Below are 449,278 nucleotides of genomic sequence, written 5' to 3' on the forward strand. Positions count from 1 at the left end.
CTTGCCCTCGCCGCCCGGGCCGGTGTCGATCGACACCGCCGGAATGCCCGACTGGACGAAGCTGTAATGGTCGGAGCGGACGAAGAAATTCTCCTCCGGCGACGGATCGGGCACGACGCCCAGCCCTTCGCTCTTGGCTGCCGCGACCACCGCCGGGCCGATGCTCGAGCGCTCGCCGCCCAGCACCACCAGATCCTGCAGCTTGTAGGTGAGGATCGGCATGTCGAAATTGACGTCGGCGACAAGCGCTTCTTTCGGCACCGGCGGCAGATGGGCGAAATAGTCGGAGCCGATCAGCCCCTCTTCCTCCGCCGTCAGCGCAACGAACAGCAGCGAGCGGCGAGGCTTGCGGCCCGATTCCTGGATGGTCCGGGCGATCTCCAGCACCGTCGAGGTGCCGATCGCATTATCCATCGCGCCGTTATAGATGCGGTCGCCATTCACCGGCTCGCCCAGCCCGACATGGTCGAGATGTGCCGACAGGATGACATATTGGCCCTTCAGCGCAGGGTCGCTACCCTCGATCATGCCAATAACGTTGCGGCTGTCCTTGGTGGAGATCTTGGTCTTGGCGGTAACCGCCAGCGTGACCGGCAAGGCGCCGGTGGGCATGCGGCTGCCCTTCTTTTCCGCCATCAGCACATCGAGCCAGCGGACACGGCCGCCTTCGAACAGCTTGGCCGCGCCCTCCTGGCTGACATAGCCGACGACCGGCGCGCCGGGTGCCGGCACATGCACCACGCCTTCGGGATCGGCCCAGCCATGGCGGGCATAGTTGTAGAAGGGCACGATCGCCTTGAAGGCATATTCGCTGTGCCGCGCCTGCGATTCGAGGATGATCACCGCCTTGGCGCCGCGCGCTTCGGCCAGCCGCGCCTTCTGGTCGTCATCGCTGAAATGGGCGGCGACTTCGCTCGCCAGCCCCTTGGGTGTGCCGGGCAGGATCGCGACGATCTTCCCCTTCACGTCCAGACCCTGATATTCGTCGAGCTTGCCCTCGGGATAGACGATGCCATAGCCGGCAAAAACCACGCCCCCGCCCGCCGTGAAATCCGGGCTGCTGGGCACCGGGCCGTTGAAGAAATCTTCCCCGAACGTGAAGGGCACGGCCACCCCACCCCGCGTGAGCGTCCAGCTCGCCTTTTCGGCGGGGCGATAGGTGGCGAGCTTGACCGGCTGGAACCAGCTGCCGTCGCCACCCGCCGGCTTCAGCCCCATCGCCAGCATGCGCGCCGCGACATATTCGGCCGCCACATCGAAATCGCGCGTCCCTGCCTCGCGCCCGCGCAGCGCGTCCGATGCGAGGAACTGGACATGCGCCTTCAGCCCGGCCTGTTCGGGCGTGAGCGGCGCGGCGGGCGCCTGTGCCGCCGGCTTGGGCGCAGCCGTTTGCGCATAGGCAGGCGCGGCGAGCAACAACAGCGCCGCTAGCGATCGAAGCATCCTCTATCCCCCCGTCTTCGTGTCGTTACTTCGCGCCCGGACCGTCATAGGTCAGGCCGAAGAAATCCCCCTTGTTCCACACCGGCCGCTGGCCGCCATCGGCAATGGCGCGGGCGATGCGATAGTTCACGTCGACGAAGCGCACGCCCGATTCCCAGTTGAGCGCCGGCTGCTGGTCGATCTGGTCCGACGGCTGGTGATAATGGTTCTTCATGAAGTCATCGATCGCCGCACGGCCCGGCCCGCCCGCACCCGGCCACAGGAACACCGACGGCACGCCCTTGCGCACGAAGTTATAGTGGTCCGAACGGACGAAGATATTCTCGCCCGGCAGCGGATCGTCTGACATCTTCACGCCGATCTCGGCCGCTGCCTTGGCGACGATCGGCCCCAGCGTCGAATGGTTGGCGCCGTACACGACGATATCCTGAAACGGATAGGTGATGATCGGCATGTCGAGATTGACGTCCGCCACGATCGTCCCCGGCACCGTCGGGTGATTGGCGAAATAGTCCGAACCGATCAGCCCCTTTTCCTCGGCCGTGACAGCGAGGAACAGCACCGAGCGGCGCGGCTGGCTGTTGGTGTTCTTGAACCGCTTCGCTTCCTCGATCAGCGAGGCGATGCCGATCGCATCGTCGAGGGCGCCATTGTTGATCGTGTCGCCCTTCGCATCGGGCTTGCCCACGCCGATATGGTCGAGATGGGCGGAGAGCACGACCACTTCGCCTGCGAGCCTGGGGTCGCTGCCCGGGATGAAGCCCGCGACATTATAACTCGTCACCGTCGTCAGCCGGGTCTTGGCCGCCACCGTCAGCGTGGCCGGCAGCAGCTCGGGCTTGAAGCGGGCGCCATCGACTTCGGCCGTCGTGAGGACCGTCGCCCAGGGCGTTTTCGCGCCTTCGAACAGCTTGGCGGCGCCGGTCAGGCTCAGCATGCCGAGATTGGGCGTGCCCGGCGCAGGAATATGGCCGGTGCCGTCGGCCGCACCCCAGGTGACGCGCGGGCGGCCGGCAAAGGCCGCCATCATAGAGAAAGGCCGGCCGTGCATCGCCGGCGGGCCTTCCAGCGTGATATAGCCGATCGCGCCGCGCTTGCGAGCGATCTCGGCACGGGCGGTGCTGCCCTGGAAATGGGCGCCTTCCTCGCCGGTGATGGCGGAGGGGACGGCGCCGAAAAAGGCGACGATCTTCCCCTTCACGTCCACGCCCTTGTAGTCGTCGCGGCCCATGCCGACGATGCCGTAGCCGACGAACACCACCGGCGCGGTGAGGCTGTATTCCGGCCGTTCGGGGTTGGCGGCAGCGATGAAATCCTTGCCCGATTCAAGCGCGAGTGGCGCCGCCTTGCCGCGACCCAGCGCCATCGCGCCGGCCCCGTCGAGGCGATAGGTGACCAGCGGCACTTTCTGCAGATAACCGCCATCGTCGCCCATCGGCTTCAGTCCGGCTGCATAGAATTGCGACGCGACATATTGCGCGGCGATGTCGAACTCCGGCGAACCCGCCTCGCGTCCCTTCATCGCATCGGAGGCAAGGAACATCACATGGCTCTTGAGCGCCGCCTGATCGGCCGGCAGCGGCGCCGTGATGACGGCGTTCCGCTCGACGGCCGACTGGGCAAAGGCCGGGGCAGCCGCAAGCAGCAGAAGGGCAAGCGGCGCAGTCGTTCGATGCATCGGTATTCCCTGGAAGTCGCAATAATGTTTCAAACCTAGCAGCGGTTCGGATGCGGTCAATTCCCTCCCCCGACACAGGCGCTTCGGCGGGCAGCGGTCGCTTCGCTCACGGAAATCGACAGAATGATGTAGCGGTGCCGGGGCTTGGCTCTATATCGGGCGCTGTATGACCGATGCCCGTACCGCAACCGAAGCCCCCCGGATCATTCGTCGTGAGGACTATCGTGTCCCCGACTGGCTGGTGCCGGAAATCGCCCTCGACTTCGATCTCGACCCCGCCGCAACGCAGGTGCGGGCGACGCTGACCGTCACCCGCAATGGCGCACATGACCGGCCGCTGGTGCTGAACGGCGATGGCCTCACCGCCCAGACGGTGCGCGTCGACGGTGCCGAGGCGGCCGGCTGGCAGATGGACGGCGCCGATCTGGTGGTTCCGCTTGCCGGCAACAGCCACCAGATCGAAACCGAAGTGGTGATCGCGCCCGAGCGCAACACCCAGCTTCAGGGGCTCTATGCCTCGTCGGGCATGCTGTGCACCCAGTGCGAGGCGGAAGGATTCCGCCGCATCACCTTCTTTCCCGACCGGCCCGATGTCCTGTCGAAGTACAAGGTTCGGATGGCAGCCGACAAGGCGCGCTTCCCGGTGCTGCTAGCCAATGGCGACCCGATCGCGCAGGGCGATCTGGACGGCGGCCGCCACTGGGCCGAATGGCACGACCCGTTCCCCAAGCCGAGCTATCTGTTCGCGCTGGTCGCGGGCGATCTGGTTGCCAACAAGGGCAGCTTCACCACCATGTCCGGGCGCGAAGTGCAGCTCGGCATCTGGGTCCGCTCGCCCGACCTGCCCAAGACCGACCATGCGCTTCACGCCCTCAAGCTCAGCATGAAGTGGGACGAGGAGGTCTATGGCCGCGAATATGACCTCGACGTGTTCAACATCGTCGCGGTCGACGATTTCAATTTCGGCGCGATGGAGAACAAGGGGCTGAACGTCTTCAACAGCCGCTACATCCTTGCCGACCCCGATACCGCGACCGACTGGGACTATGATGCGATCGCCGCGGTCGTCGCGCACGAATATTTCCACAACTGGTCGGGCAATCGCGTCACCTGCCGCGACTGGTTCCAGCTGAGCCTGAAGGAAGGCTTCACCGTCTTCCGCGACCAGAGCTTCTCGGCCGATCAGGGATCGGCAGCGGTCAAGCGGATCGAGGATGTACGCTCGCTTCGCGCCAGCCAGTTTCCCGAGGATGCCGGCCCGCTCGCCCACCCGGTGCGCCCCGACGAATATATCGAGATTTCGAACTTCTACACGGCGACCATCTACAACAAGGGCGCCGAGCTGATCCGGATGATGGCGACCATCCTGGGCCCGCAGAAGTTCCGCGCCGCGACCGACATCTATTTCGATCGCTTCGACGGCACCGCTGCCACCTGCGAGGATTTCGTACGCTGCATGGAAGAAGCCGGCGGCGTCGATCTCGGCCAGTTCCGCCGCTGGTACAGCCAGGCGGGTACGCCGCGCGTTTCCGCGACGCTGACGCAGGAAGGGGGCACCACGCGCCTGGCGCTCGCCCAGACGGTGCCGCCGACGCCGGGCCAGCCGGCAAAGGACGCGATGGTCCTGCCGCTCAAAATCCGCCTGTTCGGCGAAGCGAGCGGCACGCCGCTGACCGAAGAGCAGCTGGTGCTGCTCGACCAGCCCGAGCAGGAACTGCGCTTCGACGGACTGGGCGAACGCGCCGTGCTGTCGATCAACCGCGGCTTTTCCGCCCCGGTGATCGTCGACGCCAATCGCAGCGCAACCGACCTCGCCTTCCTGTCCGCGCATGACGACGACCCCTTCGCCCGGTACGAGGCGATGCAGCAGCTGATGCTCGATACGCTGGTCGCCGCCGTGACCAGCGGCAAGGGCGACCATGTCGCGCTGATCGATGCCGTACGCAACACGCTGACCGACCAGACGCTGGACCGCGCCTTTATCGGCGAAGCGGTGCTGCTGCCTTCGGACAGCTTCATCGGTGATCAGATGGCCGTGGTCGATCCCGAGGCGATCTTCCATGCCCGCGAGGCGCTGCGCGCCGATCTGGGCCGGGCGCTGGAGACCGAATGGCGCGCCGCCTATGAAGGCGCGCGGGCCAATCGTTTCGAATATTCGCCGGCAGCCAAGGGCGCGCGGCGGCTGAAGAATGTTGCGCTCGGCTATATCGCCGCGAGCGGCGCGCAGGACGCAGCCGAGCTGGCCTTTGCCCAGTTCGAGGCTGCCGACAACATGACCGACCGCCAGGGCGGTCTCGCGACGCTGGCCAACGGCACGTCGACGCTGCGCGAGCGCGCGCTGGCCGGCTTTTACGACCGCTATGCCGGCAATGCGCTGGTGCTCGACAAATGGTTCCAGACCCAGGCGCTGTCGTCGCGCGACGATACGGCCGACGCCGTCGAGCGACTGGCGCACCACCCCGACTTCACGCTGGCCAACCCGAACCGGGCGCGCGCGCTGATCGGTGCGTTCAGCGTCAACCAGCGCGCCTTCCACGATCCTTCGGGCCGTGGCTATCGGTTCGTGGCAGACCAGCTGATCGCGCTCGACCGGCTTAACCCCCAGACCGCGGCCAAGCTGGTGCCGCCGCTCGGGCGGTGGAAGCGGTTCGACGCAGACCGCGCCGCCAAGATGCGAGCCGAGCTGGAACGCATCGTTGCAGCGCCGGGCCTGAGCAAGGACATGTTCGAACAGGCGACGAAGTCGCTCGACGGATGATCGGGCAGGCCCGGCCCGCAATCACTGCGGCCGGGTCTGGCCTGACTTATTTACCGCGTTCGGCGAGCTTGCGTTCCCAGGCCAGCGCGTCGCGGACGATGCCGTTCAGATCGTCATGCTTCGGCCGCCACGGCAGCGCCGCGAGGATTGCGCTGTTGTCGGCCACCAGCGCATCGGGATCACCGGCGCGGCGGCCTTCCAGCCGGCGCTCGATCGTCATGTTGGTCACGCGATCGACCGCGTCGAGCACTTCGAGCACCGAGAAGCCGCGGCCATAGCCGGCGTTGAGCGTGTGGTTTTCCTCCGGCCGTGCGATCAGCAGGTCGAGCGCGTCGACATGCGCCGCGGCGAGGTCCGTCACATGGATATAGTCGCGCACGCCAGTACCGTCGGGGGTGGCGAAATCGGTGCCGAACACGCTGACATGGCTGCGCTTGCCGGTCGCCGCTTCTACCGCGACCTTGATCAGATGGGTGGCGCCTGCCGTCGACTGGCCGCTGCGCCCCTGCGGATCGGCACCGGCAACGTTGAAATAGCGCAGCGCGCAATAGTTGATCGGGTGCGCGGCAGCGACATCCTTCAGCATGATCTCGGTCATCAGCTTCGACATGCCATAGGGATTGATCGGCGCCTTCGGCGTATCCTCGCGCACCGGCACCTGTTCGGGAATGCCGTACGTGGCCGCCGTCGAGGAGAAGATGAAATGCTTCACGCCTTCGGCGACCGCGCTTTCGATCAGCGCGCGGCTGGCGGCGGTGTTGTTGCGATAATATTTGAGCGGATCGGTCACCGATTCCGGCACCACTACCGATCCGGCGAAATGCATGACGGCAATCACGCCATGCTCGCGCATTGCCGCGCGGACAGTTGCGTCGTCCTCGATATTGGCAATCACCAAAGTCGCGCGCGGATCGACGGCCCAATCGAAGCCGGTGACGAGATTGTCCACCACCACCACGCGCCAGCCCGCATCGAGCAATGCCAGCACCGCATGGCTGCCGATATAGCCCGCACCACCCGTAACCAGAACCGTACCGTCACGCATCACACAGTCCCCTTTGTTCCGCCCGCCCTTCACCCTATCTTCGGGCCTCAAGCAAGGAGTTCGTCATGGCAATCGAAACGGCTACCCTCGCCGGGGGATGCTTCTGGTGCACCGAAGCGGTGTTCAACGACGTGATCGGCGTGCAGGCGGTCGAAAGCGGCTATATCGGCGGCACCAAGGAAAACCCGACCTACAAGGAAGTGTGCACCGGCACGACCGGCCATGCGGAGGCGATTCGCGTCAGCTTCGACAATGACGTGGTCAGTTATGGCGATCTGCTCGACATTTTCCTGGCGACGCATGACCCGACCCAGCTCAACCGCCAGGGCAACGACATCGGCACCCAATATCGCTCGGCGATCTTCCCGCACTCCGCCGAGCAGGAACGCGAGGCACTGGACGCGATCGAGCGTGCCCGGCCCGACTGGCCGGCGCCTATCGTCACCGCGATCGAACCGCTGGGCCAGTGGTGGCCGGCCGAAGACTATCACCAGGAATATTGGCAGGGCGAGGGGCAGCGTAACCCCTATTGCCTCGCCGTCATTCCGCCCAAACTCCGCAAGCTGCGCAAGAGCTTTGCCGCACGAACGAAAGAGGGCGCGTCCCTGTAACAGGTCGCGCCCTCCCACGGGGGGGTTAATCCGCTGCGTGCCGCCCCCGGCCGCAGCGTCCAAAAACCTCGTCCCGCGCCCCAACCAAGGTCGCGTCAACGATGTTCGGCTCCGCTCTCAAAGAGACAAATGCTTTGCGCGTTTCGGCAAATTGCTGAAACGCGCACGACTTTCCGCATACCGTCCATTATTACGAAACGTCGTGAACACGCACGCCTCCATCTTGCCGCACCCGATCTTTTTCTGAACGCAGGGCTACGAACAGTTGGCGAGTCTATGGTTTGCGGCGCGTCTGTAAAGAATCGTATACGCGCGACATACCCATTTTGAGAAAAATGAAACCGGTTTCAGCCGCGGGGAGCGGCCGCGCGGGCAAGCCGGTCGTTGATCGCTACACCCAGGCCCAGCATCGGCACCGGCGCGACAGCGATGCATTGCGCCGGCGCGGCATCGGCGGCATGCAGCGCATCGAACAGCCGCGCCGCCGCCTCGCGCAGGTCGCCGGTGGCGGACAGCGTATCGTCGCCATCCACCGGGCCGAAGCCGATCATCCATTCGCCCGGCATTGGCGCACGCGCCTCCAGCCGCACGGGCTTGGACGGGGCATAATGGCTGGATAGCTGGCCGGGCGCGGTAATCGCGCTGCCCTCCGCCGCCGCCACCGCATAGCCTCCCAGCGCCTCGGCCGTAATCGGCCCCGGGCGCAGGATCAGCCGCGCGCGCGGATCGACGATGGTCGATTCGATCCCCTGCGCGGTCGCGCCGTCGTCGATCACCAGCGGAATGCGCCCGGCCAGGCTGGCGGCGACATGCGCGGCGCGCGTAGGGCTGATGCCGCCGCTGGCATTGGCGGAGGGCGCAGCGAGCGCGCACCCGCTGGCGGCGAGCAGCGCCTGCATCGCCCGGTGCGCGGGCATCCGCACCGCCACGGTATCGAGCCCCGCCGTCACCAGACTGGCGACCGGCGCGCCGGGGGCGAGCGGCACCACCATGGTGAGCGGCCCGGGCCAGAATCGCGCCGCCAGCGCGCGCGCTTCCGCATCGAACCGCGCGATCTTCTCCGCCACCGCCATGTCGGCGACATGGACGATCAGCGGGTTGAACGACGGCCGCCCCTTGGCTGCGTAAATGCCCGCCACTGCCTGCGAATCACTCGCGTCGGCGGCGAGCCCGTAGACGGTTTCGGTGGGCACCGCGACGCACTGGCCGGCGCGAATCAGCGCGGCGGCTTCGGCAATCGCGGCGGTGCCGTAGGGTAAGATTCGCGGATTTGTCGGGCTCACCGGGAAGGCGCTATAGCCTGGGGAAACAGACGACAAGTGAGAGGTAGCATGTTCACCCCCGCCACCGCCGAGCAGCGTTTCGTGCTCGACCATATCGTCCGCCTGCACGAGATCAGCGAAGAGGCAACGCCCGACCTGGTTGATGCGGTGCTGGATGGCGCGGGCCAGTTCGCCGCCGGCGAATGGGCGCCGCTCGAACGGCTGGGCGATACCGAAGGCGCGCGCTGGACCGAACAGGGCGTGAAGATGCCGGCGGGGTTTGCCCAGGCCTATCGCGCCTTTGTCGAGGGCGGCTGGGGCACGATCGGCTCGCCGGCCGATTTCGGCGGGCAGGGCCTGCCGGTCAGCCTGTCGATCGCGGTGCTGGAAACGCTGGGCACCGCCAATATGGGCTTCTGCCTGTGCCCGGTGCTGACGGTCGGCGCGGTCGAGGCGCTGCAGCATCACGGCTCGCCCGAGCAGCAGGCGCTCTATCTGCCGAAGCTCGCCACTGGCGAATGGACCGGCACGATGAACCTCACCGAGCCGCAGGCGGGCTCCGATGTCGGCGCGCTCAAGACCAAGGCCGAGCCGGTGGGCGACGGCACGTGGAAGATCAAGGGCACCAAGATCTACATCTCGTTCGGCGACCATGACATGGCCGACAATATCGTCCACCTCGTCCTCGCCCGCACGCCGGGCGCGCCGGCGGGGACCAAGGGCCTGTCGCTGTTTCTGGTGCCGAAGTACCGGCTGAATGCGGACGGCACGCCCGGCGCGTTCAACGACGTCCGCGTCGTTTCGATCGAGCACAAGATGGGCCTGCACGCCTCGCCCACCTGCGTGCTGAGCTTCGGCGATAACGACGACTGCATCGGCGAGCTGATCGGCCCCGAGCTGGGCGGCATCCGCGCGATGTTCACGATGATGAACAACGCCCGGCTCAATGTCGGCCTGCAGGGCGTGCAGGTCGCCGAGCGCGCCACCCAGCGCGCGGTCGCCTATGCCCGCGAGCGGGTGCAGGGATATCGTGGCGGCGCGCCGGTGGCGATCGTCGAGCATCCCGATGTCCGCCGCATGCTGCTCCGGATGAAGGCGCAGACCCAGGCGGCGCGCGCGCTGGTCTATTACGCCTTCGGCCAGCTCGATCGCGGCCGTGCCGGGGATACCGAGGCCGACAAGCGCGTCGAGTTGCTCACCCCGCTCGCCAAGGCGCATGCGACCGATCTCGGCAACGAAGTCGCCAGCCTCGGGCTGCAGGTGCATGGCGGCATGGGCTATATCGAGGAGACCGGCGCCGCCCAGCATTTCCGCGACGCCCGCATCACCCCGATCTACGAAGGCACCAACGGCATCCAGGCCGCCGATCTGGTCGGCCGCAAGCTGAGCATGGACAATGGCGCAACGCTGCTCGGCCTGCTCGCCGACATGCGCGCCGAGGCCGAGGACGCGGTGCTGCTGCAATTGATCGACCTGTGCGAGGAGGTCGGCCGCAACCTGCTAGGCTCCGACGCGGACGACCGGCTGGCGGCGAGCTATCCGTTCCTGACGATGCTGTCGGTGGCGGTATGTGGCTGGCTGATGGAGAAGAGCGGCCGGCTGGCGGCGCAGAGCGAGGGCGAACCGGGCTTCCTGAACATGAAGCAGGCGGCGGCGCGCTTCTATGTCGAGCAGATCGTGCCCGAGGCGCTCGGCCTGCGTGCGGCGGCGATGGCGAAGGCGGCGGTGCTGTACGCGGTGGAGGCAGAGGCGTTCGCGGCGTGAAGAATGCCCCGCCGGGGGGGGGCCCGCGCGGCGGGTCGGAGGGGGAGGTGAGCGATGTATCCCCCGACGGGATGCCTTCTCCCGCCTTTCAGCCTTTGGCGGGCTTTCGGCTCACCCAACCGCAGACAGCCTCTCGCGCCGTTTCCAACATCCGGGCGAGATCTTCCGTTGAACCCTCCCATTTGCGGGCAAATTCACTTCCGTCATCCGTGTCCACGGAGGCCGCCAGTACCGCGATGCGGCCATCTGCGGGCGGTTCGATAGCAATCTGGAAGCACTCGAAGCGCCGCAGGCCGGGAAGATAGGCAAATCTGTTGGGTGCCCCAGCCCATTCGCGGATGAGCTGCAACCCATGTGCCTCCGCCCATTCGTCAATCAGCGAATCTACCGCAGCATAGGCTGTCATGGAAACAGGTTGCCGAAGCGAACAGCAGGCTTCAAGAGAATTGCTCGTGGCCCGTGCTCCAGCCTTCGCAGAGCACCAGTAAGGAGCGCCCCGTCCCCGCTCTTCGGGCAAGCGCCCGTCGACGGAAACGCCGGCGCCCCCACCCCTCACGCCATATCAAGCACGATCCGCCCCTCGATCTCGCCCTTGTGCATCCGTTCGAACACGCTGTTGATGTTCTCGAGCTTCTCGGTCGCCACCGTCGCGCGGACCTTGCCCTGGCCGGCAAAGTCGAGCGCCTCCTGCAGGTCGAGCCGGGTGCCGACGATCGAGCCGCGCACGGTGATGCCGTTCAGCACCGTGTCGAAGATCGACAGCGGGAAGTCGCCCGGCGGCAGGCCGTTCAGCGAGACGGTGCCGCCGCGCCCGACCATGCCCAGCGCCTGCTGGAACGCCTTGGTCGACACCGCCGTCACCAGCACGCCGTTGGCGCCGCCGACGCTCTTCTTCACGAACGCGACCGGGTCTTCGTTACGCGCATTGACCGTCAGCTCGGCGCCGAGCTTCTTTGCAAGGTCGAGCTTCGCGTCGTCAATGTCGACGGCGATAACGTTGAGCCCCATCGCCTTGGCATATTGCACCGCCATATGGCCGAGCCCGCCAATACCCGAGATCGCCACCCAGTCGCCCGGCTTGGTGTCGGTGACCTTCAGCCCCTTGTACACGGTGACGCCCGCGCACAGCACCGGGGCGATCTCCACGAAGCCGACATTGTCGGGCAGGATGCCGACATAATTCGGGTCAGCCAGCACATAGTCGGCAAAGCCGCCATTCACCGAATAGCCGGTATTCTGCTGGCTTTCGCACAACGTCTCCCAGCCGCCCAGGCAATGCACGCAGTGGCCGCAGGCGGTGTAGAGCCACGGCACGCCGACCCGGTCGCCTTCCTTGACATGGGTGACGCCGGCACCGACCGCCGCGACGTGGCCGACGCCTTCATGGCCCGGAATGAAGGGCGGCTTGGGCTTGACCGGCCAGTCTCCCTCAGCGGCGTGGAGATCGGTGTGGCAGACGCCGCTGGCGGCGATCTTCACCAGAATCTGGCCCGGCCCGACCTGCGGCACCGGCACTTCCTCGATCACCAGCGGCTTGCCGAATTCACGGACGACGGCGGCTTTCATGGTCTTGAGCATGATGGTTCCTCTCCCGATGTTCAGAACAGACCGCGCGCGGCGGTGTCGTAGCTGACCAGCAGATTCTTGGTCTGCTGATAGTGATCGAGCATCATCTTGTGAGTTTCGCGCCCGAAGCCCGATTCCTTGTACCCGCCGAACGCCGCGTGCGCGGGATAGACATGGTAGCAATTGGTCCAGACGCGTCCGGCCTCGATCGCGCGGCCGATCTCGTACGCATGGGTGCCGTTGCGGCTCCATACGCCGCCGCCCAGGCCATAAACCGTGTCATTGGCGATCTCGATCGCCTCTTCCACGGTCTTGAAGCTGGTGACCGACAGGACGGGCCCGAAGATTTCCTCCTGGAAGATGCGCATCTTGTTGTTGCCGGTAAACACGGTGGGGCGCACGAAATAGCCCTGGTCGAGCTCGCCGCCGGGCAGCGCGCGTTCGCCGCCGGTCAGGCACTGCGCGCCTTCACCCTTGCCGATGTCGATATAGCCGAGGATCTTGTGGAGCTGGTCCTCCGATGCCTGCGGACCCATCTGCGTCGCGGGATCGAGCGGATCGCCGACGCGGATCGCGGCCACACGGGCGACGGCGCGTTCGACAAACTTGTCGAAGATCGATTCATGCACCAGCGCGCGGCTGGGGCAGGTGCAGACTTCGCCCTTGTTGAAGGCGAACAGGGCGAAACCCTCCAGCGCCTTGTCGAGGAAGGCATCGTCTTCCTGCATCACATCGGCCAGGAAGATGTTGGGCGACTTGCCGCCCAGCTCCATCGTCTGCGGGATCAGATGCTCGGCGGCATATTGCATGATCTGCCGGCCGGTGGTGGTCTCGCCGGTGAAGCTGACCTTGCCGATGCGCGGATTGGCGGCGATGGCGCGGCCGACCGAGGCGCCCGGCCCGGTAACGATGTTGACCACGCCCGGCGGCAGGATGTCGGCCGTCAACTCGGCGAAGAGGAGCAGGCTGAGCGGGGTCTGCGAGGCCGGCTTGATGATAGTGCAATTGCCCGCCGCCAGTGCCGGGGCGATCTTCCACGCCGCCATCAGCAGCGGGAAGTTCCACGGGATGATCTGGCCGACCACGCCGACCGGTTCCTTGAAATGATAGGCGATGGTCTTTTCGTCGATCGTCGAGATCGTGCCTTCGGCGGCGCGGACGCAGCCGGCGAAATAGCGGAAATGGTCGATCGCCAGCGGCACATCGGCGGCGCGCGTCTCGCGGATCGGCTTGCCGTTATCCATCGTCTCGGCGAGCGCGAGCAGCTCCAGATTTGCTTCCATCCGGTCGGCGACGCGGTTGAGGATCAGCGCGCGCTCCTGCGGCGAAACGGCGGCCCAGCGGCGCCGCGCGGCATGGGCGGCGTCGAGCGCGCCCTCGACATCGGCGGGCGTCGACTGGGCAATTTCGGCGAGCGGCTTGCCGTTGATCGGGCTGTGGTCGGTGAACCAGCGGCCCTCAATGGGATCGACCCAACGGCCGCCGATGAAATTGCCATAGCGGGCCGGCTGATGGCCCTGGGTCCGCACGGTCTGGATCGCTTGCTCGAACATCGCTTCCCTCCGAGACTTCGGGGCGCGCCACGATGGCTTGCGCCCGGATCGTCGGAAGGGATGCGCCTGACAGCGCGAATACCCTATTCGGAGAGGTGCTTAGGGAGGTTTCCTGATTCCCCGGTGCCGCCCGCAGCGGCTTCCGCTTCTTCGGGCTGTTCGCGGCGCTTCTGGATCGACTCCGTGGCTTCGGCGCGTGTGGGATCGAACAGATGGCCAAAGGCGAGGCCGAGCATCAGCGCCACTCCGCCTGCCCGACCACGGGCGTTACGCCGCCCTACCCGCACCAGCAGCGGGATGGCGGCGAGTATAGCGATTGCGATCGCCCATTGCATCAGGGCGTGCACCGGCACCGCCTCAGGCGATCTCGTGGCTGCCGTCGAGCAATTCGCGCACGTCGAGGCCGAGCAGCGCGATATGATCCTTCACGCGCGGCCAGAAGCCGGTGAGGAACCGCTCGCGCTCCGCAATGCGCAGCCGTTCGACTGCCCCCGGCAGCACGAACATACCGACGCCGCGGCGTACCTCAACATAGCCGTCGTCCTGGAAACTCTGATAGGCTTTGGCCACCGTCAGCGGATTGGCACCATGTTCAGCGGCGAGCGCGCGCACCGAAGGAAGCTGGTCGCCGGCGCGATACTGGCCACGCAGAATCGCCGCAGCGATCGTTGCACGCAGCTTCAGATAAACCGGGCTGTCTTCATGCTCCAGGGCTGTCATGCTGGCATAATACAGCACATGTCCCTTGAGTCCAGACTCAGGGATTCCACTGAGACACGATTTGGGACAGTTCACCGCGCGGCCGCTCTTCCAGCGGCCGTGCCGGGGTACCGATGAAGACGAAGCCGGCAATCCGCTGCCCCTCGCCCCCGAACAGATCGCGTACCGCATCCGAATAGGCGGGCCAGCCGGTCAGCCAGCCGCCGGCAAAGCCCATAGCGTGGGCAGCGTGGAGCAGGTTCATGCACGCCGCACCGGCCGACAATTCCTGCTCCCACAGCGGAATCTTGTGCGGCTGGACGGGGGCGGAGAGCACCACCACCAAAGCCGGCGCCTGGGTGGCGAACTGGGCGGCAGCCTCTTCGTCGCGGGGTGTTGCGTCAGGGTTTTCGGCGCGCAGGATTTCCACGAGCTTCAGCGCCAGCGCCGGACGCGCTACGTCGGGCACGATTACGAAGCGCCACGGTGCGAGCTTGCCATGGTCGGGCGTGCGCGCGGCAATTGCCACCATCTGATCGAGCTGTTCCGGGCTCGGCCCCGGCGCCACCAGATCGCGCGGCTTGCCCGAACGGCGGGTCTGGAGGAGGCTGAGCGGAGTCGAGCGGTCGTTAAAGGTCATGGGCACCGGCCCTATCAACTGGTTACGATCGCAACAACCGCTCTTCACAGCGCCGCTTTCGCCGCTAGTCTGCCGCGCTTTGGCGGGCCGCACGGCCTGCAAGGCTAAAAAAGGGAATCATCGGGCGCATGGCGACACCGACGACGGGCGGGGGTGTACCCGCTACGGCAAAAACCTTGCTTGGGCACCCACGCGGGCTGTTCATGCTGTTCTTCGCGGAGATGTGGGAGCGCTTTTCCTATTACGGGATGCGGGCGATTCTGGTCTTCTATCTGACCAAGCATTTCCTGTTCACCGAAAGCCCTGCCTATGCGGTGTACGGCGCCTATACCTCGATGGTGTACATCACGCCCGTGGTCGGCGGTTATCTTGCCGACAAATATCTGGGCGCGCGCAAGGCCGTGCTGGCGGGCGGATTGTTCATTGCCGCCGGCCACCTGCTGATCGCGCTGGTCGAAGGCCCCAAGGGCGAACAGGCCGGCTATCTCCAGGGCTTCTATGCCGGCCTGGCCTTCATCATCGTCGGCACCGGCTTCCTGAAGGCCAATATTTCGGTGCTGGTCGGTCAGCTATATCCGCGCGACGACGCCCGGCGTGATGGCGCCTTCTCGATCTTTTACATGGGTATCAACCTGGGCGCCTTTATCGGCCCGATCCTGGTCGGCTATCTGGGCGAGCGGGTCGGCTGGTCCTGGGGCTTCGGTGCAGCGGGCATCGGCATGCTGCTGGGGCTGGTGGTGTTCGTGCTGTTCCGCCGCGACCTGCACGAGGCGGGCGCACCGCCCGCGCCGGCGCTGCTCGCGGCAAGAACGCCAATCGGCCTTTCGCGCGAATGGCTGATCTATCTGGGCGCGCTCGCCACGGTCGGCGTGTCCTGGTTGCTGATCCGCGACGAAGGCCTTGTCGGCACGCTGTTGCTCGCCACGTTCGGCCTCACATTCCTGTACATCTTCTACCGGGCACTATTCACCCTGCCCAAGGTGGAACGCCATCGCATCTTCGGCGCGCTGTACCTGATTGTGCTTTGCCCGCTCTTCTGGGCCTTGTTCGAACAGGCCGGTTCGTCACTGAACGTATTCACCGACCAGCGCGTCGACCGCCATCTGTTCGGCTGGGAAATGCCGGCATCCTGGTTCCAGTCGGTCAACAGCTTCTGGATCATCACGCTGGCGCCGCTGTTCGGCATGATGTGGGTCTGGTTGGGCAAGCGCGGGCTGGAACCCAGCGCGCCGCTCAAATTCGCGCTTGGCCTAATTCAGGTCGGCCTCGGCTTCATCGTGCTGGTGCTGGGCGCGGACAAGGGTGGAGCGATGACGCCGATGCTGTTCGTCATCCTGCTCTATCTGCTCCATTCGACCGCCGAACTGTGCTTCTCGCCCGTCGGCCTTTCGAGCATGACGCGCCTTTCGACCGGGTCGATGGTCGGCCTGATGATGGGCACCTGGTTCCTGTCGACGGCGGCAGGCAATTTCCTGGCGGCCCGGATCGCCCAGGCAACCGGCGGGGAAGGCGCCGGTCCGGAACGGGTGCTCGATGTCTATTGGTCGATCGGCTGGTACATCATCGTCATCGGCGTGATCGCGGTGCCGATCAGCTGGTTGATCGCGCGGCTGATGCATCTGGACACGATCGGCAAGGATGAGACTGGCCACGCTCTGGCCGGCGAAGGGCAACTGGCCGAACCGGCGGCCCCGGGAACGCATCCGGACGCGGAACGCAAGTAACGCAGAAAACAGAAAAGGGGCGCCGCACCAAGGGATGCGACGCCCCTTTTCCTTTCGTCCGGCAGAGAGAGGGGGAGAGCCGGACGAGGGGGACTAGGCCGCCTGCGGCAACAGGATCTCCAGCGGTTCGCAATCATTGCCGGCCACGCCGAGGGCAGGCGCGGGTGCCGCGGCAGTCTGGCGACGCCAGGCGACGAACAGGGCAATCAGGGAAAACATCGCGGATATCGAGCCTTCTGGGCGGGGAACTGGCATGCTGCAGTGCAGCGACGCGGAGGCGCATCTGGTCGCTCGCGTCCGATCCCGCAACTGCAATGATTTCCGCGTACGATTGCAATTCGTGCAATCACATTGTCCGCCCGCAAAGCAAATCGGCCCGGTGTTTCCACCGGGCCGATGCAGCTTTACCAGATATGCACGCGCTGGTCGGGCGGCAGGTACAGCTTGTCGCCCGGCTGGATATTGAAGGCCTTGTACCAGGCATCGACATTGCGGACGACGCCGTTGACCCGGAACTTCGCCGGCGAGTGCGGATCGGTCAGCACCTGCTGGCGCAGTGCATCGTCGCGCACCTTGGCCTGCCAGGCCTGGGCATAAGCAAGGAAGAAGCGCTGATCGCCCGTCAGCCCGTCGATCACCTTGGCCTGACCATGTTTGGCCTGATAACGCTGATAGGCTGCATAGGCAGCCTCAACGCCGCCGAGATCGCCGATATTCTCGCCCAGCGTCAGCCCGCCTTGCACCTTCAGCCCCGGTACTGCCTCATAGCTGCTATACTGGTCGGCCAGCGCCTTGGTACGCGCTCCGAAATCGGCCTTGGCCTTGGGCGTCCACCAGTTTTCGAACTTGCCGGTCGGCCCGAACTGGCTGCCCTGATCGTCAAAGCCGTGGCCCATTTCATGGCCGATGATCGCGCCGATCGCGCCATAATTCACGGCCGGATCGGCATTGGGGTCGAAAAAGGGCGGCTGCAGGATCGCTGCCGGGAAGGTGATCTGGTTCGAGAGTGGATTGTAATAAGCGTTCACCGTCTGCGGCGTCATCGCCCACAGGCTGCGGTCAACCGGCTTGGGGAAACGCGACAGCTCGAGCTGATGCTCGAATTCGCCCGAACGCATAATGTTGCCGAGCAGATCGCCACGCTCCACCTGAAGCGTCGAATAGTCGATATATTTGTCCGGATGACCGATCCGCGGCTCGAATGCCGTCAGCTTGGCCAGGGCGCCCTTGCGGGTTTCGCCATCCATCCAGGTCGAAGCGGTAATCCGTTCACGATAGGCATCGCGCAGGTTCTCGACCAGCTCGGCCATCTGCTTCTCGGCTGCCGGCGGGTAATATTTGGACACATAGGCTCGACCCACGGCCTCGCCTAACGCGCCGTTGACCAGTTGCACGCCACGCTTCCAGCGATCGCGCTGCACCTGCACGCCCGAAAGTGTTTTTGCATAGAAATCGAACCGCGCGTCGTCGAAGACCTTAGGCAAATAGGTCGCATGATCGCTGACGAAGCGATAGGCGAGATAATCCTTCCAGGTCTGGAGCGGGGTTGCCGCGAACAGCTTGCCAAGCGCGGTGAGAGCCGTGTTCTGCGTCATCAGGATCTGCGGCGAGCTGTCGATCCCGGCTGTCTTGAGCATCAGCGCCCAGTCGAACTCGGGCGCCTTGGCAGTGAGACCGGCGATCGTCTGCGGATCGTTGAGCGCGGCGATGTTGCGGCTCTGCTCGGGCGACCATTGCACCTTGGCCATCGCGGTTTCCAGCGCGACGATGGCATCCGCCTTGGCGCTGGCGTCGGGGATGCCGGCCAGTTCCTGAATATGCTGCACATAGGCGCGATAGGCCTTCCGGAATGCCTCGAACTTTTCCCCGTCCTTCAGGAAATAGTCGCGCGGCATGCCCAGACCGCCCTGGCCGACCACCGCCGTATAGCGGGTCGGATCGGCAAGGCCGGGGCTCATCCCCACTTCGACCGGGGAGGCATAGCCGGTGCTGGCGAACAGCACCTGCAGCCCCGCCTTGTCCTGTACGCCGGCAATGCGGGCGAGATAAGGCTTCAGCGGTGCGGTACCGCGGGCCTCGATGCCCGCCACGTCCATCCAGCTCGCGTAGAAATCGCCGATCTGCTTGCCGCTGGCGCCATAGGCGGCGGGGTTCTTCGCCATCTCGTTCAAGAGGTCTCGGACATTCGCCTCCGCCTCGAGAACGAGCTGCACGCCATAGCCGGCCGAGGCGCGGTCGGGCGCGATTTCGGTCCGCGCATCCCAGCCGCCATTGACGAAGGTCCAGAAATCATCGCCCGGCTTTACCCCGGCCTTTTGCGCGGTCAGGTCGACGCCGAAAGCGCCATAGCGCGGCTTGCCCGTCTGGGCATGGGCCGATACCGACACCAGCGTGGCGCAAACGCCCGCCAGCAACAAAGAACGACGAAATCGCATGCGGATATCCCCCAAGACATGTGTATTAGTCGAGGATAACGCCGCCCGCCCGCCCGGGCAATGTTATTTTGTTGCGTGCGATACCAGGTGCGAGGCCTATCCTTCGATCACATGCGGCACGAACCGGGCGTGGTTGCCGGTGATCAGCCCGTCCTCGCGAATCCCCATGCCGGCCGGCGCGCCATCGACGATCCACGCCCCGATCACGGGATAACCCGCACCAAAATCGCGCAAGGGGTGGAAGCGCTGGTAGATCCAGCCCTGTTCGACATAGTCGCCATCGGTCTCGGCGATAATGATATCGCCGAACCGGATCGAGACATTCGCGCCTTCGCGTCCGAATAACGGCTTGGCCACCTGCTTGCCGCCGATCGGCCGGGTGCCCGCCTCGAGCAAATTGGGGTGGCCGGGAAACAGCTCCCACAGGATCGGGAGGATCGCCTTGTTGCTCCACATGGCCTTCCAGATCGGCTCGATCCAGCGCGTCGTGGCGAGGCTTTCGACCAGCATCGGCGCGAAATCCTCCGCGAGCAGCCATTCCCACGGATAGAGATGAAAGGCGGTATCGATCCGCCGGTCGGCCAGGTCGACGAAGCAGCGCTGTCCCTGGTCCCAGCCGATTGCCGCCATTTCGATCGCCTGCGTCGCCAGCCCGGCTTCTTCCGCCGTGTCGCGCAGATAGGCGATGGTGACGGCGTCCTCGCCCGCGACATCCGCCATATGGGCGAAATGCACTTGCGGCCCCGCCAGCAACGGCGCGATCGCCCGCCACTGGGCCACCAGCGCGTCGTGCAGGCTGTTATACTGGTCGAGTGCAGGACACAGCGCTTCCTTCCAGTCCCACTGGATCACCGCGGCTTCCAAAAGGCTCGTCGGCGTGTCGCAATTGAACTCGAACAGCTTGGGCGGGCCGTCGCCGGTATAGCCAAGATCGAACCGTCCGAAATTGAGCGCCGGCGGCTCCGCTTCCCACGCTGCCGCCACCGCGTCCCAGACGGGGCGCGGAATGCCCAGCTCGCCCAGCCGCCCCTCGGCAAGAATATGTTCGCCGGCGGCGAGGTAGAGCCGGTACAGCTCCGCCGTCGCCGCCTCGATTTCTGCCACTTCGGCCGGAGTGAAGCGATAGCAGGCGCTTTCGTCCCAATAGGGCCGATCGTCGACGCTGTGCCAGACGAGGCCGAGCGATTCGACCCGCGCCTGCCAGTCGGCGCGCGGCGTAACCGGCGTGAGCTGCATCAGCCGCCCCTGCTGCCGAAGAAAGCGCCGATCCGCCCGAAGCCGCCCCGCGTCACGCCTTCGGGAGTCGTGTAGCGGACACCCGCCGCAGCCTGGTTCGACCCGCCGAACGCCGGCTGCCCGATCGCGGGAATATGGGCACCGCGGCCGACATAATAATAATGCGCGCCGCCCCAATAGGAGGAATGGTTGCAATTCGCGTCGTCGATCCGCCGACCGCTCAAATCGGTGCAATAGCGCACCGGCTGATCGGCGACATCGCTGCGGCCACAGCCGGCCGCCAGCAACGCCACCGACGTGGCGACGGTAATTCGCAACCGGCTGAAATCAGGCGCTTTCCGCATCCTACCCCCTGTCGCAACCGCTGCACGGGCAGTTGCACCGGACATATCATAGCGGGTACGCTGGCGCCTGTCGCGAAGAACCGGACACGCCCTTACGACGTAAAACTGCGGCTTACCCAGTTTATTGCTCCTGCGAACAAATTGCAAAAATAATCTGCACGCTACACCGAATCCCGGGTTGCAGCCGCGCTATTATGGGCCTATCCCGCCTCCGCTTTCGCGGCGCGCGCCTCGTGCGGCCGCTTTGCTTGGACGAACCAAGGAGATTCCATGGCCCGCAAGAAGATCGCGCTGATCGGCTCTGGCATGATCGGCGGCACCCTCGCGCACCTCGCCGCGATGAAGGAACTGGGCGACATCGTCCTGTTCGACATCGCCGAAGGTACGCCGCAGGGCAAGGCGCTCGACATCGCTCAGTCGGGTCCGGTCGAAGGCTTCGACGCCAACCTCAAGGGCGCGAACAGCTATGAGGACATTGCCGGCGCCGACGTCTGCATCGTCACCGCTGGCGTGCCCCGCAAGCCGGGCATGAGCCGCGACGACCTGCTGGGCATCAACCTGAAGGTCATGAAGGCCGTGGGTGAAGGCATTGCCGCCCACGCGCCGGACGCCTTCGTGATCTGCATCACCAACCCGCTCGACGCGATGGTTTGGGCGCTGCGCGAATTCTCGGGCCTGCCGCACCAGAAGGTGGTCGGCATGGCCGGCGTGCTCGACTCGGCACGCTTCCGCCACTTCCTCGCCGAAGAATTCAAGGTTTCGGTCGAAGACGTCACGGCCTTCGTGCTCGGCGGCCACGGCGACACCATGGTCCCGGTGATCGAATATTCGACCGTTGCCGGCATCCCGGTGCCCGACCTTATCAAGATGGGCTGGTCGACTCAGGAGCGCATCGACGCCATCGTCGCCCGGACCCGTTCGGGCGGCGGCGAGATCGTCGGCCTGCTCAAGACCGGCTCGGCCTTCTATGCCCCGGCCACCAGCGCGATCGCGATGGCCGAGAGCTATCTGAAGGACAAGAAGCGCCTGCTGCCCTGTGCCGCGCACCTGACCGGCCAATATGGCGTCGACAACATGTATGTCGGCGTGCCGATCGTGATCGGCGCCGAGGGCGTCGAGCGCATCGTCGAGATCGAGCTGAACGCTGCTGCGAAGCAGAATTTCGACGTCTCGGTCGACGCGGTCAAGGAACTGGTCGCTGCATGCAAGTCGATCGACTCCTCGCTCGGCTGATCCTCCCGGCGCTGCTCGTCGCGCCGGCAGCCGCTTCCGCCCAGGAAGCGGTTGCCGTTGCGCCGACGGAGCCGGTCGAGCTGTTCCGTGCGGTGTGCATGGGCGGCAGCGCGAAGCTGTCGCGCGGCATGGCCGAACCGGCCAGCTTCGCCACGCTGCCCCCGGCAGCCCAGCGAACCGTCGGCAAGGCCGGCGCTGCAGATGCGGCGGACGCGCTGAAGGCGCCGGTGCCGGCACCAGCGGCGGTGCCCAACAGCATCTACCGCATCGCCGGCGGCAATATCTATCTGTTCGTACCCAAGGCCGGCACCGTCGCCGGCCCCATCGCCGATTCCTGCCTCGTCCTGTGGCTGGGCTCCGGCGACGATTATTTGACAGCACGCAAGATCGTGCTGCCGGGCGAAGACAAGGTGCCGCTCTACGCGCTGCCCGCGTCCAAGGCCGACGGCGCTACCTTCGTCGCCTCGCCTACCGGAGCGACGCAATTCTCGCTTGCCACCTATGGCGGCTGGATTGCGCTGCGCTCCTACACCCCAGCCCCTCCCAGCGACCCGAAAAAGGCGAACTGAATGAGCATCCTCGTCGACAAGAACACCAAGGTCATCGTCCAGGGGATGACCGGTGCCACCGGCACCTTCCACACCGAACAGGCGCTTGCCTATGGCACGCAGATGGTCGGCGGCGTCACCCCCGGCAAGGGCGGTTCGACGCATATCGGCCTGCCCGTGTTCGACACGGTCGCCGAGGCCAAGTCGAAGACCGGCGCCGATGCCAGCGTCATCTATGTGCCGCCGCCCTTCGCGGCTGACTCGATCCTCGAGGCGATCGACGCCGAAGTGCCGCTGATCGTGTGCATCACCGAAGGCATTCCGGTGCTCGACATGGTCAAGGTGAAGCGCGCCCTTTCCGGCTCCAAGTCGCGGCTGATCGGCCCGAACTGCCCGGGCGTGCTGACGCCGGGCGAATGCAAGATCGGCATCATGCCGGGCTCGATCTTCTCCAAGGGTTCGGTGGGTGTCGTGTCGCGCTCGGGCACCCTGACCTATGAAGCGGTGTTCCAGACCACCAATGCCGGTCTGGGCCAGACCACCGCAGTCGGCATCGGCGGCGACCCCGTCAACGGCACCAACTTCATCGACGTGCTCGAGCTGTTCCTGGCCGACGAAGCCACCCAGTCGATCATCATGATCGGCGAGATCGGAGGCTCGGCGGAAGAAGAAGCCGCGCAATTCCTGATCGACGAGGCCAAGCGTGGCCGCAAGAAGCCGATGGCCGGTTTCATTGCGGGTCGCACCGCGCCTCCGGGCCGCCGCATGGGCCATGCCGGCGCGATCGTTTCGGGCGGCCAGGGCGGCGCCGAAGACAAGATCGCGGCGATGGAAGCCGCCGGCATCCGTGTCTCCCCCAGCCCCTCGCTGCTCGGCGAGACGCTGATGGAAGTGCTCAAGGGCTAAACTGCAACGGGAGCGCTCCTATATAGGTGGGATGGGAGCGCTAACACGAACGGAACTGTGATCATGGGCTATGAAGGCCTCGACTTCGACGACATCGCTGGCGGCGTAAGCCCCGCCTTCGTCGAGACTCTGTACCGGCGCTACAAGAGCGATCCGGCATCGGTCGAACCAAGCTGGCGCGCCTGGTTCGAGGGCCTCGAAAACACGGCCTCCGGCCCCAGCTGGCAGCGTCCGAACTGGCCACTGACCGAGACCGACGCACTGACCGCCGGTCTCGACCCCACCCAGATGGAGCCGGCGCCGAAGCCCGCCAAAGGCGGCGCCCCGGCCAAGCCGGCGGCGCCCGCCGCCTCGACGGCGGACATCGCCAAGGCAGCCGAAGATTCGATCCGCGCGATGATGCTGATCCGCACCTATCGGGTGCGCGGGCATCTGGCCGCCAATCTCGATCCGCTCGGCCTCGCCCGCCAGAACCTGCCCGCCGACCTGACGCCGGAATATCACGGCTTCTCGGGTGCCGATCTCGACCGTCCGATTTATCTGGGCGGCGCGCTGGGTCTGCAACAGGCGACGGTGCGCGAGATCGTCGCGATTCTGCAGGCCAATTACTGCGGCAATGTCGGCCTCGAATACATGCACATCGCGGACGTGGAGGAGCGGCGCTTCCTCCAGGACCGGATGGAAGGCAAGGACAAGGCAATCACCTTCACGGCCGATGGTAAGAAGGCCATCCTGTCCAAGGTGATCGAAGCCGAGCAGTGGGAAAAGTTCCTCGGCAAGAAATATGTCGGCACCAAGCGGTTCGGCCTCGACGGCGGCGAATCGATGATCCCGGCAATGGAAGCGATCATCAAGTACGGCGGCCAGCAGGGCGTCCGCGAGATCGTGTACGGCATGGCCCATCGCGGCCGTCTGAACATGCTCGCCAACGTGATGGCGAAGCCGTTCCGCGTGATCTTCCACGAATTCGGCGGCGGCTCGGCCAACCCCGAGGACGTCGGCGGTTCGGGCGACGTGAAATACCATCTCGGCACGTCGACCGACCGTGAGTTCGACGGCATCAGCGTCCATATGTCGCTGGTTGCCAATCCCTCGCACCTTGAGGCCGCAGATCCGGTCGTGCTCGGCAAGGCGCGCGCGCTGCAGACGATCCGTGGCGACCTGGAAAAGCACGATCAGGTCCTGCCGGTGCTGATCCACGGCGACGCGGCGTTCGCGGGCCAGGGCATTGTGTGGGAGACGCTCGGCTTCTCCGGCATCCGCGGCTATAATACCGGCGGTTGCATCCATTTCGTCATCAACAACCAGGTCGGCTTTACGACGAGCCCGCAATTCGCGCGTTCCTCGCCCTATCCGTCGGATGTCGCGAAGGGCGTCCAGGCACCGATCATCCATGTCAACGGCGACGACCCCGAAGCCGTGACCTTCGCGTGCAAGGTGGCGATCGAGTTCCGCCAGGCCTTCCACCGCGACATCGTGATCGACATGTGGTGCTATCGCCGCTTCGGCCACAATGAAGGCGACGAGCCCGGCTTCACGCAGCCGCTGATGTACCAGAAGATCCGCCAGCACCCCGGTGTCAGCAGCATCTATGGTCAGAAGCTGATCGCCGAAGGCGTGGTCGATCAGGGTTTCATCGACGAGAAGACCCACCAGTTCAACACGCTCCTCGAAGGCGAGTTCGAGGCGGGCAAGACCTATCTGCCAAACAAGGCGGACTGGTTCGCCGGCCGCTGGTCCGGCCTCGGCGCGCCGGTGGACGCCGAAAGCGCTCGCCGCAATGTCGAAACCGGCATCGAGAAGAAGCTGTTCGACAGCCTCGGCCGCACCCTGACCACGGTCCCCGAGGGCCTCGAGATCCACAAGACCCTTGGTCGCGTGCTCGACGCCAAGCGCGAGATGTTCAAGTCCGGCGCCAATTTCGACTGGGCGACCGGCGAGGCGCTTGCCTTCGGCTCGCTGCTCTCGGAAGGCTATACCGTGCGCCTGTCCGGCCAGGATTCGGGCCGCGGCACCTTCTCGCAACGCCATGCCGTCTGGGTCGACCAGAAGACCGAAGCCAAATATGTGCCGCTCACCACGGTGCCGCATGGCAGCTTCGAGGTGCTCGACTCGCCGCTCAGCGAATATGGCGTGCTTGGCTTCGAATATGGCTATGCGCTTGCCGATCCGAAAGCGCTGGTGCTGTGGGAAGCACAGTTCGGCGACTTCGTGAACGGCGCGCAGATCATGATCGACCAGTTCATCGCGTCGGGCGAGGCCAAGTGGCTCCGCGCCAATGGCCTGGTGATGCTGCTGCCGCACGGTTATGAGGGCCAGGGCCCCGAGCACAGCTCGGCGCGTCCGGAGCGGTTCCTGCAGCTGTGCGCGCAGGACAATATGCAGGTGGTGAACATCACCACGCCGGCCAATTACTTCCACCTGCTGCGCCGGCAGATGCACCGCAACTTCCGCAAGCCGCTGATCCAGTTCACGCCCAAGTCGCTGCTTCGCCACAAGCTGGCGGTCTCCAGCGCCGAGGAGTTCCTGGGCGACAGCCACTTCAAGCGGATCCTGTCGGACCCCAACGCACCGGCGGACACCGACGTGAAGCGCCTCGTGCTCTGCACCGGCAAGGTCTCGTACGACCTGATGGAAGCGCGCGACGCGGCCGGCGACAAGAACACGGCGATCGTCCGGATCGAGCAGCTCTACCCGTTCCCGGGCGAGCCGCTGACCGAGCGACTGAAGCGCATGACCAACCTCGAAGAGGTGGTGTGGGCGCAGGAAGAGCCGAAAAACAACGGCTACTGGTTCTTTGTCGAGCCGCTGATCGAGCAATGCCTGATCGATGCGCGCGTCAAGCCGCAGCGTCCGCGCTATGCCGGTCGGGCCGCGGCGGCATCGCCCGCCACCGGCCTGATGAAGCGCCACACCGCAGAGCAGGGCGCGCTCGTTGCCGACGCGCTCGGCCATAATGTCCGCGAAGAAATCCGTCGCACCCGGAAAGGTTGAGAATGGCCACCGAAGTCAAAGTCCCCACGCTGGGCGAGTCGATCACCGAAGCAACCGTCGGTGAATGGCTGAAGAATCCGGGCGATCCGGTCCGTGCCGACGAACCGATCGCCAGCCTTGAGACCGACAAGGTCTCGGTCGAAGTCCCCTCGCCGGTCGCCGGCGTGATGGGCGAGCAGATCGTCAAGGTCGGTGACACCGTCGAAGTCGGTGCCGTGATCGCGATCATCGCTGGCGAAGGCGCTGCGGCCGCCCCGGCTGCCGCGCCTGCCACGGCCGCTCCGGCCCCTGCCCCGGCGCCCGCCGCCGATGCGGCTGCGCTGTCGCCGTCGGTGCGCCGTGCGGTGCTGGAAACGGGTGTCGATCCCTCGACCGTGCAGGGCACCGGCAAGGACGGTCGCCTGACCAAGGACGACGTTATCGCGGCCGCCAGCGCCAAGCCCGCCGCCAGCCCGGCGCAGGACACTGCCCCGGTCGCTGCGCCCGCCGCCACCGGCGGTCGCAAGGAAGAGCGCGTGCGGATGACCCGCCTGCGCCAGACCGTCGCCAAGCGCCTGAAGGAAGCCCAGAACACCGCCGCGATGCTCACCACGTTCAACGACGTGGACATGAGCGCGGTTATCGAGGCACGCGCCAAGTACAAGGATCTGTTCGAAAAGAAGCACGGCGTTCGCCTGGGCTTCATGGGCTTCTTCGTGAAGGCCGCCTGCATGGCGCTGAAGGACATCCCCGGCGTCAACGGCTCGATCGAAGGCGATGAGATCGTCTATCACGATTATTGCGACATCTCGGTCGCGGTCTCGGCCCCGCAGGGCCTGGTCGTGCCGGTGATCCGCGATGCGCAGGACCTGTCGGTCGCCGGCATCGAAAAAACGATCGGCGACTTCGGCAAGCGCGCCAAGGACGGCACGCTGAAGATGGATGAAATGAAGGGTGGCACCTTCACCATTTCGAACGGCGGCGTGTTCGGCTCGCTGATGTCGACGCCGATCATCAACCCGCCGCAGTCGGCCGTGCTGGGCCTGCACCGCATCGAGGACCGCCCGGTTGTGCGTAACGGCCAGGTCGTCGTCCGCCCGATGATGTATCTGGCGCTCAGCTACGACCACCGCCTGATCGACGGCCGCGAAGCCGTTACGTTCCTCGTCGCGATCAAGAATGCGATCGAGGATCCGACCCGGCTGTTGATCGACCTGTAATTCCCTTGCGCCCCCGCCCGAAGCGGGGGCGCAACGCCCTTTTGGGCCAACCCCTGCGCTCCCGCCGATGCCGGAGCACGCGTGGAGCATAAAATGGCTGAATATGATTTCGATGTCCTGGTGATCGGTGCCGGCCCCGGCGGCTATGTCGCTGCGATCCGTGCCGCGCAGCTGGGCCTCAAGACCGCCTGCGCAGAGAGCCGGGAGACGCTGGGGGGGACTTGCCTCAACGTCGGCTGCATTCCTTCCAAGGCGATGCTCCATGCGTCCGAATATTTCGACGCCGCCGCCAATGGCGCGATGGCGAAGCTGGGCGTCAAGGTGACGCCGGAGCTCGACCTCGACACCATGCACGGCCAGCGCCGCGACGCGGTGAAGCAGCTCACCGGCGGCATCGAATTCCTGTTCAAGAAGAACAAGGTCACCTGGCTGAAGGGCCGCGCCAGCTTCGAGGACGCGCACACCGTCTCGGTCGGCGACCAGAAGGTCACGGCCAAGAACATCGTCATCGCCACCGGCTCGTCGGTCACCCCGCTGCCGGGCGTGACGATCGACCAGAAGGTCGTCGTGGATTCGACCGGCGCGCTCGAGCTGCCCAAGGTGCCGGAGCACATGGTCGTGATCGGCGGCGGCGTGATCGGGCTTGAGCTGGGCAGCGTGTGGCGCCGTCTGGGCGCCAAGGTCACCTGCGTCGAATATCTCGACCAGATCCTGCCCGGCATGGACGGCGACGTCCGCAAGGAAGCCAACAAGATCTTCAAGAAGCAGGGCATCGAGTTCAAGCTGGGCACCAAGGTGACCGGCGTGGCGGTGAACGGCGACAAGGCCACCCTCACCCTCGAGCCCGCCGCGGGCGGCGCTGCCGAGACGCTGGAAGCCGATTGCGTGCTGGTGTCGATCGGCCGCCGTCCGAACACCGACGGGCTGGCGCTCGACAAGATCGGCCTCGCCACCAACCAGCGCGGCCAGATCGAGACCGACCACAGCTTCCGCACCAAGGTCGATGGCGTGTGGGCGATCGGCGACGTGATCCCCGGCCCGATGCTCGCCCACAAGGCCGAGGACGAAGGCATTGCGGTTGCCGAGAACATCGCCGGCCAGACCGGCATCGTGAACCACGACGTGATCCCCAGCGTCGTCTATACTTGGCCTGAAATCGCCGGCGTCGGCCTGACCGAGGAAGCGGCCAAGGCGCGCGGCGAAGTGAAGGTCGGCAAGTTCCCGATGCTCGCCAACAGCCGCGCCAAGACCAACCATGAACCCGACGGCTTCGTGAAGATCATCGCCGATGCGAAGAGCGACCGCGTGCTCGGCGTGTGGGTGATCGCCAGCGTCGCCGGCACGATGATCGCCCAGGCCGCGCAGGCAATGGAGTTCGGCGCGACCAGCGAGGACATCGCCTATACCTGCCACGCGCACCCGACGCATTCCGAAGCGATCAAGGAAGCGGCAATGGGCGTGCGGGGCAAGCCGATCCATATCTGAGGGTAAGTCACCCTCCTGCAGGCGCAGGAGGGGGATCGCATTGGGCAAATAGGATCGATTCCCCTCCCTGAAAGGGAGGGGCAGGGGTGGGTCCGCCGCCCGCGGGCGGCGGGACTCGCTGACAATTTGGGGAAGATTCTTTGGAGCGCGCAGACGCGCGTACCCACCCCCAGCCCCTCCCTTTCCGGGAGGGGAGCAAAAGGGACAGTTTCGAACCCTACCCCCGCAATCCCCGCGCCACACGCGCCACCGCCGCCGTCAGCACTGCCGCCACCATCGGCGCCAGCCACAGCGCGCTCCAGCCCCAGCGATATTGCGCCGATGCGCCCGATACCGCGCCGGCGAGGAAACCCAGCCACAGCGCGAGGAACGGCACCCAGCCGAACGGCTCGCGGTCGCCCATCAGCGCGGCGCCGAGCTTCTGGCCCATCTTCACCAGCGATCCGGTCATATAGGTCACGCCGATCGTGACTTCGCCGTCACGGTGGAACACGCCGTTTTCGGTGCCCATCGCCGCCGCAAGCAGCAACAGCACCTGCGGCCCCGGTGCGATGCTGGCGACGATCGCCGCGAGCAGCAGCAACAGCGTTACCACGGTCATCACGGCAGCCTGGTGACCCACCGGCCGCGCGCGGACGATCACGCTCGACAGGATCACGCCGGCTACGAAACTCATCACCAGCGCCGCCGCCATGGCCGCATCGCCCGGCACATAGGCACCCAGCCCGACGCCGAGCCGGGTCGAGTTGCCGCTCATGAACGACGCGAAGAAGCCGCCGAAACAGGTATAGGCAAGCGCATCGACGAACCCGGCGAGCGCCGCGAGACAGACCGCCATTACAATCAGCGGAGATTCCGTACGTTGCATGACCCGCTATTTGCCCCAGCAGCGCGCGTATCGCCAGACCCCGTTTGACTTGTCGCGATGCGGCGCGCCAAAGACGGGTCATGCCCGTTCCCGTCCCACAGATCGGACCGATCCTGCCCTGGCTCGACCTGTTCGGCATCGCCGTGTTCGCCGCCACCGGCGCGCTGGCGGCCACACGGCGCGATCAGACGATGGTGACGGCAACCTTCTTCGCGCTGATCACCGGCGTCGGCGGCGGCACGGTGCGCGACCTGCTGATCGGCGCACCGGTCTTCTGGGTGCACGACGCCACGGTCGCCAGCCTGTGCCTGGCGATGGCGCTGATCGTCTGGTTCACGCCACAGCATTGGTGGAATGACCGGACCTTTGCCTGGCTGGATGCGCTGGGGCTTGCCGCCTATGCCGCGTTCGGCGCGGCCAAGGCATTCGGCTATGGCATACCGCCGGTGCCGGCCGCGGTGATGGGCGTGGTGACGGCGTGCGTCGGCGGCATCATCCGCGACGTGCTGGCCGGCGAGCCTTCGATCCTGATGCGGCCGGAGCTCTATGTGACGGCAGCTGCGCTCGCCTCCTCGGTCTATGTCGCGCTCAGCCTGCTGGGCATGCCGCCCCTCGCCGCCGGCCTCGCCGCCGCAGCGGCCGGCTTCGCGCTGCGGGCGGCGGCGATCATCTGGAAGCTGGGTCTGCCTGCCTATCGCGGCGGGCGCTAGAGCGTTTTCACCATGGGCGAAAACGCTCCAAATATTTGGTTGCCACATTTTCCGAGTCGTTGACCGTACACGGTCAACTTGAAAATGCTCTAGCGCGCGGCGCTCAGGCCGCCTGCAACGTGAAGCTGCCCCGCACGCCCTCCGCCTGCGCCGATGGCGCCACCCAGATATCGAACTGCCCCGGCTCGACCGTGCGACGATTGGCGAGGCCGAAAAATTCCAGATCGGCGCGGCGCAGCGTGAACTGCACCACGCGGCTCTCGCCCGGGGCCAGCGGCACTTTGGCGAACGCCTTGAGCTGGCGCACCGGCCGGGTGACGCTCGCCACCCGGTCGTGAATGTAGAGCTGGGCCACTTCCTCGGCGGCGCGGCTGCCATGGTTGGTCAGCGTGGCACTGACGGTCAGCGTGCCGTCCCATGCCATCGCCGGGGCGAGCTTCAGGTCGCTATAGGCGATCCGGCCATAGGTAAGGCCGTGGCCGAACGGGAACAGCGCTTCGTTGGGCAGGCCGCGATAATGCGTCTTGAACGATTCGAGCGGTCCGTCGCCGTTCGGGCGGCCGGTCGGCTTGTGGTCATAGTGGTACGGCTCCTGCCCCCCCGCGAACGGAAAGCTGACCGGCAGACGGCCGCCCGGCCCCTGCACGCCGTAGAGAATGTCGGCAATCGCGTTGCCGGTCTCCGAGCCGAGCTGCCAGGTGACGAGCAGCGCCGCCGCATCGCGGATCGCGCCTTCCAGCGCCATCGCGCGGCCGTTCTTCAGCACCACCACCATCGGCTTGCCGGTGGCAGCGAGCGCTTCCGCCAGCGCCTGTTGCGCATCGGAAATGGTGATTTCGGTGCGCGACTGCGCCTCGCCGGACCAGTCCTGCGGCTCGCCGACCGCCAGCACGACGACATCGGCAGCGCGCGCCGCCGCGACGGCCGCTTCGATTCCGCCGGGGATCGCGGCATCCGGCTTGCAGCCTTCCACCACCGTTACTTGTCCGCCGGCCGCCTTCATGCCGGTGTCGAGCGCCACAGCCTGCGCATCGTCGCCATAGACGCACCAGCCGCCGATCAGGTCGTGCTGGCCGGTCGCAAACGGCCCGACCAGCGCCACCCTTGCCGATTTCGCCAGGGGCAGCAGATCGCCCTGGTTGCGCAGCATCACGATCGACTTGCGCGCTGCCTCGCGTGCCAGCGCGATCGACGCCGGCTTGCGGGAGCGGGCCTTTTCACGCGCCGGATCGATGCGGCGAAACGGATTGTCGAACAGCCCGAGCATCGCCTTCATCGCCAGCACGCGGCGGACCGAACGATCGACCAGCGCCTCAGGCACCGTACCGGAACGGACGAGCTCTGGCAGGTGGAGCATGTAGAGATTGCTCTCCATGCTCATGTCGACGCCGGCGATCAGCGCCAGACGCGCCGCGTCGCGCCCATCGGCGGCGACGCCGTGGGCGATCAGTTCCTGGTCGCCGGTATAGTCAGACACCACAACGCCGGGGAATTTCCACTCGCCGCGCAGCACGTCGGTCAGCAGCCAGTGGTTCGCTGTCGAGGGCATGCCGGAAATTTCGTTGAACGATGCCATGGTGGTGCCGCACCCGGCGTCGAACGCCGCCTGAAAGGGCGGGAAATAGGTTTCGCGCAGCGTCCGCTCCGACATGTCGACGCTGTTGTAATCGAGCCCCGCCTCGACCGCGCCATAGCCCGCGAAATGCTTGGCACAGGCCATCATCGCATCGTCTGCGGCGAGATCCTTGCCCTGGAAACCGCGCACGCGCGCAGCGGCGAACAGCCGGCCGAGCAGCACATCCTCACCCGCGCCCTCCATCGCGCGCCCCCAGCGCTGGTCGTGCGCGATGTCGACCATCGGCGAGAAGGTCCAGTCGATACCCGCGCCCGCCCCTTCATAGGCCGCGATGCGCGCCGTACGTTCGGCCAGTTCGGGCTCGAAACTAGCCACTTCGCCGGTCGGGCTGGGGAAGATGGTACGATGGCCATGGACGACATCGGCAGCGAACAGCAGCGGAATCTTCAGCCGCGATCGCGTCATCACCGCCTGCTGCATGCGCTGCGCCATCACCGCGCCATTGCCGTTGAACACGCCGGTCAGCCGTCCGGCGACTGCGTCCTCGATCTGCTTGTCGAAATTGCCCGAAGACGGCGGATTGAACCCGGCGGCACGGTCGCCGCCCCAGGCCGAGGCACGCAGCGTCAACTGCCCGGCCTTTTCCTCCAGCGTCATCCGCGCCAGCAGCGCGTCGATCATCGCAGCGTGACGCGGGCTGAGCGCCGTATGTGCCTGCGCCAGCGCGGCCCGCAACGGGCTGGCCGCCCAGGCGCTGGCAAGGCCCAGCGCCGTGATCGCGCCGCGCCGCGAAATCGTGGAAATCGCCATTCCCCATCTCTCCCGTTGCCAACCGGCGCGGCGCATGACCATGCCCGCAGCAGAACAGTTGACCGATTCTTGTAACCGGTTACTTATTGACTCGTCGCAATGTTGGCAATCCTCGGCAGCGCGCCTAGAAATGGCTCGAACTGCCTGCGTGGGAGGGGAAAAGAGTTGAGCCGATCGACGGCCACCATTCGCGATGTCGCCCGGATATCCGGCCTGTCGGTGGCGTCGGTCTCGCGCGTCCTCAACGGTCATCCCAGCGTCAAGGCAGAGACGCGCGAGAAGGTCGTCACGGCGATGCGCGATCTGCGCTACACGCCCCATGCCGGCGCGCGCAGCCTCAGCACCGCGCGCAGCCATGCCCTGGGCGTGGTGCTGCCGGGCATCTATGGCGAATTCTTCAGCGAACTGGTGCGCGGCATGGAAGCGGCGGCGCGCGAGCAGGGTTATGTGCTGCTGCTGTCCAGCATGCTCGCCGATCCGGTGCTGGCACGCCAGGCGCTGGCGGCAATGCGCGGGCGCGTCGACGGGCTGATCGTGATGGCGCCGCAGCTCGATGCCGCAGAACGCGAATCCACCCTGCCACAGGCGCTGCCGACGGTGCTGATCAACAGCCCGGAGACCGACGACCATTTCGCCCTGCGGGTCGATAACCGCGGCGGCATCGGCGCGGTGGTCCGGCATCTGCTGGCAAGCGGGCGGCGCGCGATCGTCCATCTGGGCGGAGACCCGGCCAATATCGACGCGCGCGAGCGTGCGGAGGGCTATCGCGCCGCCATGACCGAACTGGCGCCGGCCCTGCCCCAGCGCGTGCTGGATGGCGATTTCAGGGAGGAAACCGGCATGGCCCTGACGCGCGGTTTGCTGGCCGAAGGCGCCCCGCTCGACGCGATCGTCGCCGGCAACGACATGATGGCGCTGGGTGCGATGCAGGCACTGCGCGAAGCAGGGCTCGCGGTACCCGGTCAGGTGGCCGTCACCGGCTTTGACGACGTGCCGCTCGCGCGCTTCGCCGACCTTACCACCGTGCGGATCGACATCGCGGCGATGGGCTCGCGCGCTGTCGAGGCGCTGGTGGCGCAGATCGATGCGGATCATGCACCCGCTATTGCCACCGAACTTTGTGAAACGCGGTTGATCGAACGGGGAACCAGCCAGACCGCGCGTTGAGGAGAGTGGAATGTCCGAAGGAATCAACCGGCGCGCCGCCCTGTGCGCCGCAGGGAGCAGTGTTGCCGGCGCGATCGGCGCGATGGCGCTGCCGGCAGTCGCCGCCCCCGCCGCCCGGCCGGTGCTTCCCGCCTTTTTCGACGATCTGGAGCACCGCACCTTCCGCTTCTTCTGGGAACGGACCAATGCGGCCAACGGCATGGTGCCGGATCGGTGGCCGACGCCTTCCTTCTGCTCGATCGCGGCCGTGGGGTTCGCGCTGACGGCCTATCCGCTGGGCGTGGAGCGCGGCTGGATCAGCCGTGCCGCCGCACGCGACCGCACCGTCACCACGCTGCGTTTCCTCAGCGGCCTGCCGATGAGCGACGCGCGCGAAGGCGTGGCCGGGCATCGCGGCTTCTTCTACCACTTTCTCGATATGCAGACCGGGCTGCGCTATGGGGGCTGCGAGCTGTCGACCGTCGACACGTCGCTGTTCCATATGGGCGCGCTGTTCGCGGCGGGCTGGTTTGACCGCGCCGATCCGGTCGAAGCCGAAATCCGCCACCTTGCCTATGATCTGGTCGAGCGCGCCGAATGGGACTGGTTCCAGCAGGAACGCACGCCGATTTCGATGGGCTGGCATCCCGAAAAGGGGTTCATCGACCGCCCGTGGGACGGGTATAACGAGGGCAAGCTGGTCTATCTGCTGGCGCTCGGCTCGACGCGCCATGCCGCGCGCGACGACAGCTGGCAGGCCTGGTGTGCGCCCTATCCGCGCTTCTGGCGCGGCGGAGGGGCCACAAGGCGCCTGGCCTTCGCGCCGCTGTTCGGCCACCAATATACCGAGGCCTGGGTCGATTTCCGCGGCATCTACGACGCGCCGATGCGTGCGGCGGGGTTCGACTATTTCGAGAACAGCCGTCGCGAGACCTTCGCCAACCGCGCCTATTGCATCCGCAACCCGATGGGCTGGTCGGGCTATGGCCGCGACATCTGGGGCCTGACGGCGTGCGACGGGCCGGGCAATTTCCCGGCGCCCGGCCACGGCGCCGATGCCGCCTATCGCGGCTATAGCGCGCGCGGCCCGATCGACGAACCCGACGGCTTTGACGACGGCACGCTTGCGCCCACCGCAGCGCTGGGCTCGCTCGCCTTCGCGCCGGAAATCGCCATTCCGGCCGGGCTGGCGCTCCATCGCCGCGCCAGGGCTGACCCGCGCCTCTATGGCGACTATGGCTTCCGCGATTCGTTCAACCCGAGCTTCCGCGACACGCGTGTGAAGCTCGACACCGGCAGCATCGATGCCACGCATGGCTGGGTCGCGACCGACTGGCTGGGGATCGACCAGGGCCCGATCCTGATGGCGATCGCCAATTATCGCAGCGAGGCGGTGTGGCGCGTGATGCGCCGTTCGCCGCCGATTTTGCGGGGGCTGCGTCGCGCGGGCTTCAGCGGCGGCTGGCTCGACCGCGCGCCGGCCTGAGCGAGATTGGGAAACCCGGCCCGCGGGGGGCGCGGGCCGGGTCCGTTCGGGCGGCAGGGGCCGCCCTCCACCATGGCGCCGGGGGACACCGTGGTGAATCCGTGTCGGGCGGCTACCCCTCGGCGCGTGCTGCGCAGTGGCGGGCGATGAACGCCTCGTGCGGCGGCATCAGCCCGACATTGGCCTCGATCACCTTTTCGACATGGCCAACCAGCCCGAGCATGTCCTCGTCACGCACCCAGTTGACCGCCGGGTGATAGGCGCGCGGCTCGATGCCCTGGCCCAGCATCACCTGCACCCAGCTCGTCAGGCCGAACATCTCGGTGCCGTTGCGGAAAAACTGCCCGTTGGCGCGGAACAGGTCGATATAGGCGCGCAGGCTGTCGGGGATGTCCATGGTGCGCACATGGTTCCAGAATTCGGAATCGTCGCGGGTGGTGGCGCAATAATGCAGGATGATGAAGTCGCGGATGCGCTCATATTCGAACTGCGCCTGTTCGTTATAGGTGTTGCGCAGCGCCTCGTCGCACGCCGTATCGGGGAACAGCGCCATCAGCCGGTTGATGCCCGACTGAATCAGGAAGATCGCGGTCGATTCCAGCGGCTCGATAAAGCCGCCGGCAAGGCCGATCGCGACGACATTCTTGTCCCACAATTTGTGCCGCTTGCCGGTAGTGAAACGGATCAGCCGGGGATCGCCGAGCGGCTTGCCGTCCAGATTGGCGAGCAGGAACGCGGCGGCCTCGTCATCGCTGATGGCGTTGCTGGCATAGACATAGCCGTTGCCGGTGCGGTGCTGCAGCGGAATGCGCCACTGCCAGCCGGCCGACCGCGCCGTGGAGCGCGTATAGGGCGTCGGCGGCCCGACCTTTTCGCACGGCACCGCCAGCGCCCGGTCGCAGGGCAGCCAGAGCGTCCAGTCCTCGAAGCCGACCCCCAGCGCATCGCCGATCAGCAACGAACGAAAGCCGGTGCAATCAATGAACAGGTCGGCCGCAACGGCGGCGCCGCTTTCCAGCGTCACGCTGTCGACGAACCCGGTCTCGCCGTTGCGGTTGACCGAAACCACCTTGCCTTCGATCCGCGTCACCCCCTGCGCTTCGGCACGGCGGCGCAGAAAGGCGGCATAGCGCACTGCGTCGAAATGATAGGCATAGGCGATTTCGGCGAGCGGCGAATTGGGCGGCGCATCGCCGGGCGGCACCATGAACTTGCCGAGCGGTGCAGCCACCGTGTTGAGCGAATAGGCGCTGATGTCTTTCGCCTTGCCCGCCGCGCGCGCCTTCAGCCAATATTGGTGGAACGGCATCAAGCCCAGATCGCGCCCGATCGTGCCGAAGCCATGGACATAGCTGTCGCCGATCTTGCCCCAGTCGTTGAACTGGATGCCCAGCTTGAACGTGCCCTGCGTCTGGCGGACGAATTCCGCCTCGTTGATTTCCAGCAGGCGATTGAAGGCGGACAAATGCGGCACGGTCGCCTCACCCACGCCGATCAGGCCGATCTCTTCGGATTCGACAAGCGTGACGCGGATGCTGCGGCCAAAGGACTTCGAAATGGCTGCGGCTGCCATCCAGCCGGCAGACCCTCCGCCGATGACCGCAATGCTGCGGATCGGTGCGCTGGTCGATTGCTGCGCCATCATACCCCCGAGGTAAAAGACACGCCGTCATACCGCCCGCGGCGCAGCCGAACCAGTACACGCAAGGGGCAGGTCACAGCAGATAGCTGAAAAGAAAAGGGGCGCTCCGGCGGTACAAGGACCGACGGAGCGCCCCCGACATGGGCTAGATCAGAACCGCACCCCGGCCGAGAACTTCACCATGAACGGCGTTCCGACGATCGAACCGTTCGGGTTGTACGCGGCGGATACAGGTATCCCGTTGGTGCTGGTCGTAGTGATCGCCAACGGATCATAGTTCTTCCAGTTGAACAGGTTCAGTATGTCGACGCGGCCATAGGCGGTAACGCCGCTGACCAGGGTAAAGTTCTTGGTCAACTGCACGTCGATATCCTTGTAGCCAAGGAAATCGCTCGGCTTGAGGATGGCAATCCCTGCGGTGCCGCCACCAATGGAGTTGTACGGGTTACAGCCGGGGATGCCGGTATTGCAGCCATAGATCTGGCTGACCGACTGCGACGTCGCCAGCGACAGCTTGCCACCGAACTGAATGCCCCAGGGCAGATCATAGGTGCCCGCCACCACCAGCCGGTGCCGCGGCACGGCAGTCGACCGCTGCATCGGGTAGCCGTTGATCGTCGGATAGTCGAACATGTACATGTTCCCGGCCGACCCATAGGCGTAGGAGTTGTTCTGCGCCGCCGCCGAATAGGTGTAGGAGATAGTCGCACTCCAGCCCGATTCCTTGGTGTAGGGCTTCTGCGCCGCCAGAGAGACCTGGAGGTTGCGGTCCTTGAAGCCGTTGTCCCACAGGATCAGCGAGCCGATGCCCGGCACGCCCTGCGCACCCCACTGGCTGCCATTCTGGTAGAAGGCACCATTGGCATAGCGCGCACCCCAATGGCCGTAGATGCCGTCGTAGCTGGCAATGTAGGACAGGGTCGCCTGGGTGTTCCAGTCGCCGATCCGGTTGCGGATGCCCAGGCTGAACTGATCCGCATAGGGCGTCTTGATGTTGTTTCGGATCAGGTCGACTTCATGCGACGTCGGGCTGGTCTGCAACGTCGCCAGGCCCTGCGGCGTCAGATAGGCATCGTTCCACTGATAGCAGTGCCGGTTCGGGTCGATATCGGCCTGGGTCTTGCACTGGCCGCCGCCGAACGTGTCGTTCGTCTGCGCCGACGGGAAGAAGACCTGCGGGTTGTTGTTCAGCGCGATCTTGGTGGTTTCGAGCGCCAGCGTGCTGAACAGGTTGCGGTTGTACGAACGGGCATAGCCGCCGAACAGCACGAATGACCCGTCTTCGTGGAAGTCATAGGTGAAACCGATGCGCGGCGAGAAATTGTGCGGCGCCTTACGGTTGCTGCCGGTGCTGACATAATCGTTGATGTTGATCCCCGGCGCACCCGGCACGCTGGTGGCCAGCGCCTGGGCATAGGACGTGGTCGTGGTGCAGGTGGACGTTACCGGCGCGCAGTACGGCCCGTTGAGCGCCGCCACGACCGGCGATGGAGTCACGTAGTTCAGATAGGCCGGCACCTCTTCATGATCCCAGCGCAGGCCGAGATCGAAGGTCAGCTTGTTGTTAACCTGCCAGTTGTCCTGCACGTACAGGCTGTACTGCTTGTCGGTCGTCGTAACGTTCGGCGAGTAGCCGGGCACGACGTTCGCGAACTGGACCTGCCACGGCGTCTGACCGACACCTGCGGAGCTGACCGCATAATAATAGGTGGCATTGGCCAGGTCGGTGCTGGCATTCTGGGTCTTCAGCGTGATCGCGCCATAGCTGGCGCCGATCTTGATGGTGTGGTCCCCCATCCAATGCACGTTGGGGAAGGTAACGTTGTCGGCAAAGGTCCAGCCCTTCTGCCGGTTGACGATGCCGACGCCCGAGCCGGGACCTCCGACATTGATGATCGACGCGCTGTTCTGTTCGCTGTTGAACGCCGTGGGCGGATTCGGGAACCAGGAATATTGGAACTGCGGCGAAGCCTTGGTCGTCACCGCCGCCGAGTTGGAGTCCTGATAGGAGATCCGGAACTCGTTGACCCAATTGTCCGCGCTGTGCTGCCAGCGCATGTCGCCGCGCTTGACGTCGTTCTTGTACGGAACCGCGGTCGACGCGGCATTCTGCCCGCTCGCGCCGGTGATGTTGGTTTCCAGACGCAGGTTTCCGGTAAATTCGATCCGGTCGTTCGCGGTCGGCTCGACGTCGATCTTGCCGAAATAGAGGTTTTCCTTGAACGGGTTGGTCACCGCGCCGAACTGGTTCGACACGTTCTGGGGCAGCAATGCGATCGCAGAGGCCGGCACGGCACCGCTCGGGTAAACCGTGTTGGAGATAGCGAGACTCTTGTGCTCCCAGGTGAAGAAGAAGTGCGCGACGTCCTTTACGATCGGGCCGCCCAGCGCAGCGCCATATTCCTTGCTCGACTGGCTGGCCTTGGTGGTCTCGCCCGGCAGCGAGGCACGGAGATTCTGGTCGGTATAGTTGCCGAAAATCTCGCCGTGGAACTGGTTGGTGCCCGACTTGGTCTGGGCGATGATGATCGCGCTCGATGCATCGCCATATTCGGCGCTGTAGTTCGAGGTGACGACCTTGTACTCGCCAATGGCGAGCTGCGGGAACGGGTTACCGGGATCGCCATTGCCGTCCGAGCCACCGCTGCCGGTGAAGCCGGAGCCGGAGCCGCCGGTGCCACCGCCGCTGCCGACATAGTCCTTCCAGCTCACGCCATCGATATAGACGTTCGCCGCCGAATCGAGCTGGGCGCCGCCGCGAATCGACGTGTTGCCCTTCTGGTCGCGCGTGAAGGTCATGCCCGGCACGGTGTCGGCAAATTCGAGGAAGTTGCGCGTCGTCTGCGGCAGCGAGGCGATGTCGTGCAGCGACACGATCTGGTTGACCTGCGAGGAATGGACCTCGACCGTCGGACGACGGCCGACCACCACCACGGTGTCCTTGTCCGCCGCGCGCGCCGGTTCGAGATCGACGACCGAAACCGACGCCACCGCCAGGGTGACATCGGCGTCCAGCTTGTCGCCTGCAGTGACGTGATAATTACCGGCCGGCAGGCCTGCGATCACATAGGTGCCGTCGGCGCTGGCAGTCGTCTTGCGGACTGCGCCCGTGTCGACTTCCGTCACCATGACGGTCGCGCCCGCAGGCGCCTTGCCGCGCAGCGTCGATTGCGATGTCTGGGCATATGCCGGTGCAGAAACTGCCAGCGCGATGCTTACTGCCAGCGTGGAAATACCCGCCGCACACGCGCGCGTTCTATGCTTTACCATCCTCTCCCATTCCCCTTTACTTTTCGCTCTTGGAACATCGGCTTCGTGCCGCCGTCCAGAGGCGATTCCTGTTACCCAGAGTAACCGTTTACAACCGGTAGTAACCGGTTACAATAGCCGACAAGCCCCGCCTGTACGGTTGCGAATCACGTGTTGCGCGCAAGCCTCACCTGGCGCCGCGCAGCCCGTTGTCCCCAGGGAACACGGCAGCTTTCCTTCGCCGTTCGAATCGCCGCCGCTTTCACCAGAGCAGAGCATCACGCGCGAAGGAGAGGAACCATAATGCCATTGAAAACCACGATTAAATTCTGTGTTACGGCAGCATTGTCCGCCGGCATGGTCGCCGCGGCGTGCCCCGTCGCCCTGGCCATACCGGGACCGGAAGCAGCGCGGACCGTCTCTCTCAAATTGGGTGACAGCGATGTCATCCCGACCGGCAACGACTGGATCGCGCTCCCGTCCATCCAGGCCCGCGATGGTGCACTGCGAGATCTCAACATGATTTCGCTGCGATATCGCGGACTGATTGAAATGGCTGGCGCAGAAGGCAAACCATTGATGACGCCGTGCATCGAAATCGATGGTGTCGCGCGGCCGCTTTCGCAGTTGCAATGGAGTTTGCGCGACTATTGGATTCCCACAGCCACCATGGAAGCCGACGGCCTCCGCGTGCGGCTGACCTATGTCGCGCCGCCCGATGCCCGCGCCGCGGTGATCCGCTTTCAGGTCGACAACCGGCGCGGCCAGCCGGTGCGGGTGGCGCCGTGCATGGACGTGCACTGGGGCGAGACGCACCGGGTCACTTATTCGCCCGTGCCGCTCAGCGGCCGCCGCTGGTACACGCCGACGCCGATCGACGCCGACATGGCGATTTTCCACTATGGCACCGACGACAGCCATTTCGCCTGGGGCTTTTCCTATGTCGGTTCGCAGGCGACGGTGCGGAAGGAAGGCGATCCCGGCCTGCGCGCCGTGCATCCGCAGACGCTGGCGCCGGGTGCCGCGCTCGACATGCATTTCCTGATCGGCGGGGGGCTGGAGGAATATTCGGCTGCCTATGCGATGCGCGTGCTCGAAAAGGCGATCGACCGCTATGGCATGGACGGCGTGATCGACCGCGCCGCCGACGATGCGCATCGCCGCACCCGCACCACCGGCCGCGCCGACCTGGACCTGGTGATGAACCGCAACCTGCTGTTCACCACCTATTTCGCCTGGGGCCGCGCGATCGACACCGAGGATTTCGTCGGCATGACCTCGCGCTCCAACCGCTATTATGTCTCGGCCGCCTATTGGGACCGCGATGCGATGCTGTGGAGCTTCCCGGCGCTGCTCGATACCGATCCGGCCCGCGCCGCCGCCGCGCTCGACTATGCGCTGGGCATGCAGGCGCGCAACGCCGGCGTGCACAGCCGTTTCATCGACGGCATCGTCCTCGAAGAGGGGTTCGAGCTGGACGAACTGATCGCCCCGGTGATCGCGCTCGGCCAGTATCTCGATGCGACGCAGGACGGGACGATGCTCGAACGGCACCGCGCCGCGCTGGCATCGATCGCGACGCGCCTAGCCGAACAGCGCGACGCGAAGACCGGGCTCTATGCGACCTTCCAGGACGCGCAGGACGAATATATCCGAAAGCCCTTCTCGATTTCCGACAATGTGCTGACCTGGCAGGCGCTGCAGGCCCTCGCCGCCATCGCCACACGCGAAGGGCAGCCGGCGCGCGCCCGGGCCTTCCGCGACGAAGCCGCGCATCTCAAGGCCGCGATCCTGCGGTACGGCGTGCAGGCGGGTGCGCCCGGTGCCGACGGCCCGATCCTTGCCGCCACCGTCGACGGCAGCAGCGGCGACTTCATGGACGTGCCGCCGGGATCGCTGATGAAGCTGCCCTATATCGGCTTCCTCAGCGAAGACGATCCGCTGTTCCGGCGCACCTATGCCTGGCTGCACGGGCCGAACTATCGCTACAGCTTTGCCGGCCAGCGTTATGGCCTGCCCGGCAGCTACCGCCTTCCCTTTACCACCTCCTGGGCGGTGGCAGACCATCTGCGGCTGAAGGCAGGGCGCGCGCAGGCGCTGAAAATCCTGACCGAAAGCGCGTGGGACGGGGGCATCATGAGCGAGGGTGTCCGCCCGGAGGATGGCCAGCCCGACCATCAGGGCCTCGCCTTCGCGACCGCTGCCGGATACGTCGCCCACGCCATTTGCGAGCAATATTGCATCGACCGGCCGGCCCGGCGCTGACCCGAAGGGGCGGCGCGTTTCGTCGCGCCGCCTTGCCGCGGGATGCCTATTTTTTGTCGTCCGGTAGCGTGAAGTGCTGGGGAACGAAGCCGGGCAGGTCGCGATCGGTAAAGCCGATCACATAGAAGCGGCTGGGGCCGGTGCGATCGGGCACGAAGTCATTGTCGTTGGCGATGTAGAGCGTGTGGAGCATCTGCCCGCGACAGGCGACATCCGGCCCGAAGCTGAGCCCTTCGATCTTGGCGGGAATGTCGGTGGCGGCAATCCCCGCCTTGGTCAGCAGCGCCACCAGATCGAGGAACGGCGCGGCCGGCTTGGCCAGCATCTTCGCGGCAGCCGCCTTGCCGGACAGGGCGGTGATGTCGGCAGCCCCGGCAAGGTCGATCAGGAACAGCTGCTTCACCTTCGCGGCGCTGCCTTCGCCCAGCCCCTTATTGTCGCGCTCGTCGACCAGAAACTGATGGTCGTTGACCGCCACGATTTCGCTGACGCCCGATCCGGCGGTGAGCGGATAGCCATATTCGTGCGCCGCGCCGCTGGCGATGTCGACAGTGACGATCCGCAGCATCCGCGCACTTTCGGGATCGGCCTTGTCCTGCGCCAGCGGGCCTTGCAGCATCCCGACCAGCGTCTTGCCGTCGGGCGTGATCGCCAGCCCTTCCATCCCCTTGTTGGCGACGCGGCCCACCGGGTTGTTCGCAATCTCTGCCTTGCCGTGCGGCGACGGTTTGGCAATCGCCAGATTGGCAGGCAGCGCGAAGGTCTTGATCAGTGCCCCGGTGGCACGGTCGAACTGGCGCAGATAGGGGCCATATTCGTCCGACACGAACACGCTGCGGCCATCGCCCGCCACGCGCAGCCCCTCCGGGTCGAGCCGGGCGTCGGCAGGATTGGCCGAACTGCCCGCGCCGAAATTGTCGGAACGGCCGGTGAAATAATGGCGTGTGGGCGTGTTGATCCCCGGGGCACCGCCGCCCAGCGGCGCGCCATCGCTCCGCGCGCCGAGCCCCGTGCCGTCGCCATAGGCGAGCGGCGCCGGGCTCCACAGCAACGTCGTCGCGGTCAGCACCGGCTTGAGCGTGAAGGGCAGTGCCGCACCGGGTGCGGCGGGTGTCAGCACCATGTCGAGCGTATCGAAGCGCGATACGAACGACACCGTATCGTCGACCGCGGCGTTATAATCGGTGGCATTGGGTCCGCGATCCGGCGCGGCGAGGAAGTGGTTGCCGCCCGCCCAGGCGAGCGCGGAGCCGGTTCCGCCGAGCATATTGGCAGGCAGCCCGTTTTCCAGTCGATAGTCGAGCCCGGAAAGATCGACGCCCGTGCCGGCGCTGCTGCCAGCCAGCGTACCCTGTGCGAGCAGCACGACCTGCGCCTCGGCCGGGCTGGCCGCCGCCAGCACCCCGGCCGCGAGCCCTGCGAGCATTCGTAGCATTATCATTCCTTCCCGACCCGCGCCCCCGCAGCAGCGGGGCTACGCTGCCTGCATGACAGTTCGGCGACAAGCGGCGGCCGAGGCTTGCCCCGTGCAGGCGGCAGGCGTAGCCCCCGGCCATGCTCGACTCAGACACCGCCCTCGCCCCCGTTCTCGCCTGCGCCGACAGCCAGCTCGACGCCAGCCTCGACCGCCTGTTCGCGCTGATGCGCGTGCCGTCGATCTCCACCGATCCCGCCTATGCCGGCGACTGCCGCCGCGCCGCCGAACTGCTTGCGGCCGAACTGGCCGAACTCGGGTTCGACGCGCGGGTGGCCGACACGCCGGGGCATCCGATGGTGGTGGCGCATCATGACGGCGCCGGGCCGCACATCCTCTTCTACGGCCATTATGACGTGCAGCCGGTCGATCCGCTCGCTCTGTGGACCCGCGACCCGTTCGAGCCGTGGATCGACACCCGCGCCGATGGTGCCCGCACCGTGGTCGGGCGCGGCGCGTCGGACGACAAGGGCCAGCTCCGCACGTTCATCGAGGCATGCCGCGCCTGGAAGGACACGACCGGCACCCTGCCCTGCCGCGTCACCCTGCTGCTCGAAGGCGAAGAGGAATCGGGTTCGACCAGCCTCGAACCGTTCCTCCACGCCCATGCCGAAGAGCTGAAGGCCGATTTCGCGATGCTGTGCGACACGCTGATGTGGGACCATGACACGCCCGGCATCACCATCGGCCTGCGCGGGATGACCGCCGGCCAGGTGACGGTACGCGGGCCCTCGCGGGACCTGCATTCGGGCCTGTATGGCGGCCCGGCGCGTAACCCGATCCAGCTGCTGTGCAGCATTCTGGGCGAGATGAAGGATGCCGATGGCCGGGTGACGCTCGACGGCTTCTATGATGGCGTGCCGGAAGTCGACCCGGTGGTGCGGGCGAGTTGGGACGCGCTTGGCTTCGACGCCGATACCTTCCTCGGCGAAGTGGGCCTCAGCATTCCCGCCGGCGAAAAGGGCCATGACGTGCTCGAACAGAGCTGGTCGCGCCCGACCGCCGAAATCAACGGCATCTGGGGCGGCTATACCGGCGAGGGGTTCAAGACCGTGATCCCCGCCGAAGCCCATGCCAAGGTCAGCTTCCGGCTGGTCGGCACGCAGGATCCGGACAAGGTCTGGGCGGCGTTCGAGGCCCATGTCCGCAGCCGCCTGCCTGCCGATTGCTCGGCCGAGTTCGTCACGCGCGGCCCCGGCAATGCCGCCGTCACGCTTTCCAGCGACAGCGGCCCGCTCGTTGCAACGCGCGCGGCGCTGGATGCCGAATGGGGCAAGTCGGCGCTGCTCGGCTGCGGCGGGTCGATCCCGGTGGTCAATTCGATCCGCTCGATCCTGGGCATGGACAGCGTGATGGTCGGCTTCGCCCTGCCCGACGACAATATCCATTCGCCGAACGAGAAATATGCGCTGAAGAGCTTCCACAAGGGCATCCGCTCCTGGGTGCGCATCCTGGGCGCGCTCGGCGAAACCGCCGCCTGAGGGGCATTGACGCCATCGCGCGGACGCGGGATAGCGACGCCATGGTTCCCCTTTCGTTCGCCGGCCAGGATTTGCGTGCGCTGCCCGAAGGCGCGCTCTACTGGCCGGCGCGGCGCGCGCTGCTGGTCGCCGACCTGCATTTCGAGAAAGCAAGCTGGTTCGCGAAAGCTGGCCAGATGCTGCCGCCTTATGATTCGCTCGCGACGCTGCAGGCGCTGGGCGCGCTGGTCGAGCGGCTCGACCCCGCCGAGCTCTGGTGCCTGGGCGACAGCTTCCACGACGGCGAGGGGTGCGCGCGCCTGCCGGGCCCGGCGCGCGCGCTGCTGCTGGGCCTCACCGCACAGCTCGACTGGCACTGGATCACCGGCAATCATGATGCAGTGCTGGTCGATCATTGCGGCGGCACCGTGCACGAGGAAGCCGTGGTCAACGGGCTGGTGCTGCGCCACGAAGCTCAGGCGGGCGAGCCGCGGCCCGAGCTGTCGGGCCATTTCCACCCCAAGCTGCGCCTGACGGTACGCGGCCGCCATGTCGCCCGCCGCTGCTTCGTGGCGACGGCGACCAAGCTGATCCTGCCCGCCTTCGGCGCGCTCACCGGCGGGCTGGACGCCGGACACCCGGAAATCGTCCGCGCCGTAGGCCCGGGCGCCGAGGCACTGGTGGCAACCGAACACAAGCTGCTGCGCTTTCCGCTGGCGGCGTAGCGACGGTGGCGATCGGGCACGTCCGCTGCTAAAGCTCAAGGACCGCTTTTTGGGGGGCACGCTCCGATGAAATTTCGTGCAAGCCTGGCGCTCGCGACGCTGACCATCGCTTCGCCGTCGATTGCAGGGCAGGATTCAAATCCCTCCGCCGCTTTGCAGGCCATCGTGAACTCTGCTGGCTACACGCAGAATCTCCAGCGCCTCTTCGCCAACTTGCCGCCAGCCATATTCCAGCGTTGCGACCGTTTGGTCTCCGCTGGCTCTCAGGTAAAGATAATCGAGCCCGTAGCCTTTGCGGCCGACGGGTATCCCGTCTCGGGTCTTTGGCGACAAAGCTTTCCCGTTACGGGCTGCGGGAACGATACCACCATTAATTTCTATTTCCGCGGTCAGCCCGACGAGAAGATCGTCAGTATCGTCGGCGTTCCGGGCACCACACACGCAGACCTTGCGCTACAACGGGATGCCTTGAAGTTCGTGCACCTCGCGGTTCGGACCGCCATTAAGGACTGCGCCAGCATCGTCGTACGAGACAGCAAATATACGGGCGCTGCTGGCGCACGGCCGCACGCCTGGCAGGAGCAGTGGAGCGCCGCCGCCTGCGGCCACAGCGCGCAGGTGCTCGTCACGTTCGTACCCGACGCGACCGGTACGTCGATTTCAGTAGAGCCAGCGACGCTCGTCGACTGATCGCGGTCAAGACATCACGAACATTTCGCGTCGCCCGAGCCCATCTTGCTGACCGAGCATTGCGCGCCCCCAGTCAGCACGGCGTCGCCCGAGCCGACGATCGACACCGATGCCTTGCCGTGCACCGCCGCGGTCACATCGCCAGAGCCTGCAATCGACACGTCGGCAGCGGTAGCGGAAAGCCGCGCAGCCTTGATGTCACCCGAGCCGGCGATCGACGCATCGAGCCGGTCGGCCGTACCGACCGCGCTGAGGTTACCCGAACCGGCGATGCTGAGCGACAGCTTGTGCGCCTGCACCGCAGCGATGTTCAGATCGCCCGATCCGGCGACGGCGGCATCGAAATCCCCCTCGGCACGCGCCACGTCGAGCGTGCCCGAACCCGCCACGGCCGCGGCGGTCAGGCGCGGCAGGATGACGTGCACCGTCACACCGCGATCCGAATGGAACCAGCCGCTATGCTGCTTGCGGCCGATCTTCAGCTTGTCGCCCTCGACCCGGATGTCGAGCAGGTCGAGCGCCTTGGGGTCGCCCTCTGCCCGGACGGAGAAGCTGTTGCCGAGGCTGACATCGACATTGTCGGGGCCGCGCAATTCGACCTGCGTGAAGCCGGTGGCGGCGTAATTGCGATTGGCGCCGCCGCCGCTGACGGGTGCGGCCTTGCCGCCTTCCCAGCTCGCGTGGCAACCCGTGGCCAGCGGCAACAAAGCAGCGGTGAGCAACAGGCGCATTCCGATCCTCCTCATCCTTGTGTGTTGCCGCGATAATACACAATCAAATGCCCAACGAAAAGGGGGCGCGGCACCATGGCCTCGCCCCCTTTTGCTCCGACCCTTCGGGTTCGCGCCTCAGGCGGGAACCTTGTCCTTGTTATGGATCGCTGCGGCCTTGCGCAGGATGTCCAGGATCTTTTCCAGCGCCGCCGGCTCGTCGATTTCTTCCATCGCGGCGAGTTCGCGGGCGAGGCGGCTGGCCGCGCCTTCGAATATCTGCCGTTCGGAATAGCTCTGCTCGGGCTGGTCGTCGGCGCGGAACAGGTCGCGGACCACTTCGGCGATCGAAACCAGGTCGCCCGAATTGATCTTCGCTTCATATTCCTGGGCGCGGCGCGACCACATGGTGCGCTTTACCTTCGGCTTGCCCTTCAGCGTATCGAGCGCTTCCTTGAGCGTCTTGTCGCTGGAAAGCTTGCGCATCCCCACGCTCTCGGCCTTGTTGGTCGGTACGCGCAGGGTCATTTTTTCTTTTTCGAAACGCAGGACGTAGAGTTCGAGCTGCATCCCAGCAATTTCCTGCTTTTGCAGCTCGATCACACGGCCCACGCCGTGCTTGGGGTAAACGACATAATCGCCGACATCGAAGGACAGCGCCTTGGCAGCCATGTGCGAGGAACCTTTCGTGAATTACCGACCCCGATCGATTACGGCGCAGGTCCGGCCGCGCGTGGCGCGTCGAACAAGCGGGACTCGGGGCATACGCTAGCGTCTCCGGGCGAAGGCGAGTCTTTGCCTTCGTCGCCGGCTATTTAACACGCTCGTAATAAAATTACCAGCCAAACGTCACCATCGCTGCGCAGAAAACTGCACAACGGCGCAGGATTGTCCCATATTGGTCTTGTCGGCGGCCGGCGATGCGAATCGCCGGCGCGATCAATCGCCCTTGCCAGGGTTGGCCGAGAAATATTTGTCGAACTTGTCGGTCTCGTTCTTCATCGCATCCGCATCGGCCGGCGCTTCGCCCTTCTGGGTGATGTTCGGCCACTGCTCAGAATATACCCGATTGAGCTCCAGCCACTTTTCCAGGCCGTTCTCGGTATCGGGAAGAATCGCCTCGGCCGGGCATTCGGGCTCGCAGACGCCGCAATCGATGCATTCGTTCGGATTGATGACGAGCATGTTCTCGCCTTCATAGAAGCAGTCGACCGGGCACACCTCGACACAATCCATGTACTTGCACCGGATGCAGGCGTCGGTGACGACATAGGTCATGGGAGAAACGGTCCTTGGTTGCGATCGAAGAAATGCCGGCCCTGCTATGCGCCGCTGCCGCGCACGTCAATCAGCTGTGGCAGCTTCGGCGGGATTATCGGTGATCAGGTCTTCGTAGCAGCCGCGTGCTTCGGCGGGCGGGCCCCGCCTGACGGGCAGCGCAACGACGCGGAGCACGCGTACCTTGCCGTATAGCGGGAAGGCCAGCACCGACCCCACCCGCACCGGCGCCGCCGATCGCTCGATCCGCCGCCCGTCGAGCCGGAGCCGCCCCTGTTCGCAGATCGCCTGCGCGGCGCTGCGCGTCTTGGCGATCCGCGCATGCCAGAGAAAGCGGTCGAGCCGCATCGCCCCCTCAGCCATTGCGCAGCACTGCCAGCGCGGCAAAGGCGTTGCCGGGCACCGCCGCCGGCCTGGGCTTGGCGAGCGGCGTGAGCCCCTGCCAGATCCAGCGTTGCGGCGCTTCGCCCTCGCCGCGCGCGGTGCGGAAGCCAAGCTGCGCCATCAGCCGCGCCAGCGTGTCGGGGGTGATACCGATCGAGGTGGCGAGCGCGGGATCGGGTGCGAAGGGCTTGCGCCCCTGGCGCGAGTCGTGCGCTGCCCGCGCAATCCGCTCGACCAGATCGACCCGCACCGCCTGCGCGCCGAACGGGCGGAAGCCATGGATCAGATCGGCACCGGCGGCATCGCGCGGCAACACTACTGCGCTGGGCGATGGGCCGTCGCCCAGCCCCATCAGCGCCCGCCGCCGCACCGCCGCTTTCGCCTTGAGCAGCGAGGGCGCGAAAATGTCGAGCGTGCCGATCGTCATGCCGATGGTGCGCAGCCGCTTGCGCGCTGTGGCGTCGAGCGCCTCCACCATCGCGCCCGCCGCACGGCGCGGCAGCATGCCGCCCGCCTCGAGCAGCGCATTCGCCAGCGCCCGCAGCGGCGCGCCCGCTTCGGGCTCGCGCGTGATCGCATCGAGCCTGGCGAGAACCGGCAGATCGGCACGCACGCGGTCGGCAAACCAGCGCTCGAGCCGCGCCTGCACCGCCGCCTTCGCCTGCGGATCGAGCACGTCGAGCGCGCGATCGAGCTGGACGCGCGGCCGCACCATGTTCGCGCCGGGCTTGAGCAGCGCGATGCCATGGCCGCGCCACAGCAGCATCGCGCCCTCCTGCGCCAGTTCCGCATCGGGTGCCTCGGCGAGCGCCGCACCGCGGCGGCGATATTCGCCCGCCAGCCGCTTTTCGGCTGCGGCGAGCAGCATCCTTTTGTCGCCCGCCCGCGCTTCGGGCGCGACGCTGAAGCGGAAGCCCTCGAGCCGGCCGAGCGGATGGTCCTCGACCGTCACTTCGCCCTCCGGCCCGATCGTCACCGGCAGCGCGCTGGCATCGCTGCCGATCTGGCGCAGCAGCACGGTGGTGCGCTTGTCGACGAAGCGCTGGGTCAGGCTGGCATGGAGCGCATCGGACAGCCGCTCCTCGATCGCGCGGGTGCGTTCGGCCCAGTGCGCCGGGTCTTCCAGCCAGTCGGCGCGATGGGCGATATAGGCCCAGCTCCGCGCTGCGGCGATGCGCCCGGCCAGCGTCTCGACATCGCCTCCCATATTGTCGAGCCGCTGGATTTCGTCGGCGAACCATTGGTGCGGCACATGGCCGCGCCCCTCGGACAGATGGCCGAAGACCCGCCCGACGAACCGGGCATGGGGATCGACGCCCAGCTTGCGGAAATCGGGCAGGCCGCACGCCGCCCAGAGCCGCGCGACCATGCGCGGATGGCGCACCCGGGCGCGCACCCAATCCTCCTCGGCCAGCCGCTTGAGCACGGCAAGGTCGATCGCCTGCGGGGCGGCGCGGAGCACGTCGGACTGCGGCCTGGCCTCCAGACTGTCGACCAGCGCGTCTATGCTCGAAAAATCGGGCTCGCCCTCGCGCCAATAGAGATGCTCGAGACGCGGCACCTGATGCCCCTCGATCGCCAGCACTTCCTCGGGCGTGAAGGCATCGGGACCCTCCTCGTGCAGCGCACCGAAGCTGCCGTCTTTCTGGTGGCGGCCGGCGCGGCCGGCGATCTGCGCCATCTCGGCAATCGTCAGCCGGCGCTGGCGCCGCCCGTCGAATTTGTAGAGCGAGGCAAAGGCGACATGGTGGACATCCATGTTGAGCCCCATGCCGATCGCGTCGGTGGCGACGAGGTAATCGACTTCGCCGGCCTGGAACATCGCCACCTGGGCGTTGCGGGTGCGGGGGCTGAGCGCGCCCATCACCACCGCTGCCCCGCCGCGCAGCCGCCGCAGCGCCTCTGCCACGGCATAGACTTCTTCCGCCGAGAAGGCGACGATCGCCGAGCGGCGCGGCAGGCGGGAGAGTTTCTTGGCGCCCGCATAGCTGAGCGTCGAAAAGCGCGGCCGGCCGATCACTTCCGCTTCGGGCACCAGCGCCTTCAGCATCGGGCGCAGACTGTCCGACCCCAGGATCATCGTCTCTTCCCGGCCGCGCGCGCGCAGCAGCCGGTCGGTAAACACATGGCCACGCTCCGGATCGGCGCCGAGCTGCGCCTCGTCGAGCGCGACGAACGCCAGTTCGCGCTCCAGCGGCATGCTTTCCGCCGTACAGCAGAACCAGCGCGCCTTGGGCGGCAGTATCTTTTCCTCGCCGGTGATCAGCGCGACTTCGTTCGGCCCCTTCATCCGGACGACACGGTCATAGACTTCGCGCGCCAGCAGCCGCAGCGGAAAGCCGATCATGCCGCTGGCATGGCCGCACAACCGCTCGACGGCCAGATGGGTCTTGCCGGTGTTGGTCGGCCCAAGCACCGCCGTGACGGGTGAACGCGCGAACTGGCTCATCGTGCTCCCAAGATCGTTCCGGACGAGCCCTTAGGCAACTCCCACCAATTGCGTTTTGCATATGCGGATGGTTAATCCACGACAGTTTCGCGCGCCGACGCCCTTTCGCCCCGCGCGCAGCACGGGCTATCGCAGCGCCACCCGCATCACAGGGTACTTAATTTGACTTTAAACCCTCAATTTTACACTGATTCGTCGTCGCCCGGGGGATTTGGCGGCGACGATGTGTGGGATTGGGGGCAGTACGCCTTGTTCTTTCGCGACGATCATGGTTCGGGACTGGCCGGCGGCGGCGGTACCGTAGCGTCGCGCGCACTGGCGATCGCACCCCCGCCGAAGCTGTCGTTCGGCCCGCTGCAGCACTGGCTTTCCGAAATCGATTTCGTGCCGGACCTGGGCGCCGATATCGGCAGCCGGACCTGGTTTCGGGGCCTCGCGACCTGCCTTGGCCTGTGCGGCGCCACGATATTGCTCGCGCCGGGCTTTGAGCGCCCCGTGCTCGGCGCAGTGCCTGCGCCGCTGGCAGGCGCAGACCGCATTGCCGCGCAGGCACAGGCGATCCGCCCGCTTTCGCAAGGCTCCGCGACCGGCGTGCACGTCGCTGCCACCAAGGCCGTCGAGCCGCTGACCGACACGCCCGAACGGCCGATGATTCCGGTAACTGCCAAGCTTGCCTCGGGCGACATGCTGCTCGGCGTGCTGCAGCGCTCGGGCGTCGGCAAGACCGACGCCGCCGCCGTGCGGACGCTGGTGGCGCAGGCGATGGCGCCATCGGCCATCCAGCGCAACACGCTGCTCGACATGACGCTGGGCCGCCGCACCGACAAGTCGCAGCCCCGCCCGCTCGAGCATCTCGCCTTCCGCGCCGCCTTCGACAAGCGACTGGAAGTGGTGCGTAGCGGCGGCACCCTGTCGCTCAAGGAAATCCCGATCGCGATCGACCATACGCCGCTGCGCGTCCAGGGTCTGGTCGGATCGAGCCTCTATCGTTCGGCCCGCGCTGCCGGCGCGCCCGCCAAGGCCGTCGAAAGCTTCCTGCGCACCGTCGCCAGCCGCGTGCCGGTGTCGCATCTCGGCTCGGGCTGCAAGTTCGACCTGATCCTCGGCCAGGCGCGCGCCGCCACCGGCGAAGTGCAATATGGCTCGCTGATGTACGCCGGCATCACCGGCTGCGCGAGCAGCGTGAAGCTGGTGCCGTGGGAAAGCGACGGCAAGACCGAGTGGTTCGACGCCTCCGGCAAGGGCAATCGCAGCGGCATGATGGCCATGCCGGTCAATGGCCGCTTCTCCTCGGCGTTCGGCATGCGGATGCATCCGATCCTCGGCTATACCCGCATGCACAAGGGTATCGACATCGCCGCCCCCTGGGGCTCGCCGGTGTTCGCGGCGGCCGATGGTGTCGTCCGCATCGCTGCGCGCTCGTCGGGCTATGGCAATCTGGTGCGCATCGACCATGGCCAGGGCTTCGGCACCGGCTATGCCCATCTCAGCCGCATCCTGGTGCATCCCGGCCAATATGTCCGGCGCGGCCAGCAGATCGCCGCCAGCGGCAATTCGGGCCTGTCGACCGGCCCGCACCTCCATTTCGAGACGACCCGAAACGGCGTCGCGGTCAACCCCCGTGCCGTCTCGTTCAGCACGGTGCACCAGCTGACCGGCAGCGCGCTCGGCGCCTTCCGCGCCAAGCTGAACCAGTTGCTCGCCGTGCCGGTGGGCCATGGCGCCCAGCGCGAAGACGATAGCGACGATTGATCGTTCGCGCCGCCGCCGCTGAAGCGGCGGCCGGCAGGCGATTACTTGCCCTGCGCCCGCCAGCGGCGGATCGTCCGCTCCAGTATCTGCTCCTCGCCACCGACATTGCGCCACAGTTCGGAGAAGAGCGGATCGTCCGACGCCGGCCGCTTCGCTTCGTCCAGCGCGTCGAACGAAAGGCGGATCGGCGTGGAAACGCCCTCGCCCACGGCAATGCACTCGCGATTGCGCAGCGCCGGGATCGAATCGAGAAAGCCGCGCGCGCCTTCGGGCATCGCCGCCTTCACGAATGCCTGGTCCCGATCATTGTTGAGCCGCATCGACAGGATCGTGCCGCACTGCGACAGCACGCCTTCGGCCAGATCCGACGGGCGCTGGGTGATGAGCCCCAGCGACACGCCATATTTGCGGCCTTCCTTGGCAATGCGGCTGAGGATGCGCCCCACAGACGACCGGTCGGCATTGCGTTCGTTCGGCACGTACCGGTGCGCTTCCTCGCACACCAGCAACACCGGCCGCTTCGCTTCACCGCGCGACCAGATCGCATAGTCGAACACCGTGCGGCTCAGCACCGCGACCACCACCGACGTGATTTCGCTCGGTACGCCCGACACGTCGATGATCGAGATCGGCTTGCCGTCGCCCGGCAGACGGAACACGCGCGACAGGAACGACGCCATGGTGTCGGCGACCAGCATGCCGGAGAACATGAAGGCATAGCGCGGGTCGCCACGGATCTCGTCAATCTTGCCCTTCAGCCGCAGATAGGGCGCCGTGTCGGTCGCCTTGTCCATCTTGCCCATTTCGAGCTGGAGAATGGCGGTCAGATCGGACAGCAGATACGGGATCGGCGCATCGACGGTAAGTTTGCCGATCTCCTGCCCCAGCCGGTTCTTCGCGCGCGCCTGCAGCACGCATTTGGCGAGAATATCGGCATCGACCTGACGGTCCGAACCCTCGCTGGTCACGAAGACTTCGCAATGTTCCTCGAAGTTCATCAGCCAATAGGGCATTTGCAGGTTCGACACGTCGAACAGCGCGCCATTGTCCTTGAACGCGGCGCCATATTCGCCATGCGGATCGATCATGACGATATGGCCTTCGGGCGCCCGCTCGCAGATGCGGTGCAGGATCAGCGCCGTCGCCGTCGATTTGCCGGTACCGGTCGATCCCAGCAGCGCGAAATGCTTGCCGAGCAGCGCATCGACATAGAGCGCAGCACGAATGTCGCGCGTCGGATACACCGTGCCGATCTCGATATGCGCGCGCTCGGTCGCGGCATATATCTGCTTGAGGTCTGCGGTGTTGACCGGAAACACATCGGCGCCCGGCACGGGGTAACGGGTGACGCCGCGGCGGAACTGATAGAGCTTGCCCGTCAGCCGCTCCTCATCGCCTTCGCCCATATAATCGACGGTAGCGATAATGCGGTCGCCCTTGGCATCGAGCCGCAGGGCGCGGACACTGGCCACCAGCCAGCGCGTACCCATGCGAATCTTCACCAGGCCACCGACCTGGCCCGCGCTGGCGATCGCCACATCCGGATTCCTGGCCAAGGCGTCGAGCTCGGCGATGTCGAACACCAGTTGGCTCGAGGCGCCGGCGATCTCCATCACCACGCCAATCGCCTGCAGATTCGCCGCCACCGGCATCAACGGCGCAATTGCGTCCCGCGCCGCAACAGGCGTCGCGCCTTCAAACCCCTGCACTCCGCCAAACCCTTCCATTGGTCTGCCCCCGAAGCCCCCCGGCGCAATAAACATGCGCACAGAAAGTAAAAATTGGGTTCGCGCGCGGAAAATGGCGTCAGAAACGACGCCACAATGCGCCCGCGCCCCAGCCGAACAGCAGGGAAAGGGCAACGGCGGTCAGCCCGTACACGACCATGTGCCGGTCCGCCGCCATCGCGACGAACCGCTCGAATCCCGACTTGCGGATCTCGATCGGTCGCACGGCGGCCGCCAGCACGCGCCCGTCGCGGATCAGGAAGGTCTCGGCCGTGAAGCGCCCCACCGGCACGCGCGCGGGGATGGTCAGCCGCGCGCGATAGAGCACGCCGTCGGTGATCTCCACGGCGCCCGGCGCTTCATAATAGAGCCCGGTACGCCTGCGCAGATCGACCAGCCCGTGGTCGAAACGCGCCTGCACGTCCGGGGCCGCGCCCGATGCCGGGGAAAGCTGCAGGCTGTCGACGCCCAGTTCGTAGATCGCCCGCCACCGCTCGTCGACCAACTGGCGGATCGGCCGCGACGACGCCACGGCATAGAAGCTGGGCGCAGAGCGATAGCGCATCCGCTGGGCGTTCACCCAGATACCGGCGACCTTTTCCTTTTCGCGCACCACCACCGATTCGGTCGGGCCCTTCACCACCACGACGATGTCAGCCGGCCGCTCGCCCGCGTCGGGGTTGCGGCCGCCAGGATAGAGGATCGCGCCGAACAGCAGCAGTTCGGCACCGGTGAAGCTATAGGCGATCTCGATGTCGCGCTGCGACACATCGGGCACCAGCACCGGCTTGGACTGACCCATCAGCAGCGGCGCCAGCCCCACCAGCAGGAGCCGCAACCGCTTCACGCCGCCGCAACCGAATAGATTTCGTCGGGCCGCCAGGCGAGGCCCAGTAGCATCCGCACCGCCACGCCCAGCACGATCAGCGCCAGGATCAGCCGCAGATATTCGGGTTTGGCCCGCGCCGCGAACCGCGCGCCGAGCTGCGCGCCGATCACCGAGCCGAGCAGCAGCAGCGCAGCCAAGACGATGTCGACCGCCTTGGTGGTGGTGGCGTGCACCATCGTCGCCACCGCCGTGGTGAACAGCGTCTGGAACAGCGAGGTGCCGACCACCGTCTGCGCCCCCATGCCCAGGATGTAGAGCATCGCCGGCACCAGGATGAAGCCGCCGCCGACCCCCAGCAGCATCGTCATGATGCCGGTGAAAAAGCCCAGCAGCAGCGGCGCCAGCGGGGAGATGTAGAGGCCCGAGGTGTAGAAGCGCCAGCGGAACGGCAGCGCGGCGACCAACGGATGGTGGCGGCGCTTGAGCGGTTTGGGCGGCACGGCGCCCCGGCTCACCCGGATCGCGCCCACCGACTCACGGAACATCAGCCCGCCGATCGACCCGAGCAGAATGACATAGAGCATGCCGATCACCACATCGATCTGGCCGCTCGCCTGCAGCAGCGTGAACAACCAGGCGCCGAAGAGGCTGCCCAGCGCACCGCCGGCGACCAGCACCGCCCCCATCTGCAGATCGACCCCGCCCCGCCGCAGATGCGCGAACACGCCCGAAACGCTCGCCCCCGTCACCTGGCTGGCGGCCGATGCGGCGGCAACGGTGGGCGGAATGCCGTAGAAGATGAGGAGCGGCGTCGTCAGAAACCCGCCGCCGACCCCGAACATGCCCGAAAGCAGGCCCACGCCCAGCCCCAGCGCCACGATCACCAGCGCATTGACCGACAGGTTCGCGATGGGAAGATAGAGATCCATGCGCGCCCAGCCCTAGCCGTCTTTGCGCGGCGGTGCAAAAGGGATGGCCCCCGCCGGAAGGGCCGCGCGCCGACAAAGCGGGGTTGCGCCACCCGCCGTATATCTGTTATTCTGGATATATGGATAACAACTCCGCCATTGCCGCTTTGGCGGCGCTTGCCCAGGAAACGCGGCTAGAGGCGTTCCGCCTGCTGGTACGGCATGAACCTGACGGCCTGGCGGCGGGTGAGATCGCGCGCCAGATCGCCGTTCCGCAAAATACGATGTCCGCGCACCTGGGCGTGCTTGCCCGCGCTGGCCTGGTTCGCGCCGAACGGCAAAGCCGCTCGATTGTCTATCGTGCCGATCTGGAGGGCTTGCGCGCGCTGACGCTGTTCCTCGTCAAGGATTGCTGCGCCGGCAACGCAGCCTTGTGCGCGCCGCTGGTTGCCGAACTCGCCCCCTGTTGCTGAAAGGACGCCGCCATGGCCGTCGACATCATCGTCTATCACAATCCCGAATGCGGCACGTCACGCAACGCGGTGGCCATGATCCGCAATGCCGGCATCGAACCGCACATCATCGAATATCTGAAGACCCCACCCTCCCGCGCGATGCTGATCGGGCTGATCGAGCGCGCCGGCATCACGCCGCGAGATCTGTTGCGTGAGAAGGGCACCCCCTATGCGGCGCTGGGGCTGGACGACACCGCGCTGTCTGACGATGCGCTGCTCGAGGCGATGATGGCGCACCCGATCCTCATCAACCGCCCGCTGGTCGTCTCACCGCTGGGAGTGAAGCTGTGCCGCCCCTCGGAAGCCGTGCTTGATCTGCTCCCTGCGCGCCAACGCGGCGCCTTCGCCAAGGAAGACGGCGAACAGGTGGTGGATGCCGCCGGCGAACGGCTGCGCTGAAGCCATGGACACAGCAACATCTGCACGGCCGGGCATCGGCACGTTCGAGCGCTATCTGACTCTATGGGTCGCGCTTTGCATCGTCGCGGGCATCGGGCTCGGGCATCTGCTGCCCGGCGCCTTTGCGACGATCGCCGCAATCGAGGTCGCACGCGTCAACCTGATCGTCGCCGTGCTGATCTGGCTGATGATCATTCCCATGCTGCTCAAGATCGATTTCGGCGCGCTTGGGTCGGTCCGCCAGCACTGGAAAGGCGTCGGCGTCACCCTGTTCGTCAACTGGGCAGTGAAGCCTTTCTCGATGGCGGCACTCGGCTCGCTGTTCATCGGCTGGCTGTTTGCGCCCTTCCTGCCGGCAGGGGAAGGACCATCCTACATTGCCGGTCTGATCCTGCTGGCGGCAGCCCCTTGCACCGCCATGGTGTTCGTGTGGTCGAACCTGTGCGAAGGCGAGCCGACCTATACGCTTTCGCAGGTTGCGCTGAACGATGTGCTGATGGTGTTTCTGTTCGCGCCGCTGGTCGGGCTGCTACTCGGTGTCGCCTCGGTCACGGTGCCGTGGAACACGCTGCTGATATCGGTGCTGCTGTACATTGTCGTGCCGGTGATCGTAGCGCAGCTCGTCCGGCGTGCCGTGCTGGCAGGGGGCAGGCAGCCCGCGCTGGATCGGTTGCTGAAGCGCCTCGGTCCGGTGTCGCTCGTGGCACTGCTGGCAATGCTGGTTCTGCTGTTCGGCTTTCAGGGCGATGCGATCGTCGCGCAGCCCATGGTCATCGCGCTGCTGGCAGTGCCGATCCTCCTGCAAGTCTATCTGAACGCCGGTCTCGCCTATTGGCTCTCCCGCCGCCTTGGCGTCGCCTGGTGCGTCGCGGCGCCTGCGGCCCTGATCGGCGCATCGAATTTCTTCGAGCTGGCCGTGGCCGCCGCCATTTCGCTGTTCGGGCTGAAATCGGGTGCGGCACTGGCAACCGTCGTCGGCGTGCTCGTCGAAGTGCCGGTCATGCTTTCGGTGGTGGCGATCGTGAAGGCGTCGCAAGGCTGGTATGCGCGCGGGCTCGCCAAAGACGCGCCGCAGTGAAGCGCCGAGGCGGAATAACTGTTGCACCGGAAGGAAAGCCCTTCGCCCTGCTTCAGAAATCCGCACCCAGGGTGAAGGCCGGCCCCGATCCTGGCCGGGCATCCCCCACCACCCGCTGGCGCCAGTCGAACGTCGCGCGCAGGGCCTGGCCTTGCACCGGCAGCGTCAGCGAAAAGCTGGGGCCGATGTCGAGCCGTTGCGCATCGCGCTGGGCGGCGCCCCAAATGCCGACGCCCAGGTGCCCGCGCGATCCCACCGCCCGCGTCAGTCGCAACGCACCATCGGCATACGGCTCGCGGCGGTCGCGCCACACCGCGCCGGCCTGGCCATAGCCTTCGATCCGGAAACCGGCGAGCCGATGATCGACACCGCCGACCATCCCCAGCGCCGGACCGCCCTGGACGCCGTCGAGCCCGAAGCGCCGTTCGGCAACCAGCCGGACGGGCGCGCGAAGCGGTTGCCACTCCAGCCCGAGCGTCGCTTCGCTGCCCCGTCCAGCCAGTGGCCCGGCGAGCCGGGCAAATGCGCCGAGCCGATGGCGGCTGTCGAGCATCCGCACGATCCGTAGCCCGGCCTGGCTGCCCCCGATCTGCCCCCCGCCCGGCGCCGCCCCGATCCCGCGGCCCGGACGAACCGCCAGCCACGCACTCGCCTGCAACCGGACGCCCGGGGGCGCCGCCGCAACGGGAACGGCGCCGCTTCCCTCCTGCGGAACGGAGAATATGGCCGTGGCCTCCGGCATCCCCTCGGTCAGTCGCATCGCCCCCGGCGGGCGCTGGGGCTCCGGCCTGGAACCACCAGGCACCACCACATCGGCGTGCGCCGGCAGCGCCGACACGGGCGAACCTGTTCCCCACTGCTGCCGCCGTGCGATCCCGTGGCACAGCGGGACATATTCGATGCCCCGACATGCCCCGCTCCACCCACTTTTCGGCGCGAGCGGGTGGGCAGTCGCAGCGCGACTGGCAGAGTCCGCCGCGCGCATGGCAGGACCATCCGCAGGGCGCACCGCATCCGTAGCTCGCGCGCGCGGACCGTAACGCAGCGGCGCGCCTCGGTCCGAAGACCAGAGCAAGGCGCCGCGCAGGCAGAGCCACCCGAAGGCGACGAGCGCAACGAAGCGCAGCGGCCGCCCTCGCCCTTGCCGGGTCACGCCGCCCCGGCCTCGTCGGGAAACTGATGCGCGGTCTTGTCCCAGCGCGGCGCCTGTCCGGCCAGGATGCCCAGATACAAGGTCAGCGCCCGTCGGGCGGCGAGCAGCGCGACGTAATTCGCCACCACGATCCGCGGCACCGACCATAACGCTTCGGCCAGGCCATAAAGCTGGAAGACAAAGCTCGCCCGCACCAGCGTGCGCCAACTGAGCAGGGTGAGGTTGGTGCCGATCAGGCCGGATACCAGCGGATGCGGCATCGGCATGGTGCTGGCCGCTATCCAGTGGCCGGCGAGCGCCATGCCCCATAGCACCAGCGCGGCATAGGCGACGGCGAGCACGGGCATGGCAAGCGTCGCCCGCCGGTCGCGCATGCGCATCCAGTGGTCGCCCATATCCCAGAACCGGCTCCACCCGGTGCGGTCCCAGCCGGCGAGCGCGATGCCGGTCATCCAGCGTGCCTTTTGCCGCACCGCCGCGCGCACCGTTTCCGGGAAATAGGCCCGCACCGCCACCGGCGGGCCGCCCGGCCGCTCGGGCACCCGCGCCAGCACGCAGTCGCCGCCCATTGCCCGCAGTGTCAGGCCCAGTTCGTAATCCTCGGTCAGACTGGTCGAATCGAACGGCAGCCCGCCGCGCGCCTCGGCGATGCGGGCCAGCATGGTCCGCCGGATCGCGCACCCCGTCCCCGCCAGCGGCATGCCGGCCCGCACCGCCTGACGGACCAGCATCTGCTTGCCATGGGCTTCAGCGAACTCGTCCAGATAATGACCGGAGACGAATATCGACGCCGGGTGGCGCAGCGGCAGCACCGGGATCTGCACCGCCGCATAGCGCTCCAGATGCGCCGCGATCACCTGCAGTTCGAGCGGATGGACAATGTCTTCCGCATCGTGTTCGGTTTTACTACCGTTTCTTAACAGCCAAGAACGTAGAGAAAGCCCATGAGAATCAGCGGAAAACCGGCATATCTGTATGCTCGCTACAGCTCAGCCCGTCAGAAAAACGGCAGCAGCGTTGAGCGCCAGATGGAGTATGGACGCAAGTTCATAGCCCAGCATGGTTGGCATTTGGTTTCAGAGATCAAGGACGAAGCCAAGAGCGCCTTCAAGGGCGCAAATCGCGCGGAAGGCTCAGCACTCTTTGAGTTCGAGAGACAAGCAGCCTCCGGCCAATTTGCCGATGGTGCGGTGCTCGTTTGCGAAAACGTCGACCGTCTCAGCCGTCAGGGTGCCAAGGCCACCGCAAGGCTCATATGGGCTCTCAACGAAGCTGGCGTTGACGTAGCCACTTACCACGATGGCCATATCTACAAGGCCGGTGAAAAAACCGACCTGATGGATTTGTTCAGCGCCATCATCAAAGGCGCATTGGGCGAGGAAGAAAGCGCGAAGAAATCCGCCCGTTCGCAAGCGTGGTGGGACAAAATCTACAAAGAGATATCAGCTGGCTCAACCAAAGCTCACTCCAAGCAAATCCCGGCTTGGATCGATATCGTGGATGGCGAATTCGTCCTGAATGAACACCGGGCTGAAATCGTCCGCCAGATGTTTCGTTGGTATTGTGACGGCCTTGGTAGCCTCCAAATCCTTTACAAGCTAAGGGCCATGAAGGAACGCCCGTGGAGCAAGGAAAAGCGATACAAAGACCGACCTGAATGGACGCTGCGCTATATCAGCAAAGTGCTGAAAGCTCGCCAGACGATTGGCGAATATGTGACGGTCAAAGGCGAAACAATCGCCACGAACTTTTACCCGGCTGTGGTGGATGTTCAGACCTTCAACCTAGCACAAACAATCCGCGAGCAGCGAGCAAAGCTCGGCGGTGATGCCCGCAAACGGAGCCACAACCTGTTCGTTGGATTCCTGAAATGCGGCCAGTGCGGAAAGTCAGCCACCCTCACGAGCAAAATGACCAAGAAGCGCGGGATGACCTACTATGCCCGCTGTAACGAGGCTCGTTATCAGCACGTTGATTGCGACAACCACGCAACCGTCCTTTATCACGTGCTGGAACGAACCGTCCTTGACGAAGCTCTCTCGTGGATCGCGGAAGCCCAAACAAAGTCCACTAGTAGTGAGGCGTTCAAGCAGCAAATCGCGGAGCTAACGAGGCAACGCGCATTGAAGGAAACCCAATCACAGAACATCGTTGAAGCAATTCAGGAAGGCACTGCCCCCAAAGCACTGGTCAAACGGTTGAGTGAGCTTGAGGCAGAGATTGAAGGCTTGGATACGCAAATCCAGCTGGCAAAGAACCAACTGAGCGTGGAAACCAATAAGGCCCCGCGAAGCTCGGTTCACGCTGAGGTTGAAGCCCTACGCGAGAGCATCCTTGATCCTGATCCTGACGTTCGCTTTGAGGCACGAGCCAGCGTCAATGCTGCGCTCAGTCAACTGATCCATCGCATCGACATCGAACCCACTGGCACGTTCCGCATCTATTTGACGGAATCCGACTGGTGGCACTTTGACGCTGATGGAACGCTTCTGGAGGCTGAGCAGTCCATCCCGCTCGATGCCCGAGAAGTGCTCAAAGAAATGGCCGGGGAATCACCCCCGGCCTGAAACGGTGTTTTGTAGAACGCTTTCGCTTCCAGCTATTTATGCGTTCTTGGGCGGACGGCCACGACGCTTGGGAGCATCAGCAGCGGCCTTACGCGGACCACGGCGACGAGCAGAAAGTTCAGCGATCTGATCAGAGAACGCACCAGCCAGCACATCAGCGCGGATTTCAGCCCAAACCGATCCCAAGTCCTTGGCAGGAACAGAAAGCAGCGTGGCATTATCCAGCAGCTTCAAAGCCGAAGTGCCGAAGCGAACCGAGAACTGAACCACATCACCAACCTGAGTGATGGTCGGACGCTTTACGCCCTCATTGCCCTTCTTGAATGCAGCCAAAGCAGCGTCCATCCCAGCGGCAACACGATCCTCATTGGTTTTGCCCGGAACCACCTTCTTGGTGACAGGCTGAACCTTATCCTTCCACGACATAAAACCTCCTCAAATACCGTCATTGACCGCTATCTGATATGCGTGAACGATCCGTTGTCAATTAAATACGAGTATGAAATACCGAAAGCGCAAGCCACCCGTTCCATATCAGACACGACCATATCCTGCGATCCGAGAAGATGGCACCATCGGTGAAACCGTCTGCCACGTGATCGACACCACTCTTACGGATTATCCCGCACCGCAAAAGATAGAACACCGGATTCAAATCAGCACTTTCTCATCTGACCCGTTCAAGCCAAACATCGATTTAATGAAAGCCTACAGGACTTGTGAAGCTCATCAAATCCCTTGCGCTGCGATATTCACTTTTACTGATTATGAGGATGACTCAGGTGCACTTGCTTGGGAATTGGTATTTGAAACAGAACATGACCGCTTTGCAGCCATGTTCCTGATTTAGAAGTTGCTGGCAATTCCTACCCTTAAACCGCAATACCCCATGGGCAAAAGCTGCTCGGCGTTGACGCTTCAAATGGCAATTATGATCTCGGGGACCACAGGAAACGCAGGATAAGCAATGAGGGGCGCTGCCAGCTGTCGCACACTTGGAGGTCGCAGCCTGCCCTACATGGGTATTTATCCCCTGACTTCCAAAAGCCGCTCAGACGCCCCATAATGGTCAAACGAACACGGGGGTTTCATGGATATTCGTGAGCTTGAGAAGCTGGCTGTCTGGTATGGCGAGCACTTTGATCGCTTCAACCCACTGCTTCAGGCGCTCTTGCAGCCGATCCAGCACAACGCCAGTCAGGCGCAGAAACTGCCAGTGGAAGAGCCGCTAAACGAATTAATCAAAAGCCTTCGGCGGATGGATTTCGAGGTTCTGTCCATCGAGCAGATCAAGCTCTTGGACAAGCTGGAAGTCAGCCAATACCTCGGCAATGAGGGCGCTGCGCTCGTGGATTCCATTGTTCGGACATCCAACTACGACCCCAGCACAGCATTCAATCAGCTGAACGAAATAAACGGCAAGCTGAGCAACGTGCGGTCATACCTGAACGCCTATCTGCAAAGCCTCAGTCAGTTGGACCTCCGCGATCAGGAGGAAGAAAGCGACTTCATCACGATCCGCGTGAGTTTCCAGAATGATGCTTCGATCACCAACATGGCCGAATGGAAGAAGACGGCCGCGGATTGGTTCGACATCGTGCGCGGGATCGCATTGGCCAACAACGAAGCCCCGGAAGCCATCAAGGTCGTTGGAGCCACCAAAGGTTCAATCATCCTGATCCTTGCTGGAACGGCACTGTTTACGGGTTTGCTGGCACGCATCAGCAAACACATCACCAGCACCGCCAAGGAGCATCTTGAGGTCCAGATGATGATCGAGGACCTCAAGCAAAAGAAGATGCTTACGAAGGTTATCGAGGACGATTTGAAGGAGCAGGCAAGCAAGAAGAAGGCGAACACAATCAAGGCCATCATGGACGAGTTCAAGGAGCTTGTTGGCGATGGCGAAGGAGACAAAATTCCCGCTCTGACGAAGGCTGTCGAGAAGCTGTTCTCCTTTAACGAGAAGGGCGGCACGGTGGATTTCGTCATGCCTGAAAATGACGACGAAGCCAGCGCCACGGAAGGGAATGAAGAGGCATTAGCTGCCGTGGGGGCTGCGAAGCAAGCCATTCAGGACTATCAGGAAGTCCGGGAACAGGTGAAGCTGCTCAGCTATCAGAAGCCCGCCAATGACGAGTGAGGCTCCGCCCAAGTCGCGCTGGTGGAAGCGTCTGAACTTGTGGAAAATCGGTTTCTTCGTGATGCTGCTGGTCTTTGAAGTGACCAGAGAGTTGCTGGTCGTGACAAACGACAGTGTGCCTCAGCCTAACGTCCGCCCATACATCGTCAAACTGCCCAACTACATCACCGTGAGTGGCGTGTGGAAACGCACAGACGGCGGCGAAAAACTCGTGCCTACGCTGGTAACGATCCAGTGCCGGGAAACTGACGGCTTCTGCACGGAAGCGACCACACACTGGGATAAGGGATATGTATTTCCGCCCGACCTGACGCGGCTTGGCGCTGATTTTCGGCCAGACATGATCACTTACGTGAACGATACTCCACTCTGCGCTCAGTATGTGGTGCGCCTCGACCTCAAGCTGGAAAAAGTCAGCATGGTGCGCGAGAGAAAGAAGACCACAGACGGAACATGCTCCGGCAAATTAGAGCGGATTGAAGCGGTTCTGTCTGATGGCTTGGACTTGGATCAAGACCCCACCAAGGGGCATTTCGTCCCGGTCCTAAAGGCGATTATGGCTATGCTTGGCTGATTCCGGCTCAGACCAAAGCTGCGATTGTTGTCCGATGCTCAGCCATCGATCGCGCGATCTGAAGCAGCTTGTTAGGAAGATCAGCGCCGCGCGTCATCACGTTGAACTCGAATTTGGTCTCCGCGATCATGCGCCCGATGATTCCAAAAAGCTGGGGGTGCGTGACGGCGAGATTCTGAAGAGCGATCAGTTGGAGACGGCTACCTTCGACCTGTTCTTCAAGCCCCTTCTGCCACGAGGCAATTTCGTCAAAAGCTGGACGACCACCAACAAACGCATCTTCCGCGATGGCCTCTATTTCACCTGCCAATCGGATTATCTCCGCCCGAAGCTTTGCCATCCTGAGCAACTCTTGATCGGCCACCAGCTGACGCTCTTTCTTGAGCGACCACGATTCATGAAATGCGATGACCAGCGCGGTGACCACCGCCAGGAAGCTGGCAATGGCCCCTGCCCAATCGGCGACATTTCCCCAATCTGCTGCTGACGGACAGAACACCATGACCCCCCAATTGCCTGCCGGCCCTTATGGGAACGCTAGATCACAGTGCGCAAGGGGCAGCTCTAGAGGGGGTTCTTGGTCACAGAAAATTTCGGTCACTGACCACACCTGCCCGCCCGAAGAAAACAGCATATACCCCACCAATCCCTCCCCTGCCCCATCAACGATTGGCTACACCCAGTCGTGGCCATCAAACGCCAACCAAATCCCGTCACTTTCTGGCCGACATCTTCTTTCCGTGACGCCACACGATGGAAACCGACCATTTTTGACAGGGAAGTCAGATGCTTATCGGATACGCTCGTGTTTCAACCACGGACCAGAGCCTTGAGGTGCAGCTGACGGAATTGCGGGCTGCTGGCTGTGAACGCATCTTCACCGACCAAGCCACCGGCACCAATGCCAACAGACCGGGCTTGTTGGAGTTGATGACCTTCATCCGTGATGGTGACACACTTCTAGTGAGCCGCTTGGATCGTTTCGCCCGATCACTGACCGACCTGTTCCGCCTCTTGGACCAACTCACCCAGACTGGTGCCCATTTCCGCACCATCCACCAGACCATCGACACGAGCAGTTCTACTGGCAAGCTGACACTGGCCATCCTTGGTGCAGTGGCAGAGTTCGAGAACGACATCCGCAGAGAGCGTCAGAGGGCTGGCATCGACAGGGCCAAGACCTTGGGCGTCTACAAGGGCAGACCAGCCAGCATCAGCCCTGAGCGGGTGCTTGAGCTACACAAGACTGGCATCGGTCCAGCAGCAATCGCACGTGAGCTTGGATGCCATCGTCAGAGCGTTTATCGGCTGCTGAAAATGGCCTGATTTCGGATTTTCATGGGCTCAAAAACCCAAGGAAATCAATGGGTCTAGAAGCCCAGAATCAGCCGGTCAGCTATACCGATAGCTGCTTGGTTGGTTGTTTTTGTGATTCTGCTGATTCTGGCTGATTCAGGCAATGAAAAGTGGGTCTTTTAGAAGCGGAATTGCCCATCTTTTTTGAGCAAATCACTGACTTCCTGCTGAACGTTAATCACCACTCGCTCACTGGTTTCATGGACTTCGATCTTGTCACCAAAGAGCGGTCGGTTGTATTTGCTCATGAGCCATTTGATGTAGCTGAGTTTGGCTTTGTCACGTTCCACGTTGCCAGTTGAATGCTCTCCACCATCGATCACATCCATGGCCATTTCTGCCATGAACAGGGTGTTGAATGAATAAGCAGTCATGACTTTGCTGAGGAATTCCGGGTCTTTCATCATCCAGTTTGTGATGGTTGATCGATTTGGCATATGGGCGTCTTGGCAGATTTTCAGGATGCTCTCACCATTGGCCAAACGCTCCAGTATCTCCAATTCCCGTTCAGGCGTTCGGGTTGATGGTCTACCCGGCTTGCGAGCAGATTGGACCAGTTCCTGACCAGCAGCCTGACTGCCAGTGCTCATCTCTTGTGCGATCTTCGTATTTCCAGCCTTGGTTGCCATCCAGATTCATTCTCCGTGGTTGTTGCCGACTATTTATCTGGCCAGCCTTTGGAGAAGCAAAAGCCCAGCTGGCATGGTGACCAACCGGGCTTCGGGTCTTGCTTTGCTGGATTCAATCAGAGCGTGTCGTAAGCACCAACAACCTGATTGGTGGAAGTCATCACCAAAGCGCACTGGATATCTGCAATCAGGATCGTGGAATTGACCGTTACATCAGTTGGATTGCTGATGGTCGTTTCCCCATATCCAAACGTCCTGCGAACCACGTAGGGTGACTTGGGCACCACCACGAATGCGATCTTGGCAGTCTGACGGAATGCCTGCGCCTGAGCGGGTTCCATGGGCAGATAGCCCAACGTCGAGTCCTTGGCAGCAAAGAGGTCTTCATTGTAGCCCTCCGCTGGACGTTCGAACACACCCTTCACCGTGCGGGTGAACTTGGTGATTGTCGCGCGAGCACCAAAGCCATTCTGAGCACTGTAGGTGCCGGTCGCCACATCGCTTGATCCGAACGAAACATCCAAGTTGTTCATCGTGCTCGGGTTCAAGCCGGACGTTGTGTATAGGGCCTCCCAAGCTGGGAAGTTCGTATTGTCGAACAGATAGCTGATGACCTTGAATGCCCCACGGTCGGCGTCGTATTCGAGGAATTTCGGGTCTTCCATGCGCTTGCTGATAATCAGCGGGCCGGTTCCGCCAGCGCCTTGGATGCGGGCCTGATATGCCGCAGTGGTTTCAAACTCCCCCTTGGGAGCTGGTGCGTTGATGCTCAGGATTGCCTGATCGAACGTCTTGGGGGCGACTGTTTTACCCACATATGTGTCGCAGGTGCCCGCATGTGCAGCGGTTGCCATCAGGGCACTCGCCATTAGAGAAATAACTGCCTTCTTGATCATCGTTTGTTGTCCTCCTGTTTGATGTTCTTCTTACCTATATAGCCGGAATCGTCAAATGTCGGCTTGATAAGGCTTTGTTTTTGCGATCTTTCAGGAGTTGTTCTGATTTCTGGATTTCGGGCGATAGAACTGCGCTGTGGTTGTGGTGATACCCAAGGCATCCTGAATCATCTTCGATGGATTGACCAACGTTCCGTCGCGGACATGAATGGGTAAATCAGATCGCGGATAGAAGGTCATGCTTCCGTCTTGGGAGTTTTCTATGAGTCCCGGACTTTGGATGTATTGCGCGATTAGCTGGGCAGCGCGTCGGGCGATCTTTCCGTTCACGGACTCTGGAATCGGCCAGACTGTGAGGAAGGTTGGAAAGCCGTTTCTGTGGGTGGGAATGAGGATCACCATCAGGTCTTCTAAATCGCTGATTGAGCGGATTACCTGATCGAAATAAGTCTCGTCGTATTCCAGCGTGAGGGCGGTTTGAACGATCTGCTTGCCGTTGGGTTGTCGGTGTTCATAGCCAAAGCTGATTGGATTTCCGCGGTCAGTTAGCTGATCGATTTCCCTCAGAGGTTGGGCGGGATTTTGTCCGCTGATCCAGTCCGTTAGGTCGATATCAAGCCAATGGATTTGGTCGGGAAAATGTTCTCGGATACTCAGGTAATAATGGTCATTCATCGTTGTGTCGGGTTTCCTATTGGTGACCCGATATTTAGCCGAACCAGTGAAAATGCCCGGCAACTACTGCAATTATGGCTGTCAGGGCGAACGGCAAAATCCAGTCCAGCAAGCTCTTTCGATTCCAAGCTCGTGGCTGCAATCCAACCCAAAGTGGGGCATTTGCTCGGTGGTTGCCGTAGTAGGTCTGAATTGCTCGTTGCTCAGCTTGGGCGATTTCGCGGCCGAGGTAAAAGGCTCCGCTGAACAGCACACCAAGCCAAAGCGAGTGGAATGCGATGAGCAGGAGCAGCTGGAAAATGAGGGCCAGTAGCGGGTGGGTCATCAAGCGGTCCCCGTTGATGATGTCCACTGGTGCTCAAACCATACGGTAGCGCGCTTGGTTTGGCCGTAGTTCGTGACATCACAGTAGAACACCACGTAGGCGTAATCGCCTGCATCAGTGACGCTTAAGGTTGCTGTAGAGGTGGTGCCGCCTGAGGCTACTGAGCCTGTTCCGCTGCTGGTTGATTGAATGCCCCAGCTGTAGGCCGTTGGAGTGCCGCTGCTGACAGAGACTGTGAAGGTGCCAGACGCAAAGTGGGTGCGGTTGGTAACAGAGCGGTAGCTTGGGCTGATACTGACCGTCCAAGCTGGTGTGTTGCTCTTACCCAAAAGGCTGTTCATGCCAATCGCACCGCTGCTCACCCCAGCCAGCGTGCGAACTGCACTTTCGCCAAGGCTCGTGGTTGCGGTTGAGGATCGCCCGAGTTCAACGCTTACTTGGCCGAGTGATATGGGACCGCTTGAAGGAAGTGTCATTCAGCTGGTGCCTCTGACGCTGGCTCGGCGCTTGGCGGATTTTGGATTACCCCAGCATCGATTTGCTTTTCGATTGATGCAGTTAGGCGATCAATGGCCATTTGCTGATAGCCTTCATCAAAGGCCAATCCCATTGCGTTGAAAACATAGTCAGTGCCGGGAATTACGTGAACCAAGTCAAAGTCGCTTTCCAGCGTCACTCCATCATGTTCAAAGCGGATGCGCGCTTTGGCCGCTTCTACATCATGCGATATAATTGTTCTTTCCATTCGATATCATTCTCCCTGTAAGCGGTTTTGTAGCTGTTCGATTGTATTTAATAGGAGCGCAACCTGAGCTTCCAATGCGTCAATGCGCTTGGCTTGCTGGTCAGCATCAACGGCCAAAACGGATACCATTTCCGCGTAGGCAACGGACTTGGTTCCAACCAAATCGTCGGCTGTTTTCACGAATTCTGGATTGGTTTTTTCCAGTGTCTGAGCGCCAAAGCCAATGCGCGTTTCGCCGTCGCGTTGGTAGACGATAGCAGCTTGGGCCATTCCCTTGCGGCGTTCAGCAGCGTCCGTGATTGGGCGCTTGTTTTGCTTTAGGCGTTCGTCTGAGTATGCCGTGACGTTACCAGCAAAAGTGGCATTGTTTGAGCTATCCCAAGAGCAGAGCCAGCCGCCGTTTTCAGCTGAGTAGAAGCCTCTTTGTGAGCCCGATCCTGAACCGTTTGCCATGAAACAAATCCAGTTGTTGATCGAGTAACCACTCCAAGTGTTTTTTCCGCTGCTGTAAGTGGCGATGTTTCCGTAGTTTGATAGGCCTTCTGGATCAGCGATACCACGGCTGTAGGTTTCGTTATACAAGCCGGCAGTGCCATACACACGGAACCAATTGTTGGTCCAAACTGTGCCGCTGGAATAGAGGTTACCGCCATAGACCGTTTGTGGGAAACTGGTGTTGCCGTTGTTATCGAGCAGAGCCGCACGGCGAGCCAGTGAACTAAAGACGCCTGTGTATTGGCTGACATAGATCGGCTCATTGGCATCGTCAGCAGTAGCAAGTTCAACCCAGCCTGAGTTGGATGCGTCGCCACCAGTGCAGAGACGGAAGAAGTCGTTATCCGCCATCTGGTGATAAATGATATCGGTTCTTGCTGTGGTTGGTGCTGATGCTGGACGGACCAAGCCTGCTTGGGCAACCGAGAAGTTCCTTGGGTCATAGACGTAGATGTCCTGCCCGTTGTTTCCGCCCCAAACCCAGCTTGGTTGGCCGCCTTGACCGCTCCAGTTGAAGGTCATCGCAGCGCCGGTGCCGCCGTTCTGAGCGAGGGTCGATGCCTTGCTGGCCAAGGTGGCTGTGGGTGCGTTACCCGAGGCTGTCGTGACGCAAGCTGCGCCATTGCTGTAAACCGTGCCAGCACGGATGCCACGGACGTTGGTCTTGTCCGTTTGAGCGCCAAACACGAATTCGCCGCTGGCGTTCATATAAAGCTGAGCAGCGGCAACACCTGTCCAGTGGAAGGTCAAACCGGGCGCATACTCAAGCGTGACGATTGCGGTGTAGACCCCCTGCCAAGCTGCACGGAAATCCTCACGGGTGATGGCCGTGTCCGCGCTGGTGTTGTTCCAAGCAGGGCTTAGCGTGGCCAGATATGTGCCCAAGGCGGTGAAAGCAGCCGTGTAGGCGTCCTTGGCTGTGGTGATGCCATAGCTGGTGGCTTCCGCGAGGTGAGCGCCCTTCTCCGCGTTCAATCGGCTGTATTCGTCGATCCAGTATTTCTTCTCTGCGCGGTCCAGAACGCCGTCTGCACTCATGGAGTCCAAGCGGCTGACAGCAACTTCAAGGGTGCTTTGGGCAGATGCCAAGTCACTGACTGCGCTGGCAAGGTCAGCTTGGAGTTGGGCCTGATCGCCAACCAAGTCCGCCAACAATGGGCTGATTTCGGAATCCGATAGGACTGTCCAGTTGCGGGTATGCCCAACGGAAACCTTGTAGGTAGGACCGCCTGTGACAGCCTCTTTGATGCTCACTACAAGCGGGACGTTGGAACGATCCGCGCTGAGGGTGACAGGTGTTTTTGGCGCAAAGAGGTCGCCAATCTGCCAAATGCCCAAGCCGTCAGGGAAGAACCAGCCACCGGCTTCCTGTGCTGCTTGGCGGCAGATATCACCCACTTGGACCTGACTGGTGGTGTAGAAGCACCAGCTCTTGCCCACGAACGCTGACATGTCGCCAAACTGGATGGTGGAATGAACATGCTTGGCGAGGTGCTGGATGATGGCTGAAACTGAGGTTGGCCAAGCCGAGCCGTCTTTTGCGCCCTGAACGTCGCAAGTGATCTTCTGGCTTGGCTGGCCACCAAGGCGGAACATGCCAACAGCATTGGCCTTGGCCCACTGACCTGGCTCAAGCGTTAGGGCGATCAATTCCGCGTAGCTGCTGACCGTGTAGGCAGGAGCGCCAAGGCTCTGCGCGAACTCGTAAACGTCGGAAATGTCCTGAACTGGCCCGTAGCCGTGGACCTGATAGACCCAATAAACGCTATCCACCAAAACTGGTGTGATGTTGACCAGTGACCCGCTGGCCCATGGCTTGAGAACTCCCTTGAGGCTGGCTGCGCCCTCTGCCCCACCTGTTCCTGCGTATGTGGATGACAGCAACGGACGTTGGAGTTTGCTTTCGCTGCCAAGGAGGTTGACGCTTGCTGTGGTGCCTTCGCGGCTTAGGGCTGATGTGCTGCCCTCATAAATCTGCTGGTAATTGGCGAAGTCGTCGCCGTCCTCTCCCCACCACAAACTGGCGATTGCACCAGTGAAATCGTAGGTAGACCAAACCTCATTATCAAAGACGCTGGAAACGGAAAAGCTGAGTGAACCGTAGCTGATTTGGACAGGATCAAGAACGCCATTGCTGGTTGCCTTCCAATCGAACTTGGGATGCTCAGTGACCAGTGGAAGCCAGACATGGCCGTTGTTAATGGTGCTTTTCGAGCTTCTTCCCTTGGAGCACAGACGGATGGTTTCAAATGTGCCATCTGGCTTGATTGGTTGGATTTCTGCGTAAAGATTCTTCATTCAGCGTCATTGCCTCTCACTTTCCATTATTTATCGCTGAATTGAGAACCAAAAATGCGGGGCCACTTTCCTTCCAAATCGCTGCGCGATTTCGCTTCGCACTGCCCTGCATCTGAAATCGGTATACGCGAAAACTCCATATAAAAGCCAATAGAGTTATTTCGTATACCGTTTGATCAAAACAAAGAGCGGATTTGGAATTCCAATGCCAAATAATCACTCCCGCCATATGACCCCTTGGCTGGTGAGCTATCAATCACACCAAAAGTCGCTTGCTCTTGGACGTAATCGCTCTCCACGGTAGGAATAAACAGGAACCCGGTCTTTTTGGCCACGGAACGCATCAGTGGATGGAAATAGGTGAAATACTCGGCCTCGGTCATGGAACTGACTTTTGCCTTCCAAACCAAGTTGGTTGCAAGGTCATCAAGGAGGCTCTTGGAGTCGTTCTGATAGGTGAATTCAGCATCGATATCGATGCCCAGCCAAGTGACCGCTTTGCCAATCACCACTCTGCTGACTTCCACATATCCGTCTGGATTTCCTGTCGCCGTGAAATCGAAACGAACATGGCTGTAGGAGCCGGGTGCATCTAACTGCTTGAAAATCACTGTCTGGTTGATGGCAGCAGTGCCGCTCGCAGGACTAACCACAACGTCCACTGGCGCAGATGATCCATTGACCTGCGTAGCGGAGTTGCCGAGGCGGATTCTCACGCAATTGGCAGGCTTCAAGTTCGTGCCAACCAGTGCCACGAAATCGATCTCTGACCCGTCTAGCTGGAAGGTGAGATAATTGCCAGTGAGGCCAGCAGTGCGCCAAACAAGGCCCTTCTCGTCATTGGAAAGGAAGCCCTGCCCTTGTGTTGTGCCACCACTTTGAGCAACTGATGTGAGTTTGTTTGGGGTGAGGAAAAGGGCTGTCATTAGATCAAGCGAACTCCTATCGTTGTGCGGCCAGTGCCAAAATCAGGTGATGCAGAAACAACCACACCTCGGCGGCCTTCTGTCTTGTATTTAGGGAAATCCAAGAGGAATGACGGAGGGCCACCCACGAAGGAATCCAAGGTCAAAATGCCCTCGATTTCCACGGTGAAATAGCGCGGATTGCTGCCCCAGCTTTGAAGGTTCTCAGCTAACTCTTGAGCATCGTCAGCCAAGAGATTTGTGTTGAGCGTGACCTCAATGGCAGCAGAGTTTTTGCTCTTGATTGTAGAGTCCTGAACCACCGCATAGCGATATGGCTGTTTGACGAATAATGCCCTTTCTGCGTCTGTCATTGTCATGCTTTATTCCTTAATTGTAAGTGAGCAATTGGCCGTTCACGGCAGCGACATTTGCCACCACACCAGCAGCATATGATGAGCTGAGGCCGATGCCCTGCAAGCTGGCTGCGATCTGTGCCAAGTAGGCGTTTGTGATCGCACCTTGAGCAGTCAACTGAGTGGTTTGGTCGTTGATTGCAGTTGCTGGGTCAGCTGATGAATTGAACGAATTTGTGGCATTGGCCAAAGCCTGCTCACTCAAAGTGATCAATTGGTTTTTGATGTTTTGGAATGAGCCGGTCTGTGTGCCGTAAAGCTCACTGGCATATCCCATGATTTCCTTGCCCAATTCCGTGAAGGCATTTTGGTCAATTGCCTTGCCAGAAGCGATGTCGTTTCTGAACCCTTGCAGCTTGGCCAAATCCTCGTTCAAGAGGCTGAGTTTGCTTCTGCCTGATCCATCACCGCGAAGGGCCTTGAGGAATTCAGCGAAGCCCTTTGTCTGATCCTCAAACGCATTCTTCAACTTGAGCTGACGCAATTCTTCCAAGCTGGCATATTCGCTTGCAGTCGCACCGGCTTCCTTGAAGATCGCTGTGAGCTTTTTGAATTCGGTATTGATGTTGCTGACCGCGAATCCCAATGGGTCTTTGAGGGATTTCAATTCCTTGAAGACGTTCTGGAACTTGACAGCCTTTTCCAACTGAGCTTCGATATCGCCAGTTGAAATGAGACGCTTCACGCTCTCTGAAATGCCTTCAAATGCGCCAACGGAAATGATGTATTTCAAAGCAGCTTTCACGGCTTCGGTTTCGCTTGAGAACCACTGAGTTGATTGCCCACCACCAGTGAATCCGAACTTGTCGTCTTTGCGGCCGATGTCGAAGCTGACCTTGCCCAACGTGGTGTCGAGCTTGTCAGCGATAGTGCGGAAGTTGTCCAAGAGGCTGGTAGCCATCTCGGCTGCTTGGGTCTGGAATTCGCCAGTGCGGCCATATGTGCCGGTCACTGCGCTATCACGGACCTGAGCGTATCCGCTCTTGACCTTCTTGAACAAGCCGCCGAGCAAACCGCCAGCGATTGAGCCGACAATGGAACCGACCGGACCAAGGAAGGAACCAACAGCGCCACCGATTTGTGCGCCAGTGTCACTCATCTTGAGGCCGAGAGCGTTGCCGAGACCAGCGACGGTTGAGCCAATTCCAGCACCGGCAGACATAGTGCCCAAAAGCCCGCCAAGGCCCTTCATGAATGAGCCATTTGGCCCGCTAAATGCTTCCTTTAATCCCTTGAGGCTTTCGCCCATTGATGCGAATGGCTTGGACCACGTTGAGCCGCTGAAAATGCCATTGAGCATGGTGCCATTTTTGGTTGCGAATGCTTCACCAAAGGCATTTGCTTGCTTCTTGAACGTTCCGTCTGGCTGCTTTTCGTATTTGCTACCAAGCAGGTTGGCGATTGCACCAATGGTGCCGCCGCCACTGAAATCGCCTTGTGCGAACTTGGCCATTTGCTGGATCATTTGGCCAACTTTGCCGATTGCACTGCCCCACTTACCGCCGATGTCGTCACCTAAGCGGGCAATTTGGCTTCCCCAATCGTCATACATTTTCGCACCGGCGTTCTTGGATGCTTTGTCCATGCCAGCGATGATTTCGTCATAAACAGCCTTGCTGATACGTCCGTTATCGAGTGCCAGTCTGAGGGCTTCAACCTGTGCCTGAGCGTTCTTTTGGAACTGCTCTGCATTGTAGGTTGGGCTGTATTTTTCGGCCAAGCCAAGTGCGTCATCGAGCATCTTGTTGCGCTTTGCGATTTCCGCATTGCGACGAGCTTCTTCTGTGGTGTTAGCAATGAGCGTTTGGAGTTCAGTGCCACTGAGCTTGATGCCTGATTTCTGAGCATCAGCTTTGGCTTGTGCAACGGCAGTAGTGATCGCCAATTGCTCGCCGGTTTCGCCCTTCAAACGAGCAGCAAGAATGGCTTCCTGAGTGTTCAAATCGATCATCTTTGTGCGATGATCCTCAGCAGCCTTTGTCATGTATTGGGCAGCTTTGGTCTGATCGATTAACGTGGTCAAACGAGTGCGTTCTTGGGCGTTGATTTCGCGGCCCAGAATCTTTTGAAGTTCGAATTCCTTGCGCTTTTTCTCAGCTTCCTGAGTGGAGAGGCTGCTCAGTTCAAGCTCTTGCTCTAAGCCCTTCCAGAAATCACCCAACTTGTCGGCAGTGGTGTCCTTTTTGCCCTTTGAGCCTTTGCTGTTGCCCATGTTGCCAGTGCCACCACCGGCAAAGTCGATGTTGCCATCGGCCTTCTTGCCAAGGCGCTGGTCGATCCATGAGCGATTGGCCTTTTGATCGTTGTAAGTGGCAGCAGCACCAGTGATGGTCTGGCCAGCGATCTTCTTGGTTCCGCTGAAGCTGAGGTTGATATCCTTGAACTTGCTGAAATCGCCTGTGAGCGCGGCTGCGATTGCTGCACCCAATTGGCCAAATGCAGCCTTGAGTTCGTTCAGGGCGGTTTTGAAAATCTCAGGCAGCTTGCCAGCAACGAACTGGGCAGCGCGGAGGATGCCAACAAGGCTCTCACCTGCTGATTGCCCCGTCATGCTGAATGAAGGGATCATCCAGCCGAACAGGGACGAAAATGCATCACCGATTGCGCTAGCAGTGGTGCGGGCAACTCCGATGAGGAAGCCAAACACCTGACCAGCGATGCTGCCGAGCGTGCTGGCAGTCTCACCAATGAACGAGAACACGACGCCAAGGCCGTCCAAAACGCCTTGGAACTGCTTTGCGCCATCAGCACCACCCATGAACGCGTCAGCGATGGCCATTTGGAACTTGATCGACATGTTGATGATGCCGGCGATGAAATCCATGATGCCGCTAAACAGGGGCTGGATTGCCGACAGGCCGTTTGCGAGGCCGTTCACCATGTCCTTGATGATGTTGCCAAAGGCTCCATCGCCCATGTCAGCAAGGAAGGTGAAAATCTTGTCCTCGAGGTTCGAGAACGCACCGTTGAGGGTGTCCATCTGACGAGCCATTGCGCCGCCAAACTGGTTCTGGCCGATGCCGATCAGGTATTTCTCGATCTCGCTGGCATTGCGGCCAACGGTGGTTGTGACCCCTTGGAAGGTGAAAGCAACCTGATCGCCTGACTGCTTGGCCTTGATGCCAAACTCCTTGAGGCGTTCAAACTCACCAGTGGTGGCGTCTGCGACAGCCTCAATCATCTGGCTCATGCTTTTGCCCATCGCCGCAGCAGTGTTGCCGTAGGACATCATGATGTCCTCGCTGGTGCTGAGGCCGAGCGCGCGGAGTTTGGTGAAGCCCTCAACGCTTTGATCGAGGGTGAATGGTGTTTTGTTGGCGAACTGGACGAGGCCCGCGTAGGCGGCTTCTGCCGCTTGGGTGGATCCTGTGACGGTGGTGAGGTTGGCCTTGAACTTCTCAACCTGTGCAGCGGCGCTGATACCAGCCGCTCCAAGGGCAACGAAGCCCGCTGCGATGCCAGCAACCACGCCAGCAGTGCCAAGCCCAGCTAAACCGCGGAATGTGCCTCCAAGGGTCTCGACCTTGCTTGCTGCGCCATCTGCGGCAGCGCCAAAGGTGCCCATCTCTCCGCTTGCACCACGGAAAAGCTGGTAGAGTTTGCCCATGGAGCCGTTTTGCTGCTCTAGGACACGGTTCAGTTTACTGGATTGGGCTGAGGCACGGCCCATTGATGATGCGAAATTGTCGTTCGCGCCGGTTGCCTGATTGGCCTTCGCGCCGATGCTGGACAGAGCTTGGTTGACCTCTTGAGCACCCTTCTTGGCACCACTGGAATCAATCACAACTCTCACAACGCGAAGGGAATTATTCATCGGCTCAAATCTCTCTGTTTCTCCATCTATTTATTGGCCGATTATGGACGCTCAGATTGGCTCTTCGATTTCTCGTTTTGAACGTTGATGAACTCCAAATCCATTGCGCGAACGACATAAACCAAGGCCCTGCTTTCAGCCTTGGTCATGTTCATTCGTTCAGCCCATTCCCAGATTTTGCTCACAGGAATATGGCCAACAGCCATTCCAACTTGGCGCTCCGTGGAAAGTTCTTGAAATGCCGACCAATAGAGCTGGTCTGTGAGTGGCGGGGCTTTGTCGATATATCCTTGGAGGATTGGGCACGGCCCATCAGGTGCGTCGAAACTGGCCTGATAATCGATTAGTAGCTGCGCCCCATCACTGTAATACCACCTCAAGAACGCTTGGAGTTTTTTGCGTCTGTTTCCTTGGTGGCTTCAACATCAACCACTGGCTCGCCTTCGATTTCCACCTCTGGTTCGGCGGTGAAGTTCTTGACGTTTTGAGCGATGGTTAGAAGCTGCTCAGTAAGCCAGCTGGCACCGTCTTGGTTGAGGATTTTGGTGGCATTTTCTTTCGTGAAGGGGACTTCCAATCCGTCCTTGCGGAATGGCACACCTTCCCAGCCGAGAAGGCTGACTTCCACGAATGCGCTGATCATCGCATAATCACGCTTCATTTGGACGTTCTTGTTCTTCTTGCCCCAACGCTTCATTGCAAGCTGAACGTGGTTTGCGTGAAGGTCAAAAAGGGCAATGTGGTAGGTGCCGTAATACTGCTCAAGCTCGTCATAGATAGGGACGAGAATGCCCTTTTTCGCTTCTTCCTCGTCAAAACGCTTTGGCAGATTTAGTTCGAATTCAGACATGTGCTTTCTCCTTTTGGTGTCTGTGTCAGGTATTTATTCCTGAAAATGAAATGGGGCCGGTTTTGACACCGACCCCATGCAAGCTCACCAAAAGGAGTAAATGAGCTTTAGAGCTTTTCGATTTTCACGTTGGAATTGATGGTGTCGTCATATCCAGCTGAGAATTCCAAAACCACCATCAAGGAGTCGCCTGACTCGGTGTATGGAACCATGCCGTAAGCAGCTGGCAAGGTGAAGCGGTAGCCGTTTCCAGCAGTTCCGATTTCAAAGCTGACAGTCTGTGGTGTGCCAGTGATGGCGGAATCGATAGCGAAGCTCTCGCGGTATGCCTTGAGGGTGATCTTCACTTCGCGGGTGCCAGTGGATGCGATTCCAACCGGATTGCTTGAACCCAAAACTGGCAATGGTGAGCGGTTCTGGTTCACTGAGAAGGTCAGCTCAGTGTATTTCAAGGTCTGGCCAGCAACGTTCACGTTGGTGACTTCGGTGCCGATAAACTCTGCGTTTCCGGCGCTTTCAGTGACAGTGAGCGGGTTGTTGGTCGTTGATGTGCCGCGCTTGGTGAAGATGAAATCAAAGTTGGCAGTGACAGCATCGGCAGCTTTAGCAGCAAGGGTGAACCCTGAGACAACGCCACCAGCTGAGGTTTCATACATGCCTGAGGACAAGGCAGCGATGATTGAGAAGTAGGTGTCGGTCTTGCCACCGATCAGGGTGCTGACTGCTGGCTCGCCTACTTCTGTCCAAGTGCCGCCAAGGGCGCTGGCCATCAAAAGTTCGATTGCTGCATCTTCTTGGAACCGGAATTCAAATGAGCCGGTGCCTGAACCACCATCGCGGCGTGAGCCGTTTGATGAGCGATTTGGACGGAGGGTGTCTGAGGCAATTTCCTTTGCCTTGAACTGTGGAACGGCATTTCCGACCTTTGCTGGAAGCGCAAAGCGGTCTGCGCCAGTGGTTGGTGTGGTGCCTAATGTGACTTCAGGAACAATGGTAAAGCTGACGTCGTTTGAGCTATATGTTGACATATGAAATTCTCCAAAAATGGTCTTTCAGGCCATCTTTGGCCCCGACTATTTACGGAAAATCACATGCCGATTTTCGTTTAGGGTCTGAGGGACTTCCAGAGGATCGTGAGGTTGATTTGGTGGAATGGAGCAGTCGGGTTTTTTCCGATTTGACTTGGATTTGCAGGGTAAGCCTCAAAGCCAGTTTGGTAGACCGTCACAAAGCGATCATCACTGCGCCATGCGCGGAAAGCTGTGTCGATTGCTTCTGCGAATTGCCATCCAAGTGTGTCGCCCATGTTTTGCGGAACAAACACTTGAAGGATGGCCAAGCCAAGCTGCTGATAGCGAGGATTTGGCCCGCTTTCCGCCACCACTTTCGAGCCCGGTCTAACTGAGAAGCGGCACCATACTTTGTCAGCAGGGATTTCCTCGCTGGCATCGTTGTCGTTCAGAGCCACCATGTCTGGGAAGTCAGCTTCCATGACATCGTAGAAGCGATCTCGAATGGCTTGGATATCGTCAGTGATCATTCGGCACTTCCCCCATTGAATTCCTGCACCGTGCTTTCAATGAAGCCAGGTGGTGCTTGCTTGCTGTGTCCTGCGTTGAGTGGTTCGATGTATGGAACGGCGTTTTCAATGGCGCCTTCGCCATACGGATTGCTGGGCAGGATCGCGTCCCAGCCATTGGCTGCGCGGCCAGTGTCTTTTGGCGTTCTCAGCTTGAGAGCCGTTTGAACGTCCAAGGTGAGCTTGGTGGTGGTGTCGAGGACCATTTTGTCCACTTCGCCCATTTCAAAATCCAAGTTCGCGGTGATGTCTGAGGTGTCGATCTTCACGTTCAGGCCCCCACAATCACGGCGGTGTAGCCAATGGTCACGCCCTTCACTCTGCGTGGCTGGCAATCAGCGATTTGGAAGGTTTGGCCATTGATGGTGAGGTAATCGCCGACCTTCATCACGTGCTTGCTCTTGGCAGTGTCCACGATGCTGACGCTGCCGTCAGCTGCCAGCACCTTCTGCTTTCCAAGGCGCACGATGATGGTCGCTGGCGTGGTTGTGGCTGACGTAGTTGGCAATCCAGTGCGCTTGTCGATCACTTGAAGTGAGCGAGCGCCCAACGTGGCTTCCACGCCATAGGCGCGGTCCAGCTGGTCGTTTGCGAGGATCATGGACGACAGGATATCCATCATACCATGCGCCCGAACTTGACGGCTGGTGTTCGCTTACGGAACGGTTCCAGCAATGCCGTGATGTGTGGGTATGGGTCTGAGCTAACCTTGTCGGCGTCCTGATAGACCGTCTTGAGGGAGTCATCGCCTGAGGCCACTTCCTCGCTCTTGACCGCCTGTCCGGCTTTCAAAGCTGGTGCGCTGGTAAGCATTTCCAATGCCAAGAGGGCATAAGCAGCAACAACACTTTCGTCTGAGTAGTCCGTATCAGCTGCCAACGGATAAAATGCTCTGATCCAATCGCTGGCTTTCAAAAGGGCTGCTTGGCGGTAGTCGCCTGCCCATGCGTCATTGCCTCTAAGGCTGTGAAAATTGTCCGCTGCTTCCAGTGTGATCATGTTTGAAATCTCGCTCTATTGCCGAGTATTTATCTCCGGCAAACGCGCACAAAAAAGCCCGCCATTTCTGACGGGCTGATTTGTTAGCTGGGCTCAGTGCTTAGCCGTTGGTCTTGATTGCGACCATTGGAACGCTCTTACGAGAAACAACACGGTTCCAAGTTGTAGCGGTGGAAAGCTCAGCGTTGGTTTGTGAAACGCCGTTGGTTGGAGCAACGTCGTTTGAGAAGCCAAATGGGTGCAGCACATAGCGGCGACGTGAGATGACGGTTTCCTTGCCGGAGAAATTACCAGCAAGCTCGTCACGAACCTGAGCCAAAGCCTTGTCACCAAAAGTGCCAGCACCAAATCCAAACAAGCCAGTGCCGGTGAGGTAGGTTGTGTAGACTGGATAATTGGTCGTGCCGGTTTTACCAACGTTGTCGGTTTCGATGAGCACGTGACCCATGTATGTTTCCAAACCGATTGCGGTCTGTGAAGCTGGAACGAAAGCGTTTGGTTCGTTAGCGCGGAGGTTGTTCACAACGTCTGAGTGAGCAACGAGGATTTTCAACTCGCTACCCAAATCGCCCAATTGCTTACGGCCTTCGATGAGGGCGGTGCCACCAAACTTGTTGGTTGCTGCGATTGTGCCGCTGGTGATTGCGAGGTTCTTGATCATGTCGCCGGAGTCATTTGCAGCGTTGTCTGCAAGGATGCCGTCGATGATTGCGAGGGTTGCCTTTTCTTCGTCTGCCAACCAGAGACGAGCAAACTCACCTGCTGCGTATGCGATAGCATCTGAGTCACTTGCGAAGTCGGCGATGTCCATTGCCTCGAATGAAAGCGCGCGGCTGAGCATACGAGCAGTCATCGAGCCCTGTTGGACCTTGGCTGGTGTGCCCTTGCTATCTGGATCGTCGTTCATGGTAGCCGCTTCGCCACCAGCGATTGGCTTCCAGAATGGGAGGGTGCCTTGGAATCCAGCAGTTTGCGCCTTTTGGGTGATGCGTGGATCAGTGACAATCAAGTTTGATTGACGGATTTTTGAATTCTCTGTGATCTTGCTTTCAACAATTGCTGCGAATGTTGATACAGGAACAATATCAGTTAAACGGGTTGTAGCCATTACGGTGGTTCTCCACTTCTGTTTTTGTCGATTGGTTAGACCGACAAAGTGCGGAGACCTGTCGGACGCCGGGAAGAATTTTCATTCTCCCGACATCACTATTTAGTTCTGGCTTTTCGCCGATTTTCGTTTGTGCTGGATTAGAGCCCTTGAGCTAAATCCGGACGGCCAATTTGCTGGGCAATTGCCTTTGCCTGAGCAGGGTCTTTCATCGCTAATTGACCGAACTCACCGATCCTTGCGTTGATGTTTTCTCGGGTAAATCCAGCTGGGCTTGGACGCGCACTGTCATTGCCGGTAATGCCAGCACCGGAATTGTTTGATGCCGGGCGATAGACCGCGCCGTCGCCGTTGGACCATTCCTTGGCCCAATCGCTGATTGCTTTGCCTTCAATGGTGGCTAGGCCATCTGCGTATTCCACATGACGGTGAAGGAGTGCTTCAACGGCAGGGACAAACTCGGTCTTTATGCCAAGTGACGCGATTGTGGATTTGATTTCGTTGTCCACTCGGATTGTTTTTAGATCGTTCAAAGCAGCATCGCGCTCACGAGTCAGGTTTTCGATTTCCTTTTGATGCTTCGACTCAAGCTGCTTTTTGATCTTTTCGATATCACCGGATTTTTCGGCTGCTTCTGTTTCCGCTTCCTCCTTGGCGGCCATTAGCTCATCGATTTGATCCTGCTGCTTTTTGAGTTTTGCCAGCAGTTCCTTGTTTTTGGCCTTCAAGCCGGATTCGTCTGAGGTGGCTGTTGTTTCCGATTGGTTTTCAGATGCATTTTCTTGTTGTGACATGTTTCATTCCTTTCCCGCCTTACGGGTTTTGAAGGACGCCCTTGGCGTCAGTTAGCGAGCAATCGGCCTTGCCAATTGCTTCCAGCTATTTAGTCCGTGAGGTGCGTCAGAGACCGTGAATGCGGCGCAACTGATCCAAGGAAATGGCAGTGCCATCCGGCCTTACGAGGTCAGCCATGGACAGCTTTCCAGAACGCCAAAGGTCCGCCCTGCCCTTACCCAGATACTGGTCCTGAAAGGCAGCGTCCTTGCCCTTGAGCCATTTGCTAAAGGTTGTGCTGGCAGGAACCTGACCGTCCATCGAAGCGCGCTGGCTTGGCGAGACGTCTTTTGCGTCAATGCCAAGCTCAGACCAGCTTTTGGTCACTGGTGTGAGAAATGAGCGGCAGTTTATATGGAGCGGCGGTTGAGGCGGATTGTCGCCGTTGGGATAGAACTTTCCATCAAGGCTGGCGCATTGGAAGGTGGTGCGGCTGTCCAGAACCGAGTGGAATTGGATGCCTTTGATTACGTCGCTATTCGCCTTCCACGTTTCCTGAGCAGCTTGGTTGCTCACGTGAGTGACGAAGGTGCGGACCATACGCTGGGCGGATTGGCGGCTCACGTTCAGGATGCCGTCCTGATATCCACCAGCTCGGGTGCCACGGATTTTCTTGATGATGTCGTCGTTGGTTAGGCCCTGAACCAGCCCGCTGCGGATTGCTCCGTCTATGCGATCGATCCGGCCCTTCTCCATTCCGTCCAGCCAACCGCTCAATGGCGCAGCGTAGTCTTTGACCGCGATGAGGCTGGTTTCCACGATTGCCTTCAATCGGGCTGGTGCTGGCAGAACCGTGGAGTAGCTGGCTGGGATTGCTCTGGCCAAGCCGGCTTTCTGGAACTCCGCTTCGACCGTGGCCAAGCCGGTAAGCTCGTCGGAGAGCGTCTGACCCATTTGCTCGTAGACCGCGCTGTTGAGTGCTGAAAGCTCGTCAACAAGCTGAGAGAGGCGTTTCTGGGCAGAACGGGATAGGTTGATGCCGCGCTCATCGATGTCAGCGAGCGCCAGTGTGACCTTGGTCGCTATCTCGCTATCCGTGGAATTGAGCAACTTCAAAATCTGCTCGACCAATCCAGTGTTGTATCTGGACAACTGGATGGCGTGAGCGATGGCCCTGTCCCTCAGGGTTTCATTTGCGCTCATAAGCCGGTGCTATTCCCCGGCTGCACGATTGGACGGTCAATCATCTGCTGACTGAGCGCATCACGGAACGTCTGGTAATCGACCACATCATCAACGATGCCCGCCTTCTTCAATTCGAAGAACAAGACCTCATCAGTCAGCTGGCCAGCTTGGTAGTAGGCCAAGACGGTGCTGAGGCGGTCGGCGTTGAAGCCGCTGGCTGAGAAATCAGGTTTGAAGCTGAACTTGGTGTCCTGCGGGACTGGATCACCCATCCACCTTGCCATGAAGCGCAATGCCTGAGTGATGTAAGCACCGATGGCACGGACTTGGCCGTTCAAGCTGGCGTTGTCGGACTCTTGACGGATTGCGATTGTTTCGGCTGCTTCTGGCGCTGCTTTGTCATCAGCGATGATGCGCGATCCAGTGCGAGCCATATCACTTGAAGCCGAATTAATAAGGCGCTCGATTGAATCGATGTTTTTGCCGTCAAAGGAATGGATGTTTAGCTCAGCTTCGCCTTGAAATGTCCAAACCACTCCCGGTCCAGTTGGATATTCCTCAATCTCTGCATCTTCCTTTTGGAGCTTGCTCATCGCCACAATTGGATTGGAAGTCCACTTGACGGCTTGGCTCATGCGACCTTGGAGAATCCAGATATCGCAGTTCAAATCCACGATATGCTCAAACGGCGCTGGGGTCGGCCAACGCTCATGATTTGTGCTGACAATCCAAAATGGAATTTCGTTAAACGCCACACCGTCTTTGGTAGGAATATTTTCTACAGCCCCCTGCCAATCGCCGTTCTGTTTGACGTAGGTGCGGACCTTGTAGACGCCGCCTTCAAGGAGCATTTCGCGGACTACATTGGCGGACTCAAGAAGTCTCACATAGGTAAATTTTTGCGTGTTTCCGACCAGTCCCCAATCAAGGTCGAGGATCGTCTCAGCAGGAAACATCGATAGGAAAGGACGGTAGCCAAGTTCGATTTGATTCTTGGCATTGAGGTCAGGAAAAACACTTGGGTCGGGGTTGGGATGATCGACCATCAATCCCGTGAAATTGGTGGTGAAAGTTTCCTGTAAAACTTTGGCGGAGAGTGTCTCCAAGGAGTCACCGCGAGGCGTGATTATCTCTTGCACCTTTGCGACGGCATCACCAATCAAGTCTGGCTTGTTTTTGAAGATCAAGCCTTTGTTGCCGGTCATGATTTTGATTGCATAAGGCTGGAAGCGAACGGTTTTCACATAATTGGCGTATTCGGCTGGTTCCATTTTGCTCAAAGGCTTTGGCAGATAGGTTTCACCAGCTGCTTCAACAGCGTCACGACCAGCAAGGAAGTCGCGGTTCTTTTTCCAGCGTTTATGGAACTTTTGTAGATCTGGATTGATTTCGTCGGGTGTCGTATTGAAGGCCATTTTCTAGGATTTCCGTTGCTGTTTACAACGGTATTTATTCCGGCCAATTAGTATGCTGAGCTGTAGCGGACCTTTATGCGACCGGGTTCTTTTTGCTCTGCGCTGACATCAAACAAATACCAAAGCGCCCACACCAATGCGTCCATTCTGTCTGGTGATTTTGCTGCTCCGCGTTCCATCCCGAACTCATACATCTGAGTTTCAAGCTCGCGGAGGTCAGTGCCTACGTGATGGACTTTCCCTTGGGCATAAAGCAGCGCGATTGGTTCCGCTCTGGTCAGTTTGCCACGTGATGCCCTCACCTGCGTGACAGGGAGGTTGGCGTTATATTGGCGCATACCGGATTCAATCCAGTCGCCGCCGTTGTTGGTTTCCGCCACGACAATATCAGCCTCATGTGCCACGAAGGCATCGCTGAGCTTCCGCGCTATCTGTTCTGGGGTGTATTTGCCCGAGTAGTCCTTGAGGACGTATGCCTCCCCGTTCACGCCCATTGCAGCCACGATGATCCCTGAAAGGTCGCTGTCCTTGTTGCTGGTTACGGCGGGATCGGCGCCAATGGCGACTTTCCGGAAGGCAGGCACTCGGTCCGGGGCAACACGTAGCTGGTCAATCTGGTCAAGATCGAAGATGGCGTTGTCGTTCTGCGCTGACCACTCACCGTCCACATATCTGGCCCGTTGGCGTGGGTCCAAGTTGGCCAAGTTGGCGAGATACTTCTCGTCGTGGTTTTGGAGTTTGACCCTTCCGAACGTTTCGGCGTTCATGAGCGGCTGGTTGTTGGATGGGTTCACGCCATCACGGAAAACCTTGCAATCCCAATCACTCTCGAAGCGCGGATTGCAGTCAAAAATCATCTTGCGAACGATGGTTTCGCCTGTGTCCTTGTGCTTCGGTTCGCCGTTAAGACAGCTTGCCGCTTGCTGGACGCGATGCCAGTCAAACTCGCTGACTTCGTTCAGCCAAATGGTCTGATATTCCGTTCCCAGCACCTTATCGATGCGTTGCTCGTCCAAACCGTCGAACTTGATGTATGAGCCATTTTCAAAATAGACGATCAAGTCGCTGGAATTGACCTTCACGATTTCGCGGAGTGGCAAACCGTCTGGGTCTGCCATGTTGTCCAGCATAAATTGGAGGGTTTGAATCCAAAGCGAGGCTTCACAAGCGGCTCTGGTGCTTCTCAAAATGAGGTGCGTTGATTGCGGGTAAAGCAGTGCCCGCATGATTATGAAATACAAGGCTGCGACGGATTTACCGCCGCGTCGGTTTCCATAAATCAGGCACCACAACTTTTCGACGTTCAAGAGCAGCTCAAGGGCGTCGAGCTGCTCCTGTCGCAATACAAATGGATTTTTTCTTCTCGTTGGGGCTTTCATGCCAGTATTTATGCTGGCCGGTTATCGCCTTACTGAGTTGAGCAAATCTCCGTATCAGCTTGGCAAATCGCTTCGCTGACTGGTCCGAAAACTGTTGCCACTGATCCAAGCCCAACGAGGCTGAGGATGATGGTGACGAGCTTGCGGTTGGTGAAAATGAATTTGACCACTCCCAATGCTCGGGAAAGGACGGTCTTTTTGATGTCGGTGGTTTCTTCGGTCATATCTGGGTTCCTTCGGGATTAGTTGCCCAGATATTTAGTCCCGCATTCTGTTCAGCTTGGCCCTAAAGCTGCGCGCCCTGAACTGGCTTTGGGTTGCCTTACAGACAGTGATTTCGCCGGTGTAGCTGGCGACCGCTTCCGCCATACGCTGCCGGATCAAGCGTTCGTATGTGCGGTCGCGGTCTGGGTATTTCCTGTGCCTGAGGTCGAACGTGTATTCCATCAAAGCCAAATGCGGATCGCGGTGGCGTCCGATTCACTACTCGTGTGAAGATAGATAAAAGTCTCATCCAGAGTGACGCCTGTGAGGGTTATTCCAACCGCCGTTTCGATGATGTTTTTTATGGTGCGTTCGGGATGCGAGATTTCGATCCCGACCCCCATATTTCTGTTTTCCATGATCAAATCAAACCACCGGTCGAAAGGCACTCTAACGCAGTCATGGTCTTTCACTTGAGCCTCCCGTTGGTCAGTTTTTTCACGATATCAGTCAAATCGCGTTGGTGATCCCTGCCGCCCGGTCTTTGGTTCAAAGCTGCTGAGAGTGCCACACCGATTTCCATTGGGCCAAAGCCATTGCGCTTGAGCTTGACGGCGAGTTTGGCCAAGTTGGCATTTACCCCGCCCTTTGGCAGATCAATCAATTCCTGCTGAACGCTCTTGAGGGTGATTTTTGGATCAATTGCCTTCGAGTGTTCAACTGGTGCTGGAATTGCTTCTTCCTCACGGAACATTTTGATGCTTGCGCCTTCAAGCCATTTCAAAACGTCGATTTCATCGCCGGGATTTTCGACAAAGAATGCTTCGTCGTGTTTGCCATACTGATAGCCGGGCAGATAAAACATGCTGCTTGGTGTGAGCTTGCCAGTGTCAAACCCATGCTTCATTTTTCCCTTTTCCGTGAACCCGTGAGCCTGAATCTCATTCATCAAAAGGCGCTTGATGATGAAGTCTGTGTCGCGGGTCATTGGTGCGTTTGTTGGGATAAAAACACGATAGCGATTGCCACCTGAGAAGGTGCTGAAAAGTGCCATTCTCAGGGTTGGGAAAATGTTTCTGAAATCAGCTGGGCTGAGGTCGCCGCCGTCGTTGTCCAACCAGATGCCGTGGATGCTTTCGATGTTGTCCAATCCGCGGCGAGTTTCGACGCCAGCCTTTTCAACGAAAAATGCTGGGCTGATAAGCAAGTTGGCTTCCTTGCTTTCAAGCACCGTCTCGCTCATTTCCCTTAGCTGGTTCATCAAATCGTCCGCATCAGCGAAGGAAAATTCCTTGGGGTATTTGTCCCACTTTCCTTCGAACAAGCTCATGCGGTTTGGAATGGATGGATCGTAGCTGAGCTTGCTTTGCTGCTTGATGAGAACTCGCTTTTTGCCTTGAGCAGCTGACTTCTGCGCTGGGCTGGACCAGAAGCGCTCACGCTTAACAGTGTCCTTGACTCCCTTAGGGCGTCCGTTGGCGCTCTTTTGGAGGTCAACGTCAGCAAACGTGCCAGCGCGGACCTTGCAGCCAGGAATGACGCGAGCGAGGTAGTCAGCAGCACGACGGTCAGGGACCACGAAGTGCTTTTCGCGGGCCACTGCGCTTGGATCGCGGAGGCTGGTTCTCATGACTGCCTGATAGACAATCTGGTGATATCGAGCGTCCGCAAGCTCGTCTGAGGTCACATCGAGCATTTCAAACAGCTTGAAGTGGGTTGGGCTTGGGTTGAGGGCTGACAGGAACACCGCGTTGTCGATGTGCTGGAAGGTGTTGATGCCGTGGCTGACGTTGCTAACGCGGCTTCCGTTTACGAAGCACTCGTCAGTTTCCGTCTCACGGTCCTTGTTGGTAATGATGATGTGCGGGCGGTCGCCAATCACGGCGTCTGCCTCTGCCTTGCACATATCAAACACCGTGATGTCGTCGGTGTCTGGCCACAGCTTGCGAGCCTTGGATTTGCTCCAGTTTTCCTCAAGCAGGTAAGTGATGGTGAGATTTGGCTGCGGTGCGTGATTTTGATAGCGGAGGTGGTCCTGAATGCGCTCATAGGGCTTCCACTCGACGCCCATCTGCTGTCCCCAAATCTGGAACAGGATGCTTTCTTCGAACATCGCACCCATGATGACGACTTCTCGGAAGCCTTCGAACTTGGATGGCTTCCACAGAGCGTTCACTGGCAAGCGTTCGACCTTGTTGCGATCTTCCTTGATCGCGGTCCAAACTGAACTGTTCACATAAAGGGTGCGATTGAGGTCATAAAAAGCGTCAAGGAAGGGACGGAACACGGCGTTTACGTCATCCCCGTTCTTGTTCTCATAGACAGCTTTGATATGATCCGCGCTGGCTGGCTTGAGTGCCAGTGTGCTGTAGTAAGCTGACTGGGTTTGCAGATCGAAATGATCGGTCAGCATCTTGTGATTTTCTGGTAATTTGAGGCCGATATCCACGAACGGATCAGGGATTTCGTCGATGATCAAAATCCAGTTTTCCTGACGGTGGAAGTAGGGAATTGCGAATAGGGCTGTGTGGGTGACAAACAGGATTTCTCCTGCATCAAAGTCATATCCCTTGAGATAATTCACGATGTCACCAGCAACGCTCTTGGATGTTTTGTTGTCGCTGTGAATCTTCTTGATGCGGTATTTGGCATCTGGATAACGAAGGCGAAAGCGCTCAGCCAAATCGAAAGTCTCGTCAATCAGTTGCCTGCTTGGCTGAGCTATGACGATACGAAAACCTTGATTGGCGAGGAATGATGCGTGGTCGATGGCTTTGAAGGTTTTGCCAGCTCCTGCGAGTGCTGACACGTAATTGAATGTGGTCATTGATGGTTATCTCCTGTATGTGTTCTGCGGTCACCGCTGTCCGCTTTGTTTGTTCTATTTATGCACCGCGTTTCCGTTTGGGGGATGGCCCAGGAAATAACAAATGCGGTGACAAATGAACAAAGCCATCCCCACGTTTTTATTTATTACTTGTCGTTCATTTTTAACTGATAAGGACTGATTAAGTCGATATCTTTAGACAAAACCGAGTCCTGTTTTTTTTCGACTTACTGACACACAAAAGGAAAAACGGTATACGAAATAACTCTATTGGCTTTTATATGGAGTTTTCGCGTATACCGATTTCAGATGTAGGGCAGTGCGAAGCGAAATCGCGCAGCGATTTGGAAGGAAAGTGGCCCCGGCCTGATCACTTGAAGTGATCGAAAAAGCCCCCAAGATCGCTCCTGAGGGCTTGTTCGTTTAGCTCTTGATCAACTCAGCAGCTTTTTGGTTTTGTCGATCCAGCCAGTCTTTTGCCAAGCGGCAATCCTCAACCAACCTGAAAGCAGCCAAAACACCAAAGGCAATAGTGATAGTCGTTTTGCCGGTTTCCCCAGAATGGCTTTCCTTCGTCTTCCAGACGTAATGCCAAGTGCAACCCATCACCTTGTCAAAGTTCTGGAATTGACTGGGCATTTCGATCTTCAATGGCCGTGGATTTTTAGGCTTGAATTGCGCCCCTAGCTGTTGGGGTAATCCCGCACCCATCGGACCAGTGATCGGAAGCAAGAGATTTTTATCGAAGAAATGGTCCATGTGAGCAGGCTTGACGGTGATCTGGGTCATCGCCGTCCCTCCGTCCAAACAGTCCATGCGATCTTGATAGCAGCAGCCTTGTCTGGGCAATCCATCTGGCTCAAAAAATTGCCATCAAGATAGAGCAGTGGGTTGTTGACCTTTCGCTCCAATGCCCTGCAAGTCTGGATGGCGATTGTCTGAGCGTATTTGCCAAACTCTATGGGGCTCATATCAGCGTCAGGGACAAAAACTCCCGAATGCTCGCTGCCGATACGAAAGGCATAAACAACGCCGTTCTGGCCCGTAGCAAGGTGCTGGCTGATCAGCTGATTGATGTAGGCGTCGAGACTGTCCTTTACAGGAAACTTTTTCATTTGATTCTCCTTCGATTGGGTGGATTTTGGGCAAAACAAAGCCCCCAAGAGGTCGAACCAAATGGGGGCTTCGTCAGGGAACCGTCGCCGTGGGCATGACGCCCTCCGTGGGTGATATGTGTAGCCAGACTAACGCGCTGGCATGTGGCGTTTATGCAGTGGCAGCAGGTGCCTTAGACTTGCCGGTGTGCTTAACGACAGCCAGCTTCTTGCCACCAGTTGCAGGCTCAGGTGCCGGTGCGAAAAAGGCGGTGAGATAGGCAAGACGGTCAGAAAATGCCTTGGCATTTTCCTGAGCCTGCTTGGTATCTGCTGCAAGGTGATCGGCCCAATCAGGGTCGCCCATCAGACGCTCCTTGAGCTTGGCCATTTCCGAGTTTTCCGCGTAGAGCTTTTTCTCGTCCATGGCCTTCTTGGCATCGGCCAGTTCCTTGGCAGCATCCTTGGCCAGCTTTTCAGCAGCCTTGGCTTCTTCCTTGGCCTTGGCGAGGATGGCACGACCACGCTTTGCCGCCAGTTCCTCGAAATCAAGCTGCTCAAGTTCCGTGACACCAAGGGCCACAGCCTTGCCATCCACGATTTCGAAAAAGAGCTGACCGAACTGACCCTTGAAGCTGGCGGGCGGCTCGAACTCGAAAACGTCGGATTCAGCACGGCTGCGACCATTGCGGACATGAACCTCGTCAACCACAGGCACTGAACCGCTGGCCTTGCGAAAGTGCTTGCTGGCCACACGCTCCAGACCAGCCAGCTTGTTGCCTTCCTCGTGCTGGAAATCGGCGATATACTGAGCCAGCGCCTCAGGCTTGATACCCAGTTCCTCGACGTAGCGGAAAACAACGGCATACTTTTCCGCGCTGCGATTGGGTTCGAAGCTGTGGAACACCGTGTTGGCGTATTCCCGCTCGATCCACTTGCCGTAAAGCAGACCAGTGACATAGCGCCACGGGTTGGGTGCCTTGCCAGCTTCGTGCTTGTCCGCCTGTTCCTTCATCTGAGCATTCGTCAGCAGATGGCAGAACATGGTGGTGTGGGACTTGGTGAGCAGAATGAGGCCGATGCGATAAGCCTCAGCCAGCTGTTCGTAGAGGACAGTGCGACCAGCGATTTCAAGTTTGACCATCTGGGCATGGTCATCGGTGAGACGGGCTTCCTGAAAGCCCTTGACGAGATTGCTGAGGGTATTGAGATCATACTTCATAAACGAGACCTTTCTTTGTTGAACTGACGGATTGGTGAACCACGTTGCGCCTATCCGCCAAAGGCACAGGTGGTGGTTTTCAAAAGCGCGGTTCAAACGCTTTTGAATTGGCAAACGATCGACATTTCAAAGAGCGCAAGAATGCGAACGCTGAACCACGGCGTTTACATGCTTACAGGGTTTTTGGTGGATCAAACGACTTTGCGCTTGATGTTTGGAGTTTTATCCGAAACTGCTTTTCGAATCAAATCCGTTAACCACGAAAAATGGCGGAACTCCGTGTTGTTAACGGTAATGAGAATGGTTAAATGGCCGAACTCAGCCATTCCATTGCTTGGTTTGTTAAGAAAAAAGTTTGGCTGGATCAGTCCAAGAGCCGGAAGAAATCGTCCATGCTGATCACTACAAGTGGTTCGCGGCGGTCGGCCTTGACGACAACTAAGGGTGTTAGGTCGTTCTGACCAGCAGCCTGAGCCATTGCCTCATAGAGCAGCGCAATTTTGGCCCTCGCCTTGGCTTCAACGCTGTATGGGAAAACGGCTTTGGCGGCACTGGAAAGCTGAATGTCCTCACCATTGCTGCCCATTGGACATGAGCGAACGTCATCCTCGGTCAAAGCTGAGTATTTGGCCAAAATGGCTTGCTGGACCTTCTTTTGCAGGTTCCTGCCCTTTGCCTTGCGGGCCTGATTGCTGATGCCAGCCATCAAGCAGCCCTCAGGAACAACTCACGCTCAGCAGTGCGGCGCTTGGTAAGACCCGGCAACACACGACCACCAGCCTTGTCCCAGCGAAGGAATTGGTCGGCAGCAGCCGTCATCTGCCCCTGATCGACCAAACGCAGGAGAGTTGAGCTTTTCAGGGCACCCAAGCCGAGGTTGTAGGCGAAGCTGACAAGTGCCCCCAGCTGGTTGGCATTCAGCGGCACCTTCACGAGCTTCAACACGCCCGCTTCGAACTGGTCGTATTCGCCCTCAAGCCAAGCATCTGCCTGAGCCTGTGAGCATTTGTCACCCTCACGCACGTGAGTGGTTCTGCCCCATCCGATTGTCCAAATCCCTGCGGGGCATTTGTATGCCTGTAAGCGGCATCCTTCTGATTTCTTGATTAGGTCAAGTCCATTTCTCTGTTTCATCGTGTATTTACACGACGAAACGGATCAATTCAGCTCATTTGAACCATTTTTGGAGTGTCTGGACTAAATAAAAAGAAGGCAGACAAAACACTGCGTTCCTTAACAACGATAACAATAACTAAAGGAACTAATTACATGACACAATTTTATATCTCACGCTTCTACAAGCCAGGAAGCACCTCAAAAGTCGTCGATTTATGCCACATCCACTCAGACGCAGACGTTCAAAAACTCATCAAGCAGCAAAGCTCAAAGACAGGCCAACCACATTTTTGGTCAGCTGGATCATTCGTGGAAAGCCCAACCAAAGCCAGTCACGTTTCAAGCTCAGCCCTCGTTTTGGAATACAGCAAGACCGCTGACCACAAGGGCATTTGCCTCCGCATTGGCCAACTGGATTATGCTGTCACCATCGTGGAAACTGCTCGCGGCAAGGCATACTTATTCCCATTGGAAGTTGAAGTTGAAGCCGGTCGCTACACTCGCTTGGTTGCTGCATTGGCCGAGCAAATCGGCCATTATGGATTGGTTGATGGTGTTGCCAGCTGCGCTCACCTTTTCCGCGTTGAGGACAACTCACCGGTTATCAGCAATGATGGCCAGCCAATCCCGCCGAACTACAACTTCATCACCACGGATTTGAAGGAGCCAATCCAGACTTGGATGGCTGAACCAACCAAGACTATCCGTGTCAACGTTGATGCCACACAGGCAAGGGCAGCGGTCAAGAGTGCAGCCAAAAGCACGTTCGATGAGCTTTTTGAGCCATTGGCCCATGCAACTGACGAGCTAATTGCCACAAGCCTCAAGGTCCGTGAGCAGCTTGCACAACTCCGCACTCAGATGGAGGGTCCGCGCTAATCAGCACACAGAAAAGCCCCAACGGATACCGCTGGGGCTTTCCTCACGAGTAGTGATCGTCAGGCTTGGATATGGCCGCGCTGCCGGGCTTCCTCCGCATACTGGCTGAGGGTGTGGGTTGCCATGAAGAAGTCATCCCGTTCGATGCGCGGACGCCCAGCAACCTTGATGCTGAAAATCTCGTCCATGCTCACGTAGCCAAGCTCTGGCGTCCCAAAGCCAAGGTCGCATAGCCCAAACGCCAAGCCATCCTCATCGCATTCCGTAAGCAACCATGTCGCTGCTCCAAAGGGATCAAACAGCTTGGCAACCGGCAAAAAGTCCCGTTCATGACGGTTGCCTTTGAGCGGCTGTTGCTCGGCCCAATTGCGGGACAGGCGCGTCATCTGCTCATCGGTGAAAAAGCATTTCCAGTCCATCGTTGGCTCTCCTTGAATGGCCAACAGAACCAGCTAACGCCGTCGCTCATTTTTGCGATCAAAAACCGACGGATTTCAGCCAATAAATAGCAGGAGAAGCAATCAAAGGGCCGCGCCATAATGACCGAGACGACCACCATCGCAACAACCGTTCAGCCAGCACATTTACCGGCCCCAACTCAGCTAATCGATGGTGGATTGGTATCGTGGGGCTTGGTTATCGCCACCCTGATGTTTTGGGCGTTCAAAGCGATTGAAAAGCTGTTTGGGCCGTTCAGCTTCAAAAGCACTGCTGATGTGGAGCTAAATAAGCGTATCGATGACCATGCCAGCCGCATTCAGGCTCTTGAGGAGAACCATCGCACCATGAGCCAGACCTTTGAAAAAGCGATTGAGGATTTACGCAAAGAAGTCCGTGAAGATATCCGTGATCTGCGAACGGAAATCAAGGAAATGAGCCGAAACATTCTCAGCGTTTTGAGCAACCAAAAACCACCCCAATAACAGCCTTATTTGGTCGACTTTCAGACTGAAAAATCCAGACCGATTGGAACGGTTTGGAGTTGAACGTGATGGAAGACCTGATCCAAGAAACTGCTCATTTCCTCGACACTGATCCTGAGTTTTTCTGCCTCACTGACGGCATGGTGGAATGGGCAGACACTGAAGTCCATTTTCGCAAGACGGATTCAGAAATCTTCCTGTTCGTTGATGGCTGCCTTCACATCACCAGCCGCTTCACCATTCAAAATCGCCAGCACCCACTTGGCTGGTGACGTAAATCTGGTGAGCTTCCCACCATGGCGAATATCCCTTTTCCGCGTAGTCCTGAACCCAATCCTTGGGCTCATCTGGCTGGGAGGTCACAACGTTCACAAACACCGTCTTGGTTGCCAAAAGACCCAGCTCAATGGTCTCACGGATGAGACGGACATCAGCATCGGACCGCAGGTTGATGTTGAAGTGGACAAACGGCTCGTTCTTTTCACCCGGCAGGGGTTCCATGCCGTCCAGATTCTCATAGCCCGACAGATGGATGCTGCCGATTTTGCCCTGTTCTTTCAGCAGCTCGGTTTTGGTTTCCACTGACAAGCAGCCCATCGCTTTCACGCGCGGATAGCTAAGGAACCCTTCGAGTTTGAACTCTGGGTAGATCAACTCTGCTACCTGATCTTCGTTCGGTGGGATGCCATCGAACGGCAGCGAGTTAATCGCATAAAGCTCGTGGTCAGTCCGATTGCTTTGGATTTGGGACTGATACCGCCGCCCATCGATCGATAGCACTTGCTGGCACGCTGTGACTTGGAACTTCCAAACCATGTCACGGCTGCTCATGCTCTTGGCAATGAAATCAAGGTCGCGCTTTTTCCAGACACGCACCATCGGCTCAGCGGTTTGAACCGTCTTGTTTTTGCTGCCGAACATTTAAGCCCCTGCGCCTGTTACCGGCATTCACAATAAGGGCTTATTCCAGGCGATCCAGCGTTTCCTGACTGACCGCCAAGGCCAAGTCGGTCATCTTCTCCGCGTATTCCTCGTGGGTCTCGGCCTTGCAGTAAGGGGTGAGTCCGCTCCATTCGCGGAAGAATGCTCGGCTGGCATCCACGCCCAGCTTGCGGGTTCCGTTCTGAACCACCAGCATGGAAATCAAAGGCAGCTGGTAAGCCGCGCAAAAGCCTGAAATCCAGTTCAGGCAATCCTTGATCGGCTTTATGATGCCCTGACCGCCGGGATACTCGCCGAAATTGAACGTCTCCCACACATCCTTGTAGGAAATCTTCTGCTCGGGATACAGCCGACAACGGCGGACGATCACATCCATCAGCTTTGGAGCAGTGTATGCCACCTCACCCTCAGACAGACCTTCAAGGGTGCGGATTTCGTGGGCCTCATAGACCTGCTTGAGCGTGAAATCGGGTCCAGCCGTGATCTTCTGATCCACCATGCGCTTGCGCACACGAGCAAGATCGGTGACGCTCCACGATGCCAGCTTCGGGGGAATGAGAGTGTCAGCGTCCATGGTAGCCCTCAGAATTCGTTAGAAACTTCGGCTATCAGACAATGGTGAACGGGCGGTTGCCGCGCTTCTATGGTGCAAAAACGTGTCGATGTTGAATCGCTGCCCAGCTACCCTGCGAACGGACATGGGGGTGAGATGAAGAACTACACCTACGCAACTGCCGCGTCGCTGCTCTTGCTGTCAGCTTGCGGGAAGACCGATTCCTCTGGGGTTTACGTCTTTTCCAGCGACCGTGAGGTCACGATGATCCAGCTGATCGAATCCGCGGATGGCAAGATCACAGGCCGTGTCCAAACGGACTTCATCAACACTGAGAGCACCGTCACGGAAAAGAGCGCGGCTGCGGATGGAGCAATCTCAGGCAACGATTTGGTCCTCAAGCCGACCAGCGCGTGGTTTGGGGGTCTACAGGCATCTGGCACGGTAAAGGGCAACAAGCTCACCCTGACTGGCGAAGGCTTCACGTTCACAGGCACTCGCTCATCCCTCGATGACTTCCAAGCGAAAGTGGCTGCGTTGAAGGAGAAGGCGGATCAGCAGCACCAAAAGATCGCCGCAGCAAATGCGGTAGCCGCGCAGCAGAGAGAGCAGTTGGAAATCCAGAACAAGCTCGCTGCTCAGGCCAAGCAGGTCACTGACCGTGTTGCCCATATGCGTTCTGTGATCGCGCGGCTTTCAACAGCCATCGACCAATCACCGAACTTCGCCCAAGCAGCGGCGGCCAACACAGCCAAAGTGGCACGAATGGCCAACGTAGCCCCCACGTTGGCATATGTGCCACGAGGTCAGCTTGGTGTTGCTGCCAGCCAGGTCGAGGTGAACACCAACCAGATTGAGGTTGCGCGGACACAGTATGCCAACAACCTCAATCAGATGGTCAACGACATCACCTACGATGCCAATCAGATTGACCGTCTTTGCGGCATTGCCCCTGCAAATCCACTGGTTGAGCCTTGCGAAAGCGCAAAGGCAGCAGCCCGCGAATACAAGGCGGTATATGAGCGGGGCAAAGTGAGGTTCACGCCGCAAAAGGCGCTGGTGGCGGCTGAGATCGCCAAGCAGGATCGTTTGATCAGTCGGATCGATAACTAATCACTCCGGAAGTTCGATGAGCGCACCAATGGGCGTTCCGATCCTCCCAATCGCTTGATAAAGCGTCACTGACTCTTGTAGCCCTGCAGGGCGTGGATAAAGTGCGACGATAGGTGCTTTTTTGGCTCGCCGTGATCCAGAGAAGACGCGTAGTGACAGAGTGGAATTGAAGAATGAGTTCAGCGGCAAACAGGTTGACTAACGCTCGCACGGCGAAGAAGGACGAATTTTATACCCGATATATCGACATCCAAAAGGAGGTCGAAGCCTATCTTGAGTATGATCCAGACACGTTTCGCGGGAAAGTGGTTTACTGTAACTGCGACGACCCCTTCGAAAGCAACTTCTTCAAGTATTTTGCCGCAAACTTCAACCGGCTTGGATTGAAGAAGCTCATCTCCACAAGCTATGACGGTTCACCAATTGCTGGTGCCCAATTGTCGTTCATTGAGTATGCCGAGGATAAGGGCAAGCGTGATAAGCCCAATGCGCTGGCGATTGAGATAGAGGAAGTAAACGACCTCAACGGCGATGGCGCTAAGGATATCGAAGATGTAAAGCTGTTTTTGGAGAAGAACCCGCATAACCGAACGCCGCTCAAACAAGGTGGCGATTTTAGAAGCTCGGAATGCGTTGAGCTACTCAAGCAAGCTGATATCGTCGTAACCAACCCGCCATTCTCATTGTTCAGTGATTTTATCGCGCTGCTGGTTGAGCACGATAAGAAGTTCCTTGTTATCGGCAACACTAACGCCATCACCTACAAGGAACTGTTTCATCTGGTGCAAGCAAACAAGCTCTGGATCGGCTGCACAAATTTCAACGTCGGTATGTTCTTTGAAGTTCCGGATGACTATGAGCAGTTTCATCACCGGGATGAAGAGACGGGGAAAAAGATCGCCCGTGTTTCAACGTCCTGTTGGTATACGAACTTGGATCACGGTCGCCGACATAAGCCACTAAGTCTTATGACGATGGCTGACAACCTCCGCTACAGCAAAGGCCTCAAGGGCAAGACGGCCTATGACCGCTATGACAATTACGACGCCATCGAAGTCTCAACCTACAAGGAAATCCCAAGCGATTACGATGGAGTGATGGGCGTTCCAGTGACGTTTTTGGACAAATACAGCCCCGAGCAGTTTGAAATCGTAGGCACACTGGAATCCAGCGACCCTGACAACCCATATCGGACGAAGTGGTATTCCGCACAGGATCAGAAGGACGCCTTCTTCCGTCGCTTCGGCAAGGAGGGCACCATTCCCCTAAATATGTCGGGCGTTATCAACGACGTTAAAGTCTATAAGCGCATCTTGATCCGCCATCGTAGGCCCGAAGGCACCTCTGGAGCATCGAAGTGAAAGCGACACTGAACACTGACCTAACTGTGGCCGATGTCTGCGCGGGCTTCGTTTACAACCAGCTTGAAGGCAAAGGGCTGTTTGGCCTTGGTGGCAAGCTCACCATCCAGCCGGAATACCAGCGGAATTACATCTATGCCGAAGGCGGTGGAAACCGCGAGCAAGCAGTCATTCACTCGTTGCTGATGGGCTATCCGCTTGGGCTGATCTACTTCAACAAGGTCGCGGATGACCGGTTTGAGGTGCTTGATGGCCAGCAGCGCATAACCAGCATCGGGCGCTTCGTCACCAACAAGTTCGCCATCACGGACAACGGCAACCCCAAGAACTTCGATAGCCTTGCCGCTGACCAGCAAGCGCGCATCCGCGAGGCAAAGCTGCTCATTTACGAATGCGAGGGCGAGGAAAGCGAGATCAAGCAGTGGTTTGAAACCATCAACATCGCTGGTGTTCCGCTGAACAAGCAGGAGCTTTTGAACGCGATCTATTCTGGCCCCTTCGTCACAAAGGCCAAGGAAGAATTCAGCAACAGCCAGAATGCCAACATCCAAAAATGGTCCGCCTATGTGAAGGGCAGCGCAAACCGACAGGAGTTTCTTGAGCGGGCGCTGGATTGGGTCAGCAAGGGCAACATCGGCGGCTACATGAGCGCCCATCGCAACGACACAAACGTCAACGAACTGAAGACCTATTTCAACACGGTCCTCGATTGGGTTTCAACCGTGTTCGTTGATGTGCTGCCCGATATGCGCGGTTTGGAATGGGGCAGGCTTTACGAGGAATATCATTACACGAGCTACGACCCCAAGAAGGTCTCAGAGGAAGTGCGGGCGCTTTATGGCGATCCAGAGGTGCTGAACCGGAAGGGCATTTTTGAGTTCGTGCTAGGCGGATCGACAGACACCAAGTTGCTCAACGTCCGTGTGTTTGACGACAAGGTCAAAAAGACCACCTACACGAAGCAAACGCAGGAAGCAGAAGCCAAGGGCATCTCCAACTGCCCCTTGTGTGCGATTGGGCACGACTCGAACAAGAGCCGCATTTACAAGCTGGCTGAAATGGACGCTGACCACGTTGCGGCTTGGAGCAAGGGCGGCGACAGCTCGGGAAAGAACTGCCAGATGCTCTGCTCCACGCATAATCGTGCGAAGGGAAATCGCTGATTTCTGCGATTTCCACAGTAGTAATACTGGAACCACTTGCTCGGCGTCGTGGAGCACCACGGCGGCGGCGGCCCATCCTTCGGCCGTCTCGTCGCGCAGCAGCGCCCGCCACAGCGCGTTGAGGCAATCGGCTTTGGTGGTGGGGCCAGGCGACGGCCCCACCACCAGCCGAACCCGCGGATCATCGGCCGCAACCGCGGCAACCGCCTCGATCGTCGCCGGATCATTGGGATAGGTACCGACATAGAGCCGGTACTCGGGATAGTCGAACCGCTGCAGCGCGGTCCGGAGCATCCGCCCGATCACGGCCGATTCATCCCAGGCAGCGACAAACACCGCCAACGGCACCGCCGGTGCCCCGCGCAAAGGCTCGCCCCTCCCCCTTGCGCGAAGCATCCGCCCCAGCCGGCGAATGCCATACAAGACGTCGACCAGCAGATCGTCGATCCCGCCGATCAGGAAGAAGATCGCTGCGAACAGCATCGCCTCGCGCGCAGCCGCATCGATCCCAACCAGGACAGTCGCTACCCCCACGCGATGCCTCCGATTCGGATGTGGAGCGCCGCCCCCCGGCCCGTCCACGGCGCCGTTACTGCCGCTTTTCCTGTCGTTTCGCATTCGCAACTTCATCCGTTACGGATCGATCGAACGTCACAAATTTCCTGCAAACATCGCTGGACTTGGCGGTTTCGGCACAGCAATCTCGCGCCACCTCAAGGGGAGAGGATTTTTACATGAAACTGGGTGTGCGGATCGGCCTGCTTGCACTGGTCGCAGCGCCGCTGGGAGCGGTCGCCGCGCTGAGTGACAACAGCCCGCAGGTGGAACTCGCCACCCCCGGCATCGGTGGCGGCGCGATCGAGCGCTTCACCGTTCGCTTCTCCGCCCCGATGGTACCGCTGGGCGACCCGCGCGCCGCCAGCCCCTTCGACGTGAAATGCCCCGTCGACGGCCAGGGCCGCTGGGTCGACCAGCGCACCTATGTCCATGAATTCGCAAAGCCCTTGCCCGGCGGGATGAGCTGCACCTTCACGCTGAAGGACAAGCTGAAAACGCTGCAGGGCTATGAAATCGGGGGCCAGCGCAGCTTTACCGTCGACAGCGGCGGCCCGGTCGCCCGCGCAGTACTCCCCAGCCGCTACGGCAATGAAATCGAGGAGGATCAGGTCTTCCTCGTCGCCGCCAACCAGGCGCCCGACCCCGCCTCGGTCGCGGCCAATGCCTATTGCGCCGTCGACGGCATCGGCGAGAAGATCCCGGTCGACCTGCTGCCCGCCGACACCGCCGGCAAGCTGCTCCACGACCTCGGCACCGATCGCTGGGAAGTGCGCAGCTTCCTGAACGACGCCGGCCTGCCCGAGGCGCTGCCCGCCGAGGCCGCCGAGCGCCAACGCGCCACCGCCAGCGTCGTCGCGCTCAAATGCCGCCGCCCGCTGCCGCCGGGCCGCGACATGGCGCTGGTGTGGGGCAAGGATATTCGCGGCGCCGGCGGCCGTACAGCGGGTGCCGACCAGCGGTTCGACTTCACCGTCCGCAAGCCCTTTACCGCGCGCTTTGAATGTTCGCGCGTCAACCCGCAGGCCGGCTGCAGCCCGGTCGAAGACGCCTGGGTTCGCTTCTCCGCGCCGATCAAGCGCGAACAGGCGCTGGCGATCCGCATCCAGATGGCCGACGGCAAGCAGCTGACGCCCGAGCTGCAGAAGGACGACAAGACCAAGGCCTATGTCGCCGACCTTCGCTTCAAGGCGCCACTGCCCGGGCCGGTCACGGCGCGGCTGGTGCTGCCGCAGGGGATCACCGACGAAAGCGGCCGCAAGCTCGGCAATGCCGAGCGCTTCCCGCTCGACATCCGTTTCGATGCGCCACCGCCGCTGGTGAAGTTCGCCGGCGATTTCGGCATTCTCGAAGCGAGCGAAGGCGGCGTGCTGCCGGTCACGGTGCGCAATGTCGAACCGGCGCTGCGCGGCAACCAGATGGCGGTGAACGGCCAGAGCCTGCGCGTCGCGGGCGGCGATGGCGAGATCGCCAAATGGTTCCGCGCGGTGATCGACGCTGGCGAGACAAAGTACGACCATGTGAAGCGCGGCGACGACACGATCGCGATCAACCAGACCGGCGCCAAGCCGCTGCTTACCGGCGGCACCGGCAAGCCGTTCCAGGTCAGCCTGCCCGGCAAGGGCAAGGATTTCGAAGTCGTCGGCATCCCGCTGACCAAGCCCGGCTTCTACGTCGTCGAACTCGCCAGCCCGCGCCTGGGCGAGGCGCTGCTCGGCCGCAAGGCGCCGCGCTATGTCGCCACTGCCGCGCTCGTCACCAACATGGCGGTGCACTTCAAATGGGGCCGCGACAGCTCGCTCGTCTGGGTAACGGCACTCGACAGCGGCAAGGGCGTGGGCGGCGCCAGCATCCAGATCACCGATAGCTGCACCGGGGAACTGCTCGCACGCGGCACCACCGATGCCTCCGGCCGGCTGGGCGTGCCCAAGGGGCTGCCCGAGCCGCAGACCTATTCGAGCTGCGAAAATGATAGCAGCGCCTCGCCACTGATGGTTTCGGCGCGCAAGGGCGATGATTTCAGCTTTTCGCTCAGCATCTGGGGTGAGGGCATCCGCCCCTATGACTTCGAGCTGCCCTATGGATGGAGCGCGCCCGAGGACAAATACCACACCGTGTTCGACCGCGCGCTCGTCCGCCAGGGCGAGACAGTGCACATGAAACATTATGTGCGCAGCCCGGTCGCGACCGGGTTCAAGGCGCCGGCGTCGTTCGACGCGACGCTGCGCCTGTCGCACCAGGGATCGGACACCAGCTACGACATTCCGGTGCATTTCGATGCGAACGGCACCGCCGAATCCGAATGGACCGCGCCCAAGGGCGCCAAGATGGGCGACTATTCGCTCACCTTCCTGCTGAAGGATCCCGCCGATCCCAAAGGCGAGCCGAAGACGGTCTGGACCGGCCAGTCGTTCAAGGTGGACGAATATAAGCTGCCGACCATGAAGGCGAGCGTCGCCGGGCCGAAAGAGGCGCAGGTGCGCCCGGCCAATATGCCGCTCGACCTGTTCGTCGGCTATCTTTCGGGCGGCGGGGCCTCGAACCTGCCGGTCGAACTGCGCGTCGCCTATCTCGCGAACTTCGCCACGCCCGAAGGCTATGAAAGCTACAGCTTCGGCGGTCAGGCGATGACCGAAGGCGTGAAGCCGCTCGACGGCGATTCCCGCGATGCGGACGAGGGACCGAAACTGCCCCCCACCCAGACGCTGCCGCTGACGCTGAATGCCGAAGGCAGCGCGCGGACCAGCGTGACGGTGCCGCAGGCGGTCGACCGCAACACGACGATGCTGGTCGAAATGGATTATCAGGACGCGAACGGCGAGATCCTCACCGCCTCGCGCCGCATCCCGCTGTTCGCCTCGGCAGTGCAGCTCGGCGTGAAGACCGATGGCTGGCTGATGAAGCAGGACGATCTGCGCCTGCGCCTCGTCGCGCTCGATACCGCCGGCAAGCCGATCCAGGGCCAGCGCATCTCCGTCGAGCTGTACAGCCGCGAAATCCTCACCGCCCGGCGGCGGCTGATCGGCGGCTTCTACGCCTATGACAATCAGGTGAAGACGACCAAGCTGTCGGCCACCTGCGACGCCACCACCGATGCGCAGGGGCTGGCTGCCTGCCAGCTCGACCCCGGCGTGTCGGGCGAAGTCTATGCGGTCGCCACCACGCGCGACGCCAATGGCAATGTCGCCCGCGCCGTGCAGTCCACCTGGCTGGTCGGCAATGACGAATGGTGGTTCGGCGGCGACAATGGCGACCGCATGGACGTCATCCCCGAAAAGACCGAATATAAGGCGGGCGAGACGGCGCGCTTCCAGGTGCGGATGCCGTTCCGCGAGGCGACCGCACTGGTGACGGTCGAGCGCGAAGGCGTGCTGTCGAGCTTCGTCGTCGGCCTGTCCGGCAAGGATCCGGTGGTCGAGGTGCCGATGCCCGGCGATTATGCCCCGGATGTCTATGTCTCGGTGATGGCGGTGCGCGGGCGCGTCTCCGGCTGGGCGCAGTGGCGATCGGAAATGGCGCGCAAATGGGGCCTGCCCTGGTCGAAGGACGGCGGCGAGCCGACCGCGACGGTGGACCTGGCCAAACCCGCCTATCGCCTGGGCATGGCGCGGGTGAAGGTCGGATGGGAAGGCCATCGGCTGGGCGTGAGGGTGAAGGCCGACCGCGCCAGCTATGCCACGCGCGACACCGCCAAGGTGGATGTCGGCGTGACCAATCCCGATGGCAGCCCCGCGGCGCAGGCCGACGTGGCGTTCGTCGCGGTCGACGAGGCGCTGCTCCAGCTCGCCCCGAACGATAGCTGGGCTTTGCTCGACGCAATGATGGGCGACCGGCCGCTGTCGGTGCTCACCTCCACCGCACAGACGCAGGTGGTCGGCAAGCGCCATTACGGCAAGAAGGCAGTGGAAGCCGGCGGGGGCGGCGGCGGCGATCTGTCGGGCCTCAACCGCGAGAATTTCCAGCCGGTGCTGCTGTGGAAGGGCCGGGTGGCGCTCGACGCCAGGGGTCATGCGCAGGTCGATGTGCCGCTGTCCGACGCGCTCACTTCGTTCAAGCTGGTCGCGATCGCCAGCAGCGGCGCGCAATATTTCGGCACCGGCGAGGCGTCGGTGCGTACCGCGCAGGATCTCAGCATCTATGCCGGCGTGCCGCAGCTGGTGCGGAGCGGCGACCGGTTCGGGGCGATGTTCACGCTGCGCAACGGATCGGCCAGGGCGATGCGCGTCACCGCCACCGTTGCGCTCGATCCTGCCGTGGCGAACGGCAAGCCGCTGACGGTGGACCTGCCGCCCGGCGCCGCCAAGCCCGTCGTCTGGACGCTGACCGTGCCCGAGGCGATGGAAGGCAAGCTGCGCTGGACGGTGAAGGCCCGCAGCGAGGACGGCAAGGCGCAGGACCAGCTGACCGTCACGCAGGACGTGATACCGGCGGTGCCGGTCGAAACCTGGGCGGCGAGCCTTTCCCGGGTGGGCACCGGGCCGATCCTGATCGCCCCGCCTGCCGGCGCGATTCCGGGACGCGGACTGGTCGACGTGATCCTGACCGACACGCTGGCACCGCCGCTCCAGGGCGTGCGCGACTATATGCTCGCCTATCCCTATAACTGCCTCGAGCAGCGGACCTCGCGGGCGATCGCCACTGGCGACGCTGCCGCATGGGCGGCGATCGCGGCGGACATTCCCTCCTATCAGGACAGTGACGGGCTGCTGCTCTATTTCCCCACCGGCGGCCAGGGATCGGAGGCGCTGACCGCCTATATCCTGTCGATCACCGCCGAAGCCGGCCTGCCGCTGCCCGACAGCCCGCGCGCCAAGATGCTGACTGCGATGAAGGCAGTGATGGACGGCCGGTTGCGGCGCGAGGATTATGGCGATGTCCGGCTGCAGCGGGTCGCCGCCTTCGCGGCATTGGCCCGGAATGGCGCGGCGACGCCCGCCATGCTCGGCCAGATCGGCATGGCGCCGGCGGAAATGCCGACCGCGTCGCTCGCCGACTATATCGCCGCGCTGGGCAAGGTTTCGGGCCTCGCCAACGGCCCGCAGCTGCGCGCCGCAGCGGAAAAAGTGCTGCGCAGCCGGCTGGTCTATGAAGGTACCCGCATCGACCTGTCCGACAAGGGCAGCAGCCCGTGGTGGCTGATGGCGTCGGACGACAGCGCGGCAATCAAGGCGCTGCTCGTCACGCTCGGCCGCCCCGGCTGGCAGGACGAGAATGCCAAGATGATGGTCGGCCTGGCGATGCGCCAGCAGCGCGGCCATTGGGACACGACACCGTCCAACGCCTGGGGCGCGCTGGCGGCCCGGCGGTTCGCGGCGCTCTATCCGGCACAGGCGATCGCGGGCATCACCACCGCCGAACTGGGCGGCACCCGCATCACCCGGAGCTGGCCGCTGGCAGAGCCGCAGCGCAGCTTCAGCCTGCCGCTGCCCGGCGGGCAGGCGCCGCTGCAACTTGGCCAGAGCGGCGGGGCCGGCCCCTGGGCGTTCGTCCGCGTCCGCGCGGCGGTGCCGCTCACCCAGCCGCTGATGGCCGGATACAAGATGCGCCGCAGCGTCGCGGTGGTGCAGGCGGCGCGGCCGGGCACGCTCACCCGCGGCGATGTCGTCAAGGTGACGATCACCGTCGACGCCTCGGCCGAACGCAACTGGGTGGTGATCGAAGACCCGCTACCCGCCGGCGCCACGGTGCTGGGCAATCTGGGCGGCCAGTCGGAACTGCTCGACCAGAGCAAGAGCGAAGGCGATTCGAGCCCCAGCTATATCGAGCGCGGGCGCGACAGCTGGCGCGCCTTTTTCGGCTGGATGCCGCGCGGCAGCTTCACCGTCACCTATACGATGCGGCTGAACACGGCAGGCACCTTCCGCCTGCCGGCATCGCGGGTGGAGGCGATGTATGCCCCCGAAATCCGCGCCCAGCTGCCAGGTGAGACGGTGACCGTGGCGGAGCGGTGACGAAACCGGCATTCGTCACTCCTCTCCGCCGCATCGTTGCGCAGATCGACGCGGCGCCGGGCGCCGCCTGGGGCTGGCTGCGCGCGGGCGGCTGGCGCTGGCTGTTGGCACCGACCAGGCTGGCGCTGGCGGCGCTGTGCCTGCTTGTCGCCGGGCTGGTGGCGCTCGACTGGATCACCGCCCCCCCACCGCTTCCATCCCCCGCCGCCGTGCGCACGCACTGGCAGCCGAGCGAGGCGTGGCTCTACGACCGCAACGGCACGCTGATCGACAGCAGCCGCGTCGATTTCCAGGCGCGGCGGCTTGCCTGGACGCGGCTGCGCGATGTGGCCCCCGTGGCGCGCGACACGATCATGGGCGCTGAGGATCGCCGCTTCCGCAGCCATGCCGGCATCGACTGGCTCGCCATTGCCGCCACGCTGCGCGACCGGATCGAAGGCAAGCGCCCGCGCGGCGCCTCCACCTTGTCGATGCAGGTCGCGGCCTTTCTCGCGCCCGAACTTGCCCGGCCCGGCCGGCGCGGCTGGCTCGACAAATTGCGCCAGATGCGCGCCGGGGCGCTGATCGAGCGGGTCTGGACCAAGGACCAGATTCTGGAGGCCTATCTCAACTTGGCCGGCTTCCGCGGGGAATCGCAGGGGATCGGCGCCGCCGCGCTCAGCCTGTTCGGCAAGACGCCCGCGACGCTGACGCAGGACGATGCGCTGCTGCTCGCCGCACTGCTGCCCGATCCGCGCGCAGACGCCGCCGCCATCGCCGCGCGTGCCTGTGCGATGGCGCATCGTCCGGACTGTAGCGGGCTGGCCGCCGGTGCCGCCTCGATGCTCGGCCCGGCGCGCAGCCTGGCGCTCGATCCCGGCCTTGCCCCGCACCTCGCCGCCAAGCTGCTCAACGCGCCGGGGATGCGGGTGAAGACCACGCTCGATGCGCGCGTCCAGCGCATCGCCATCGCCGCGCTGCGCCGCCAGTTGCAGGATCTGGGCGGCAGCCGGGCGCGCGACGGCGCGGTGGTGGTGGCCGACAATGCGACCGGCGCGATCCTCGCCTATGTCGGCGGCATCGGCGGCGAATCCACCGCGCCGCAGGTCGACGGCGCCGCCGCCTATCGCCAGGCGGGGTCGACGCTGAAGCCCTTCCTCTATGCCGAGGCGATCGAGAAAGGCTATCTGACCGCCGCCTCGCTGCTCGACGATTCACCGGTGCAGCTCGACACCGCCTCGGGCCTGTACGTGCCCCAGAATTACGACCGCGCCTTCAAGGGCCCCGTGTCCGCGCGCGTGGCGCTGGCCGGATCGCTCAACGTGCCGGCGGTGCGCACGCTGCTGCTGGTCGGCGTCGACGCGTTTCGCGACCGGCTATGGGACACCGGCTATCGCGGGCTGACCGAGGACGGCCAATATTATGGCTATTCGCTGGCGCTCGGCTCGGCCGAAGTGACACTGGTCGAACAGGTCGCCGCCTATCGCAGCCTGGCGATCGGCGGGCGCTGGGGGCCGCTCCATGTCGAACCCAATGCGAAGACCTTCCCGCCGCGGGCCGTCACCACCCCGGCGGCGGCATGGATCGTGGCGGACATGCTCGCCGATCCCAATGCCCGCGTCGCCACCTTCGGCCCCGATTCGGCGCTGCGCCTGCCCTTCTGGGCGGCGGTGAAGACCGGCACGTCGAAGGCGATGCGCGACAACTGGTGCATCGGCTTTTCGGATCGCTTCACCGTCGGCGTGTGGGTCGGCAATCTCGAAGGCGACCCGATGCGCGCCGTCTCGGGCACCAGCGGCGCGGCACCGGTTTGGCGCGACGTGATGGTGGCGCTGCACGAGGGCCGGCCCGGCCGCGCGCCGCCCCGCCCGGCGGGTATCGAGGCCCGCACCGTTCGCTTCGCCCAGGGCGCCGAGCAGCCGCGCCGCGAATATTTCCTGACCGGCACCGCACTCGACCGCGTCGCGCTGGCGCCGGAGGCGGCGCGGCGGCCGCACATCACCAATCCCGCCTCGGGCAGCATCTATGCGCTCGATCCCGATATTCCGCCCGCCAACCAGCGGCTGGCGATCCAGCTCAGCGGCGACGTGGCCGGCCACCGGCTGCGGATGGACGGGCATGATCTGGGCGCGGCCGATTCGCCGCCGCTCATGCTCGCACCGCCGGGCAGCCACCTGCTCCAGCTCGTCGATGCGGGCGGCCGGGTGATCGATCAGATCCGCTTCACCGTGCGCTGATGCCGCCAGCCCCGGCGGCAACCGGCTTACGGGCCGGTGTTGCCGCCGCTCGGTCCGCCTACGCCGGCCGCACCGACCGTGCCGATATTGCCGAACAGATCCTGAAAGAAATTGTGGTGGCGCCCCAGCGTCGGCGTCTTCTTGCCATAAGGCGAGACCGAGGCGATCAGCTCGGCACCGGTCTTGTCGACGGCGATGACGTTGCCGGCCTGATCGAATCGCACGCGCAGCGTCATCTGGCTCGTCACCCGCGGCTTCTTGTACTGCAGGTTCGAATTCGCGCGCGACACATAATACCATTCGCCTTCGTTGAACTGGCTGGTCAGCGTCGGATGGCCCAGCGTCTGCAGCACCGACTGGCGCGTATCGATGCCCGGCTGGACCGAGGAAATCAGGTCATTGTCGACGACATAGCCGGTGTGCGTCCGCGTCGGCGCGCAGGCAGTGGTGCCGAGCGCGGCGAGCAACGCGGCGGCGCCGAGCGTGCGAACGGAAAGCGACATGGGAATCTCCAGGCAAACGCAACCGGCCGCGCATTGCATCGCGGACCGAACGCCTCAATATGCGGCAAAATGCGGCCAAACAAGGTCGCGACCGAGGAACGGACGAACAACAGCGATGCGAATGCTCCAGCGGCTCCTGCGCCGCCCCGATCGCGGCACCGCGCCGCAGCTCTATCGCGCCGTGGTGGAACGCGGCCGCGCGCCGCACTGGTATCTCGACGGCGCCGTGCCCGACACGGTCGACGGCCGGTTCGACATGATCGCCGCCGTGCTGTGCATGGTGCTGCTGCGGCTGGAGGCGGAGCCGGCGGGAATCGCCCCCAGCACCGCGCTGGCCGAATGCTTTATCGACGATATGGACGGCCAGTTGCGCGAAATCGGCATCGGCGACATCATCGTCGGCAAGCATGTCGGGCGGATGATGGGCATGCTGGGCGGCCGGCTGGGCGCCTATCGCACCGGGCTGGAAAGCGGCACGCTGGCGCCTGCGCTGGTGCGCAACCTCTATCGCGGCACAGAGCCCGACGCCGCCGCGCTGGCCCATGTCGAGGCGCAGTTGCGCGCCCTGCGCGACGCGCTCGCCGCCCAGCCGATCGCCACCCTGATTGCCGGAGCGCTGCCGCAATGACCGCCCCTGAATTTTCCCGCCCGCACCGGCTCGACCAGATCGGCGCGGGCGAAAGCGAAGTCCCCGTCGCCGCCGACGAGGCCGAACGCGCCGCCCTCTCCCGCCGGTTCGGCCTTGCCGCGATCGAGCGGCTGGAGGCCGTCTATCGCCTGCGCCGCGATGCGCAGGGCATCGTCGCCCATGGCCATCTCTCCGCCCGGCTGACCCAGAGCTGCGTCGTGACTGGCGATCCGCTGCCGGCCAGGGTGGAGGAAGATTTCGCGATTCGCTTCGTCCCCGAGCCGGAAGCAGGCAGCGCCGACGACGAAGTCGAGCTGAGCGAGGACGAATGCGACATCGTCTTCTACACCGGCGGCACGATCGACCTGGGCGAGGCGGCAGCCGAGACGATGGCGCTGGCGCTGGACCCCTATCCCCGCAGCCCCCGCGCCGCCGACGTGCTGCGCGCGGCGGGTGTGAAGACCGAAGAAGAAGCCGGCCCGATGGGCGCGCTGTCGGGGCTGAAGGATTTGCTGGGGAAGAAGGACAGCTAGGCCGGCAGCAGTCCCTGGGCCTTCAGCCGGGCTGCCACGGCGCGCACCTGTTCGGCGCGGCCGGGCGCGTTCCGTTCGACCATTGCGTGATAGCGCGCCAGCGTCTCGGCATCGGCGCGGTCGGGCGAGCCGCTGTCGAACGGCGGCGCGGGATCATATTCGAGGCTCAGCTGAACCAGCCGCGCATGCGCCTCGCCCCGTATCGCAGCGGTCAGCGCCAGTGCGAAGTCGATGCCCGCCGTCACACCGCCGCCCGTCACGCGGTTGCGATCGAACACCACGCGCTCGGCGACCGGCTCGGCACCGAACCAGGCAAGCTGGTCGCGCGAGGCCCAGTGGCAGGCGGCCCGATAACCGGTGAGCAACCCCGCCGCCGCCAGCAGCAAGGAGCCGGTGCACACGCTCGTTACCCACTGCGCCCCTGCCCCCACCTGTCGCAGCCAGGCGAGTGTCGCCTCGTCCTGCATCGCCGCCACGGTGCCGAAGCCGCCGGGCACGCAGAGCAGATCGGTTGCGGCAAGCGTATCGAAAGTCGCGCTGGGCAGGAGCGGAAATTGCGCATCAGTCGGCACCGGCGCCAGAGACGCCGCAACCAGATCGATCTTCACATCGCCCAGGCGCGACAGCACCTGCGCCGGGCCGGTCAGATCGAGCTGGGTAACGCCGGGAAACAGCAGAAAGGCGATATGGAGCGGTTCGGCCACAGGTTCCTCCATCGGGAAGGGTGCCCAGGCGATGCGGCCATTCTACCCCGCGCTTCCCGATGGTGCTCCATCCGATCGCCAGTCACGCGGGCAGAGTTGGGATAGCATCTTGCCCCGCCGCTGTCATCGGGGGAGCGGAGGCTGCGAAAGAATCAGGTCTCCATTCCGCCTGCACCGGCAGCGATTGTCATATCCCGACAGCGCCTCTCCGCGCCGCGACCAACACCTGCGTCACGATTGCAACCGGCAGCCTCTCCCGTCTGGGCTTCCCGTCATGTCGCGCCGGCTCTACCGCTTGTTGGCGCGTCGCCATGCTGCCCAGTCCACGTCCTCGGTTGAGCGGACCTCAAGCGAGGTCGCAGCGTCGCGGTCCATGAACACGACGAGATTCTGCGAGCGATGTCGAGCACTCGGAACAAGAAGCCCATCGAACTCCATGAAGTGCGCAGCCGCCGCAAGCGCCTGGCAAGCCTCATAGTCGAAACTGGAATAGCGATCGGTGTTGATGCCGAATGCAGAGAGCGCCGGCACGTCTGCAAAATGGAGCGTCCGCTCGGTCTGGACTCCAATCGCGTGGATCTGATGCGAGATGCGACTTGGCCAGACGGGTTCAAGGCCGAGCCGAAACCCGATTTCGGCAAGCGCGCCATCGCGTTGGAGACTCGTGTAGAGCACTTCGATCGAACCGCCGGGGCTCCACCGCCCCGGTGCCGCAGAACCGCGGATCGGGTCGCGATCCGACCGCGTGATCCGCCACACGTCCAAGGTTAGTGCTGTCGTTTCGGTAGCCTCAAGGGCGTCAAGGATCGCCCGGTCATGCATCCGCGGCGAGCCCGACACCTTAGCTGTACGTCCCTTCGTTCAGCCCTTCGATGATACCCAGCACCTCATCCGCGCGACCTTCGTGGATGAGATCGATCGCACGCTCGCCGTTGAGCAAGGGATGCTTGGCGTAGAGCCAGAGGCGCGTCTCTTCGGGATCGTAGAGGTCGGCGAGCCGATCAACGACATAGCGAAGATCCGAGATCAGCAGCTGGGTCTTGGGCTGCGGGAACGACGTGCCAGTGGTCCAGCGCGATACCGTGGCAGGGGACACGGCCGCGATGTTCGCGACGTCCGTGCCTTTCAGCCCTCCGCGCTCCCGCAGGTCGTTGATGATTGTAGCGACTGCACTTGCCATATTTATCGTCCGAGAACCGCGCTAATGCCCTTTGATCCGCCCCTGAAGATGGTGGCGGGCGTCCGGGTATCAGGCTTCTTTTGAATCAAGGCCGGAGAGCGCATCGCGGAGACGGATTTGCGGTGGCCCGTAAGCCCAAGGCGGAGAAAGCCGGCAAGCGGGAGCGTATGCGGTCGGAGGACGTGAAGCGTCGCAGCCATAGCCGAGCCTTCCTAATCGACCCAGCCTATATACATTCTCATTTCACAAAGTCAATTCGTGAAACGTCAATGCAATTTCACGTTGGTGCCGATCGCCGTTTGGTGCCGCCGAGTCTGGTCGCGAACCGCCCTTGCAACCGCCTCATTGTTCCCTATATGTTCGTATCGCGCCCCATAAGGCGCCGCTCTTTGCACCCGCCGGATCAACACCCCTCCACTTCCCGCGCATGCGCGCGTGCGCCTGAACTTCGTAAACTTCGCCCCGCCCGCCCGCGGGAAAATCCGCTCGGCACCGGCACCGCACCGGCCAAGGCGATATACGCGAGGTGCCTAAACTTCCTAAACTTCGACGATCGTGCAGGTATCGCCAGCCATCGCCGCCCCTTGCGCGAAACGGTTCGCGCGCCGATGTTCGCGGCGAGCGCCCTGCTATAAGGGACAGGCGGATTTTTTGGTACGAACTGGGGAATTAGGTGGCGGATCCTTACGCAACTCTGGGTGTGGCGCGCGGCGCGAGCGAGGCGGACATCAAGAAGGCCTATCGCAAGCTGGCCAAGGAGCTGCACCCCGATCGCAACCAGGACAATCCGAAGGCGGCCGAACGGTTCAGCCAGGTCACCCAAGCCTATGACCTGTTGACCGATGCCGACAAGCGCGCGCGCTTCGACCGCGGCGAGATCGATGGCGACGGCAACCCGACGGCGCCGTTCGGGTTTGGCGGCGCGGGGGCCGGCGCAGGCGGCGGCTTTCGCCCGGGCGGCGGCCATTTCGATTTCGGCGGCGGCGAAAGCGACATTGGCGATATTTTCGAAGGGCTGTTCGGCGGCGGCAAGCGCGGCGGCGGTGGCGGGTTCAGCGGCGGCTTTGGCGGGTTCGGCCGGCGCCAGCAGCCCAAGGGCGCCAATATCGCCTATCGCCTGGCGGTGGCGTTCGAGGATGCGGCCCGGCTGGCGCCGCAGCGCATCACCCTGCGCGACGGCAAGACGATCGACCTGAAGCTGCCCGCCGGGCTGGAGGACGGCACGCAGATGCGCCTTGCCGGCAAGGGCGAGGAAGGCCCGGGCGGCCCCGGCGACGCCATCGTCACCATCGAAATCCAGCCGCACCGTTTCTACACCCGCGAGGGCGACGACATCCGGCTCGACCTGCCGGTAACGCTGGCGGAAGCGGTGCTGGGCGCGCAGGTGCGCGTGCCGACGCCCGACGGGCCGGTGATGCTCACCGTGCCCAAGGGCTCCACCTCGGGCAAGGTGCTGCGCCTAAAGGGGCGGGGTTTCCACCACAAGGCGGGCGGGCGCGGCGACCTGCTCGTGACGCTGATGGTCGACCTGCCGGTCGATGACGATGCGCTGATCGAATTCGCGCAGGGCTGGCAGAACAAGGGGAACCCGCGCGGCCGCATGGGCGTCTGACCGCCTGTGGACGACCCGCAGCGCCTCCCCTTTTCGCCGCAATCGCCCGAGGCGCGGCGGACAGGCGCGGGCGGCACCATCCACCGCCGGCTCAGCGATCTGGGCATGCCCGAGCGCGTGTATGAAGTGCTGAAGCGCGTGGTGGTCGGCACGTTCAACGACGGGTTCACCTATGCTGGCAACCTTGCCTATCTGTCGCTGGTAACGCTGTTCCCCTTCTTCATCGTCGCCACGGCGGTGGCCAGCCTGCTCGGCCGCACCGGCACCGGGGTACATGCGCTGGAGGCGTTCCTGCGCACCGTGCCGCCCGATGTCGCCCATCTGCTGCGCGATCCCGTGGTGGAGGTGCTGCATGCGCGCACCGGCTGGCTGTTGTGGTTCGGGGCGCTGGTCGGGCTGTGGACCACCGCCGGCTTTATCGAGACGATTCGCAGCATCGTCCGCTCTGCCTATGGCGTGCCGGCGGGCGAATCCTTCTGGCGATACCGGCTGGGGGCGATCGGGCTGATCGTGCTGTCGGTGCTGCTGGTGATGCTGGCCTTTGCCGTGCAGGTGATGCTGACGGGGATCGAGCAGTTCCTGTATCGGGTGCTGCCCTGGGCGGTGGAGGCACAGCGTTTCGCGGCGCTCAGCCGGCTGGTGCCGGGCTTTGCGCTGTTCGGGGCGCTATACATCCTGTTCTACTGGCTCACGCCCAGCCGGTATCGCCGCACCGCCTGCCCCAAATGGCCGGGCGCGGCGTTCACCACCTGCTGGTGGCTGGTCGTCACCGCCATCCTGCCACGGGTGCTGGGAACCATGGGCGGTTACGGCGCCACCTATGGCAGCCTGGCGGGCGTGATGGTGACGCTGATCTTCTTTTTCCTCGTCGGTCTTGGCCTTGTCGTAGGGGCCGAACTCAACGCCGCACTGGCGGAAACGCCCGAACCCGGTCTAGAGGAGCGGCAAGGACAGGAGATTCAGACGAAGTGACCGGATTGATGCAAGGGAAGCGCGGGCTCATCATGGGCCTCGCCAACGACAAGTCGCTGGCCTGGGGGATCGCCAAGGCTTTGCATGCGCAGGGTGCCGAACTCGCCTTTTCCTATCAGGGCGATTCGCTGCTGAAGCGCGTGAAGCCGCTGGCCGAGCAGCTGGGTTCCGACTTCCTCCTCGATTGCGACGTGGCCGACATGGCTGCGCTCGACGGCACGTTCGATGCGCTGGCGGCGCGCTGGCCGACGATCGATTTCGTCGTCCATGCGATCGGCTTTTCGGACAAGAGCCAGTTGCGTGGGCGCTATTACGACACCACGCTCGACAATTTCCTGATGACCATGAACATCTCGGTCTACAGCTTCACCGCCGTCGCCCAGCGTGCGCGGCAGCTGATGCCGAATGGCGGCAGCCTGCTGACGCTCAGCTATTATGGCGCAGAAAAGGTCGTGCCGCATTACAATGTGATGGGCGTGGCCAAGTCGGCGCTGGAGACGTCGGTCAAATATCTGGCGATGGACATGGGGCCGGAAAATATCCGGGTGAACGCCATTTCCGCCGGCCCGATCCAGACGCTGGCGGCGCGTGGCATCGGCGACTTCAACTATATCCTGAAGTGGAACCAGCTGAACTCGCCGCTGCGCCGCAACGTGACGATCGAGGATGTCGGCGGCGCCGGGCTCTATATGCTGTCGGACCTGTCGGCGGGTGTTACCGGCGAAATCCACCATGTCGATGCCGGCTACAACGTGATCGGCATGAAGGCCGAGGACGCGCCGGACATCGCGCTTTCCTAATCCTGCCAGCGGCGCGGCCGGGGCGATCAGGCCCTGCCCGCGCCGCAGTACCCTGCAACACCCAGACAATGCATCCAGCCTGGATCTTTAGGCTCCGAAATCGTTGCGCGCCGCAACCGAATTGCTAGGCAGTGCGCCGGCGGGGGAGCCTATATGGTTGGGGGGTATCATGTCTGACGAACAAACCATCGCGGAACAGGCGCCGCACGGCCATCCGCTGATCGCCGTGCTGACCGGCGGCGCAGTGCTCGTGCTCGCCGCCATTGCCGCGCCGCGGCTGCTGCCGCCGCAGCCCTTTGCCCTGCTGCTGGGGGCGGGCTTCGTGCTCGGCATTCTGCTGTGGCTGGGGGGCTTCGTCTGGACGATCCGCCGTGCGGAAATGGGCTGGCGGCTGGGCTCGCTCGCGCTGCTGGCGGCTGCCGGCGTCGGCGCCGGGCTGGTCGCCAACGGCCAGTTCCAGAGCCGCGCCCGCGCCGATGCTAGCAGCTTTGCCGATCTGGAGCTGACTGCCGACGGCACGCCGCAATTCCCCGCCGATGCCGCCGGCCGCGGCCCGATCTCGCAGCATTTCGCGCAGGTCGCCGCCGCCGAGCAGCAGGCCGAACATAGCTATGACGAAGGGCTGAAGCGGCTGGGCGTGGGCGCGCTCAACAGCCCCTATACGCTGGGCCAGGACCCGCGCGCGATTGCCGATTGCAGCGCCTTCACGGCGCTGCGCCGGCAGGCCGAGGCGGCCGGTGCCGATCGCGCCAAGGCCCGCACCGCACTGCGCCAGGCGATTGCCGGCGCGCAACTGGCCGAGGGCGCGAAGAAGGGCATTGCCACCATGGCCGGCACCGACGGGGCGGTCGATCCGCGCCTCCAGAACCGGCTGGCGATGCTCGACGCCACCCATCAGCTTTGCGTGCTGCTGGCAAAGAAGAGCTGGTCCAACGCCGGCGGCTATTTCGGCTTTGCAAGCGCTACCGACATGGCGACGTTCCGCCAGCTTCAGGCCCAGCGCCAGTCGCTTGCCGCCGAAGCCGAAGGGATCGACCGAGCGGAACGCGCACGCATGATCGAGGGCCGCGACGCCGTGCGCCAGGCGCTTAGCGAATCGATCTTCTTCGCGCGCTGAGCGGGGATCAGCCGGCGACGCGCAGCCACAGGGCTGTCGCGTCGTCGGAAACCTTGAAGCGGAGATAGCGGGTACAAGCGACATCTTCCGCCTCGATCACCCGCAGCCGGGTGGCGAGCGCGGCCAGACCGTCGCGGGCAAGGGCGTCCATCAGCGCCAGCGCGTCGAACGCGGCATAGCTGTCGATCAGGGCAGCGAAACCGTCGCTCATCAGCAAGATTTCGTCCCCGGCGGCGCAGGTGAGCCGGGCCGTCTCGAGATGCGCCATCGTCTCCGGCTCGACGCCGAGAATGCGCAGCCCCGGCCGGTTGCGGGAGGCCCGAAGGCTTTCGAGGATCGGCGCCGCACGGTGCACACTGCCCAGGCCGTGGTCGGCGAGGCTGGCGGCGTGCGCAGCCTCGGGGTCGCGCGCCTCCGGCACCGGACCCAGCCGCGTCACTCGCTCGCCGCTCCGCACCAGCCCGACACAGTCGCCAAGCCAGCCAGCCTCGAGCACGTCGTAATCGAGCCGAACGGCGAGGAACGATGCCATGGGCAATTCCCACCGTCCGAGCGGGTCACGCGTGCGCTCGGCGGCATAGGCGGCGGCGAGCTGTTCGGCGATGCCACGGCACAGCGTCTCGATCGGCGCGTCCCCGGCGGCGGTGAAGGCCGCATGGGCCGTGGCGGCCAGCCAGGCTGCGCTGCCCTGCGCGCCAACCAGCCCGGCCGGGCCAAGGTCCGTCGCGCCATCGATCACCCAGCCGAGGCGGCGACCCGCACCAGCGCGGTCGTCATTGGGAGTGCCGGGGTTACCGGCAAGACTGAGCGTCTGGATCAGGTCGAACTGCATGGCCGCACGACTAGCATGCGGCCATGACAGTTCCACGGCCTCAATCGGCGAACAGCAGCACCGGGGTTTCCAGCAGCTTCTTCACCGCCTGGACGAAGCTTGCCGCATCCCAGCCATCGACGACGCGGTGGTCGCAGCTTATCGACAGGTTCATCAGCTTGGCGCGGACGATCTCGTCGCCCCCCATTTCATTGGACTTGAAGACCGGGCGCTCGACGATCTTGTTCGGGCCGATGATCGCCACTTCCGGCCGGTTGATCACCGGCGTCGTCGCGATGCCGCCGAGCGGCCCGAGCGAAGTGACCGTGAAGGTCGAGCCGCTCAGTTCCTCCGACTTGGCCTTGCCGGTGCGCGCGGCCTCGGCAAGGCGCGTGATCTCGCTCGCCAACTGCCAGACATTCTTGTCCTGCGCGTCGCGGATCACCGGCACCATCAACCCGGCATCGGTCTGCGTCGCCATGCCGAGATGGACGCGGCCGTGGCGGGTCACCACGCCCGCTTCGTCGTCATAGCGGGCGTTGAGCATAGGAAAGTCGGGCAGCGTGCGGCACAGTGCGACGATAAGGAACGGCAACATGGTCAGCTTCGGCCGCTGGCCACGATTGACGTTGAGGTCGGCGCGCATCGCTTCGAGCGCGGTGACATCGATCTCGTCGACATAGGTGAAGTGGGGAATGGCGCGCTTGGAGGCGGCCATGTTCTCGGCAATGCGGCGGCGCATGCCGATCACCTTCACCGGCTGGTCCTCGCGAGCACGGCTGGCGTGCGGCGCGTGATAGCCCTGCGCGCTGCCATAGCGGAGGAACGCGTCGAGATCGGCGTGACGGATGCGATCACCCTCGGCCGGCTTCACCTGCGCGAGGTCGATGCCGAGGTCGGCCGCGCGGGCGCGCACGGCGGGGGAGGCGAGAACTTTCGACTCCCTCTCCCCTTCAAGGGAGAGGGCCGGGGAGAGGGGCATGACAGCAGGCGACGGTGCTTGCGGAAAGTCCCCCTCTCCCAACCCTCTCCCCTGAAGGGGAGAGGGCTTTTCCTCGCGGGCTTCCTCCACACCCGGATTTTCGGCCTCGACCTGTTCCTCGACCGGCGTCTCCGCCTCACCTTCGACCTCGATCACCATCAACGCCGATCCAATCGGCACCTGGTCACCCACTTCGCCGGCGAGCTCGACCACCACGCCGGAGACGGGCGATTCCATCTCCACCGTGGCCTTGTCGGTCATCATGTCGGCGACCTGCTGGTCCTCTTCGACCCGGTCGCCGATCTTCACGTGCCAGGCTACGATCTCTGCCTCGGCAATGCCTTCGCCGATGTCCGGCAGACGAAAGGTAAAACGAGCCATGGGCGTCAGTCCTTGAGGAGTTTGTTGAGCGCCTCGCGGATCCGCACCGGACCCGGGAAATAGGCCCATTCGAGGCTATGGGGATAGGGCGTGTCGAAGCCGGTGACGCGGGCGATCGGCGCTTCGAGATGGTAGAAGCAGCGCTCCTGCACCAAGGCGGAAAGCTCGGCACCAAAGCCGGAGGTGCGCGTCGCCTCATGGACGATCATGCAACGGCCTGTCTTCTTGACCGAGGCTTCGATCGCCTCGATGTCGAGCGGCACCAGCGTGCGGAGGTCGATGATCTCGGCGTCTACGCCCAGTTCCTCGATCGTGCTCGCGACGACATGCACCATCGTGCCGTAGCAGAGGATCGTCACCGCCTCGCCTGTCCGCACGGTCGCGGCCTTGCCGAGTTCGACGCGGTAATAACCCTCGGGCACTTCGCTCGCCGGATGCGCGGTCCAGTTCCTGGCCGGGCGATCATAATGGCCGTCGAACGGACCGTTATAGATGCGCTTGGGCTCGAGGAAGAGGACAGGGTCGTTGTCCTCGATCGCGGCGATCAGCAGGCCCTTGGCGTCATAGGGCGTCGACGGGATCACCGTCTTGATGCCGGAGACATGGGTGAAGATGCCCTCGGGCGACTGGCTGTGCGTCTGCCCGCCGAAGATGCCGCCGCCATAGGGCGATCGCACCGTAATCGGCGCGGTGAAATCGCCGTTGGAGCGGTAGCGCAGCCGGGCGGCTTCGGAGACGAGCTGGTCGAGCGCCGGGTAGATATAGTCGGCGAACTGAATCTCGGGCACGGGCCTGAGGCCATAGGCGCCCATGCCGATCGCCACGCCGACAATACCGATTTCGGTGATCGGCGTGTCGAAGGCGCGGGTCTTGCCATATTTGGCCTGGAGCCCGGCGGTCGCGCGGAACACGCCGCCGAAATAGCCGACATCCTCGCCCATCACGACCACATTGGGGTCGCGTTCCATCATCACGTCCATGGCGGAATTGATCGCCTGGATCATGTTCATACGGGTAGTGGTGCTCATGCTGCACCTCCGGGGAGCAGGGCGCGGGCACCCTCACCCTTCCGCGCCTTCGGCGCTCCCTCCCTTTCCCGGTAGGAGAGGGAAGGGGCCCATCGCGCAGCGATGGGAAGGGTGAGGGTGATGTGTTGGATGTCCAAGCCGTTCATATGCCAGCCGCCTTGCGCTCGGCGATCATCTGGTCGCTCTGTTCCTTCAAGTGCCAGGGCATCTCCTCGAAGACGCCCTCGAACATGGTTTCGAACGGCTGGTGCATGCCGTGGCCAAGGATGCCGTTCTTTTCGGCCTCCTTCTGTGCGGCCTTCACCGTTTCGGCGAGCTCAAGGTCCATCGCCGCCTGGCGTTCCTCATCCCATTCGCCGAGGCCGATCAGGTGGTCCTTCAGCCGCCGGATCGGATCACCGAGCGGCCAGGCATTGGGCTCGCCGGCCGAGCGATAGGCGCTGGGATCGTCCGAGGTCGAATGGCCTTCGGCGCGGTAGGTGAAATGCTCGATCAGCGTCGGCCCCTGATTGGTCCGCGCGCGCTCGGCCGCCCACTCCGTCGCCGCATAGACCGCCAGCGCATCGTTGCCGTCGACGCGCAGGCCCGCGATGCCATAGCCGATTGCCCGTGCCGCAAAGGTGGTCGCCTCGGCACCGGCGAAGCCGGAGAAGCTCGAGATCGCCCATTGGTTGTTGACCACATTAAAGATCACCGGCGCGCGATAGACGGTGGCGAAGGTCAGCGCCGAATGGAAGTCGCCTTCGGCGGTCGAGCCCTCGCCGCACCAGGTGGCGGCGATGCGGGTGTCGCCGCGCGCAGCGCTCGCCATCGCCCAGCCCACCGCCTGCGGATATTGCGTGGCGAGGTTGCCGGAGATCGAGAAAAAACCCGTTTCCTTCGACGAATACATGATCGGCAACTGCCGGCCCTGCAGCGGATCGCCCTTGTTCGAATAGATCTGGTTCATCATGTCGATCAGCGGATAGCCCCGCGTGATCAGGATGCCCTGCTGGCGATAGCTGGGGAAGCACATGTCGTCGCCGGCTAGGGCAAGGGCAGCCGAGACCGACACTGCCTCCTCGCCGGTCGACTTCATATAGAAGCTGGTCTTGCCCTGGCGCTGGGCGCGAAACATCCGCTCGTCGAAGGCGCGGGTCAGCGCCATGCTGCGCAGCATTTTGCGCTTCGCCTCTGCATCCAGCCGCGGATCCCAAGGGCCAACGGCGTTCCCCGAATCGTCGAGTACGCGGATCAGGCCATAAGCGAGGTCGTGGAACTGCTCTGCCTTTTCGGCGCTGTCGGGCCGGCGCGCGGCACCCGCAGGGGGTATCGACAGATCGCTGAAATCGGCTTCATCGCCGGGGCGGAATCGCGGTTCGGGCACATGCAGCGATAGCGGCGGCAGGTTGGCGCGCGGGGCGTCCACCGTCATGGTCTCTCCATCAAAAACGGCCGTGTCGCCACGGACAACGCACGAACTCGAATTGCGCGACTCTGTTATAAAATTTCAAAGCCTCTGTCGAGATGGGGCAGCAGGACTGGCCTAAAAATTTGACCTTCGGAGTCCGATTGACTCGCGACGAGATTGGAACAAAATAGGAACGAACGAGTCGGACCTGTCATCAACCCCGAACGAGTCGCCGTGCCCGATCCTGCCACTCTCGACCAGTTGCGCGCAATGCTCAGCGCCATCGACGGCACCGGATTCCGGCGGCGCCCAGTGCTGCCATTCGGGCTGGAGCGGCTCGATTCGCGGCTGGCGGATGGCGGCCTGCGGCTCGATGCGCTGCACGAGATCGCGGGCGCCACCCCCGACCTGACCGACGATTGCGCCGCCACCACCTTCCTGGGCGGCATTGCCGCACGCTGTTGGGGTCCGGTGCTGTGGGTAGTGCGCCGCCGCGACCTGTTCGCCCCCGGACTGGCGCAGGTGGGGCTTGACCCCAAACGCGTCATCTATGCCGAAGCGCGCGACGACGACGAACTGCTCGCGATCATGGAGGAAGGGCTGCGACATCGCGGCCTGGGCGCAGTGATCGGCGAAGTGAAGCGCGTCGCCATGCCCGCCACGCGGCGGCTGCAATTGGTAGCGGAAGGGGGCCGCACCATCGCGCTGCTGCTCAAGCGTCATGCACGCGAGGGCAGCGATCCTTTGGGCGCGCCGTCGGCAGCGGTTACACGCTGGCGGGTGGGCTGTGCACCCTCGGCACCGCTCCCGGTGGAGGGCATCGGCCGGCTGCGCTGGGAGTTGTCGCTGGCGCGGCAACGTGGGGGGGAATCGTTCCAACTCTTGGTGGAGGCCTGCGATGCAACGGGTCGCTGCGCTCTTCCTGCCCCATTGGTCGCTCGACCGCGTGCGGCGGGCCGAGCCGCGCGCGCTGCCGCCTGAGCGGGCGCACCAGAACGCATATAGTACGGACGATGCAGCGCTCGTTCCCCTTCCGCTTGCGGGAGGAGCTAGGGGAGGGGCTGACGTGGAGAGGGGGGATAAAACTGTAGCAATCCCCTCCCCCATCCCCTCCCGCAAGCGGGAGGGGATGGGGGAAAACTACGAGCGTCTAGCATCTCTCCACGCGCTCGCCACCGCCGAACAGGATGCCGCCTGCTCCGTCCAGCGCGGCGGCGGGTGGCGGCCGGGCGCGCGCTGGGCGCGGGCTGCACGCGATGCCGCCATCGCGGCGCTGCCGCCGCACCAGCGGCCGCCGATGCGCGAGCTCGGCCGGCGCAGCGAAGCGGCGGACCATGCCTTCAAGCGGATGCGACCCGACGAGGGCGGCGCGATGGCGGGTGACCCCGTGCGGCTGGCGTTGACAAGGCGCCCGGTTTCGCCGTCCGTGGCCACTCCTTCTACACCGACATCCCCGCGAAGGCGGGGATCCATTTGCCGTGGCGGTGCGGCTCCGTCTTCCACCGATGAGACAATGGATCCCCGCCTTCGCGGGGATGACGATAGGGGACGGGAGGGGCACAGGAGTCATACCCCGGTGTCGGCGGGTGGAGCCGATACCCCCCGCATCCTCTCCCGCCGCACCGGCAGTCGCAGCGAAGTCGCCGCCGCCTGCCCGGCCGCCATTGCGGCGGGCATCCGCGTCGGTATGGCAGTCACTCAGGCACAGGCAATGGTGCCCGGTCTCCGCATCGACCCTGCCGATCCGCAAGGCGACCGCGCCGATCTCAACCGGCTGGCGCACAGCCTCGCCCGGCGATGGTCACCCAGCGTCACCATTGCCGGCGACGACATGCTGTTTCTCGACCTGACCGGCGTCGCCCATCTCCATGGCGGCGAGGCTGCGATGCTGCGCCGGCTGCACGCCCTGCTTGAACGGCTGGGGGTCGCAAGCCGAATCGCCGTCGCTGACACCGCCGGCGCCGCATGGGCGTTCGCCCGCTTTCGCCCCGAGCCATTGCTGATCTGCCCGCCCCGCGACCATGGAGACTGGCTTGCTCCACTGCCGGTCGAGGCATTGCGGCTGGACGCGGATGCAATCGCGCTGCTCCACCGGCTGGGCATCGATAATATCGGGCAGCTCGCCGCGCTTCCCCGCGCGCCGCTGGTCCGCCGCTTCGGCACGACGATCGCCGCACGGCTCGACCAGGCGCTGGGCCGAATCGCCGAGCCGATTACCCCCGTCACGCCGCCCGAGCCGGTTGCCGTCACCCAGCGCTTCGCCGAGCCGATCGCCACCCCCGAGGCGATTGCCCATTGGCTGGGCGATCTGGTCCGCCGTTTCGCCGAGGCGCTGGCGGAAGCCGGGCAAGGTGCCCGCCGCATCGGGCTGGTCGCTGATCGGGTGGACGGGGTACCGCAGCGGATCGGCATCGGCCTCGCCCGCGCCAGCCGCGATCCGGCGCATCTCCTCCGCCTGCTCGCCCGCCGCATCGACCAGATCGAGCCCGGTTATGGCCTCGACGCCATGACGCTGTATTTGCTGCGCAGCGAACCGCTGGGCGCACTGCCGGTCGACGAGCGGCTCGATGCCGAAACCGTGCCCGATCTCGCGCCGCTGATCGACACGCTGGCGACGCGAATCGGCATGGCGCGGCTGTGGCAGATGCGGCCGGTGGAAAGCGACGTGCCCGAGCGTTCGGCTGCTGCACTGCCGCCCCTCGATCCACCCGAGCGCGCAGCGCCGGGGATGAAGGCCGACGATGTCCGCCAGCTCGATCGCCACGCGCCGCTGCCGCCCTGGCATCCGGACTGGCCGCGCCCGATCCGCCTGCTCCGCCGGCCCGAGCGGATCGACCATGTCCTGGCCGAGCTGCCCGACCAGCCACCGCGCCGTTTCACCTGGCGGGGCGAGCGGCACGAGGTGGTCCGCGCCGACGGGCCCGAGCGCATCCATGGCGAATGGTGGAAGCGTGCCGCCGAGACCCATGCCACGCGTGACTATTTCCGCGTCGAGGACGAACGCGGCCGCCGCTACTGGCTGTTCCGCAAGGGCGATGGCGAACGCGCAGTGACCGGCGACCTCAGCTGGTATCTGCACGGCCTGTTCGGGTGAGGTGTCCATGTACAGCGAGCTCCAGGTCACCAGCCATTATTCCTTCCTGCGCGGCGCCTCCGCCCCTTCCGAGCTGTTCGAAGCCGCGGCGGCGTACGGCATGCCGGCGCTGGGCATCACCGATCACAACAGTGTCGGGGGCATCGTGCGCGGGCTGGTGGCGGCGGAGCAGACCGGCGTGCGGCTGGTCACCGGCTGCCGGCTCGATCTGACCGACGGCAGCGGCGTGCTGGTCTGGCCCGAGGATCTCGCCGCCTGGTCGCGGCTGACCCGGCTGCTCAGCATCGGCAAGGCGCGGGCGGATGCGCAGCATGGCGAGAAGGGGCAATGCTTCCTCCATTGGGAGGATGTGGCGGGGCATGCGGATGGTCTGGTCGCGGCACTCGTCCCCGGCATGGCGGACCTGGGCGACCCGGCGGCGCTGCGCTGGATGGCGGACGTTTTCGGGGAGCGGGGCCATGTCGCGCTCACCCGCCATCGCCGGCCGCAGGAGGCGGTGCGGCTGCACGGCCTGGCGCAGGCCGCAGCTGCGCATGGCCTGACCCCGCTCGCCACCGGCGACGTGCTCTACCATCATCCCGACCGGCGGATGCTGCACGACGTGATGACCGCAATCCGCCACACCACCACGGTCGACGATCTCGGCTTTCGCCGCGCCCGCAGCGCCGACCGGCACCTGAAGCCCCCGCATGAAATGGCGCGCCGCTTCGCCGCCTGGCCCGAGGCGCTGCACGCGGTGGAGGCGGTGGTCGAGCGCTGCAGCTTCAATCCGCGCGAGCTGGGCAAGCTCTATCGCTATCCGGACGAAGTGGTGATGTCCGGCCGCAGCCCGCAGGAAGCGCTGGCCAAGCTCGCCCGTGACGCGCTCGCCGCGAAATTCCCCGAGGGACCGCCTCTGGAATATGCCGAGCTGCTGGAGAAGGAGCTGCGGCTGGTCGACCGCTTTGGCTACGCCCCTTATTTCCTCACCGTCCATTCGATCGTCCGCTTCGCCCGCGCGCAGGAGATTCTCTGCCAGGGGCGGGGTAGCGCGGCCAATTCGCTGATCTGCTTCCTGCTCGGCATCACCTCGATCGATCCAGTGAAGCACAAATTGCTGTTCGAGCGGTTCATTTCCGAGGATCGCGACGAGCCCCCTGATATAGACGTCGATTTCGAGCATGAACGGCGCGAGGAAGTGATCCAGTGGATCTACGAGACTTATGGCGCGCGCCATGCGGCACTGACGGCCGTGGTCAGCCGCTACCGCACGCGCGGCGCGGTGCGCGAGGTCGGCAAGGCGCTGGGGCTGCCCGAGGACGTCACCGCCGGGCTGGCGGGGCAGGTCTGGGGCTGGTCGAACGAAGGGGTGGGCGAGGCCGATGCCGCCGCGCTCAACCTCGACCCCAGCGAGCCGCGGCTGGCGCTGACGCTCGACCTCGCCCGCCAGCTGATCGGCACCCCGCGCCACCGCTCGCAGCATCCCGGCGGCTTCGTGCTGGCCCAGGCCAATCTCGACGAGATCGTGCCGATCGAACCGGCGGCGATGGTCGAGCGGCGGGTGATCGAATGGGAGAAGGACGATATCGAGGAGCTCGGCCTGATGAAGGTCGACATTCTCGGGCTCGGCATGCTCGGCTGCATGCGGCTGGCGTTCGACCTGCTCGAGCAGCACAAAGGCGTGAAGCTGACGCTCGCATCGGACGCGATGCAGGAGGACGATCCAGCAACGTTCGCCATGATCCAGAAGGCCGACACGCTCGGCACCTTCCAGATCGAGAGCCGGGCGCAGATGTCGATGCTGCCGCGGCTGAAGCCACGGGAATTCTATGACCTCGTCATCCAGGTCGCGATCGTGCGGCCGGGACCGATCCAGGGAGACATGGTTCACCCTTATCTGCGCCGGCGTGAGAAGAAGGAAGCCGTCGAGTATCCGAGCGAGGAACTGCGCGACGTGTTGGAGAAGACCTTCGGCGTGCCGCTGTTCCAGGAACAGGCGATGAAGGTCGCCATTGTCGGCGCGGGTTTCGAGCCCGCCGAGGCCGATGCGCTGCGCCGCGCAATGGCAACGTTCAAATTGACCGGCGGCGTCACCCATTTCCGCGAGAAGATGATCAGCGGAATGCTCAAAAAGGGCTACACACAGGACTTTGCCGAGCGCACCTTCAAGCAGATCGAGGGCTTCGGCAGCTATGGCTTTCCCGAGAGCCATGCGGCCAGCTTCGCCAAGATTGCCTATGCGTCGAGCTGGATGAAGTGCCACCATCCCGACATCTTCTGCGCGGCGCTGCTCAATGCGCAGCCGATGGGCTTTTACGCGCCGGCGCAGATCGTCCGCGATGCCCGCGAGCATGGGGTCGAGGTGCGCGCGGTGTGCGTGAATGACAGCGAGTGGGATACGCGGGTGCTGGGGTCCTTTGAGGAACGCAGCGCGGAGAGCGCTTCCCTTCTCCCCCTCCGCCTCGGCATGCGGGTGGTGCAGGGCCTGTCCGCCCGCGATGCCGATGCGATCCTCGCTGCCCGCGCAGAACGGCCCTTCACCTCGATTGAGGATGTCTGGCGCCGCGCCCGCGTGTCCCCCGCCGCGCTGGAGAAGCTAGCCCATGCCGATGCCTTCCGCTGTTTCGGCAAGGATCGCCGCCAGGCACTCTGGGCGATCAAGGCGCTCGACCAGACACCCCTGCCGTTGTTCGCGGGTATCGAAGGACCGATCCAGGCGGCCGAACCCGCCGTGTCGCTAACCCCGCTCAGCGCCGGCCGCGAAGTAGTGGAGGATTACCGCGCCACCCAGCTCAGTCTTCGCGCGCATCCGCTCCATTTTCTGCGCGACACGCTCGCCGCGCGCCACATCCGCCCGTGCAGCGACCTCAAGACCCTGAAGGACGGCGCCCGGGCGGAGGTGGCCGGCATCGTCCTCGTCCGCCAGAAGCCGGGCAGCGCGAAGAGCATCTTCCTGACGCTGGAGGATGAGACCGGCATCGCCAATGCGATCGTCTGGCCGGCGCGCTTCGCGCTCTACCGCCCGATTATCCTCGCGGCACCCATGATTTCGGTGCGCGGGCGCCTCCAGCGCGAAGGCGAGGTGCGGCACCTGATCGCCGAGACGATCACCGACATGACCGAACTGCTCCGCAGCGTCGGCGCACGCGACCTGCCGCGAATGACCATGCCCGGTGACGGGGCAACCCATGGCGGCACGATCGATTCGCGAGACCGCAAGGTCACCCGCGCCAGCGATCCAGCCCATGCCTATCCGAAGCAGCGCACGCCGGAGAGCTGGCCGTCCCGGCGCGAGGATATCATCCCCATCAAATCGCACGATTTCCACTGATGCCCGACATCCGGCACCGGCTATTCTTTGCCTTTCGCATCGCCGCTTGTGCGCGCAGCCTTGTTGCGGGCCATCGGGACGGGCTTGGATGGGCCTCAAGCATCGTTTCCGACGACCGCCTTCACATGACCCTGGCGATCACCAACGATTATCCGCAGCTACCCCTCGCCATTGTCGATCCGCTCCTCTCGATCGCCCCGAGCATTGTCGCGGAGCCCATTCCCATTCGGCTCGACCAGCTTTCGGGCGGCCCAGTATCGATCGCGCTTCGTCCCGCACACCGCATTCCGTCGCTCACCGGACTGACCGGCCAGTTGCGGCGGTGCATGACAGCAGCCGGATTGTTGCGCAAAGGCTGGGCCTGCCATCCACACGTAACGCTGCTCTATCGCGCAGGCACCCCGTTCACGCGTACCATCGATCCGATCTGCTGGACCGCGACCGACTTCGTGCTGATCCACAGCATCGTCGGCGCGCATAAACATGTCGAACTCGGTCGCTGGCCGCTCATCGCGCGCCAGGGCAGCTTCGATTTCTGAAGCCGCCCCGACGCGCCGGAGATCACCCCGTCACCACCGTCTGCTCGATCGCGCCGAAAATCGGGTGGTGCTTGTCGTCTTCCGCCCAAATGCGGATCGTGTCACCCGCCTTCAGGAACGGCGTCTCTGCCGCGCCCCGGAGGATCGTCTCGACCGTACGCACCTCGGCGAGGCAGCAATAACCCTTGCCGCCCTCGCCAATCGGCTTGCCCGGCCCGCCATCGGCATCGCGGTTCGATACGGTGCCCGATCCGACGATGGTTCCCGCCCCCAGCGCCCGCGTCTTCGCGGCATGGGCGATCAGCGTGCCGAAATCGAAGGTCATGTCCTCGCCCGCATCGACCCGGCCGAACGGCTTGCCGTTCACATCGACCATCAGCGTACGGTGGAGCTTGCCGCCCTGCCACCAGTCGCCCAGCGCATCCGGCGTAACGAACACCGGCGAAAAGGCGCTGGCGGGCTTGGACTGGAAGAAGCCGAAACCCTTGGCCAGTTCGCCGGGGATCAGGTTGCGCAAGGACACATCGTTGGTCAGGCCGACAAGCCGCACCGCCGCCAGCGCCTCTTCGCGGCTGGCACCCAGAGGCACGTCGCCGGTGACGACCACCACTTCGGCCTCCAGATCACAGCCCCAGCTTTCGTCCTTCAGCGGAATCGCGTCGCGCGGGCCCAGAAAACCGTCCGATCCACCCTGATACATCAGCGGGTCGTGCCAGAAACTGTCGGGCAATTCCGCTCCACGCGCCTGCCGCACCAGCGCAACATGGTTCACATAGGCCGACCCGTCCGCCCATTGATAGGCGCGCGGCAGCGGCGCTGCGGCTTGGCGCTCGTGAAAGCGCATCATCGGGATGGTTTCATGCTCCAGGTCGGTCGCGAGGTTCCGCAAATCACCCTCGACACGATCCCAGTCGTCGAGCGCGGCCTGCAGCGTGGGTGCGATATGCGTCGCATCGGCACACCAGGCGAGATCGTTCGAGACGACGACGAGCTTGCCGTCACGGCCATGCTTGAGGCTCGCTAGTTTCATTTGACACCATCTCCTTCGCCACCGCCTTATCGCAGTTTCATTCGCCACGGAACCGTGCTGCCCCTCCGGGGATTTGGGACCGCTGATTGACTTATGTCGGGGTGGGTATCATCGAAGTCTATATGGCCTTTCCGCTCCGATTCCTGGATCACAGCGGCGAAATGGCCGGGCGCATCCGCGACTTCGACTGGTCGACTCATCCGCTGGGCCTTCCCGCGCATTGGCCTGAGCCGTTGCAGCGGATGGTGGATGTCGCGCTTGCATCGAGTTTTCCGACGGCGATTTACTGGGGACCGGAATTCCGGCTGCTCTACAATGACGCCTGGGCGCCGATTCCCGCCGAGCGGCATCCCTGGGCGCTGGGGCGTCCGGGCGCCGAGGTCTGGGCCGAAATCTGGGATGTCGTAGGCCCGCAGATGCAACAGGTGGTGGCCACCGGCCGGGGCTTTGCCACCTATGACCAGATGCTGCTGATGGCCCGCGATGGCGCGCCGCGGGAGACCTGGTGGAATTACAGCTTTACCCCGATCCGCGATGGCGAGGGCCGGGTCCTCGGCATTCTCAACCAGGGCAACGAAACCACACGCGTCGTGCTCGCCGAACGGGTACGCAGGGCCGAGCTGGAACAGCTGCGCGACTATTTCCAGCAGGCGCCGGGGGCAATTGCGCTGCTGGAAGGGCCCGAGCATCGCTTTGTGTTGGCGAACCCCGCCTATCTCGAACTGGTCGGCCGGGCGGAAGTAGAGGGTCAGCGACTCGCTGATGCGCTCCCCGAGGTAATCGATCAAGGCTATATCGACGTGCTCGACACCGTCTATCGCACGGGCGAGCCCTATCGCGCGATCAACCGCGATGTGTTGCTGCGCCGGCAGCCCGACGCCGATGCCGAGCGCCGGGTGCTCGATTTCGTCATTCACCCGGTCAAGGCGGGGGATGGCAGCAGCTCTGGCCTTTTCCTTGCGGTCACGGACCTGACCCCTCGCAAGCAGGCAGAGCAGGCCGCCGAGGAAGCCGCCGAGGAATTACGCAGCGCGACGCAGGCGCAATCCTTCCTGCACAGCCTGGCCGAGCGTCAGCGCGGACTCGATACGCCAAACGCGATCATGCGGCTGGCGGTGTCCGAACTGGGGCGCGAGCTCGGGCTGGGGCGGGTCGGCTTCTATCGCGTCGTCGGCGAAGAGCTGCGGTTCGGCCCCTGCTGGACGAATGGCGAACTACCGCCACTTAGCGGCGTAATGCCGCTTGATGCGGTGGGGCCGCTGGTCGAAAGCTATCGGCAGGGTCGTACGGTGGTGATGCCCGACACCCGAGCGCTGTTCCCCGAAACGCAGTTGAGCCGGGTGTCGCCATCGGCAATCGGCGTTCCGCTGCTACGCGGCGGGCAATGGGTTGCAACGCTCTACGCCAACAGCGCGACGCCGCGCCAATGGTCGGCAGAAGAAATCGCGTTCGTCGAGAACGTCGTCGAAACCAGCTGGGACTCGGTCGAGCGTGCCGATGCGGTGCTCGCGCTGCGCGAAAGCGAGGCCAAGTTCCGCGCCATCGCCAATTCGATCGACCAGATGGTCTGGGCGACCCGCGCCGACGGCTATCACGATTATTATAACGACCGCTGGTACGAATATACCGGCGTTCCCTATGGCAGTACCGACGGTACCGCCTGGGCCGGCATGTTCCATCCGGAGGATCAGGTCCGCGCCTGGGCGGTGTGGGAACACTCGCTGGTGACGGGGGAACAATATCGCATCGAATATCGGCTGCGCCACCACAGCGGGGAATATCGCTGGGTGCTCGGCCGCGCGCAGCCGGTGCGCGACGAGGCAGGGCGCATCACCCGCTGGTTCGGCACCTGCACCGACATCCAGGAAATCGTCGACGCACGCGAAGTGCTGGCCCGTTCGCGCGAGGAACTGGAGGCTGCAGTCCGCGAGCGGACCGAACAGCTGATGTCTGCCGAGGCGCAGTTGCGCCAGGCGCAGAAAATGGAGGCGGTGGGTCAGCTGACCGGCGGCATCGCCCATGATTTCAACAATATGTTGGCGGTGGTCATCGGCGCGCTGGACCTGTTGGAACGGCGACTGCAACAGGGAAGTACCGATCTCGACCGCTATATCGTTGCCGCCCGCGACGGCGCCACCCGGGCAGCAGCGCTGACCCAGCGGCTGCTCGCCTTCTCGCGCCAGCAGCCGCTGGCCGCCACCGCACTCGACACCAACGAAATGATCGAGGGCATGATCGAACTGCTGATGCGCACACTGGGCGAAAGCGTGACGATCGAGACAAGGCTGGCGCGCAAGCTCTGGCCCATGGAGGCAGACCGCAACCAGCTGGAAAATGTCGTGCTCAATCTTGCGGTGAACGGTCGCGACGCCATGCCCCAGGGCGGCACGCTGACGATCGAAACGGCGAATGTGACGCTCGACCAGACAGTAGCGGCAACGCACGAGATTGCGCCCGGCGATTATGTCGAAATCGTTGTGCGCGACACCGGATCGGGAATGGCCCCCGATGTGGCTGCGCGGGCGTTTGACCCATTCTTCACCACCAAGGGGGTGGGCAAGGGAACGGGGCTGGGCCTGAGCCAGGTATTCGGCTTTGTTCGCCAGTCGGGCGGCCATGTCGCAATCGATACCCAGCCGGAGCAAGGCACAGCGGTGCGCGTCTGGCTTCCCGCGACTCCGGACGCCGTGCCGCAGCCACCCGTTCCCGAAGCCGAGCGCGACCTGCCGTGCGCCGAAGCCGGGGAAACCGTGCTGGTGGTGGAAGACGAAGACCGGGTGCGCAGCTATTCGGTCGAGGCATTGCGGGAGCTCGGCTATACTGTCTTGTTCGCGCATGATGGTCCGGAAGCGCTCCATCTGCTCGAACGTGGCCAGCCCGTATCGCTGTTGTTCAGCGATGTGATAATGCCCGAAATGAGCGGGCGCGAACTGGCGCGACTGGCAGCGGAGCGGCACCCGCATCTGAAGATTCTTCTTACCAGCGGTTATGCCCCGGACGAGCCGATGCCAGCCGAGCCGAACGCCGCCATCCTCGCAAAGCCCTTTGATATTGCCGACCTCGCAGTGGCGGTGCGGGCCGCGCTGGACGGGTCGGTGCACGCCGGGCCTTGACGCGCGCGCTGCGGTTCGCCATGCGCGCCGCGGCTTCGGGCGACACGCCCGGATGATTCAGCCCGGCCGCCGAGTCCTGTCGAAGGGCGGCCCGGGTCCGCCCCGGCAGGCGGAGGACGTGTATCCATGGCAAATGTTGCAGTGATCGGCGCCCAATGGGGTGACGAAGGCAAGGGCAAGATCGTCGACTGGCTCGCCGAGCGGGCCGATGTGGTCGTGCGGTTTCAGGGCGGGCATAATGCCGGCCACACGCTGGTCGTGGGCGAGAAGGTCTACAAGCTATCGCTGTTGCCCTCGGGCATCGTGCGCGGCACGCCCAGCGTGATCGGCAATGGCGTGGTGCTCGATCCCTGGGCACTGCGTGACGAGATCGCCCGGCTGCGCGAACAGGGCGTCGAGGTGACGCCGGATACGCTGAAGGTTGCGGACACCTGCCCGCTGATCCTGCCGTTCCACCGCGATCTGGACGGGCTGCGCGAGGATGCGAGCGGCGCGGGCAAGATCGGCACCACGCGCCGCGGCATCGGCCCCGCCTATGAGGACAAGGTCGGCCGCCGCGCCATCCGCGTTTGCGACCTGGCCCATCTGGACGATCTCGGCCCGCAGCTCGATCGTCTCGCCGCGCACCATGACGCACTGCGCGCCGGTTTCGGCCAGCCGCCGATCGACCGTGCCGCACTGGTCGAGGCGCTGCGCGAGATTGCCGGCTTCGTCCTGCCCTTCGCCCAGCCGGTGTGGAAGATGCTGGCCGAGGCAAGGGCGCGCGGCCGCCGCATCCTGTTCGAAGGCGCGCAGGGCGTGCTGCTCGACATCGACCATGGCACCTATCCGTTCGTCACCTCCTCCAACACCATCGCCGGCACGGCGGCGGGCGGTTCGGGCATGGGGCCGGGTGCGGTCGGCTATGTGCTGGGCATTGCCAAGGCCTATACCACCCGCGTCGGTTCCGGGCCCTTCCCCAGCGAGCAGGACAATGATGTCGGCGAACGGCTGGGCACGCGCGGGCATGAATTCGGCACCGTCACCGGCCGCAAGCGCCGCTGTGGCTGGCTTGACGCGGTGCTGCTGCGCCAGTCGGTCGCGGTGTCCGGCATCACCGGCATCGCGCTGACCAAGCTCGACGTGCTCGACGGGTTCGACGAGATTCAGGTCTGCACCGGCTATCGTCTGCGCGGCGAGGTGCTCGATTATTATCCGAGCAATGCCGCCGATCAGGCAGCAGTCGCACCGATCTACGAGACGATCCCCGGCTGGCACGAATCGACCGCCGGCGCGCGCAGCTGGGCGGAACTGCCGGCAGCGGCGGTGAAGTATATCCGGCGGGTGGAAGAGCTGATTCAATGTCCGGTGGCGCTGGTGTCGACCAGCCCGGAACGTGAAGACACGATTCTCGTCCGCGACCCCTTCGCCGACTGAGCAGGTAAAAAGCATCGCCCCCGCGCTGCACCGGGCAACGCGGGGGCGACCAGCGCTTAGTGCGGCCGCTTGCGCTTCGGACGATCGGCCGAATCGCTGCCGCTGGCAGTCGAACCCGACTGTCCCGCCGTCGGATCGGTCGGCTGGGTTGAGGTCGTGGTGTCGGGCGTCATGGTCGATGCATCGGGCGTCGACGTGGTCGTCCCCGGTGTCATCGATCCCTGATCAGGGGTGGTCTGGCCGGGACGATGCTGCCCCGTCGTCTGGTCCGTCGTGGTCTGGCCGGGTGCTGTCTGCCCCGGAGTAGTCTGGCCCGGCGTGGTCTGGGCGAAAGCGGCAGGCGCTGCGACCAGCGCGGCCGCGGAAATAAGGATCTTGAGCGTCATATCGGCAGTCCTCTGCTGTTGAACACGCTCGACCTGAACGCGCCTGCACGGTTCGGGTTGAATCACTCCCAGCGGATTATCCCGCTGAGACAACAACTTGAGGGTAAAGCGAGCCTGGGGTCAGCCGACCTGAGCCCGATGCAGCAGCTTTTGGTCCGCAAGAACCAGCGCCACCATGGCTTCCACCACGGGTACCCCGCGAATGCCGACACAGGGGTCGTGCCGCCCCTTGGTGCGGATTTCACTCGCCTCGCCTTCGCGCGTCACTGTGTCCACCGGGATCAGGATCGAGCTGGTCGGCTTGAACGCCACGCGCATCCGGACCGGCTGGCCGGTGGCGATGCCGCCGGCAATGCCCCCCGCATGGTTGGCGAGGAACGCGACGCCGCCGTCATTGCCCGGCCGCATCGGATCGGCATTTTCCTCGCCGCGTAGCGCCGCGGCGGCAAAGCCGTCACCGATCTCGAAGCCCTTCACGGCGTTGATCGACATGCACGCCGCGGCCAGTTCGCTGTCGAGCTTGGCATAGAGCGGCGCCCCCCAGCCCGCCGGCACGCCGGTTGCCTCGCACGCCACCACGGCACCCAGCGAGGAGCCCGCCTTGCGCGCTTCGTCGACTATCGCTTCCCAACGCAACGCAGCGCCCGGGTCGGGGCAGAAAAAGGGATTGTTGCCGATCTCGCCGGCATCGAACTTGGCATAGTCGATCGCGTCGCCGCCGATCGCCTCGACCCAGGCAGTGATCGTCACTTCCGGGATTACCAGCCGCGCAACCGCGCCCGCCGCCACCCGCGCCGCCGTCTCGCGCGCCGAGGAGCGCCCGCCACCGCGATGATCGCGAAAGCCATATTTCTGGTCATAGGCATAATCGGCATGACCGGGGCGGTACGCCTTGGCGACGTCCGAATAGTCCTTCGACCGCTGATCGACATTGTCGATATGCAGCGCAATGGGCGTGCCGGTGGTGCGCCCCTCGAACACGCCGGAAAGGATGCGAACCTGATCGGGTTCCTGCCGCTGGGTGGTGAAGCGCGACTGGCCCGGCCGGCGGCGGTCGAGGAAGGGCTGAATGTCCGCCTCGCTCAGGCTCAGGCCCGGCGGGCAGCCATCGACCACGGCGCCCAGCGCCGGCCCATGGCTTTCGCCCCAGGTGGTGAAGCGGAATACGCGACCGAAGCTGTTGAACGACATCGGCCCTCCGCGCCGCTGGTTGGGAAAGCGGGCCGTTTCGCAGGTGTGGCGCCGCCCCGCAACCCTTGTGCTCAGTCGCGGAACTGCGGCGCGCGCTTCTGCATATTGGCCATCACCGCCTCGATCTGGTTTGGCGTCCGCAGCAAGCCCGCCTGCTCGACGCTTTCCGCCATCAGCACGGCGGCGGCGTCTCCTTCGTGATTGGCCAGCCGCTTGGCGGCGCGCACCGCCTCCGGATTGCGGCCAGCGATCGCTCGCGCCAGTGCCTGCGCCTCGGCCAGCGGATCGTCTGCCAGCCGCGTGATGAAGCCGAACGCCTGCGCTTCGGCAGCGCTGAATTCCCGCGCAGTATAGGCGAGTTCGCGCAGCAAATCGTCGCGCACCGTCCCGCGCCACAGCACGAAGCCGCCCATGTCGGGGACGATGCCCCATTTCAATTCCATTACCGACAAGCGCGTATCGGGTGCGGCGATCCGCACATCCGCGCCGCTGGCGATCTGAAGCCCCCCGCCGAACGCCACGCCGTGCACCGCAGCGATCACCGGCACCGGCAGCGTGCGCCAGCCCCAGGCAACCTGCTGAAAGCGATTGGCAAGGCCGTGGGTACGCACCGCCAGGTCGGCACCTTCGCCGGCATTGGCCATGCTCGCCATGTCGAGCCCGGCGCAAAAGGCGCGCCCCTCGCCCGACAGCACCACTGCGCGCAGCCCGGGCATCGCGGCCAGCGCGTCGATGGTGGCAATGATGCCATCAAACATCGCGGGATCAAGCGCATTCATCTTGTCCGGCCGGGCCAGCCGCACCTCGGCCACGCCGTCCGCCATTGTCCAGGTCACGCGCCCGCTCATCCGCATTCTCCTGTCGCGCGCCTCGCCGGGCACCGGTCCTGTCGGCGATAGTGCGGCGAAGTGTTTGCGCGGGCAAGGCGCCGCCGCTACCAACGGGCCATGGCATCCACCATCGGTCCCACACCCCCGCCACGCTTCGATCCGCAGAGGTTCTTCAAGCTGCACTTCGCCAACCATGGCAGCCGGCTGGGCGTAGGCTATCGCGACCATGGCGACGACTGGGCGGAACTCGAACTGCCATGGCATGCCGATCTGATGGGGCAGGCGGAAACCGGCTTGCTCGCCTCGGGCCCGATTCTGGCGCTGATGGACATGGCGACCAGCGTCGCCGTGTGGCTGAAACTCGGCACCTTCCGTCCACATGCAACGCTGGACCTGCGCATTGACTATCTGCGGCCGGCACGCACCGGCCAGACGGTGATCGGGCGCGGCGAATGCTATCGCCTTACCCGATCGATCGCGTTTGTAAGGGGGCAGGCGCATGACGGCGACCCCGCCGACCCGCTGGCGCATGTCGCGGGAACGTTCATGGCAGCGGAGGGCTATTGGTGAAACTGCCCCCTTATGCCGAGCTGCTGGGCCTGCACATCGAGCCGGGCGATGATGCGCCGGTGTTCGTCATGCCCTTTTCGGACGATGTGGTCGGGCGACCGGGCTTCCTCCACGGCGGCGCGATTGGTGGGCTGCTCGAAATGGCCGCGGTCGGCGCGCTGATCCGCGCACTGGAGGCCGATGGCGGCGCGCGCTTCAAGCCCGTGAATGTCACTGTCGATTACATGCGCGGCGGGCGGGAGAAGGAGACCCGCGCCCGCGGCATCGTCACCCGGCTGGGCAACCGCGTCGCCAATGTCAGCGCCATCGCCTGGCAGGACGAGGAGGACCGGCCGATTGCATCGGCGCGGATGAATTACCTGATCGTGCGATAGCGCGGATTCCCCTCCCGCTGGCGAGAGGGGAGCGCAATCAGGCGGTTTTCGTCCCTATTGCTTGGGGCTCAGCCGCATCAGCCAGCCGCCATCGCCACGCCCGCCGTCCTGGAGGACCCAAAGCGATCCATCCGGCCCCTGCGCTACATCGCGAATGCGCATGCCCATGTTCCATTGATCGGCCTTGCGGGCATCGGTGCCGCTGATCGCGACGCGGATCAGCGCCTGCCCCGACAAAGCGCCCATCAGCAGCGATCCCTTCCACTGCGGAAAATCATTGCCGGTGTAATAGATCAGCCCGGCCGGCGAGATCGACGGCACCCAATAAAGCTTGGGCATTTCATAGCCGTCCCCCGCTTTCGGCTTCGGGATGGGCACGCCGTTATAGTTCTCGCCGAACGAGACATTGGGCCAGCCGTAATTTTTGCCGGGCAGGATCAGGTTCAGCTCGTCGCCGCCCTGCGGTCCCATTTCATGCTCCCAGAGATTGCCCGCCGCATCGAAAGTGAGGCCATAGGGATTGCGATGGCCACTGCTCCAGGTCGAGGCTGGCGCCGGATTGGGCCCGTCAAAGGTGAAGCTGCGCGTCTTGGCTGTCTTGGCGGCCTCGGTATCGGCGGCGGGATCGATCACCTGGATCGTCTGCGCACCAGCCTTTCCGGCATCGGGATCGCCCGCGAACGGTTTGCCGTCGAGCGTGAGGTGCAGAATCTTGCCGAGCGCCTGGTTCGGATCCTGCGCCGGTGTAAAGCGCTGCCGCTCGCCCGAGGACAGGAACAGCGATTTGCCATCGGGCGCGAAGGCAATCACTGCACCGAACTGACCGCCCTGACCATCGGCACCGCTGCGGAACAGCACTTCGACATTGTCGAGCCGCGGCGCCATCGCCTTGCCGCGCGTCAGGCGGGCACGGGCCATCGCCAGCGCACTGCCGGTCGCGCGCGGTTCGGAATAGGTGAGATAGATCAGGTTGCTGCTGGCGAAATCCGGCGCCAGCGCAACATCCAGCAGGCCGCCCTGCCCGCCTGCGGCAACTTTGGGTACGCCGCTCACCGCCTGCGTCGTCTCGCCTGCCTGCCAAAGCTGCAACTGGCCTGCCTTTTCCGTCACCAGCGCAGCGCCATCGGGCAGAAAGGTGATGGCAAAGGGCGAATCGAAATCGGCAATGCGCGTGACAGTGAAGGGTAAACCTGCAGGGACCGGCGCCGGTGTACCGCTCGGCACCGCGATCGGCGAGGGGGCTGGGGTCGGGCTGCCGGCAGCCGGCTGCTGGGCGTTCGATCCGGGTGAGGAACAGGCCGTGGCGAAGGCCAGCGCGATCAGCATCGGCGAGCGGGGCATGGGCGAATCTCCGGCATGAGGGGCTCCGCCGAAACCACCCGGTTCGGCAAAGAGTTGCAACCGCCATTTGGCCGGGCTGCCGCAATTTCGGCTTTTCTTGTCATTTCTCCAGTCGCTTGCCACGCCCCCTTGCTCCCGCCGCTGGCTGCGCGTATATGGCAGGTGCTTTCTCGGACATCGTCAAACATGATCGAGGTCGGAGCCCCCGCGGTTCCGGCGCTGAAGCTGCTTGAATGCCATTGGAGAATCGCGTGGCGGAACTCGCCGAACTGACCCTGCAGATCGAAGCCGAAGCAAAGGCGCTTGGCTTTGCGCTGGTGCGCGTCAAGATGTTCGGCGGACAGAGCGATCCGACGCTGCAGGTGATGGCCGAGCGCCCCGACACGCGCCAGCTGACGATCGACGACTGCGCCGATCTGTCGCGCCGCATCTCCGACCTGCTCGACCGGCTGGAAGCCGAAGGCCGCGATCCGATCGATCATGCCTATCGGCTGGAAGTCAGCTCGCCGGGCATCGACCGGCCGCTGACCCGGCTGAGCGACTTTGCAGACTGGAAGGGGCATGAAGCCCGCATCACGCTCGCCGAAAAGCTGGACGGGCGCAAACAGTTCAAGGGCGATCTCGCGGGCATCGATGCAGAGGCTGCGAGCATCACGATCGTAACGCAGGACGGCACCGCGCATACGCTGCCGTTCGCGGCCATCGAGGATGCCAAGCTGACGATGACCGACCGCCTGATTGCCGCCACCGCGCCGCTCTCCGTCGAGGGCGCCGACAAGATTATCGAAGTAGAAGGATAAGCCCGAATGGCCACCGCCATTTCCGCCAACAAGGCAGAACTGCTTGCCATCGCCGATGCGGTCGCCCGCGAAAAGCTGATCGACAAGGCCATCGTGATCGAAGCGATGGAAGACGCGATCCAGCGCGCCGCCAAGAACCGCTATGGCGTCGAAAACGACATCCGCGCCAAGCTCGACCCGAACACCGGCGACCTGCGGTTGTGGCGCGTCGTCGAAGTGGTCGAGGCAGTCGACGACTATTTCAAGCAGGTCGACCTGAAGGGCGCGCAAAAGCTGCAGAAGGGCGCGAAGGTCGGCGACTTCATCGTCGATCCGCTGCCCCCGATCGAATTCGGCCGCATCCAGGCGCAGGCATCGAAGCAGATCATCTTCCAGAAGGTCCGCGACGCCGAGCGCGAGCGCCAGTTCGACGAATTCAAGGACCGCATGGGTGAGATCATCACCGGTGTCGTGAAGCGCGTCGAATTCGGCCATGTCGTCGTCGACCTCGGCCGCGCCGAAGGCGTGATCCGCCGCGACCAGCAGATCCCGCGCGAAGTGGTCCGTGTGGGCGATCGCGTCCGCTCGATCATCCTCAATGTCCGCCGCGAAAATCGCGGCCCTCAGATTTTCCTCAGCCGCGCGCATCCGGACTTCATGAAGAAGCTGTTCGCGCAGGAAGTGCCGGAAATCTACGACGGCATTATCGAAATCAAGGCCGCTGCCCGCGATCCGGGCAGCCGCGCCAAGATCGGCGTGATCAGCCATGACGGTTCGATCGACCCGGTCGGTGCCTGCGTCGGCATGAAGGGCAGCCGCGTGCAGGCCGTCGTGCAGGAAATGCAGGGCGAAAAGATCGACATCATCCCCTGGTCGCCGGACACCGCGACCTTCGTCGTCAACGCGCTGCAGCCGGCCAATGTCAGCCGCGTCGTGATCGACGAGGAAGAAGACCGCATCGAAGTCGTCGTCCCCGACGATCAGCTCAGCCTGGCGATCGGCCGTCGCGGCCAGAATGTCCGCCTCGCCAGCCAGCTGACCGGCAAGGCGATCGACATCCTCACCGAGGCGGATGCGAGCGAGAAGCGCCAGAAGGAATTCGTCGAGCGTTCGGAAATGTTCCAGAACGAACTCGATGTCGACGAGACGCTGGCGCAGTTGCTGGTCGCCGAAGGTTTCGGGGCGCTGGAAGAAGTCGCCTATGTCGAGCTCGACGAGCTGGCAGCGATCGAGGGCTTCGACGAAGACCTGGCGCAGGAACTGCAGAACCGTGCGCAGGAAGCGCTGGAGCGCCGCGAGGAAGCCAATCGCGAGGAACGTCGCGCGCTGGGCGTGTCGGACGAACTGACCACCATGCCGTATCTGACCGAAGCGATGCTGGTCACGCTTGGCAAGGCGGGCATCAAGACGCTCGACGACCTGGCCGATCTGGCGACCGACGAGCTGGTCGAGAAGAAGCGCTCGGAACCGCGTCGCCGCGGCGACGACACCCCGCGCAAGGAAGCCAAGGGCGGCATCCTGGCCGAATATGGCCTGAGCGACGAACAGGGCAACGAGATCATCATGGCGGCTCGCGCCCATTGGTTCGCCGATGAAGAACCCGCGCAAGCGGGCGAGGAGGACGCAATTGCGGACTCCGAACAATGATACGCGCCGACTGACATCGTCATTTGCCATCGCCCCTGCCGGTAACGGGAGGGGCCGATGAGCGACGCAGTTCGCACCTGCATCCTGTCGCGGGAAGAAGCGCCGCGCAACGGGCTGATCCGGCTTGTCCTGTCGCCCGAGGGTGAAGTGCTGCCCGACATTCGCGCCAAGGCCCCCGGTCGCGGCGCGTGGATTTCCGTCGACAAGGCAGAGCTGACGGCATCGCGCGACAAGGGGCGGCTGCGCGCCGCGCTGTCGCGCAGCCTGCGCACCGGCGACATCCGCATTCCCAACGATCTGGAAGATCGGATCGCCACCCAGCTGGAGCGCGCCGCGCTCGACCGGCTGGGGCTGGAGGCGAAGGCCGGCCATGTCGTGATCGGCGCCGAGCGGATCGAAAAGGCCGCCCGCAGCGGCCGGCTCCACCTGCTGCTCCACGCCGCCGATGCGGGCGAGGATGGCAGCCGCCGGCTGGCCCAGGCATGGCGCGTGGGATCGGATCGCGAAGGTTCTGCACTCAAGGGCTTAACATTGCCCTTGTCACGTACCATATTGTCCTTGGCGCTTGGCCGCGAAAATGTGGTACATGCTGGCCTGACCGACGCCCGGGCGGCGCAGCGGACGAGCGAAGCGCTCAACCGCTGGCTGAATTTTATCGGACTCGAGACTGCTCCTGTGCCTTGCGAAACAGCCTCGCAAGGCGCATCGGCATTTCCGTCCGGCGTGCCATTGAACGACGTACACTTTGAGGAACTTGAGTAGCCGCATGAGCGACACCGAAAACGACAAGCCGAAACTGGGCATGCGCGCGCCGCTGGGACTGAAGCGCACGGTCGAGACGGGCAAGGTGAAGCAAAGCTTCAGCCATGGCCGTTCCAACACCGTGGTCGTGGAAGTGAAGCGCCGCCGTGTTCTCGGCCCACAGGGTGCGCCGCAGGAAGAAGCGACGCCGGCCCCCGCGCCTGCGCCCGCCCCTGCTGCTCCGGCTGCTCGCGCCTCGCAAGCGGGGCCGCGTCCGGCGGCACCCGCGCCGCGCCCGGCGATGGACAATCTGTCCCCGCAGGAACGCCAGGCCAAGCTGCTGCGCGAGGCGGAAGAACAGCGCATGCAGGCACTGGAGGAAGCGCGCCGTCGTGAAGAGCGCGAGCGTGCCGAGGCCGCCGAGGAAGAGCGCCGTCGCGCCGAAGAGCGTGCCCGTGCCGAAGCGGAAACCGCCCAGCCGGTCGAGGCAGCACCCGCGCCCCAGCCGGAACCCGCGCCCGAACCGGCAGCCGCACCTGCTCCGACTGCGGAAGCGGCGCCCGCGCCGGCCTCCGCCGCAGAGCGGGCTCCCGCAGCCGCGAAGCCCGCGCCCAAGGCGCCGCCCGCGCCGCCGCGTCCGATCACACTGCAGCTCGACGCCGGCCTGCCGGCGCCGCGTCGCTTCACGCCCGTGCAGCGCCCGGAGATTCCGAAGCCCGCACCCAAGCCCGAACCCGAAGCTGCGCAGCCCCAGGCCGCTGCACCGCAGGCTGCCCGTCCGGCGGGCACACCTGCCGGTGCCGCACGGCCCGCAGCCGCCGGCGCCGCACGCCCGGCCTCGCCCGGCACCCCGGCACGCCGCCCGGGTGCCGAACCAGCCAAGCCGCAGCGCGACCGCAAGGGCGATGACCGTCGCCAGTCGGGCAAGCTGACCGTCACCCGCGCTTTGGGCGGCGACGATGGTGCGCGTGCCCGCTCGCTCGCCGCGCTGAAGCGCGCCCGCGAGAAGGAGCATCGCCGTGCGTTCGGCGGCCAGTCGCAGTCGCGCGAGAAGCAGGTTCGCGATGTGGTCGTCCCCGAGGCGATCACCGTGCAGGAACTCGCCAACCGTATGGCCGAAAAGGGCGCCGACCTCGTGAAGGCCCTGTTCAAGATGGGCATGATGGTCACCGTCAACCAGACGATCGACCAGGACACCGCCGAACTGCTCGTCACCGAATTCGGCCATAACGTGCAGCGCGTCAGCGAAAGCGACATCGACCTGCAGATCGATACGTCCGAAGATCCGGTCGATCAGCTGCTGCCGCGGCCCCCGGTCGTGACGATCATGGGCCATGTCGACCACGGCAAGACCTCGCTGCTCGACGCCCTGCGCGGCACCGATGTGGTGCGCGGCGAAGCCGGCGGCATCACCCAGCATATCGGTGCCTATCAGGTGACGCTGAAGGACAAGTCGCGGATTACCTTCCTCGACACGCCAGGCCATGAAGCCTTCACCGAAATGCGCGCGCGCGGCGCGGATGTCACGGACATCGTCGTGCTGGTGGTGGCGGCGAATGACGGGCTGATGCCGCAGACGATCGAGGCGATCAACCACACCAAGGCGGCCGGCGTGCCGATGATCGTGGCGATCAACAAGGTCGATCTGGACAGCGCCAATCCGCAAAAGGTCCGCGAACGCCTGCTTGAACATGAGGTGATCGTCGAACAGATGGGCGGCGAGGTGCAGGACGTCGAAGTTTCGGCCTTGAAGAAGACCGGCCTCGACGAACTGGTCGAGAAGATCCAGCTTCAGGCCGAACTGCTTGAACTGCGCGCCAACCCCGATCGCCCCGCCGAAGGCACGGTGGTCGAGGCCAAGCTCGACAAGGGCCGCGGACCGGTTGCGACGATCCTCGTCAATCGCGGCACGCTGCGCGTCGGCGACGTGTTCGTCGTGGGTGCCGAGAGCGGCAAGGTCCGGGCGATGATCGACGACAAGGGTCGCCAGATCAAGGAAGCCGGGCCGGCCATGCCGGTCGAGGTGCTCGGTCTCTCGGGCGTTCCGATGGCGGGCGATCCGCTGCAAGTGGTCGAAAGCGAAGCACGTGCCCGCGAGGTCGCCGAATATCGCCAGGGCGTGCTGCTCCAGAAGCGCACGACCCAGGCGCCGGCCAGCCTCGAGAGCATGTTCTCCGCGCTCAAGGAAAAGCAGGCGATCGAATATCCGCTGGTCGTCAAGGCCGACACGCAGGGTACGGTCGAGGCGATCGTGGGGGCGCTCAACAAGATCTCGACCGACGAGATCAAGGTGCGCATCCTCCATTCGGGCGTCGGCGGCATCACCGAAAGCGACGTGACGCTGGCCGGTGCCAGCGGCGCGCCGATCATCGGCTTCAACGTCCGTCCCAATGCCAAGGCGCGCGAAATCGCCGATCGCAACAAGGTGGCGCTGAAATATTACGACGTCATCTACGACCTGACGGACGAGATCCGCGCCGGTATGGCCGGCGAGCTGGGTCCGGAAGCCTTCGAAACGGTCGTCGGCCGCGCCGAGATCAAGGAAGTCTTCTCAGCGGGCAAGCACGGCAAGGCGGCCGGTCTGCTGGTCGTGGACGGCTTCATTCGCAAGGCGCTCAAGGCGCGCATCACGCGCAACGACGTCATCATCTACCAGGGCGAAATCAATTCGCTGCGCCGGTTCAAGGATGATGTCGCAGAAGTTCGCGCCGGCCTGGAATGCGGTGTGACGTTCACCCAGAATTTCACCGACATCAAGCCGGGCGATTATCTGGAAACCTTCGAAGTCGAGCTGCGCGAACGTACGCTGTAGTAGGGCGGGGCGCCAATGTACCCTTTTTGTTCCTTGGCGCCCTGGCCTGTGATACGCTTCCCTTTCGGGTGCCCCTGCGGCCGAATGGGAGGTGGTTCATGTGCCAATAGAAGTAGTTGCAGGTCTGGTTCTGGGTTTCGCGACATTCATCGTCGCGTTGCTCGGGCTAGTGGCTAAGCTCATCGAGTTGAGTCGCAGGTAACCCAGTGCGGGCTCCCGGTGCTGGAACGCTGGGAGCCCAAAATGATTTGAGCCCGGGCGCTGGAACACCCGGGCTCAGAAGGTGACGTCTTGCCAACAGCCACAGTTGCAGTGTCTCTCACATAGCGAAAACCGGTCAGAATCACAAGATGCGCCACAACGAAACCGAAGAGACCCGCTCCGTCCGCGTGCTGCGCGTCGGCGAGCAGGTGCGCCATATCCTCAGCGACATTCTCCAGCGCGGTGACGTGCATGACGAGGTGCTGGCGAGCCACATGGTTTCGATCACCGAAGTGCGCATGTCCCCGGACCTGCGCCACGCGACCGTGTTCGTGAAGCCGCTGCTCGGCAAGGACGAGGAAGCGGTGCTGAAGGCGCTGCGCACCAACACCGCCTTTCTCCAGCGCGAAGTCGCGCATCGGGTGAAGATGAAATATGCCGCGAAGCTGAAGTTTCTGTCGGACGACAGCTTCGACGAAGGCAGCCATATCGACAAGCTGCTCCGCGCGCCGAACGTCGCACGCGATCTCGGCGAGGGCAGCGATTGACACCGATGTCGGTAAGACACATCTTACCAGCATGAATGCCACCACGACTCTCTCGGCAAAGGGCCAGGTTGTGATCCCGAAAGAAGTTCGGGACGCGCTTGGCTTCCTGCCCGGTCAGCAGTTGGAGGTCGTGCGCAGCGGCGCTTCGATCGTGTTGCGGCCCATTGCGACCAAATCGGGCCGCTCATTCGACGAGATTGCCAGCGCCATTCGCGCGAAGCTGCAATATGATGGGCCTGCGCTCAGCATCGACGATATGAACGACGCAATTGGAGAAGCTGCCGCCCGCGCCGCAGCCGCGCGGGACAATCGTGCGCGCGGTTGATACGAACGTCCTCGCGCGCTTTCTGATTGGCGACGATCCGCTCCAGTCCGCGATCGCAACCGAGGTACTGCGCGGTGATGTCTATATATCGAACAGCGTGCTCCTCGAACTCGAATGGCTTTTGCGGTCGCGCTATCGCCAACCCATAGACGCGGTTGCGCAGGCCTTGCGCGACCTGATCGACCTCCCGACTGTCCAGGTTGAGGACGCTGGTGCGCTCGTCTGGGCACTGGATCGGTTTTCGCAAGGCGCAGACCTTACGGACATGCTCCATTTGCTGGCCGCAGGCCCAGCCAGCATGTTCGCGACTTTCGATCGGGCGATCGAGCGCGCCGCCGGTCCGAACCCACCCGTTTCGATCGAGACGCTCGCCTGATGGCCAAGCTCTATTTCTACTATGCCTCGATGAACGCAGGGAAATCGACCACGCTGCTCCAGGCCGATTTCAACTATCGCGAACGTGGAATGCGCACGCTGTTGTTCACCGCCGGCGCCCACGATCGCGGCGGGCATGGCGTGATCGACTCCCGCCTGGGCATCCATGCCGATGCGATTCCCTTCGAGGCGGATAGCGATCTACGCGCAGCTATCCAGGATGCGCATTTCGCCGCGCCGCTCGCCTGCGTGCTGGTCGATGAGGCGCAGTTTCTGTCGGCGCAGCAGGTTCGCCAATTGGCGGCAGTGGCCGACGAGGACGAAATTCCCGTGCTCTGCTACGGGCTGCGCACCGATTTCCGCGGCGTGCTGTTCGAAGGCAGTGCAGAACTTCTCGCGCTCGCTGACTCGCTCGTCGAGATCAAATCAGTCTGCGAGTGCGGCCGCAAGGCGACAATGAACCTGCGCGTCGATGCCGAAGGGCGGGCGGTGCGCGAAGGCGAGCAGCGCGAGATCGGCGGCAACGACCGCTATGTCGCACTCTGCCGCCGCCATTTCACCGAACGACGCGGCGCGATCGGCTGAACGGTTGCGTTCCGCACCGACCGGCGTAAGCCACGCGCGATGCATGGCTGGATCATTCTCGACAAACCATTGGGGCTCGGCTCGACGCAGGGCGTGAGCGCAGTGAAACGCGCGCTACGCGAGGGCGGCTATGGCAAGGCGAAGGTCGGCCATGGCGGCACGCTCGATCCGCTCGCGTCGGGCGTACTGCCGATCGCGCTAGGCGAGGCGACCAAGCTCGCCGGGCGGATGCTCGACAGCGACAAGGTGTACGACTTCACCATTCAGCTCGGGGTGGAGACGGACACGCTGGATGCCGAGGGGAAGGTGGTGGCCGAATCCACGATGCGGCCTACCTACGCCCAGCTCGCTGCAATGCTGCCGCGCTTCACCGGCCCGATCGAACAGGTGCCGCCGGCCTATTCGGCGCTGAAGGTGGATGGCGAGCGGGCCTATGACCTTGCCCGCGCCGGGGAAGCGGTGGTGCTGAAGAGCCGGGCGGTAACGATTCACAGGCTGGAGGTAGTAGCGGCGCCAGAGATCGGTCACCCTCACCCTTCCGCGGCCTCGCCGCTCCCTCCCTCTCGCGATGAGAGAGGGAAGGGTGAGGGCGACGAGTATATCCAGCACATCACCCTGCGCGCCCATGTCTCCAAGGGCACCTATATCCGCAGCCTTGCCCGCGACATCGCGATTGCGCTGGGCAGCGTCGGCCACGTCACCTATCTGCGCCGGATCAAGGCCGGGCCGTTCACGCTCGATCAGGCGATTTCGCTGGACTTTCTTGCCCGTGCCGCTAAGGAGCGGCGCCTTGAAGACATTCTCCTGCCGTTGAGGGCGGGGCTGGACGACATCCCGGCTCTATCCCTCTCCCCCGATCAGGCAGGGCTGCTCCGTCAGGGACAGGTCTTGGTCGGGATTGCCGCAGACGATGGCCTCCATTTCGCGCTTTCGGGAGAAACCCCGGTCGCGCTGGTAGAGGCAGAGGCCGGATGCATCCGGGTCGTTCGCGGGTTCAACCTGTAGCATGATGTCGAAGGAAAACGCATGTCGATCACGCAGGAGCGCAAGGACGCGCTCGTCAAGGAACACGCCCGCGCAGAGGGCGACACCGGCAGCCCCGAAGTGCAGATCGCGATCCTCTCGGAGCGCATCGCTAACCTGACCGAGCACTTCAAGACCCACGCGAAGGACAATCACTCGCGCCGCGGTCTGCTGATGCTGGTCAACAAGCGCCGCAGCCTTCTCGACTATCTGAAGAAGAAGGACGCGACCCGCTACACCGATCTCATCGCGAAGCTGGGTCTTCGCAAGTAACACGGAAAGGCGACCTTCGGGTCGCCTTTTTGTCATTCCGGTGCGATAACGCACCGGCAGTCCCGGCAGGTGCCGGGGCAGACGGGGGATCCGGCAATACGGTCGGTCCCACGAGCCACAATCGGCTCACGCATAGGCCCCCCGCGTGATTGGCACCGGGGAGTGAAGGAAACGAAATGTTCGACAAGAAGACTGTATCGATCGAGTGGGGCGGCAAGACGCTGACTCTCGAAACGGGCAAGGTTGCCCGTCAGGCCGACGGCGCGGTGATCGCGACCCTCGGCGAAACCGTGGTGCTGTGCGCCGTCACGGCTGCGAAGAGCGTGAAGGAAGGCCAGGACTTCTTCCCGCTGACCGTCCACTATCAGGAAAAATTCTCGGCCGCCGGTCGCATTCCGGGTGGCTTCTTCAAGCGCGAGCGTGGCGCCACCGAGAAGGAAACGCTCGTCTCCCGCCTCATCGACCGCCCGATCCGCCCGCTGTTCCCGGAAGGCTTCTACAACGAGATCAACGCCATCGCTCAGGTGCTGAGCTATGACGGCGAGAACGAGCCCGACATCCTCTCGATGATCGCCGCCTCGGCAGCGCTCACCCTGTCGGGCGTGCCGTTCATGGGCCCGATCGGCGCGGCCCGCGTCGGCTACATCAACGGCGAATACATCCTCAACCCGACCGACGCGCAGGTTGCCGAGGGCGAGCTCGATCTCGTCGTCGCCGCCACCTATGACGCAGTGATGATGGTCGAATCCGAAGCCAAGGAGCTTTCGGAAGAGGTCATGCTCGGCGCGGTGCTGTTCGCGCACGATGCGTGCCGCGAAGTGGTCAAGGCGATCGTCAAGCTCGCCGAGCAGGCCGCCAAGGATCCGTGGGAAATGGCGTCGCAGGACGACAATGCCAAGCTCAAGGACAAGATCAAGAAGCTGATCGGCAAGGACATTGCCGCCGCCTACAAGCTGACCGACAAGTCGGCCCGCTCGAACGCGCTCAACGAGGCGCGTGCCAAGGCGAAGGCGCAGTTCACCGAGGACGGCCTGTCCCCGCAGGAAGTCATGGCCGGCATCAAGCTGACCAAGAAGCTGGAAGCGGAGATCGTCCGCACCGCCATCCTGAAGGACGGTAAGCGCATCGACGGCCGCACCACCACGCAGATCCGTCCGATCGAGGCGGAAACGCACTTCCTGCCGCGCGCGCACGGTTCGGCGCTGTTCACCCGCGGCGAGACCCAGACCATCGCCACCTGCACCCTCGGCACCAAGGACGCGGAGCAGATGATCGATGGCCTGAACGGCCTCAGCTACCAGAGCTTCATGCTCCACTATAACTTCCCGCCCTATTCGGTCGGCGAAGTCGGCCGCTTCGGCGCGCCGGGCCGTCGCGAAGTCGGCCATGGCAAGCTGGCATGGCGCGCGCTGCACCCGGTGCTGCCGTCGAAGGAAGACTTCCCCTACACGATCCGCCTGACGAGCGACATCACCGAGTCGAACGGCTCGTCGTCGATGGCGTCGGTGTGCGGCGGCAGCCTCGCGATGATGGACGCCGGCGTGCCGATCAAGCGTCCGGTCTCGGGCATCGCCATGGGCCTGATCCTCGAGGGCAAGGACTATGCGATCCTGTCCGACATCCTGGGCGATGAGGATCACCTGGGCGACATGGACTTCAAGGTCGCCGGCACGTCCGAGGGCATCACCACGATGCAGATGGACATCAAGATCGCCGGCATCACCAAGGAGATCTTCGAGGCGGCGCTCAACCAGGCCAAGGAAGGTCGCGCGCACATCCTCGGCGAGATGAACAAGGCGCTCGGCGAAGTCCGCACCGAGCTCTCGGCCCACGCGCCGCGCATCGAGACGATCACGATCGACAAGTCGAAGATCCGCGACGTCATCGGCACCGGCGGCAAGGTGATCCGCGAAATCGTCGCCACCACCGGCGCAAAGGTCGACATCGACGACGAGGGCATCATCAAGATCAGCTCGTCGGACCTCGACCAGATCGAAGCCGCGAAGAAGTGGATCCTCGGCATCGTCGAGGAACCCGAAGTGGGCAAGGTCTACACCGGCAAGGTGGTGAACCTGGTCGATTTCGGCGCCTTCGTGAACTTCATGGGCGGCCGCGACGGCCTGGTCCACGTCTCGGAAATCAAGAACGAGCGCGTAGAGAAGGTCGCCGACGTCCTGAGCGAAGGCCAGGAAGTCAAGGTCAAGGTGCTGGAGATCGATCCGCGCGGCAAGGTTCGCCTGTCGATGCGCGTCGTCGATCAGGAAACCGGCGCCGAGTTGGAAGACACCCGCCCGGCCCGTGAACCGCGCGAGCCGCGCGGCGACCGGGGGGATCGTGGCGATCGCGGCGGCGACCGCCGTCGCGAAGGCGGCCGCGGTGGCGATCGCGGTCCGCGCCGCGACCGTGGCGACAAGCCGCGCCGCGAGCGCAGCGAGGACAAGGAAGACGGCGGCGATGTCGGCCTGCCGGCATTCCTGACCGGTGACCGCGACTGATCGCGATCACCGAAGCATAGAAAAGGGCCCGAGCGATCGGGCCCTTTTTTCTTTACAGGTGCGACTCAGCGGCGAGTAATGTATAAATATTCGTTGCACTGGCCATAGGTGATATTCCGACTGACCTTTGGTCCACGAAGAGCGCAAGAGGCTACCTCAGGAGGGCTTCATGAGCAGAGCGACGATAACCGAATTGCGGCATGATCATCAGACAATCGAGGTGCTTGCACGACGCCTTTCGGACATGCTCGACACTGATGCGCCGCCGCAGACGCTGTCGATGACACTGAACCATTTGCTGCAGGCAGTGGCGGACCATCTCGATCGCGAAGATGCGACTATCTATACGCTGGCGATGGCGGCGCAGCCCGGCATTTCCCAGGACGCGGCGGAGAATGTCCGCGACGAGTTCGAGCGGCTGAAGGCCAATTGGCAGGATTATCTGCAGAGCTGGACGCCCGAGGCGATCGCCGCCGATCGGGGTGGCTTCGCAGAGGCATCGCGCGCCATGCTGCCGCGCCTGCGCGACCGCGTGAAACTGGAAGAAGACCTGCTGATTGCCAGCGCGCTTTCACCTTCGCCCAAAGCGCAAGTCGCGGCGCGATAAGTTCGCGGATACGGTCCAGGGGGTTCTGTTGCCCGGCCCCCCTGGCGGCCGCTGGAATCCACTTCTGTTGCCCGGTGTGGTCCAACCGCGCTTTTGTCAATCTAACCTAGACCGTGAGGTCTCGGGTTAGGCCGCAATCGCGAGCGCCTCGTTATCGTTGGCACTTGTAAAATGGGCCGTCACGGTGGACCCACTCCGGGCGAAAACAGCGCTTTTCAACACACGTCGATCCTGGTTCGGCCCCGTCAGAAACGGTGTCCAGATACACCACCGGTTATGGTGGAGCCGCCGGGTACTGCCCCCGGGTCCGCTGCGTCTATTGCACGCCGCAGTTTATCGCCATAGCCGGGCGAACCCAGCAGACCCCCCATATAGGGGTTTTCCGCTTAATGAAAAGGTCAGGTTGAAGCGCGTAAGGGCCTTCACAGTGCCGCATTCGATAGGCATGGAGGATGCGTAATGTTGACGCAGCGTTCCCGGTACGCGCTTCGCGCGATGCTCTTCCTAGCCGAACAGCCCATCACGGGCGCGCCGGTTCCGATGAACCGGATTGCGGCAGAGGCCAATGTGCCGCGCAAGTTTCTTGAGCTGATCCTGGCCGATCTGCGCGAGGCGAACTTCCTGTTCTCCACGCGCGGGAAGATGGGCGGCTATCGACTTGCCCGCCCTGCGCACCTGATCTCGCTGGGTGAAATCATCCGCGTTATCGAAGGGCCGCTGGCGCTGGTCCCCTGCGTCAGTCGCACGGCCTATCGCCGCTGCACCGATTGCAAGGACGAAGCGAGTTGCGCGATCCGCCAGGCAATGGCGCGGGTGCGTGACGAAACCGCCCGCATCCTCGACGGCACCAGCCTGGCCGATGCCGTCGCGGAAGATCTGGCGGCGGCCTGACCCGGCTTATCCGCGCGCGGCAGTGAAGCGAGCGAGGCCGGCTTCGAGATCGGCGATCAGATCGTCGGCGTCTTCCAGACCGATATAGAGACGGACCGCAGGCCCTTCCGCCTGCCACGGCACGATCGTGCGGATGCGCTGTGGATCGGCCGGGATCGCCAGGCTCTCATAACCGCCCCAGCTGAACCCGATGCCGAAATGGCGCAAACCGTCAATCAGCGCGGTGCGTGCCACCTCGTCCCCGCCGTTCAGCACGAACGAGAACAGGCCGCAGCTTCCCCGGAAATCGCGCAAGAACAGGTCGTGCCCTGGGCAGTCGGGAAGCGCCGGATGTAGCACCCGCGCCACTTCCGGCCGGGACTTCAGCCACTGCGCGATCTTCAGCCCGCCCGTACCGGACTGGCGGAGGCGCACTTCCATCGTGCGAAGCCCCCGTGCAGCCAGATAGGCGTCGTCCGGGCTGGCGCACAGGCCGAGCTGATAGGTCGTGGCCCGCAGCCGCTCATACTGGCCCGGTGCCGCCGTGACCGAGCCCAGCATCACGTCCGAATGCCCGACGACATATTTGGAGCAGGACAGGATCGTATAGTCGATCCCCTTCTCGATCGCCGGGAAGAACAGCGGGCCCGCCCAGGTATTGTCGAGCAGCGTGGTAATGCCGCGCGCCTTCGCCACGCCGACGATCGCGGGGATGTCCTGCACCTCGAAGGTCAGGCTGCCCGGGCTTTCGAGAAGGATCGCCCGTGTCCGCTCGCTGCACAGTGCGGCAATGCCCTCGCCGATCAGCGGATCGTAATAGGTCGCCGTGATGCCCAGGCGCTTGAGCATGCCATTGCCGAACGCGCGGGTCGGCTCGTAACTGCTGTCGGGCAGCAGCACTTCGTCGCCGGGGGAAAGCACCGCCAGCAATGCAGCGGTAATTGCCGCCACGCCTGACGGATAGAGTAAGGTCGCCTCGGCTCCAGACTCGAGCGCGGTCAGTGCATCGGCCAGCGACCACTGGGTCGGCGTGCCGCGCCGGCCATAATAAAGCTTGTGATGCGTATCGGCGCTGCCGCGTTCGCGCATCTCGGCGATGTTGTCGTAGAGAATCGTCGATGCACGCCACACCGGCGGGTTGACGATGCCCTGCGTCCATTCGGGGCGGCGCCCCGCGTGCACGACGCGGGTAGCGTCCTTGTCTTCCTGGCTCATGCGCCCACTGCCTTTTCGGTTTCGGGATGCGCGCCCCATTCGGTCCAGCTGCCGTCGTAGAGCGCAATTTCGTGGCCCAGCAGATGGGCGGCAAAGACGATGATCGCCGCCGTGATGCCCGAACCGCAGGTGGCGACCAGCGGCCTGGTGAGGTCAATGCCGGCATCGTCGAACAGCGCCTGCAGCGCCGCGGGCGGCAACCAATGCCCGTCAGGCTGAAAGAACTGGCCCGAAGGAATGTTCTTCGACGCCGGAATATGCCCGGCGGCGCATTCCGGGCGCGCATCGGGCTCCGCACCGGAAAAGCGCGCTGCCGAACGGGCGTCGACGATCTGCTCGCGGGTCGTCCGCATATCCTGCAGGGTGCGGAGCCGGGCGGCGGGTTCGCCCGCCTTGAAGCTGGAGGGGGTAGCGATGTGCGGCCCCGTCTCCAGCGGCAGCCCTTCGGCGCGCCAATGGCCGATATTTCCGTCAAGAATGGCGGCATGCACCCCGAACATGCGCAGCACCCACCAGGCACGACAGGCGGTATGGTGCGGACTGTTGTCATAGAGGACGATGCGCGTGGTGCCGGTCACGCCCAGTTGGGCCATACGTTCCTCGAACACGGCCCGCGTCGGCAGCATCGAGGGCAGCGGATTGTCGGCATCGACCAGCGCGTCGAGATCGAGCAGCCGCGCGCCCGGGATATGCCCGGCCTCGAACTCCGCGCGCGGATCCTGCTTCGCCGCACCGGGGATGGTGGAGGTATAGGTGGCATCGAGGACCAGCAGGTCCGGCGTACCAAGCTGCGCCGCGAGCGCCTGCGTGCTGATCAATCCGTCCATGGTGGCGGTCCTACCCCTATGGAAACCGCATCGCAAACGCCTACATGGCGGGCATGGACGCCAAGCATCTCGGAAAACAATCCGCCCTGCCCGCCAGCCCCGAGGAAGCGGAGCTCGACTATGTGCCCAACCCCCGGCCGGGCAGCCGCTATCTGGTGCGCTTTACAGCACCCGAGTTCACCTCGCTCTGCCCGATCACGGGCCAGCCCGATTTCGCGCATCTGGTGATCGACTATGTGCCGGGCGAGCGGATCGTCGAATCCAAGTCGCTCAAGCTGTTCCTGGGCAGCTTCCGCAATCACGGCGCCTTTCACGAGGATTGCACCGTCGGAATCGGTGAGCGGCTGTTCCGCGAGATGCAGCCCGAATGGCTGCGGATCGGCGGCTATTGGTATCCGCGCGGCGGCATTCCGATCGACGTGTTCTGGCAATCGGGCAAGGCACCCGAGGACATCTGGGTGCCGGATCAGGGCGTTCCCGGATACCGCGGACGCGGCTGAACGCCAGATTTACAGACCGCCTGAGCGGGTATAGCGTGGTGCATTGCAGCACATCTGCAACTGATTCGAAAAGCGGGAGTTTATCAAAGTATTAGGCCCAAACCGGGCCGAATCGATGATGCATTAGCGAAAGGTCAGCCATGGCACGATCTCCGATTCAACCGAGGATCCGGCATCTTGCCCTGATCGGCAACTTTCTGCCGCGCAAATGCGGGATCGCAACCTTTACCAGCGACACCTATTCGGCACTTGCCGAACGCTATCCGGCTATTCAGGTCGACGTCTATGCAATGGACGACAAGCCGGGCCATTACGCCTATCCGCCGCAAGTGACGCGGGCGATCCCGCAGCAGGATCGCGCCGCCTACCTCGATGCCGCTCGCGCGATCGAGGTAAGCGGCGCCGAGGCGCTGTGGATCCAGCATGAATATGGCATTTTCGGCGGCGCAGCCGGCGAGATGCTGCTCGCCCTGACCGACCGTGTCTCGATTCCGGTGATCGCCACGCTCCACACCGTGCTCGAACGACCGAGCGCCGACGAGCGCCGGGTGATGGAAGCGCTTATCCGCCGCGCCTCGACGCTGATCGTCATGGCCGAGAAGGGCCGCGAGATTTTGGAGCGGGTGCACGGCGTCGACCCGAACCAGATCGTCGTGATCCCGCACGGCGTGCCCGACCGTGCCTTTGCCGAAACCGCCGCGTTCAAGCCGCGCTTCGGCTGGCAGGGACGGCAAGTGATCCTCACCTTCGGCCTGCTCGCGCCCAGCAAGGGCATCGAGACGATGATCGAGGCGATGCCCGCGGTCGCCGCTTCGCATCCCGACGCGCTCTATGTCGTCCTGGGCGCCACCCACCCCAATCTGGTCGCGCATGAAGGCGAGGCCTATCGCGACCGGCTCAAGGCGCAGATCGTAGATCTGGGGCTGGAAAACCATGTCGCGTTCGTCGACCGGTTCGTCGAACAGCACGAGCTGCTCGATTATCTCCAGACCGCGGACATCTATGCCACGCCGTACCCCAATCCTGCACAGATCACGTCGGGCACGCTTTCCTACGCAGTCAGCATGGGTAAGCCGGTGATCTCGACACCCTATTTCCACGCCACCGAGATTCTCGCGGACGGACACGGGGTGCTGGTCGATTTCGGCGACAGCGGCGCCTTCGCCCGCGAAATCAAACGCCTGCTCGGCGACACGGCCGCGCGCCAGGCGCTGGCTGACCGGGCCTATGCGCGCGGCCGGACGATGCTTTGGGCGCGGCTGGCCGAACGCGCGGTCGGCGCAATCGAGCAGGTTCTGGGCGAAAAGCCGCAGCGCATCGCCCGCACTGCGGCCGAACTGGCGCCGCTCGCCCCCGATCTAAGCGCGGTCGAGCGAATGAGCGACTATACGGGAATGCTCCAGCATTCGATCTATTCGGTGCCGGATCGCCGCCACGGCTATTGCATCGACGACAATGCCCGCGCGCTGATCCTGATGTGCCGGATCGACGAAATCGACGAGGCCGTGCGCGACAAATGGATGGCGGTCTATGGTGGTTTCGTCCAGCACGCCTGGAATCCGGATACGCGCCGGTTCCGCAACTTCATGAACTTCGACCGCAGCTGGTGCGAGGAAGAAGGGTCGGAAGATTCCAACGGCCGGGCACTCTGGGCGCTGGGCGTCACCGCCCGCGACGCCCGCGCGCAGAAGCATCGCGACTGGGCATCGGTGCTGTTCGACGAAACGGCGTCGATCGCACTCGAACTGGGCAGCCCGCGCGCCCGCGCCTTTGCGATGCTCGGCGCTGCGGCGATGGCAGAGGCGCATCCGGGCCACCCGCTCGCCCGCGAAATCCTCACCCGCTTCGGCGACGAGCTGATCGCGCTGCTCGAACAGGCGCGCCGGCCCGAATGGCGCTGGTTCGAGATCGTGCTTGCCTATGACAATGCCCGCCTGCCCGAAGCACTGCTGCGCGCCGGAAAGGCGCTGGGCCGTCGCGATTTCGTGACCGTGGGCCTCGACGCACTCGACTGGATCGTCACGCGCCAGACCTCACCCGAAGGTCGCTTCCGCGCCGTGGGCACCGAAAGCTTCGGCCGACCCTATGCCGATCCGCTGCCGTTCGACCAGCAGCCGCTGGAAGCACAAGCGACGATTGACGCCTGTCTGGCGGCGCATGACGTAACCGGCGAAGCGCGCTGGGCGGAAGAGGCGATGCGCGCCTATCGCTGGTATCTTGGCGCCAATGACCTTGATACGCCGCTAGCGACGGTGGCCGATGGCGGCTGTTTCGACGGGCTGATGCCCACCGGCCTCAACCGAAACCAGGGCGCCGAGTCGATTCTGGCACTCCAGTTGGCGAATTGCGCGATCTCAGCTCTTTCAATGCGTGCAAAAAACGTGGCAGGACCGGAAATGGCAGTCGCCTGATCCGCGGATCGGCGGCAGCCAAAAGACTGGGTCGCCCGGGGGTTGCCGATGCTCGAACTGTTCCACCATAGCCTGAGGCTGCGGGCCGACCCTTCGCGTGTGGTGGTGCGGCCATTCCACATCGCCTGGGCGTCGAACGGGCAGGCGCCCAGCCGTACCGAGCGAATCGTGCAGGAAGTGCTGACATTGTCGCCGGGCGAGGCGCGTACGCAGCTCGAACTGGTGCTCAAGGATTTCGAGGCGCGCCACTGGCAGACGCGCCGCGTGTTCATGACGCGCTATGACGAGATCGAAGCGCTGCTCCAGCTCGACGGCAGCACGATCGGTGACGAGAAGCGGCAGTTGCTCGGCGCCTATTTCTGCCACGAATACAGCTATGCCGCCGCCGCGCTGATGAACCCCAGCGCCGTGCCGCATTACGACCAGAGCGGCATGCCGCCCGGCAGCATGCGCATCCTGATGTCGCTGCGCGCGGTGGGCGAAGGGCATATTTCGTCGGTCGCGTTCCGCGAAGGCATCATCACCGACCAGAACGAGCTGACCCTCGCCCCCGAGCCGCCCTTTGCCACCGCCGCGGACGCGCGCGAAAATGAGGAGCGGATGCCCGAGGGGCCGGTGCGCGTCTATCGCCACCGCGATTCGACGCTGTCGGGCACGGTGATCTTCCCGATCACCCGCGCCCAGTCGAACGGGCTGGAGGATCTGCGCATCTGCCATTTCCACCATGACGACGGCACGCCCGAATGGATCGGCACCTATACCGCCTATAACGGATCGGTGATCCAGTCGGAGCTGCTGCGCACCCGCGACTGGCGCAGTTTCGACCTGGTGCCGATGACCGGCAGCGCCGCGCGCAACAAGGGCATGGCGCTGTTCCCGCGCACCGTGAACGGCCGCTACATGATGCTCGGGCGGCAGGACGGCGAGAATATCTTCCTCCACGCCTCCGAGAGCATCACCCACTGGGAAGGCGGGGAGATATTGATCAAGCCGCGCTTCCCCTGGGAGCTGGTGCAGATGGGCAATTGCGGGCCGCCCATCGAGGTCGACGACGGCTGGCTGGTGCTGACGCACGGCGTGGGCGCCATGCGCAAATATTCGATCGGTGCCGCGCTGCTCGACAAGAACGATCCCTCGAAGGTGCTGGCGCGATCGAAGGAGCCGTTGCTGGCCGCCGCCGATCAGGACCGCGAAGGCTATGTTCCCAATGTCGTCTATACCTGCGGCGCGATTCGCCACGGCGACAGCCTGTTCATCCCGTACGGTGTGGCAGACAGTTCGGTGGCCTTTGCCTTCACGCCGATCAAGGCGCTGATCGCGCAGATGGACTGAACGCGGCCGGCAGCGCACAGCGGTTGCATTGCCGGCGTCGTTCCGCTAAGGGGCCGCCTTTCCGCGATCGAGGGACCGTCCGGCTAATAGGGCTGCCGAGGCTGTCTGCAATCGTCGAACCATAAGGAGACGAAAATGCCCAAGCTCAAGACCAAGAGCGGTGTGAAGAAGCGCTTCAAGTTCACCGCCACGGGCAAGGTGAAGCACGGCGTCGCCGGCAAGCGCCACCGCCTGATTTCGCACAATTCGAAGTATATCCGTACCAACCGCGGCACCAGCGTGCTGGCCGACGCCGACGTGGCACACGTCAAGGCGTGGGCGCCGTACGGCCTGAAGTAAGGGAGGTCCTGAAAAATGGCACGAGTGAAGCGTGGTACGACCACCAAGGCGAAGCATAAGCGGATTTTGGATCAGGCGAAGGGCTATTATGGCCGTCGCAAGAACACCATCCGCATCGCACGCCAGGCCGTCGAAAAGGCCGGCCAGTACGCCTATCGCGACCGTAAGGTAAAGAAGCGCAGCTTCCGCGCCCTGTGGATCCAGCGCATCAACGCCGGCGTCCGCGCCGAAGGCCTGACCTATTCGCAGTTCATGCACGGCCTGAAGCTGGCCGGTATCGAACTGGACCGGAAGGTCCTGGCCGACATCGCCATGAACGAAGGTGAGGCGTTTACCGCCATCATCGCGCAGGCGAAGGCGGCACTGCCCCAGGCCGCCTGAGCGGTTCTGCGAGCAAGCTGAAAATGGGGCGTCGAAGCTGCGGCTTCGGCGCCCTTTTTCTTGGATTTCCAAGCGGGAGGCGATCCCATGACGATGAAAACCTGGTGGCTCTACGTCACGGCTGTGTTTTTCGTGTCGATGACGCCGGGGCCGAACATGCTCCACGTAATGGTGCAGAGCATCCGAGAGGGCGCGGGCCGGGTACTGCCGACGACGGCGGGGCTGATGAGCGCGAATCTGTTCTGTCTGGTCGCCTCGGCGGCGGGACTAGGTGCGCTGCTCAAGGCATCGCCGGGCCTGTACGACGTGCTGCGCTACGCAGGGGTAGCCTATCTGGTGTGGCTGGGGATCAAGGCCTGGCGCGCGCCGGTGGAGGCGGCGCATGCCGACGCACCGGTGCCGGTGCGCCAGTCGGTGCGGGCGCGCTACCTGACCGGGCTCGGCACGGGGCTGTCCAACCCCAAGCTGATCGTCTTCGCCGCCGCGCTGTTCCCGCAGTTCCTCGACGTGACCCGCCCGTTCCTGCCGCAGCTGGCGATCCTGATTGCCAGCTTCGCGGTGATCGAGGCTTTCTGGTTCTCGGTCTATGCGCTGGGCGGCCGCTCGCTCGCGGCTTGGCTGGCGCCGGCGGCGCGGCAACGGATGTTCAATCGCGTCACCGGGGGTGTGTTCGTCGCCTTCGGTGCTGCACTGCTGGGCAGCCGGGTGTAGCGTTCCCGCGCCCCCAGCCGTCATTCCCGCGAAGGCGGGAATCCATTGACTCATCGGGTGCGGCTCCTGCTGAATCGGTACGGGCGTTGAATCCCCGCCTTCGCGGGAATGACGAACAGAGGGGGATAGGGCGTGGACAAGCAACCGTGCGTGTACATCCTGGCGAGCCGTCGGCACGGCACCTTGTACACCGGCGTGACCTCCAACCTGCTGGGACGCCTGTACCAGCACCGCGAGAAGGTTACGCCCGGCTTCACCGCCGAGTACGATATTGCACGCCTCGTATGGTTCGAAGTGCATGAGGATATGAGCGCCGCCATCCTTCGGGAGAGGCGGATCAAGAAGTGGAATCGGGACTGGAAGCTGGCACTGATCGAGCGCAGCAACCCGCAATGGGTTGACCTTGCGACCGGACTAGGGTTCGAGCCCCCGCAACCGACTGGAAAATGGATCCCCGCCTCCGCGGGGATGACGGAGTAAATTGTGGCTGAGCTGGACCCGCAAGAAGCGATCCTGGACCGTATTCGGCAATGCGTTACGCTTGCCGCGCTGGAAGACATTCGCGTCGAGATGCTCGGCAAGGCGGGCGTCATCACCGCTGAACTGAAAACGCTGGGCAAACTGAGCCCGGAGGAACGGCAGGCGGTCGCCCCGGCGATTCACGCGCGCCGCGAAGCCGTCACGGAAGCGCTCGCCACGCGCAAGGCCGCGCTGGAGCAGGCCGCACTCGATGCGCGTCTTGCCAGCGAGACGGTGGACATGACGTTGCCGGTCGATGGCGTCGCCCCCGGCTCCGTCCACCCGGTCAGCCAGGTCATGGACGAACTGGCCGAGATTTTCGCCGATCTCGGCTTCGCGGTCGCCACTGGCCCCGAGGTCGAGGACGACTGGCACAATTTCACCGCGCTCAACATTCCGGAAACGCATCCGGCGCGCGCGATGCACGACACCTTCTATATGGCTCCCTCTCCCCGCTCGCGGGGAGAGGGTCGGGGAGAGGGGCAGGATGCCGCCGCTTCCGATATGCCCCTCTCCCCAGCCCTCTCCCCTGAGAGGGAGCAGCCGAAGATGGTGCTGCGCACGCACACCAGCCCGGTGCAGATCCGCACGATGACGAGCCAGAAGCCGCCGATCCGCATCATCGCGCCCGGCCGCGTCTATCGCTCGGATTCGGATGCGACGCACACGCCGATGTTCCACCAGATCGAAGGCCTGGTGATCGACAAGGGCATCACGCTTGGCCACCTGAAATGGACGCTGGAGACGTTCCTCAAGGCGTTCTTCGAGCGCGACGACATCGTGCTGCGCCTGCGCCCCAGCTATTTCCCCTTCACCGAGCCTTCGGCCGAAGTCGATGTCGGCTTCACCTGGAAGGACGGCAAGCGCGTGATCGGTGGCAGCGGCGACGCGCCCGGCGGCGGCTGGATGGAAGTGCTGGGCAGCGGCATGGTGCACCGGCGGGTGATCGAGGCCTGCGGGCTCGATCCGGACGAATGGCAGGGCTTCGCCTTCGGCACGGGCGTCGACCGGCTGGCAATGCTCAAATATGGGATGGATGACTTGCGCGCCTTCTTCGACGGCGATCTGCGCTGGCTCAAGCATTACGGCTTCTCGGCGCTCGACGTGCCCACGCTGAGCGGAGGAGTCGGCGCATGAAGTTCACCCTGAGCTGGCTCAAGGAGCATCTGGAGACCGAGGCCTCGCTGACCGAGATTCTCGAGGCACTTACGCGGGTCGGTCTTGAAGTCGAAGGCGTCGAGAACCCCGGCGAGCGGCTGAGCGGCTTCCGCGTCGCGCGCGTGCTGACCGCCGAGCGCCACCCCCAGGCGGACAAGCTGCAGGTGCTGAGCGTCGATTTCGGCGAAGGCCCGTTGCAGGTGGTGTGCGGCGCGCCGAACGCGCGTTCGGGGCTGGTTGGCGTTCTCGGCCTGCCCGGCGCGGTGGTGCCGGCCAATGGCATGACGCTGAAGGTCGCCGCGGTGCGCGGTGTCGAATCGAACGGCATGATGTGCTCGACCCGCGAGCTGGAGCTGGGCGAGGACCATGAAGGCATCATCGAGCTGCCCGCCGATGCGCCGGTCGGCACCGCCTTCGCCGACTATGCAGGCCTCGACGATCCGGTGATCGACGTATCGATCACGCCCAATCGCCAGGACTGCATGGGTGTGCGCGGCATCGCCCGCGATCTGGCGGCAGCAGGCCTCGGCGCGCTCAAGCCGCTCGACGCGGTGGTCGCGGACCTGCCGACGATCGTGCCGCAGGGCGTGGGGCCGGACGTGCGCACCGACGACAGCGCAGGCTGCCCGGCTTTCTATGGCCAGGCAGTACGCGGCGTGAAAAACGGCCCCTCGCCCGAGTGGCTGCAGCGTCGGCTGAAGGCGGTGGGACAGAAGCCCATTTCCGCGCTGGTCGACATTACCAACTTCGTGATGTTCGGGCTTGGCCGTCCGCTCCACGTCTACGACATGGCGAAGCTCTCGGGCGGGCTGGTCGCGCGCAAGGCGAAGGACGGGGAGACCGTGCTGGCGCTGAACGGCAAGACCTATACGCTCACCGACTCGATGACGGTGATCGCCGATGATGCGGCGGTGCACGACATCGGCGGCATCATGGGCGGCGAGCATTCTGGCGTTTCGGACGACACTACCGACGTGCTGATCGAATGCGCCTATTTCGATCCCGAGCACATCGCCCGCACCGGCCAGAAGCTGCTGCTGACCAGCGATGCGCGCACCCGTTTCGAGCGCGGCGTCGATCCCGCATTCCTCGATGAGGGGCTGGCGATCGCGACCCGGCTGGTGCTGGCGCTGTGCGGCGGCACTGCAAGCGAAGTAACCCGCAGCGGCACCCCGCCCAAGGTCGGCGCGGTGATCGGCTACGATCCCAAGCTGGCCGAGACGCTGGGCGGCCTTGCCGTACCGGCAGAGCAGCAGGTCGATATCCTCGAAAGCCTCGGCTTCACCGTCCAGCCGCTCGACGGCAATGGCGATCCGGTCGAGCTGTCCGACGGCTTCGAAGCCTTCCGCGTGACGGCGCCGAGCTGGCGCCGCGACATCGACGGCCCGGCGGACATCGTCGAGGAAGTGATCCGCATCGCCGGCATCGACAAGGTGCCGTCGACTCCGCTGCCGCGCACGCCCGGTGTCGCGACGCCCACCGCCACGCCCGAGCAGAAGCTCGAGCGCCGGATGCGTCGCACCGCCGCCGCGCGCGGGCTGAACGAGGCGATCACCTGGAGCTTCCTGCCAGAGTCACAGGCAGCCGTGTTCGGCGGCGGCGCCTGGACGCTCGCCAACCCGATCAGCGAGGACATGAAGGTCATGCGCCCGTCGCTGCTGCCCGGCCTGCTGGCGGCGGCGGAACGCAACCTCAAGCGCGGCGCCACCAGCGTCCGCCTGTTCGAGGTCGGCCGCCGTTATCTGGCGGACAAGGAGCGACTCACGCTGGGCGTGGTGCTGGCCGGTGCCAAGGCGGCGCGCGGCTGGCAGGCCGGCAAGGCCCAGCCCTTCGATGCATTCGACGCCAAGGCCGAGGCGCTGGCGCTGCTCGAGGCTGCCGGCGCGCCGGTCGCCAATTTGCAGGTGATGGGCGAGGCTGGTGCCGCCTACCACCCCGGCCAGTCGGCGACGCTGCGGCTGGGGCCGAAGAACGTCCTCGCCAGCTTCGGCGTGGTGCACCCCAGCGTGCTCAAGGCTTTCGATCTCGACGGTGCGGTGGCGGCGGTGGAAATCCATCTCGACGCGCTACCGGCGAAAAAGGCGACCGGCTTCATGCGGCCGGCCTTCACGCCGCCGGCCTTGCAGGCGGTGACGCGCGACTTCGCGTTCCTGGTGCCGACGGCGCTGGCGGCGGGCGATCTCGTCCGCGCCGTGAAGGGCGCGGACAAGGGCACGATCGTCGATGCGCGGCTGTTCGACATCTTCACCGGCCAAGGCGTGCCGGAGGGGCAGAAGAGCCTTGCCATCGAAGTGACGCTGCAACCGGGCGAGAAGAGCTTCACCGATGCTGACCTGAAGGCCGTGGCCGACAAGGTCGTCGCGGCAGCGGCAAAGCTCGGAGCGACGCTACGGGGCTGAGCGCAAGGCAGATTTGCAGAAAGGCGCAGGGGACGCAGGGGATCGACTCTCCGGCGTCCCTGCGCTTCTGCGCCTCCGCGCGGAACAGACGCCGAACCGCAAACATGGGGGATTTTCCCCTCGCGGCGCGTTGCCTCCTGATCGCGAAGCTCGCATAGCCGCGGCGCGACATCAGGAGACCCGCCCATGCCTACCGTTCTCGTCACCGGCGCTACTTCGGGGATCGGCGAAGCTGCCGTCCATGCCTTTGCGGAAGCCGGCTGGCATGTCGTCGCGACGGGCCGCCGCGCCGACCGACTGGAAAAGCTGGCCAGCGAGCGCGTGCATACGCTGGCGTTCGACGTGCGCGATGCAGAGGCACGCGATGCCGCGCTGGACGCGCTGCCCGCGCCCTTTGCCGAGATCGACCTGCTAATCAACAATGCCGGCCTCGCGCTGGGTCTTGAGCCGGCGCACCAGGCATCGCTCGACAACTGGCAAACGATGATCGACACGAACATCTCTGCTTTGGTGTCGATCACCCGCAAGCTGCTGCCCGGGCTGGTGGCGCGCAAGGGCGGCATCATCAACCTGTCGTCGGTGGCGGCGACCTATCCCTATCCCGGCGGCAATGTGTACGGCGCGACCAAGGCGTTCGTCCGCCAGTTCAGCCTGAACCTGCGCGCCGACCTGCTCGGCACCGGGGTGCGCGTGACCTCCATCGAGCCGGGCATGGTGGAGACGGAATTCACGCTGGTCCGCACCGGCAGCCAGGAAGCATCCGACAAACTCTATGCCGGCGTGAACCCGATGACCGCCGAGGACATCGCCGAGACGATGCTGTGGGTGGCGACGCTGCCGCCGCACCTCAACATCAACACGCTCGAGCTAATGCCGGTGAACCAGGCATTCAGCCCCTTCGCGGTGCATCGCGGGGCCTGAGCCATGGCGGACTGGGTCGAGATCGGGTCGGACCGGCTGCACGCGGCGATCAACCCCCATGGCGCCGAACTGTCGTCGCTCCTCGATGCGGAGGGACGCGAGCTGATGACCGATGCCGATCCGGCGTTCTGGGCGGGTCGGTCGCCCTTGCTGTTCCCGATCGTCGGGCGCCTGGCGGGCGACCGCTATCGGTTGGACGAGAGGGAATATAGCCTGCCGCAGCATGGTTTTGCCCGGCGGCGGGGGTTTGCGCTGGTCGATCAGGCCGCAGACCGCGTGACGTTCCGGCTGGAGGACGATGCCGAGACACGCGCGGTCTATCCCTTCGCCTTCGCGCTCGATGCGACTTACCGCGTCGAGGGTGCGACGCTGTGGATCGAGATTGCCCTCACCAATCGCGACGACCGCGACCTGCCGGCGAGCTTCGGCTTCCACCCCGCCTTTGCCTGGCCGCTGCCCTATGGCGCGGCGCGTGAGGACCATCGCATCCGCTTCGCAGCGCCCGAGCCGCAGGGGCTGCGCTATCTGGCCGGGGGCGGCATCGCCCCCGACCGCAGGCCAAGCCCGGTTGCCGGCAACACGCTGGCGCTGGCCGATGCGCTGTTTGCGAACGACGCGCTGATCTGGGACGACCTGACCAGCCGCGAACTATTCTATGGCGCGACGGAGGGGCCACAGCTGCGCATACGCTTCCCCGACACCGGGGTACTCGGCATCTGGACCAAGCCGGGCGCGCGCTTCGTCTGTATCGAACCATGGTGGGGCATCGCCGATCCGGCAGGCTTTACCGGCGAGATTTGGGACAAGCCCGGCATCCAGCGAATCGCACCGGGCGAGACGCGGCATTTTGCGATGGACGTGACCCTGCTCGATTGAGAGCGGCGCATTGCGAGCGGGTGGCGGAAGGCGTATCTTGCGGGTATGGACGACCACTCCGACTTTGGTGCGCCGCTAGAGCAGGCAATCAGCGATCTTGTCGCCAGCGGACGCTATTCATCGCGCAACGATGTGCTCCGCGAAGGCGCACGCATCGTGACCGAGCGCGAGATGCTACGTGCCGCGCTCCACGCGAAGATCGAGCAGGGGCTGGCCGATGCCGACGCGGGGCGTGTGATCCCGATCGAGCAGGTGATGGAGGAAATGCGTACGCGCTGGTCGACGCGGCGGTGAAAGTACTTGTCTCCGAAGTTGCCCGGGCGGAGCTGCGTGCGATTGGCGATTGGATAGCCCGAGACGATCCGGAGCGTGCGGTATCCTTCACGACCGAGCTGCTCGAACGGGCAATGGGGCTGGTCAACTTCCCGGCGGCCTGTCCATTAATGGAGGCGTTCGAGCATCGCGGGGTGCGCCGTTGCATCTACGGCAAATATCTCATCCTCTACCGCATCATGGCGCCGAACATCGAAGTGCTGCACTTCATCCACGGGGCTCGTGATGTTGCGGCATTGTTGACCGGCGAAGAGCCTTAATGGCCGGCGGCTGCAACGCCCGCGATTACTCCCGGCTGGATATCGCCGGCCACGCAGACTAAGGCGTCGCGATTCTTCCCCTTCATCCAAAGCGGCCCATGTCCCCCTCCGATCGTCGTACCTTTGCCATCATCTCGCACCCGGACGCGGGCAAGACCACGCTGACCGAAAAGCTGTTGCTGTTCGGCGGCGCGATCCACCTTGCCGGTGAGGTGAAGGCGCGCGGCGCCGCGCGGCGTGCCCGTTCCGACTGGATGAAGATCGAGCAGCAGCGCGGCATCTCGGTCACCAGCTCGGTGATGACGTTCGAGCGTGATGGGATCACCTTCAACCTGCTCGACACGCCGGGCCACGAGGATTTCAGCGAAGACACCTACCGCACCCTGACCGCGGTGGACTCGGCTGTGATGGTGATCGACGTCGCCAAGGGCATCGAAAGCCAGACCCGAAAACTGTTCGAGGTCTGCCGCCTGCGCAACGTGCCGATCATCACCTTCGTCAACAAGGTCGACCGCGAGGGGCGCGAAGTGTTCGCCACGCTCGACGAAGTGGCGGAACTGCTCCAGCTCGATGTCGTGCCGATGACCTGGCCGGTCGGCATGGGCGGCACGTTCGAGGGGATTTTTGACCTCGCCACCAACCGCCTGCTGCTGCCCGAGGGCGACAGCCGCGAGTTCCACGGCAAGGTGATCCAGACCAGCGGCTTCGACGACCCGCAGCTCGACGCGATCGTCTCGGCCGACAATCTCGCCAAACTGCGCGAGGATGTCGAGCTGGCGCTGGCCGGCTATCCCGAGTTCGACGCCGAAGCCTATCGCAACGGCGACATGACGCCGGTCTATTTCGGATCGGCGCTGAAGGAATTCGGCGTGGATTCGCTGATCGCGGCGATCGCCGAATTCGCCCCGCCGCCGCACGCGCTGCCCGCCGAGCCCGCGCCGATCGAGCCGAGCCGCGACGAAGTCACCGGCTTCGTGTTCAAGGTGCAGGCGAACATGGACCCCAACCACCGCGACCGCATCGCGTTCATGCGGCTGGTGTCGGGTACGTTCAAGCGCGGCATGAAGCTGACGCCGACCGGCCACGGCAAGCCGATCGCGATCCACTCGCCGATCCTGTTCTTCGCCCGCGAGCGCGAACTGGCCGACGAGGCCTATCCCGGTGACATCATCGGCATTCCCAACCACGGCACGCTGCGGGTGGGCGATACGCTATCGGAACGCGCCGGGGTGCGCTTCACCGGCCTGCCGAACTTCGCGCCCGAAATCCTGCGCCGCGTGGCGCTGAAGGATCCGACCAAGACCAAGCAGCTCCGCAAGGCGCTCGACGACCTTTCCGAAGAGGGCGTGATCCAGGTCTTCTACCCGGAAATCGGGTCGAACTGGATCATCGGTGTGGTCGGCCAGCTCCAGCTAGACGTGCTGCTCAGCCGGCTCGATGCCGAGTACAAGGTCGGCGCGATGCTCGAACCGTCGCCCTATGACACGGCGCGCTGGATTTCGTCGGACGATCCCGCGGCGCTGAAGGAATTCCTGGACCTCAACCGCGGCGCGCTGGCCAAGGACCGGGATGGCAATCCCGTGTTCCTCGCCAAGTCGGCCTGGGAAGTCGGCTATATCGCCGAGCGGTACAACAAGGTGACCTTCGCCGCGACGCGCGAGCGCTGAACATAAGCCACCCTTACCCTTCCGGCGCTTCGCGCCTCCCTCCCTCTGTCAATGGGAGAGGGAAGGGGCCCACCGCCAAAGGCGGTGGGAAGGGTGAGGGTAATGTGCGCCTACGCCGCCTGGCGCGCGTCCTTCAGCGTCGTCGCGATCCAGTCCCGGATGCGGCGGGCATGGCCCAGGTCGCTGTCGAACCTGGCGAGCAGTTCCTCGGCGCCCTCGGTCGAGGTGCCGGCGGCACGCATCATCGCGATCACTTCCTGCTGGGCGGCAATGTGGCGCTCGGCAAGCGCCACATTCTTCTCGGCTTTGGCGAGGTCGGTCGGGGTGTAACGCATATGGTTACTATAGGATGGCGAAGGCACCGGCGGGAATCGGGTGCTCAATCCACCCAGTCGCGCGCCACCCAGCGGCTGGCCAGCGCCATCAGCGCGCCCGCCACCAGATAGAGCGACAGCGCCGCCGCAATGGCATAGCGCAGCCCGTCCGCCCCGCCATAGGCAGGCGCAAGGCCCTTGGACAGCAGCCCGATCGACCAGCTCCCCAGCCCCAGTCCGATCAGATTGTTGATGAGCAGGAACGAGGCCGATGCGGTCGCGCGCATCTGCGGCGGCACCAGATGCTGCACGGCGGTCAGCACCGGCCCCAGCCAGACATAAACCAGCGCCTGCGGGACCAGAAACAGCGCAAAGCTCGCCTGCCAGCTATGCGCCAGCACACCCGCAACGAACAACGGCACGCCGGCGACATAGCTGAGCGCCGGCGCCAGCGCATACCATTTGCGGTCGGTGGCACCCAGACGGTCGCCCAGCCAGCCGCCGATCAGGATGCCGGCCACCCCGCCGGTCAGCAGCAGCGCACCGAAGAACTGGCCGACCTGCGCGAGATTGAACTGGTAACTGCGGATGATCATGCTCGGCAGCCAGAAGGCGACGCCATAGCCGCACATCGACCCCGCCGCCGCGCCGAACGCGAGCAGCCAGAAGCTCGGCTTGGCGGCGAGGATGCCGAACACATGCCAGAGCGGCGCCTGCCCGGCCCCGCCGCCTGTTCGCGGCGGATCGCGCACGATCCACTTGAACGGCAGCATGATCGCAATGCCGAGCAGCCCCACTGTCATAAAGGCCGTGCGCCATTCGACATGCTGCGCGATATAGCCGCCAAGCAGCGCACCGCCGGCAGAGCCCAGCGGAATGCCCAGCGAATAGAGCGACAGCGCCCGGGCGCGGCGCTCCGCCGGATAGGCATCGCCGATCAGCGCATAGCTGGGAGCGACGCCGCCGGCCTCCCCCACCCCGACACCGAGCCGGTAGAGGAACATGGTCGCGAAGCTGTGCGCCGTTCCGCACAACGCAGTGAAGGCACTCCACACCCCCAGCGACACGGCGATCACCCAGCTACGGCTGGTCCGGTCCGCCAGCATCGCCAGCGGGATGGCCAGCGTCGAATAGAGCAGCGCAAAGGCGAAGCCGCCGAGCATACCAAGCTGCCCGTCATCCAGCCCCAGATCGGCCTTCACCGGCTGGGCCAAGATCGACAGGATCTGCCGGTCGAGGAAGTTGAAGATATAGACCAGCAACAGCATCGCGAGGACGAGCCCGCGCGGGGTGGCGGTGCGGCTGGGGGATGCGGGCTCGGCCATGGTGTCGCTTTCCACAGTGCGCGCCCCTCCCTGAAAGGAAGGGGTCGGGGGTGCGCGCGCGTCAGCGCGCTCCCAAAGACTCTACTACTTGTCGGCAGCGAGTCCCGCCGCCTGACGGCGGCGGGCCCACCCCTAATCCCTCCCTCGCAAGGAGGGGAAGCTACTGTCCCGAGAGACTGTTTCTCAGAACCGCAGTTCGAACGATCCGGTCACGGTCCGAGGCGGACCATAATAGCCGATGATCGAGTTGCCGTAGAGCGCGCCCGGGAAATAATAGCCGCCCACCCGGTAGCGCTCGTCGGTCAGGTTACGCCCGGCCACACCGATCCGGTAACGGCCGCTGGCCGAGGTCCAGTTGAGGCTCGCCTCGACCAGCGCATAACCGTCCTGATCGAGCGGCGAAGCATATTCGAACATCGAGATGTCGCTGCGCAGCGAAACCGATGGCGTGAACGCAAGCGTGCCGCCTGCCAGATCCTCCGACCAGGTCGCCGATGCATTCACCGTCCAGCGCGGCGTGTTCTGGAACACGCGCTGGTTCGACACATCGACCGGCGTCGTGCCGCCCGCTATATAGGTCAGGAACTTCTTGTATTCGGCATGGGTGTAGCCGACCACCAGGCTGGACGAGAAATGGCGCGACGGCACCATCCGCGCCTCCGCCTCGAAACCGTAAATCTCTGCTTTGCCCGCATTGTCGACAAAGCTGGCGATGCCACCACCCGCCGCCGGTGCCTGGATCGTCACCTGCTGGTCGCGATAGTTGGAATAATAGCCGGCAAGGTTGAGGAAGAAGCGGCGGTCGAGGAACGCGCCCTTCATGCCCACTTCGTACGAATCGATCTTTTCGGGCTGATAGCCATTGACCGTGGTGGGCGTCAGGATCGCGTCGCCGCGCATGTCGAACCCGCCCGATTTGAAGCCCTTGCCCCAGCTCGCATAGAGGTTCAGGTCCTGACGCGGTTCATAACTGAGCGAGATGCGCGGCGTTGCCTGCTCGAAGCTGCGGCTGTTGGTATAGTTGGTGCGCAGCAGCCCCGGCACCGCCGCCGGATTGCCGAAGCGCGGGCTGCGGATGCCGGTGAAGTTCTGGCGATAGACGCTGCCGGTCTTGTCGTCCTTGGTATAGCGCAGGCCCACCGACAGCTTCAGCGCATCGGTGATACCGTAGGTGACATCGCCGAACGCGGCATAGCTCTTGGTATCGACGGTGCCCGAGGTGAGGATGGTCAGGTTCGCCAGCCCGACGACCGTGTCGAACGCGCCCGATGCACGCGAATTGAGATAATAGAGCCCCGCGACTCCCTGCAGCCGCCTTCCGGTGTAGAGCAGTTGCAGTTCCTGGGTGAATTGCCGGTCCTGATAATAGGCAGGCACGTCGAGCGTGGGCGCGGGCGTATTGTCGAAATCGATGATCGTATCGGTATTGCCGTTGCGCCACGCGCTGATCGATTTGAAGGTAAGCCCTTCCGAAAGCCCGATCTCCGCGGTCGCGGACAGGCCCTGGCTCATCACCCGGTTCTTGTCGCCGGCACCCGCCGTCGTGTCATAGACCGAGCCTACCGGCTGATAGGCGGCGAGCCCGCCATTGCCGAACAGCCGGTGGCCGTGGCGCGGATTGGAATGATCGACGGTACGATCGGCGGCGATGCGGAAGAACAGCCCGTCGCGCGGCGCATATTCGGCCGAAGCGCGGCCGGCGACGACATCCTTGTTATACTGGTCGACGCCGGTGTTGAGGTTGTGGCCATAGCCGTCGCGCCAGTAGCGCGCGACCGATCCGCCTACCGACAGCGTCTGGGTCAGCGGCACGGTAACGGTGCCGACCAGATCGACCTGGTTATAGCTGCCATAGGCGGCGCGCGCCGTGGCGTGGAATTCATCCCCCAGCCGCTTGGTCACATATTTGATCGCGCCGCCGATCGTGTTGCGGCCATAGAGCGTGCCCTGCGGCCCGCGCAGCACCTCGACCCGCTGCACGTCGAAAATGTCGAGGATCGCGTTCTGTGGCCGCGCGACATAGACATCGTCGATATAGAGCGCGACGCCCGGCTCGAACCCCCAGAGCGGATCCTGCTGGCCGACACCGCGGCTGAACGCGATCATCGTCGAATTGGATCCGCGTGCCACCTGCAGCGTCAGGTTGGGCGTCATGTCCTGCAGCGCGGTAATGTCGGGCGCGCCCTTCGCCACCAGCGTGTCGCCGGAGACGACCGACAGCGAGATCGGCACGTCGATCAGATTTTCCTGGCGACGGCGGGCAGTGACGACGATCTCGCCGTCCTGCGGCGTTGCCTCGGCCGCCGCCGGGGCAGCGCTGTCCGGCGCTTGCTGGGCGAAGGCGGGTGCGGTGGTGATGAATGCGGCGCTGGCCAGCGCGACAAGACGAACGGAATTCCGGCGCGTCATGCTAATGATCCTCCCCTGCAGCAACCCGTCATTGGTGCGGGTTGTAAGCCATTGCAGTTCGTTATACTGAAACCTGAACCGGGTTTCAACTTGGAAAGAAAGGCGGAGAGGGATGCAGGCGGACGGGCGCGGCAAGGCCCTTACCGAGGGGCCGCTCGACACGGGCGAGGCGGCCAGCGAAGGCAAGACACCGCGCACCGAACGCGGGCGGCGCACGCTGCGCGCGATTCTGGATGCCGCCGCAGCGGAGTTCGGCGAGAAGGGGTTTCACGAAGGGTCGATCAGCGGCATCACCCGCCGGGCGGGCGTGGCGCTGGGCAGCTTCTACACCTATTTCGATTCGAAGGACGATGTGTTCCGCGCGCTGGTGCGCGACATGAGCGACCAGGTGCGCGAACATGTTGCGCCGGCGCTGCGCGACGCGCGCGACCAGATCGATGCCGAACGCGCCGCGCTGCTTGCGTTCATCCGCTTCGCCCGGACCCACAAGGAAATCTACCGCATCATCGACGAGGCCGAATTCGTCGACCCCGCCAGCTTTCGCCAGCATTATGCCAGCACCGCCGAGCGAATCGCCGCGCGGTTGCGGGCCGGGGCGGCGCGCGGCGAGCTGCGCGACGAGGTGAGCGAAATCCATGCCTGGGCGATCATGGGCATGAACGTGTTCCTCGGCCTGCGCTACAGCGTGTGGGACGAAGGCACCCCGCCCGAGGCCATCGCCGAAGCCGTCGCCGATCTGCTGGCACGCGGGATCGGCGCCGGGCGGTAGCGCCTCGCCCCTGTCATTCGCGATCGTCGCCCGGAGGATGGGCTTGCGCGCGGGCCAGCTCCTTCGGCTTGCGCCGTTCGAATGCCTTGCCCAGCCGCTCTTCCTCGGCCGCAGAAAGGCGTTCTTCGGCGGCGGGGAACATCTCTTCCTCCTCCTCGTCGATATGGTGGAGATAGCGGTCGCGCATCGTCCGGAACTTTGTCAGCCAGGCCGAAGACGCCATTTCGATGTCCATCAGTTCGCCGAGCAGATCGTCGACTTCCTTGTGTTCGGACACCGAGTGGCGGGCATCCTCGCGTAGTTCGGCGTCGGCGAGCATCGTGGCGTACAGCGTCTCTTCCTCCGCCGCAGCGTGCGACTGGAGCTCGAGCCGCAACTGTTCGAACAGCTCGCGCCGTTCAGCACTGTCGCCCGAGGTACCGTCGATGCGCTGAATCAGTTCGCGCTGTCGGTCGTGATCGGCGGTCAGGTCGGCGAAGATGCGAGACGCTTTGGCCATTTTGGGCACTCCCTTGGTTCTCCGGCTCCAACCGGCGGCGCGGCGCGGAGTTGCTGCCGCGAGTCGTTCGCAGCCGCTCGCCGCGATGGACGCTGACCGGCGCGCTGGCTAAGCAGACCGCCAAAAGGGGATCGGGCATGGCGGATCGGGCCGGAAAACAATGGCTGGCGCTCGCAATCGGGCTGGCGATCACCTGCCTGCTCGGCTGGGCGTTCAAGGCGCATTGCACGGTCCATGGCTGGGTGGCGTCGGTCCAATACACGACCGGCTGCTACAGCGATGCGATGCCCTTCTGGCAGGGGCGCCATGTCGACAGGGGCCTGATCCCCTATTTCCAGACGCCGATGGAATATCCCGTGCTGACCGGCGCGCAGATCTGGATCGAAGGCGCCCTGACCCGGCTGGCGGGCAGCGGCGCAAACTCGGGCATGTTCCTGGGCGTTGTCACTGCGGCCAATGCGGTGCTGGCGGGGCTGATCCTGGCGATGTTCTGGCGCGCGGGCATGGACCGTACCCGGCTTTGGCTGTGGGCAGCGGCGCCGCCGCTCGTCCTGTACCTTGGCCATAACTGGGATCTGGGCGCCTGCGCGCTCGCCGTGGCGGCAATGCTGGCGGCCCGGCGAAACCGGCTGGTGCTGGCGGCGGCCCTTGCCGCGCTGGGCGCCGCCGCCAAGCTGTTCCCGGCGTTGATGCTGCCGCTGATCGGGCTGGCGGCACTGTTCGCGCCGGGCCAGTCCTGGCGCGCGCGGATCGGCCGGGCTGCGGCTTGTACGGGCACCGCCATCGGCGCTTGGGCGGCGGTGAATCTGCCGGTCGCGCTGACGGCACCGGCAAACTGGTCGGAATTCTACCGCTTCTCGCAGAGCCGCACGCCGACCGCGGCGTCGATCTGGGGGGTGCTGGTCTATCAGAATATCTGGGTGCCGACGGTCGCGCAGCTAAACCTCTATGCCGCTGCTGCTTTTGTAAGCGGCGCGGTAGCCATCGTCGCGCGGGGCTGGCGCAAGCATGGTGCACGGTCCTGGGTGCTGTTCACGCCGGTACTTGCCTGGTTCATGCTGACCAACAAGGTCCATTCGCCCCAGTTCGACCTGTGGCTCTATCCGCTGCTGGTGATGACGGCGCCGCGCTTCGCCCCGCTAATGCTGTTCGTGATCGGCGACATCTGCGCCTATTTCGCCGAATTCTGGCTGTTCGCCGGCATGGACGGCGCCTGGCCCTATGCCACGCCGCACGATGTGATGATCGCCGCCACCATCCGCGCGGTGGCCATGCTGTGGCTGATCGCCGACATGGTCGCTAGGGCGGCGCCGGACTGGATCACCCGTCCGGCGCGATAGGGCGCGTTTAGGGCAGCGGGATGTTGGTCTCGGCTTCCTTCTGCGCCCGGCGTTCGGCGCGGGCGCGGGTGATTTCGCGCGCAAGGCAGCCCGACTGGCCGCCGGCACCCACCGTCGAGCAACTGCCGATGCCGAAGGCGCCGCTGTTCAGCGCATCCTCGGACCGTACGGCCCAGCTCTCCCGCTTCTGCGGCGCGCTGCTGTCCTCGCGCAGATTCTTCGGGATACGGAAACGCTCGGCCTCGTCGAGGCGCTGGCAGACGACGATTTCCTCGCCATTCTTGTTGGTCGGGCACTTGTCGTTGCCATAGATGACCAGCACGCCGTTCTGTGCGGCATTCTGGGCGTGGGCGGCGACCGGCATCAGCAGCGGTGCCGCAACGGCCGCGGCGGCGAACGCAATCCTGTTCAGCATGGCATTTCTCCTCGCAGCCTGTGTTCTATAATACCCGCGCATATCTGAACCCGGACTGTCATATCCGCTTCGACAGGGCAATCGCCGCGCGGCAGCCCGCGCGGATCAGCCCCGAGAGCAACGGATAGGCCGGCACGCTTTCCGCACCCGCGGCAAGCGCCGTGTCGCGATGCTCGATCTCTTCGTCGCGAAACCGCGCGACCGCCTCGCCGAGCTCGGGATCATCGCTGCCGAGCTGATCGAGCTGCTGGCGGTAATGCAGGTCGATCTCGGTCTCGATCGCGGCGGTGCAGGCCATCGCCGCCTGCGGCCCCATGGCCGCGGTTGCAGCGCCCAGCGCAAAGCCGGCGACATTCCAGAAGGGCTGGAGCAAAGTCGGGCGCACGCCGCGGCGGGCGATCATCGCGTCGAAAAAGGCGCGGTGTCGCTCTTCCTGATTGGCCATGCCGTTGATCGTACGTGCCGCAGTCGTGCGATCGCCCATCACCGCCAGTTGTCCGGCATAAATGCGCGTCGCGCCATATTCGCCCGCCTGGTCCACCCGGACCATGGTGGCGGTGTCTTCGCGGCGATCGCCTGGCTTCCAGCTCATCGTACCGGCTTTCCTGCTGCCAGCACGAAGATGGTGGCGGCACCGGCCAGCGAAAAGAGGGCGTTGAAACCTGCCAGCGAAATACCGAACAGCGTCCATTGCGGAACATCGCAGCGGATAAGCGGGCGGCGCAGCGCAGCGTTCAGCACGTCCATCGGCGAGCCCTGTGCCGAATTGGCCGTGCAGGCAGTGATCCCCTGCCACCAGTGATATTCGACGCCGGCATGATAGATGCCGATACCGCCGCTGACCGCGATCAGCAGCGCCGCCAGCAATACAAGCAGCCGCGACGGCAGCGGCGCCCGCACGACGAACGCGAGCAACGCCACCACGATCGCGGAGAGATGTGGCCAGCGCTGCCACATGCACATCTCGCACGGCACCAGCCCGAACAACTGCGAGCCGATCGCGCCACCAAGCAGCGCCGCCGGCAGCAGCAGGGCGATCCAGCGGGCGAGCCCCGGTCCGTTGCGCGGCATTGTCACTTCCCCTTGCTGGCAAGGCCGGTCTTGGGCCCGAGCCGGCCGATCGTCTGCAGCGCGTAATAAAGCTGGAAGTCGTCGATGCCCTTCTTCTTCAGCTCGTCGGCGGTCGCCGAAAAGCGCGGATCGGTCTTGCTGTCCTGTTCCAGCGTGCCGTCATCGACCTTTTCCTGGTTGATCAGGTGGCGGCGCAGATCCGCCTCGCGCAGCTCAGGCCGCGTCTTGTAGTCGGGATCGGAAAGCTGCGGCACGAGGATGTCGGGCTTGATGCCGCCTTCCTGCACCGAATGGCCCGACGGCGTGTAATAGCGTGCGGTGGTAAGCCGCAGCGCCGCGCGCGGCCCCATCGGCAGGATCGTCTGCACCGATCCCTTGCCGAAGCTCCGCACGCCCATCACCAGCGCGCGGTGCTGGTCCTGCAGCGCGCCCGCGACGATTTCGGAGGCCGAGGCCGTGCCCGAATCGACCAGCACCACTACCGGCAGCCCCTTGGCGAGATCGCCCGGGAACATGCTTTCGGCATAATAGCGCTCGATATCGGTCTTCTCGCGCCCGCGCTGCGAGACGATCTCACCATGGTTGAGGAACACGTCGGACACGCCGATCGCCTCGGTCAGCAGGCCGCCGCCATTGTTGCGCAAGTCAACGATATAGCCGAGCGGCTTGTGCCCCAGCTTCTTGTCGATCGACTGGATCGCCAGCGCCGTGTCGCCGCCGGTATGCGCAGTGAAGGTGGTGATGCGGATGACGCCGACACCGTCCTTCACGTCCCACTTCACCGGCTTCTGGACGATGATCTCGCGGGTCAGGGTGAATTGCAGCGGCTTGGGCGCGCCGGGGCGCACCACCGTCAGCGTGATTTTGGTGCCCGGCTGGCCGCGCATCTGCTCGATCGCCTCGTCGAGGCTGCCGCCGACGATGAACTTGCCGTCGAGATGGGTGATGAAGTCGCCCGGCTTGATGCCCGCGCGCGCCGCAGGCGTGTCGTCGGCAGGGGCAATCACCTTCACCGCGCCGTCTTCCTGCGTCACGGTGAGGCCCAGCCCGCCATAATTGCCTTCGGTCTGGATCTTCAGATTGTCGAAATCGAGCCCGTCGGCATAGCTCGAATGCGGATCGAGCGCCGCGAGCATGCCCTGGATGGCGCCCTTGACCAGCGTCTTGTCGTCGACCTTGTCGACGTAATTCGCCTTCACCTGGTTGTAGACTTCCATGAAGGTGTCCAGCTCGCGGTAGCTGCTGGTGTCGACCCCGGCCATGGCGCCGGACGTGATGGGAATGAGTGCGAGCGCGCCAACGGCGGCGGTAACCTGAAGAAACGGACGCAGCATCAAGGAACTTTCCGGAAAGGCATGCAAGCTTGTCTGCCAGACGATAACGGCTTTTGCACTAGCTGTCAGTCGAGCATTTGGGTCAGGTCCATGGGCTGGCCGCGGCGGCGCAGCTCCACGGTGATGCGCGGATCGCCGCTGGCCGGCGCCTTGCCCAGTGCAGCGCCCGGCCCGACCCGTTCGCCGACATGCACCGCCACCGTGCCCAGCCCCGACACCAGGCTGGTCCAGCCCTTGCCATGGTCGACGATCACCACGCCGCCATAGTCGCGGAACGGCCCGGCATAGGCTATCGTCCCCGCCGCCGGCGCGGTGACCGCTGCGGCCGGTGCGACGACGAAGCTGAGCCCGCGCGCGCGCACCCCGGCATCGGACAGCGCGCCAAAGCCGGTGACCAGCCGGCCGGCGACCGGCAGGCGATAGGGCGAGGCGGGCAGCGGCGCGGCGGCGGCGGTACCCGGGCGCGGGAGTGGACCGGGCAGCCCGATCAGATCCGCCTGCACCTGCGCTACCGTCTCGCGCAGCTCCATCTGGCCGGCAAGGTCGCGTGCCTGCTCACCCAGCGCCAGTGCCTTGTCCGATTCCGCAAGCGCGCTGCGGCCCAGCGCTGCCGAACGCAGGCGGTGCTGCGCCTCCAGGTCTAGCGCGGCCAGCCGCTGCCGTTCGAGCCGGCTACGGCTTGCCTGCAGGTCCGCCACCGCCCGCGCGGCTGCGTCGCGCAGCCCCCGCGACTTGTCGAGATCGGCACGCACGCCCGCGCTGCGCGCCTGCGCGGCGGGCATTACCGTTGCCAGTACCGCGCGAACATGCACCATGTCCTCCGTCGAACCGGGCTGGGCCAGCGCCAGCATCGGCGGCCGCCGCGCCATGGCCTGCAATGCCGCGAGCAGACGCAGCACCGGCCCCTGCTTTTCCGCCAGCAGCGTCCGCTGGCGCGCGACGAGCCTGTCGAGGATCGCAATTCGCGCCTGGGCGGCGGCGAGGTCGGCCTCGGCCGCCTTGATCCGCTCGGCCGCAGCCGCTTCCTCACCGCGCGCGCGGGCGGCCTGATCGCGTTCCTGTGCCGCTGCCCGCTCCAGCGCACGGGCGCGCGCCTCGGCCGCCTTGGCATCGGCGGTCGCAGCGAGCAGGCGCTGGCTCTCCGCCGTTGTCGGATCGGGCGCAGCCCGGCCCAGCGCGCCGACCAGCATGATTCCAGCCAGCGCGACCAGCAGGATCAGGCTGCGTGCCGGCCCCATGAATCAGCCTTCGCGGTGATAGGGATGGTTGGCAAGGATCGACGCCGCCCGCCACAATTGCTCGGCCAGCATCGCGCGCGCCAGCATGTGGGGCCAGGTAGCCTTGCCGAACGACAGCAGCAGGTCCGCCTGGGCGCGGTCGGCATCGTCGAAGCCGTCGGCGGCGCCGATCAGGAAGCGCAGTTCGCGCACCCCGTCGTCACGCCAGGTGCCGATTCGCTGGGCCAGCATGCGCGAGGGCAGATTCTCGCCCAGTTCGTCGAGCATTACGATCCGCGTACCCGGCGCCGCAGCCGGCATCTTGCCCCCGGTATCGGGCAGTTCGGTAACGCGCACCGGCCAGGTAAGCCGCTTCAGATAGCGGTCTACCAGCTCCGCCTCCGGGCTGCGCCCGATCCGGCCGCGCGCGACGATGTGCAGCAGCATGAAGGGCGTCCGGCGCGGCAGCAGTTCAGCGGATCAGGCCTGACCCGCTTCGCCGAAGGACCACATCCGCTCCAGATTGTAGAAGCTGCGGACCTCGGGGCGGAACAGGTGGACGATCACGTCGCCCGCATCGATCAGCACCCAGTCGGCCGTGGGCAGACCCTCGACGCGCGGCGTGCGGCCCTGTTCGGCCTTGATCTTGTCGGCCAGCTTCATCGCCATCGAGGCGACCTGCCGGGTCGAACGGCCCGATGCGATCACCATGTAATCGGCGATGCTGCTCTTGCCGGCGAGCGGGATCGAGACGGTTTCCACCGCCTGATCGTCCTCCAGCGAGGTGAGCACGAGCCTATGCAGCGCTGCGACGCCATCGGCATCGGGCGAACGCAACATATTGGGGGATGTGGCCAAGGTTGCTCCTAGTCTAGCGACTGTCTGTGCCAAGTGATGGAGACGGCGTCGGACCCTTCATCTCCGTATCCCGAAGAGTGCCGAGGAATCGCCGGTGCCAGGCAGGATCGGCAGCCCGAAGGCGCGTTGCCGAGGTAGGATCGGGGCGGAAGCGCAACAGCACAAGTGCCGGCAATCTCCATCGCGTCCAATGTTTCGCCTGGCCTGCGGGCCGCACAGCGCGCCGCAGCCAACCCATTGCAGGACTTGCATGGGCAGGGCGATCATAACCCGGACGGGCCACAACCGCAATCGGAACCTGTCGCGCGATATGGCGCCACCGCTCCCAGCGGTGAAACTGCGCCAGATTGTCGGCGCCCATCAGCCAGATGAAGCGATGATTGGGATAGAGGCGGGGCAATTTGGTGAGCGTATCGGCCGTGTAGCGGGTCTTGAGGCGCTTCTCGACGGCGGTCACCCGAATCGGCGCATGCCGGGCCATCGCCCGCGCCGATGCGATCCGCGCCTTGAACGGCGCCATGCCGGCCTTGTCTTTCAGCGGATTGCCCGGCGAGACCATCCACCACACTTCGTCCAGATCGAGCGCGCGCAGGGCATGCAGCGACAGCCGCCGATGCCCGCGATGCGCCGGATTGAACGACCCGCCGAGAAGACCGATGCGTTTCAACAAGCGACGAGCCAGTCTTCGCGTTCGTGGCGGGTACGCAGGATCTCTAGCCTCTCGTCTCTCAGTCGATAGAGGAGCACGTACGGCGTTTCATGCACATGGAGAATGCGTATACCCGCACCCATGCCCGCCGGACGGCCCAAATGCGGAAATCGGGTCAAGGACTCGGCACGCTCGCGAAGCTTCCCAAGGCGACGCTCCGCCAGCTCCGGGGTCCGATGCTCCGAAAGCCAGAGGTCGATTGCCTGAAGGTCGCTGACTGCCGGCGTGGTCCAGACTAATTCTGGCATCGCTGCCGATGCCGCTCGATCATCGCATCGAGTTCCGCCATCACCCGCGCGTGCGGTACGACATCGCCGCGGTCCGCTGCGTCGATTCCCTCCTGAACGAAAGCGCGGTAATCCGCTTCCGTCTCCGCAACGCGCTGGATTGCCTCAGCAGCAAATGCCGCGACGCTACGACCCTGCCAGGCAGCCACCTGCTCCACCATCGCCAGCGTCGCGGCGTCGAGTTCGGTGGTGATTTTGGCAGGCTTGTTCATGACACGAGTCTACGCTTCGCGCTTCAGTGCTTCAAGGCCGCGCCTGACCCGTCCCCAGCACCAGCCATTTATAGGTGGTGAGCCCCTCCAGCGCCACCGGGCCGCGCGCGTGAAGGCGGCCGGTCGAGATGCCGATTTCCGCGCCCAGCCCGAATTCGCCGCCATCGGCGAACTGGGTGGAGGCGTTCCACATCACGATCGCGCTGTCGACGCCGTTCAGGAACCGCGCCGCAGTGTCGGCATCCTCGGTCACAATCGCGTCGGTGTGGTGCGAGCTGTGCGCCGCAATATGCGCGATGGCACCCTCGACGCCATCGACGAGCTTCACCGACAGGATCGCGTCGAGATACTCGATATCCCAGTCTTCGTCGGTCGCCGGCATCACGCGCGCATCAAGCGCCTGCACCGCCGCATCGCCGCGCAGTTCGCAGCCGGCCTCGATCAGCGCCGACAGGATCGGGCGGGGGTCGGCAAAGCCGCGGTCGATCAGCAGCGTCTCCGTCGCGCCGCAAATGCCGGTGCGCCGCATCTTGGCGTTGACCGCGAGCGTGCACGCCATCGCCGGATCGGCCGCGCGGTCGATATAGCTGTGGTTGATCCCGTCGAGATGGGCGAGCACCGGCACCCGCGCCTCCGCCTGCACCCGCGCCACCAGACCCTTGCCACCGCGCGGCACGACCATGTCGATCAGGCCCTCGGCGGTCAGCATCGCCCCCACGGCGGCGCGATCGGTGACGGGCACCAGCTGGATCGCATCGGCGGGCGCGCCGCCCTGGGCGAGCCCGGCGGCGAGCGCGGCATGGATCGCACGATTGCTGCGGATCGCCTCCGATCCGCCGCGCAGGATCGCCGCGTTGCCCGACATCAGGCAGAGCGCGCCGGCGTCGGCGGTCACATTGGGCCGGCTTTCATAGATAATGCCGATTACCCCGATCGGCACGCGGACCCGGCGCAGCACAAGCCCGTTGGGCCGCGTGCTTTCGTCGATCACCCGGCCGACCGGATCGTCGAGCCCCGCCACCGCCTCGACACCGGCAGCCATGCCCTCGATGCGCTTGTCGTCGAGCAGCAGCCGGTCGAGCATCGCATCGGACAGGCCATTGGCCCGGCCCGCTGCCATATCCTCGGCATTGGCGGCGAGAATGGCCGGTCGTGCCGCCCGGATGGCAGCAGCAGCAGCGCGAAGCGCCTGCGCCTTGGCAGGACTCGGCATCGCCGCCAACACCGAAGCGGCCGCACGGGCGCGGCGGCCCAGATCGGCGATCAGCATCTGTGTGTCCAGCGTGTCTATGTCTGCCATGCGCCGGTCGCTAGCACGGATGACCCAAAGCTGATAGCCTTGCGCGCCATGGGGGAAATAGACGCAGCCGGCGAACTGGTGATGGGGGGCCTGCTCGGCCGCACGATCGAGCCGCGTGCGGGCGAGGCGCATGGCGAATCCCATGGCACGATCTGCCTCAATTGCGGGACCGCCTTGATCGGCCCGCATTGCCACGAATGCGGACAACCGGGCCATGTCCATCGCTCATTGGGCGCGATCGGGCACGAACTGCTGCACGGCGTCGCCCATTTCGAAGGCAAGATGTGGCGCACCTTGCCGCTGCTTGCCTGGCGGCCGGGCGACCTGACCCGGCGCTACGTCGCCGGCGAGCGGGCGCGGTTCGTGTCGCCGATGGCGATGTTCCTCTTCTCGGTCTTCGCCATGTTCGCGATCTTCCAGATCCTCGGCATTTCGACGCCGACCGATCTGGGCAATGTGAGCGCCCGGCCAAAGGCCGCGATCGAGCAATCGATCAAGCATAGCGAAGAAGCGCGCGCCCGCGCCGTTGCCAAGCGCGACAAGCTGGCGGCGGACGATCCCGACCGCGCCGACTATACGCAGGACATCGCCAAGGCCGATGCGGACCTGGCGACGCTCAAAAAGGCACTGGGCGGCCTCAACAATGTCGAGGTGACCACCGACTTGGATGTGCATACCGGGTGGCACACGCTCGACCACGGCATCGAGAAGTGGCAGCAGAACCCGTCGCTGATGCTCTACAAGCTGCAGTCGAGCATCTACAAATTCTCCTGGTTGCTGATCGTGCTGTCGCTGCCGTTCGTCTGGCTGCTGTTCTTCTGGAAGCGGCAGTACAAGATGTACGACCATGCCGTGTTCGTGACCTATTCGATCGCGGCGATGTCGCTGTTCCTGATCGTGCTGACGCTAGCCGGGGCGGTGGGTGTTTCCAGCGATGTGATCGGGGTCGTCGCGTTGGTCGTGCCGCCGGTGCATATCTGCCGCCAGCTGAAACAGGCCTATGGGCTGCGCTGGCGATCGGCGATCCTGCGGACTGCGGTGCTGCTCTGCTTCATCTCGATTATCGCGACGCTGTTCCTCGCGATACTGGCGCTGATGGGAATGACGGGGTGAGGCGCACCCGGCATGAGAAGCGCCGGCGCATCATCGCGTAGAGCGCCGTTTTCAAACTGATACCGCGCCGGGCGGCGGGGATGCGTTCCAGCTCGGCAATCAGCTGGCTGGCCGTCAAGCCGAAATAGGGATCGCGCGGCGGGCAGCTGTGCGGGGTTCGGCCGGCGGCGCGGGCGGCAGCGAGATCCGCACGATAGGCCGCGGCGATGCGCAAAACTTCCCGGCGGAGCAGCACCATATCGGGCGACAGCGGCGCCAGCGGCCCCTGTGCCTGCAGCGCATGGGCGCGCGCGAGGAATTCGGCGACGGTCATGGCCGATGCAGGCGCGGCCGCCAGCATCAGGGCACCGGCGATCACCGCGGCGAGGCGGGATCGAACGCGAAAACGCTCCCGAATGCGACCATCCGGGAGCGTTTCAAACCATTGCGTCCGGTTGCGGACCAAGCGGTATCAGGCCCCCTGCGGCGCCGGATTGCCGAACGGGCCCTTGGGCCGGCGCGTCTTGGGGATGGAGGTGCCGCCCGGCGCGACCTGCGTCTGGGTACCGGCAGTATCCTCACGGCCCACTTCGCCGGTCGACACCAGCCGCTTGATCTCCTCTCCGGTAAGCGTCTCGAACTCGAGCAGCGCATTGGCGAGCAGGTGCAGCTTGTCGATATGAGTGGTGAGCACGTCGCGGGCGCGGCCAAGGCCGCTTTCCACCAGCCGCTTGATCTCGTCGTCGATCAGTTGCGCCGTCTCGTTCGACATCGGCACGCGCCGCACGCCCGACTGGCCGAGATAGCTGTCCTCGGAATAGCTGAGCTCGAGCGGGCCGACCGCGTCGGACATGCCCCAGCGCGTCACCATGTCGCGCGCCAGCCGCGTTGCCGACTGGATGTCGCCCGAGGCGCCCGAGGAGACCTTTTCATAGCCGAAGATCAGTTCCTCGGCGACGCGGCCGCCCATCGCCACTGCGAGGTTCGCGTGCATCTTGTCGCGGTGATAGCTGTATGAATCGCGCTCCGGCAGCGGCTGCACCATGCCCAGCGCGCGGCCGCGCGGGATGATCGTCGCCTTGTGGATCGGGTCCGACGCTGGCTCATGGAGAAACACCAGCGCATGGCCCGCCTCGTGATAGGCAGTCATCCGCTTCTCATCGTCGTTCATCACCATCGAACGACGCTCGGGGCCCATCAGCACCTTGTCGCGCGCTTCGTCAAACTCGCTGCTCGCCACCAGCCGCTTGCCACGCCGCGCCGCCAGCAGCGCCGCTTCGTTGACGAGGTTGGCGAGATCCGCGCCCGAGAAACCCGGCGTGCCGCGGGCGATCACGCGCGCATCCACATCGGGCGCCAGCGGCACCTTCTTCATATGGACCTGCAGGATCTTCACCCGGCCTTCGATATCGGGCAGCGGCACCACCACCTGACGGTCGAAGCGGCCCGGGCGCAGCAGCGCGGGGTCGAGCACGTCGGGGCGGTTGGTCGCGGCGATGATGATGATGCCTTCGTTCGCCTCGAATCCGTCCATCTCGACGAGCAGCTGGTTGAGCGTCTGTTCGCGCTCGTCATTCTGGTTGCCCAGACCCGCGCCGCGCGAACGACCGACCGCGTCGATTTCGTCGATGAAGACGATGCACGGCGCCGACTTCTTCGCCTGTTCGAACATGTCGCGCACGCGGCTGGCGCCGACGCCGACGAACATTTCGACAAAGTCCGAACCGGAGATGGTGAAGAAGGGCACGCCCGCCTCGCCGGCGATTGCGCGGGCGAGCAGCGTCTTGCCGGTACCGGGCGAGCCGACCAGCAGCGCACCCTTCGGGATCTTGCCGCCCAGCCGGGCGAATTTCGACGGATCCTTCAGGAAGTCGACGATTTCCTGCACTTCCTCGCGCGCTTCATCGACGCCGGCAACATCGTCAAACGTGACCTTGCCTTCCTTCTGGGTCAGCAGGCGAGCGCGGCTCTTGCCGAAGCCCATCGCACCCGAGCCCGAATTCTTCTGCATCTGGCGCAGCACGAAGAAGGCAATGCCGAGGAACAGCAGGAACGGCAGCGACTGGTAGAGCAGGATCACCCAGACCGAGGCCTGCTCTTCCGGCCGGGCATTGATGATCACACCCTTGGCACGCAGCGTATCGACCAGCTTGGGATCGCCGGGATTGTTCGTGCGGAACTTGCCTTCGCCGGTGGTGCCGGTAATCGCGCCCGTTCCGACGGCAATGTTCACTTCCTTCACATCGCCTGCCTGAACCTTGTCCAGGAAGGTCGAATAGGGGATCGTGTTGCCAACGGGTTGCGTGTTGCGGCTGTCGAAGAACGTGACGAACAACGCCAACGCAGCAAGAATGCCAACCCAGATCAGCAGGTTCTTCATCCAGGGGCTGTTGCCGCCATTGTCCGGACCCTGCTGCTTGCCGTTATCGCTCATCGTGTGCCCAGTACCTTTCCACGCCCTAAGATAGGCGTGGGGAAGCCAATGACAATGGAACAACGTCGATCAGTGTGATCGTCGCGGCGGCGACGGGCGAAAGCGCCAGCGCTTGCCCGGCCGAACCGCGACTCCGGCCAGCGTCGCCCCGCGGCCACTGTCGAGCGCGGCGACCAGCCGGTCAAGTCCGTTACTTGCCGCAGCCGGCGGCAGCGCATCCGGCCCGGCTACTGCCGAAAGCGCGCGCAGCACCAGCCGACGCCGCAGTTCATAGGGAAGCCCGGCGACATCGAGCGTGACCACGCCGTCCTCGCCGATAGCGTGCCGCGCCGCCCATTCGCGGTCCGCCGCCCAGGCGAGCGCCGCTTCGGCATCGCGCAGGTTGCGCGCCGCCGCCGCCAGCCGCGTCGCCGGCAGCTCGTCGCTCGTGCCCAGCAATTGGCGGATGCGAGCGCGGTCGAAGCGGTCGGCCTGGTTCGACGGGTCCTCGACCGGATCGATCCCGGCTGCCGCGACGATCGCCGCCAGTTCGCCGCGCGACCAGCCGAGCAGCGGGCGGACCAGCACCGTGCCTTCGTCAAGCGGCCGCCGGGGCGCCATCGCCGCCAGCCCGGCCACCCCCGCGCCGCGGCGCGCGCGCATCAGAAAGGTTTCGGCGACATCGTCCTGCTGATGCGCGGTTGCGATCCAGCCGATCGCCGGGGAAGCGCCCGCCGCCCATCCGGCGAGCAGCGCATAGCGGGCCTCGCGCGCCCATTGCTGGAGATTGCCCTGCGGCCCGCCGTCCGGCGCCAGCACCGTGTGCGGCACGCCCAGCCGCTTGCAGAGCGACGCGACCCATGCCGCCTCCCCCGCCGCTTCGGGCCGCAGCCGGTGATCGACGGTCGCTGCGGCCACCGCGCCGGGGAAGGCGGCATGGGCGAGGAGAAGCAGCGCCAGACTGTCGCCGCCCCCCGAAACCGCAATCCCCAGCCGCTGCGCAGCGTCGGGGGTCGCCCCCGTAAGGGCGATCAGATCGTCGCGAAACCGCGCGACCGCCGGCGCATCGGGCGCGACGGTCAGCAGCGGCTCACTTGCACTTGGAGTCGGCACGTCCCTGAGCGACGCCGGCGCGCATTTCGGTCGAAAGCTGGTCGGCATAGAGCTGGTTCAGCTCGTCATAGACCTTGCAGACTTCGCTCGCCGGCTTCTTCAGCTTCACCAGCGCCTGCGCGAGATAATAAAGGCTGTCGGGCGCCCGCTCGCCGTTCGGATCCTTTTTGTAATTGTCGTAGAAGGCGACGGCCGCGAGGCTGGGTGCATTTTCTTCCAGATAGCTGCGGCCGACCAGGTTTCGGGCATAGCTGGCGCGGCGGTGCTTCGGATATTTGGTGGCAACCGCTTCCAGTTCCTTGCGGGCTTCCGGATAGAGCTTCGCCTGCCACAGGCGATAGCCATAGGTATAACCGTCCTCGGCCGCATCGCCGGTGTTGGGCCGCTGCACCGCCGCCAGCCGTTCGGCGCGCGCAGGATTAGCCTTGCCGCCGCTGGGCTTGGTGTTGCCGGCGACCGGTGCCGACGCCGCTGCAGCGGGCGCATCGTCGGCGCCATCGGCGGGCGCGGCAGCGGCAGCAGCCGCGGCCGACTGAGACTCCAGCGTCTTGAGCCGCGCTTCGGTGGAAAGCTTGTACGCCTCGAACGCCGACTGGAGCTGGCGGACGCGATACTGGTTCTGCTCGGCCTGCGCCGTGATCGTCTGGATCTGCCCCTCCAGCGCGCTGACGCGCAGGGTAAGATCGGTCAGCGGCGAGCTGGCCGGAATTCCCGGCGTGGTCGCATCGGGCTGCGGCGTGATCTGCGGTTCGACCAGCTGGCCGGCGCCGTTCGGGAACACCTTGCGCTGCACGGCACGCATCTCGCGTTCCAGCCGGTCAACGCGCGGGGCAAGATTGCCGTCGCCCTGGGACTGCGCCTGGGCCATGCCCTGAAAACCCAAAGCCGCCGTTGCCAGCGCCGCTGCAAGAAGGATGCGCATCGTCAAGAAACCCCGGTGTCGTTCAAAATCCATCCCCCACATGACGCTATAGCGGAGCGATCCGCCGGAACGCCACCCCTCAGACCCGTCTAAGCACGTAAACGGGTAGGTCTGCCTGGCATTTGCCGCCGATGGAATGGCGGCAAATCCCGAACGGCCCCTCAGGGATTGCTGCTGTTGCCGCCGGCAGCCTCGGGCACGGCCGCGCCGCCGCGATCGATGCTGTCGGACGCGCGCGGGCCCAGCCGGCGCTTGCGCGGGGCGTCGGCATCCCCAGTGGCAGCCGCCGGCGTGCCAGTAGCGGCAGGCCCAGGCTGGCCACGGCTGCGCAGCGCAGCCGCGCTCACTTCGACATCGATCGCCTTCTCGCCGGTGCCGAGCGGCGGCACTTCCGAACCGTTCACCAGCACCTGCAGCTTTTCCGGCCGGCCGGTGCGGACATGCGGATGATCGGCATCGTCGGGCACTTCATAGCGCTCGCCCTGCGCCAGTTCCTTCTCGAACAGCTTCTTGCCAGTGGCGTCGGTCACGCGGATCCAAACGGCGTCGAGCGCAACAAGCGTGACATGCTCGATCGCCGGAACGGTGGGGCTCGGGCTGGGCGCCGGCGCCACGCTGGGCGTGGGGCTCGGATCGGCCTGCACCAGCCCGTCGCTGGTACCAAAGCGGTCGCGGAACAGGTCGGTGCCGTACCACAGGCCGACGCCCGCCACGATCAGGATGGCGACGATAACGCCGAACCACATCAGCCCGCGGGGCGCGACCCGCGCCGGCTCGTCGAGCGGATATTCCGGCGCCGGCGTGCTGACCCGCTCATAGCTGCCCAGTTCGGCGCGGACCTCGCGCGCGATGACCACTTCGTCCAGTCCGACGGTGCGGGCATAGGCTTTGGCAAAGCCCAAGGCATAGGTGGTGGAAGGCAGGCCCGCATAGCTGCCGCTTTCCACTGCCTCCAGGTGCCGCTGGGGTATCCGCGTCCGCGCCGCAATCTCGGCGAGGTCCAGTTTCTGCGCCTCACGCGCGGCGCGCAGCTTTTCACCGGGACGGGCGGGGAACAGCGTGGGATCTTCGGGCGTCTCGCCTTCCATTCGGTCCTCCGGCGAACGGGGTTGCCTGGGTGCCGCCCGCCTTGCTCGTCGGGGATGTCCCCTGTTGGGCGTCGCCTGTCAACGCCGCCCTGCAAACATTCCGCCGCCGGATCAGGCCAGTTCGACGTTCTGCGCCGCCGCCCAGCCGGCCAGCGCCTCGCGCAGCGACCCGCGTGGGTCTGCGAGCAGACCCTCGACCGCCGCCGTCACCGCGCCGCGATCAAGCGAACGCACCATCGCCTTGATCGGCCCCACGGCCGCCGGCGTGATCGAAAGCCGGTCGATCCCCAGGCCGATCAGCGCCATTGCCTCCAGCGGCCGGCCACCCATTTCGCCGCAAACCGTAACCGGCACACCCGCGGCCCGCGCCTGGCTGCTGACCCGCTGGATGAAACGCAGGATCGCCGGGCTCAGCCAGTCATAGCGCAGCGCGAGCTTGGGATGCGCGCGATCGGCGGCGAACAGGAACTGGGTGAGGTCGTTGGTGCCAATCGACAGGAAATCGAGCCGCGGCAGCAGCAAGTCGAGTACCTCGGCAAGCGCCGGCACTTCGAGCATCGCGCCATAGCGTATCTCGATCGGCAGCTTACGCCCGCGTGCCGCCAGCCAGGCGCGTTGCGCCTCGAACAGCGCCCGGGCCTCGTCGAACTCCCAGGGTTCGGACACCATCGGGAACATCACGTTGAGCGTCTTGCCCGCCGCCGCCTCGATCAGCGCACGAGCCTGCGCCTTCATCAGCCCATCGCGATCGAGCGCGAGCCGCAGCGCGCGCCAGCCCATCGCCGGATTTTCCTCTTCGCCATCCTCGTCGTGGTTCAGATAGGGCAGCGCCTTGTCGCCGCCGATGTCGACGGTGCGGAACGTGACCGGCCGGTCTCCGGCAATGTCGAGCACGTCATGGTACAGCCGCCGCTGCGCCTCGCGCTGCGGCAAGGTGGCAGAGACGAGAAACTGGAATTCGGTGCGGAACAGGCCGATGCCGTCGGCGCCGGTCAGGTCGAGCGCCGCGATATCGTCGCGCAGCCCGGCATTGACCATCACCGTCACCCGGTGCCCATCCTTCGTTATCGGGGCTTCGCCCTTCAGCCGGGCAAAGGCGGCACGGCGCTTCTGGCTGAGCGCCAGCTTCGCCTCGAATGCTTCCTGCATTGCCGGGGTCGGGCGGATCAGCAGGCTTTCCTCGCCGACATCGAGCAGCAGCAAATCGCCTTCGGCCACCAGCCTGCGCACGTCGCGCACGCGGCCCAGGACCGGCACACCCATGGCGCGCGCGACGATGGTGACGTGCGCGGTCAGCGATCCTTCTTCCAGCACCACGCCCTTCAGCCGGCGCCGGTCATATTCGAGCAGTTCGGCCGGGCCGAGGTTGCGCGCGATCAGGATCGAATCCTGGCGCAGGCCCAGCTGCGCCGCAGTGCCGAGCTGGCCCGAGACGATGCGCAGCAGCCGGTTCGCCAGATCCTCCAGATCGTGCATCCGGTCGCGCAGCAACGGATCGTCGATTTCGCGCATGCGCTGGCGAGTGCGCTGCTGGACGCGCTCGATCGCCGCCTCGGCCGTCAGACCTGAATCGATCGCCTCGTTGATGCGCCGGCTCCAGCCTTCGTCATAGGCGAACATCTTGTAGGTCTGGAGGATCTCGTCATGCTCGCCGCCGCCGCCGAATTCGGCCTGGCTGGCCATGCGGTCGATCTGCTCGCGCATCTTGTCGAACGCGGCATAGACGCGGTGGCGCTCGGCCTCGATGTCTTCGGCGACCGTGTGTTCGATCACGATGCGCGGCTGGTGGAACACCGCCACGCCTTGCGCCATGCCCTCGACCAGCGGGAAGCCGCGCGTGTTGCCGGCGGTGGTCGGGTGCAGCCGGGTCGTGGCGGCCGTGGAGGCGTCGATCAGTTCGGCATTGGCGATCAACTCGGAGAGCACCATCGCCACGGTCTGCAGCGCCTCGATCTCGACATCGGCATATTTGCGCGGCTCGACATGCTGCACCGCGAGCACGCCCACCGCCCGTTCGCGCCGGATGATCGGTACGCCGGCAAAACTGTGGAAGCTCTCTTCACCCGTTTCCGGATTATGGACGAAGGCGGGGTGGCTGGTCGCCTCGTCGAGGTTGAGCGTTTCGACATTGGCGGCGATGGTGCCGACCAGACCTTCGCCCAGCCCCAGCTTGGTGACGTGCACCGCCTCCTGCTTCAGCCCGCGCGTGGCAAACAGCTCCAGCGCGCCTTCGCGCAGCAGGTAGATCGAGCAGACTTCGCTGTGCAGCGCCTCGCCGATGATGTTGACGACGGCGTTGAGCTTCGATTGCGCCGGCAGCCGCTTCGCCATCAGATCGTGAAGGCGGGTCAGGATTTCCCGGGCGGAGGCGGCTGCGGTGAGGGCCATGCGACAGCGCTATCAGATTGTGCGTGGCGCCGCCAAGCGGGACGTAACGGAAAAGGGAACGAAGTTTGCGGCGCGCTTCTCCGGCGCGTGCGCCGTCCGGCCTTCCTTCGTTGCAGTCAGGATCCGCCGGGGTCAGCCGGGGGCGCCTTTGCCGTCCGGGCAAAAACCTCGCGCGCAGCCTCGGCGCCGTGCATGAGCACGATATCGTTTGGGCCGATCTTCGCGCGCAGATCGTCATAGCCGTCGACCGCGAACAGACCCTTGTCGTCCAGCGGCCGCATGACGCCCCCTTGCGGCCGTTTGGGTCGATCGCTCCGGTAGAAGCGGAGCCCTTCGACCGAAGCCCTGATTTCGATCGTACCGAAGGTTCCGGCAAGGGCGGCCAGCCGGGCGGGATCGATCGTAACCGGATGAAGACGCGCGTCGACGGCGCCCCTGGCCCAGCGATAGTCGGCCAGCGCTTCGCCGGTTACGCCCGGTACGGATGCAAGATGGTCGAGCGCCGCGACCTGCGCCGCCTCCAGCGCCTTGTCTCCGGCAACCGCAATGTCGGGTTTTACACCAACACCTTCCCAGTTCGTGCCGCTGATCGGGTTAACGGGCCGATTATAGGACACGCTGAGCACGAATTGCGGCGCGACGGGAAATTTCTTGTTGTTATTGGCCGCGCCATAGGTGGTCGCGCCAACAATGATCGCCGTTTTCTCCTGCTGGGCGTTATAGGCGACGGCCTCGGCGGCAGATGCCACCCCTGCATCGACCAGCAGATAGAGCCGCTTGCCATTCCATGCAGGGTCGCGATCGCGTGATGCCGGCGCGTTCGGACGTTCCGGGTCCGGCGCCACGAAGGATTTCGCGAAATAGTCCGCGGCATCGCTGTTGCCCCCGCCATTGCCGCGCAGGTCGATGATGATCGCATCACCGTCACGCAGGAACCGCGCCGCATCGTCATAGACCGTGGGGGTAATCCCCGGAATCCATTGAAAGTGCTCGAGCTTCATGTATCGGATATTGCCCGAAAGAATCGCCAGATTCGTGATCCCGCTGTGATCCCGGATGGCGAGCGCGCGGCGATATTGTTCCAAGCCGTCACCGCGTTCGGGCGGCGCAATCATGGCGACATATTGGTCGCGATCGTTCGCCAGATACAGATGCCCGTCATGCGACGCTGCCTCCAGATCCTCGTTGATCCGGGTGACAAACATATCGGGGTCGGCAACGTCGTACCGATGCCTGAGCCTGGCCTGCTCAAGGCGGGCGAGGATCGTAGGGCGCATCGCTTGGTTGACATAGGTATCGGCGATATGCTGCTCGATTTCCTGGACCGTTGCCGCGCGATCCACACCGCCGGGCTGCGCCATCGCAGCCGTCGTGCCGACCCCCGAAATCGACAGTGCCAGGATTAAAGGCGCCGCGCGCAGGCGCGTGACCCTATTGTTCGGCATCCCCGAGTCCTCCAGCGGATAGTTCTACGCTTCTATTCCGCCTGGGGATAGCGGGGCAGAGAGCGTCCGCGCGTCGGCTCGCCTCCGAGAATCAAACACCATCGCCCTCCCGCAATCGGGAGGGTGAGGACTCACGCCGCGCGCTTCTCCAGCGCGTGCGCGGCTTCGGCCATCAGGGTTTCGATGATCGTCGCGACCGGCTCTTCCTTCGTCACCATGCCGACCGACTGGCCGGCCATCACGCTGCCATGCTCGACGTCGCCTTCGATCACCGCGCGGCGAAGCGCGCCGGCCCAGTAATGCTCGATCTGGAGCTGCGCCTCGGCCATGGCGATCGTGCCTTCATCGAGCGCCTGCGCGACTTCGCGCTGCTTGGCGGTGAAGGCTTCGGCGCCGGCATTTTTGAGCGCACGCACCGGAATCACCGGCAGGCGCGGGTCGATCTGGACGCTGGCGATGGCGTCGCGGGCGGAGGCGCGGATGAACGCCTTCTTGAAATTGGCGTGGGCGATGCTCTCGGTCGCAGCGGCGAAGCGCGTGCCGAGCTGGACGCCGGCCGCACCCATGTCGAGATAGCCGGCAATCGCCTCGCCGCGGCCGATGCCGCCGGCGACGAACACCGGCACCTGACCCGCCACTTCGGGCAGTATTTCCTGCGCCAGCACGCTCGTCGAAACCGGGCCGATATGGCCGCCGGCCTCCATGCCCTCCACGACCAGCGCGTCGACGCCCGAGCGGATCAGCTTCTTGGCGAGGCTGAGCGCAGGGGCGAAGCAGATGAGCTTGGCGCCATGCCCCTTGATGGCATCGAGCGACCCCGCCGGCGGCAGGCCGCCCGCCAGCACGACATGGCCGACGCCGTGACGCCCGCACACCTCGATCAGCTCGAACAGCTGCGGGTGCATGGTGATGAGATTGACGCCGAACGGCTTGCTCGTCAGCGCCTTGGTCGCGGCGATTTCGGCGTCGAGCAGTTCGGGGCTCATCGCGCCGCAGGCGATGACGCCGAAGCCGCCCGCGTTCGAAATGGCGGCGACCAGGTTGCGCTCGGACACCCAGGACATCGCGCCGCCCAGAATGGCGACTTCGCTGCCCAGAAATTCGCAACCGCGCGCCATGCGGCGGGCCAGGCGCTCGGCGCCGATCGAGGAAGATGCGTTCATGGGCGCCCGCCTAGCCCCGGCAGTGGCGCCGAAGCAAGAGGCTCGCGTCCGGCCGGCATCCGCCGATCAGGCGGCGACGTCGTCGGCGTCGAGACCATAGGCGGTGTGTAGCACGCGCACCGCGAGCTCGGTATAATCCTCCTCGATCAGCACCGAGACCTTGATCTCCGACGTGGTGATCGCCTGGATGTTGATGCCGCGCGCGCCGAGCGTCTGAAACATCGTCGCCGCCACGCCGGCATGACTGCGCATGCCGACGCCGACCACCGAGACCTTGGCGACGCGGGTGTCGTGGCTTATGTCGCGGAAGCCGATCGAGTCCTTCGCCTGCGCCAGGATCTCCAGTGAGCGGGCCAGATCGGCCGCCGGCACCGTGAAGGTCACGTCGGTCGCACTGGTGCTGCCGGCGCTCTGGTGCGCGATGTTCTGGATGATCATGTCGACATTGATGCTGGCATCGGCGAGCGGGGTGAAGATCGATGCCACCGCGCCGGGCTTGTCCGGCACCGCGGTCAGGGTGATCTTGGCCTCGTTCTTGTCGTGCGCGATGCCGGTGATGAGCTGGCGTTCCACGTCCTGAATCTCCTCTTCGCCCACGATCATCGTCCCGGGCAATGTATCTGCCATCGGCGCATCGTCGCCTGTGAACGACGACAGCACCTGCACCCGAACCCCTTCCTTCATCGCCAGGCCGACCGAGCGGGTCTGAAGCACCTTGGCGCCAACGCTGGCGAGTTCGAGCATTTCCTCATAGGTCACGCGCTTCAGCTTGCGCGCGCGGGGCACGATGCGCGGATCGGTGGTATAGACCCCGTCGACATCGGTGTAGATGTCGCAGCGATCGGCCTTCACCGCCGCCGCCACCGCCACCGCCGACGTGTCCGAACCGCCGCGGCCAAGCGTCGTCACCCGGCCCTCGTGCACACCCTGGAAGCCCGGCACCACCGCGACTTCGCCCGCATTCATGCTGGCGAGCAGCGCATCGGTGCCGATCTCGCCGATCCGCGCCTTGGCGAAGGCATCCGAGGTATCGATCGGCAGCTGCCAGCCGAGCCACGAACGCGCCGGCACGCCGATCGCCTGCAGCGCGATCGCCAGCAGGCCGCTGGTAATCTGTTCGCCGGCGGAGACGACGACGTCATATTCCTTGGGATCATAGAGCGAGCTGGCCTCGCGGCAGAAGCCGACCAGCCGGTCGGTCTCGCCCGCCATGGCCGAGACGACCACGGCGACCTGATTGCCCGCTTCCCATTCGCGTTTGACGCGCGCGGCAACGCTGCGGATACGCTCGATACCGGCCATCGAAGTGCCGCCGAACTTCATTACGATACGCGCCATGGCTGGTTGCTTGTTTCCTGCCCTTGGGAGAGATGGGCGAGCCTGATAGGAGCGGCGGATGCCGAACGCAACAAAAGCTACGATTGACCCCCGTGAAGCTGAACATTTCGGTCGTCTGGCGGCCGATTGGTGGAATCCGAAGGGGTCTTCGGCCATGCTGCACAGACTGAATCCTGCGCGGCTGGGCTATATCCGCGCGGCCGTGGACGCGCATTGGGGCGGCGACTCGAGCGGCTTCACGCCGCTGGCCGGCAAGACCGCGATCGATGTCGGCTGCGGCGCCGGGCTGCTCTGCGAGCCGCTGGCGCGGCTGGGGGCGCATGTGACCGGCATCGACGCCGCGCCCGAAAATATCGGTGCGGCGACCGCCCATGCAGCGCAGTCGGGGCTGGCGATCGACTATATCGCCGGCGGGATCGAGGACCTGTCGGGGCGGCAGTTCGACCTCGTCACCTCGATGGAAGTGATCGAGCATGTCACCGACCCGGCGGCGTTCGTCGCGGGGCTGGCGGGGGCGCTGGCCGAGGGCGGGCTGATGATCCTGTCGACGCCCAACCGCACGCCCTTGTCGCGACTGGCGATGATCACCCTGGCCGAGGGCACCGGCGCGATCCCCAAGGGCACGCACGACTGGAGCCGGTTCCTGACGCCCGAGGAACTGGAAACGCTGCTGGCGGATGCCGGGCTGAAGGTGATCGACCGCAAGGGACTGAGCCTGTCGCCCGCGCGCGGCTTTGTGGTGAGCGAGCAGGAAGCGCTCAACTATCTGGTCACCGTGGTCCGCGCCTGACGCCATGGCCGAGGTGAAGCTGCACCCGAGCTGGCTGGCGCCGCTGCAGGCCGAATTCGCCGCACCCTATATGGCGGCGCTGCGCGCGTTCCTCGTGGAGGAAAAGGCGAAGGGAAAACGCATCTTCCCGGCGGGCAGCGAATGGTTCCGCGCGCTCGACCTGACCCCGCTGGAGCAGGTGCGCGTCGTGATCCTGGGGCAAGACCCCTATCATGGCGAGGGCCAGGCGCACGGCCTGTGCTTCTCGGTGCGCCCCGGCGTGCGCGTGCCCCCGAGCCTCGCCAATATCTACAAGGAAATGGAGGCGGACCTCGGCATTCCGCGCGCGCAGCACGGCTTTCTGGAGCATTGGGCGAAACAGGGCGTGCTGTTGCTCAACGCCGTGCTGACGGTGGAGATGGGCCGCGCGGCGGCGCATCAGGGCCGCGGCTGGGAGCGCTTTACCGACGCCGTGATCCGGCTGGTCAACGCCCGCGCCGAGCCGGTGGTGTTCCTGCTGTGGGGCAGCCATGCGCAGAAAAAGGCTGCGTTCGTCGACTCGATCGACAAGGGCGGCCGGCATCTGGTGCTGAAAGCGCCGCATCCCTCGCCGCTATCGGCGCATTCGGGCTTCTTCGGCTGCCGGCATTTCAGCAAAGCCAACGCGTTTCTGGAAAGCATCGGCCAGAAGCCGATCGACTGGGCGTTGCCGGCGCTGGGGTGAGGCGTGCGGTCGGGTACGAGGCAGCTATCGCCGCCAACGCCGTTCGGCCGGAAAGGAAAACCTAGACTCAATCCTCGTCCGAGCTTCGTTCCTTAACCAAAAAGCTCGCTATGCGATCCAAGCCGCGCCAGGCTCAACACGCCCTCGGATTTAGCATAAATCAGCACGAGATCGGGCTTGATATGACAATCACGGAATCCCTTCCAATCTCCCTGCAACGGGTGATCGGATAACTTTTCGGGTAAGGCAGCATCGGTCACCAGCCGCTCAAGAACCGGGGTGAGCTTCGCCCCCAGCTCGGGATCAGTTTTCAGCTCGCGCTTATAATCCCGCTTAAAGCGGGTCGTCATTTCAACGGCCCGCATCAGAACACGTCCTTGGCAGGCTCAACGGGCGGCGGCATGGCCACTGCGGGAGCAGGCATAGGCGGAGACGGAGGGGAAGCCGTGACTACAGCTGGAGCGACAGCCAATGCAGGGAAAGGATCTGTCATATCCTTGGCCCCCACTTCCAGAGCCCACTCAACAAGCGAATTGTAAGTCGCCTCGGTCAAACCCGGCGTCTTCTGCTCGTGCAGATACCGCAACGTCAGGTGGGGATTCCAGATGATGGCGTTGCTCATCGGGCCGGACTTGCCAGCCTTGATGTCGATAAAGTGCAGTTCTTGCAGCTTCCGCATCCGGGTCGCCCAAGTATGCTCGCCGCGCTGTCCACCAAAACCTGCTGCGTTAGCCATGTCCTGAGCCTTGTTCAGCACGACGAACGAATTGTCCCACGTGCAGCACCACAACGTCAGGTAGGTGGAGGACACAGGAGCACCTTTGGTGATCTCGTCCATAGCCTTGAGAATCAAAGGCATCGTTTTGGGAATGGTCGTGAAGCCCTTGTTGGCTTTACGATTCCACAGGTGAGGCTCCACATTGGGCCAGTGCAAATCGCGGATGGCAAGTTGCTTCTTAGCAATCGCCCCCGCCTCCCGAACGCTCGTCATTGTCGTAAATCCCTAAAAATCGTCCAAAGACAGCTTGCACCGTCATTTTCAAATTTGCGGCATTTATCTATTTAAATCAATGACTTGGGCATTTCCTGAGCCGCAACGAGTTTCCCAGCTATCACAACTCACGCCGTGAAATCAACCGTTTTTGTTGCATCTCAATACTGAATTCTGCAACATATGTTGCATAGCCTGAGGAATAAGCTATTGAATAAAAATATTAAATTTGCATTCTTAGCAGTGCTGAATGTGCTACATGTCCTGCTACGTGCTACGGTGCTTCACGTCCTGCCGGATGGTCTGGAAGGGTTGACCCTCCCGGCTTCAGGGCTCATTTAGAATGTGTAGCTACAATGTGGCTACGAGTGATTGAGGGACGGATGATGGCTGCTGCCGAAGTTGTGCGCGCGCGCGTGGAAACGGGATTGAAGAAGGAAGCAACGGCCGTGCTTTCCGGCATGGGTCTGTCGGTGTCCGATGCAATCCGCTTGATGCTCGTGCGCGTCGTTACGGATAAGACTCTGCCTTTCGATCTCCGCGCTCCTAATGCAGAGACGCAGGCTGCTATGCGCGACATTCAGGACGGCAAGGTTACGCGCTTTGACAGCGTGGCCGACCTCATGGCTGACCTGAACGACTGACGCCAGATTGCAGATGGGCCGACAAGAAGGCTTGGGACCACGATGGGTTATGCTCGCCAGCAACAGCGGTCAGGAAATGCAGAAGTTGGGTCCCCAAGCATTATGGTGCTGAGACAAGTACAAAGACAGAACGTATCTGAACATGCTCGCTATCGACGCAGCGAAGGAAATCCTCCGGGTCGGGCACAACCGCGAGGTCTATCGATTGCCGGGCGAGCGCAAACCCGCCCGGCTCGAAATCCTCAATCGTGCTCGCGGCCGCCCGCACCCATGTAGAGCTCGCTGCCGGTTTCGCGGAACACCTTGCTCATCTCGGCCATGCCTGCCTCCGCATCTGCCGGGGCGGCGGGTGTCGCCGCCAGGAAGGTATCGGCCGACGCATTCTGCTTCGCGGCGAAGTCGCGGACTTCCTGCGTGATCTTCATCGAGCAGAATTTCGGTCCGCACATCGAGCAGAAATGCGCGGTCTTGGCGCCTTCGGCCGGCAGCGTCTGGTCGTGATACTGCTCGGCGGTGTCGGGATCGAGCGACAGGTTGAACTGGTCGCGCCAGCGGAACTCGAAGCGCGCGCGGCTCAGCGCATCGTCGCGCACCTTGGCCGCCGGGTGTCCCTTGGCGAGGTCCGCCGCGTGCGCCGCCAGCTTGTAGGTGACCACGCCCACCTTCACGTCGTCGCGGTCGGGCAGGCCTAGATGCTCCTTCGGCGTGACGTAGCAGAGCATCGCCGTGCCGTACCAGCCGATCATCGCCGCGCCGATGCCGCTGGTGATATGGTCGTATCCCGGCGCGATGTCGGTGGTCAGCGGCCCGAGCGTGTAGAAGGGCGCCTCGCCGCACGCCTCGAGCTGCTTGTCCATGTTCTGCTTTATCTTGTGCATCGGCACATGGCCGGGGCCTTCGATCATCACCTGCACGTCCTGTTCCCAGGCGCGCCTGGTCAGCTCGCCCAGCGTGTAGAGCTCGGCGAACTGCGCCTCGTCATTGGCGTCGGCGATCGAGCCGGGGCGCAGGCCATCGCCCAGCGAATAGGCGATGTCATAGGCCTTCATGATCTCGGTGATCTCGTCGAACCGCTCGTAGAGGAACGATTCGCGGTGATGCGCGAGGCACCATTTCGCCATGATCGAGCCGCCGCGGCTGACGATGCCGGTGACGCGCTTGGCGGTCATCGGGATGTACGGCAGCCGCACGCCCGCATGGATGGTGAAATAGTCGACGCCCTGTTCGGCCTGTTCGATCAGCGTGTCGCGGAAGATTTCCCAGGTCAGTTCCTCGGCAATGCCGCCGACCTTTTCCAGCGCCTGGTAGATCGGCACCGTGCCGATCGGCACCGGCGAGTTGCGCAGGATCCATTCGCGGGTGTCGTGGATGTTGCGGCCGGTGGAAAGGTCCATCACCGTGTCCGCGCCCCAGCGGATCGCCCAGACCAACTTGTCGACTTCGCTCGCCACGTCGCTGGCGACGGCCGAGTTGCCGATATTGGCGTTGATCTTGACCAGGAAGTTGCGACCGATCGCCATCGGCTCGCTTTCCGGGTGGTTGATGTTCGACGGGATGATCGCCCGGCCGCGCGCGACTTCGTCACAGACGAATTCCGGCGTCACATAATCGGGGATCGCGGCGCCCCAGTCCTGCCCGTCGCGGACATATTCCGCCAGCCGCTCACGGCCGAGATTTTCGCGCTCGGCGACATATTCCATCTCGGGCGTGATGATGCCGCGCTTGGCATAGTGCATCTGGCTGACGTTCATGCCCGGCTTGGCGCGAAGCGGCCGCTTCACCACGTTCGGGAACTGCGGCACGCCGGCCGAGCGATCCGGCCCTTTCAGGCCATTGTCTTCCGGCTTCACCTGGCGCGCGTCATAGGCCTCGACATCGCCGCGCCCCAGAATCCAGTCGCGGCGCAGCGCCGGCAGGCCGGCCATGATGTCGATGCGGGCATCCGGATCGGTATAGGGGCCGGACGTGTCGTACACGCGCACCGGCGGCTCGCCCGACGAAGGTTCAAGATGAATCTCGCGCATCGCCACGCGGTGCTTGCCGACATGAATCTTGCGGCTGCCGCGGATCGGGCCAGTAGTAACGCCGATTTCGGTCTTGGCGGGGATGTCGGCCATGGTTCGTCCATTCCTTGCGCTTGCGCGGGGGAGAACGAGCCTTGGGTAAAGACCGCTCCCTCCCTACGCCGGTATCAACCGGATCAGGTTCAGCGGGTCGGGGGCTGCGGCCCCCCTCTCAACCGCCGTGTCAGCGGTCCCCCGGGGAAAGCGCATGTGTAGGCGCAAGCAGGCGAAGGGGCAATCCTCAGAAGCTACAGGCCTCAGAAGGTATAGGCGAGCCCGACTGCCCCATAGAGCTGGTTACGCGAGCCGGCGATCCGCACGATCGGCGATTCCGCTGCATCGTTGAGCAAGCGGCTATACCCCACGCCCGCCACGGCCGACAGGCCATGCGTCAGATCGCCGGTGAGCGACACGGCGGTGTAGCCGGCAATGCTCCAGTCCTTCCACCCCTTGCCCGCGCGATAGACCGGCAGGCCGCTGGCGGCGCTGCCCGAAGGCGTCACGCTGAAATAGGTATTGGCATAGCCATTGCCGACATAATCGGCCGACACGTTGATGCCGACATAGGCCTTGCGGCTGAGCGGCGTGCCATATTCGATGGCGGGCGTGATCATATAGCTTTTGTGGACCGTGCCGACGTCATGGACGTAGGAGACGCTGACGCTCAGCTTGTCATAGTCGCTGGTGAGCACCCCCTGCCTGCCGATGCCGACATAGCCGCCCAGCTCCGCCGCCGCCTTGATCTTGCCCAGCGCGCGCACGCGCACATCGTCGATCCGGGCAGTGCGGTTGAGGTTGAGATTGGCGACCGGCCCCAGCTGAAAGTCCCAGCCGGGCCCGCCCGATGTGGGGATCAGGTCCGCCGACGCGCGGCTGCCCAGCAGCGTGAAGTTAATGCCGGAGATATGGCCGCGCACCGCCGGCACGCCGGTGACGACGCTGTGGTCCGACCCGTCATAGCTGGGCACCACCGCCGCGCCGATCCCGACCGACACCGAATCACGATCGAGATCGGGGGCATCGGCAGATTGCTGGGCGTGGGCGGCGGGCATGAGGAGCAACGGCGCGATCAAAAGTGCGCCGGTCAAACATATGCGAACGAAGGACATCCAGGTCTCCGGGAAAGGAATATCCCGGGCAACGCTGGCCGCCGGTGGCAGTTCCTCTACAGCAGGTAGCGGATGCGCACCTCCTGTCGCTCGCCCGCCGGCGGCACCGCGAACCGCGCCGCCGAGAAGCGCGGCGGGCCGAAGCCGATCGTCGGGTTGCGCGAGAAGCCGAAGCCTTCGCGGGGAATGCCCATGAAGGTGTCGAGCTTGCCATTGCCGTTGGCGTCGTGGATCACCGCCACCGCATAGTCGCCCGGCGCCAGATCGCCGATCCGCAGCCGCCCCTCGGCTGCCGGAATCGAGCGCCTGATCGCGCCGCGCCCCTTGCGGCAATCCGGAAATTCCTCGGCCGCCGGCGCGATGCAGATCTGCAGCAGCCCCTTGGCCGAGCGCATCTGGGTGAAATCAATCTCCAGGCTGGCGAGCGGCATCGCCCCCGGCAGCAGCGTGAGCAACACTGCCCCGGCCGCGCACCGGCCGGCGATCGAAACTGCCCAGCCCCTGGTCGGTCCCGCAAAGCCGATCCCAGAAGCGGAAATAAAGCCCATAATTGCACCCATATCGCTCATGATGGCGCTGGTGATGACTGGCCGTAATCACCCACGCTCCCAATGGCCCCCGCCAAACCCAGGCCGGAAAGATTTCCCAGCCCATATGGTTGGTCACTCCCATAACCGTCATCACGGTCAGCACCAAGCCAAGTGCGGCGACATGAATCGGAATCACGAAGACCAGCAGCGGAATCACCAATGCGCCCGACAGCGCCTCGCCCCAATGGAAGCTCATCGCCGCCCAGGCGGTCGGCGGGCGGCTGGCATGGTGGACCGCGTGATAGCGGCGGAACAGCGCGGGGATGTGCATCCAGCGATGCGTCCAGTAGAACCAGGTGTCGTGCGCCAGCAGGTAGAGCAGCACCGATAGCGGCCAGTACCAGAGCGGCCCGGCATGGATGTCGCCATAGATCCGCGTCCAGCCCAGATTCTGCCAGCCCCAGGCGACGATGCCGGCGGGAATGCCGTAGACCGCCGCCGAGGCCAGGCTCCAGCCGATCTCCATGCGAATCTGGCGGTCCAGCCCGGCATAGAGACCGGGATGGCGCAACCGCGTCGCCAGCGCGAACCCCGCCGAAGCGGCGAGATAACGCACGCCCACGATCAGCGTCATGGCGATCGCGGAGGCAGTTAGGGCGAAAGCGGCGGTCATCGACATCGGGCTAGTCTTTCCCCATCCTGTCCGCAATTCGATACGCAAGATTCCAGGGAAGATGGGGGCGGATATGGCACGGCATGGCGAACGCAGCGTAACGCGGCTGCGCGTCCATTGCCCGGTCAGCGCGACGACGCTCGCGCGACTGGCTGCAGGTGAAGCCGCCCCGGCCGGCGATCCGGTGCTGGCGGCGATGCTGGCCATCGTCCGCGCCGACAATCCGGTCGGCGATTTCGGCGCCTATCGCGGTGTCGTCGAACTGTCGCCGGGCTGGGAGATGTTCACCCCCGGCCCCGACGCGCGCCCGACACTGGGCAGTGCCGCGTGCGAGACGATGTCGCCAACGGTAATCCTGACCCTGCACCTTCCCGCGGAAGCCGGCGCCGAGGCGATCGATGCCGCTATTGCCGCGATCCTGTCGGCCCACCCCTGGGAAGTACCGGTGATCGAGCGGGACGAAAGCCGCCCGATTACGCGCGGCTTACAGACAAACCACCGCATCGCAATATAATCAAAAATCAAATAATACCGAACGGGCTGCACATCAAAGTGCAACTCCAGATTACGTAATAGTCCATACCCGGCCACCCCCGCCCGCAACCTATAATAAACTGGATAAAAACCAGCCTCGGCAGGAGTTGGCTCGTGACCTTCCGGCAGCTTTTACTCGCCTGCACTGCGGGTATCGCCGCGCAGCCTGCGCTGGCACAGTCTGCAGGTAGCGACTCATCGGACGCCAAGCCACGCAGTGCGCAGCCTGCACCCGAAAAGGAAGTCTTTTCGACCGGCGTAGCCAAGGGGCGCGACCGGCTCGACAGTGCGACCTCGACCAGCGCGCTCAAGGCCAGCGAGTTTCAGGAACTGGGTCCGCGTCCGCTGGGCGACGTGCTGCGCACCATGCCGGGCCTGCGCGTCGAAAGCGGCATCGGCGAGGGCAATGCGAACTACACCGTGCGCGGCCTGCCGCTGGCGGCGGGCGGTTCTAAATATATGCAGATGCAGGAAGACGGGCTGCCCGTCCTGGAATTCGGCGATTTCTTCAACATCGCTGCCGATGTCTATATGCGCGCCGACTTCAACGTCGCCGCGATCGAATCGATTCGCGGCGGGTCGGGATCGACCTTTTCGTCGAACGCGCCCGGCGGCGTCATCAACCTGATTTCCAAGACCGGCGACACGCCGGGCGGCGCGGTGCAATTCAGCACCGGCCTAGATTATGGCGAGAAGCGCGTCGATTTCGATTATGGCAACCGCCTGGGCGGCGGCTGGCGCTTTCATGTCGGTGGCTATTACCGCTCGGGCGAAGGCCCGCGCGACATCGGATTCACGGGCTACAAGGGCGGCCAGCTGCGCTTTAACGTCACCCGGCAATTCTCGAACGGTTATGTCCGGGTAAGCGGCAAGTGGCTCGACGACCGTTCGCCGACCTTCGCGCCCTATTTCGTCCGCATCACCGGCACCAACGACAATCCGGTCTATAGCAATTATGCCGGGTTCGACATCCGCAAGGATTCGACTCTGTCGCCCAATATCGGCCCGGTGGTGACGCTGGACGGCGACAACAAGCTGCAGCGCTTTCCGCTCGCACGCGGGATGCACCCGGTGAGCAAGTCGGTTGGATTCGAGGCGCAGTTCGACGTCGCCGGCTTCACGATCAGCGACAAGGCCCGCTATTCGGCCAATTCGGGCGATTTCCTGCGCGTATTCCCCTCTGCGGTGAATACTGTGGCGGCGCTGGCCGCCTCGCAGGCCGGGACGGGCGCAGTGGCGACCTATGCAACCGGCCCCAATGCCGGCCAGCCGGTGCCGGCCAATGCCAACGGCAATGGGCTGCTCGCCTTTTCCTACATGGCCGAAACGCGCGCGCGATCGCTCGACAATTTCACCAACGACTTCCGCGCAACCCGCGTGATCAAGACGGGGGGCGGCGACCTGACTCTTACCGCCGGCCTCTACAAGGCGAACCAGAAACTTTACACCCAGTGGCTCCACGCTGGCATCGACACCGATGTCGCAGGCGATGCCGGTACGGCGATGGTGGATGTGCGCAGCGCCGGCGGCGTGGCCCAGACGCTGGGCGGCTATTACACCTTCAGCCGCAACGGCAGCAAATTCCGCCGTATCTTCGATGTCTCGTACGACATTGTCGCGCCCTATGGCTCGGCGAACTACCATATCGGCAAGCTCGCGATCGGCGGCAGCCTGCGCTATGATCGCGGGCGGGTGCGCGGCAAGCTCTATGGCGCAGATCTGGGCGGTGGCCGCAACGGCATCATCAGCTATGACATCAATGGCGACGGCGTGATTTCCGCGCCGGAGAAGCGGGTTGCCTATCTGCCGCTCGATGCGCCGGCGCCGGTCGACTATAATTACGGCTATCTCAGCTATTCGAGCGGCATCAATTATCGCGTCGCCGAGCCCTTCTCGCTGTTTGCCCGCTACAGCCGCGGTGCGCGGACCAATGCCGACAAGATCCTGTTCACCCCGGCGGTAAGCACGACGACCGGCGATGTGGCCAATGGCGACGACAAATATGACGATGTCCGCCAGCTGGAAGGCGGCTTCAAGTTCCGCAAATCGGGCGCGACGCTCAATGTCACGGCGTTCCTGGCCCATGCGGAGGACCATAATGTCCTGAACGGGTCGGCCAACCAAACGATCCGCCGCTACCGCGCCTATGGCTTGGAAATGGAGGGCAGCTTCCGTCGCGGGCCGTTCAGCATCACCGCCGGCGCGACCTATACCAAGGCGAAGATCACCGAGGACAAGCTGGACCCGACACTGACCGGCAAGCAGCCGCGCCACCAGCCCGCCTGGACGCTGGAAGCGACACCGCAGATCGACCTGCGCGTGGTGACGATCGGCGCCAATGTGGTGACCATCACCGACAGCTATGCCCAGGACAGCAATCTGCTGAAGATGCCGGGCTTCACCGTCGTCAACGCCTTTGCACTGGTGCGGCCGGTCCATCGCGTGACGCTGATGCTGAACGCCAGCAACCTGTTCAATACCATGGGCTTCTTTGAAGTGAACCAGAGCGAAGTGCCGGCCAATGGCATCGGCTGGGCGCGCTCGATCAACGGCCGCACCGTTTCGGTTTCGGCAAAGCTGGACTTCTGAGGCGTGCGGCGTGGCCGGTCTTTCCGGCCACGCCTGGCCCCGCTTCACCGCTGCGGACCAAGCTTGGGGTTCCCCCGGCGGCGCGCATGGGCTAGGCCGCCGCGATGCCGTCCACCATCAGTTGCGACGTCGCCATTGTCGGCGGCGGCCTAGCAGGCGGGCTCATCGCCCTCGCGCTCCGTCAGAAAAAGCCCAATTGTGACATCCGCCTGATCGAGGGATCGGGAACGATCGGCGGCAATCACCTCTGGTCCTTCTTCGGCAGCGATGTGGCGCCGCAGCATCGCTGGCTGGCCGCGCCGCTGATCAGCCATGGCTGGCGCAACTATGATGTCGCCTTTCCCGAGCTCCACCGGACGCTGCGGGCGCCTTATTACTCCGTCGAATCCGACCGGCTCGACCGGGTGGTGCGCGCCGCGCTCGGCCCGCGCGCGCTGCTGCTGGGCCGTCGGGCCGCCGACGTGACGCCCACCGCCGTCGCGCTGGCGGACGGCGATCTGGTCGAGGCCGAAGGCGTGATCGACTGCCGGGGCATGGGCGATACCGGCGCGCTGCAGCTCGGCTGGCAGAAATTCCACGGCGCAGAGCTGGCGCTAGCCGATATCCACGGCATCGACCGGCCGGTCATCATGGACGCGACCGTCGAACAGATCGACGGCTATCGCTTCGTCTATTGCCTGCCCTTTGCCGCGACGCGGATGTTCGTCGAGGACACTTATTACAGCGACACGCCGGAGATCGATCTGGACGCCACCGGCGACCGCATCGAAGCCTATGTCGCCGCGCAGGGCTGGGAAGTCGAGCAGGTCGTGCGCGAGGAAGCCGGCAGCCTGCCGGTCGCGATGGGAGGCGACATCGCCGCCTATTGGAACGCGGGCGGTGCCGGTGTCGCCAAGGCGGGCATGAAGGCCGGGCTGTTCCACCCGATGACCGGCTACAGCTTTCCCGACGCGGTGCGCACGGCGGCGCTGGTGGCGGAGACGCGCGACCTTTCCGGCGCGGGGCTGCACCAAATGCTGTATGGCCATGCGCGCACGCTATGGCGCAAGCGCGGCTTCTATCGCATGCTGGCCGCGATGCTGTTCAAAGCGGCCGAACCGGGGGAGCGCTATCGCGTGCTGGAACGTTTCTATCGGCTGGACGCAGGGTTGATCCAGCGCTTCTATGCCGGCCAATCGACCTGGATGGACCGCGCCCGCGTGCTGACCGGCAAGCCGCCGGTGCCGATCGGCCGCGCGCTTGCCGCGATCGGGGGTCGATAATGAAGCGCGCTGCCGTCATCGGCGCCGGCTTTGGCGGGCTGGCGCTGGCCATCCGCCTGCAATCGGCGGGCGTCGACACCACGCTGATCGAAGCGCGCGACCGGCCGGGCGGCCGGGCCTATTATTGGGAGCGCGACGGATTCACCTTCGATGGCGGCCCCACCGTCATCACCGACCCTGCGGCGCTGGGCGAGCTGTGGCGCCTGTCGGGCCATGACATTTCCGAAGACGTGACGCTGAAGCCGGTGCTGCCCTTCTACCGGCTGCACTGGCCCGACGGCACGACGTTCGACTATACCAACGAAGACGGCGTGCTGGCCGGCGAGATCGCCAAGCTCGATGCGCATGACATTGCCGGCTATCGCCGCTTCCTCAGCTATTCCGAAAGCGTCTATCGCGAGGGCTATGTGAAGCTGGGCGCCAAGGCGTTCCTGGACTTCAAATCGATGCTGAAAGCAGCGCCGGCCCTGATGCAGCATCAGGCGTGGCGGTCGGTCTATTCGATGGTCTCCAGCTTCGTGAAGAACGAGAAGCTGCGCGAGGCGCTGTCGTTCCACACGCTGCTGGTCGGCGGCAATCCGATGGCAACCAGCAGCATCTATGCGCTGATCCACAAGCTGGAGCGCGACGGCGGCGTATGGTGGGCCGAAGGCGGCACCAACCGGCTGGTTGCCGGCATGGTCCGTCACTTCGAGCGGCTGGGCGGCGTGGTACGGCTGGGCGATCCGGTCGACGAGATACGGACGCTGGGGGACCGGGTAACGGGCCTGCGCACCGCGAGCGGCTTCGAGCTCGAAGTCGACGCCGTGGCGAGCAATGCCGACATCGTCCACAGCTATCGCGACCTGCTCCGCGGATCGCGGAGCGCCCGGCGGACCTCGGCGCGACTGCTCAACAAGCGCTATTCGCCTTCGCTGTTCGTCGTCCATTTCGGGCTGCGCGGCACCTTCCCCGATATTCCGCACCACATGATTTTGTTCGGGCCGCGCTATAAGGGCCTGCTCGACGACATCTACACGCACGGGGTGCTGAGCGAGGACTTCTCGCTCTACCTCCACCATCCGAGCGCATCGGATGCCAGCATGGCGCCCGAAGGCCATTCGACCTTCTATGCGCTGGCGCCGGTGCCGCATCTGGGCAAGTTCCCGGCCGACTGGCGCGAGGTGGGGCCGATGCTCGAGCAGCGCATCCTCGCCGAAGTGCAACGCCGGCTGATCCCCGACCTGGCGGACCGGATCGTCACCAAATTCCATTACGCGCCCACCGACTTCCGCGACGACCTGCACGCCCATCTCGGCTCGGGGTTCAGCCTGGAACCGATCCTGACGCAGAGCGCCTGGTTCCGCGTGCACAATCGCGACGATGCGATTTCCAACCTCTATTTCGTCGGCGCCGGCACACACCCCGGCGCGGGCATTCCCGGCGTGGTCGGCAGCGCCAAGGCGACGGCCGAACTGATGCTGGGGGAGATTGGCGCGTAAAGCCCCTCACCATTCCCGGCAAAACACGCTACTAGGCCGCGCCATCAGGAGCACTGCATGAAGCGTATCGCCGTCTATTGCGGTTCGGCCAGCCCGGCCAATCCGGTCTATATCGAAAGCGCCCGGGCATTGGGCCGCACTTTGGCGGAGCGCGGCATCGGCCTGGTCTATGGCGGCGGCCGGCTCGGGCTGATGGGCGCGGTGGCCGATGCGGCGCTGGAGGCGGGCGGCGAAGTGATCGGGATTATCCCGACGCTGCTCGTCAATGCCGAAGTCGCGCATCGCGGGCTGACCAGCCTGGAAGTCGTCGAGACGATGCACGAGCGCAAGGCGCGTTTCACCGAACTGGCCGACGGCTTCGTCAACCTGCCCGGCGGCACCGGCACGATGGACGAATTGTGGGAGGCGATGAGCTGGGCGCAGCTCGGCTATCACCGCGATCCGATCGGCCTGCTCAATGTCGCCGGCTATTACGACAAGCTGATCGAATTCTGGCAGCATATGGGAACGGTGGGCTTTGTCCGTCCGCAGCATCAGGATCTGCTGATCGTCGACGACACGATCGACGGACTGCTCGCCAAAATGGCGGCCGCGCAGCCGACCGTCTCGATCGTCCAGCTGCGGCGCGAGCAGCTCTAGGATGCGTTTTCCGGGTCGCGATGCGATCGTCGCCACGGCCGGCGAGTCGATTGCGCGCGGCTCGCGCAGCTTTGCGGCGGCGAGCAAATTGTTCGACCGGCCCACGCGCGAGCGCGCCTGGCTGCTCTATGCCTGGTGCCGGCGCTGCGACGACCTGGCCGACGGGCAGAACCATGGCCATGGCATGACCCGCGTCGCGGACCCGCAGGCGCGCCTGGCGATGATCCGCGAGCGCACGGCGGCGGCACTCGACGGTGCGTGGGTGGGCGAGGCGGCGTTCGATGCACTGCGCATCGTTGTGCAGGAAACGGCGATGCCGCACCGCTTCGCCTGGGATCTGATCGAAGGGTTCGCGCTCGACGCTGCCGGCTGGCGGCCGCAGCGCGAGGACGATCTGCTGCGCTATTGCTACCATGTCGCCGGCGTGGTCGGCTGCATGATGGCAGTGGTGATGGGCGTCTCCCCTCAGGACGAGGCGGTGCTCGACCGCGCGTGCGATCTGGGGCTGGCGTTCCAGCTCGCCAACATCGCCCGCGATCTGGGCGAGGATGCCGAGGCCGGGCGCTGCTACCTGCCCGCCGACTGGCTCGCCGAACTGGGGCTTGCCGCCGAGGCGCCGCTTGCCGACCGGGCGGCGCTGGCCGTGCTGGCACGGCGGCTGACCGACCGTGCACAGCGCTATGAGGAAAGCGCGCGCGGCGCGGCGGCGGCCTTGTCCTATCGCTCCGCCTGGGCGGTGCTGGCGGCGGCGGATATTTATGGCGGGATCGGCCGCAAGGTCGCCGCGCGCGGGGCCGCCGCCTGGGACGCGCGGGTTACGACCTCGGCAGGGGAAAAGCTGCACGCGATTTTTGCTGCCGCGCTGTCCGCGGCCCGGCGCCGGCCCGGTCCGCGGCCCCCGGGTCTGTGGAGCAGGCCGCGCTGACGCGCGTCAGGCGTTGCATCGCGACCGCCTGCGCCCCAGATGGGCACCATGCCTCCCGAAACCCCGTCTGCTGCGGCCGAGCGGCCGATGCTCGCCACCATGCGCCGCTTCCTTCCCTATCTCTGGCCGCGCCATGCGCCGGGGTTGCGGGTGCGTATCGTGCTCGCGCTGCTGCTGGTGCTCGTGTCCAAGCTGGTGCAGATCTATGGCGCGTTCGGCCTGCAGGGGGCGGTGGACGCAATGGCATCCGGCCCGCGCAGCGGGGTTTGGCTGGTCGTGGCGATGACCACCGGCTACGCCGCCGCCCGGCTGGGAACGGTGCTGTTCGAAAACGTCCGCAACGCCGTGTTCGAGCGGGTGGGGCAGGATGCGACCCGCCGGCTCGCCTCCGACGTGTTCCGCCACCTCCACCAGCTGAGCCTGCGCTTCCATCTGGAGCGGCGCACCGGCGCCGTCACCAAGGTGGTCGAACGCGGCACCAAGAGCATCGACACGATGCTCTATTTCCTGCTGTTCAACATTGCGCCGACCATCCTTGAGCTGGCCATCGTGCTGAGCATTTTCGGCACGAAGTTCGGCGGCTGGCTGGTGGGCGGCACGCTGGCGATGGTGATCGTCTATATCGCCTTCACGCGCTGGGTGACGGACTGGCGATCGAAGCTGCGCGAGAAGATGAACGACCTTGATACCGGCGCGGTCGCGCACGCGGTCGATTCGCTGCTCAACTTCGAAACGGTCAAATATTTCAATGCCGAAGCCCGTGAGAGCGCGCGCTACGACAAGGCGATGACCGCCTATATGAACGCGGCCGTCACCAGCGAGAATTCGCTCGCCTGGCTCAATATCGGCCAGGCGATGATCACCAACCTGATGCTGGCGGCCGGCATGGCGCTGGTCGTGTTCGGCTGGTCGACGGGCCAGTTCACGCCGGGTGCGGTGGTGCTGGTCTCGACGTTGCTCAGCCAGTTGTTCCGCCCGCTCGACATGCTCGGCTGGGTCTATCGCACGATCCGCCAGGGCGTGATCGACATGGGGGCGATGTTCGATCTGCTCGACACCAATGCCGAAGTGAAGGACGCCCCCGACGCGCAGCCGCTGGCGATCGCGCGCGGCCATGTGCGGTTCGAAGGCGTGCAGTTCGGCTATGACCCCGACCGGCAGATCCTGAAGGGCATCGATCTCGATATTCCCGCAGGCGCCACGGTCGCGGTGGTGGGGCCGTCGGGTGCGGGCAAGTCCACGCTCGCCCGGCTGATGTACCGCTTCTACGACGTGACCGGCGGCCGCATCACCATCGACGGGCAGGACATTCGCGGCGTTACCCAAGCGAGCCTGCGCGCCGCAATCGGCATCGTGCCGCAGGACACGGTGCTGTTCAACGAAACGATCGGCTACAACATCGCCTATGGCCGCGAAGGTGCGACGCCGGAGGAAATCGCCGATGCCGCGCGCGGTGCGGCCATCGCCGGCTTCATCCAGGCACTCCCCGAGGGGCTGAACACGCGCGTCGGCGAGCGCGGGCTGAAGCTGTCGGGCGGCGAGAAGCAGCGCGTCGCCATTGCCCGCACGCTGGTGAAGAACCCGCCGATCCTGATCCTCGACGAAGCCACCAGCGCACTCGACAGCCGCACCGAAGCGGACATTCAGGCGACGCTGGAAGCGATCGAGCAGGGCCGCACCACCATCGTCATCGCCCACCGCCTGTCGACGGTGGTCCATGCCGACCGCATCGTGGTGCTGGAGGCGGGCCGCGTCGTCGAGCAGGGCACCCATGCCGAGCTGCTGCGCGAAGGCGGCGTCTATGCCGAAATGTGGGCGCGACAGGCACAGGAGCGCGAGGAAGGCGAGGCGCCCGTCGCGGGATGAAATTGCGACGAACCGTGCATATCTGTCGATAGACGGAGGGGTGGAAGCCCGATATATTGGCGGCGTTCCTCGAATCGGAGCCTCTGTCCCCATGCGCGTATCGTTACTTGTAACGGCGCTCGCCGCAGCGCTGTCCTTCGTCTCGCCCGCTTCCGCCCAGCCTGCCCAGCCCAGCCTGCCGTCGCTACCCTGGCGCAGCCTGCTCAACTGGCAGCCCGACAAGGGCAGCGTCACCTACAAATATGACAGTCTGCGCCTGACGATCGCGCCGTCCGATGCGCCAAAGCCGCAGGACCGGGTCGCCGTCGTCACCATCACCCAGCCTGGCATGCAGCCGGTGACGCTGCGCGGCCTGCCGGGCATCAGCTATCGCTTCGGCATCGGCCGCGTCGACGAACGCGTGAAGCAGCCGGCGGTCCTGCTGGAGACCTTCACCGGGGGCGCACATTGCTGCAGCGTGATCGATGTCGCCGTGCCCACGGGAGACCATTATCAGGTGGTGCGGCTGCGGCGGCCGATCGGCAACGGCAAGCGGACCGGGCTGTTCGATGCGACGATCGACGAATTCCCGATCGACATCTCCGGCGACGGGATCGCCGATTTCGTGCTGACCGATGACACGTTTCTCTATCGCTTCTCCAGCTATGCCGGCAGCATGCCGCCGCCGCTGGTGCTGAACATTCGGGACGGCAAGAGCATCGACGTATCGGCAATGCCGGGCCTGCGCCCGCTATTCGAAATGAAGATGGCGGAAGCGCGGGCGGCGTGCATTGCGCCCGCCTCGCAGGATGTCGAACGCAACGGCGCCTGCGCCGGTTATGTCGCCGATGCGGCCCGTGTCGGCCAGTTCGGGCGGGCATGGAAGGATATGCTGGCGCATTATGATCCGCACTCGACGTGGAACAAGGCCGCCTTCGTGCCGGACCTGAAGGACTTTCTGCGCAAGAACGGCTATATCCGCTAGGCATCGAAACGTGCCGGGAGGCGTTCGATGGGGGAGGAGACATTCGGATGCTGATACCGTTCGGACTTGCGGGGATAGGCGTTCTCGGGCTCGCCGGCTGGTCGGCCTGGGTGGGGCGCAAGGCCGAGGAAATGGTACCGCCCGACGGCCGCTTCGCCGATGTCGAAGGCGCGCGGCTGCACTTTGTCGAGCTGGGGCCGGAGGAAACGCCCGACACGCCGCCCCCCGACACGCCGCCCATCGTGATGATCCACGGGCTGATGGGTCAGGTGCGCAACTTCAGCCATTCGCTGGCGGCGCATCTGGCGCGGGACCATCGCGTGATTCTGGTCGACCGGCCCGGTTGGGGGCATTCGCATCTGACCGGTGCTCGCCCCGACCTTGCCGGGCAGGCACGGATGATCGCGGCGCTGATCGAGCAGCTCGGGCTCGAAAAGCCGCTGGTCGTCGGGCATTCGATGGGCGGCGCGCTGGCCCTGGCGATGGCGTTCGAGCGGCCCGATGTGCCGGGAGCGCTGGCGCTGATCGCGCCCTTGACCCAGCCGGTCGATCGCCCGCCGGCGGTGTTCGCCGGGCTGATGGCACCGCTACCGCTGCGCCGGCCGATCGCCTGGACCATTGCCGTGCCGATGGCGGTAGCGCGCGGCCGCAGCAATGCCGTCGCCGTGTTCGCCCCCGATCCGGTGCCGGCGGATTTCGCCACTGCCGGCGGCGGCGCGCTCGCGGCCCGATCCAAATCCTATGAGATGGGAAGCTTCGAACTGGGCATGGCCCGTGCCGCCGTCGCGGCGATGGTGCCGCGCTATGGCGAAATCACGCTGCCGGTGGCGATTCTCTATGGCCGCCAGGATGCGGTGCTCGATCCCGCCGTCCATGGCGAGCGCACGGCCGCGCAGATTCCCGGCGCGCAGCTTACCCTGATCGAAGGCGGGCATATGCTGCCCGTGACGCATCCGGGCGCAACCGAGGCCTGGCTGCGCGAGGTGCTGGCCGGAATGGCCTAGTCCGGCGCGGCTATTTCGCTTCGGCTATCAGCGCGGCGGCCTTGTCGCCGGCCCAGTCAAACTCACCCGACAGGCGCCACACTTCCTTTCCGGCCGAATCGAACAGGATTGTCGTCGGCAGGTTCACGCCGAGCTGGAGCGAGAAGCCGGAATCGGTATCGAGCCACGGCTTCAGCGCCTTGTAGCCATGCTGGGCGAAGAAAGGCGCGACCACGGCCTTGCCCTTCTGGTCCTGGCTGAGCGGAATCACGGTCAGGCGGTCGCCCGCCTTTGCCGCGAGCGCGTCGAGCGTCGGCATTTCCTTGATGCACGGCGCACACCAGGTCGCCCATAGATTGACCAGCACCGGCTTGCCGCGAAAATCGGCCAGCGTCGTCTTCTTGCCCGCCATGTCGGTGAACGCCAGCGTGGGCGCCGCTTCGCCCTTGTGGCTGCGATCAGGCGCCCCAGCAGCCGGGATCGCCGACGCCGCGCTTGCGTTCGCTTGCTGTGGCGGCTGGGATTGCTTATCGCACCCCGCAACTGCAAGGGCGCCCAGAAGGAGAAGACCGATCACCGAGCGCAAGCATAGCTCCAATAGCATGTGGGGTGGGCGCTTTGCCGAAGGCCCGTCCGCGGTGATGCGGGAGATAAACGCCTCTATTCCCTTCGACAAGCGGATGTGGCGCCAGGATCTGCGCGGATCGAAGGCGCATGTCGCGATGCTGGGGCAGCAGGGCATTGTCGGCGCGGAAGATGCCGCCACCATCGGTGCGGGACTCGACCAGGTCGCCGAAGACTTTGCCGCGAACGGCGTGCCCGAGGATCTGGCGCTCGAAGACATTCACATGCTGTCCGAAAGCCGGCTGGCCGAGAAGATCGGGCCGGTCGCCGGGCGGCTGCACACCGCGCGCTCGCGCAACGACCAGGTCGCGACCGATTTCCGCCTGTGGGTGCGCGACGCGATCGACCAGGCCGATGCGGCACTGGGCGCGCTGCAGGATGCGCTGCTGGCGCGGGCCGAGCAGCATGCCGACAGCGTGATGCCGGGCTTCACCCATTTGCAGGTCGCGCAGCCGGTGACGCTGGGCCATCACCTGATGGCCTATTTCGAAATGTTCGCGCGCGACCGGTCGCGGCTGAAGGATGCGCGGGCGCGGATGAACCTCTGCCCGCTGGGATCGGCGGCGCTGGCGGGGACGGGGTTCAACCTCGACCGCGAGGCGACCGCGAAGGCGCTGGGCTTTGACGGGCCGACGCGCAACTCGCTCGATTCGGTGTCGGACCGCGACTTCGCGCTCGATTATCTGACCGCCGCCGCCCAGTGCAGCCTGCACCTCAGCCGGCTGGCGGAAGAATTCGTGATCTGGGCCAGCCAGCCGTTCGGCTTTGTCGCGCTGTCCGACCAATGGTCGACCGGCAGCTCGATCATGCCGCAGAAGCGCAATCCCGACGCGGCCGAGCTGGTGCGCGGCCATGCGGGGCGGATCAGCGGCGCGCTGTTCAGCCTGATGATGACGATGAAGGGGCTGCCGCTCGCCTATTCGAAGGACATGCAGGACGACAAGCCGCCGGTGTTCGAGGCGCACGACCTGCTGGGCCTGAGCATTGCGGCGATGACCGGCATGGTCGAAAGCGCTACCTTTCGGCTGGAGCGGATGCGCGCGGCGGCCGAGGCAGGCTATTCGACCGCCACCGACCTGGCCGACTGGCTGGTGCGCGAAGGCGGCATCCCGTTCCGCGAGGCACACCATATCACCGGCCGCGCCGTGGCGCGGGCGGAGGCCGACGGCGTACGGCTCGATCAGCTATCGATCGATGCGCTAAAGGAAATCGACGCGCGCATCGATGATCGCGTATATGGCGTGCTCAGCGTCGATGCGTCGGTGAACAGCCGCACCAGTTTCGGCGGTACGGCACCCGCGCGGGTTCGCGCGGCCATAGCGGCGGCGCGCAAGGGCCGCGAGGAGGAAGCATGAGGAAGCGACTGCTGTTCGCCACGGGCCTTGCGCTCGGACTGTGCGGCTGCGGCGCGCGCGAGGGCCTTGCCCCCGCGCCGGGGGCCTCGTTGCCGGTTGCGCCCTATGGCGCCGCGGCGACGCCCTCGCCTTCCGCCCTTCTCAAAGCGCCAGCGCAAACCCGCCCCGCCCGCAGCGACGATCTGATCCAGAGTTCGGAAGCGCGGCGGAGCGACGAGTTCGACCTGCCTCCCAACTGATCTGACGGCCCAGGGCCGCACCGAGGTTCATGACCGATTTTTCGATGATCGACGGCCATTTGCACGTCGAAGCTATTCCGCTTGCCCGCATCGCTGCCGAAGTGGGCACACCCGTCTATGTCTATTCCGCCGAGCGGTTCCGGGCCAATGCCCGCGCCTTTCGCGATGCGCTGAAGCCGCTGGGCCGGGTGCATCTGGCCTTCGCCATCAAGGCCAATCCGAACCTGGCGGTGCTCAAGCTGCTCGCCAATGAAGGCTATGGCGCCGATGTCGTCTCTGGCGGCGAAATGGCACGCGCACTCGCCGCCGGCGTGGCGGCGAAGGACATCGTCTTTTCCGGCGTCGGCAAGACGCGCGCCGAGCTGGTAAAGGGGCTGGAGGCCGGGATCGGCCAGTTCAACCTGGAGCTGGAGGAAGAAGGCGTGGTGCTCGCCGCGCTGGCGGCCGAGCGCGGCCTTTCCGCCCGCGCCGCACTGCGCGTCAATCCCGATGTCGACGCCGGCACGCACGAGAAGATCTCGACCGGCAAGGCCGAGAACAAGTTCGGCCTGCCGATCGGCGAGGCACCGGCGATCTTCGACCGGCTGGGCAAGCTGCCGGGGCTGAACCTGCACGGCATTGCGGTGCATATCGGCAGCCAGTTGCTCGGCCTCGCCCCGCTGGAGGCAGCGTTCGAGCGCGTCGGCCGGCTGCTGGCCGAGCTGCGCGCCGCCGGGCACACCATCACCCATGTCGATCTGGGCGGCGGGCTGGGCGTCGCCTATCGCCCGGGCGAAGTGCCGCCGGCACCGGAGGATTATGCGGCGATGGTCGCGCGGGTGACGCAGGGCTGGGACGTCGAGCTGATGTTCGAGCCGGGCCGCACCATTTCCGGCAGCGCAGGCGTGCTCGTCACCGAAGTGCTGTGGGTCAAGCCGGGGGTTACGCACCCCTGGGTGATCGTCGATGCGGCGATGAACGACCTTGCCCGGGTGGCGCTGTACGACGCCTATCACGGCTTTGCCGCAGTGAAGCCGAACGGCGAGCGCTTCACCGCCAATGTCGCCGGCCCGGTGTGCGAAAGCACCGACGTGTTCGTGAAGGCGCGCGAGATCGACAAGGTCGCATCCGGCGACCTCGCCGTGCTGGAAACCGCCGGCGCCTATGGCGCGACCATGGCGAGCACCTACAACAGCCGCCCGCTGGTGCCCGAGGTGCTGGTGTCGGACGACCGCTATGCCGTGGTCGCCGGGCGCATCCGCGCCGAGGAGATCATGGCAGCCGAGCAAGTGCCGGACTGGCTGCAATGAGCCTGACCGCCCTGCCGCTGTTCGTCCGGCTGGCGGGGCGGCCGGTTATCCTGGTCGGCGAAGGGGAGGCGGCCGCGGCGAAACGCCGGCTGCTCGACCGCGCTGGCGCCATGGTGGTGGGCGAAGCGGCGGAGGCCGCGCTCGCGATCGTCGCTACCGAAGCGCCCGAAGCGGTGGTGGCGCGGCTTCGGGCGCGCGGCGTGCTGGTCAATTGCGTCGATCGCCCTGATCTGTGCGATTTCACCCTGCCCGCCATTGTGGACCGCGACCCGGTGCTGGTGGCGATCGGCACCGGCGGCGTGTCGGCCGGTCTGGCCGCGGCGCTGCGCCAGCGGCTGGAGGCCTTGCTGCCACAGGGACTGGGCACGCTGGCCCATGCGCTGGGTGCGGCACGGGCGGCGATGAAGGCGCGCTGGCCGGACCCTGCCGCGCGGCGGCGGGCACTCGCGGAGGCGCTGGGCGAAGGCGGCGCGCTCGATCTGCTGGCGGGCGGCGGCGATGTCGCGGGCTGGCTGGCAGCAGGCGATGCGCCGGCGAGCGCGCTGGTGGCGCTGCGCATTACCTCCCCCGATCCCGAAGAACTCACGCTCCGCCAGGCGCGCCTGCTTGCACAGGCGGACCGGGTCTTCCATCTGGAGGACGTGCCCGAAGCGATCCTCCACCGTGCCCGCGCCGATGCCGCGCGAATCCCCTGTGCCACGCCGCCTGCCGACCCGGGCCCCGGCCTTTCGCTATGGCTGGAAATGCGCGCATGAGCGGCTTTGCCTATGTCGTGAGGGACGGCAAGGTCGAGCAGCCGACGATGCGCGCGGCGCTCGATGCGCAGGGCGGCCTCACCTGGATCCACCTGACCACCAATGACGAGCGCGCCCAGCTATGGCTGGGCGGCGAGGCGAAGCTGTCGCCCTATGTCATCGATTCGCTGACCGCGACCGAGACGCGGCCGCGCTGCGACGCCGTGGGCGAAGGCGCCGTGATCAACCTGCGCGGGCTGTCATCGGAAGCGATGACGGCATCCGACCCGCTGGCGTCGATCCGCATGTACGCGCTGGGCGGCTGCGTCTTCTCCGTCACCCGCAAGCCGCTCAACGCGCTGAAGACCGTGCGCGAGCAGGTGGAGGCGGGCCGCATCCTCGACCCCGGCGACCTGATCGCCGCGATCGCGCTGGCGATTACCGAGGAACTGGACCCGATGGTGGCCGAACTCGGCGATTCGCTCGACGATTGCGAGGAGCAGATTTCGGGCCACCGCGCCTTCGAACTGCGGCGACTGGTCAACAAGGTCCGGGTGCAGGCGATCGGCTATCGCCGCTTTCTCACGCCGCAGCGCGCCGCGATCGAGAAGCTGGCGGCGCTACCCGGCGACTGGCTGCGCGAGGATGACCGGCTGCACCTGGCAGCCGCCGGCGACCGCGCCGCGCGGATGGCGGAGGAGCTGGAAAGCATCCGCGAACGCGCCGCGCTGACGCACGAGACGCTGACCGATCTGCGCGGCGAGCTGCTCGACCAGCGCTCGCTGGTGATCGCGATCGTGGCGATGATCTTCCTGCCGTTGACGTTCCTGACCGGTCTGCTGGGGATGAATGTCGACGGCATCCCCTATGCCCATGAGCCCTGGGCGTTCGACGGTGTGGTCGCGATGTGCGTGGTGATGGCGCTGGCGATCGGCGCCTATTTTCTCCGCCGCCACTGGTTCGACGGGTAAGCTGCCTTCAGGCGGCGGCGCCCAGCGGCTCCGCGCCGCGCATCATCGAACGGCGCAGGCGCTGTTGTTCGGCGCGCGCGGCGGCGAGTTCGCCGCGCAATTCGCCCAGTTCGATGGCGCGCGCGGCAATCCGCGCGTCGAGCGCCATGTTGGCGCGCTTCAGCTCTTCTAGCCGCCCGGCGCGGGCCAGCGTGCGATCCAGGCGCGCCGCCAGCAGATCGAATTCGAAAGGCGGCGCGAAATAATCGTCGGCGCCCGCCGCCAGCGCCCGCGCCGCCGCAGCAGGCGCATCCTGATCGACCAGCATGATCACCGGCAGATCGGCAATGTCGCGGGTGCCCCGGATTTCGGCAAGCACATGGAGCCCGGACATATCGGGCAGATGCTCGCCGACCAGCACCAGATCGAACCCGCGCGCGGCAATCAGGTCCAATGCGCCGCGACCATTTTCCGCCAGCACCACCAGATAGCCGAGATGGCCGAGCCGATGCGCCAGCGTGTTCAACGCGGCGCGGTCACGCCCCACTGCCAGCAGCGACGGCACCGAACGCCGCCGCTCGACCGAAAGCTCGCGAAAGCCGCTGCAATACATCATCAAACGATCCCCGATCCTGACGGACAGGGTTACGGGCAAGCCGTGACGAAAGCGTAAAGGTGGCGGCAGTCAGCGGTTGAGAAAGGTGAACAACTGGTCGACCATCGCTTGTAGAGACGTATCGCAGCGGGCGACAGCATCCGGCTCGCTGGTATTGACGGCGATGCCCATCGGCGTCGGCCAGCCGCGTAGCGCGTGGGTGATGGTACGCAGCGCCTGCAGCGTCGATACCGCCGCCTGCCATCCACCGGCAGTCGCGATCAGCCCCACCGGGCGCCCGTCGAGATAGACACGCGCATCGTCGCGGAGCAGTTCGATATAATCGAGCGCGGTCTTGACCATACCCGACAAGGTGCCGTGATAGCCCGGCGAACCGATGATCACGGCATCGGCGCTGCGCAACGCTTCGATGAAATGCGTCACGCGCGGATCGCCCGCGCCGCTGCCAGGCTCGAAATGCGGGAAGGCAATGGCATCGCCGGTGAGCAGCGTGGTGCGCGCGCCCCGCGTCCGGGCATGATCAAGCGCGGCGTCCAGCATGCGGCCGGTGCTCGATTCGGGCCGGAGCGTGCCGCCGAGCGCAACGATGTGAAGCGGTTCCATGCCTGGTGCGCTAGCCCAAAGCCGGGCTGCGCGCCAGCTTAGCTCCGCATCGACGACCAGGCCGTCGCGATCTCGGAGAGATTGGCGGCCGCCTCACGGAACGGCACGGGATCATTGCTCAGGCTGGCGCGTACCACGCTGCTGCGCAGGCCATGATAGAAAGTCGCGAGCGTGCGGGCGACGTCCCCGCCCTTTTCAAAATCAAGCCCGCCTTCCAGCGCGAAGAGCACCGCTGTAGCGCGCGACACGCGCTCGCTTTTTACCGTGCTGCGGCCCTGTTCGGCAGCCCAGGCGGCGGTGCGCAGCGCAGCGATCCCTTCTTCGTACAGCATCGAGACGAGCCCATGCCGATCGGCACCGCCGGTGCGGCCGACAAGATCGACCTGACGATAGGTAGCCGCCGGATCGGCGGCCAGTCCAGTGGCATAGCGTGTCATTGGTTCTTGTTGTTCCACGCATCGACCTGCTGCTGCAGGAAGCTCTGGGTGCTTTTGTAGCTCGCGACGATCGCGTTCATTGTCGAGAATTGCTGCGTCAGCCGCGTCCGCGTGTCATCGGCGTCGCTGGCGGCCTGGGCCTGATCGTCCGCAACCTGGCTCTTGGCGTTCTCATACGTCGTCTGGCTGGCGCCCAGGCCATAGGTGGTGTTGGCGGCGGTGGTGGCGATGTTGTCGAGCGCGGCGGAAATGCCTACACCGTCCTGGAACATCGCCTCGATCGTCGACGAATTGGTGGCAAGCGCCTTGGTGAGCTGGGCACTGTTCAGCGTCAGCGTTCCGTCGCGATTGGTCGCTACGCCCAGATCGGCGAGGGTATGGGGGACGGAACTGGGGGCACCGGGCACCATATCGGTCAGTGTCAGCCCGCTGAGCTGGCGCAGCATCGTCTGTGCCGCCAGGTCGTTGCTCAGCGGCCCAGAAACGGGATCGGTTGCCGTCGTCAACTGGCCGAGCACGACATTATAGGCGCTGACGAAGTCGTTCACTGCCTGGTTCAGCGCATCTGTGGGCGGGGTGCTGCCCAGATTGACGATCGTGCCCGGGGAGGCCGAGACGAGGTCGACCTCCGCGCCCGGCACCAGATCCTTGATCGTGTTGGTGGGGCGCCGCACGGCGATGCCGTCCATTGCCACCACCGCGTCCTGCGCCGTCGAGTTGATTGTGGTGCCGCTGGCGCCGACGCCGACCGCGAGTTTCGACAGGCCGGGAGCGCTCGAATCCTCGGTGGCAGACAAGGTGAAGGCCTGGGCGGCGCCGGTCGCGCTCTTCAGCACCAGCCGCGAGCCGTCGGTATCGCTCAGGATCGATGCGGTCACCCCGGCATTCTGGGCGTTGATGGCAGCGGCGATGCCCTGCAGGCTGTTGTTCGCGCTGGTAATGGCAATGTTAACCGAAGGCGTGCTGCCGGCGGTGAACGCCGTCATGGCACCATTGCTGACCGTGGCGGTGCCGAATTGGAGCGTGAGCGTGCCGGTGCCGATCGCCGCAGTGGGATCCGCTACCGGTGCAGTGCTCGTCACCTGCGCGGCGGCGAGTTGGCGCACCTCGAACGTCGAGGAAAGATTTCCGACGCTAGCGCCTTGCAACGCGGAGATATTGACGACACCGGTGTTGCTGCTGGTCGGCTGTGCCGTAAGCGTGCCGCCCTGGATCAGCGATTTCAGCGAGCTGTCGAACGTGCTGATCGCGCTCTTGAGCGACGACACGGTCGAAATCTGGGTGGTCAGCTTGTCAGCCTTGGCCGACAATGTCTGGTTGGTATTGTCATATTGGGCGGTGACGAGCTTGTCGACCAGACTGCCGATGTCGATGCCCGATCCCCCCCCCAGCGTCTGGACGATCGACTGACCCGGATTGCTCGACGACGACGTGCTGGTCGGCGTCGGCGTTGGCGTCGGCGTGGACGTGCTGGATACGGAGCTGGTCGTCGTCATTTGGTCCCTCTCCCCGATGAACGGCCGGCGGCGGCCACGTTTTAGGCGGGCCTGCCGATGTGCCGGCCGTTTTCGTCGAACAATGCGCTGTCCGGCACCTTCACCAGCGGCTGGATTCCCCCGGCGCGGGCATTGACCCCGAAGACGAAGGCCAGCACCGTCGCGATTGCCAGATACAGGTCGTCACGCACTTCCTGCCCTTCGCGGCTGGTATAATAGACGGCGCGCGCCAGGCTGGGATATTCGAGCACCGGTACCTTGAACTCGGCAGCCAGTTCGCGGATCGCCAGCGCGGTCTGGCCGCGGCCCTTCGCCACCACCACCGGCGCCTGATCCTGGCCGGCATCATAGCGCAGCGCCACCGAGAAATGGGTCGGGTTGGTGAGCACGACATGCGCGGTCGCCACCGATTTGCGGAAGCCGCCCTTCAGAATATCGCGCTGGCGCTGACGCTGCTGCGCCTTGGTCTCGGGCGAGCCTTCGCTTTCCTTATGCTCTTCCTTGACCTCCTGCTTGGTCATTTTGAGCTGGCTCATATGGCGGAAGATCTGGATCGGCACGTCGATGCCGGCGATCAGCAGCAGGCCAGAGGCCATCACGAACATCAGCGTCAGGAAACGACTGCCCAGCGCGCCCACCGCGCCCTGGATGTCGGAAGCGACCAGCCCCATCGCGCCGCCGGTAAGCGACCAGAGCAGCCAGGCGCCGATCGACCCGAGCAGCACCACCTTGAGCAGCGACTTGCCGAGTTCGATCCAGCCGGTAGGCCCGAAGATGCGCTTCAGCCCCGCACCGGGATCGATCCGCGATGCCTTGGGGGCGAACAATTTGGCGTTGAAGCCGAGCGAGCCGAGCCCCGCCTGCCCCGCCACCGCCGCGATGACGGTGAAGGCGAACAGCCCGATCAGCGCCGGCGCCAGCCGCCAGCCCGCTTCGGCGAGCGGGCGCCACGGCTCGAAATGTTCGATGTCGCCATGGTCGAAATGCAGGCTCGCCGTCATCAGCTCGCGGCAGGCGCGCAGCAGCGACGGCCCCAGCATCGCCATCCAGGCGGCACCTGCCAGCATGATCAGCGCCGCGCCGAAATCGCGCGACTTGAGTATTTGCCCGTCTTCGGCGGCCTTGCGCTTGCGCTTGGCTGTCGGGGCTTCGGTCTTTTCGCCGCCAGCCTCCGACATCAGCCGAGAACCAGATGCTGGGTTGCCGAAAGCCCCTCATGCAGGATGACCTGCAAATATTCGCCCATCGCCGGCAAGGCGAGCAGGATCGCCACCACGCCGAGCGCGAGGCTGACGGGAATGCCGATCGCGAACAGGTTGAGCGCCGGCGCGGCACGGCTGAGCATCCCCATGATGACGTTGAGGCACAGCAACAGAAATCCGACGGGCAGCGCCAGCAGCAACCCGGCCAGAAAGGCATAGCCGCCGAACATGGCGATCGCCAGCAGCCGGTCGGGCGAGAGCCAGGCACCGGGCGGCATTGCGGCATAGCTGCGCACCACCAGGTCGACCAGGACCAGGTGCCCGTCGGTGGCGAGGAATAGCACCGTCATCAGCAGCGACAGGAACTGGCCGAGCGCGGGCGAGCTGGCGCCGCTGTTGGGATCGACGGCATTGGCAAAGCCCAGCCCCATGCCCATGCCGATCACTTCGCTGGCGACCATCGGCGCGGCGAAGGCGATCTGCAGGACAAAGCCCATCGCCAGGCCGATCAGCGCCTCGGCCGCAACCGACAGGAAAGTCGCGAGCGCGAAAATCTCGGTCGGCGGCGTGATGTGCGTGGTGTTGACCACCAGCACGCCGATGCCGCCGGCAAGCGCGATCCGCGCCGGCAGCGGTACGGTGACGGCGTTGAACACCGGCGCCGCGACAAACGCCGCCCCGATCCGCACCATCGCGAACAGCAGCGCCCAGAGATGCGGCTCGATCGAGAGGCCGAAGCCGAGTTCGGTGTTCATCGGCGCATCGCCAGCGTCCCCTCCCGCTTCACCGGACCAGCTCGGGGATGCGTTCGAAGATGCTCGTGGTGAAATCGCCGATCAGACCCAGGATCATGCTGCCGAAGATGATGAGGCTCAGCCCCACCACGATCAGCTTGGGCACGAAGCTCAGCGTCTGTTCCTGGATCGACGTCGCCGCCTGCACCATGCCCAGCAGGAGGCCGGCAACCAGCGCCGGGATCAGGATGGGCGCCGCGGACAGCGCCATGATCCACAGCGCTTCGTGTGCGACGGTCAGGAAATAATCGGCGTCCATCGGCCTAGCTCACAAAACTGGAGGCGAGGCTGCCCATCGTCAACGCCCAGCCGTCGACCAGCACGAACAGCAGCAATTTGAACGGCAGCGAGATGATGGTCGGCGACAGCATCATCATGCCGAGGCTCATCAGCACTGTCGCCACGACCAGATCGATCACCAGGAACGGCAGGAAGATCAGAAAGCCGATCTGGAACGCCGTCTTCAGCTCGCTGGTGACATAGGCCGGCAGCAGCACCGAAAAAGGAATGTCGGCGGGCTTGGCATAGGGGCTGCTCTTGGCGAGGTCGGCGAACAGCTTCAGATCGTGGGTGCGCGTCTGCTTGACCATGAAGCCGTGGAGCGCCGTGCCGGTGCCTTCGATCATCTGTGTCGCGCCGATCTTGCCAGCGGCATAGGGCTGGATGGCCGTGGTGTTCGCCTGGTTGATCACCGGCGCCATCACGAAGAAGGTGAGGAACAGCGACAGGCCGATCAGCACCTGGTTGGGCGGCGATTGCTGCAGCCCCAGCGCCTGACGCAGCACCGCCAGCACGATCACGATGCGCGTGAAGCTGGTCATCATCAACAGGATACCCGGCAATACCGTGAGCAGGCCCATGATGATGAGCAACTGCAGCGACAGGCTGAGCGGCGCGTTGCCGCCACCCAGTTCGCCCAGCGCGCGATCGACCGCATCACCGACACCCGGCGTCGCCGCCGGCGCGGGCGCCGGGAGCGGCGCGGCGGCGGCATGGGCCATCGCCGGCAGCATGAACAGCAGCACCAGACCAAGCAGCGCCACGAACAGCGCTGCACGCCCGCCGAAGCTCCGGGGATGAGGAAGCGCGATCCGCATCAGCCCGCCCGATCGACCAGGGTTACGCCCGCGCGGCTGACCGAGACGAGCAGGCGGCGCCCCTCGAACTCGACCACCGCCAGCTTCAGGCCCGGCGACAGCATCATGCTTTCCTTGACCTGCACCAGCTTTTCGCCCTGCGGCTTGGGCAGGCGGCCTTCCAGCTTGCGCCAGGCATAGAGGCAGCCGACCAGCAGACCGCAGACCAGCGGCAGCAGGATCGCCAGCTTCAGGACATAGAGCCACATCATGCGCGTTCGGCCCGCTTGTCGGGGCTGACCAGCTCGGTCATCCGTACGCCGAACTTCTCGCCGACCGTCACCACTTCGCCGCGCCCGATCAGCACGCCGTTAACGAACACGTCGAGCAGCTCGTTCGCGTCGCGGTCGAGCTCGATCACGCTCTCCTCGCCGAGCGCGAGCAATTCGCGCAGCGACAGCCGGGTCGAGCCGATCTCGACCGTCAGCTTCACTGCGACATCCTGAAGCAGCCGGAAATTGGCGGCCACGGCGCTGTCCACCGGAAAGCCCCCCGTCATCTCGTTCATCGCAGATCCTCTTCGGTAATCGGTTCAATCGAAGTCAGGCGCACCGCGGCGCGGCCATTGGCGGTACCGACCAGCCCGGTTCCCAGGCGACGGTCGGCAACCATCACCGGCACTTCGGGCGACAGCTCGATCGGAATCACATCGCCCGGCTTCAGGTCGAGCAGCATGGTCAGCGGCACTTCCGGCGCGGCGAGCACGGAACGCACGGGCAACTGCACCTGCATCACCGCACGGGTGAGGCCGGCGCGCCATTGCGGCTCGGGTTCGGCGACCGGGCCATGGACCTTCGGCGCCAGCGCCGGGGCCACCGGCTTCAGCGCGGCGACAGGATAGAGGAGGTCGCAATATTGCGGCTTGGCATTGCCCGAGGCGATGCCGAAGCGCGTCACGACAACCGCATCGTCAGGAGAAAATTCGGGCAGCGTCGCCAGCACTGGCGCCTGCTCCATCTGGAAATCGATGCGGGTCAGCGGTTCCCAGGCCGATTCGAGAAGCGGACAGAGCGTTTCGGCGAAGCGCGCCGCCAGCCCCTGCGCAGTAGGGCTGAACTCGGCGGGCACCTCGCCCGCCTCGCCCGCGCCACCGAAGAAACAGTCGAGCATTTCGAGCAGCAGGCGCGCACCGAACACGATTTGGGCGCGGGCACGGGCATGGCCCATCACCAGCGGCTGCCAGCCGGTCAGCCCGTCGCCACGTTCGGCGCGATAATCGGAAAAGCGCTGAACGACGAGCGGTTCGGCCCAGCAGCGCAATTCGCTGCTATAATAATATTCGAAGATACCCTTCAGCGACTTGGCCAGCCGTGCCGAAAGGTGCTGCAACGCCACCAGATCGCCGAACGGATTAAGGCTGGACGCCCCCAGCACCGGCGCGTGTTCCGCGCTGGGCCGGGGCCGTGTTCGCCTTTCCGCCGGTGCGGTCGATGAAGGGGCGTTAACCATGCCCGTTTACTGAACAATGAAATTGGTAAAGTAGACGTTACTAACGCCGCCGAATCCTTCCTTTTCCTTCAAAACGGCGTTGATTGCCTTCACCAGCCGGTCCTGGATGTGCTTTTTGCCCTCAGCGGTGAACACATCATCCTCGCTGGTTTCGCCCAGCGCGAGCAGCACGGCGGAGCGGATCGCGATCTCGTGCGTCTTGATATTCTCCAGCACGCGCTGGTCATAGGGCGTGGAGACAGCAATCCCGACCTGCACGAAGTGGACGCTGTCCTGCAGGTTCGAGGTGAATTCCTTCTCCAGCGGATAATAGTTGGAGGCATATTTGTCGCCTCCCTCGCCCTCAGGCGTCTTCAGCCCCTTGATCGGCGCGGCGGCGTCGTCGCCATGCCCGCCTTCGCCGCCCTTTATCGAAGCCCGCTTCTCTTCGCTCTTTGGCACCAGCCGCGGCGTATCGGCATCAGCAGCAGCTTCTGCATGCTTGGCGCCGCCGATCCACCCCGCCTGCATCGCATAGACCGCCGCACCCCCGCCGGACCCGAGCAGCAACACCGGCAGCGCGATGAACAGGATCAGCTTGCCCTTGCCCTTCTTCTTTTTGCCGGCGGCGGCATCCACGATTTCGTCAGCCATCAGAATATTCCTCTTGTTCAAGCAATGCGTTGATCGGCATCAGCGTCCTGCGAGGCAGTCGCCGGGCCGGATGCGCCAACGGACGCGGGGGCCGGCGCAGGCCGTCCCTGCGCGTTCGGCTGGCGCTGCTGACCCGAGGCGCCAGCACCGGCGCCACCCAGGTCGACGCTCGTCTGGCCCAGCTTCAGCCCGCGCGAATCAGCGATGTCGCTGAGCCGCGGCTGGGCGTCCGTGAGCAGCTGACGCGCGGCGGGCGTTTCGGTTTCGAAATGGACATGCACGCGGTCACCCTCGGTGCGGATCGACACGTCCACCTTGCCCAGCGCGTCGGGAACGAGCGTGATCTTCGTGCTGTTCTTTTCCGGCGCCGCCTCGCGCAGCGCCTCGATCCGGTCGATCATGTTGCCGACCCATTGCTGGTGGCGCGTGTCGAGGGCGCCCTGCTGGCTCTGGCCGGCGGCGGCGACCTGCGGCGCGCCCGGCGCATCGGGTGCAGCGGGGCTGAGCACGGTGTCCGCGGTGACTTCACGCAAGGTGCGGCGGGCGGGCAGCGCGCTTTCCAGCGATGTGGCCGCAGCCGCTGCCGCCAGCGTCGCGCCGGTTGCCCGCGCCGTCGGCGCCGCATCGCGCGCGGTCTCGAACTGGGCAAGCGGGATAGCGAGCGGCTGGGCCGGCGTGGAAACCACTGCCCCGGCGGCCGCACGAACTTCGCCCAGCGCGGCGCCAGGCTGGACGGAAGCGGGCTGGGCAGAAGCGGGCTGGCCGGGGGCAGACGAGGCGGTGGCGGCGGCCGACGCTTCGGCGAGCGTCGCGGCGATCGTCGCCTCGAAGCCCGGTACTGCAGCGGCAGTGTTCGCCGCTCCAGGCGCTGCCGGCTGGGCGACCGGCGCAGCAACGGTGCCGGCTGCATCTGCCGCACCGCCCTGCGCGGGCGGCAGCGAAACCCCGGCCGCCTTGGTCGCGCCCGGCGCCGCCGCAGCGGCAATCGTCGTACCGGGGGGCGGGCTCGGCGGCACTATGCCGGGGCCGAACCACGCAAAGGCGATGTCGGCCGCCTTGTCGTCCGCCTTTTCCGCAGGCTGCGCCGCGGCATCGCTATCGCCGGTTGCGGCATCGCCCGTCGCGCCATCGGACGGCAATTTTTTGCCGATGGCGGCAAGAATCTGCCGGGGATCGGCAAGCGACGGCGCGCCCAGCAGCGTCTGGATTGCGCTCGTGAAATCGATCTGCGCCCCCGCGGTACCGCCCTTGGCGGTCGCCGGAGCAACGCTCTTCCCCGCGCCTTTGGGCGCGGCAATGCTGATCTGGGCGAGGGCCGGTGCAATGTTGGACAAGGCGGAACCCCTTAAGCTGAAAGTACATCCGCCTGTCTCTCAGCAAGGATCGTGCCGAACCTTGCGAAACGAGGGGAGATTTTCGAGTGCGCGAAATTCGCGGCGGATCGCGGCGGCGCGTTCGCGGTCGATCAGCTTCTCGATCGCGCTCTGGTCGCGGCGCGCCTCACGGGTGGCTTCGCGTGCGGCTTCGAGCCGCGCCGCTTCGGTCTCGACACGGCTTGCGGCGGCATGGGCGGATTCGTGGAGGCGCGCGCGGTAATGGGCTGCAGCGTGCAAGCCCACCGCGGCAGCAGCGTCGGGCGACGCAATCGGTGCGACATCGGCTGCCAAAGCCGCGATGCGATGGCGCAGCGAATCGGCCTGCTCCACCCGCAGCCGAGCCTGCGCCTCTTCGGCCCGTACCAGATCGAGCTGCAACGTGCGGACGCGCAGCAGACGATCCAGCTTCTTGGGCGATCTAGCCATGGGCAGCGTGCGCCTCAGCCGTCACCGAACACGCCGGTCAGCTCTGCGACGGCGTCGGCCAGACTGACCTGTTCGTCGGCGCTCTGGCGGACATATTCCATCACGGCCGGATGCGCGGCGATGGCGGCATCGATCTCCGCGTCGGCGCCGGGGCGATAGGCACCCATCAGCACCAGGTCGCGATTTTCTTCATAGGTCGCGAGATGGCGCCGCAGCACCCGTGCCGCGCGCAGATGCGCCTGATCGGCAATGTCGGTCATCACGCGGCTGACCGACGGCCCCAGATCGATCGCCGGATACACGCCGCGTTCGGCGAGCGCCCGGCTGAGCACGATGTGACCGTCAAGGATCGAGCGGGCGCTGTCGACGACAGGATCGTTGCCGTCGTCACCATCGGCAAGCACGGTGTAGATCGCAGTGATCGATCCGCCGGAGGCGACATCGGTGCCCGCGCGTTCGATCAGGCCCGGCAGCATCGCAATGGCAGAAGGCGGATAGCCGCGCGCAGAGGCGGGCTCACCCAGCGCCAGCCCGATCTCGCGCCCGGCATGGGCGACGCGGGTCAGGCTGTCCATGATCAGCAGCACTTGCTTGCCCTCGGCGCGGAACGCCTCGGCAATGGCGGTCGCCCGCAGCGCGCCGCGGATGCGCAGCACCGGCGAATGGTTGGCGGGCACCGCCACCACCACCGAGCGCGCGCGGGCGGCGCCGGCGACCTTGGTTTCAAGAAAGTCGGCGACTTCGCGCGAACGTTCGCCGATCAGGCCGATGACGATCACATCGGCCTTCGCGGCGCGCACCATCATGCCGAGCAGCACCGATTTGCCGACGCCCGAACCGGCCATGATGCCGACACGCTGGCCCTGGCCGATCGTCAGCAGCCCGTTGATCGCGCGCACGCCGACATCGAGCGGTTTCAGCACGCGGCCGCGTTCCAGCGGATTCTGCATTCGCCCGGCCAGCGGCCAGCGACCGGCGCCGCGAATCGGCCCCAGCCCGTCGATCGGGCGGCCGGCACCATCGACCACACGGCCGAGCAGCGCCGCCCCCACTTCGGCCTCGCCCGGCGCGCCGATCGGGCGGACGGGGGCGTTGGGAAGCAGCGGCGCAGGGCCGCCCAGATTCATCAGCAGCGTACGGCCGCCGCGAAAGCCGATCACTTCGGCCTCCACCCGGTCGGGGCCTTCACCGATTGCGCAGACCGTCCCCACCGGCAGCGACAGGCCGATCGCTTCCATCAGCAACCCGTCGCACGACGAAAGCCGCCCGGCCACGCGCGCTTTGGGGGTGAAGGGGGCAGCAGCCAGGCCTTCCAGATAGGCTTCGGAAAATGCGTTCAGCATGCGGGCGGCACGGATACGCGCTCGATCGCTTCGGCGAGCTGTTCAAGCCACAATTCGGGCCCGTCCTCGACCAGGGTGGCGGCGCTCTCCAGCGCAAAGCTGCCCCGCGCGATCTGCCTGTCCGCCAGCGGCGTGACGTTCGCGGGCAATTTGCCGTCGAGCAGCGCCACGTCCTCCGCATGCAGCCGCAGCACGGCAGTTTCGTTGGCGTCGGCGAGCATATCCACGGCAGCGGCAACGCGCGCGGCGAGCAGATCGCCATCGACGCCGGTTTCCCCGACCATACGGGTAACGAGCAACAGCACCGTCGCGCGCAGTTGCGCGGCGAGCTTGTGACGATCGATTTGCGCCGCAGCCGCGAGAGCGGTGCGCAGCGCATCGCCCAGTTCTGCCTGCTGCGCCCGCTGTATCTCGATTTCCGCCAGCGCCTCTGCCCGGCCCAGCGCGCGACCAGCCTCGCGCGCGGCACTTACCGGATCGACGAAGTCGTGCGGCGGCGGCACCGGTGTGCCGGTGTCGAACGGATCCCAGCCCTCCGTGGGGTTGGCACCCGCGCGCGCGGGGCTGAAATGGCGGGGTGCGACCGGGCCGTCGCTTTCGCGGCGACGGCGTTCGCGGCGACCGATCGTATCGACCGGCGCGGGCGCAAATGCCTCGGCCTGGCCGAAGGCGCGCTGCAGCACCTGGTCGCCCAGCGACTGCAGGGGCGCGAAGCCGGCAACGAAATCAGACATAGTCGTCCTCGCCTCCGCTCGTCGGCATGGTGATCGTACCGTCCTTCACCAGGCCGCGCGCCACGGCGATCATCGCCTTCTGCGCTTCCAGCACTTCGGTCATCTTCATCGGCCCGCGCGCTTCCAGTTCGTCGCGGATGCCGTCGGCGGCGCGGCTCGACATGCAGCCCAGGAAGCGGTTGCGCACCTCTTCCTCCAGGCCCTTCAGCGTCTTGACCAGCACTTCGCCATCGACGTTGCGGATCAGCGTGGACAGGTTCTTGTCGTCCAGCTCCAGCAGATTGTCGAAGACGAACATCGCTTCTTCGATCGCCTTGGCGACTTCCTTGTCGATCTTGGCGAGGCGCGGCATCACCCGCCGCTCGGTGTTCTTGCGGGCGCCGGCGAGAATCTTCGCAGCTTCGCGCGTACCGCCCAGTTGCAGCCCCGGCGCCTTGCGCGGCGCCGCGCCGCGTGCCTCGACCGTGCTGCGCAACAGGTCTAGCGCCTCGGGTGCAACCGGCCCCAGCTTCGCGATGCGCCGCAGAATCTGCGGCTGCATCGCCTCGGGCAAGCGCTCGAACACGTGCGTCGCGGCGTCGGGCTCAAGATTGGCGAGCAGCACGGCAACGACTTGCGGATGCTCGTCCGCGGCCATCGCGGCAATATCATCGGGCGCATACCATTGCAGTACGTCGAGAGCCGACTCCTGCACCGGCGGCGCGATCCGCGACAGCACGCTCTCGGCCCGTTCGGGGCCTAGCGCGCGCGTCATGATTCCCTCTACCTTGGGTGCCGGATCGAACTGAATGCTGTTGCGCGCCTGGGCCTTGTCGGTGAACTCGTCGAGCACCCGTTCGACCTCGGCCTCCGTCACATCAGCCACCGCGAACATCGCAGAGCCCAGCTCGCGCACTTCATCGGGATCGAGCTTTTGCAGGATTGCGGCGGCTTCGTCCTCGCCCACCAGCATCATCAGCACGGCGGCGCGTTCTACCCCGGTGAACTGGCGAATTGTGTCGGCGGGTGCGTTCACTGGGCGTCTGCCTTGATCATATCACGGACGGCCAGCGCGGCACGAGCGGGATTGTCGCGCGTGAAGCCGCGGACCAGCCCGACGCGGTCGTCATAGCTTATGCCCCCCTGCTGCAGCATGTCCGCGCTAACCGGCGGATAGCCGCCGACTGCGGGGCCACTGCCATCGGGGCTGCCGATCGGCAGCGCCGACCGCGCGGCCGGCACTTCCTCGCGCTTCTTGAGCAGCGCCTTGGCCAGCGGGCGGACGCCGAGGAACAAGACCAGCAGCGCGATGACCAGCGCCGTCGCGTTGCGCGCTACCAGCGGCACCCAGGCAGCGTCATACCAGGCGAGGCCATTGGCCTTGGCGTCGGCGGCCGGGGCCGTGAACTTGCGGCTGATGACCGTGACCTGGTCCTGCCGGTTTGCATCATATCCTACAGCCGCACGAACCAGTTCGGTGATCTGGTTGATCTCAACAGTACTGCGCGGTTTGCCCGGCTCCTCGCGCAGCAGGACGGCCACAGAAATCCGTTTGATCCCGCCCGGCGCCGCCCGCGTCACCGACACTTCCTTGCCGGTGGCATAGGTGCGAGCAAAGCTGTCGCTCTGCTTCTGCTGCACCGGCGGCACACCGGCCGGACCGGCACCTGCCGGCGTTGCTGCGCCCGTGGAGCCAGCGGCCGTCGCCGCCTGGCCGGCAGCATTAGGGTTGACGAGCTGGCTCGCCGGCGGCGGCGTATTCGACAACGCACCGGGAATGCCGCCAGGGGTGGCGCTGCCATCCTTCGAGGTACCGGTCCAGGCGCCCTGTTCGGCGCGTACTACCCCGCCCTGCTTGTCATAGCTTTCACGAGTCGCTTCGTTTTCGTCGAGATTGACGTCCGCCTGCACTTCGGTGGTGAAGTTGCCGGCGCCGACCAGCGGCGTGAGCAACTGCACCAACTGGGTGCGGAACTTGTCCTCGACACGACGCTGGAAATCGATTCGCGTGTCGCTCGCACTTGTTCCGCTGCCGGCAGCGCCGTCGCTACCCTTGGAGAGCATCGCTCCCATCTGGTCGACGATCGTCACAGACTCCGGCCGCATACCCGGAACCGAGGAAGCGACCAGGTTCACGATCGAGCGCACCTGCGCATCGCCCAGCGCGCGACCGGGCTGAAGTTTCAGGATGACACTGGCGGACGGTTCGGTGCGGTCGCGCACGAACACGCTGGCCTCGGGCGTGGCGAGATGCACGCGCGCTTCGGCGACCGAATCGATTTCCTCGATCGAGCGCGCAAGCTCGGTCTCGCGCGCCTGGCGGAGACGTTCGCCTTCCACCGCGCGACTGACTCCCATCGGCAACTGGTCGAGAATGGCATATCCGCCCGGCGCTGCCTTGGGCAGGTTCTGGCTGGCGAGCAGCATCCGCGCCTTGTGATAGTCGTCCTCGGCGACGGTGATCGATCCCGAACTGTCGATGCTGGAATTGATATTTGCCGTCTGCAGCGCGCTGGTGATCGCCGCCTTGTCGGCATCGGTCACATTGGCGAACAGAATCCGCTGCGGCGGTGTCGCGATCAGCGACCAGGCGAGGAAACCGGCACCGATCAGGCCGACCAGAAACAAGAGCGGCAGGCTGCGTTTCACGGCAGGCTGGGCAAACAGCCCACTGACCTGACGCAGCGGGTTGAAGGCGGTCGGCAAAGCGCCGGGCGAAGCGGGGGCGAGCGCGTTGTCCATGGATTACACCGGCATGCTCATGATGTCCTTGTATGCGGACAGGAGTTTGTTGCGGACCTGCAGCGTCGCCTCAAAGCTTACCGAGGCCTGCTGGCGAGCGAGCATCACCTTGGCGATGTCGACCGTTTCGCCGCGTTCATAGCTTTCCGAGAGCGCATTGGCCTCGCTCTGACTGGCATTCACCTGGTCGAGCGCCTGCGACATCACCGAAGTGAAGCCAGCCGGCTTGGCCTCGGCAGTGCCCGTTGCGCCGGTCGCCGCCGGCGCCTGATTGGCGCGGGCCAGCGCCTGATTGCGCTCGAGGATCTGGGCGCGCAGCGCCATCACCCGATCGACCCCGCCAGCAGAAGCGATGCCGCTCATGCCGACACCGCCTGGGCGATATCCTCACCCTGTTCGCGCGCCTTGGCGAGGCGATAGCGCAGCGTGCGCTCGGAAATGCCCAGCCGCTTCGCGGTCTCGATCCGGCTGCCGCCGCATGCTGCCAGCGTTTCGCGGATCGCCGCGAATTCCGACAGCTGGACGATGTTGCTGAGCGACCCGCCGGTGTCGACACGGCGCTCGGCCGGACGATCGAAGATCAGGTGCGCCGGCTCGATCAGGTCGCCGGGAGCCAGGAGCAGCGCGCGCTGAATGACATTTTCCAGCTCGCGGACATTGCCCGGCCAGTCATGGCCTTCCAGCGCATCCAGTGCGGCAGCGCTGAACCAGGGCAGCTCGGAACGGTTGCCGGCGTGGCGTAGCACCATGGCGGCGGCCAGCGCGCGGATGTCGCCCGGCCGATCGGCCAGCGCGCGGGTGGCTAGCGGGAAGACCGAGAGGCGGTAATACAGGTCGGCGCGGAACCGGCCGGCGGCGACTTCGGCCTGCAGGTCGCGGTTGGCGCAGGCGATAACGCGGACATCGACCTTTTCCGGCATCGTGCCGCCGATCGGCACCACTTCGCGTTCCTGCAGCGCACGCAACAGCTTGGCCTGGAGCGCGAGCGGCATTTCAGCGATTTCGTCGAGCAGCAGCGTGCCGCCGTCCGCCGCGCGGAAAAAGCCCTGGCCGCCGGAGGACGCGCCGGTAAAGGCGCCCTTCTGGTGGCCGAACAGCATCGCTTCCAGCATCGATTCCGGCAGCGCCGCGCAGTTGATGGCGACGAACGGGCCGTCGCGGCGCGAGGAACCCATATGGATAGCTTTGGAGAGAACTTCCTTGCCGGTACCCGTAGGGCCGTTCACCAGAACAGTGATATCGGAAGCGGCAACACGCTCGGCCAGCGCCATTAGCGCCAGGCTTTCGGGGTCGGATGCGACCGGCTCGCCCTCGCCACGCAGCAGGGCGCTGGCAAAGCCGGCACCGAGCGCCGCATCTTCCGCCGTGAAGCTCAGCCGGGCCGGCTTGCCATCGCGGAACGGAACGAAGCGACGCTCACCCTTGCCCAGAATGAGCGAACGGGCAGGTGCAGGGGCGATCTCACCTTCCATCACCAGATGGAAGTCGGCGCCGCGGGCGCGACCTTCGGCATCGGTGAGCACGGCGAAACCCTGCGCGCGAAGCGCTGAAACCAGCGCATAATTCTGTTCGAGCACGGCCGTCGACGGAGCGATAGAACGCATGGAAGTTCCCCTTCGGCGACCCTCATGCAGGGAATATGGTTAATCCTCCGTAAAATATCGGAGCCCGCACACCGCCTCGGTCCGGGCGCGTCTACGCGCGCGCGTAGACGCCACGCGAGGCCGACGTTTTTTTGCTTAATCGCTTTTGCAGGCGGCCGTTCAGAGGCTCGGCGGCTCGGCTCTTCGCAGGGGGGGCGGGAGCCCTAGCTTGAACGGAGTTACTGCAATGACTGTTATTGGAACCAACATTGCGAGCATCCGCGCTGCGAATGCTTCGAGCAGCGCCTCTGCCGATCTGCAGACGGCGATGGAACGCCTGTCGACTGGCAAGCGCATCAACAGCGCAGCCGACGATGCCGCAGGCCTAGCCATTTCCAGCCGCATGACCAGCCAGGTCCGCGCCATGGCCGTTGCGATTCGCAACGCCAATGACGGCATCTCGATGGCCCAGACGGCCGAAGGTGCGATGGGCGAAGTCACCAACATGCTGCAGCGCATGAAGGAACTGGGCACCCAGGCTGCCAACGGCACGCTCGGTGCTACCGACCGCTCGACGCTGCAGTCGGAAATGAGCCAGCTCATCGCCGAAGTGGGCAACATTTCGCAGACCACCAACTTCAACGGCGTCGGCCTGCTCGACGGCAAGACCTCCACGGTCACGCTGCAGACAGGCATCAACACGGGCGAGAGCATCACCATGAACATGGTGAGCCTGTCGGCCGAAAAGCTGGGCCTGAAAACCGGCGTCAGCGGCCCCGTTTCCGGCAGCGTTCCGCCCAGCACCGCGCTGGCAGCGAACTCGTTGCAGATCAACGGCACCTGGATCGGCGCCAGCGTCGTTGCCGGCACCGGCAGCGGCAGCACCCCGCCGACCCCGAGCAGCGCGCTGGCCGACAAGATCACGGCAATCAACGCGGCGACGGCGCAAACCGGCGTCACCGCCACAGCCGGTGTCTCTGGTACGCTTTCGATCGACACCACCAAGACCTCGGGCACGATCAAGATCAACGGCACCAGCTTCGATCTGTCGAAGCTCACCACGACCAGCGGCGGGACCACCAGCGTCGACCTGAATCAGCTGGCGACCGCGATCAACGGCACCACCGGCCTGACGGCATCGGTCAACGGCTCGTCGATCAGCCTCGCCTCGACCAACGGTGCGCTGACGATCGGCGCATCGGCGGCCGGTGTTGTTACGTCGTTCCAGGCGACCGGTGCGGCGAGCGCGACAACCTCGGGCTTTGACGCAACGGGCGGTGTCTCTACTGCCGCCGATCAGGTGTTCCTGACCGCAGCCCAGGGCAAGACAATCATCGTAGGCGGCGACCCGAGCGGTATGGCAGCGGTCGGAATGACGTCCACGACTGCGGCGGGTACCGACCTTCAGATCAGCGACCAGAATTCGGCGAGCGCCGCACTGACGGTGATCGATGCTGCTCTCGACCAGATTTCGGCCGGCCGCGGCGATCTGGGTGCGGTGCAGAACCGCCTCCAGTCGACCGTCAACAACCTGACCACCACGTCGGCGAATCTGAACGAGGCGCGCAGCCGCATCGAAGATACCGACTTCTCGGCGGAAACGACCGAACTCGCCAAGGCCCAGATCCTGTCGCAGGCATCGACCGCGATGCTCGCCCAGGCGAACCAGAGCCAGCAGAGCGTACTCAAGCTGCTGCAGTAAGCGCGCGATCCGGTCGGGGTGCTGCCCCCCTGACGACGGCATCGCGGCCGGTTCCCCTCTCTTGTTCCGGGAGGGTGCGTAAAGGAAAGTCCCGGTGGCCCGGTGCCGCCGGGGCTTTTCCTGTTATTCGGGCTTGCCGCCGGGCTTCCATTCGGGCCGGTTCACGCTGTCCGCGAGCACGTGCAACGGCGTGACCAGCGACTGGATCGCGCGGGTCATGAAGCCGATATCGATATTCGCCACGGTGTCGTCGGGCGAATGATAGGTCGGCACCACGGCCCAGCCCGAGATGGTGTGCGCAACGACCCCCTTCAGCGCGAGCGAATAATTGTCCGAGCGCTGAAAGAAGTTTTCCTGGGGATAGGGATCGGCCGCGAGCAGCGCGCCATGCGCCTTCAGCGTCTCCCCCAGCGTCGAGCGTTCGAAGCCAGTCATCATCATCGTACCGGCAGGCAGCTTGGGATCCTGCGCGCCGATCATCTCGATCTCGACATTGGCAACGATCTGGTCGAGCGGCACCGGTGGATGCGCACCGAACCAGTGCGAGCCGAAGCCACCGATTTCCTCGCTGCCATAGGCGACGAACAGGATGCCGCGGCGGGTGCGCGGCATCGCGGCCAGCGTCCGCGCAAGTTCGAGCACGGCAGTGGTACCCGAGGCGTCGTCATTGGCGCCGTGCATCACAACGCCGTCGGGACGGACACCCAGATGGTCGAGGTGCGCGCTGAGGAGCACCACGCCGCCGGCCGGATCGGTACCGGGCAGATAGCCGACCGCGTTGGTGGTGGTGCTGACCGATTCCGTCGTGGCGAAGGAGAGCGCGACGCTGGCGCCATTCTTTGCCGCCATTGCGTCGAACGCCGCTGCCGGCACCACGACTAGCGCGGGCCGCAGATCCTGCTTTTCACCGCGCAGGAAGGTCGGAAGCCGGGGGCTGCCACCCATGCGCGCGGCCAGCGTGCGCGTCGCGTCGCTCTCGCGCACCAGCACCAGCTTCGCACCGCGCGCGGCGGCGGCGCGGTAGAGTTGCGTCGCCGGCAGGTCGCCGGTCACCGCCAGCACGTCGCCCGGCGCCCCTTTGGCTAGCGCACTGGCGGGGACGACGCGGAGCGTGCCGCTGGCGCCTTCCGCGCCCGCGATCAGCAACGCGGCACCGGGAACGGGAGCGCCGTTGACCCGGAGTTCGGGCGCGCCCTTCAGCGCGAGCTGGACGATCTCCGCCTTTTGCAGATAGCCGGACATGCCCGGCGCCGGCTTCAGCCCGAAGCCGGTGAACTGGCTCGCGACATAAGCAGCGGCGGTCGTTTCGTCGGGCGTAGCGCTGCCACGGCCGCGGAGTTCGTCTCCGGCGAGGAACGTCTCGTGCGCGCGCACCCATTCGGCGCGCACCTGCGCGTCCTGCGCCCGCACCGGCCCGGCAATCGCCAATGCGACTACCGATGCCGCCAACCACATCCCCTTCATGCACCACCCTTTCCTGTTGGAGCAGGGGTGATGCGCTATGGCGAGACGGCGCGCAACGCCGCGCGTGCTATCCCAGCTTCTTTTGCAACGCCTTGCGCAACTTGGCGTGCGCCGCAGCCTTGATCTGGCAGACGCGCGCCGCGCCGATGCCGAATACCTGGCCGATTTCCTCCAGGTTCAGTTCCTCGACATAATAAAGCTGGATCACCTGCGCCTCGCGCTCGGGCAGCGCCGCGATTGCCTCGATCAGCGCCTCGCGCTGGTCGCTTTCGGCGAGCTGTTCGAAGGCATCGGGCTCCTCGGCCATGAACCAGGGCGATTCGTCGGAATAGGTCTGGTCGAGCGGCTCGAACCGCACCGCCTCTGCGCTGGCATATTCGGCGCGGAGTTTTTCCACCGTCACGCCCAGCCGTTCGGCGAGTTCCGCCTCGCTGGGCGGGCGGCCGAGCGCGTGCGTCAGCGCCGCGACGGCCTCGCCATAGGCACGCTTGCGCCGCATCGCGCCGCGCGTGAGCGTCGCCTGGCGGCGCAGTTCGTCGATCATTGCGCCGCGCAGCCGCGTTGCCAGATATTGCTCGAACGTGACTTGGCCGCGATCCTCGAACCCCTTCACCGCTTCGATGAGGGCGACCATGCCGATCTGGATGAGATCTTCCACCTCTACGATCGAGCTCATGCTGCCATGGATATGCCAGGCGATACGGCGCACCAGCGGCAGATGCTTGCGCACCAGCGCCTCTGCATCGCGCTGCGGGCCGGGGACGGGAGCATAGGTCAGGGGAGCGAGGGACGCCATGGTCTCGAAATCCTTGGGGGTATAGGCGTTCATGCGGGCAGCGCCTCCGGGGCACCGATTACAGCGACGACTTCGACGGCCTTTTCTTCGGGCACTTCGAAAAAGCTCATCACGGGGGTGTCGGGCAGTACACCGCGGATCAGCTTGCGGATCGCGACGCGGACCGAAGGCTGGACGACCAGCGCGAAGGGCTTGGCCTGGGCGACCAGCGGTTGGGCGGCCCGCTGCAGCGCATCGGCGATGCGGCGGCCGAGCTCGGGCTCGATCGTATGCCGGCGCGACGGATCCGACCGGACCGCCTGACCCAGCAGCGCCTCGAGCTGGCCATCGAGCGTCATGACCCGCAGCGGGTCGCGCACGCCGCACAGCTTCTGGATGATCAACGGGCCGAGTTGCGGGCGGATCAGCTCGATCAGCTCTTCGGCATCGAGCGTCTTCTGCGCAGCGACGGCGATCGCAGCGGCGATGCGGCGGAATTCCTTGAGCGGGATATTCTCTGCCAGCAGCCCGCGCAGCACGGTGGTGAGCGTGGTCAGCGGCACCGGTTGCGGGCACAGCGCCGCCACCAGCGCACCGGCGCGTTCCTTCAGCCCGTCGAGCAGCGCCTGCACGTCGTCCGGGCCGAGCAGGTCAGCTGCATTCTGGAGCAGGCAGTGGTTGAGATGGGTGGCCATCACCGTGCCCGGATCGACGACCAGATAGCCGAGCCCGGTCGCAGCATCGGCATCGCCGGCATGGATCCAAACCGCGTCGAGGCCGAAGGTCGGATCCTTAGCGCGCTTGCCGTTGATGTGCCCCGCAGCCTGACCGGTGTCGAGCGCGAGCATCTCGTCAGGCGAGACACTGTCCTCGCCCACCACCACGCCGCCGATGACGATGCGATAGGTATAAGGCGCCAGGTTGATATCGTCGCGCACGCGCACCTGCGGCACGACGAAGCCGAGCTCCTTCGAAAGCTGGCGCCGCACGCCGGTGATCCGGCTCATCAGCGGACCGCCACGGCGCTCGTCGACCAGCGGCACCAGGCCATAGCCGATGTCGAGCATCACCTGGATAGTGTCGGTCACTTCCTCCCAGCCGATCTTCGACAGGTCGACGGGCTCCGGCGCGGGCGGTGCGGGCGGCGGCCGCTTTGCGATCTTGTACAGCTTCCACGCGGTGAAGCCGGCAATCCCCGCCGCCGGCAGGATCACGAAATGCGGCATGCCCGGCAGCAGCCCCAGCAGCGCCAGGATGCCGGCCACCGGCGCCCAGGTCTTGTGGCTGCCGAACTGGCTGCCGATCTGGCCGGCCAGATCGTGGCTGGAGGTGACGCGGGTGACGATGGCCGCAGCGGCGATCGAAAGCATCAGCGACGGCAGCTGCGCGACGAGCGCATCGCCGATCGCGAGCAGCACATAGGTCTGCGCCGCCTGGCCTACTGCCATATGATGGCTGACTACGCCCAAGATCAGGCCGCCGATGATGTTGATCGCCAGGATCAGCAGGCCGGCGACCGCGTCGCCCTTCACGAACTTGGACGAACCGTCCATGGCGCCGTAGAAATCGGCCTCGGTAGCTACTTCGGCGCGGCGAGTGCGGGCATCGTCGGGGGTGATGAGGCCGGCGTTGAGATCGGCGTCGATCGCCATCTGCTTGCCGGGCAAGGCGTCGAGGGTGAAGCGCGCCGACACTTCGGAGACGCGGCCGGCACCCTTGGTCACGACGATCATGTTGATGATCATCAGGATCGCGAAGACAAACAGGCCGACGACATAGTCGCCACCGATCAGGAAAGTGCCGAACGCCTCGATCACATGGCCGGCGGCCGCCTCTCCCTCATGGCCATGGACCAGCACGACGCGCGTGGACGCGACGTTCAGGCCCAGTCGGAACAGCGTGGCGAACAGGAGCACCGTCGGAAAGGCGGAGAAGTCGAGCGGCTTCTGCGCGTTCAGCGCCACCATCAGCACAGCCAGGCTGATCATGATGTTGGTGACGAAGAAGACGTCGAGCATCACCGCCGGCAGCGGCACCACCATCAACGCGACGAGCAGCAGGATCGCGGTGGGGAGCGCAAAGCTGCGCATGGCGGGCATCACGCCACCCGGAAGAGAAAGTGCAGTCACGTCAGGTCAGGCCCCGAGATTGGCGAGCATGAGATAAGCGAGCTTGGCGGTTTCCGGCGTCGGCCGGAGCGGATCGACGGCGATGCGCGGCTGGGCCTTGCCGCCCAGTTGGGCGAGCGTCGTCTGCACCCATTGGCGGTCGCCACCCAGTGCGCCATTCCCGGGGATGACGTCGCCGCCATCGGTCGACAGCACGGCGCGGAATGCGTCGAGCCCGTCACCGGCACCGCCCAGGCTGTCCGAGGCGAGGCCCGTGGCACCGCCAGCGGCGGCACCGCGATCGAGCTTGCCGGCGAGCCGCTGATAGATGTCGGCCAGCGAACGCGGCTGGCCGTTCGATGCATAGAAGATACTGCGATTGGCGTGGGCAGCCGCCGGAAACAGGCTGGCGCCGCTGCGGCCCGGTGTCTGCTCCATCGCGGTCAGGAACGAGCGTGCACCGCCCAGCCCCAGAAAATGCGCCATATACAGGTCGGTGCCGGTCGCGGCACGGCCGAGCGAGGATTCGAGCGCAGCCTTGTTGTCGGCAGCATGGGCCGCCGCCATCAGCGCTGATGCCTGGGGATCCTTGCGCAGGTTGAGAATGGCCGAGCGCGTTTCCGGATCGTCGACGACGTAGCGGCCGCCGGCGGTCTGGCGGATGCTGTTCGCCGCCCATGCCATGCCGTGCTCGGCGCCGTGCTGCTTCACCACCGCCAGCCAGCTCTGGCTGACGAACTGGTACAGGCCGGTCGCCGACGAGGTGCCGGCGCGCGCATCGGCACGCATCCCGCTCTCCACCTGGGCCTGCCCGAGCAGATAGTCGAAATCGATCCCGGTCTTGCGGCTTGCATCGGCAATTGCCGACTGCACCGTCGCCCTGTTGCTGACCGAAGTAACGCTCATCGATCCCCGATCCGATTGTCCCTGTTACGAAGAACAATCAGCAAAGACCGTGCCAATTTGTGCAGACATGAAAAAGGGGGATTCGGCAGGCGGTGCGCGAGCCGTAATCCCCCTTCTCACCCCTCCCGTTCGGGAAGCGGCTCAGGCAATCGCATAGCCTCCGGGCCGATAGGCCGGGGCGGCATTGCCGGAAAGAATTTGCAGGCGGCGGCGAACATTTGCCGCCATCAGGTTCACATAGATGCGGCAGGTCTCGTTCAGCCGATGCGCCTCGGCGGCCAGCGCCTTCACTTCGGCTGACGGCGCCTCGCCATCGTGCAGGGCGACGACGTCCAGCCCCTTGATCTTCGCGCTGGTAGCGGCTTCGAGACCAGCGATATCGTTCGCCTTCAGCGCCGCGATCTCTGCGTGCAGCGCCTCGATCACCGTTACCAGGGCATCACGCCTTGTCATTGCCGGTCCAGTCCAGTTTGAGCGCGAGCAGCCGGTCGGCGATGGTCGACGGCACGAGCGGGAACCGCCCATCCTGAATCGCCTTGCGGATCCGCGCGACGTGATCGGTGTCGACCGGCGCCTGCGCAGCCATCGACTGCGACAAGGACGAGGCCGTCGTCTCGACCGTGTTCGTCTGCTTTTCGGCAGGCTTTACCCGGCCGGCGCTGGTAGCAGCGACGACCGGCACGCTTCCACGATCAATGATCGTGCCTGCCTTGATGCCGATGGAGTCAACCATTCCCTGCATTCCCGAATCTTTCCCGACGCCCCTAGGAACGGCGGAAGCATCGGCAGCTTTAGGAAAATTTTCATTCGCCGAAGCCGGGCACACGCACCCGGCCGGGTTCCACAGCAATCGCCTGAATCGGCGAACGCTGGTCGTCGATCCTAACCAGAACACGCGCGCCCGGCGCGGCATCTCCCATCGCCACGCCGTCGCGGCTGACGGAAAAGCCCTCTGCGGCAGCCTCCACGGTCACCGGATCGCCACGCCGGATCACGGGCTCGGCCTTTACGGCCGGCGCGGCCGCGGCCGCAGCTACCGGGCGAGCCTTGGCGACGACGTTCACTGGCACGTACAGGCGCCAGACAGGCGACAGGCAGCGGACCAGCACGGCGTCCTGCGCCTCGTTGCGCCATTCGAGCTGCGGCGCGGCACAGGCGGCAAGCTTCAGGCGCGGATCGACCGGCGCGCGAGCGCCGCCGGGCTCGCCAATCGCATGACCGGTGAACTCCGCCACGATCGAGTCGAGCAGGGTCGTCGACTGGAAATTGGCTGCGGTCAGCAGCGCGGCGATCAACAGCATCGAATGTCTCCGTCCATCATTTCGGGCCGGCAAGGCCCGGTTGCCGGCCGGCAAAATCTTGCCGGCCACCATCATAGCCCAAGGTAAGCACCGCGCGGCGCTGGCCGCGCGACGTGGAAAGCTGAATTCGGTCGGCCGGCACCGCACCGGCACGGATCAGCGCCGCCGCAACGGCGCGGGCGCGATCGGCGGCGAGTAGTTCGGCGCTGCGGCTTGCAGGGTCGACATCGACGGCACTGCCATCGGTTTCGCCGGTGATGTGCAGCCGGGTACGCGGGTCGCGCGTCGCGGTACGCGCCCAAGCCATCAGCGGCGCGATCCCGCCCGGGGCGGCACTGCCGGGCTCAAACCCGCCCGCCACTGCCAGATCGACCGGCATTGCCTGTGTGGCAGCGGCAGGCGCGACGAATCCCGCGCGCAACCGCGCTGCAAGGGCACGCGGATCGCCTTCATTCGCCTTAAGGTACACGAAAAAGCCGACGAGCAGCAGCGACAAGTCTGCCAGCGTCATCAGCCAGATCGGCCGGCGCGGGCTATCGTCGTCATCAAAGGTCATGCAGCGATCTCGCGCAAGTCGTGGCGGCTGGGCTCCAGCGTGCCCAACAGCGCCAGCGGCGCTTCCAGTCGCGTACGTTCCTGCGCCTCGTGCCGGGCCTGGCGCTTCAGCCGGCTGGCGATCGGCAGTGCAACGAGGTTCGCCAGCAGCGCACCGTAGAGCGTGGCCAAGAGCGCTACTGCCATGGCCCCGCCGATCGCGGAACTGTCGCGCATCGTCGCGAACATCTGGACCAGCCCGACCAGCGTGCCGACCATACCCATGGCGGGCGCGGTCTCGGCGGCGGCCTGCCACACATCGAAGGCTGCCTTGTGCCGGGCGTAGCGCGCCTGTCGCAGATGGTGCAGCAGCGCCGCAATCTCCGCGCCCGAGGCGCCGTCCACCGCAGCGGCGGCAGCGGCGGCCATGTCGCGATCGGCGATGACCGAACGGTCCAGCGCGATAAGCCCGTGCCGGCGCGCGATGCGCGTGAGTGCGTGGCTCTGTTCGATCAGCGGCTCGACGCGGAAATTGCGCCGCGGCAGGCACCGCAGCGCCAGCAATGCCCGCGCGAGATCGCCCGCAGGCGTGCGCAACACCACCGCGAGGGCAGTGCCGCCACCGACGATTCCCGCCGCGACGGGATCGAGAAACGGCATCAGGCTGGGCAGCATAAGGTCCATGGCCGCATCCCTAGCAAGGCACGGGCCAGTTTGCGGACCGCTGCGCCGCTTGCGGCAATGCCTCCGACAGCGCGGCAGCCCATTGCCGCCGCCCGGCAAGATCTTGCCGTCCGGCCATAAACAGAGCGGCCGACTACGCTCGCGACCCCTCATGCGCAGAATTGGCACGCCCTTTGCTTCCCATTCCTGCAAACCTCTGTGCGGGAGACTGGCACGATGACAGACAACAGCCTTTTCGGCGTACACGGCGCGGCACTTGCCCTGCGTTCGCAGCGCATGGGCCTGCTGGCATCGAACATCGCCAATGCGTCTACGCCCGGTTACAAGGCGCGCGACATCGACTTCCAGACGGCGCTGGCGGCAGTCGAGCAGCCGGGCGGATCGATCGACGCGGCCGTCGATGGCGCGACGCTCTATCGCGTGCCGCTGCAGCCGAGCCAGGACGGCAACACTGTCGAACTGGCCACCGAGCAGACCGCGTTCGCCGAAAATGCCGTCGCCTATCAGACGACACTCAGCTTTCTCAACGGGCGGATCAACGAGATCACCCGCGCACTGAAGGGAGAATAAGCGATGGGGGACCAGCCGCTTTCGATCTTCCAGGTTTCCGGCCGCGCGATGAGCGCGCAACTCCTGCGGATGAACACCACCGCGTCGAACCTGGCCAATGCCGGCACCGTCGCCTCCAGCGCGGGCGCTGCCTATCGCTCGATCAAGCCGGTGTTCCGCACCGCCTTCGACGAGGCGAGCGGCATGTCGACCGTAGACGTCGAGCAGGTGGTGAACGCCGGTGCCGCACCGGAGATGCGCCACGATCCCGGCAACCCCATGGCCGACAAGGACGGCAACGTCTGGGTGAGCAATGTCGATGAGACGCAGGAGCTGGTCGACATGATGGAGACCTCCCGCACCTACCAAAACAATGTCGAAGTGATGCAGACAGCCAAGTCGCTGATCCTCGACACCCTCAAACTGGGTCGTTGATCATGAGCACAAGTTTCGACACCACACTGGCCAGCCTGGGCATCCAGCGCACCGGGGCAAGCACCAGCAACACAACCAGCAACACCACCGCCAACAACAGCGGCATGCTGGACCAGACGGCCTTCCTGAAGCTGCTGACCACCCAGTTGCAGAACCAGGATCCCACGGCGCCCGCCGACACCAACCAGATGGTGACGCAGATGGCCGAAATCACCAGCGCCTCGAGCAGCAGCAGCATGAGCTCGACGCTGAAGGCGATCCAGACCCAGCTTGCGGGCGGCAGCACCAGCGACGCGCTGAGCTTCGTCGGCAAGAATGTGCTGACCGAAGGCAACACCGCCTATGCCCGCACCAGCGGTGGCATCGCCGGCGCGGTCGAGCTGGGCAGCGCCGCCAATTCGGTCCAGGTCACGATCCAGTCTGCAAGCGGCGCTACGCTGAAGACGATCAATCTGGGTCCGCAGAACGGCGGCACCGTCAATTATGACTGGGACGGCACCACCGATGGCGGCAGCGCAGCCGGCAACGGACCGTTCACGGTCAACATCACCGCCACCGGTACCAATGGCAGCGTCGCCGCCAAGTCGCTGGTCTGGGCGCCCGTGTCGTCGGTGTCGCTCTCTTCGGGCAACACCCCCACGCTCAACGTACTCGGCCTCGGCCAGGTCGCCACCTCGGCCGTGCGCCAGGTCGGCTAACCCGCATTTTCAGGAGTAGCATCGATGTCCTTCTTCACTTCGCTCAGCGGGCTCCAGGCCGCCCAGACCGATATGGCGACGATTTCCAACAACCTCGCCAATGCCTCGACCAACGGCTTCAAGAAGAGCACGACCGAGTTCGCGGACGTGATCGCGTCGACTTCGTCGAGCAATCCGAACATGATGGTCGGATCGGGCACCGCCGTGAAGTCGATCAAGCAGTCGTTCGAGCAGGGCGGGTTCAAATCCTCTTCCTCGGCGCTCGACCTGGCGATTTCGGGCGACGGCTTTTTCATGGTGAAGGGCACCGGCACCAGCGGCGACATTTCCTATACCCGCGACGGCAGCTTCACGGTCGACAGCAACCGCTATGTCACCGATTCGGCCGGCAACCAGTTGCTGGTGTCTCCGGTTGACGGCAGCGGCGCCGTGAGCGCTACCGGACTCGATGCCGCAATTCCGCTGCAGCTGCCGGACACCAGCGGTTCGCCCAAGGCGACGTCGAAGGTTTCGCTGGGGATTGCACTTTCGACGAGCGCAGTCGCGCCGGCATCGTCCGCCGCATTCCAGGGCAAGACCTATGCCTTCGACCGGACCGATCCGAACAGCTACAATTTCAGCAGCCAGACGACGATCTACGACGCGAGCGGCAATCCTTCGACGCTGACCAACTATTATGTCCGCCAGCCTTCGACAGCGACCGACGGCTCGTCGAGCTGGAACGTGTACAGCTTTGTCGGCGACAAGCAGCTCGATTCCGGCAGCAACGCAGCCAGCCCGATGCCGGTAACGCTCAACTTCGACACCACCGGCACCATTACCAGCCCGACCGGAGCGGTCACGCTGAACGGCTTCTCGCCGAACGGCACGAGCGCCAACCAGCCGATCGCGATCGACTTCACCAAGAGCGCCGCGACCGCCTCTGCGTTCAGCGTTGCCTCGCGCAGCCAGGACGGCAGCGCCGTCGGCCGCTTCCAGAGCGTGACCGTGGACCAGGATGGTTCGGTCAAGGCGGCATTTTCGAATGGCGACACCAAAATCTTGGGCAAAGTGGTGCTGGCGACCTTCGACAACCCTTCGGGTTTGCGCCAGCTCGGCAATTCGAAATGGGCCGCCACCGGCCTTTCGGGTCAGCCCAAGACCGGCGTGGCGGGCGATGGCGGCTTCGGCTCGCTGATGTCGGGTGCGATCGAACAGTCGAACGTCGACATGACCGAAGAACTGGTCGACCTGATCGCGGCACAGCGCAACTATCAGGCCAATGCGAAGGCGCTCGATACCGAGAACCAGATTTCGCAGACCATCTTCAACATGCGTAGCTGAGCCGGGTCCTGAGGGGGAATTAGGCCATGGACAAGCTCGTCTATACTGCCCTGTCGGGGATGCGCAGCCAGATGGCGGCGCAGTCGGCGATCGCCAACAACATCGCCAACGCGTCGACCACCGGCTTCCGCGCCGAGCGGATCAATTTCGATCGGCTGGTGCTCCAGGGCCAGGGCATGCAGACGCGCGAATTCTCGTCGGGCGAAGTCGAGGATTTCGATCGCAATGCCGGCGCCGTCATCCAGACCGCGCGTCCGCTCGACATCGCCGTGTCGGGCGATGCCTGGATCGGCGTGCAGGCAAGCGACGGCAGCGAGGCCTATACTCGCCGCGGCGATCTGAACGTCGCGCCGTCCGGCATGCTGGAGACGGGCGATGGTCACCCGGTAATGGGCTCGACCGGGCCGATCACCCTGCCTCCCTATGATTCGGTCGCGATCGCCGCCGACGGAACGGTGACGATCGTCCCGCAGGGATCGAAGCCCGGCCAGGAGGCGCAGGTCGTCGACAAGATCAAGCTGGTCAGCACGCAAGGCAGCCAGACTGCCAAGGGCACCGACAATCTGCTGCATGTAAAGGGCGGCGGCGTGCTGCCCGACGACATGGAAGCGCGCGTCCAGTCGGGCGCGCTCGAACAATCCAACGTCAATCTCACGCAGGCCCTCGTCGACATGATCGAGAACCAGCGCGGCTACGAAGTGCAGGCCAACCTGCTGAAGGAAGCCAAGAGCATGGACGAAAGCTCCGCATCCGTGATGCGGATGAACGATTAAGGGGAACTGGACCATGGGTACCGCCGCCATGCACATCGCGCGCACCGGGCTTGACGCCCAGGACATGCGCATGCGGGTGATTTCGAACAACCTGGCGAACGTGAACACGACTGCGTTCAAGCGCGATCGTGCTTCGTTCGAGACGCTGGCCTATCAGGTGATGACCGCACCGGGCAGCGCCTCCACCGCCGAAACCAAATATGCCACCGGCACCAATCTGGGCACCGGCGTGAAGATCCAGGGCACCGCCCGCATCGACACGCAAGGCTCGCTCCAGACCACCGGCAACGCGCTCGATCTGGCGCTGGACGGCAATGGTTATTTCCAGGTGCAGTTGCCGGGCGGCCAGCTCGGCTACACCCGCGCCGGCAATTTCTCGCGTTCGCCGGAAGGGCAGCTTGTCACCAGCGAAGGCTATCAGGTGATGCCCGGTATCACCATTCCCGAAGGCGCCACCTCGATCACCATCGGCACCGACGGCACGGTTTCGGCCAGCATGCCGGGCCAGACCCAGCCCACGTCGGTGGGGCAGATCCAGGTCGCCAACTTTCCGAACGCCGCCGGGCTGCAGGCGACCGGTGACAATTACCTGATCGAAACCAGCGCTAGCGGCGCCGTATCGATGGGCGTTCCCGGCCAGGACGGTCGCGGCAATGTCCGCCAGGGCATGCTCGAAGGCTCGAACGTCAACGTGGTCGAAGAGCTGGTCGACATGATCGAAACCCAGCGTGCCTATGAGGTCAATTCGAAGATGATCTCGGCCACCGACGAGATGGAAAAATATGTCAACCAGAACATTTGACGCGCGGCGCATGCGCGCTTTTGCGGTCGGCGCCGCCGCCGCCTTGCTGGTCAGCGCAGCACCGGCCGAAGCCCAGTTTCTGGGCATCGGCAAGAAGAAGGTGCACGAGGACTTCTCGGCGACCTTGCCGGCTGCCCAGCCGGTGCGCGCGCCCGCCAATGGCGGCATCTTCCAGGCCGATCAGGGCTATGCCGCGCTCTACGAGGGGCAGCGCGCCCGGCGCGTCGGCGATCCGCTGACGATCGTGCTGGTCGAGCACACCAGTGCGTCGAAGTCGGCAAGCTCCAAGCTGGACAGCAGCGGCGGCATGTCGCTGACGCCGCCTTCCACCGGCGCCTTGTCGCTGTTCAAGCCGACCGATGCGACGGCCAGCGGTGCGCGCAATTTCACCGGTACCGGCGCGGCCGACCAGTCGAACGCCCTGTCGGGCGAAATCAGCGTGACGGTCGCAGCCGTCTATCCCAATGGCACGATGCTGGTGCAGGGGCAGAAGCGCGTTACGCTCAATCGCGGCGACGAATATATCCAGATCAAGGGTCTGGTGCGTCCCGCCGACATCGATGCCAACAACCGCATCGAATCGACCCGCGTCGCCGATGCCCGCATTGCCTATACCGGCAAGGGCGATGTCGCCCGCGCCAGCCGCCAGGGCTGGCTCAGCCGCTTCTTCAGCGTGATCAGCCCCTTCTGATGCGGAGCGTCGCCATGATCCGTCTTGCCCTTGCCCTGCTCGCGGCGCTGTTCCTTGCCCAGCCTGCCATGGCGCAGCGGGTGAAGGATCTCGGCAGCTTCCAGGGTATCCGTTCGAACCAGTTGACCGGCTACGGCGTCGTCGTCGGTCTGCCTGGCACGGGCGACGACAATCTCGACTACACCGTCCAGTCGATGAAGGGCGTCGCCTCGCGCTTCGGACTGCAACTGCCGGAAGGCGTGGCACCGGGCCTGAAGAATGCCGCCGTGGTGATGGTGACGGCCGAGCTGCCCCCCTTTGCAAAGCCGGGGCAGAAGCTCGACATCACCGTATCGTCGATGGGCAAGGCCAAGTCGCTGCGCGGCGGCACGCTGATCCTCACGCCCTTGCAGGGTGCAGACGGCCAGATCTATGCGATGGCACAGGGCAATCTGGCCGTCGGCGGGCTGGGCGCGGAAGGCGCCGACGGCTCGAAGATCGTCGTCAACGTGCCCTCGAGCGGCCGAATTCCCGAAGGCGCCACGGTCGAACGCCAGGTCGATACCGGATTCGATCGCTCGCCCTATCTTACCTTCAACCTCGCCAGCGCCGATTTCACCACGGCACAGCGCGTCCAGGACGCGATCAATGCCCGCTTCGGCCCCGGCCACGCCAAGGCGATCGATGGCGTGTCGATTGCGGTACAGGCGCCCCCCGGCGCCGATGTCCGCACCGAGATCATGAGCGCGATCGAGAATTTGACGGTCGAGGCCGCCGAGGCGCCCGCCCGCGTGATCGTCAATGCTCGCACCGGCACCGTGGTGATCAACTCGGCGGTGCGCGTCAGCCCTGCCGCAGTCACACATGGTAAACTTACTGTTAGGATTGATGAGGCACAAAGGGTCAGCCAACCCACGCCGTTCAGCAAGGGTGAGACTGCGCTCGAAAAGCATAGCAGCCTCGCGGTCGAAGAAGAGAGGCGCCCGATGTTCCTGCTGGCCCCAGGCCCGAAACTGGCAGATGTTGTGAAGGCGGTGAACGCGATCGGTGCGTCTCCGGCTGACCTGGTCGCTATTCTCGAGGCGCTGAAAGAAGCCGGCGCGCTCAAGGCCGAGTTGATCGTCCTGTGAGCGGCGGGATCGACAAGGTCGCCGCAGGCGCCGGCATATCGCTCGACACGTCGCGGCTGGCGTCGAAGGACAATCTCAAGGCGGCCGGCCAGAAGTTCGAAGCGATCTTCACCGGCATGATGCTGAAGTCGATGCGCGCCGCCAAGCTGGGCGACGGGCTTTTCGACAACAGCGCCAGCCAGCAGTTCCGCGACATGCAGGACCAGCAGCTCGCCAAGTCGATGGCCGAACACGCGCCGATCGGCATCGGCAAGGCGCTGACCGAATTTCTCGCCAAATCGGCGGCCGGCCAGCAATCGCTGGGCGCTGACGGCGGAGCGGAGAAAGGGAAATGAGCGACCTGCTGTCGATCGGCGCCTCGGGCGTGCGCGCCTATCAGACGGCGCTCTCGACCACGTCCGAGAACATCGCCAATGCGGCCACGCCGGGCTATGCCCGGCGCACCGTCGCGCTGAGCGAACTCGCCGCATCGAACCAAGCAGGCATCAAGACTCTCAACGGCTTCGGGGTCACCACCACCGGCGTCCAGCGCTCGGCGGACGATTATCGCGCTGCCGATGTCCGTACTACCGGTGCCGATCTGGCGCGTACCGAAACCGGCGCCGCCTGGCTGCAGCGGATCGACAGCGCATTGAGCGGCAACGCGCTGGGCGACCGGCTGACGGCCTTTTTCGGCTCCGCGACGTCGCTGGCCGCCGACCCCACTTCCTCTGCCGCACGTTCGACGATGCTGGAAAATGCGCAGGGCGTAGCCACTGCCTTCACCGCCACCGGCAGCGCGCTGGACGCAGCAGCAACCGATCTCGATTCGACTGCCGACGCAGCGACCACCCAGCTCAACGGCCTCACCTCCTCGCTCGCGACCGTCAATGTTGCGCTGGGACGGACCGCGCCGGGCAGTGCCAACGCCGCGTCCCTGCTCGACCAGCGCGACCAGATCCTCGAATCGATGAGCGCGATCACCGATGTGTCGGTCAGTTTCGACGACGCCGGCCGCGCAACCGTGCGGGGCGGCGATACGAGCGGGCCGATCCTGGTCCAGAACGACAGCGCCGCCACCGTCACCTATGTACACGGCGACAGCGGCACCGTTTCCTACGCCGTGCATCGCGACGACAGTCTTTCGGCGCTGACCCCCGGCGGCGGCGCCCTGGCCGGCTTTGCCGAAGCGGCGCAGCGCATCCAGGACGCCCGCACCGCCGTCAACATCCAGGCGCAAAACTTCGCCAGCGGCGTCAATGCCGTCCAGGCGGCGGGACAGGATCTGTCCGGCCAGACCGGGCAACCGATGTTCGCGATTGGCAATCCGCCGTCGAAGCTCAGCCTGGCGCTTACCGATCCCAACGGCATCGCCGCAGCGGCACCCGGCGGCGGTGCGCGCGACAACAGCAACCTGCAGGGCCTCGCGACGCTGCGCAGCACCGGCAATGTCGAAGGCGCGATCAGCAATCTTACCGCCAGCAACGGTGCCGCGCTTGCCGCCAAGCAGCAGGTCGCGAGCGCCCAGTCGGCTATCCACGACAATGCCGTCAGCGCGCGCGATTCGGTTTCCGGCGTCAACACCGACGAAGAAGCCGTCAGTCTGATCCAGTTCCAGCAGGCCTATCAGGCATCGAGCCGCGTGATCCAGATGGCGCGCGACACGCTGCAATCCATTCTCGACATCCGGTGACCGCCATGACGATGCGCGTTTCGACCAGCCAGATATACAGCAGCTCGCTGCAGCGGATGACGCAGCTCAACAGCGATCTGAACCAGCTCCAGACCCAGATTTCGACGGGCAAGAAAGTCGATGGCGCTGCCGACGACCCCGCCGGCTATCTGCGGCTGCAGGGGCTGAACCAAGCGGATTCCGACAGCACCGCTTATGGTGCAAACATCAATCTGGCGCAGAGCGTCGTCAGCCAGGGCGACACGGCGCTGGCCAGCATCCAGACGGCGCTGCAACAGGCGCAGGAGCTGGCTACCCAGGCCGCCAACGGCACGCTCGGCGATTCGGATCGCGCGGCGATGGCCAACCAGCTCGATTCGATTCGCGACTCGCTCTACAGCCTGGCCAACACCAAGGATGTGCGCGGCCAGCCCCTGTTCGGCGGCGCCAGCGGCGACACTGCCTATACCAAGGCAGCCGACGGGACGATCCACTATGCCGGCACCGGCACCCCGCCGCCTATTCCGATCGGCGACGGAGATTCCGTCCAGACCAGCGTGAGCGGGCCGCAGGTCTTTGCTGCCGGCAACGGCCAGGACATGTTCGCGCTGCTCGGCAGTCTTTCGGCTGCACTGCGTACCGGCGGCAGCGGCGCAGCGCAGGCGGCCAGCGATGCGCTGACCGGGCTGACCACAGCGCAGGACAATGTCACGGCAGGCCGCGCCTCGCTCGGTGCGCGCGGCGCGCGACTGAAGCTGTCGGAGCAGCAGTTGACCGATGCCGGGACCGCACGCACCGCCGAACGCTCCTCGATCCAGGATACCGACATCACCACTGCCGTGACCGAACTGCAGAAGACGATGACGGTATTGCAGGCCACCCAGTCGACCTTCACCAAGCTCACCAGCCTGTCGCTGTTCGATTATCTCAAGTGAGCGGACGCCGCATTGCGCGGCATGAAGGTAACAACCAGTTAACCATCATTCCCCGCTAAACCGGCTCAAGAACGCGACGAAAGTGCCGTTAACCGAAGCAGAATTGCTCGCGGGCGACTAGGGGAAAAGGAAGCGCATGTATCCGCTGATTGGTCTGGTCGTTTTGCTGGGCATGGTGTTCGGGGGGTTCACGATCACCGGGGGCGCGCTGGGTCCCGTGATGGAGGCGATACCCCATGAAATGCTGATTATCGGCGGCGCCGCAGTCGGCGCGCTGATCATCGGCAATTCCATGGCGGAGCTGAAGGCGCTGGGGGGCGGCCTAGGCAAGGTCTTCAAGGGGCCGAAGTACAAGAAGCAGGACTATCTCGACGCGATCTTCCTCGTCTCCAAGCTGATGAAGATGCTGCGCACCGAAGGCCCGATTGCGCTGGAGCCGCATGTCGAGGATCCCAAATCCTCGGCCATCTTCGCCGAATATCCGCGCCTGCTGGCCGACCATACGCTCGTAAACCTGATCGCCGACACGCTGCGGCTGGTCGTCGTGTCGTCGGGCACGCTCGACGTGCACGCGGTCGAAGAGGTGATGGACAACGCGATCAAGACCCACCACCACGAGGTGCAGGGTCCGCAGACCACGCTACAATCGCTGGGCGATGCGTTGCCGGCACTGGGCATCGTCGCCGCCGTGCTGGGCGTGGTGAAGACGATGGGTTCGATCGACAAGCCCCCGTCGGTGCTGGGCGGCATGATCGGTTCGGCGCTGGTCGGCACCTTCATGGGCGTGCTGCTCGCCTATGGCATCGTCGCGCCGCTCGCCGGCCGGCTGCAGCAGGTGATCGATGCCGACGCGGCGATCTATCACACGGTGAAGCAGATCATCATCGCGTCGCTCCACGGCCATCCGCAGCCGCTGGTGATCGAGGCTGCGCGCTCGGGCATCGCCCACGCCAACCAGCCCGGCTTTGCGGAGGTTTTTGACGGCCTGCGCGGCCGCTGAGCGAAGGGACGCTGAATCATGGCCGCCCGCGCGCCGCACGGATCGAACCAGCCACCGAAAATCATCGTCAAGAAGGTGTTCGTTGAAGGCCATGGCGGCCATCATGGCGGCGCCTGGAAAGTCGCCTATGCCGACTTCGTGACGGCGATGATGGCGTTCTTCCTGCTGCTCTGGCTGCTGGGGGCGACCAACGAGAAGCAGCGCAAGGCGCTGGCCGACTATTTCGCGCCCACGCTCGTAGAGTTCAAGCAGAACAGCGCCGGGTCGAACGGCATCATGGGCGGCGACGCGATCAACGCGCAGGACAATTATCCGAACAAGGCGTCGCAGACCGGCACCAAGTCGCTGACGATTCCGGTCGGCGGCGTCGGCGGCAAGGACGTCGGCACCGGTGACAAGGGCACGCTGAAGGACCAGCGTGCGCTGGCCCAGCAGGACCAGAAGAATTTCAACGAGATGAGCAAGCGCATCCAGATGCGGATGCGCTCCAACCCGTCGCTCGCCAAGCTGGCCAAGCATATCCGCTTCGTGCCGACGCGCGAGGGCATGCGGATCGACCTGCTCGACGACGCCAATTATTCGATGTTCGATCTGGGCACCACCGTGCTGGTGCCCGAGGCAAGCACGCTGATCGGCACCATCGCCGAATCGATCGGCGGGCTGGAAAACCCGATCATGATCCGCGGCCATACCGACAGCCTGGGCTATGGCGATCCGCGGACGATGAACAACTGGATGCTGTCGAGCGGCCGCGCCGAGGCGACGCGCCGGCGGCTGCTGGCCGGCGGCGTGCCCGAGGCGCGGTTCGAACGGATCGAGGGCGTCGCCGATCGCGACCCGCTGTTCCCGGACAATCCCGCCGACGCGCGCAATCGCCGGGTTTCGATCACGCTGCTGTACCGTCGCGCGCTGGACAAGGGCGGTATCAGGCCGGCGGGCGCGATGTCGCCAGCCGACATCGCCGCCCGCCCCTGAGCCGTTACAGGAACAGCTTGCGGATGCTCAACATCACCGAGCGGCCCGTAGGATCGAGCAGGTCGGGCTGATAGCTGACCGGCACCTGACCGGTACCGTCGGTCACACGCTGACGGGCATCGAACAGATTGTTGACCGCCAGCGACACCCGCACCCCACGCAGCCAGTGATGGGCGCGGACCAGTTTGAACTGCCGCCCCAGATCGACAAAGGTGCGCAGGTTGAAGGTGGCGAGGCTGCCAAAGTCCAGCCGCCCGGTGGAGCTGGTGCCGCCCAGCACTTCGGTGCTGCTCTGCCATTTCACCCCAAGGCGAACGCCCAGCCCGTCGCGGAAATAGCCGGCCTGCGCGTCAACCTGGTGCGCCGGCTGGCCGCCGCTGCTGCCCGACGCCCCGCCATGGAGGAGATCGAGGATCGGCACGCCGTCGCGGATCTTGATCTGATCCTTGAAATACCAGGTGTGATACAGGCTGAACTGCAACCGCCCCGCCAGCGCGCCGTTCGGGCCGGTAAGCCCGCGACCGCCCCGGAAACCGCCGCCCTGCCCTCCGGGGCCGCCGGGCCCTCCCGGGCCACCTGGTCCTGCGGCGCCACCGGGCGCAGGCGGACCGCCTGCGGGCCTGTCCGGACCGAACATGCTGCCCCCGAACAGCGAACGCGGTGGCTGGTTCTGCCCCGGCGCCCCCGGCTGACCAGCTGGGCCCTGGCCGAAATTGCGGGCGCTGCCTTCGGGCGGCAGCGGGTTACCGGTCCGCGCCGCTTCGGCGCGCTGCGCCTCGCGCTGGGCGCGCATCGCCGCGATACGCTTTTCGAGCGACGATTTGATCGGCACCGAGAAGTTGAAACCCCAGCGCAATTGCTGGGTGTCGACGCTCGCGAAATTGACGGCGCGCTGATCGACGCTCACCAGATCGCCATCGACATCGCGCACGAAACGGTCCGGGAAAGCGGCCTCGACCGCCGCCGTCGCCGCCGGCAGGCTGGAGATCGCATTGCGGATCGTGCTGGTCACATAATCGGCACGGAAGGAGAAATCGGCCTTTTCGAACGGCCGCAGTTCCAGCCCCAATTTCATCACATGGCGGTCGTCGGCTGACAGCAGCGGGTTGCCGCCGCTGATCGTCGTCACATTGACGGTGGTGCCCCGAACATAATCGAACACGCGCACATTGGGCGTGGTGAGCACCGGATCGCCGAGCTGGTTCGCCGAGGGAGCGCCTTCCTGCTGTGTCCAGGACGCGATCAGCCGCACCGGCTTGAACGGCGACCAGTTGACGCCATAGCCGGTCGTCACCAGCGTGCCGAAGTCCGACAGGCGCTGGACGGCGATATTGCCGTTCAGCGTGAGATCGCCGATCGCGCCCAGCACATCCTTGCGCCGGCTGGCAATCGGCACGTCCAGATTTGCCTGGCCGCTGACGGTGTCGCGGGCGACATGGCCGCTGCGGGTGACGAAATCATGCACCGAGCTGCTGTCGAAGCTGCTGGTGCTGGCGCTAACCCGGATACTGGTGGACACCTCGCCCGCCGGCAGATTGAACAGCGGCCCGCGAATCAACCCATCGACGCCGCCACTGTTCGAGGTCGAGCGTCCCCGGTCCGCCGGGGCGACATTGGCCGCTCCGGTATCGGTCAGCGTCCGCGTGCTGGCGCGGTCGTAATTGCCGGTCAGCGACCATTGCCAGTCCTTGCCCAGCGGCAGCCCGTCACCGTTCAGCGTCGCGCCGACATGGGCGGTCAGCTGGCCATTGTCCCGCTGCAGCGGCGCGATACCGTTGCCCACGCTGGTGGTGCCGTCGGGAAGGCCAAGCAATGCCTGACTCTGCTGCATTTCGACGCGCGTGTTGATCGTCGCGCCGATCTTTTCGTTGAGGTTGCGGGCATAGGATCCGTTGATCGCCACATCCTGGCTCGGCGCCACCAGCGTTCGATAGGGCCGCGTATCGACGGTTGTGCCGTTCGCCGAAACGGTCGGACGAATGTCGCGCTCGCTCTCCAGCAGCGCCGAATTGCCCTGATACTGCACGTCGAGATTGACGCGCCGGTCGCGGTTGATCTTCAGGATGTCGGCACTGCCCTGCTGGCTGGAATTGCCGCCGGCAGTCGGCACGCTGCCTTCCAGTTCGCTCGTCAGTGCGCGGAAGCGCTGGCGCAGAACGAAGTTGACCACGCGCTGATCGGCCGAATAGCCGAATTTGAGGGCGACCTCTTCGGGCAGGATGTCGACCCGCTCGATCGCCTCGGTCGGCATGTTGCGAATTTCAGCGAAGCTGGAAATGCGCCGCCCGTTGAGCAGGATGACCGGCGCCTCGCCGCCCCGGCCACGGCTGCTGCCGGTCTGGGGCGCAAGTTCGTTCAACAGATCGGCGACCGAGGAAACGCCATAGGCGCGGATATCTGCCTGGTTCAGCTGGATTTCGGGGGGAATGTCGCTCTTTACCGCGCCGCGCTGCTGCTCGCCGGTAACGACCACTTCCTCAGGTTCGTCGGCCGATTCGGGAATCGCGTGCACGCCGGGCTGCGTTGGCGCGGCCGCGGGCTGCGCCTGCTGCGCATGTACCGCGACCGGGGCAACACCCGCCAACAAACCGATGATCGCGAAACCGCGCTTCGCCATTCCCTACTCCGTCCCTGAACATGATTCGCGGGCCTACGCCCGCCACAAGATGTGTGTCGCCTAGCGTTCTATTGTCGCAAAACTGTGCCAGAAGCGCGGGGAATATCGGGGAAATGCGTCCGATTTCGGAGGAGGCGCCGGCAGACATGCCGGCGATCCATCTGTTTCACTGGTGCGGTCGAGAAGACTCGAACTTCCACGGCCTTTCGGCCACAACGACCTCAACGTTGCGCGTCTACCAGTTCCGCCACGACCGCACGTGAAACTCCGCCGGACGTTGCCAGCGGCTGGTAAGGCAGCGGCCCCTAGCAGAGCGATTTCGGGCTGGCAACCCGCTGCGAACGCTTTCGTACACTGGCGCTTGCGGCTAAGCCGCGCGGGCATGGCCCGCCCCCGACCCCTCCCTCTTGTCGCCGAGGCGCGCCGCATCCTCTCACTGGCCTGGCCGGTGATGCTCACGGGTCTCAACTGGACGATCCTGCACATTACCGACGTGGCGGTGGTCGGGCTTGCCGGTACGCACGAGGTCGCGGCGCTGGGGGCCAGCCGCACCATTACCTTCCCGGGAATTGTGATGGGCATCGGCGCGCTTTCCGGCGTGCTGGTCCTTGTGTCGCGTGCGGACGGCGCGGGCGAAATGCGGAGCACCGGCCGGGTGCTGCACCAGGGGCTTGCCTTTGCCTTGCTGCTCGGGCTGGCCAGCGCGCTCATCCTGTTCCTCGGCGCGACGCCGATGCTCGCGGGCGTCGGCGTCGCCCCCGAAATTGCCGCCGCCTCGGCACAGGTCGTGCGGGTAATGGCGCTCGCCTATCCGTTCCAGATGCTGAGCGTCGCCACCAGCTTCTTTCTGGAAGGCGTCAGCCGGCCCCGACGGGTCGCCGTCGTCAATATCGCGATATTGCCGGTCAATGCGCTGCTCGCCTGGGCGCTGGCGGGCGGTCATCTCGGTCTGCCCGCCTGGGGTGCGACCGGCGCTGCGGCGGCGACCGCCATCGCCTCCGCACTCGGCGCGGCGGGCATGCTCGCCGCTGCCTGGACCTTGCCCGAGGCCGAGGCGCGCGGCATCCGCAGCCTTGCCGGCCTGGCAACGCGCGAAACGATTACCGGAGCCTGGGCGCTGGCGCGGTTCGGCTTTGTGCCGGCGATTGCCTCGGGGCTGGAACTGGTCGGATTTTCACTGCTGATCGCGCTGTCGACGCAGCTCGGCGATGCGACGGCGCATGCTTTCCAGATCGTCTTTTCGGTCCACAACGTCACCTTTGCCGTGGCGCTGGGGCTCGGATCGGCAGCCGGCGTGCGCGTCGGCAATGCGGTGGGCGAAGGTGTGCCGCAGCACGCGCTGGGCCGGACGGCAATCGCCGCCCTCCTAGCCGCATCCGCGACCGGGCTGATGGCGCTGCTGCTACTGTGCTTTCCCGGCGCGGTCGTCGACCTGTTTCCGGCAGCGGGCGAGGTGCACCGGCTGGCCGTGCTCATGCTGATGCTCTGGGCACCGTTCACGCTGTTCGACGGCGTGCAGGTGGTGCTGCTCTATGCGCTACGCTCGCTGGGCGATCAGGTGGTCGCCGGCGTCAACGGTATTATTGCCTTCTTCCTCGTCACCGGCGGACTGGGACTGATCCTCTACCATGCCGGGCTCGGCGCGGCGGCGCTGTCGCTCGCCTCGGGTATCGGCATGCTGGCCGCCGCGCTCCTTCACGGCGCGCGGCTGCTCTTCGTCAGCGGCCGATTTCGCTCGCGAAGCTGAGATGGACCATCTTGGCGCTGGCCGGCACATCGACCTTGGCGCCATTGAACTCGAAGCTCGCCTGTGGATCGAGCGTGCGCACCGCCGGGGAGATCCGCCAGCTATAGACGGTCTTGTCCTGCGCGTCGGTCAGCGCGATGCGGATGTCCGGCACATGCTGGCGATCCTGGGTGGCGTTGAGCACCTTGCCCGACACCATGATCATCCGGCTGCCGGCAGGCGTGGTCTTCAGCTCGACATTTTTGTCGCTGAACAGCAACGGCGTATCGACCGCCCCGCCGATGTTTAGCCCCAGCTGCGCAGCAAGGCCCGGCGCACTGGAATAGAGTATCGCCGTGACGCCCAGCAGCATCGATACGCCGGCGACCAGTGCCGCGATGGTCCAGCGGCGCGCCGGGTTGCGGCGCGGCTTGAACGGCGGCTGGTGCACAAAGGGATCGAAGGCGGGTTCGCCTTCGGGCGCCGGCGCAGCCGCCGGCTCCGCATCGGCAAAGACGCGCGGCGCAACGGATTCCGGCGCCGGCGCTTCCTCGGGAACAGCAGGGGCGGCAGGCGCCTCCATCTCGGGGGCAGGCGCCATTTCGGACGCGGGAGCGCGCGTCGTAAGGTCCATCACCGCAGGGGCCTGGAACCAGCTATACTTGCAATTGGCACAGCGCACGGTGCGTCCGTCCGGCCCGATCGCACTGTCAGGTACCAGGTAACGCGTCCGGCACTGGCTGCATTCCAAAATCATGCCATTGCCTCGTCGGACCGGCTTGCAAAACAGCCGGAAACCGATTCTAGCCCCAACGAATCGGGCCAGCAAGCGTCTTGACGCGCCCGTGCTTGAGCGGGGCCGGCCGCTGTGCGATGGCTGGCGCCACCGGGTCTGGGACGGGAGGGACGGCCGCTTCGCGCATGGCGAATATCGTGCAATTCGAGAATGTCGGCCTGCGCTATGGAACGGGACCGGAAACGCTGTCGGACGTGAGTTTCACGCTTTCGACCGGCGCCTTCTATTTCCTCACCGGGCCGTCCGGCGCCGGCAAGACCTCGCTGCTCAAGCTGCTCTACCTCGCCCAGCGGCCCAGCCGCGGGGTGGTGCGGCTGTTCGGCGAGGATGCCGGGGCGATGCCGCGCCACCGGCTGCCCGGTTTTCGCCGCCGTATCGGCGTGGTGTTCCAGGATTTCCGCCTGCTGCCGCACCTTTCCGCCTATGACAATGTCGCGCTGCCGCTGCGCGTCGCCGGGGTGCGCGAGGCGGACATTGAGGCGCCGGTGCGCGAGATGCTGGCCTGGGTGGGCCTTACCGCGCGCGGCGGGGCAAAGCCGCCGACGCTGTCGGGCGGTGAGCAGCAGCGCATCGCCATCGCCCGCGCCGTGATCGGGCGCCCCGAAATTCTTGTCGCGGACGAACCCACCGGCAACGTCGATCCCGATATGGCGGAACGGCTGCTGCACCTGTTCGATTCGCTCAACCGGCTGGGCACCACCGTCGTGGTCGCGACCCACGACTTCCAGCTGATCAGCCGCATTCCCCATGCGCATATGATGCGGCTGGAAAAGGGCCGGGTGAACGACCCGACCGGCGCGCTGCGCAACCCGCCTGTGTCGCCATGACCGAACCCGCCGCGCTCGACCCTCGCGAATATCGCCTGCTCGACGAAGGGCGGCGCACCCGCGCGATGCGCTGGGTGATGGCGATCATGCTGTTCCTGACCGTGCTGGCCGGTGCACTGGGGCTTGGGATGTTTGGCGCGACGGCGCGGCTGGACCGGTCGCTCGCCGGCCAGTTGACCGTCCAGATCGTCAACCCCGATCCCGCCCGGCGCGACGCGGAGGCGCAGGCGCTGGTCCGCACGCTGGGGGCGACGCAGGGCGTGGTACGCGTGCACGAGGCCGACCGCGCCCGGCTGGCGGAACTGCTCAAGCCCTGGCTGGGCGATGCGGGGCTCGATCCTGACCTGCCGATGCCGGCGATCCTCGATGTCGAGCTGCGCAGCCCGGCCGCCATGCCGGCGGTGACGGCAGCCGTGCAACGCGTCGCGCCGGGCGCGCGGGTCGACCGCAATGCCCAGTGGCTGGCACCGGTGCGGACGCTGCTGACCACGCTGAGCTGGCTGTCGCTGGGACTGATGCTGGTGATTGCGATCGCCACCGCCGGCGTGGTGTTGCTCGCCGCCCGCGCGGGGCTGGACATGCACCGCGACACCATCGAAGTGCTGCATATGCTCGGATCAACCGATGTTCAGGTAGCGCGACTGTTCCAGCGCCGGATTGCAATCGATACCCTCGCCGGCGGGCTGGCGGGCACGGTTGCCGGGCTGGCGCTGGCATGGCTGCTCCAGGCGCGGCTGACGGCGCTGGGATCGGAAATGCTGGCGGGCACGGTGCTTGCTCCATGGGACTGGGCGATCCTCGCGCTGCTGCCGCTGCTGTTCGCCTTGATGGCGACGATCGCGGCGCGGATCGCGGTGCTGCGCGCGCTGGGACGGCAATTGTGATCCGCCGGCTGGCTCAGCTTGCGCTGCTGCTCCTGCTCGCCTGGGCCATCGGGTTCGGCATCTTCATGGCCACGCTGGGCAAGCCGCTGGGTCGGCGCCAGACCGATGCGATCGTCGTGCTGACCGGCGGCCCGGGGCGGCTGGCGCGCGGGCTGGATGCGTTGCGCGACGGCGATGCCCGGCGGATGCTGGTGAGCGGCGTCAATCCCTATGTCCGCCCGCGCGAGCTGGCCGCCCAGTTCCGCGGCGACCGCGCGCTGTTCGCCTGCTGTGTCGATCTCGGCCACGAAGCCGTCGATACCCGATCCAACGCCGAAGAGACGGCGGCATGGGTGCGGCAGCATGGCTATCGCAGCATCCGGCTCGTGACCTCGGACTGGCACATGGCACGCGCGAAGCTGGAGCTGCGCCACCTGCTCCGCGATGTCACGATCGTCGGGGATGCCGTGCGCAGCACGCCCGGCTGGGACATGCTGTTCCGCGAATATCACAAATATCTGGTCCGGCGCGGCGCGATACTGTTGGGGGTGAATTGATGGACCTGGTGCGGACATGGGCCTTCCGGGTCTTTTTCTACGGCTTTTCGGTGGTGATGGTGCTGTGCGCGCCGATCGCGGCGCTGTTCGGACGCAAGGCGCTGCAGGGTCATGCGAATCGCTGGGCCTGGATGCTGCAATGGTCGATCCGCCACATCGTCGGCGCACACATCCGCATCGAAGGGACGATTCCCGCCGGCCCGGCGCTGTTTGCGGGCAAGCATGAAAGCTATTTCGAGGCGCTGGAGCTGACCCGCATGCTCGGCACGCCCGCCACGGTGATGAAGCGCGAACTGACCAGGATCCCGCTCTGGGGCTGGGCGGCAAAGCGCTATGGCGTGATCGTCGTCGACCGCAAGGCGAATGCCGCAGCGCTCCGCAGCATGATGAAGGACGCCAAGGCAGCGCGGGCAGAGGGGCGCTCGGTGCTGATCTTCCCCGAAGGCACGCGCGTCGTCCCCGGCGCCCGGCCGCTGCTGCGTGCCGGCTTTGCGGGCCTGTACCGCATTCTCGACTTGCCGGTGGTGCCGGTGGCGGTGAAGAGCGGGCATGTCTGGCCGCGCAAGGGGCTGATGCGTCGGGGCGAGATCGTCTTCCACTTCGGCGACCCAATACCGCCCGGCCTGCCGCGCCCGGAGATCGAGGCGCGGGTACATGCGGCCATCAACGCGCTGAACTGAACGCGGCAGCCTTCTCCGCCTCAGTCGTGCGCGCGGCCGAAGTCCGGGCGGGCGTCGTCCTGGCCCTGATCGATGATCGAACGGCGGATCGCGCGGGTGCGGGTGAACAGGTCGAACAGCTCGTCGCCCTTGCCCCAGCGGATCGCGCGCTGCAGGGCGGTGAGGTCTTCGGTGAAGCGCTGGAGCATGTCGAGCACCGCCTCGCGGTTCGACAGGAACACGTCGCGCCACATGGTCGGGTCCGACGCCGCGATGCGCGTGAAGTCGCGAAAGCCGCCGGCCGAATATTTAATGACCTCGGACTGCGTGACTTCCTCCAGGTCCGACGCCGTGCCGACGATCGTATAGGCGATCAGGTGCGGCAAATGGCTGGTCACTGCCAGCACGCGGTCATGATGGCCGGGCTCCATAGTGTCGACCATCGCGCCCAGCCGGCGCCAGAACTCGCTCACCCGCTCGACCGCCAGCGGATCGCTGCCCTCCGGCGGGGTGACGATGCACCAGCGGTTCTGGAACAACGACGCGAAGCCGGCGATCGGGCCGCTATTCTCGGTGCCCGCCACGGGATGCGCCGGGATGAAGGTCGCCTCCGGCAGCGCCGCATGCACCGCCTCGATCACGCTCAGCTTCGACGAGCCGACATCGCTGACGATCGCATCGGCGGGCAGATCGGCGGCGAACTCGGCCGCCACAGCGCCCATCGCGCCGACCGGCACGCACAGTATCACCAGGTCCGCATCGATCACCGCCGCGCCGGCGCTGTCCGCCACATCGTCGCACAGGTCGATCGCGACGGCGGTTTCGCGCACGTCGGGTGCCGCGTCATAGCCGGTCACCCGCACGCTCGGCATATAGGCGCGGACGCCGCGGGCGATCGACGAGCCGATCAGCCCCAGGCCGATGATGGTGACGCGGGCAAAGGGCAGCATCAAGCGCCGAGCAGCCGGCGCAGCGATGCCGCGACGCCCTTGATCTCGTCCTCGGTGCCGATGGTGATGCGCAGGCCGTGGGGCAGACCCTGACCCGGCAGCCAGCGGACGATATAGCCGTCCTCCATCAGGTGCTTGTACGCCTGTTCGCCGGTCACTTCGCCTTCGAACAGCACCAGCTGGAAGTTCGCCTTGGACGGGATCGCCCGGACACCCTTGTTGCCCATGCTGGCGATCTCGTCAGCGAACCAGGCGCGCCACTTGGCGTTGTGCGCGCGGCTGTGCGCAACAAAATCCTTTGCGCCCAGCGCCGCCACCGCGGCGCGGCCGGCGCCGATGCTGAACGCGAAGGGCGCGCGGATGCGGTGCATCGCGGCAATGATGTCGGGGTGCGCATAGCCCCAGCCGACCCGCTCCGAGGCGAGACCGAAGATCTTCGAAAAGGTGCGCGTCACCAGCACATTCGGCTGGGTACGGGCGAGTTCCAGCCCGCCATCGTCGTCCTCGGGATCGAGATATTCGGTGTATGCCTGATCGAGCACCAGCAGCACGTGTCGGGGCAGCGCGGCGTGCAGCCGGGCAATCTCTTCGCGCGCGGTGTAGGTGCCGGTCGGGTTGTTCGGATTGGCGAGGAAGACGATCTTGGTCTTGTCGGTCACGCAGGCGAGGATCGCGTCGACATCGGTCGCATAGTCGCGGTCCGGCGCCACCACCGGCGTCGCCCCCACCCGGCGCGCGGCAATATCGTACACCGCAAAGCCATAGCGGACATAGATGATCTCGTCGCCCAGCCCGGCGAATGCGCCGGCGGCAAGGTGCAGCACTTCGTCCGACCCGGTGCCATAGACGATCCGCTCAGGCTCGACGCCGTAATGCGCGCCCAATGCCTCGCGCAGCGCGACCGCGCCGGCATCGGGATAGCGTTCCAGCTCGACGGCAGCGGCCGCATAAGCTTCGCGCGCCTCCTTCGGCGTGCCGAACGGATTCTCGTTCGACGAGAGCTTGGCGGCAGGCTTGCCCGAATCGGTGGTGGCGCGGCCCGGAACATAAGGGGCGATGGCCATCACCCAGGGCTTGGGGACGGGTGCGTTCATGGCGCGCGGATTGGCCGAATGCCGGGCGATTGGCAAGCGATACGCAATGCCTCTGGTGCGGCGGGGGCGATTGCATATGCACTCACCCCTCTCCCCTTGTGGGAGAGGGAGGGGCCCGCCGCCTTAAGCGGTGGGAGGGAGAGGGCGCGATTTGCCTTCCGCAAATCGCGCGGCTGCTCTTGCAGCCGCTCACCCTCTCCAAGCTCCGCTAGGCAGCGACCTGCCAAGCTTCGCTATCCTCCCCCATCAAGGGGGAGGAGCGACACCCTTGGAGCTGGCGGATTTTGGGAGATGCTTGAACGCAGCCGCCCACCGGCCTAACCAGCCGCGAATGTCTGACGATCCGCGTTTCGGCCTTCGCCGCACGGTAACACTGCCGGGGCCGCTCCGCCTCGACGGCGGCGTGCTGTTTTCGCCGGTCGACATTGCCTATGAAACCTATGGCACGCTGGCGCCCGATGCCGGCAACGCCATTCTGGTCTGCCACGCGCTGACCGGCGACCAGCATGTCGCATCCGAACATCCCGTCACCGGCAAGCCCGGCTGGTGGGCGCGGATGGTGGGGCCGGGCAAGCCGATCGACACCGATCGCTGGTTCGTCATCTGCTCGAACGTGCTGGGCAGCTGTCTCGGCTCCTCCGGCCCGGCGACGATCAACCCGGCGACGGGCGAGCCCTGGGGGATGCAGTTTCCCGTCATCACCATCCGCGACATGGTGCGCGCGCAGGCAATGCTGCTCGACCATCTCGGCATCGATCGGCTGTTTGCGGTGGTCGGCGGGTCGATGGGCGGTATGCAGGCGCTGAGCTGGGCGGCGACCTTTCCCGAGCGCGTGGGCGCGGCGGTGGTGATCGCCTCGGCGGCGCGGCATTCGGCGCAGAACATCGCCTTTCACGAAGTCGGGCGGCAGGCGATCATGGCCGATCCCAAATGGCGCGGCGGCGACTATTATGCGGCGCAGGATCCGCCCGCTGCCGGGCTGGCCGTGGCGCGGATGGCGGCGCACATCACCTATCTTTCCGAAGCGGGGCTCACCGCCAAATTCGGCCGCAAACTGCAAGGGCGCGATGCCAAGACCTTCGGCTTCGACGCCGATTTCCAGGTGGAAAGCTATCTGCGCCATCAGGGGCTGGCGTTCGTCGACCGGTTCGATGCGAACTCGTACCTCTACATCACCCGCGCGCTCGATTATTTCGATCTGGCCGAGGAACATGGCGGGCTGCTCGCCAATGCCTTCCGGGCATCCCAGGCACGCTTTTGCGTCGTGAGCTTCGATACCGACTGGCTCTACCCCACCGCCGAATCGCGGACGATCGCCCATGCGCTCAACGCCGCCGGTGCGCCGGCAAGCTTTGTCGAGCTCCGCTCGCCCTTCGGCCATGACGCTTTCCTGCTGGAGAGCCCCGAACTCGACCGCGTGATCGGCGGGTTCCTTGCGGCGGGGGACGCATGAACCGCACCGGCCATTCTAGCACGACACCGTCCTGGCTTTCCGCCTTGCGGCCGGACCTCGCCATCATCGCCGCGCATGTCGATGCCGGTGCCCGGGTGCTCGATGTCGGCTGCGGCGACGGTGCGCTGATGGCAGCGCTGCGCGATCATCGCGGCTGCGATGCGCGGGGCCTGGAACTCGATGCTACCAATGTCGCGGCGGCGGTCGGGCACGGCCTGTCGGTGATTCAGGGCGATGCCGATACCGACCTTGCCGATTATCCCGACGACAGTTTCGACTATGCGATCCTCAGCCAGACGCTGCAGACGACGCGCCGGCCCGATCAGGTGCTGGAGCAATTGCTGCGGATCGGGCGGCGGGCGTTCGTCTCCTTCCCCAATTTCGCGCATTGGCGGGTGCGCGCCTCGCTGTTGTTCGGCGGCCGGATGCCGGTGACGCGGCTGTTGCCGATCGCCTGGTATGCGACGCCCAACATCCATCATGTGACAATCGACGATTTCCGCGCGCTCGTCGCCGAACGGGGGATCGCTATCGAAGGCTGCTGGTTCCTGTCGGGGGATCAGCAGACCGGGTCGGCGATGGCCAATCTGCTCGCCGAACATGCCGTTTTCCTGTTGAGGCACGATTGATGACCGACGTCGCTTTGCTGACCACGCACGCAGCCTATCGCGACGATATCGGCGATCTGGTCACGCGGCGGCCGGTGCCGGGGCCGGGCCTCGACCAGATCGGCGCCTTCCTGTTTCTCAACCATCACGGGCCGCAGACCTATGCCGCCGGCAATCGCGGCCTGCCATTCGGCCCGCACCCCCATCGCGGATTCGAGACCGTGACCTTCATTCTGGAGGGCTCGCTCGCCCATACCGATTCGGCCGGGCATGAAAGCATCATTCGCGCCGGCGGGGTGCAATGGATGACCGCCGGGCGCGGCATCGTCCATGCCGAAGTGTCGCCGGCCGAATTCAAGCGCGACGGCGGGGCGATGGAGATTCTCCAGCTCTGGGTGAACCTGCCTGCGCGGCTGAAGATGACGGCGCCGCGCTATGTCGGGCTGCAGGGAGATGCCTTTCCGGCGGTGCCTGCAGGCGAAGGTGCGGCGGTCCATCTGGTGTCGGGCGATTTCGCAGGCCGCACGGGGCCGATCGAGTCATTGACCGGCGTGTTCCTGTGCTGGGCGGAACTGGCGGCTGGGGCGACGCTCTCCTTCGATGGGCTAAAGGGGCGCGACCTGTTCCTCTACGCGGTACGCAGCGGCGTGCGGGTGGGAGACAAGGGGTTGCCGCAATGGCACCTCGCCGGCTTGTCAGCGGGCGACACGCTGACGATCACAGCAGACGAACCCGCGCTGATCCTGTTCGGCCATGCCGCGCCGATCCAGGAGCCGGTCGTCGCGCACGGCCCGTTCGTGATGAACTCGGTCGAGGAAATCCGCCAGGCCTATGCCGATTACCAGCAAGGCCGGTTCGGCGTGGCGGAGATTGTGGCGGGGTGAATCCGTCCCCTCCCTTCCAGGGAGGGGAGAAAGCCCGTTTTACGTACCCCGTTCCCAGTTGATCGACGCCCGAGTCCGGCCCGCATGGCTGTCGACGACAATCATCACCCGGCGCTTGCCGGCATCGCCGGCGGTGTAGCTGTTCTCGGTTTCGCGCACATAGCGCAGGCCGGAGGCGTTGGCCTGGGCGCGCGACCAGCCGAGCACTTCGTGCGCGGCCGCGCTGGTCTCATAGACGATGGTGCCGCTGACATGCCCTCGCGCGGTTCCATCGGGCGCCGCAATGCAGCTGGTCACGGTTGCGCCGGGAAAGACCGGCACGAAATTGGGTCGATTGCCGCAATCGACTGCCGCCGCGATGTTCGCGGGCATGCCCTGCGCCGCCGCCGCCGCAACATTCTGTCCCACCGGATCGTCGGTGCTGCGCTCGCTCCGCCCGCAACCTGCGAGCAGCACAAGGCCCAGCACCGCGCCGGCAAGGGAAAGGCGATCAGAACGGAACATCGTCATCCAGATCATCCGGAAAGCCGCCGCCAAAGCCGCCCGCGCCAGCAGAGGCGCCGCTGCGCTGGCCGCCACCGTTGAAATTGCCGCCGCCGCGGCCCGCCGGTGCGCCGCCGCCGAACGAGTCGTCCGCGCCCCAGTCATCGCCGCCGCTCGAGCGGCCGCCGCCCATGCCTGCGCCCTGGCCGCCACCGGGGCCGTCGAGCAGCACCATCTGGGCGTTGAAGCCCTGAAGCACGATTTCGGTCGAATAGCGGTCGTTGCCGCTCTGGTCCTGCCACTTGCGGGTGGTGAGCTGGCCTTCGAGATAGACCTTGCTGCCCTTGCGCAGATAGCGTTCGGCGACATTGGCCAGGCCTTCGCTGAAGATCTTGACCGTGTGCCATTCAGTCTTTTCGCGCCGCTCGCCGCTGTTGCGGTCCTTCCAGCTTTCGGACGTGGCGATGCGCAGCTCCACCACCTTGCCGCCATTCTGGAACGACCGCGATTCGGGATCGCGCCCGAGATTGCCGACCAGGATCACCTTGTTGACGCTGCCCGCCATTCAAAAAACTCCAGCATATCGATTGAGCGCGCGATGTCCGCAGCGCTACAGGAAACCAATGGGCGAGATCATTAACCTGAACAAAGCGCGAAAGGCGAGAGCGAAAGCGAGCTCGAAGGCAGAAGCAGATGCCAATCGGCTTCGCTTCGGCCGAACCAAGACCGAGAAGCAGCGCGAAGCTGCCGAACGGGCGCGGCTGGCGCAGATCGTCGACGATGCCCGGCGCGAACCGGACGCCGAGTAACCCGTCGGCTCAGGCCGCGCCGCCGCGCTTCTTCAGTTCGTCGCGAATCTCGCGCAACAGCACCACATCGGCGGGTTCGGCCGCGGGCGGCGCTTCGCCAGCAACCTTTTCGCGCTCGGCAGCGGCCATCAGCTTGTTGACCGTGCGCACCAGCAGGAAGACGATGAAGGCCAGGATCAGGAAGTTGATCACCACGGTGATGAACTGGCCGAAGCCGAGCAGCGGCACGCCTGCCGCCTTGAGCGCGGCATAGCTGGTGGTCGAGCCCTTGTAACTCGCAGGGATCGGGCCGAGCCGAACGAAATAGCCGGAGAAATCCACGCCGCCAAAGATCGCGCCGACCAGCGGCATGATCAGATCATCCGTCAGCGATTTGGTGATGGTACCGAAGGCCGCACCGATGATGACGCCCACCGCGAGGTCCAGCACATTGCCGCGCGCGATGAACGCCCTGAATTCCTTCAACATTCGCATTTCTCCCCTCGCGAGACCCGGCCATGATGGCCGATCCGGGCGCAAAACGCCAAGCCTGCACGTCCGATTTCGCTTTCTCGATACGGTGTGCCCGTCGTATAAGACACCAACTAGATGGGAATGGAGGAACGTCCCCGATGAAGTTTCGTGCCGCACTGGTGCCGGTTGCCGCGCTGACGCTGTCGGCCTGCGGGCTCAACAGCGTCCCCACCGCCGAGGAAAATGCCAAGGCCAAGTGGGCGGATGTGCAAGCCTATTATCAGCGCCGCGCCGATCTGGTCCCCAATCTGGTCGCGACCGTGAAGGCGGCCTCCGCCTCCGAGGGCAAGATCCTGAGCGACGTCATCAATGCCCGCGCCAAGGCCACCTCGATCCAGGTGACCGGCGAGGATCTGCGCGATCCGGCCAAGGTCGCCCAGTTCCAGGCCGCGCAGCAGCAGCTCGGCAGCTCGATGTCGCGCCTGCTCGCGTCGGTCGAGGCCTATCCGCAGCTGAAGAGCCAGAACAACTACACCACGCTGATGAGCCAGCTCGAAGGCACCGAGAACCGCATCACCATTGCCGTTCGCGACTATAATCAGGCGGTACAGGCCTATAACACCCGCATCCGCACCTTCCCCGACGCGATCGGTGCCAAGGTGTTCTATGGCGCCAAGCCGATGACGCCGTTCCAGGCCAAGGCAGGTGCCGAGGATGCGCCGAAGGTCGATTTCGGGAACGGCAACTGATCCGGACGCACCCTTTGGAGCCGATGATGCGCGCCCTGCGCCTGTTGTTGTTGCTCGTCGCCCTGCTTGCCGGGGCGACGAACGCCTTAGCCGATCCGACTTTTCCGAAGCTGACCGGCCGGGTGGTGGACGACGCGCATCTGCTCTCACCTGAGCAGGTGGCGCAGCTCACCCAGCTTTCGGCGGAGGTGCAGCAGGCATCGAGCCGCCAGTTCGTGGTTGCGACGATTCCCGACCTGCAGGGATATGACATTGCCGACTACGGCTATCAGCTGCTTCGCACTTGGGGAATCGGCCAGAAAGGCGCCAATAACGGCATCATCCTGATCGTCGCGCCGCAGGAGCGCCGGGTCCGGATCGAAGTCGGCTATGGTCTGGAACCGATCATGACCGATGCGCTTTCGAGCGAGATCATCAACCAGACCATTCTGCCCAAGTTCAAGGCGGGGGACATGGCCGGAGGCGTCGTCGCAGGCGCCCAGGCCATCGCCGAGCAGATGAAGCAGCCGCTCGAAGTCGCCGAGCAAAAGGCCAAGGCCGCGCAGGATGCCGCGGCGAAGGCCCCGCGCCGGCAGCATCATGGCGGCCTGCCGATCGGGCTGCTCTTCTGGTTTATCGTGCTGGTTGTGGTGCTGGTGCCGATGCTCGCCCGATTCGGCGGGCGGCGACGGCCGGGCCCGTGGGACGGGCAGGCCTATCGCGACCACGACAGCGGCGTGCTGCCGATCGTGCTCTGGTCGATCGCCGAGGAGATCGGCCGCGAGGCCGGACGGCGTGACAGCTGGGGCGGCGGTGGCTGGGGTGACGGCGGAGGTTCCGACTGGGGCGGCGGCGATGGCGGCGGCTTTTCCGGGGGGGGCGGTTCCGGCGGCGGCGGCGGCGCTTCGGGGAGCTGGTGACAATGCAATTGACCGATCAGGACCGCGCACGCGTCGCCTCCGCCGTCACGCAGGCCGAGGCGAATACCAGCGGCGAGATCGTCACCGCGCTCGCCGGGCGCTCCGACGACTATGCCGATGTCGCGCTCAACTGGGCAGTATTGGTGATGCTGCTGGTCCTCGCGCTGCTCGCCTGGCAGCCCTGGCCGATCGAATGGCTGCACAGCCGGCTGATCGATCCCTGGGCGCAAACCGTGCCGGCGCACTGGTATCTCACCGCCGCCTGGGTGGTGAGCGCTGCAACCTTCCTGCTGGTACGGGTGGCGCTGGCGAAGGATGCGCTGCGGCTGGCGGTGACACCACGTTCGGTCAAAGGCCACCGCGTCCATGCCCGCGCGCTCGCCCTGTTCCGCACTGCCGCCGAGAAGCGGACGGAAGGCGCCACCGGCGTGCTGCTCTATCTGAGCCTCGCCGAACGCCGCGCCGAAATCCTCGCCGATTCAGCAATCCATTCGCGCGTGAAGCCGGAGGTCTGGGGCGCGGCGATGGCTGCGCTGGTCACCGCCGTGAAGGACGGCCGCCCCGCCGATGGCATGGCGGCCGCCGTCGAGCAGATCGGCATCGTGCTGGCCCGGCATTTCCCGCGCGCCGCCGACGACGTGAACGAGCTTCCCGACCGGCTGATCGAGCTCTAAAGCCGCCCGATGAGCAACGAGCCCGTGGAAACGCCCTGGCAGGGCAAATGGATCGCCGTGCGCACGCAGGGGCGCTGGGAATATGTCGCGCGGGTGCGCGGCGTGCAGGCAGTCGTCATCCTTGCGATCGATGAGGAGGACCATGTGCTGCTGGTCGACCAGTATCGCGTGCCGCTCGGCAAGCGCTGTCTGGAAGTGCCCGCCGGGCTGATCGGCGACGACTCCGACGGTGACACCATCGAATCGGCAGCCCGGCGCGAACTGGAGGAAGAAACCGGCTATCGCTGCGATCGGATAGAGGTGCTGGGCGAGTTCCACTCCTCACCCGGGCTGGTGAGCGAAGGCTTCACGCTGGTGCGTGCCCATGGCCTCACGCGGGTGACCGAGGGCGGCGGCACGCCCGAGGAGGACATCATCCCCCACCGGGTGCCACTCAGCGAACTGCCCGCGTTCGTCGCAGCCAAGCGCGCCGAAGGGGTGGCCATCGACGTCAAGCTGTTGCTGCTGCTCGGCAGTGGCCTGATCGGCGCTGCCTGAGCCGCCACAAGATCAGCGGAAATTGTCGGCGTAGGCCTGCAGCTTGAGCTTGCGCTGCGGTGCCGGCACGACGTGATAGGCATAGCCTTCGCGCTCGGCATAGTCCTTCGCCGCATCGAGCGTCGGGAAGGCGATGCGAATCTGGTTCGCGGTTTCGCCACCGCCGGCCCAGCCGGTCAGCGGATCGGGCCGCTGCGGCGTGTGCGGCTCGAATTCCAGAATCCAGTTGTCGGTCCGGGCGCGGCCGGACTGCATCGCGTTCTTGACGCGCTGATAGATGCGAGCGGACTTCATGGGAGCCTCCCTTAGCGTGGACTCGCGGCCCTTGCATCAGCCTTTTTGGTGCGCAGCGTGGCCGATGCCGCGGCGGGATCGTCGGGCCAGGGGTGTTTGGGATAGCGGCCGCGCATTTCCTTGGCGACGGCGACCCAGCTCCCCTTCCAGAAGCCGGGCAGGTCGCGCGTCGTCTGGATCGGACGACCGGCGGGCGAGGTGAGGCTGAGCACCAGCGGCACGCCCGCGCCGATCACCGGATGTTCGGCCAGCCCGAAAAGCGCCTGCACCCGCACCTCCACGGTGGGGCCGGCTTCGGCGGCATAATCGATCGTATGACTGGAACCCGCCGGCGTCTCGAACCGCGCCGGGGCCAGCCGGTCGAGCGTCTTCTGGCCGTCCCAGCCGAGCAGATTCTGCAGCGCCTGGGTCAACGATTCGGGTGAAAGCGCGTCGAGCCGCCTTTTGCCTTCCAGCGCGGGGGGCAGCCAGTCGTCCAGAGTGGCAAGCAGTGCTTCGTCCGTCAGCGCCTCTATCCCGGCATAGGCCGCGCGGGTGCGAAGTGCCTTCGCGGTTTCGGACCATGGGAGCAGCTGCAGGCCGTGCGTGCGCACCCCCTCGAGCAGCGCCGTTTCGATCTCGGCCGGCGTGGCACCCGAATCGCTGCCTCCGGAAAGGCGGACGGCGCCGAGCCGGCGTTCGCGCAATGCCTCGATCCGGCCCGTAGCGGGATCGAAGCTGACGGTGCGGCGCGTTTCGATCCGATCGGCGAACAGCGATTCGACCGCGGCGGGGTCGATCGCCGCTGCCGAAAGGATGCGCGCGCCTGCCGCCATGCCCTGCGTCTCGGCCACCGCCAGCCATTCGGCCCGGGCAAGCGGCGAGGTCGGATCGAGCTTGAACCCGCGCCCGCCGACCGAGGCCCAGGTCTCGCCCGAGGAGTCCCGCCGCTTCGCCACACGATCCGGGAAGGCGAGCGCGATGCAGAGGGGAACTTCTTCCCCCCGGCCCCCTCCCGCAAACGGGAGGGGAGCGCCAGCCACGAGTCTGCTCCACCGCTCCGCCAGTCGCCGGGCATTCTCCGCCCGCTGGCCGCGTTCGCCACGCCACCGGCGCAGGCGCAGGTCGAGGTCGGCATCATTGCCCCCCAGCCCGCGCTCGCCGAGCAGCACCGCAACCTCGGCCGCCGTCCGCGCCATGCCCCGCTCGCTCGCCCGGACGAGCATATGGCCGAGGCGCGGCGGCAGTGGCAGGCGGGCGATCGCCTTGCCATGTTCGGTCGGTCGGCCATCGCCGTCGATCGCCTCCAGCACCCCCAGCCGCGCCCGCGCCTCGGCAATCGCGGCATCAGGCGGCGGATCAAGCCAGGCGAGTGCACGCGGGTCGGTGACGCCCCACAGCGCGCAATCGAGCAGCAGCGCCGACAGGTCCGCCTCCAGAATCTCCGGCGGATCGAAACGCGGCAAGCCCGCCGTCGCCGCCTCTTCCCACAGTCGATAGGCAGTCCCCGGCCCCTGCCGCGCTGCACGCCCGGCGCGCTGGGTGACGGCCGCCTGGCTCGCCCGCTCGGTGACCAGCCGGGTCATGCCCGCCGCGCGGTCATAGCGCGGCCGTCGCGCCAGCCCCGAATCGACGACTACGCGGATGCCGTCGAGCGTCAGCGATGTCTCGGCGATCGAAGTCGCCAGCACGATCTTGCGCCGCCCATCCGGATCCGGCGCGATTGCCGCGCGCTGGGCGGCGGGCTCCAGGCTGCCGTGCAGCCGGTGCAGTACCGCGCTGCCAACGTCGCCCAGCCGCTCGGCGGTTCGCTCGATCTCCGCCACACCGGGCAGGAACGCGAGGATGCCGCCCTCCTCCTCGCGCAGCGCCTGCCGGATCGCCGCAGCCATGCTGTCCTCGATCCGTGCCTCCGCCGCGCGGCCAAGGTGGCGCAGCGTCAGCGGATGGCTGCGGCCTTCGCTCTCCACCACCGGCGCATCGCCCATCAGACCGGAAAAGCGGCTGCCGTCGAGCGTCGCGGACATTGCCACCAGCCGCAGGTCGGGCCGCAGCGCGCCTTGCGAATCAAGCGCCAGCGCCAGGCCGAAATCGCTGTCGAGGCTGCGTTCATGCACTTCGTCGAACAGCACCGCGGAAACGCCCGATAGCTCCGGATCGGACTGGATGCGATTGACGAAAATCCCTTCGGTGACGACCGTCACCCGCGTCGCGGCCGAGCGCTTCGTATCCATCCGCGTGGCATAGCCATAGGTCTTGCCGACGCTCTCCCCCGCCAGCGCCGCCATCCGCTCCGCCGCCGCCCGCGCCGCCAGCCTTCGCGGCGACAGCAGTAGTATCTCGCCGGTACACCAGTCCTCGCCCAGCAGCGCCGGCGCCACTGCCGTCGTCTTGCCCGCGCCCGGCGGCGCCACCAGCACCGCGTTGCTGCCCCGACGCAGGGCAGCAACCAAAGCGGGCAGAACGGCGTGTATCGGCAATGCTTCGGTCATCGGGGTGCAACCATTCGAGGCAAGCGTGGTTTGGCGGACTCACCGGCAAAGGAGCGCGACATGGCACGGATTCTGTCTCAATTCACCATCACCCCCGACAGCGATGGCGACTACACGCTGCATCTGGAGGATGAAGACGGCGAAACGGTCGAAATGACCGCCAGCTACGAACAGCTCGACCTGATCGTCGAGGCGATCGAAGACGTGCTCGACATGGACGAGGAAGACGCGCTCGCCGTCGATGACGAAGAGGAAGACGCGGAAAAGCCGGTCGACGAATAATCGGGACCGGAGGGGAATGCGCCGCCCGGCGCGTTCCCCGTTCCGCCTCAATAGGCGCGCGCTACCGCGAATTCGACGGCTTCGACCATCGCATCCTTCGCCTCGCCGGCGTGGAAGCCGCCCAGCGCATCGATCGCCCGCTGGCCATAATGGCGGGCGCGGGCCAGCGTATCGTCCACCGCGCGGCTGGCGCGCACCAGCCGGATCGCTTCGGCCAGATCTTCGTCGCTCGAGCGGCGGCCCGAAATCGCATCCTTCCAGAAGGCGCGCTCGGCATCGCTGCCCCGGGCATAGGCCAGGATCACCGGCAGTGTCATCTTGCCTTCGCGGAAATCGTCGCCGGCATCCTTGCCCATGGTCGAGGCGTCGGAAACGTAATCGATCGCATCGTCCACCAGCTGGAAGGCGATGCCCAGATTGCGGCCATAGGCGTCGAGCGCCTGTTCCTCCGCCTCGGAGCGGTCGGCCACCACCGCGGCGACGCGGCAGGCGGCGGCGAACAGCGCGGCGGTCTTGGCGCCGATAATGTCGAGATAGCGATCCTCGGACAGGTCGATCCGGCGGACGGCCGAAAGCTGGTTCACTTCGCCTTCGGCGATCACTGCGCTCGCGTTCGACAGGATTCGCAGCGCCTTCAGGCTTTCGGCCTCGACCATCAGCTCGAACGAGCGGCTGAACAGGAAGTCGCCGACCAGCACGCTGGCGGGATTGCCCCAGATGATGTTGGCGGTGCGGCGGCCGCGGCGCAGGTCGGAACTGTCGACCACATCGTCGTGGAGCAGCGTCGCGGTGTGGATGAACTCCACTGCTGCCGCGAGTTTGTGGTGGCGCGTGCCGGCATAGCCGAGCAGCCGCGCACTCGCGAGCGTCAGCATCGGCCGCATCCGCTTGCCGCCGCCGGCGATCAGGTGGCCGGCAAGTTCCGGGATCAGCGGAATGTCCGACTGCATGCGGTCGAGAATGACCGCATTCACCAGATTCATGTCCTGCGCGACGAGCGCCATGATCGGATCGAGCGAAGGCTGGGTTCGCGACCCCAGGCGGTGGACGGTGGCGCTCATAGGAACGTGCCTCTGGCCTTTGTGCCTTGCAAAGGCAAGAGGCGCTTGCATGGCCGTGCCGCAGCGGCAAAAGGAGAAGCCATGACCGACGCGACGCTGACCCGCTATCGCCAGAGCATCGACAATATCGATGCGGCGCTCGTCTTCATGCTCGCCGAGCGGTTCAAGGTGACCCAGGCGGTGGGCCGCTACAAGGCCGAGGCTGGCCTGCCCCCCGCCGATCCCGGCCGGGAAGAGGCGCAGATCGCCCGGCTGCGCGCGCTGGCGCAGGATGCGGATCTCGACCCCGAATTCTCCGAAAAGTTCCTGCGCTTCATCATCGACGAGGTGATTCGTCACCATCGCCAGGCCCAGGAAGCCGGAACCGCAGGGGCCTGACGCCGTTGCCGGCGCAGAACCGAGGGGGATGCGCTTGAGCGACGACTATCTGATCTTCCGGCCGGACGATGTCGACCTAAGCCGCTCGCCGCTCCGGGCGGGTGTGGCAGAGCCGACCTATGTGCTGGGCGCCTTCAACCCCGGATTCGCAAGACTGCCGAACGGCAATCTGCTGCTGATGGTGCGGGTAGCGGAGGCGCTGCGCGAGCCGGTCGATGGCGATCTTGTCCGCGCGATTCGCTGGACGCCGGCTGGCTATGTGCTCGACCGGCACGCGCTGGCCGGCATCGACATGGCCGATCCGCGCCAGTTCGCACTGAAGGATCGCAATCCCCGGCTGCTCGGCCTCACCTCGCTGTCCTGGCTGCTGCCGGTCGAGCTGGATGCCGAGGGCCGACGCATCCTCGCCGTCCATTACGACAAGGCGATCGCGCCGAGCGCTTCCTATCTCGACTATGGCGTCGAGGATGCGCGGATCACCTGCATCGACGGCAGCTACTGGATGACCGTGTGCAGCGTGTCGGCCGAGCGGCACTGCACCGCGATGTACCGCTCGGCGAACGGGCTCGACTGGGAGTTGCTGGGAGTCGTGCTCGACCATCAGAACAAGGACATGATCCTGTTCGAGGGGCGGATCCATGGCTTCTACCACGCGCTCACCCGGCCGCTGGGGGAAGTGTACTTCGCCTATCCGGACGAGTCGCCCTGGCTCGGCGGCCCGTCGATCCAGATCGCCCGCTCGCCCGACGGACTGCACTGGAAGCCGCTCGACCAGCCGGGCATCCGCGCGCGCAAGGGCTCGACCTCGAACCAGCGGATCGGCGGCGGCAGCCAGCCGGTGTTGACAGAGAAAGGCTGGCTGCTGATCTACCACGGCGTGGAGAAGCGCGATGCGGTCGGCATCTATCGCAGCTTCTGGGCACTGCTCGACCGCGACGATCCCAGCGCGGTCCTGCGGCAGGAGGATGGCGAACCGCTGCTCGAAGCCAACCCTGCACTGACGGCCGGCATCGCCCATCAACTGTACCTGCCGACACCGGTGGTGTTCACCACCGGGCTGGTCGATGCAGGCGACCGCTATATCGTGGCGAGCGGCGAGGCTGACCTGGCGTGCCGGATCACGCATATCCCCAAGGCGCGGTTTTGGTGAGCGTCCTGACATACGCTCCCCTCCCGCAAGCGGGAGGGGGACGAAGAAGAAAAGAGAGTATCATGACCGACCCGTTCTGGTGGCAGAAAGGCGTGATCTACCAGGTCTATCCCCGCTCGTTCGCCGATTCGAACGGCGACGGGGTCGGCGACCTCGCGGGCGTGGCGGCACGGCTCGACTATCTCGTCGACCTCGGCGTCGATGCCGTCTGGCTGTCGCCGCTCTTCCCCTCGCCCATGGCCGATTTCGGCTATGACGTGGCCGATTATTGCGGCGTCGACCCGCGCTTCGGGACGATGGCCGACTTCGATGCGCTCCGTGATGCCACCCATGCCCGCGGGCTGAAGCTGCTGCTCGATTTCGTGCCCAACCACAGCTCCAGCGAGCACCCGTGGTTCCGCGAGAGCCGCTCCTCGCGCAACAACCCGAAGCGCGACTGGTACATCTGGCGCGACCCCGCCCCCGATGGCGGCCCGCCGAACAACTGGCAGAGCTATTTCGGTGGCAGTGCCTGGGAGTGGGACGCGAGCACCGGCCAATATTATCTTCACCAGTTCCTGAAGGAGCAGCCCGAGCTCAACTGGCGCAATCCCGATCTGCGCGCCGCGATGCTGGATGCGATGCGCTTCTGGCTCGATCGCGGCGTCGACGGCTTCCGCATCGATGTGCTGTGGCTGGCGATCAAACACCCCGATTTCCCCGACAATCCGCCCAACCCGGCATGGCGCGAGGGCATGCAGGACATCGACCGGCTGCTGCCGGTCCATTCGGCCGACCAGCCCGAAATGGCCGACATCATCGCCGCGATGCGCGACCTGGCCGACAGCTATCCCGAGCGCGTGCTGATCGGCGAAATCTACCTGCCGATCCCCCGGCTTGTCGCTTATTATGGCGAAGGCGGCCGCGGGGTGCATCTGCCGTTCAATTTTCATCTGCTCGATGCCCGCTGGGACGCAGCAACGCTCGCCCGGCTGATCGCCGACTATGAAGGCGCGCTGCCGGCGGACGGCTGGCCCAACTGGGTGCTGGGCAATCACGACAAGCCGCGCGTCGCCTCGCGCGTGGGGCCGGAGCAGGCGGCAGTGGCGATGATGCTGCTGCTCACGCTGCGCGGCACGCCGACGCTCTATCAGGGCGACGAGCTAGGCATGCCCAACGTGCCGATCCCGCCCGACCGGGTGCGCGACCCGCAGGCGCTGCGCGAGCCCGATACCGCGTTCAACCGCGACGAGGTTCGCACGCCGATGCCCTGGGACGCCAGCGGACATGCCGGGTTCAGCACGGTCGAACCCTGGCTGCCGCTCAATCCCGATTGGGCAGAGCGCAACGTCGCGGCACAGCGCGACGGGGCCGGCTCGATGCTCAACTTCACCCGTGCGCTGCTGGCGCTGCGGCGGGCGCATCCGGCGCTGTCCGTCGGAAGCTGGCACGCCGTGTCGAGCGACGGTGCCGTGCTGGCCTATGAACGGCGGCATGGAGCCGAGCGGATGCTGGTGGCGCTCAACCTGTCCGATGCGCCGCAGACGCTGGTGCTGCCGGATTGGGCGCGGGCGTTGGCCCCCGGGCTAACCACGCCGCACTCTGACAGCCATTTGGAGGACAAGACCCTCCACCTGGTCCCCAATCAAGGCATCCTGCTCGCATGAACACCCTCCCCGTGCCCCTGCGAAAGCAGGGGCCCAGTGCCACAGGCGGTTCGCGCTCCAACCCTGGGCCCCTGCTTTCGCAGGGGCACGAACGGCTATGAAAATCGCCATGCTCGCGCCGATCGCGTGGCGCACCCCGCCGCGCCATTATGGTCCTTGGGAGCTTGTCACGAGCCTGCTGACCGAAGCGCTGGTCGCGCGCGGCATCGACGTAACCCTGTTCGCGACGCAGGATTCGCTGACCACCGCCCGGCTCGCCGGGGTGGTGCCGCGCGGCTATGAGGAAGACCCCGCGATCGACGCGAAGGTGTGGGAATATGCCCATCTCTCGCACCTGTTTTCGCGCGCTTCGGCGTTCGACCTGATCCACAATCAGGCCGACTTCCCCGCCCATGCCTTTGCCCCGCTCATCGCCACGCCCATGGTGACGACGATCCACGGCTTCTCGTCCGAACGCATCCTGCCGATGTACAAGCCGTTCGAGAACCGCGTGCACTATGTCGCGATTTCGGAAGCCGACCGGCACCCGGCACTGCGCTATGCGGCGACGATCCATCACGGCATTCCGCTCGCCGACTTCCCCTTCGACCCGCACGGCAGCGACGACCTGCTGTTCTTCGGCCGGATGCACCCCGACAAGGGCGCGGCCGAGGCGATCGCCGTCGCCAAAGCCACCGGCCGCCGGCTGAACCTGTATGGCATCATTCAGGATCAGGGCTATTTCGACCGCGAAGTGGCGCCGCATCTCGATGACCGCATCGTCTATCACGGCCCCGTCGGCGGCGAGGCGCGGGTGCGCGCGCTAGGTAACGCCCGTGCGCTTCTCCACCTCATCAACTTCGACGAACCCTTCGGCCTTTCGGTAATCGAGGCGATGGCCTGCGGCACGCCGGTGATCGCGATCCACCGCGGGTCGATGCCCGAACTGATCGACAACGGCGCCACCGGCTTTCTGGTCGATACCGCCGAGCAGGCAGTCGAGACCGTCGCCCGCACCGCCACACTCGATCGTGCCGCCTGTCGCCGCGCGGTCGAGACGCGCTTTTCGGTCGAGGCGATGGCCGACGCCTATATTGCGCTGTACCGCCGCATCCTCGGCTGAGCCTATTCGGCGGCCAGCAGGCTCTCCGCCCCGCCCAGATCGACCGACACCAGCCGGCTCACCCCGCGCTCGACCATGGTGACGCCGAACAGCCGGTGCATCCGGCTCATCGTCGCGGCATTGTGGGTGACGATCAGGTAGCGCGTCTTCGTCTCGCGCGTCATCCGCTCGAGCAAATCGCAGAAACGATCGACATTGGCGTCGTCGAGCGGCGCATCGACTTCGTCGAGCACGCAGATCGGCGACGGCTTGGTGAGGAACAGCGCAAAGATCAGCGCCACGGCGGTCAGCGCCTGTTCGCCGCCCGACAGCAAGGTGAGCGATTGCAGCTTCTTGCCCGGCGGCTGGGCCATGATTTCCAGCCCGGCTTCCAGCGGATCGTCCGAATCGACCAGCGCCAGATGCGCCTGGCCGCCGTTGAACAGGGTGGTGAACAGCGTGCGGAAATGGCCGTCCACCGCCTCGAAGGCAGCGAGCAGCCGCTGGCGCCCCTCGCGGTTGAGCGTGCCGATCGACCCACGCAGCTGGTTGACCGCCTGGATCAGCTCGTCGCGTTCCTTCGCGTTGCTGGTAAAGGCGGCCTCCAGCTCGGCCAGTTCGCTCTCGGCGACAAGGTTGACCGGGCCGATCCGCTCGCGCTCGACGGTCAGCTTTTCGTGCGCAGCCGATTCCTCCTGCGGGGAGCGGACGCTCTCCTCGGCAAAGCCAGCCTTCTGGGGAAGGAGCGGCGGCGGGCATTCGAACCGCTCGCCCGACAGCCGGCCCATCTCCACCCGGCGCAGATCCTGATTCTCTGCGCGGGCGGCGGCTCCGGCGCGCGTCTCCCGCGCCTCGGCCAGCGCTTCATTGGCAACCCGCACCGCCGCCTCGGTCGCGCGCACGGCGACATCGGCATCGCGCTCTGCGGCCTGCGCCGTCAGCGAGGCGATCCGCGCCGATTCCGCTGCTCCCTCGGCCTCGGCGATCTCCGCCGCCAGCTTGGCGGGGCGTCCGGCCAGCGCTTCGGCCTCCTCGGCGAGCTGGGCGGCGCGCTTGTCCATTTCCGCGCCGCGTTTCGCGGCATCGCCGGCGCGCGACTTCCAGCTCTTACTCTCAGCGAGCGCCGCCGCCTGGCGTTCGCGCGCCTGGGCGATCTCGCGTTCCAGCGAGGCGCGCTCCGCCCGCGCCGTCGCCACCGCACCGCGTCGCACATCGGCCTCGCGCGACAGGGTGGCGACGCGCTCGCGGGTGGCGCTGCCGTCGGGGAGTGCCGCCTTGGCCGCCTCGGCCCGCGCCAGTTCGGCCTGCGTCTCGTCCATCTCGGCGGCGACACGCGCGCGGCGGCTTTCCAGATCGGCCCGCTGCGCCTCAAGCCGTTCGAGCTGGCCGGTCGCGCGATCCTCGGCCCGCGCCGCATCGCGCGCCGCCGTCTCCGCCAGCCCGAGCAGCCGACGATTCTCCGCCGCCTTCGCCCGCGCGGCACCGATCGACGTATCGATCCCGCGCAGCGCCGCATCGGCCTTCTCCACGGCCTCCGCCGCCGCCGGGCGCGCCGCCTGCAACGCCGCCAGGCGGTTGATCCGCTCCAGCCGCTCCGCCGCCGCCGCACCGCCCGAGCGGGCGACATAGCCGTCCCAGCGGCGCAGCACGCCCGCCAGCGTCACCAGCCTTTGCCCGACCGCCAGCGTCTGCCCCTCGTCCCGCTCCGCCACCAGCACCTGCGCCAGCCGCCGGGCGAGTGCCTCGGGTGCCTGGACATGGCTCCCCAGCGTCACCGTCCCCGCCACCGCACCCGGGTCGCCCGGCTGCGGCGCCGCCCCGGCCCAATAGCGTGTCCCCGCAGCATCGAGCCCGGCTTCGAGATCGTCGCCCAGCGCCGCCGCGAGCGCACGCTCATAGCCCGGATCGGCGCGCACCCGGTCGAGCAGCCGGTCCTTGCCCGAAGGCTGGGTCGCTTTGGCCAGTGCGGCGGTTTCGCTGTCGATCTGGGCAAGTTCGGCATGGGCCGCCGACCGCGCCGATTGCGCCCCGTCGCGCGACGCGATCGCGCTGCGTTCCTCCGCCTCGGCCTCGGCCAGACCGGCCCGCGCCGCCTCGATCTGCGCCAGCGCTGTAGTGCGCGCCTCGCCCGCGCGGCGCCGTTCTTCCTGCAGCGGTTCGGCACTGCCCAGCGCGCGCAATTCACCCTCGACCCGCGCCTGATCGCGCGCCACCCGGTCGATCCGCGTCCGCGCCGCCGCCAGCGCGGCCTCGGCCACGCGCGCCTCGGCCGCTTCGCTCGCCTGCGCGGCCAGCGCCTGGGCGAGCGCCACTTCGGCATCACGCGCGGCGCTTTCCGCCTCGGCCAGCGCCGCATCGAGCGTCGGCATCCGCGCGCTGGTTTCGGCGATCCGTCGGTCGAGCGCCGCCGCTTCCTCGCCCAGCCGGGCCAGCGCCTCGGCCGCGTCGCGGGCGAGCGCGCCTTCGCGGGCGCGGTCTTCCTCCAGCCGTCGCTGCGCCTCGGCGACTTCGCCGATCCGCCGCTCGACGCCGTGCCGCGCACTGCGCAGCGTGGCGAGCCGGTGCTGGGTGTCGCTTGCCCGGTCGCGGAGCTGCAGCGCCTCGGCACGCAGCTTCGCCAGCGCTTCAGCGGCGGCCTGTTGCGCGGCGGCGGCTTCGTCGTGGCGAGCGGTGCGCTCGGCCACCAGCGCCTCGGCAGCGGCGGCTTCCTTGCGCGCGATGTCCGCGGCCTGCGCGGCATCGCGCCAGCGGGCGAAGATCATCCGCGCCTCGGCGACGCGGATACGATCGGAGATTTCCCGGTAGCGCTCGGCCTGCCGCGCCTGCCGTCGCAGTGCCGCCGCGCGGTTTTCCTGATCGCCGATCAGCTCGTCGAGCCGGGTGAGGTTCGCCTCGGTCGCGCGCAGCTTCTGCTCGGCATCGCGGCGGCGGACGTGAAGGCCGGCAATTCCCGCCGCTTCCTCCAGCATCGCGCGGCGCTCGCCCGGCTTGGCGGCGATGATCGCGCCGATCCGCCCCTGGCTGACCAGAGCCGGCGAATGCGCGCCGGTCGCGGCATCGGCAAAGGCGAGCGCCACGTCTTTCGCCCGCACATCGCGGCCGTTGAGGCGATAGGCGGAACCGGCGCCGCGCTCGATGCGGCGGACGATTTCCAGCTCGTCGTCCTGCCCGTCCATATCGGCAAGGACCGAGACTTCGGCAAAATCGCGGGCCGGGCGCGTGGCCGTGCCCGCGAAGATCACATCATCCATGCCCGATCCGCGCATCGACTTGGCGCTGGTTTCGCCCATCACCCAGCGCAGCGCTTCGAGCAGGTTGGATTTGCCGCAGCCATTGGGGCCGACGATGCCCGTCAGCCCCGGTTCAATGCGCAAGTCGGCCGGGTCGACGAAGCTCTTGAAGCCGGTCAGCCGTAGCCGCTTGATCTGCATCGGCGTGGCGGCGTTACCGCGCGCCGGCCTGCTGGAGCAGCGGTTCCAGCCGCTCCCAGCGATCGGCATCGTTCTTCACGCCGTTGATGAAGAAGCTGGGCGTGCTGTTCACGCCATAGACGCTGCCGCCATCGCTATAGACCTTGGCGATTTCCTCGATCTTCTTCTGGTCGGTAAGGCAGGCGCGCGCCTGCGCTTCGGTCAGCCCGCGCTGCTTCATGAAATCGACCATGCCCAGCGCATCGGCAAAGGCGACCGCCGCCTGCGGGGCGGTCATCTGCTGGACCTGCTGGATGAAATCGGGGCGGTTCTTCACCAGATTCTCGGTGCGGTCGAGCACCACCGGCTGGTTGGCGAAGAACTGGTCCATCACCACGAAGAAGCTCTCGGTCGGCACGCACTGGTTGAGCAGCGCGGCGGCGAGGTCGGGGGCGCCGTGGATCAGGAAGTCACGGAATTCATACGAGACCTTGCCGGTCTTGATATATTTCTCGCGCAGCGGCTCCACGCCGGTCGCGGCAAAGGCGCCGCAGGCCGGGCAGTTGCGCGAGCCATATTCGACCAGCTTGATCGGCGCATTGGGATTGCCCTGGCGATAACCGCCATCCTTGGTTTTTTCGACCACGTCGGTCCATTGCTTGCCGGCCGGCGGCGCCACGGCGGCGACGGGCGCGGCGGACTGGACGGGCGCGCTGCCATTGGCGGCGCCATTGCCGGCAGTGTCGGCGGGCTTGCAGGCAACCAGCGCGACTGCGGGAATCAGGGCCAGGGCTAGACGCATCGAAAATATCTCCAGTTTATCGGCTCACGCGCCGGCGGCACGCAGTTCGGGGATCAGATATTGCCAGGTGATCGCACGCACCTTGCGGCCGTTGACGAAGAAGGACGGGGTGCCGTTCACGTCCGTCCGGCTTGCGGCGTCGGCATTGGTCTTGGCAATGCGTTCGATCAAGGGCTTGCTGGCCAGGCACTGCCGCGCCTGCGCCTCGGGCAGGCCGTGCGCCTTGACGAAGGCGAGCATCCCCAGCCCTTCCGCAAAACGGGCCGCCATATGCTCGGGCGGCAGCTTCTGCCACGCTGCCAGCTTGTCAGCACCGTTCTTCTCGAGCGCGATCAGCCGTTCCTCGAACGCGGGCTGGTTCGCATAGATCGCGTCGAGCAGCGGGAAGAAGTGCTGCGGCCCGACGCACTGGTTGAGCAGCGCCAGCGCAAAGTCGGGCGGGCCGTGCACCAGAAAGTCGCGATATTCATAACTCACGCGCCCGGTAGCGATATAGTCGCGGCGCAGCGGCGCCACCCCTTCCTGCGCGAACATGTAGCAGGTGGGGCAGGTGCGCGAGCCATATTCGACCAGCTTGACCGGCGCATTCGGATTGCCCTGGCGGAAGCCGCCTTCGGGCGTGATCGCCACCACCGCGAGCCAGTTGGTCGCGGCCGGGCGCGGTGCGGGCGTCGCGCTGACAAGAAGCGGCAGCAGGGCAAGGGAAAGAAGGAAGCGCAGCATCTGTTTCCTGCGGTCAGTCGATACGGCCGAAGCCGGGTTGCTCGTCGCTGGCGGCAACGCCGGCGGCAAGCGATTCGAGCACGGCGCGCAGCTCCGGATCGGCGATGCCGCGCAGGCTTTCGCCCATCGCCGGCGACAGTGGCTTCAGGCTGGGCGGCGGCGCCGGCTTTTCGGCGCGGCGTATCTCGCCGTGGCGGATCGCCAGCCGGGCGACGGCGGGATAGCCGAAGAAGCGGTTCACCCGATCGATGATCTCGGGCGAGACATGCTGCATCATCGGCGCAAAGGCACCCGAGACGAGCAGCGAGAGCACGCCTTCCTCACGCTTGCCGCGCGGAAAGCGAATCGATTCGGGCATCGAGACGCGGGCATAGCGCTCGCCGACAATCTCGCTCCAGCGACTGACCACGGCATGCTGGACGAAGCCGAACTTGCGGAATGCCGCGCCGCCCACTTCGGGCAGCAGCTCGGAAACCGCGCGCGGGCGGTTGGCGCGCTGTGGCTCGGGGCGCGGCTGGCGGGTCGTGGCACGGGGGGGCTTCGTCATTACGCCCTTCCCATGCCATAGGCAGGGCGTGCCCGACAACGCCTCTCGCGCAATCGCGCCCCTGCTCCTCGCCTGGTACGATGCCCATGCCCGGGCGCTGCCCTGGCGCGCGCCGCCCGGCAGCAACGCCACCGATCCCTATCGCGTCTGGCTGTCCGAAGTGATGCTGCAGCAGACCCAGGTCGCCACCGTCATTCCCTATTTCGAGAAATTCACGGCCCGCTGGCCCGATTTCGCGAGGCTGGCGGCGGCCGAGGATGCCGATCTGATGGCCGCCTGGGCGGGGCTCGGCTATTACGCCCGCGCCCGCAACCTGCTCGCCTGCGCCCGCGAAGTCGCGCGGCGCGGCGCGCTGCCCGATACCGAGGAAGGGCTGCGCGAACTGCCCGGAATCGGCGCCTATACCGCCGCTGCCATCGCCGCGATCGCGTTCGGGCGACGCGCCGTGGTCGTCGATGCCAATGTCGAGCGAGTCGTGACGCGGCTGTTCGCACTCGAGCAGCCGCTCCCTGCCGCACGACCGGCGATCCGCGACCTGACCGACAGCATTACCCCCGATGCCCGCGCCGGCGACTTTGCCCAGGCGATGATGGATCTGGGCAGCATGGTCTGCACCGCGCGCAGCCCGCAATGCCTGCTCTGCCCGCTGGCCGGGCATTGCACGGCACGCGCCGGGGGGCAGCCCGAACGCTATCCGTTAAAGGCGGCCAAGGCCCCCAAGCCGCAGCGCCACGGCACGATGTTCTGGCTGGAGCGGGACGGCGCGGTGCTGCTCGTCCGCCGGCCCGACAAGGGGCTGCTGGGCGGCATGCGCGCGCTGCCCACCGGTCCCTGGGCCGATACGCCGCCGGGGCTGGTGGATGCCCCCGCGCGCGCCGCCTGGCGCATGCTGCCGGGCCAGGTGCGACACGGCTTCACCCATTTCGATCTCGACATCACGCTTGCTGCCGCTCCGCTGCCGGGCCATGCAGCGCCACCGCAAGGTGAATGGTGGCCGATCGCCGAACTTGAGTCGGCGGGGTTGCCGACGGTATTCGCCAAGGCGGCACGACACGTTCGGAGGATGCGATGCGAATCGGACTGGGCATTGGATTGATCGGCACGCTGGCGCTGGGTTTCGCGCCCGTTGCGCTCGCACAGCAGGTTGCGCCCAGCGCGACCGAGGCACTTGCCAAACGCTATGTCGCCGAAAAGCGGGTGCCCGGCATCGTGATTGCCTATAGCCGAGGGGATGCGGCGCCCACGGTAATCGCCGAGGGCCGGATCGCCGACGAGCCGACGGCCGCGCCCGCCACGATCGACAGTCTGTGGCGCGTCTATTCGATGACCAAGCCGATCACCGGTATGGCGGCGATGATCCTGATCGAGGAAGGCAAGCTGAAGCTCGATCAGCCGATCAGCGACTTCATCCCCGCCTTCAAAGCGATGCGCGTGCTGGTCGATCCCGCCAAGGATCTCACCAGCCGCCCGGCGACCCGCCCGATCACGGTGCGCAACCTGCTCACCCACACCGCCGGGCTGGGCTATAACATCATCACCACCGGGCCGCTGCTCAACGAATATAACCGGCTGGGCATCAACCCGGCGCAGGTGAGCGCCGCCTTTGAATCGACCGCGCGCCCGCTGCGCCCGGCGACGCTGGAGGAATTTGCCAACCGCACTGCCACCCTGCCGCTGATTGCCGAGCCGGGCACGAAGTTCAGCTATTCTATCGCCCTCGACGTGCTGGGCCGGGTGATCGAGGTGGCAAGCGGCCAGCCTTTCGATCAGTTCGTCAACACGCGCATCCTGAAGCCGCTGAAGATGGACGAAAGCTACTGGACGGTGCCTCGCGACAAGGCAGCCATGCTGGCGACCGACTATGCGATCTTCCAGGGCAACCGCGTGCCGGTCGATCCTGGCGCCAGCTCGGCCTGGATTACGCCGCCCAGCTTTCCCTATGGCGGCGCCGGGCTGGTGATGTCGGCGCGCGACTATGACCGGTTTCTCCACATGCTCGTCGATGGCGGCGAACTGGACGGGGTGCGCGTCCTGAAGCCGGAAACGGTGCGCCTCGCCATGTCGGACCTGCTGCCGCCGGGCGTCGACAAGACGCTGCTCGAAAAAATGACCGGCGACACCGGCGTGCCGATGGGCTTCGGTGCCGGCGGTTCGGTCTATCTCGCCGATCGGCCCGGCGGGCCGGGCAAGGGCACCTATGGCTGGGGTGGCGCTGCAGGCACGATCGGCTGGGCAGACCCCGTCCACAAGGTGCGTGCGACCGTGATGATCAACCTGTTGTTCGGCGAGCTGCCGCTGAAGCGCGAAGCCGGGCTGGCAATCTATACCGATCTCGCCCGGTGATCGCCCCCGGCTTTACCGGCGGCACGCTCGACCGTGCCGACCCGGTTCGTCACACGCCCGAACGGCTGGAAGCCGCGCTGGCTGATCCGCGCGCGCGGCTGTTGCTGCTCGACGGGCTCGATCCGCAACTGGATGGCGAGGGCCGGCTGGTCTGGACCGACCTTGCCAGCGCGGCCACGCCGCTGCTGTTCCTGGGCTATGACGACGGGGCGCCGCGCTTCGTCGCCACCCTGCCGCCAGGCGTGCAGGCGCCGGCGGGGCGCAGTCCCGCGCTATTCGCGGTGCTCGACAGCATCCGCCCGGCCGATGCCGCCCATTATGCCGCCGCGCGCAGCCTCGTCGACTGGCACGCGCGTGCCGGCTTCTGTGCGCGCTGCGGCCATGCGACCGGCATCATTCGTGCCGGCTGGGGTCGGCTCTGCCCGAATTGCGGGGCCGAGCATTTTCCACGCGTCGAGCCGGTCGTCATCATGCTCGCCGAATATCAGGGCCGGGTACTGCTCGGCCGCCAGCCGGCCTGGCCGGCGGGGCGCTATTCGGCGCTGGCCGGCTTCCTGGAAGTTGGCGAATCGATCGAGGATGCCGTGCGCCGCGAAACTTTCGAGGAAGCCGGCGTGCGCGTGGGCGCGGTGCGCTATGTCGCCAGCCAGCCCTGGCCCTTCCCGTCCTCGCTGATGATCGCGTGCATCGGCACCGCCGAGGATGACGCGATCACCCTCGATACGCACGAACTGGAAGATGCCGGCTGGTACGACCGCACGGCGGTGCAGCAGGCGCTCGCCCGCGATCCCGCCGCGCCGTTCCTTGCGCCGCCGCGCTACGCCATCGCCCACAGCCTGCTCCAGGCCTGGGTCGACGGCGCCTGATCGCTCAGGGTCGCGGTCGCGCCTGCGGATAGGTGCCGAGCACGCGCAGCGACTTGCAATGAAAGTGCAGTTCCTCCAGCGCCCGTGCGACTGCGGGATCTTCAGGGCTGCCGACAATGTCGCAATAGAATTCGGTGGCCGCGAAGCTGGCGCCGCGCTGGTAGCTTTCCAGCTTGGTCATGTTGACACCGTTGGTCGCAAAACCGCCCAGCGCCTTGTACAGCGCGGCCGGAATGTTCTTCACCTCGAACACGAAGGTGGTGATGAACGGCCCGGGGCCGGTCGCGGCCGGTGCAGCGCGGGCGAGCACGACGAAGCGGGTCATGTTGTGCGCGGCATCGGCAAGGTCGGTCGCCAGCAGGTCGAGTCCATAGAGTTCGGCAGCCGGCGGCGGCGCCAGCGCGGCAATCGCCGGATCGCCGATCTCCGCCACCATCGCGGCGGCGCCCGCCGTATCGGGATAGGCGACCGGGCTGATGCCGTGCGCCTTCAACCAGTGGCGGCACTGGCCCAGCGCCTGCGGATGGCTCATCGCCTCGCGTACGCCCTCGATCGGACCCTTGCCCATCAGTCCGTAGCGAATCGGCAGAAAATGCTCGCCGGTGATCACCAGACCCGATTCGGGCAGCAGAAAATGGATGTCGGCGACGCGACCGTGCAAAGAATTTTCGATCGGAATCATCGCACAGTCGGCGCGACCTTCCTTGACCGACTCGATTGCGTCCTCGAACGAAAAACAGGGCAGCGGAAGACAATCCGGAAAAGCCTCTAGTGCCGCGACATGCGAATTTGCCCCCGGTGCGCCCTGGAACGCTACGGCATGCTGGGGATTTTGCTCGGCGGCGGCAATCATACGCGCCACGATCGGTCGGGCAGGGGCTGCGAAATTCTCCATAAGGCGCGGGCGCTAGCCGCAGCAGGGCGCGGCCGCAAGTGCGCTTGCCTTCCGGCGCGGCGCAGTTCTAAAGGAACGGAGTATTTGGCAGGGGCGGATGATGGACAATAAGTTCAATACAATCGCTGGTTGGGCACTGGCTGGTGGCATAGCGGCACTGGGCCTTTCGATCGCCAGCGGAATGCTGTTCCATTCCGAAAAGCCGGAAAAGCCCGGCTATGTCGTGCAGGCCGATGAAGCTGCCGGCGGCGCCGGTGCCGGCGCGGTAGAGCCGCTGGCCGTGCGCCTTGCAAAGGGCGACGCCGCCAAGGGCGAAGCCGGCTTCAAGCAGTGCGCCTCGTGCCACACGATCAATCAGGGCGGCGCCAATGGCATCGGCCCGAACCTCTATGCCACGCTGGGCGAACCGATCGGCCAGGGCAAGGGTGGCTTCGCCTTCTCCGATGCGCTGAAGGGCGTCGGCGGGAGCTGGGATCTCGACAAGATGGATGCGTGGCTGACCAGCCCGCGCAAATTCGCCCCCGGTACCAAGATGACCTTCGCCGGCATCGCCGATCCGCAGCTGCGCGCAAACGTGATCCTGTACCTCAACAAGCAGGGCTCGAACCTGCCGCTGCCGGCGGCCCCCGCCCCCGGCGCCGCGCCGGACAATGCCAGCGCCCAGGGCGGCAATGCCGTCGAGGGCGCCGATGTCTCGACCAATGTCAGCCAGGCGACGCCGGGTGCCGGCACCCCCGCCAAGAGCAACCAGCCGCAGATCCAGGCCGAAAAGAAGCGCTGATTTTTCAATGCCTTCCGGGATGACCGGAGGCAGGCACGTTTGGCAACGGTACCACGTCATCCCGGCGAAAGCCGGGATCCATTATCGCTGATGTCGCGGTTCTTTCCTCGAACCTAGTGGGGCAATGGATCCCGGCTTTCGCCGGGATGACGGTTGTTTCTGATGCGCCGCTGTACCTGGCTCCCAATTCGTCGCCCGGCCTTGCAATCGGCGCAACGATCCCCATTTGTTCCGTCGCCGCGCACCACGGCACGCTCTTTGAACCTTTCGGTCAAGCCCGTCCGCAGGATGGCAAAAAATGCGTCCGGGCCTAAACTTCCTAAACTTTGTAGGACGCTCAGCGCCCCGAAGCTTCCTTGTTCCGCCAGAAATCCTGCACGATTTCCCAGCCTTCCTCGGCAGTTTCGCAAAAGTGGAACAGCTTCAGGTCGCGCGGCGAAATCACGCCTTCCTCGCACAGCGCCTCGAAATTGACGACGCGGTTCCAGAACTCCTTGCCGTAGAACAGCACCGGAATCGGATCGATCTTGCCCGTCTGGATCAGGGTGAGCAGCTCGAAGCTTTCGTCGAACGTGCCGAAGCCGCCCGGGAACACCGCCACCGCACGGGCGTGCAGCAGGAAATGCATCTTGCGCAGCGCGAAATAGTGGAACTGCATCGACAGGCCGGGGGTGACATAGGGATTCGGCGCCTGTTCGTGCGGCAGCACGATGTTGAGGCCCACCGTTTCCGCCCCCACGTCCCGCGCGCCGCGATTGGCGGCTTCCATGATCGAAGGGCCGCCGCCCGAAGTGACGACGAAATGCTTCTTCCCTGCCGCATCGAGCGGGAAATTGCTGGCGATCTGGCCCAGGCGGCGCGCCACATCATAATATTTGGCCTTGGCGACCAGCCGCTCGGCGATCCGCTTCTGCTCTTCGGTCTCGGCGAGCGCGAGAACGGCCTCGGCCTTGGCCGGCTCCGGAATTCGCGCCGAGCCATAGATCACGAAGGTCGAGGCGATATTCGCCTCGTCGAGCAGCAATTGCGGCTTCAGCAGTTCGAGCTGGAAGCGCACCGGCCGCAGATCCTCGCGCAACAGGAAATCCATGTCCTGGAAGGCGAGCCGGTAGGCGGGGTGTTCGGTCTGCGGCGTGCCGCTGGCGGTATTGGCGGTCTCCGCCTCCTGCTGGGCAGGACGGAAGACGCGCGACGGGACTCGGGTGTCGCTCATCCGCGCCCGCTTAGGCCTGATTGCGCCCTTTGCAAAGGGTCAGGCGCAGAACGGCCCGCGCCCCATATCGAGATGGAAATGGTCGCGATGCGCGTAATTGTAGTTGGGGCTCAACACGGTCTGGAAGCGCTTGCAGGCCGAAGCATGGATCGTATCGAGGAAGCGCCGCACCGCCGGATCGCTGGTCCGCCAGTCGTTCAGGATGGTAATGCGCCGGCCATCGGCAAGAAGGAAGCCCGATACGTCGACGGCATTGGCGCGGCCATGTTCGGACAGCTTGTTCGCCGATTGCGGATTGCCGACGATGCCGCGGCAGACATAGGTGCCGAACGTCTCGATCTTCACCACGTCGCTGCCGAGAAACTGGTGCGCGGCGGGCACGACCGCAAACCGCACCCAGTTCGTGAAGCTGCGGGCGAGGCCGCAGCGCATTGCCTTCAGCCCGGTGACCGGGATGCCGATGTCGAGCAGCTGCACCGTGCCGAGCAACACGCAGCCGCTGCCATAGTCCTTGTCGGGCAACGGGCGAAAGACGACCTGCGCGCGGGTAAGGTCGGTATAGCATTGCTGCGTGTCGCGCAGCGTCGGCCCGTTCAGCGTAATCGGGCCGCCGGGCCGCTCGCGAATGGGTGCAGGGTGCTGCTGACGCCCGCCGCTGCCGAAGACGCAGGCGCCGAGCAACAGCGGCGCGACCAGAACCAGAAACCGCGAACCGGGCATGGCCAGGGACATATCAACTTTGCGCGCGCGATGCTGCCCCCAAAAAAAGCGCGCCCTGCTCCGGCCCGCCCGCGGAAGACACGGGCGAGCCGGTATGGAGCGGATCAGCGGTCGCGGCGGCCGAGCAGGCGCAGGCGCAGCGCCTGCAGCTTGATGAAGCCGGCGGCGTCGCGCTGGTCATACGCGCCCTGATCGTCCTCGAACGTCACGACCTTTTCGCTGTACAGGCTGTCGGGCGACTGGCGGCCGATCACATGCACGCCGCCCTTGTACAGCTTCAGACGGACGGTGCCGTTCACCTTCGCCTGGCTGTGGTCGATCGCCGCCTGCAGCATCTCTCGCTCGGGGCTGAACCAGAAGCCGTTATAGATCAGCTCGGCATAGCGCGGCATCAGTTCGTCCTTCAGATGCGCCGCACCCCGGTCGAGCGTGAGTTGCTCGATGGCGCGGTGCGCGGCGTGCAGGATCGTGCCGCCCGGCGTCTCGTACATGCCGCGGCTCTTCATGCCGACGAAGCGGTTCTCGACCAGGTCGAGCCGGCCGATGCCGTGCGCGCGGCCCAGTTCGTTGAGCGCGGTGAGAAGTGCCGCCGGCGACAGCGGATTGCCGTCGATCGCCACCGCATCGCCCTTCTCGAAGTGAATCGTCATCACATGCGGCGTGTCAGGTGCGTCTTCCGGGTTCACCGTGCGCGAGAAGACGTAGTCGGGCACCTCCTCCCAGGGATCCTCGAGCACCTTGCCCTCGGACGAGGTGTGCAGCAGGTTCGCGTCGGTCGAGAAAGGCGCCTCGCCGCGCTTGTCCTTGCTGACCGGAATCTGGTGCTGCTCGGCAAATTCGATCAGCTTGGTGCGGCTGGTCAGGTCCCATTCGCGCCACGGCGCGATCACCTTGATGTCGGGCGCCAACGCATAATAGCCGAGCTCGAAGCGGACCTGGTCGTTGCCCTTGCCGGTGGCGCCATGGCTCACCGCGTCGGCGCCGACTTGTCTGGCGATCTCTATCTGGCGCTTGGCGATCAGCGGCCGCGCGATCGAGGTGCCGAGCAGGTACAGGCCCTCATATTGCGCATTGGCGCGCATCATCGGGAACACGAAGTCGCGGACGAATTCCTCGCGCAGATCGTCGATGAAGATATGCTCGGGCTTCACACCGGCCATCTCCGCCTTCTTGCGTGCCGGCTCCAGCTCCTCGCCCTGGCCCAGATCGGCGGTGAAGGTCACCACTTCGCACTGATAGGTCTGCTGCAGCCATTTCAGGATCACGCTCGTGTCCAGACCGCCCGAATAGGCGAGGACGACGCGATTGATCTTATCCGACATGGGGCAGCGACTCCGGCAAGAATGGGAACGCGCGCCCTGTAGGGCCCGTGCGCCCGGCGCGCAACTCCGGACCCGCCGCGCCGCTGTCTCGGGGAAATTGGCGAGACTCGCCGAAGGAGAGCGAAGCATCGCAAGTGGCTTAAATCAGACAAATAGCATCTGTATCGCTGGAGTAGCACGCCAATACACACGCGAAGCAATTGATTTTCATATATATTATACGTTTGACAGCACCATAAATATATTATCTGGTATACGATACTCGGGGCGAAGAGGGATGCAAGACGCGCTCCGAGCGGGAAGAAAAAGGGGAATTTCCAATGAAAATCTCGCGACTGCGGTGCTCCCGCAGCCTCCTTCGTGCGTCCGTTGCAACCGCAACATTGACACTGCTATCAGCGGCCCCGCTTACGGTCGCGCACGCGCAGGGCTATTCGACGATCCGTGCAACCGGCCGCGTTGTCGACGCCGAAGGAAAGCCCATTGCGGGCGCCACCGTTTCCGCCAAGTCCGAAGGCCAGGGCTTCACCCGTACCGCGACGACCAGCAGCGATGGCAGCTACAGCCTGCCCGAGCTGCCGTCGGGGTCCTACAGCTTCACCATCACGGCCTCCGGCTTTCCCACCTATGAGGAAAACAGCATTCGGCTGGGTGCCGACAGCGCCGGGAACACCTTCACCCTCACCGCTGAGGGGACCAACGAAGTGGTGGTGCAGGGTAAGCGCGTGGCGACAGTCGATTTCGACCGCACGACCACTGGTCTCGTGCTTGATGTCGCTGAAGTAGGCCAGCGCGTACCGATCGCTCGAAACATCCAGTCGGTCATCCAGCTCGCACCGGGCGCCAATGCCGGCTCGAGCGCCTTTTCCGGCCTGAGTTCGATCAATGGCGGCGCCGTCTCGGAAAACGCCTTCTTTGTCAATGGGCTCAACATCACAGACTTCCGCAAGGGCCTTAGCCCTGTCGATGTGCCCTATGACTTCTACCAGACAGTCGAAACCAAGACGGGCGGTTATGCCGCCGAGTTCGGACGTTCCACAGGCGGCTTCATCAACGCCACCACCAAATCGGGCAGCAACGATTTCCATGGATCCATGTTGTTTACCTGGAATCCGAACGAGTTGCTGTCGAAGACTAAGGATACGATCTACAGTGACAATGTGAATGGGTCTTCCGAATCCAAGTCCTTTGTGGCCACCTTGTCCGGACCGATCTGGAAGGATCACCTGTTCTTCTTCGGCCTTTATCAGTCGCGCGACAACAGCAGTGTCAGCGCCGGAACCGAATACAACTTGACAACGAAGACGAAGCAGGGAACCTCGCGCTCCTTCTATCATTCGGGAACCCCCTTCTACGGCGGGAAGATCGACGCCTACATCAACGACCAGAACCATTTTGAGTTTACGTACTTCAATACGTCCCAAAATCCTACGACCAACTATTATGGTAGCACCTCGACGGTACGATATGATCGAGTCCGTAATATCGATGGCCCGTACACGGGCAGCGTATATAGCAACTATGGCGGTGAGAATTATGTCGGCCGCTACACGAGCGTTATCAGCAGCTGGCTGACCTTCTCCGCTGCCTATGGTCGTGGCGAAAACAACAACAACTATCGCAGCGTCAACGCGGATTCTAAGATCGTTCCCGGCGTTACCGATGCGCGCAACAATCCGTCGGTTTCTTTGACCAACGCCGGCGGCGGCGTGGGGATCAACCACGATATACGCAAATTCTATCGGGCGGACGTCGATGTCTATGCCAACTTCCTTGGCAAGCATCACATCAAATTCGGCTATGACCGTGAGGAACTTTCTTCCGAGAACAAGCAACTCGGTTCCGGCCTAGGTTACAGCTATGTCATCTACCGCGCGAAGCAAGGCGATCAGTTCGGTTTGCCAGTCGGTACCGATTATGTGCGCCAGACCTATTATTCGAACATCGGCAGTTTCACGTCTCGTAATGAAGCCTTCTATGTCGAAGACGCTTGGTCGCTGTTCAACGGGCGCCTGAATCTAAGCCTAGGTCTGCGCGATGACCGGTTCCTGAATAACAATTCTGCCGGTCAGAAATTCTACGAGTCTGGCGATCAGTGGGGCCCCCGCCTGGGCTTCACGTTCGATCCGTTCGGGAACCGCACCGACAAGATTTATGGCAGCTTCTCGCGCATGTTCCTGCCGGTAGCCTCGAACACCAACATCCGCCTGACCGGTGGCGAAACATATTACACCCGCACCAACCTGCTGGGTGGGATCGGTCCCGACGGGGTTCCCACCCTCGGCGCGCCGGTACTGTATTCGGGCGCGTCGGCTTGCCCGGATGACAAGGTCGTCAACTGCGACGTCACGGGCAGGGGCTTGCCCATCCCGGTGGATTCGGCGGTCGCCAAGAATCTGAAGCCACAGTCCGAAGACGAGTTCATCCTCGGCTATGAAAAGCGGATCAACCGCTGGCGTTTGGGCGTTTATGGCACCTACACGCGCCTGAACGAAGTGCTGGAAGACTCCGCGATCGACGGCGCGGTCAATAAATATTGCACCGCCAACGGTATCACCGGCTGCGACCAGATCTGGACTGGCTTCACGCAATACGTGCTGAACAATCCGGGTCAGCCGATCACCGTCCAGCTCGCCGCCCCGATCAACGGCGAAGCCAATCCGCGCACGGTGACGTTAACTCCATCGCAGCTCGGCTATCCTCGTGCGACACGTACCTACAAGGCGATCACCTTCGAAGTGGGTCGCGAATTCGACGGCAAGTTCGAGATCAATGCCTCCTATGTATTATCCTGGACCAAGGGCAATTACGAAGGCGGCGTGAAGACGGACAACGGGCAGTCGGATACTGGCCTCACGGAGGACTTCGACCAGCCGGGTCTGACCTACGGGACCTATGGTTATTCGCCGAACGACCGCCGCAACGTGTTCAAGCTGTGGGGGTCTTACGCACCGACCAAGTCCATCACCCTGGGCTTCAACTTCTCGGCCACCTCGCCGCGGCATTATGGCTGCATCGGCATGGTGCCGTCGTCGGTCGATCCTTATGCACGTGCCTATGGGGCGGCGGGCATGTATTGCCGCGTCCTGTCGAACGGGCAGATCGACACCGATCCGACGATCCCTGCAAGCCAGGCGCCGATCAAGCTGGTACCTCGTGGATCGGTCTTCACCAATGACTGGGTGTTCGGCAACGATCTGACGGTCGCGTGGAAGACAAAGGTTGGCCGGTCGGAATTCGGGCTCAACCTCACGGTCTTCAACGCACTGAATCTGCACGCGAAGACCGACTTCAACGAATATGGTACGGACGGAAACGGGGTCGCCAGCCCCTATTATCACACGGTCACCGGCTATCAGGGCGCGCGTTCTGCTCGCCTGCAGGCCCGTATGTCCTTCTAAAAATCCCTCGCTCCGGTGGTCGCCTCCAACAGGAAGCGGCCGCCGGCTTTTTATTGCCGGAGCGCCACCTCGGCCTCGAGCATATAGTCCCGCGTGATCGGGAGCTCCGTGCGCGAGCGGGAGAGTTGGAGCTGGTAGTTGACCAGCCCGCCGTTCAGGAAACTGACGCAGGAACCCGCCAGATAATAGGTCCACATGCGGTAGAAGCGCTCGTCGTACAGCGCGACGATCGCATCATGCGCCGCGACCGTTCGGTCGTACCAGGCCTTCAGCGTATGGCCGTAATGCAGGCGCAACACTTCCACGTCGGTCAGGAAGAAGCGCATGCCTTCATAGCCTTGGGCGATTTCCGACAGCGCCGGGATATAACCGCCCGGAAAGATATATTTGAGCGTGAACGCATCGGTGATGCCCGGCGCACCGGCGCGACCGATAGTGTGGAGCAGCATCACGCCCTCGGGCGTCATCAGCTCGCGGCATTTGGCGAAGAAGGTGCGATATTGCGGCGTGCCGACATGTTCGAACATGCCGACCGAGACGATCCTGTCGAACTGGCCGGTCAGCGCGCGATAGTCAATCAGCTCGAACTTCACCTTGTCGGCGACGCCCGCCGCGTCGGCGCGCTCGCGGGCGATCTTCAGCTGCTCTTCGGACAGCGTGATGCCCAGCACCTCGGCGCCGGTCTTCTGGTGGATATAGAGCGCCATGCCGCCCCAACCGCAGCCGATGTCGAGCACGCGCATGCCCGGCCGGATCGCCAGCTTGGCGACGATATGCGCCTTTTTGTCGAGCTGCGCCTGCTCCAGGCTGTTCGCCGGATCGGTGTAATAGGCGCAGCTATATTGGCGGTCGGCATCGAGGAACAAGTCGTAGAGGCGCGCCGACAAGTCATAATGATGGGCGACGTTGCGCTTCGCCTTGCGCGCCATGTTGTAGCGGCCGATCCAGTGCGCGACCTTTGCGGTGGCGGCGCTGAGCGGCGAGGGGGTCAGGATCGCATCGCTCTGTTCCCAGCGGTTGTTGGCGGTCGCCAGCGTCAACAGGTCGAGAATGTCGCCCCGCTCGAAATTGAGCAGCCCGTCCATATAGGATTCGGCAGCACCCAGCGCCGGGTCGCGGACAATGCGCCCCTCGGCGCCTTTTTCCAGCCGCATCGTGACGGGGTTCAGGTCCGGGTCGGGAGCCCCGAAATTGCGCGAGGAGCCGTCGGGACGAAGCAGCGTAAGTTCGCCGCGCCGGATAGCGCGGGCAAGAAAACGATCGATCAAGGCCATGGCGATCCCGTACCCGGCGTTTGTTGCAGTCATTCCCGTAGCGGGTTTCCGGAAATCACAAAATGCCCCGCACCCGAAATGGTTCCGGGGTCGGAACGGTCATTCAGATGCCGGCATACCATTCGTAGCCGTGCCAATCCTCCCAATAGCCGCCCTGTCCCCGCCCGATCGGCGCCAGCGAAGCGACCGCCTTGATCCGCATCAGATATTTGGCCTGCTTGTAGCCGAGCTGGCGCTCGACGCGCAGACGAAGTGGCGCGCCATGCCCGACATCGAGCGGCGCGTCGTTCAGCGCCCATGCGAGCAGCGTCTGGGGATGGAATGCGTCGACCAGATCGATCGATTCATAATAATTGCCCGCGCCGTAGCGATCGGCGCAGTGGAACACGATGTATCGGGCGCCCGGGCTGATACCCGCCGCATTCAGGATCGTGCCGAGCTGCGGCCCCTGCCATTTGCCGATCGCGCTCCAGCCTTCGACACAGTCATGGCGGGTAATCTGCGCGCGCTGCGGCATCGCCTGCAGCTGCGCCAGGCTGAGCCGCAGCGGCCGGCGCACCATGCCACCGACTTCCAGCCGCCATTCAGCAAAGCGGCCGGCGACCAGCGCGTTGTAATCTGGCGTGTTCGGATTGTGGGTGCCATTGACGCGGAAAATCGGGCTGCGCTGTTCGGGCCGGAATTCGGTGGCGAGCGCCCCCCGGCCGATCGAGCGTTGCAGGAAGCGGTGGGCTTCGTCGGCAGACATCAGCACCGGACTGTCCGTCCAGCGATCGCAGCCGGCGAGCAATGCGGCCCCGCCGGTGACGAGCAGATTGCGTCGGGTCAGGATCATGCCGCTTCCTCCGCGTCGTCGGGCAGGCGCCACCAACCGGTTATCATCGACCGTACTTCGTTGATCGGTCCCGCCAGCAGCACCAGCGTCAGATGCACCAGCAGAAACCCGGTGATCAGCGCCATGCAGATGAAATGCACCGAACGCGCCGATTGCCGCCCGCCGAAGATTGCGGTGAGCCAAGGCCAGGCGGCGTCCATGCCCGGCGACAGGGCCAGGCCCGACAGGATCACGGCGGGCAGCAGCACGAACAGCGTGCCGGCATAGGCAAGCTTCTGAAAGATATTGTAGGCGCGCGGATTCGCAGCATCATGGAACCGCAGCGCCAGATGCGCCTTCACATCCTCCCAAAGGTGGCGCGGTCCCAGCTCACGCGCGCGGATGCGCAGGTCGCGCGCGATATGGCCATTTATCAGGCTCCAGAGCAGGTAAATGAGCAGTCCGAACGCCAGCACCAGTGCGAAAAACAAGTGCCAGTGCCGCGCTCCCGACAGGCTGTAGCGCGACGGCAGCGTTGCCCAGCCGGGAAAACGCGGCAGGGTAAGCCAGGCATGATCGAAATTCGCGCCATATTGCCCCCAATAGAGGTGCGGATGCGCGTTGAAGATCATCAGTCCGCTGCCGATCATCACGACAATCGTGACGGCATTCAGCCAGTGCCAGATGCGGGTTATGAGCCGGTGGCGATAGATGCTGCGCGTTCGCGCCGGTGCCGCTGCGTCGGCCATTACGCTCCCCTTCCGCTAGCCTTGCGGATGATAGGCTATTCGCTGGCGGAACGATATTGGTTTCACCACGTCTGAATTTTTCCCTGGTGGAGCCGCCATGACCGCCGACTTCCATTTCTACGAACCAGCTGCCGGCCATGGCCTGGCGCATGATCCGCTCAACGCCATTGTCGGCCCGCGCCCGATCGGCTGGATCAGTACCATGTCTGCCAGCGGCGTGCGCAATCTGGCGCCGTACAGCTTTTTCAACCTGTTCAATTATCGCCCGCCGATCCTGGGCTTCGCCTCGATCGGGTGGAAGGACAGCGTCGCCAATATCGCCGAGACGCGCGAATTCGTCTGGAACCTCGCGACCCGCCCCCAGGCAGAGGCGATGAACGCCAGCGCGGCGATGGTAGGGCCGGAGGTCGACGAGTTCACGCTCGCCGGACTCGAAGCGCTGCCCTCGCGCACGGTGCGACCCGATCGGGTTGCTGGCAGCCCGGCGCAGTTCGAATGCCGGCTCACCCAGCTGGTGCGGCTGGAAAGCAAGGAAGGCACCCCGCTCGACACCTGGCTGGTGCTGGGCGAGGCGACCGGCATCCACATCGATAAGGCGATGCTGGAAGACGGCACGTACCAGACCGCCCGTGCCCGCCCGATCCTGCGCGGCGGCGGACCGGCCGATTATTTCGAAATCGGCGAAGACGCGCTGTTCCGGATGTTCAGGCCGGGCTGAACCTCGGTTCCGGCAGATCCGGCGGCGTCGAGTCCATATAGCCGAGCCAGGTCTTCCACAGCCAATGGGTGCGTTCGTGCGTCAGGTCGATGCGGCACCCGATCGACATGGTGCCGCGGATCGTACCGCCCTGCCAGTTGGCATAAACGGCGTCGCACTCCGCATTACGATAGGCGAGCCAGCGCGTCTGCGCGAGATCAAGCGCCTTCACCACGTCGGCGCCCCCTTCGGCAGCACGCTTGCGCGCCGCGGCGAAATAGCGGTCCATTTCGGCATTCGCGGCCTTACCGATTGCGGCGAGGCATGCGTTCATTTCGATCGTGGTGCGCGCATCAGGGCAGCGCTCCCCCGCAGGCGCGGCAAGTGCGATCAAAGCGGCAACCAGCACGCTATTTCTCCCTCTCCGGCGGCGCGCATTTGCGCAGCCGTCAGCCTAACGCGGCGAACTTCTCGGCGGCCTCACGGTCGAGCTGGGCGCGGCTCTTTTTTTCTGCCGCAGTCTTCAGCTGGCCGCACGCCGCATCGATGTCGCGTCCGCGCGGGGTGCGCACGGGTGCGGAAATGCCCGCCTCGAACACGATGTTGCTGAACGCCTTGATCCGTTCCGGCGTCGAGCATTCATAGGGCGCGCCCGGCCAGGGGTTGAAGGGAATCAGGTTCACCTTGGCCGGCAGCTTGTACTTGCGCAGCAGGCGGACGAGTTCGCGCGCATCCGCATCGCTGTCGTTCTTGTCCTTCAGCATCACATATTCAAACGTGATGCGCCGGGCATTGTTGGCGCCCGGATAGTCGGCACAGGCCTGCAGCAGTTCCTCGATGCCGTACTTCTTGTTGAGCGGCACGATCTCGTCGCGCACGTCCTTGGTAACGGCGTGGAGCGACACCGCCAGATTGACGCCGATCTCCTCCCCCGCGCGTGCCATGATCGGCACCACGCCGGAGGTCGACAGGGTGATGCGCCGCTTCGACAGGGCGAGCCCGTCGCCATCCATCACGATCTGCAGGCCGGCCTTCACCTCGTCGAAGTTGTAGAGCGGCTCGCCCATGCCCATCATGACGATGTTGGTGAGCAGCCGCCCCTCGGGCTGGCTGGGCCATTCGCCCAGCGCATCGCGGGCCAGCATCACCTGACCGACGATCTCGCCGGCGGTGAGATTACGGACCAGCCGCATCGTGCCGGTGTGGCAGAAGCGGCAGTTGAGCGTGCAGCCCACCTGGCTGGAAACGCACAAAGTCCCTCGATCGGCATCGGGGATGAACACCATCTCGTAATCCTGGCCATCCGGCGAGCGGAGCAGCCATTTGCGGGTGCCGTCGTTCGAGACCTGGGCTTCCACCACTTCCGGCCGGCCGATCACGAAGCGCTCGGCGAGCCAGGGGTGCTGGGCCTTGGCGATATCGGTCATCGCCGAAAATTCGGTAGCGCCGCGATTATAGATCCAGTGCCATAGCTGCTTGGCGCGCAGCTTGGCCTGTTTCGGTTCCATGCCGGCGGCAGCCAGCGCCTCGCGGATGCCGTCGCGGGAAAGGCCGATCAGGTCGGTACGACCATCTTCGCGCGCGGCGGGAGCACGCGGCACGGGCACGGGATCAATGTGCCCGGGGATGGGCATGGGAGCGGCCGACACTGTCTGCATCGCGCGCATGTAATCGAAGTCCGGGGCTTTTTCCAGCGTCGTCGCACGCCCGCGAGAATGGCCGCACGTTGTCGTCATTGCGGGTCCACCCATCCCGCATCTGGCTCGACCCGCCGTGAATAGCCTTGGAGTCCCCAGAACCGGCCCCCCATTTCTTCGTTTATACCCTGCACAACTATTTGGAGTGGATCATGAAGTTCCCCTATTTGTTGATCGCGGCAGCCCCGTTTGCCATGGCGCCGGCTGCCTTTGCCCAGACTGCGGCGCCGCAGACGACGCCGGCCCAGCAAGCCCCTGCGGCAGCGGATCCGGCGCAGACTGAGCCCGCTCAGGCTGCCCCGGCCCAGCCGGCAGCCGCGGCGCAGCCGGCGACCAATGCCAGCGTGACGGACACGGAAGTGCGCCAATATGCAGCCGCCGCCCTCGCCGTGGACAAGATTCGCAAGGACACGTCGATTCCGGAGGCGGAAAAGGCGCCGAAGCTCGTTGCGGCCGTTCAGGCCAGCGGCATGGACGCGAACCGCTTCAACGCGATCAGCCAGGCGATGGCCAGCGATCAGGCGCTCAACAAGCGCATCCAGCAGGCTGCAGCGCAGCAGATGAACGCTACGCCTGCCACGACCCCGGCTTCCACGCCGTCGATGTAATCTCCCTACGGTCCCCGCGCGCCGCATCGCGGGGACCGGCTACGCCCGGAGGCGATTCCCCGCGCCTCCGGGCGTTTTCTTGTCTTTGTCACACGGCTTGCATCAAAGCGCCGCAGGAGCCCGCCTGACGAAAACGAGGAGATCGGGTCAATGCGGTGGTCTGGCATGCGAATTATTCGGAACATGGTGCCGGTGGTGGCAGCGCTGGCGATGGCAGCGCCGGCAGTGGCGGGCGGCCCCGATGCCGACAAGGCGCTCGATTCGCTGCGGATCGATCAGGTGCAGATGCTGGGTTCGCACAACAGCTATCGCCCCTATCCGCTGCCCGCGACCGAGGCACGCATTCGCACGCTGGCGGCCAAGGAATGGGACGGCCTCGCCTATGGCCATCCGCCGCTCGAAAGCCAGCTTGCACTGGGCCTAAGGCAGCTTGAGATCGACGTAGCGCCCGATCCGCAGGGCGGCGCCTATGCCGCGCCCTATGCCGATGGCACCGCCGAGATAAAGGCCGAAATGGCCGCTCCCGGCGCCAAGGTGATCCACGTTCCCGGCATCGACTGGCAGACGCATTGCCGCACCTTCCGCAGTTGCCTGGGGATCTTCCGTCGCTGGTCGGATGCCCATCCGGGCCATTTGCCCGTCGTCATCCTCGTCAATGCGAGCGACGTGCGCCCGATCCCGGGTCTGCGCACCACCGATCTGGGCTTCGACGCCGCCGCACTCGACTGGCTCGATGCAGACATCGCCGCCGTCATCGGCCGCGACCGGGTGATCGCGCCGGACGATGTGCGCGGCACCTTGCCGACGCTGCGGGAGGCAGTGCTCGCGCATCGCTGGCCGACGATCGGCGCGTCGCGCGGCAAGTTCCTGTTCGTGCTCGATACCAGCGACGCCAATGAGAACCGCTACCGCGCCGGCCATGCCAGCCTGAAGGGTCGCATGATGTTCGGCTGGTATCCCGAAGAGGCACCCGAAGCGGCTGCGTTCAACATGCAGAATCCTGCCGCCGATGTCGCCGCCATCACGCGCCGCGTGCGCGCCGGTTTTCTGGTGCGCACCCGCGCCGATTCGGAAACGCGCGAAGCCCGTACCCATGATCTCAGCCGGCGCGATGCGGCGGTGAAGTCGGGCGCGCAGTTCATCAGCACCGACTATTATGAAGGCGCGCCCGATCCGCTCGGCTTTGGCTTCACGGTCTCGATCGGCCATTCGACCGTACACTGCAATGCGGTGACGGCGCGCTGCTGAGGCGTCAGCGGCAGGCCAGCGTCGCCGCGTCGACGGCGCTGGCTGCGCCTTTGAGACTATAGCTATCGACAAAGGCCGCACCGCTGGCGGCGACCGTCTCGACGCTCAGGCCGCGCCCGTCGCGCAGCGCCGAGACGATCGCCGCGTCGGTGCGGGCATCGGGAGCCCAGGCATCGACGGCGCCTGCCTGCAACTCGAATCGTCGTTCGCCGATCGACAGCGTCACCCGTGCATTGCCGGCGCGGGGCCTGCTGAGCCGGACATGGAGCTGCCCGCGCACCCGCATCTCGGGCCAGTTTGCGATGCTAATAAAGGCCTCGCCGCGGCCTGCCCGGTCCACCGGTCGGGCAATGGCGAAACAGCGGCGCGGCGCGGCGTCGCGAAACGCGCCCCAGCCGTCATAGATGCCGATCGTGCTGCGCCCCGCTTCCGGCGCGGACAGGGCGAGCAGCAGTAGGGCCGCCAGGCTCATGCCGGTGCCCCGCCGGTGCCGGTGCCGCGATGCACGACCGTCTCCACGCCTTGTTCGATCATCACGATCGACCCCTGCGGCAGTTCCGGGGCCACCGGCGCGGCGAAATGGGGCAGCACATCGAGGCCGGTCATCACCCCGCGCAGGACGCGGCTCGACATGCCGTGCAGGATGACCAGCCGGTCGCCGGGATCGTCATGGGTATCGGCCAGCCAGCCGGAAACGCGCGTGGCAATCGCATCATACCATTCGCCGCCTTCCGGCGGGCGGGTATAGAGGCCGCGTTCGGAATCGAGAAACGGTCCGATCTCCTGCGCCAGATCGGCATAATAGCGGCCGCTCCACTGGCCCATGCCGATTTCCACCAGCCGCGCATCGGTGTGGGCGCGGTGCCAGTCGAGCTCGAGATGTTCGGCGATGATCGCCAGCGTCTGCAGCGCCCGGCCGGCGGTCGACGACCACAAAGTCAGCATCGGCTTCGGCCCGAGCAGCCCGCGCATCGCTGCCCCCATCGCATCCGCCTGGGCAAAACCGGCGCGGGTGAGCGGCGTATGCGGCTGGTCGCCTTGCATCCGCCGGGCAGTGTTGAACACGGTCTCGCCATGCCGCGCGATGAAGTCGCGCCCCTTTCGCGTGGATTGCATGCCCATTTCTCTCCTGTAACCCGCAGTAACGCAATGCCCCGTTTTTGCCCCGTTTCGTTCAGCGGGCGGACAGCGGCGCGGCGGCAACAGACGTGCAGCTCGCAAGAACGGGCACCGAGGAAGACAGGGAGCAGTCATGCCAGCCGGGGTGCGCCGGCAGCCGCCATGGTGGTGCCCCAGCGCAGCCGCGCCCTTCTCTCCCCGGAAGAACGACCGAGACGTGTCGTCTGCGGTCGAACCAGGCCGGCTCGCCCAACGGGAGCCGGTCCGTACCAAGGAGTAGTTGTATGCGTACCAAGCTTATCGTCGCCACGCTGATCGGCTCGTCGGCCTTCGCCGCCCCGGCCTTTGCCCAGCAGGACCAGAGCTTCGCAGGATCGCACGCCGAAGCAATCGTCGGGTGGGATCATTTGAAGGACAAATCGTCGTTCAACGCCTCCACCGACGGCGCCGTCTATGGCGGCAACATCGGCTATGACTTCCAGCGCGGCAACACCGTGTTCGGCGTGGAAGGCGAAGTGACCGGATCGAGCGCGCGCGACCATGCCAGCAACCTGATCAACAGCGGCGACACGCTGCGCGTCGCTGCCGACCGAGACCTGTATGTCGGCGGCCGTCTCGGCTTCGTCGCGGGTGGCCGCACGCTGATCTATGCCAAGGCCGGTTATACCAACGCCGCCTTCACCACCGACTATGCCTCGCCCAACACCAGCCCGGCGATTGCGCTGAGCCAGCGCAGCAACCTGGACGGCTGGCGGCTGGGCGCCGGCGCCGAGGTGAAGCTGACCGACAAGGTCTTCGTGAAGGCGGAATATCGCTATTCCAACTATGGATCGCAGCCGAACGGCGTCGATCCGGAGCGTCACCAGATCGTCACGGGCCTCGGCGTGCGCTTCTGATTTACCAAAACGCAAGCTAAGGACGTAAAGAAGGGCCGGAGCAGGCTTGCTCCGGTCCTTTTTCGCGTTAAGGATACCAATCGGCGAACTGCCACCGGCCGGGACGCGTCAGGTGGAATGAGGGCGGCGGCCCGGGGGTTTGAGGTACATGAAGGCGACGATCGAACGTGCAACTCTTCTGAGGGGCCTGAGCCACGTCCAGTCCGTGGTCGAACGGCGCAACACCATTCCCATCCTGTCGAACGTGCTGATCGACGCCCAGGGCGGCGGCACGCTGCGGCTGATGGCAACCGATCTCGATCTGCAGATCGACGAGACGATCCCGGCGGCGGTCGACCAGCCCGGCGCCACGACGGTTTCGGCGCACACCTTGTTCGACATCGTTCGCAAGCTGCCCGAGGGCGCGCAGGTCGAACTGACCGCCGCCGAAGGCAAGCTTACGGTCGTGGCGGGCCGTGCGCGCTTCCAGCTCGGCACGCTGCCGCGCGACGATTTCCCGATGATCGCGGAAGGCGAGCTGCCCACCACCTTCGAACTGCCCGCGGAAACGCTGAAGCAGATCATCGACAAGACCCGCTTCGCGATCTCGACCGAAGAGACGCGCTATTATCTGAACGGCATCTTCTTCCATGTGAGCGACGAGGCCAGCCGCGTGCTGCGCGCCGCCGCCACCGACGGCCACCGGCTCGCGCGCGTGACTGTGCCTTGCCCGGATGGCGCCGAAGGCATGCCGGGCGTTATCGTGCCGCGCAAATGCGTCGCCGAACTGCGCAAGCTGCTCGATGAAGTGGACGGCTCGGTCGGCGTCTCGCTCTCGGCCTCGAAGATTCGCTTTGACCTGGGCCAGGCGATCCTCACCTCGAAGCTGATCGACGGCACCTTCCCCGATTACAGCCGGGTGATCCCGACCGCGAACGACAAGCTGCTCAAGCTCGATCCGAAGAGCTTCATGCAGGGCGTCGACCGCGTTTCGACCATCGCCACGGAAAAGACCCGCGCGGTGAAGATGGCGCTGGAACGCGACAAGATCATCCTGTCGGTGACCAGCCCGGAAAATGGCGCTGCGGCCGAAGAAGTGCCGGGCGAATATACGGCGCTGCCGTTCGAAATCGGCTTCAACAGCCGCTATCTGATGGATATTCTGGGCCAGATCGAAGGCGATCTGGTGGAAGTTCATCTCGCCGACGCAGCCGCACCGACGCTGATTCGCGAGAATGACAGCGCGCCTGCGCTCTATGTGTTGATGCCGATGCGGGTGTGATTCGCGCGCCCAAGTTGATTTTGGCCATGCGGGATGCTATTTACACTGTTGTTAGCAACAGAGCAGACCCATGGCCACGCAACCTGTGCAATCGATCAACCCCGGCGTTCCGCTAAAGCGCGAATGGGGCACGGCGCTTTCGGCGCTGCGACGACTTCTCGCCAATGGCGACGATACCGAGCAGGTATTCCGCATCATGCGCGCGCTGAACGGCGACGTGACGCAGCGCAATTATCGCCGGCTGCTCACCATTCCGGGCGGCGGCAAGCTCGCCTATCAACGGCTGGAACTCGCGCAGAAGCTGGCCGACCGTCGCTGGATCGACGGTTTCGCGCCCGGCACCGTGGGCGCCGCCTATCGCGACTTCCTCGATTCGACCGGCTTCTCGGCAGAGGGGCTGGTCGCGGTCAGCATGGTCGAAGGCGGGTTCCAGGGCATCGATGTCGAACATCCCTATGCCTGGATGGGCCGCCGCGAGCGCGACATCCACGACATCTGGCACACGCTGACCGGCTATCAGGCGAACGAGCATCTCGGCGAACTGTGCCTGGTCGCCTTTTCCTATGCGCAAACGGGCGGGCTGGGCTGGGGCTTCATTGCACTGGGCGGCGCCCTCAAGACGCTGCGCGTGACCGGCCGGCTGGATTGCATCCGCGCGATTCGCGAAGGCTATCGCCACGGCAAGCGTGCCCGCTGGCTGCACGGCGAAGATTATGAGGCGCTGTTGACCGAACCGCTCGATGCCGCCCGCCGCCGGCTGGGGATCGAGGAGCCGGTGCTGTACCGCGTGGCCCAGCAGCAGCTGGCCAAAGCCGGCATTTCGGCGATCTGAACCCGTTCCAGAGCGGGCATAAAAAAGCGCCCGGGCCAAGTGGGTCCGGGCGCTTTTCTCTTACGACTGGCGCAGTGATTACTTGCCGGCGGGCGCCGGGGAAGCGGGCGCCGGGGCGGGTGCGACCGGCGCGGCCGGGGCATCGCCCATGGCTCCGCCAGCAGGCGCACTCTTGGCGGCTTCGGTTGCTGCCTTGGCAGCCTGCTCGGCGATGCGCTTGCGGAACGCGGCGCGGTCGAGCACCTTCGGCAGCGCGAACTCGCTCGCCGCGATCGGGCCCTTTGCGACGTCCTGCAGCGTCAGCGAATCGCCCAGGCTCAGCACCATGCCCTTGTCGAGCACGCTGCCCAGCGTCTTGTCTGCATTGCTGGCGCCGGTGAACATCATCTGCGAGCGCGCATTGGCGAATCGGGTCTGCAGGCCGAACGCCTTGCCGATCGGGGCGTAGGTCGAATCCTGTGCAATCACGACACGGACGGTCTCGCCATTGGCGCCACCCTTCGGACGGATCGTCCAGATGTCGCCCTTCTGGTCGGCGACCTTTTCCTCGCCAACGTTCACGGCTTCATATTCCGGGTTGTTGGGCAGCGGCTGCGGCTTTTTGCCCTGTTCCTTGGCCATATCGGCCATGGCGCCGACGAAGTCGTCCAGCTTGATGGCGAAGCGGTCGGTCGGATCGTTGACGACCAGATAATCGATGCCGCCCTTGTGGAGCAGTGTCTGCGGACCAGCTTCGAACTTGGCATCGCCATTGGCGGCAGCGCGCACCGTCATCGTCCCGCGGCCACCGCCGACGGAATAATGGGCGGTCATGTCCTGGGGCGCTTTGGAACAAGCCGCGACAACAAGCAGTGCGGCAGCAGTGACAATCTTGCGGATCATAGTTTCTATCCCCTTCTCGCCCCTCATCGGACAAGCGGTGTTCGTGGGCCAGACGCTGCGCTACAGCCCTCACCATGGCCGTCAAGCGTCTCATTCTCACTGATTTCCGGAATCACGCCGATGCGGTGCTCGCACCGGGCGCCGACTTCGTCGTGCTGAGCGGCGAGAATGGCGCCGGCAAGACCAATATTCTCGAGGCATTGTCGCTGCTCGCCCCCGGCCGGGGCCTGCGCGGCGCGCCGCTTGGCGAAATGGCGCGGCAGGGCGGCGTCGGCGGTTTCGGCATCGCCGCTACGCTCGATACGGCCGAGATTGGCACGGGTGCGCGGCCCGATGCGCCGGAGCGGCGGGTCGTCCGGGTGAACGGCGCGACGGCGGCGGCAACCAGCCTGGCGCAGTGGCTGGTACTATTGTGGCTGACGCCGGCGATGGACCGGCTGTTCCTCGAGGCGCCGGGCGAGCGCCGCCGTTTCCTCGACCGTCTGACGCTGGCGCTATCCCCCGGCCATGCGCATGAATCGACGCGGTACGAGGCGGCGATGCGCGAGCGAAACCGGCTCCTGACAGACGAACTGCCGCCCGACCCCGCCTGGCTCGACGCCCTCGAAGCGCGGATGGCGGAACATGGCGCGGCCATCGACGCAGCCCGGCGCGACACGGTTGCCGCGCTTGGCGCGCGGCTGGCGGATCAGCCGACGGGGCCCTTTGCCCGCGCCGAACTGGCGCTGGACGGCTGGAGCGGAGAGGCTGCGGCGCTGGCCGCGGCGCTGCGCGAAGGCCGGCGACGCGATGCGGCGGCGGGGCGAACGATTACCGGCCCGCACCGCGCCGATCTGCACGTGACGCATCTCGACAAGCGGCAGGCCGCGCATCTCTGTTCGACCGGCGAGCAAAAGGCGCTGTTGCTCGGCATCGTGCTCGCCCATGCCGAACTGGTGGCGGAACGAGCCGGCCGTACGCCGATCCTGCTGCTCGACGAAGTCGCTGCCCATCTGGATCCCGGCCGTCGCGCGGCGCTGTTCGAACGGCTGACGGGGCGGGGCCAGGTCTGGATGACCGGCACCGAGCCGGCATTGTTTGAGGCCGTCCCCGCCTCGGCCACCCGCTACCGCGTGGCCGATGGCAGGGTGGAGCAAGGCTGAGCGTCAGTCCTGCTGGGCGTAGGCCTTGACCAGATCGAACAGATAGTCCCGCCCGGTGTAGAGCGAACGGATTTCCACACGCTCGTTCAGTCCGTGGACGCCATTGCCGTCCGGGTCACCCCAACCGCCGGGCACGCCATAGGTAGGAATGCCCACTGCGGCGAGGAAAATGCCGTCGGTGGCGCCCGTCGACATGGTCGGCACCAGCGGCACGCCGGGGAAATATTGCGCCACCAGCTTTTCGGCCGGGCCGATGATCTTCGGATCGAGCGCAGGCGGCTTGGCGAGCGGGCGTGTCGGCGGCACCGCAGTGATCGTCACCTTCGGATCGCCGATCGCGGCCGTCAGGGCAGCCTGCGTCTCTGCCACGCTGTGGCCGGGGAAGATGCGGCAATTGACGTTGGCGGCGGCGCGCTGGGGCAAGGCATTGTTGGCGTGGCCGCCTTCCAGCAGGGTTGCGACACAGGTCGTCCGCAGCATCGAATGATAGCTGCGATCGGTGTTGAGCAGCGCCTCTGCCGCCTTGTCGTCCGGATTGGCGGCAATCGCGACCATGGCCTTGCCCATCGCGTCGCCCCTCGCCGCGCCGGCCTTGGCGAAATAGGCCCGGGTCGTGTCCGAAAGCTGCAGCGGAAACTCATAACCGCGGACTTTGACCAAGGCGTCGGCGAGTTCGTAGATCGCATTGTCCGGCACCGGAATCGAGCTGTGCCCGCCGGGGTTGGTGGTCTCCAGCCGGAAATTCTGCACGGCCTTTTCGCCGACCTGCATGGTTTCGACCAGCACCTTGCCGTGCCCGTCCGACTTGCCGCCGCCGCCTTCGTTGAGGGCAAATTCGGCATCGATCAGGTCGCGCTTGTTGTTGGCCAGCCATTCGGCGCCGTTGAAGGCCCAGGTTGTTTCCTCGCCGCAGGTGAGTGCCAGCTTGATCGTCCGCTTGCTCTTGTAGCCCGCCTGCTGGAAGCGGATCAGCGTGTCCGCCCAGATCGACGCCATTGCCTTGTCGTCGACAGCGCCGCGGACGTAATAATAACCGTTCTCCTCGACCAGCTTGAACGGGTCGCGGGTCCAGTCCTCGCGCTTGGCGGCAACGACGTCGAGGTGCGCGAGCAGCAGGATCGGCTTCGCCTTTTTGGACGTGCCCGGATAGATCGCGACCAGCCCGCCATCCTTCGGGTGTTCGGGCGTGGCGAACAGCGTGAGCTGCGCGTCCGTGAACCCGGCCGCCTTCAGCCGCGCGGCGATCTGCCCGGCAGCCTGGGTGCAGCTGCCGACATTCACCACCGTGTTGGTTTCGACCAGTTCCTTGTAGAGTTCGAAGAACTTCGCCTGATCCGGCCTGAGCGGTGCGGATTGTTGCGCGGCGGCAGGTGCGGCCGCGAGCAGCGCGGCGGCGGCAATGGAAGCGCGGAAGAACTGCATCCTTTCCCCCTGGATTGAAGATTGCCCTGTCCGGAATGGAGCATGTCGCGCGGCGAAAGGAAAGCAAACCATTTTGCTTCCGTTCCACCCCCCGAATCCCTATATCCTCGGCATGGCAGACACTCCGAAGACGAACGATCCCAACGCGAACGAATATGGCGCCGACTCGATCAAGGTCCTGAAGGGCCTCGACGCGGTCCGCAAACGGCCGGGCATGTATATCGGCGATACCGACGACGGCTCGGGCCTGCACCATATGGTCTTCGAAGTATCGGACAATGCGATCGACGAGGCGCTGGCCGGGCATTGCGACCTGATCCAGATCACGCTCAACGCCGACGGCTCGGTTTCGGTCGAGGATAATGGCCGCGGCATCCCCACGGGCATTCACTCCGAAGAGGGCGTGTCCGCTGCCGAAGTGATCATGACCCAGCTCCATGCGGGCGGCAAGTTCGAGAACACGTCGGATTCGAACGCCTACAAGGTCTCGGGCGGCCTGCACGGCGTGGGTGTGTCGGTGGTGAACGCGCTCAGCGAATGGCTGGACCTCAACATCTGGCGCGACGGCGAGGAGCATTACATGCGCTTCCGCCACGGCGATGCCGAAGCGCCGCTGAAGGTGATCGGCGCGTCGAACGGCAAGAAGGGCACGCGCGTGACCTTCCTCGCCAGCCCGGCGACCTTCAAGATCACTGAGTATGACTTCGACAAGCTCGAGCACCGCTATCGCGAGCTGGCCTTCCTCAATTCGGGCGTGCGCCTGATCCTGCGCGATGCGCGGCACGAGGACGTGAAGGAAATCGAGCTGTTCTACGAAGGCGGCATCGCTGCGTTCGTAAAGTGGCTGGACCGCAACAAGGTCGCGCTGATGCCCGATCCGGTGGCGATCAGCGGTACCCGCGACGACGTGACGATCGACGTCGCGCTGGAGTGGAACGACAGCTATTACGAAAACGTCCTCTGCTTCACCAACAACATCCCGCAGCGCGACGGCGGCACCCACCTGGCGGCATTCCGCGCGGCGCTGACCCGCACGCTCAACAGCTATGCGGAAAAGTCGGGTGCGCTGAAGAAGGAGAAGGTCTCGCTCACCGGCGACGACATGCGCGAGGGCCTCACCGCGATCGTCTCGGTCAAGCTGCCCGATCCGAAATTCTCGTCGCAGACCAAGGACAAGCTGGTCTCGTCCGAAGTCCGCCAGCCGCTCGAAAGCCTGATGGCGGACAAGCTGGCCGAGTGGCTGGAAGAAAACCCGGCGCATGCCCGCATGATCGTCCAGAAGGTGATCGATGCCGCGGCTGCGCGCGAGGCCGCCAAGCGTGCCCGCGAACTCACCCGGCGCAAGGGCGTGATGGATATCGCCTCGCTCCCCGGCAAGCTCGCCGACTGCCAGGAGCGCGATCCCGCCAAGTCCGAACTTTTCCTGGTCGAGGGTGACTCGGCCGGCGGGTCGGCCAAACAAGGTCGCGATCGCCACTTTCAGGCGATCCTCCCCCTGCGCGGCAAGATCCTGAACGTCGAGCGCGCGCGTTTCGACCGGATGCTAAGCTCGAAGGAAATCGGCACGCTCATCCAGGCGATGGGCACCGGTATCGGCCGCGACGATTTCAACATCGAGAAGCTGCGCTACCACAAGATCGTCATCATGACCGACGCAGACGTGGACGGCGCGCATATCCGCACGCTGCTGCTGACCTTCTTCTACCGGCAAATGCCCGAGATCATCCAGAACGGGCACCTCTATATCGCCCAGCCGCCGCTCTATAAGGCGTCCAAGGGCCGCTCAGAGGTGTACCTCAAGGACGACAACGCACTCGACCAGTATCTGGTCGATGCCGGCGTCGGCGGGACGGTGCTCGATACTGCGCAAGGCCAGCGCAGCGGCGAGGATCTGCGCACGCTGGTCGAACATGCCCGCCGCATGCGCACGCTGATGCGCTACGTGCCGCGTCGCTATGATCCCTCAATCGTCGAAGCGCTGGCGCTGGGCGGCGCGCTCGACCCGGTGGCGACCCGCGAGCAGCGCGCCGCGCTGCTGACCAGCGTCATCACCCGGCTCGATGCTGCCGATACCGAGGCGCGGTGGAGCGCGCGCGTCACCGACGAAGGCGGTTATCATTTCGAACGACTGTGGCGCGGCGTGACCGACCACCACATCGTCGAAGCGAGCTTCCTTAGTTCCGCCGAGGCACGCAAGCTGCACGCGCTCGCCGCCGAACAGGCCGCCAGCTATCTCACGCCGTCCAAGCTGGTTTCCGCACGCGGCGCAGCTGCCGAAAGCGAGACGCCGGTTGCCGAGGAAGAGGCGCCGGTCGCGGTCGGCAAGGGCGAAAGTCTGGTGTCGCGTCCGTCGCAGCTGCTCGACGCAATCCTGGCGTTCGGCCGCAAGGGCCTCGCGATCCAGCGCTACAAGGGTCTGGGCGAAATGAATGCGGAGCAACTGTGGGAAACCACGCTCGATCCGCAGAACCGCTCGATGCTGCAGGTGGCGATCGACCAGGCCGATGTCGCAGATGCGGTGTTCACCCAGCTGATGGGCGATGTGGTCGAACCGCGCCGCGAGTTCATTCAGGAAAATGCGCTGAGCGTCGCCAATCTCGACGTTTGAGGCTGTTCGGCCGGCGATCCGCGTCGCCGGCCGACTGCCCAGCTGAACAGATCAGTCTTCGCCATAGCAGTTTTCGTAACAAATTTGCTGGCGCCCGGCGCTCGCCGTATTTCTGTTGCGGAGCCCGGTTGACCCCTGCGTTTCCGCGGTGCAGCAATTGCGCCCATGGCCAGTATCGCAATCACCAACAATCCCGACATCCGCTTCCTCGGCCGGCTGCTCGGCGACGTCATCCGCGTCTATGGTGGCGAGGCGCTGTTCAAGCGAATCGAATATATCCGCGCGACTTCCGTCGATCGCCATCGCGGGGTCGCCGGTGCGACCGCGATCGATTCTGGGTTGGACAGGCTCACGCTGGACGAGACGCTCGATTTCGTCCGCGGATTCATGCTCTTCTCGATGCTAGCCAATCTCGCTGAGGACCGGCAGGGTGTCGCCACCGAAAAGGACGCCGATGTCGCGGCCGCGCTCGAACGGCTGGCGGCGGCGGGGATCGGACGCGAACCGGTGATGGCGTTGCTCGACCACGCGTTGGTCAGCCCGGTATTGACCGCCCACCCGACCGAGGTGCGGCGCAAGTCGATGATCGACCACAAGAACCGTATCGCCGAACTGATGCGCCTGCGCGATCAGGGCGTGGCGGAAACGCCGGATGGTGATCAGGTGGAAGAAGCCATTCTGCGCCAGATTGCGCTGCTGTGGCAGACGCGGGTGCTTCGCCGGGAGAAGCTGGGCGTGCCGGACGAGGTGGAGACGGCGCTATCCTATTTCCGCGATGTGTTCCTGCCCGTGCTGCCCGCGCTCTATGCGCGGTGGGATCGAGCCCTGGGCGACCGCACGCCGAGCTTTCTGCGCCCCGGCAGCTGGATCGGCGGCGACCGCGACGGCAATCCCTTTGTCACTGCCGATTCGATGCGGCTGGCGCTCGCGCGTGCGGCGGAAACGGTGCTCGACCATTATCTCGACGCGGTCCATGCGCTGGGCGCGGAGTTGTCGATCTCGACCGAACATGCCGAGGTGCCGGAGGCAGTCATCGCGCTGGCCGAAGCAAGTGGCGATACCGGCAAGAGCCGCAGCGACGAACCCTATCGCCGCGCGCTGACCGGCATCTATGCGCGCCTTTCCGCGACGCACGAAAAGCTGGTCGGGCGGCGGCCGGCACGGCCCTCGCCCATTCCCGCCGCGCCCTATGACCATCCCACAGCGTTTCGCGAAGACCTTGTCGCCATCGCACGCGGCCTTGCCAATGGTGGCCCGCTGGCGACAGGCGGCGCGCTCGGCCGGCTGATCCGCGCGGTCGAGACGTTCGGTTTCCACCTCGCCACGCTCGATATGCGCCAGAACAGCGCGGTGCATCAGCGCGTCGTCGCCGAACTGCTCCAGTCGGCGGGCGTGTGCGAAAACTATGCGGCGCTCGACGAGGAGGCGCGAATCGCCCTGCTGCGGCGTGAGCTGGCCAACGCCCGCCCGCTCACCAGCCCCTATGCCGCTTATTCGGAAGAAACAGCCTCCGAACTGGCGATCGTGCGCGAAGCGGCGGCGGCGCATGCCCGCTATGGCCGCGACTGTATCCGCCATTACATCGTATCGATGGCGCAGTCGGTGTCGGACCTGCTCGAGGTCCACATCCTGCTCAAGGAAGCCGGGCTCTACGTGCCTGGCGAGACCCCGCAGGCGCACATCATGGCGATCCCGCTGTTCGAGACGATCGGCGATCTGGAAAGCGCGCCGGCGATCATGGAAGCCTGGCTGAACCTGCCCGAAGTCGCTGCAATTGCCGCGGCGCGCGGGCATCAGGAAGTGATGATCGGCTATTCCGATTCGAACAAAGATGGCGGTTATCTCACCTCCACCTGGCAGCTGAGCCGGGGCTCGACCGCGCTCAAGCCAGTGTTCGAGCAAGCCGGCATCGCCATGCAGCTGTTCCACGGCCGCGGCGGCGCCGTGGGGCGCGGTGGCGGATCGAGCTTCTCGGCGATTCTCGCCCAGCCGCCGGGCACGGTGCAGGGGCGGATCCGTATTACCGAACAGGGCGAAGTGATCGCCGCAAAATATGGCAGCCGCGAAAGCGCGATGACCAATCTGGAGGCGATGGCATCGGCAACCCTGCTCGCCAGCCTGGAGCCGGAAAAGCTGGCGCCCGCCGATGCCGCACGGTTCGCAGCGGCGATGGACCAACTCTCCGACACCGCGTTCCGCGCCTATCGCGGGCTGGTCTATGAGACGCCCGGTTTCACCACCTTCTTCCGGCAGATGACGCCGATCGCCGAGATTGCCGGCCTGAAGATCGGCTCGCGCCCCGCGAGCCGCAAGAAGACCGATGCGATTGAGGATCTGCGCGCCATCCCCTGGGTGTTCAGCTGGGCACAGGCGCGGGTGATGCTGCCGGGCTGGTACGGCGTCGGTGCGGCGCTGGAGGCGTTCGAGGACAAGGGGCTGCTGCGCGAAATGGCGAGCGCCTGGCCGCTGTTCCGCGCGACGCTGGACAATATGGAACAGGTGCTGGCCAAGTCGGACATGGGCATCGCCGCGCATTATGCGGCGCTGGTCGAGGATACCGAGCTGCGCGAGGCGGTGTTCGACCGTATCCGCAGCGGCTGGGACCAGACGCACGACGGCCTGCTCCAGGTAACGCGCCAGACCCGGCTGCTCGAAAAGCATCCGCCGCTGGAGACCTCGATCCGGCTGCGCCTGCCCTATATCGAGCCGCTCAACCTGCTCCAGATCGAGCTGATGAAGCGCCACCGCGCCGGGGAAGACGATCCGCGGATCGGCGAGGGCATATTGCTGTCGATCAACGCGATCGCGACGGCGCTTCGCAACAGCGGCTAGGGGATCGGGCTGCGGCTATGCCGCAGCGCCCTCGTCCAGAAACCGCGCCGCCATTGCCTGTGGCACGCGAAGCAGCCGCCCGCTCTCCCGGTCGATCAGCGCCCAGGTGGTTTTCGCCTCCACCCGAACCTTGCCGTCCGTGCCGGTGAAGCGGACATGGCGATCGAAGCGCGCCCCGCGTGGCGCTTCTGCCACCCAGGTTTCTGCGGTGACAGTCTCGCCAGCACGCAGATTGCCGCGATAATCGATCTCGTGCCGCGTCACGACCCAGATGCAGGTGGCCTGTTCCTCCGCGCGCGCGACTGCCTGCCAATGGGCAACGGCGATGTCCTGGATCCAGCGCACCCATATGGCATTGTTGACATGGCCCAGTTCGTCAATGTCCTCGGGCGTGGCGATGATGGTCTGGCGAAAACGGCGCATCTGCGAACCCTAGCGTAACCATGTTCGGAAGCGCAGCCTTCATGGTGCGCCTGGATAGTGAAGCCATGTTTCCGCGCCGCCCCGCCCAGATTTTTCGCAGCCGCTGGTCTGCGCTGTTCTGGGCTGCGGGCGTGCTGTGGACGGCGGTTAGCATCTCCGGCATCGACACCCACGCCAAGCCCAAGCCGCAGCCAAGCCCCACTGTCGACGCCTGGGGTCAGCCCATCAACAGCGCCGATATGGCAACGGTGGAAAATGCCATCGGCAACTAAAGCCGCCGGGTTCAGGACGCGGGCGCACCCGGATCACGGTTGAATTTTATCGCGCGGATCCGCCACTGGCGCTGCTCCGGCGTCGCGCCTTCAATATCACCGGTGCGGTGGAGCGTAACTTCGCCGAGCTGATGGAAAGGCTTTCCCCCGGCTTTCATCCGGCCATAGACCTGCACCGGCACGGTGACATAGCGTTGGCCGGCGCCTGCCTCGATCTGCCCCGGCGCGCCGATCTGGGCGTGATATTCGGCATACGCCGTGAAGCCGGCCGCGAACTGCGCCGGGTCGGCGCCCGAAGCCTCGCCATTGTCGCTCCACAGCGCCCGGGCCTGCTGATAGCGCCCCGCTTCGATGAGCGCGTAATAATTTTGCACGACCGCGGCGGCACTCTGCGCGCTATCGGGAGCGAAGCTACCTTCGGACACTGGTGTGCGGTCGTCGACAAGCCCACCCGGCTGGCCCGGCGCAACGGGCGAAACGGCTTCCTGCTCGTTGCCGATCTGGCGTGCAGGGGGCGCCGTCTGGTTGACCGCCGCGTCGGCAGCTGCGCTCGTGGCATTTGCCGCCGGCTGTTCCGGGGGCTGGCTTGAACAGGCGGCCAGCGCGCCAATGCAGAACAGGGAAATCAGGCGCATCCGGTCCTCTCCATCGCTTGCACGGCGAACGAAAAACCGGATGCGCGGGTTCCTCAGTTGGTCAGCGGGTGGTTCCCGACAAAGCCCAGCTTTTCGATATTCGCACGCTTGACCGTGGCCAGCACCGCATCGAACCGGTCGTAGCGCGCTTCCGGATCGGTCTGGAGCTGCAGCACCGCTGCATCCTGGCGCAGCGCCTCCAGCCGCGCCGGCAGTGCCGCATCGGTAATTGCCGCGCCGTCCCAATGGAGCGCGCCGTCGCGATCGATCGCGAGCCGGTGGCTGGCCGAATCGACCGGCCGGGCACCAGCTGTCGGCAGATCGACCGGCACCTTGTGCGTGGCCATCGGCATGCTGAGGATCATCACGATCAGCAGCACCAGCATCACGTCGATGAATGGCGTGACGTTGATCGCGCCAATCGGTGCGGGGTCGGCGATTTCGATACGCTTCGGCATGGCATCATCCTCTCGCAGTGATGATGCAACGTATCACACGATGTCCGGCGCGCAACCGCTGGAAGATGATCAGCCGCCTGCGCCTTTGGCATATTTCCAGTTGCGGCGTTTGCCCTCACGCATCCATTCGATCGCTTCGGCGACGCGGCGGGCGCGCGTCTCGGGGCGCTTCGCCTCTTCGATCCATTCGCAATATTCGCGGCGGCAACTGGGCGGAAAGGCGCGAAACGTTGCGTCGGCCGCAGCATCGCCCGCCAGGGCAGCGGCGAGTTCCGCCGGAACGTCGGCCTCCGGCCGGGGTGCGCGCGGGGGACGGGCCGGCCGCTCCCCGCGTTCGGTCCGTAGCGCGGTTGCCCGGATCATCGCCTCCAGGGTCGGAGCATCGGGCAAGTCTGAAAGCGAGAGCAGATGGCGGAACTGCGCCACTGTCTCGCCTTCCGCCGCGCCACGTTCCCAAAGGCCGAACCGGGCGTGATTCTTGAAAGCGACCATCAGCGCGAAGGTGCGGCCACCAATCAGAAAAGCGGGGCGCGACCATCTTATCGATTCGGTCGTCTCCGGCACGGCCGCATGCACGCGATCGCGCAACCACGACAAAATGGGTCGCGCAAAGTCAGCGCTGGTTTCGATATAGGCGTCGACTCGCGGATCCTTAGGCATGGCGCGGCGATGCTCGGTCGCGCGCGCCATGCCGTCAAGCTTCAAGGCTTGAGTGCGTCTTCGTCTGCATCGTCGAGTTCGGCGTCGAGATCGTCTTCATCGATATCCGCGTCATCGAAATCGTCCTGGATGTCGTCTTCGTCCAGATCGTCTTCGTCGATATCGAGATCGTCATCTTCCTCGCCGACTTCGTCGTCTTCCATGGTCAGGTCGTCGAGATCGTCGTCGTCATCCTCGTTGCCGCCCAGATCCGGATTGATGTCGGTCAGCAGCGACCCGTCATCCGGGCCGTCGCCGGTCACTTCCAGAATTTCGGCGCGCTGGCTTTCGTCATAGCCTTCCGCGTCATAGCCGTCGTCACCGGGTCCATGTCCCGTCACCTGATGGCCGCCCATCGCACGTCCCTCCGCCTGTGCCCGGCAAGAATCGCCGGGGCCGATAGCGCCAACGGCGTGCTGCCGGGTCCGTTCCGTCAACTCGGCCGGAACAGCCGTCCGCGCTCGGTAATCGCTACTACCAGCAGCGATAGGCCACCCATTAGGAAGAATCCGCTATACAGGGGGATGGTCGTGCCATCGAACGCCTGGCCGATCGCAGCGCCGATCAGCGCGCCGGCCAGCGTGGTGACGAAGCCCTGCAGGCTGGAGGCGGTGCCGGCAATCTCGCCCATTTTCTCCATCGCGAGCGCTGAGAAATTGGAGGTGGCGAGGCCGAAGCACGCCATCATCGCCGCCTGCAGCAGCGCGAAGCTCCAAAGCGTCTCCAGTCCCGTCAGCGTCACCAGCAGATGCAGCCCGGCAAAAAGGGTGAGCAGTGCGAGTGCGTTGTGCGAAATCGCGCGCATGCCTAGGCGCATGACGATCCGTGAATTTACGAATGAACCAACCGCCATCGTGCTCGCCACGCCGGCGAAGAGGACGGTCAGCAATTCGGGTCGCCCGAACACATCGGCCATCACCTGCTGGATCGAGCCGATGAACCCGAACAGCGCGCCCGAAAGCAGCGCCGTCGCGATCGTATAGCCCACCGCCGCCCGATCGCGCAGCATCAGGCCATAGTCGCCGATCACGCGCGCGGGGTGGAGCGACTGGCGGTTTTCGGCCGACAGCGTCTCGGGCATTCGCAGCGCGAACCACAACAGGATGATGCTGGCGATTGCGCCTATGCCCCAGAAGATCGTGCGCCACGATCCGCCTGCACCAAGGATTCCCTGCCCTATTGCCGGCGCGAAGATCGGCGCGGCCATGAAAACGATGAATACCAAGCTCATCACCCGCGCCATGGCCCGGCCGGCATAGCAATCGCGCACCAGCGCCACCGTTACCACGCGCGATCCGGCGGCGGCGGTACCCATCGCCACGCGCGCCGCAAGCAGTAGCGGAAAGCTGTGCGCCAGCGCGGCGATGGCACTGGTACCGACATAACAGCCCAGCGCCGCCATCAGCACCGGCCGCCGGCCGAATCGATCGGACAGCGGACCATAGAGCAGCTGCGCCACTGCAAAGCCGATCAGAAAGGCCGTGATCACAAACTGGCGATGGTTGGCCGAAGACACGCCCATGCTGTCGCCGATCGCCGGCAGGGCGGGCAGCATCGAATCGATTCCCAGCGCCGTCAGCGCCATCAACGCCGCCGCCAGCGCGACGAACTCGCCAAAACGCAATGGCGCGCGGTTCGCGGATTGCGTTGTGAGGTGCGGCGCGTGCATGGCGGGGACATGGCCCAGTCCGACGCCTGCGTCACCCCTTTTCGGGTTGACGTTCCGGCTTCTAGGGCAACAGTGCAGCCAGCGTGACTGCCCCGCAGGAGATACCGATGCTTCGCCCAATCGTCCCCGCCGCCGCCCTTCTGCTGCTTTCGGCCTGCAACGGCAGCGGCAGCATTTCCATCGAAGGCGGCAATGACAGTGACGGCAATGCAGTGATCGCCACCGATGCGAACGGCCGCGTGCAGATCAAGGCTCCGGGCGTGCAAGGCTCGATCACCCTGCCGAAAATGGCGCTTTCCGCCAAGGACTTCGACATTGACGGCGTGACGCTCTATCCGGGATCGACGCTCAAGAATCTGCGCATCAACGGCAAGGACGGCGGCGACAAGGCGGACAAGGACGATGACGGCCAGGTGCTGGTCGAATTCGAAAGTCCCGCCGCGCCGGCCACGGTGCGCGACTGGTTCCGCGACAATATGACGAAGCAAGGCTTCAAGGTCGGCACGCGCGACGATAATCTGTTCGGCACCACCGATGACGGCCAGCCTTTCGCCCTACAGCTTTCCGCCGCTGGTGACGGCAAGACCAAGGGGCTGATGCAGGTCGGCCGTTGATCTGCGGCAAGGCTGGGCACCTGGGGAACCTCCCAATCTTGTTGCAGGGCCGGTGGCAGGTCTAACCACAGGCTTTTGTGCTCGGAGAATATGGAATGTTGGAAAGTCTCGCCGAAATTCCGGCGCTTTCGCTGAAGGCGCAGGCGAGCGACCCGGAGGGCTTTGCCCAGGCGTTTGGCCAGTCCTTTCAGCGGTTCGGGTTTGCGGTGGTGCGCGACCATGGCGTGCCGCAGCCGCTGATCGACCGTGCATGGTCGATCACCAAGGCGTTCTTCGATCTGCCCGAGGAGGAAAAGCGCGGCTATTACGTCCCCGGCGGCGGTGGCGCGCGTGGCTATACGCCGTTCAAGACCGAGATCGCCAAGGGCGCGACGCATGTCGACCTGAAGGAATTCTGGCATGTCGGCCGCGAGCTGGCGGCGGGCCACCGCTTCGAAAAGGACATGGCGCCAAACATCTGGCCGGCCCGGCCCGAGGGCTTTCGCGACACCTTCGTCGAGCTGTTCACCGCCTTCGATACGGCCGGCGACAAGCTGCTGTCGGCGGTGGCGCGCTATCTGGGCTTGGCGCCGGACTGGTTCGACTCCGCGGTAAAGGGCGGCAATTCGGTACTGCGCCTGCTCCATTATCCGCCGGTCGATGCCGATGCGCCCGAAGTCCGCGCCGGTGCGCATGAGGACATCAACCTCATCACCCTGCTGCTCGGTGCCGAGGAAGCCGGGCTGGAACTGCTCGACCGCGACGGCAAATGGATGGCAATCAAGCCGCCCGAAGGCGCGATGGTCATCAATGTCGGCGACATGCTGCAGCGGCTGACCAACCATGTGCTGCCCTCGACGACCCACCGCGTCGTTAATCCCCCGGCCGAGCGGCGCGGCCATTCGCGCTATTCCATGCCGTTCTTCCTGCATCCGGCGCCCGATTTCCTGATCAAGACGCTGCCGGGCTGCATCAGTGCGGAAAATCCGAACCGCTATCCCGAGCCGATCACCGCGCACGACTATCTGCACGAGCGGCTGGTCGAAATCGGGCTGATCAAGAAATAAAAGGCGCGTGCAGGTGCGCCTGTGCGACTAAATCTGTCTTTCCTTCTGCGGAAGGAAGGCGCTAGGGGCGAAAGGGCGGCGGCCGGGCGGAAACGTCCGGCCGCCGCCTTCACAAGTGGAATTGAAGGAAAATCGAATGGCGGAAGCGTTGCGCGTGGCACTGGCGGGGCTAGGAACCGTGGGCGGCGGCGTGATTCGCCTGCTCGACGCCAATGCCGATCTGATCGCGCGCCGCGCCGGCCGGCGGATCGAAGTCGTCGCCGTTTCCGCCCGCGACCGGAACAAGGATCGCGGCATCGATCTCGGCCGCTTCGACTGGGTCGACGATCCGATCGAACTCGCCCGCCATGCGCGCGCCGATGTGGTGGTGGAACTGGTCGGCGGGTCCGACGGCCCGGCGCTGGCGCTGGCCCGCGCCGCGCTGGGTGCGAACAAAAGCTTCGTCACCGCCAACAAGGCGATGATCGCGCATCACGGACTAGAACTCGCCGCCGCCGCCGAATCCGCGCAGGTCGCGCTGAAGTTCGAGGCTGCCGTGGCGGGCGGCGTACCGGTCATCAAGGGGCTGCGCGAAGGCGCGGCCGCCAACGCGATCAGCCGCGTCTACGGCATCCTAAACGGCACCTGCAATTTCATCCTGTCGAAGATGGAGGCCGAGGGGCGCGACTTCGCCGAGATTCTCGCCGAGGCGCAGGCGCTGGGCTATGCCGAGGCCGATCCCACCTTCGACATCGACGGTATCGACGCCGCGCACAAGCTGTCGATCCTCGCCAGCCTCGCCTTCGGCACCCAGCCAGCATTCGGCGACCTGAAGGCGAGCGGAATCCGCCATATCTTGGCCGCCGACATCGCTGAAGCGGCGACGCTCGGCTATCGCGTGCGGTTGCTCGGCATCGCCGATGCGGGCGCGCATGGCCTGTTCCAGCGCGTGCATCCGCATCTCGTGCCGCTCAGCCACCCGCTGGCGCATGTGACCGGATCGACCAACGCCGTCGTGGCAGAAGGCAATTTCGTCGGCCGGCTGCTATTCCAGGGCGCGGGCGCCGGCGACGGCCCCACGGCGAGCGCCGTGGTCGCCGATCTGATCGACATTGCGCGCGGCGAATATGGCCCGCCTTATGCGATGCCCGCGGCAGCGCTTGCCGCCCAGCCCGCCGCCGACAGCGGCGAGCGGCGCGGGCGCTCCTATGTCCGCTTCACCGTTGCCGACCGGGTTGGCGTGCTCGCCGAAATCGCGGCCGCGATGCGCGACTCCGGCGTGTCGATCGAAAGCCTGATCCAGCGCGGCGTCAGCCCAGACGGCAGCGCGCTGGTGGCCATCGTCACCCACGAGGCGCCCGAGCGCAGCATCGCCCAGGCGCTGGAAAAGCTGCGCGGCTCGCAAAGCCTGACGGGCGAGCCGATGTGGATGCACATTCTGGACGCTTGATCGGCTCGACGCCTGACCGGCGCCTAATAGGCGAGTCGCAGCACCCGCCGACCATGGCCCGGACACACCGGCATACCGGTTAGCCCGCATTCCGGGCCGGTGGGGCGTACCATTTCCAGCCGCGGATCAACGATCCGTTCCGCTGACGCCGCAACGCGATAGCGCGCCGCCGGATCGGTACGGCCGCAATCGCGTGCCAGATCGCACGCCGTCAGCAGCGGGTGCAGCGCTGTGCGCTTGGCCGCGTTTTGCGGCAGCCGGGCACGGACCGTGCGGACGCGCACTGGCGGAGACGGATGGGCTGCGCGTTCGGACGCACGTTGCGGCATCGCGCCGGCCACATGGAGCGCAAGCAGAATCAACAACATCGATCCCTCCTGTTCCCCGCCTGGGGCCGCCAACGCCGAAGCAGGAGGAGAGTTGCAGGCGCCTGGCGTCAGGGCGCCAGGGGGCGCGTGACCAGCCGGGTCTTGCCGTCGAAGCTGGTCGACGCGGTAATGCCGACCTTGCCGCACTTTACGGTGAAAAGGCCTTCGCCGCATGGGGTGATGCCCTGCACCACCGGATCGCCCAGCAATCGCTCCAGCCGCGCATTGGGATCGTCCCGCCCGCTCGTGGCCGTGACGAACGGCACGCGGTAGCGATCCGCAGTGCGCAGTGCGCACACCACCACTTCGCCCTGCTCGGTGGCAGTCGGGCAGGAAATGCCGGCATGGGTATCGGCACGGTACCGCGCCAGCGCGGCGGTTATGGTGGGGCTGGTAGCGTCCTGAAGCAGCAGCAGAAAAAGCAGGGGAGGCATGGGCGTCACTCCGGTGCGGAATGGCGCGAGTATATCCGTACAAAGGGCAAAATCGAGGCAAGTTGATGCCGGAGGGGCGGTGACAACGTTAGCATCCTCGACAGCGCGGTTTCGCGCTCCTATCGCGCCCACAAAGCCACGGAGGACATCCGATCCGATGCCGAATACCAGCAATATTCTCGACCGCGTTCTCGTCCTCGAAATGGTGCGCGTCACCGAGGCTGCGGCCATCGCCGCATCCAGCCTGATCGGCCGGGGCGACGAAAAGGCCGCCGACCATGCCGCCGTCGAAGCGATGCGCGAGGCGCTCAACCAGCTTTACATGGACGGTACGGTGGTGATCGGCGAGGGTGAGCGCGACGAGGCGCCGATGCTCTATATCGGCGAAAAGGTCGGTTCGGCGATCGGCAAAGGCCCCAAGATCGACATCGCGCTCGATCCGCTGGAAGGCACCACGATCACCGCCAAAGCGGGGCCGAATGCCCTCGCCGTGCTGGCGGTGGCCGAACAGGGCAACCTGCTCAACGCGCCCGATGTCTACATGGACAAGATCGCCGTCGGCCCCGGCTATCCGCAGGGCGTGATTGATCTGACCCGGACCCCGACCGAAAATATCGAGGCGATCGCAGCCGCCAAGGGCGTGAAGCCGAACGAAATCATCGCCTGCGTGCTGGATCGGCCGCGCCACGAAAAGCTGATCGCGGAACTGCGCGCGGTCGGCTGCGGCATCATGCTCATCCCGGACGGCGACGTCGCCGGTGTCATCGCGACCAGCGACCCGGCGACGACGATCGACGTCTATATGGGCCAGGGCGGAGCGCCGGAGGGCGTACTGGCCTGCGCGGCACTGCGCTGCGTCGGCGGCCAATTCCAGGGCCGGCTGGTCTTCCGCAACGAGGATGAGCGCGCACGGGCGCGGAAATGGGGCATCGAAGACCTCGACAAGGTCTATAATCTGGACGAACTCGCCAAGGGCGACTGTATCTTCGCGGCTACGGGCGTGACGGACGGTTCGCTGCTGTCGGGCGTAAAGCGTGTGCGCGGCAAGATGACCACCGAAAGCGTGGTGATGCGCGCCAGCTCGGGCACCGTGCGCTGGGTGAAGGGCGAACACCGGATCGACTGATCCGCGATCCGACGCCGCCGGCTTGATCCCGGCGGCGTCTTGCCGCACCAAGTCACCCTGACCTCAGGGGGATGAATCGATGCGGCACTGGCTGATTACCGTAGCTCTCGCGGCGCTTGCCGCACCACTGGCCGCCGCCGCGCCGTCGCAGGCCGCACCTGCCGCATCCGAGGCGCCCTTCACCTTTGAAGAGGCGATGATCCCGATGCGTGACGGGGTGGAGCTGCACACCGTCATCCTGCGCCCGCGCGATGCCAAGGTTCCGCTGCCGATCCTGTTCCAGCGCACGCCCTATGGCACGCCTGCAGCCGCCCCCGAGCGCGTGCCGGGTAGCTGGGCGCCGCTGGTACGCGACGGCTATATCTTCGTGTTCCAGGACATGCGCGGCCGGTTCAAGTCCGAGGGTGGCCCCTTCACGCTTTCGACCGAAGTGAAGACCGGCAAGGGCGCGACCGACGAGGCGACCGACGCCTATGACTCAATCGACTGGCTGGTGAAGAATGTGAAGCCGAACAACGGCAAGGTCGGCATGTGGGGCGTCTCCTATCCCGGCTTCACCGCAGCGGTTGCGCTGGCAAAGCCGCATCCGGCGCTGAAGGCGACCAGCCCGCAGGCGGCGTGGATCGATTACTGGAAGAACGACGACCTCCACCGCTGGGGCGCGATGCGGCTCACCTATGCCAGCGACTGGGTGAACAGCCTGCAGGCCGACAAGACCAATGCCGGCATCGACCTGTACAACCGCTACGACACCTATGCGTGGTTCCTGCAGGCGGGTTCGCCCGACGAGATCGAGAAGAAATATTTCAAGGGCCGGGTGCCGCGCTATCGCGAGATGATCGAGCACCCCGATTATGACGAGCATTGGAAGAAGCAGGTCTGGTCGAATGCACTCGGCAAGACGACCGTTCCGACGCTCAACGTCGCCGGCTACTGGGACCAGGAAGATCCGTGGGGGAGCTGGCAGATCTGGTTCAAGCAGCGCCAGAACGATCCGAACAAGCTGGCACTGATGGTGGCCGGCCCGTGGGCGCACGGCACCTGGCAGTCGCCGGCGAACAGCCTGGGCCGCATTCCGTTCGGCGTCGATAGCGGTACCCAGTTTGTCGAGCAGATCGAGGCGCCGTTCTTCGCCTATTGGCTGCACGGCAAGGGCGAGAAACCCGATTTCGCGCTGAAAAGCTTTCAGTCCGGTTCGTGGCAGTGGAAGACCTATCAGACCTATCCGCTCGCCAATGCGCAGGCGACGAGCCTGTACCTGCACGCCGATGGCTCGCTCAGCTTCACGGCCCCGGCGGCGGGTGAAGGATGTCGCGATTATGTGAGCGATCCCGCCCGCCCGGTACCGTTTCGTCCGCACCCGATGTCGGCCACCTATGCCACGCCGGACTGGCGCTGGTGGGAGGCGGAGGACCAACGCTTCGTCGATGACCGGCCCGACGTGCTCAGCTATGTCTCGGCCCCGCTGGAGAACGACCTGACCGTCACCGGCGACGTCACCGCCAAGCTGATGGCGGCGACCAGCGGCACCGACAGCGACTTCGTCGTCAAGCTGATCGATGTGTTCCCCGAAGACTATGAAAAGTCGCCGACCGCGCTGGGTGCCTATGCCAAGGGGCTGAACGGCTATGAACTGCCGATCGCGATGGAGATCCGCCGCGGCCGTTACCTCAAGAGCTTCGAGCAGGCGACGCCGCTGGTCCCCGATCAGGTGACCGCCTGGGATTTCCCGCTGCGCGACCACGACCATGTATTCAAGAAGGGGCACCGGATCATGGTGCAGGTCCAGTCGAGCTGGTTCCCGGTGATCGACCGTAACCCGCAGAAGTTCGTGCCGAACATCTACAAGGCCAAACCCGAGGATTACCAGAAGGCGACGCAGCGGGTGTGCGCGGGATCGGCGGTCACGCTGCCGGTGGTGCGCTGACGAATGTCGTCGCCCCGGCATGCGCCGGGGTGACGGACCTGCCTCACACCGCGACAGGCACTCCGTCGCGTAGCACATGGGTGCAGAGCTGCGCCTCAGGCGTGTCGGCCGCCTCGAGCGCCGCGACGGTCACCCAGCCCTGCGCGCGGAGCGCGGCGCCAGTCGCCGCGTCGGTGCCGAACGGCAGGAACAGCCGCCGCCGCGCATCGCCGCCCATGCCGGCGTCGAGGATCGGATCGGCATAGAGCGAGAAGCCGACCGCCGGTTCCTCACGGCCGCCATCATGCACCACCATATAGGTGCCGCCCCGGCCGATCTCGCCACGCACGCCGCGCGCGAAGATCGAGAAACCGAGCCAGGTCTGATATTCGAAGCCGTGGCGCTCGGTCGGGTCGAGCGTCAGCGCCACGCCGGCCGGGATGCTCGCGGCAATCGTCGCTAGTCCGTCGATCCGGCTGGCAAGCGCGGTGCCCGCATCGGTCGCCCGCAGCTTTGCCATCGCGCTGTCGAACGGGCCGGCCGCTTCGATCAGCGGCAGATATTGGGGATCGATCGCGGCGACGCCGCCGGCGTCCTTGGCATCCAGCCGCTCGCGCAATGCGGTGAGCTTTTCGGGCGACAGCGTCTCGCCCGCCAGCATATCGACCAGATCGGGCAAGGTAAAATCGATCGCCAGCCCTTCAACGCCCGCGGATTGCAACGCCTCGATCGCGACGCGGACGATCTCCATCGCCGCAGCAACGCTGTCGCGCCCGATCAGCTCGCAGCCAATCTGGCGCATCGCCCGGCGCGGTTCGAGCGCGGGCGCTTTCAGCTTGAGGACCTGCCCCGCATAGCAGAGACGCACCGGCCGCGGATGGTGCCCCATCCGCGTCGCGGCAATGCGGCCGACCTGCGCGGTCAGGTCCGGGCGAATGGCGAGGCTGCGCTGCGACACCGGATCGACGAAGCGCACGGCATTATGCACCGCGCCGGTTTTCAGCCGCGTCGCCAGCTCGTCGGCGAACTCGGCGAGCGGCGGGTCGACCTGTTCATAGCCATAGAGACGCGCGAGACCCAGCACGCGCGTCTCGAGCCGCGCCGCCGCATCGGCGGCAGGCGGCAGGCGATCGTGAAACCCTTCGGGGAGGAGACCAGTCATATGGCCGCCTCCCCTAATCGGTTCAGAAGCCGAGCGCCATGGCGGTCTTCACGCCTGGCAGCGCGCGGACCTTGGCGAGCAGCGCTTCGTCGACTGCCTCGTCCACCGAGAGCAGCAGCACCGCCTCACCGCCCGCCGAGCGGCGGCCGAGGTGGAAGGTGCCGATGTTGACGCCCGCCTCGCCCAGCGTCGTACCGAGGCGACCGATGAAGCCCGGCGCGTCCTCGTTGACGATGTAGAGCATGTGGCCGGCGAGATCGGCTTCGACCTTGATACCGAACAGCTCGACCAGACGCGGCGCCGCGTTGCTGAACAACGTGCCCGCCACCGAACGGTCGCCCGCCTGGGTGCCGACGGTCACGCGCACCAGCGTGTGATAGTCGCCCTCGCGATCATGGCGCACTTCGCGCACGTCGAGCCCGCGTTCCTTGGCGAGGAATGGCGCGTTGACCATGTTCACGGTGTCCGAATGGACGCGCATCAGCCCGGCGAGCACCGCGCTGGTGATCGGCTTCTGGTTGAGCTCGGCCGCCGCACCCTCGACCTCGATCGCGATGCTCGACAGCTCGCCATGCGCAAGCTGGCCGACCAGGCCGCCCAGCTTCTCGGCCAGCGCCATGTACGGCTTGAGCCGCGGCGCTTCCTCGGCCGACAGGCTCGGCACGTTGAGCGCGTTGGTGACGCCGCCGGTGACCAGATAGTCGGCGAGCTGCTCGGCGACCTGGATCGCGACATTCACCTGCGCTTCGGTGGTCGATGCACCCAGATGCGGGGTGGCAACGAAGTTCGGCGTGCCGAACAGCGGATGCTCCTTGGCGGGCTCCACCGCGAACACGTCGAGCGCGGCGCCGGCGATATGGCCGCTCTCCAGCCCTTCCTTCAGCGCCGCCTCGTCGATCAGGCCGCCGCGCGCGCAGTTGATGATCCGCACGCCCTTCTTGGTCTTGGCCAGATTCTCGCGGCTGAGGATGTTACGGGTCTGGTCGGTCAGCGGGGTGTGCAGCGTGATGAAGTCGGCACGCAGCAGCAGATCGTCGAGCGTCATTTTCTCGACGCCCATTTCCAGCGCGCGCTCGGGCGTAAGGAACGGGTCATAGGCGATCACGCGCATGCGCAGGCCAATGGCGCGGTCGGCCACGATCGAACCGATATTGCCCGCGCCGATCAGGCCCAGCGTCTTGCCGGTCAGCTCGACACCCATGAAGCGGTTCTTTTCCCACTTGCCGGCTTGGGTCGAGGCATCGGCCTCGGGCAGCTGGCGGGCGAGCGCGAACATGAGGGCGATAGCGTGCTCGGCAGTAGTGATCGAGTTGCCGAACGGGGTGTTCATCACCACCACGCCCTTGGCCGAGGCAGCAGGGATGTCGACATTGTCGACACCGATGCCGGCGCGGCCGATCACCTTTAGGTTGGTCGCGTGCTCGAGAATGTCCTTGGTAACCTTGGTCGAGCTGCGGATGGCGAGGCCGTCATAATTGCCGATGATCGCCTTGAGTTCGTCCGGGGTCTTGCCGGTGATCTCGTCCACTTCGACGCCGCGCTCGCGGAAGATCTGCGCGGCCTTGGGATCCATCTTGTCGGAAATCAGTACCTTGGGCATGAATATGCTCCTGTGCACGTCGGTGCTCCTGCGAAAGCAGGAGCCCAGAGTTTCTTGGGGAATCGCGTGTGGCCCTGGGCTCCTGCTTTCGCAGGAGCACGGCCGGTTCAGCCCGCCTTGGCGGTGGCGTAGGCCCAGTCGAGCCAGGGGCCGAGTGCCTCGATATCGGCGGTGTCGACGGTCGCGCCGCACCAGATGCGCAGGCCGGCCGGGGCATCGCGATAGCCGGCCACGTCATAGGCCGCGCCTTCCTTTTCGAGCAGGCCAGCGAACTTCTTGATAAAGTCGGCATCGGCGCCCTCGACGGTGAGGCACACGCTGGTGCGCGAGCGGATCGCGGGGTCTGCGGCGAGATGCCCCAGCCAGTCGCGCTCGGCGACGATCTTGTCGAGCGCGGCGGCATTGGCGTCCGACCGGGCAATCAGCCCCGCGGCGCCGCCCAGTCCCTTGCCCCATTCGAGCGCGAAGATCGCGTCTTCCACCGCCAGCATCGACGGCGTGTTGATCGTCTCGCCCTTGAACACGCCCTCGGCGAGCTTGCCCTTGGAGATGAGGCGGAAGACCTTTGGCAACGGCCAGGCCGGGGTGTAGGTTTCGAGCCGCTTGACCGCGCGCGGGCCGAGGATCAGCACGCCGTGCGCGCCCTCGCCGCCCAGCACTTTCTGCCAGGAGAAGGTGGCGACGTCGATCTTGTGCCAGGGCAGGTCATAGGCGAACACCGCCGAGGTCGCGTCGGCGAAGCTCAGCCCTTCGCGGTCGTCGGCGATCCAGTCGCCGTTCGGCACGCGCACGCCCGAGGTGGTGCCGTTCCAGGTGAACAGCACGTCATTCGACCAGTCGACCGCGTTCAGGTCGGGGATCTGGCCATAGTCGGCGCGCAGCACGGTGGGATCGAGCTTGAGCTGCTTGGCGGCATCAGTCACCCAGCCCTCGCCGAAGCTCTCCCAGGCAAGCGTGGTGACCGGGCGAGCGCCCAGCATCGTCCACATCGCCATTTCGAAGGCGCCGGTATCCGAGCCGGGCACGATGCCGATGCGGTGCGTCTCCGGCAGGCGGAGCAGCTCGCGCATCAGGTCGATGCAATATTGGAGGCGGGTCTTGCCCAGCTTCGAGCGGTGCGAGCGGCCGAGCGACTCAGTGGCGAGCTTCTCGGGCGACCAGCCCGGGGGCTTGGCGCAGGGACCAGAGGAAAAATAGGGACGCGCCGGTTTGGTGGCGGGCTTCGCAGACGCAAGGGTGGCGTCGGCGGCAATCGAATCAGTCATGTAGACTCTCCTCACAGAGAGCACGCGCGGCGTTGGGACCGCGTGGCCCGCCGACGGCCCTAGCGGTGGCTGCACAAAAGTCAATTCAGGACATCGTTGCGATGGAACAATGTTGCGGCTCCACGCCTTTGCTGCGCAGCTTTGCGAGACAACAGGGAGACGGAACATGCGGATAATGGTGGTGGCCGCGCTGGCGGCGAGCCTGTTGGCGGCGCCTGCCCTTGCGCAGCAGCAGCCGGAAAGCGTGGGCGAAGGTGCCAAGGCGCCGCTGCGCGACCTGCGCATCGACGAGAAGAAGATTCCGCCGGTGCTGCTGCTCGCGTCCTCCGCACCCTATTCGGCGCAGGGAACCCGGACCTGCGCGCAGATTCGTGCCGGCATCGCCGATCTGAACGCCGTGCTCGGCAACGACGCCGACGCGCCGGGATCGAAGGGCGGCAATGGCGGCGCCATCGCGGCCGCTGGCAGCCGCGCCATTGTCGGTGCGCTGATCCCGGGCTTTGGACTGGTGCGGATGGTCACTGGCGCCGACAAGCAGGAAAAGCGCGTTGCAGCCGCCGTCTATGGCGGCGCCATTCGCCGGTCCTACCTGAAGGGTCTGGGCGTTTCGAAGGGGTGCAAGCCGCCTGCCGCGCCCACCGCCGCCGCCCGCGCCGCCGTGCCGACACTGCCGGTCGACGACAAGGACGAGAAGAGGGAAGACCGCAAGGATTGAGCGGCGGGAGGCGGGGCTTTACGGAGAAGGCGGTCCCGCATCCCTAACCGGACCTTAACCATGTTGTCCTAGCGCTGGGCCATGGGACCGCGGCTGCATCGACCGATTGCGCGCGACTATTGGGTCGCGCTGGCGCTCGCGCTGCTGATGGGCATTGCCTGGACGATCCGCGACCGCGCGCAACTCGCGGTATTCCGGCTACCCGATACCGACGACGTGATGCGGCTGCAGCAGATCCGCGACTGGCTGGGTGGTCAGGCCTTTGCCGACCTGTCTCAGCACCGGCTCGGACCCGCACCCAGTCTCCAGATGCACTGGTCGCGCGTTGCCGATCTGGTGCCGGCCGCGCTGATTGTCGCGCTGACGCCGTTGCTTGGCAGCCCGGCCGCCACTATCGTCGCTGTAACGGTATCGCCGCTGCTCCTGTTCACCGTAGCGTTGGTGCTGGTGGCATCGATCGCCCGGGCGCTCGGCCAGTCCGGGACTGTCGCCGCCGTGCTGGCCGCGATCGCCTACCCCGCCACCACCATTTTCTTTCCGGGCCGCATCGATCACCACGCACTGCAGATGGTGCTGGTGCTGGCGCTGGTCCGCGCCTGTCTGAACGCCGGCTCGCTGCGCAGCGGCGCAGCGGCAGGACTTGCCACCGCGCTCTCGCTCGCCATCGGCATGGAGACAGCGCCGCTGCTCGCCGTCGGCGGCGCGGTGCTGGCGCTCGGCTGGTGCCGCGACCGCCCGGGCGCGCAGGCGCGCATGGCCGGCTATTCGGTGGTGCTCGCGCTGATGCTGGCGGCGGAAGCGGTACTCTTCCGGTCCAACGGCTGGGCCTATCCGGCGTGCGACGGCTTTACCGCGCAATTGTGGCGGGCAGCGCAGATCGTGGCGGTGGCGCCGCTGGTGCTGACGCTCGCCGGATTCGCGACGCACACGCCCCGCCTCCGGCTGGCCGCGCTCGTGCTGGGCGGCGGCGGTGCAGCGGCGCTGGCCCTGAGGGTCTCGCCAGGTTGCCTCAGCCCCTATGAGAAGGTCGATCCGTTCCTTGCCCGGGTCTGGCTGTCGCATGTTGCTGAGGCACAGCCGCTGTTCGGCGCACCGGCCTGGCACGCCATTGCCTATGCGGGCCTGCTGAGCGTCGGTCTGGTCGCAGCGGGATGGGCCTGGCATCGCCGGCAGACCGCCGACTGGGCGGCGCTGTTCGCCTTTCAGGCCGGCGCGTTCCTCATCACGCTGCTGCAGTTGCGCGGCGCCTATGCCGGGGCGCTTCTCGCCGCACCCGCACTCACTGCCCTGATCGAAGCCGCGCGCGCCCGCGGCCCCTTGCCGCTCGCCCTGGCATGGTTCGCATCGGCCGGCATGCTCTATCCGTTCATCGGCGATGCCTTGATGCCACGCCAGAGCAAGGCGGCAGCGGCGGCGGTAACGCCCGATTGCACCGCGCCGTCAAGCATCGCCCGTATCGCCGCGCTGCCGCCCGGCACGCTTGCGGCACCCATCGACCTTGGCGCTTTTGCCCTCGCCGCCAGCCGCGACCGCGTGCTCGCCGCACCCTATCACCGCAACACGGAAGGAAATCGTGCCATGTACGACCTGTTCCTGAGCCCGCTCTCCCAGGCCGAGGCGCTCGCGCGGCGATGGGGGGTCGACTATGTCGCCATCTGCCCCGACAGCTTTGACGAGCTGGGCCCGGTCGGCAGCGATCCGCACCGGCTGGCAGGCGCGCTGCGCAAGGGCCAGGTGCCCGGGTGGCTGCGGCCGCTGTCTCCGGCCGATGCGGTACCGCGCATCTATACCCTTACCCAGCCGGCGCCACGGACCCGGCAATGACCGAGCCCCGCTGGTGGGAGACGCGCCGGTTCGCGCTGGCGGTGGTGCTGCTCAGCATCGTGCCGTTGCTATGGCCGGCCGTACCACCGCTGATTGACATGCCGGGGCATATTGGTCGCTATCACATTGCCGCCACCGTCGGCGATTCTCCATTGCTGCAGCGCCACTGGGCCTATGAATGGCGGCTGATCGGTAATCTGGGTGTCGACCTGCTGGTCTATCCGCTGACGCCTTGGCTGGGCGCCGAAGGCGCAGCAAAGCTGGTTGTACTGCTGATCCCGCCGCTCATGGTCGGCGGACTGATCGCCGTGATGCGCGCAGCCGACGGACGCCTCTCGCCCGCCGCTGCCTTTGCATTCCCGCTCGCCTATGCCTTCCCGTTCCAGTTCGGCTTCGTAAACTTCGCGCTGGCAGCGGCTTTGTCCTTCTGGGCACTGGCGCTGTGGATCCGGATGGGGCGCGCTGCATCGCCGGTCTGGCGCGCGGTCGTGTTCGCGCCGATCGCACTGCTTCTGTGGGTTGCCCATTGTTTCGGTTGGGCCATGTTCGGGTTGTTCGCTGCGGCTGCGGAGCTGGTGGCGGCGCGGCGTGCCGGGCGACCCTGGGGCGCGGCGCTGTTCCGCACGGGCCTGTTCTGCCTGCCGCTTGCCACGCCGCTGGTGCCGATGCTGACCGGGGGAGGATCGGGAGCCGGCGGCTTGAATGCCAGCTGGGAATGGGGTGCCAAGGCAGGGTGGATCGCCTCGCTGTTGCGCGAGCAATATGGTCCCTATGATCTGCTCTCGGCCATCCTGCTGGTGGCATTGTGCTGGGCAGGGTTGCGGAGCCGCGCGCTGCGACTGGAACCCGTCACGGCCGCCGCAGCGGCACTGGGGCTGCTTGCCTGGGCCGTGCTGCCCTATCGCATGCTGGGTGGCGCCTATGTCGATATGCGCATGGCCCCCTATGCCGTGGCGCTGCTGCTCGTGGCGATCCGGATAAGGCCCGGCTTCGAACGCTTCGCACAGGCGCTTGCAGCGGTCGGCACGCTGTTCTTCATGATGCGCATCACCACCACCACCCTCGTCTTTGCCGGGGCAGGGCAGTTGCAGCAACAGGCCGCCGCCGTGGCCAGCGCCATCCCGCGTGGCGCCTCGGTATTGGTGGCGGTGCATTTCGACTGCACCGGCTGGGGCGACAGGCGGCTGGAACATGTCGCCGGGCTGGCCCTCGCGCGGCGCGACATTTTCGACAACAGCGAATGGACGCTGGCCGGCCAGCAACTGCTGCGCGACCGCCGCCCGGACGCGGGCGAATACCGCGCGGACCCTTCCCAGATGATGTACTGCGTCGGCTGCCGCGAGCGTCCCTATGACTTCGCCACCACCATCCGCAGCTTCAATCGCGCGGCGTTCGACTATGTCTGGACGATCGATTTCGCCCCGCAACCAAGGCTGGCCGCCGATGTGGTGCAGGTCGCGCGCTCGGGCCCATCGACACTCTATCGCGTCATACGACGATAACGCCGCTTGCGAACGGCGCGGCGAGCGCACTAAAGCGGGCTGATGGATAGGGGCGCAACGCTGCATTGGTGGCAGACACGATGGTTCGTGCTCTTCGCCACCCTTGTCGCCACCGTGCCGCTGCTGTGGCCGGAGATTCCGCCGCTGGTCGACCTGCCGGGCCATATGGGCCGGTATCGCGTTCAGTTCGCGTATGATTCGGTGCCATGGCTGCGCGAATGGTATGATTTCCGCTGGCAGCTGATGGGCAATCTGGGGGTCGATCTGGCGATCATCCCGCTCGTCAAGCTGTTCGGCCTGAACCTGGAACTGGCAGTCAAGCTGGTCATCATCACCATTCCGGCGATGACGGTGGCTGGCTTTCTGTTCATCGCCCGCGAAGTGCATGGCCGCATTCCTGCGACCGCGCTGTTCGCGTTGCCGCTGGCCTATGCATTCCCGTTCCATTTCGGCTTCGTCAATTTCGCCTTCTCGATGGGGCTGGCGATGCTGGCGTTCGGCTGGTGGCTGCGGCTGGGGCGGCTGGGCAAGTTCGCCTTCCGCTCGATGGTGTTCGTGCCGGTTTCGGTGCTGATCTGGATCGCCCACACCTTCGGCTGGGGCGTACTGGGCGTGCTCGCCTTTTCGGCCGAACTGATCCGCCAGCACGACCTGCGCCGGAACCGGGCGCTGCCCTGGTATCGCGACTGGAAGCATGGTTGGGCCGAGCCCGTGTTCTTCGCCGGCGTCCAGTGCCTGGTACTGGCGCTGCCGGCGATCCTGATGATCATCTGGCGCGGCGGCGAACATGTGTCGGGCCAGACCTTCGACTGGTTCAACTGGCGCGCCAAGATGCTGTGGATCACCCAGCTCTTCCGCGACCGCTGGCAGCTGTTCGACCTTGCCAGCGTCGGCGTGATCTTCCTGCTGGTGCTGAAGGCGATCCGCGATCCGAACATCCAGTATTCGCGCAATCTCGGCCTGTCGGCGCTGTTTCTGCTGCTGGTCTATATCCTGCTGCCGCGCGTGGTGTTCGGATCGGCCTATGCCGATATGCGGCTGGTGCCGTTCCTGGTCGCGATCGCGATCCTGGCGATCCGGCCCAAACCCGGCCTGTCGATGCGCGGCGCGACGACGGTGGCGGTGCTGGGCCTCAGCTTCTTCCTGGCGCGCATCGGCGCCACGACCTGGAGCTTCTACCTCTATGACCAGGTCTATGACCGCGAGCTGAAGGCGCTCGACCATCTGCCGGTGGGGGCGCGGCTGGTGAGCTTTGTTGGAGAAACGTGCTACAACGAATGGAAGATGACGCGGCTGCAGCATGTGCCGGCGCTCGCGCTGGAGCGGAAGCTTGCCTATACCAACGATCAATGGTCGATGGCGGGCGGCCAGTTACTCACCGTGCGGTACCGCGCCGCGAAGCGGTTTGCGCATGATCCGTCGGAAATCGTCACCAATGTGCAGTGCCCGCGCGAATGGTGGCGGCCGATTGCGCGCAGCCTGGCGATTTTCCCGCGCGATGCGTTCGACTATGTGTGGCTGTTGCGCCCGCCGCCCTATGATCCGCGCTATGCACAGGGGCTGATCCCGGTGTGGCGCGACGGGCCGAGCGTGCTCTACCGCGTCGACCATGACGTGCCGGGGCCCGAGCTGAACCCCGGCGACCTGCCGGTGCCCAAGCCCGAGCGGGTGCTGATCCGCGAAGCCGAAGCCGCCGGCCAGCTGCCCGGCAACGGCACCGCGCCGCCGCCCTAGCCTAGTCCGCCTTCCGGAACGGCGTCAGTTCGCCGAGAAATTCCTGCTCGCGTTCGACCGCCTGCTGTTCGCGCACGAGAAAGTCGGCGACGGCGCGGCGAAAGCCGGGGTCGGGCAGATAATGCGCCGAGAAGGTCGTTACCGGCGCATAGCCGCGCGCCAGCTTGTGCTCGCCCTGCGCCCCCGCCTCCACCCGCGGCAGCCCGCGCGCGATCGCCGCGTCGATCGCCTGATAATAGCATAGCTCGAAATGGAGGAACGGCACGTCCTCCACGCAGCCCCAATAGCGGCCATAGAGCGCATCGCTGCCGATCAGGTTGAGCGCGCCGGCGATCGGCCGCCCTTCACGCTCGGCGAATATCAGCAGCAGCTTGTCGCCCATCGCCGCGCCCAGCAGCGAGAAGAACGACCGGGTGAGGTACGGCCGCCCCCATTTGCGGCTGCCGGTATCCTGATAAAATGCCCAGAAGGCGTCCCAATGCGCCTCGGTGATCTCGGCGCCGGTCAGGTGCCGGATCGTCAGCCCCTCCACCGCCGCCGCGCGTTCCTTGCGCACCGCCTTGCGCTTGCGGCTGGCGAGCGCGCCCAGAAAATCGTCAAACCCGGCATAGCCGCGATTGTGCCAGTGAAATTGCGTGCCGGGGCGGATCAGCCAGCCGGCTGCCTCGAACAGCGGCACCTGTTCGGGCGCGACGAAGGTGACATGGCCGGAGGAAAGCTGGTGCTGATCGACCACGGCCTCGATCGCCGCGATCAGCGCCGGCGCGGCGCTCGGCTCCCGCAACAGCAGCCGCGGCCCGGGCACCGGCGTGAACGGCACCGCCACCTGGAGCTTCGGATAATAGCGCCCGCCCGCCCGCTCCCAGGCATCGGCCCAGCCATGGTCGAATACATATTCGCCCTGGCTGTGGCTCTTCGCATAGGCAGGTGCGATCGCAATCGGCACGCCATCGGCGCCGTCGACCAGAATCGGCAGCGGCTGCCATCCGGCCTGCACGGTCGCGGACCCGGATTCCTCCAGCAGCGAAAGGAAGGCGTGGCTGACGAACGGATTGTCGGCACCCGCGCATGCATCCCACTGCGCCGCCGGAATCGAGGCGACACCATCGGCGATGCGGGCAGTGACGGGGGAGGATCGCACGCGTCCAAGATAATGCACCGCGCCGTCGCCGCCACCCCGGATTTGCATCGCGGCGCCGAAAACGGCAGAGGCAGGGGACCATGAGCAACATTACACCCGAACTCCGCGCCGCTGCGCACGTCTCCAAGGCCTGGCCCTATGAAGAGGCGCGCAAGCTGCTGAAACGCTACCCGCAGATCGACCAGGGTGGCGCGCCGGAGAAAGGCCATGTGCTGTTCGAAACCGGCTATGGCCCCTCGGGCCTGCCGCATATCGGCACCTTCAACGAAGTGCTGCGCACCACCATGGTTCGCCACGCGTTCGAGAGCCTGTGCGACGTGCCGACCCGCCTGCTCGCGTTCAGCGACGATATGGACGGGCTACGCAAGGTGCCGGACAATGTGCCGAACCAGGCGATGCTGCGCGAACATATCGGCAAGCCGCTGACCCGCATTCCCGATCCGTTCGAGAAGTATGAGAGCTTCGCGCACCACAACAATGCGATGCTGCGCGAATTCCTCGACCGCTTCGGCTTCGACTATGAATTCGCGTCCTCGACCGACTATTACACCAGCGGCCGGTTCGACGAAGCGCTGAAGGGCGTGCTGCGCCATTACCAGGGCATCATGGACGTGATGCTGCCGACGCTGCGCGCCGAGCGCCAGGCGACCTATTCGCCGGTGCTGCCGGTCAGCCCCAAGTCGGGCATCGTGCTGCAGGTACCGGTCGAAGTGGTCGATGCGGAGGCCGGCCTGATCGCCTTCGAGGATGAAGGCGAGCGTATCGTGCAGTCGGTGCTCGGCGGCAAGGCCAAGCTCCAGTGGAAGGTCGACTGGGCGATGCGCTGGGTGGCGCTCGACGTCGATTACGAGATGGCCGGCAAGGATCTGATCGATTCGGTCACCCAGTCGGGCAAGATCGCGCGCGTGCTCGGCGGCCGCCCGCCCGAAGGCTTCAACTACGAGATGTTCCTCGACGAAAAGGGCGAAAAGATCTCCAAGTCAAAGGGTAACGGCCTCAGCCTTGAGCAATGGCTGACCTATGGTCCCGAAGAGAGCATCGCCTTCTATGCCTATCGCGAGCCGAAAAAGGCCAAGCAACTGCATCTGGGCGTAATCCCGCGCGCGATCGACGAGTACTGGCAGTTCCGCGGCAATTATGGGGGTCAGCCGATCGAGCAGAAGCTGGGCAACCCGGTTCATCATATCCACAATGGCGAGCCGCCGGCGGAGACGCTGCCGGTCACCTTCGGGCTGCTGCTCAATCTGGTCGGGGTGATGGGCGAGGCGACCAAGGAGCAGGTCTGGGGCTATCTGGCCAATTATGTGCCCGAAGCGACGCCCGAGACCTATCCCGCGCTCGACCGGCTGATCGGCTACGCGCTGGCCTATGCCCGCGACTTCGTGGCGCCGACGCTGAAGAAGCGGGCGCCGCAGGGCGTGGAAGTGGCGGCGCTGCAGCGGCTCGACGCCGAGCTGGCGGGCATGGCGGCGGACACGCCGGCGGAGGCGATCCAGGACGCGATCTACGAGATCGGCAAGACCGGCGGGTTCGAGAATCTGCGCGACTGGTTCAAGGCACTCTATGAAACGCTGCTCGGTTCGGAACAGGGACCGCGCATGGGCAGTTTCATTGCGCTCTACGGCATCGAGAACAGCCGGAAACTGATCGCGGAGGCGCTGGCGCGGGGGGCCTGATCCGATCCTCCACCGCCAGGGAGAGGATCGACGAAGCCGCGAACGCTTTAATTCCCCTCCCTGCGTGCAGGGAGGGGTCAGGGGTGGGTCCGCCGCCGTCAGGCGGCGGGTTTCACTCTCGACCGAGGGAAAAGTCTTTTGAGGCGCGCAGACGCGCGCACCCACCCCCTGCCCCTCCCTTGCAGGGAGGGGAGAAAAGGGGTCCACACCAAACGGGAGGAGCCGACCCATGCGACGCCGTATCCGCCATATCCGCTCGGCGACGCGGGCCTTTCTCCACGGCGAGGCGTCGGGCGGGATCGTCCTGATCGCGGCGGCGGCGCTGGCACTGCTGGCGGCAAACCTGTCCGCCACGGCCGAGCCCTATTTCCACCTGCTCCATGCCGAAACCGGCCCGGTGATCGCCCCGCGCCACGGGCCGATGACGGTGCATCTGTGGATCAATGACGGGCTGATGGCGATCTTCTTCCTGCTCGTCGGGCTGGAGATCAAGCGCGAATTCCTCGACGGGCGGCTGGCGAGCTGGGAGCGGCGGCGGCTGCCGGTGATCGCGGCGGCGGCAGGAATGCTGGCACCGGCAATCCTGTTCCTGGCCGTAGCCGGCACCCGGCCGGAACTGCGTCAGGGATGGGCAATCCCGGCCGCCACCGACATCGCCTTCGCCGTCGGCGTGCTCGCGCTGCTCGGCACCCGCGCGCCGCCGGCGCTGAAGCTGTTCCTCACCGCCGTCGCCATTGTCGACGATATGGGCGCAGTCGCGATCATCGCACTAGCCTATACCAGCGGGCTCGACATGTTGGCGCTGGGCCTCGCCGCGCTGGTGCTGATGGCGATGTATCTGCTGAACAAGAGCGGCGTGCGGCGGCTGACGCCCTATCTGCTGCTCGGCCTTCTCTTGTGGCTGTTCGTGTTCCGCTCGGGCGTCCACGCGACCATCGCCGGCGTGCTGACGGCAATGATGATTCCGATCACGCCCTCTCCCGCCGCGCCCGACGATGCCACCTCGCCGCTCCACCGGCTGGAACATGCGCTGCATCCCTGGACGGCGTTCCTGATCGTGCCGCTGTTCGGCTTCGCCAATGCCGGCGTCGCACTGGATGGCCTGTCCCCGGCGATACTGCTGGAGCCGCTGCCGCTGGGCGTGACGCTCGGCCTGTTCCTCGGCAAGCAGCTCGGCATTTTCGGCAGCGTCTGGGCGGCCGTGAAGCTGGGACTGGCGAAACGCCCCGGCAATGCCGGCTGGGGGCAGATTTATGGCGTGTCGCTGCTCGCGGGCATCGGCTTCACGATGAGCCTGTTCATCGGCGGCCTCGCCTTTCCGGGCGACCCGCTGCTGGTCGACGAAGTGAAGATCGGCGTGCTGGTCGGATCGATCCTGTCGGCAGCGCTGGGCTATGCCTTGCTGCGCTGGAGCGGTACGCGGAAGAATTGCCAGCCGGAGCGAAGCGTGTAGGCTGGGGGTTTCGGCGCACAAGCGCCTGATCCGGAGGCCTATCTTGAACCTGAAGCATGTTCTTCTGGCAACGACCCTGGGCGTTGTTGCAGCCGTTGGCGCCGTCGCCGCCCCCCCGCTGGGCGACGACCCGGACCGGACCGCAGCGCCGGGCGCGGAGGCCACGCGCTATGGCACCTGGGGCTTCGACATCAGCGGCATGGACACCAGCGTGAAGCCCGGCGACGACTGGTATCGCTTCGTCAACGGCAGCTGGGCGGCGCGGACGACCATTCCGGCCGATCGTTCCTCCTATGGCGCCTTTATTCAGCTGCGCGATCTTTCCGAAGTGCGGCTGCGCAGCCTGATCGAAGGGTATAGCCCCGCCGACACCGCCCATCCCGACCGGCGCAAGGCGGCATTGCTCTATGCTGCCTTCCTGGATGCGGCGACGGCGGAGAAGCTCGACGCCAGCCCGCTGCTCGAGCGGCTGCAGCCGGTAAAGGCCGCCGCCACCAAGGCCGATATGGCCCGGCTGATGGGCGCTTCGTTCGGCGGCTTCGGCGCCAGCTTCTTCGGCGTCGGCGTCAACGACGATCCCAAGCAGCCCGATGTCTATGCGCTCAGCCTGCGCCAGTCGGGCCTGGGGCTGGGCGACCGCGATCTGTATCTCGACCCGAAATTCGCCGCCCAGCGTGCCCGCTATCGCGACTATGTCGCGCAACTGCTCGGCATGTCCGGCTGGCCCGAGGCGCAGGCCGCTGCGGACAAGGTCGTCGCGCTGGAAACGCGGATCGCCGAGGCGCACTGGACGCGCGCGGAGAGCCGTGACCGCGATAAGACCTATAATCCCATGAGCCTCACCGAATTGCAGACCCAGGCCCCCGGTTTCGCCTGGACACCTTTCTGGCAGGCAGCGGGTCTGGGCAAGGCGACGCGCGTGATCGTTGCGCAGAACAGCGCGGTGCCGAAGATTGCCGGCATCTTTGCCGATACCGACCTCGCCACGCTGAAGGCATGGCAGGCCTTCCGCATCGCCGATGACATCGCGCCGCTGCTTTCGAAGCGGTTTTCGGATGCGCAGTTCGATTTCCGCCAACGCTTCCTGAACGGCCAGCCGCAGGAGCGCGAGCGCTGGAAGCGGGCGGTGTCGTTCACCGAACGCGCGATCGGCGAAGGTATCGGGCGCGATTATGTAGCGCTCTATTTCCCGCCGGAAAGCAAGACGAAGATGGAAGTGCTGGTCGGCAATCTGCGCACGGCGCTGGCCGGCCGCATTCGCAACCTCGCCTGGATGAGCCCCGCGACCAAGGAACAGGCGCTCGCCAAGCTGCAGGGCTTCACCGTCAAGGTCGGCTATCCGAGCAAGTGGCGCGATTACACCAAGCTCGACGTGCGGCCGGGCGATCTGGTCGGCAATGCCGAACGCGCCGGCCGGTTCGAGTGGGACTATCGCCGCAACCGGCTGGGCGGGCCCGTCGACAAGACCGAGTGGGGCATGACGCCGCAGACGGTCAACGCCTATTACAACTCGGTCAAGAACGAGATCGTCTTCCCGGCGGCGATCCTGCAGCCGCCCTTTTTCGACCCCAAGGCCGACGACGCCGTCAACTATGGCGGGATTGGCGGGGTGATCGGGCATGAGATCAGCCACGGCTTCGACGATCAGGGACGCAAGTCGGACGGCAACGGGGTTTTGCGCGACTGGTGGACAGCGGAGGACGCGACCAAGTTCGAGGCACAGGCAGTGCGGCTCGGCGCGCAATATGAGGCGTACAGCTTCGAGGGATTGCCGGGCCTGCACATCAATGGCCGCGCCTCGATGGGCGAGAATATCGGCGACCTGGGCGGCGTGCTGATCGCGCTCGATGCCTATCATGCCTCGCTGGGCGGCAAGCCGGCGCCGGTACTCGATGGCCTTACCGGCGACCAGCGCTTCTTCCTCGGCTGGGGCCAGGTGTGGCGCACGCTGTTCCGCACCGAGGCGCTGCGCCAGCAACTGGTGAGCGATCCGCACTCGCCGGGCCAGATCCGCGCGGTGAACCCGCTGCGCAATGTCGATGCCTGGTATGCGGCATGGCATATCGATGCCAGCCAGAAGCAATATGTCGCGCCCGAGGACCGGGTGCGCATCTGGTGATGCGCGCACGTGGCCGGCGGCGTTGACCGCCGGCCACGCGTCAGTTCGCCAGTTGCGGAAAGGCGGCGCGGAACGCCGCGACCTTCGGCTTGTCCCAGTGGACGATATAGGGATGAGTCGGGTTCCGGCGGTAGAAATCCTGATGATAGGCCTCGGCCGGGTAGAAGCCGCCGGTTTCGATCCGCGTCACGATCGGTCCGGGAAAAGCCCTTGTTCGGCCTAGCTGGGCGATATAGGCCGCTGCCACGCGCCGCTGGGCCGCGTCTTGCGGGAATATCGCCGAGCGATAGCTGGGGCCGCGGTCCGGCCCCTGGCGGTTCAGCTCGGTCGGGTCGTGTGCGACCGAGAAATAGACGCGCAGCAACGTGCCATAGCTGACCCGGGCGGGATCATAGACGATCTTCACCGCCTCGGCATGGCCGGTGCGTTCGGTCGACACCTGATCATAGGTGGCCGTGTTCGCGGTGCCGCCGGCATAGCCGCTGGTGACGGACTGCACGCCCTTCACCTGGCGAAACACCGCTTCCATGCCCCAGAAGCAGCCGCCCGCCAGCACCGCCACCTGTCGGCCGCCGGTCTTGGGCAGATCGAGCGTCGGGGCGGGAATCGCGACTGCCTGTTCGGCGGGGGCGCCACCGGCGGCGAGCAACAAGAGCGCACCGCCGGCAAAGCCGGCGAGGAGCAGCGGGAGCCTGGGAGTCTTGCGCAGCATAGACCCCTTATACGCGCAAACCCGCCTTCAGGTTACCCCGTACCGAAGGTCAGCGCAGCGCGGCGCAGGCGGTCTGGATGCGCGTGCAGGCTTCGCGCAGCAACGCTTCCGACGTCGCATAGCTGATCCGCATCGCCGGCGAGAGGCCGAACGCCGCGCCATGCACCGCCGCCACGCGCGCCTCGTCGAGGAAATAGCCGATCATTTCTTCGTCATTGGTGATCGTCTTGCCCTTGGGCGTGGTCTTGCCGATCAGCGCGCTGAATTCGGGATAGACATAGAAGGCGCCTTCGGGCGTCGGGCAGGTCATGCCGTCGATGTCGTTCAGCATGCCGACCACCAGATCGCGGCGCGTCTGGAACGCGGCCGCACGGTCCTTCAGGAAACTCTGGTCGCCGGTAAGCGCCGCCACCGCCGCCGCCTGGGCGATCGAGCAGGGGTTCGAGGTCGACTGCGACTGGAGCTTGGCGATCGCCTTGATCAGCGGCGCCGGGCCGCCGGCGAAGCCGATCCGCCAGCCGGTCATCGCATATGCCTTGGAGCAGCCGTTCACCGTCAGCGTGCGGTCGTAGAGCGACGGGCACACCTGCGCGATGGTCGCGAATTCGAAACCGTCGTACAGGATATGCTCGTACATATCGTCGGCGAACACCCAGACATGCGGGTGGCGCTCGATCACTTCGCCCAGCGCCTTCAGCTCGGCGGCCGAATAGGCGGCACCGGTGGGGTTGGACGGCGAGTTGAGGATCACCCACTTGGTCTTCGGCGTGATCGCCGCTTCCAGCTGCGCAGGCGTGATCTTGTAGTGCTGGTCGGCGCCGGCGGCGATGAACACCGGGGTGCCGCCCGCGAACTGCACCACGTCAGGATAGCTGACCCAATAGGGGGCGGGCACAATCACTTCATCCCCCGCACCCACCGTCGCGACGATCGCGTTGAACAGGGTGTGCTTGCCGCCCACGTTCACGGTGATCTGCTGGGGCGTATAGTCCAGTCCGTTGTCGCGCTTGAACTTCAGCGCAATCGCGTCCTTCAGCTCGGCGGTGCCGTCGACATTGGTATATTTGGTCTTGCCGTCGCGGATCGCCTGGATCGCGGCTTCCTTGACGAAATCGGGCGTGTCGAAATCGGGCTCGCCCGCGCCCAGGCCGATCACGTCGACACCGGCACGCTTCAGCTCGAACACGCGGCTGGTCATGGCGAGCGTGGCGGAGGGCTGGATGCGCTGGAGCGCGGCGGAAGTCTGCATGGGTCGGGCGCCTTTTCCGGGAAAGATGCGGCGCCTATAGGTCCGCTTCGGCGCTTTCCGCAACTGGTACTGCTGCAACCAGTCCGCGCAGCGCATTGCCGACGAAGAATCCGCCCGCCAGATCGGCCGGGCGCAGATCGCCCTCCACCGCGCGGCCGGTCGCCAGCAGCTCGGCCCGCAGCACGCCGGGAAGCAGCCCGCGCGACAAGGGTGGCGTCACCAGCACGCCGTTCCGCTCCACGAATACCGAGGTGAAGCTGCCTTCGGTCACAAAGGCGTCTGCATCGGTGAACACCACTTCCCATGTTCCGGCCGCGGCGCGGGGGGCATCATAGAGTGCCCGCCGCGTCGTCTTGTGCGCCAGGCGGAAGTCGTCTCGCGCAACTTGATGGCGCACCAGCCGCACCGGCACCGGTGCGCCGGGCGCCTCTGGGAGAGGCGCGACGCCGATCGCGATGCCGCCCCGGGGGCCCGCGACCAGCCGCACCCGCGCCGGCGCGCGCAAACGGAAGGTCGCGGCCTGCAATTCGTTGCGCGCGCCGTGCCGGTCGAAGGGAAAGCCCAGCGCCTGCGCGCTTGCCTTGATCCGCTCGAGATGCCGCTCGAGCAGCAGAATGCCGACTTCGGGATCGAAGCGCATCGTCTCTATAAGGTCGAAGTCGCGCTCGCCCGCCGTCACGAACGCGCCCTTGGCCAGGCATTCGCGCCATTCCGCATCGGGGTCGGAATCGGCGACCACGCCCGAGCCGAGCCCCAGCGAGGCAGCGCCGTCCGCACCGATTTCGAGCGTCCGGATCGCCACGTTGAATTGCGCATCGCCATTGGCATCCAGCCTCCCGATCGAACCGGTATAGGCGGCGCGCGGGCCGGATTCGACTGTTTCGATCACCTGCATGGCACGAATCTTGGGCGCGCCCGTCACCGATCCGCAGGGAAACAGCGCCGCCAGCGCATCGACCGCATCCCGGTCGGGCGCCAGCATGGCGGTGACGGTCGATGTCATCTGGTGCACGGTCGGATAGGTTTCCACCTCGAACAGTGCCGGCACCGCGACGCTGCCGGGGCGGGCAACGCGGCCGAGATCGTTGCGCATCAGGTCGACGATCATCAGATTTTCGGCACGCTGCTTGGCATCGGCCTGCAGCGCTGCGGCGAGGGCGCGGTCTTCGCCGGGGTCGGCGCCGCGCGGCGCGGTGCCCTTCATCGGCCGCGCCGTCAGCCGCCCGTCCTCCAGCGCAAAGAACAGCTCGGGCGAAAGACTGAGCAGCCAGCGCGCGCCGGTCGCGACCAGCGCGCCATAGCCGGCCTGCGCCCGCCCGCGCAGCAGCGCATAGAGCGCCGCCGGATGGCCCGCGACCGGCACCGTCGCGCGAAAGGTAAGGTTCGCCTGATAGATGTCGCCGGCGCGGATATAGTCGAGCACCTGGGCGATCGCCGCGTCATAGTCGGCGCGCGCCACAGCCGGGTGCGGCGCGCCGGCCCAGGCGCCTGCGGGATCGGGCAGCAAGCCTGTCACATCCTCGACCGGCCGATAGCCGCGGAACAGCCCGAACCATAAGAGCGGCCCCGCATCGGCACGCGCCGGAACATGCGGCGCGAGCGCGGCGCCCGCTTCATAAGCAAGGTATCCCGCCGCATCGAGGCCCTCGGCCGCCGCCGCACGCAAGCGGTCGAGCGCCGGCGCCACCTCTTCCAGCCGTTCCGCCGTCACGATTGCCACCGGGTCGACATAAAGCCGCGCCGGCCCCGCACGGGCACGCGCATCATCGAGCAGGACGAAGGGCGGCGACAACAGCATCAGCCGCCCGGAATGCAACCCTGCGCGTCGATCGGCAAGCCCGTGTTGCCGCGAGCCCCGGCGATCACTAGGTCGGCACCATGTCGACCCCGTCCGCAAACCCCGCCGATACCCCGCTGCGCGCAGCCATCGTGCCGGTCACGCCGCTCCAGCAGAATTGCACGCTGTTGTGGTGCACGAAAACGATGCGCGGCGCCTTTGTCGACCCGGGCGGCGACCTGCCCCGGCTGAAGGCGGCCGCCGCCCAGCACGGCGTGACGATCGAGAAGCTGCTGATCACCCATGGCCATATCGATCATTGCGGCGGCGCCGCCGAATTCGCGCGCGAACTTGGCGTGCCGATCGAAGGCCCGCACGAGGCCGATCGTTTCTGGGTCGCCCAGCTGGAGGATGACGGACGCCGCTATGGCATTCGCGGCGCCCCGTTCGAGCCGGCGCGCTGGCTGGTGCAGGGCGATCAGGTAACGGTGGGCGAACTGGTGCTCGATGTCCATCACTGCCCCGGGCACACGCCGGGCCATGTCGTGTTCCACCACGCCCCCTCGAAGCTGGCGATCGTCGGCGACGTGCTGTTCCAGGGATCGATCGGCCGCACCGACTTTCCGCTGGGCAACCACCAGGATCTGCTCGATTCGATCACGGGCCGGCTCTGGCCGCTGGGGGACGACACGGTGTTCGTCCCCGGGCACGGCCAGCCGAGCAATTTCGGCCACGAACGCAGGACAAACCCCTTCGTGGCCGATTCGGTGCTGGCGCGCGCCTGAACTCAGTGCAGCGGGTTCATGCCCATGCGCCCGAGCCAGACGGCATAGCCCGCCAGCACGATCATCGTGCCGAAGGTGAGCATGATGCCGGCCTGACGCGCGCGCAGCATGCCGTCCATGCCGAACGGGTGCAGCACCCGGCCGAGCAGGAACAGCGACGACACGATCCACAGGAACAGGCTGGTGCCCTTGGCCAGCTCGATCAAGCCGATCAGGATGAGCGCGATCGGCGTATATTCGGCGAAATTGAGCTGCGCGCGCATCCGCGCGGTGAGGCGCGGGCTGCCGCCGTCGCCCACCAGCACCTTGTCGGCGAATCGCAGCTGGATGACGCGAATCGCCAGCCACAGGTTGATCAGCGCAGCAGCGCCCGCGCTCGTCAGCGTAACCGGCAGGTAAAACATCGGGCCTTCCCCCTCTCCGTCCAGGTGATAGCGCCCAGTGCCAGTTGCGGCTTGCGCTTGCAACGCGAAGAAGAATCGCTATACGCGCGGGCTCGCTTCGTGACCTGCCTGCTGGTCCGGCAAGCGGCCGGCCTAGCCGTCGCTTGCCCTGAAAGACCTGTGGGCGTATCGCGACTTTATTGATTCAGTAGCTTATTGAAGGTGCCTAGATGGCCGTTCCGAAGAGAAAGACCTCGCCGTCGCGGCGTGGCATGCGCCGGTCGCACGATGCGCTCACCGTCGAGGCATTCCAGGAATGCCCGAACTGCGGCGAGCTGAAGCGCCCGCACAATCTGTGCAATGCCTGCGGCCATTATAACGGCCGCGAGATCGTTTCGGTCGAGGGCTGAGCCACGGTCCGCAACGGGGGGTTGCCGGCATGACCATTCCCTCGCGAATCGCCGTCGATGCGATGGGCGGTGATGAGGGAATTGCTGTCATGCTGGCCGGAGCCGCGCGTGCGCGCCGCCGCTTCGACGGGATGGAATTCATCCTGGTCGGCGATGAAGCACGGATTCGCGAAGGCCTGAAGGCGCATCCCAATCTGGCAGCCGCATCGGAGATCGTCCATGCGGAAGGCGTGGTTGCGGCCGATGCAAAGCCCAGCCAGGCGATCCGTCGCGCCAAGACGACCTCGATGGGCATTGCCATCGATCAGGTAAAGCAGGGCCGGGCCGGCGCTGCCGTGTCCTCCGGCAATACCGGCGCCCTGATGGCGATGGCGAAGCTGGCGCTGCGGACGATGCCCGGCATCGACCGGCCGGCGCTTGCCGCGCTGATGCCCTCGCTGGGCGCCAACGACACGGTGATGCTCGACCTCGGTGCCAATACCGAAGTCGACGAGCGCAATCTGGTGCAGTTCGCCGTGATGGGCGCCGCCTATGCCCGCACCGCGCTGGACCTGGATCGCCCGCGCGTGGCGCTGCTCAACATCGGCACCGAAGAGATGAAGGGCACCGACAGCATCCGCGATGCTGCCGCCCGGCTCCGCGCCGCCAGCCATTTGCCGCTGGAATTCACCGGCTTCATCGAAGGCAACCGCCTGTCGCGCGGCGATGTCGACGTGATCGTGTGCGACGGCTTTTCGGGCAATATCGCGCTCAAGACCGCCGAGGGCACCGCCCGTTTCGTCGCCGATCTGCTGCGCCGTGCCTTCCAGAGCTCGATCCGTTCGAAGATCGGCTTTCTGATCTCGCGCCCGGCGACCGAGCTGCTGCGCCATCATCTCGACCCCAACAACCATAATGGCGCCGTGTTTCTGGGTCTGAACGGCATTGTCGTGAAGAGCCATGGCGGCGCCAACGAAATCGGCGTCGATACCGCGATCGGCTTCGCGGCGAAGATGGTACGCGACGATCTGACTCGGCGGATCGCCGAGGATCTGGGTAATTTCGAGGCCAAGGCCGCTTGAACAACGATAAGGAAGGCGTCGCATGACCGTGCGTTCGGTGATCATCGGCACGGGATCGGCACTGCCGGCACGCCGCGTCAGCAATGCAGAGCTGGCCGCAAAGGTCGACACGTCGGACGAATGGATCGTCGAGCGGACCGGCATCCGCTTCCGCCATATTGCCGGTGACGAAGAGACGACCGGCACGCTGGCAGCCGATGCCGCGCGGGCCGCGATCGACGCCGCCGGAATTGCCGCGGCAGACATCGACCTGATCGTGCTGGCGACCGCCACGCCCGACCAGACCTTTCCCGCCACCGCCACCCGCGTGCAGAACGCGCTGGGTATCCTCGATTGCGTCGCGTTCGACGTTGCCGCCGTCTGCTCTGGCTTTCTCTATGCCGTCCAGGTCGCCGATTCGATGCTGCGCGCCGGCGTCCATCGTCGGGCGCTGGTGATCGGCGCAGAGACGTTCAGCCGCATTCTCGACTGGGAAGACCGCACCACCTGCGTGCTGTTCGGCGACGGCGCCGGCGCGATCGTGCTCGAGGCGCAGGACAGCCCCGATGATGCGGCGCGCGGCATTCTGAGCACCAAGCTGCATGCGGACGGTCGCTATAACGACCTGCTCTATGTCGATGGCGGCCCCTCGACCACGGGCACCGTCGGCAAGCTTCGCATGAAGGGACGCGAAGTGTTCCGCCACGCGGTCGTCAATCTGGCATCGGTGATGGAAGAGGCGCTGGCTGCCGCCGGACTCGATTCGAGCGCGGTCGATTGGGTGGTGCCGCACCAGGCCAATGCGCGAATTCTCGATGCGACCGCGCGCAAGCTCAATCTCGCGCCAGAAAAGGTGATCGTCACCGTCGATCAGCACGCCAATACCTCGGCAGCATCGGTGCCGCTGGCGCTAGATTCCGCGGTTCGGGACGGCAGAATCCGTCGCGGCGACTTGCTGGTGTTGGAAGCGATGGGCGGCGGATTTACCTGGGGCGCCGCCGTCGTACGGTTCTGATACATCCGGCCATGCCCGACCTACGTGTTTTTCCAGTATTTGTCTGTACCGTTGCTGCGGCACAATAGGTGCGCTTGCTACAGCAAAACGATCTGGTAGATTCGCGCATCGGACATGAAAGGAAATTGCGAGATGACCGCTGCCGGAACGTTAACGCGCGCTGATTTGGCTGAATCTCTGCATCGCGAAGTAGGTCTTTCCCGCGCCGACGCGGCGCGTCTGGTCGAACAGATCCTCCAGCACATGTGCGAAGCACTTGCTCGCGGCGAAAATGTGAAGATTTCCGGCTTCGGCAGCTTCATTCTGCGCGACAAGGGCGAGCGTATCGGCCGCAATCCCAAGACCGGCGTCGAAGTGCCGATTGCACCGCGCCGCGTTCTCACCTTCCGTGCCAGCCAGATGATGCGCGATCGCATCGTCGCTGCGGGCTGATAGCGTCGTGCCGGCGACCGAGAAGGCCGCTGGCGCCTTGCGCACTATTGGCGAATTGGCCGAAGAGATCGGCCGCCCCCAGCACATCCTGCGTTATTGGGAGACGCGGTTTCCGCAGCTGAAACCGCTCACCCGCGCGGGCAACCGGCGCTATTATCGCCCGGACGATGTCGCGCTGGTCCGCCGCATCCACCATCTGCTGAGCAACGAAGGCTATACGATCCGCGGCGTCCAGCGCCTGCTGGCCGCAGAGAAGGCCGCGCGCGGCCGTGGCCGGGCGAGCGAGTTGCAGGCGATCCGCGATACGCTGGCCGAGGCACTGGCCGCCGACGGCTGACACCAAGGTGGATGGGTGCTGACCTATCCCGCTTCCCTCTGTCATCCCGGCGGAAGCCGGAATGTGGACTCACATTCGAAGTGCAACGGCTGTTGCGCCCATGCCTCGGCGGGTGTTCTGAAGTCGAGGCATTTGCGGGGCGTGTTGTTGTATCTGGCGGCGATGGCGGCGAACTGATCGGCGCCGAGGTCGTCGAGATTGGTTCTGCGCGGCAGGTAGCGTCGCAGGCGTCCGATAGCGTTTTCGACGCCGCCCTTTTGCCAAGGGGCATGTGGGTCGCAGAAGAAGGTTCGGATGCCGATTTGCTCGGCGAGCCTGTAATGTTCGGCAAATTCGGTGCCGTTATCGACGGTCAGGGTGGTGCGCATGGCCTTGGGCCATGGGCGGAGAAGGTCGGCGAGCACGATACGGTGCGGGCGGCTTTGCGGTCTGGCGGTCGTGCCAGCAGGATAATGCGCGAGGCGCGCTCCTGGGCGACGAGGATGTTGTCGCCGTAGCGGGCGAACAGCATGTAATCGGCTTCCCAATGGCCTGGGGTCCGGCGATCCGCGGCATCGGCGGGCCGCTCGGCGATGGGTGCGCGCAGGCGAATGAAGCTGGCCGGCGAACCACCGGGTTTACGCCGCCACCCACGCTTGGCCTTGGCGCAGGGCAGATAGTGGCGCCAGGCGCCATCGTTGGTCCGGCGCAGTTGTGCGTAGACGAACCGATAGATGCTCTCGTGGCTGATGCACGGCTTGCCGGCTTCACGGGCGAGGCGCCCGGCGACCTGTTCGGGCGACCAGCCCGCCGCGAGACCGGCCAGCACCTTCTCGCGCAAGCCCGCATCGCGTTCCAGCCGGCTGCCCGTCCAGCGCCGGGCCCGCGCCTGCTCCTCGGCATAGACCGGCTTGTAGCCAACCGTCTTGCCGCTGTTGCGCTTCAGCTCCCGAGCAATCGTCGATGCCGGGCGATCCACAGCTGCCGCGATTTGCCGGCACGATTGCCCGGCTTCGCGAAGCCGGGCAATCGTGCACCGCTCCTCAAGGCTGAGCTGGCGGTAATGCTCTCCCATGACAACACCCTAACCTGGTGTTGCACTTCGTTTGTGAACTCAGCGGATCCATTCGCCACTCGTGCTCAGCAAGAGGCGATAGCGAGACTCCAATGGACCCCGGCTTTCGCCGGGGTGACGCCTCACGGAGCAGCGATGGGTTCTTATCAGCGCAACTCGGTATGCGCCGTCGGGGGCTGGTCAGCGCTCCCGCCCCACTCCCGCCACTGCCGGCGTGCGCGCCACCTCGTCCTGTCTCGGCATCTTGCGGAACAGCGAGCGGTCTTCCGGGCCGAAGCCGAAATGGATGATGACGAACAGAAACGTCATCGCGATCGACGGCATGCCGACCGCCAGTTCGACCCATTCGAGCTTGCGGGGCAGCGACAGGAAGGCATAGCCGACCAGCATCGCCATGCCGATGGCGGCAAAGAAGCTGATCCGCAGGCTGACCACCGGCGCGCCGAGCAGCCGCCGCAGCAACAGCGCCTTCGCTGCCGAACCGATGGTGAGCGCCAGCACCAGCGCCAGCGCCGGGCCGGCCGCCTGCACCATCAGCGGCAGCCCCTCGCCGCGCGCAACGAACACGAACACGAAGCTGAGCGTGATCTGGAGCAGCAACACGCACAGCGAAATCGCCAGATTGGTGTGGCGGGCGATATAGACGAGCGCCGTCTCGCACACGGCCCCCGGCGAGGCGAGCACTTCGGCGACCAGCAGGATGCACAGCGCCCCTGCCCCGGCCACGAACTCGCGGCCGATCAGCCCCATCACGCCTTGTGCGGGAATGGCGAACATCACTGCCAGCGCGGCCTGCGCGCACAGAATCCAGAAACCGACCTGGCGCACCTGCCGGGCGACTGCGGGACGATCATGGGCCGCCAGGCTCTGCGTCACCACCGGCCCCAGGATCGGGTCGAAACTCGACTTCAGCCGCTGCGGCACCGACGTGACCTGCTGCGCCATATAATAGATGCCGACCACCGTAGGGGTGAACAACAGCCCCAGGATGAACCGGTCGACATTGCGCGTCGCCCATTCGATCGCATCGGCGCCGGCCAGCGGCGCGTTGCGGCGCGCCAGCCCCCAGATTTCGACAAGCCGCGGCCGCCAGCCTTGCGGAACTCCATATTCGCGCAGGAACGGCACCAGCGATGCGATCAGCGCCGCGCTCATCGACAGGACATAGGCCAGCAGCAGCCCGTCCCGCGCAGAAACATAGGAAAACAGCCAGGCGGCGATGCTGATCGTCCAGGGCTCGATGATCGCGCGGGCAGTCACCGAGGCGCCGATATTGTGGCGATAGGCAAGCGCCGAAAGCGATACGTCGGACAGCGCCGTGGCGATCACTACCAGCGGCAGCAGCCGCTCGAACCCCACCACTGCGCTGTTGGGAAACAGCGCCTGGGGGAAGGCGACCAATATACCGCTGGCGATCAGCGCCGTTACAAAGGCGACTGCCATCGCGTCCCACACCACATGCGTGTGCGGCCGGTCCGTGCTCGACAGCGCCTGTGCCAGCCCGCGTTTCAGGCCCAGCGTGGCGACCAGCGCAACGAACTCGATGACCAGCACCGCGATGGCATAGCGGCCGACGATGTCGGGCCCATAGGCGCGGCCGGCGATGAACAGAAAGGGCAGCCGCGCGGCAAGCCGCAGCACGAACCCCATGATGTTGGTGCGGCCGCCCTTGGCGAGAGCGTTGATGTCTTCGGACGCGGCGGCCTGGCTCAATGCGCGGCGCCCCAGCTTGGACCAACGCCGATTTCGACGCCCAGCGGCACGGTGAGCTTGATCGCCGGCTCGGCCGCCGTCGCCATCACGCGCTCGATCACCGGCTTCGCCGCCGCGACATCGGCTTCGGGCAGCTCAAACACCAGTTCGTCATGCACCTGGAGCAGCATCCGCACATTCGGCAGGCCGGCCTCGCGCAGCGCCGGCCCCATGCGGGCCATGGCGCGCTTGATGATGTCGGCGCTGGTGCCCTGGATCGGCGCGTTGATCGCGGCGCGCTCGCTGCCCGCGCGCTCGTTCGGGTTGGACGATTTGAGCCGCGGGAAATGCGTCTTCCGCCCGAACAGCGTGGTCGTATAGCCGCGCTCCTTCGCCTCGCGCAGCGTATCGGCGATATAGCGGTTGATGCCGGGGAAGCGCTCGAAATAGCGGCTGATCATCGCCTGTGCCTCGTCGGGCGTCACGTCGAGCCGGCCGGCCAGGCCCCAACGCGAAATGCCGTAGAGAATCGCGAAGTTGATCGTCTTGGCCCGTCCGCGCGTGTCGCGATTGACTTCGCCGAACAGCTCCATCGCGGTCATGCTGTGGATGTCGTCGCCGCGCTCGAACGCCGTGCGCAGCGCCGGCACGTCGGCGATATGCGCGGCCAGCCGCAGCTCGATCTGCGAATAGTCGGCCGACAGGATGACATTGCCCGGCTCCGCGACGAACGCATCGCGGATCTGGCGGCCGGTTTCGGTGCGGATCGGGATGTTCTGCAGGTTCGGATCGGTCGACGAAAGCCGCCCGGTCTGCGCGCCGGTAAGGCTGTAGCTGGTGTGCACGCGCCCCGTCGCCGGGTTGATCTGCGCCTGCAGCGCGTCGGTATAGGTCGATTTGAGCTTGGTGAGCTGGCGCCAGTCGAGCACCTTCAGCACCATCTCGCGGCCGGGCGAATCCTTGTCGGCGGCGATGCGCTCCAGCTCGTTCACATCGGTCGAATAGACGCCCGACTTGCCCTTGCGACCGCCTTTGATGCCCATCTTGTCGAACAGCACGTCGCCCAGCTGCTTGGGGCTGCCGATGGTGAACTTGAATCCGGCGATGCCGTGGATTTCCTCCTCCAGCGCCGCGATCTGCTGCGAGAAGTCGGCGGACAGGCGGGCGAGCACCCCGGCATCGACCTTGATGCCCGCGCTCTCCATTTCCGCCAGCACGCCCACCAGCGGCCGGTCGACCATTTCATAGACGCGCGTCACGCTCTCATAGGCGAGCCGCGGCTTCAGCCGCCGCCACAGCCGCAGCGTCACATCGGCATCCTCGGCGGCGTATCGGGTGGCGGTCTTCAGATCGACCTGGCCGAAGCTGAGCTGGCTCTTCCCCGTGCCGACCACGTCCTTGTAGGCGATGCAACTGTGCGACAGATGCGTCGCCGCCAGCTCGTCCATCCCATGCCCGTGCAGCCCGGCATCGAGGTCGAAGCTCATCACGATCGTATCGTCATAGGGCGCAACGCGGATGCCGGCGCGGCCGAGCACGATCATGTCGTACTTCAGATTATGGCCGATCTTGAGCACCGCCGGATCCTCGAACAGCGGCTTCAGCCGGGCGAGCGCCTCCGCGCGATCGATCTGCACCGGCTTTTCGGCGAACATGTCGGTACCGCCATGGCCGAGCGGGATATAGCAGGCGAGGTTCGGCGCCAGCGCCATGCTGACCCCGACCAGATCGGCCTGCGTCGCGTCCAGCCCGCTCGTCTCGGTATCGATCGCAACCCACCCCTGATGGCGCGCCACCGTCACCCAGCGTTCCAGCGCGGCAAGGTCGGTAACGGTCTCATAGCCGTCATAGTTGCAGGGCGGGTCTTCCTTCACGCCGGGCGTTTCGGGCTCCGCGACCGGTGCATCGGCGACGGTGCCCAGCCGGGCGATCAGCGACTTGAAGCCGTGATGCTCGAGGAACGCGCGCAGCGGCGCATCCGGAATCCCCTGCAGCACCAGCGCCTCGAGCGGTTCGGGAAGCGGCACGTCGCATTCGAGCGCGACCAGCTTGCGGCTCAGCCGCGCCATCTCGGCATGCTCGATCAGATTGTCGCGCAGCTTGCCCTTCTTCATCTCGGGCGCAGCGGCGAGCACCGATTCGAGGTCGCCATGCTCCAGGATCAGCTTGGCCGCCGTCTTGGGACCGATGCCCGGCACGCCCGGCACATTGTCGACACTGTCGCCCATCAGCGCCAGCACTTCGCCCAGCTTTTCCGGGCCGACCCCGAATTTCTCGCGCGTGTCATCCGGCCCCAGCCGCCGGTTGTTCATCGTATCGAGCATGTCGACCGACGGATCGGTCATCAGCTGCATCAGATCCTTGTCGGAACTGACGATCGTCACGGCCCAGCCCTGCGCCAGCGCGGCCTTGGTATAGCTGGCGATCAGGTCGTCCGCTTCCCAGCCCAGCTCCTCGATGCACGGCAGGCTGAACGCGCGGGTGGCGTCGCGGATCATCGGGAACTGCGGCACCAGATCCTCGGGCGCGGGCGGGCGGTGCGCCTTGTACTGGTCGTACAGATCGTTGCGGAAGGTGTGCTCGGACTTGTCGAGAATCACCGCCATGTGCGTTGGGCCGTCGGCCTTGTGCAGCTCGTCGGCCAGCTTCCAGAGCATGGTGGTATAGCCATAGACGGCCCCCACCGGCTCGCCATGCTTGTTGGTCAGCGGCGGCAGCCGATGATAGGCCCGGAAGATATAGCTGGAGCCATCGACGAGATAGAGATGCGGCATCGTGTTCGGGAGATAGCAGCGCGCGCGGCGCCCGTCATCCCGCTGCGAACAGGGCCGAAGCCCCGTTTTCAGGCACTGGCATCGTGCTGGGCGACGATCGCGCGCACCACCGACTGCATCAGCATCTGCCGCTCGTTGATCGGCCGCGGCGTGTCGCCGATCATCACCGCCAGCGCATAGGAGCGGCCATCGGGCGCGGTGAGGATGCCGACATCGTTATAGCCCGCCGTCCGGCCGAACAGATCCTGGCCGGTGCCGGTCTTGTGACCGAACTTCCAGCCCGGCGGCACCGCGCCGCGCAGCCGGTATTTGCCGGTGTGCGAGCTCTGCATCGTCGTGATCAGCCACTGGGTGGAAGCAGGCGACAGCAGATCGCCGCGCTTCAGCCGCGCCAGTGCGCCGGCAATCGCCAGCGGCGCCGCGCCATCGGGCGGATCGGCGACGTAGGAATCGAACGCCGCCACGCGGGTCGCGCGCGGCAGTTTGGCGCGGGCGACGGCGAAGGTGTTGCCCATCGAATATTCGGGCTTCCACGCCGGCAGACCCGAGGTGCCCAGCTGCAACAGCTTCTCGCCCGGTCCGAAGCGGATCGAGCCCAGCGCATTGCGGGCAATGAACGAACGCACCGCCGAAGGCCCGCCGACCAGCCGCAACAGCTTGTCGTTGCAGGTATTGTCGCTCATCGTCAGCGCGCGGTGCATGATCTCGCCGACGGTGCTGTGATAGCCCTGATCGCCCTTCACCAGCGACGCGACCGGCTGGTGGAACAGCGTGAAGTCCGATTTGGTGATGACCAGCGGATCGCTGAGGCGGATGTGTCCCTGATCGACCTGATCGAGTACCGTCATCGCCACCCACAGCTTGCTCACGCTCTGCTGCGGAAGCTTGCGCGCACCATTTTCCGATGCGGTCCAGCCGCCTTCGATGCTGGTGACGGCAATGCCTACGACACCGTGGAAGTTGCGGGTGATACCGTTCAGCGCCTGCACCAGCACGGCGGGTGGCGGCACTTGCGGCTTGGGGGCAGCCTGCGCCGCCGGAATCGGCATCAGCACGCGGTAATTGGGAGCGGGCAGATAGGCGGCGAGCTGCGGATTTTCGTGCACCGCACAACCGAGCAGCAGCGCCGGACCCAGCCCGGCAACGGTGAACGCCCGCTCGACCTTGGAAAAACGGATTTTACGCACGCGAACTCAGCCTCTTGCCCCGGACCCCATAATGGTCGCTGGGCGCCATGTGGCAAAGTATCATCAAAGCCCGATGCGACGAAGCGATTCGCCTTAGCGACGAACCGTGGCAACCCCTCACGGCACCAACACCGTGTCCACCGCCTCGGCCAGCGTCTCCGGATAGTCGAGCGTATAGTGCAGCCCGCGGCTTTCCTTGCGGTGCAGCGCAGAGCGGACGATCAGGTCCGCGCTTTCGAGCAGGTTGCGCAGCTCGATCAGGTCGGGCGTGACGCGGAAATGGCCGTAATAGTCGGCCACTTCCTCGCGCAGCAGCTTGATGCGGTGCGCGGCGCGCTCCAGCCGCTTGGTCGTGCGCACGATGCCGACATAGTTCCACATGAAGCGCCGGATCTCGGTCCAGTTCTGCTTGATGACGACTTCCTCGTCGGAATCGGCGACCCGGCTCTCGTCCCAGGGGCGAATCGCCGGCGGCGGGGCAAGGTCGCCCCAGTTTGCCGCGATGTGATTCGCCACGGCCTCGCCGAACACGAAGCATTCGAGCAGCGAGTTGGACGCCAGGCGATTGGCGCCGTGCAGCCCCGACTGGCTTACCTCGCCCGCCGCATAGAGGCCGGGCAGGTCTGTGCGCCCGTCGCGATCGATCACCACGCCGCCACAGGTATAATGCTGCGCCGGCACCACCGGGATCGGCTCCTTCGTCATGTCGATGTCGAGGTCGAGCAGCCGGTGGTAGATGGTCGGGAAATGGTGCTGGACGAATTCCGCGCCCATGTGACTGATGTCGAGATGGACATAATCGAGGCCGAGCCGCTTGATCTCATGGTCGATCGCCCGGGCGACGATGTCGCGCGGCGCCAGTTCCAGCCGCGCGTCGAAATCGGGCATGAAGCGGTGGCCGGCCTCCTCGCCGGCATCGGGCGGCAGCAGCAGATGCCCGCCTTCGCCGCGCACCGCCTCGGTAATCAGGAAGTTCTTGACGTCGAGATTGTAAAGGCAGGTCGGGTGGAACTGCATCATCTCCATGTTCGAGATGCGGCAGCCCGCGCGCCACGCCATCGCGATCCCGTCCCCCGTCGCGCCGCGCGGGGCGGTGGAGAACAGGTAGGTCCGCCCCGCCCCGCCGGTCGCCAGCACGGTCGCGCGGGCGGTGAACAGCTCGACCCGGTTGGTCCGGCGGTTGAAGGCATAGACGCCCCAGACATTCCCCGCGCCCGAATAGCGCAGTTCATGCCGGCTGGTGGCGAGGTCGATCACCACCATGTCAGGCACCAAAGTGATGTTCGGATGCGCCTGCGCGGCGCGGAGCAGCGCGGTCTGCACGGCTAGCCCGGTTGCATCGTCGACATGCGCGATGCGCCGGTGACTGTGCCCGCCCTCGCGGGTGAGGTGCAGCGCATTGCCCTCGGTATTGAACGGCACGCCGAGCTGGACCAGCCGCTCGATCGCGGCGGGGGCGTTCTCGACCACCATCTCCACGGTCGCGCGGTCGTTGAGGCCGGCGCCGGCGACCATCGTGTCCTCGATATGGCTTTCGAAAGTGTCGCCCTCTTCCAGCACCGCGGCGATGCCGCCCTGCGCCCAGGCGGTCGAGCCCTCGGCAAAGCCGCCCTTGGCCAGCACCGTCACCTTGAACCGGTCCGCCAGATGGAGCGCAGTGGTGAGCCCCGCCGCGCCCGAGCCGAGGACAAGGATATCGCTGCGATGATCGGTATCGGGCAAGGCACACTCCTTCGCCGCGCTTTAAGCGCGCATGCCGCCGGTTTCGCAATCCCCTGCCTTGGTCCATAGTCGCGGCAGGAGAGGAGACGCGGATGCGGTGGGCATGGTTGATCGGGCTGGCGGCGCTGTTCGGCAGCGGCACGGCACAGGCGGCGCGGTGCGCGCTGGGTGCGCCGGGGACGACGGTTCCCGTCGCCATCGAAGGCACCGGTCGGTCGATGCTGGTGCATGTTCCCGCCGAGCGCAGTGCGGCACGGTTGCCGCTGGTGTTCGTGTTCCATGGCAGCACCGGCACCGCCAAAGCGATCCTCGCCCAGTCGAAGCTGGAGGCGACGGCGGACCGCCACGGCTTCCTGCTTGCGGCGCCGGATGGCGGCATTCCCGCCGCCACGGGCTTTGTCTGGAACATCCCCGGCGTGCCGACCGTGACCGGCAAGATTCCCGGTCCGGGCGATGCCGACGATGTCGCCTTTGTGAAAACCGCGATCGACCAGCTGGCGGCCAAGGGCTGCGTCGATCGGACCCGGGTGTATGCCACCGGCTATTCGGGCGGCGGGCGGCTGACGTCATGGCTCGGCTGCGTCGCGGCGGACCGCTTTGCCGCGATTGCGCCGGTGGTCGGCCTGCGCGCGGGCAACCCGCTGGCCGGCAATCCGCGCGTGCCCGATCCGGCAACCTGCGCGGCCTCACGCCCGATGCCGGTGCTGGCCTTCGCGGGCGATGCCGACACTACCAACCCGATCCAGGGCGGCGGCGCGGGATATTGGCAGTACACCATGCACACCGCGCTGGCGCGCTGGGCCGATCTGAACGGGTGTCGCGCCGGGCCGGTCGAGCGCGAGGTTTCGGCGGAGGTGACGGAAGAACGCTTCAGCCGCTGCGCGGGCGGTGCGGACGTGGCCGGTCGCGTGAAGCACGGCGCGGGCCATGTGTGGGTGGCGGACAATGAGGCGATGTGGGCGTTCTTCGCGCAGCACCGGCGGTGAGCAGGCTCGACGTTCAGCGGGACGCCGAGCCGCACCTCGTTGCGGATATCTGGCTGTACGAAACCGCGGATGGCGGGAGGGCTGGCCCGGCCCTCCCGGGCTTCGGGTGCCTCCTGATCGCATCAAAGGAGCAGCCGATATCCGGATGGGATTCGCTTCTCCTGCTGCGCGACCAACCGCTACATCCGGGCAAACAGCGACGGATCGGCTTTACATTCCTCAACCCTGAGCAGGCGGTGCCGGCGCTTGCGGGGGCTGGACATTTCTACCTCTGGGATGGGCGCATCATCGGCGAAGGCTCAATAGCTGCAGTCGATTGAGCCCTACGCCGCCCGCGTCAGGTTCAGGAACACATCCTCCAGATCCGCCTCGCGGGTCGACACGTCGACAATCCCCAGCCCCGCCGCCTGCACCGCGCCCAGCACTTCGCCGGCATTCGCCTGGTCCTTGCGGTAGGTGATCACCAGCACCCGCTCGCCCTTCAGCTCCACCTTCTGGAAGCACGCATTTTCCGGCGCGGAGGCGATGTCGCGGTCCACCGTCACCTCGACCACCTTTTCCTGCGCCATGCCGACCAGTTCGCGCGTCGGCTTGTTGGCGATCAGTTGGCCGTGGTTGATGATGGCGATCCGGTCGCACAGCTCCTCGGCCTCTTCGAGATAGTGCGTCGTAAGCACCACCGTCACGCCGCGCTGGTTGAGCTGCTTTACATAGGCCCAGAGCTGCTGACGCAGTTCCACGTCCACGCCCGCGGTCGGCTCGTCGAGCACGATGATCGGCGGCGAATGGACCATTGCTTTGGCGACCATCAGCCGCCGCTTCATGCCGCCCGAAAGCGTGCGCGAATAGGCGTTCGCCTTGTCTTCCAGATGCACTGCGCGGAGCAACGCCATCGCGTCGAACCGCACCTTGTCCACCCCGTACAGCCCGGCCTGGATCTCCAGCGTCTCCTTGGGCGTGAAGAAGGGATCGAACAGGATTTCCTGGTTGACGATGCCGATGCTCGCCTTGGCGTTGCGCGGGTGCGCATCGATGTCGAAACCCCAGATCGAGACCTTGCCGTCGGTCTTGTTGACCAGCCCAGCCAGGATGTTGATCAGCGTCGACTTGCCGGCGCCATTGGGGCCGAGCAGTCCGAATATCTGCCCGCGCGGCACCTCGAAGCTCACGCCGTCCAGCGCGCGCTTGCCGCCCGCATAGGTCTTGCACAGAGTATCGATCGCGATCGCTGCCTGGGTCATGGCCCATGGCCATAAGACCGTGCGCATCCGATTGCGAGCCCCCGCGCGCTTTGCTAGGGGCTGATGTCATGATTGCGCCGCCCGAAGTGATCCGCACCGCCCATTCCCGCGTCGCCTGCGACGGCACCGGCGAAGGTCTGCCCGCCGCGCTGGGCCATCCGCGCGTATTCCTGCAGATCGACGAGACCGGATATGTCGATTGCGGCTATTGCGACCGCCGTTTCGTGCTGATCGGCGGACCCGCAGACGGCGCCGACCAGAGCCAGCTGCCCGATCATCCGGCAGGCGCCAGCCTCTGAGAGACTGAGCGTATTGGGCAAGTGCCCAATGCCTGCTGCTAAGTAATTCGCACAAGGTGAATCTTCGGAGGCCATCCCGAAGCATTCGCTAACCGCCGCTGCCTAGCTTGCGCGCGGACGCAGTGTCGCGTCCCGATCATGAGCAGGAGAAGGGGTATGGCAGTGCCACCGCCCGACGCCGCGTGCTGGCAACGCCTTGCCAGCGGCGGTCTATCGCGCATTCGCACCGACAATATGGGCATCCAGATGATGGCCAAGCGGTTCGAGCGCAGCAACGAACCCCTCAGCGCCAAGGCGCAGGAACTCCACTTCTTTTTTTCCAAATGGGAAGGAGGGCTGAAGAATGAAATCGCTCAATTCGCCGGGCTTTGACGCCACGATGCGCAACCAGCTCCTCTCAGTAGAAGATGCGGCCCAACTGATCCGCGCGGGCGCTGTCCTGGCCGTGGCCGGCCGGCCCGCAGCCCTCGCCGCGCTGCCGCACGGCGCATGGATCGGCGGCAGCACGCCCTATTTCATGACCGAGACAGGCGGCGTCGTGGTCGGGGACGACCAGGTGTTCGTATCCGACTTCTCGGCCTTTCCGCAGGCGGAAGTCGCCTGTTTCGATGTCGATTCGCTCGAAGCGATTTCGGGTACCGCGCCCGATCACGGCTTTGCCGTCGCCATCCTGCCGGCCGATTCGGCCTGTCACCAGCGCTTCGCGCTCGAAGCCGGCGACTATCCCCAGGCTTTCCTGAAGCCGACCGTGGGGTGGATCGCCGGCTATGACCTGAGCGATCCGAACGGGTTCGCCGTCGTCGTCGACGGGCGCACCGGCAAGGTGCATCGCGACCGGGCGGTGGTGCTCCATGTCACGCTGCCGGAAGCGGCATTGCTGGCGATCGAGATCGTCAACCTGTTCGCGCCCGATGGCGGCGACCTGCTGCACTTCGATGCGATCACCAGCCACCCGACGCGCTGCACCGTCAATGGCGAGAGCGTCGACTTCGCGGACTATCTGCGCAGCCACGGGCTGGACGAAGGCAAGCTGCCGCTGGTCGGCGATTTTGCCGGTGCGCATCTGAACGTATCGATCCGCAGCGTCGAAGCGGACGGCGTGACGCTCTATGCCCCGGTGTTCCCGGGCGTCGACTATCACTTTGCCCGCCCGGTCGAGGATTACGCCGGCAGCTTCCGCGACGCGCTGGCGGCCAAGCCGGGCGAGAACACGGTGTGGTCGTGCAACTGCATCCTCAACTTCCTGTTCGGCCAGCTCGAGGGCAAGGCGATCGGCGGGGTCGGCGGGCCGATCACCTTCGGCGAAATCGCATATCAGCTGCTCAACCAGACGCTGGTCCGCGTCCGCATATCCTGAGCCGGGAACGCGCGGCCCCTTAGACAAGGGGGCCGCGCGTCCTATATGGATTACATGTTCAGTCCCACCGACCCCCGCGCCTTTCTCTATCGCGACCAGCTCGATCCCGATGCGGCCATTCGCCTGACTGCCGACGCACTGGCCCAGGCCGAGGACGGCGAACTCTATCTGCAATATCGCAAGTCCGAAGCGTTCGGATTCGATGACGGCCGGCTGAAGACCGCGTCATTCGATACCCAGTCCGGCTTCGGCCTGCGCGCCGTGTCGGGGGAAACGACCGCGTTCGCCCATGCCAACGAGATCAGCGCCGCCGCCATTCGCCGCGCCGCCGAAACCATGGCGCTGATCGATCCGGCCCGCCAAGGCAAGGCGCCGCCGCCCCAGGGCAATAATCGCCACCTGTATACCGATGCCGACCCGCTCGATCTGGTGCCGTTCGCCGACAAGGTGAATCTCTGCCAGACGATCGACGCCGCGGCCCGCGACCGCGATCCGCGGGTGAAGCAGGTGTCGGTCAGCCTGACAGGCCAGTGGAGCGTGGTCGAAGTGGTGCGGCCCGACGGCTTCGTCGCCACCGATGTGCGTCCGCTGGTGCGCCTCAATGTCTCGATCGTGGTTGAAAAGAATGGCCGGCGCGAGACCGGGAGCTTCGGCACCGGCGGCCGCGTGGTCTATGACCGGCTGTTCCAGCCCGAGACTTGGAACCGCGCGATCGACGAGGCGCTGGCGCAGGCGCTGGTGAATCTCGACGCAGTCGCAGCCCCGGCGGGTGACATGACCGTGCTGTGCGGCCCCGGCTGGCCGGGCGTGCTGCTCCACGAGGCAGTGGGCCACGGCCTGGAGGGCGATTTCAACCGCAAGGGCACCAGCGCCTTTTCCGGCCGGATCGGCGAGCGCGTCGCCGCGCCGGGCGTGACGGTGGTCGACGACGGCTCGATCCACGACCGCCGCGGCTCGCTTTCGATCGACGACGAAGGCACACCGACCCGCGAGACGGTGCTGATCGAGGACGGCATTCTCAAGGGCTATATGCAGGACCGGCTGAACGCCCGGCTGATGGGCGTCGAGCCGACCGGCAATGGCCGCCGCGAATCGTTCCGGCACGCGCCGATGCCGCGCATGACCAACACCTTCATGCGCGGGGGCAAGGACGATCCAGCCGAGCTGCTGTCGCGCGTGAAGAGGGGCATCTACGCCAAGAGCTTCGGCGGCGGGCAGGTCGATATCGTCTCGGGCAAGTTCGTCTTTTCCTGCACCGAGGCGTACAGGATCGAAAACGGCAAGCTTGGCGCGCCGATCAAGGGCGCCACGCTGATCGGCGACGGGCCGACCGTGCTCCACAAGGTCACCGGCATCGGCAACGACTTCGCGCTCGACGAAGGCATCGGCATGTGCGGCAAGGGCGGCCAGTCGGTCCCCGCCGGCGTGGGCCAGCCGACGCTGCTGGTCGAAGGGCTGACGGTAGGCGGGACGGCGGCGTAAGCCGTCAGTTGCCCGTCAGCAGCATGTCGAACGCAGCAATGATATCGAACCGATGGGTTTCGAGCGATGCAACTGTAGGGCCGAGATCCTTGGCCCAGACGGTCGCAGCATACTGCGTCACCATCGCGCAACGCACACCGGCAATGTCGAACACCGGGTTCAAGCGAGCGCGCAGGGCGGGCGCCCGATCGAGCGGCACCAGGGGCGCGACCATGCGGGTGGAGAGATGCCCCAGCACCTCGGCCTGACAGTTGAGCAGCAACGCGCCGTCTTTGGCGCGATGCACGTCGTACTGCGGCATCAGAACATGCGATAGCGTTCGAGTGGAAGGCCGTTTTCTTCCACCCATTTATTGGAAGCTTCCGCCCACTCCCGATTTTCTTCCTGCCAGCGCCGGTCCTGCTCGGCCTTGGTTGCCGCGCGGATCGCTGCCTCGCAGACCTGCGACAGGTTTAGCCCGGCCTCGCGCGCAGCGGCCACCACGCCCGTATCGAGCGACAGGTTCACTGCCTTGCGCTTGCCGGATGCGACGGGATCATGCTTCATGCGGACAAGCTATGCGCATGGTCCATGCGCGTCAACGCAAGGAGGCGCCGCTATGGCCCTTGTCGAACTCGGCCGGTTCAACCGGCAGGAAGCCTTTATCGTCCAGGGGCGACTGGAAGAGGTAGGCATCCCCAGCTTCGTGTTCGACGCCGGCGCCAGCATCGCCGATGGCAGCTATCTACTGATTCCCGTGCGCGTGATGGTCGATGACGACGACATCGCCGCCGCCCGCGCGATCGTGGACCAACCGGCCTGACCGCGCCGACACGCGCCGCGGGTTAGCAAGCCGGCGCAGCGGCACCCGCATTGGCTCGACAGCTGCCACGCCACGCGTCTAGGGACGGGCGATGTCGGGTGATCCGCTCCACCATCTCCGCCGGGTCTTCGGCTATGACGCGTTTCGCGGCGTCCAGGCGTCGGTGGTCGACCGGGTACTGGCGGGCAAGCGCACGCTGGCGGTAATGCCCACCGGCGCCGGCAAATCGCTGACCTATCAACTCCCCGCCGTGATGCTGGAGGGCACCTGCGTCGTCGTCAGCCCGCTGATCGCGCTGATGCACGACCAGCTGCGCGCAGCCGAGGCGGTGGGCATCCGCGCCGCCACGCTCACCAGCGTCGACGACAATCGCGCCGAGACGATCGAGCGCTTCCGCGCCGGCGCGCTCGACCTGCTCTATATCGCGCCCGAGCGCGCCTCGGGCGAGGGCTTCCGTAACCTGCTGACCCAGGCGAAGCTCAGCCTGTTCGCGATCGACGAGGCGCATTGCGTATCCGAATGGGGGCATGATTTCCGCCCCGACTACCGGCTGCTGCGCCCGCTGCTCGATCGCTTTCCGAAGGTGCCGCGCCTCGCGCTCACCGCCACCGCCGACGCGCATACCCGTGCCGACATTCTCGACCAGCTCGGCATTCCCGAGGAAGGGCTGATCGTCGCCGGGTTCGACCGGCCCAATATCCGCTACACCATCGCCCCGCGCGAGAACACGACGCGGCAGATCATCGACGTGGTGGCGGATAATCCCGGCCCCGGCATCGTCTATGCCCAGACGCGAAAAGGGGTGGAGCAGCTCGCCGAGAAGCTGGCGGCGGAAACCGGCCGGCCGGTGCTCCCCTATCATGCCGGGCTCGATCCCGAGGTGCGGCGGCGCAACCAGGCGGCGTTCGTCGCCAGCGAGGACATGGTGGTGGTCGCCACCGTCGCGTTCGGCATGGGCATCGACAAGCCCGATGTCCGCTTCGTCGCCCATGCCGGCCTGCCGAAATCGATCGAGGCCTATTATCAGGAAACCGGCCGCGCCGGCCGCGATGGCGATCCCTCGGTCGCGCATCTCTTCTGGGGCGCCGACGATTTCGCCCGCGCCCGCCAGCGGATCGGCGAAGTGGAGCCCGCCCGCCAGCCCGGCGAACGCGCCCGCCTCACCGCGCTGGGCGCGCTGGTCGAGACGGCCGGCTGCCGCCGCCGCATCCTGCTCCGGCATTTCGGCGAGGATGCGCCCGAGGCCTGCGGCAATTGCGACAATTGCCTCCGTCCCCCCGCCGCGATCGACGCCAGCGTTACCGCGCAGAAATTTCTTTCCGCCGTGTTCCGCACCGGCATGCTCTACGGCGTCGGCTATATCGAGGGCATCCTCACCGGCGTGTCGAGCGAGCGCAGCCTGATGAACGGACACGAGAAACTGTCGGTGTTCGGCATCGTCAGCGGCGACGAAGTGGCACTGCTCAAGCCCGTGGCCCGCGCGCTGCTGCTGCGCGACGCGCTGCGCACCAACGAGCATGGCGGGCTGGAATTCGGCCCGGAGGCGCGGCCGATCCTGAAGGGCGAGGCGAAGCTGGAGCTTGTCCTCTCGCCCCGCCGCGAACGGCGACGCAAGGGCGCAAAAGGATCGGTCCCCAACCCGGTCGGCAACCCGCTGTTCGAGGCACTGCGCGCGAAGCGGCGCGAGATCGCGCAGGAAACCGGGCTGCCGCCCTATGTCATCTTCCACGATTCGGTGCTGCGCGACATGGCAGCTGCCCGGCCCGATTCGCTGGCGGCGCTGGGCGAGCTGCCCGGCATCGGCGCGCGCAAGCTGGAGGCGTACGGCGCCGATTTCCTGGCGGTGATCCGGCAGTTTTGAGGGCCACAGGGTCGTGACCTGCACCACCCCTCCCTGTAAGGGAGGGGCAAGGGGTGGGTGCGCGCGTCTGCGCGCCCAAGAGACTCACCCCCGAAAGCCGCGTGCAGCGCATCGAGCGCCGTGCGCGACAAACCCACCCCCGGCCCCTCCCTTTGAGGGAGGGGAGGAAAAGATCAGGAGGAACTGCCATGCCCAACAAGATCGACGACAGCATCTCGGTGGCGCCGCAGATTCAGCCGGAGGACGTGGCCACGCTGGCCGCGGCCGGGTTCGTCCATATCATCAACAACCGCCCCGATGGCGAGGAGCCCGGTCAGCCGAGCGGCACCACCATCGCCGCCGCCGCCGAAGCCGCCGGGCTTGGCTACACGGCGATTCCCGTAACGCCCGGCGGCTTCAACCTGGGCCAGGTGGAAGCGATGCGTGCCGCGCTCGCCGAGGTGGAAGGGCCGGTGTTGGCCTATTGCCGCTCGGGCACGCGCTCGTGCAATCTCTGGGCGCTGGCGGCGGCGCAGGCCGGCGGCGATCCGGCCGAGCTGGTCGAGAAGGGCGCCGGTGCCGGCTATGACCTGTCGGCGATCCGGCCCGCACTTGAGCAACTTTCGGCCGGAAAATGAACCTGTTCGCGCTGATCGGCGGCTCGCTGGCGGCGATACTGGCGCTTGCCGTGACGGCGCGCCTGCTCGGACTGGGGACCGCCCGGCTGGCGACGCCGATGGAGCTTTGCGAACTTGCAGAGGCAACCTTTGCAGACCTGATCGCGCGCCGTAGCTGGCTCGACGCACAGGGACAGGGTGGCTTCGTCCTCGCCGAAGACGGGCGACTGGTGCTGGTCCGCCGCGTCGGCGCCCGCTTCGTGGCGCGGCTGCTGCCCGCGCCCATCGCCCTTCGCAACGATGGCGCTGTGATCCGGGTGCCGCGCACCGAGCGGCTGCTCGGCCCCTGCACGATCACGCTTGAATCGGAAGCCGAAGCGCGCTTACTTACATCGGTGTCAGGAGAGCGCCGCCCGAATGGATAAGCTGCCCGATCCCGTAAACTATGCGATCCCGGCCTTCGTGCTGGCGATCCTTGCGGAAATGATCGTGGCGCGGCTGCGCGACCGCAGCCGCTATTGCCCGCGCGACACGCTGACCTCGATGTTGCTCGGGCTGGGCAGTACCGTGGCGGGCGTCGCCACCGGCGGCATGGTGTTCGCGCTGGCGATGTGGCTGTGGCAATATCGGCTGCTCGATATCGGCTATGCCTGGTATGTCTGGCCGATCGCCTTCGTGCTCGACGATTTCGCCTATTACTGGTTCCACCGCACCGCCCACCGCGTCCGCTGGTTCTGGGCGAGCCATGTCATCCACCATTCGAGCCAGCATTATAACCTGTCGACCGCGCTCAGGCAGACCTGGACCGGCTTTATCAGCCTGGCCTTCCTGTTCCGCCTGCCGCTGTTCCTGATCGGCTTTCCGCCGCCGATGGTGTTCTTCGTCGCCGGGCTCAACCTGATCTACCAGTTCTGGATCCATACCGAGATGGTGGACCGGATGCCGCGCTGGTTCGAAGCGGTGATGAACACGCCGTCGCACCACCGCGTCCACCACGCCACCAACCCGCGCTATCTCGACAGCAACTATGCCGGCGTGTTCATCGTGTGGGATCGCTGGTTCGGCACCTTCGTGCCCGAGCGCGACGACGATCGGCCGCGCTACGGCATCGTCAAGAATCTCGGCAGCTTCAACCTGCTCTGGGCGGCGTTCCACGAATGGGTGGGCATTGCCCGCGACCTGTGGACCGCGCCCGACTGGCGCGCGCGCTGGCACTATGTCGCCGCCCCGCCCGGCTGGAGCCACGACGGCAGCCGCGACACGTCCGAAAGCATAAAAAGACGCTGGCAGGAGAGGGAAGCCACATGGAAGAAGCCGACATCGTCGTCATCGGCGGCGGATCGGGCGGGAGCGCCGTCGCAGGCCGCCTGAGCGAGGATGGTACCACCCGCGTCGCGCTGCTCGAGGCAGGCGGGCGCAACACCGGGCTCAAGACGCTCATGCCGGGCATGATGCCGTTCCAGGGGCCGGCGACCAACTGGGCGTTCGAAACCGTGCCGCAGCCGGGGCTGAACGGCCGCCGCGGCTATCAGCCGCGCGGGCGCGGGCTGGGCGGATCGAGCGCGATCAACGCCATGCTCTACATTCGCGGCCAGCCGCAGGATTATGACGACTGGCAGGCGCTGGGCTGCACCGGCTGGAGCTGGGAAGATGTGTTCCCCTGGTTCAAGGCGATCGAGCACAATAGCCGCGGCGCCGATGCCTGGCACGGCGCCAGCGGCCCGCTCTGGGTGAGCGACCAGTGCGATCCGCACCCCGGCAGCCGCGCCTTTATCGAGGCAGCGGCGGCGCTGCAGATTCCGGTCAATCCTGATTTCAACGGCCCGCGCCAGGAGGGCGCCGGCCTCTATCAGGTGACGCAGAAGGGCGGCGAGCGCTGGACGGCAGGCCGCGCCTATCTGGCGCAGGCGCGCGCGCGGGCGAACCTGAACATCCTGTGCGATACGCTCGCCGAACGCATCCTGTTCGAGGAAGGACGGGCGGTCGGCGTCGTTTATCGCCAGGGTGGGCGATCCCACACGATCCGCGCCCGCCGCGCCGTGGTGCTGGCCGCAGGCGCGTTCCAGACGCCGCAATTGCTGATGCTGTCGGGCATCGGCCCGGCGGCACATCTCCAGTCGCTCGGCATCGACGTGCGGCTCGACCGGCCGGCGGTCGGCGCCGACCTGCAGGACCATGTCGATTATGTCGCGAGCATGGAGACCGACGGCACCCTGTTCCTCGGTCGCTCGGCGGCGGGGTCGCTCAAGTCGCTGGGGTCGCTGGCAAAGTGGCTGTTCACCCGGCGCGGGGTGATGACCTCGCCGTTCGCCGAGGCGGGCGCCTTTCTGCGCACCGATCCCGACAATCCGCGCCCCGACATCCAGCTCCATTTCCTGATCGCGGTGGTCGAGGATCATGGCCGGTCCAAGCTCAAGGCGCACGGCTTCAGCTGCCATGCCTGCCCGCTGCGTCCCGAGAGTCGCGGTAGGGTGCGGCTCGCCTCGGCCGATGTCGGCGACGCGCCGCTGATCGACCCCGCCTATTTCAGCGCACCCGCGGACATGGCGACGCTGAAGCGCGGCGTGCGGGCGATGTACCGGATTCTCGAGACGCCGCCGCTTACCGACTATCGCGGGCGGGATCGCTGGCCGGTCGACCTTGCCGACGATGCTGCGCTGGAAGATCGCATCCGGTCGCGCGCCGACACCATCTATCACCCGGTCGGCACCGCGCGGATGGGCGGGGACGCCGATGCCGTGTGCGATCCCCGGCTGCGGGTGCGCGGGGTGAGCGGCCTCTATATCGCCGACGCTTCGGTGATGCCGCGGCTGATCAGCGGCAATACGAACGCGCCGACGATCATGATCGGCGAGCGCTGCGCATCGTTCCTGCGCGAGGATCTGGGCCTCTCCGCATAAAAAAAGGGCTGGTGGTCGCCCACCAGCCCAGTCGTCCGCAGGAGGAACCCCGGTGGGGCGCCGCGCCAGCAGAGGCCGCGCGACGCCCGAACTTGTCAGTAGTTGTAGGCGCGCTCGCCATGCTCGTTGATGTCGAGCCCTTCGACTTCCACTTCCTTCGAGGGGCGGATGCCGATGGTGTACTTCAGCGCCAGGAACAAAATGGCCGACACGCCGCCCGACCAGAGCAGGGTGACCAGCACCGCTTCGAGCTGGATGAGAAGCTGCGCGCCGATGTCATAGGTGGGCGCAGCGACCGACGGGAACTTGGTGTAGTCGATCACGCCCTGACCGCCGAGCTTAGGATCAGCGACGATCGCCGTGCCGAGCGCACCCAGGATACCGCCGATGCAGTGCACGCCGAACACGTCGAGCGAGTCGTCATACTTCAGCTTGTTCTTCACCGTGGTGACGAAGAAGAAGCAGACCGGCGACACGACCAGACCGAGCACGATCGAGGTCATCGGCGCGGCATAGCCCGAGGCCGGAGTGATCGCGACGAGGCCGGCGACTGCACCGGTCACGCCGCCCAGCAGCGACGGCTTCTTGTGCACGAGCTGCTCGATCACCGCCCAGCTCACCGCCGCGGCGGCGGTGGCGACGAAGGTGTTGATGAAGGCAACCGCCGTCACGCCGTTCGATTCGAGGTTGGAACCGGCGTTGAAGCCGAACCAGCCCACCCACAGCAGCGAGGCGCCGATCATGGTCATGGTCAGCGAGTGCGGCGGCATCGGCTCGCTCTTGAAGCCCACGCGCTTGCCGATCACGAGGCAGCCGACCAGGCCGGCAATGCCCGCATTGATGTGGACGACGGTACCGCCGGCGAAGTCGAGCGCGCCCTTGGCATAGAGGAAACCCGCGTCGTTCGGCGAATCCGGCAGGAAGTCCGGGCCCGCCCAGTACCAGACCATGTGCGCGATCGGGAAATACACAATCGTCATCCACAGGACCATGAAGATCAGCAGCGGGGTGAACTTCACGCGCTCCGCGAACGCGCCGATGATCAGCGCCGGCGTGATGCAGGCAAAGGTCATCTGGAAGCAGACATAGGCGAATTCGGGAATGTAGACGTTGTTCGAGAAAGTCGCCGAATAGGTATTCGCGCTGACCCCGATCAGGAAAGCCTTGGAAAGCCCGCCGAAATAGGGATTTCCGCCGGTAAAGGCGATCGAATAGCCCCAGCAGCACCACACCAGCGACGCCACCGATACGATCATGAACACCTGCATCAGCACCGACAGCATGTTCTTGGTGCGAACGAGGCCGCCATAGAACAGTGCCAGCGCCGGCACCGACATCATCAGCACCAGCGCCGAGGAAACCAGCATCCAGGCGGTGTCGCCCTTGTTGACCATCGTCGCCTGCTGCGCGGCAGTCGGCGCCTTCACCATCGCCGCCTGTGCCCAGGCCGGCATCGCCGCGAAGATCGCGGCCGCGCCGAGCGCGAGCCCGGCGGTCTTCCATCCTTGCTTCATCGATACCCCCTTGCTCACAGCGCCGTCTCGTCGGTTTCGCCGGTGCGGATGCGCACGGCCTGGCCCATGTCGAGGACGAAGATCTTGCCATCGCCGATGGCACCGGTGCTCGCGGCGGCCTGGATCGCCTCGACGGCGCGGTCCGCCAGATCGCCGGCCACGGCGATCTCGATCTTGATCTTGGGCACCATATTGGTGCTGTACTCGGCACCGCGATAGATTTCGGTCTGGCCCTTCTGGCGGCCAAAGCCCTTGACCTCGGTAACGGTCATGCCCGTCACGCCCACTGCAGTCAGTGCTTCGCGCACCTCATCCAGCTTGAACGGTTTTATGATGGCGATGATGAGTTTCATTTCGCCCCCTCTTGGCGGTTGTCCCGGGGAGCTACTCAGCAAAGCGCGTGCCAAGTTCGGAATCGCGTGATTCCGCTGCCTTGCGCGCAATCAAATGTTACGAATAGGTGAATTTTTTGTGCAGATGCGAAACGCTGCCCAAAAAACGGGCAGCCAAAAAAGCAGCAGCCCGGTTACAGCGCACTATTGCAGCGTGGCGCGGTCCTCGCCGTGCCGGCCGAAAAACTGCATCAACTGGACGATCAGATCCGCGCGCGATGCGAGGTCGGGCGCCTCGAGCAGCGCCTGTTTCGATGCCGCGTCGAACGGCGCGATCTGGGCGATGCCGTTGACCAGCGATTCGTCGTCGAGCCGCGTCACCGCTTCCCAGTCGACGGCATAGCCCAGCCCGTCGGCGAACCGCTTCGATTCGATTTCCAGCGAGGCGCGCTCGGCCAGCGCCAGCGTCTCGGGCGATCCGGCCGGCTCCAGCAATGCCTCGACCTGTCGGAACGGCGTGGAGACTTCCAGCTCGCGCACGATGGTAAAGCGCGCCAGCCCTTCCAGCACAATGTCGAACCGCCCGTCGTCCAGCGCCTCGACATCGGCGATCCGGCCGACACAGCCCATCGCGAACAGCCCCGGCGGGTTCTTGTCGTCGCGCGGCTGGACCATGCCGATGCGCCGGTCACGCGCCAGCGCCTCGGACACCATCGCGCGGTAGCGCGGCTCGAAAATGTGCAGCGGCAGGTGCATGCGCGGAAACAGCAGCGCCCCTGCCAGCGGAAACACCGAGAGCCGCGTCGTCCCGCTCATCCGAACAGGATCGCCGACAGCTTGCGCCGCTGCGCCGAAACCCAGGGATCTTCCAGCCCCACCACTTCGAACAGCTTGAGCAGCCGCTGCCGCGCCGCGCCTTCGTTCCAGGCGCGGTCGTCGCGCACCATGGCGAGCAGCGTCTCGGCCGCTGCGTCGCGGTCGCCCGCCGCCATCTGGCCACCGGCCAGTTCATAGCGCGCGTCCATGTCCTCGGGATTGGCCGCCGCACGCGCCGCCAGCGCCGCAAGATCGTCGACCGGCTGCGCCTCGCGCGCCAGGCTCAGCGCGGCGCGGGCGCGCTCGACTTCGGGCGCCTTGGCGGCATCGCCGGTGATCGCGTCGAGTTCCGCCTGGGCATCGTCATGCCGGCCAAGCGCAGTCAGCGCGCGGACCCGGCCCGCCGCCACGGCTGCATGATCGGGCGCCATGTCCGCCAGCTGGTCGAAGATCGAGAGCGCGCGCTGCGCATCGCCATCGGCCATCACCTGCTCGCCCATCGCGATCAGCGGCTCCAGTTCGGCCTCGACGCTCGCATCCTCGCCCTGCACGGGCAGCTGGCGCAGAATCTGGTCGAGCATGGTGCGTAGCTGCGATTCGGTGCGCGCGCTGGTCAGGTCGGCGACCAGCTGGCCCTGGAACATTGCATAGACGGTGGGGATCGAACGCACCTGGAACTGGGCGGCGATGAACTTGTTGGCATCGACATCGATCTTGGCGAGCTTCACGCCCTTGCCGGCATATTCGGCGGACACCTTTTCCAGCACCGGCCCCAGTGCCTTGCACGGGCCGCACCATTCCGCCCAGAAATCGATGATGACGAGCTGCGTCATCGACGGCTCGACGATGTCGCGGCGGAATGCCTCTACGGCTTCCTTTTCGGCGGGGCTCATTCCAAGCGTGGCCAAGGGCTGCTCCTGCTATCCTGTTGCAACGCGCGGGCACCGCGCGGATGGTTTGCGCCTATTTGGGCGTTCCCGCGCCCAGCGCCAAGCCTTTTAAGAAAGTTGCGCGAAGGGGCTTGCGCACCCCGGAGGGCGCTGCTAGTGGGCGCGCCTCACCCGCCGGAAGCGCTGCTTCGCTACCGGCCATAGCGCCAGAGCGGGCGTAGCTCAGGGGTAGAGCACAACCTTGCCAAGGTTGGGGTCGAGGGTTCGAATCCCTTCGCCCGCTCCAGCGGTCGCAGCAGGCGTCCGCCGCGTATACCACTCCTTCCGCATCAACACCGGGCTTCCCGCCGCCGCGTCGCGTGCTACAGGCGCGCGATCCAGCCGGGAGTTGCCCCTTTGCGTATCATCCTGCTTGCCGCCGCATTCTGCCTTGTTCCGTCGCTCGCCGCCGCCCAGTCGCAGCCGGCCCCCAGCGTGTGGCGCAATCCGTCGGACAGCGTGCATGTCCGCGCCGCGCCCTGCGGCAGCGACAGCATGTGCGCCACGGTGATCTGGGCGAGCGACAAGGCCAAGGCCGATGCCCGGCGCGGCGGCACCGATCCGCTGATCGGCGCGCAGCTCTTCCAGAATTTCAAGATCGTCCACGCCGGCCTGTGGAAAGGCACGGTGTTCGTGCCCGACATCAACCAGCGCTTTTCGGGTACGGTGACGGTGGTCGATGCCAACACCATCGTCGGCAAGGGCTGTGCGCTGCTGGGCGCCGTCTGCAAGTCGCAGACCTGGACGCGGGTGAAGGAGTAGCGCCCCCTATCAGGGCATCAGCCGCTTGCGCCCCTGCGACAGATGCCAGCGCATCGCCAGCGCGGCGCCGTCGGCATCCTGGGCGCGGATCGCCTCGACGATGGTGGCATGTTCGCGCACCATCGCCGCGATCGGCTCGGGCTCGCGCGTGCGGGCAATATCGACTCCGGCACGCATGATCCGCATTGTCTCTTCGTGCAGATGCTCGAACGCCTTTTCGAAGGCGGGGTTGGCGGTGGCGTGGAAGATAGCACGGTGCAGCCGCCAGTCCTCGTCATGCGCCGGGCCGCTGGAGAGCAGCGCGGTGCGAAGATCGGCCATCGCCGCCTCGATGGCCTCCATCTGCTCGGGCGAACGCCGGATCGCTGCCAGCCGCGCCGCCTCTGCCTCCAGCACGAAGCGCACTTCATAGGTGCCGAGCGTCGCCGACAATTCGGTCATCGGCATGTGCGCGCCCAGCCGCAGCGAGGGGCGACGCATCACATACGAGCCGGCGCCGCGACGCGATTCGGTAATGCCGTCGGCCGCCAGCCGCACCAGCGCCTCGCGTACCACCGTGCGCGACATGCCGAACGTCTCGGCCAGCCGCGATTCCGACGGCAACCGGTCGCCCACCCCCAGCCCGTCGGCAAGGATGATTTCGACGATGCGCGAATAGGCGCGGTCGGCCAGGCGCTGGTCTGGAACGGAACAAAGGTTTCGCGACATGGACCGGCACGATACTCAGGCGCTGCGAAATGGCGAGTCGCCGTTGGTCGTAGTTGCGGCGCCCGATATTCCCATATCGAGAAGGAGAGGCCGAGTGGCGGAGAACAGCGGACCGATTCGGGTCGGCATCGGCGGATGGACGTTCGAGCCGTGGCGCGGCACCTTCTATCCGCCCGGGCTGGCGCAGAAGCGCGAGCTGGAATTTGCCGCGCGCGCGCTGACCGCGATCGAGATCAACGGCACCTATTATTCCACCTTCAAGCCCGCCAGCTTCGCCGGCTGGGCGGCGGCGGCGCCCGAGGGGTTCGTCTTCACGGTCAAGGGCTCGCGCTTCGTCACCAACCGCAAGGTGCTGGCAGAGGCTGGGGAATCGATCGCCCGCTTCTGCGGCCAGGGGCTGGTCGAACTGGGGGACCGGCTGGGGCCGATCTTCTGGCAGTTCATGGCGACCAAAAAGTTCGACGCGGACGATTTCGGCGCCTTTCTTGCGCTGTTGCCGCGTAGCCAGGATGGCGTGAAGCTGCGTCATGCGGTGCAGGTGCGGCACGAAAGCTTCCATAATCCCGAGTTCGTCGCGCTCTGCCGCGCTGCCGGGGTGGCGATCGTCTTTGCCGATTCGCCGCAATATCCGGCGATCGCCGATGTCAGCGGCGACTTTGTCTATGCCCGGCTCGAGGCGGGCGAGGACGACAATCCGCTTTGCTATCCCGAAGCCGACTTCCCCCGCTGGACGCAGGCTGCGCAATGCTGGGCACGCGGCGGTCAGCCGGAAGGGTTGCCCTGTTTCGCGGCCGAACCCGCCCCGGTGCAGCCGCGCGAGACCTTCCTCTTCTTCATCCATGGCGGCAAGGTCCGCGCGCCGGCGGGGGCGCAGGAATTGATCCGGCGGCTAGACTGAGCGCGAACCTTTGGCGGCGCGGGGGCGTTGGTCAGGGTGCAAGCAAGGAGCGCCGCATGACCCAGGATCCCGAAAAGCAGCCGCAGCAGGACGACGAAGAAGAAGCGATGGAAGAGGCCCAGGAAGACGCCGCCGAGGAACGCGAGGAAGAGGGCGGGTATCAATAGCGAGCGCTAATCACCCTCACCCTTCCGCGCCTGCGGCGCTCCCTCCCTCTCCCACAGGGAGAGGGAGCAAAACACCTCTCCCTTTGGGAGAGGGAGGGGCCCGCCGCCGAAGGCGGTGGGAGGGTGAGGGTGACAAACGCCCCTACCCTCGCGCCGGACTCCCCCGCTCCGCCACCATCCGCTCGCCGTCGATGGTGATCGGGCTGGCCAGCCCCGGCAGCCCGTCGCGCATGATCGCCATCCCGCGCGCCACCACTTGCGGGTCCGCGAATACTTCGTCCACGCGGTTGATCGGCCCGGCCGGCACGCCCGCGGCCTCCAGCGCCTCGTACAGATCGGCCTTGGCCCAATCGAGCATCGCCCGCGCCAGCAGCGGGATCAGCGCGTCGCGGTGCGTCACCCGCCCCGGATTGGTCGCAAAACGCGGATCGCCGGCCAGATCGAGCCCGAGGATCGCGCACAGCTTCGCGAACTGCCCGTCATTCCCCACCGCGACGATCAGCTCGCCGTCGCGGCAGGCAAAGGCCTGATAGGGCACCAGATTGGCATGGCCGTTGCCCATGCGGTGCGGCACCTTGCCGCTCGCCATCCAGTTGAGCGCCTGATTGGCGAGCACCGCCACCTGCGTGTCGAGCAGCGCCATGTCGATATGCGCGCCCACCCCCTCGACATCGCGACGACGCAGCGCGGCAAGGATCGCCACCGCCGAATAGACGCCGGTGAAAATGTCGGCATAGGCGACGCCGGCTTTCTGCGGCGGCCCGTCGGGCTCGCCGGTCAGGCTCATCGCGCCGCCCATTCCCTGGATGATGAAGTCGTATCCGGCACGCGCCGCATAGGGGCCGGTCTGGCCGAAGCCGGTGATCGAGCAGACCACCAGCCGGGGATCGGCCGCGCGCAGGCTGGCGGCGTCGAGGCCGTATTTCGTAAGCCCGCCCACCTTGTAATTCTCGATCACGACATCGGCATCGGCGATCAGCGCCTTCGCCGCCGCCTGCCCTTGCGCCGTGGCGATGTCGATCGCGACGCTCGTCTTGCCGCGATTGCAGGCGTGGAAATAGGCGGCGTCGCGGTTCACCCCCTCGGCATCGTGGAGGAAGGGCGGCCCCCAATGGCGGGTATCGTCACCCGACCCCGGCCGCTCGACCTTCACCACCTCGGCACCCAGATCGGCGAGCAGCTGCCCGCACCACGGCCCGGCAAGGATGCGCGCCAGTTCGACGACCTTGATGCCGGCGAGCGGCTTCACCCCTCGCCCCGCCGGATCGCATAGACGACATGGTCGGGGAACAGCTTGCCGCCGCCGCGATGGTGACGGCCCGCGATCAGCGTGCCGCCGATCTTGGCCATCGCCCCGCGCGACCGCAGGTTGTTCTCGCCGACCAGGAACACGACCGTGCCGACGAAGCGGTGGATATGGTCGAGCATCAGCCGCTTCACTTCGCGGTTATAGGTGCCGCCCCAATAGGCCCGGGCGAGGAACGTCCAGCCGATCTCGATCTCGTCTTCCTCCGGCACCCAGGCGTCGTAGCGGCTGGAGCCGATCACCGCGCCTGTCGCCTTGTCCTCGATCACCAGCCCGCCGCCGCACGCCAGCGCATCGGCGAAGAACTGGCGGAACACCGGTTCCTGCCAGCGGTCCGGCACCGGGTGGAGTTCCCAGATCAGCGGATCGGAAGCAACGGCGTAGAGCGCGTCCCAGTCCGCCGCCGCCAGCGGGCGAATGCGGACCAGTTCGCCCTCCAGCACCGGCTGCCGGTCCGGCGCCATCAGAACGCCGCGATGCCGGTGATCGCCCGGCCGAGGATCAGCCCGTGCACGTCGTGCGTGCCTTCATAGGTGTTGACCGTCTCGAGGTTGATCGCGTGGCGGATCACATGGAACTCGGCCGAAATGCCGTTGCCGCCGTGCATGTCGCGCGCGGTGCGGGCAATATCGAGCGCCTTGCCGCAATTGTTGCGCTTGATGATGCTGATCGCCTCGGGCGCCAGCGTGCCGGCATCGAACATCCGCCCGCAGCGCAGCGCCGCCTGCAGGCCCAGCGCAATCTCGGTCTCCATATTGGCGAGCTTGAGCTGCACGAGCTGGGTCGCGGCCAGCGGCCGGCCGAACTGGTGACGATCGAGCGTATATTGCCGCGCCGCATGGAAGCACGCCTCGGCCGCGCCCATCGTTCCCCAGGCAATGCCGTAGCGCGCGCGGTTGAGGCAGCCGAACGGCCCCTTCAGCCCCTGCACATTGGGCAGCAGCGCGTCCTCGCTCACTTCCACCCCGTCCATCACGATTTCGCCGGTGATCGAGGCGCGCAAGCTGAGCTTGCCTTCAATCTTCGGGCTGGTGAGGCCCTTCATGCCGCGCTCCAGCACGAAACCGCGGATCGCGCCGTCATGCGCATCGCTCTTCGCCCAGACGACGAACACATCGGCGATCGGCGAATTGGTGATCCACATTTTCGCGCCGGTGATCCGGTAGCCGCCGTCGATCTTTTCGGCGCGGGTGCGCATGCCGGCGGGGTCCGATCCGGCATCGGGCTCGGTCAGGCCGAAACAGCCGACCCATTCGCCGGTCGCCAGCTTCGGCAGGTACTTCCGCCGCTGCTCCTCGCTGCCATAGGCATGGATGGGGTGCATCACGAGACTGGATTGCACGCTCATCGCCGAGCGATAGCCCGAATCGACGCGCTCCACTTCGCGCGCAACCAGACCGTACGCGACATAGCCGAGCCCCGCGCCGCCATAGGTTTCGGGAATCGTCGGGCCGAGCAGGCCCAGCGCGCCCATTTCCGACATGATCTCGCGGTCGAACCGTTCCTCCAGATAGGCGGAGGTGACGCGCGGCAGCAGTTCGCCCTGCGCATAATCGCGCGCGGCGTCCCGCACCATCCGCTCCTCGTCGGTCAGCTCACCGTCGAGCCCAAACGGATCCTGCCAGTCGAACCGGCCCATCTCTGCCATGTAAGTCGTTCCTCTACTGCGCTGCGGGGGTTTGCGCCGGCCGGGGGGCCGGCGCTGCGGGCGCGGGTGCGGACGGCGTTTCTGCTGCCGCCTTCTCGATTTCGTCCAGCGCCTTGCGCGCGTTCACATAGCGTGCGGCAGCGCCGGTCCAGCCCTGCGCATTGGCGACGCCGGGCATATGCGCAATCTCGGCCATCGCCACTTCGACATTGCCTTCGGCCAGCGCCTGACGCGCGCGGCGCAGCCGGTCGGCGGGGCGCGGGCTGGGCATGTCGAGCGGGCGCAGCACCATCAGGTCGCCGACAAAGGCGCGGAACCGCGTCCACGGCCCGTCATTGGGGCCGGTGGCGAGCCGCGGCGCGATGGCATCCAGCGCGACCTTCAGGTCTTCCAGCGTCACCGGCGCCGCCGCCGCCGCGACGATCGCCGAAACCGCTTCGCCATGCTTCTCGCCGAAGCGCGCGCGCAATTGATTCTCCAGGCTACCCAGCGGCTGGCCGCGTTCGATCGCGCGGCGCACGGCGGCAGCGACCATCAGCCGCTCGGCCTGGCTCGCATAGACCGAGGCGTTGCGCGCGCTGCTGCCCAGATCCTGCAGCCGCAGTTCCAGCGCGTCGAGCCGCGCCGCCAGCGCCATTTCGCGCGCATCGAGCGTCGCGACATCGGTGGCGGGGGGAAGCGTGGATCGCGGGGGCACCACCACCGGCGAAGGCGCCGGCGCAGGGGCCGCCGCGGGCGCAGTTTTCTGGGCAGGGGCATGCACCAGGCTGGGCCCGGCAAATTGAATCAATGCCGCCGTAACGGCCATGCCGCCCAGGAATCCGGCGCCGCCGATCAGCGTCCGGCTGCGCAGGAGGGCAGGGTTGCGGGCCGGCTCCGGCGCAAGGGGCTCGTCGCTCATGGCGCCCTTTTCGCCGCGCGATGCCCTGCGGTCAATCGGCGAGCGCAATTGCGGCGTCGATCAGCGCATCGCTGTCGGGCGAAGGCGCCACCACCACCGCGTCCCAACCCGCCCCTGCCGCTACGGCCGCCGCAGCACTGACCGCCGCCAGCCGCAGGGTGCCGCGATCGGCCACCAGTTCGGCAAGCCGCGCGCCGGCCCGGGCCGATTGCACCAGCGCCACGCTGCCGGCGAGCGCGGCCACTGCCTCGGGCGCTACCGGCACCGCATCGCTGGCATAGACAGTGCGCACCGCTGCCACGATTCCCCCTGCCGAAACGGTGTGCTCGCGCCCGGCAAGGTGCAGCGCGCGCCGCACGCCCATCGCTTCGGCCTGTTCGAGCAAGGCCGCCGCACCGCCCTGCCCCACCGATACCACCGTAAAGCCCGCCTGCCGCGCCGCCGCCGCCGTCGCGGCGCCCACGGCATGAACCGGCAGCGCCGCGAGCTGCGCAAGCCCCGGCCCGGCAAGCCGAACCGCATTGGCGCTGGTCAGGACCAGCGCGTCGAAGGCTGCGGCATCGGGCGGTTCCCAGGCGAGGCCGCCCGCCGCGAACAGCGGCAGCCGGATCGCGCGATGCCCGCGCGCCTCGATCGCTGCTGCTGTCACGCCATTGCCCGGCTCGGGCCGCAACACCGCGAGCGGGCGACTCATCCCGCGAAGAGCACACGCACCGTCTCTGGCGCGCGTAACAGCAGGTCGCGCGCCAGCGCCGCGGGCAGCGCCGCATCCTCGGGCGCGCCTTCGATCATCCCATGGACATGCGCGCTGCCGTCTTCGGAGAAAAGCTCCGCCTCGATCGTCAGGATCGCCCCTTCGATCGTCGCCAGCGCCGCGACCGGCGAATGGCAATCGGCCCGGAGTGCAGCGAGCAGCGCCCGCTCCGCCAGCACGCAGGCATGGGTCTGCGGATCGTCGATCGACGCCAGCCAGTCGCGGGTGCGGGCATCGTCGGCGCGCGCCTCGATCCCCACCGCGCCCTGCGCCGGGGCAGGCAGCATCACATTGGTGGGCACGACATGGCCGACGTCATGCCGCCCCAGCCGCTCCAGCCCAGCCGAGGCGAGCAGTGTCGCATCTGCCTCGCCCGCCGCCAGCTTCGCCAGCCGCGTGTCGACATTGCCGCGGAACAGCACCGTCGAAACATCGGGCCGGTGCCGCTTCACCTGCGCCGCCCGGCGCGGCGAGGCGGTGCCCAGCACTGCCCCCTGCTTCAGCGCGTCGAGCGATTCGGCGCCCACCAGCCGGTCGCGCACATCGGCGCGCGGCAGCATCGCGGCGATGACGATCGCCTCGGGCCGGAATGTCTCGACATCCTTCATCGAATGGACCGCGCAGTCGATCTCGCCCGCCAGCAGCGCACGGTCCAGTTCCTTGGTCCACAGCGCCTTGCCGCCGATTTCGGCCAGCGGGCGGTCCTGCACCTTGTCGCCGGTGGTGCGGACGACGACGATCTCGCCCGCAATGCCATGCGCCGCCTGCAGCGCCGCACGCACCATGTTCGCCTGCGCCAGCGCCAGCGGCGAACCGCGCGTACCGATACGGAATCCAGTCATGCGGGTGGTGCTAGGGTCGTGCTCCGGCAAGGGCAATGGGGGTGATACCGGGGGGCCTATTTTGGTTCACGCGAAGGCGCGAGCAAGGGCGGAAGAGAAGAAGTAGATTTCGCGCAGAGGCGCAAAGAGCGCAGAGGGGGCAGGAACGGGTCGACCGGCGTAGCCGATCAAAATCCGCTCTTCAGTTGCCCTTCGGGCATCCCGAGCGACACCCCTCTGCGTCCTCTGCGCCTCTGCGCGCATAAAACATCTTCGCGTCTTCGCGCCTTCGCGTGAACCAAATCACCACCCTCCCTCTGGACCCCATCGCGAAGCGGCTTAGATGGGGCCAATGGCACTGATCCTCGGGCTTGAATCGAGCTGCGACGAGACCGCAGCGGCGCTGGTCGACAGCGACGGCACGATCCGCGCGCACAAGCTGGCGCGGCAGGAAGAGGCGCATCGCCCCTATGGCGGCGTCGTCCCCGAAATCGCCGCCCGCGCGCATGTCGAGATGCTCGGCCCGCTGGTCGAGGCCGCACTGGAAGAGGCCGGCGTCACGCTCGATCAGGTCGATGCGATCGCCGCCACTGCCGGCCCCGGCCTGATCGGCGGGGTGATGGTCGGCCTCGTCACCGGCAAGGCGCTCGCGCTCGCCGCCGGCAAGCCGCTGGTCGCGGTCAACCATCTTGAGGGCCACGCGCTGTCCCCCCGCCTCGGCGACCAGAGCCTCACCTTCCCCTATCTCCTCCTCCTCGTCTCGGGCGGCCATTGCCAGTTGCTGCTGGTCGAAGGCGTCGGCCGCTATCGCCGGCTCGCCACGACGATCGACGATGCCGCCGGCGAGGCGTTCGACAAGACCGCCAAGCTGCTCGGCCTCGGCTTTCCCGGCGGCCCGGCGGTGGAAAAGGCAGCGGAACGCGGCAACCCCAAAGCCGTCCCCCTTCCCCGTCCGCTGGTCGGCTCGGGCGAGCCGCATTTCTCCTTCGCCGGGCTCAAGAGCGCCGTTGCCCGTGCGGTGAACGACTATAGCGCCGAAGATCTCGCCGCCTCGTTCCAGCAGGCGGTGGTCGATTGCTTGATCGACCGCACCCGCCGCGCGCTGGCTGGCGTGCAGCCGACCGCGCTGGTGGTGGCCGGCGGCGTCGCCGCCAACAAGGCGGTGCGCGGCGCGCTGGGGGCACTCGCCGCCGAGCACGGGCTGCGCTTCGTCGCGCCGCCGCTCTGGCTCTGCACCGACAATGCCGCGATGATCGCCTGGGCCGGTGCCGAGCGCTTTGCGGAGGGCTGGACTGACCCCCTCGACACGCCAGCCCGCGCCCGCTGGCCGCTCGACCCCGATGCCGAAAAGGTGCGCGGCGCAGGAGTGAAGGCATGAAAATCGGCGTGATCGGTGGCGGCGCATGGGGCACCGCGCTGGCGCAGGTGGCAGCGCGCGATGCACAGCCCGTGCTGCTCTGGGCGCGCGAGCCCGACGTGGTGGAGAGCATCAACACCGCGCACGAAAACCGCGCTTTCCTTGCCGGCGTGCCCCTCTCCCCGGCGATCCGCGCGACGGGCAGCCTGGGCGACCTCGCCGGCTGCGACGCGCTGCTGGTCGTCGCCCCCGCCCAGCATGTACGCGCGGTGCTGGCCGAGGCGGCGGTCGGCGCCACCCCGCTGGTGCTCTGCGCCAAGGGGATCGAGGCGGGCACCCGGCTGCTGGTCGGCGAAGTCGCGCGCAGCGTCGCCCCGCACGCGCCCATCGCGGTGCTCTCCGGCCCCACCTTCGCGCATGAGGTTGCCGCCGGCAAACCCACCGCCGTCACGCTGGCCTGCGAGGACGCGGACCTGCGCACCCGCCTGATCGACCGGATCGGCGCGCCCGCCTTTCGCCCCTATGCCTCGGCCGACGTGACCGGCGCGGAGATTGGCGGCGCGGTCAAGAACGTCCTCGCCATTGCCTGCGGGGTAGTGGAGGGCGCCGGGCTAGGCCTCAACGCCCGCGCCGCGCTGATCGCCCGCGGCTTTGCCGAAATGACCCGCTTCGGCCTCGCTCGCGGGGCGCAGGCGGAAACGCTGACCGGCCTGTCGGGCCTAGGCGACCTCGTCCTCACCTGTTCCTCGACCAATTCACGCAACTTCTCGCTCGGCGTCGGGCTCGGCCAGGGCCGCAGCGCCGCCGAACTCCTGTCCGACCGCAAGACCGTGGCCGAAGGCGCCTTCACTGCCCCGGTCCTGCGCGAGGCGGCGGCGGAAGCGGGGGTGGACATGCCGGTAACGGCAGCAGTCAACGCGCTGCTGGAGGGCGCACCGGTGGCCGAAGTGATCGAGGCGCTGCTAAGCCGGCCGCTGAAGGCAGAGGCGGTGTAGGGGGCGGGCGATGGCAAGGATCTTCCTTTTTGCCATGTTCGTCCTGCTGTCCGGTTGCACAGCCAGCCCCCCGTCGCCGCCGTTGCAGGACGGGTGCTATCGCTTCGCCGACGGCAAACCGTTTTTCCGTATCGCAGGGAGGACTGGTACCTTTGTCGGCGAGGGGCCGTTAAAGACATTCGTGATCGGCCGCTCGCGAGCAGCGACCAATGAAGTGCAAGTCTCTCCCGCCTTTGTGGTGCACGATCAGGCAGCAAATATACCATCTCGCCCAGCCCGCATGGCGTTGCCCATATCGACGCTGCGCTATGGCAGCCTAAAACTAAAAGATATTCAGAACCAGCGTGTCGTTTTGGTGCCGATGGAAGCGTACGGGTGGGAGGAACTCTGGCTGGGCAAGCCCTGCTGACCCATCGGCCAGGTTTGGTCCGCGCTATCCAATATGCCCTGCCGATGCCGAAGGGGCCTTCAGTGCCCCGGTGCTGCGCGAAGCGGCGGTTGAGGCAGACGCGGTGTAGGAGGCGGGTTGCGTCCACACCGTCATCTGCCGCTCCCTGCTTTGCAGCGGCGCAATCGCATCGGTACGGATGCGCCGGCGACCTCAAACCCGCCGTCATTCCCGCGAAGGCGGGAATCCATTGATCCAAACGCCGGGGAAAAGAGCCGCAACTTCACCGCCAATGGATCCCCGCCTTCGCGGGGATGACTGGGACTTTGTCAAAAGCGGTGGCCCTGCCGATGCCTAAGGGGCTGTCCTACAGCCGATGATCCCGTTATGTTCCGGTTCGCTCTTTGACATCGTCGGCATACCGATCCGCTCGGACGCACCGCCTTGGCGGAGACTCATCCGCGTATCGCAATCCTCTCCACCAGCCGTCGCCCCAGCGAACGCTGGAGTCTCCACGAGGCTGGGCGAAAACGGAACAGCGCTTCTTCGGGAGATGCCAGCTTGCGCTGGCATGACGAGGGGAGGGGCCACGATTATGCGTAGATTATGTTCGTCGCGCCCGATCGCCGACCCCGGCGAAAACGTGTTTTGACCCTAAACTTCCTAAACTTTGCCCGTCGCCACTCCGTCAGAAATCGACGGCGATTCCCTTCAGCTCCCAGTCGCCATAGCGCACAGGGTCCTTGCCCAGCGGGTCGCTTTGCGGGCGCTGGAGCGGTTCGGGCTTCGGTACGGGCGGGCTTTTGGTCAGATAGGCCGGCGGCTGCACATGCGGGGGGCGCTTGCCCATAAGGATTGCCTTCCTTGGTTGCCCGGCCCATGTCGGCCGCCAAAGGAGCATGGTCAAGTGAACGGTTGGGAAATGGCGCCGCAAGCGGCAGCGGGCGCACTGGCGCCTATCGAGTCCGGAGCGCGCTGAACATGGCCCGTCCTGCCCCACGCCGCCCCGCCCGTCCGGAAGCCGACGCGCCCGGCGTCCCCGCCCGGCGCGCCGCGCTGAAGCTGCTCGATGCGGTGCTGCGCCGCGGGCTGGCGCTGGAACAGGCGCTCGATTCGGCCGCGCAGGGGCTCGCGCCAAACGATCGCGGCCTGGCCCATGCCATCGCCGCCGAGACGCTGCGGCGGCTGCCCGATCTCGACGCGCTGATCGATTCCGCCACGCGCCAGCGCCTGCCCGACGATGCGAAGGCGCGCTTCGCGCTGCGGATCGCGCTGGTGCAGGCCATCGCGCTCGGCACGCCCGGCCATGCCGCCATCGCCACCGTGCTGCCGCTGGTCGATGGCGGACCGCGCAAGCTGGTGCACGGCGTGTTCGGCACGCTGATGCGCGGCGATGCGACGCTGCCGGACCTGCCCGCGCTGCCCGACGCCGTGTACCTCCGCTGGCAGGCGGCCTGGGGTGACGCCATGGTGGAAGCTGCCCGCGGCGCCATCGCCGCACCGCCGCCGCTCGACCTGAGCCTGCGCGGCGACGCGCCGCTGCCCGATGCGGTCAGCCTCGCCCCGCGGCACGCCCAGCTCGCCCCCGGCACCAGCGTGCCGACGCTGCCCGGCTTTGCCGAGGGCGACTGGTGGGTGCAGGATCTCGCCGCCTCGATTCCGGCAAGGCTGATCGGTGCGGGTACGGGCACGGCGCTCGATCTCTGCGCCGCGCCGGGCGGCAAGACGCTGCAACTCGCCGCCGCCGGCTGGCAGGTGACGGCGGTCGACGCCTCGGAAAGTCGTCTGGCGCGACTTCATGAGAATCTGGAGCGGACCGGGCTTTCGGCACAGGTGGTCGCCGCCGACCTGCTCGACTGGGCGCCGCCCGCCCCCGCCGATGCGGTGCTGCTCGATGCGCCGTGCAGCGCCACCGGCATTTTCCGCCGCCACCCGGACGTGCTCCACCGCGTGCGCCCGTCGCTGATCGGCGAAATGGCGGCACTACAGGCCCGGCTGCTCGACCGCGCCGCCGCCTGGGTGAAACCGGGCGGGACGCTGGTCTTCTCCACCTGCTCGCTCGAGCCGCAGGAGGGCGAGGCGCATCTCGCGCCGTTCCTCGCCGCCCATCCGGACTTTGCGCTGGTGCCGGCAACGCCCGCCGAACTGCCCGCGGGCATCGCGCCTCGTGAAGACGGCAGCGTGCGCATCCTGCCGGGCGCGCTGGCCGAAGCGGGCGGGCTCGACGGCTTCTTCATTGCCCGCTTCCAGCGGCGCTGAAGGAAAGCTGTGGATAACCCCGTGGGCAAATGGTGGAAGACGGCGGGGAAACGGAACCGCTCCGGTTGCACCCGAGTCGCGCGGTAAGTAGAGCGAGGCTATGTCCATCCGCATCGCCCCCTCGATCCTGTCGGCCGACTTCGCACGTCTGGGCGAGGAAGTGCGCGCCATTGACGCCGCCGGTGCCGACTGGATCCATGTCGACGTGATGGACGGGCATTTCGTGCCCAACATCACCATCGGCCCTGCGGTCATCAAGGCGCTGCGCCCGCATACGGCCAAGCCGTTCGACGTGCATCTGATGATCGCGCCGGTCGATCCGCTGCTCGCCGCCTTTGCCGATGCGGGGGCGGACACGATTTCGGTGCATCCGGAGGCCGGGCCGCACCTTCACCGCACGCTCCAGACGATCAAGGCGCTGGGCAAGCGCGCCGGCGTGGTGCTCAATCCCGCGACGCCGGTCGAGGTGGTCGATCATGTCATGGACATGGTCGATCTGATCCTGGTGATGAGCGTCAATCCCGGCTTTGGCGGTCAGAAGTTCATCGAGAGCCAGTTGCCGAAGATCACCGAGCTGCGTCGCCGCATCACCGCCAGCGGCCGGGCGATCGATCTGGAAGTCGATGGCGGTGTCGACCGCGAGACGGCGCCGCGCGTGATTGCCGCCGGCGCCGATGCGCTGGTCGCGGGCACCGCCACCTTCACCGGCGGGCCGACCTGCTATGCCGACAATATCGCGGCGCTGAGAGGCGGTTGAGCGACCCGGCTCCAGGCTCCGCCGCCGACGGAGTCGAGGAAGGCAAGCGGCTGGTGCGGGTGGGCGGCGACCATGGCCTGTCGCTCGCCGACCGCATCGCCGATCGCTTCCAGCGCCTGGCCTGGCGCACGCCGCTCCATGCGATGCGGCTGAAGGGGCGCCACCCGCTGAAGCTGATCGCCGTCGCCGACGATCCCTTTTTCGGCGACCCGCAGCGCGGCGATGCGCTGCTCGACGGCACGCTGCGCTTTCGTGGCGAGGCGAAGCCGGTCGCGGCGCTGGATTTCGCCCAGCCCGACTGGTCGCCGGCGCTGGCCGCCTATCTCCACAGCTTCGCCTGGCTGCGCGATCTGTCGAGCGTCGCCACCCGCTCGATCGGCGCGCCGGTGGCGGAAGAGATCACACGGCGCTGGCTGGCGGCGCACGGCGAAAAGGTGGCCGACCCGGCCTGGCTGCCCGACGCGACCGGCCGCCGCATCCTGTTCTGGATCGCGCATGCGCCGCTGATCCTGTCCTCGACCGACCAGATCTATCGCTCGGGGGTGATGCACGCGCTGGCCCGCGGCGCGCGCCATCTCGACCGCACTGCCGACAAGGCGCCGGCCGGCGTGCCCCGGCTGGCGGCCTGGGCGGGTCTGCTCGCGGCGGGGCTGGTGCTGCCGGGTGGCGACCCGCGCCGTGCCTTTGCCGAATCGGGCCTCAACCGCGCCATCGCCGCGTCGGTGTTCGAGGATGGCGGCACCGTCGGCCGCTCGCCGGGCGGGCAACTGGAGGCGATCCAGCTCCTCACGCTGGTCTGCGAACTTTATGGCGCGCGCCGGCTGGAGCCGCCGATGTTCGTGCTCGGCGCCCTCAATCGCATGGTCGCGGCGCTGCTCGGCGTCTGCCATGGCGACGGCGGGCTATCGAGCTGGCAGGGCAGCGGGCCGATCGCCGCCGAGATCATCGAACAGACGATCGAGGCGACCGGCATCCGCACCCGGCCGCTGAAGCAGGCGCGCGAATGGGGCTATCAGCGCCTCTCCGCCGGCAACACCGTGGTCATCATGGATGCCGCCCCGCCGCCGATCGCCCGGCTGATCGACGATGGCTGCGCCTCCACGCTCGCCTTCGAGCTGTCCGACGGGCCGCACCGGCTGGTGGTGAATTGCGGCGGCGGGCGAATGGTCGATGCCGCCGTGCCCCCCGCGCTGGTGCAGGCGCTGCGCTCCACCGCCGCCCATTCGACGCTGGCCGTCAGCGACAGCAACTCCACGGCCATCCATGCCGATGGCACGCTGGGCCGCGGCGTCGGCGAAGTGGAGCTGGCGCGGCAGGAAAGCGACAGCGCCAGCCGGATCGAGGCAAGCCATGACGGCTATGTCCGCCGCTTCGGCTTCCTCCATCGCCGCGCGCTCACCCTGTCGCATGACGGGCGCGATCTGCGCGGCGAGGACATGCTGCTCCCCTCCGGCCGGCGCCGCCAGCGGGGGATGACGCCGTTCACGCTGCGCTTCCACCTCGCCCCGCACACCGAAGTAGCGCCGACCGCCGATGGCCAGGCGGCGATCCTGCGCACGCCTTCGGGCACCTTGTGGCAGTTCCGCTGCAAGGGCGGAACGCTCACGATCGAGGACAGCATCTGGGTCGATCCGCGCGGGCGCCCGCAAAATGCCGAGCAGCTGGTGGTGCGCGGCGACTCGCCTGCCGGGGGCGCCAGCATCAACTGGGTGTTCCACCGCGCGAAATAGGGCTTGCCCCGGGGGCGCTGATCCGGGAGAGGGGCGGCCCATGGACCAGATCAAGATCACCCGCGCACTCCTCTCGGTCTCGGACAAGACCGGCATCGTCGAACTCGGCCAGGCACTGGCCGCGCAGGGCGTCGAGCTCGTCTCGACCGGCGGCACCGCCACGGCGCTCCGCAACGCCGGCCTCACCGTCCGCGATATTTCCGACCTCACCGGCTTTCCGGAGATGATGGACGGCCGGGTGAAGACGCTGCACCCCAAGGTGCATGGCGGCCTGCTCTCGGTCCGCTCGAACCCCGAGCATCAGGCGTCTATGGCCGAGCACGAAATCGTGCCGATCGACCTTGTCGTGGTGAACCTCTATCCCTTCGCCCAGACCGTCGCCAAGGGCGCCGACCGCGATGAGATCATCGAGAATATCGACATTGGCGGCCCGTCAATGGTCCGCTCGGCCGCGAAGAACCATGAATCGGTGGCGATCGTCACCGATCCGGCCGATTACGCGCTGGTGATGGGCGGCACGACCACGCTGGCGCAGCGCCGCACCTTCGCCGCCAAGGCCTATGCCGCCACCGCCGCCTATGACGCGATGATCTCCAGCTGGTTCGCCTTCGCAGACCAGGGCGAAGCGTTCCCGGAAACGCTCAATCTCTCGCTGAAGCGCGGCCAGGCGCTGCGCTACGGCGAGAACCCGCACCAGCAGGCCGCCTTCTATGCCGCCACCGGCCCGGCCGCGCGCGGCATCGGCCAGGCGCGTCAGGTGCAGGGCAAGGAACTGAGCTACAATAATTACAACGACGCCGATGCGGCACTCGAGCTGGTCAGCGAATTCCGCAACGGCCCGCCGACCGCGGTGATCGTCAAGCACGCCAACCCCTGCGGGGTGGCGAGCGGTGCAACCCTTGCGGAAGCCTATGCCGCGGCGTTCGCCTGCGACACCGTCTCGGCGTTCGGCGGCATCATCGCGGTCAATCGCCCGCTCGACCGCGCGACCGCCGAGCAGATCACCGGCATCTTCACCGAAGTGGTGGTGGCCCCCGATGCGGACGAAGAGGCGCTCGCGCTGTTCGCGGCGAAGAAGAATCTGCGTCTGCTGCTGACCGGCGAACTGCCCGATCCGGCGCGCGCAGGCCTGTTCGCCAAGTCGATCGCCGGCGGCTGGCTCGTTCAGGGCCGCGACAACGGCATCGTCACGCGCGACCAGCTCAAGGTCGTCACCAGGCGCCAGCCGACCGAGCAGGAGCTGACCGACTGCCTGTTCGCCTGGACGGTCGCCAAGCACGTCAAGTCGAACGCGATCGTCTATGCCAAGGACGGCAGCACAGCGGGCATCGGCGCCGGCCAGATGAACCGGCTGGAAAGCGCCCGCATCGCGGCGTGGAAGGCCAAGGACGCCGCCGACAAGGCCGGCTGGGCAACCCCGCGCACGATCGGTTCGGCAGTGGCGTCGGACGCCTTCTTCCCCTTCGCCGACGGCCTGCTGGCCGCGGTGGAAGCCGGCGCGACCGCGGTGATCCAGCCGGGCGGCTCGATCCGCGACGATGAAGTGATTGCGGCGGCCGACGAAGCTGGCCTCGCGATGGTCTTCACGGGCATGCGCCACTTCCGCCACTAATACCAAGGTGCATGGGTGGAGACTCATCTCCAGCGTCATGCCAGCGCAAGCTGGCATCTTCCGCAGTAGTGCTTTTCCGGTTTCGCCCAGCCCCGCGATGACCCCAGCGTGCGCTGGGTGACGGCTGGTGGAAAGGATTGCGATATGCGGATGAGTCCCATCAACGCAACTCGGTATAAGCAGGCGCGGCGCCCCGGGCGGGCCTAGAGCATTTTCAAGTTGACCGTATTCGGTCAACGGCTCGGAAAATGCGTCAACCAAATATCCAGAGCGTTTTCGACCATGGTGAAAACGCTCTGGTTCAGCGCTCGTCCGGCCCCAGCGTCGGGTCCAGATCGCGCGGGCGGACGAAACGGACTAGCGTGCCCGTTTCTTCCGCCACGTCGGCCCAATGCGCGGCAGGCAGCCGGACTTCAGCCAACGCGGCGGTGGGGTATTTGCGTTCCACCTCGGCGCGCAGCGGCGTGTCTTCGCCGGCGAGCGTGAGCACCAGTTCCTCCAGCCCCGGATTATGGCCGCTGAGCAGCACCCGCTCGGCGCCGTCGGGCAGATCGTGGATCACGTCGAGCAGCGTCGCGACCGAGGCGAGATAGAGCCGCTGGTCCCACACCGGCGCCAGTTCGCTGCCATAGCTTGCCTCGACTTGCGCCAGCGTTTCCTTCACCCGCATCGCGGGCGAGGCAATCACATGGTCGAAGCCCAGTCCTTCGCTGCGCAGATAACGGCCCATCACGCCGGCAGCGCGCTGCCCCTTCGGATTGAGCGGACGGTCAAAGTCGCGGGCGACGGGATCGTCCCAGCCGGATTTCGCGTGGCGGAGGACAAGAAGTGTCTTCATGCTTCCCCGGAAGTAGCGCTGGCGGTTGCCGAGGCGTCATGCCCGAAGCCACTGCCCAAGGAAAGCCGAACCCGCTCCACCGCCTGATCGAGCGTCACCCGCGTCACGCGCGTGCCGGCCGGAAAGGCGTCTAGCAACCGCGACGGGCTTGCTGCCGAAAGCAATACGAACGCGCCGCGGTCGTCGGCACGGCGAATCAGCCGGCCAAATGCCTGTGCGAGCCGCGCACGGACGATCCGGTCGTCATAGGCCGAACCGCCCCCGGCCAGCCGCCGGGCGGCGTGGAGCACCGTGGGCTTGGGCCAGGGCACGCCCTCCATCACCACCAGCCGCAGCGAGTCGCCGGGCACGTCCACCCCATCGCGCAACGCATCGGTGCCGATCAGCGACGCGCGCGGATCATCGCGGAAGATATCGACCAGCGTGCCGGTGTCGATCGGGTCGACGTGTTGCGCCAGCAGCGGCAGGCCGTCGCGCGCCAGCCGGTCGGCGATACGGGCATGGACTGCGCGCAGCCGGCGGATCGCCGTGAACAGGCCCAGCGTGCCGCCGCGCGCAGCCGCGATCAGCCGGGCATAGGCATTGGCGAGTGCGGGCAGATCGCCGCGCTTTACATCGGTGACGATCAGCACCTCGGCCTGATTCTGATAGTCGAACGGGCTCTTTGCCTCGAACCGCTCGGCCGGGCGCGGCAGATGGGTGGCGCCGGAGCGCGCCTCTGCCACGCCCCAATCGCCGCCTGCGCGCAGCGTGGCCGAGGTGACGAGCACGCCATGCGCGGGCTTGAGCACCGTTTCGGCAAGCGGCCTGGCGGGATCGAGCCAGTGGCGATGGAGCCCGACATCATATTCGCGCCCCTCGGCCCGGTCGACCGCCAGCCAGTCGACGAACGCCGGGTCGGCCGGCCCGCCGATCCGGGCGATCAGCGCCAGCCATGCGCCGACCGTATCCACACGCCAGCCGAGCGAGGCGATCGCGCCTTCGATCCGTGCCCGCGCCGGCCCGTCCATCCAGTCCGGCGCTTCGGCCAGCACGGCCTCCAGCCGTCGGCCGAGCACGACCATCGGCCGGAGCAGCGCATCCAGCGCGGCGGTGGCTGCACCGGCGGCTTCGACCAGCGCCGGATCGGGCTCGCTCAACTCGGTTTCGAGCCCATAGCCGGCCTCGGCCGCGCCCTGGGTATCGCGGGCATAGACCAGCCCGCGCACCGCCGCGAGCAGGGCCTCGATCGGCCCAAACGGTTCGCCTTCGTTCAGCCGCTGGAGCCAGCCGTCGCTGGGCAGTGCGCGCGCGGCATCGACCGCCTCGGCAATTGCCCGGCCGCCGGCATCGTCATAGCTCGCCACATCCGACAGCCGGGCGGCAAGCCCGCGCCGACGGCCGCGCGAGCCCGATTCGGGGCCGGTGACCCAGCGGCGCAGCTCGATCGATTCCTGCCCGGTGAGCGCCACCGAGAACATCGCGTCGGCCGCGTCGAACAGATGATGGCCCTCGTCGAACACATAGCGGGTGGGCCGCGCCTGCGCCTCGCGGCCACGGGCGGCGTTGACCATCACCAGCGCATGGTTGGCGATGACGATATCGGCATCGGCACTCGCCCGCGCCGCCCGCTCGATGAAGCATTTCCGGTAATGCGGGCAGCCGGCATAGATGCACTCGCCGCGCCGGTCGGTGAGCGCGGTCGAGCCGTTGCGGCGGAACAGGGTGGGCAGCCAGCCGGGCAGATCGCCGCCGACCATGTCGCCATCGGCAGTATAGGCCGCCCAGCGTGCGACGAGCTGCGCGAGGATCGCCGCCCGGCCGCCGAACCCGCCCTGCAGCGCATCCTCCAGATTGAGCAGGCAGACATAATTCTCGCGGCCCTTGCGCGTGACGATCCGGGCGCGGCGCTGGACGGGATCGGGGAACAGCCGCTCGCCTTCATTGCCCAATTGCCGCTGGAGCGCCTTGGTGAAGGTCGACACCCAGACCGGGCCGCCCGATTGCTCGGCCCATAGCGAGGCGGGGGCGAGATAGCCCAGGGTCTTGCCGATACCGGTACCGGCCTCTGCCAACACCAGATTGGGGGTATCGGGCGCCAGACGGGGCGCAAAGGCCTTGGCGGCCGCAGCGGCATAGTCGCGCTGGCCCTGGCGCCGTTCCGCGCCTGCCCCGGTCAGCCGGGCGAGACGATCGGCTACCGCGTCCGCATCGAGCGTGATGGTGCGCGGCGCAGGGCGCTGCCCGCTTTCCTCCCATTCGGGCAGCTTCGAGAAGAGCCAGCGTTCCGCCCGCTCCGGCTTGGCGATGCGCTGGCCGAGCGCGGCGGCCCAGGGCCAGCGCAGTCGGCCGAGCGACTGCAGGCTCGTCCAGGCGCCCTCACGCTCCGGCCAGTCGCCTTCGGCCATGTCGAGCAGGGCCGCAGCAGCGTCGCGCAAGAATGCCGCGACGGCAGCATCGCTGTCGGGTGGCATCAGCCCGGCGGCACGGGCGAGCCCCTTCGGTGTCGGCACCATGAACCGGGCGGGGCGGAGGAAAGCGAACAACTCGAGCAGGTCGAGCCCGCTCAGTTCGGGATGGCCAAGCCGTTGCCCCACCAGCGGGGCGTTTAGGAGCAGTACCGGCGTGTCGGCGGCGATGCGGATCGCCTCCCCCCGGCCGATTGCGCGCGTGCCCTCTGCTGTGGCGATCCACACGCCGGAATGGCTGGCGTGCAGCGCAGGATAGGGAAGCGGCGGCATCATCGTCCGCCGCTTTGTACACCTTGCGTTCCGGTTGAACAGGGGGCGTGCGGCGAACCGCTACAGCCCCAGCGCCACCGCGCTCCAATAGGTCAGCCCCGCCGCGACATAGGCCAGCGCGAACAGATAGCCGATCATGAAGGCCGGCCATGTCCAGCCATTGGTCTCCCGCCGGGTGACCGCGATCGTCGAAATGCACTGCGGCGCGAAGACGAACCACATCAGGAAGGCGAGCGCGCTCGGCAGGCTCCAGTGCTTCCGGAGCTGCTGCTGGATCGAGGCCTTGCCCGAATCGCCATCGGCATTGTCGATCGCATAGACGGTGCCGATCGCCGCCACCGCCACTTCGCGCGCCGCCATCGCCGGAATGACCGCCAGCGCCATGTCGCGGTTGAAGCCGATGGGTGCTACGACCTTCTCCAGCCCGTTGCCGATCCGCCCGGCGATCGAATAATCGACCTTCGAAATGCCGCTGCCCTCGGGCGGCTTGGGGAAGCTGAGCAGCGCCCACAGGATCACCGTGGTGTAGAGGATGATCGTGCCGGCGCGCTTCAGGAAGATCAGCGCGCGCTGCCACAGCCCGAGCAGCACGTCGCGCAGGCGCGGCCACTGGTATTTGGGCATCTCCATCATGAAGCCGGAGGTCGCGCCCTTGGTCACCGTGCGCCGCAGTACCAGCGCGACGCAGAACGCACCGACGATGCCGAGAATATATAGCGCGAACAGCACCAGGCCCTGCAGGCCGATGCCGGGCAGCACCGCCCGGTTGGGAATCAGCGCACCGATGATGATCGTGTAAACCGGCAGGCGCGCGGAACAGGTCATCAGCGGTGCGATCAGGATGGTGGTCAGCCGGTCCTTCTCGTCGGCGATAGTGCGCGTCGCCATGATTCCCGGCACCGCGCAGGCGAAGCTGGAGAGCAGCGGAATGAAGGCGCGACCCGATAGCCCGACGCTCGCCATCACCCGGTCCATCAGGAAGGCGGCGCGGACCATATAGCCCGTCGCCTCCAGCACCAGGATGAAGGCGAACAGGATCAGGATCTGCGGCAGGAAGACGACCACCGCGCCGACGCCGGCGATCACCCCGTCGACGATCAGCGATCGGAACACGCCCTCGGGCAGCGCGGCGCCGATCTCGGTGCCGAGCCACTTCATCCCGTCCTCGATCAGCCCTTTCGGCACCTCCGACCAGGCGAACACCGCCTGGAACATCAGGAACATCGTCGCCAGCAGGATCAACGGGCCGGCAACGGGATGCAGGAACAGCGCATCGAGCCGGTGGGTCCAGCGGCGCGACGCGGTTTCGGAAACGGTGACCGCCGCGGCGATCTGTCGCGCGCGGCGCTGGAGCAGGACAATGTCGTGCTGCACTCCGGCGGAGGGGCGGATCTTCTGCACGCCCTTCACGACCTCGGCCATCCGCTCTTTCAGCGCGTCCAGCCCGCGCCGGCGCACCGCGACCGTGGCCACGACCGGCACGCCCAGTTCGCGCTCCAGCGCTTCGGGATCGAGCTTCAGCCCGTCGCGTTCGGCCAGATCGACCATGTTGAGGGCAACGACAATCGGCAGGCCCAGCGCGATCAGCTGCAGGGTAAAGCGGAGATGGTTGTCGAGATTGGACGCATCGACGACCGTCAGGATCGCATCGGGCAGCCTTTCGCCTTCCTGCCGCCCCAGCAACACGTCGCGCGTCACCTGCTCGTCGGGGCTGGACGGTTCCAGGCTATAGGCGCCGGGCAGGTCGACCAGTTCGATCGGGCGTCCATCGGGCAGCGCCATGCGTCCCGAATGCCGCTCTACCGTAACGCCCGGATAATTGCCGACCTTCTGCCGCGCGCCGGTCAATGCATTGAAAAGCGCGCTCTTGCCGGCATTCGGGTTGCCGACCAGCGCAACCAGAGGGGTGGTGTTCATGGGTGGGCGGCCAGCGGCGTCACGTGAATTGCGGCGGCGACATGGCGCCGCAGCGCTACCGTCATCCGTCCGATCCGGCACGCGATCGGCCCACCGAAAATGCCCGAGCTATGGAGCAATTCGACCTCGACGCCTTCATCCAGGCCCAGTTCGCGCAAGCGGCGCGCCTCGGGTTCGGCAAGCCGGTCCCAATCGACGCCGGCGACGGTGCCGGGAAGGTGGCGATGCAACTGGGCAAGGCGTACGGGTACGGGAATCGCAGCGCTGGCGTTCATGCTGCGAGTGATTATCAATTACTGGACGAAAAGGCTAGTGCTTGTCGCGTCCGTATTCATCCCGATTGCAGGCAACTCAAACCGCCGGATAGCGCAGCCGCCCGATGAAGCGCGAAAGGCTCGGCCGGTTGCTGCTGCGGGTGATGAAACCCGCCTTGGCTTTCTCGAAGCGCATGATTCCATCGATTCGCCGGGCAAGAAAGGCGCGGGTGTCGGCCCAGTCGTCGCTGTCGTCCTGTACGAACACGGCGATAGTGGCGGCATAGACGCTGCCGAGCGTCATCCGCTTGGTGTAATGATTGTAGTCCGTGGCTGTGTCGCCCGCTGCGCGCCACATCGCATCGGCCGCACGCCAGCCCAGCCGAGTCGCCCGGGCGACATTCTGCGGCATGGCGAGTATCGCCAGCGCCCGACGCAGCGCATCGCGATTGGGAGCAAGCAGCGCCAGCCGCGCCTCGACCAGCGCGGTGATGCGTGCACGGATCTTCATCGCCGCCAATGTCTCCGGTGGAAGCCCGTCCAGCATGGCCGAATCGATATGAGCAAACCAGGCATCGATCATCGCCAACGGACCATCGGCAAATGCAAGTCGCGCGACATCGCGGTCGACGCCGAGCGCGTCGGCAGTCGCGTCGAGCGCCTGCACATTCCAGCCGTCGAAAGCGGCATTGGCGGCCAGCGTAGGCACAAGCGCCACGCGCAGTTCGTCGAGGGTTGCGTCGGCAAGGTCCATGGCCCTGATCTAGGCGCGATGCCGCGACCGGGCAACCGCCCGCCTCAATCCCCCGGCTGTACCTTTGGCCGTGCCGCGCCCTGCCGCACCAGCACCAGCGCCAGTGCGACCAGGCCGGCGCCGAACAGGTCAGCGGTCGCGAGTCGTTCGTCGAAAATCACCCAGCCCAGCGCCGCTGCAACCGCAGGCTGCACGAGCAGCGCGATGCCGATCACCAGCGGCGACAGGTGACCCAGCGCATAGATCATGCACCCCTGGCCGATTAGCTGACTAACGATCGCCAGCGCGAGCAGCGGCCACCACAGATGCGGCACCACCTGTTCGCCCATGCCGAGTGCCAGCAGCAGCAGCGGCGGAATCGTCGCCAGCGAAGACAGCGCGAGTGCCGGCACCGGCGCCAGCGTCGTGCGGACGCGCGCCATCAGGATGAAATAGAGCGCATAGAACAGGCCGGCGAGCAGGCAGAACAGGTCGCCCAGCAGATGCCGCGATGACAATTCGGCCGAGCGCCCGAGCAGCAGCCCGCCGCCGATCGCCGCCAGCAGCAGCGCCGCGCCCTGCGAACGGCTGGGCCAAGCGCGAGCGACGACAAAGCCGTAGATCGGGAAGATCAGCGAGGCCGAATTGCCGAACAGCGTGGAATTGGCGAGCGTGGTGCGGACGATGCCGATGTGCCAGCTCGCCAGATCACCGGCGAACACCACGCCCGCAATCGCCAGAAGGCCCCAGCGGCCGCGGGCCGACTCGATGGGGCGCTGCCCCATCATCCAGGCCGCAGCGAACAGTATTGGCGTCGCGATCAGCAATCGCCAGAACGCTGCGGCGACCGGGCCGACATCGGCGACTCGCACGAACAGCGGGCCGAAGGCGAGCGCGGTATTGGCGACCAGCGCTGCAACCAGCGCGGTCGCAACATGGCTTCGTGGGGCGGTAGATTTTCTTGGGGAAGCGGTGCGATGCATGCCGCCCTGTAGCGCCCTATCTCGCCCAAGTCACAAACTGCGAAGGGATTTTCCATGCCCAGCCTGTTCGGCCCGATTCAGATCGGCGCCATTCACGCCGCCAATCGCGTGTGGATGTCACCTCTCACGCGCGGCCGCGCCACGCGCGGCCATGTGCCGACGCCGATAATGGTCGACTATTACCGGCAACGCGCCAGCGCCGGCCTGATCATCACCGAAGCCACCGGCATCAGCCAGCAAGGGCTGGGCTGGGCCTATGCCCCCGGCATCTGGAGCGACGAGCAGGTCGAGGCGTGGAAGCCGATCACCGCCGCAGTGCACGAAGCCGGTGGCCGAATCGTGTCGCAGCTCTGGCATATGGGCCGGCTGGTCCATCCGGACTTTTTGGGCGGTGAGCCGCCGGTCTCTGCGTCGGCGACCACCGCACCGGGCAGCGTGCGCACCTACCCGGCCGAAGAGGCCGGCGAGATCAAGCGTCCGTACGGCCAGGCCCGTCCGCTGCGCACCGACGAGGTTCCGGGCATCCTCGACGACTATGCCCGCGCCGCCAGTAACGCGATCCGCGCCGGATTCGACGGCGTGCAGATCCATGCGGCCAATGGCTATCTGATCGACCAGTTCCTGCGCGACAATTCCAACTTCCGCGACGACGAATATGGCGGGTCGATCGACAACCGGATCCGTCTGCTGCGCGAAGTGAGTCGGCGCGTCGTCGACACGATCGGCGCCGACCGCACCGGCGTGCGCCTGTCGCCCAATGGCGAAGTGCAGGGCGTCAACGACAGCAATCCGGCGCCGCTGTTCGAAGCCGCCGCTGCCGCGCTGGACGATATCGGCGTCGCCTTCCTCGAGATGCGCGAGCCGCGTCCGGGCGGCAGCCGCGGCGAGCCCGATCATCCGCCGATCCATCCGCTGATGCGAAGGGTATATGGCGGGGTACTCGCGCTGAACTCGGACTATGATGCGGCCACCGCCCAGGCGGCGCTCGATGCGGGCGAGGCCGATGCGATCGCCTTCGGCCGCACCTTCCTCGCCAATCCCGACCTGCCGCGCCGACTGCGCGAGGGGCTGCCACTCAACCCGCAGCGGGAGGAGCTATTCTATATCGGCGGGGTGGAAGGCTATACTGATTATCCGACCGTCGATGAGGCTGCGCTTCAATCCGCCTGATCGAAACCATCGAGCCAGCGAGTACTGGCCTCACGAAGCTGCGCACGCATTTTCGGCAGGGTCAGTATCGCTGCGGCGGTGAAGGGAAACCAGGGCCAGAACAGGGCGCTGCAAGCAACAAACAGCGCGATGGCGATCGCACCGCCAAAGCGGAGTGAGCTGAGGCGCGCGCGGGTACTATAGTTCAGCTTGATGGCGCGGGGTGCCTTCGCATCGTACCAGCTTCGGGTGACGAAGCTGTCGGGCGTATCCTGGGTACGGCGGAGCGCGAACTTTCGCGCCCGGGTGCCGCTTCCGCTCGCGGGAGAGGACAGACGGGCGGCGGACGTCGGCCTTGGCCGCTTGCGGCTCTCCCCGCCGAAAAGCGGCGTGCTAGATTTCGCGGGAGACACCTCGCGCCCGCTCGCGCGATCGATCACGACCAGCCGCCGGCCCCGCTCTTCGACGCGATAGCGGGACGGCGGCATGTCCATGGAATCAGCCGAACCGGCCCTTCAGCGCCAGCATCGCCAGCGTGGCCTTGGCCGCCTCGCCGCCCTTGTCCTTCTGCGCCGGGTCGGCGCGGACCAGCGCCTGGGCTTCGTTTTCGACGGTAAGAATACCGTTGCCGATCGCAACGCCGTCCATCGACAGCGCCATCAGCCCGCGTGCGCTTTCGCCGGCGACGATCTCGAAATGATAGGTTTCGCCGCGGATCACCACGCCGATCGCCACGAACGCATCATAGCGGCCACTGTCCGCCGCCAGCGCGACGGCGCCAGGAATCTCCAGCGCCCCCGGAACGGTGATCACCTCCGCCTTATGACCCGCCGCCTCGATCGCCGCCTTGGCGCCGGCGATCAGCATGTCGTTCAGATGCTCGTAGAAGCGTGCTTCGACGATGAGGATGTTGGCCATTATTGCTCCGAATCGATGGGACGTTCGCCGACGATCGACAAGCCATAGCCGTCGAGCCCGATCAGCGTGTGATGGGTGTTGGTGAGCAGGATCATGTCCTGCACGCCGAGTTCGGTAAGGATGGTCGCGCCGACGCCGTAATCGCGCAGCTCGTCCATCGCCTTGGGCGGGATCGCACCGCTGCGTGTCTGCAGCGCGAGCGTGAAAGCATCGGGGCGGGGACGGTTGATCACGACGATCACGCCGGCGCCTTCCGCGCCGATGATTTCCATCGAACGGCGCAGCAGCCGCCCGCGCGCACCGCCTTCGCCGAACAGGTCTGCAAAGGGCGACAGCGCGTGCATACGCACCAGCGTCGGCTTGTCGCGGTCGATCTTGCCCTTGACCAGCGCGATTTGCTCGCTGCCCGTGGCCTTGTTCCAGAAAGTGAGCGCGCGCCACTCGCCGCCCCATTCGCTGATGAAACTGGCCTCGGCACGCTGCTCGACAAGATGGTCGTGGCGGCGGCGATAGGCGATCAGGTCGCGGATCGTACCGATCTTGAGGTTGTGGAGCTGCGCGAAGCCGACGAGATCGTCGAGCCGCGCCATCGTTCCGTCATCCTTCATGATCTCGCAGATCACACCCGCGGGGTTCAGACCCGCCAGCCGCGCGACGTCGACCGCCGCTTCGGTATGGCCGGCGCGGACCAGCACGCCGCCGTCGCGCGCGACCAGCGGGAAGACATGGCCCGGCGTGACGATATCGTCGCGACCTTTGGTGCTGTCGATCGCCACCGAGACGGTGCGAGCGCGATCGGCGGCGGAGATGCCGGTGGTCACGCCTTCCCTGGCCTCGATCGAGACGGTGAAGGCGGTTTCGTGCCGGGTGCCGTTGGCACGACTCATCAGCTCGAGCCCGAGCTGGTCGACACGTGCCTTGGTCATGGCAAGGCAGATCAGCCCGCGACCATATTTTGCCATGAAGTTGATCGCGTCGGGCGTCGCCATCTGGGCGGGGATGACCAGATCGCCTTCATTCTCGCGATCCTCGTCATCGACCAGAATGAACATGCGGCCGTTGCGCGCCTCGTCGATCAGCTCTTCGGGCGAGGAAAGAAAACCATGCTTCAGATGGGCGAGGTCAGCCTTTGGCACGCAATGTCTCCATGCGCTGGAGATAGCGCGCAAGCACGTCGATCTCCAGATTGACTGCCTGGCCCGGCACAAGCGCGCCGAAGGTGGTGACTGCGGCAGTATGCGGAATGATGTTGAGGTGGAATTCGACGCCGTCGGGCGTGTCTTCCACCGCGTTGACGGTCAGCGAGACGCCGTCGACGGTGATCGACCCCTTGGGCGCGACATAAGGCGCGATCTCCGGTCCCGCAGCGATCACGACGTGGTGCGAGCCGTCGACCGCCTCGACCGACTTCACCCGTCCGACGCCGTCGACATGGCCGGTGACGATATGACCGCCCAGCTCATCGCCCAGCCGCAACGCCCGCTCCAGATTGAGCTTTCGGCCGGGGGTCCATTGCCCCTCGGCAGTGCGCGAGACGGTTTCGCCCGACACGTCGAAGTCGAGCCAGCCCGGTCCCTTGTCGACCACTGTCAGGCATACGCCCGAACAGGCGACCGAGGCGCCAAGGTCGATCTCCTGCGTGGGATAGGCGGTCGAAACCCGTACGCGCAGGTCGCCCTGGCGCGCGACGGCATCGATCGTGCCGATATCGCTTACGATTCCGGTGAACATGGAACGCGCTCGTAAACCTCCATCCTGTCGCTGCCAAGCATACGTGAGTCGAGTAACTGCCAGCGGCCATGCGCGGCGGCCAGTCGATCGAGGCCGATGTCGCCGATCGCGAGCCTGCCGCCGCCGATCAGGATCGGCGCGCGGTAGAGCAGCAGCCGGTCGACCATGTCGGCAGCGAGAAAGGCACTCGCCGCCCCCGCGCCGCCCTCAACCAGCAGATGATCGACACCCGAAAGGTGACGAACGTCGCCTATGTCCGCGACCTGCTCCCAGCCGGCCGGAGCAGCCATGGTGGCCGACAGAAGGATGCGGCGGGGCGCACGATCGGCAAGGCCCGGAAGCCGCACGTCGAGGCGGGGGGCGTCTGCCACAAAAGTCCCGCGGCCGACCAGAATTGCGTCGTGACGGGCACGCTCGAGATGGGCATGGGCACGGGCCTGGGCCCCGGTGATCCACTGGCTCTCGCCCGACACGAGTGCAATGCCGCCGTCGAGCGAGGTGGCGAGCTTGAGCGTCACATGCGGCCGGCCCAGCGCCTGCCGGGTGAGAAAGCCGGCCATGCCGCGCCGCGCGTCCGGTGCCATCACGCCGGTCGACACGGCGATTCCCGCCGCTGCCAGTCGCGCGAAACCCGCGCCGTTGGTGCGCGGATCGGGATCGCCCAGCGCCGCCACGACGCGCGCGACGCCCGCCGCGACCAGCAGATCGGCGCAGGCCGGCCCGCGCGGCGAAACATGCGCGCAGGGTTCCAGCGTCACATAGGCTGTCGCCCCGCGCGCCGCCGCCCCCGCTTCGGCCAGCGCCATCGCCTCGGCATGCGGGCGCCCGCCAGGCTGGGTCCAGCCGCGGCCGACGACATGGCCGCCTTGCACGATTACACAGCCGACATTGGGATTGGGCGCAGTGCGGCCCCGCCCGCGCCCGGCGAGCGCAAGCGCCGCCGCCATCCAGCGCGCGTCGCTCAAATGCCGTGCTTCTTCAGCCAATCGTCATATTTCTTGAAGTCGGCCTGGCGTGCCTTCTGCTTCGCTTCCAGCACCGCCTCTTCCTGCTTGCGGCGGGCTTCGTCGACGCGCTGCTTGGCGCGGATATCGGCTTCGCTGCGCGTGATCGGCCAGGAATCGACGTAGATGATGTTCTTCTTGTACGGCACCGACACGGCGGAATCGCGAATAAAAGCGTAAATGACGGCGAGCGTCACCGCCGCCGCGGCAGCCATGAACCAGAGTTCGTGGCGCCGGCGCTGCGCCAGAAAGACGCGCAGGTCGCGAAGGGCCCGGGTCGGCGAAAGATGCTTGAGGAAGTTCATCGCGCGCCGAAGATAGGGACGCGGGGGCCCCAGGGCCAGCCCCCGCGTCGGTGGCGGGACAAGCCCGCCGGTTACAGCGCGTCCTGCAGCCGGAAACGCACCGTCATCGTCTTCCAGCTTTCTTCCGGGACACCGCCGCGCGTCGCCGGCTTGAACCGCCATTTGCCGAGCGCCTGACGCTTGGAAACGGCGAAGAAGGCATCACTGGTGGTGCTGACCTGCTCGACAGCCTTCACCCGGCCATCCACGCCGATCAGCACCCGCAGCACGACCACGCCGTCACGCTGCGCGCGCAGCTCCTGCGCCGGATAATCCGGCTGGAAGTCCCTGAGATAGCGCATGTCCTGCGAAGCCCCCACCAGCGGGGGCACCGGCTTGGGCGGTTCGGGCGTGGCCACCGGGCCAACCTCCTTCGCAATCGTCGTCGGCGGCGGCAGATCGATGATGGTCGTGGTGGTCGCCGTGGTGTTGGTCGTCGTGGTCGGAATCGTCGGCTGCGGCGCGGTCAGCTGCGGCGCCGTTGTCGGCCGGACTTTTTCCACCGGCTTCAGGTCGATCGGCGGCGGCGGGGTAATATCGAGCGGGATTTGTTTGACCTTGAACTCGTTCGGATGCTGCACCACCAGAATCTTGGGCGCGGCAAGGATCATCCCCGTGATGATGAGGCCATTGATGAGCAGTGCGCCGCCAACGCCGATCGAGCGGGGCGCCTTGGGCTGGTAACGATCGGCATGCATCGCGTCACACTCCTTCTCCATGACCGGTCTGTGAATGTCGGCTGAATGGGATGGTACAACGTTACATTCCGATCGTAAAGCGGGAACGGTTCAGCCGCCGCCCAGCCGCTCCAGCGCACGATCCTTGCCGATCAGCGGCAGCAGCGCGGCCATGTCGGGGCCGTGGTCGCGGCCGGTGAGCGCACGGCGGAGTGGCAGGAAAAGGGCCTTGCCCTTGCGACCGGTCGCCGCCTTCAACGCCTCGGTCAGCGCCGCCCAGGGATTGGCGGACCAGTCGAGCCCCGCCACCAGCGCCTGCGCCTGGGCAAGGTAATCGCGATCCTCTTCCGCTACCGGTGGCGCCGCCACCGGCCCTTCCACTACCGCCCACCAGTCGGCCGTCTCGGCAACGGTTGCGAGGTTGGGGCGAATCGCTTCCCAGGCCTCGGCCCCCATCGCCGCCGGCAACCGGTTTGCGACCGCAGCGAAATCGAGCTGGTGGACGATACGGGCGTTGAGCTGCGCCAGCTCCGCTTCGTCGAACCGGGCAGGCGCGCGGCCGAACCGGCCGAAATCAAACGCGGCGACGAGCGGCGCCGGGTCAGCAAAGGGCTCTACGGGATCGCTGGTGCCGATGCGGGCGAGCAGCGCGATCAGCGCCTGCGGCTCGATCCCCGCCTCGCGGAAATGGGCGACGCCGAGCGAGCCGAGCCGCTTCGACAACTTTCCCTCGGCCCCGGTGAGCAGCGCCTCGTGCGCAAAGACGGGCACTGCGCCTGACAGCGCCGTGAACATCTGAATCTGCGTCGCAGTGTTCGAGACATGGTCCTCGCCGCGCACGACATGGGTGATGCCCATGTCGATATCGTCGATCACCGAGGGGAGCAGATAGAGCCACGAGCCGTCGGCGCGTCGCACCACCGGATCGCTCATCAATGCAGGGTCGAAACGCTGCGGCCCGCGGACCAGATCGTCCCATTCGATCGGCGCACCATGATCGAGCCGGAACCGCCAGTGCGGCCGCACGCCTTCTGCTTCCAGCCGGGCGCGGTCGGCATCGGTGAGCGCCAGCGCGGCGCGGTCATAGACCGGCGGCAGCCCGCGCCCGAGCAGCACCTTGCGCTTCAGATCGAGTTCCTGCGCGCTTTCATAGGCGGGGTAGATGCGCCCGTCGGCCACCAGCTCGGCAAAGCGCGCCTCGTACCGGTCGAATCGTGCCGACTGACGCGCCTCGGCATCGGGCTGCATGCCCATCCAGGCGAGATCGGCACGGATCGCCTCGACAAATTGTTCTTCCGAACGCGCGCCATCGGTATCGTCGATGCGGAGCAGGAAGCGCCCGCCATGGCGCCGCGCGAACAGCCAATTGTGGAGCGCGGTCCGCAGGTTGCCGACATGCAGCGTGCCGGTGGGGCTGGGGGCGAAACGGGTAGTGACGGTCATGGCTGCGGCCTAGGCCGGGACGCGAACAGCGGCAATGCCCTCTTTGCGTCACGGAAACGTCGCACTAAGGGAACGCACGGAACATCGCAGCGGGGCACAGGAGGCCGCGAACCAATGAAACTCATGGCCGGCAACTCTAATCTGCCACTGGCGAAGGCGATCGCCGAATATCTGGAGATTCCGCTCACCCAGGCGAATGTCCGTCGCTTCGCCGACGAAGAGATTTTCGTCGAGATTCTGGAGAATGTGCGCGGCGAGGACGTGTTCGTGCTCCAGTCGACCAGCTATCCGGCGAACGACAATCTGATGGAGCTGCTGATCATGATCGACGCGCTGCGCCGCGCGTCGGCCAAGCGGATCACCGCAGTCCTCCCCTATTTCGGCTATGCCCGCCAGGACCGGAAACCCGGCCCGCGCACGCCGATCTCGGCCAAGCTGGTCGCCAACCTGATCACCACCGCAGGCGCCAACCGCGTGCTTTCGGTCGACCTGCACGCCGGGCAGATCCAGGGTTTCTTCGACATCCCGACCGACAATCTGTTCGCTGCGCCGGTGATGTCGGCGGACATCCAGACGCGGTTTATCGACAAGCAGTGGATGGTCGTTTCGCCCGACGTGGGCGGCGTGGTGCGCGCGCGCCAGCTCGCCAAGCGGCTGGACAATGCCCCGCTGGCCATCGTCGACAAAAGGCGCGAGCGGCCGGGTGAATCGGAAGTGATGAACATCATCGGCAATGTCGAAGGGCGCTTCTGCATCCTGATTGACGACATCGTCGATTCGGCCGGCACGCTCTGCAACGCCGCTGCTGCGCTGAAGGCGGCGGGCGCCGAGGAAGTCGTCGCCTATTGTACGCACGGCGTGCTTTCCGGTGCGGCGATGTCGCGCGTCGCCAAGTCCGAGCTGCTGGAACTGGTGATCACCGATTCGATCGGCAATCACGAAGTGGTCGCGGCCGGCGAGAAGGTGCGCCACCTGACCATCGCCCCGCTGATCGCCGAAGCGATCCGCCGTATCGCGGACGAAAGCTCGGTCTCCAGCCTGTTCGACTGAGTTTCGATCCTCCCCGGCACAGGGAGGGGGACAATTTGCGTGAGCGAATGGTGGAGGGGGCTCTCCACTAGCGAGCCCGGTGTCGAGGCCCCCCTCCACCACGCGGCTTGCGCCGCGCGGTCCCCCTCCCCGTGCCGGGGAGGATTTTACGCCTTCACCCACGCCTCCCACAGCAGCGCCGCGCCTACGAGCATCATCAGCACATAGATGGCAGTATAAAACCGCTCCGGTGACACGCGCCGCACCAGCCATACGCCTGCGAGCGTCGACACCAGCGCCAGCGGGAAAAGCACGACCGAAGTCAGCAGATTGGCCGGCGTGAACTGGCCGAGCGCCCAATAGGCCGGCACCTTGATCCAGTTGGTCGCGGCGAAGAAGATCGCCGTCGTTCCCACCAGCCGGTCGCGCGGCAGGCCCCGCGGCAGCACCCAGAGCTGGAAGGGCGGTTGGCCGGCATGGGCGATCTGGCTGGTGAAACCGGACGCCACGCCGAACAGGCTGCCCGCCCATTCGGGCAGGCGCGTCGCCACGCCCGGCAGCTTGTGCCGCGCCGCCCACAGGCGATAGGCGCCGAACAAGATGGAAATCGCCCCCACCGCCGCCAGCACGAGCACCGGCCGCACGCTCGCGGCGAAACCATAGCCGAGCGCAATCCCCGCCACCGACCCCGGCAGCATCCAGCCGAGCAGCCGCCAGTCGACGGTGCGGCGGAACGCCCAGACGCTCACCACATCCTGCAGGATCAGGATCGGCAGGGTGATCGCCGCCGCCCGCACCGGATCGATCGCCAGCGCGATCAGCGGCAGCGACAACGCACCCATCCCGGCAAAGCCGCCCTTGGACAGACCGAGCAGCAGCACGGCGGGCACGGCGAGCGCATAGAAATGCCAGTCAGTGATCATGCGCCTTGCTTCGCAGCCATGACGCCAGTTGGGAAGCGCTCGCGATTTGCAAAGGCGCACAGATTTCCTAGGAAAAGCCATGGGAGAGGCACGCAAGGGGCAAATCGCGGTGCTGTTCGTGTCGAAGCGCACGGACAGCGACGATGCGGGCTATGCCGAGGCCGCAGCGGCGATGGACACGCTGGCGGCGACCCAGCCGGGCTATTGCGGCATCGAATCACAGCGCGGGCCGGGGGGCGTCGGCATCACCATCAGCTACTGGGCCGACGAAGCCAGCGCGACAGCGTGGCGCGACCATCCCGAACACGCCGCCATTCGCGAACGGGGCCGCGCGCGCTGGTATGACTGGTATGAAGTGATCGTCACCCGGGTCGAACGGGCCTATCGCTGGAGCCGGTCCTGAGCCGGGGGGGCGACCGCTATTTCGCGCTGATGTTCAGCGTGATGCTGGTAATTGCTGCGGGGAACACCGCGCTGCAATCGGTGCTGCCCGCCCTCGGCCGCTCGCTCCACGCCCCCGACAGCGCCGTCGCCGCAGTATTCTCGGTATCGGCCCTGCTGTGGATGGTCGCGGCACCCTTCTGGGCCCGGTGCGCCGATCAATATGGCCGGCGGGCAATGGTGCTGTTGGGCATCAGCGGTTTCACCGTTTCCCTTGGCCTGTGCGGGCTGTTCCTGGCGCTGGGGATCAACGGGGTGCTGGGGCCGGTCGCCACCTTTGCCGCCTTCGTGGTCGGGCGGATGCTCTATGGCGGGTTCGGATCGGCCGCGCCGCCCGCCGTGCAGGCGATCGTCGCCAGCCGGACGAGCCGGGACGAACGCACCCGGGCGCTGACGCTGCTTGCCTCCGCCTTCGGGCTGGGCACGATTCTGGGCCCGGCCATCGCGCCCTATCTGGTGTTTGGCCCGGTCTGGCCGGGCGGACCGCTGATCGGGCTGTCCGGCCCTGCCTTTGCCGCAAGCGCCATCGGCCTGGCGTTGCTGATCGCAGTGATCCGGCTGCTGCCAAAGGAAGAAGGCGGCGGCCGCGGCGCCGCGGCGAGCTATCCGTCGATCGGCGGGCAGGCGACCGGCGCCAGCGTTACCGCCGCGACCGGCGAACATGCCGAACAGGTCCGCACCTTCGATCCGCGCGTGCGACCATGGATGATCGCCGGACTGGTGACGGGCCATGCCCAGGCGATGACCGGGCAGGCGATCGGCTTCCTGATCATCGACCGGCTGAATCTGGCACCGGCCGCGGCACTGGCGCCGACCGGGCTGGTGCTGATGATGGGCGCGGGCGCATCGCTGCTGGTGCAATGGGGGCTGATTCCGCTGCTCGACCTGCGGCCGCGCGCGCTGATTCTCGCCGGGGCCGCACTGGCGGCGGCGGGATGCGTGTCGACCGGGAGCGCGACGACGCTCTACGGTATTGCGCTGGGCTATGCGACGATTTCACTGGGCATGGGCTTTGCGCGGCCGGGCTTCACGGCCGGCGCCTCGCTGGCAGTCGGGCCACATGCCCAAGGATCGGTTGCAGGCCGAGTCACGTCGATCAACGGCGCCTCGTTCGTGCTTGGACCGTCGATCGGGGTGGGGCTGTATGAGCTGTGGCGGCCATTGCCCTATCTGACCGCCGGGGCGGCGCTGGCGGTATTGCTGCCCTATGCCTGGCGGGCGACGCGGCGATAGGATCGGCATCCGCCGCACCCTTCCCCCAAGGAAAGGGTACGGCGGACGAACCGAAACCTACCCCTTGGGTCCGCGCCCTTGCAGCATGCCCGGGGTGACGAAGCCGATCGGCTGGATCGACGAGGCCTGCTGCTTCAGCCGGCCCTGCATCGCTTCGTAATCGCTCTCCATCTCCGGGGTGACGGTGGCGCGCGAGTCCTTCAGCGCTTCCTCGAAATGCGCCATCGTCACTTCGCGCGTCGCCAGCGACTGGCGCAGCGCGACCAGACCGGCGCGGCGGACGACATCCTCCAGATCGGCGCCGGTATAGCGCGGCGTCTGCTCGGCGATCGAATGCAGGTCGACATCGGCCGCCAGCGGCATTTTCTCGGTCTGGATGCGCAGGATGCGCTCGCGCCCGGCGGCATCGGGCACGCCGACATAGACCAGCTCGTCGAACCGGCCCGGGCGCAGCAATGCCGGGTCGATCAGGTTCGGCCGATTGGTCGCGCCGATCACCACCACCGACTGCAGCTCCTCCAGCCCGTCCATTTCGGCGAGGATGGTGTTGACCACCCGCTCGGTCGCCTGCGGCTCGCCGAGCCCGCCGCCGCGTGCCGGCACCAGCGAATCGAGCTCGTCGATGAAGATCACGCACGGCGCCACCTGCCGCGCGCGGGCGAACAGCCGGGCGATCTGCTGCTCGCTCTCGCCATACCATTTGGAGAGCAGGTCGCTCGACTTGGTGGCGATGAAGTTCGCCTCCGCCTCGCGCGCCACGGCCTTGGCGAGCAGCGTCTTGCCGGTGCCCGGGGGACCATAGAGCAGGAACCCCTTGGCCGGGCGGATGCCGAGGCGCCGGAATGCATCGGGATCCTTGAGCGGCAGTTCGACGCCTTCCTTCAGCCGCATCTGCGCATCGTCGAGCCCGCCGACATCCTCCCAGCGGACGGTCGGCGCCTGCACCATCACTTCGCGCATCGCCGAGGGCTGGACGCGCTTCAGCGCCTCCAGAAAATCCTCGCGCGTGACCGAAAGCGTGTCGAGCACCTCGGGCGGAATCGAGCCGTCTTCCAGGTTGAGGCGCGGCATGATCCGCCGCACCGCCTCGATCGCCGCCTCACGGGTGAGCGCGGCCAGATCGGCACCGACAAAGCCATAGGTGGTGCGGGCGAGCTCGCCGAGATCGACATCCTCCGCCAGCGGCATGCCGCGGGTGTGGATGCCCATGATCTCGCGGCGGCCGCGATCGTCCGGCACGCCAACGACGATTTCGCGGTCGAACCGACCCGGCCGGCGCAGCGCCTCGTCGATCGCCTCCGGCCGGTTGGTCGCGGCGATCACGACGATATTGGCGCGGGCCTCCAGCCCGTCCATCAGCGTGAGGAGCTGGGCGACGAGACGCTTTTCGGCCTCGCCGCTGACCTGACCGCGCTTGGGCGCGATCGAGTCGATCTCGTCGATGAACACGATCGACGGCGCGTTCTTCGCCGCTTCCTCGAACACCTGGCGCAGCCGCTGCTCGGATTCGCCATAGGCCGAGCCCATGATCTCCGGCCCGTTGATCAGGTGGAAGCTGGCGTCGCTTTCATTGGCAACCGCGCGCGCTAGGCGCGTCTTGCCGGTGCCGGGCGGGCCGTGCAAAATCACGCCCTTGGGCGGATCGACACCCAGCCGCTGGAACAGCTCGGGATAGCGCAAGGGCAGCTCGACCATCTCGCGCAACTGGTCGATCGTGCCGGCCATGCCGCCGATATCGTCATAGGTCACGTCGGCGCGGCGGCTTTCCTTCGCCTCCTCATATTCGGGACGCAGCTCAACTTCGGTATTCTCGTCGATATGCACGACGCCCCGCGGCGTGGTGGAGACGACGTTCAGTCGAATTTCCTGCAACGCATAGGCCGGCGCCCGCACGAACTGCTGGACATTGGGCGGCACATCAGCGCGCTGGTGGCCGACCGTGGCAATAGTGTCGCCGGCCGTGAGCGGACGGGCAAAGAAGGTGCGCTTCAACGCCTCGCCCGAGCCGCGCAGCCGCAGATTTTCCTGTGCGGGTGCAAACACCACGCGCGTCGCCGGCTTCGATTCCGCCCGCCGCACCTCGACGAAGTCGCCCGAGCCGACGCCGGCATTGGCGCGTTGCAGCCCGTCGATCCGCAGCAGTTCGAGCCCCTCGTCCTCGGCATAGGGCAGCACCGCCCGCGCCGGCGTGCTGCGCTTGCCGACGATTTCGATCACATCGCCTTCGGTAATGCCCAACACCGCCATCAATGCGCGGGGAATATGGGCGAGTCCGCGACCGCTATCCTCCGGCCGCGCATTGGCGACCTGCAGTTTGCGGGTACGGGATTCGTCATCGGCCATTCTGGATTCCTTCGTGGCGGTAGGCCCGAAAGCTAGGAACGGCGCAGGCAAAAAAAAGGGCCGCCTCAAAGGGCGGCCGTGGAAAGTTTTAGGAGAGGATGCCTGAAAGGCCCGTTCTATGTGCACTGCGGGATGCGTTTGTGCAAGTGCGAAATGTTTCACTATCGCTTGCATCCCTTGCAATCGCAGTTGTTACAAACGATATTAGCGCAGGAGGGTGCCAAGCGCGCGCAACCGTTTGCCATCCTTCGGTTCCGTTCTGACGCACTGCACAAGAAGAGGGGATCATGCGCCGCCTGCCGCCGCTGACTGCGATCGAAGCCTTCGTCCAGGTGGCACGCCTGGGCTCGATCAAGGCTGCGGCAGAAGAGCTTGCCCTGTCCTCGCCCGCACTCAGTCGCCGCGTGCAATCGCTCGAACGATTCATCGGCAAGCCGCTGTTCGAGCGGCGCCACCAGTCGCTGCGCCTCAACGACGATGGCGACCGGCTGCTCGGCATGATTGCACCGGCGCTCGATTCGATGACCGATGCCGTAGAGGCAATGACCAGCGGCACCGAACTGCTCCGCCTGCGCCTGGGCGTATTGCCGCTCTACGCGACCCAACAGCTCCTGCCGCGGCTGCCCGAGCTCAAGCGCCGCCACCCGGAGCTGCATCTCGACGTCGATACCGGCAGCCATGGGGTGGCACGGCTGGGCGACGGGCTGGACGTGGCGATCGTCATCGCGCGCGACATCGATCCCGGCTTCTATTCACGCCGGCTCGACCGCAACCGCGTCCATGTGATCGGTGCGCGCAGTCTGGTGGAAGGGCCGGACCCGATTCGCGACCCGCGGGACCTGGCCAAGCTGACTGCGTTGGTGCATCGCGAAATGCCCGAGACCTTCACCGCCTGGCGCATGGCGGCGGGCTATCCCGACCTGGAGCCCGCAGCGACAGATCTGTTCGATTCGGGCAATCTGATGCTCGAAGCGGCGGCGCAGGGCCTGGGCGTTGCCTTCATGCTCGAATCGCATTTCGAATCGGCACGCGACGACCGGCTGGTGCGGCTGTTCGACCTCACCGTGGAGAGCCATTACAGCTACTGGTTCGTCTGCCGCCCGCGCGCGCTCAATCTGCGGCCGGTGCGGCTGTTCCACGACTGGCTGATCGAAGCGATGGGGGCAGAGCGGCTGTAAGAGGCCGTACGCCCATGCAAGGCGACAACTCCCCTCCCGGTCAGGGAGGGGAAAAGAAAGGTGTTGCCGGAATCAGCCTTCGGTGCGGGCCTTCAGGATCTTGCCGGGATTCGCGGGCGGTTCGCCCTTGGGCAGCGCGTCGACATGTTCCATGCCTTCGATCACTTCGCCCCATACCGTGTACTGGCCGTCCAGGAAGGTGGCATCGTCGAGGCAGATGAAGAACTGCGAATTGGCGCTGTTCGGGTCCATCGTGCGCGCCATCGAGCAGACGCCGCGGACGTGCGGCTCGCGGCTGAATTCCTGCTTCAGATTGGGCTTGTCCGAACCGCTCATGCCGGTGCCGGTCGGGTCACCGCCCTGTGCCATGAAGCCGTCGATCACGCGGTGGAACACCACGCCGTCGTAAAAGCCTTCATCCGCCAGCGTCGCGATCCGCTCGACATGGTTCGGAGCGAGATCGGGGCGCAGACGGATGCGGACGTCGCCGGTGTCGAGCGTCATCACCAGCGTATTGGAATCGGCCATGGGAAACTCCTGAGAAACCTGTCCGTTAGCCCCCTACGCATCCCGCGAGCGACTTGCAAATCCCGCCCGGGAATGGCAGCGGCAAGTGGGGGCCGGCAAGGGAGGTCGAACCATGAGCGAGACCGAACTCAAGGACGAATCCGCCGCGCCGGAGAGCCAGCTCGACGAGGACGACCGGCTGAAGCCCGAATTCGTCGCCGCCGTGCTCGATGCAGTCGAACAGGGCGATGTCGAGACCGCCCATGCGCTGGTCGCGCCGCTCCACCCCGCCGACATCGCCGACCTCGTGGAACTGGCGCCAAGCGAACAGCGCGCCGACCTCGTCACTGCGATTTCCGATCTGATCGACGGCGACGTGCTCGCCGAAATGAACGACTGGGTACGTGAGGCGCTGGTCGACGCGCTCGAACCACACCAGGTCGCCGACATCGCCGCCGAACTCGATACCGACGACGCCGTCGCGATCATCGAGGACATGGATGTCGAGGATCAGCGCGAAGTGCTGCGCGCGCTCGATCCGGACGATCGCGCCGCGATCGAAGAGGCGCTGTCCTATCCCGAGGAATCGGCCGGCCGCCTGATGCAGCGCGAGCTGATCGCGGTGCCCGAACATTGGACGGTGGGCGATGCGCTCGACTATCTTCGCCGCGAAGAGGAACTGACCAGCGATTTCTGGGAAATCTTCGTCGTCGATCCGGCGCACAAGCCGGTCGGCACCTGTGCCCTGTCCTGGATTCTGCGCGCGCCGCGTACCGTTTCGATCGGCGACGTGATGAAGCGCGAGCAGACGCTGATCCCGGTCGACATGGACCAGGAGGAAGTGGCGCTGCGCTTCCAGAAATATGCGCTGATCTCGGCTGCCGTGGTCGATGCCAGCGGCCGGCTGGTCGGCATGATCACGGTGGACGATGTCGTCCACATCATTTCCGAAGAGGCCGGCGAAGACATTCTGCGCCTGTCGGGCGCCGGCGAAGGCGACATCAACGAGCCGGTGCTGCTGACGGTGCGGACGCGGCTGACCTGGCTGTTCGTCAATCTGGGCACGGCGATCCTCGCCGCATCTGTAGTCGGGCTGTTCCAGGGAGAAATCGCCAAATTCGCGCTGCTGGCGGTGCTGATGCCGATCGTGTCGGGCATGGGCGGCAATGCCGGCACGCAGACGCTGGCGGTGGTGGTGCGCGCGATCGCGACCAACCAGCTGACCGAATCGAACACGATCCGGATGATCGTGCGCGAGCTGCGCATCGCAGCCGCCAACGGTGCCGCGCTGGGCGCGGCGATCGGCGCGGGAACGCTGCTGATCTACGGCATTCCGTGGCTGGCGGCGGTGATCGGCATGGCGATGATCATCAACAATCTGATCGCCGGCCTGTCAGGCGTGCTGATCCCGGTGACGCTCGACCGGCTGCGTGTCGACCCGGCCGTCTCCTCCGCAGTTTTCGTGACCATGATGACCGACGTGATGGGCTTTTTCTCGTTCCTCGGCCTCGCCACGCTGGTAGGGCTGGGGGGCTGACTTGATCGGGGGAGCGCGCGCGCCCAAATCGGGGCGGTGCCGCTCCATCTTACCAAGGTCGCCTTTGGCTGCGACAGTGTCGACTTTCTCCGCGCCCGGCTGGAGGCGCGCGCCGCAACCGGCGGGGTAGCGCTCACCACGCGCTATCTGCCCAAACGCCATGACGAGATTGTCGGCGGATCGCTGTTCTGGATACTGAAACACCAGCTTGTCGGCCGCTCGCCGATCCTAGGCTTTGGCGAGGCAGAGGGCGGCCGCACCGCCATCCTGCTCGAACCGCGGCTGGTGCTGGTGCAGGCGCGGCCCAAGCGCGCCCATCAGGGCTGGCGCTATCTGGAAGGCGAGGATGCCCCGGCCGATCTGGGCGACGGCGAGGCGGACATCGCCGAACTGCCGCCGGCGCTGATGCGCGAACTGGCCGGGCTGGGATTATTGTAACGCTCCGCCAATGGTTTCACGTGGAGCATTGCCATTTTCGCGCAGAGACGCAGATTGCGCCGAGGGAAAGAGGCGCGCGAAAGCTCCTCGCCACCACCTCCGAGAAGCGCACGCCGCCGCCGCGCGCGCCAACGCCTCAGCGCACTCTGCGCCTCTGCGCGAAATAAACTCTGTCTGTTTCCTAGCCTGACTCAGAGGCCGCACCCGAAGCGATTTATACGCCGAGCCAGTCGAGCCCGGCGGGCAGATCGGTCGCAGAATAGTCGACCTGCAACACCCGGCGGTGGCGCTCGCCACTGCTTGCAGCTGATGCGTGCAGGATCGGCGTCGCGTACATCCATATGTCTCCAGCAGACGCCAGGCAGGATTGGGTACCGCAACGCGCCACCGCCGCCGTAATCTCAGCCTCGGGTACGCGGCCAAGCCGGTGCGAGCCCGGCGCAATCAGTAGCGGCGCATTGTCGGCAGGCACGTCATCCAGATGGATGCGGAGCGTAACCATGGTTTCGATAATCGCGAAGGGCGGTTCGACATGGAGCAGCCCCTGCTTCGTCGACCATGGCCCATAGCCCGGCACATCGACACGCGCTCGGACCGCAATGGTACGATCTTGATGCCAGCCGAGCGCCCAGTTGGTCGCAGGGCTCTTGTCGAACAGGATCGCGCGCACCGGCTTCGTCCGCGGGCCCAGCCTTTCGGCGGCGGCCTGACCGAGCGCATTTCCCGCAAGCAGCGAGGCCAATCCCGCCGCATCATGGAGACGAAGCCCGGCCCGGTCGGTTGGCAGCGAAGCCGCTATCGCGCACAGTCGCTCAAGAAATGGGGCGGCAGCACCGGGAAGGTGCGCCGCCCCATCGCGTTCGAAGTCGAGCGTCACCGGGTCAGAGCTTGCCGGTGAGCTCCGGCACCACGGTGAACAGGTCGCCGACCAGGCCGATGTCCGCCACCTGAAAGATGGGGGCGTCCTCGTCCTTGTTGATCGCGACGATGGTCTTCGAATCCTTCATGCCGGCAAGGTGCTGAATCGCACCCGAAATGCCGACTGCGACATAGACTTCGGGGGCGACAATCTTGCCGGTCTGGCCGACCTGATAGTCGTTCGGTGCATAGCCTGCGTCGACGGCTGCCCGGCTGGCACCGACTGCGGCACCCAGCTTGTCGGCGAGCGGATCGATCAGCGCATGGAACTGTTCCTGCGAGCCGAGCGCACGACCGCCCGAGACGATCACCTTGGCACTGGTCAGCTCCGGCCGCTCCGACTTGGCGATTTCGGCACCGACGAAGCTCGACAGACCCTTGTCGCCCGCCGCCGAGACGGTTTCGACCGTGCCGCTGCCGCCGGTCGCCGCCGCCTTGTCGAACGCGGTGCCGCGCACGGTGATCACCAGCTTCTTGTCGCTGGTCTGCACCGTAGCAATCGCGTTGCCAGCGTAGATCGGCCGGGTGAAGGTATCCGCACCCTCGACCGAAAGGATGTCCGAAATCTGCATCACGTCGAGCGCGGCGGCGACGCGCGGCGCCACGTTCTTGCCCGTCGTGGTCGCCGGGAACAGCACCGCGTCATGGCTGTTCATCAGCTGGACGACCAAGGGTGCGACATTTTCGGCGAGGAAATGCTCGTACGCAGCATCGTCGGCGACATGGACCTTGCCGACACCGGCGATCTGCGCCGCCGCTTCGGCGACGGCCGAGACGCCCTTGCCGGCAACGAGCAGATGGACTTCACCCAGCTTGGCAGCCGCGGTGACGGTAGAGAGCGTCGCGTCCTTGACGCTCTGATTGTCGTGTTCGACCCAAACCAGCGTCTTCATCACGCGACTCCCATGCCCTTCAGCTTCTCGACCAGCTCGTCGACCGAGCCCACCTTGATGCCCGCCTGGCGCTTGGCCGGCTCGACGACCTTCAGCGTCTTGAGGCGCGGGGTGATATCGACACCGTAGTCGGCGACGGTCTTCTTCGCGACCGGCTTGGTCTTCGCCTTCATGATGTTCGGCAGCGTGGCGTAGCGCGGCTCGTTGAGGCGAAGATCGGTGGTGACGATCGCCGGCAGCTTCAGGTCAACGGTTTCCAGACCGCCGTCGATTTCGCGGGTGACCTTCACGCGCTCTCCGTCGATTTCCACCTTAGAGGCAAAGGTGCCCTGCGCCCAGCCAAGCAGCGCCGCGAGCATCTGGCCGGTCTGGTTCGAATCGTCGTCGATCGCCTGCTTGCCGAGGATGATCAGGCCGGGCTGTTCCTCTTCCGCCACCTTGGCGAGCAGCTTCGCCACGGCCAGCGGCTCAACCTCATCGTCGGTCTGGATCAGAATGCCGCGATCGGCGCCCATGGCGCGCGCAGTGAGCAGCACATCGGTCTCCGCCTTGGCGACGCCGATCGTGACGACAACGATCTCGGTCGCCGCGCCCTTTTCCTTCAGCCGGACCGCTTCCTCGATCGCGATCTCGTCAAAGGGGTTCATGCTCATCTTGACGTTCGCCAGATCGACGCCCGTTCCGTCCGCTTTCACGCGGGGCTTTACGTTATAGTCAAGCACGCGCTTGACCGGCACCAAGACCTTCATCGCATCCTTCCTGTCTGCCGGGGCTCTCCCCCTGACAATTGGGTTACGTTTACGCGAACGTCAACCGCTCGCAAGCGATTCGGCGTACGCAGGGATCAGCGTGCCGAAGGATTCCGGGGGTGGAAATTTTGGATAGCTGTACGAAGCGCCAGTCGTAGCCCAGGGCAAGGCCTCGTCGGTCCATGTCTCGATAAACGGCGAGGCGAGCGGGGGCGTATCCAGCATCGTGGTGCGGATATTCACGAAAGCGTCGAGGCCCTCGGGCCGGGTGAACAGCCAGCTCTTGCAATGATCGCAGTGGAAATGGCGGGTGGCGCCGTGCAGGCCGCCGATCACCGGCTCGCCTGCCGTTACTGCAAAGGCTTCCGCGGGATAGAGACTGCTCAGCGAATAGGCGCTGGCGGTCATCCGCTGGCAGCCGGTGCAGTGGCAGGCCATGGTGACGAGCGGCGCGCCCGTCACCCGGAACCGTACCTTGCCGCAACGGCAGCCGCCTTCGACTGTTGGAGCAGTCGAGGCGGCTACGTCGCTCACGCGACCTTCTTCACCTCCGCCACGATTTTCTGGGCGGCGTCGCCCAGGTCGTTGGCGGGGACAATGGCGAGGCCCGAATTGGCCAGGATGTCCTTGCCCTGCTGCACGTTGGTGCCTTCGAGGCGGACGACCAGCGGCACGGAGAGGTTCACTTCCTTGGCGGCTGCGACGATGCCCTCTGCGATGATGTCGCAGCGCATGATGCCGCCGAAGATGTTGACCAGGATTCCCTTCACCGCCGGATCGCTCAGGATGATCTTGAACGCCGCGGTGACCTTCTCCTTGTTGGCGCCGCCGCCGACGTCGAGGAAGTTGGCCGGGAACATGCCGTTCAGCTTGATGATGTCCATCGTCGCCATCGCCAGACCGGCGCCGTTGACCATGCAGCCGATGTCGCCGTCGAGCTTGATATAGGCGAGGTCGTACTTCGACGCCTCGAGCTCCATCGGATCCTCTTCGGTCTCGTCGCGCAGCTCCATCAGATCCTTGTGACGGAACATCGCGTTCGAATCGAAGCCGACCTTGGCGTCGAGCACCATCAGCTTGTTGTCTTCGGTGACGGCGAGCGGGTTGATCTCGATCTGCGAGGCGTCGGTGCCGAGGAAGGCGTTGTACACCTTGCCGGCCAGGCTCTGCGCCTGCTTGGCGAGATCGCCTTCGAGGCCGAACGCCTTGGCGACGGCGCGGCCGTGGTGCGGCATGAAGCCGGTCGCGGGATCGACATCGAAAGTGTGGATCTTTTCCGGCGTGTCATGCGCGACGGTTTCAATGTCCATGCCGCCTTCGGTCGAGACGACGAAGGCAACGCGACCGGTGGCGCGATCGACCAGCAGCGCCAGGTAGAATTCCTTGGCGATGTCGACGCCGTCGGTGACGTACAGGCGGTTGACCTGCTTGCCGGCCGGGCCGGTCTGGATCGTCACCAGCGTGTTGCCGAGCATCTCGGTCGCGGCGTGACGGACTTCGTCTTCGGTCTTGGCGAGGCGAACACCGCCCTTGGCTTCGGGCGGCAGCTCCTTGAACTTGCCCTTGCCGCGGCCGCCGGCATGGATCTGCGCCTTCACGACATAGAGCGGCCCAGGCAGCTTCTTCGAGGCTTCAACGGCCTCTTCAACGCTCATCGCGGCAAAGCCGGCCGGCACGGGCACGCCGAACTTCGCGAGCAGTTCCTTGGCCTGATATTCGTGGATGTTCATGGGAGCGATCCGCCTTTTCCAAGATCGGGGATAGGGTCGACCGCCGCCTTAAGCACAGCACGCAGCCGGAATCCACCCTTTTACGGGTTAATGCGACTGCGAACTATTCGCGAAAGTCGATCAGCCTGCAAGGCCGGTCGCACAAAGCGCCGCGGCATTGGTGGTGACGGCGATGATCTGCGGATCCTCCAGCGCGCGAACGCGGTGCAGGAATTGTGCGACCGAATCGGACGAAGACGCGCGCGGCAAGTCACCGATCCGCATCAGCTGCTTGAGCGACAGCCGACTCGCCATGCGACCGGCCATGCAGCTCGCCATCGGACGCGAGAGGCCAGCGCGTTGCAGCCCCGCGCGCAACCGCGCTTCGGGCACCGAACAGGCAGAGAGGGTCAACAACAGGGCGGCGGCGCCAAGCGGCAAAGCGATACGAGCCATGGCCGAGCCCTATACCGCCCCCGCGCGCCGGGGCAATCAGGCGCAGCGCCCTGCCTCTTTGGGCAAAGTCAATGGCCAGCGCGGCGCGGATCGCCTAGATAGGCACCATGTCGCCTGTTTTCGGATTGCTGCTTTTCGTTGGTACCGTGCTGGGCATGGAGCTGTTCGCCTATGCCGCGCACCGCTGGGTGATGCACGGCCCGGGCTGGTTCCTGCACGAAAGCCACCACCGCCCGCGCACCGGCGCGTTCGAACTGAACGACCTCTATGCGGCGATTTTTGCGGTGCCGTCCTTCGTGCTGCTGCTGGGCGGGGTGCAGCTCGGCTGGTGGCCGGGCTTTGCCTGGATCGGCGCGGGAATCGCCGCCTATGGCGCGATCTATTTCGGGTTCCACGACGTCATCGTGCACAAAAGGCTGCGGCACCGCTACGTGCCGCGTTCCAGCTATATGAAGCGAATCGTGCAGGCGCACCGGCTCCACCATGCGGTGCATACGCGCAAGGGCACGGTGAGCTTCGGCTTCCTGTATGCGCCCAGGCCGGAAGTGCTGAAAGCGCAGCTAAAGTCGAGCGGCGTATTGGTGCAATCCCCGACGATCCCGGATTGACGAGCGCGCGACTACACCACACATCATCGGGCCTATGGAGCACCTCAACCTGCCCGAGTCCGAGTGGCGCAAGCGCCTGACCCCGGAACAATTTCACGTGCTGCGCGAAGCCGGCACCGAACGGTCCTTTTCGGGCCGCTACAATAACAACAAGGCCGACGGCATCTATCGCTGCGCGGGGTGCCAACTCGAACTGTTCGACAGCGCGGACAAATATGATTCAGGCTCCGGCTGGCCCAGTTTCACCCAACCTGTGGCGCCCGACCATGTCACCGAACATGCCGATGCCAGCCATGGCATGCGCCGCGTCGAAGCGCGCTGCGCCCGCTGCGACGGTCATCTGGGCCATGTGTTCCCCGATGGCCCGCCGCCGACCGGCCTGCGCTACTGCATGAATTCGGTCAGCCTCGATTTTCGTTCACGTGGCGGCAATGCGGCGGACGATAGCGCTATCGTCGGCGGCTCCTGATCCTTGTGAGTTCGCCGGACAGGCTGTATCCGACCTCCCCTATAAATGGCCGAAAAATCCAAATCCGCTCGCGCGCCCTGGTGGCGTCGTGGTTCCTTCTGGAAGAAGTTCTTCCTGTGGGTGTTCGGCACCGGCGCTGCGCTGGGGCTGATCGCCGGCATCGCGCTGGTGATCGCGGTCTATTCGACCCGCTCCACGCTGCCGAGCTTCGATGAGCTGAAATCCTCGCCCAACGGCCAGATGATCCGCGTCCATGCCGCCGACGGCACGGTGCTCGTGTCGCTGGGGCCGAGCTATGGCGAATGGATCAAGTACGACCAGATTCCGCAGGTGATGAAGGACGCGATCATCGCGACCGAGGACCGCCGGTTCGAATCGCACTGGGGCGTCGATCCGGTCGGTATCGTCCGCGGCATCCGCAACAGCATCGACCATCGCGGCCGGGTGAGCGCGGTGTCGACCATCACCCAGCAGCTCGCCCGCAACGTCTTCCTGTCGCTCAAGCGTTCCTATGGCCGCAAGATGCGCGAGGGCATCCTCGCGCTCGCGCTGGAGCGCAAGTTCACCAAGCAGCAGATCCTCGAGCTCTACCTCAACAAGGTCTATTTCGGCGGCGGCGCCTATGGCATCGACGCCGCGAGCCGCAAATTCTTCGGCCATTCCGCCACCAGCCTGAGCCTGGCCGAAGCCGCCGTCATCGCCGGACTCGTCAAGGCACCGTCGCATTATTCGCCGAGCGCAGACGCGCAGGCCGCCGTCGAGCGCGCCAGCGTGGTGCTCGACCTGATGGTCGAAACCGGCAAGATCAGCCGCGCCCAGGCCGCCGCGACAGATCCCAAATCGGTCAAGCTCGCGCCCGAGCCCAAGCAGAACAGCGTCCGCTACTTCACCGACTGGGCGCTCCCGCAGCTCGAAGTGCTGATCGACGAGACCGACGCGCCGCTGGAAGTGTGGACGACGCTCGACCTCAACATGCAGCGCGCCGCCGACGATGCGATCCGCGCCAACGCGCCCGACGGCGCCCAGGGCGCGCTGGTCAGCCTCGACCGCGATGGCGCCGTGCGGGCGATGGTCGGCGGCAAGGACTATGTCTCGTCGATCTACAATCGCGCGACTCAGGCCACCCGCCAGCCGGGTTCGTCGTTCAAGCTGTTCGTCTATCTCGCCGCGCTCGAAGCCGGTCACAAGCCCGACGACATCGTCGTCGACGAGCCGATCACGATCAACGGCTGGAGCCCGCGCAACGACTCGCGCCGCAACAGCGGACCGATCACACTGCGCACGGCCTTTGCCTATTCGGTCAACACGATCGCGGCGAAGCTGGGCCAGGAAGTCGGCTTCACCACCGTGGCCGACATGGCGAAACGCTTCGGCATCACCACCCCGGTCAACACCCAACCGGCGATGGTGCTCGGCACCTCGAACGTGCGCCTGATCGACATGACACGCGCCTTTGCCTCGGTCGCCAATCGCGGCGTCGCCGTGACGCCCTATGGCATCACCCGCGTCACGGCGAACGGCGCGGTGATCTACCAGCACGAAGTCGATACCAGCCATGTGCTGGTCGCGAACTATGTCGCCGCGGAGATGACCGACCTGCTGCAGACGGCCGTCGCCACCGGCACCGGCCGGGCCGCGCAGCTCGGTCGTCCGGTCGCCGGCAAGACCGGCACCACCACCTCGAACAAGGATGGCTGGTTCATCGGCTTCTCGAGCGGGCTGACTACGGGCGTGTGGATGGGCCGCGACGATGCCAAGGTGATCCCGGGCCTGCAGGGCGGCCGCGCCCCGGCGCGTGCCTTCCACGATTTCATGAGCCGCGCCGTCGCCAATCGCCCGGTCGAGCAGTTCGACACGCAGGTAACGCTGCCCGAGAATATGCTGGAACCCGACGAGGACGCCTATGGCTCGCCGGACAATGGCACGTTTGTCGATGCCGATGGCAATCCGATCCCCCAGCCCCAGGGCGCACCGGCGGACGGATCGGGCGATGACGACCGCCAGGCCCCGCCGCCCGCCGACCAGCCCAAGCTCAACCAGGACTGGATCGACCGGATGACCGGCAAGGCGCCACCGCAGCAGAACCCGGCCCGCCCGCCGCGCGACCGCGACGTGCCGCGCCAGCCGCAATCGGGCCAGCCGCCGCAGGACCGCTCCGCCCCGCGCGACGGGGGAATCTGATCCGTTTTGATGCTGCATTGTCGGCGCTGTCGAGCGTAGGCAGCCAAGCGAGCTGCTCCAGCGTCCGGTTGGCGGATCACGATCCTATGTCGTCACCCCAGCGAACGCTGGAGTCTCCAGAAGGCCGGGCGACACCGGAACAGCATTGCTGCGGGAGATGCCAGCTTGCGCTGGCATGAGACGGGGAGGGAGCGCTATCCGCGCAGCTTTGAACGAGTTCCTGCCTTGGTAAGAAGCATCACGGATCAAGACGGACCCTGCGCCCGCCCCACCCAGTGCAGCGCCGCGCCGTTGCGGCGCAGCCAGTGGCGCATCGGTGTGGGGTCGGCGCCGTAGATTTCGGCAACCAGCCGGTGAAAGGCGGGACCGTGATTCATGTGCACCCGGTGCGCGACTTCGTGCGCCACGGTCGCGCGGCGGACCTCAGCCGGCGTCAGGATCAGCCGCCAGCTATAGCGGATGACGCCCGAACTGGCGCAACTGCCCCAGCGGCCGCGCGGATCGCCGATCGCGACCTTGGCAACTTGCACCCCGGCGCGCGCCGCATAGAAAGTGGTCTCTTCGCTCAACACCCGCAGCGCTTCGGCGCGTAGCCAGCGCTCAACGCGGCGTTCGAGCCCTTCGCGCGGACCACCGCAGACCAGCCCGTCTCCCTCCAGCCGCGGCATACGCGGCCCCTCCGCCGGCCAGATTATTTCGATTTCGCTATCGCCGAACGAAATGCGCGCGCCAGGCACGAAGGGGCGCGGGCCGGGAAGGGCCGCCCGCTGCGCCTCGATCCAGCCGCGCTGCTCCGCCACCCATGCCATCGCCTTGGCCAACGAGGCGCGCGGCGGCAGTGTCAGTCGCACCCGACCATCGCGCGGGTCGATCGCAAGCCGCATCCGCCGGGCGCGGGCGTGGCGGACAACCTCCACCTCGGGAATCAAAGCTGGCGGTCCACCATATGATGTTCCAGGTCGCCCGCCTCGTCTTCGGACACCGTCCAGCCGCGGGTGGATTCACCGGCGCGGTGCACCGCCTCGCGATCGCCGCACACCAGATAATGCCATTCGGGCAACTTCTCCCCCGCCGCGCGCAGGCGATAGGCGCAGGTAGAGGGCAGCCAGTCGATGGCGGTCACATTGCGTGCGTTGAGCCGAACGCATTCGCTGACATAGGCATGGCGATGCTTGTAATCGCTGCACCTGCCCATCTTGCGGTCGAGCAGCCGGCAGGCGACGTTGGTGGCGTAGAGTTCGCCGGTCTCGTCATCCTCCAGCTTGTGCAGGCAGCATTTGCCGCAGCCGTCGCACAGCGCCTCCCACTGTGCGCGGTCGAGCCGGTCGAGCGGCACATCTTCCCAGAAGCGGCTGCTCACCGGACCCAGTGGCGCAGCTCGGCGACGATCGCCGGCGGCCCCTTTTCCAGCGGCAGGCTGGTGATCGGCTGCCCGTCCGGCCCCATCAGATAGGCAACCTCGGTATGGCCGACGAGATAGCCCGAGCGTGTAGGCTGTTTGGTGAAGGCCACCGCATATTCCTTCGCGACTTTGGCAATCGCATCCGGGCTGCCGGTGAGCGCGACGAGCCGCGAGTCGAAGTTGCTGGCATAGGTGGCGAGCGCGGCCGGCGTGTCGCGCTGGGGATCGACGGTGATGAAGATCGGCACCAGCCGCTTCGTGACCGCCGGTGCTTCCTTGTCGAGGCGCTGCAGCGACTTGCTCAGTTTCAGCAGGTCGTTCGGGCAGACGTCGGGGCAATAGGTATAGCCGAAATAGACGATGCGATATTTGCCGGCAAAGTCCGTATCGCGCACCGTCTTGCCATGCTGATCGGTAAGGGTGAACGGGCCACCGATCTGCGCGCCCTGCAGCGGCGCTTCGCCCGCAGACGCGCCGCATCCGGCCAGCGGCAGCGCAGCCAGCAGTAACAGTGTGGAAAACATGCTCTTCATGGTATCGCCCGCCATGATCTGATACGACCGCGTATGCAAGCGTCGCGCACTTCCCGCCGCCAGTAAACCAGGGTTCCGATCAACCGATGAAACGCTTCTACGCTCCGCTTACCGCCGCACTTTTCCTGATGCCGCTGCCGGCCCTTGCCCAGGGTCTGGGCCAGCCGCGCGAGAGCATCCAGTTCCTCGACGCGATCCGCAAGCAGGACGGCAACAAGGTCAACGAGTTTCTGCGCGACAAGGCCGTGTCGATGGTCAATGTGAAAGACCCTTACGGCACCGGTGAAGCGGCGCTGCACATCGTCGTGAAGCGCGAGGATGCGACCTATCTGACCGTGCTGATCAACCAGCCGGGCGTGAATGTGAACATCCAGGATCGCGAGGGCAACACCCCGCTGATCTTCGCGGCCGAACACGGCTGGGGCGAGGGCGTGACGGCGCTGCTGGCCAAGAAGGCCAATGTGAACCTCGCCAATAACGGGGGGATCACGCCGCTGATCCGGGCAGTGCAGTCGCATGATGCCGATGTCGTCCGCAAGCTGCTCGATGCCGGCGCCGACCCGGACCGCGCCGATTTCGGCGGCGGCCTGACCGCACGCGAATATGCCGCGCGCGAAACCCGTTTTCCGACGATCGCCAAGATGCTGGCAGAAGCCCCGAAGGTGCAGAACCGCGCAGCGGCGGGGCCGCGGCTCTGATATTCAGAAACCCTGCGCGACTTCCGGATCGAGCAGGGTGAGCAGGCGGCGGCCGGCCCGACGCGCGAAGGCGAGCGTCGATTTGCGCCGCGCCGCCGCCGCCAGCGGCACCGTTGCCGCCTCGCGCGCGACCGCCGCGTCATAGCGGTCGGCGACGATCAGGCCAGCGCGGCCTGGCAGAAAGCTTGGCTGTTCGAACGGCCGCAGATCGAAGCCCTGCGGCACCGCCCAGAAGAACCGGTCGCAATGCGGCAGATAATCGTTCCACTTGCCGTCGCCGAGCAGATCGCCACGCGACACCTTGATCTCGACGATGACGATATTGCCACGCGCGTCGAGCGCCATCAGGTCGGCGCGGCGACCGCCTTCCAGCGGCACTTCGGCGAGCGCGACGCAATCGTGACGCAGCAGCATGCGGCACACGCCGCGGACGACATCCGCCGTTACCAGCGCGGATTCGGCGCAGGCAGAGGCGGGGGACGAGGCACTATCCATCGCCCGAACCTAGAACAAGAAGGGAACAAAGAAAAGCCGGCGAATCGGAAGACGATTCGCCGGCGCTGTCTTGATTCAAACCGACAAGGTCAGCGGTAGAAGACGTGGTTCCCTACCGTCGCCACGCGGGCGCGGCTCCAGTTCGCCCTGGAATAGCGGGCATGGAAATAGAGCGCGTCGCCGGCCGGGCTTTCCCACAATTCCTTGCGGGCGACCATCGCGACGGCGACCGAGCGGCGCCACAGCGCATTGGCCGGCGGCGTGGGAAGCTGGCCGTGGCGCACGAATGCGAACTGGCCCGGCTGCTTGATGACCGAGCAGATCGAGCGCGGGAAGCGGCCCGACGTGGTGCGGTTGAGGATGACATCGGCCACTGCGAGCTGACCGGCCAGCGGCTCGCTCTTGGCTTCGTAATAGATGCCGGTGGCGAGGCAGTGCAGTTCCTGATCGGACTGCGCATCGGCCTCCACTTGCTGCGCTGCGACTGCGTCGGAGAGGGAGGCGAATTCCGGTTCGGCATCGGCCGAAGTGGCTGCGGCGTCCTGCTGCTCGACCGCTGCCTTGGGCGCGGGAACCTGCTGGGGGGCTGCATTGTTATTCTGCTGGGCCGGCACTTCCTGACCGGCAACGGCACCGTTCTGGCCATGCGCCGGAACCGGGCCGAGATTGAGCGTGGCAGCGTTCGCAAGGGCGCCAGCGCAAAACGTTACCGCCGCAAAAGTGGCGGCACGCGGAAGAAACTTCATTGCAAATCAATGTTGTGCGGTTGGCGCGCGGGCGGCCTGTTTCGCTGCTGCGACTGGGCCACCGGGCATCCCCCCGACTGCGTAACCGCCCGACTTCACACCCCGAACGGCACAACGCGAATTTCGATGTACGGGGTCTTGCCGCCGGTCGGCGCCAAGTCAACCGATGCCCATTGTTTCAGCGGCGAACCGTTCCGCCGATGCGACGTCCAGTTCCAGCACCCAAAGGTCTGAATCGCGCTGGCGCCGCCGCTGCCAATAGGCAGTCGCGGCGCCCTCGTCGGCAAGGTCGGCGGGACCGGCGGCCAGCAAGGCAGTAGCACCGTCGGGGCCGATTCCGCGTTCCAGAAAGCGTGGATTCGCGCCCTTTTCGAGCAGAAGCAACAGGATGGCGCCCGATGTTGCATCGCCCCTGGCCAGCACCATTGCCGATCCGCCGGCGGCATCCGCCCGCCGCACCAGCGCGCTAACCAGCATCGTGCTGGTCAGCCGCGGTGTCATGCCGCGCGATACCCGGGCAGGGTGGCGAGCGGAATACGCGAGCGCATGAAGGTGCCGGTGCCGCGCGCCGCCTCTTCGCCATCGGCGTCGATCAGCCGCGCCTCGGCAACGAACACGCGCCGCTGGCCGCTGATCCAACGCCCCTCAGCAATCACCGGGCCTTCAGGTAGCGGCCTGGTCAGCAGCAGGTTGAACGCCGTGGTGAGCAGGAAGCGGTCGGTCACCAGGCTGTTCACCGCATAGAATGCGGCGTCGTCCAGCATCTTGAAATAGCTGGTGCCATGCGCAGCGCCGGCGGCGTGAAAGAAGCGCCCGTCGATGCGGAAGCGGATCCGCGCCACACCCGCTTCGGGAATCTCCAGCACCGAATCGAAAAGCTGGTTGATAGGCGCGGCGGCATAGAGCGATTCGAGCGCGCGGTAATGCGCCTCGGCCCCGGTCGGTGCCGCAGCGCCGCTCTCAGGCTGCGTCACGCGCTTCTACACCGGCGAGCAGGGCGAACAGCGCGTCGGTGGAGCCGGCGCCACGAAGCTTTTCGGTAAAGGCGCGGTCGCGCAAGCGCCGCGACACGCTGGCCAGCGCCTTCAGATGCTCGGCGCCCGCCCCGACCGGCGAGAGCAGCACGAACACCAGGTCGACCGGCAGTTCGTCGATCGCCGCGAAATCGACCGGCTGGGCGAGTCGCGCGAACAGGCCGCAAACGCGCGACAGGCCCTCCAGCCGCGCGTGCGGAATCGCCGTGCCGCCGCCAAAGCCGGTCGAACCCAGCTTCTCGCGCGCGGCCAGCCCCTCGGCCACGGCCCGCGGATCGAGCCCATAGGTCTCGCCCGCGACCGCGCCGAGCTGCTGGAACAGCGCCTTCTTGCTGGTTGCCACGACGCCGGCAAGCACAGCCTCCGGCGCGAGCAATTCGTTCAATTCGGTCATGGACAATCCAAAGATGCGCGCCGTTCCGGCGTGGCGGCTTTAGGCCGGAGCACGGTTGGGCTCAACCCACCCGATCGTCCCGTCACCGCGGCGATAGACCATGTTATAGGCGCCCGTACCCGTGTTGCGGAACAGCAATGCGTTGGTATTGCGCAAATCGAGCATCATTACCGCATCCGAAACGGTCGCCTCGGGTACGTCGACACGTGTCTCGGCAATTACCAGCGGTGCGTCAGCGACTTCCTCTTCCTCGTTCGGTTCCTGGAACAGCGTGTAGCCAGCATTGTCGAAGCCATTGTCATAAGCGCCGGTTTCGGCGAAGGCATTGACTACGCCAGGCTGTCGATCCTTCAGACGTCGCACATAGCGTCGGAGCTGCTTGTCGATCCGGTCGGCGGCGCCATCGAAGGCGCCGTGGGCCTCCATGCCGTTGTTCGCCGCCTTGAGCACCAGGCCGTTGGTGACATGCATCACGATGTCGCAGGTGAAGCCGTTGTCGTGCGGCCCCTTGCCGAAGGTGACGTGCGACGAGATCGCGCGGGAGAAATACTTGCCGGTGATACCCTGGAGCCGATCGCTGACCTGCGTCTGCAGCGCTTCGCCGGTCTCGACCTGATGTCCCGAAATCCGGATATCCATGACAAACCTCCACTTACTTATGTGAACTTCGACCTAGGTACGCTCCGGCACCGCTTCAACCGATGCCGCACCCCACAAGGGATCCTCCAACGTCTTCACAAAGGTTGCGTGCCGTTCGAGTTCCTCGGCACTTGCGGCGAAGTGCCGCGCGGGGCGGACGTGCACACGGGTGGGTGCCTCCGCCACGGTTTCGGGCACGACCGGCGTATCGACCGCCAGACCCAGCGTGATCTGCCGCCCGCCGGTCAGCTCGACATAGACCTGCGCCAGCAGCTGCGCGTCGAGCAACGCGCCGTGCAACTGGCGGGCGCTGAGGTCGATGCCATAGCGGTTGCAGAGCGCGTCGAGCGTGTGCTTTGCGCCCGGATGTTTCACGCGTGCGATCACCAGCGTGTCAACCATCCGGCCCATATCGACGATCGGCCGGCCGCACCGGCCCAGCTCCCCGTTCAGAAAGCCGAAGTCGAAGCCGGCATTGTGCGCGACCATCGGCGAGTCCTCGATAAAGTCGAGCAGTTCCTCGACCACGTCGGCGAAGACCGGCTTGTCCGACAGGAACCGCTCCGACAGGCCATGGACGTTGAACGCCTCGACCGGCATCGACCGTTCGGGATTGATATAGGCGTGGAAATGCCGCCCGGTCGGTACCCGGTTGAGCAGTTCGATACAGCCGATCTCAACCAGCCGGTCGCCCCCTGAAAAGCTGAGCCCGGTCGTTTCGGTATCAAACACGATTTCCCGCATGGCCTGCTTATCCTCCCGCGCGCGGGGCGAGGCAAGCGATCAGAGTACGTACGGACTCTTCCGTATCATGCAGGTCTCCTCCGGTCGGAATCACGAAGTCGGAGCGTGCGCGCTTTTCGGCATCGGGCAACTGCCGGGCGAGAATCGCCTCGAACCGTTCGGGCGTCATGCCCGGTCGCGCCAGTACGCGGGCGCGCTGCACCTCGGGCGGCGCGGAAACGACCGCGATCTTGTCGACATGGCGCCAGCCACCGGCCTCGAACAGTAGCGGCACATCGAGCACGACCAGCGGTGCATCGCGATTCGCCGCCAGGAACGCTTCACGTGCTTCCGCCACCGCCGGATGCAGAATCGCCTCCAGCCGCGCAAAGGCGGTGGGATCGGCCATCACCGCCTCGCGCAACAACGTGCGATTCACGCCCAGTTCGGTCGTGGTGTCGGGAAATTCCGCCTCGATGGCCGCGACCGCCGCCCCGTTCGGCCCCTGTAACTGGTGCACGGCCGCGTCGGCATCGAACACCGGCACGCCCTCCGCCGCAAACATCGCCGCGATCGTCGACTTGCCCATCCCGATCGAGCCGGTCAGGCCGAGGACGATCGGGCGCGACGTCATGCCGTCAGCAACGCCCGGAGTTCGTCATCGCGGTCACGCGGCGGCTCTGCCCCGAAGAACAGCTCGAACGCCAGCGCCGCCTGACCAACCAGCATCTCCAGCCCGTCGACGGTATCGAGCTCGCGTGCCCGCGCCTGCGCAAGCAGTGGCGTCTCCAGCGGCGCGTAGACGATGTCGTAGACGACGGCATGTTCGGGAAGCGGCGCCAGGTCGATGTCGAGCGCCGGCTGCCCAGCCATGCCGAGCGGGCTGGCATTGACCAGCAGGTCGGCTGCCGGCAGCGGCGCCCCGACCGGCAGCGCATCGCCCTTCAGCCCGAAGGCAGAGAGCAGCGCCGCCGCCTTCAGCACATTGCGGTTGAGGATCGTCACCCGACCGATACCGACCTTGGACAGTGCGAACAATACCGCCCGCGCGCCGCCGCCGGCGCCCACGACCACGGCATGCCGTCCAGCCAGCTCCAGCCCGGCGATCGGCGTGTAGAATCCGCCTGCGTCGGTATTGGTCCCGATCAGCGCGCCGTCTTCGCCGCGAATCACGGTGTTCATCGCGCCGATCGTGCCCCGCACCCCGCCGGGGTCGCCGACCAGATCCATCACCGCCAGCTTGTGCGGAATCGTGACGTTGCAGCCGCGCCAGTCGGCATCATCGCGGGCGCGTTCGAAATAGCCGGGCAGATCGTCCGCCAGCACATGCGCACGGCGATAATCGCCCTCGATTCCCAGCGCATCGAGCCAGAATTTGTGGATGAGCGGGGATTTGGAGTGGGCGATCGGATCGCCGATCACGTCGGCATAGCGCGTCATGACGTCAGAACCCCGCGGGTGCGCAGATAGTCGAGGATCGGCAGCAGCGGCATCCCCAGAATCGTGAAATGGCTGCCATCGGTACGGTGGAACAATTGCACCCCTGGTCCTTCGATGCGGAAACAGCCGACGCAGCCAGCAATCGCCGGCCATTCGCGCTCGAGATAGGAGTCGATGAACGCCTCTGACAGCGGCCGCACGTGCAGCCGCGCACGGTCGACATGGCGCCAGACCGGCCGCCCGCCCTCGGCAATCACCGCCGCGCTGTAAATATCGTGGGTCGCGCCCGACATGCGGCGCAGATGCTCGGCAGCCTGGTCACGACTGACCGACTTGTCGAGGAGACTGCCATCGGCGAGCGCCACCAGTGAGTCTCCGCCCAGCACCAGCGCCTGCGGCACCAGCCGCGATACCTTGAGCGCTTTCAGTTCAGCCAGCGCATCGGCCAGGTCGCGGGGCGTAGTGCCGGCTGCGAGCAGCGAGTCCTTTGCGCTTGCCTCGTCCACCTGCGCGGCCAGTGCCTCGTGCGGCACCCCGGCGGCATCGAGCATCGCCCGGCGCGAGGCGCTTTGCGATGCGAGCACCAATGTCGTCATGCCTCGCGCTCCTTCAATGCCCGGTCGTTGCACAGCTGGATAATGGCCGCCGCAGTTTCCTCGATCGAGCGCCGGGTGACATCGATCACCGGCCAGCCATTGTCAGCGAACATGCGCCGGGCATAGGCGATCTCGCGCTGCACCGCTTCCTGATCGACATAGCTTGTCTCGGTTGTCTGGTTGAGCGACAGCAACCGGTTGCGGCGAATCTGCACGAGCCGGTCGGCGCTCGTTGTAAGGCCAACGATCAGCGGCCGCTTGAGCTGGAACAGCCGGGGCGGGGGCGGCGATTCCACCACGATCGGAATGTTGGACACCTTGTAACCGCGATTGGCGAGATAGATCGAGGTCGGCGTCTTCGATGAACGCGACACGCCGGCCAGGACAATGTCGCTTTCCTCCCAATCCTCCCACAGCACCCCGTCGTCATGGGCGATGGTGAACTGGATCGCGTCGACGCGCGCGAAATAGGCAGCGTCGAGCATGTGCTGACGGCCGGGCCGGGCCTTCGCCTCCTGGCCGAGCAGGTTCGATAGCGCATGGCTGACCGGATCGAGCGGGGCAATCGCCGGCAGGCCCAGCGCGCGGCACCGCGTTTCCAGCGTGCGGCGAATTTCGCTGTTGACCAGGGTGAAGATCACCAGCCCCGGATTTTGCGCGATTTCCTGCAGGATGCGGTCGAGATGGGCTTCGCTGCGCACCATCGGCCAGAAATGGCGGAACGTCTCGACATCGTCGAACTGCGCGAGCGCGGCCTTGGCGATATTCTCCAGCGTTTCGCCGGTAGAGTCCGACAGGAGGTGCAGGTGCAGCCGCATCAGGCCGGGGATGCTTCTGTGGATAACATGATGGACAGCCGCTAGCGCAACCATGCGGCGGGGCCAAGCGCAAGCAACTCGGGATTTCTAAGGGTGATTCGTCCACAGCCGCATCCCCAGCCTGTGCTCTTCGTCCACAGCCTGTGGGTAACGGGGATAGCACCGCCGAATCGGTAGGATTCCGAATAGCGCCGGGAGTCAAATTGTTGGCAACCGCCGGACAAGCGCATAAGCCACGGCTTCCACGCGCCAACAGACTCCAACAACTCTTAGATTCCTTCTTATCTATTATAGTAGGAAAGCCCCCTGACCGACCGTTCCGCCAAGCCGCTGCTCGCGACCCTTTGCGGGGAACGCCAGCCAGTCCCACCCATATGGCTGATGCGCCAGGCCGGGCGGTACCTTCCCGAATATCGCGCGCTTAGGGCAGAAAAGGGTGGCTTCCTGGCCTTGGCGATGGATTCCGATGCTGCGGCAGAAATCACGCTGCAGCCGATCCGGCGCTTCGGCATGGACGGTGCGATTCTGTTTTCCGACATTCTCGTCGTGCCGATGGCGCTGGGGCAGGATCTCTGGTTCGAAACCGGGGAAGGGCCACGACTTGCTCCCGTGGTGCAGTCGGCGGGGGTGCTGGATGGCCTTGTCGCCAATTCCGCCGCGCTTGACCCGATCTATGGCACGATCCGGGGGGTGAAAGCCGCGCTCGACCCTTCGGTCACCTTTCTGGGCTTTGCCGGCAGCCCCTGGACCGTTGCGACCTATATGATCGCGGGGCAGGGTAGCCGCGAGCAGGCCGAGGCGCGGCGGCTGGCCTATCGCGATCCCGGCTTGATGCAGGCGCTGATCGACCGGATTGTCGACCAGACCATCACGTATCTGCTCGCCCAGGCCGATGCCGGCGTTGAGACGGTGCAGTTGTTCGATAGCTGGTCGGGAAGTTTGAGCCCCGCACAGTTCGAACGCTGGGTGATTGCCCCCAATGCGCAGATCACGGCAGCCGTACGGCACCGGGTGCCGGTGATCGGCTTTCCGAAGGGGGCAGGGGGCAAGCTCGGCGCCTATGCCCGCGAAACGGGGGTGGATGCGATCGGCCTCGACGAGACGGTCGATCCGGCCTGGGCGCATGCGATATTGCCCGAGGGGATGCCGGTGCAGGGCAATCTCGATCCGCTCGCCTTGATCGCCGGGGGAGAGGCGCTGGATGGCGCGGTGGACCGCATCGTGGCGGCACTCGCCGATCGTCCGCACATCTTCAACCTGGGCCATGGCATCCTGCCCGAAACGCCGATCGATCATGTCGAACGGTTGCTCGCGCGGGTGCGAGGAGAAAAGGCATGAGCGGCTGGCTGGGCAGTGCCTATCTGTGGGTGAAGGCGTTCCACGTCATCTTCGTGATCTACTGGATGGCGGGGCTGTTCCTGCTCCCGCGCTATCTGATCCATCATCAGGATGCGCTCGGCACGGCCGAGGCAGCCGCATGGGAGCGCCGGGAGGCGATGCTGCGGCGAATGATCCTGACACCCTCGCTGCTTGTCGTTTGGGCGCTGGGACTGGCGCTGGCGGCCAATCTGGGGCTGTTCGAGGGGCAGCATGGCCTGGGTTGGTTGCATACCAAGCTGCTGCTGGTCGTGCTGCTCACCGGCTATCATGGCTGGGCCGTCAGCTACGCAAAGAAGCTGGCGCGCGGGCTCGCTCCGACGCCGACGCGAACGTTACGCATGTTGAACGAAATTCCGGCGGCTGCCGTGATTGCCATCGTTATCCTGGCCGAAGTGAAACCGTTCTGACCGAACTGCGGCCGGCGCGAAGCGAATCTGCGCCGGATCGCGGTTGACTTGGCCCTGGGCGGTACCTAATTTCATGGCGTGTGCCGATCCTCGGCGCATCCCTCCTCCAGCATCGCAATTCGCGCGCCTTTCGCCGATCGACGCTCTCCCCCAGACAATTCCGGACTCCCAATGCATCTCAAGGATCTCAAAAAGAAAGCCCCCGCCGAACTGGTCTCGATGGCCGAGGCGCTGGGCGTGGAAAGCGCGTCGACGCTGCGTAAGCAGGATCTGCTGTTCGCCATCCTCAAGGCCCAGGCCGAACAGGGCGACCAGATCATGGGCGAAGGCACGATCGAAGTGCTGCCCGACGGTTTCGGCTTTCTCCGCTCGCCCGAGGCGAATTACCTCGCCGGTCCCGACGACATTTATGTCAGCCCCAACCAGGTTCGCAAATTCGGCCTGCGTACGGGTGATACGGTTGAAGGCGAGATCCGCGCGCCCAAGGATGGCGAGCGTTATTTCGCGCTGGTGAAGCTCAGCTCGGTCAATTTCGATGACCCGGACGCCGTGCGCCATCGCGTAAACTTCGACAACTTGACCCCGCTGTACCCGGAGCAGAAGCTGCGTCTCGACACGCTCGATCCGACCGTGAAGGACAAGTCGGCTCGGGTCATCGACATCGTCGCGCCGCAGGGCAAGGGCCAGCGCGCGCTGATCGTCGCGCCGCCCCGTGTCGGTAAGACCGTCCTCCTCCAGAACATCGCCAAGGCGATCACCGACAACCATCCCGAAGTCTTCCTGATCGTGCTGCTGATCGACGAGCGCCCGGAAGAAGTGACCGACATGCAGCGTTCGGTGAAGGGCGAGGTGATCAGCTCGACCTTCGACGAGCCGGCCCAGCGTCACGTACAAGTTGCTGAAATGGTTATCGAAAAAGCCAAGCGTCTGGTCGAGCACAAAAAGGATGTGGTCATCCTGCTCGATTCGATCACCCGCCTCGGCCGCGCTTACAACACCGTCGTCCCCAGCTCGGGCAAGGTGCTGACCGGCGGTGTCGACGCCAACGCGCTGCAGCGGCCGAAGCGCTTCTTCGGCGCCGCGCGCAACATCGAGGAAGGCGGTTCGCTGTCGATCATCGCCACCGCGCTGATCGATACCGGCAGCCGCATGGACGAAGTGATCTTCGAAGAGTTCAAGGGCACCGGCAACTCGGAAATCGTCCTCGACCGCAAGGTGGCGGACAAGCGCATCTTCCCGGCGCTCGATGTGGGCAAGTCGGGCACCCGCAAGGAAGAGCTGCTGGTCGAAAAGTCCAAGCTCACCAAGATGTGGGTGCTGCGCCGCATCCTGATGCAGATGGGCACGGTCGACGCGATGGAATTCCTGCTCGACAAGATGAAGGATTCGAAGACCAACGAAGACTTCTTCGATTCGATGAACCAGTAATTCGAACGAGGCCGGGCGGGGATGCCCGGCCTTTTTTTTGCGGCCTCGTGCAGGGAACTGCCGGTCGCCGTCCGCATTGGCTTTTCGTGCGCCGCTTCGAGCGCTAGGGCTGGTGCATGATCCTTCCGTTCCTCTCCGCTGCCGCTGCCGGTATCGGCTCGCCGCTCGACATCTGGCAGCATATCGTCGCCGATTTCTCGAATCTGGGCGATCCCGCGGCGCTGGCGGCGTTCGGCTCGGTGCTGATGATCGATCTGGTGCTGGCGGGCGACAATGCGATCGTCGTCGGTGCGCTGGCCGCAGGCCTGCCGGCGGACCAGCGGCGCAAGGTGATCATGATCGGGATCGGCGCAGCGTTGGTGTTGCGGATCGCCTTCGCGCTGATCGTGAGCTGGCTGATGGGCATTGTCGGCCTGATCTTCGCCGGCGGCCTGTTGCTGCTGTGGGTTAGCTGGAAATTCTGGCGAGAGATTCGCCATTCGGGCGAAAGCGCGGGATCAGCGGAAATCGAAGGCGACGAGCATTCGGGCGTCCGCGCGGCGCGCAGCTTTGCCGGGGCAGCTTGGGCGGTCGCGGTCGCCGATGTGTCGATGAGCCTCGACAATGTGCTGGCGGTTGCGGGTGCTGCACGCGAGCATCCGGGCATTCTCGTCGTGGGGCTGTTGCTGTCGGTGGCGCTGATTGGGCTGGCGGCGAACCTGATCGCCAAGCTGATCGATCGCCACCGCTGGATTGCCTATATCGGCTTGGCCGTGATCGTCTTTGTTGCGTGCAAGATGATCTATGAAGGCTGGGTGGGCACTCCGCACACACCGGGGCTTACCAGCCTGTTCTGAGTTGCCTTCCCTCCCTCGCCCGGATGGGAAGAGGGAGGGAGTTCGATCCTTCAGCCCAGATGCTCGGCGAAGAAGTCTGCCGTACGCTGGTCCGCCAGCTGTGCCGCAGCTTCCGAACGGCGCTTGCCGAGTTCGGCCGCGAATCCATGGTCTTCGCCCGGGTAGTCGAACAGCGTCACCTTGGGATGATCGTCCAGCCCTTCGTGCATTTTCGCCTGAATGTCGGGCGTCACGAAATGATCGGCGCCGGCGATGTGAAGAAGCAGCGGGTTGGCGATCGCGTGCTTCTCGCCCAGCAGCCCGTCGATACCCACCGCGTAATAGCCGACGCTCGCATCGGCATCGGTGCGTGCCGCCGTCATATAGGCCAGACGTCCGCCGAGGCAGTAGCCGACCACGCCGACCTTGCCGCCATTCAGCTCGGCCCGCGCGGCGCGGATCGTCGCTTCGATATCGGCGATGCCCTTGTCCTGATCGAACTTGCCCATCCAGCCGAGCGCCTGCTGGAATTCCTCCGGCACATCGGCGTCGAGTTCAATGCCGGGCTGCAACCGCCAGAACAGGTCGGGCGCGATGGCAAGATAGCCCTGTGCCGCCCAATGATCGCACTTCTGGCGGATGCCCGGGTTCACGCCGAAAATCTCCTGGATCACGATGATTGCGGCGCGCGGCGTGCCTTCGGGGCGAGCGACATAGGCGCTGAAGCTGCCACTGCCGTCAAAGGCGGGTAGGGTAAGGGTGCTCATAGCAGATGCTCTCCTGTCAGGCGCCGCTCATGGTCGAGCAGCCAGGTTTTCGTATCGGCGCCGCGGCCGGCGGAATAGGCGCCGAGGCGGCCACCATGGTTCAACACGCGGTGGCACGGAACGATGACAGGAAAAGGATTGCGGGCGCAAAGCTGCCCGATTGCCCGTGCGCTCGATCCCAACGCCTGTGCCAGTTCGCCATAGCTCGCGGTGCGGCCATAGGGCAGGGCGATCAACCCGGCGCGAAGGGCATTGCCGCGGGTGGTAGCGCTTGGTGCAAGCGGGAGCACGAAGTCGCGCCGCTCCCCCGCAAACCATTGTTGAAGCTGTTCGGCGGCAACGCGGACAGCGTCGGTGCTGCCGCGAATCGGCTGTCCCTCGACGACAAGCTGTATCCGCGTCACTTCCGTATCGGTGCCTTCGATTGCTACGCCACCGATGGGCGTTGCGATCCAGGCATAGTCGCGCGCATACATATACTTGGCCTAGCAGGCGGCCCCATGGCCGCTCAAGCGCAGAAAGGACGTCATGAAAATCAACGTCGAAGTCGAATGCACGCCGGAAGAAGCCCGGCGCGCCATGGGCCTGCCCGACCTGACGCCGGTGCATGACCGCTATGTCTCGCTGATGGTCGAGGCGATCGAGAAGCACGGCACGCAAGAGGGCTTCGAATCGATGATGCGCGGCTGGGCGCCGATGGGCGAGGCGGGCATGAATTTCTGGCGCGGCCTGTTCGATGCGGCCACCAAGAAGCCGGGAAGCTGACGCCGGGAATGGACACGATCTACGCGGTTTCGAGCGGCGCACCGCCCGCCGCCATTGCGGTGCTGCGCGTCAGCGGGGCGCAGGCCTTTGCCGCGGCTGCAAAGCTGGCCGGCACGCTGCCGTCGCCACGCCGCGCAGGCGTGCGGACGCTGCGCGATCCCGCGACCGGCGAGACGCTCGATTCCGCGCTGCTGCTCTGCTTTCCGGGGCCGAACAGCGCGACCGGCGAAGACCTGGCCGAACTGCATTTGCATGGCGGCAAGGCCGTGGTGCGCGCGGTGGAGGCGGCGCTGGCGGGTATCGCCGGACTGCGCCAGGCTGAGCCCGGTGAATTTACCCGCCGGGCGTTGCTCCATGGCCGGATCGATCTGAGCGAAGCCGAGGGGCTGGGCGATCTGCTGATGGCCGAGACCGAGGCACAGCGCCGCGTCGCGGTGCGCAGTGCGGGCGGTGCAGTGCGGCGCGAGGCCGAGGGTTGGACGATGCGGCTGCTCGGCCTTGCCGCGCGGATCGAGGCCGAGCTCGACCATGGCGATGAAGGCGACGTTGCGGGTGACGATCCGCTGCCGGTTCTACGCCGCGAAGCCGATGCGCTGGCGCGTGATGTTGTCGAAGTTGCGGCCCGACCGCCTGTCGAGCGGTTGCGCGATGGCTTGCGCGTCGTGCTGGGCGGCCCCCCCAATGCCGGCAAGTCGACCCTGCTCAACGCGCTGGCTGAGCGCGAGGCAGCGATCGTTTCACCGATTGCCGGAACCACGCGCGACCGGATCGAAGTGCCGGTGGTGCGCGAGGGGATTGCCTGGCTGTTCATCGACACGGCAGGGCTTGCCGAGGCGACCGATGATCCGATCGAGGCGATCGGCGTTGCCCGCGCGCGTGACGCGATGGCGGAGGCCGACCTGCTGCTGTGGCTGGGGGACGATCCGCCGCCTGCGCATCCTGCGGCCTTGTGGGTCCATCCCCGTGCCGATCTGGTGGAGCGGGAAGCGGCGCGGCCGGAACAGATCAGCGTGTCCGCTGCTACGGGGCAGGGGATCGACGCGCTCTGGGCGGCGATGGCGGTGCGGGCCAAGGCACTGCTGCCGCCGCCTGACCTGGTCGCGCTGAATGCGCGGCAGCGCGCGCTGTGCAATGCGGCGGCCGAGGCATTGCTCCGCGCGGCTGCCGAGGAAGATGCGTTGCTGTTTGCCGAAGAGCTGCGCGCCGCCCGCCGCGCGCTGGACGCAGTTACCGGGCGCGCGGGCATCGAGGACGTGCTCGACACGCTGTTTGGGCGGTTCTGCATCGGCAAATAGGCCGCGATGTTTCACGTGGAACGCGCGCGGCCGATGCGAGGTGCTGGACAAGCACGGGGAAAATCCCTCTAGCATTTCACCATGCAATTCGACGTGATCGTGATCGGCGGTGGCCATGCCGGCACCGAGGCGGCGGCGGCAGCCGCCCGCCGCGGCGCCCGCACGGCGCTGCTCAGCTTCGATCTCACCAAGCTCGGCGCCATGTCGTGCAACCCGGCGATCGGCGGGCTGGGCAAGGGCCATCTGGTGCGCGAGGTCGATGCGCTCGACGGACTGATGGCGCAGGCCGCCGACGCCGCCGGTATCCATTACCGCATGCTCAACCGCTCCAAGGGCACCGCCGTCCAGGGGCCGCGCGTCCAGGCGGATCGCGTCCGCTATGCGGCGGCGATCCAGGCGATGCTCCACGCGCAGCCGGGGCTGACGCTGGTGGCGGGGGAAGCCGAGGCGCTACTGCTCGCCGGCGGTACGGTTGCGGGTATGCAATTGCGCGACGGCACGAAGCTTGCGGCGCCCGCGGTGGTGCTCGCGACCGGCACCTTTCTGGGCGGGCGGCTGTTCCGCGGCGAAGAGCGATTCGAAGGTGGCCGGGTTGGCGAAGACTCGGCGCTGCGGCTGGCGGCGCAGCTTCGTGAACTGGCGCTGCCGATGGGGCGGCTCAAGACGGGCACGCCGCCGCGGCTCGACGGGCGGACTATCGACTGGGCGCGGACGGAGGAGCAATGCTCCGATGCCGAACCCTGGACGATGTCGGCGATGAGCAGCGCGCGCGCGCTGCCCCAGCTCCATTGTGCCGTTACCCGGACGACGCAGGCGACGCATGATGCGATCCGCGGCGGCCTCGATCGCTCACCTTTGTTCACCGGTGCCATCGAGGCGCAGGGCCCGCGTTATTGCCCGTCGATCGAAGACAAGGTCCACCGTTTCGGCGACCGCGACGGACACCAGATTTTCCTGGAGCCAGAGGGACTGGATCATCACTGGATCTACCCCAATGGCCTGTCGACCTCGTTGCCGGTGGATGTGCAGACGGCGATGATCGCATCGATTCCCGGGCTGGAATCGGCGCAGATCACGGTGCCGGGTTATGCGGTCGAATATGATTATATCGACCCGCGCGCGCTCGATGCGCGGTTGGCGCTTCCGCAGATCAAGGGCGTGTTCTGTGCCGGCCAGATCAACGGCACGACTGGTTACGAAGAAGCGGCGGGGCAGGGCTTGGCCGCCGGTGCCAATGCCGCCGCGCATGCGCTGGGGAGCGAGCCGCTGATCCTCGATCGGGCGACCAGCTATCTGGGCGTGATGATCGATGATCTGGTGCTGCAGGGCGTGACGGAGCCTTATCGCATGCTCACGGCCCGCGCCGAGTTCCGGCTGCGGCTGCGGGCCGATAATGCGGAAACGCGGCTGGGGCCGGTGGGCGAAGTGCTGGGCCTGCTGGGCGAGGCACGGCTGGTGCGGTTGCGGCGCCGCGAAGGCGAGCGGGCGGCACTCGATTCCGCCTTTGCGGCCGAGCTGACGGCGCATCAGCTGGCGGGGCGGGGTGCGCCGGTGGCGCAGGATGGCGCCCGTCGTTCGGCCCGCGACTGGCTGCGCTTCCCCGGCGTGTCGATCGCCCATGTCGTCGACGCACCGCTCCCCGAATGTGCAGCGGATCTGCTCGACGAATATGTCGAAGACGCGCGCTATGCCCCCTATCTGGAACGGCAGGAGGCCGAGGTCGCGCAGCTTAAGGCCAATGACGCGGTGCGGCTCCGGGCCGATATGGACTATGCCGCGATTCCGGGTCTGTCGAACGAGATGGTCGAGAAGCTGACAGCGGCGGCGCCGGCGACATTGGGGGCGGCATCACGGATACGCGGCATCACCCCGGCGGCGCTGTCGGCGATCCTGCTCCATGCGCGGAGATCGGCGGCATGACCGAAGAAGAAGCACGAATCTGGGTCCGCGACCGCTTCGGTGTTTCACGTGAAACGGCGCTGGAGGGCTTCGGCGCGATTCTGGTCGCGGAGTCGGAGCGCCAGAACCTGATTGCCCGTTCGACGCTGGACACGCTCTGGACGCGGCACCTGGTCGACTCGGCGCAGCTCGTGCCACTGGCGGCGGAGGCGAGGGCAGGGGTCTGGCTCGATGTCGGCAGCGGTGCGGGGCTTCCCGGCATCATCGTCGCACTGCTGACCGAGCGGCCGATCATTCTGGTCGAGCCGCGTGCCAAGCGTGTGACCTTCCTGCGCGAGGCGGCGGAAGCGCTGGGAATTGCCGATCGTGTGACGGTGGTGGGCAGCAAGGTCGAATCCTTTCGCCCGGAATCGCCCGTCGCCGTGGTCAGCGCCCGTGCGGTTGCGGAGCTGTCGCACTTGCTGGCTGCGACGCAACATGCCACCGATAAATCCACACTTTGGTTGCTGCCAAAGGGGCGAAGCGCGCAATCGGAGGTAGATGCCGTACGCGCGAAATGGCAAGGTGCGTTTCACGTGGAACCCAGTATCACGCAGCCGGATTCGGGCATCGTGGTCGCAAAACAGATAGGCGCCAGATGATCACCATCGCGATCGCCAATCAGAAGGGTGGCGTCGGCAAGACGACCACCGCCATCAATGTCGGAACTGCCCTTGCCGCGACAGGCAAGCACGTGCTGCTCGTCGATCTCGATCCGCAGGGCAATGCCTCGACCGGACTCGGCATTCCGCGCGCCAATCGCGAACTATCGACCTATGACCTGCTGCTCAGCGATGCGAATCTTGAGGACGTCGCGGTGCCGACCAAGGTGCCGGGCCTCGACATCGTCCCCGCGACGCAGGATCTGTCGGGCGCCGAGATTGAACTCATTGAGTTCGAGGCGCGCACCCATCGGCTCGATGCCGCAGTGGCGCGCCATCGTGCGGAGCGCTGGGACGTACTGCTGGTCGATTGCCCGCCCTCGCTGGGGCTGCTGACGATCAACGCGATGGTTGCCGCGCACGCGCTGCTGGTGCCGCTGCAGTGCGAATTCTTCGCGCTAGAAGGGCTCAGCCAGTTGCTCAACACGGTCGAGCGGATTCGCAGCCGCTTCAACCCGGGCCTGTCGATTCTGGGCGTGGCGCTGACCATGTATGATCGCCGCAACCGCCTGACCGATCAGGTGTCGGACGATGTCCGCGCCGTGCTGGGCCGGGTGGTGTTCGACACGGTGATACCGCGCAACGTCCGCCTGTCCGAAGCGCCGAGCCACGGCGTGCCGGCCCTGATCTATGACCATAAGTGCGCCGGCTCCGAAGCCTATATCGCGCTCGCCCGCGAAGTGATTGACCGCCTGCCCAAGCTCAAGAAAGCCGCATGAACGAACCAAGCGCCGCCGCTCGCAAGCCCCGTCCCGGCCTTGGCCGGGGCCTTTCCGCCCTGCTGGGCGACAGCCTGCCCGAAGAGCCGGTTTCGGGCGCACCCAATAGCGGGACGGGTGTGCGGATGCTGCCGGTCAGTTCGCTGGTGCCCGATCCGCAGCAGCCGCGCCGCCATTTCGACGAAGCGGCGCTCGAGGATCTGGCCGAATCGATCCGCATGCGCGGCGTGATCCAGCCGATCTTCGTACGCCCGCATGGCCACAGCTTCCAGATTGTCGCCGGTGAGCGGCGCTGGCGCGCGGCGCAGCGGGCACGGTTGCATGAAGTGCCGGTGATCGTCCGCGAGCTGACCGACGCCGAAACGCTCGAAATCGCGCTGATCGAGAATATCCAGCGCCAGGACCTGAACGCGATCGAAGAGGCCGAGGGCTATGCCCGGCTGATCCGCGAGTTCGGCCATACCCAGGAAGCGCTGGGGCGGATCGTCAACAAGTCGCGCAGCCATGTCGCGAATCTGCTGCGTCTGCTCGACCTGCCCGAAGGCGTGCGGCAGCTGGTGGTCGAGCGCTCGATCGAAATGGGCCATGCCCGCGCCTTGATCGGCGCGCCCGATCCGGAGAAGCTCGCCCGTGAAGTGGTGGCGCGGGGCCTTTCGGTGCGCGACACCGAAAAGCTTGCGCGCTCGGCCAAGCCCGCGGCGAAGCGCAAGGCCGAGGGCGGCACGCACGATTATGGCCGCGACGCCGATCTTGCCGCACTCGAACGCCATCTGGGCGATGTGCTGGGCCTCAATGTCCGGATCGCCCATGGCGGCAAGGGCGGGACGATCACGATCGGCTATTCGACGCTCGATCAGCTCGACATGGTCTGCCAGCGGCTCACCGGCGAGCGAATCTGAACCGGGGGCGTTCGACGAAGCGGGCGACCAGCGTTGCCGATGTCAAGTGTGCGGTCACATTGGCGACGGTGACCAGCACGTCCGGAATGGCGATCACCGCGATGAACAGCGGAATCAGCGCAACCGGCGCGCCAAGCACCTGCATGCCCGGCGCGGTCGTCGCATAGATGATTGCGGCGGCGGGTAGGCCCGGCATGGCGATGCCAGCCAGGAACGCGCTGACTGCCGCCATAACCCAGTGCGAAAGCGGGGCATGTACTTCCGCCGCATGCGCCGCCAGGAATGCGCCGAGCGCCGCACCTGCCGCCGTCGCCATGCGAAAGCTGGTGACGGCGAGCGGCAGGGTGGCGCCGCTCACTTCCTCGGGCAGGCCCAGCCGGGCGATCGCGCATTCCATTGTCACCGGCGCAGTGGCGAGCGACGAGCAGGTGCCGGCGGCGGTGGCCTGGGCGGGCAGAATGCCACGCGCAAACCGGCCCGGCGGCATTGCGCGCAGCACCACGACCAGGATGTAGCAGAGCGTGACGATCAGCAGGCACGAAACTGCCTGTGCCGCGACATAGCGGGCCAAGACCCCCGCGACGCTCGCGCCGGCGCCTTTCGCGACATTTAGCGCGAGCACGAACACGCCGATCGGCGCCGCCAGCAGCACCCATTCGACGATCTGCGTCATCGCATGGGCGAGATCGGCGAACAGCGCG

The 449,278-nt window shown here is 65.4% G+C and carries 443 protein-coding genes, 2 tRNA genes, 1 other RNA gene, 4 pseudogenes and 2 riboswitches (2 of these 452 cut by a window edge); of the genes and pseudogenes, 204 read left to right on the top strand and 246 right to left on the bottom strand.

All coding sequences use genetic code 11. The annotated features are described in order from the left end of the window. Both ACT53M_RS08095 and ACT53M_RS08100 read right to left on the bottom strand, forming a co-directional pair. Positions 1–1,443: the 5' portion of a M28 family peptidase gene (locus ACT53M_RS08095; protein ID WP_476232603.1), read on the bottom strand. It extends 201 nt beyond the left edge of the window; 1,443 of the gene's 1,644 nt are visible here — the first part of the coding sequence; it begins with the start codon at positions 1,441–1,443; its stop codon lies off the left edge, out of view. 25 nt (positions 1,444–1,468) lie between these two features. Next, the gene (locus tag ACT53M_RS08100; RefSeq protein WP_476232604.1) at positions 1,469–3,121 is read right to left on the bottom strand and encodes a M28 family metallopeptidase; all 1,653 of its coding nucleotides are present in this window, start codon (positions 3,119–3,121) and stop codon (positions 1,469–1,471) included. A 166-nt stretch (positions 3,122–3,287) separates the two neighbouring features. Between ACT53M_RS08100 and pepN the strand changes: the two genes are divergently transcribed. Further along, positions 3,288–5,879: an aminopeptidase N gene (gene pepN, locus ACT53M_RS08105; RefSeq protein WP_476232605.1), complete on the top strand. Its 2,592-nt coding sequence runs from the start codon at positions 3,288–3,290 to the stop codon at positions 5,877–5,879. 46 nt (positions 5,880–5,925) lie between these two features. On the opposite strand, the gene galE is transcribed toward pepN, so the two are convergent. Further along, on the bottom strand, positions 5,926–6,924 hold the full coding sequence (galE, locus tag ACT53M_RS08110) for a UDP-glucose 4-epimerase GalE (protein ID WP_476228573.1): 999 nt from the start codon (positions 6,922–6,924) through the stop codon (positions 5,926–5,928). A gap of 65 nt (positions 6,925–6,989) precedes the next feature. Between galE and msrA (ACT53M_RS08115) the strand changes: the two genes are divergently transcribed. Next, positions 6,990–7,535, top strand: coding sequence for a peptide-methionine (S)-S-oxide reductase MsrA (gene msrA, locus ACT53M_RS08115; protein WP_476228572.1), 546 nt, complete (start codon positions 6,990–6,992; stop codon positions 7,533–7,535). A gap of 347 nt (positions 7,536–7,882) precedes the next feature. Here msrA (ACT53M_RS08115) and ACT53M_RS08120 read toward each other — a convergent pair whose 3' ends face one another. Beyond that, the gene (locus ACT53M_RS08120; protein WP_476232606.1) at positions 7,883–8,818 is read right to left on the bottom strand and encodes an L-threonylcarbamoyladenylate synthase; all 936 of its coding nucleotides are present in this window, start codon (positions 8,816–8,818) and stop codon (positions 7,883–7,885) included. 48 nt (positions 8,819–8,866) lie between these two features. On the opposite strand from ACT53M_RS08120, the gene ACT53M_RS08125 reads away from it, so the two are divergent. Further along, a complete protein-coding gene (locus ACT53M_RS08125; RefSeq protein WP_476232607.1) occupies positions 8,867–10,561 on the top strand; it encodes an acyl-CoA dehydrogenase in 1,695 nt (564 codons plus the stop codon). Positions 10,562–10,649: 88 nt separating this feature from the next. Here ACT53M_RS08125 and ACT53M_RS08130 read toward each other — a convergent pair whose 3' ends face one another. The 6 genes from ACT53M_RS08130 to ACT53M_RS08155 all read right to left on the bottom strand — a co-directional run bounded on the left by ACT53M_RS08130 (position 10,650) and on the right by ACT53M_RS08155 (position 15,019). Then, entirely contained in the window at positions 10,650–10,967 is a 318-nt protein-coding gene (locus ACT53M_RS08130) for a hypothetical protein (protein WP_476232608.1), read from the bottom strand. A gap of 146 nt (positions 10,968–11,113) precedes the next feature. Next, on the bottom strand, positions 11,114–12,139 hold the full coding sequence (gene adhP / locus ACT53M_RS08135; RefSeq protein ID WP_476232610.1) for an alcohol dehydrogenase AdhP: 1,026 nt from the start codon (positions 12,137–12,139) through the stop codon (positions 11,114–11,116). A gap of 20 nt (positions 12,140–12,159) precedes the next feature. Further along, positions 12,160–13,680, bottom strand: coding sequence for an aldehyde dehydrogenase family protein (locus ACT53M_RS08140; RefSeq protein WP_476232611.1), 1,521 nt, complete (start codon positions 13,678–13,680; stop codon positions 12,160–12,162). Positions 13,681–13,763: 83 nt separating this feature from the next. Next, entirely contained in the window at positions 13,764–14,027 is a 264-nt protein-coding gene (locus ACT53M_RS08145; protein WP_476232612.1) for a hypothetical protein, read from the bottom strand. A gap of 10 nt (positions 14,028–14,037) precedes the next feature. Continuing rightward, entirely contained in the window at positions 14,038–14,400 is a 363-nt protein-coding gene (locus ACT53M_RS08150) for a GntR family transcriptional regulator (RefSeq protein ID WP_476232614.1), read from the bottom strand. A gap of 37 nt (positions 14,401–14,437) precedes the next feature. Continuing rightward, positions 14,438–15,019, bottom strand: a complete 582-nt coding sequence (locus tag ACT53M_RS08155; protein ID WP_476232615.1) for a nitroreductase family protein — start codon at positions 15,017–15,019, stop codon at positions 14,438–14,440. Positions 15,020–15,147: 128 nt separating this feature from the next. Between ACT53M_RS08155 and ACT53M_RS08160 the strand changes: the two genes are divergently transcribed. After that, a complete protein-coding gene (locus tag ACT53M_RS08160; RefSeq protein WP_476232616.1) occupies positions 15,148–16,743 on the top strand; it encodes a peptide MFS transporter in 1,596 nt (531 codons plus the stop codon). A 93-nt stretch (positions 16,744–16,836) separates the two neighbouring features. On the opposite strand, the gene ACT53M_RS08165 is transcribed toward ACT53M_RS08160, so the two are convergent. From ACT53M_RS08165 to ACT53M_RS08180, 4 genes are all read right to left on the bottom strand, one after another. Beyond that, a complete protein-coding gene (locus tag ACT53M_RS08165; RefSeq protein WP_476228561.1) occupies positions 16,837–16,962 on the bottom strand; it encodes a hypothetical protein in 126 nt (41 codons plus the stop codon). 185 nt (positions 16,963–17,147) lie between these two features. Further along, the gene (locus tag ACT53M_RS08170) at positions 17,148–19,178 is read right to left on the bottom strand and encodes a M13 family metallopeptidase (RefSeq protein WP_476232618.1); all 2,031 of its coding nucleotides are present in this window, start codon (positions 19,176–19,178) and stop codon (positions 17,148–17,150) included. 96 nt (positions 19,179–19,274) lie between these two features. After that, positions 19,275–20,414, bottom strand: coding sequence for a glutathionylspermidine synthase family protein (locus tag ACT53M_RS08175; protein ID WP_476232619.1), 1,140 nt, complete (start codon positions 20,412–20,414; stop codon positions 19,275–19,277). Next, the gene (locus tag ACT53M_RS08180; protein ID WP_476232621.1) at positions 20,414–20,758 is read right to left on the bottom strand and encodes a hypothetical protein; all 345 of its coding nucleotides are present in this window, start codon (positions 20,756–20,758) and stop codon (positions 20,414–20,416) included. Before ACT53M_RS08180 ends, ACT53M_RS08175 begins: the two co-directional genes overlap by 1 nt. Before the next feature lie 270 nt (positions 20,759–21,028). Between ACT53M_RS08180 and mdh the strand changes: the two genes are divergently transcribed. The 6 genes from mdh (at position 21,029) to lpdA (ending at position 29,123) form a co-directional block, all read left to right on the top strand. Further along, the gene (gene mdh, locus ACT53M_RS08185; RefSeq protein WP_476228557.1) at positions 21,029–21,991 is read left to right on the top strand and encodes a malate dehydrogenase; all 963 of its coding nucleotides are present in this window, start codon (positions 21,029–21,031) and stop codon (positions 21,989–21,991) included. Then, positions 21,961–22,560, top strand: coding sequence for a hypothetical protein (locus ACT53M_RS08190; protein WP_476232622.1), 600 nt, complete (start codon positions 21,961–21,963; stop codon positions 22,558–22,560). The genes mdh and ACT53M_RS08190 overlap by 31 nt, the downstream gene beginning before the upstream one ends. After that, entirely contained in the window at positions 22,561–23,445 is an 885-nt protein-coding gene (gene sucD, locus ACT53M_RS08195; protein WP_476232624.1) for a succinate--CoA ligase subunit alpha, read from the top strand. Positions 23,446–23,508: 63 nt separating this feature from the next. Next, positions 23,509–26,439: a 2-oxoglutarate dehydrogenase E1 component gene (locus ACT53M_RS08200; RefSeq protein WP_476232625.1), complete on the top strand. Its 2,931-nt coding sequence runs from the start codon at positions 23,509–23,511 to the stop codon at positions 26,437–26,439. A 2-nt stretch (positions 26,440–26,441) separates the two neighbouring features. Continuing rightward, positions 26,442–27,638 carry a 2-oxoglutarate dehydrogenase complex dihydrolipoyllysine-residue succinyltransferase gene (gene odhB, locus ACT53M_RS08205; protein ID WP_476232626.1) on the top strand — a complete coding sequence of 399 codons (1,197 nt, stop codon included), beginning with the start codon at positions 26,442–26,444 and terminating at the stop codon, positions 27,636–27,638. Positions 27,639–27,731: 93 nt separating this feature from the next. Next, positions 27,732–29,123 (top strand): dihydrolipoyl dehydrogenase, encoded by a 1,392-nt coding sequence (gene lpdA / locus ACT53M_RS08210; protein ID WP_476232628.1) that lies wholly within the window; start codon positions 27,732–27,734, stop codon positions 29,121–29,123. A 217-nt stretch (positions 29,124–29,340) separates the two neighbouring features. On the opposite strand, the gene ACT53M_RS08215 is transcribed toward lpdA, so the two are convergent. Then, on the bottom strand, positions 29,341–29,991 hold the full coding sequence (locus ACT53M_RS08215) for a YoaK family protein (RefSeq protein ID WP_476232629.1): 651 nt from the start codon (positions 29,989–29,991) through the stop codon (positions 29,341–29,343). 80 nt (positions 29,992–30,071) lie between these two features. Between ACT53M_RS08215 and ACT53M_RS08220 the strand changes: the two genes are divergently transcribed. Further along, positions 30,072–30,701 (top strand): trimeric intracellular cation channel family protein, encoded by a 630-nt coding sequence (locus ACT53M_RS08220; protein WP_476232630.1) that lies wholly within the window; start codon positions 30,072–30,074, stop codon positions 30,699–30,701. Positions 30,702–30,804: 103 nt separating this feature from the next. On the opposite strand, the gene ACT53M_RS08225 is transcribed toward ACT53M_RS08220, so the two are convergent. After that, the gene (locus tag ACT53M_RS08225) at positions 30,805–33,087 is read right to left on the bottom strand and encodes a glycoside hydrolase family 3 N-terminal domain-containing protein (RefSeq protein WP_476232632.1); all 2,283 of its coding nucleotides are present in this window, start codon (positions 33,085–33,087) and stop codon (positions 30,805–30,807) included. A 165-nt stretch (positions 33,088–33,252) separates the two neighbouring features. Here ACT53M_RS08225 and ACT53M_RS08230 point away from each other — a divergent pair, with 165 nt between their 5' ends. Both ACT53M_RS08230 and ACT53M_RS08235 read left to right on the top strand, forming a co-directional pair. Continuing rightward, positions 33,253–34,254 (top strand): LacI family DNA-binding transcriptional regulator, encoded by a 1,002-nt coding sequence (locus ACT53M_RS08230; protein ID WP_476232633.1) that lies wholly within the window; start codon positions 33,253–33,255, stop codon positions 34,252–34,254. Positions 34,255–34,264: 10 nt separating this feature from the next. Then, complete coding sequence (locus ACT53M_RS08235) at positions 34,265–35,719, top strand: glucoamylase family protein (protein WP_476232634.1); 1,455 nt, start codon at positions 34,265–34,267, stop codon at positions 35,717–35,719. A gap of 112 nt (positions 35,720–35,831) precedes the next feature. On the opposite strand, the gene ACT53M_RS08240 is transcribed toward ACT53M_RS08235, so the two are convergent. Together ACT53M_RS08240 and ACT53M_RS08245 are read right to left on the bottom strand one after the other, a co-directional pair. Beyond that, positions 35,832–37,364, bottom strand: a complete 1,533-nt coding sequence (locus ACT53M_RS08240) for a tryptophan halogenase family protein (RefSeq protein WP_476232635.1) — start codon at positions 37,362–37,364, stop codon at positions 35,832–35,834. 147 nt (positions 37,365–37,511) lie between these two features. Next, the gene (locus ACT53M_RS08245; protein WP_476232637.1) at positions 37,512–40,631 is read right to left on the bottom strand and encodes a TonB-dependent receptor; all 3,120 of its coding nucleotides are present in this window, start codon (positions 40,629–40,631) and stop codon (positions 37,512–37,514) included. Positions 40,632–40,913: 282 nt separating this feature from the next. Here ACT53M_RS08245 and ACT53M_RS08250 point away from each other — a divergent pair, with 282 nt between their 5' ends. Continuing rightward, positions 40,914–42,875, top strand: a complete 1,962-nt coding sequence (locus ACT53M_RS08250; protein ID WP_476232638.1) for a glycoside hydrolase family 125 protein — start codon at positions 40,914–40,916, stop codon at positions 42,873–42,875. A gap of 46 nt (positions 42,876–42,921) precedes the next feature. Here the strand turns inward: ACT53M_RS08250 and ACT53M_RS08255 are convergent, their stop codons facing one another. After that, complete coding sequence (locus tag ACT53M_RS08255) at positions 42,922–44,310, bottom strand: esterase-like activity of phytase family protein (protein ID WP_476232640.1); 1,389 nt, start codon at positions 44,308–44,310, stop codon at positions 42,922–42,924. Between the two features lie 119 nt (positions 44,311–44,429). Here ACT53M_RS08255 and ACT53M_RS08260 point away from each other — a divergent pair, with 119 nt between their 5' ends. From ACT53M_RS08260 to ACT53M_RS08270, 3 genes are all read left to right on the top strand, one after another. Continuing rightward, complete coding sequence (locus ACT53M_RS08260; RefSeq protein ID WP_476232641.1) at positions 44,430–45,830, top strand: M20/M25/M40 family metallo-hydrolase; 1,401 nt, start codon at positions 44,430–44,432, stop codon at positions 45,828–45,830. Positions 45,831–45,871: 41 nt separating this feature from the next. Beyond that, positions 45,872–46,534 carry a ligase-associated DNA damage response endonuclease PdeM gene (gene pdeM, locus ACT53M_RS08265; RefSeq protein WP_476232642.1) on the top strand — a complete coding sequence of 221 codons (663 nt, stop codon included), beginning with the start codon at positions 45,872–45,874 and terminating at the stop codon, positions 46,532–46,534. A 66-nt stretch (positions 46,535–46,600) separates the two neighbouring features. Further along, the gene (locus tag ACT53M_RS08270; RefSeq protein WP_476232643.1) at positions 46,601–47,224 is read left to right on the top strand and encodes a hypothetical protein; all 624 of its coding nucleotides are present in this window, start codon (positions 46,601–46,603) and stop codon (positions 47,222–47,224) included. A 14-nt stretch (positions 47,225–47,238) separates the two neighbouring features. Here the strand turns inward: ACT53M_RS08270 and ACT53M_RS08275 are convergent, their stop codons facing one another. The 5 genes from ACT53M_RS08275 to ACT53M_RS08295 form a co-directional block, all read right to left on the bottom strand. Further along, the gene (locus ACT53M_RS08275) at positions 47,239–47,955 is read right to left on the bottom strand and encodes a head GIN domain-containing protein (RefSeq protein WP_476232644.1); all 717 of its coding nucleotides are present in this window, start codon (positions 47,953–47,955) and stop codon (positions 47,239–47,241) included. 117 nt (positions 47,956–48,072) lie between these two features. Continuing rightward, positions 48,073–48,606, bottom strand: a complete 534-nt coding sequence (locus ACT53M_RS08280; protein ID WP_010545041.1) for a CarD family transcriptional regulator — start codon at positions 48,604–48,606, stop codon at positions 48,073–48,075. A gap of 267 nt (positions 48,607–48,873) precedes the next feature. Further along, the gene (gene fdxA / locus ACT53M_RS08285; protein ID WP_476228539.1) at positions 48,874–49,212 is read right to left on the bottom strand and encodes a ferredoxin FdxA; all 339 of its coding nucleotides are present in this window, start codon (positions 49,210–49,212) and stop codon (positions 48,874–48,876) included. A 66-nt stretch (positions 49,213–49,278) separates the two neighbouring features. Beyond that, positions 49,279–49,575, bottom strand: a complete 297-nt coding sequence (locus ACT53M_RS08290) for an RNA-binding S4 domain-containing protein (RefSeq protein ID WP_476232645.1) — start codon at positions 49,573–49,575, stop codon at positions 49,279–49,281. Continuing rightward, a complete protein-coding gene (locus tag ACT53M_RS08295) occupies positions 49,568–52,045 on the bottom strand; it encodes a helicase-related protein (RefSeq protein WP_476232646.1) in 2,478 nt (825 codons plus the stop codon). The genes ACT53M_RS08290 and ACT53M_RS08295 overlap by 8 nt, the downstream gene beginning before the upstream one ends. Positions 52,046–52,294: 249 nt before the next feature. Here ACT53M_RS08295 and ACT53M_RS08300 point away from each other — a divergent pair, with 249 nt between their 5' ends. After that, entirely contained in the window at positions 52,295–53,797 is a 1,503-nt protein-coding gene (locus ACT53M_RS08300) for a M23 family metallopeptidase (protein WP_476232647.1), read from the top strand. Between the two features lie 41 nt (positions 53,798–53,838). Here ACT53M_RS08300 and ACT53M_RS08305 read toward each other — a convergent pair whose 3' ends face one another. From ACT53M_RS08305 to ACT53M_RS08315, 3 genes are all read right to left on the bottom strand, one after another. Further along, positions 53,839–55,524 carry an ATP-binding protein gene (locus tag ACT53M_RS08305; RefSeq protein ID WP_476232648.1) on the bottom strand — a complete coding sequence of 562 codons (1,686 nt, stop codon included), beginning with the start codon at positions 55,522–55,524 and terminating at the stop codon, positions 53,839–53,841. Positions 55,525–55,603: 79 nt separating this feature from the next. After that, on the bottom strand, positions 55,604–56,326 hold the full coding sequence (locus ACT53M_RS08310; RefSeq protein WP_476228744.1) for a TIGR02186 family protein: 723 nt from the start codon (positions 56,324–56,326) through the stop codon (positions 55,604–55,606). Between the two features lie 41 nt (positions 56,327–56,367). Next, positions 56,368–57,282, bottom strand: a complete 915-nt coding sequence (locus ACT53M_RS08315; protein ID WP_476232650.1) for a sulfite exporter TauE/SafE family protein — start codon at positions 57,280–57,282, stop codon at positions 56,368–56,370. A gap of 119 nt (positions 57,283–57,401) precedes the next feature. On the opposite strand from ACT53M_RS08315, the gene ACT53M_RS08320 reads away from it, so the two are divergent. The 3 genes from ACT53M_RS08320 to arsB are packed head-to-tail and all read left to right on the top strand — an operon-like array spanning position 57,402 to position 59,253. Next, positions 57,402–57,734 carry an ArsR/SmtB family transcription factor gene (locus ACT53M_RS08320; protein ID WP_476232652.1) on the top strand — a complete coding sequence of 111 codons (333 nt, stop codon included), beginning with the start codon at positions 57,402–57,404 and terminating at the stop codon, positions 57,732–57,734. Positions 57,735–57,746: 12 nt separating this feature from the next. After that, positions 57,747–58,175 (top strand): arsenate reductase (glutaredoxin), encoded by a 429-nt coding sequence (arsC, locus tag ACT53M_RS08325; protein WP_476232654.1) that lies wholly within the window; start codon positions 57,747–57,749, stop codon positions 58,173–58,175. A gap of 4 nt (positions 58,176–58,179) precedes the next feature. Beyond that, a complete protein-coding gene (gene arsB, locus ACT53M_RS08330; protein ID WP_476232655.1) occupies positions 58,180–59,253 on the top strand; it encodes an ACR3 family arsenite efflux transporter in 1,074 nt (357 codons plus the stop codon). Between the two features lie 52 nt (positions 59,254–59,305). Here the strand turns inward: arsB and ACT53M_RS08335 are convergent, their stop codons facing one another. After that, on the bottom strand, positions 59,306–60,091 hold the full coding sequence (locus ACT53M_RS08335) for a hypothetical protein (protein ID WP_476232657.1): 786 nt from the start codon (positions 60,089–60,091) through the stop codon (positions 59,306–59,308). A 311-nt stretch (positions 60,092–60,402) separates the two neighbouring features. Beyond that, positions 60,403–61,383, bottom strand: a complete 981-nt coding sequence (locus tag ACT53M_RS08340) for a glycosyltransferase family 2 protein (protein WP_476233226.1) — start codon at positions 61,381–61,383, stop codon at positions 60,403–60,405. Here ACT53M_RS08340 and ACT53M_RS08345 point away from each other — a divergent pair. After that, the gene (locus ACT53M_RS08345) at positions 61,351–62,973 is read left to right on the top strand and encodes a recombinase family protein (RefSeq protein WP_476232659.1); all 1,623 of its coding nucleotides are present in this window, start codon (positions 61,351–61,353) and stop codon (positions 62,971–62,973) included. The genes ACT53M_RS08340 and ACT53M_RS08345 overlap by 33 nt on opposite strands. Before the next feature lie 36 nt (positions 62,974–63,009). Here ACT53M_RS08345 and ACT53M_RS08350 read toward each other — a convergent pair whose 3' ends face one another. After that, the gene (locus ACT53M_RS08350) at positions 63,010–63,399 is read right to left on the bottom strand and encodes a hypothetical protein (RefSeq protein WP_476232660.1); all 390 of its coding nucleotides are present in this window, start codon (positions 63,397–63,399) and stop codon (positions 63,010–63,012) included. Between the two features lie 73 nt (positions 63,400–63,472). Here ACT53M_RS08350 and ACT53M_RS08355 point away from each other — a divergent pair, with 73 nt between their 5' ends. The 3 genes from ACT53M_RS08355 (at position 63,473) to ACT53M_RS08365 (ending at position 65,690) form a co-directional block, all read left to right on the top strand. Continuing rightward, positions 63,473–63,823, top strand: a complete 351-nt coding sequence (locus tag ACT53M_RS08355) for a hypothetical protein (RefSeq protein ID WP_476232662.1) — start codon at positions 63,473–63,475, stop codon at positions 63,821–63,823. 240 nt (positions 63,824–64,063) lie between these two features. Next, positions 64,064–65,116 carry a hypothetical protein gene (locus ACT53M_RS08360; protein ID WP_476232664.1) on the top strand — a complete coding sequence of 351 codons (1,053 nt, stop codon included), beginning with the start codon at positions 64,064–64,066 and terminating at the stop codon, positions 65,114–65,116. Then, entirely contained in the window at positions 65,106–65,690 is a 585-nt protein-coding gene (locus ACT53M_RS08365; RefSeq protein ID WP_476232666.1) for a hypothetical protein, read from the top strand. The genes ACT53M_RS08360 and ACT53M_RS08365 overlap by 11 nt, the downstream gene beginning before the upstream one ends. Positions 65,691–65,697: 7 nt before the next feature. Here ACT53M_RS08365 and ACT53M_RS08370 read toward each other — a convergent pair whose 3' ends face one another. Further along, positions 65,698–66,192, bottom strand: coding sequence for a hypothetical protein (locus ACT53M_RS08370; RefSeq protein ID WP_476232668.1), 495 nt, complete (start codon positions 66,190–66,192; stop codon positions 65,698–65,700). A gap of 284 nt (positions 66,193–66,476) precedes the next feature. Here ACT53M_RS08370 and ACT53M_RS08375 point away from each other — a divergent pair, with 284 nt between their 5' ends. Then, on the top strand, positions 66,477–67,016 hold the full coding sequence (locus ACT53M_RS08375) for a recombinase family protein (protein ID WP_476232669.1): 540 nt from the start codon (positions 66,477–66,479) through the stop codon (positions 67,014–67,016). Between the two features lie 149 nt (positions 67,017–67,165). On the opposite strand, the gene ACT53M_RS08380 is transcribed toward ACT53M_RS08375, so the two are convergent. The 30 genes from ACT53M_RS08380 to ACT53M_RS08525 form a co-directional block, all read right to left on the bottom strand. Next, positions 67,166–67,675: a terminase small subunit-like protein gene (locus tag ACT53M_RS08380; protein ID WP_476232670.1), complete on the bottom strand. Its 510-nt coding sequence runs from the start codon at positions 67,673–67,675 to the stop codon at positions 67,166–67,168. Between the two features lie 116 nt (positions 67,676–67,791). Next, positions 67,792–68,571 (bottom strand): hypothetical protein, encoded by a 780-nt coding sequence (locus tag ACT53M_RS08385; RefSeq protein ID WP_476232671.1) that lies wholly within the window; start codon positions 68,569–68,571, stop codon positions 67,792–67,794. Between the two features lie 90 nt (positions 68,572–68,661). Next, the gene (locus tag ACT53M_RS08390) at positions 68,662–69,246 is read right to left on the bottom strand and encodes a hypothetical protein (protein WP_476232673.1); all 585 of its coding nucleotides are present in this window, start codon (positions 69,244–69,246) and stop codon (positions 68,662–68,664) included. Between the two features lie 34 nt (positions 69,247–69,280). Beyond that, positions 69,281–69,571 (bottom strand): hypothetical protein, encoded by a 291-nt coding sequence (locus ACT53M_RS08395; RefSeq protein ID WP_476232674.1) that lies wholly within the window; start codon positions 69,569–69,571, stop codon positions 69,281–69,283. Beyond that, a complete protein-coding gene (locus ACT53M_RS08400; protein WP_476232675.1) occupies positions 69,571–69,912 on the bottom strand; it encodes a hypothetical protein in 342 nt (113 codons plus the stop codon). Before ACT53M_RS08400 ends, ACT53M_RS08395 begins: the two co-directional genes overlap by 1 nt. Positions 69,913–70,043: 131 nt before the next feature. Beyond that, on the bottom strand, positions 70,044–70,316 hold the full coding sequence (locus ACT53M_RS08405) for a hypothetical protein (RefSeq protein WP_476232676.1): 273 nt from the start codon (positions 70,314–70,316) through the stop codon (positions 70,044–70,046). Positions 70,317–70,322: 6 nt separating this feature from the next. Next, the gene (locus ACT53M_RS08410) at positions 70,323–73,109 is read right to left on the bottom strand and encodes a hypothetical protein (protein ID WP_476232677.1); all 2,787 of its coding nucleotides are present in this window, start codon (positions 73,107–73,109) and stop codon (positions 70,323–70,325) included. Between the two features lie 176 nt (positions 73,110–73,285). Further along, complete coding sequence (locus ACT53M_RS08415) at positions 73,286–74,035, bottom strand: hypothetical protein (RefSeq protein WP_476232678.1); 750 nt, start codon at positions 74,033–74,035, stop codon at positions 73,286–73,288. Further along, the gene (locus ACT53M_RS08420) at positions 74,035–74,394 is read right to left on the bottom strand and encodes a hypothetical protein (protein WP_476232680.1); all 360 of its coding nucleotides are present in this window, start codon (positions 74,392–74,394) and stop codon (positions 74,035–74,037) included. Before ACT53M_RS08420 ends, ACT53M_RS08415 begins: the two co-directional genes overlap by 1 nt. Before the next feature lie 10 nt (positions 74,395–74,404). Beyond that, complete coding sequence (locus tag ACT53M_RS08425) at positions 74,405–78,244, bottom strand: tape measure protein (RefSeq protein ID WP_476232682.1); 3,840 nt, start codon at positions 78,242–78,244, stop codon at positions 74,405–74,407. Between the two features lie 41 nt (positions 78,245–78,285). After that, the gene (locus tag ACT53M_RS08430; RefSeq protein ID WP_476232684.1) at positions 78,286–78,624 is read right to left on the bottom strand and encodes a phage tail assembly chaperone; all 339 of its coding nucleotides are present in this window, start codon (positions 78,622–78,624) and stop codon (positions 78,286–78,288) included. Then, the gene (locus ACT53M_RS08435) at positions 78,621–79,094 is read right to left on the bottom strand and encodes a hypothetical protein (protein WP_476232685.1); all 474 of its coding nucleotides are present in this window, start codon (positions 79,092–79,094) and stop codon (positions 78,621–78,623) included. Before ACT53M_RS08435 ends, ACT53M_RS08430 begins: the two co-directional genes overlap by 4 nt. 107 nt (positions 79,095–79,201) lie before the next feature. Continuing rightward, positions 79,202–80,122, bottom strand: a complete 921-nt coding sequence (locus tag ACT53M_RS08440) for a phage tail tube protein (RefSeq protein ID WP_476232686.1) — start codon at positions 80,120–80,122, stop codon at positions 79,202–79,204. 77 nt (positions 80,123–80,199) lie between these two features. Beyond that, a complete protein-coding gene (locus tag ACT53M_RS08445) occupies positions 80,200–80,634 on the bottom strand; it encodes a hypothetical protein (RefSeq protein ID WP_476232688.1) in 435 nt (144 codons plus the stop codon). Continuing rightward, complete coding sequence (locus ACT53M_RS08450; protein ID WP_476232689.1) at positions 80,631–80,942, bottom strand: hypothetical protein; 312 nt, start codon at positions 80,940–80,942, stop codon at positions 80,631–80,633. Before ACT53M_RS08450 ends, ACT53M_RS08445 begins: the two co-directional genes overlap by 4 nt. A gap of 2 nt (positions 80,943–80,944) precedes the next feature. Beyond that, entirely contained in the window at positions 80,945–81,295 is a 351-nt protein-coding gene (locus tag ACT53M_RS08455) for a hypothetical protein (protein WP_476232690.1), read from the bottom strand. Further along, entirely contained in the window at positions 81,292–81,672 is a 381-nt protein-coding gene (locus ACT53M_RS08460; protein ID WP_476232691.1) for a hypothetical protein, read from the bottom strand. The genes ACT53M_RS08455 and ACT53M_RS08460 overlap by 4 nt, the downstream gene beginning before the upstream one ends. A gap of 100 nt (positions 81,673–81,772) precedes the next feature. Beyond that, a complete protein-coding gene (locus ACT53M_RS08465) occupies positions 81,773–82,780 on the bottom strand; it encodes a hypothetical protein (protein ID WP_476232692.1) in 1,008 nt (335 codons plus the stop codon). A gap of 140 nt (positions 82,781–82,920) precedes the next feature. Next, positions 82,921–83,574 carry a kinesin gene (locus ACT53M_RS08470; protein WP_476232694.1) on the bottom strand — a complete coding sequence of 218 codons (654 nt, stop codon included), beginning with the start codon at positions 83,572–83,574 and terminating at the stop codon, positions 82,921–82,923. A 106-nt stretch (positions 83,575–83,680) separates the two neighbouring features. Beyond that, positions 83,681–84,757: a minor capsid protein gene (locus ACT53M_RS08475; RefSeq protein ID WP_476232696.1), complete on the bottom strand. Its 1,077-nt coding sequence runs from the start codon at positions 84,755–84,757 to the stop codon at positions 83,681–83,683. Further along, positions 84,754–86,154, bottom strand: a complete 1,401-nt coding sequence (locus tag ACT53M_RS08480) for a DUF4055 domain-containing protein (protein WP_476232697.1) — start codon at positions 86,152–86,154, stop codon at positions 84,754–84,756. The genes ACT53M_RS08475 and ACT53M_RS08480 overlap by 4 nt, the downstream gene beginning before the upstream one ends. Before the next feature lie 47 nt (positions 86,155–86,201). After that, positions 86,202–87,461 (bottom strand): phage terminase large subunit, encoded by a 1,260-nt coding sequence (locus tag ACT53M_RS08485; protein ID WP_476232698.1) that lies wholly within the window; start codon positions 87,459–87,461, stop codon positions 86,202–86,204. Positions 87,462–87,562: 101 nt separating this feature from the next. Continuing rightward, on the bottom strand, positions 87,563–87,757 hold the full coding sequence (locus ACT53M_RS08490; RefSeq protein WP_476232700.1) for a hypothetical protein: 195 nt from the start codon (positions 87,755–87,757) through the stop codon (positions 87,563–87,565). Between the two features lie 222 nt (positions 87,758–87,979). Then, entirely contained in the window at positions 87,980–88,210 is a 231-nt protein-coding gene (locus tag ACT53M_RS08495) for a hypothetical protein (protein ID WP_476232702.1), read from the bottom strand. Beyond that, a complete protein-coding gene (locus ACT53M_RS08500; protein WP_476232704.1) occupies positions 88,207–90,564 on the bottom strand; it encodes a DEAD/DEAH box helicase family protein in 2,358 nt (785 codons plus the stop codon). The genes ACT53M_RS08495 and ACT53M_RS08500 overlap by 4 nt, the downstream gene beginning before the upstream one ends. A 423-nt stretch (positions 90,565–90,987) precedes the next feature. Then, entirely contained in the window at positions 90,988–91,353 is a 366-nt protein-coding gene (locus tag ACT53M_RS08505; protein ID WP_476232706.1) for a hypothetical protein, read from the bottom strand. Next, positions 91,350–91,679 (bottom strand): hypothetical protein, encoded by a 330-nt coding sequence (locus ACT53M_RS08510; RefSeq protein WP_476232708.1) that lies wholly within the window; start codon positions 91,677–91,679, stop codon positions 91,350–91,352. The genes ACT53M_RS08505 and ACT53M_RS08510 overlap by 4 nt, the downstream gene beginning before the upstream one ends. 151 nt (positions 91,680–91,830) lie before the next feature. Further along, positions 91,831–92,880, bottom strand: coding sequence for a hypothetical protein (locus ACT53M_RS08515; protein WP_476232709.1), 1,050 nt, complete (start codon positions 92,878–92,880; stop codon positions 91,831–91,833). 364 nt (positions 92,881–93,244) lie between these two features. Further along, positions 93,245–93,586 carry a hypothetical protein gene (locus ACT53M_RS08520; protein WP_476232710.1) on the bottom strand — a complete coding sequence of 114 codons (342 nt, stop codon included), beginning with the start codon at positions 93,584–93,586 and terminating at the stop codon, positions 93,245–93,247. Then, on the bottom strand, positions 93,586–94,014 hold the full coding sequence (locus ACT53M_RS08525; protein WP_476232712.1) for a lysozyme: 429 nt from the start codon (positions 94,012–94,014) through the stop codon (positions 93,586–93,588). The genes ACT53M_RS08520 and ACT53M_RS08525 overlap by 1 nt, the downstream gene beginning before the upstream one ends. A 135-nt stretch (positions 94,015–94,149) precedes the next feature. On the opposite strand from ACT53M_RS08525, the gene ACT53M_RS08530 reads away from it, so the two are divergent. Then, positions 94,150–94,875 (top strand): hypothetical protein, encoded by a 726-nt coding sequence (locus ACT53M_RS08530; RefSeq protein WP_476232713.1) that lies wholly within the window; start codon positions 94,150–94,152, stop codon positions 94,873–94,875. Positions 94,876–94,934: 59 nt separating this feature from the next. Here the strand turns inward: ACT53M_RS08530 and ACT53M_RS08535 are convergent, their stop codons facing one another. Beyond that, a complete protein-coding gene (locus ACT53M_RS08535; RefSeq protein ID WP_476232714.1) occupies positions 94,935–95,294 on the bottom strand; it encodes a DUF2958 domain-containing protein in 360 nt (119 codons plus the stop codon). Between the two features lie 120 nt (positions 95,295–95,414). On the opposite strand from ACT53M_RS08535, the gene ACT53M_RS08540 reads away from it, so the two are divergent. Together ACT53M_RS08540 and ACT53M_RS08545 are read left to right on the top strand one after the other, a co-directional pair. Next, a complete protein-coding gene (locus tag ACT53M_RS08540; RefSeq protein ID WP_476232715.1) occupies positions 95,415–95,798 on the top strand; it encodes a hypothetical protein in 384 nt (127 codons plus the stop codon). A 68-nt stretch (positions 95,799–95,866) separates the two neighbouring features. Then, positions 95,867–96,070: a hypothetical protein gene (locus tag ACT53M_RS08545; RefSeq protein ID WP_476232716.1), complete on the top strand. Its 204-nt coding sequence runs from the start codon at positions 95,867–95,869 to the stop codon at positions 96,068–96,070. Here the strand turns inward: ACT53M_RS08545 and ACT53M_RS08550 are convergent. After that, positions 96,033–96,719 carry a hypothetical protein gene (locus ACT53M_RS08550; protein ID WP_476232717.1) on the bottom strand — a complete coding sequence of 229 codons (687 nt, stop codon included), beginning with the start codon at positions 96,717–96,719 and terminating at the stop codon, positions 96,033–96,035. The genes ACT53M_RS08545 and ACT53M_RS08550 overlap by 38 nt on opposite strands. A gap of 40 nt (positions 96,720–96,759) precedes the next feature. Beyond that, positions 96,760–97,314 carry a hypothetical protein gene (locus tag ACT53M_RS08555; RefSeq protein ID WP_476232718.1) on the bottom strand — a complete coding sequence of 185 codons (555 nt, stop codon included), beginning with the start codon at positions 97,312–97,314 and terminating at the stop codon, positions 96,760–96,762. 135 nt (positions 97,315–97,449) lie between these two features. On the opposite strand from ACT53M_RS08555, the gene ACT53M_RS08560 reads away from it, so the two are divergent. The 3 genes from ACT53M_RS08560 (at position 97,450) to ACT53M_RS08570 (ending at position 100,930) form a co-directional block, all read left to right on the top strand. After that, positions 97,450–98,406, top strand: a complete 957-nt coding sequence (locus ACT53M_RS08560) for a hypothetical protein (protein ID WP_476232719.1) — start codon at positions 97,450–97,452, stop codon at positions 98,404–98,406. Between the two features lie 173 nt (positions 98,407–98,579). Next, on the top strand, positions 98,580–99,767 hold the full coding sequence (locus tag ACT53M_RS08565) for an adenine-specific methyltransferase EcoRI family protein (protein ID WP_476232721.1): 1,188 nt from the start codon (positions 98,580–98,582) through the stop codon (positions 99,765–99,767). After that, a complete protein-coding gene (locus ACT53M_RS08570) occupies positions 99,764–100,930 on the top strand; it encodes an HNH endonuclease family protein (RefSeq protein WP_476232722.1) in 1,167 nt (388 codons plus the stop codon). Before ACT53M_RS08565 ends, ACT53M_RS08570 begins: the two co-directional genes overlap by 4 nt. Positions 100,931–101,017: 87 nt before the next feature. On the opposite strand, the pseudogene ACT53M_RS08575 reads toward ACT53M_RS08570, so the two are convergent. Beyond that, positions 101,018–101,560: pseudogene (locus ACT53M_RS08575) on the bottom strand (glycosyltransferase); the annotation flags it as partial. Positions 101,561–101,664: 104 nt separating this feature from the next. Here ACT53M_RS08575 and ACT53M_RS08580 point away from each other — a divergent pair. Continuing rightward, on the top strand, positions 101,665–107,436 hold the full coding sequence (locus ACT53M_RS08580; protein WP_476232724.1) for an alpha-2-macroglobulin family protein: 5,772 nt from the start codon (positions 101,665–101,667) through the stop codon (positions 107,434–107,436). Between the two features lie 101 nt (positions 107,437–107,537). Next, positions 107,538–109,652 (top strand): penicillin-binding protein 1C, encoded by a 2,115-nt coding sequence (gene pbpC / locus ACT53M_RS08585; protein ID WP_476233227.1) that lies wholly within the window; start codon positions 107,538–107,540, stop codon positions 109,650–109,652. 26 nt (positions 109,653–109,678) lie between these two features. Here the strand turns inward: pbpC and ACT53M_RS08590 are convergent, their stop codons facing one another. Beyond that, on the bottom strand, positions 109,679–110,155 hold the full coding sequence (locus ACT53M_RS08590; protein WP_476228467.1) for an outer membrane protein assembly factor BamE: 477 nt from the start codon (positions 110,153–110,155) through the stop codon (positions 109,679–109,681). A 115-nt stretch (positions 110,156–110,270) separates the two neighbouring features. On the opposite strand from ACT53M_RS08590, the gene ACT53M_RS08595 reads away from it, so the two are divergent. Next, positions 110,271–110,783: a ubiquinol-cytochrome C chaperone family protein gene (locus ACT53M_RS08595; protein ID WP_476232726.1), complete on the top strand. Its 513-nt coding sequence runs from the start codon at positions 110,271–110,273 to the stop codon at positions 110,781–110,783. After that, positions 110,780–111,316: a YceD family protein gene (locus tag ACT53M_RS08600; protein WP_476232727.1), complete on the top strand. Its 537-nt coding sequence runs from the start codon at positions 110,780–110,782 to the stop codon at positions 111,314–111,316. Before ACT53M_RS08595 ends, ACT53M_RS08600 begins: the two co-directional genes overlap by 4 nt. Here ACT53M_RS08600 and ACT53M_RS08605 read toward each other — a convergent pair. From ACT53M_RS08605 to ACT53M_RS08615, 3 genes are all read right to left on the bottom strand, one after another. Further along, positions 111,313–112,020 carry a DJ-1/PfpI family protein gene (locus tag ACT53M_RS08605; protein ID WP_476232728.1) on the bottom strand — a complete coding sequence of 236 codons (708 nt, stop codon included), beginning with the start codon at positions 112,018–112,020 and terminating at the stop codon, positions 111,313–111,315. The genes ACT53M_RS08600 and ACT53M_RS08605 overlap by 4 nt on opposite strands. A gap of 15 nt (positions 112,021–112,035) precedes the next feature. After that, a riboswitch (ZMP/ZTP riboswitch) is annotated at positions 112,036–112,116 on the bottom strand. A gap of 192 nt (positions 112,117–112,308) precedes the next feature. Continuing rightward, positions 112,309–112,860, bottom strand: coding sequence for an RES family NAD+ phosphorylase (locus tag ACT53M_RS08610; RefSeq protein ID WP_476232730.1), 552 nt, complete (start codon positions 112,858–112,860; stop codon positions 112,309–112,311). 1 nt (position 112,861) lies between these two features. Beyond that, entirely contained in the window at positions 112,862–113,200 is a 339-nt protein-coding gene (locus ACT53M_RS08615) for a hypothetical protein (protein ID WP_476232732.1), read from the bottom strand. A gap of 673 nt (positions 113,201–113,873) precedes the next feature. Between ACT53M_RS08615 and ACT53M_RS08620 the strand changes: the two genes are divergently transcribed. The 4 genes from ACT53M_RS08620 (at position 113,874) to ACT53M_RS08635 (ending at position 117,701) form a co-directional block, all read left to right on the top strand. Then, entirely contained in the window at positions 113,874–114,812 is a 939-nt protein-coding gene (locus ACT53M_RS08620; RefSeq protein WP_476232733.1) for a DnaJ C-terminal domain-containing protein, read from the top strand. 6 nt (positions 114,813–114,818) lie between these two features. Continuing rightward, complete coding sequence (locus ACT53M_RS08625) at positions 114,819–115,784, top strand: YihY/virulence factor BrkB family protein (RefSeq protein ID WP_476232735.1); 966 nt, start codon at positions 114,819–114,821, stop codon at positions 115,782–115,784. Then, on the top strand, positions 115,781–116,584 hold the full coding sequence (fabI, locus tag ACT53M_RS08630; RefSeq protein WP_476232737.1) for an enoyl-ACP reductase FabI: 804 nt from the start codon (positions 115,781–115,783) through the stop codon (positions 116,582–116,584). Before ACT53M_RS08625 ends, fabI begins: the two co-directional genes overlap by 4 nt. 169 nt (positions 116,585–116,753) lie before the next feature. Next, entirely contained in the window at positions 116,754–117,701 is a 948-nt protein-coding gene (locus tag ACT53M_RS08635) for a hypothetical protein (protein ID WP_476232739.1), read from the top strand. Between the two features lie 7 nt (positions 117,702–117,708). On the opposite strand, the gene ACT53M_RS08640 is transcribed toward ACT53M_RS08635, so the two are convergent. The 4 genes from ACT53M_RS08640 to ACT53M_RS08655 form a co-directional block, all read right to left on the bottom strand. Continuing rightward, a complete protein-coding gene (locus ACT53M_RS08640) occupies positions 117,709–118,569 on the bottom strand; it encodes a protein phosphatase 2C domain-containing protein (RefSeq protein WP_476232740.1) in 861 nt (286 codons plus the stop codon). A 4-nt stretch (positions 118,570–118,573) separates the two neighbouring features. Beyond that, the gene (locus tag ACT53M_RS08645; protein ID WP_476232741.1) at positions 118,574–119,875 is read right to left on the bottom strand and encodes a dihydrolipoamide acetyltransferase family protein; all 1,302 of its coding nucleotides are present in this window, start codon (positions 119,873–119,875) and stop codon (positions 118,574–118,576) included. 5 nt (positions 119,876–119,880) lie between these two features. Next, positions 119,881–120,885 (bottom strand): alpha-ketoacid dehydrogenase subunit beta, encoded by a 1,005-nt coding sequence (locus ACT53M_RS08650; RefSeq protein ID WP_476233228.1) that lies wholly within the window; start codon positions 120,883–120,885, stop codon positions 119,881–119,883. Between the two features lie 160 nt (positions 120,886–121,045). Continuing rightward, complete coding sequence (locus ACT53M_RS08655) at positions 121,046–122,317, bottom strand: thiamine pyrophosphate-dependent enzyme (RefSeq protein WP_476232742.1); 1,272 nt, start codon at positions 122,315–122,317, stop codon at positions 121,046–121,048. Positions 122,318–122,563: 246 nt separating this feature from the next. Between ACT53M_RS08655 and ACT53M_RS08660 the strand changes: the two genes are divergently transcribed. Next, positions 122,564–123,274 carry an ImuA family protein gene (locus ACT53M_RS08660; RefSeq protein ID WP_476233229.1) on the top strand — a complete coding sequence of 237 codons (711 nt, stop codon included), beginning with the start codon at positions 122,564–122,566 and terminating at the stop codon, positions 123,272–123,274. A gap of 159 nt (positions 123,275–123,433) precedes the next feature. On the opposite strand, the gene ACT53M_RS08665 is transcribed toward ACT53M_RS08660, so the two are convergent. After that, positions 123,434–123,727, bottom strand: a complete 294-nt coding sequence (locus ACT53M_RS08665) for a hypothetical protein (protein WP_476232743.1) — start codon at positions 123,725–123,727, stop codon at positions 123,434–123,436. A gap of 142 nt (positions 123,728–123,869) precedes the next feature. Between ACT53M_RS08665 and ACT53M_RS08670 the strand changes: the two genes are divergently transcribed. The 3 genes from ACT53M_RS08670 to ACT53M_RS08680 all read left to right on the top strand — a co-directional run bounded on the left by ACT53M_RS08670 (position 123,870) and on the right by ACT53M_RS08680 (position 129,236). Beyond that, the gene (locus tag ACT53M_RS08670; RefSeq protein WP_476232744.1) at positions 123,870–125,387 is read left to right on the top strand and encodes a Y-family DNA polymerase; all 1,518 of its coding nucleotides are present in this window, start codon (positions 123,870–123,872) and stop codon (positions 125,385–125,387) included. 7 nt (positions 125,388–125,394) lie between these two features. Then, the gene (locus ACT53M_RS08675) at positions 125,395–128,697 is read left to right on the top strand and encodes an error-prone DNA polymerase (protein WP_476232745.1); all 3,303 of its coding nucleotides are present in this window, start codon (positions 125,395–125,397) and stop codon (positions 128,695–128,697) included. A gap of 125 nt (positions 128,698–128,822) precedes the next feature. Then, positions 128,823–129,236 (top strand): 2'-5' RNA ligase family protein, encoded by a 414-nt coding sequence (locus ACT53M_RS08680; protein WP_476232746.1) that lies wholly within the window; start codon positions 128,823–128,825, stop codon positions 129,234–129,236. 22 nt (positions 129,237–129,258) lie between these two features. On the opposite strand, the gene ACT53M_RS08685 is transcribed toward ACT53M_RS08680, so the two are convergent. Next, on the bottom strand, positions 129,259–130,266 hold the full coding sequence (locus tag ACT53M_RS08685) for a fumarylacetoacetate hydrolase family protein (RefSeq protein WP_476232747.1): 1,008 nt from the start codon (positions 130,264–130,266) through the stop codon (positions 129,259–129,261). A gap of 101 nt (positions 130,267–130,367) precedes the next feature. Between ACT53M_RS08685 and ACT53M_RS08690 the strand changes: the two genes are divergently transcribed. After that, positions 130,368–133,379 carry a PAS domain-containing protein gene (locus tag ACT53M_RS08690; RefSeq protein WP_476232749.1) on the top strand — a complete coding sequence of 1,004 codons (3,012 nt, stop codon included), beginning with the start codon at positions 130,368–130,370 and terminating at the stop codon, positions 133,377–133,379. Between the two features lie 126 nt (positions 133,380–133,505). Continuing rightward, on the top strand, positions 133,506–134,795 hold the full coding sequence (locus tag ACT53M_RS08695; RefSeq protein WP_476232750.1) for an adenylosuccinate synthase: 1,290 nt from the start codon (positions 133,506–133,508) through the stop codon (positions 134,793–134,795). Positions 134,796–134,851: 56 nt separating this feature from the next. On the opposite strand, the gene ACT53M_RS08700 is transcribed toward ACT53M_RS08695, so the two are convergent. From ACT53M_RS08700 to ACT53M_RS08710, 3 genes are all read right to left on the bottom strand, one after another. After that, positions 134,852–135,181 carry a hypothetical protein gene (locus ACT53M_RS08700; RefSeq protein ID WP_476232751.1) on the bottom strand — a complete coding sequence of 110 codons (330 nt, stop codon included), beginning with the start codon at positions 135,179–135,181 and terminating at the stop codon, positions 134,852–134,854. A 120-nt stretch (positions 135,182–135,301) separates the two neighbouring features. Beyond that, positions 135,302–136,372 (bottom strand): chorismate synthase, encoded by a 1,071-nt coding sequence (gene aroC, locus ACT53M_RS08705; RefSeq protein ID WP_476232753.1) that lies wholly within the window; start codon positions 136,370–136,372, stop codon positions 135,302–135,304. A gap of 71 nt (positions 136,373–136,443) precedes the next feature. Further along, positions 136,444–137,220 carry a crotonase/enoyl-CoA hydratase family protein gene (locus ACT53M_RS08710; RefSeq protein ID WP_476232754.1) on the bottom strand — a complete coding sequence of 259 codons (777 nt, stop codon included), beginning with the start codon at positions 137,218–137,220 and terminating at the stop codon, positions 136,444–136,446. 99 nt (positions 137,221–137,319) lie between these two features. Between ACT53M_RS08710 and ACT53M_RS08715 the strand changes: the two genes are divergently transcribed. Further along, entirely contained in the window at positions 137,320–137,772 is a 453-nt protein-coding gene (locus tag ACT53M_RS08715) for a PaaI family thioesterase (RefSeq protein ID WP_476232756.1), read from the top strand. After that, complete coding sequence (locus ACT53M_RS08720) at positions 137,769–138,146, top strand: PaaI family thioesterase (RefSeq protein WP_476232757.1); 378 nt, start codon at positions 137,769–137,771, stop codon at positions 138,144–138,146. The genes ACT53M_RS08715 and ACT53M_RS08720 overlap by 4 nt, the downstream gene beginning before the upstream one ends. A 54-nt stretch (positions 138,147–138,200) precedes the next feature. On the opposite strand, the gene ACT53M_RS08725 is transcribed toward ACT53M_RS08720, so the two are convergent. Next, positions 138,201–139,487: a PQQ-dependent sugar dehydrogenase gene (locus tag ACT53M_RS08725; RefSeq protein WP_476232758.1), complete on the bottom strand. Its 1,287-nt coding sequence runs from the start codon at positions 139,485–139,487 to the stop codon at positions 138,201–138,203. 251 nt (positions 139,488–139,738) lie between these two features. On the opposite strand from ACT53M_RS08725, the gene rimP reads away from it, so the two are divergent. From rimP to ACT53M_RS08785, 12 genes are all read left to right on the top strand, one after another. Then, the gene (gene rimP, locus ACT53M_RS08730) at positions 139,739–140,287 is read left to right on the top strand and encodes a ribosome maturation protein RimP (protein WP_476232759.1); all 549 of its coding nucleotides are present in this window, start codon (positions 139,739–139,741) and stop codon (positions 140,285–140,287) included. Positions 140,288–140,293: 6 nt separating this feature from the next. Beyond that, the gene (gene nusA, locus ACT53M_RS08735; protein WP_476228440.1) at positions 140,294–141,913 is read left to right on the top strand and encodes a transcription termination factor NusA; all 1,620 of its coding nucleotides are present in this window, start codon (positions 140,294–140,296) and stop codon (positions 141,911–141,913) included. Positions 141,914–141,970: 57 nt separating this feature from the next. Next, a complete protein-coding gene (locus ACT53M_RS08740; RefSeq protein ID WP_476232760.1) occupies positions 141,971–142,675 on the top strand; it encodes a DUF448 domain-containing protein in 705 nt (234 codons plus the stop codon). Between the two features lie 4 nt (positions 142,676–142,679). Continuing rightward, positions 142,680–145,466, top strand: a complete 2,787-nt coding sequence (gene infB / locus ACT53M_RS08745; protein WP_476232761.1) for a translation initiation factor IF-2 — start codon at positions 142,680–142,682, stop codon at positions 145,464–145,466. A 350-nt stretch (positions 145,467–145,816) separates the two neighbouring features. Further along, positions 145,817–146,215 (top strand): 30S ribosome-binding factor RbfA, encoded by a 399-nt coding sequence (rbfA, locus tag ACT53M_RS08750; RefSeq protein WP_476232762.1) that lies wholly within the window; start codon positions 145,817–145,819, stop codon positions 146,213–146,215. A gap of 31 nt (positions 146,216–146,246) precedes the next feature. Continuing rightward, entirely contained in the window at positions 146,247–146,540 is a 294-nt protein-coding gene (locus tag ACT53M_RS08755) for an AbrB/MazE/SpoVT family DNA-binding domain-containing protein (protein WP_476232763.1), read from the top strand. Beyond that, positions 146,527–146,916, top strand: coding sequence for a type II toxin-antitoxin system VapC family toxin (locus ACT53M_RS08760; RefSeq protein WP_476232765.1), 390 nt, complete (start codon positions 146,527–146,529; stop codon positions 146,914–146,916). The genes ACT53M_RS08755 and ACT53M_RS08760 overlap by 14 nt, the downstream gene beginning before the upstream one ends. Then, a complete protein-coding gene (locus tag ACT53M_RS08765) occupies positions 146,916–147,500 on the top strand; it encodes a thymidine kinase (protein ID WP_476232767.1) in 585 nt (194 codons plus the stop codon). Before ACT53M_RS08760 ends, ACT53M_RS08765 begins: the two co-directional genes overlap by 1 nt. Positions 147,501–147,539: 39 nt before the next feature. Next, positions 147,540–148,505 carry a tRNA pseudouridine(55) synthase TruB gene (truB, locus tag ACT53M_RS08770; RefSeq protein WP_476232768.1) on the top strand — a complete coding sequence of 322 codons (966 nt, stop codon included), beginning with the start codon at positions 147,540–147,542 and terminating at the stop codon, positions 148,503–148,505. A 21-nt stretch (positions 148,506–148,526) separates the two neighbouring features. Further along, entirely contained in the window at positions 148,527–148,796 is a 270-nt protein-coding gene (rpsO, locus tag ACT53M_RS08775) for a 30S ribosomal protein S15 (protein WP_459117956.1), read from the top strand. A gap of 176 nt (positions 148,797–148,972) precedes the next feature. Continuing rightward, positions 148,973–151,291 (top strand): polyribonucleotide nucleotidyltransferase, encoded by a 2,319-nt coding sequence (gene pnp, locus ACT53M_RS08780; protein WP_476232770.1) that lies wholly within the window; start codon positions 148,973–148,975, stop codon positions 151,289–151,291. Between the two features lie 169 nt (positions 151,292–151,460). After that, positions 151,461–151,898 carry a hemerythrin domain-containing protein gene (locus ACT53M_RS08785; protein ID WP_476228431.1) on the top strand — a complete coding sequence of 146 codons (438 nt, stop codon included), beginning with the start codon at positions 151,461–151,463 and terminating at the stop codon, positions 151,896–151,898. Positions 151,899–151,951: 53 nt separating this feature from the next. Here ACT53M_RS08785 and ssrA read toward each other — a convergent pair. Beyond that, positions 151,952–152,298: a transfer-messenger RNA gene (gene ssrA / locus ACT53M_RS08790) on the bottom strand. 59 nt (positions 152,299–152,357) lie between these two features. Here ssrA and ACT53M_RS08795 point away from each other — a divergent pair. After that, positions 152,358–152,789 carry an RrF2 family transcriptional regulator gene (locus tag ACT53M_RS08795; RefSeq protein WP_476232771.1) on the top strand — a complete coding sequence of 144 codons (432 nt, stop codon included), beginning with the start codon at positions 152,358–152,360 and terminating at the stop codon, positions 152,787–152,789. 6 nt (positions 152,790–152,795) lie between these two features. Here ACT53M_RS08795 and metC read toward each other — a convergent pair whose 3' ends face one another. Further along, a complete protein-coding gene (metC, locus tag ACT53M_RS08800; protein WP_476232773.1) occupies positions 152,796–153,983 on the bottom strand; it encodes a cystathionine beta-lyase in 1,188 nt (395 codons plus the stop codon). After that, the gene (locus ACT53M_RS08805) at positions 153,980–154,810 is read right to left on the bottom strand and encodes a sulfurtransferase (RefSeq protein ID WP_476232775.1); all 831 of its coding nucleotides are present in this window, start codon (positions 154,808–154,810) and stop codon (positions 153,980–153,982) included. Before ACT53M_RS08805 ends, metC begins: the two co-directional genes overlap by 4 nt. 53 nt (positions 154,811–154,863) lie before the next feature. Between ACT53M_RS08805 and queF the strand changes: the two genes are divergently transcribed. From queF to ACT53M_RS08875, 14 genes are all read left to right on the top strand, one after another. After that, on the top strand, positions 154,864–155,310 hold the full coding sequence (gene queF, locus ACT53M_RS08810; protein WP_476233230.1) for a preQ(1) synthase: 447 nt from the start codon (positions 154,864–154,866) through the stop codon (positions 155,308–155,310). 140 nt (positions 155,311–155,450) lie between these two features. Continuing rightward, a complete protein-coding gene (locus ACT53M_RS08815; protein WP_476232776.1) occupies positions 155,451–157,721 on the top strand; it encodes a glycosyltransferase family 4 protein in 2,271 nt (756 codons plus the stop codon). Between the two features lie 48 nt (positions 157,722–157,769). Further along, positions 157,770–159,053, top strand: coding sequence for a glycoside hydrolase family 130 protein (locus ACT53M_RS08820; RefSeq protein WP_476232778.1), 1,284 nt, complete (start codon positions 157,770–157,772; stop codon positions 159,051–159,053). A 135-nt stretch (positions 159,054–159,188) separates the two neighbouring features. Continuing rightward, complete coding sequence (gene rpmI / locus ACT53M_RS08825) at positions 159,189–159,392, top strand: 50S ribosomal protein L35 (protein ID WP_010543145.1); 204 nt, start codon at positions 159,189–159,191, stop codon at positions 159,390–159,392. Between the two features lie 15 nt (positions 159,393–159,407). Then, positions 159,408–159,773, top strand: coding sequence for a 50S ribosomal protein L20 (rplT, locus tag ACT53M_RS08830; RefSeq protein WP_116468113.1), 366 nt, complete (start codon positions 159,408–159,410; stop codon positions 159,771–159,773). A gap of 87 nt (positions 159,774–159,860) precedes the next feature. Then, the gene (locus ACT53M_RS08835; protein WP_476232779.1) at positions 159,861–160,484 is read left to right on the top strand and encodes a LysE family translocator; all 624 of its coding nucleotides are present in this window, start codon (positions 159,861–159,863) and stop codon (positions 160,482–160,484) included. Positions 160,485–160,616: 132 nt separating this feature from the next. Beyond that, entirely contained in the window at positions 160,617–160,964 is a 348-nt protein-coding gene (locus ACT53M_RS08840; protein WP_476232780.1) for a GIY-YIG nuclease family protein, read from the top strand. A gap of 90 nt (positions 160,965–161,054) precedes the next feature. Further along, positions 161,055–162,140 (top strand): phenylalanine--tRNA ligase subunit alpha, encoded by a 1,086-nt coding sequence (gene pheS / locus ACT53M_RS08845; RefSeq protein WP_476233232.1) that lies wholly within the window; start codon positions 161,055–161,057, stop codon positions 162,138–162,140. Next, positions 162,137–164,560: a phenylalanine--tRNA ligase subunit beta gene (gene pheT / locus ACT53M_RS08850; RefSeq protein WP_476232781.1), complete on the top strand. Its 2,424-nt coding sequence runs from the start codon at positions 162,137–162,139 to the stop codon at positions 164,558–164,560. The genes pheS and pheT overlap by 4 nt, the downstream gene beginning before the upstream one ends. 186 nt (positions 164,561–164,746) lie before the next feature. Then, the gene (locus ACT53M_RS08855) at positions 164,747–165,481 is read left to right on the top strand and encodes an SDR family oxidoreductase (protein WP_476232782.1); all 735 of its coding nucleotides are present in this window, start codon (positions 164,747–164,749) and stop codon (positions 165,479–165,481) included. A gap of 3 nt (positions 165,482–165,484) precedes the next feature. Continuing rightward, on the top strand, positions 165,485–166,357 hold the full coding sequence (locus ACT53M_RS08860; protein WP_476232783.1) for an aldose 1-epimerase family protein: 873 nt from the start codon (positions 165,485–165,487) through the stop codon (positions 166,355–166,357). Between the two features lie 45 nt (positions 166,358–166,402). Next, the gene (locus ACT53M_RS08865; protein WP_476232785.1) at positions 166,403–166,651 is read left to right on the top strand and encodes a type II toxin-antitoxin system ParD family antitoxin; all 249 of its coding nucleotides are present in this window, start codon (positions 166,403–166,405) and stop codon (positions 166,649–166,651) included. Beyond that, positions 166,648–166,950 carry a type II toxin-antitoxin system RelE/ParE family toxin gene (locus tag ACT53M_RS08870; protein WP_476232786.1) on the top strand — a complete coding sequence of 101 codons (303 nt, stop codon included), beginning with the start codon at positions 166,648–166,650 and terminating at the stop codon, positions 166,948–166,950. The genes ACT53M_RS08865 and ACT53M_RS08870 overlap by 4 nt, the downstream gene beginning before the upstream one ends. A 98-nt stretch (positions 166,951–167,048) precedes the next feature. Next, entirely contained in the window at positions 167,049–168,617 is a 1,569-nt protein-coding gene (locus tag ACT53M_RS08875; protein ID WP_476232787.1) for a peptide chain release factor 3, read from the top strand. Positions 168,618–168,727: 110 nt separating this feature from the next. On the opposite strand, the gene ACT53M_RS08880 is transcribed toward ACT53M_RS08875, so the two are convergent. From ACT53M_RS08880 to ACT53M_RS08890, 3 genes are all read right to left on the bottom strand, one after another. Next, the gene (locus ACT53M_RS08880; RefSeq protein ID WP_476232788.1) at positions 168,728–168,952 is read right to left on the bottom strand and encodes a hypothetical protein; all 225 of its coding nucleotides are present in this window, start codon (positions 168,950–168,952) and stop codon (positions 168,728–168,730) included. A gap of 44 nt (positions 168,953–168,996) precedes the next feature. Beyond that, positions 168,997–170,256 carry a spinster family MFS transporter gene (locus ACT53M_RS08885; protein WP_476232789.1) on the bottom strand — a complete coding sequence of 420 codons (1,260 nt, stop codon included), beginning with the start codon at positions 170,254–170,256 and terminating at the stop codon, positions 168,997–168,999. A gap of 183 nt (positions 170,257–170,439) precedes the next feature. Further along, positions 170,440–172,665, bottom strand: coding sequence for a TonB-dependent receptor (locus tag ACT53M_RS08890; RefSeq protein ID WP_476232790.1), 2,226 nt, complete (start codon positions 172,663–172,665; stop codon positions 170,440–170,442). 112 nt (positions 172,666–172,777) lie between these two features. Between ACT53M_RS08890 and ACT53M_RS08895 the strand changes: the two genes are divergently transcribed. Then, positions 172,778–173,434 (top strand): TetR/AcrR family transcriptional regulator, encoded by a 657-nt coding sequence (locus tag ACT53M_RS08895; RefSeq protein ID WP_476232791.1) that lies wholly within the window; start codon positions 172,778–172,780, stop codon positions 173,432–173,434. 13 nt (positions 173,435–173,447) lie between these two features. Here the strand turns inward: ACT53M_RS08895 and ACT53M_RS08900 are convergent, their stop codons facing one another. Next, a complete protein-coding gene (locus ACT53M_RS08900; protein WP_476232792.1) occupies positions 173,448–173,933 on the bottom strand; it encodes a hemerythrin domain-containing protein in 486 nt (161 codons plus the stop codon). Between the two features lie 137 nt (positions 173,934–174,070). Here ACT53M_RS08900 and ACT53M_RS08905 point away from each other — a divergent pair, with 137 nt between their 5' ends. Beyond that, positions 174,071–175,273, top strand: coding sequence for a hypothetical protein (locus tag ACT53M_RS08905; RefSeq protein ID WP_476232793.1), 1,203 nt, complete (start codon positions 174,071–174,073; stop codon positions 175,271–175,273). A 7-nt stretch (positions 175,274–175,280) separates the two neighbouring features. Here the strand turns inward: ACT53M_RS08905 and ACT53M_RS08910 are convergent, their stop codons facing one another. The 11 genes from ACT53M_RS08910 to ACT53M_RS08960 all read right to left on the bottom strand — a co-directional run bounded on the left by ACT53M_RS08910 (position 175,281) and on the right by ACT53M_RS08960 (position 182,676). Then, positions 175,281–175,688 carry a hypothetical protein gene (locus tag ACT53M_RS08910; RefSeq protein ID WP_476232794.1) on the bottom strand — a complete coding sequence of 136 codons (408 nt, stop codon included), beginning with the start codon at positions 175,686–175,688 and terminating at the stop codon, positions 175,281–175,283. A 58-nt stretch (positions 175,689–175,746) separates the two neighbouring features. Next, entirely contained in the window at positions 175,747–176,280 is a 534-nt protein-coding gene (locus ACT53M_RS08915; RefSeq protein WP_476232796.1) for a demethoxyubiquinone hydroxylase family protein, read from the bottom strand. Then, entirely contained in the window at positions 176,277–176,759 is a 483-nt protein-coding gene (locus tag ACT53M_RS08920; protein ID WP_476232797.1) for a disulfide bond formation protein B, read from the bottom strand. The genes ACT53M_RS08915 and ACT53M_RS08920 overlap by 4 nt, the downstream gene beginning before the upstream one ends. Positions 176,760–176,761: 2 nt before the next feature. Then, positions 176,762–178,093 (bottom strand): S41 family peptidase, encoded by a 1,332-nt coding sequence (locus ACT53M_RS08925; RefSeq protein ID WP_476232799.1) that lies wholly within the window; start codon positions 178,091–178,093, stop codon positions 176,762–176,764. A gap of 65 nt (positions 178,094–178,158) precedes the next feature. Further along, positions 178,159–179,331: a murein hydrolase activator EnvC family protein gene (locus ACT53M_RS08930; RefSeq protein WP_476232801.1), complete on the bottom strand. Its 1,173-nt coding sequence runs from the start codon at positions 179,329–179,331 to the stop codon at positions 178,159–178,161. Positions 179,332–179,334: 3 nt separating this feature from the next. After that, a complete protein-coding gene (locus ACT53M_RS08935) occupies positions 179,335–179,757 on the bottom strand; it encodes a 23S rRNA (pseudouridine(1915)-N(3))-methyltransferase RlmH (RefSeq protein ID WP_476232803.1) in 423 nt (140 codons plus the stop codon). Between the two features lie 33 nt (positions 179,758–179,790). Beyond that, positions 179,791–180,150: a ribosome silencing factor gene (gene rsfS, locus ACT53M_RS08940; RefSeq protein ID WP_476233233.1), complete on the bottom strand. Its 360-nt coding sequence runs from the start codon at positions 180,148–180,150 to the stop codon at positions 179,791–179,793. Positions 180,151–180,181: 31 nt separating this feature from the next. Beyond that, positions 180,182–180,835, bottom strand: coding sequence for a nicotinate-nucleotide adenylyltransferase (locus ACT53M_RS08945; RefSeq protein ID WP_476228404.1), 654 nt, complete (start codon positions 180,833–180,835; stop codon positions 180,182–180,184). Next, positions 180,832–181,125: a type II toxin-antitoxin system RelE/ParE family toxin gene (locus tag ACT53M_RS08950; RefSeq protein WP_476232804.1), complete on the bottom strand. Its 294-nt coding sequence runs from the start codon at positions 181,123–181,125 to the stop codon at positions 180,832–180,834. The genes ACT53M_RS08945 and ACT53M_RS08950 overlap by 4 nt, the downstream gene beginning before the upstream one ends. Next, entirely contained in the window at positions 181,113–181,376 is a 264-nt protein-coding gene (locus tag ACT53M_RS08955; RefSeq protein ID WP_476232805.1) for a CopG family ribbon-helix-helix protein, read from the bottom strand. Before ACT53M_RS08955 ends, ACT53M_RS08950 begins: the two co-directional genes overlap by 13 nt. Positions 181,377–181,407: 31 nt before the next feature. Further along, positions 181,408–182,676 carry a glutamate-5-semialdehyde dehydrogenase gene (locus ACT53M_RS08960; RefSeq protein WP_476232807.1) on the bottom strand — a complete coding sequence of 423 codons (1,269 nt, stop codon included), beginning with the start codon at positions 182,674–182,676 and terminating at the stop codon, positions 181,408–181,410. 48 nt (positions 182,677–182,724) lie between these two features. Here ACT53M_RS08960 and ACT53M_RS08965 point away from each other — a divergent pair, with 48 nt between their 5' ends. Next, positions 182,725–183,789: a DUF3667 domain-containing protein gene (locus tag ACT53M_RS08965; RefSeq protein ID WP_476232808.1), complete on the top strand. Its 1,065-nt coding sequence runs from the start codon at positions 182,725–182,727 to the stop codon at positions 183,787–183,789. Here the strand turns inward: ACT53M_RS08965 and ACT53M_RS08970 are convergent. The 9 genes from ACT53M_RS08970 to ACT53M_RS09010 all read right to left on the bottom strand — a co-directional run bounded on the left by ACT53M_RS08970 (position 183,737) and on the right by ACT53M_RS09010 (position 195,638). Further along, positions 183,737–184,234 carry a hypothetical protein gene (locus ACT53M_RS08970; protein ID WP_476232809.1) on the bottom strand — a complete coding sequence of 166 codons (498 nt, stop codon included), beginning with the start codon at positions 184,232–184,234 and terminating at the stop codon, positions 183,737–183,739. The genes ACT53M_RS08965 and ACT53M_RS08970 overlap by 53 nt on opposite strands. 6 nt (positions 184,235–184,240) lie before the next feature. Continuing rightward, positions 184,241–186,202, bottom strand: a complete 1,962-nt coding sequence (gene ftsH, locus ACT53M_RS08975; protein ID WP_476232810.1) for an ATP-dependent zinc metalloprotease FtsH — start codon at positions 186,200–186,202, stop codon at positions 184,241–184,243. Positions 186,203–186,271: 69 nt separating this feature from the next. Then, positions 186,272–187,294, bottom strand: coding sequence for a tRNA lysidine(34) synthetase TilS (tilS, locus tag ACT53M_RS08980; protein ID WP_476232811.1), 1,023 nt, complete (start codon positions 187,292–187,294; stop codon positions 186,272–186,274). Beyond that, positions 187,272–188,216: a tetratricopeptide repeat protein gene (locus ACT53M_RS08985; RefSeq protein ID WP_476232813.1), complete on the bottom strand. Its 945-nt coding sequence runs from the start codon at positions 188,214–188,216 to the stop codon at positions 187,272–187,274. The genes tilS and ACT53M_RS08985 overlap by 23 nt, the downstream gene beginning before the upstream one ends. A gap of 161 nt (positions 188,217–188,377) precedes the next feature. Then, positions 188,378–189,304 carry a helix-turn-helix domain-containing protein gene (locus ACT53M_RS08990; protein ID WP_476232814.1) on the bottom strand — a complete coding sequence of 309 codons (927 nt, stop codon included), beginning with the start codon at positions 189,302–189,304 and terminating at the stop codon, positions 188,378–188,380. A gap of 111 nt (positions 189,305–189,415) precedes the next feature. Further along, positions 189,416–191,692 (bottom strand): phosphoenolpyruvate--protein phosphotransferase, encoded by a 2,277-nt coding sequence (gene ptsP, locus ACT53M_RS08995; RefSeq protein ID WP_476232816.1) that lies wholly within the window; start codon positions 191,690–191,692, stop codon positions 189,416–189,418. Positions 191,693–191,808: 116 nt separating this feature from the next. Continuing rightward, positions 191,809–193,137, bottom strand: a complete 1,329-nt coding sequence (locus tag ACT53M_RS09000; RefSeq protein WP_476232817.1) for a S41 family peptidase — start codon at positions 193,135–193,137, stop codon at positions 191,809–191,811. A 131-nt stretch (positions 193,138–193,268) separates the two neighbouring features. After that, a complete protein-coding gene (locus ACT53M_RS09005) occupies positions 193,269–194,300 on the bottom strand; it encodes an NAD(P)H-dependent flavin oxidoreductase (protein ID WP_476232818.1) in 1,032 nt (343 codons plus the stop codon). A 66-nt stretch (positions 194,301–194,366) separates the two neighbouring features. Then, positions 194,367–195,638: an aspartate kinase gene (locus tag ACT53M_RS09010; protein ID WP_476232819.1), complete on the bottom strand. Its 1,272-nt coding sequence runs from the start codon at positions 195,636–195,638 to the stop codon at positions 194,367–194,369. Between the two features lie 58 nt (positions 195,639–195,696). Here ACT53M_RS09010 and ubiG point away from each other — a divergent pair, with 58 nt between their 5' ends. Beyond that, positions 195,697–196,428 carry a bifunctional 2-polyprenyl-6-hydroxyphenol methylase/3-demethylubiquinol 3-O-methyltransferase UbiG gene (gene ubiG, locus ACT53M_RS09015; RefSeq protein WP_476232821.1) on the top strand — a complete coding sequence of 244 codons (732 nt, stop codon included), beginning with the start codon at positions 195,697–195,699 and terminating at the stop codon, positions 196,426–196,428. 4 nt (positions 196,429–196,432) lie between these two features. Next, on the top strand, positions 196,433–197,131 hold the full coding sequence (ung, locus tag ACT53M_RS09020) for a uracil-DNA glycosylase (RefSeq protein WP_476232823.1): 699 nt from the start codon (positions 196,433–196,435) through the stop codon (positions 197,129–197,131). 92 nt (positions 197,132–197,223) lie between these two features. On the opposite strand, the gene ACT53M_RS09025 is transcribed toward ung, so the two are convergent. Together ACT53M_RS09025 and ACT53M_RS09030 are read right to left on the bottom strand one after the other, a co-directional pair. After that, complete coding sequence (locus ACT53M_RS09025) at positions 197,224–197,496, bottom strand: type II toxin-antitoxin system RelE/ParE family toxin (protein WP_476232825.1); 273 nt, start codon at positions 197,494–197,496, stop codon at positions 197,224–197,226. Next, a complete protein-coding gene (locus ACT53M_RS09030) occupies positions 197,496–198,122 on the bottom strand; it encodes a hypothetical protein (protein WP_476232826.1) in 627 nt (208 codons plus the stop codon). The genes ACT53M_RS09025 and ACT53M_RS09030 overlap by 1 nt, the downstream gene beginning before the upstream one ends. A 386-nt stretch (positions 198,123–198,508) precedes the next feature. Between ACT53M_RS09030 and ACT53M_RS09035 the strand changes: the two genes are divergently transcribed. Beyond that, positions 198,509–198,766, top strand: coding sequence for a type II toxin-antitoxin system RelB/DinJ family antitoxin (locus ACT53M_RS09035; RefSeq protein WP_476232828.1), 258 nt, complete (start codon positions 198,509–198,511; stop codon positions 198,764–198,766). Positions 198,767–199,008: 242 nt separating this feature from the next. Here the strand turns inward: ACT53M_RS09035 and thiC are convergent, their stop codons facing one another. The 4 genes from thiC to ACT53M_RS09055 form a co-directional block, all read right to left on the bottom strand. Then, complete coding sequence (gene thiC / locus ACT53M_RS09040) at positions 199,009–200,883, bottom strand: phosphomethylpyrimidine synthase ThiC (protein ID WP_476232830.1); 1,875 nt, start codon at positions 200,881–200,883, stop codon at positions 199,009–199,011. A 43-nt stretch (positions 200,884–200,926) separates the two neighbouring features. After that, a riboswitch (TPP riboswitch) is annotated at positions 200,927–201,037 on the bottom strand. A gap of 49 nt (positions 201,038–201,086) precedes the next feature. Next, the gene (locus tag ACT53M_RS09045; protein WP_476232831.1) at positions 201,087–201,881 is read right to left on the bottom strand and encodes a MipA/OmpV family protein; all 795 of its coding nucleotides are present in this window, start codon (positions 201,879–201,881) and stop codon (positions 201,087–201,089) included. A gap of 113 nt (positions 201,882–201,994) precedes the next feature. After that, the gene (locus ACT53M_RS09050) at positions 201,995–202,396 is read right to left on the bottom strand and encodes a DUF2141 domain-containing protein (RefSeq protein ID WP_476232832.1); all 402 of its coding nucleotides are present in this window, start codon (positions 202,394–202,396) and stop codon (positions 201,995–201,997) included. Beyond that, a complete protein-coding gene (locus ACT53M_RS09055) occupies positions 202,344–203,141 on the bottom strand; it encodes a sterol desaturase family protein (protein ID WP_476232833.1) in 798 nt (265 codons plus the stop codon). The genes ACT53M_RS09050 and ACT53M_RS09055 overlap by 53 nt, the downstream gene beginning before the upstream one ends. A 73-nt stretch (positions 203,142–203,214) precedes the next feature. Between ACT53M_RS09055 and ACT53M_RS09060 the strand changes: the two genes are divergently transcribed. From ACT53M_RS09060 to ACT53M_RS09100, 9 genes are all read left to right on the top strand, one after another. Then, positions 203,215–203,655, top strand: a complete 441-nt coding sequence (locus ACT53M_RS09060) for a hypothetical protein (protein ID WP_476232835.1) — start codon at positions 203,215–203,217, stop codon at positions 203,653–203,655. A 134-nt stretch (positions 203,656–203,789) separates the two neighbouring features. Next, complete coding sequence (locus ACT53M_RS09065; protein WP_476232837.1) at positions 203,790–206,264, top strand: TonB-dependent receptor domain-containing protein; 2,475 nt, start codon at positions 203,790–203,792, stop codon at positions 206,262–206,264. A gap of 104 nt (positions 206,265–206,368) precedes the next feature. Further along, on the top strand, positions 206,369–207,526 hold the full coding sequence (gene crtY, locus ACT53M_RS09070) for a lycopene beta-cyclase CrtY (protein WP_476232839.1): 1,158 nt from the start codon (positions 206,369–206,371) through the stop codon (positions 207,524–207,526). Then, a complete protein-coding gene (locus ACT53M_RS09075; protein ID WP_476232841.1) occupies positions 207,526–209,007 on the top strand; it encodes a phytoene desaturase in 1,482 nt (493 codons plus the stop codon). The genes crtY and ACT53M_RS09075 overlap by 1 nt, the downstream gene beginning before the upstream one ends. A gap of 57 nt (positions 209,008–209,064) precedes the next feature. Further along, positions 209,065–209,646 (top strand): LOG family protein, encoded by a 582-nt coding sequence (locus ACT53M_RS09080; protein WP_476232842.1) that lies wholly within the window; start codon positions 209,065–209,067, stop codon positions 209,644–209,646. Between the two features lies 1 nt (position 209,647). After that, positions 209,648–210,571: a phytoene/squalene synthase family protein gene (locus tag ACT53M_RS09085; RefSeq protein ID WP_476232843.1), complete on the top strand. Its 924-nt coding sequence runs from the start codon at positions 209,648–209,650 to the stop codon at positions 210,569–210,571. A 48-nt stretch (positions 210,572–210,619) separates the two neighbouring features. Then, complete coding sequence (locus ACT53M_RS09090) at positions 210,620–212,437, top strand: ABCB family ABC transporter ATP-binding protein/permease (RefSeq protein ID WP_476232845.1); 1,818 nt, start codon at positions 210,620–210,622, stop codon at positions 212,435–212,437. Between the two features lie 91 nt (positions 212,438–212,528). Continuing rightward, positions 212,529–213,401, top strand: coding sequence for a hypothetical protein (locus ACT53M_RS09095; protein ID WP_476232846.1), 873 nt, complete (start codon positions 212,529–212,531; stop codon positions 213,399–213,401). Between the two features lie 47 nt (positions 213,402–213,448). Further along, the gene (locus ACT53M_RS09100; RefSeq protein WP_476232847.1) at positions 213,449–214,405 is read left to right on the top strand and encodes an alpha/beta fold hydrolase; all 957 of its coding nucleotides are present in this window, start codon (positions 213,449–213,451) and stop codon (positions 214,403–214,405) included. Positions 214,406–214,415: 10 nt separating this feature from the next. On the opposite strand, the gene ACT53M_RS09105 is transcribed toward ACT53M_RS09100, so the two are convergent. Continuing rightward, positions 214,416–214,961 carry a TlpA family protein disulfide reductase gene (locus ACT53M_RS09105; protein ID WP_476232848.1) on the bottom strand — a complete coding sequence of 182 codons (546 nt, stop codon included), beginning with the start codon at positions 214,959–214,961 and terminating at the stop codon, positions 214,416–214,418. Positions 214,962–214,986: 25 nt separating this feature from the next. Here ACT53M_RS09105 and argH point away from each other — a divergent pair, with 25 nt between their 5' ends. The 5 genes from argH to ACT53M_RS09130 are packed head-to-tail and all read left to right on the top strand — an operon-like array spanning position 214,987 to position 219,596. Beyond that, positions 214,987–216,363 (top strand): argininosuccinate lyase, encoded by a 1,377-nt coding sequence (gene argH, locus ACT53M_RS09110; RefSeq protein WP_476232849.1) that lies wholly within the window; start codon positions 214,987–214,989, stop codon positions 216,361–216,363. Beyond that, the gene (locus ACT53M_RS09115; protein ID WP_476228369.1) at positions 216,360–216,602 is read left to right on the top strand and encodes a hypothetical protein; all 243 of its coding nucleotides are present in this window, start codon (positions 216,360–216,362) and stop codon (positions 216,600–216,602) included. Before argH ends, ACT53M_RS09115 begins: the two co-directional genes overlap by 4 nt. Positions 216,603–216,631: 29 nt before the next feature. Further along, positions 216,632–217,891, top strand: coding sequence for a diaminopimelate decarboxylase (gene lysA, locus ACT53M_RS09120; RefSeq protein WP_476232851.1), 1,260 nt, complete (start codon positions 216,632–216,634; stop codon positions 217,889–217,891). Further along, on the top strand, positions 217,888–218,646 hold the full coding sequence (locus ACT53M_RS09125; protein WP_476232853.1) for a precorrin-2 dehydrogenase/sirohydrochlorin ferrochelatase family protein: 759 nt from the start codon (positions 217,888–217,890) through the stop codon (positions 218,644–218,646). The genes lysA and ACT53M_RS09125 overlap by 4 nt, the downstream gene beginning before the upstream one ends. Next, a complete protein-coding gene (locus ACT53M_RS09130; RefSeq protein ID WP_476232855.1) occupies positions 218,643–219,596 on the top strand; it encodes a zinc transporter ZntB in 954 nt (317 codons plus the stop codon). The genes ACT53M_RS09125 and ACT53M_RS09130 overlap by 4 nt, the downstream gene beginning before the upstream one ends. A 7-nt stretch (positions 219,597–219,603) precedes the next feature. Here ACT53M_RS09130 and ACT53M_RS09135 read toward each other — a convergent pair whose 3' ends face one another. From ACT53M_RS09135 to ACT53M_RS09230, 20 genes are all read right to left on the bottom strand, one after another. Beyond that, positions 219,604–220,191 (bottom strand): response regulator, encoded by a 588-nt coding sequence (locus tag ACT53M_RS09135; RefSeq protein WP_476232857.1) that lies wholly within the window; start codon positions 220,189–220,191, stop codon positions 219,604–219,606. 69 nt (positions 220,192–220,260) lie between these two features. Then, entirely contained in the window at positions 220,261–220,794 is a 534-nt protein-coding gene (locus tag ACT53M_RS09140) for an NADPH-dependent FMN reductase (protein ID WP_476232859.1), read from the bottom strand. 38 nt (positions 220,795–220,832) lie between these two features. Continuing rightward, the gene (locus ACT53M_RS09145; RefSeq protein WP_476232861.1) at positions 220,833–221,231 is read right to left on the bottom strand and encodes a flagellar export chaperone FliS; all 399 of its coding nucleotides are present in this window, start codon (positions 221,229–221,231) and stop codon (positions 220,833–220,835) included. Then, a complete protein-coding gene (fliD, locus tag ACT53M_RS09150) occupies positions 221,228–222,727 on the bottom strand; it encodes a flagellar filament capping protein FliD (protein WP_476232862.1) in 1,500 nt (499 codons plus the stop codon). The genes ACT53M_RS09145 and fliD overlap by 4 nt, the downstream gene beginning before the upstream one ends. A 41-nt stretch (positions 222,728–222,768) precedes the next feature. Then, entirely contained in the window at positions 222,769–223,905 is a 1,137-nt protein-coding gene (gene flhB, locus ACT53M_RS09155; protein ID WP_476232864.1) for a flagellar type III secretion system protein FlhB, read from the bottom strand. Further along, positions 223,905–224,684, bottom strand: coding sequence for a flagellar biosynthetic protein FliR (gene fliR, locus ACT53M_RS09160; RefSeq protein ID WP_476232866.1), 780 nt, complete (start codon positions 224,682–224,684; stop codon positions 223,905–223,907). Before fliR ends, flhB begins: the two co-directional genes overlap by 1 nt. A gap of 28 nt (positions 224,685–224,712) precedes the next feature. Further along, entirely contained in the window at positions 224,713–224,982 is a 270-nt protein-coding gene (fliQ, locus tag ACT53M_RS09165) for a flagellar biosynthesis protein FliQ (protein WP_476230162.1), read from the bottom strand. Positions 224,983–224,986: 4 nt separating this feature from the next. Continuing rightward, positions 224,987–225,820 carry a flagellar type III secretion system pore protein FliP gene (gene fliP, locus ACT53M_RS09170; protein WP_476232868.1) on the bottom strand — a complete coding sequence of 278 codons (834 nt, stop codon included), beginning with the start codon at positions 225,818–225,820 and terminating at the stop codon, positions 224,987–224,989. Beyond that, positions 225,820–226,071: a flagellar biosynthetic protein FliO gene (locus ACT53M_RS09175; protein ID WP_476230159.1), complete on the bottom strand. Its 252-nt coding sequence runs from the start codon at positions 226,069–226,071 to the stop codon at positions 225,820–225,822. Before ACT53M_RS09175 ends, fliP begins: the two co-directional genes overlap by 1 nt. Next, positions 226,068–226,367: a flagellar motor switch protein FliN gene (fliN, locus tag ACT53M_RS09180; protein WP_476230158.1), complete on the bottom strand. Its 300-nt coding sequence runs from the start codon at positions 226,365–226,367 to the stop codon at positions 226,068–226,070. Before fliN ends, ACT53M_RS09175 begins: the two co-directional genes overlap by 4 nt. Beyond that, positions 226,364–227,233, bottom strand: a complete 870-nt coding sequence (locus ACT53M_RS09185) for a flagellar motor switch protein FliM (RefSeq protein ID WP_476232870.1) — start codon at positions 227,231–227,233, stop codon at positions 226,364–226,366. Before ACT53M_RS09185 ends, fliN begins: the two co-directional genes overlap by 4 nt. An 81-nt stretch (positions 227,234–227,314) precedes the next feature. Next, a complete protein-coding gene (locus ACT53M_RS09190) occupies positions 227,315–227,941 on the bottom strand; it encodes a flagellar basal body-associated FliL family protein (protein WP_476232871.1) in 627 nt (208 codons plus the stop codon). A 17-nt stretch (positions 227,942–227,958) separates the two neighbouring features. Then, positions 227,959–229,275 carry a flagellar hook-length control protein FliK gene (locus tag ACT53M_RS09195; RefSeq protein ID WP_476232872.1) on the bottom strand — a complete coding sequence of 439 codons (1,317 nt, stop codon included), beginning with the start codon at positions 229,273–229,275 and terminating at the stop codon, positions 227,959–227,961. Positions 229,276–229,314: 39 nt separating this feature from the next. Then, positions 229,315–229,743 (bottom strand): hypothetical protein, encoded by a 429-nt coding sequence (locus tag ACT53M_RS09200; RefSeq protein WP_476232873.1) that lies wholly within the window; start codon positions 229,741–229,743, stop codon positions 229,315–229,317. 14 nt (positions 229,744–229,757) lie between these two features. Beyond that, entirely contained in the window at positions 229,758–231,086 is a 1,329-nt protein-coding gene (locus ACT53M_RS09205; RefSeq protein WP_476230153.1) for a FliI/YscN family ATPase, read from the bottom strand. Further along, a complete protein-coding gene (locus ACT53M_RS09210) occupies positions 231,080–231,820 on the bottom strand; it encodes a FliH/SctL family protein (RefSeq protein ID WP_476232874.1) in 741 nt (246 codons plus the stop codon). Before ACT53M_RS09210 ends, ACT53M_RS09205 begins: the two co-directional genes overlap by 7 nt. Next, complete coding sequence (gene fliG / locus ACT53M_RS09215) at positions 231,813–232,835, bottom strand: flagellar motor switch protein FliG (protein WP_476232875.1); 1,023 nt, start codon at positions 232,833–232,835, stop codon at positions 231,813–231,815. Before fliG ends, ACT53M_RS09210 begins: the two co-directional genes overlap by 8 nt. Beyond that, positions 232,832–234,541, bottom strand: coding sequence for a flagellar basal-body MS-ring/collar protein FliF (gene fliF / locus ACT53M_RS09220; RefSeq protein ID WP_476230150.1), 1,710 nt, complete (start codon positions 234,539–234,541; stop codon positions 232,832–232,834). Before fliF ends, fliG begins: the two co-directional genes overlap by 4 nt. Positions 234,542–234,544: 3 nt before the next feature. Continuing rightward, positions 234,545–234,904 (bottom strand): flagellar hook-basal body complex protein FliE, encoded by a 360-nt coding sequence (gene fliE / locus ACT53M_RS09225; RefSeq protein ID WP_476230149.1) that lies wholly within the window; start codon positions 234,902–234,904, stop codon positions 234,545–234,547. After that, a complete protein-coding gene (locus ACT53M_RS09230; RefSeq protein ID WP_476232876.1) occupies positions 234,901–236,145 on the bottom strand; it encodes a sigma-54 interaction domain-containing protein in 1,245 nt (414 codons plus the stop codon). The genes fliE and ACT53M_RS09230 overlap by 4 nt, the downstream gene beginning before the upstream one ends. A gap of 226 nt (positions 236,146–236,371) precedes the next feature. On the opposite strand from ACT53M_RS09230, the pseudogene ACT53M_RS09235 reads away from it, so the two are divergent. Beyond that, positions 236,372–236,731 (top strand): annotated as a pseudogene (locus ACT53M_RS09235) (flagellin N-terminal helical domain-containing protein); the annotation flags it as partial. Between the two features lie 831 nt (positions 236,732–237,562). Beyond that, positions 237,563–237,826: pseudogene (locus ACT53M_RS09240) on the top strand (flagellin); the annotation flags it as partial. A 123-nt stretch (positions 237,827–237,949) separates the two neighbouring features. Here the strand turns inward: ACT53M_RS09240 and ACT53M_RS09245 are convergent. The 9 genes from ACT53M_RS09245 to ACT53M_RS09285 all read right to left on the bottom strand — a co-directional run bounded on the left by ACT53M_RS09245 (position 237,950) and on the right by ACT53M_RS09285 (position 245,598). Further along, positions 237,950–239,290, bottom strand: coding sequence for a M28 family metallopeptidase (locus ACT53M_RS09245; protein ID WP_476232877.1), 1,341 nt, complete (start codon positions 239,288–239,290; stop codon positions 237,950–237,952). 67 nt (positions 239,291–239,357) lie between these two features. After that, positions 239,358–240,119, bottom strand: a complete 762-nt coding sequence (locus ACT53M_RS09250; protein ID WP_476232879.1) for a sigma-70 family RNA polymerase sigma factor — start codon at positions 240,117–240,119, stop codon at positions 239,358–239,360. Then, the gene (flhA, locus tag ACT53M_RS09255; RefSeq protein WP_476233235.1) at positions 240,116–242,164 is read right to left on the bottom strand and encodes a flagellar biosynthesis protein FlhA; all 2,049 of its coding nucleotides are present in this window, start codon (positions 242,162–242,164) and stop codon (positions 240,116–240,118) included. The genes ACT53M_RS09250 and flhA overlap by 4 nt, the downstream gene beginning before the upstream one ends. Before the next feature lie 36 nt (positions 242,165–242,200). Then, positions 242,201–243,079 (bottom strand): lytic transglycosylase domain-containing protein, encoded by an 879-nt coding sequence (locus ACT53M_RS09260; RefSeq protein ID WP_476232881.1) that lies wholly within the window; start codon positions 243,077–243,079, stop codon positions 242,201–242,203. 141 nt (positions 243,080–243,220) lie between these two features. Continuing rightward, a complete protein-coding gene (locus tag ACT53M_RS09265; protein ID WP_476232883.1) occupies positions 243,221–243,532 on the bottom strand; it encodes a flagellar protein FlgN in 312 nt (103 codons plus the stop codon). Beyond that, positions 243,519–243,812 carry a flagellar biosynthesis anti-sigma factor FlgM gene (gene flgM / locus ACT53M_RS09270; RefSeq protein WP_476232884.1) on the bottom strand — a complete coding sequence of 98 codons (294 nt, stop codon included), beginning with the start codon at positions 243,810–243,812 and terminating at the stop codon, positions 243,519–243,521. The genes ACT53M_RS09265 and flgM overlap by 14 nt, the downstream gene beginning before the upstream one ends. A gap of 70 nt (positions 243,813–243,882) precedes the next feature. After that, positions 243,883–244,380: a flagella basal body P-ring formation protein FlgA gene (locus ACT53M_RS09275; protein WP_476232885.1), complete on the bottom strand. Its 498-nt coding sequence runs from the start codon at positions 244,378–244,380 to the stop codon at positions 243,883–243,885. Positions 244,381–244,396: 16 nt separating this feature from the next. Continuing rightward, positions 244,397–244,936 (bottom strand): flagellar motor protein MotB, encoded by a 540-nt coding sequence (locus tag ACT53M_RS09280; RefSeq protein WP_476232887.1) that lies wholly within the window; start codon positions 244,934–244,936, stop codon positions 244,397–244,399. After that, positions 244,933–245,598 (bottom strand): motility protein A, encoded by a 666-nt coding sequence (locus ACT53M_RS09285; RefSeq protein WP_476232889.1) that lies wholly within the window; start codon positions 245,596–245,598, stop codon positions 244,933–244,935. Before ACT53M_RS09285 ends, ACT53M_RS09280 begins: the two co-directional genes overlap by 4 nt. A gap of 216 nt (positions 245,599–245,814) precedes the next feature. Here ACT53M_RS09285 and flgB point away from each other — a divergent pair, with 216 nt between their 5' ends. From flgB to ACT53M_RS09350, 13 genes are all read left to right on the top strand, one after another. Next, on the top strand, positions 245,815–246,168 hold the full coding sequence (flgB, locus tag ACT53M_RS09290) for a flagellar basal body rod protein FlgB (RefSeq protein ID WP_476232891.1): 354 nt from the start codon (positions 245,815–245,817) through the stop codon (positions 246,166–246,168). Positions 246,169–246,171: 3 nt separating this feature from the next. Beyond that, positions 246,172–246,582 carry a flagellar basal body rod protein FlgC gene (gene flgC / locus ACT53M_RS09295; RefSeq protein ID WP_476230138.1) on the top strand — a complete coding sequence of 137 codons (411 nt, stop codon included), beginning with the start codon at positions 246,172–246,174 and terminating at the stop codon, positions 246,580–246,582. A 2-nt stretch (positions 246,583–246,584) separates the two neighbouring features. Then, complete coding sequence (locus tag ACT53M_RS09300; RefSeq protein ID WP_476232892.1) at positions 246,585–247,280, top strand: flagellar hook assembly protein FlgD; 696 nt, start codon at positions 246,585–246,587, stop codon at positions 247,278–247,280. Positions 247,281–247,304: 24 nt separating this feature from the next. Further along, entirely contained in the window at positions 247,305–248,603 is a 1,299-nt protein-coding gene (locus ACT53M_RS09305) for a flagellar hook protein FlgE (RefSeq protein WP_476232893.1), read from the top strand. A 26-nt stretch (positions 248,604–248,629) separates the two neighbouring features. Next, a complete protein-coding gene (gene flgF / locus ACT53M_RS09310) occupies positions 248,630–249,376 on the top strand; it encodes a flagellar basal-body rod protein FlgF (protein WP_476232895.1) in 747 nt (248 codons plus the stop codon). 13 nt (positions 249,377–249,389) lie between these two features. Beyond that, positions 249,390–250,178: a flagellar basal-body rod protein FlgG gene (flgG, locus tag ACT53M_RS09315; RefSeq protein ID WP_476230134.1), complete on the top strand. Its 789-nt coding sequence runs from the start codon at positions 249,390–249,392 to the stop codon at positions 250,176–250,178. Positions 250,179–250,188: 10 nt separating this feature from the next. Continuing rightward, a complete protein-coding gene (locus ACT53M_RS09320) occupies positions 250,189–250,869 on the top strand; it encodes a flagellar basal body L-ring protein FlgH (protein WP_476232897.1) in 681 nt (226 codons plus the stop codon). A gap of 14 nt (positions 250,870–250,883) precedes the next feature. Continuing rightward, entirely contained in the window at positions 250,884–251,978 is a 1,095-nt protein-coding gene (locus ACT53M_RS09325; protein ID WP_476230132.1) for a flagellar basal body P-ring protein FlgI, read from the top strand. Beyond that, positions 251,975–252,313: a rod-binding protein gene (locus ACT53M_RS09330; RefSeq protein ID WP_476232898.1), complete on the top strand. Its 339-nt coding sequence runs from the start codon at positions 251,975–251,977 to the stop codon at positions 252,311–252,313. Before ACT53M_RS09325 ends, ACT53M_RS09330 begins: the two co-directional genes overlap by 4 nt. Further along, entirely contained in the window at positions 252,310–253,650 is a 1,341-nt protein-coding gene (gene flgK / locus ACT53M_RS09335) for a flagellar hook-associated protein FlgK (protein ID WP_476232899.1), read from the top strand. The genes ACT53M_RS09330 and flgK overlap by 4 nt, the downstream gene beginning before the upstream one ends. 5 nt (positions 253,651–253,655) lie before the next feature. Then, positions 253,656–254,564 carry a flagellar hook-associated protein FlgL gene (flgL, locus tag ACT53M_RS09340; RefSeq protein ID WP_476233237.1) on the top strand — a complete coding sequence of 303 codons (909 nt, stop codon included), beginning with the start codon at positions 253,656–253,658 and terminating at the stop codon, positions 254,562–254,564. Between the two features lie 136 nt (positions 254,565–254,700). Then, positions 254,701–255,564 carry a flagellar motor stator protein MotA gene (gene motA / locus ACT53M_RS09345; protein ID WP_476230128.1) on the top strand — a complete coding sequence of 288 codons (864 nt, stop codon included), beginning with the start codon at positions 254,701–254,703 and terminating at the stop codon, positions 255,562–255,564. An 18-nt stretch (positions 255,565–255,582) separates the two neighbouring features. Further along, positions 255,583–256,539, top strand: coding sequence for a flagellar motor protein MotB (locus tag ACT53M_RS09350; RefSeq protein ID WP_476232901.1), 957 nt, complete (start codon positions 255,583–255,585; stop codon positions 256,537–256,539). 4 nt (positions 256,540–256,543) lie between these two features. Here the strand turns inward: ACT53M_RS09350 and ACT53M_RS09355 are convergent, their stop codons facing one another. Together ACT53M_RS09355 and ACT53M_RS09360 are read right to left on the bottom strand one after the other, a co-directional pair. Continuing rightward, positions 256,544–259,156: a TonB-dependent receptor gene (locus tag ACT53M_RS09355; protein WP_476232902.1), complete on the bottom strand. Its 2,613-nt coding sequence runs from the start codon at positions 259,154–259,156 to the stop codon at positions 256,544–256,546. A gap of 170 nt (positions 259,157–259,326) precedes the next feature. Further along, positions 259,327–259,413 (bottom strand) — tRNA-Leu (locus ACT53M_RS09360). Between the two features lie 125 nt (positions 259,414–259,538). On the opposite strand from ACT53M_RS09360, the gene ACT53M_RS09365 reads away from it, so the two are divergent. Continuing rightward, complete coding sequence (locus tag ACT53M_RS09365; RefSeq protein ID WP_476232904.1) at positions 259,539–260,903, top strand: MATE family efflux transporter; 1,365 nt, start codon at positions 259,539–259,541, stop codon at positions 260,901–260,903. Here the strand turns inward: ACT53M_RS09365 and ACT53M_RS09370 are convergent. Then, positions 260,875–261,639, bottom strand: coding sequence for an MJ0042-type zinc finger domain-containing protein (locus ACT53M_RS09370; protein WP_476232906.1), 765 nt, complete (start codon positions 261,637–261,639; stop codon positions 260,875–260,877). The two genes, ACT53M_RS09365 and ACT53M_RS09370, sit on opposite strands and share 29 nt — an antisense overlap. A 164-nt stretch (positions 261,640–261,803) precedes the next feature. On the opposite strand from ACT53M_RS09370, the gene ftsE reads away from it, so the two are divergent. The 4 genes from ftsE to ACT53M_RS09390 are packed head-to-tail and all read left to right on the top strand — an operon-like array spanning position 261,804 to position 264,605. Continuing rightward, complete coding sequence (ftsE, locus tag ACT53M_RS09375; protein WP_476230121.1) at positions 261,804–262,505, top strand: cell division ATP-binding protein FtsE; 702 nt, start codon at positions 261,804–261,806, stop codon at positions 262,503–262,505. After that, positions 262,502–263,389: a cell division protein FtsX gene (locus ACT53M_RS09380; protein ID WP_476232908.1), complete on the top strand. Its 888-nt coding sequence runs from the start codon at positions 262,502–262,504 to the stop codon at positions 263,387–263,389. Before ftsE ends, ACT53M_RS09380 begins: the two co-directional genes overlap by 4 nt. Then, positions 263,386–263,925: a YdcF family protein gene (locus tag ACT53M_RS09385; RefSeq protein WP_476232909.1), complete on the top strand. Its 540-nt coding sequence runs from the start codon at positions 263,386–263,388 to the stop codon at positions 263,923–263,925. Before ACT53M_RS09380 ends, ACT53M_RS09385 begins: the two co-directional genes overlap by 4 nt. Next, positions 263,925–264,605 (top strand): lysophospholipid acyltransferase family protein, encoded by a 681-nt coding sequence (locus tag ACT53M_RS09390; RefSeq protein WP_476232911.1) that lies wholly within the window; start codon positions 263,925–263,927, stop codon positions 264,603–264,605. Before ACT53M_RS09385 ends, ACT53M_RS09390 begins: the two co-directional genes overlap by 1 nt. Positions 264,606–264,625: 20 nt before the next feature. Here the strand turns inward: ACT53M_RS09390 and ACT53M_RS09395 are convergent, their stop codons facing one another. Continuing rightward, the gene (locus tag ACT53M_RS09395) at positions 264,626–265,534 is read right to left on the bottom strand and encodes a prephenate/arogenate dehydrogenase family protein (RefSeq protein ID WP_476232912.1); all 909 of its coding nucleotides are present in this window, start codon (positions 265,532–265,534) and stop codon (positions 264,626–264,628) included. After that, the gene (gene hisC / locus ACT53M_RS09400) at positions 265,534–266,628 is read right to left on the bottom strand and encodes a histidinol-phosphate transaminase (RefSeq protein ID WP_476232914.1); all 1,095 of its coding nucleotides are present in this window, start codon (positions 266,626–266,628) and stop codon (positions 265,534–265,536) included. The genes ACT53M_RS09395 and hisC overlap by 1 nt, the downstream gene beginning before the upstream one ends. A 331-nt stretch (positions 266,629–266,959) precedes the next feature. Between hisC and metX the strand changes: the two genes are divergently transcribed. From metX to ACT53M_RS09415, 3 genes are read left to right on the top strand one after another with little or no spacing between them, the layout of a single operon-like run. Then, complete coding sequence (metX, locus tag ACT53M_RS09405) at positions 266,960–268,081, top strand: homoserine O-acetyltransferase MetX (protein WP_476232916.1); 1,122 nt, start codon at positions 266,960–266,962, stop codon at positions 268,079–268,081. Continuing rightward, a complete protein-coding gene (gene metW, locus ACT53M_RS09410; RefSeq protein ID WP_476232918.1) occupies positions 268,078–268,710 on the top strand; it encodes a methionine biosynthesis protein MetW in 633 nt (210 codons plus the stop codon). The genes metX and metW overlap by 4 nt, the downstream gene beginning before the upstream one ends. Beyond that, positions 268,710–269,573, top strand: coding sequence for a pirin family protein (locus ACT53M_RS09415; protein ID WP_476232919.1), 864 nt, complete (start codon positions 268,710–268,712; stop codon positions 269,571–269,573). The genes metW and ACT53M_RS09415 overlap by 1 nt, the downstream gene beginning before the upstream one ends. A 39-nt stretch (positions 269,574–269,612) precedes the next feature. Here the strand turns inward: ACT53M_RS09415 and ACT53M_RS09420 are convergent, their stop codons facing one another. Beyond that, on the bottom strand, positions 269,613–270,083 hold the full coding sequence (locus tag ACT53M_RS09420; protein WP_476232921.1) for a hypothetical protein: 471 nt from the start codon (positions 270,081–270,083) through the stop codon (positions 269,613–269,615). Beyond that, entirely contained in the window at positions 270,064–270,621 is a 558-nt protein-coding gene (gene ssb / locus ACT53M_RS09425; RefSeq protein WP_476230112.1) for a single-stranded DNA-binding protein, read from the bottom strand. Before ssb ends, ACT53M_RS09420 begins: the two co-directional genes overlap by 20 nt. On the opposite strand from ssb, the gene ACT53M_RS09430 reads away from it, so the two are divergent. After that, positions 270,605–270,865 (top strand): DUF4169 family protein, encoded by a 261-nt coding sequence (locus tag ACT53M_RS09430; protein WP_476232923.1) that lies wholly within the window; start codon positions 270,605–270,607, stop codon positions 270,863–270,865. The two genes, ssb and ACT53M_RS09430, sit on opposite strands and share 17 nt — an antisense overlap. 9 nt (positions 270,866–270,874) lie before the next feature. On the opposite strand, the gene mscL is transcribed toward ACT53M_RS09430, so the two are convergent. Continuing rightward, positions 270,875–271,333, bottom strand: coding sequence for a large conductance mechanosensitive channel protein MscL (mscL, locus tag ACT53M_RS09435; RefSeq protein WP_476232925.1), 459 nt, complete (start codon positions 271,331–271,333; stop codon positions 270,875–270,877). Positions 271,334–271,476: 143 nt separating this feature from the next. On the opposite strand from mscL, the gene ACT53M_RS09440 reads away from it, so the two are divergent. The 4 genes from ACT53M_RS09440 to ACT53M_RS09455 are packed head-to-tail and all read left to right on the top strand — an operon-like array spanning position 271,477 to position 274,177. After that, a complete protein-coding gene (locus tag ACT53M_RS09440; RefSeq protein WP_476230108.1) occupies positions 271,477–272,067 on the top strand; it encodes a LemA family protein in 591 nt (196 codons plus the stop codon). Positions 272,068–272,090: 23 nt separating this feature from the next. Next, positions 272,091–272,966 (top strand): TPM domain-containing protein, encoded by an 876-nt coding sequence (locus ACT53M_RS09445; RefSeq protein WP_476232927.1) that lies wholly within the window; start codon positions 272,091–272,093, stop codon positions 272,964–272,966. 2 nt (positions 272,967–272,968) lie between these two features. Beyond that, on the top strand, positions 272,969–273,640 hold the full coding sequence (locus ACT53M_RS09450) for a TPM domain-containing protein (RefSeq protein WP_476232929.1): 672 nt from the start codon (positions 272,969–272,971) through the stop codon (positions 273,638–273,640). A gap of 9 nt (positions 273,641–273,649) precedes the next feature. Continuing rightward, positions 273,650–274,177: an NUDIX hydrolase gene (locus tag ACT53M_RS09455; RefSeq protein WP_476232931.1), complete on the top strand. Its 528-nt coding sequence runs from the start codon at positions 273,650–273,652 to the stop codon at positions 274,175–274,177. Positions 274,178–274,189: 12 nt separating this feature from the next. Here the strand turns inward: ACT53M_RS09455 and ACT53M_RS09460 are convergent, their stop codons facing one another. Beyond that, positions 274,190–274,471, bottom strand: coding sequence for an ETC complex I subunit (locus ACT53M_RS09460; RefSeq protein WP_476230103.1), 282 nt, complete (start codon positions 274,469–274,471; stop codon positions 274,190–274,192). Positions 274,472–274,482: 11 nt separating this feature from the next. Continuing rightward, the gene (gene hrpB / locus ACT53M_RS09465) at positions 274,483–276,942 is read right to left on the bottom strand and encodes an ATP-dependent helicase HrpB (protein ID WP_476232932.1); all 2,460 of its coding nucleotides are present in this window, start codon (positions 276,940–276,942) and stop codon (positions 274,483–274,485) included. A gap of 60 nt (positions 276,943–277,002) precedes the next feature. Between hrpB and ACT53M_RS09470 the strand changes: the two genes are divergently transcribed. Then, a complete protein-coding gene (locus ACT53M_RS09470) occupies positions 277,003–277,224 on the top strand; it encodes a hypothetical protein (protein WP_476230101.1) in 222 nt (73 codons plus the stop codon). 47 nt (positions 277,225–277,271) lie between these two features. Here ACT53M_RS09470 and ACT53M_RS09475 read toward each other — a convergent pair whose 3' ends face one another. Then, the gene (locus tag ACT53M_RS09475; RefSeq protein WP_476230100.1) at positions 277,272–278,285 is read right to left on the bottom strand and encodes a polyprenyl synthetase family protein; all 1,014 of its coding nucleotides are present in this window, start codon (positions 278,283–278,285) and stop codon (positions 277,272–277,274) included. 81 nt (positions 278,286–278,366) lie between these two features. Between ACT53M_RS09475 and ACT53M_RS09480 the strand changes: the two genes are divergently transcribed. The 4 genes from ACT53M_RS09480 to ACT53M_RS09495 all read left to right on the top strand — a co-directional run bounded on the left by ACT53M_RS09480 (position 278,367) and on the right by ACT53M_RS09495 (position 282,561). Next, complete coding sequence (locus tag ACT53M_RS09480) at positions 278,367–278,663, top strand: chorismate mutase (RefSeq protein ID WP_476230099.1); 297 nt, start codon at positions 278,367–278,369, stop codon at positions 278,661–278,663. Positions 278,664–278,691: 28 nt separating this feature from the next. Continuing rightward, positions 278,692–279,813 (top strand): glycoside hydrolase family 130 protein, encoded by a 1,122-nt coding sequence (locus ACT53M_RS09485; RefSeq protein ID WP_476232934.1) that lies wholly within the window; start codon positions 278,692–278,694, stop codon positions 279,811–279,813. A 62-nt stretch (positions 279,814–279,875) separates the two neighbouring features. Continuing rightward, on the top strand, positions 279,876–281,459 hold the full coding sequence (locus ACT53M_RS09490) for an alpha-amylase family glycosyl hydrolase (protein ID WP_476232935.1): 1,584 nt from the start codon (positions 279,876–279,878) through the stop codon (positions 281,457–281,459). A 97-nt stretch (positions 281,460–281,556) separates the two neighbouring features. Further along, positions 281,557–282,561 carry a glycosyltransferase family 4 protein gene (locus tag ACT53M_RS09495; RefSeq protein WP_476232936.1) on the top strand — a complete coding sequence of 335 codons (1,005 nt, stop codon included), beginning with the start codon at positions 281,557–281,559 and terminating at the stop codon, positions 282,559–282,561. Between the two features lie 2 nt (positions 282,562–282,563). Here ACT53M_RS09495 and ACT53M_RS09500 read toward each other — a convergent pair whose 3' ends face one another. Genes ACT53M_RS09500 through ACT53M_RS09515 form a run of 4 tightly spaced genes read right to left on the bottom strand, consistent with a single transcriptional unit; the run spans position 282,564 to position 288,022 of the window. Then, complete coding sequence (locus ACT53M_RS09500) at positions 282,564–285,971, bottom strand: chromosome segregation SMC family protein (RefSeq protein ID WP_476233238.1); 3,408 nt, start codon at positions 285,969–285,971, stop codon at positions 282,564–282,566. 13 nt (positions 285,972–285,984) lie between these two features. Next, positions 285,985–286,752 (bottom strand): thioredoxin domain-containing protein, encoded by a 768-nt coding sequence (locus tag ACT53M_RS09505; RefSeq protein ID WP_476232938.1) that lies wholly within the window; start codon positions 286,750–286,752, stop codon positions 285,985–285,987. Positions 286,753–286,776: 24 nt separating this feature from the next. Then, a complete protein-coding gene (locus ACT53M_RS09510) occupies positions 286,777–287,475 on the bottom strand; it encodes a DsbA family protein (RefSeq protein ID WP_476232940.1) in 699 nt (232 codons plus the stop codon). 13 nt (positions 287,476–287,488) lie between these two features. Then, positions 287,489–288,022 carry a DUF721 domain-containing protein gene (locus ACT53M_RS09515; RefSeq protein WP_476232941.1) on the bottom strand — a complete coding sequence of 178 codons (534 nt, stop codon included), beginning with the start codon at positions 288,020–288,022 and terminating at the stop codon, positions 287,489–287,491. Positions 288,023–288,050: 28 nt separating this feature from the next. Here ACT53M_RS09515 and ACT53M_RS09520 point away from each other — a divergent pair, with 28 nt between their 5' ends. The 3 genes from ACT53M_RS09520 to nudC are packed head-to-tail and all read left to right on the top strand — an operon-like array spanning position 288,051 to position 291,231. After that, on the top strand, positions 288,051–289,118 hold the full coding sequence (locus ACT53M_RS09520; protein WP_476232943.1) for an A/G-specific adenine glycosylase: 1,068 nt from the start codon (positions 288,051–288,053) through the stop codon (positions 289,116–289,118). Next, the gene (locus ACT53M_RS09525) at positions 289,091–290,365 is read left to right on the top strand and encodes a serine hydrolase domain-containing protein (RefSeq protein WP_476232945.1); all 1,275 of its coding nucleotides are present in this window, start codon (positions 289,091–289,093) and stop codon (positions 290,363–290,365) included. Before ACT53M_RS09520 ends, ACT53M_RS09525 begins: the two co-directional genes overlap by 28 nt. Further along, the gene (gene nudC / locus ACT53M_RS09530) at positions 290,362–291,231 is read left to right on the top strand and encodes an NAD(+) diphosphatase (RefSeq protein ID WP_476232947.1); all 870 of its coding nucleotides are present in this window, start codon (positions 290,362–290,364) and stop codon (positions 291,229–291,231) included. The genes ACT53M_RS09525 and nudC overlap by 4 nt, the downstream gene beginning before the upstream one ends. A gap of 4 nt (positions 291,232–291,235) precedes the next feature. On the opposite strand, the gene ACT53M_RS09535 is transcribed toward nudC, so the two are convergent. Continuing rightward, entirely contained in the window at positions 291,236–292,126 is an 891-nt protein-coding gene (locus ACT53M_RS09535; protein ID WP_476232949.1) for a prephenate dehydratase, read from the bottom strand. Positions 292,127–292,226: 100 nt separating this feature from the next. Between ACT53M_RS09535 and ACT53M_RS09540 the strand changes: the two genes are divergently transcribed. Beyond that, positions 292,227–292,907, top strand: coding sequence for a c-type cytochrome (locus ACT53M_RS09540; RefSeq protein WP_476232951.1), 681 nt, complete (start codon positions 292,227–292,229; stop codon positions 292,905–292,907). A gap of 337 nt (positions 292,908–293,244) precedes the next feature. Here the strand turns inward: ACT53M_RS09540 and ACT53M_RS09545 are convergent, their stop codons facing one another. The 3 genes from ACT53M_RS09545 to ACT53M_RS09555 all read right to left on the bottom strand — a co-directional run bounded on the left by ACT53M_RS09545 (position 293,245) and on the right by ACT53M_RS09555 (position 296,162). Continuing rightward, positions 293,245–294,120, bottom strand: coding sequence for an LOG family protein (locus tag ACT53M_RS09545; RefSeq protein WP_476230084.1), 876 nt, complete (start codon positions 294,118–294,120; stop codon positions 293,245–293,247). A 39-nt stretch (positions 294,121–294,159) separates the two neighbouring features. Next, positions 294,160–294,852: an extensin family protein gene (locus tag ACT53M_RS09550; protein WP_476232954.1), complete on the bottom strand. Its 693-nt coding sequence runs from the start codon at positions 294,850–294,852 to the stop codon at positions 294,160–294,162. A 92-nt stretch (positions 294,853–294,944) separates the two neighbouring features. Continuing rightward, the gene (locus ACT53M_RS09555; RefSeq protein WP_476232956.1) at positions 294,945–296,162 is read right to left on the bottom strand and encodes an argininosuccinate synthase; all 1,218 of its coding nucleotides are present in this window, start codon (positions 296,160–296,162) and stop codon (positions 294,945–294,947) included. A 383-nt stretch (positions 296,163–296,545) separates the two neighbouring features. Between ACT53M_RS09555 and ACT53M_RS09560 the strand changes: the two genes are divergently transcribed. After that, complete coding sequence (locus tag ACT53M_RS09560; protein WP_476232958.1) at positions 296,546–299,563, top strand: TonB-dependent receptor; 3,018 nt, start codon at positions 296,546–296,548, stop codon at positions 299,561–299,563. Between the two features lie 50 nt (positions 299,564–299,613). Here ACT53M_RS09560 and ACT53M_RS09565 read toward each other — a convergent pair whose 3' ends face one another. The 3 genes from ACT53M_RS09565 to ACT53M_RS09575 form a co-directional block, all read right to left on the bottom strand. Further along, positions 299,614–300,837 carry a class I SAM-dependent methyltransferase gene (locus tag ACT53M_RS09565; RefSeq protein WP_476230079.1) on the bottom strand — a complete coding sequence of 408 codons (1,224 nt, stop codon included), beginning with the start codon at positions 300,835–300,837 and terminating at the stop codon, positions 299,614–299,616. Between the two features lie 103 nt (positions 300,838–300,940). After that, positions 300,941–301,672: a molybdopterin-dependent oxidoreductase gene (locus ACT53M_RS09570; RefSeq protein ID WP_476232959.1), complete on the bottom strand. Its 732-nt coding sequence runs from the start codon at positions 301,670–301,672 to the stop codon at positions 300,941–300,943. Continuing rightward, on the bottom strand, positions 301,669–302,400 hold the full coding sequence (locus tag ACT53M_RS09575) for a cytochrome b/b6 domain-containing protein (protein ID WP_476232961.1): 732 nt from the start codon (positions 302,398–302,400) through the stop codon (positions 301,669–301,671). Before ACT53M_RS09575 ends, ACT53M_RS09570 begins: the two co-directional genes overlap by 4 nt. A 97-nt stretch (positions 302,401–302,497) precedes the next feature. Between ACT53M_RS09575 and ACT53M_RS09580 the strand changes: the two genes are divergently transcribed. Then, entirely contained in the window at positions 302,498–303,118 is a 621-nt protein-coding gene (locus ACT53M_RS09580; protein WP_476232963.1) for a flavin reductase family protein, read from the top strand. Here ACT53M_RS09580 and ACT53M_RS09585 read toward each other — a convergent pair. Both ACT53M_RS09585 and rlmN read right to left on the bottom strand, forming a co-directional pair. Beyond that, positions 303,105–303,506, bottom strand: coding sequence for a lysozyme inhibitor LprI family protein (locus ACT53M_RS09585; protein ID WP_476232965.1), 402 nt, complete (start codon positions 303,504–303,506; stop codon positions 303,105–303,107). The genes ACT53M_RS09580 and ACT53M_RS09585 overlap by 14 nt on opposite strands. 40 nt (positions 303,507–303,546) lie before the next feature. Next, positions 303,547–304,731, bottom strand: a complete 1,185-nt coding sequence (rlmN, locus tag ACT53M_RS09590) for a dual-specificity RNA methyltransferase RlmN (protein WP_476232968.1) — start codon at positions 304,729–304,731, stop codon at positions 303,547–303,549. A gap of 215 nt (positions 304,732–304,946) precedes the next feature. On the opposite strand from rlmN, the gene ACT53M_RS09595 reads away from it, so the two are divergent. Then, positions 304,947–305,402, top strand: coding sequence for a DUF4168 domain-containing protein (locus ACT53M_RS09595; protein WP_476232969.1), 456 nt, complete (start codon positions 304,947–304,949; stop codon positions 305,400–305,402). 165 nt (positions 305,403–305,567) lie between these two features. Further along, entirely contained in the window at positions 305,568–306,650 is a 1,083-nt protein-coding gene (locus ACT53M_RS09600) for a Ca2+-dependent phosphoinositide-specific phospholipase C (protein ID WP_476232972.1), read from the top strand. Between the two features lie 4 nt (positions 306,651–306,654). Here the strand turns inward: ACT53M_RS09600 and ACT53M_RS09605 are convergent, their stop codons facing one another. Together ACT53M_RS09605 and ACT53M_RS09610 are read right to left on the bottom strand one after the other, a co-directional pair. Further along, complete coding sequence (locus ACT53M_RS09605; protein WP_476232973.1) at positions 306,655–307,122, bottom strand: hypothetical protein; 468 nt, start codon at positions 307,120–307,122, stop codon at positions 306,655–306,657. Continuing rightward, positions 307,119–307,766, bottom strand: a complete 648-nt coding sequence (locus ACT53M_RS09610) for a histidine phosphatase family protein (protein ID WP_476232974.1) — start codon at positions 307,764–307,766, stop codon at positions 307,119–307,121. The genes ACT53M_RS09605 and ACT53M_RS09610 overlap by 4 nt, the downstream gene beginning before the upstream one ends. Positions 307,767–308,053: 287 nt before the next feature. Here ACT53M_RS09610 and ACT53M_RS09615 point away from each other — a divergent pair, with 287 nt between their 5' ends. The 3 genes from ACT53M_RS09615 (at position 308,054) to ACT53M_RS09625 (ending at position 310,758) form a co-directional block, all read left to right on the top strand. After that, on the top strand, positions 308,054–308,665 hold the full coding sequence (locus ACT53M_RS09615; protein WP_476232976.1) for an outer membrane protein: 612 nt from the start codon (positions 308,054–308,056) through the stop codon (positions 308,663–308,665). Between the two features lie 148 nt (positions 308,666–308,813). Beyond that, complete coding sequence (gene dnaN, locus ACT53M_RS09620; RefSeq protein WP_476232978.1) at positions 308,814–309,926, top strand: DNA polymerase III subunit beta; 1,113 nt, start codon at positions 308,814–308,816, stop codon at positions 309,924–309,926. A 70-nt stretch (positions 309,927–309,996) separates the two neighbouring features. Further along, the gene (locus ACT53M_RS09625) at positions 309,997–310,758 is read left to right on the top strand and encodes a Coq4 family protein (RefSeq protein ID WP_476232979.1); all 762 of its coding nucleotides are present in this window, start codon (positions 309,997–309,999) and stop codon (positions 310,756–310,758) included. A gap of 78 nt (positions 310,759–310,836) precedes the next feature. On the opposite strand, the gene ACT53M_RS09630 is transcribed toward ACT53M_RS09625, so the two are convergent. Continuing rightward, the gene (locus tag ACT53M_RS09630; protein ID WP_476232981.1) at positions 310,837–311,640 is read right to left on the bottom strand and encodes a hypothetical protein; all 804 of its coding nucleotides are present in this window, start codon (positions 311,638–311,640) and stop codon (positions 310,837–310,839) included. Between the two features lie 74 nt (positions 311,641–311,714). Between ACT53M_RS09630 and recF the strand changes: the two genes are divergently transcribed. Then, entirely contained in the window at positions 311,715–312,782 is a 1,068-nt protein-coding gene (recF, locus tag ACT53M_RS09635; protein WP_476232982.1) for a DNA replication/repair protein RecF, read from the top strand. A 3-nt stretch (positions 312,783–312,785) separates the two neighbouring features. Here recF and ACT53M_RS09640 read toward each other — a convergent pair whose 3' ends face one another. Next, positions 312,786–314,204 carry a M20/M25/M40 family metallo-hydrolase gene (locus ACT53M_RS09640; protein WP_476232983.1) on the bottom strand — a complete coding sequence of 473 codons (1,419 nt, stop codon included), beginning with the start codon at positions 314,202–314,204 and terminating at the stop codon, positions 312,786–312,788. A 112-nt stretch (positions 314,205–314,316) separates the two neighbouring features. On the opposite strand from ACT53M_RS09640, the gene gyrB reads away from it, so the two are divergent. Then, positions 314,317–316,812, top strand: coding sequence for a DNA topoisomerase (ATP-hydrolyzing) subunit B (gene gyrB, locus ACT53M_RS09645; RefSeq protein ID WP_476232984.1), 2,496 nt, complete (start codon positions 314,317–314,319; stop codon positions 316,810–316,812). A gap of 165 nt (positions 316,813–316,977) precedes the next feature. After that, a complete protein-coding gene (gene ppc / locus ACT53M_RS09650) occupies positions 316,978–319,644 on the top strand; it encodes a phosphoenolpyruvate carboxylase (RefSeq protein WP_476232985.1) in 2,667 nt (888 codons plus the stop codon). 15 nt (positions 319,645–319,659) lie between these two features. Here the strand turns inward: ppc and ACT53M_RS09655 are convergent, their stop codons facing one another. Continuing rightward, entirely contained in the window at positions 319,660–320,067 is a 408-nt protein-coding gene (locus ACT53M_RS09655; RefSeq protein ID WP_476232986.1) for an acyl-CoA thioesterase, read from the bottom strand. 20 nt (positions 320,068–320,087) lie between these two features. Between ACT53M_RS09655 and ACT53M_RS09660 the strand changes: the two genes are divergently transcribed. Then, complete coding sequence (locus ACT53M_RS09660; protein ID WP_476232987.1) at positions 320,088–320,339, top strand: hypothetical protein; 252 nt, start codon at positions 320,088–320,090, stop codon at positions 320,337–320,339. An 11-nt stretch (positions 320,340–320,350) separates the two neighbouring features. Here the strand turns inward: ACT53M_RS09660 and ACT53M_RS09665 are convergent, their stop codons facing one another. The 5 genes from ACT53M_RS09665 to ACT53M_RS09685 all read right to left on the bottom strand — a co-directional run bounded on the left by ACT53M_RS09665 (position 320,351) and on the right by ACT53M_RS09685 (position 323,800). Then, positions 320,351–320,974 carry a nuclear transport factor 2 family protein gene (locus ACT53M_RS09665; RefSeq protein ID WP_476232988.1) on the bottom strand — a complete coding sequence of 208 codons (624 nt, stop codon included), beginning with the start codon at positions 320,972–320,974 and terminating at the stop codon, positions 320,351–320,353. A 53-nt stretch (positions 320,975–321,027) separates the two neighbouring features. Further along, positions 321,028–321,432: an ExbD/TolR family protein gene (locus ACT53M_RS09670; RefSeq protein ID WP_476232990.1), complete on the bottom strand. Its 405-nt coding sequence runs from the start codon at positions 321,430–321,432 to the stop codon at positions 321,028–321,030. A 69-nt stretch (positions 321,433–321,501) separates the two neighbouring features. Then, a complete protein-coding gene (locus ACT53M_RS09675; RefSeq protein WP_476232991.1) occupies positions 321,502–322,122 on the bottom strand; it encodes a YdeI/OmpD-associated family protein in 621 nt (206 codons plus the stop codon). An 11-nt stretch (positions 322,123–322,133) separates the two neighbouring features. Beyond that, the gene (locus tag ACT53M_RS09680) at positions 322,134–322,487 is read right to left on the bottom strand and encodes a DNA primase (protein ID WP_476232993.1); all 354 of its coding nucleotides are present in this window, start codon (positions 322,485–322,487) and stop codon (positions 322,134–322,136) included. A gap of 77 nt (positions 322,488–322,564) precedes the next feature. After that, positions 322,565–323,800 (bottom strand): multidrug effflux MFS transporter, encoded by a 1,236-nt coding sequence (locus tag ACT53M_RS09685; RefSeq protein ID WP_476232994.1) that lies wholly within the window; start codon positions 323,798–323,800, stop codon positions 322,565–322,567. Between the two features lie 107 nt (positions 323,801–323,907). Between ACT53M_RS09685 and ACT53M_RS09690 the strand changes: the two genes are divergently transcribed. The 3 genes from ACT53M_RS09690 (at position 323,908) to ACT53M_RS09700 (ending at position 326,889) form a co-directional block, all read left to right on the top strand. Further along, positions 323,908–324,414 (top strand): hypothetical protein, encoded by a 507-nt coding sequence (locus ACT53M_RS09690; protein WP_476232995.1) that lies wholly within the window; start codon positions 323,908–323,910, stop codon positions 324,412–324,414. A gap of 95 nt (positions 324,415–324,509) precedes the next feature. After that, positions 324,510–325,460 (top strand): isopenicillin N synthase family dioxygenase, encoded by a 951-nt coding sequence (locus tag ACT53M_RS09695; protein ID WP_476232996.1) that lies wholly within the window; start codon positions 324,510–324,512, stop codon positions 325,458–325,460. Positions 325,461–325,596: 136 nt separating this feature from the next. Next, positions 325,597–326,889 (top strand): homoserine dehydrogenase, encoded by a 1,293-nt coding sequence (locus ACT53M_RS09700; RefSeq protein ID WP_476232997.1) that lies wholly within the window; start codon positions 325,597–325,599, stop codon positions 326,887–326,889. 23 nt (positions 326,890–326,912) lie between these two features. Here the strand turns inward: ACT53M_RS09700 and ACT53M_RS09705 are convergent, their stop codons facing one another. Continuing rightward, a complete protein-coding gene (locus tag ACT53M_RS09705) occupies positions 326,913–327,257 on the bottom strand; it encodes a hypothetical protein (protein ID WP_476232998.1) in 345 nt (114 codons plus the stop codon). Between the two features lie 68 nt (positions 327,258–327,325). Beyond that, on the bottom strand, positions 327,326–327,691 hold the full coding sequence (locus ACT53M_RS09710; RefSeq protein ID WP_476233000.1) for a hypothetical protein: 366 nt from the start codon (positions 327,689–327,691) through the stop codon (positions 327,326–327,328). A 157-nt stretch (positions 327,692–327,848) separates the two neighbouring features. Here ACT53M_RS09710 and glpX point away from each other — a divergent pair, with 157 nt between their 5' ends. Next, a complete protein-coding gene (glpX, locus tag ACT53M_RS09715) occupies positions 327,849–328,817 on the top strand; it encodes a class II fructose-bisphosphatase (protein WP_476230039.1) in 969 nt (322 codons plus the stop codon). A gap of 79 nt (positions 328,818–328,896) precedes the next feature. Further along, entirely contained in the window at positions 328,897–330,744 is a 1,848-nt protein-coding gene (locus ACT53M_RS09720) for a CocE/NonD family hydrolase (protein ID WP_476233003.1), read from the top strand. Between the two features lie 43 nt (positions 330,745–330,787). Here the strand turns inward: ACT53M_RS09720 and ACT53M_RS09725 are convergent, their stop codons facing one another. The 3 genes from ACT53M_RS09725 to ACT53M_RS09735 all read right to left on the bottom strand — a co-directional run bounded on the left by ACT53M_RS09725 (position 330,788) and on the right by ACT53M_RS09735 (position 334,750). Further along, on the bottom strand, positions 330,788–331,885 hold the full coding sequence (locus ACT53M_RS09725; RefSeq protein ID WP_476233004.1) for an ATP phosphoribosyltransferase regulatory subunit: 1,098 nt from the start codon (positions 331,883–331,885) through the stop codon (positions 330,788–330,790). A gap of 22 nt (positions 331,886–331,907) precedes the next feature. Next, entirely contained in the window at positions 331,908–333,485 is a 1,578-nt protein-coding gene (gene serA / locus ACT53M_RS09730; RefSeq protein ID WP_476233005.1) for a phosphoglycerate dehydrogenase, read from the bottom strand. Between the two features lie 107 nt (positions 333,486–333,592). Beyond that, on the bottom strand, positions 333,593–334,750 hold the full coding sequence (locus ACT53M_RS09735) for a phosphoserine transaminase (protein ID WP_476233007.1): 1,158 nt from the start codon (positions 334,748–334,750) through the stop codon (positions 333,593–333,595). A 166-nt stretch (positions 334,751–334,916) separates the two neighbouring features. Here ACT53M_RS09735 and ACT53M_RS09740 point away from each other — a divergent pair, with 166 nt between their 5' ends. From ACT53M_RS09740 to ACT53M_RS09755, 4 genes are all read left to right on the top strand, one after another. Next, a complete protein-coding gene (locus ACT53M_RS09740; protein ID WP_476233008.1) occupies positions 334,917–335,465 on the top strand; it encodes a hypothetical protein in 549 nt (182 codons plus the stop codon). A gap of 81 nt (positions 335,466–335,546) precedes the next feature. Then, positions 335,547–337,289 (top strand): hypothetical protein, encoded by a 1,743-nt coding sequence (locus ACT53M_RS09745; RefSeq protein WP_476233010.1) that lies wholly within the window; start codon positions 335,547–335,549, stop codon positions 337,287–337,289. Further along, positions 337,286–338,791, top strand: coding sequence for a hypothetical protein (locus ACT53M_RS09750; protein ID WP_476233011.1), 1,506 nt, complete (start codon positions 337,286–337,288; stop codon positions 338,789–338,791). The genes ACT53M_RS09745 and ACT53M_RS09750 overlap by 4 nt, the downstream gene beginning before the upstream one ends. A 42-nt stretch (positions 338,792–338,833) precedes the next feature. Further along, positions 338,834–340,525: a hypothetical protein gene (locus ACT53M_RS09755; RefSeq protein ID WP_476230030.1), complete on the top strand. Its 1,692-nt coding sequence runs from the start codon at positions 338,834–338,836 to the stop codon at positions 340,523–340,525. Position 340,526: 1 nt separating this feature from the next. On the opposite strand, the gene ACT53M_RS09760 is transcribed toward ACT53M_RS09755, so the two are convergent. Then, positions 340,527–341,714, bottom strand: a complete 1,188-nt coding sequence (locus ACT53M_RS09760; protein WP_476230029.1) for a GNAT family N-acetyltransferase — start codon at positions 341,712–341,714, stop codon at positions 340,527–340,529. A 32-nt stretch (positions 341,715–341,746) separates the two neighbouring features. Here ACT53M_RS09760 and ACT53M_RS09765 point away from each other — a divergent pair, with 32 nt between their 5' ends. From ACT53M_RS09765 to ACT53M_RS09775, 3 genes are all read left to right on the top strand, one after another. Beyond that, positions 341,747–343,342, top strand: coding sequence for a lysine--tRNA ligase (locus ACT53M_RS09765; protein ID WP_476233012.1), 1,596 nt, complete (start codon positions 341,747–341,749; stop codon positions 343,340–343,342). 229 nt (positions 343,343–343,571) lie between these two features. Beyond that, entirely contained in the window at positions 343,572–344,795 is a 1,224-nt protein-coding gene (nhaA, locus tag ACT53M_RS09770; RefSeq protein ID WP_476233014.1) for a Na+/H+ antiporter NhaA, read from the top strand. 43 nt (positions 344,796–344,838) lie between these two features. Beyond that, a complete protein-coding gene (locus ACT53M_RS09775) occupies positions 344,839–346,914 on the top strand; it encodes a M13 family metallopeptidase (RefSeq protein WP_476233015.1) in 2,076 nt (691 codons plus the stop codon). 40 nt (positions 346,915–346,954) lie between these two features. Here ACT53M_RS09775 and msrA (ACT53M_RS09780) read toward each other — a convergent pair whose 3' ends face one another. From msrA (ACT53M_RS09780) to pabB, 3 genes are read right to left on the bottom strand one after another with little or no spacing between them, the layout of a single operon-like run. Beyond that, positions 346,955–347,626, bottom strand: coding sequence for a peptide-methionine (S)-S-oxide reductase MsrA (msrA, locus tag ACT53M_RS09780; protein WP_476233016.1), 672 nt, complete (start codon positions 347,624–347,626; stop codon positions 346,955–346,957). 49 nt (positions 347,627–347,675) lie between these two features. Continuing rightward, a complete protein-coding gene (locus ACT53M_RS09785) occupies positions 347,676–348,875 on the bottom strand; it encodes a pyridoxal phosphate-dependent aminotransferase (protein WP_476233017.1) in 1,200 nt (399 codons plus the stop codon). 34 nt (positions 348,876–348,909) lie between these two features. Continuing rightward, a complete protein-coding gene (gene pabB, locus ACT53M_RS09790; RefSeq protein WP_476233018.1) occupies positions 348,910–350,673 on the bottom strand; it encodes an aminodeoxychorismate synthase component I in 1,764 nt (587 codons plus the stop codon). An 80-nt stretch (positions 350,674–350,753) separates the two neighbouring features. On the opposite strand from pabB, the gene ACT53M_RS09795 reads away from it, so the two are divergent. After that, positions 350,754–351,437 carry an MBL fold metallo-hydrolase gene (locus ACT53M_RS09795; RefSeq protein WP_476233020.1) on the top strand — a complete coding sequence of 228 codons (684 nt, stop codon included), beginning with the start codon at positions 350,754–350,756 and terminating at the stop codon, positions 351,435–351,437. Positions 351,438–351,439: 2 nt separating this feature from the next. Here ACT53M_RS09795 and ACT53M_RS09800 read toward each other — a convergent pair whose 3' ends face one another. Continuing rightward, positions 351,440–351,841 carry an MAPEG family protein gene (locus ACT53M_RS09800; RefSeq protein WP_476230020.1) on the bottom strand — a complete coding sequence of 134 codons (402 nt, stop codon included), beginning with the start codon at positions 351,839–351,841 and terminating at the stop codon, positions 351,440–351,442. Positions 351,842–352,050: 209 nt separating this feature from the next. On the opposite strand from ACT53M_RS09800, the gene rpmF reads away from it, so the two are divergent. From rpmF to ACT53M_RS09825, 5 genes are all read left to right on the top strand, one after another. Then, a complete protein-coding gene (gene rpmF, locus ACT53M_RS09805; protein WP_476230019.1) occupies positions 352,051–352,230 on the top strand; it encodes a 50S ribosomal protein L32 in 180 nt (59 codons plus the stop codon). 29 nt (positions 352,231–352,259) lie between these two features. Beyond that, entirely contained in the window at positions 352,260–353,291 is a 1,032-nt protein-coding gene (gene plsX, locus ACT53M_RS09810; RefSeq protein ID WP_476230017.1) for a phosphate acyltransferase PlsX, read from the top strand. 22 nt (positions 353,292–353,313) lie between these two features. Beyond that, positions 353,314–354,285, top strand: a complete 972-nt coding sequence (locus ACT53M_RS09815) for a beta-ketoacyl-ACP synthase III (RefSeq protein ID WP_476233021.1) — start codon at positions 353,314–353,316, stop codon at positions 354,283–354,285. A 132-nt stretch (positions 354,286–354,417) separates the two neighbouring features. Then, positions 354,418–354,717: an integration host factor subunit alpha gene (locus ACT53M_RS09820; RefSeq protein ID WP_476230014.1), complete on the top strand. Its 300-nt coding sequence runs from the start codon at positions 354,418–354,420 to the stop codon at positions 354,715–354,717. Between the two features lie 7 nt (positions 354,718–354,724). Continuing rightward, positions 354,725–355,054, top strand: a complete 330-nt coding sequence (locus tag ACT53M_RS09825) for a MerR family transcriptional regulator (RefSeq protein WP_476233023.1) — start codon at positions 354,725–354,727, stop codon at positions 355,052–355,054. A gap of 41 nt (positions 355,055–355,095) precedes the next feature. On the opposite strand, the pseudogene ACT53M_RS09830 reads toward ACT53M_RS09825, so the two are convergent. The 5 genes and pseudogenes from ACT53M_RS09830 to nadB form a co-directional block, all read right to left on the bottom strand. Further along, a pseudogene (locus tag ACT53M_RS09830) lies at positions 355,096–356,108 on the bottom strand (IS30 family transposase). Between the two features lie 180 nt (positions 356,109–356,288). Continuing rightward, on the bottom strand, positions 356,289–357,821 hold the full coding sequence (locus ACT53M_RS09835; protein ID WP_476233024.1) for a lipopolysaccharide biosynthesis protein: 1,533 nt from the start codon (positions 357,819–357,821) through the stop codon (positions 356,289–356,291). Further along, positions 357,818–360,574: a DNA polymerase I gene (polA, locus tag ACT53M_RS09840; RefSeq protein ID WP_476233026.1), complete on the bottom strand. Its 2,757-nt coding sequence runs from the start codon at positions 360,572–360,574 to the stop codon at positions 357,818–357,820. The genes ACT53M_RS09835 and polA overlap by 4 nt, the downstream gene beginning before the upstream one ends. Before the next feature lie 68 nt (positions 360,575–360,642). Next, on the bottom strand, positions 360,643–361,752 hold the full coding sequence (locus ACT53M_RS09845; protein WP_476233240.1) for a serine hydrolase: 1,110 nt from the start codon (positions 361,750–361,752) through the stop codon (positions 360,643–360,645). 126 nt (positions 361,753–361,878) lie between these two features. Further along, the gene (gene nadB / locus ACT53M_RS09850; RefSeq protein WP_476233028.1) at positions 361,879–363,483 is read right to left on the bottom strand and encodes an L-aspartate oxidase; all 1,605 of its coding nucleotides are present in this window, start codon (positions 363,481–363,483) and stop codon (positions 361,879–361,881) included. Positions 363,484–363,575: 92 nt separating this feature from the next. Between nadB and ACT53M_RS09855 the strand changes: the two genes are divergently transcribed. Then, positions 363,576–364,469 (top strand): CE1 family esterase, encoded by an 894-nt coding sequence (locus ACT53M_RS09855; RefSeq protein ID WP_476233030.1) that lies wholly within the window; start codon positions 363,576–363,578, stop codon positions 364,467–364,469. Beyond that, positions 364,466–364,789 carry a hypothetical protein gene (locus ACT53M_RS09860; protein WP_476233031.1) on the top strand — a complete coding sequence of 108 codons (324 nt, stop codon included), beginning with the start codon at positions 364,466–364,468 and terminating at the stop codon, positions 364,787–364,789. Before ACT53M_RS09855 ends, ACT53M_RS09860 begins: the two co-directional genes overlap by 4 nt. A 3-nt stretch (positions 364,790–364,792) precedes the next feature. Here the strand turns inward: ACT53M_RS09860 and ACT53M_RS09865 are convergent, their stop codons facing one another. Continuing rightward, positions 364,793–365,710: an ABC transporter ATP-binding protein gene (locus ACT53M_RS09865; protein WP_476233033.1), complete on the bottom strand. Its 918-nt coding sequence runs from the start codon at positions 365,708–365,710 to the stop codon at positions 364,793–364,795. A 68-nt stretch (positions 365,711–365,778) separates the two neighbouring features. Between ACT53M_RS09865 and ACT53M_RS09870 the strand changes: the two genes are divergently transcribed. The 4 genes from ACT53M_RS09870 (at position 365,779) to tldD (ending at position 368,848) form a co-directional block, all read left to right on the top strand. Next, positions 365,779–366,009 carry a zinc-finger domain-containing protein gene (locus ACT53M_RS09870; protein ID WP_476229389.1) on the top strand — a complete coding sequence of 77 codons (231 nt, stop codon included), beginning with the start codon at positions 365,779–365,781 and terminating at the stop codon, positions 366,007–366,009. A gap of 156 nt (positions 366,010–366,165) precedes the next feature. Then, the gene (locus ACT53M_RS09875; protein ID WP_476229388.1) at positions 366,166–366,381 is read left to right on the top strand and encodes a hypothetical protein; all 216 of its coding nucleotides are present in this window, start codon (positions 366,166–366,168) and stop codon (positions 366,379–366,381) included. Then, on the top strand, positions 366,353–367,366 hold the full coding sequence (locus ACT53M_RS09880; RefSeq protein ID WP_476233034.1) for a DUF6976 family protein: 1,014 nt from the start codon (positions 366,353–366,355) through the stop codon (positions 367,364–367,366). Before ACT53M_RS09875 ends, ACT53M_RS09880 begins: the two co-directional genes overlap by 29 nt. Before the next feature lie 54 nt (positions 367,367–367,420). After that, on the top strand, positions 367,421–368,848 hold the full coding sequence (tldD, locus tag ACT53M_RS09885; RefSeq protein WP_476233036.1) for a metalloprotease TldD: 1,428 nt from the start codon (positions 367,421–367,423) through the stop codon (positions 368,846–368,848). A gap of 4 nt (positions 368,849–368,852) precedes the next feature. Here the strand turns inward: tldD and ACT53M_RS09890 are convergent, their stop codons facing one another. Together ACT53M_RS09890 and ACT53M_RS09895 are read right to left on the bottom strand one after the other, a co-directional pair. Continuing rightward, positions 368,853–369,149: a CcdB family protein gene (locus tag ACT53M_RS09890; protein WP_476229385.1), complete on the bottom strand. Its 297-nt coding sequence runs from the start codon at positions 369,147–369,149 to the stop codon at positions 368,853–368,855. Further along, positions 369,149–369,394 carry a type II toxin-antitoxin system CcdA family antitoxin gene (locus tag ACT53M_RS09895; RefSeq protein ID WP_476233038.1) on the bottom strand — a complete coding sequence of 82 codons (246 nt, stop codon included), beginning with the start codon at positions 369,392–369,394 and terminating at the stop codon, positions 369,149–369,151. The genes ACT53M_RS09890 and ACT53M_RS09895 overlap by 1 nt, the downstream gene beginning before the upstream one ends. 52 nt (positions 369,395–369,446) lie before the next feature. On the opposite strand from ACT53M_RS09895, the gene ACT53M_RS09900 reads away from it, so the two are divergent. The 6 genes from ACT53M_RS09900 to ACT53M_RS09925 all read left to right on the top strand — a co-directional run bounded on the left by ACT53M_RS09900 (position 369,447) and on the right by ACT53M_RS09925 (position 375,007). Beyond that, positions 369,447–369,650 (top strand): putative signal transducing protein, encoded by a 204-nt coding sequence (locus ACT53M_RS09900; protein ID WP_476233040.1) that lies wholly within the window; start codon positions 369,447–369,449, stop codon positions 369,648–369,650. Between the two features lie 91 nt (positions 369,651–369,741). Further along, the gene (recQ, locus tag ACT53M_RS09905) at positions 369,742–371,511 is read left to right on the top strand and encodes a DNA helicase RecQ (protein ID WP_476233041.1); all 1,770 of its coding nucleotides are present in this window, start codon (positions 369,742–369,744) and stop codon (positions 371,509–371,511) included. A gap of 188 nt (positions 371,512–371,699) precedes the next feature. Then, a complete protein-coding gene (locus ACT53M_RS09910) occupies positions 371,700–372,128 on the top strand; it encodes a protein tyrosine phosphatase family protein (RefSeq protein WP_476233043.1) in 429 nt (142 codons plus the stop codon). Next, complete coding sequence (locus ACT53M_RS09915) at positions 372,125–372,532, top strand: hypothetical protein (RefSeq protein ID WP_476233045.1); 408 nt, start codon at positions 372,125–372,127, stop codon at positions 372,530–372,532. Before ACT53M_RS09910 ends, ACT53M_RS09915 begins: the two co-directional genes overlap by 4 nt. After that, a complete protein-coding gene (locus ACT53M_RS09920; RefSeq protein ID WP_476233046.1) occupies positions 372,525–373,478 on the top strand; it encodes a sterol desaturase family protein in 954 nt (317 codons plus the stop codon). The genes ACT53M_RS09915 and ACT53M_RS09920 overlap by 8 nt, the downstream gene beginning before the upstream one ends. After that, positions 373,412–375,007: a GMC family oxidoreductase gene (locus ACT53M_RS09925; protein ID WP_476233048.1), complete on the top strand. Its 1,596-nt coding sequence runs from the start codon at positions 373,412–373,414 to the stop codon at positions 375,005–375,007. Before ACT53M_RS09920 ends, ACT53M_RS09925 begins: the two co-directional genes overlap by 67 nt. A 95-nt stretch (positions 375,008–375,102) precedes the next feature. Here the strand turns inward: ACT53M_RS09925 and ACT53M_RS09930 are convergent, their stop codons facing one another. The 4 genes from ACT53M_RS09930 to ACT53M_RS09945 form a co-directional block, all read right to left on the bottom strand. Beyond that, positions 375,103–376,521 carry an ammonium transporter gene (locus ACT53M_RS09930; RefSeq protein ID WP_476233050.1) on the bottom strand — a complete coding sequence of 473 codons (1,419 nt, stop codon included), beginning with the start codon at positions 376,519–376,521 and terminating at the stop codon, positions 375,103–375,105. A 14-nt stretch (positions 376,522–376,535) separates the two neighbouring features. Next, complete coding sequence (locus ACT53M_RS09935) at positions 376,536–376,874, bottom strand: P-II family nitrogen regulator (RefSeq protein WP_476229374.1); 339 nt, start codon at positions 376,872–376,874, stop codon at positions 376,536–376,538. 183 nt (positions 376,875–377,057) lie between these two features. After that, positions 377,058–377,669 carry an LON peptidase substrate-binding domain-containing protein gene (locus tag ACT53M_RS09940; protein ID WP_476233052.1) on the bottom strand — a complete coding sequence of 204 codons (612 nt, stop codon included), beginning with the start codon at positions 377,667–377,669 and terminating at the stop codon, positions 377,058–377,060. Continuing rightward, positions 377,666–378,562, bottom strand: a complete 897-nt coding sequence (locus ACT53M_RS09945; protein WP_476233243.1) for a tetratricopeptide repeat protein — start codon at positions 378,560–378,562, stop codon at positions 377,666–377,668. The genes ACT53M_RS09940 and ACT53M_RS09945 overlap by 4 nt, the downstream gene beginning before the upstream one ends. Positions 378,563–378,770: 208 nt before the next feature. Between ACT53M_RS09945 and ACT53M_RS09950 the strand changes: the two genes are divergently transcribed. Both ACT53M_RS09950 and ACT53M_RS09955 read left to right on the top strand, forming a co-directional pair. After that, positions 378,771–378,845, top strand: a tRNA-Gly gene (locus tag ACT53M_RS09950). Between the two features lie 110 nt (positions 378,846–378,955). Further along, the gene (locus ACT53M_RS09955; protein ID WP_476229372.1) at positions 378,956–379,360 is read left to right on the top strand and encodes a DUF2147 domain-containing protein; all 405 of its coding nucleotides are present in this window, start codon (positions 378,956–378,958) and stop codon (positions 379,358–379,360) included. A gap of 9 nt (positions 379,361–379,369) precedes the next feature. Here ACT53M_RS09955 and ACT53M_RS09960 read toward each other — a convergent pair whose 3' ends face one another. After that, positions 379,370–380,068, bottom strand: coding sequence for a FadR/GntR family transcriptional regulator (locus ACT53M_RS09960; RefSeq protein ID WP_476233054.1), 699 nt, complete (start codon positions 380,066–380,068; stop codon positions 379,370–379,372). 94 nt (positions 380,069–380,162) lie between these two features. On the opposite strand from ACT53M_RS09960, the gene ACT53M_RS09965 reads away from it, so the two are divergent. After that, complete coding sequence (locus ACT53M_RS09965) at positions 380,163–380,966, top strand: DUF72 domain-containing protein (protein ID WP_476233056.1); 804 nt, start codon at positions 380,163–380,165, stop codon at positions 380,964–380,966. 309 nt (positions 380,967–381,275) lie between these two features. On the opposite strand, the gene ACT53M_RS09970 is transcribed toward ACT53M_RS09965, so the two are convergent. The 6 genes from ACT53M_RS09970 to hemC are packed head-to-tail and all read right to left on the bottom strand — an operon-like array spanning position 381,276 to position 386,584. Continuing rightward, positions 381,276–382,382: a CaiB/BaiF CoA transferase family protein gene (locus tag ACT53M_RS09970; protein WP_476233057.1), complete on the bottom strand. Its 1,107-nt coding sequence runs from the start codon at positions 382,380–382,382 to the stop codon at positions 381,276–381,278. Continuing rightward, positions 382,379–382,903: a GNAT family N-acetyltransferase gene (locus ACT53M_RS09975; RefSeq protein WP_476233058.1), complete on the bottom strand. Its 525-nt coding sequence runs from the start codon at positions 382,901–382,903 to the stop codon at positions 382,379–382,381. Before ACT53M_RS09975 ends, ACT53M_RS09970 begins: the two co-directional genes overlap by 4 nt. Next, on the bottom strand, positions 382,903–384,087 hold the full coding sequence (locus tag ACT53M_RS09980; RefSeq protein ID WP_476233060.1) for an acyl-CoA dehydrogenase: 1,185 nt from the start codon (positions 384,085–384,087) through the stop codon (positions 382,903–382,905). The genes ACT53M_RS09975 and ACT53M_RS09980 overlap by 1 nt, the downstream gene beginning before the upstream one ends. A gap of 13 nt (positions 384,088–384,100) precedes the next feature. Then, positions 384,101–384,988 (bottom strand): hypothetical protein, encoded by an 888-nt coding sequence (locus ACT53M_RS09985; RefSeq protein ID WP_476233061.1) that lies wholly within the window; start codon positions 384,986–384,988, stop codon positions 384,101–384,103. A gap of 31 nt (positions 384,989–385,019) precedes the next feature. Then, complete coding sequence (locus ACT53M_RS09990; RefSeq protein ID WP_476233063.1) at positions 385,020–385,682, bottom strand: uroporphyrinogen-III synthase; 663 nt, start codon at positions 385,680–385,682, stop codon at positions 385,020–385,022. Continuing rightward, positions 385,679–386,584: a hydroxymethylbilane synthase gene (gene hemC, locus ACT53M_RS09995; RefSeq protein WP_476233065.1), complete on the bottom strand. Its 906-nt coding sequence runs from the start codon at positions 386,582–386,584 to the stop codon at positions 385,679–385,681. The genes ACT53M_RS09990 and hemC overlap by 4 nt, the downstream gene beginning before the upstream one ends. A 331-nt stretch (positions 386,585–386,915) precedes the next feature. On the opposite strand from hemC, the gene tsaD reads away from it, so the two are divergent. From tsaD to ACT53M_RS10010, 3 genes are read left to right on the top strand one after another with little or no spacing between them, the layout of a single operon-like run. Beyond that, positions 386,916–387,941: a tRNA (adenosine(37)-N6)-threonylcarbamoyltransferase complex transferase subunit TsaD gene (tsaD, locus tag ACT53M_RS10000; protein ID WP_476233066.1), complete on the top strand. Its 1,026-nt coding sequence runs from the start codon at positions 386,916–386,918 to the stop codon at positions 387,939–387,941. Further along, on the top strand, positions 387,938–388,915 hold the full coding sequence (locus tag ACT53M_RS10005; RefSeq protein WP_476233068.1) for an NAD(P)H-dependent glycerol-3-phosphate dehydrogenase: 978 nt from the start codon (positions 387,938–387,940) through the stop codon (positions 388,913–388,915). The genes tsaD and ACT53M_RS10005 overlap by 4 nt, the downstream gene beginning before the upstream one ends. 10 nt (positions 388,916–388,925) lie before the next feature. Then, positions 388,926–389,324, top strand: a complete 399-nt coding sequence (locus ACT53M_RS10010; protein WP_476233069.1) for a hypothetical protein — start codon at positions 388,926–388,928, stop codon at positions 389,322–389,324. A gap of 667 nt (positions 389,325–389,991) precedes the next feature. On the opposite strand, the gene ACT53M_RS10015 is transcribed toward ACT53M_RS10010, so the two are convergent. Next, positions 389,992–390,153 (bottom strand): DUF1674 domain-containing protein, encoded by a 162-nt coding sequence (locus tag ACT53M_RS10015; protein WP_476233070.1) that lies wholly within the window; start codon positions 390,151–390,153, stop codon positions 389,992–389,994. Positions 390,154–390,284: 131 nt separating this feature from the next. Between ACT53M_RS10015 and ACT53M_RS10020 the strand changes: the two genes are divergently transcribed. The 4 genes from ACT53M_RS10020 (at position 390,285) to purH (ending at position 395,661) form a co-directional block, all read left to right on the top strand. Continuing rightward, positions 390,285–391,562, top strand: coding sequence for an RsmB/NOP family class I SAM-dependent RNA methyltransferase (locus tag ACT53M_RS10020; protein WP_476233072.1), 1,278 nt, complete (start codon positions 390,285–390,287; stop codon positions 391,560–391,562). A gap of 100 nt (positions 391,563–391,662) precedes the next feature. Beyond that, a complete protein-coding gene (gene rpe, locus ACT53M_RS10025) occupies positions 391,663–392,319 on the top strand; it encodes a ribulose-phosphate 3-epimerase (protein WP_476233073.1) in 657 nt (218 codons plus the stop codon). Then, on the top strand, positions 392,316–394,049 hold the full coding sequence (locus ACT53M_RS10030; RefSeq protein ID WP_476233074.1) for a heparinase II/III family protein: 1,734 nt from the start codon (positions 392,316–392,318) through the stop codon (positions 394,047–394,049). The genes rpe and ACT53M_RS10030 overlap by 4 nt, the downstream gene beginning before the upstream one ends. 40 nt (positions 394,050–394,089) lie before the next feature. After that, positions 394,090–395,661: a bifunctional phosphoribosylaminoimidazolecarboxamide formyltransferase/IMP cyclohydrolase gene (purH, locus tag ACT53M_RS10035; RefSeq protein ID WP_476233075.1), complete on the top strand. Its 1,572-nt coding sequence runs from the start codon at positions 394,090–394,092 to the stop codon at positions 395,659–395,661. A 301-nt stretch (positions 395,662–395,962) separates the two neighbouring features. Here the strand turns inward: purH and ACT53M_RS10040 are convergent, their stop codons facing one another. From ACT53M_RS10040 to ACT53M_RS10065, 6 genes are all read right to left on the bottom strand, one after another. After that, positions 395,963–396,499 (bottom strand): SixA phosphatase family protein, encoded by a 537-nt coding sequence (locus ACT53M_RS10040; protein ID WP_476233076.1) that lies wholly within the window; start codon positions 396,497–396,499, stop codon positions 395,963–395,965. Further along, a complete protein-coding gene (locus ACT53M_RS10045; protein ID WP_476233245.1) occupies positions 396,496–399,219 on the bottom strand; it encodes an ATP-dependent DNA helicase in 2,724 nt (907 codons plus the stop codon). Before ACT53M_RS10045 ends, ACT53M_RS10040 begins: the two co-directional genes overlap by 4 nt. A gap of 60 nt (positions 399,220–399,279) precedes the next feature. Then, entirely contained in the window at positions 399,280–401,136 is a 1,857-nt protein-coding gene (gene feoB / locus ACT53M_RS10050; protein ID WP_476233077.1) for a ferrous iron transporter B, read from the bottom strand. Further along, on the bottom strand, positions 401,133–401,411 hold the full coding sequence (locus ACT53M_RS10055) for a FeoA family protein (RefSeq protein WP_476233078.1): 279 nt from the start codon (positions 401,409–401,411) through the stop codon (positions 401,133–401,135). The genes feoB and ACT53M_RS10055 overlap by 4 nt, the downstream gene beginning before the upstream one ends. Positions 401,412–401,487: 76 nt before the next feature. Continuing rightward, on the bottom strand, positions 401,488–402,144 hold the full coding sequence (locus ACT53M_RS10060) for a COQ9 family protein (protein WP_476233080.1): 657 nt from the start codon (positions 402,142–402,144) through the stop codon (positions 401,488–401,490). Between the two features lie 44 nt (positions 402,145–402,188). After that, entirely contained in the window at positions 402,189–403,106 is a 918-nt protein-coding gene (locus tag ACT53M_RS10065) for a DMT family transporter (protein WP_476233082.1), read from the bottom strand. Positions 403,107–403,160: 54 nt separating this feature from the next. On the opposite strand from ACT53M_RS10065, the gene ACT53M_RS10070 reads away from it, so the two are divergent. Beyond that, positions 403,161–404,276 carry an alkene reductase gene (locus ACT53M_RS10070; protein ID WP_476233084.1) on the top strand — a complete coding sequence of 372 codons (1,116 nt, stop codon included), beginning with the start codon at positions 403,161–403,163 and terminating at the stop codon, positions 404,274–404,276. On the opposite strand, the gene ACT53M_RS10075 is transcribed toward ACT53M_RS10070, so the two are convergent. The 8 genes from ACT53M_RS10075 to gltX all read right to left on the bottom strand — a co-directional run bounded on the left by ACT53M_RS10075 (position 404,264) and on the right by gltX (position 410,372). Next, positions 404,264–404,743 (bottom strand): hypothetical protein, encoded by a 480-nt coding sequence (locus ACT53M_RS10075; RefSeq protein ID WP_476233086.1) that lies wholly within the window; start codon positions 404,741–404,743, stop codon positions 404,264–404,266. The two genes, ACT53M_RS10070 and ACT53M_RS10075, sit on opposite strands and share 13 nt — an antisense overlap. Before the next feature lie 10 nt (positions 404,744–404,753). After that, positions 404,754–405,173 carry a 6,7-dimethyl-8-ribityllumazine synthase gene (ribH, locus tag ACT53M_RS10080; RefSeq protein ID WP_476233087.1) on the bottom strand — a complete coding sequence of 140 codons (420 nt, stop codon included), beginning with the start codon at positions 405,171–405,173 and terminating at the stop codon, positions 404,754–404,756. Beyond that, positions 405,173–406,309 (bottom strand): 3,4-dihydroxy-2-butanone-4-phosphate synthase, encoded by a 1,137-nt coding sequence (gene ribB / locus ACT53M_RS10085; RefSeq protein WP_476233089.1) that lies wholly within the window; start codon positions 406,307–406,309, stop codon positions 405,173–405,175. The genes ribH and ribB overlap by 1 nt, the downstream gene beginning before the upstream one ends. Continuing rightward, entirely contained in the window at positions 406,296–406,904 is a 609-nt protein-coding gene (locus ACT53M_RS10090; protein ID WP_476233090.1) for a riboflavin synthase, read from the bottom strand. Before ACT53M_RS10090 ends, ribB begins: the two co-directional genes overlap by 14 nt. Continuing rightward, entirely contained in the window at positions 406,886–407,851 is a 966-nt protein-coding gene (gene ribD, locus ACT53M_RS10095; protein WP_476233247.1) for a bifunctional diaminohydroxyphosphoribosylaminopyrimidine deaminase/5-amino-6-(5-phosphoribosylamino)uracil reductase RibD, read from the bottom strand. The genes ACT53M_RS10090 and ribD overlap by 19 nt, the downstream gene beginning before the upstream one ends. 14 nt (positions 407,852–407,865) lie before the next feature. Then, on the bottom strand, positions 407,866–408,213 hold the full coding sequence (locus tag ACT53M_RS10100; RefSeq protein WP_476233091.1) for a hypothetical protein: 348 nt from the start codon (positions 408,211–408,213) through the stop codon (positions 407,866–407,868). Positions 408,214–408,284: 71 nt separating this feature from the next. Then, a complete protein-coding gene (locus ACT53M_RS10105) occupies positions 408,285–408,950 on the bottom strand; it encodes an energy transducer TonB (protein ID WP_476233092.1) in 666 nt (221 codons plus the stop codon). Between the two features lie 90 nt (positions 408,951–409,040). Next, on the bottom strand, positions 409,041–410,372 hold the full coding sequence (gltX, locus tag ACT53M_RS10110; RefSeq protein ID WP_476233094.1) for a glutamate--tRNA ligase: 1,332 nt from the start codon (positions 410,370–410,372) through the stop codon (positions 409,041–409,043). Positions 410,373–410,486: 114 nt separating this feature from the next. On the opposite strand from gltX, the gene ACT53M_RS10115 reads away from it, so the two are divergent. Beyond that, positions 410,487–411,422 (top strand): ribose-phosphate pyrophosphokinase, encoded by a 936-nt coding sequence (locus ACT53M_RS10115; RefSeq protein WP_476229343.1) that lies wholly within the window; start codon positions 410,487–410,489, stop codon positions 411,420–411,422. A gap of 146 nt (positions 411,423–411,568) precedes the next feature. Here ACT53M_RS10115 and ACT53M_RS10120 read toward each other — a convergent pair whose 3' ends face one another. Further along, on the bottom strand, positions 411,569–412,324 hold the full coding sequence (locus ACT53M_RS10120; protein WP_476233096.1) for a sulfite exporter TauE/SafE family protein: 756 nt from the start codon (positions 412,322–412,324) through the stop codon (positions 411,569–411,571). Between the two features lie 79 nt (positions 412,325–412,403). Between ACT53M_RS10120 and ACT53M_RS10125 the strand changes: the two genes are divergently transcribed. Both ACT53M_RS10125 and ACT53M_RS10130 read left to right on the top strand, forming a co-directional pair. Next, positions 412,404–412,727, top strand: coding sequence for an antibiotic biosynthesis monooxygenase family protein (locus ACT53M_RS10125; protein ID WP_476233097.1), 324 nt, complete (start codon positions 412,404–412,406; stop codon positions 412,725–412,727). 29 nt (positions 412,728–412,756) lie between these two features. Beyond that, positions 412,757–413,998 (top strand): MFS transporter, encoded by a 1,242-nt coding sequence (locus tag ACT53M_RS10130; protein ID WP_476233099.1) that lies wholly within the window; start codon positions 412,757–412,759, stop codon positions 413,996–413,998. Between the two features lie 57 nt (positions 413,999–414,055). On the opposite strand, the gene ACT53M_RS10135 is transcribed toward ACT53M_RS10130, so the two are convergent. Then, complete coding sequence (locus ACT53M_RS10135) at positions 414,056–416,341, bottom strand: CDC48 family AAA ATPase (RefSeq protein ID WP_476233100.1); 2,286 nt, start codon at positions 416,339–416,341, stop codon at positions 414,056–414,058. A 287-nt stretch (positions 416,342–416,628) separates the two neighbouring features. On the opposite strand from ACT53M_RS10135, the gene ACT53M_RS10140 reads away from it, so the two are divergent. Continuing rightward, the gene (locus ACT53M_RS10140; RefSeq protein WP_476233101.1) at positions 416,629–417,519 is read left to right on the top strand and encodes a LysR substrate-binding domain-containing protein; all 891 of its coding nucleotides are present in this window, start codon (positions 416,629–416,631) and stop codon (positions 417,517–417,519) included. Between the two features lie 72 nt (positions 417,520–417,591). On the opposite strand, the gene ACT53M_RS10145 is transcribed toward ACT53M_RS10140, so the two are convergent. Further along, positions 417,592–418,047 (bottom strand): peptidylprolyl isomerase, encoded by a 456-nt coding sequence (locus tag ACT53M_RS10145; protein WP_476233102.1) that lies wholly within the window; start codon positions 418,045–418,047, stop codon positions 417,592–417,594. 112 nt (positions 418,048–418,159) lie between these two features. Here ACT53M_RS10145 and mgtE point away from each other — a divergent pair, with 112 nt between their 5' ends. After that, the gene (gene mgtE, locus ACT53M_RS10150) at positions 418,160–419,563 is read left to right on the top strand and encodes a magnesium transporter (protein WP_476233103.1); all 1,404 of its coding nucleotides are present in this window, start codon (positions 418,160–418,162) and stop codon (positions 419,561–419,563) included. A 36-nt stretch (positions 419,564–419,599) separates the two neighbouring features. Continuing rightward, a complete protein-coding gene (locus ACT53M_RS10155) occupies positions 419,600–420,001 on the top strand; it encodes a DUF1489 family protein (RefSeq protein WP_476233104.1) in 402 nt (133 codons plus the stop codon). A gap of 214 nt (positions 420,002–420,215) precedes the next feature. Here the strand turns inward: ACT53M_RS10155 and ACT53M_RS10160 are convergent, their stop codons facing one another. The 6 genes from ACT53M_RS10160 to ACT53M_RS10185 form a co-directional block, all read right to left on the bottom strand. Continuing rightward, positions 420,216–420,878 (bottom strand): phytanoyl-CoA dioxygenase family protein, encoded by a 663-nt coding sequence (locus ACT53M_RS10160; protein WP_476233105.1) that lies wholly within the window; start codon positions 420,876–420,878, stop codon positions 420,216–420,218. 4 nt (positions 420,879–420,882) lie between these two features. Continuing rightward, positions 420,883–421,812 carry an electron transfer flavoprotein subunit alpha/FixB family protein gene (locus tag ACT53M_RS10165; RefSeq protein ID WP_476233106.1) on the bottom strand — a complete coding sequence of 310 codons (930 nt, stop codon included), beginning with the start codon at positions 421,810–421,812 and terminating at the stop codon, positions 420,883–420,885. Continuing rightward, on the bottom strand, positions 421,812–422,561 hold the full coding sequence (locus tag ACT53M_RS10170; RefSeq protein ID WP_476233107.1) for an electron transfer flavoprotein subunit beta/FixA family protein: 750 nt from the start codon (positions 422,559–422,561) through the stop codon (positions 421,812–421,814). The genes ACT53M_RS10165 and ACT53M_RS10170 overlap by 1 nt, the downstream gene beginning before the upstream one ends. A 60-nt stretch (positions 422,562–422,621) precedes the next feature. After that, positions 422,622–423,095: a GFA family protein gene (locus ACT53M_RS10175; protein ID WP_476233108.1), complete on the bottom strand. Its 474-nt coding sequence runs from the start codon at positions 423,093–423,095 to the stop codon at positions 422,622–422,624. Beyond that, positions 423,092–424,291, bottom strand: coding sequence for an ADP-forming succinate--CoA ligase subunit beta (gene sucC / locus ACT53M_RS10180; protein ID WP_476233109.1), 1,200 nt, complete (start codon positions 424,289–424,291; stop codon positions 423,092–423,094). Before sucC ends, ACT53M_RS10175 begins: the two co-directional genes overlap by 4 nt. 120 nt (positions 424,292–424,411) lie before the next feature. Further along, a complete protein-coding gene (locus tag ACT53M_RS10185) occupies positions 424,412–424,726 on the bottom strand; it encodes a hypothetical protein (protein WP_476233112.1) in 315 nt (104 codons plus the stop codon). Between the two features lie 107 nt (positions 424,727–424,833). Between ACT53M_RS10185 and ACT53M_RS10190 the strand changes: the two genes are divergently transcribed. From ACT53M_RS10190 to ACT53M_RS10200, 3 genes are read left to right on the top strand one after another with little or no spacing between them, the layout of a single operon-like run. Continuing rightward, the gene (locus ACT53M_RS10190) at positions 424,834–425,334 is read left to right on the top strand and encodes a sterol desaturase family protein (protein WP_476229327.1); all 501 of its coding nucleotides are present in this window, start codon (positions 424,834–424,836) and stop codon (positions 425,332–425,334) included. A gap of 34 nt (positions 425,335–425,368) precedes the next feature. Continuing rightward, complete coding sequence (gene msrB, locus ACT53M_RS10195) at positions 425,369–425,803, top strand: peptide-methionine (R)-S-oxide reductase MsrB (protein WP_476233113.1); 435 nt, start codon at positions 425,369–425,371, stop codon at positions 425,801–425,803. Positions 425,804–425,848: 45 nt separating this feature from the next. After that, positions 425,849–427,984, top strand: coding sequence for a PBP1A family penicillin-binding protein (locus ACT53M_RS10200; protein ID WP_476233114.1), 2,136 nt, complete (start codon positions 425,849–425,851; stop codon positions 427,982–427,984). A 245-nt stretch (positions 427,985–428,229) separates the two neighbouring features. Here the strand turns inward: ACT53M_RS10200 and ACT53M_RS10205 are convergent, their stop codons facing one another. Genes ACT53M_RS10205 through ACT53M_RS10215 form a run of 3 tightly spaced genes read right to left on the bottom strand, consistent with a single transcriptional unit; the run spans position 428,230 to position 429,934 of the window. Further along, positions 428,230–428,913, bottom strand: coding sequence for a M48 family metallopeptidase (locus ACT53M_RS10205; RefSeq protein ID WP_476233116.1), 684 nt, complete (start codon positions 428,911–428,913; stop codon positions 428,230–428,232). Beyond that, positions 428,910–429,344 (bottom strand): YcgN family cysteine cluster protein, encoded by a 435-nt coding sequence (locus ACT53M_RS10210; protein ID WP_476233118.1) that lies wholly within the window; start codon positions 429,342–429,344, stop codon positions 428,910–428,912. Before ACT53M_RS10210 ends, ACT53M_RS10205 begins: the two co-directional genes overlap by 4 nt. Further along, positions 429,341–429,934 (bottom strand): SCO family protein, encoded by a 594-nt coding sequence (locus ACT53M_RS10215; protein ID WP_476233119.1) that lies wholly within the window; start codon positions 429,932–429,934, stop codon positions 429,341–429,343. Before ACT53M_RS10215 ends, ACT53M_RS10210 begins: the two co-directional genes overlap by 4 nt. Positions 429,935–430,005: 71 nt before the next feature. Here ACT53M_RS10215 and ACT53M_RS10220 point away from each other — a divergent pair, with 71 nt between their 5' ends. Then, positions 430,006–430,617: an ankyrin repeat domain-containing protein gene (locus ACT53M_RS10220; protein ID WP_476233120.1), complete on the top strand. Its 612-nt coding sequence runs from the start codon at positions 430,006–430,008 to the stop codon at positions 430,615–430,617. A 3-nt stretch (positions 430,618–430,620) separates the two neighbouring features. Here the strand turns inward: ACT53M_RS10220 and ACT53M_RS10225 are convergent, their stop codons facing one another. The 11 genes from ACT53M_RS10225 to ACT53M_RS10275 all read right to left on the bottom strand — a co-directional run bounded on the left by ACT53M_RS10225 (position 430,621) and on the right by ACT53M_RS10275 (position 437,502). Further along, positions 430,621–431,112, bottom strand: a complete 492-nt coding sequence (locus tag ACT53M_RS10225) for an MmcB family DNA repair protein (protein ID WP_476233122.1) — start codon at positions 431,110–431,112, stop codon at positions 430,621–430,623. An 89-nt stretch (positions 431,113–431,201) separates the two neighbouring features. Beyond that, positions 431,202–431,858: a cell wall hydrolase gene (locus ACT53M_RS10230; protein WP_476233123.1), complete on the bottom strand. Its 657-nt coding sequence runs from the start codon at positions 431,856–431,858 to the stop codon at positions 431,202–431,204. Positions 431,859–432,017: 159 nt separating this feature from the next. Next, the gene (locus tag ACT53M_RS10235) at positions 432,018–432,359 is read right to left on the bottom strand and encodes a DUF1491 family protein (RefSeq protein ID WP_476233126.1); all 342 of its coding nucleotides are present in this window, start codon (positions 432,357–432,359) and stop codon (positions 432,018–432,020) included. Next, complete coding sequence (locus tag ACT53M_RS10240; RefSeq protein WP_476233128.1) at positions 432,356–432,832, bottom strand: PaaI family thioesterase; 477 nt, start codon at positions 432,830–432,832, stop codon at positions 432,356–432,358. The genes ACT53M_RS10235 and ACT53M_RS10240 overlap by 4 nt, the downstream gene beginning before the upstream one ends. Then, positions 432,819–433,286: a PTS sugar transporter subunit IIA gene (locus ACT53M_RS10245; RefSeq protein WP_476233130.1), complete on the bottom strand. Its 468-nt coding sequence runs from the start codon at positions 433,284–433,286 to the stop codon at positions 432,819–432,821. Before ACT53M_RS10245 ends, ACT53M_RS10240 begins: the two co-directional genes overlap by 14 nt. A 39-nt stretch (positions 433,287–433,325) precedes the next feature. After that, on the bottom strand, positions 433,326–433,925 hold the full coding sequence (gene hpf, locus ACT53M_RS10250; RefSeq protein ID WP_476233131.1) for a ribosome hibernation-promoting factor, HPF/YfiA family: 600 nt from the start codon (positions 433,923–433,925) through the stop codon (positions 433,326–433,328). 33 nt (positions 433,926–433,958) lie between these two features. Beyond that, a complete protein-coding gene (gene dnaQ, locus ACT53M_RS10255; RefSeq protein ID WP_476233133.1) occupies positions 433,959–434,669 on the bottom strand; it encodes a DNA polymerase III subunit epsilon in 711 nt (236 codons plus the stop codon). Between the two features lie 7 nt (positions 434,670–434,676). Beyond that, entirely contained in the window at positions 434,677–435,282 is a 606-nt protein-coding gene (gene coaE, locus ACT53M_RS10260) for a dephospho-CoA kinase (RefSeq protein ID WP_476233135.1), read from the bottom strand. Further along, complete coding sequence (gene aroE / locus ACT53M_RS10265) at positions 435,279–436,088, bottom strand: shikimate dehydrogenase (protein WP_476233137.1); 810 nt, start codon at positions 436,086–436,088, stop codon at positions 435,279–435,281. Before aroE ends, coaE begins: the two co-directional genes overlap by 4 nt. Next, complete coding sequence (locus tag ACT53M_RS10270; RefSeq protein WP_476233248.1) at positions 436,085–436,639, bottom strand: Maf family protein; 555 nt, start codon at positions 436,637–436,639, stop codon at positions 436,085–436,087. The genes aroE and ACT53M_RS10270 overlap by 4 nt, the downstream gene beginning before the upstream one ends. A 41-nt stretch (positions 436,640–436,680) precedes the next feature. Continuing rightward, the gene (locus ACT53M_RS10275; RefSeq protein WP_476229310.1) at positions 436,681–437,502 is read right to left on the bottom strand and encodes a pyruvate, water dikinase regulatory protein; all 822 of its coding nucleotides are present in this window, start codon (positions 437,500–437,502) and stop codon (positions 436,681–436,683) included. A gap of 306 nt (positions 437,503–437,808) precedes the next feature. On the opposite strand from ACT53M_RS10275, the gene hemE reads away from it, so the two are divergent. The 4 genes from hemE (at position 437,809) to ACT53M_RS10295 (ending at position 441,553) form a co-directional block, all read left to right on the top strand. Continuing rightward, positions 437,809–438,840, top strand: coding sequence for a uroporphyrinogen decarboxylase (gene hemE, locus ACT53M_RS10280; RefSeq protein WP_476233249.1), 1,032 nt, complete (start codon positions 437,809–437,811; stop codon positions 438,838–438,840). After that, a complete protein-coding gene (locus ACT53M_RS10285; RefSeq protein ID WP_476233140.1) occupies positions 438,837–439,289 on the top strand; it encodes a CopD family protein in 453 nt (150 codons plus the stop codon). The genes hemE and ACT53M_RS10285 overlap by 4 nt, the downstream gene beginning before the upstream one ends. A gap of 171 nt (positions 439,290–439,460) precedes the next feature. Continuing rightward, on the top strand, positions 439,461–440,717 hold the full coding sequence (gene rho / locus ACT53M_RS10290; protein ID WP_476233141.1) for a transcription termination factor Rho: 1,257 nt from the start codon (positions 439,461–439,463) through the stop codon (positions 440,715–440,717). A gap of 116 nt (positions 440,718–440,833) precedes the next feature. Beyond that, the gene (locus ACT53M_RS10295; RefSeq protein WP_476233143.1) at positions 440,834–441,553 is read left to right on the top strand and encodes a TerC family protein; all 720 of its coding nucleotides are present in this window, start codon (positions 440,834–440,836) and stop codon (positions 441,551–441,553) included. Positions 441,554–441,603: 50 nt separating this feature from the next. Here ACT53M_RS10295 and ACT53M_RS10300 read toward each other — a convergent pair whose 3' ends face one another. Next, positions 441,604–442,299: a dienelactone hydrolase family protein gene (locus ACT53M_RS10300; RefSeq protein ID WP_476233145.1), complete on the bottom strand. Its 696-nt coding sequence runs from the start codon at positions 442,297–442,299 to the stop codon at positions 441,604–441,606. After that, positions 442,296–442,775 (bottom strand): methylated-DNA--[protein]-cysteine S-methyltransferase, encoded by a 480-nt coding sequence (locus tag ACT53M_RS10305; RefSeq protein ID WP_476233148.1) that lies wholly within the window; start codon positions 442,773–442,775, stop codon positions 442,296–442,298. Before ACT53M_RS10305 ends, ACT53M_RS10300 begins: the two co-directional genes overlap by 4 nt. A gap of 52 nt (positions 442,776–442,827) precedes the next feature. Between ACT53M_RS10305 and ACT53M_RS10310 the strand changes: the two genes are divergently transcribed. The 6 genes from ACT53M_RS10310 (at position 442,828) to ACT53M_RS10335 (ending at position 448,577) form a co-directional block, all read left to right on the top strand. Then, the gene (locus tag ACT53M_RS10310; protein WP_476233149.1) at positions 442,828–443,064 is read left to right on the top strand and encodes a DUF6489 family protein; all 237 of its coding nucleotides are present in this window, start codon (positions 442,828–442,830) and stop codon (positions 443,062–443,064) included. 8 nt (positions 443,065–443,072) lie between these two features. Then, positions 443,073–444,359 (top strand): tRNA uridine-5-carboxymethylaminomethyl(34) synthesis GTPase MnmE, encoded by a 1,287-nt coding sequence (gene mnmE / locus ACT53M_RS10315; protein ID WP_476233150.1) that lies wholly within the window; start codon positions 443,073–443,075, stop codon positions 444,357–444,359. An 81-nt stretch (positions 444,360–444,440) separates the two neighbouring features. Beyond that, entirely contained in the window at positions 444,441–446,279 is a 1,839-nt protein-coding gene (gene mnmG / locus ACT53M_RS10320) for a tRNA uridine-5-carboxymethylaminomethyl(34) synthesis enzyme MnmG (RefSeq protein WP_476233151.1), read from the top strand. After that, on the top strand, positions 446,276–446,899 hold the full coding sequence (rsmG, locus tag ACT53M_RS10325; protein WP_476233153.1) for a 16S rRNA (guanine(527)-N(7))-methyltransferase RsmG: 624 nt from the start codon (positions 446,276–446,278) through the stop codon (positions 446,897–446,899). Before mnmG ends, rsmG begins: the two co-directional genes overlap by 4 nt. Continuing rightward, positions 446,896–447,678 (top strand): ParA family protein, encoded by a 783-nt coding sequence (locus ACT53M_RS10330; RefSeq protein ID WP_476233154.1) that lies wholly within the window; start codon positions 446,896–446,898, stop codon positions 447,676–447,678. The genes rsmG and ACT53M_RS10330 overlap by 4 nt, the downstream gene beginning before the upstream one ends. Further along, positions 447,675–448,577: a ParB/RepB/Spo0J family partition protein gene (locus tag ACT53M_RS10335; protein ID WP_476233156.1), complete on the top strand. Its 903-nt coding sequence runs from the start codon at positions 447,675–447,677 to the stop codon at positions 448,575–448,577. Before ACT53M_RS10330 ends, ACT53M_RS10335 begins: the two co-directional genes overlap by 4 nt. Here the strand turns inward: ACT53M_RS10335 and ACT53M_RS10340 are convergent. Next, on the bottom strand, positions 448,558–449,278 hold the 3' portion of the coding sequence (locus ACT53M_RS10340) for a dicarboxylate/amino acid:cation symporter (protein ID WP_476233157.1). The gene runs 539 nt beyond the window's last position; only the last 721 of its 1,260 coding nucleotides appear in the window; the start codon falls outside the window, past its right edge; the stop codon is at positions 448,558–448,560. The genes ACT53M_RS10335 and ACT53M_RS10340 overlap by 20 nt on opposite strands.

The organism is Sphingomonas sp. DMC6 (assembly GCF_056314225.1).

Coding starts and splice junctions, on each gene's coding strand:
- ACT53M_RS08100 (WP_476232604.1), bottom strand. CDS start 3,121: ATGCATCGAACGACTGCGCCGCTTGCCCTTCTGCTGCTTGCGGCTGCC.
- pepN (WP_476232605.1), top strand. CDS start 3,288: ATGACCGATGCCCGTACCGCAACCGAAGCCCCCCGGATCATTCGTCGT.
- galE (WP_476228573.1), bottom strand. CDS start 6,924: ATGCGTGACGGTACGGTTCTGGTTACGGGTGGTGCGGGCTATATCGGC.
- msrA (WP_476228572.1), top strand. CDS start 6,990: ATGGCAATCGAAACGGCTACCCTCGCCGGGGGATGCTTCTGGTGCACC.
- ACT53M_RS08125 (WP_476232607.1), top strand. CDS start 8,867: ATGTTCACCCCCGCCACCGCCGAGCAGCGTTTCGTGCTCGACCATATC.
- ACT53M_RS08130 (WP_476232608.1), bottom strand. CDS start 10,967: ATGACAGCCTATGCTGCGGTAGATTCGCTGATTGACGAATGGGCGGAG.
- adhP (WP_476232610.1), bottom strand. CDS start 12,139: ATGCTCAAGACCATGAAAGCCGCCGTCGTCCGTGAATTCGGCAAGCCG.
- ACT53M_RS08140 (WP_476232611.1), bottom strand. CDS start 13,680: ATGTTCGAGCAAGCGATCCAGACCGTGCGGACCCAGGGCCATCAGCCG.
- ACT53M_RS08150 (WP_476232614.1), bottom strand. CDS start 14,400: ATGACAGCCCTGGAGCATGAAGACAGCCCGGTTTATCTGAAGCTGCGT.
- ACT53M_RS08155 (WP_476232615.1), bottom strand. CDS start 15,019: ATGACCTTTAACGACCGCTCGACTCCGCTCAGCCTCCTCCAGACCCGC.
- ACT53M_RS08160 (WP_476232616.1), top strand. CDS start 15,148: ATGGCGACACCGACGACGGGCGGGGGTGTACCCGCTACGGCAAAAACC.
- ACT53M_RS08165 (WP_476228561.1), bottom strand. CDS start 16,962: ATGTTTTCCCTGATTGCCCTGTTCGTCGCCTGGCGTCGCCAGACTGCC.
- ACT53M_RS08170 (WP_476232618.1), bottom strand. CDS start 19,178: ATGCGATTTCGTCGTTCTTTGTTGCTGGCGGGCGTTTGCGCCACGCTG.
- ACT53M_RS08175 (WP_476232619.1), bottom strand. CDS start 20,414: ATGCAGCTCACGCCGGTTACGCCGCGCGCCGACTGGCAGGCGCGGGTC.
- ACT53M_RS08180 (WP_476232621.1), bottom strand. CDS start 20,758: ATGCGGAAAGCGCCTGATTTCAGCCGGTTGCGAATTACCGTCGCCACG.
- mdh (WP_476228557.1), top strand. CDS start 21,029: ATGGCCCGCAAGAAGATCGCGCTGATCGGCTCTGGCATGATCGGCGGC.
- ACT53M_RS08190 (WP_476232622.1), top strand. CDS start 21,961: ATGCAAGTCGATCGACTCCTCGCTCGGCTGATCCTCCCGGCGCTGCTC.
- sucD (WP_476232624.1), top strand. CDS start 22,561: ATGAGCATCCTCGTCGACAAGAACACCAAGGTCATCGTCCAGGGGATG.
- ACT53M_RS08200 (WP_476232625.1), top strand. CDS start 23,509: ATGGGCTATGAAGGCCTCGACTTCGACGACATCGCTGGCGGCGTAAGC.
- odhB (WP_476232626.1), top strand. CDS start 26,442: ATGGCCACCGAAGTCAAAGTCCCCACGCTGGGCGAGTCGATCACCGAA.
- lpdA (WP_476232628.1), top strand. CDS start 27,732: ATGGCTGAATATGATTTCGATGTCCTGGTGATCGGTGCCGGCCCCGGC.
- ACT53M_RS08215 (WP_476232629.1), bottom strand. CDS start 29,991: ATGCAACGTACGGAATCTCCGCTGATTGTAATGGCGGTCTGTCTCGCG.
- ACT53M_RS08220 (WP_476232630.1), top strand. CDS start 30,072: ATGCCCGTTCCCGTCCCACAGATCGGACCGATCCTGCCCTGGCTCGAC.
- ACT53M_RS08225 (WP_476232632.1), bottom strand. CDS start 33,087: ATGGCGATTTCCACGATTTCGCGGCGCGGCGCGATCACGGCGCTGGGC.
- ACT53M_RS08235 (WP_476232634.1), top strand. CDS start 34,265: ATGTCCGAAGGAATCAACCGGCGCGCCGCCCTGTGCGCCGCAGGGAGC.
- ACT53M_RS08240 (WP_476232635.1), bottom strand. CDS start 37,364: ATGATGGCGCAGCAATCGACCAGCGCACCGATCCGCAGCATTGCGGTC.
- ACT53M_RS08245 (WP_476232637.1), bottom strand. CDS start 40,631: ATGGTAAAGCATAGAACGCGCGCGTGTGCGGCGGGTATTTCCACGCTG.
- ACT53M_RS08250 (WP_476232638.1), top strand. CDS start 40,914: ATGCCATTGAAAACCACGATTAAATTCTGTGTTACGGCAGCATTGTCC.
- ACT53M_RS08255 (WP_476232640.1), bottom strand. CDS start 44,310: ATGCTACGAATGCTCGCAGGGCTCGCGGCCGGGGTGCTGGCGGCGGCC.
- ACT53M_RS08260 (WP_476232641.1), top strand. CDS start 44,430: ATGCTCGACTCAGACACCGCCCTCGCCCCCGTTCTCGCCTGCGCCGAC.
- pdeM (WP_476232642.1), top strand. CDS start 45,872: ATGGTTCCCCTTTCGTTCGCCGGCCAGGATTTGCGTGCGCTGCCCGAA.
- ACT53M_RS08270 (WP_476232643.1), top strand. CDS start 46,601: ATGAAATTTCGTGCAAGCCTGGCGCTCGCGACGCTGACCATCGCTTCG.
- ACT53M_RS08275 (WP_476232644.1), bottom strand. CDS start 47,955: ATGCGCCTGTTGCTCACCGCTGCTTTGTTGCCGCTGGCCACGGGTTGC.
- ACT53M_RS08280 (WP_010545041.1), bottom strand. CDS start 48,606: ATGGCTGCCAAGGCGCTGTCCTTCGATGTCGGCGATTATGTCGTTTAC.
- fdxA (WP_476228539.1), bottom strand. CDS start 49,212: ATGACCTATGTCGTCACCGACGCCTGCATCCGGTGCAAGTACATGGAT.
- ACT53M_RS08290 (WP_476232645.1), bottom strand. CDS start 49,575: ATGGCTGAGGGGGCGATGCGGCTCGACCGCTTTCTCTGGCATGCGCGG.
- ACT53M_RS08295 (WP_476232646.1), bottom strand. CDS start 52,045: ATGAGCCAGTTCGCGCGTTCACCCGTCACGGCGGTGCTTGGGCCGACC.
- ACT53M_RS08305 (WP_476232648.1), bottom strand. CDS start 55,524: ATGGAAGGGTTTGGCGGAGTGCAGGGGTTTGAAGGCGCGACGCCTGTT.
- ACT53M_RS08310 (WP_476228744.1), bottom strand. CDS start 56,326: ATGGGTCAGTCCAAGCCGGTGCTGGTGCCCGATGTGTCGCAGCGCGAC.
- ACT53M_RS08315 (WP_476232650.1), bottom strand. CDS start 57,282: ATGGATCTCTATCTTCCCATCGCGAACCTGTCGGTCAATGCGCTGGTG.
- ACT53M_RS08320 (WP_476232652.1), top strand. CDS start 57,402: ATGGATAACAACTCCGCCATTGCCGCTTTGGCGGCGCTTGCCCAGGAA.
- arsC (WP_476232654.1), top strand. CDS start 57,747: ATGGCCGTCGACATCATCGTCTATCACAATCCCGAATGCGGCACGTCA.
- arsB (WP_476232655.1), top strand. CDS start 58,180: ATGGACACAGCAACATCTGCACGGCCGGGCATCGGCACGTTCGAGCGC.
- ACT53M_RS08345 (WP_476232659.1), top strand. CDS start 61,351: ATGAGAATCAGCGGAAAACCGGCATATCTGTATGCTCGCTACAGCTCA.
- ACT53M_RS08350 (WP_476232660.1), bottom strand. CDS start 63,399: ATGTCGTGGAAGGATAAGGTTCAGCCTGTCACCAAGAAGGTGGTTCCG.
- ACT53M_RS08355 (WP_476232662.1), top strand. CDS start 63,473: ATGAAATACCGAAAGCGCAAGCCACCCGTTCCATATCAGACACGACCA.
- ACT53M_RS08360 (WP_476232664.1), top strand. CDS start 64,064: ATGGATATTCGTGAGCTTGAGAAGCTGGCTGTCTGGTATGGCGAGCAC.
- ACT53M_RS08365 (WP_476232666.1), top strand. CDS start 65,106: ATGACGAGTGAGGCTCCGCCCAAGTCGCGCTGGTGGAAGCGTCTGAAC.
- ACT53M_RS08370 (WP_476232668.1), bottom strand. CDS start 66,192: ATGGTGTTCTGTCCGTCAGCAGCAGATTGGGGAAATGTCGCCGATTGG.
- ACT53M_RS08375 (WP_476232669.1), top strand. CDS start 66,477: ATGCTTATCGGATACGCTCGTGTTTCAACCACGGACCAGAGCCTTGAG.
- ACT53M_RS08380 (WP_476232670.1), bottom strand. CDS start 67,675: ATGGCAACCAAGGCTGGAAATACGAAGATCGCACAAGAGATGAGCACT.
- ACT53M_RS08385 (WP_476232671.1), bottom strand. CDS start 68,571: ATGATCAAGAAGGCAGTTATTTCTCTAATGGCGAGTGCCCTGATGGCA.
- ACT53M_RS08390 (WP_476232673.1), bottom strand. CDS start 69,246: ATGAATGACCATTATTACCTGAGTATCCGAGAACATTTTCCCGACCAA.
- ACT53M_RS08395 (WP_476232674.1), bottom strand. CDS start 69,571: ATGACCCACCCGCTACTGGCCCTCATTTTCCAGCTGCTCCTGCTCATC.
- ACT53M_RS08400 (WP_476232675.1), bottom strand. CDS start 69,912: ATGAACAGCCTTTTGGGTAAGAGCAACACACCAGCTTGGACGGTCAGT.
- ACT53M_RS08405 (WP_476232676.1), bottom strand. CDS start 70,316: ATGGAAAGAACAATTATATCGCATGATGTAGAAGCGGCCAAAGCGCGC.
- ACT53M_RS08410 (WP_476232677.1), bottom strand. CDS start 73,109: ATGAAGAATCTTTACGCAGAAATCCAACCAATCAAGCCAGATGGCACA.
- ACT53M_RS08415 (WP_476232678.1), bottom strand. CDS start 74,035: ATGACAGCCCTTTTCCTCACCCCAAACAAACTCACATCAGTTGCTCAA.
- ACT53M_RS08420 (WP_476232680.1), bottom strand. CDS start 74,394: ATGACAATGACAGACGCAGAAAGGGCATTATTCGTCAAACAGCCATAT.
- ACT53M_RS08425 (WP_476232682.1), bottom strand. CDS start 78,244: ATGAATAATTCCCTTCGCGTTGTGAGAGTTGTGATTGATTCCAGTGGT.
- ACT53M_RS08435 (WP_476232685.1), bottom strand. CDS start 79,094: ATGTCTGAATTCGAACTAAATCTGCCAAAGCGTTTTGACGAGGAAGAA.
- ACT53M_RS08440 (WP_476232686.1), bottom strand. CDS start 80,122: ATGTCAACATATAGCTCAAACGACGTCAGCTTTACCATTGTTCCTGAA.
- ACT53M_RS08445 (WP_476232688.1), bottom strand. CDS start 80,634: ATGATCACTGACGATATCCAAGCCATTCGAGATCGCTTCTACGATGTC.
- ACT53M_RS08455 (WP_476232690.1), bottom strand. CDS start 81,295: ATGATGGATATCCTGTCGTCCATGATCCTCGCAAACGACCAGCTGGAC.
- ACT53M_RS08460 (WP_476232691.1), bottom strand. CDS start 81,672: ATGATCACACTGGAAGCAGCGGACAATTTTCACAGCCTTAGAGGCAAT.
- ACT53M_RS08465 (WP_476232692.1), bottom strand. CDS start 82,780: ATGGCTACAACCCGTTTAACTGATATTGTTCCTGTATCAACATTCGCA.
- ACT53M_RS08470 (WP_476232694.1), bottom strand. CDS start 83,574: ATGTCACAACAAGAAAATGCATCTGAAAACCAATCGGAAACAACAGCC.
- ACT53M_RS08475 (WP_476232696.1), bottom strand. CDS start 84,757: ATGAGCGCAAATGAAACCCTGAGGGACAGGGCCATCGCTCACGCCATC.
- ACT53M_RS08480 (WP_476232697.1), bottom strand. CDS start 86,154: ATGGCCTTCAATACGACACCCGACGAAATCAATCCAGATCTACAAAAG.
- ACT53M_RS08490 (WP_476232700.1), bottom strand. CDS start 87,757: ATGACCGAAGAAACCACCGACATCAAAAAGACCGTCCTTTCCCGAGCA.
- ACT53M_RS08500 (WP_476232704.1), bottom strand. CDS start 90,564: ATGACCACATTCAATTACGTGTCAGCACTCGCAGGAGCTGGCAAAACC.
- ACT53M_RS08505 (WP_476232706.1), bottom strand. CDS start 91,353: ATGACCCAGATCACCGTCAAGCCTGCTCACATGGACCATTTCTTCGAT.
- ACT53M_RS08510 (WP_476232708.1), bottom strand. CDS start 91,679: ATGAAAAAGTTTCCTGTAAAGGACAGTCTCGACGCCTACATCAATCAG.
- ACT53M_RS08515 (WP_476232709.1), bottom strand. CDS start 92,880: ATGAAGTATGATCTCAATACCCTCAGCAATCTCGTCAAGGGCTTTCAG.
- ACT53M_RS08520 (WP_476232710.1), bottom strand. CDS start 93,586: ATGGCTGGCATCAGCAATCAGGCCCGCAAGGCAAAGGGCAGGAACCTG.
- ACT53M_RS08525 (WP_476232712.1), bottom strand. CDS start 94,014: ATGAAACAGAGAAATGGACTTGACCTAATCAAGAAATCAGAAGGATGC.
- ACT53M_RS08530 (WP_476232713.1), top strand. CDS start 94,150: ATGACACAATTTTATATCTCACGCTTCTACAAGCCAGGAAGCACCTCA.
- ACT53M_RS08535 (WP_476232714.1), bottom strand. CDS start 95,294: ATGGACTGGAAATGCTTTTTCACCGATGAGCAGATGACGCGCCTGTCC.
- ACT53M_RS08540 (WP_476232715.1), top strand. CDS start 95,415: ATGACCGAGACGACCACCATCGCAACAACCGTTCAGCCAGCACATTTA.
- ACT53M_RS08545 (WP_476232716.1), top strand. CDS start 95,867: ATGGAAGACCTGATCCAAGAAACTGCTCATTTCCTCGACACTGATCCT.
- ACT53M_RS08550 (WP_476232717.1), bottom strand. CDS start 96,719: ATGTTCGGCAGCAAAAACAAGACGGTTCAAACCGCTGAGCCGATGGTG.
- ACT53M_RS08555 (WP_476232718.1), bottom strand. CDS start 97,314: ATGGACGCTGACACTCTCATTCCCCCGAAGCTGGCATCGTGGAGCGTC.
- ACT53M_RS08560 (WP_476232719.1), top strand. CDS start 97,450: ATGAAGAACTACACCTACGCAACTGCCGCGTCGCTGCTCTTGCTGTCA.
- ACT53M_RS08565 (WP_476232721.1), top strand. CDS start 98,580: ATGAGTTCAGCGGCAAACAGGTTGACTAACGCTCGCACGGCGAAGAAG.
- ACT53M_RS08580 (WP_476232724.1), top strand. CDS start 101,665: ATGAAACTGGGTGTGCGGATCGGCCTGCTTGCACTGGTCGCAGCGCCG.
- ACT53M_RS08590 (WP_476228467.1), bottom strand. CDS start 110,155: ATGTCGCTTTCCGTTCGCACGCTCGGCGCCGCCGCGTTGCTCGCCGCG.
- ACT53M_RS08595 (WP_476232726.1), top strand. CDS start 110,271: ATGCGAATGCTCCAGCGGCTCCTGCGCCGCCCCGATCGCGGCACCGCG.
- ACT53M_RS08600 (WP_476232727.1), top strand. CDS start 110,780: ATGACCGCCCCTGAATTTTCCCGCCCGCACCGGCTCGACCAGATCGGC.
- ACT53M_RS08615 (WP_476232732.1), bottom strand. CDS start 113,200: ATGGCAAGTGCAGTCGCTACAATCATCAACGACCTGCGGGAGCGCGGA.
- ACT53M_RS08635 (WP_476232739.1), top strand. CDS start 116,754: ATGTCTGACGAACAAACCATCGCGGAACAGGCGCCGCACGGCCATCCG.
- ACT53M_RS08645 (WP_476232741.1), bottom strand. CDS start 119,875: ATGGCTCGTTTTACCTTTCGTCTGCCGGACATCGGCGAAGGCATTGCC.
- ACT53M_RS08650 (WP_476233228.1), bottom strand. CDS start 120,885: ATGAACATGATCCAGGCGATCAATTCCGCCATGGACGTGATGATGGAA.
- ACT53M_RS08655 (WP_476232742.1), bottom strand. CDS start 122,317: ATGACGGTGGACGCCCCGCGCGCCAACCTGCCGCCGCTATCGCTGCAT.
- ACT53M_RS08660 (WP_476233229.1), top strand. CDS start 122,564: ATGCTCAGCGCCATCGACGGCACCGGATTCCGGCGGCGCCCAGTGCTG.
- ACT53M_RS08675 (WP_476232745.1), top strand. CDS start 125,395: ATGTACAGCGAGCTCCAGGTCACCAGCCATTATTCCTTCCTGCGCGGC.
- ACT53M_RS08680 (WP_476232746.1), top strand. CDS start 128,823: ATGACCCTGGCGATCACCAACGATTATCCGCAGCTACCCCTCGCCATT.
- ACT53M_RS08685 (WP_476232747.1), bottom strand. CDS start 130,266: ATGAAACTAGCGAGCCTCAAGCATGGCCGTGACGGCAAGCTCGTCGTC.
- ACT53M_RS08695 (WP_476232750.1), top strand. CDS start 133,506: ATGGCAAATGTTGCAGTGATCGGCGCCCAATGGGGTGACGAAGGCAAG.
- ACT53M_RS08700 (WP_476232751.1), bottom strand. CDS start 135,181: ATGACGCTCAAGATCCTTATTTCCGCGGCCGCGCTGGTCGCAGCGCCT.
- aroC (WP_476232753.1), bottom strand. CDS start 136,372: ATGTCGTTCAACAGCTTCGGTCGCGTATTCCGCTTCACCACCTGGGGC.
- ACT53M_RS08710 (WP_476232754.1), bottom strand. CDS start 137,220: ATGAGCGGGCGCGTGACCTGGACAATGGCGGACGGCGTGGCCGAGGTG.
- ACT53M_RS08715 (WP_476232756.1), top strand. CDS start 137,320: ATGGCATCCACCATCGGTCCCACACCCCCGCCACGCTTCGATCCGCAG.
- ACT53M_RS08725 (WP_476232758.1), bottom strand. CDS start 139,487: ATGCCCCGCTCGCCGATGCTGATCGCGCTGGCCTTCGCCACGGCCTGT.
- nusA (WP_476228440.1), top strand. CDS start 140,294: ATGGCCACCGCCATTTCCGCCAACAAGGCAGAACTGCTTGCCATCGCC.
- ACT53M_RS08740 (WP_476232760.1), top strand. CDS start 141,971: ATGAGCGACGCAGTTCGCACCTGCATCCTGTCGCGGGAAGAAGCGCCG.
- infB (WP_476232761.1), top strand. CDS start 142,680: ATGAGCGACACCGAAAACGACAAGCCGAAACTGGGCATGCGCGCGCCG.
- rbfA (WP_476232762.1), top strand. CDS start 145,817: ATGCGCCACAACGAAACCGAAGAGACCCGCTCCGTCCGCGTGCTGCGC.
- ACT53M_RS08755 (WP_476232763.1), top strand. CDS start 146,247: ATGAATGCCACCACGACTCTCTCGGCAAAGGGCCAGGTTGTGATCCCG.
- ACT53M_RS08765 (WP_476232767.1), top strand. CDS start 146,916: ATGGCCAAGCTCTATTTCTACTATGCCTCGATGAACGCAGGGAAATCG.
- truB (WP_476232768.1), top strand. CDS start 147,540: ATGCATGGCTGGATCATTCTCGACAAACCATTGGGGCTCGGCTCGACG.
- rpsO (WP_459117956.1), top strand. CDS start 148,527: ATGTCGATCACGCAGGAGCGCAAGGACGCGCTCGTCAAGGAACACGCC.
- pnp (WP_476232770.1), top strand. CDS start 148,973: ATGTTCGACAAGAAGACTGTATCGATCGAGTGGGGCGGCAAGACGCTG.
- ACT53M_RS08785 (WP_476228431.1), top strand. CDS start 151,461: ATGAGCAGAGCGACGATAACCGAATTGCGGCATGATCATCAGACAATC.
- ACT53M_RS08795 (WP_476232771.1), top strand. CDS start 152,358: ATGTTGACGCAGCGTTCCCGGTACGCGCTTCGCGCGATGCTCTTCCTA.
- metC (WP_476232773.1), bottom strand. CDS start 153,983: ATGAGCCAGGAAGACAAGGACGCTACCCGCGTCGTGCACGCGGGGCGC.
- ACT53M_RS08805 (WP_476232775.1), bottom strand. CDS start 154,810: ATGGACGGATTGATCAGCACGCAGGCGCTCGCGGCGCAGCTTGGTACG.
- queF (WP_476233230.1), top strand. CDS start 154,864: ATGGACGCCAAGCATCTCGGAAAACAATCCGCCCTGCCCGCCAGCCCC.
- ACT53M_RS08815 (WP_476232776.1), top strand. CDS start 155,451: ATGGCACGATCTCCGATTCAACCGAGGATCCGGCATCTTGCCCTGATC.
- ACT53M_RS08820 (WP_476232778.1), top strand. CDS start 157,770: ATGCTCGAACTGTTCCACCATAGCCTGAGGCTGCGGGCCGACCCTTCG.
- rpmI (WP_010543145.1), top strand. CDS start 159,189: ATGCCCAAGCTCAAGACCAAGAGCGGTGTGAAGAAGCGCTTCAAGTTC.
- rplT (WP_116468113.1), top strand. CDS start 159,408: ATGGCACGAGTGAAGCGTGGTACGACCACCAAGGCGAAGCATAAGCGG.
- ACT53M_RS08835 (WP_476232779.1), top strand. CDS start 159,861: ATGACGATGAAAACCTGGTGGCTCTACGTCACGGCTGTGTTTTTCGTG.
- pheS (WP_476233232.1), top strand. CDS start 161,055: ATGCTCGGCAAGGCGGGCGTCATCACCGCTGAACTGAAAACGCTGGGC.
- pheT (WP_476232781.1), top strand. CDS start 162,137: ATGAAGTTCACCCTGAGCTGGCTCAAGGAGCATCTGGAGACCGAGGCC.
- ACT53M_RS08855 (WP_476232782.1), top strand. CDS start 164,747: ATGCCTACCGTTCTCGTCACCGGCGCTACTTCGGGGATCGGCGAAGCT.
- ACT53M_RS08860 (WP_476232783.1), top strand. CDS start 165,485: ATGGCGGACTGGGTCGAGATCGGGTCGGACCGGCTGCACGCGGCGATC.
- ACT53M_RS08865 (WP_476232785.1), top strand. CDS start 166,403: ATGGACGACCACTCCGACTTTGGTGCGCCGCTAGAGCAGGCAATCAGC.
- ACT53M_RS08875 (WP_476232787.1), top strand. CDS start 167,049: ATGTCCCCCTCCGATCGTCGTACCTTTGCCATCATCTCGCACCCGGAC.
- ACT53M_RS08880 (WP_476232788.1), bottom strand. CDS start 168,952: ATGCGTTACACCCCGACCGACCTCGCCAAAGCCGAGAAGAATGTGGCG.
- ACT53M_RS08885 (WP_476232789.1), bottom strand. CDS start 170,256: ATGGCCGAGCCCGCATCCCCCAGCCGCACCGCCACCCCGCGCGGGCTC.
- ACT53M_RS08890 (WP_476232790.1), bottom strand. CDS start 172,665: ATGACGCGCCGGAATTCCGTTCGTCTTGTCGCGCTGGCCAGCGCCGCA.
- ACT53M_RS08895 (WP_476232791.1), top strand. CDS start 172,778: ATGCAGGCGGACGGGCGCGGCAAGGCCCTTACCGAGGGGCCGCTCGAC.
- ACT53M_RS08900 (WP_476232792.1), bottom strand. CDS start 173,933: ATGGCCAAAGCGTCTCGCATCTTCGCCGACCTGACCGCCGATCACGAC.
- ACT53M_RS08905 (WP_476232793.1), top strand. CDS start 174,071: ATGGCGGATCGGGCCGGAAAACAATGGCTGGCGCTCGCAATCGGGCTG.
- ACT53M_RS08910 (WP_476232794.1), bottom strand. CDS start 175,688: ATGCTGAACAGGATTGCGTTCGCCGCCGCGGCCGTTGCGGCACCGCTG.
- ACT53M_RS08915 (WP_476232796.1), bottom strand. CDS start 176,280: ATGAGCTGGAAGCCAGGCGATCGCCGCGAAGACACCGCCACCATGGTC.
- ACT53M_RS08920 (WP_476232797.1), bottom strand. CDS start 176,759: ATGCCGCGCAACGGACCGGGGCTCGCCCGCTGGATCGCCCTGCTGCTG.
- ACT53M_RS08925 (WP_476232799.1), bottom strand. CDS start 178,093: ATGCTGCGTCCGTTTCTTCAGGTTACCGCCGCCGTTGGCGCGCTCGCA.
- ACT53M_RS08930 (WP_476232801.1), bottom strand. CDS start 179,331: ATGGGGCCGGCACGCAGCCTGATCCTGCTGGTCGCGCTGGCTGGAATC.
- ACT53M_RS08935 (WP_476232803.1), bottom strand. CDS start 179,757: ATGCTGCTGCACATCGTCGCGCGCGGCCGGATCGGGCGCAGCCCGGAG.
- rsfS (WP_476233233.1), bottom strand. CDS start 180,150: ATGTTGCGTTCGCCCGATGCCGATGGCGTCGCAGCGCTGCATAGGCTC.
- ACT53M_RS08950 (WP_476232804.1), bottom strand. CDS start 181,125: ATGCCAGAATTAGTCTGGACCACGCCGGCAGTCAGCGACCTTCAGGCA.
- ACT53M_RS08955 (WP_476232805.1), bottom strand. CDS start 181,376: ATGAACAAGCCTGCCAAAATCACCACCGAACTCGACGCCGCGACGCTG.
- ACT53M_RS08960 (WP_476232807.1), bottom strand. CDS start 182,676: ATGGCAGACATAGACACGCTGGACACACAGATGCTGATCGCCGATCTG.
- ACT53M_RS08965 (WP_476232808.1), top strand. CDS start 182,725: ATGGGGGAAATAGACGCAGCCGGCGAACTGGTGATGGGGGGCCTGCTC.
- ftsH (WP_476232810.1), bottom strand. CDS start 186,202: ATGAGCGATAACGGCAAGCAGCAGGGTCCGGACAATGGCGGCAACAGC.
- ACT53M_RS08985 (WP_476232813.1), bottom strand. CDS start 188,216: ATGCGCATCCTTCTTGCAGCGGCGCTGGCAACGGCGGCTTTGGGTTTT.
- ACT53M_RS08990 (WP_476232814.1), bottom strand. CDS start 189,304: ATGGAAGGCGAGACGCCCGAAGATCCCACGCTGTTCCCCGCCCGTCCC.
- ptsP (WP_476232816.1), bottom strand. CDS start 191,692: ATGGCCCTCACCGCAGCCGCCTCCGCCCGGGAAATCCTGACCCGCCTT.
- ACT53M_RS09000 (WP_476232817.1), bottom strand. CDS start 193,137: ATGCCGAACAATAGGGTCACGCGCCTGCGCGCGGCGCCTTTAATCCTG.
- ACT53M_RS09005 (WP_476232818.1), bottom strand. CDS start 194,300: ATGAACGCATCTTCCTCGATCGGCGCCGAGCGCCTGGCCCGCCGCATG.
- ACT53M_RS09010 (WP_476232819.1), bottom strand. CDS start 195,638: ATGGCGCGTATCGTAATGAAGTTCGGCGGCACTTCGATGGCCGGTATC.
- ubiG (WP_476232821.1), top strand. CDS start 195,697: ATGCCGAACGCAACAAAAGCTACGATTGACCCCCGTGAAGCTGAACAT.
- ung (WP_476232823.1), top strand. CDS start 196,433: ATGGCCGAGGTGAAGCTGCACCCGAGCTGGCTGGCGCCGCTGCAGGCC.
- ACT53M_RS09025 (WP_476232825.1), bottom strand. CDS start 197,496: ATGCGGGCCGTTGAAATGACGACCCGCTTTAAGCGGGATTATAAGCGC.
- ACT53M_RS09030 (WP_476232826.1), bottom strand. CDS start 198,122: ATGACGAGCGTTCGGGAGGCGGGGGCGATTGCTAAGAAGCAACTTGCC.
- ACT53M_RS09035 (WP_476232828.1), top strand. CDS start 198,509: ATGGCTGCTGCCGAAGTTGTGCGCGCGCGCGTGGAAACGGGATTGAAG.
- thiC (WP_476232830.1), bottom strand. CDS start 200,883: ATGGCCGACATCCCCGCCAAGACCGAAATCGGCGTTACTACTGGCCCG.
- ACT53M_RS09045 (WP_476232831.1), bottom strand. CDS start 201,881: ATGCCCGCCGCCCACGCCCAGCAATCTGCCGATGCCCCCGATCTCGAT.
- ACT53M_RS09055 (WP_476232833.1), bottom strand. CDS start 203,141: ATGACCGCCGCTTTCGCCCTAACTGCCTCCGCGATCGCCATGACGCTG.
- ACT53M_RS09060 (WP_476232835.1), top strand. CDS start 203,215: ATGGCACGGCATGGCGAACGCAGCGTAACGCGGCTGCGCGTCCATTGC.
- crtY (WP_476232839.1), top strand. CDS start 206,369: ATGCCGTCCACCATCAGTTGCGACGTCGCCATTGTCGGCGGCGGCCTA.
- ACT53M_RS09075 (WP_476232841.1), top strand. CDS start 207,526: ATGAAGCGCGCTGCCGTCATCGGCGCCGGCTTTGGCGGGCTGGCGCTG.
- ACT53M_RS09080 (WP_476232842.1), top strand. CDS start 209,065: ATGAAGCGTATCGCCGTCTATTGCGGTTCGGCCAGCCCGGCCAATCCG.
- ACT53M_RS09085 (WP_476232843.1), top strand. CDS start 209,648: ATGCGTTTTCCGGGTCGCGATGCGATCGTCGCCACGGCCGGCGAGTCG.
- ACT53M_RS09090 (WP_476232845.1), top strand. CDS start 210,620: ATGCCTCCCGAAACCCCGTCTGCTGCGGCCGAGCGGCCGATGCTCGCC.
- ACT53M_RS09095 (WP_476232846.1), top strand. CDS start 212,529: ATGCGCGTATCGTTACTTGTAACGGCGCTCGCCGCAGCGCTGTCCTTC.
- ACT53M_RS09100 (WP_476232847.1), top strand. CDS start 213,449: ATGCTGATACCGTTCGGACTTGCGGGGATAGGCGTTCTCGGGCTCGCC.
- argH (WP_476232849.1), top strand. CDS start 214,987: ATGTGGGGTGGGCGCTTTGCCGAAGGCCCGTCCGCGGTGATGCGGGAG.
- ACT53M_RS09115 (WP_476228369.1), top strand. CDS start 216,360: ATGAGGAAGCGACTGCTGTTCGCCACGGGCCTTGCGCTCGGACTGTGC.
- lysA (WP_476232851.1), top strand. CDS start 216,632: ATGACCGATTTTTCGATGATCGACGGCCATTTGCACGTCGAAGCTATT.
- ACT53M_RS09125 (WP_476232853.1), top strand. CDS start 217,888: ATGAGCCTGACCGCCCTGCCGCTGTTCGTCCGGCTGGCGGGGCGGCCG.
- ACT53M_RS09130 (WP_476232855.1), top strand. CDS start 218,643: ATGAGCGGCTTTGCCTATGTCGTGAGGGACGGCAAGGTCGAGCAGCCG.
- ACT53M_RS09135 (WP_476232857.1), bottom strand. CDS start 220,191: ATGATGTATTGCAGCGGCTTTCGCGAGCTTTCGGTCGAGCGGCGGCGT.
- ACT53M_RS09140 (WP_476232859.1), bottom strand. CDS start 220,794: ATGGAACCGCTTCACATCGTTGCGCTCGGCGGCACGCTCCGGCCCGAA.
- ACT53M_RS09145 (WP_476232861.1), bottom strand. CDS start 221,231: ATGACACGCTATGCCACTGGACTGGCCGCCGATCCGGCGGCTACCTAT.
- fliD (WP_476232862.1), bottom strand. CDS start 222,727: ATGACGACGACCAGCTCCGTATCCAGCACGTCCACGCCGACGCCAACG.
- flhB (WP_476232864.1), bottom strand. CDS start 223,905: ATGTCGGAGGCTGGCGGCGAAAAGACCGAAGCCCCGACAGCCAAGCGC.
- fliR (WP_476232866.1), bottom strand. CDS start 224,684: ATGAACACCGAACTCGGCTTCGGCCTCTCGATCGAGCCGCATCTCTGG.
- fliQ (WP_476230162.1), bottom strand. CDS start 224,982: ATGGACGCCGATTATTTCCTGACCGTCGCACACGAAGCGCTGTGGATC.
- fliP (WP_476232868.1), bottom strand. CDS start 225,820: ATGCGGATCGCGCTTCCTCATCCCCGGAGCTTCGGCGGGCGTGCAGCG.
- ACT53M_RS09175 (WP_476230159.1), bottom strand. CDS start 226,071: ATGATGTGGCTCTATGTCCTGAAGCTGGCGATCCTGCTGCCGCTGGTC.
- fliN (WP_476230158.1), bottom strand. CDS start 226,367: ATGAACGAGATGACGGGGGGCTTTCCGGTGGACAGCGCCGTGGCCGCC.
- ACT53M_RS09190 (WP_476232871.1), bottom strand. CDS start 227,941: ATGGCTGACGAAATCGTGGATGCCGCCGCCGGCAAAAAGAAGAAGGGC.
- ACT53M_RS09200 (WP_476232873.1), bottom strand. CDS start 229,743: ATGGCTAGATCGCCCAAGAAGCTGGATCGTCTGCTGCGCGTCCGCACG.
- ACT53M_RS09205 (WP_476230153.1), bottom strand. CDS start 231,086: ATGCTGAACGCATTTTCCGAAGCCTATCTGGAAGGCCTGGCTGCTGCC.
- ACT53M_RS09210 (WP_476232874.1), bottom strand. CDS start 231,820: ATGTCTGATTTCGTTGCCGGCTTCGCGCCCCTGCAGTCGCTGGGCGAC.
- fliF (WP_476230150.1), bottom strand. CDS start 234,541: ATGGACAACGCGCTCGCCCCCGCTTCGCCCGGCGCTTTGCCGACCGCC.
- fliE (WP_476230149.1), bottom strand. CDS start 234,904: ATGAGCGGCATCGCTTCTGCTGGCGGGGTCGATCGGGTGATGGCGCTG.
- ACT53M_RS09230 (WP_476232876.1), bottom strand. CDS start 236,145: ATGCGTTCTATCGCTCCGTCGACGGCCGTGCTCGAACAGAATTATGCG.
- ACT53M_RS09245 (WP_476232877.1), bottom strand. CDS start 239,290: ATGAAGGGGATGTGGTTGGCGGCATCGGTAGTCGCATTGGCGATTGCC.
- ACT53M_RS09250 (WP_476232879.1), bottom strand. CDS start 240,119: ATGAACGCCTATACCCCCAAGGATTTCGAGACCATGGCGTCCCTCGCT.
- flhA (WP_476233235.1), bottom strand. CDS start 242,164: ATGCCCGCCATGCGCAGCTTTGCGCTCCCCACCGCGATCCTGCTGCTC.
- ACT53M_RS09260 (WP_476232881.1), bottom strand. CDS start 243,079: ATGAGCGTTACTTCGGTCAGCAACAGGGCGACGGTGCAGTCGGCAATT.
- ACT53M_RS09265 (WP_476232883.1), bottom strand. CDS start 243,532: ATGACAAGGCGTGATGCCCTGGTAACGGTGATCGAGGCGCTGCACGCA.
- flgM (WP_476232884.1), bottom strand. CDS start 243,812: ATGGTTGACTCCATCGGCATCAAGGCAGGCACGATCATTGATCGTGGA.
- ACT53M_RS09275 (WP_476232885.1), bottom strand. CDS start 244,380: ATGCTGTTGATCGCCGCGCTGCTGACCGCAGCCAATTTCCAGTCGACG.
- ACT53M_RS09280 (WP_476232887.1), bottom strand. CDS start 244,936: ATGACCTTTGATGACGACGATAGCCCGCGCCGGCCGATCTGGCTGATG.
- ACT53M_RS09285 (WP_476232889.1), bottom strand. CDS start 245,598: ATGGACCTTATGCTGCCCAGCCTGATGCCGTTTCTCGATCCCGTCGCG.
- flgB (WP_476232891.1), top strand. CDS start 245,815: ATGACAGACAACAGCCTTTTCGGCGTACACGGCGCGGCACTTGCCCTG.
- flgC (WP_476230138.1), top strand. CDS start 246,172: ATGGGGGACCAGCCGCTTTCGATCTTCCAGGTTTCCGGCCGCGCGATG.
- ACT53M_RS09300 (WP_476232892.1), top strand. CDS start 246,585: ATGAGCACAAGTTTCGACACCACACTGGCCAGCCTGGGCATCCAGCGC.
- ACT53M_RS09305 (WP_476232893.1), top strand. CDS start 247,305: ATGTCCTTCTTCACTTCGCTCAGCGGGCTCCAGGCCGCCCAGACCGAT.
- flgF (WP_476232895.1), top strand. CDS start 248,630: ATGGACAAGCTCGTCTATACTGCCCTGTCGGGGATGCGCAGCCAGATG.
- flgG (WP_476230134.1), top strand. CDS start 249,390: ATGGGTACCGCCGCCATGCACATCGCGCGCACCGGGCTTGACGCCCAG.
- ACT53M_RS09320 (WP_476232897.1), top strand. CDS start 250,189: ATGCGCGCTTTTGCGGTCGGCGCCGCCGCCGCCTTGCTGGTCAGCGCA.
- ACT53M_RS09325 (WP_476230132.1), top strand. CDS start 250,884: ATGATCCGTCTTGCCCTTGCCCTGCTCGCGGCGCTGTTCCTTGCCCAG.
- flgK (WP_476232899.1), top strand. CDS start 252,310: ATGAGCGACCTGCTGTCGATCGGCGCCTCGGGCGTGCGCGCCTATCAG.
- flgL (WP_476233237.1), top strand. CDS start 253,656: ATGACGATGCGCGTTTCGACCAGCCAGATATACAGCAGCTCGCTGCAG.
- motA (WP_476230128.1), top strand. CDS start 254,701: ATGTATCCGCTGATTGGTCTGGTCGTTTTGCTGGGCATGGTGTTCGGG.
- ACT53M_RS09350 (WP_476232901.1), top strand. CDS start 255,583: ATGGCCGCCCGCGCGCCGCACGGATCGAACCAGCCACCGAAAATCATC.
- ACT53M_RS09355 (WP_476232902.1), bottom strand. CDS start 259,156: ATGGCGAAGCGCGGTTTCGCGATCATCGGTTTGTTGGCGGGTGTTGCC.
- ACT53M_RS09365 (WP_476232904.1), top strand. CDS start 259,539: ATGGCCCGCCCCCGACCCCTCCCTCTTGTCGCCGAGGCGCGCCGCATC.
- ACT53M_RS09370 (WP_476232906.1), bottom strand. CDS start 261,639: ATGATTTTGGAATGCAGCCAGTGCCGGACGCGTTACCTGGTACCTGAC.
- ftsE (WP_476230121.1), top strand. CDS start 261,804: ATGGCGAATATCGTGCAATTCGAGAATGTCGGCCTGCGCTATGGAACG.
- ACT53M_RS09380 (WP_476232908.1), top strand. CDS start 262,502: ATGACCGAACCCGCCGCGCTCGACCCTCGCGAATATCGCCTGCTCGAC.
- ACT53M_RS09390 (WP_476232911.1), top strand. CDS start 263,925: ATGGACCTGGTGCGGACATGGGCCTTCCGGGTCTTTTTCTACGGCTTT.
- ACT53M_RS09395 (WP_476232912.1), bottom strand. CDS start 265,534: ATGCTGCCCTTTGCCCGCGTCACCATCATCGGCCTGGGGCTGATCGGC.
- hisC (WP_476232914.1), bottom strand. CDS start 266,628: ATGAACGCACCCGTCCCCAAGCCCTGGGTGATGGCCATCGCCCCTTAT.
- metX (WP_476232916.1), top strand. CDS start 266,960: ATGTCTGACGATCCGCGTTTCGGCCTTCGCCGCACGGTAACACTGCCG.
- metW (WP_476232918.1), top strand. CDS start 268,078: ATGAACCGCACCGGCCATTCTAGCACGACACCGTCCTGGCTTTCCGCC.
- ACT53M_RS09415 (WP_476232919.1), top strand. CDS start 268,710: ATGACCGACGTCGCTTTGCTGACCACGCACGCAGCCTATCGCGACGAT.
- ACT53M_RS09420 (WP_476232921.1), bottom strand. CDS start 270,083: ATGACGATGTTCCGTTCTGATCGCCTTTCCCTTGCCGGCGCGGTGCTG.
- ssb (WP_476230112.1), bottom strand. CDS start 270,621: ATGGCGGGCAGCGTCAACAAGGTGATCCTGGTCGGCAATCTCGGGCGC.
- mscL (WP_476232925.1), bottom strand. CDS start 271,333: ATGTTGAAGGAATTCAGGGCGTTCATCGCGCGCGGCAATGTGCTGGAC.
- ACT53M_RS09440 (WP_476230108.1), top strand. CDS start 271,477: ATGAAGTTTCGTGCCGCACTGGTGCCGGTTGCCGCGCTGACGCTGTCG.
- ACT53M_RS09445 (WP_476232927.1), top strand. CDS start 272,091: ATGATGCGCGCCCTGCGCCTGTTGTTGTTGCTCGTCGCCCTGCTTGCC.
- ACT53M_RS09450 (WP_476232929.1), top strand. CDS start 272,969: ATGCAATTGACCGATCAGGACCGCGCACGCGTCGCCTCCGCCGTCACG.
- ACT53M_RS09455 (WP_476232931.1), top strand. CDS start 273,650: ATGAGCAACGAGCCCGTGGAAACGCCCTGGCAGGGCAAATGGATCGCC.
- ACT53M_RS09460 (WP_476230103.1), bottom strand. CDS start 274,471: ATGAAGTCCGCTCGCATCTATCAGCGCGTCAAGAACGCGATGCAGTCC.
- hrpB (WP_476232932.1), bottom strand. CDS start 276,942: ATGACCGAAGCATTGCCGATACACGCCGTTCTGCCCGCTTTGGTTGCT.
- ACT53M_RS09470 (WP_476230101.1), top strand. CDS start 277,003: ATGGCACGGATTCTGTCTCAATTCACCATCACCCCCGACAGCGATGGC.
- ACT53M_RS09475 (WP_476230100.1), bottom strand. CDS start 278,285: ATGAGCGCCACCGTCCACCGCCTGGGGTCGCGAACCCAGCCTTCGCTC.
- ACT53M_RS09480 (WP_476230099.1), top strand. CDS start 278,367: ATGACCGACGCGACGCTGACCCGCTATCGCCAGAGCATCGACAATATC.
- ACT53M_RS09485 (WP_476232934.1), top strand. CDS start 278,692: ATGCGCTTGAGCGACGACTATCTGATCTTCCGGCCGGACGATGTCGAC.
- ACT53M_RS09490 (WP_476232935.1), top strand. CDS start 279,876: ATGACCGACCCGTTCTGGTGGCAGAAAGGCGTGATCTACCAGGTCTAT.
- ACT53M_RS09495 (WP_476232936.1), top strand. CDS start 281,557: ATGAAAATCGCCATGCTCGCGCCGATCGCGTGGCGCACCCCGCCGCGC.
- ACT53M_RS09500 (WP_476233238.1), bottom strand. CDS start 285,971: ATGCAGATCAAGCGGCTACGGCTGACCGGCTTCAAGAGCTTCGTCGAC.
- ACT53M_RS09505 (WP_476232938.1), bottom strand. CDS start 286,752: ATGCGTCTAGCCCTGGCCCTGATTCCCGCAGTCGCGCTGGTTGCCTGC.
- ACT53M_RS09510 (WP_476232940.1), bottom strand. CDS start 287,475: ATGCTGCGCTTCCTTCTTTCCCTTGCCCTGCTGCCGCTTCTTGTCAGC.
- ACT53M_RS09515 (WP_476232941.1), bottom strand. CDS start 288,022: ATGACGAAGCCCCCCCGTGCCACGACCCGCCAGCCGCGCCCCGAGCCA.
- ACT53M_RS09525 (WP_476232945.1), top strand. CDS start 289,091: ATGCGAATCGGACTGGGCATTGGATTGATCGGCACGCTGGCGCTGGGT.
- ACT53M_RS09535 (WP_476232949.1), bottom strand. CDS start 292,126: ATGGAGAATTTCGCAGCCCCTGCCCGACCGATCGTGGCGCGTATGATT.
- ACT53M_RS09540 (WP_476232951.1), top strand. CDS start 292,227: ATGGACAATAAGTTCAATACAATCGCTGGTTGGGCACTGGCTGGTGGC.
- ACT53M_RS09545 (WP_476230084.1), bottom strand. CDS start 294,120: ATGAGCGACACCCGAGTCCCGTCGCGCGTCTTCCGTCCTGCCCAGCAG.
- ACT53M_RS09550 (WP_476232954.1), bottom strand. CDS start 294,852: ATGTCCCTGGCCATGCCCGGTTCGCGGTTTCTGGTTCTGGTCGCGCCG.
- ACT53M_RS09555 (WP_476232956.1), bottom strand. CDS start 296,162: ATGTCGGATAAGATCAATCGCGTCGTCCTCGCCTATTCGGGCGGTCTG.
- ACT53M_RS09565 (WP_476230079.1), bottom strand. CDS start 300,837: ATGGCCTTGATCGATCGTTTTCTTGCCCGCGCTATCCGGCGCGGCGAA.
- ACT53M_RS09570 (WP_476232959.1), bottom strand. CDS start 301,672: ATGATCCTGACCCGACGCAATCTGCTCGTCACCGGCGGGGCCGCATTG.
- ACT53M_RS09575 (WP_476232961.1), bottom strand. CDS start 302,400: ATGGCCGACGCAGCGGCACCGGCGCGAACGCGCAGCATCTATCGCCAC.
- ACT53M_RS09580 (WP_476232963.1), top strand. CDS start 302,498: ATGACCGCCGACTTCCATTTCTACGAACCAGCTGCCGGCCATGGCCTG.
- rlmN (WP_476232968.1), bottom strand. CDS start 304,731: ATGCCCATCCCCGGGCACATTGATCCCGTGCCCGTGCCGCGTGCTCCC.
- ACT53M_RS09595 (WP_476232969.1), top strand. CDS start 304,947: ATGAAGTTCCCCTATTTGTTGATCGCGGCAGCCCCGTTTGCCATGGCG.
- ACT53M_RS09600 (WP_476232972.1), top strand. CDS start 305,568: ATGCGAATTATTCGGAACATGGTGCCGGTGGTGGCAGCGCTGGCGATG.
- ACT53M_RS09605 (WP_476232973.1), bottom strand. CDS start 307,122: ATGAGCCTGGCGGCCCTACTGCTGCTCGCCCTGTCCGCGCCGGAAGCG.
- ACT53M_RS09610 (WP_476232974.1), bottom strand. CDS start 307,766: ATGCAATCCACGCGAAAGGGGCGCGACTTCATCGCGCGGCATGGCGAG.
- ACT53M_RS09615 (WP_476232976.1), top strand. CDS start 308,054: ATGCGTACCAAGCTTATCGTCGCCACGCTGATCGGCTCGTCGGCCTTC.
- dnaN (WP_476232978.1), top strand. CDS start 308,814: ATGAAGGCGACGATCGAACGTGCAACTCTTCTGAGGGGCCTGAGCCAC.
- ACT53M_RS09625 (WP_476232979.1), top strand. CDS start 309,997: ATGGCCACGCAACCTGTGCAATCGATCAACCCCGGCGTTCCGCTAAAG.
- ACT53M_RS09630 (WP_476232981.1), bottom strand. CDS start 311,640: ATGATCCGCAAGATTGTCACTGCTGCCGCACTGCTTGTTGTCGCGGCT.
- recF (WP_476232982.1), top strand. CDS start 311,715: ATGGCCGTCAAGCGTCTCATTCTCACTGATTTCCGGAATCACGCCGAT.
- ACT53M_RS09640 (WP_476232983.1), bottom strand. CDS start 314,204: ATGCAGTTCTTCCGCGCTTCCATTGCCGCCGCCGCGCTGCTCGCGGCC.
- gyrB (WP_476232984.1), top strand. CDS start 314,317: ATGGCAGACACTCCGAAGACGAACGATCCCAACGCGAACGAATATGGC.
- ppc (WP_476232985.1), top strand. CDS start 316,978: ATGGCCAGTATCGCAATCACCAACAATCCCGACATCCGCTTCCTCGGC.
- ACT53M_RS09655 (WP_476232986.1), bottom strand. CDS start 320,067: ATGCGCCGTTTTCGCCAGACCATCATCGCCACGCCCGAGGACATTGAC.
- ACT53M_RS09660 (WP_476232987.1), top strand. CDS start 320,088: ATGTTCGGAAGCGCAGCCTTCATGGTGCGCCTGGATAGTGAAGCCATG.
- ACT53M_RS09665 (WP_476232988.1), bottom strand. CDS start 320,974: ATGCGCCTGATTTCCCTGTTCTGCATTGGCGCGCTGGCCGCCTGTTCA.
- ACT53M_RS09670 (WP_476232990.1), bottom strand. CDS start 321,432: ATGCCGAAGCGTATCGAAATCGCCGACCCCGCACCGATTGGCGCGATC.
- ACT53M_RS09675 (WP_476232991.1), bottom strand. CDS start 322,122: ATGGCGCGCGCGACCGAGCATCGCCGCGCCATGCCTAAGGATCCGCGA.
- ACT53M_RS09680 (WP_476232993.1), bottom strand. CDS start 322,487: ATGGGCGGCCATCAGGTGACGGGACATGGACCCGGTGACGACGGCTAT.
- ACT53M_RS09685 (WP_476232994.1), bottom strand. CDS start 323,800: ATGCACGCGCCGCACCTCACAACGCAATCCGCGAACCGCGCGCCATTG.
- ACT53M_RS09690 (WP_476232995.1), top strand. CDS start 323,908: ATGCTTCGCCCAATCGTCCCCGCCGCCGCCCTTCTGCTGCTTTCGGCC.
- ACT53M_RS09695 (WP_476232996.1), top strand. CDS start 324,510: ATGTTGGAAAGTCTCGCCGAAATTCCGGCGCTTTCGCTGAAGGCGCAG.
- ACT53M_RS09700 (WP_476232997.1), top strand. CDS start 325,597: ATGGCGGAAGCGTTGCGCGTGGCACTGGCGGGGCTAGGAACCGTGGGC.
- ACT53M_RS09705 (WP_476232998.1), bottom strand. CDS start 327,257: ATGTTGTTGATTCTGCTTGCGCTCCATGTGGCCGGCGCGATGCCGCAA.
- ACT53M_RS09710 (WP_476233000.1), bottom strand. CDS start 327,691: ATGCCTCCCCTGCTTTTTCTGCTGCTGCTTCAGGACGCTACCAGCCCC.
- glpX (WP_476230039.1), top strand. CDS start 327,849: ATGCCGAATACCAGCAATATTCTCGACCGCGTTCTCGTCCTCGAAATG.
- ACT53M_RS09720 (WP_476233003.1), top strand. CDS start 328,897: ATGCGGCACTGGCTGATTACCGTAGCTCTCGCGGCGCTTGCCGCACCA.
- ACT53M_RS09725 (WP_476233004.1), bottom strand. CDS start 331,885: ATGACTGGTCTCCTCCCCGAAGGGTTTCACGATCGCCTGCCGCCTGCC.
- serA (WP_476233005.1), bottom strand. CDS start 333,485: ATGCCCAAGGTACTGATTTCCGACAAGATGGATCCCAAGGCCGCGCAG.
- ACT53M_RS09735 (WP_476233007.1), bottom strand. CDS start 334,750: ATGACTGATTCGATTGCCGCCGACGCCACCCTTGCGTCTGCGAAGCCC.
- ACT53M_RS09740 (WP_476233008.1), top strand. CDS start 334,917: ATGCGGATAATGGTGGTGGCCGCGCTGGCGGCGAGCCTGTTGGCGGCG.
- ACT53M_RS09745 (WP_476233010.1), top strand. CDS start 335,547: ATGGGACCGCGGCTGCATCGACCGATTGCGCGCGACTATTGGGTCGCG.
- ACT53M_RS09750 (WP_476233011.1), top strand. CDS start 337,286: ATGACCGAGCCCCGCTGGTGGGAGACGCGCCGGTTCGCGCTGGCGGTG.
- ACT53M_RS09755 (WP_476230030.1), top strand. CDS start 338,834: ATGGATAGGGGCGCAACGCTGCATTGGTGGCAGACACGATGGTTCGTG.
- ACT53M_RS09760 (WP_476230029.1), bottom strand. CDS start 341,714: ATGCAAATCCGGGGTGGCGGCGACGGCGCGGTGCATTATCTTGGACGC.
- ACT53M_RS09765 (WP_476233012.1), top strand. CDS start 341,747: ATGAGCAACATTACACCCGAACTCCGCGCCGCTGCGCACGTCTCCAAG.
- nhaA (WP_476233014.1), top strand. CDS start 343,572: ATGCGACGCCGTATCCGCCATATCCGCTCGGCGACGCGGGCCTTTCTC.
- msrA (WP_476233016.1), bottom strand. CDS start 347,626: ATGCTGCGCAAGACTCCCAGGCTCCCGCTGCTCCTCGCCGGCTTTGCC.
- ACT53M_RS09785 (WP_476233017.1), bottom strand. CDS start 348,875: ATGCAGACTTCCGCCGCGCTCCAGCGCATCCAGCCCTCCGCCACGCTC.
- pabB (WP_476233018.1), bottom strand. CDS start 350,673: ATGCTGTTGTCGCCGCCCTTCGTCCTGCTCGATGATGCGCGTGCCCGT.
- ACT53M_RS09795 (WP_476233020.1), top strand. CDS start 350,754: ATGTCGACCCCGTCCGCAAACCCCGCCGATACCCCGCTGCGCGCAGCC.
- ACT53M_RS09800 (WP_476230020.1), bottom strand. CDS start 351,841: ATGTTTTACCTGCCGGTTACGCTGACGAGCGCGGGCGCTGCTGCGCTG.
- rpmF (WP_476230019.1), top strand. CDS start 352,051: ATGGCCGTTCCGAAGAGAAAGACCTCGCCGTCGCGGCGTGGCATGCGC.
- plsX (WP_476230017.1), top strand. CDS start 352,260: ATGACCATTCCCTCGCGAATCGCCGTCGATGCGATGGGCGGTGATGAG.
- ACT53M_RS09815 (WP_476233021.1), top strand. CDS start 353,314: ATGACCGTGCGTTCGGTGATCATCGGCACGGGATCGGCACTGCCGGCA.
- ACT53M_RS09820 (WP_476230014.1), top strand. CDS start 354,418: ATGACCGCTGCCGGAACGTTAACGCGCGCTGATTTGGCTGAATCTCTG.
- polA (WP_476233026.1), bottom strand. CDS start 360,574: ATGCCGCATCTCTATCTCGTCGATGGCTCCAGCTATATCTTCCGGGCC.
- ACT53M_RS09855 (WP_476233030.1), top strand. CDS start 363,576: ATGCGGTGGGCATGGTTGATCGGGCTGGCGGCGCTGTTCGGCAGCGGC.
- ACT53M_RS09865 (WP_476233033.1), bottom strand. CDS start 365,710: ATGACCCAGGCAGCGATCGCGATCGATACTCTGTGCAAGACCTATGCG.
- ACT53M_RS09870 (WP_476229389.1), top strand. CDS start 365,779: ATGATTGCGCCGCCCGAAGTGATCCGCACCGCCCATTCCCGCGTCGCC.
- ACT53M_RS09875 (WP_476229388.1), top strand. CDS start 366,166: ATGGCAGTGCCACCGCCCGACGCCGCGTGCTGGCAACGCCTTGCCAGC.
- ACT53M_RS09880 (WP_476233034.1), top strand. CDS start 366,353: ATGAAATCGCTCAATTCGCCGGGCTTTGACGCCACGATGCGCAACCAG.
- tldD (WP_476233036.1), top strand. CDS start 367,421: ATGTTCAGTCCCACCGACCCCCGCGCCTTTCTCTATCGCGACCAGCTC.
- ACT53M_RS09890 (WP_476229385.1), bottom strand. CDS start 369,149: ATGCCGCAGTACGACGTGCATCGCGCCAAAGACGGCGCGTTGCTGCTC.
- ACT53M_RS09895 (WP_476233038.1), bottom strand. CDS start 369,394: ATGAAGCATGATCCCGTCGCATCCGGCAAGCGCAAGGCAGTGAACCTG.
- ACT53M_RS09900 (WP_476233040.1), top strand. CDS start 369,447: ATGGCCCTTGTCGAACTCGGCCGGTTCAACCGGCAGGAAGCCTTTATC.
- recQ (WP_476233041.1), top strand. CDS start 369,742: ATGTCGGGTGATCCGCTCCACCATCTCCGCCGGGTCTTCGGCTATGAC.
- ACT53M_RS09910 (WP_476233043.1), top strand. CDS start 371,700: ATGCCCAACAAGATCGACGACAGCATCTCGGTGGCGCCGCAGATTCAG.
- ACT53M_RS09915 (WP_476233045.1), top strand. CDS start 372,125: ATGAACCTGTTCGCGCTGATCGGCGGCTCGCTGGCGGCGATACTGGCG.
- ACT53M_RS09920 (WP_476233046.1), top strand. CDS start 372,525: ATGGATAAGCTGCCCGATCCCGTAAACTATGCGATCCCGGCCTTCGTG.
- ACT53M_RS09925 (WP_476233048.1), top strand. CDS start 373,412: ATGGAAGAAGCCGACATCGTCGTCATCGGCGGCGGATCGGGCGGGAGC.
- ACT53M_RS09930 (WP_476233050.1), bottom strand. CDS start 376,521: ATGAAGCAAGGATGGAAGACCGCCGGGCTCGCGCTCGGCGCGGCCGCG.
- ACT53M_RS09935 (WP_476229374.1), bottom strand. CDS start 376,874: ATGAAACTCATCATCGCCATCATAAAACCGTTCAAGCTGGATGAGGTG.
- ACT53M_RS09940 (WP_476233052.1), bottom strand. CDS start 377,669: ATGAGCGGGACGACGCGGCTCTCGGTGTTTCCGCTGGCAGGGGCGCTG.
- ACT53M_RS09945 (WP_476233243.1), bottom strand. CDS start 378,562: ATGAGCCCCGCCGAAAAGGAAGCCGTAGAGGCATTCCGCCGCGACATC.
- ACT53M_RS09960 (WP_476233054.1), bottom strand. CDS start 380,068: ATGTCGCGAAACCTTTGTTCCGTTCCAGACCAGCGCCTGGCCGACCGC.
- ACT53M_RS09975 (WP_476233058.1), bottom strand. CDS start 382,903: ATGGCGCCGGACCGGCAGCCGGTGCTGGAGGGCGAACTGGTCCGCATT.
- ACT53M_RS09980 (WP_476233060.1), bottom strand. CDS start 384,087: ATGGCAGAGATGGGCCGGTTCGACTGGCAGGATCCGTTTGGGCTCGAC.
- ACT53M_RS09985 (WP_476233061.1), bottom strand. CDS start 384,988: ATGAGCGACGAGCCCCTTGCGCCGGAGCCGGCCCGCAACCCTGCCCTC.
- ACT53M_RS09990 (WP_476233063.1), bottom strand. CDS start 385,682: ATGAGTCGCCCGCTCGCGGTGTTGCGGCCCGAGCCGGGCAATGGCGTG.
- hemC (WP_476233065.1), bottom strand. CDS start 386,584: ATGACTGGATTCCGTATCGGTACGCGCGGTTCGCCGCTGGCGCTGGCG.
- tsaD (WP_476233066.1), top strand. CDS start 386,916: ATGGCACTGATCCTCGGGCTTGAATCGAGCTGCGACGAGACCGCAGCG.
- ACT53M_RS10005 (WP_476233068.1), top strand. CDS start 387,938: ATGAAAATCGGCGTGATCGGTGGCGGCGCATGGGGCACCGCGCTGGCG.
- ACT53M_RS10010 (WP_476233069.1), top strand. CDS start 388,926: ATGGCAAGGATCTTCCTTTTTGCCATGTTCGTCCTGCTGTCCGGTTGC.
- ACT53M_RS10015 (WP_476233070.1), bottom strand. CDS start 390,153: ATGGGCAAGCGCCCCCCGCATGTGCAGCCGCCGGCCTATCTGACCAAA.
- ACT53M_RS10020 (WP_476233072.1), top strand. CDS start 390,285: ATGGCCCGTCCTGCCCCACGCCGCCCCGCCCGTCCGGAAGCCGACGCG.
- rpe (WP_476233073.1), top strand. CDS start 391,663: ATGTCCATCCGCATCGCCCCCTCGATCCTGTCGGCCGACTTCGCACGT.
- purH (WP_476233075.1), top strand. CDS start 394,090: ATGGACCAGATCAAGATCACCCGCGCACTCCTCTCGGTCTCGGACAAG.
- ACT53M_RS10040 (WP_476233076.1), bottom strand. CDS start 396,499: ATGAAGACACTTCTTGTCCTCCGCCACGCGAAATCCGGCTGGGACGAT.
- ACT53M_RS10045 (WP_476233245.1), bottom strand. CDS start 399,219: ATGCCGCCGCTTCCCTATCCTGCGCTGCACGCCAGCCATTCCGGCGTG.
- feoB (WP_476233077.1), bottom strand. CDS start 401,136: ATGAACACCACCCCTCTGGTTGCGCTGGTCGGCAACCCGAATGCCGGC.
- ACT53M_RS10055 (WP_476233078.1), bottom strand. CDS start 401,411: ATGAACGCCAGCGCTGCGATTCCCGTACCCGTACGCCTTGCCCAGTTG.
- ACT53M_RS10060 (WP_476233080.1), bottom strand. CDS start 402,144: ATGGACCTTGCCGACGCAACCCTCGACGAACTGCGCGTGGCGCTTGTG.
- ACT53M_RS10065 (WP_476233082.1), bottom strand. CDS start 403,106: ATGCATCGCACCGCTTCCCCAAGAAAATCTACCGCCCCACGAAGCCAT.
- ACT53M_RS10070 (WP_476233084.1), top strand. CDS start 403,161: ATGCCCAGCCTGTTCGGCCCGATTCAGATCGGCGCCATTCACGCCGCC.
- ACT53M_RS10075 (WP_476233086.1), bottom strand. CDS start 404,743: ATGCCGCCGTCCCGCTATCGCGTCGAAGAGCGGGGCCGGCGGCTGGTC.
- ribH (WP_476233087.1), bottom strand. CDS start 405,173: ATGGCCAACATCCTCATCGTCGAAGCACGCTTCTACGAGCATCTGAAC.
- ACT53M_RS10090 (WP_476233090.1), bottom strand. CDS start 406,904: ATGTTCACCGGAATCGTAAGCGATATCGGCACGATCGATGCCGTCGCG.
- ribD (WP_476233247.1), bottom strand. CDS start 407,851: ATGGCGGCGGCGCTTGCGCTCGCCGGGCGCGGGCGGGGCCGCACTGCG.
- ACT53M_RS10100 (WP_476233091.1), bottom strand. CDS start 408,213: ATGAACTTCCTCAAGCATCTTTCGCCGACCCGGGCCCTTCGCGACCTG.
- ACT53M_RS10105 (WP_476233092.1), bottom strand. CDS start 408,950: ATGCATGCCGATCGTTACCAGCCCAAGGCGCCCCGCTCGATCGGCGTT.
- gltX (WP_476233094.1), bottom strand. CDS start 410,372: ATGACCGTCACTACCCGTTTCGCCCCCAGCCCCACCGGCACGCTGCAT.
- ACT53M_RS10115 (WP_476229343.1), top strand. CDS start 410,487: ATGAAACTCATGGCCGGCAACTCTAATCTGCCACTGGCGAAGGCGATC.
- ACT53M_RS10120 (WP_476233096.1), bottom strand. CDS start 412,324: ATGATCACTGACTGGCATTTCTATGCGCTCGCCGTGCCCGCCGTGCTG.
- ACT53M_RS10125 (WP_476233097.1), top strand. CDS start 412,404: ATGGGAGAGGCACGCAAGGGGCAAATCGCGGTGCTGTTCGTGTCGAAG.
- ACT53M_RS10130 (WP_476233099.1), top strand. CDS start 412,757: ATGTTCAGCGTGATGCTGGTAATTGCTGCGGGGAACACCGCGCTGCAA.
- ACT53M_RS10135 (WP_476233100.1), bottom strand. CDS start 416,341: ATGGCCGATGACGAATCCCGTACCCGCAAACTGCAGGTCGCCAATGCG.
- ACT53M_RS10140 (WP_476233101.1), top strand. CDS start 416,629: ATGCGCCGCCTGCCGCCGCTGACTGCGATCGAAGCCTTCGTCCAGGTG.
- ACT53M_RS10145 (WP_476233102.1), bottom strand. CDS start 418,047: ATGGCCGATTCCAATACGCTGGTGATGACGCTCGACACCGGCGACGTC.
- mgtE (WP_476233103.1), top strand. CDS start 418,160: ATGAGCGAGACCGAACTCAAGGACGAATCCGCCGCGCCGGAGAGCCAG.
- ACT53M_RS10165 (WP_476233106.1), bottom strand. CDS start 421,812: ATGAAGACGCTGGTTTGGGTCGAACACGACAATCAGAGCGTCAAGGAC.
- ACT53M_RS10170 (WP_476233107.1), bottom strand. CDS start 422,561: ATGAAGGTCTTGGTGCCGGTCAAGCGCGTGCTTGACTATAACGTAAAG.
- sucC (WP_476233109.1), bottom strand. CDS start 424,291: ATGAACATCCACGAATATCAGGCCAAGGAACTGCTCGCGAAGTTCGGC.
- ACT53M_RS10185 (WP_476233112.1), bottom strand. CDS start 424,726: ATGGCTCGTATCGCTTTGCCGCTTGGCGCCGCCGCCCTGTTGTTGACC.
- ACT53M_RS10190 (WP_476229327.1), top strand. CDS start 424,834: ATGTCGCCTGTTTTCGGATTGCTGCTTTTCGTTGGTACCGTGCTGGGC.
- msrB (WP_476233113.1), top strand. CDS start 425,369: ATGGAGCACCTCAACCTGCCCGAGTCCGAGTGGCGCAAGCGCCTGACC.
- ACT53M_RS10200 (WP_476233114.1), top strand. CDS start 425,849: ATGGCCGAAAAATCCAAATCCGCTCGCGCGCCCTGGTGGCGTCGTGGT.
- ACT53M_RS10215 (WP_476233119.1), bottom strand. CDS start 429,934: ATGGCGGGCGATACCATGAAGAGCATGTTTTCCACACTGTTACTGCTG.
- ACT53M_RS10220 (WP_476233120.1), top strand. CDS start 430,006: ATGAAACGCTTCTACGCTCCGCTTACCGCCGCACTTTTCCTGATGCCG.
- ACT53M_RS10225 (WP_476233122.1), bottom strand. CDS start 431,112: ATGGATAGTGCCTCGTCCCCCGCCTCTGCCTGCGCCGAATCCGCGCTG.
- ACT53M_RS10230 (WP_476233123.1), bottom strand. CDS start 431,858: ATGAAGTTTCTTCCGCGTGCCGCCACTTTTGCGGCGGTAACGTTTTGC.
- ACT53M_RS10235 (WP_476233126.1), bottom strand. CDS start 432,359: ATGACACCGCGGCTGACCAGCACGATGCTGGTTAGCGCGCTGGTGCGG.
- ACT53M_RS10245 (WP_476233130.1), bottom strand. CDS start 433,286: ATGACCGAATTGAACGAATTGCTCGCGCCGGAGGCTGTGCTTGCCGGC.
- hpf (WP_476233131.1), bottom strand. CDS start 433,925: ATGGATATCCGGATTTCGGGACATCAGGTCGAGACCGGCGAAGCGCTG.
- dnaQ (WP_476233133.1), bottom strand. CDS start 434,669: ATGCGGGAAATCGTGTTTGATACCGAAACGACCGGGCTCAGCTTTTCA.
- coaE (WP_476233135.1), bottom strand. CDS start 435,282: ATGACGTCGCGCCCGATCGTCCTCGGCCTGACCGGCTCGATCGGGATG.
- aroE (WP_476233137.1), bottom strand. CDS start 436,088: ATGACGCGCTATGCCGACGTGATCGGCGATCCGATCGCCCACTCCAAA.
- ACT53M_RS10270 (WP_476233248.1), bottom strand. CDS start 436,639: ATGCTCGATGCCGCCGGGGTGCCGCACGAGGCACTGGCCGCGCAGGTG.
- ACT53M_RS10275 (WP_476229310.1), bottom strand. CDS start 437,502: ATGCGGCTGCACCTGCACCTCCTGTCGGACTCTACCGGCGAAACGCTG.
- ACT53M_RS10285 (WP_476233140.1), top strand. CDS start 438,837: ATGAGCGGCTGGCTGGGCAGTGCCTATCTGTGGGTGAAGGCGTTCCAC.
- rho (WP_476233141.1), top strand. CDS start 439,461: ATGCATCTCAAGGATCTCAAAAAGAAAGCCCCCGCCGAACTGGTCTCG.
- ACT53M_RS10295 (WP_476233143.1), top strand. CDS start 440,834: ATGATCCTTCCGTTCCTCTCCGCTGCCGCTGCCGGTATCGGCTCGCCG.
- ACT53M_RS10300 (WP_476233145.1), bottom strand. CDS start 442,299: ATGAGCACCCTTACCCTACCCGCCTTTGACGGCAGTGGCAGCTTCAGC.
- ACT53M_RS10305 (WP_476233148.1), bottom strand. CDS start 442,775: ATGTATGCGCGCGACTATGCCTGGATCGCAACGCCCATCGGTGGCGTA.
- ACT53M_RS10310 (WP_476233149.1), top strand. CDS start 442,828: ATGAAAATCAACGTCGAAGTCGAATGCACGCCGGAAGAAGCCCGGCGC.
- mnmE (WP_476233150.1), top strand. CDS start 443,073: ATGGACACGATCTACGCGGTTTCGAGCGGCGCACCGCCCGCCGCCATT.
- mnmG (WP_476233151.1), top strand. CDS start 444,441: ATGCAATTCGACGTGATCGTGATCGGCGGTGGCCATGCCGGCACCGAG.
- rsmG (WP_476233153.1), top strand. CDS start 446,276: ATGACCGAAGAAGAAGCACGAATCTGGGTCCGCGACCGCTTCGGTGTT.
- ACT53M_RS10330 (WP_476233154.1), top strand. CDS start 446,896: ATGATCACCATCGCGATCGCCAATCAGAAGGGTGGCGTCGGCAAGACG.
- ACT53M_RS10335 (WP_476233156.1), top strand. CDS start 447,675: ATGAACGAACCAAGCGCCGCCGCTCGCAAGCCCCGTCCCGGCCTTGGC.